Origin of the sequence: Bradyrhizobium tropiciagri, assembly GCF_018130505.1 — a bacterium.
Classification (GTDB): domain Bacteria; phylum Pseudomonadota; class Alphaproteobacteria; order Rhizobiales; family Xanthobacteraceae; genus Bradyrhizobium; species Bradyrhizobium tropiciagri_B.
In genome coordinates this window covers 57,420-421,160 of sequence record NZ_JAFCKH010000008.1, presented here as the reverse complement: position 1 = coordinate 421,160, position 363,741 = coordinate 57,420, and the positions used below count along the sequence as shown (strand labels likewise).

Sequence of the window (363,741 nt, the reverse complement as noted above, 5' to 3'; positions counted from 1 at the left end):
GCGCCGCCGATCTGGCCGTTATCCCAGACGGATACCTTGCCGTTGTCGTTGACCAGAAGCATGTCGCTCTTGTTGTTGCCGTCGAAATCGCCGGAGCCGACGACATGCCAGCCACCGGAGATGGTGCCGGCGGGGGCAATGACGTGCGCGCCGCCGATCTGGCCGTTATCCCAGATCGAAGCCTTGCCGTCGTCGTTGACCCAGTTGATGTCGTCGTGGAAATTGCCGTCGAAATCGCTGCGCGTCACCGGTGCGAAGGCAAAATCGTCGGCAACGAGATTGGCTTTGGTCACGTTCTGCAGCGTGAGCGTATCGCCGTTGCCGAAGTTGAAGACGGTGTCGGAGCCGACCTGGCTGGCGAACGCTAGCGCGTCGGTGACATTGTGAATGCCGCCAAATCCGACCAGGCTGATCCTGTCGCCAAGGCCGACTCCTCCCGCGAAGTCGGTGACGATATCGGCCCCGCTGCCGGGAGCGTAGACGAAGGTGTCGCGGCCGAGGCCGCCGGTCATCGTGTCGGCGCCAACCCCGCCGTCCAGCGTGTCGTTGCCGCTATCGAAGGCCGTCGAGGTGCCGAAAGCATTGGCGTAAAGGTCGACGCCGTCATCGCCAACGAGGAAGTCGTTGCCTGCGCCGCCGGCCAGATAGTCGTCGCCATTCTGGCCGACGAGCCGGTTGTCGTTGTTGTCACCGGTGATCCAGTCGTTGAATTCACTTCCGACCACGCCTTCGATGTTGGTGATGGTGTCGGTGGTCCCGAAACCGTCCAAAGCGGTGTGTGTCGCGAGATTGACCGTGACGCCCGACGGTGAGCCTCGATAGACCACCCGATCGAGCAGGCCGCCGCCGCCGTTGATGTTGTCCTTGCCGGCATCGCCGTAGAATTGCTCCGCCTGCGCGCCATCGCTGCCGATCAGGGTGTCATCGAAGCGCGAGCCGAGTACGCCGTTCACCCCGCTAAGGGTGTCGACGCCGACATTGGCCGCGTCGCCGGGCGCGGTCGACTGCCCGATGCCGGTCTGGAGATTGACCGTCACTTCAAAGAGCGCGTTGCTGTACTGGGCCCAGGTGTGGCCATTGCCCATAATGGTGTCATTACCACCTCCGCCTTCGAAGAAGTTGGAGTTGCCGTACGGCCCGTTGAATCCGGCATTTGCGGTGAAGCTGTCAGCGAGGTCGGTTCCTCTGACTCGTTCGATATTGATCAACGTGTCGGTACCGGCGGCTGTACCACCGGGCTGGTCGGTAACAGTTGAGATCGTGTCGAGTACGATCACCACACCGGTGTTCACTAGCCCCGGTGCATTGGGAGCATCGTAGCGGGCCAAATTGAAGTCAAAATTGTTGATCGCTTCTGTCGACCCTGTGAGGGTATCGTTGCCGCCCTGTCCGAAAAACTGAAAAAAGCCACGCGCGCCGGCGGCCGAAATCGTGTCGGCGAAATCCGAGCCGCGGACCGCATTGACAGCGTTGATATGATCTGGGCCGACCAATCCGGCAAAAGAGTCGACGCCGATCCCCGCTGCATCGCCCGCAGCGGTGGAATGCGCGTTACCCGTCAGAAGATCAACGGTCACTCCGCCGGTCGCTGCGCTATATGCAACCCGAGTAGAGCCGTTGCCGACTATGACATCATTGCCGCCCAGCCCTTCGAACTCCAAAAGGCCCTGGACCTTACTGGGATCGAAACTCGACGTGACAGTGTAGCTGTCGGCAAAAGCGCTGCCACGGATCATTTCGACATTAACGAGGACGTCGCTGCCAACGGAGGCATCACCAGTCACAGTCGCGGTCGCCGACATGATGGCTGTTATGCCGGCGGTTGCGGTGTGATAACTCGCAGTATCAAATCCACCGCCGCCGTCGATGACGTCGTTGCCGCCATTGCCGACGATGAAGTCGTTCCCCCCGTTGCCCGTCAACGCATTGACGGCACCATTCCCGACCAGGACATCGTTGAAGTCCGAACCGGTCAGATTCTGGATATTGTTGTAGGTGTCTCCTGCAGCCTCGCCCGTATTGCTCGCCGCGTTGACAAGATCCGCGCGCACGCCGGCCAGCGCGTTGTCGTAGGAGACCATGTTGGTCCCCCCGCCGCCGGCGAAGGCGTCACCTCCAGGGCCGCCGACGAAGAAATCATCGCCCGCGAAGCCGGTGAACGTATCGGCATTCTGGAAGATCACATGGAACGCGGACTTGGTGTTGGGCGAGGTGACCACGTCAACCAGTGAGGCACTGAGGCCCGTCACGGTCTCGTGGACGACTGTTTGGTCGAAGTTGATGCGATCGATTTCCGAGATCGTGCCGCCGGTCGGCGTGGTCCCATTATATGTAAAGCCCGTGCCGATGATCCGCGTCAGGGTTCCATCCGAATTGATGAGAACCATCGATGTGCTGGTCTGGGTGACCGGGACAACCGTATTGATGCTGACGTTGTACCAGGCGATTCCGGACGGAACGGCTGTTGCGGTATGCGTATAGGTAGCCATTGATGCTCTTCCAAAAATGAATAGTTCTTGCTGGCGATGAGTTGGCGGCGGAGATCACCGGCTATGGCGGCGCGCGCGGCCGGGTGGCCCGCTCAGCTGCAAGTGCCGTCGCGCGATGGTCGATCGATCTCGACGGTGTCATCCCCGGGCGGCCCCCTCGAACGGTCAGTACCAATCCCGCCATTTGGCGTGATCGAGCAGCCCCAACTGTTGAGGTGTCATTGCCAGCCGAGTGCCCAGCGAAAATCGGTGCTAGTGGTCCGTCGGCTCAGATGAAATGAGTGCACTCAAAAGTTGTGGCTTGGAAAACGTCTTCGTAGATGGTCTTTTTAAGTAGTGTGTCGATAGATTTCTCAATGTGTCGTTAGATTTCGCAATGATGCAAATTGTATCTGCCCTGTCAATCAGACCAATGGTTGTTCACAAGGCTCCCTTCTGTTGGAACCTGCCAACTTGTCTTTGCGATGTCATGTGGGGCTTGGCGTCGATGCCGTGACGTTCGAGGACGTCGACAGACACGCGAAGAATGAAAGAGGCCGCAGGCCGCAGCATGATGCTAAGCCGCGGCTTACGCGCGCGGAGCAGATCAGCGTGAGCGAGCGGTGGCTTGGACAAGCCACCGCTCGCCGGCGTCAGTGGATCACGGCCGGTCGAGACCGGACGACCGCCTCACACGATGTGCCAGTCATTGGGAACGACGCCGGCACTGGCAACGATGTGCGCGCCGCCGATCTGGCCGTCGTCCCAGATCGACATCGCCGAATTGTCGTTGCGCCAGACGATGTCGCTCTTTCCGTTGCCGTCATAGTCGCCGATGTCGGCAAAATGCCAGCCACCGGAAATCGTGCCGGCGGGCGCGATGAAGTGCGCGCCGCCGATCGCGCCGTTGTCCCAGATCGACGCCCTGCCGTTGTCGTTGACGAGCAGGATGTCGCTCTGGCCGTTGGCATCGAAGTCACCGGTACCGGCGAAATGCCAGCCGCCGGCGATGGTGCCGGCCGGGGCGATGATGTGCGCGCCGGCGACCTGGCCGTTGTCCCAGATCGACGCCTTGCCGTTGTCGTTGAACAGCAGGATGTCGCTCCGGCCGTTGCCGTCGAAATCACCGGTGCCGGTAATATGCCAGCCGCCGGCGATGGTCCCGGCGGGCGCGATGATGTGCGCGCCGCTGAGCGAGCCATTATCCCAGATCGACGCCTGGCCGTTGTCGTTAACCCACAGGATGTCGCTCTTGCCATTGCCGTCGAAGTCGCCGGTGGCCGCAAAATGCCAGCCACCGACGATGGTGCCGGCGGCAGCAATGATGTGCGCGCCGCCGATCTGGCCGTTATCCCAGACGGATACCTTGCCGTTGTCGTTGACCAGAAGCATGTCGCTCTTGTTGTTGCCGTCGAAATCGCCGGAGCCGACGACATGCCAGCCACCGGAGATGGTGCCGACAGGAGCGATGACGTGCGCGCCGCCGATCTGGCCGTTGTCCCAGATCGATGCCCGGCCGTCGTCATTGACCCAGTTGATGTCGTCACGGAAGTTGCCGTCGAAATCGCCGCGCGTCACCGGCGCGAGGCCAAAATCGTCCGCAACGAGATTGGCCTTGGTCACGTTTTGAAGAGTGAGCGTGTCGCCGTTGCCGAAGTTGAAGACGGTGTCGGAGCCGACCTGGGTCGCAAACGCAAGCGCGTCGGTGACATTGTGAATGGCACCGAATGCGACCAGGCTGACCCTGTCGCCAAGGCCGACGCCTCCCGCGAAGTCGGTGACAGTATCGGCCCCGTAACCCGGAGCGTAAACGAAGGTGTCGCGGCCTAGCCCGCCAGTCATCGTGTCGGCACCGGTGCCGCCGTCCAGCGTGTCATTGCCGTTGTCGAAGCTCGTTCCGCCGTTCCCGAAGGCGTTGGCGTAAAGATCCACGCCGTCATCGCCGACGAGGAAATCATTGCCGGCGCCACCGGTCAGATGGTCGTCGCCGTTCTGGCCGATCAGCCGGTTGTCACCACTGTCGCCGGTGATCCAGTCGTTGTATTCGGTGCCGACCACGCCTTCGATGTTGGTGATCGTGTCGGTCCCGCCGAAGCCATCGGATGCGGTGTGCGTCGCGAGATTGACGGTGGCACCCGCCGGCGAGCCCCGATAAACCACCCGATCGAGCAGGCCGCCGCCGCCATTAATATTATCGTTGCCGGCATCGCCGTAGAACTGCTCGGCCTGCGCGCCGTCGCTTCCGATCAGGGTGTCGTCGAAGCGCGAGCCGAGAATGCCATTCACGCCGCTGACGATGGTGTCCATGCCGACGCCTGCCGCATCGCCTCCGGCGGTCGACTGCCCGACGCCGGTCTGGAGATTGACCGTCACGGCAGCGAGCGCATTGCTGTACTGGGCCCAGGTGTGGCCATTGCCCGTGATGCTGTCGTTGCCGCCCATGCCTTCGAAGAAGTTCGAGTTACCGTATTGCCCGTTGAACCCGGCATTCGCGGTGAAGCTGTCGGCGAGGTCGGAGCCTCTGATACGTTCGATATTGATCAGCGTATCGTTACCGACGGCGGTGCCGCCGGGCTTGTCAGTCGCGGTTGAGACGGTGTCGAGCACGACAACGACGCCGGTGTTCACCAGGCTGGCCGCGGCAGGGTAATCGTAGCGAGCCACATTGTAGTCGAAGTTGTTGATCCCCTCCGTCGAGCCGATGATAGTATCGTCGCCGCCAAGCCCGAAGAGCTGGAAGAAGCCACGCGCGCCTGCGGCCGTGATGGTATCGTTGAAATTCGAGCCGCGCGCGCCATTCACCGCATTGATTTGATCCGGACCGATCAGCCCGGCGAACGAGTCGACGCCGATCCCCGCCGCATCGCCGGCGCCGATGGAATGCGCGTTGCCGGCCAGCAGATCGATACTCACGCCGCCCGTCGCAAGCCCGTAGGCGACCCGCGTAAAGCCGTTTCCGGTAATTGTGTCGTTGCCGCCCAGGCCTTCGAACTCGTTGTAGCCCCCGGATTCTCCGACAAAACTCGTGGTGGCGGTGAAGCTGTCGGCGAAGTTGCTGGCTCTGATTTGTTCGACGCTGATGAGCGTATCGGTGCCGACATTGCCGGTCACGGTCGACGAAGCCGACAGTACCGCCGTAATGCCGGCGGTTGCGGTCTGGTAACTCGAGGTGTCGAATCCGGCTCCGCCATCGAGGAGATCGCTGCCTGCGCCGCCGCCCAGGAAGTCGTTGCCCTTGCCGCCTCTCAGCACATTGTCGGCGCCATTCCCGAGCAGTGTATCGTTGAAGTCCGAACCGATCAGATTCTGGATACCGCTGTAGGTATCTCCCGCAGCCTCTCCGGTATTGGTCGCGGGGGTGGCGAGATCTGCGCGCACGCCTGCCAGCGCGTTGTCGTAGGATACCGTGTTGATCCCACCGCCGCCGGTGAAGGTATCGCCTCCGGGGCCGCCGACGAAGAAATCATCGCCCGCGAAACCGTTGAACGTGTCGGCATTCTGGAAGATCACGTGGAACGCGGACTTGGTGCTGGGCGCGGTGACGACGTCAACCAGCGAGGCGCTCAGCCCCGTCACCGTTTCATGGATGGTTGCGCCGTCGAAGCTGGTGCGGTCGATCTCCGAGATCGTGCCGGCGGTCGGCGTGTTCCCGATATAGGTGAAGCCCGTGCCGATGATCCGCGTCAGGGTCCCATCCGAGTTGATGAGAACCATCGTGGTGCTGGTCTGGGTGACAGGGACAGTCGTATTGATGCCGACATTGTACCAGGCGACCCCGGACGGAACGGCTGCTGCTGTGTGCGTATAAGTGGCCATTGTTGCGCTCCCAAAAAAATCGATGATCCAAATTTTTGCTGACGATGAATGAGCGGCTGAGATCGCCGGTTATGGCGGCGCGCGCGGTTGAGCGGCCCGCTCCGGTCCAGGCGCCGTCGCGCATTGCTTGATCGGTCTCGGTGCCATCCCCCGGCCGCCCCTCAAATGGTCGCGCCAATCCCGCCATTCAGCGAAGTCGAGCAGCCCCAACCATGAGGTGGCATTGCCAGCCGAGTGCCTCACGAAAATCCGTGTGCGAGGCCCATCGCCGGCCGAGATGAAATTGAATGCACCTAAAAGTTGAGGTGTAGAAACTCAAAAGTTGAGGTATAGAAAAAGGCTTCTTGAAAAACTTTTAGAAAATATGTCCGCAGATTTCTTAATGATGCAAATTGTAGCTATTATGTCAATCAGCTCGTGTTCGCCGATCGAGGTGATCGCATGACGCGAGCGCCGCCGATGTCGGTGCGCTCACTGTCTGCACGCAACGGTTGAGTTTTCATTCCTGAGGGCAGGGCGGACGGCGCGAGGCCGCCGGAATCAGGCCGGGACGCGGCCGCCGAAGAACGGCGTCAGCGCGGCGCTCAGCGTGTGCGGGCGCTTCGAGGTGAAGATCATCTCGGCGCCGGCGGTGTCGCTCTCGGTGCCGGGCGCGCCGAGCAGGTCGGAGACGCGACGGGCGATCGCGGGCGCCGGATCGATCCAGTCGACCGGCCAGGGTGCCAGCTTCGTCAAGCGATCCAGCAGCAGCGGATAGTGCGTGCAGGCGAGCACGACGGTGTCGGTGCGGCCGGGGTCGGCGGGGCCGTTGCCGACGAAGCAGGGGGCGAGCTCGGTGGCGATGTCCTCGTCCCGCACGGCCTGGCCGCTGAGCGCAGCCTCCGCCAGTGAGGCGAGCTCGCCGGAGCCGACCAGGGTGACCTCGCAGCCCTGCGCGAAGTCCGAGATCAGCTTGCGGGTGTATTCGCGCTTCACCGTGCCACGGGTGCCGAGCACCGACACGCGCCGGGTCTTCGACGAGGCGCAAGCCGGCTTGATCGCCGGCACGGTGCCGACGAAGGGCACGGAATAGGCGTCGCGCAGATCCGCCATCACGATCGTGGAGGCGGTGTTGCAGGCGATCACGACGAGGTCGGGCGCATGCGCCTCGATCAATTCGCCGATCAGCGGCACCACGCGGGCGACGATCTCGTCCTCGCCGTGGTGGCCATAGGGGAAGAACGCGTCGTCGGCGACATAGACGTAATGCGCGTCTGGCCGGGTGCGAACGATCTCGCGCAGCACGGTGAGGCCGCCGAGGCCGGAATCGAAGACAAGGATGGTGGGGGGAGTGGACACGCCGGGCAGATTATCCGATCCGGGGTTACGATTCAGTTGTTTTTGCCGGTCGGGCGCACAAGGCGGTGAAGGCAGGGAATTTCATATGGCCTTGGCCGATACCTGCCACTATCACGCCAAGGCATTGCCATGGCATGCAAAATCCGGACGACCGCAGGGGATGGATCAGACATGATGCGAAACAGTTCGACCGGCTGGGGCTGGCTCGCCCGCGCGTTCCACTGGGTGCTGGGCGCGGCCATTATCGGCATGCTGGCTTATGGCTGGTGGATGAACCACATGGCGGCGCGGCCGGACCGCTTGTTCTACCGCTCGATCCACGCCGATATCGGCTATCTGGTGCTGCTGCTCACCGTGCTCCGGCTGCTCTGGCGCGGCATCAATCCGACGCCGGCGCTGCCGGCGGAGACGCCCGCCTGGCAGCGGATCGCCGCCCGCGTCAGCCACGGGGCGCTCTATGCCGTCACCATCCTGGTCGCGGTGCTGGGCTGGGCGCATTCCGGCGCCCATACGCCGGACTATTCCAGCTTCTTCGGCCTGTTCCACGTTCCGCAGATCACTTCGCCGGACAAGGCCACGGCGCAGGCCTATGAGGACCGCCACATCCTGTTCGCCTATGTGCTGCTCGCGCTGGTTGCGTTGCATCTCGCGGCGGTCGCGTTCCATCATTTCATCAGGCGCGACCGCGTTGCAGCGCGGATGATCGGTGAGGAGCAGGCCGGGCGCGCCAGCTAGATCGGCAGGGTGAACCTGCGATCATTTTTCCGCGCTCTCCCTCTGATTGTATCTTGCGCAAGAAGCAATTTCAGGCAAGCATGCTGCTTTTGCAGATTTTTGTCGCGGACGCATCATGGCAAAAAACATTGTCCTTCTGTCCGACGGGACGGGAAACAGTTCAGCGAAAGTTCTGAAGACCAACGTCTGGCAGACGTTTCAGGTTCTGGACCTGCGCGACCCGACGAGGCAGATTGCATTTTACGACGACGGTGTCGGCACGTCCTCGTTCAAGCTGTTCGCGATCCTCGGCGGCGTCTTCGGCTTCGGCCTGAAGCGCAACGTGATCGCGATCTACAGCTTTTGCTGCCGCAACTATCAGGCGGGCGACCAGATCTACTGCTTCGGCTTCAGCCGCGGCGCCTTCACCATCCGGATCGTTGCGGGCCTGATCGCCGCCCAGGGGATCGTCGCCTACAACAACAACGAAGCCGATCTTGCGCGCTTCGCAGCCGATGCCTATCGCGCCTACCGGCGGCGTTACAGCGGAGGAATCGTCAAGGCGCTTGGCCGCGTGGGCATCGACCTGCGCGGCATCAGGGATTTCGGCATTCGCAGCTGGCGCCGGCTGTGGGGCCAGGCCGTCGAGGCGCCGCCGGCCAAGCCCGTTGATAGCATCCGCTTCGTCGGGATCTGGGATACGGTCGACGCCTATGGCGGGCCGATCCAGGAGATGACCCGCGCGATCGACTATTGGGTCTGGCCGCTGTCGATGCCGGACCATTTCATGAGCGCCAAGATTCATCGGGCTTGCCATGCGCTGGCGCTGGAGGACGAGCGCGATGCATTTCATCCGGTGATCTGGGACGAGCGTTATGTCCGCGCCAACGCGACCGTCGCGAACCGGACGAAAACCAGCTGGCTGTTCGACATCAACCACGACCCGCGGCCGCCGGCGATGCAGCTGGCCGACCCGCTGCCGCATCTGCGTACTGACCTGCCGCTCGCCGATCGCGAGCGCATCAGCCAGGTGTGGTTCACCGGGGTCCACTCCGATATCGGCGGCGGGTATCCGCAGAACGGCCTGTCCTACGTCACGCTTGACTGGATGCTGGACCGCGCCAAGCCCTATGGGCTGCGCTACCTCGACGAGCAGCGCGAGATCATGGTCAATCCGCTGATTGATCCGACCGACAAGCTCAACGATTCCCGCAAGGGGCTTGCAGGCTATTACCGCTACAAGCCGCGCAACGTGCTCGATATCTACCACGAGCCGTCCTACAAACTGTCGGTGCGCGCGGATATGCAGCGCATCTGGCGGCTGCTGCGCCACCAGGACGATCCGCAGACCGAGATCCTCAACGACCTGCATCCGTGCGTGCCGCGGCCGGTGCGGCCGGTGCCGACGCCGATCATCCATCATTCGGTGTTCGACCGCATCCGCGACGGCACCGACCGCTACGCGCCGGTGGTCATTCCGCGAACCTACAAGCTTGCCGACGTAACCGGGGCAGCGGTCGCGGGGCCGTGCGCGCCGCCCGACCTCGGCGAGCTACGGTCTCATGTGCAGGATGATGTCTGGAATTGGGTCTGGTTGCGGCGCGTGGTGTATTTCCTGACCGCGTTCGCCACCGCTTTCATCGCCTTCATCCCTTATTTCGTGATCTATGCACCGGGCTTCGGGCACGACACGGTCGGGCCTTCGATCAATCCGATCATCAACGCCGGCGCCTCGTTTCTGCCCGGGTTCCTCGATCCCTGGTTCGTCGCGTTCCGCAACGCGCCGGGCTTCGTCTTGATCGGGGTGATCGCTGTCGTCGCGTTGCTGTATTGGGGCGCCGTCTTGCAGCAGAAAGTCCGCGACGTCGCGCGGATCGCCTGGCATGCGCCGCAGGATTATCCCGAGCTCGCCGGTTGGCGCGCCTTCGTCTACTGGCTGCGCCGGTGCGGCTGGTACAGGGCGGCGTTCTATATCCTGACGCACTGGATTCTGCCGACGCTGATCATGTGGTGGCTGTTTTGGTGGCTCGCCTTCGGCGCCGCCAACACGCTCGGACTGGTCTGCAAGGGAACCGGCGGCGTGCTGGTCGAGGCAACGTCGACGGCGGTCACGCCGATGGACACCGCGAATGCCTGCAATGCCACGGGACTGCGCGTACTGCAGGACGAGGTCTATCAGGTTACGCTGACAATCGAACAGCCGTGGAAGGACTCCACGATCGAGACCGATCCCAACGGCTTCGGCAACGCTCGTGCTTCATTCGCGCAGATGCTGGGCTGGCCCTACAAGCGCCTGATCTGGTCGAACTGGTTCGCGACCATTCTCCGGGTCGGCGGTCCCGGCTTCGAGGAGCATCTGCTGCGGCTGGAGCAGAAGGATGGCGCGTGGACGACCACCTTCGTGCCGCGGGCGACCGGCGAGGTGTTTCTCTATGTCAATGACACCGTGCTCAGCCTGCCGTGGATCTATAATTATTTCTACCGCGCGAACAATTACGGCACGGCCAAGGTGACGATCGAAAAGCTTCCCAAGCCGGCCGCCACCTGATGGTGGCGGCGATGATACGGGCTGTGACGGGAGGCTAGCCCGCCGGCATCTGCTTCTCGACCAGGCGCGCCCAATAGGAGGCGCCGTGGCCGAGGATGTTGTCGTTGAACTTGTAGGCGGGGTGGTGGCACATCGGGCCTTCGCCCATGCCGAGGAACACGAAGGCGCCGGGGCGCGCTTCCAGCATGAAGGCGAAATCTTCGGCGCCCATCACCGGCACCAAATTCTCGTTGACGCGGTCGGCGCCGACCACGTCGCGGGCGACCTCGGCGGCGATGCCGGCCTCGCGCGCATGGTTCAGTGTCACCGGATACATGCGGCCGTAGTGCGTGTCGGCCGATCCGCCATAGGCGCGAGCGATGTTGGCCGCGACCTCGCCGATGCGGCGCTCGACCAGATCGCGCACATCGGGGTCGAGCGTGCGCACGGTTCCGCCCAGGGTCACCGTCTCCGGGATCACGTTGAACGCGTGACCTGCTTCGAACATCGTGATCGAGATGACGGCCGATTTGAGCGGATCGACATTGCGCGACACGATCGACTGCAGCGCATTGATGATCTGGGCGCCGATCAGGACGCTGTCGACCGCCTCATGTGGCGCGGCACCGGCGTGGCCACCCTTGCCGTGCACGACGATCCGCAGCGTGTCCGAGGAGGCGAGCATCGGACCCGGCGTTGTCGCGAAATGGCCTTCGGGCAGGCCCGGCATGTTGTGCAGACCGTAGACCTCCTGGATGCCCCAGCGGGTCATCAGCCCGTCGTCGACCATCGCCTTGCCGCCGGCGCCGCCTTCCTCGGCCGGCTGGAAGATCACGATCGCGGTGCCGTCGAAATTGCGGGTCTCGGTAAGGTATTTCGCGCCGCCCAGCAGCATCGCGGTGTGGCCGTCATGGCCGCAGGCATGCATTTTGCCGGGGACCTTCGAGGCGTAAGGCACGTCGGCGGCCTCTTCGATCGGCAGCGCGTCCATGTCGGCACGCAGGCCGATGACCCTGTTGGACGTGTTCTTGCGGCCGCGGATCACGCCGACCACGCCGGTGCGCCCGATCCCTGTCACCACCTCGTCGCAGCCGAACTCCCGCAAGCGATCGGCGACGATGCCGGCGGTGCGATGCACCTCGTAGAGCAGTTCGGGATTCTCGTGAAAGTCATGGCGCCAGGCGGCCATTTCATCCGAGAGGGCGGCAACGCGGTTGACGATCGGCATGGGTGGGGTCCGTTTCTTCTGGCGAGTTTGCGAGGTAGTCAGCGTAGCGCAACCGGCCGCGATGTCACGCGGGAAGCGGGCCGCGATTCTCGGGCCCGTAGCCCGGATGCAGCGCAGCGCAATCCGGGGCCGGTCGTGCAACGGGCGGGGCGGCCCCGGATTACGCTTCGCTTCATCCGGGCTACGAAGCGCCTACGCTTCCCCGAACACCCGCTCGAAGATCGTGTCGACGTGCTTGAGGTGATAGCCGAGGTCGAACTTCTCCTCGATCTCGGCGTCCGTCATGTACTTCTTCACGTCGGCGTCCTGCTTCAGCAGGGTCTGGAAATCGCCTTCGCCGCGCCAGACCGGCATCGCGTTGCGCTGCACGAACTTGTAGGCGTCCTCGCGGCTGGCGCCCTTCTGGGTCAGCGCGATCAGGACGCGCTGCGAATGCACGAGGCCGCCGAGCCGGTCGAGGTTCTTCTGCATGTTCTGCGGATAGACCAGGAGCTTCTCGATCAGGCCGGCGAGGCGGACCAGCGCGAAGTCGAGCGTCACGGTGGCGTCGGGGCCCATCATCCGCTCGGCCGAGGAATGCGAGATGTCGCGCTCGTGCCAGAGCGCGACGTTCTCCAGCGCCGGCGTCACATAGGCGCGCACCATGCGCGACAGGCCGGAGAGGTTTTCCGACAGCACAGGGTTGCGTTTGTGCGGCATCGCCGAGGAGCCCTTCTGGCCCTCGGAGAAGAACTCTTCGGCTTCCAGCACCTCGGTGCGCTGCATGTGGCGAACCTCGACGGCAAGGCGGTCGACCGAGGCGGCGATCACGCCGAGGGTGGCAAAATACATCGCGTGGCGGTCGCGCGGGATCACCTGGGTCGAGATCGGCTCCGGCCGCAGGCCCATCGCCTTGGCGACGTGGGCTTCGACCCGCGGATCGATCTGCGCGAAGGTGCCGACCGCACCCGAGATCGCGCAGGTCGAGATCTCCTCGCGCGCGGCGACCAGGCGGGCGCGGGCGCGGGCGAACTCGGCATGGGCGTAGGCGAGCTTGAGGCCGAAGGTGACAGGCTCGGCATGGATGCCGTGCGAGCGGCCGATGGTCGGCGTCATCTTGTGTTCGAAGGCGCGGGTCTTCAGTGCCGCCAGCACCCGGTCGAGGTCGGCGATCAGGAGGTCCGCGGCGCGCTTGAGCTGGACGTTGAGGCAGGTATCGAGCACGTCGGACGAGGTCATGCCCTGATGCACGAAGCGCGCCTCGGGGCCGACGATCTCGGCGAGGTGGGTCAGGAAGGCGATCACGTCGTGCTTGGTCTCGCGCTCGATCTCGTCGATCCGCGCGACGTCGAAGGTGGCGTCCTTGGCCTTGGCCCAGATCGTCTTGGCGGCTTCCTTGGGGATCACGCCGAGCTCGGCCAGCGCGTCGGCGGCATGCGCCTCGATCTCGAACCAGATCTTGAAACGCGTCTGCGGCTCCCAGATGGAGGCCATTTCCGGGCGGGTATAGCGGGGGATCATCGACAACTCCGAAGCGGGCAGGGAGGCGCAAAGGCCGCTCCCGGCCGATTTGTTTTTTACGCCGTGCTTTAGCAAATCGGGGTCGGCGAGGCCACCAAAACGGGGCTCCCGGAGGGGGAAAACCGGGTGTTTCGAGGGGAAAATCCGATCGGGCAGCGGGCTCCGGCTTCGCCTCGCCCCGCCTGCGGGGAGAGGCCGGAACGCATCGCCGGATGCGTTCCGGGTGAGGGGGACTCTCCGCGAGTCGGCTGGCACCGTCGATGCGGAAGCAGCCCCTCACCCCAACCCTCTCCCCGCAAGGGCGGGGCGAGGGAGCGGGTGGATCGTAGCCCGGATGAGCGAAGCGATATCCGCGGGTTTGCAACCAGGCCCCGGGTATCGCTTCGCTCACCCGGGCTACGGGCGGTGCTACAGATTAGCCAGCCCGCACTCCACGGCCAGCCGCACCAACTGGGCGTCGGTGCGCATGCCGGTCTTGGCCTTGATCAGATAGTGGTAGTTCTGCACGGTCTTGGTGCTGAGGTTGAGGTTGCTGGCGATCTGCTCCTTGGTGCTGCCGGCTGCGATCTGGCGCAGTATCTCGATCTCGCGCTCGCCGAGCTGGTCGAGCGCCGATTTGCTCGGGGTCAGGCTGTCCATCGCCAGCACCCGGGCGACGTCGTCGCTCATCGCGTGCTCGCCGCGCGCAACCGCGCGGATCGCGGCGATCAATTCGGCCGGCTCGCTGCCCTTGGTGACGAAACCGCTGGCACCGGCACCGAACGCCGCCTTCACTTGCGCCGCCTCGCTATGCATGCTGAAGACGAGGACGCGGGCGTCGGCATCGCGGGCGCGGATGTTTCTGATAGCCTCCAGCCCGCTCGCCCCCGGCATCGAGATGTCCATCACCACCACATCAGGCTGGTGCGACTTGAACGCGCGGTAGGCATTGGCGGCGTTGTCGGCCTCGGCGACGACGTGAAAATCGTCCTGATGCTCGAGCACGCGCCGGTAGCCCTGGCGGACCACCGGATGATCGTCGACCAGCAGAATCGCGATGCCGGCATTCTTCGCGCCAGTCTTGGCGGTGGTCATCTCAGGCGGCGAGCGGAATGGTCGCCGCGACCGACAGGCCGCGGCGGGCGCGCGCGATCGACAGCGAGCCGCCGAGCGCGGCGACGCGTTCGCTGACGCCGGTGAGACCAAAACCCGCCGACTGCGCCACCTGGACCGCATCGCCGCCGCCATCGTCCTCGACGCGGACCAGCAGCGCGTTCTCCGCACCAGTTCGCCGCTCGATCCGCAGCACGATCTCGCGCGCGGCACCGTGGCGCAGCGCATTGGTCAGGCATTCCTGCGCGACGCGGTAGGCGGTGGCCGCGACCGTGCCGCGGACGTCGGCCAGATCGCCCTGCAGATCGAGCTGGATCTGCGGCTGCGTCGCCGCGCGCGAGCGCCAACTGTCGACCAGATCGACCAGGCTGGCCTCCAGGCCCAGCTCTTCGGCCGGCGGATGGCGCAGCCGGTTCAGCGTGTCGCGGAGGCAGGCCATGATGCGGCGCGTCGCCTGCGAGATCATCCGCGCGTCCTGCGCGACCTCGCTCTTGCCGGCACCGTCCCTTGGCGCGCCGGCCTCGATCGTGTTGGCGAAGGCAAGGATCGCGGTGAGGTTCTGGCCGAACTCGTCATGCAGCTCGCGGGCGAGGGCGCGGCGTTCGTCGTCGCGGATCTCGAGCAGGCGTCGGGTCAGCACGGCGCGCTCCTCCTGGGCCTGCGCGAGGCGGTCGCCGAGATCGCCGACGGCCTGGCCGATCATGGCGAGATCCATCGAGCGGAAGCGCGGCAGCGGCGTGCGGTACTCGCCGTCGGCCATCCGCCGCAGCGCCGATACGATCGAGCGGGCCGGCGCCAGCGTATGCGCGATCGCGAGCGAGGCGAGCAGCGCGATGGCGAGCGCCATCAGCAATGCGACGTGGATGTTGTCGAGGATGTGCTGCGAGGCCAGCGCGATCGCGGCATCCGGATCCGGCGTGGCCCGAATGGTTCCCGCGGTGGCCGAGCGGGCGCTGATCGGCCGCTCGACGGTGGCGTGATGGCCGAGCAGCGTCTCGACGGTCGCGGCGAACCAGCGCGGCGGCGCCTTGCCGATCCCCTTGCTCTGGCCGCATAGCGGCTTCTCGAACGCGCCGGCCGGCTCGAACTGCACGCAGATGCCCGGCGCGATCAGCCCCATGGTCTCGATGGTGCGCCAGTCGGGCGCCGGCAGCAGATGTTCGCGCATGCGGTTGCTGCGCAGCAGCAATTCGCGCCAGTACAGCGCCTCGAGCGCCTGCGAGACGCGCTCGGCGGAAGCCTCCGTCGCGCGATCGACGCTGCGATAGGCGTCGACCGTGGCCCACACGGTGGCGGCGCCGAGGCACAGCGCGACGATGACGAGCAGGCGGGCGACCAGTTGAAGCACGAGGCGCATGCGATCCACTCCACGACGCGAGCATGACCCGGAAACGCGCGATGCGGTTTTCCGAAAGGATCGCGCTCCAATCGGCAAAGCGTAACAGCATCGCGGTTCCGGGCCAATTGCAAGCGCGTCACGCCATGCAGATCGGGAAATTTGCCCAACGGAATCTGGGCAGAAGTAATTGGACGGGGACAGGCGCCTCTGGTCTGATGATTGGCGGAACAGTCTGCACAGGGAGCAAACGCAACATGGATGCCAAGGTCGGCGCGGCGACCGCATCGGCGCCTACGGATGCGGGGGAACGCCGGGTCTTGCTGCTCTGGATGATCTTCACCGGGCTATCGATCTTCGCCGCGTTCCTGCTCTGGCGCTACGGGCTGATCCGCCTGATGGTAACGTCCGACCGCACCTACATCTCCAGCGTCATCGCCGCGCTCTACATCGTCACCTGCGTGCATTGCTTCTGGCGGACGCGGGCGATCGCGCGGGAAGGGGAGATCGCGCGCGGCTGCCGCGCAATCCTCGCTGCGCCCGATGGCGCCAGCGCGTTGGCCGCCGATGCGCGCGGGTTGCCGAGTGGGCTCGTCACCGATCACATCAAGAGCCTGGTACAGAAGGCGACCGCGCAGGCCAAGGGTCCGATCGACCAGACACTGCTGCTACGAACGCTGGCCGACCGGCTGCGCGGTTCCAACGGGTTCGGCGCATTCGTGTCCGACACGCTGATGAAGCTCGGCCTGCTCGGCACCATCATCGGCTTCATCATCATGCTGGCGCCGATCGCGACCCTCGATGCCGCCGACAAGGTCGCGATGAAATCGTCGATGGGGCTGATGAGCGACGGCATGGCGGTCGCGATGTACACGACGCTGGCCGGACTGATCGGATCGATCCTGGTCCGGATCCAGTATTACATGCTCGATTCCGCCACGCAGAAGGTGTTTTCCGATACTGTCGTGCTGACCGAGACGCATGTCACGCCGGCGCTGGAACGCGGGCTCGGAACTCGGTCATGATGGACGAGTTCGGCCTCTATCCGCGCGAGGAGCCGTTCGATCCCCTCGGCGTCATGCTGTTCAAGGCGCTGCAGGTTGTTGCCTTCCTGTTCTTCCTGGCGCTACTGGCGGTGTCGCCGGATTCCAAGGACGGCAAGATCGAATCCAAGGCGGAGTTCATCATCACGATGGACTGGCCGGACAACCACCCCGACGATCTCGACCTGTTCGTGCAGGACCCCGCCGGCAACATCGCCTGGTACCGGCATCGCGAGGCCGGCTTCCTGACGCTCGACCGCGACGACCGCGGCGGCGCCAACGACTTCATCGTGGTCAACGGCAAGAAGATCGCCTCGCCGATCCGCGAGGAGATCGTCACGGTGCGCGGCATCGTTCCCGGCGAATACACTGTCAACATCTCGCATTTCGCCGCGACCACCGGCCAGCCGGTCGAGGCCAGCATCAAGGTGCAGAAGCTCAATCCGGTGGCGCAGGTGATCTTCGACAACAAGCTCACCCTCGATCACACGGGCGACGAGAAGACCGCGGTGCGGTTTCGCCTCGACGCCGAGGGCAAGGTGATCAATGTCGACCAGCGGCCGAAATCACTGCTCGAGACGTTCCGCGGCGCCTGGCGCAACGGCGCCGATATCGATCCGAAGACCGGGGTGAGGGTGCTGCGCCGTGACTAGCTTTCAGTCGGTGATCTTCACGCTCGCGGTTGCCTATGCGGTGGTCGGCGCGCTGCTGCTGATTGTGCTGGTCTATGCGCGGCTGCACTGGTCGCTGAAGGCGCTGGCGATCGTCGTGACCAGCGCGTTCTATGTCGTCAGCTTCGGCGGCATGCGCGGGCTGCTCGGCTGGGCCACGACGGACCGGCTGCCGGCCAACTTCAAGCTGCTGCACACGCGGATCGTCGAGCCGCATTCGCTGGAGGGCGATCCCGGCGCGATCTACCTCTGGGTCGAGGAGCTTGACGAAGACAATCGGCCGAGCGCGGTCCCGCGCGCGTTCCGCATTCCCTATAGCGACGCCCTCGCCGAACAGGCCCACGCCGCGGACAACGAGATCAAGGCCGGTCACGCCCAGGGCGGGCGGGCCGCGGATTTCGGCGGCGGCGACGGCACCATCATGGACTTCGTCAGGGAGTACATCACGCCCAAGACGATCCTGGAGACATCAGGCGGGGATTCCTCGACCGGCGTGTTCGTGCCCCCGCCGGCGGGCGCGCAGACATCCGTCTTCACCCCGCTGCCGCCGCCCCGGATGCCGCCCAAGGACGCGCTGCAATGAGAATGATGCGCAGCAATGAAAATGGCAGAGAAATAGGGATCACCCATAATCAGTCAGCCGGGTGGACAGTAGTCATCCGGAATCCCATTGCGGCGCCAATTGGGTGTAATCTTGTCGATAACCGGGGCTAGATTTCATCCCCAAGGCATTTTCCCGGCAAAGGGGCCGCTGCGTGAGGCGGCCCCTTTCGATTCCTGGAACCCCCAATCAAAGACCGGCACTGCGGAACCCGAGCCATCCCGGGCGGTCAGTTCACAGAATATTGTCTGACAGATATTGAAATCTGTCAGCGCGATGGTGTATATACTCATCAGCCCTAAGGGAGGAGGGCGCCTAATCGGATGTTCCGGCGGTTCGGCCGGGATGTTCGGCCTGATTTGATTACCTCGAAGGACTACCTCCATGACGATAGAAATCTTCCAATTGACCGCCCAGATTCAACAGTGGCTCAATCTTCGCGTCGCCCGCCATTTGGCAGCTCAGGCCGCCAAATTCACCCGCGGGCAGGACAGCGAGAACCAGACGACGGTGAACGCATGAACGAGGCGGTAGTTTTGACCCCCGAGCGGATCCTCGAAGCAACCGAGGATGTTCTGCGGCGCTTCGGGCTCGCCAAGGCTACCGTCGTTGATGTCGCCCGTGCGCTGGATGTCAGCCACGGCAGCGTCTACCGCCACTTCCCCAGCAAGGCCTCGCTGCGTGACGCGGTTGCCAAGCGTTGGCTCGACCGGGCCAACGAGCCGCTGTGCAAGCTTGCGGCCTCCGATGGCCCGGCACCGGAGCGGCTGGAGAAATGGCTGCGCACGATGTTCGCCATCAAGCAAAAGAAGGTCTGCGACGATCCTGAGATGTTCGCGACCTATCTCGCGCTCGCCCAAGAGGCCCGCGAGGTGGTGGAAGCCTACAAGGACAAGCAGGTCGACCTGGTCGCGAAGATCCTGTCCGACGGTGTCGCGCAGGGCGTGTTCGAGATCGAAAATGTCAAGGCGACCGCGCGCGCCGTGTTCGACGCCACCGTCCGCTATCATCACCCGGCGCATGCCGAGGAATGGGCCAAGCCCGAGTGCCCGTCGCGCATCGATGCGCTGATCAGCCTGCTGCTGAAGGGTCTGCGGGCCTGCAAGCAGTAAGCACTGCCGGCGATCTGGTCGCCCGTGATTTTCCGTAGCCTGTTTGGGGCATGCGCCCCTATGCAGTTTGTGCCAAACTTAACCAATCAGGATTTTGCACTCCTTCCTGGGGCTAGGGCCAACGCCGTCCGCATGCATTCCGAGCGGGCGGCGTTGTGCTGTCTGGACCCCTGAACGAAAAGAACCCCGGAGCGGTGAAGCCCCGGGGTCAGTTGTCCTATGACCTAATAAAAATCGGGGCGTGAACCCGACGATTCCATCCTTAACAGGCTGGGTTCCACGTGGCATCAGCAATTGCCACTTTTTCCCGATTTTATTTTTTTCCACAGTCTGCGCCGCTTCGTGCCCTCACCGGGGCGGCACCCGCAGCGCACAACGCTCCATCCATTCGCGCCATGCCGCCATCGGCGCAATTGCGGGCAGGGGGCGGCGCATGCTTGATGCCGGTGGGGATCGATTTGTCCTCTTGCTCAACCACCGCCGGATGACGATGCGCCTCGCGCTCTTTGCGGACATTCACGCCAACCGGCAGGCCTTCGCCGCCTGCCTCGACGCCGCGCGTGCGCGTGGCGCCGAGCGGCTGGTCTGTCTCGGCGACATCGTCGGCTATGGCGCCGATCCGGAATGGGCGGTCGACACGGTGATGGACCTCGTTGCCGATGGCGCGCTCGCGGTGCGCGGCAACCATGACCATGCGATCGGCATGCCGAGCGACAGCATGAACGACGATGCGACGGCCGCGATCGACTGGACCCGCGGCCGGCTCAATGCAGAGCAGAAGTCGTTCCTCGCCGGCCTGCCGCTGCAACGGGACGACGACAATCGTCTCTATGTGCACTCCGAAGCGTCGGACCCGGCGCGATGGCGCTATGTCCGCGACACCGCCGACGCCGCGCGCAGCATGATGGCAACCGGGCTGCGGATCACGTTCTGCGGCCACATCCACCGGCCCGGCCTATATTCGATGTCCTCGGCGGCGAAGATGACAAGCTTCGTTCCGACCTCGGGCATCGCCGTGCAACTGCTGACGGGGCGACGCTGGCTCGCGGTGCTCGGCTCGGTCGGCCAGCCGCGCGACGGCGACCCGGCCGCGTCGTTCGCGATGTTCGACACCGACAGCCGCGAGATCACCTATCTGCGCGTGCCCTACGACATGGAGACCGCGGCGGCGCGGATCAGGGCGAACGGCCTGCCGCACTGGCTCGCCGATCGCCTGCTGATCGGCAGGTGACGCAAATGGCCGCGCTCAAGATGCAGCCGGGCGCGGAGATCGATGGCTTCACCGTCGGCGAACAGGTGCATCGCGGTGGCATGGCGACGCTGTGGACCGTCACGCATCCCGGCATCAATGTTCCGCTGCTGATGAAGGTGCCGCTGGTGTCCGAGGGCGAAGATCCGGCGGCGATCGTCAGCTTCGAGATGGAGCAGATGATCCTGCCGCGGCTGTCCGGGCCGCATGTTCCAGCGTGCTTCGGCACCGGCGACTTCGAGCGACAGGCCTATGTGGTGATGGAGCGCATCCCCGGCCAGACGCTCTACAAGCGGCTCGGCGAGCTGCCGCTGCCGTATGACGAGGCGAGGGCCATTGCCGGCAAGGTTGCCGCCGCGCTCGCAAGCCTGCACCGGCAGAATGTCATCCATCACGACATCAAGCCCAGCAGCGTCATGTTCCGCGGTCACGGCGAGGCGGTGCTGATCGACTTCGGCCTGTCGCATCACAAGCATCTGCCCGACCTGCTGCAGGAGGAGTTCCGCCTGCCGTTCGGCACTGCGCCCTACATGGCGCCGGAACGCCTTCTCGGGGTGCGCGACGATCCGCGCAGCGATCTGTTTTCGCTCGGCGTGCTGCTGTACTTCTTCACCACGGGCGAGCGGCCGTTCGGCGAGAGCGAGACCTTGCGCGGCATGCGCCGGCGGCTGTGGCGCGATCCGTATCCGCCGCGCTGCCTCAGGGAGGACTATCCGCTCTGGCTGCAGGAGATCGTGCTGCGTTGCCTGGAGATCGATCCCGCCGCGCGCTATCCGACCGCGGCACAACTCGCCTTCGATCTCGCGCATCCGGACCAGGTCAAGCTCACCGCGCGGTCGCGGCGACTCACGCGCGATTCGATCGCAACGGTCTGGCGCCGCCGCTTCAATCTCGGCGCGGTGCAGCCGCAGCCGAAATCCGATGTCGCGGCCCAGCTCGCCTCGAGCCCGATCGTCATGGTTGCGCTCGACATCGCCGAAGGTTCCGATGCGCTGGACGAGGCCATCCGCGTCACCGCCGAGCGCGTGATGTCGACCTCGCCGTCGGCGCGGCTCGCCTGCGTGAACGTGTTGAAGCTCAATCGCCTGGCGATCGACCGCACCCTCGACGAGCAGGGCCAGAACAAGCATGTCGACCGCCTGGTGGCGCTTCAGCACTGGGCGCGGCCGTTCCGCCTCGAAGACAACAGGCTGACCGTGCATGTGCTGGAGGCGATCGATCCCGCGGCCGCGCTGCTGGAATTCGCCGCGGTCAATCTGGTCGATCACATCATCATCGGTGCGCGGCAGAACTCGATGATGCGGGCGCTGCTCGGCAGCGTCTCCGCCAAGGTCGCGTCCGAAGCGCCGTGCACGGTCACCGTGGTGCGGCCGTCACGGCTGACGGTGCAGGACGAGAGTGAGGGAACTGCGGAACAAGACGATGCGTCAGCCGTCACGCCGCCGGGAATGTTCTGATGGTTCGGTTCCTCGCGGTCGGCCGTGATTATGCCCGGCGCGGAAGGATGTAGTTGACCCGCACGCGGACCGGCAGCCGCGTGACATAGCAGCGCCGTGCAACCACGGCGGCATTCAGCCCAAACCACAGAGCGACGACAGTGCAGACAGCGATCAGCGTCATGATGCGTGCCTCCCCGAAATTTATTTCTTAGGGAGATTTGTGCATCGGAATGGCCGAGTCTGTGAAGCCCCGATGACGCGGCGGCCCCGCAGAAATGTTGTGCATGTGGCAAAGCAGCAGCAGAGTGTGCGCCGCACTTGCAGGCACGGCGCGCACCTTTGTCATCGCATGACGATCAGATTGCCTCTCCGCGCGCCTGTGCCGCCGCATTGCGTATCGCGGAGATGTTGGTCTTGTAGGCGTCCAGCGTTCCGCCCTTGAATACCGCCGAGCCCGCCACGAAGGCGTTAGCGCCGGCAGCGGCGAGCTCGCCCGCGACGTCGGGCGCGACGCCGCCGTCGACCTCGATGTCGATCGGGCGGCCCGCGGTCATCGCCCTGATGTCACTGATCTTGCCGATCGCCGAGCGGATGAAGGCCTGGCCGCCGAAGCCGGGATTGACCGACATGACGAGCACGAGATCAATCAAATCGAGCACATATTCGATCGCGCTCGCCGGCGTTGCCGGATTGATCGAGACGCCGGCCTTCTTGCCGAGCGCGCGGATCGCCTGCAGCGAGCGGTGCAAATGCGGCCCGGCCTCGGCATGCACGGTGATGTGGTCGCAGCCGGCCTTGGCGAAGGCCTCCAGATAGGGGTCGCAGGGCGAGATCATCAGATGCGCGTCGAAGATCTTCCTGGTGTGCGGCCGCATCGCCTTGATGACGTCGGGGCCATACGAGATGTTGGGAACAAAATGTCCGTCCATCACGTCGAGGTGGATCCAGTCGGCGCCGGCCTGGTCGACGGCACGGACCTCCTCGCCGAGCTTGGAGAAATCCGACGCCAGGATCGACGGAGCGATGACGAGGGGACGCGGGGTGAATGACGCAGTCATAAGCGCTGTTCCGAAAGTCTTGCGGGAGCGACGGGTGGTTTCCGCCTAACATGCAGACGCGCGGCGGGCAATCCGGGCGCAGGCGCTGCTGGAAGCGGAAAAATCTGCCGCGGCGGCAGCTCTTGCCGGGTACGCGGAACCTGGATCGACGCCGGAAACCGCAATTTCATTGGGTTTTTCGCATGGCATGGCGCTTGCTGGAACGTCGGCAGCATTGAGCCGCCGTGCGCGGCGTTGTCTGGAGTATTGCCATGTTGTTTGCCCTCGGCGCCGCCTCGTCGGCGATTGACCTGCTGAGCTCGCTGATGTCGTCGAAGTCGTCTTCGGCGGCGAAGACGCAAACGACCGGCACGACCCAGGGGACCGGCCTGTTCGATCCCTCGGCGGCCACTTCGACCTCGGCCGGCACCAGCACCAGCGTCGGGTCGGGCAGCGGCTTCGCACAGATCTCGCCGGAGACGATGAGCGCGCTGCTGTCAGCGCAAAGCCAGTCGCAGGCGTCGGGTTCGGCCAGCACGACCCCGACCAGCCGCTCGGACGCGCTGAAGGACCTGTTCTCCCAGATCGACGCCGACGGCGACGGCAAGATCACCCAGTCCGAATTCGAGAGCGCACTCGGCGCCGGCGGCACCAATGTCGCGCAGGCCGACGATGTGTTCGGAAAGCTCGACGCCAATGGCGACGGCAGCGTTAGCCTCGACGAGATGTCGCAGGCGCTGCAGGGGCACAAGGGCGGCGGCCATCATCACCATCACATGGCGAGCGGATCGGCTGACGGCTCCGGCGGCAGTTCCGGCTCCGATCCGCTGATGCAGGCGCTCGACGGCGCGAACTCGACCTCGGTGACCAACAGCGACGGCTCGACCACGACCACGACGACCTATGCCGACGGCTCCAAGGTGTCGATGACGACGCCGGCGGCGGCCTCGGCCAGCAGCAACGCGACCTCGTCGTACAATTTCATCGAGCAGCTGATCCAGCGCCAGTCGCAGGCAATCTCCGCGCAGGCAAGCGCATCGGTGTCGGTCAGCGCGTAAAGTGCTGAGATGGTCTGACCGCGCGCGCTTCGCCTCGCCCCGCCTGCGGGGAGAGGCCGGAACGCATCGTCAGATGCGTTCCGGGTGAGGGACTCTTGAGTCACTGTTGATGCGGAGGCAGCCCCTCACCCCAACCCTCTAAGAGCGAGCTTCGCTCGTCTCGACCCCGTAAGAACGGGGCGAGGGAGCGCACTGCCGTCGCGGCTGCGATCGCAATCCGACCTCAAAATCAGTTACCCAAACCGCTCCTGCCAGCTCGGCAGCGCGCCGGGGAAGGGCAACGGCGTCGCCGCATACACCCCGCGCGCGATCGCGCGCGCCACCGTGTTCGCCGCAAGCCCGCCGAGCTTCGTCAATCCGAACAGCGGGTCGACCGGCTTGGCGCCGGTCGCGGCGGCGAACACCACGTCGCCGTCGAGCGGGGCGTGCACCGGGTAGATCGCGCGCGCCATGCCGGTCTGGGCGATCATCGCCAGACGCTTGGCCTGCGGTTTTGTCAGTTGGGCGTCGGTGACGACCACGACCAGCGTAGTGTTCTCCGCGGCGGTCGCCTCGGCGCCGCCCTTCAGCCGCATCGCCAGCATGTCCGGCGTGAACGACGGCGGCAGGCCGCGGCCGCCGAACTCGGCGTCGGCCTCGAACGGCGCGGCCCAGAACCATGGGCCGGTGCCGATGGTGACGGCGCCGACCGAGTTCACCACCGCGAGTGCGGCGACCGCAACGCCGTCGTCGGTCTTCGCCGATGCCGAGCCGAGGCCGCCCTTCAGATTAGCCGTGGTCGCGCCCATGCCGGCGCCGACGCTGCCGAGGCGGAAATCGCCTGAGGTCGCGTTCGCCGCCGCGTAGCCAAGGTCGCGATAGGGCGGGAAGCGGCCCCAGGCCTTGTTGCCGCCGTTGAGCAGATCGAAGCAGATCGCGCCGGGCACAATCGGCACCACCGCGTCGCGGATGCGGAAGCCGCGGCCGCGCTCGGCGAGCCAGGCCTGCACGCCGCCGGCGGCATCGAGCCCGAGCGCGGAGCCGCCGGACAGCGTGATGGCGTCGATCGCCTCGACCACATTGTGCGGCGTCAGCAGCGAGTCCTCGCGGATGCCTGGGCCGCCGCCGCGGACGTCGATCGAGGCCACCGCCGGCTTGTCGAACAGGATGGCGGTGACGCCAGAGGCGATCGCGGCGTCGTCGGCGTGGCCGACGCTGACGCCGGCAATGTCGGTGAGGAGGTTCTTCAAGATGCGCTCCGCGCGCTGTATCCGATCGCTCCGATATAGCAGCCGCGGCGGCAAAGAAAAACGCCCCGGCGGACCGGGGCGTTTGCGCGCGTTCTGATTCAGATCAGAGGCGAGAGGTCTCAAGAACCCTTCGGATTGATCTCGGTGTAATTGCCCTTGGCGTCCCACTTGTAGACGACGTAGTCGATCACCTTGATGTCGCCCTTGGCGTCGAAGGCGAGCTTGCCGAGCACGGTGTCCCACTCGCCGCCCTTGATGGTGGCCATCACCTTCTTGGCGTCGGTCGAGCCGGTCTTGGCGACGGCCTGGGTCCAGACCTGCATCGCGGCGTAGGTGTAGAGCGTGTAGCCTTCGGGGTCGATGTTCTTGGCCTTGAACTTCTCGACGATCGCCTTCGCGGTCGGCTTGTTGCGCGGGTCGGGGCCGAAGGTGAACAGCGTGCCTTCGGCGGCCGGGCCGGTGATCGAGGCGAACTCCTTGTCGTTCATGGCGTCGCCCGCCATCAGCACGGTCTGCAGGCCCTGGTCGCGCATCTGGCGCAGGATCAGGCCGGCTTCCTGATGGTAGCCGCCGACATAGACGAGATCGATGTTGTCGCGCTTCAGGCGCGAGACGATCGAATTGAAGTCCTTGTCGCCCTTGTTGTAGGACTCGAACATCTTCTCCTGGAAGCCGGCCTTGTTCAGCGCCTTCTTGGTCTCGTCGGCGAGGCCTTTTCCGTAGGTGGTCTTGTCGTTCAGGATCGCGACGTTCTTGCCCTTGTAGTTCTTCATGATGAACTCGGCGGCGACGATGCCCTGCTGGTCGTCGCGGCCGCAGACGCGCGCCACGTTCCAGAGCTTGCGCTCGGTGAACAGCGGGTTGGTCGAGGCCGGCGTGATCTGCAGGACGTTGGCGTCCGCATAGGCTTCAGAGGCGGGGATCGAGGACGACGAGCAGAAGTGGCCGGCCACGAACGGGATCTTCGAAGAACCGATCTTCTCGGCGATCGAGCGCGCCTGCTTCGGATCGCAGGCATCGTCGTCGGTCTCGAGCGCGAGCTTCTTGCCCAGCACGCCGCCGGCGGCGTTGATGTCGGCAACGGCCTGCTCGGCGCCGTTCTTCATCTGCCGGCCGAACGCGGATTCGGAGCCCGTCATCGGGCCTGCCACTGCGATGGTGATGTCTTGCGCGTATGCGCTCGCCGACAATGCGAACGTAGCGCCCAATGCCAGGCCGATGAGATTCAATGATTTCATGAGACGTCCCTCGTGGTCGTTGCCTCTTGCGGGAGGTCCGGGCGCACCGGACCCTCTAACCACGGGTATTGTCGGCTGATTTCCCGGCGAAGTCACCGGCAATTTTCAGGCAAAACCGCGCTGCGCCTGCAGCATCTTGCTGCAGGGCCGCCTGTGCGACGTGCCGCTAGCCGCGGCGGCCGCCTTCCAGATAGGCGGCGCGGATTTCAGGGCGCTGCAGCAATTCGGCGCCGGTTCCGGCCAGCGTGATCAGGCCGTTGACCATGACGTAGCCGCGATGGGCGAGCTTGAGCGCATGGTTGGCGTTCTGCTCCACGATCAGCACGGTGAGGCCGTCCTGCCGGTTCAGCGTGCGGATGGCGTCGAAGATCTGCCGCGCGATCAGCGGTGCCAGGCCGAGCGAAGGCTCGTCCAGCATCAACAGGCGCGGCCGGCTCATCAACGCGCGGCCGATCGCCAGCATCTGCTGCTCGCCGCCGGACAACGTGCCGCCGCGTTGCGCGATACGCTCCTTCAGCCGCGGGAACAGGGTGTAGACGCGTTCCAGCCCGGCGGCGCGCTCGGCCTCGCTGCAGTCGGTCGCATCGGCGCCCATCTGCAGGTTTTCCGCCACGCTCATGCGCGGGAAGATCCGCCGTCCCTCGGGCGATTGCGCGATGCGCAGCCGCGCGATCTCATGCGTCGGCACGCCGGTGATGTCGTGGCCGTCGAATTCGATTCTGCCGGCGCGGGCGCGCGGCTTGCCGAAGATCGTCATCATCAGCGTCGACTTGCCGGCGCCGTTGGCTCCGATCAGCGCGACGATCTCGCCGGCATTGATCTCGATATCGATGCCCTTCAGCGCCTCGATCTTGCCATAGGCCGCGCGCAGCCCGCGCACAGCGAGCAGGGGAGTTGCTGTCGCTGCCGCGCTCACGTGCCGCTCTCCATCACGGCGATCGCCTCTTCCTCGTCGGCGCCGAGATAGGCGGCGATCACCTTGGGGTCGTCGCGCACCGCCTGCGGCGAGCCTTCGGCGATCTTGACGCCGTAGTCCATGACCACGACGTGATCGGAGATCTCCATCACCACCGACATGTCGTGCTCGATCAAGAGGATCGAGGTGCCGAGGTCGCGGATCGACAGCAACAGCTCGTTGAGCCCGCCGCTCTCCCGCGCGTTCAGACCCGCGGCCGGCTCGTCGAGGCAGAGCAGCGCCGGCTCGGTGCACATCGCGCGCGCGATCTCGAGGCGGCGCTGGTCGCCATAGGGCAGATTGCCGGCGGCATCGTCGGCGCGCGGCAGAAGTCCGACGCGATCGAGCCAGGTCCGCGCCAGATCGATGGCGCGCTCTTCGGCCTGACGCCAGGACGGCGCCCCGATCAGGCCGAGGAAGGTCAGGCCCGAGGCGCGCATCAGCGCGTTGTGCTGGGCGACCATCAGGTTCTCCAGCGCCGTCATGCCGGGAAACAGGCGGATGTTCTGGAAGGTGCGCGCCACCTTGGCCAGTTTGGAGATCCGGAAATCGCCGAGCCGTTCGAGCTGGAAGCTGCGGCCGTCGTCATGGGTGAGGCGGAGCGCGCCGCCGCTCGGCCGGTAGAAGCCGGTGATGCAGTTGAAGACCGTGGTCTTGCCGGCGCCGTTCGGGCCGATCAGTGCCGTGATCTTGCGCCGCTCGGCGGTGAAGGAGAGGCTGTTGACCGCGACGATGCCGCCGAAGCGCATCATCAGGCTGTCGACGGACAGGATGTGGTCGTCGCTCATCCGTGGCCCTCCTTGACGAGGTCGGACGAGATCGCCTGGTTGCGCTCAAGAAACACGGTCGGCGCGCGATGGCCGATCAGTCCGCGCGGCCGCCAGATCATCAGCACCACCATGGCCATGCCAAAGAACAGCATGCGGTACTGGTCGAGGCCGCGGAACAGCTCGAAGCCGCCGATCATCGTGACCGCGGCCAGCGCGACGCCGAGCTGCGAGCCCATGCCGCCGAGCACGACGATCGCGAGCACCAGCGCCGATTCCTGGAAGGTGAAGGATTCCGGACTGATGAAGCCCTGCCGGGTCGCGAAGAACGCGCCGGCGAAGCCGCCGAACATCGCGCCGGTGGCGAATGCCGTCAGCTTGGTGGTGGTGACGTTGATGCCGAGCGCGCGGCAGGCGACTTCGTCCTCGCGCAGCGCCTCCCAGGCGCGGCCGATCGGCAGCCGCCGCAGCCGGATCGTCACCCAGTTGGTGACCAGCGCCAGCGCCAGGATCAGATAGAACAGGAAGATGATGCGGTGGGTCGGCGAGAAGTCGATGCCGAGTTTCGCTGCAAGCCCGTCATCGCTGTTGTCGAGGGGGATGCCGAATAGCGTCGGGCGCGGGATGCCGGAGACGCCGTTGGGGCCGCCGGTGAGGCTCTGCCAGTTGATGATGACGAGGCGGATGATCTCGCCGAAGGCGAGCGTCACGATCGCAAGGTAGTCGCCGCGCAGCCGCAGCACCGGGAAGCCGAGCAGCACGCCCCAGAACGCCGCGAGGATGCCGGCGAGCGGCAGGCAGACCCAGAACGACAGCCCGAAATTGGTGGCGAGCAGCGCGTAGGAATAGGCGCCGACCGCGTAGAACGCGACATAGCCGAGATCGAGCAGGCCGGCGAGGCCGACCACGACGTTCAGGCCCCAGCCCAGCATCACATAGGTCAGGACCAGGATCGAAAGGTCGAGAATGTAGCGCTGGTTGTAGAAGATCACCGGGATCAGGAACGCGAACACCAGCAGCGCCGGCGCCAGCCAGCGCCCGGCGAACGACATCGCGGCCTGCACCGGCTTCGGCACGATCCGCTCGCTGTCGACCGGTCCCCACCATTGCCGCAACAACTCGACGATGATGCTGCCGCCGAACACGGTGGCGACGAGGGCGGCGAGGTCGCCGAACCGCGTCCAGTAGATCAGGCCGCCCTGCGGGCCGGCCTCGGTGCGCACGCCGATCATCAGCGAGAACAGCACCAGCGCGACGCCGGCGCTGATCAGGGCTTTCTTGAAGATGAAGGCGGCGCCCGATGTCTGTGGAGCGGGCGAGGGGCGGACTGGGTTTGCGCTCACGAGGGCGTCCGTCAGACTTTTTCGACTTCGGGACGGCCGAGCAGGCCGGTCGGCATGAAGATCAGGACCACGATCAGGATCGAGAACGCGGCGACGTCCTTGTACTCCACCGAGAAATAGGCCGACCAGAACGTCTCGATCAGGCCGATCGCGAGCCCGCCGAGCATCGCGCCGGGCAGCGAGCCGATGCCGCCGAGCACGGCGGCGGTGAACGCCTTGATGCCGGCGACGAAGCCCATGAAGAAATCGACCAGGCCGTAATACAAGAGGTACATCATGCCAGCGACGGCGGCGAGCGCGGCGCCGATCACGAAGGTCATCGAGATGGTGCGGTCGACGTCGACGCCGAGCAGCGCGGCCATGGTCTGGTCCTGCTCGCAGGCGCGCATGTCGCGGCCGAGCCTGGTGCGCGAGACGATCCAGGTGAACAGCGCGAGCAGCACGATGGTGGCGAGCACCACCACGATCTGGATGTTGGAGAGCTGCACGGCGAATCCCGCCGGTCCCTCATGCAACGTGTAGCCGCCGGTGATGATCGGCGGCACCGGCTTCACCCGCGCGCCCTGCGACACCTGCGAGAAGTTCGTCAGCACGAACGACATGCCGATCGCCGAGAGCATCGGCGCCAGGCGGAACGAGTGCCGCAGCGGACGGTAGGCGATCCGTTCGATGGTCCAGCCATAGAGTGCGGTGATCGCCATCGAGACCAGCAGCACGATCAGGAGGATCACCGGAACCGCGGTGAGGCCGAACGACACCAGCACCAGGAACGAGATCAGCGCGATGAAGCCGCCGATCATGAAGATGTCGCCATGGGCGAAGTTGATCATGCCGACGATGCCGTAGACCATCGTGTAGCCGATCGCGATCAGGCCGTAGATCGAGCCGAGCACGAGGCCGTTGATCAGTTGCTGGGCGAAGTAATCCATGCGCTGCCGTTGTTCGAGGAGGACGCGGCGAGGGCCCCCGGCAGCCTTATTCTCCGCGTCGTGTCATTTTCTAACAGCGGAACCCCGGCGGCGGCAACAGCACGGGCTGCGACGGAAAGGGCTTGTACATAACTAGTTTGGCGGGTGCGGTTCCGATGTCACAGGGGTGACATCGCTTCGCCCCGCAATGATCACGCCGGAACCGGTGTTCCCCGGCAACTCCGGCGCTGTCGCGGACGTTGTCTCGGACTTCCACAAGCCAAGGGAGATTCCGAGTGAGCAGGCAAAATCAGACCCCGGGGCAGCAGGGCCAGAACCCGTCTCAGAAGCCAGGTCAGCAGCAACAGGGCGGCAGCCCGAAGCCGGGGCAGCAGCAAGGCGGCCAGAAGCCCGGCCAGCAGCAGATGGATCCGAGCCATCAGAACCAGAACCCGGACCTGGATCGCTAGCTCGAGGAGCGAGCACGAGAAGCAACGAAGGAAGGTCTCGCCGCAAGGCGGGGCCTTTCTTTTTGCCTCGTTTTGGCACGCCGCCCGGGCAATCCCCAGAAATCCCCGGCCCGATTAAGGTAAACAAAGGGTTTAAATTGCCGCCCGCAGTTGAACGGCGTTAGCTCGCCGCTCAACCGCTGCCCGCAGAACGGGCCGCGCAAGTACGGGAAGCGACAATGTCCAGCAACTGGCGGATCAGCTCATTGAACGGCGCGCTGCTCGCGGCCTATTTCATCCCGGTCTGGACCATCATCGCCTTGAGCATCATGGTATCGCCGATCCACGGGCTCTTTGAGCGGCCGAGCGTGTCGGTCGCGCTCTACGCCAGCGATCATCTGCAGCTTGCCAAGATGGCGACGGTGCGGCTCGCCTGGATGCTGGCGCTGGCGCGGATCACCGTGGTGGCGTTCTTCGCGGTCTTCCTCGCGCTGCTCGCGTTCCCGTCGATGCGCAAGAACGGCGGCAGCGACGAGGCGCTCGCGGTCGCGCTGTGCCTCGGCAGCGTGCTGAGCTTTGCCAGCATGCTGCTGGCCTCGAAGACCGGCGAGCTCGAAGCGCTGCGCATGCATGCCGCCGAGCTCTTGATGCTGCTCGGCACCGCGATCGTGATGCTGGTCGATACCGCGCCGAAGCGTGCGCCCGCCGCAGCCGAGGCCGTTGCGCCGCCGCTCGGCGAACTATCCCTGCAGCAGCCCTAGCTCGGCAATGATCGCGTTGGCTTCCTTGACGGCGTGGTTGGCCGCCGGCACGCCGCAATAGATTGCCTGCTGCAGCAGGATCTCCTTGATATCATCAGGCGTGAAGCCGCCTTCCGCGATCGCGGCCCGCACATGCAGGCGGAATTCGTCCCATTGGCCGAGCGCGACCATGGTTCCGATCACCAGCACGCGCCGGGTGCGGTGATCAAAATGCGGCCGGGTCCAGATATCGCCCCACGCATAGCGCGTGATCAGGTCCTGGAAATCGGTGTTGAACGCATTGCGGTTCTTGAGCGACTTGTCGACCCATTCATTGCCCAGCACCTTGCGGCGCTGCGTCATGCCGTCGTCACGGCGTTGATTGTCGTCCATGGATGTCTCCTCCCGTCATTGCGAGGCGCGAAGCGACGAAGCAATCCATCTCTCAGCAGGCGGTGAAATGGATTGCTTCGCTTCGCTCGCAATGACGCTCTTGGTTACGGTAATTAGCGTTGCGTCAGGAAGCCGACCACGGCTTCGGTGAAGGCGTGCGATTGCTCGACGTTGGAGATGTGCGCGGCGTCGAGCAGCGTCATGCTGGCGCCGGGAATGCCGCTACGGATCATCTCGCCCGCCGACACCGGGGTCGCCATGTCCTGCTTTCCTGCGATCACCAGCGTCGGGCTCTTGATCCTGGGTAGCAGCGCGCGCTGGTCGAGCGTCGACAGCGCTTCGCAGCAGGCGAGATAGCCCTCGACCGGCGAGGCCAGCAGCATCGCCTTCATGTTCGCCGTGGTCTGCGGCTCACGCTCGCGGAAATCGGCGGTCAGCCAGCCCGCGATCACGGTGTCGGCGACCGCGGCGATGCCGCCTTCCTTCACCGCCTTGATGCGGTTCAGCCAGTTGGTCGGATCGGGATAATAGCAGGCGGTGTTGGCGAGGATCAGCTTGCCGAATCGCTCCGGCGCGTTGGCGCCGAGCCATTGCCCGACCATGCCGCCCATCGACAGTCCGCACCAATGCACCTTCTCGATGTTGAGATCGTCGAGGATCGCCAGCACGTCGCGGCCGAACCGCTCCATGGAGTAGGGGGCGGGCGCGACGCCCGACTTGCCGTGACCGCGGCGGTCGTAGCGGATGACGCGGAAGACCTGCGTCAGCGCCCGCATCTGCGGCTCCCACATCTGCAAGGTGCAGCCGAGCGAGTTCGACAGCATCAAGGTCGGCCCGGCGTCGCGGCCGTCGACCTGGACGTTGAGCAGGCATCCGTCGGCGTCGATCATTGGCATTGGATAATACTCCGGTCGCTCACGTGTCGTTGAGGGAGGCGAGCAGGCGGTCGATCAGCGCCTGCGAGGCGCCCTGATAGGCCATCGGCTCGAACAGTTTTGCGAGTGCACTGGCATCGAGCTGCGCGGTGACGCTGGCGTCCGCGCTCAGCACGTCACGCAGATGCTTTTTCTCGGCGACCGCCTGCTTGCTGGCTGCCTCGATCAGGTGATGCGCGTCGCTCTTGCCGATCTTCTCGGCCAGCGCGAAGGCGACCGCTTCCGCCATGATCAGCCCGCCGGTGGCTTCCAGATTGACCCGCATGCGCACGGCATCGACCTCGAGCCCTTCGGCAAGATCGACGATGGCCGCGAGCGCGCCCGACGTCACGAGCATCAGGCTCGGCAAAGTCGGCCATTCCGCATGCCAGGGCCCGGCGCTGCGCTCATGGTCCTGCACCTGCGCGGCGAGGATCGTCGCGGCGAGGTTCGGCGCCATGGTCGCCGCTCCGAGCGCGCTGGCGGCGGCCACGGGATTGCGCTTGTGCGGCATGGTGGAGGAGCCGCCGCGGCCGGCGCCGGCGGGCTCGAAGGCTTCGCCGACGTCGGTCTGCATCATAAGTGAGATGTCGCGCGCGATCTTGCCGCAGCTGCCCGCCGTGATCGCGAACACCGACGCGGCCTCTGCGATCCGGTCGCGATGCGTATGCCAGGGCGCCTCCGGCAGCGGCAGCTCGAGCTGCTTCGCGAGTTGCTCTGCAACTGCAAGTCCCTTGTCGCCGAGCGCAGCCAGCGTGCCGGCGGCACCGCCGAATTGCAGGACCAGCGTCTCGCCGCGCAGCCGCCGCAGCCGCTTGCGCGAGCGGTGCAGGGCGGCGGCATATTCGGCGAGCTTGAGGCCGAACGGCATCGGCAGCGCGTGCTGCAACCAGGTGCGCGCCACCATGGCGGTGTCGCGATGGGCCCGCGCGAGATTGGCAAAGCCGGCGACGGCTCGGTCGAGATCGGCGAGCAATGCGTCGATGCCGGCGCGCAGCGTCAGCATGGTCGCGGTGTCGATCACGTCCTGGCTGGTCGCGCCCCAATGCACGTAGCGCGCGGCCTCGGCGTCGGCCTTCGCCACGTCGGCGGTCAGCGCCTTGACGAGGGGGATCGCCAGATTGCCCGAGCGCGTCGCGGCGTCCGCCAGCGCAGCCTGGTCGAATGATTCGGCCCGGCAGGCGGCGCCGATCGGCCCCGCGGCCGCGGTGGGAATCACGCCGCAGGCGGCCTCGGCGCGGGCCAATGCGGCTTCGAAATCCAGCATGGCCTGCAGATAGGCAAGATCGTCGCAGGCGCCGCGCATCGCGGCGCTCGACAGCATCGGGGCAAGCAGGGGGGAGAGGGCTGTGCTCATTGCGGCCGACCTAACCACTCCGGCACGCTTGTGCCAATGCCTGCCGGCGCCGCGCCGGCGTTTTCAACCGCAACAGGATTGCCGAATTTGTGAATGGCATGGAGGTCTTGCTGCAGTTGCGAATATGCATCGCTCATCCTCCCAAGGTGCCCTTTCCTTTAGGCGCCACCTGCTTTAGTTGGAAACAAAAGGTTCTCAGCGCTTTCAGGAGGTGTCCCATGGCCATGACGATGACCGGCGAAGTCCAGCTTGCGGCGCCGCGCCAGGCCGTGTGGGACAAGCTCAACGATCCCGAGGTGCTGAAGGCCTGCATCCCCGGCTGCGAGGAGCTGGAGAGGACCGACGATCAAGGCTTCCGTGCCACGGCGAAAATGAAGGTCGGCCCGGTCTCCGCCCGCTTCAAGGGCAAGGTCACCTTGAGCGATCTCGATCCTCCCAACGGCTACAGGATCTCCGGCGAAGGCGAGGGCGGGGTCGCCGGCTTCGCCAAGGGCGGCGCCACCGTCGCGCTGGCCGACAAGGATGGCGGCACGCTGCTCAGCTACAACGTCGAGGCGCAAATCGGCGGCAAGCTCGCCCAGCTCGGCCAGCGTCTGATCAACGGCGCTGCAAAAAAGCTGGCCGATGAATTCTTTGCAAATTTCGCCAAGGCGGTGCAGGGTTAGAGCGTTTTCGAGCGAACCGGACACCCGGTTCGCGTGAAGAAAACGCTTCAGAATAGAGGCTGGAGCCAAGGCTCCAGTTCTGCCCGAAGGCTGGAATATTCAGGTCCGGCCATGCCCTGGATGAGTGGCTCGAAAGGTTGCCCATCCGGGGGCCCGCCCATATTATGCCGTCTGGAATGATTTTAAACCGCCTGCTTCGCCGATATGCGGCGGCGCAGATAAGAGAGTGCTGATGGCCAAGATTTCTATGATCGTGAACGGCAACCCCGTGAACGCGAACGTCGACCCCCGAACCCTTCTGGTCCAGTTTCTGCGCGAAAACCTGCGCCTGACGGGTACGCATGTCGGCTGCGACACCTCGCAGTGCGGGGCCTGTGTCGTGCATCTCGACGGCAAGGCGGTGAAGTCCTGCACCACGCTCGCGGTGATGGCCGACGGTCATGAAGTGAAGACCATCGAGGGGCTGGCCGCCGACGGTGCGCCGCTGCATCCGATGCAGGAGGCCTTCCGCGAGCATCACGGCCTGCAGTGCGGCTTCTGCACGCCCGGCATGATCATGACCGCCGTCGATCTGGTGCATCGCAAGGGCCACGACCTCTCCGACGAGGTGATCCGCGAGGAGCTGGAAGGCAATCTCTGCCGCTGCACCGGCTATCAGAACATCGTCGCCTCGATCGCCGCCGGCGCCAAGGCGATGGCCAAATCAGATCTCGCTTAGAGCCCAATCAGCATTCATCGCGGCAAGCGATCAGGACATTCCAATGTACGAATTCAAGTATCACCGCCCCGGGACCGTGCGGCAGGCCGCCAACCTGCTGGTCAAGAACGAGGACGCCAAGTTGATTGCCGGCGGTCACACGCTGGTGCCGGTCATGAAGCAGCGGCTGGCCAGCCCGCCGCATCTGGTCGATCTCTCCCACATCGAAGGTCTCGACACGATCGAGATGAAGGGCCGCTCGCTGGTGATCGGCGCCACCGCCAAGCATGCCGAGGTCGCGAACTCCGCGATCGTCGGCGAGGCGATCCCGGCGCTCGCCGAGCTCGCCGGCCTGATCGGCGATCCCGCGGTGCGCCACCGCGGCACCATCGGTGGCTCGCTCGCCAACAACGATCCGACCGCCGACTATCCGGCCGCGGTGCTGGCGCTCGGCGCCACCATCGTCACCAACAAGCGCCGCCTGAAGGCAGAGGAGTATTTCCAGGGGCTGTTCTCGACCGCGCTGGAGGCTGACGAGATCATCACCAAGGTGATGTTCCCGCTGCCGAAGAAGGCGGCCTACGTGAAATTCCGCAACCAGGCCTCGCGCTACGCGCTGGTCGGCGTTTTCGTCGCCAAGCGTCCGTCTGACGTCCGCGTCGCTGTGACGGGGGCGGGCTCCGACGGCGTGTTCCGCGTCACTGCGTTCGAGGAGGCCCTGAAGAAGCGCTTCTCGCACAAGGTGCTCGACGGCATGACCGTGCCGGCCGACGGCCTCAACAGCGATTTGCATGGCAGTGCTGAGTACCGCGCGCACCTGATCGGCGTTTTGGCGCGCCGGGCGGTGGAAGCGGCGACCGCCAAGGACTAGATACCAAGGCGTGATGTTGCTTCCTCTTGCTCGAAGACTGGCGGTTCCATGAGTGCGTCGGCGCTACCCACTTCCGTCGATGCGCTCCTGGAGCTGTTGACCTCGCGCGGCTACCTCGCCGAGCGGTCGCTCGCCACCGTGACGTATCTGGCGCTGCGGATGGGCCGGCCGCTGTTTCTCGAAGGCGAGGCCGGCGTCGGCAAGACCGAGATCGCCAAGGTGTTGTCGGCGGCGCTCGGGCGCAAGCTGATCCGCCTGCAATGCTACGAGGGCCTCGACGTCGCCTCCGCCGTCTATGAGTGGAGCAGCGCGGCGCAGATGATCGCCATCCGCCTCGCGGAAGCCTCCGGCGACACCGACCGCGACCAGCTCGCCAGCGACATCTTCGCCGAGCGCTTCCTGATCAAGCGGCCGCTGCTGCAGGCGCTCGAGCCTGACGTCGCCGGCCCGCCGGTGCTCCTGATCGACGAGCTCGACCGCGCCGACGAGGCGTTCGAGGCGTATCTTTTGGAAATCCTCAGCGACTTCCAGGTCACCATCCCCGAGCTCGGCACCGTGAAGGCGCCGGCGCCGCCGATCGTGATCATCACCTCCAACCGCACCCGCGAGATCCACGACGCGCTGAAGCGGCGCTGCCTGTATCACTGGGTGGATTATCCCGCCGCCGAGCGCGAGCTCGCGATCGTCAAGTCGCGGGTGCCGAACATTTCCGCAAAGCTGTCGCAGCAGGTCGTCCGCTTCGTGCAGGCGCTGCGTAACCAGGACTTCTACAAGTCGCCGGGCGTCGCCGAGACCATCGACTGGGCGACCGCGCTGTCCGAGCTCGATGCCCGCTCGCTGACGCCGCAGGTGGTCGGCGACACGCTGGGCGCGCTGCTGAAGTACCAGGACGATATCGCGCGCATGCAGGGCGATGCGCTGGCGAAGACATTGAAGGAAGCGACGAGCGACGTTTAGCTCGCGCGTCATAGCAACGCCCGTCATTCCGGGGCGATGCGTCAGCATCGAACCCGGAATCTCGAGGTTCCGGGTTCACCCGCTTCGCGTGCGCCCCGGAACGACGGCAAGTGGGTGGCAGTTCATGGCGATCAATCACCTTGCGCCCCCGACGGGCCACATGGCCGACAACGTCATCGGCTTTGCCCGCGCGCTGCGCGCGGCCGGACTTCCGGTCGGGCCGGGCGCGGTGATCGATGCGCTGAATGCGCTGCAGCTGATCGAGGTCGGCGATCGCGGTGATTTCTACGCCACGCTGGAGGCGATCTTCGTCAAGCGCCACGAGCATGCGCTGATCTTCCGCCAGGCCTTCGACCTGTTCTTCCGCGCCGCCGAGGAGTGGAAGAGCATGCTGGATTCGGTGCCGCTGCCCGACCACGCCAGGAAGAAGCCGCCGCCGGCCTCGCGCCGCGTCCAGGAGGCGATGGCGCAGCCGGCCATGCGCGAGGAGCGGCCGCAGGCCCAGGAGCAGGAGCTTAAGCTCTCGGTCTCCGACAAGGAGGTGCTGCAGAAGAAGGACTTTGCGCAGATGACCGCGGCCGAGATTGCCGAGGTCGTCAGGGAGATCGCGAAGATGCGGCTGCCGCAGGCCGAGCTCGTGACCCGCCGCCACCAGCCCGATCCGCGCGGCTTGCGGCTCGACATGCGCCGCACCGTGCGCAACTCGCTGCGCACCGGCGGCGAGATCATCGACATCCGCAAGCTTGGCCGGATCGAGAAGCCGGCGCCGATCGTGGCGCTGCTCGATATCTCGGGCTCGATGAGCGAATACACCCGCCTGTTCCTGCATTTCCTGCATGCCATCACCGATTATCGCAAGCGGGTGTCGGTCTTCCTGTTCGGCACCCGCCTCACCAATGTGACGCGCGCGTTACGGCAGCGCGATCCCGACGAGGCGCTGGCGAGCTGCTCTTCCTCGGTCGAGGACTGGGCGGGAGGGACGCGGATCGCGACTTCCCTGCATACCTTCAACCAGCTCTGGGCGCGCCGCGTTCTGGGGCAGGGGGCGATCGTGCTCCTTATATCCGATGGACTAGAACGCGAGGCCGATGCAAAATTGGCCTTCGAGATGGACCGGCTGCACCGCTCGTGCCGCCGCCTGATCTGGCTCAACCCGCTGCTGCGCTATTCCGGCTTCGAAGCCAAGGCGCAGGGGATCAAAATGATGCTGCCCCACGTTGACGAATTTCGCCCGGTGCATAACTTGACGTCCATCAAGGGGCTGATCGAGGCGTTGTCATCGCCGCCGCCGGCGCATCATCGCAGCCTGATCCGGTCCGTCGCCTAAGAAAAACGTTACGCAGGAGGCCACCATGCTGAATCGCGACGAAGACATCCTGCAGGCCGCCGAGACTTGGCAGAAAGAGGGCCATGGCGTGGCGCTCGCCACCGTTGTCGAGACCTGGGGTTCGGCGCCGCGGCCGGCCGGCTCCAGCCTCGTCATCAATGACGACGGCACCTTCCTCGGCTCGGTCTCCGGCGGCTGCGTCGAGGGCGCCGTGGTCACCGAGGCGCTCGACGTGATCGCGAGCGGGCAGCCGAAGATGCTCGAATTCGGCGTCGCCGACGAGACCGCCTGGAATGTCGGCCTGTCCTGCGGCGGCACCATCCGCGTCTTCGTCGAGAAGGTCGGCTAGCCGTGAAGCTCGAGACCCTCAAGGAATTGAACGCCGAGCGCGCCGCGCGTCGTCCGGTCATCGTCGTCACCGACACGTCGAATGGCGAGCAGCGCCTGGTCAAGGCGAAGGACATCGCTGCTGATCCGCTGCGTGCCGAACTGTCAAAACAGTTGCGGATGGGCAAGAGCGGCAATGTCGAGGTCGGCGGCAAGAAGCTGTTCCTCAACGTCTACGCGCCGACCGCCAAGCTCGTCATCATCGGCGCGGTCCATATCAGCCAGGCGCTGGCGCCGCTGGCGCGCTCGCTCGACTATGACGTGACGGTGGTCGATCCGCGCACCGCGTTTGCCAGCCCCGAGCGCTTTCCGGATGTGCCGCTGGTCGCCGAATGGCCTGACGTCGCACTGCCGCCGCTCAACATCGATCATTATACGGCCTTCGTCGCGGTGACGCATGATCCCAAGATCGACGATCCCGCGCTGATGCACGCCTTCGATCGCGACTGCTTCTATATCGGCGCGCTCGGCTCGCGGAAGACGCATGCCAAGCGCGGCGAGCGGCTGCGCGCGCTCGGCGCCAAGGACAGCGACATCGCGCGCATCCATGCGCCGATCGGCCTCGACATCGGCGCGGTGTCGCCGTCGGAGATCGCGGTTGCGATCATGGCCGAGATCACCGCGCAATTGCGTTTGCCTCCCAAAGAAAATTCCAAGGAAAAAGAAGAAGCGGCATGAAGTTCGGTCCCGCCAGTCCGGCCGACGCGATTGGCGGCGTCACCGTGCATACGTTGCGCCAGGGCGCGCTGGTGCTCAAGAAGGGCACCACCATCGGCCCTGAAGAGGTCGAGGCGCTCACCAAGGCCGGCGTCAAGGACGTCGTCGTAGTGCGGCTGGAGGACGGCGACATCTCCGAGGATGCAGCGGCCGCGAGCATCGCGCAGGCGGTGGCGGGCGAGGGCGTCAATGTCGAGCGCGCCTTCACCGGCCGCTCCAATCTGTTTGCGGCGCGTCCCGGCGTGCTGGTGGTCGATCGCGCCGCGGTCGATCGCATCAACGGCGTCGACGAGGCCATCACCTTTGCGACGCTCGCGGCGTACAAGCCGGTGGTCGAAGGCGAGATGATCGCGACCGTCAAGCTGATCCCGTTCGGCGTCGAAGGACGGCTGCGCGATGCGGCCGTCGCGGTCGCCGGCAAGGACACGCTGCGGATCGCACCCTATGTGATCAGGAAGGTCGGCGTGGTCTCGACGCTGTTGCCGGGCCTCGCTCCGAAAGTGATCGACAAGACGTTGCGCGTCACCGCCGAGCGGCTCGCACCTGCCGGCGCCGAAATCATCGCCGAGCGCCGCGTGCCGCATGACGAGACGGTGCTCGCCGCTTCGATCAAGGAATTGCTCGGTCTTGGGGCCGAACTCGTCATCGTGTTCGGCGCATCCGCGATCGCCGACCGGCGCGATGTTATCCCGGCGGCGATCACCGAGATCGGCGGCGCGATCGAGCATTTCGGCATGCCGGTCGATCCCGGCAATCTGCTGTTGATCGGCAGCGCCGGCGGCGTGCCGGTGCTCGGCGCGCCGGGCTGCGCGCGCTCGCCGGTCGAGAACGGCTTTGACTGGGTGCTGATGCGGCTGCTCGCCGGCATCAAGGTGACGCGATCGGATCTCACCGGCATGGGCGTCGGCGGCCTGCTGATGGAGATCGTGACGCGGCCGCAGCCCCGAACCGTCCCGGACACCGAAGGCAACCGCAACGTCGCGGCGATCGTGCTCGCTGCGGGTCGGTCGACCCGGATGGGCGGCCCCAACAAGCTGCTGGCCGAGCTCGACGGCAAGAAGCTGGTGCGCATCGTCGCCGAGCAGGCGCTGGCCTCGAAGGCCGCCGAGGTGATCGTCGTCACCGGCCATCAGGCCGGCCTGGTCGAGCAGGCGCTCGAAGGCCTCAAGGTGAAATTCGTCCGCAATCCGGATTTCGCCGGCGGTCTGGCCAGCTCGGTGAAAGCGGGCATCTCGGCGGTGTCGGACAGTGCCGACGGCGCGGTGGTCTGCCTCGGCGACATGCCGCTGATATCGGCCCAGCTGATCGATCGCCTGATCGAGACCTTCGCGCCGGACCGCGGTCACTTGATCGCCGTCCCCGTCAGCGAGGGCCGCCGCGGCAATCCGGTGCTGTGGTCGCGCCGCTTCTTCAGGGAATTGATGACGCTCGACGGCGACATCGGCGCCCGCCATCTGATCGCCAAGCACGCCGAGGCCGTCGCCGAAGTCCCGGTCGAAGGCAACAGCGCCTTCCTCGACATCGACACGCCACAGGCCCTGGAAGCGGCAAGGCAGGGGTGATTCCGAATTCGCAGCTTCGTAGGGTGGGCAAAGGCGCGTAGCGCCGTGCCCACCATCACGAGCACGCCGCTGATGGTGGGCACGGCGCAAGCGCGCCTTTGTGCACCCTACGGATTGGGGCTGCAAGGCAGGGGCTGATTTCATCCGCCGTCGTCCCGGCGAAGGCCGGGACCCATAACCACAAATGCGGATTGGTTTGCGAAGCTGAGGCTGCTTTCCCGACGACAATTGCGTTCGGTGGTAATGGGTCCCGGCCTTCGCCGGGACGACGCGTGCATGCAGCTGCGCCATCAACCCGTCATTCACCATCTGGAAACGACCCCTTTGTAAAGTCCGCGCCGGGTTCTGGGGGATTCCATTTGATCATTTCGACCGCCGCCGCGCAGCGCCGCGCGCTGATGATTCTTGTCTTGACATTGCTGCTTGGTGCGACCCGTTTCGCCGCAGAAACCTTTGTGCCCAAGGCCCATGCGGCCGGCGCGTTCGCGGTCGGCAAGTGCGGCGCCTACGGCCAGGCCTATGACTACCCGGCGGAAGCTGCCGCGCGCGCCGCCGCGATGAAGCAGTGCAAGGGCGATTGCACCGCCGTCACCATGAAGCGCGCCTGCGCCGCGCTCTCGATCGACCTGAAGAATCCCTGCGGCGCCCACGGCTACGCGGTGGCGCCGAAGATATCGAACTCGCTCAATGCCGCGACGCGCAAATGCTACGAGTATGGCGGCAAGGAATGCGTGATCCGCGCTTGGGCCTGCGACGCCAAGGGCTAGCCGCGTTACTGGTCGATATTGGGATCGATCTTCTTTGCGGCGGCGATGTCCGCATCGCCGGCGGTCGCGTCGCCCTTCTGCCGCCTGGCGATGCCGCGCCAGTACAGCGCCGTGGCGGACGCCGGCTGCAGCCGGATCGCATGGTCGAACTCGGACCGCGCGCGATCGAACTCGCCCTTCGCGAGGAAGACAATTCCGCGCGCCGCCAGCGCCAGGTCGTTGTCCGGGGCGAGCGCGATCGCCTTGTCATAGTCCGCCAGCGCGCGGTCGTAGTCCTTCCTCACCAGGTGGATGTCGCCGCGCGCGCCGAACGCGAAGGCATCGTCGGGAGCGAGCCGGATCACCTGCTCGATATCGGCGAGGCTGTGGTCGAGGTCGCCGGTCTGCGCATAGGCCTGGGCGCGGTTGGTGAGGGCCTTTGCGAGGTCCTTGCCTGCGAACTTCCCCGACGCGATCACTGCGGTGCATCCCGTGACCTGCGCGTCCCACGCGACGTCGGACTTTCCGGTGCATTTGGCGTCGAGCAAGGTCTCGGCCTGCGCCGCGATCGCGGAGCAAACCAGAGTAGCGAATACGAGCAGCGAGCAGCGTCTCTTCATCGATGCAGATCCGAACCGGGCGGTACGCCCCCGAAGCTTTGTCGCGGGCGCCGGATGGCTGGTTCAGGGCGATCGCAGCCGTTGCGATCGCTCATCCCTCCGAGTGCAAGGCAGCGATGGTTTCCCGGACCAGCCGCTCGACCGCGACGCGGTCGTCATTCGCGGTGTAGGCCCAACCGATCTTGACGATCACGAGGTCCTGCGACGGCATCACGATCGCGTACTGGCCCTGGCTGCCGGCGGCCATGAAGCTGTCCGCCGGGAAACCGCCGGCGATACGGCTGCGCGCGGCGGCGGAGTTGCCGCGCTGGGTCCAGAAGCCCGCGCCATAGCCGTATTCGTCGGCGCTTGGCGGGGTGAGCTTTGCCGAATAGTCGACCCAGCCCTCGGGCAGGATACGCCGGCCGTTCTCGGTCACGCCGTCGCGCAGATAGAACAGGCCGAACCGCGCCCAGTCGCGGGCGCTGGCCCATAGATGGATGGTTCCGAGCGGAACGCCTGCGCTGTCATATTCGAGCGTGGCGTTCTGAAAGCCGACCGGCTCGAACAATTCGCGCGCGATGAATTTGCGTGCCGCGCCGGCGTCGCCGCCGGCGAGGTCGCGGATGATCCGCGACAGCAGCACGAAATTGCAGTTGGTGTAGCGCCATTCCTGTCCGGGCCTGGCGCGCTGGCCTATGCTGGCGGCAAAGGCCGACTGGTCGGCCATGTCGTATTCCATCTGGGTATCGGGGTCGAAGATGGTCGAAAATCCCGACGTATGCGCCGAATCGCCACCGCTGAGGCCGCTGGTCATACGCAGCAGCTGATCGGGTGTGATCGGCCGGCGCGGGTCTGCCGGCTTCGACCATTCGGCAATCGGCGCCGGCTCGTACATATCGAGCTTTCCGTCGCGCACGAGGATGCCGAGCAGCGCATTGGTCACCGACTTGGTCATCGACCAGCCGATCAGCGGCGTCGCCGGCGTCACGCCCGGCGCATAGCGTTCGCCGACGATGCGGCCCTTGTGCAGCACCACGACGGCCTTGGTGAAACGGCGCGGCCCGGTCTCGGATTCGGCGAAGGCATGCTCCAGTGCCTCGGCCAGCTTTGCGTTCACCGGCGCGACGACGTCGGGACCTGCGAGCGGCGGCACCGCGGCGGCTGCCGGCAGGTCGTCGTCTGCCTCGCCGCGGAAGAAGCGCGCCTCGCGCCCGGGATGCAGCACGCGGCACCCGAACGGCCCGTCATGCACGGCGCGGCTCTCGACGAGGCCCGCCAGACTGGTTCGCACTTCGCGCCGGCGCTGGTCGATCTCGTAGCGGATCAAGCCGCGGAGCGGGCCGAGCTTGGGCCGGATCGCCTCGTCGAAGAACTGCGTGGGATCGAGGCCCGCCACGAAGGTGGCCGAGCAAAGCTGGTGGCTGGCAAAATGCACGGGCACGCCGGCCGCGCGCGCCAGCGCGTCGCGCCCGATGAAGGCCGCGGCGGCGGATCCGAGGCAGGCCAGGGTCGAGGCGAGCTTCCAGTTGTATCGCAGCGAGATCATCCACTTCACCCACAGATGTTGCGTGGGCCGTGGCATAGCCGCATCATGCGCTCACCGTCTGTCGGCGGGCCGACACAGCGCACGAGGATGTGATGCAGGCGAGGGAGCGATGAACGGAGCCGGCCGATCGGTCGCGATCACCGCAGCGCAGCTCGAAGTTCTCAACGGCAGCGACTGGTTCGCCGCGCTCGACCCTGCCTTCCGTGAGGCCGTGCTGGCCTCATCGCGCATCGTGATGCTGCCGGCCGGCGGCGCCGTGTTCCACCGCGGCGACGCCAGTGACGGTCTCTATTGCGTGCTGTCGGGTGCGGTCTGCTTCAGCAGCAGTGCGCCGTCGGGCCGGGGTTCGATCGCCGCGATGGTCGAGGCGCCGCAATGGTTCGGCGAGATCGCGCTGTTCGACGGCGGGCCGCGCACCCACGACGCCGTCGCCGACATCGCCTCGACATTATTGCATCTGCCGCTGCGTCACCTGACCAGGATACTCGCCGATGATCCGGGTCGCTGGCAGCAGCTCGGGCAGTTGCTGGTCGGCAAGCTGCGGATCGCGCTCACGCTGCTGGAGGACATGGCGCTGGAGCCGCCGAAGGTGCGGCTGGCGCGTTGCCTGATCAATCTGCTGGAGGGCTACGGCCAGCGCAAGGTAGCGCCGTCATCGAGTGTGCGCGTCTCGCAGGAGCGGCTCGGCATGATGCTCTCGCTCAGCCGCCAGACCGTCAACGAGCTGCTGCGTCATCTCGAGCAGGACAAGATCATCGAATGCCGGCGCGGCGGCGTGCGGATCCTCGATCAGCGCCGGCTCGGCGAAGTAGCGCGCGGTGCTGCGTAGGATGGGTAGAGCGAAGCGAAACCCATCGCTTCGTGCCGCGCGGTGAGGTGATGGGTATCGCTTCGCTCCACCCATCCTACGGAGCTACTGATCGAACCAATAGGTGAGGGAGGTGTCGGCTGACCAGCCGGTCTTGGCCGATTTGTCGGGCATTGCGGCAAACGCCGCATAGCCGCGCAGTCCGGCGAGTTCGCCCGTTCCCGATCCTTCGAGGATCTCCCAGCGGCCATGCACGGCGTGATGCCGATCGGTGAAGCCGCTCGCCTGCAACAGGAAGGATCCGGTGCGCCCGTCGAGCGATCCGGTGATGCGCTCATAGCAGGTCAACATCCCGGTGCCGTCGTTGCGCTCGATACGCAGATGGGTCGCGATGCCCTTGGCGACGAGACCGCCCGAGAAATTTTCCTCGAGCCGCGTCTCCACCACGGTCATCGCGCTGTCGTCTGTGTGATCAAGCACCTCGCGGAGATATTTCGCGACCTCGACCTTCGACTGCGTGGTCGTATGTGAGACTGTCTTTTGTGCGGACATCGGCTGCTCCATCAATTGGCGCGGGCATTGGGCATCAGCGCATCGAGCGCGATCAGCGCCTGCCACGCTTTCGGGATCGAGAACTCCGCCAGCGCGCGCAGCGCCACGCAGCATTCGGCCCGCGTCAGCCCGGCCTGACGGCACAGTCCGACATGCGCCGCGAAGGGTGGGCCGAGCGTGCCGCCGATGACGTCGACGGCGAAGGTAGCGAGGCAGCGTTCCCTGCGGGAAAGGCCGGGCCGCGACCACAATTGGCGGCTGGTCTGATCGACCAGGCGTGCGAATTCCGGATCGATCCGTTCCAGCGCGGCGAGCGTCGCCTCGTCGTAGACAGGCCGGTCCGCCTCGATCCGAGACGCCGAACTGCCGGAATCCTTGTCAAGTTCTTCGGCAACCTGCAGCAACCGCTCGAATCCCATCGCGACGATGTTGAACCCGGCATCGGGCGCCACGTGCCGCAGCAACTCGCGCAAGTCCTCCACCGTCATCGCCGCCTGGCCGAGCGCCATGCCGACATGCAGCTCGAACGGCAGCCCGAGTTCGGGAACGCAGAGATCAGCCGCGATCATCACGACGGCCTTCTCGCGCATCGAAAGCGCGGGCGCGCTCCAGATTGCCTTGCCGGCCTCGATCCCCATCTGGCCGAACACGGGATCGAGGCTGGTGACGCGCTGTTCCGACATCAGTTGCATGCAAGGCTCCTGAGCAGTTCGAACCGTGGTCCAACAAGCAACATGTCGGTCTACAAATGAGTCCGCTCCGGATCGTTCCTCTCACGGTGACGATTTCTCAACCGCGCTTGTTGCGGCACTCGCCCAAGTTGCCACCTGCTGCCAATCATGAACCGGCCGGCAGGACTGGCCTTGCCGGCCGGCTTGCGGCTACACTTGCGTCATGCAATTCGATACCAAGATCGCGGTCGTGATCCGCACCGACCTGGAAGTCTGGCAGAAGCTCAACGTCGCGTCCTTTCTGTCAGGCGGCATCGCAGCCACCTTTCCCGAATGTATCGGCGAGAATTACGAGGATGGCTCGGGGACCAGATATCTGTCCCTGATCGGCCAGCCGATCCTGATCTACGGAGCCGATCGCGCGGCGCTGTCGCGGGCACTGGAGCGGGCGCTGGCGCGCAACGTGCAGCCGGCGCTCTACACCGAGGACATGTTCAAGACCACGCATGACGCCGCCAACCGCGAGGTGGTGAGGGCGGTGCCGCGCACCGACCTCAATCTCGTCGGCATTGCCGTGCGCGCCGAGCGCAAGGTGGTCGACAAGATTCTCGACGGGCTGAAATTCCACGGCTGAGGATTTGCGGCGCGCCTCAAGGCGTAGCGCTCGGGCGGAAATAGCCCGCGTCGATGGCATTGCATCGGGCATGACCGGCGGTGGCCTGTGCACGACAACCGCCCACAAACTGAAACCTTTCCGACCCGGCCGCGTTCTCCCTCTTGAACGTATTGACAATGACTGACTAGTCAGTCATTGTATGGTCATGGCAAAACACACCGACATATCGACCCGCACGCCGCCCGCAGGGCGCCGGACGACCACCCGGGCCGCCTCGGCCAAGGCGCCGAAGGTGGTCTCGGCCAAGCCGGCTACGGAGCGGCCCGCGGCGAACCGCGCCGAGAAGTCGGCGGAGCGGCGGGCGGCGATCGTCGCGGCCGCGATGGATGAATTCATCGCGCGCGGCTTTGCCGCGACGCGGCTCGACGACGTCGCCAAGCGGGCCGGGGTCGCCAAGGGCACGCTGTACCTGCACTTCAAGGACAAGGAGTCGATGTTCGAGGAGCTGATCCGCACCGCGGTCGTACCCTTGATCGATCGCATGGCGGCGCCGCCGCCGATGACGGGGCCGGTGCGCGACGCCGTCGAGCGGTTCGCCGAGACCTTCATTCGCGAGATCGCCGAGACCCGGCGCGGCGACATCATCCGCCTGATCGTCGCCGAAGGGCCGCGCTTTCCGGCGATCGCCGATTTCTACTTCCGCGAGGTGGTCTCTCGGGGGATGGGCGCGATGCGTGCGCTGATCCAACTCGCGATCACGCGTGGCGAGATCAGGCAGCGCGAGCTGGCGCAATTCCCGCAATTGATCGTCGCGCCGGCGATCGTCGCGGTGATCTGGCAGAGCCTGTTCGCCAGACACGCGCCGCTCGATGCGCTCGCGATGTTCAGGGTTCATCTCGATCTGATTTTCGGCGAACGGAGGACATCATGACCTCGTCGCGAACGACAAAGGCATTGATATTTGCCGCGCTGGCGGCGCTGCTCGCCGGCTGCCAGGAGAAGCGCGATCCCGGCTTCCAGGGCTGGGTCGAGGCCGACATGATCTTCGTCAGCCCCGACGAGTCCGGCCGCGTCACCAAGCTGAACGTGCGCGAGGGCGACGAGGTCAAGCCCGGCGATCTGCTCTACACCGTCGACGACGACCTGCAACGCGCCGATCTCAACCAGAACAATGCGTCGCTGGCCAATGCGCAGCAGACCTATGACCGCGCGGCCTCGCTGCGCGGCACCGGCTCCGGCACCCAGGCCAATCTGGATTCCGCGGTCTCGGCGCTGCGCATCGCCGAGGCACGCGTCAACACCTCGCAGACCCGGCTCGACCGCCGCAAGGGCTTTGCGCCGATCGCAGGCAGCATCCAGCAGATCTATTTCCGCGAGGGCGAGATGGTGCAGGCGCAGCGGCCGGTGCTCTCGATCATGCCGCCCGGCAACATGAAGCTGCGCTTCTTCGTGCCGGAGAAGGAATTGCCGAAGCTTGCGCTCGGCGACGAGGTGAAGGTGACCTGCGACAACTGCGCGGCCGATCTCACCGCTAAGATCTACTTCATCGCGACCACCGCGGAGTACACCCCGCCGGTGATCTATAGTCTCGATGAGCGCAACAAGCTGGTCTATCTGATCCAGGCGCGGCCGAGTCGGCCCGACGCTTTGCGCGTTGGCCAGCCGATCAGCATCTATCTCAATCCCAAGACGCCGGTGGCGGAACGCAGATGAACGGCGCCACGACCAGCGCGGCAGCAAGCGCATCCGGCCTCGCGATCGACGCCAGGGGCCTGAGCAAGTCGTTCAATGGGCGCGAGGTGGTCCATGACCTGTCGATGCAGGTCAAGCGCGGCTCGATCTACGGCTTCCTCGGCCCCAACGGCAGCGGCAAGACCACCACCATCCGCATCCTCTGCGGCCTGCTGACGCCGGACAGCGGTGAGGGCACCTGTCTCGGCTACGACATCCGGCGCGACGCCGACAAGATCAAGCGCAAGGTCGGCTACATGACGCAGCGCTTCAGCCTCTACCAGGATCTCTCGGTGCGCGAGAACCTCGAATTCGTCGCGCGGCTCTACGGCCTGCCGGATGCACGGCGCGCCGCGGGCGACATGATCGCGCGGATCGGGCTGAAGGGCCGCGAGGAGCAACTCGCCGGCGAACTGTCCGGCGGCTGGAAGCAGCGGCTCGCGCTCGGCGCCTGCACGCTGCCCAGTCCGCAACTGCTGCTGCTGGACGAGCCGACCGCCGGCGTCGATCCCAAGGCGCGGCGCGACTTCTGGAACGAGATCCATGCACTCGCGGCTGAGGGTCTCACCGTGCTGGTTTCGACCCACTACATGGACGAGGCCGAGCGCTGCCACGAGATCGCCTACATCGCCTACGGCCATCTGCTGGCGCACGGCACCGTCGACGAGGTGATCGCGGGCTCCAATCTGTCGACCTACACGGTGACCGGCGATGACTTCAACGGGCTGATGACTGAGCTGTCGGGGAAGCCCGGCGTCGACATGGTGGCGCCGTTTGGCACCAGCCTGCACGTCTCCGGCCGCGACAAGGCGGCGCTGGAGGCCGCCATCACGCCATACCGCAGCAACACGAAATGGCACTGGCAGCCGAGCGAGCCGTCGCTCGAAGACGTTTTCATCGACCTGATGGGGCGCTCCACGGATAATTTCCAGCGAGGATAATTCGCAATGAGCGCGAGCGACACGATCCCGACCCGCGAGACCAGGGAGCCGCATTTCGGCTTCTGGCGGCGCAGCTATGCGATGCTGGTCAAGGAGTTCATCCAGCTTCGCCGCGACCGCGTCTCCTTCGCCATGATTATTATGCTGCCGGTGATGCAGCTGACGCTGTTCGGCTACGCCATCAACACCACGCCGCGCAATCTGCCGACCGCCGTGCTGACCCAGGAGGACACCGATCTCGGCCGCTCGATCCTGAAGGCGATGCAGAACACCGCCTATTTCCGCTTCGTCCGCGAGGTCCACACCGTCGCCGAATTCGACGAGCTGCTGCAATCCGGCAAGGTGCTGTTCGGTGTCGAGATCCCGCGCGGCTTCGAGCGCGCGGTGCGGCGCGGCGACAAGCCGGCGCTGCTGGTCGCCGCCGATGCCACCGATCCGGTGGCGGCGGGCTCGGCGCTCGGCGCACTCGGGCCGCTGGTGCAGACCGCGCTGGCGCATGATCTCCACATCGGCGATCCGCCGGAGATGCCGTTCGAGATTCGCGCCCATGCCCGCTACAATCCGGCGGCGGAATCCCGGCTCAACATCGTGCCCGGCCTGGTCGGCACCATCCTCACGATGACCATGCTGATCTTCACCGCTCTGTCGGTGACGCGCGAGATCGAGCGCGGCACCATGGAGAGCCTGCTGTCGATGCCGATCAAGCCGGTCGAGGTGATGTTCGGCAAGATCATCCCCTATGTGATCGTCGGCTTCGTCCAGGCGACGCTGATCATCGGCATCGGAGTGTTCCTGTTTGGCGTGCCGATCATTGGCAGCCTCACGCTGCTGGCGCTGCTGACCACGCTGTTCATCACCACCAACCTGGCGATCGGCTACACATTCTCGACCATCGTGCAGAACCAGCTGCAGGCGATGCAGTTGTCGATGATGTTCTTCCTGCCCAGCATCCTGCTCTCCGGCTTCATGTTTCCGTTCGCCGGCATGCCGGTCTGGGCGCAATATCTCGGCGAGGGGCTGCCGCTGACCCACTTCGTCCGCATCGTCCGGGCCATCATGCTGAAGGGCGCGGCGATGGAGAACCTGCAATATGACACTTTGGCGCTGGCCGCCCTGATGCTGCTCGCCATGACCATCGCCGTCACGCGCTTCCGCCGCACGCTGGATTGAGGTTAAGATAGCGCCGTCAGCAATCGTCATTCCGGGCGGTGCGCAGCACCGAGCCCGGAATCTCGAGATTGACGGGGCAGGGGACATGGCAGGGTTCTTGAGCAAGAAAGACACGTCATCGCGCGATACGTCCGTATCGGCCGACTTCCACCACGCCCTGATGCGGGAGGTGATGACCACCGAGCTGCTCCGCATCAAGGTGCTGATCGGGATCGCGGCTTGTTTCGGGGCGACCACCTCGGTGATCTACTTCACCATGCCGGAGGTGCTGGTCCGGGTCTGGCATGGCAGTTTCAAGCCGTCCTACATCTATTCCGTCATCGTGCCGTTCATTCTCTTCGAATTGTGGGTGCATGGCGCGATCATGCGGCACATGAAGCAGAACCGCGACCTGCCGATCGTCAGGCGCTACGTCGGCGCGCTCATCGAGACCTCGATGCCGACCATTGCGCTCGCGCTGCATATCGACAGCATGGGCCCCGTGGCAGCGCTCGGCTGGGTCGCGCCGCTGGTCTATTTCATCTTCATCATCGCATCGACGCTGCGGCTGGATTTCTGGCTCTCGACCTTCACCGGCTTTGTCGCGGCGTCGCAGTTGTTCTGGATGGCGATGTATTATCGGCCCGACGGTACGACGGATCCTGCGCCCGATCTGTTCTACCACGCCGCGCGCAGCGTCGTGATCCTGGTCTCCGGCATCCTCGCGGGGACCGTCGGCATGCAGCTGAGGCGGCAGTTCGGCGCGAGCATCCTTGCCGCGACGGCGCGCGACCGCATCACCAACCTGTTCGGCCAGCACGTCTCGCCGCAGGTGGTCGAGCGGCTGATGGCGGAGGGGGCGAGCACGTCGAGCGACGTTCGCCGCGTCGCGGTGATGTTCGTCGACTTCCGCAGCTTCACGTCGGGCGCGCGCACGCGCTCGCCGCAGGAGGTGGTCGATAGGCTCGACGGCGCTTTCGCCATATTGGTCGACATCCTCGATCGCCACGGCGGCATCGTGAACAAGTTTCTCGGCGACGGATTCCTTGCGCTGTTCGGCGCGCCGCTGCCGAACGAGGATGCCCCCCACCAGGCGGTGGCGGCAGCGCGCGAGATGCTCGTCGCCAACGAGCGCCTCAACGCGACGTCGGGCTGGCCGCTGCGCATGGGCATCGCCGTCCATGTCGGCGAGGTCGTCGCAGGCAACATCGGCTCGCCGCGGCGCAAGGAATACACCGTGATCGGCGACACCGTGAATTTCGCCGCGCGGCTCGAGGCGCTCAACAAGGAGCTCGGCTCGCAATTCCTGATCTCGTCTGCGGTCCGCGAGGCGCTCGGTGACGACTGCAAGGACGCGGTGTCGCGCGGCGAGATACCGGTGCGAGGCTACGAGCACCCGGTGCCGGTCTGGCAATTGGGATAGCTTGCGCACGGGCGCGATTGCACCGAGTGCTCTGAAGGGCGTGATTCCACTCATGCTAGGATGCATGCGATCGGTCGCGCGTGGCGACCGGGAAAGAGGCATGAGGATCTGGAAGATGCAGCGGCGCTATATCACGGTCGACGTGTTCACCAATCGTGCTTTCGGCGGCAACCCGCTCGCCGTGGTGCTCGACGCCGGCGGATTGTCGACGGCGCAGATGCAGGCGATCGCGACCGAGTTCAATTATTCCGAGACGACTTTCGTGCTGCCGCCGCAGGACAAGGCCAACGACGCCCAGGTTCGCATCTTCACCATGCGCACGGAGATTCCGTTCGCCGGCCATCCCAATGTCGGCACTGCCTTCGTGCTGGCGACGCGCGCGGCAAATGCGCCGGAGCGGCTCAGGTTCGAGGAGAAGGCGGGCCTCGTGCCGGTCGAGATCCTGACCGAGGGCGGCAAGGTGATCGGCGCCGAGCTGACCGCGCCACAGCCGTTGCAGCGGTCGAACGAGGTCGGCGCGGCCGAGGTCGCTGCGTGCCTGTCGCTATCGGCCGACGACATCAGGACCGATCGGCACAAGCCGCAGGTCGCGTCCGTCGGCCTGCCGTTCCTGGTCGCCGAGATCGCCTCGCGGGAGGCGCTCAGGCGCGCCCGGCCGGATGCCGCCGCCTTCGCCAAGGTGCTGGCGCATATCGGGCGCGATGTCATCTATTTCTACACCCGCGATGTCCCGGCCAGCGAGCAGCCGCTCGATTTGCAGGCGCGCATGTTCCATCCGGGCGCGAGCGGCCTCTCCGAGGACCCCGCCACCGGCAGCGCGACCGGCGCGGCCGCCGCGCTGCTCGCCGATCTCGATCCGGCACGCGATGGCGAGTTGCGCTTGCGGATCGGGCAGGGCGTCGACATGGGCCGGCCGAGCCTCTTGCTCACGCGGGTGAAGAAGCAGGCCGGCGCCGTCACGTCGGTGCATGTCGGCGGCAGCTGCGTGAAGATGATGGAAGGGACGCTGAACGTGGCCGGCGAGGGCGGCTAGAGCGTCTTTAAGCGAAGTGGACGACGGGTTCGCGCGAAGAGCGGCGAGCCTGTCGTAGCGCGTCGCAATCCGGCGGCAGCGCTTGGTCCGCGCGATGTGCCCGAAAGCCGGCGCATCATGCTCACTTTTGAGTTTTGTCGAGTTTGCCCCAAAGCAGGCGTCCTCTTTCAATGGTCGCCAGCCCGATCTGCGTCTGTCGGCACCTCACGTTCCTGTGTGCAGAGAAGCCTTCATGCCTATTGAATTACGATCGTAATTTTATATTATGACCGTAATGGCATTGAGCTGAGCCGCCGGATGGTGGCGGCGGAATGCCGCAAACCGCTCGTTGCGAGGACTTCATGAACGACATCAACGCCCGTTCGCGCCACATGGCTCCTGAGGAACCCATCGACTGCTCCTCGTTGGGGCTCGCGGCCGCTGCAGCGGCTATACGCGGTGGCGAAATCACATCGGAGGCATTCACCGCGGCGCTTCTGCGGCGTGCGCGAACGTTTGCAGAGCTTAATGCCTTCATCACCATCAACGAGGCGGCCGTCCTGGAGGCCGCGAGGGACGCGGACAAAGCACGTGCCGCGGGGTCGGCGGCTACGCTACTGGGCGTGCCGCTCGGAGTGAAAGACAGTTATCTGACCAAAGGGCTGCCTACGAGCCTCGGTCTCGACAGCCTCGCTCACTTCGTGCCGCGCGAAGATGCGGACGCTGTCGCTGCCATAAAGCGTGCGGGCGCCCTGGTGTTCGGGAAAAACAACCTCGTCGAGATGTCCTACGGCTTGACCGGCCATAACGCACGTTACGGCCAGGTGAAGAATCCGCACGCACGAGACCGCGTGTCGGGCGGCTCCTCGAGCGGCTCGGCCGCAGCTGTCGCCGCCGGCCTCGTTCCAGCGTCGTTGGGCGGTGACACCGTTGGATCGATCCGGGTACCCGCATCGTTTTGTGGCGTCGTGGGATTCAAGCCGACCACCGGACGATGGCCGCGCCAGGGTGTTGCTCCGATCTCCCACACACTCGACACGACAGGTGCATTTGCCCGAAGCGTCGAGGATTGCGTGCTGCTGGATCAGGTCGTGACTGGCGAACAGGCAGCGGAATTCTCCGACCGCGACTATGATCTCAAGGGAGCTCGATTGGCCTTCGCGCCGCGACAGTTTCTGGATCTGGTGGACTCGGAAGTCGAGAGCCGCTTCCGTGAGGTGGTTCGGCGGCTGCAGTATGCCGGTGCGGAGATCGTTGAGGTGAACCTTGGCGATGATTTCAATGCCCTCGTCCAGACCGCGACATGGGGTATCTTCGCCCATGAGACGATGGGCGCAATATCGGAATTCCTTCGCCGGCACGACATACCGACAACGTTCGAGGCGATTTACGAGGGTCTCAAGCCTCAACTTCGGCAGGCGTGGGAACACATCGTGCTGCCGGGCGGTGCAGGCGCCATCTCGGCAGAAGCGCATCAGACGGCGCTCAACGTGACTCGGCCTGAAATCCAGCGCCGGCTCGACACGGCGTTCGTCGCTTGTGGGGCGCAGGTCATTCTGCAGCCGACCACACCGTGTACGGCGCCCTTGATTGACGAGCGGGCGACCGTCCATATCGCGGGGCAGGACGTCAGCTATCTCGCTTTGGCGAATCACACTGTCTCGGCCAGCAGCGTCGGATTGCCGGGTGTCAGTCTTCCCGTTGGCCGATCTCGTGCTGGACTGCCGATTGGCCTTGAACTTGATGCCCCCTTAGGGAGCGACCGCACGCTTTTAGTCTTTGCCCGCAAGATCGAAGGCGCCTTGGGTGCCGCGCCGACCGCGATCTGACGCGTGGCTCTAGTATCTGAGAGATATCAGTGGAGTTGAGATGAGATGCGCTTCGAGAAAGGTCATAAGTTGGCGACACGACGGCACATCGTCGATGTGGCATCGAAATGCATGCGCCGGGACGGCATCTCCGCTACCGGGATTGCCGGGATTATGGGCGAGGCCGGCCTGACCAAAGGGGCATTCTCTCCGCACTTCGAGTCCAAGGATGAGCTTGTACGCGAGGCGCTGGCGCGCGCGCTTGGTGACCAGCAGCGTTGCCTTGACGAAGATCAGCTCAAGGGCCTCGACTTTGAAGGCGCGATCCGGCGGTACCTGGACCGCGCGCACCTCGAAGCCCCCGCGCAGGGGTGCCCCTCCGCTGCGTTACTTCCGGAAATCGCGCGCCAGCCCCGGCACACCAGGCGAGACTACGAGAAGGCGCTGGGGAGCTACGTTGCGACTTTGGCGGCGCTGTTACCCGGCGCAGATTCTGCAGCGAACCACCGCCGGGCGAGGGCCATCTTCGGACTCATGGTGGGCACGCTGCAGTTCGCGCGGGCGGTACCCGACGCTGTCGAAGCGCAGCAAATTCTGGATGGCGGCATTGAAGCGGCGCTGCAGTTGGCGCGAGCTCCATCATCCTGAATCACGAAGGACGGAGCGGCTCGGATCGGACACGGCCTGGAATCTCGTTCCGATTCGATCAGAACGAGATTTCATACCTGCGGCGCCGCCAGGTTCTCGATCTTGACGCCTTCGCGGTCCTCGATGATCTCGGCGATCCAGCGGCGATGGCAGTGGCGATGATCGCGCTCGTAACAGAGGATGCAGACCGGGCCGGATTTCTTCACCAGCGCCGACAGTTCGTCCATCTCCTCCTTGGCCTGCGCGGTCTTCAGGTGCGCGGTGTAGATCTTCTCAAGCAGCTCGTAATTGCCGCTGCGCGAGGCCTCGCGGCCGGTCTTCGGGGTGCCGAGGCCGCGCAGATGGACATAGGAGATGCCGCGCTCGTCGAGGCCCGCGGCGAGCGCGCTCTTGGAAAATCCCGGCCGCCGCGATGAGGCGACCGCGCGGACGTCGACCAGCAGCTTGACGCCGGCCTGCTCGAGCTCGTCGAGCACCGCCTTAGACGGCGTCTGCTCGTAGCCGATGGTGAACAGCTTCTTCGCCCTCGCCATGGCAGTTCCCCTTGGCAGCGTCCTGCTACTTCACGCGCTCGATCAATTCCATCGCACCCGCCGGCGCGCGGATCTTGCCCTCATGGATCACGTAGGCGAACACGTCGCGAGGGGTCTTCTTCGGCGCGGTCTTGTCGACACGCGGCAAGTCGTCCGGCTCGCCGCCGGTCGCCCAGTCCTGGAAGCGCTTGGCCCAGGCGTCGAGCTGCTTCGGCGGATAGCAGGTCTTGAGCTCGTCATTGCCCTTCTGCAGCCGCGCATAGACGAAGTCGCTGGCGATGTCGGCGATCGCCGGATATTTGCCGTGCTCGGCGAACACCACGGGCACCTCGTGCTCACGCAGCAGCGTGATGAACTCGGGGACGCGAAAACTGTCGTGGCGGACCTCGACGACGTGGCGCAACGCGCGGCCCTCGAGCTTGCGCGGCAGCAGTTCGAGGAACTTGCCGAAATCCGCGCCGTCGAACTTCTTGGTCGGCGCGAACTGCCAGAGCACCGGCCCGAGCCGGTCCTTCAGTTCCAGTACGCCCGAATCGTAGAACCGCTTCACCGAATCGCCGGCCTCGGCCAGCACGCGGCGGTTGGTGGCGAAGCGCGGGCCCTTCAGCGAGAAGATGAAGCCGTCCGGCACCTCGCTCGCCCATTTGCGAAAGCTCTCCGGCTTCTGCGAGCCGTAGTAGGTGCCGTTGATCTCGATCGAGGTCAGCTTCGAGGCCGCGTAGGACAGCTCCTTCGATTGCGCGAGCTTGTCCGGGTAGAACACCCCGCGCCACGGCTCGAAGGTCCAGCCGCCTACGCCGATATAGATCTTGCCTGCGTCCGTCTTGGTTGCCTTGGTGGGAGCTTTGGCCACGATTGCACTCGTCGCGATGGGGGGAGGGGATCGACACTAGTCAAAATAATCGTGATTGGCCAGTTTGCCAGATTTCGCGAGCGGTGCTTATCGCGGTGGTGCGCGTTGGCTAGGATGCGGAAAACGGGAGAACAACCATGCGCATGCTGGTCACGGCCGTCCTCTTGCTCGTGTCATCTGCTGCCACATCTGCTGCTTTGGCCGACGAGGTCGATGATGCGCACAAGCTCGCGGTCACGGGCCGCGATGCCTACTGGAATTGTCTCGCCCGCGAATATCCGCGCGATAGCAACAAGGCGATGTCCGACCAGGAGTTCACCTCGCTGATCGCGACCGTCTGTCCGTCGGAGCGGCAGAATTTCCGGGTGTCGCTGATCGATTTCCTGTCGCAGCAGTTTCCGAAGCAGGATGCCGACGCCCGGCTTACGACCGCCAACCGCGCCATCGAGCTCGCGCAGAAGGACATCGTGACGGCCTTCGTGCGGCGCCGGGCGGCGGCCAAATAGCCCGTCCGGATCCTGTTGCAGCCAGCCGATTCTTGCTATCAATCCGCGCACAGGCGAGGGGGATGATCGGGCATGGATTCGCGGTCGGTGGCAGGTTTCCTGGGCACAGTTGTCGCGGCGATCGCGCTGGCGGCGGCATTCGTCTACGGGCCGTCGCCCACCCAGATTCGCAATCGGACCCAACCGGCCGCGGCGCAGCAACAGGCGGCTCCCGCGGCGGAGCCGGCGGCCCCGGCGCCGCGCGGTCCGGTGATCCGGGAAGTCCCGAACAACTGACGCCGTTCGGCCGGCCCTTGCGGACCGCCCGAGGCCTTCCTATTTAGATTGAGACGGCGACGTCGAGCTTTCCAGGGCTCCGGCGCCGGGACGACCACGACAATGGCTGCGCCGGATGTACGCGCGCCTCTTGTTCGTGGTCGTTGGCATTTTGAGGGGTATCCTGACCCCGTTTTCCACGTTTCGGAGAGTGAGTTTCGACTCACCCGCCTTGGCAGCGGCAGAGGCTGCGGCTATACGCTGGCGCTCATGAAAGACGCCATCAAGCCGGGCACCGAAACCCCGTCGCAGGCCGCTGGTTTGCCGCAGCTTTCGGTCGTCGTCCCGACCTTCAACGAACGCGACAACGTCACGGTGCTGTACCGGCGGCTCGACGCGACGCTGAAGGGCGTGTCCTGGGAAGTGATCTTCGTCGACGACAATTCGCCCGACGGAACCTGGGACGTGGTGCGAGGCCTGGCGCGGCAGGATTCCCGCGTGCGCTGCATCCGCCGGGTCGGCCGGCGCGGCCTGTCCGGGGCCTGCATCGAGGGCATCCTCGCCTCGAGCGCGCCGTTCGCGGCCGTGATCGACGCCGACCTGCAGCATGACGAGACCCAGCTGCCGAAGATGGTGGCGCTGCTCGCCAGTGGCGAGACCGATCTCGTGGTCGGCAGCCGCTACATCGAGGGCTACAAGGCCGAGGGCTTCAACAAGCAGCGCGCCGGCGCCAGCGCCTTCGCCACCGAGATCGCGCGCCGTGCGCTGAAGGTCGGGGTCGCCGATCCCATGAGCGGCTTCTTCATGGTCCGCCGCGACCGCTTCGAGGAGCTCGCGCCGCAGCTCTCGACCCAGGGCTTCAAGATCCTGCTCGACCTGATCGCGACCGGGCAGGGCAAGCTGCGCGCGGTCGAAATCCCCTACACGTTCGGCGCCCGCCAGCATGGCGAGAGCAAGCTCGATTCCATGGTCGCGCTCGACTTCTTCGGCCTCGTGCTGGCGAAGCTGACGAATGACGTGATCTCGCTGCGCTTCATCCTGTTCGGGATGGTCGGCGCGCTCGGCCTGCTGGTGCATCTCGCCGCGCTGTTCATCTCGCTGGAAGTGTTCAAGGTGCCGTTTCCGGAAGCGCAGGCCACCGGCGCGATCATCGCCATGACCAGCAACTTCATCCTCAACAACTTCCTGACCTACCGCGACCAGCGCCTGAAGGGCCTTGCGATCGTGCGCGGCCTGTTGCTGTTCTATCTCGTCTGCAGCGTCGGCCTGCTGGCCAATGTCGGCGTCGCCTTCTCGGTCTACGATCAGGAGCCGATCTGGTGGCTCGCGGGCGCGGCGGGCGCGCTGATGGGCGTGGTCTGGAACTACGCGATGTCCGGGCTGTTCGTCTGGCGCAAGCGATGACGCCGGCATGAAGGTCAACGAGGCGCGGCTCGCCCAGGACACCGCTCTGGCCGTATGCGCGCTGGTCGCGCTGCGGCTCGTGGCCGCCGCCTTCACGCCGCTGACCTTCGACGAAGCCTATTACTGGATGTGGTCGAAGTCGCTCGCCGGCGGCTATTACGACCATCCGCCGATGGTGGCGATCGTGATCCGGCTCGGCACCATGATCGCCGGCGACACGCCGCTCGGGGTGCGGCTGGTCTCGATCCTGCTCGCGCTGCCGATGAGCTGGGCGATCTACCGGGCCGCCGCGATCCTGTTCGGCGGCAGCCGGGTCGCGGCCTGCGCCACCATCCTGCTCAACGCCACGCTGATGGCCGCCGTCGGCACGCTGATCGTGACGCCGGATGCGCCGGTGCTGGTGGCGGCGAGTTTCCTGCTGTTCTCCCTCGCCAAGGTGCTGGAGAGCGGCCGTGGCGTCTGGTGGCTCGCGGTTGGCGCCAGCGCGGGCGCGGCGCTGCTGTCGAAATACAACGCGCTGTTCTTCGGCCCCGGCATCCTGATCTGGCTCGTGGTGGTGCCGAAGCTGCGGCGCTGGTTCCTGTCGCCCTGGCTCTATCTCGGCGGCCTAGTCGCGCTCGCAATGTTCGCGCCGGTGATTCTCTGGAACGCCGATCACCAATGGGTGTCGTTCATCAAGCAGATGGGGCGGGCCCGGATCGAGGATTTCCACCCGGGCTACATCGCGGAGCTAATTCCGACCCAGTTCGTGTTCGCGACACCGCTGGTCTTCATCCTCGGCGTGATGGGCCTCTACGCGCTCTATCAGCGCCGCGCTGGCGCGCTGCCGGCACGCGTGCTGGTCAACACCATGTTCTGGACCATCGTGGTCTATTTCGTCTGGCACTCGCTGCATGCGCGGGTCGAGGCCAACTGGTTCGCGCCGGTCTATCCGGCCTTTGCGGTCGCGGCCGCGGTCGCCGCGATTCAGGTGCAGTGGCCGGCGCGCGAGCAGCGCACCGTCGATTTCTGCCGCCGCTGGGCGGCGCCCGGCGGCGTCGTGCTGTTCGTGCTGTTGATCGTGCAGGCCAACACCGGACTGCTCTCGGGTTATCACCGCGACTCCACGGTGCGCAGTGTCGGCGTCGGCTGGCCGGAACTCGCAGCCGAGATCGAGGCGGTGCGTGCCCGCGTCGGCGCGAGCTGCGTGCTGGCGCCGGACTACGGCACCACCGGCTGGCTCGCGTTCTATCTGCCGAAGGGCACCTGCGTCGTGCAGCACGGCCAGCGCATCCGCTGGGTCAACATGCCCGAGCCGGATCCGGCGCAGCTGTCCGGCAAGCTGCTCTACGTGCACGACATCGAGCAAAGCCTGCCGAAGTCGATGCGCGAGACGTTCGCCCGTATCGAGACCGTCGGCGAGGCCAGCCGCATGCGCGGGCCGCTGACCGTCGAGACTTACGCGCTAGAGGCGCTGGAAGATCCGAAGGGCGAGGTGTTCGACCGTTCGCCGCCGCCGGAGCTGCAGGAAAATAACGGAAGTTGATGTCGGATCGTCCGGTTCCGGCACGTCTTCTAGACAGTCCGCCAACCGTACGAGGTTCCGACCATGACCAGTTCCGTACTCAAGCCGGCCGCCGAACTCGCCAGTACCAACACCAGGCGCATTCCCAACGAGAGCGCCGAATATCGGCGCGCCCGCCAAGCCTTGCTCGTCGAAGAGATCGAGCTGCGCCGCCAGATCGAGCGCGTCGCCGAACTGCGCCGCGCCTTGCCGCCGGGCGGCGAGGTGACCAGGACTTACGAGTTGGTCGGAGAAGCTGGCAAAGCCTCGCTGGCCGACCTGTTCGGCGACAAGCCGACGCTGGTCGTCTACAGCTACATGTTCGGCCCGCAGCGCGAGAAGGCGTGTCCGATGTGCACATCGTTCATGAGCACATGGGAAAGCAAGCTGCCCGATGTCGAGCAGCGCGTTTCGTTCGTGTTCGTGGCGCGCTCGCCGATCGCGCGGCTGGTCGAGGCGAAGCGGGCGCGCGGCTGGACCGGGCACCGGCTGTATTCCGACCCCTCGGGCGATTACACGCGCGATTACGTCAGCAAGGAAGACGCCGATCTGCCCGGCTACAACGTCTTCACCCGGCACGACGGCACGGTCCGCCACTTCTGGGCCGGCGAAATGGGCGCCGGGACCATGGATCCCGGCCAGGACCCGCGCGGTGCCCCTGACATGGACCCGCTCTGGACCGTGCTCGACACCACGCCCGAAGGGCGCGGCAAGGACTGGTATCCGAAGCTGAGCTATTGAGGGGACCGTTGTTGCCGAATCCCCGCGCCATTACGGGGTGATTTGCAATGAAATTCTCCGCCGCCTCACCGCCCGGCGAGCGCCTGCGGCGGTGAGGCGGCGTGTCCCATGATGGGACAGAAAATGGGCATTTCCCGGCCCAGGCCGATCTTAAAAAAGCCCTACGCCACAGGCACTTCCCGCGCTGCAGGGGATCGCATCCAGTTAAGTCGCATTTAACTAAAAGTCGCCTTAATGGCCGTCTGTGCCCCCTGCGCGACATCGAGCCGAACGGTCGTTCGGCGCAACGTCAAGCAAGGGACTTGGGTGGATCTGTTTTGAGCGCCGGGTGTATGAGTACGAGTGCGAGTGCGTATGTTCTTGGGGCCCCGAGCCGCAGGAAACCTTCTCGAAAAATTCTTCCTCAGCATTTCCTCGGCAGCGCCGCGGTGGCGGGACTGGTGCTTGGCTGCGCCTGGACCGTCTACGCCAACATCTTCGCCGCGAGCGTCTATCCGTCGGTGAGCAGCGCGGCGTTCGATGCGCCGGTGGCCAAGCGGCCGGTCGCCGTCGCCACGCGGCCGGCGCCCGCCTTCAACGAGATCTTCGCGTCGGTGACGCCGCCGGCCGCCACCTCGAAGACCGAGATCGCCAAATCCGAAGTTGCCAAGTCCGAAGTTGCTAAGTCGGAACCCCCGGCACCTGCGCTTATGTTTAACGATCGGTTTGCGGCGGCGTCGCCGGACGGCGTGGCGTCCAGCGTCGTGGCCGATGCCGCGCCGCAGATCGACCCGATCAAGCAGGCGGCCGCACCGAAACTCGCCGACGCGCCCAAGGTGGTCGCGACGACGAAGATCGCCGAAGCCTCCAAGCCGCTGCCGGCGCCGAAGTCGGTCGAGGCCGCGAAGAAGGAGGCCACCACCAACCTGCAGGTGGCGCTCAACGATCCGGCGGAAAAGGTCCAGCCCAAATCTGAGACGAAGGCCGCCGAGGCGAAGGCTGCCGCAAAGTCCAGCGGCGCCGTGCGCGACATGGCCGCGCGCGCCAAGGCCGCGGTGATGTCGATCGCCTCGAACGAGCGCCAGACCATGGTCGAGAAGCTGTGGGGCAAGCGCGAGTCGGGCGGTGGACTGCTGTCGTTCGCGTCGGCCGACGCCAACGTCACCGGCAGCATTCCCTCGACGCTGGACCAGAACCCGATGCTCGGCGGCTCGCCGCCCTATGACCGCCAGACCGCGGTCTACGACATCTCGGCCAGGACCGTGTATCTGCCCGACGGCACGCGGTTGGAGGCACATTCCGGCCTCGGCTCCAGGATCGACGATCCGCGGTCATCGCATCTGAAGATGGTCGGCGTGACGCCGCCGCACATCTATGAGCTGAAGCCGCGCGAAGCTTTGTTCCACGGCGTGCCCGCGCTGCGGCTGACGCCGATCGGCGGCGAGGGCAAGATCTTCAACCGCGTCGGCCTGCTCGCACACACCTACATGCTGGGGCCGAACGGCGACTCCAACGGCTGCGTCTCGTTCAAGGACTATTACGCGTTCCTCGATGCCTATCGTAACAAGGGCATCCGCCGCCTCGCGGTGCTGGCGCGGGTTCAGTAGGGCCGCATCGGTAGTGATATGTTGCGACGAAGTGCCTCGCACTCCGTCGCGCGATTCAAGGAAATCATGAAACCGTCATGAGGTGGGCGAGGGCGTGCAGCGCCGCGCCCGCCATTCACACCGTGCGTTCGAACCGTTTCGCAGACAGACGCCGGATATGGTAACGTTCCGACACGTCCAGCGAGTCTCGGATCGGCGACATGTGTCCAGCAGCTCTCCTCGAAACTCCGCCGCCGATCACGACTGAAACGTTTGTCGAGCCCGGCGCGGCGGTCAGCCGTCTCGAGGAAATCTACGAGCGCAACACCAGGTTCCTGCGCGACCGCTTCGAGGCCTATGTCAACGGCGCGGCGACCGCGATAAGGGTGCGCGCGCATTACCCGTTCGTCCGCATCACGACGTCGTCGCATGCGCGGCTCGACTCGCGCCTGTCCTATGGCTTCGTCGCCGGGCCGGGCGTCCATGAGACCAGCATCACGCGGCCGGACATTTTCCGCACCTATCTCACCGAGCAGATCGGGCTCTTGATCAAGAACCACGGCGTCGCGGTCGAGATCGGCGAGTCGCACGAGCCGATCCCGATCCATTTCGCCTATCGCCGCGACATCAACATCGAGGCAGCGCTGACCATCGCCGACAGCTCGGCGTTCACGCGATCGCTGCGCGACGTGTTCGATACGCCCGATCTTGCCGCCATGGATGATGCGATCGCCGACGGCACGTTCGAGCTGAAGCCGGGGGCTCCCGAGCCGCTGGCGCTGTTCCGCGCCGCACGCGTCGACTATTCGCTGCGCCGGCTCTATCACTACACCGGCACCGATCCGGAGCACTTCCAGAACTTCGTGATCTTCACCAACTACCAGTTCTATGTCGACGCCTTCGTGCAACTGAGCCAGCAGCGGCTCGCGTCGGGCGAGGAGGGCCTCGAAGCCTTCATCGCGCCTGGCAATGTGATCACGCGCAACGCGCGGCTCGGCGGCGGCACCAGCGGCACGTTCCCCGAACGCACGCCGCAGATGCCGGCGTTTCATCTCGTCGAACCCGGCTATCGCGGCATCACGCTAATCAACATCGGGATCGGCCCGTCGAACGCGCGTAACATCACCGACCACGTCGCGGTGCTGCGTCCGCATGCCTGGCTGATGATCGGCCATTGCGCGGGCCTGCGCAACACGCAGCGGCTCGGCGACTACGTGCTGGCCCACGGCTACGTCCGCGAGGACCATGTGCTCGATCACGAGCTGCCGCTCTGGGTGCCGATCCCTGCGCTGGCGGAGATGCAGGTCGCGCTCGAGGAGGCGGTCGGCGAGGTCACCGGCCTCAACGGCTTCGAGCTGAAGCGGCTGATGCGCACCGGCACCGTCGCCAGTGTCGACAACCGCAACTGGGAGATCAGCGGCCCGCAGGTGATCCGGCGGATGTCGCAATCGCGCGCCGTCGCGCTCGACATGGAGTCGGCAGCGATCGCCGCCAACGGCTATCGCTTCCGCGTACCCTACGGCACGCTGCTCTGCGTCTCCGACAAGCCGCTGCATGGCGAGATCAAGCTTGCGGGGATGGCGAGCAATTTCTATCGCCAGCGCGTCGGCCAGCACCTCGAGATCGGCCTCAAGGCGCTGGAGCGGCTCAAGCAGCAGGAATCCGAGCGCCTGCATTCGCGCAAGCTTCGCAGCTTTGCCGAGGTCGCGTTTCAGTAGCGCGCTTTTTCACCCCTCATTCCGGAGGCTGTCATCGGGCGCGCGTTTCGCGCGACTCTTGGCACGCTCCGGAATGACGAGGAAAGCGTGGCGCGCCGGCGACAGCGTGGCACCTGCGACGAAAAAGTCTGCGCATCCCCCTTGCAACCCGAGCGAGCTTCGTCTATTAGCGCGCTCCTTCGCTTCGGCCATGGGTTCGGGCTCGTTGAGATCCCGACTGGCGCGAGCCGCTCTGCGGTTTCGTGTTCCGCTGAAATGAAGATCACGGAGACGAAGCTCATGGCGAGCGTCGGGGGTGAGACCCCGAAGGCGTCGGTTCGATTCCGATCTCTCCACAAAGGATAGCTCAGTTAGGTAGAGCAGGTGACCCAGAATCATCTAGTCGCGGGTTCAAATCCCGCTCCAGCGCTCCGTTTCAGCCTGAAAAGCTGATACCTCTGACGAGGACCGGACGCGCGCTTCAGTCGCGGTCCGGCCGTCTTGCCGCAAGGCCTTTCGTCCGCCCATCGACACTGTGAGACCGGCTTCGCGCCGCGGTGGATACCGCTTGCGCTGATGCCGGGTGGCTCCGCACGGCCGCGCGACAACCGTCGCGCGATCGCGCGCGTGCGCCCGTCATCGCGCAAGCTTCAAGCCACGGCCCGCTTGGCCTGACAGGAAGCCGCGTTCGGTCCTCACGTCCTTTGCGAACTGTAAACCGCTCTCCGGCCCATGGGCAGGACGGCAAACAATGGAGGTGTGCCATGACACTAAACGAGACCTGGCATGTCCTGACGACTTCGGTGACTGTGAAGGACGGCGAGCGCGCGTTCCTGACGCGCAACGGCCGGCTCGAGCGCGTGCTCGCGCCCGGACGTTACAACCTGTTCGATCCCCTGCGTCAGCTCAAGGCCGAGCTGTTCGGCGTCGTGCGGGCCGAATTCCCCGCGGATCGCTTCGCGGTGATCAAGGCCGCGCGTCCCGATCTGGCGGCCGAGCTGTTCGAGGCGGTCGAGACGCGCGCGAACGAGATCGCGATCGTCAGCCTCGACGGCCGGCCCGTGCATCTGATGACGCCCTGGCAGACGCGTGTCTACTGGAAGGTCGCGACCGCCGTGGATGTCGAGCGCATCGACGTGGCAGAGGACCTGCGCGTCACCGCGCGGCATCTGGCGATGGTCCAGCCCAACCGGGCCGGTGTCATCACCGAGGCCGTGGTCGAGAACCACGAGGCCGGTCTGCTCACTGTCGAGGGCAGGCTGGTCGAGCGGCTCGCGCCCGGCCGGCACGCGTTCTGGATCGCAGGCCGCAAGATCGAGGTGAAGCGCCTCGACCTGCGTCCCCAGGCGGTCGAGATCACGGCGCAGGAGATGCTGACCAGGGATCGCATCGCGCTGCGCGTGACGCTGACCGCGTTCCGCCGGATCGTCGATCCCGAGCGGGTCGTGGCAAGCGTGCCCGACGTGGATGCGTGGCTGTACCGTCTGGTGCAGTTCGCGATCCGCGAGGCGGTGGCCAGCCGGACGCTGGACGAGGTGCTGTCTGCGAAGACAGCGCTCGATGCGGAGCTGCGCGACTACGTTCGCGAGCGTGTCGCGGAGAGCGGCGTCGAGGTCACCGAGCTCGGCGTCAAGGACGTGATCCTGCCCGGCGAGATCCGCGAGCTCGTCAACAAGGTGGTGGAGGCGGAGCGGCTGGCGAAGGCCAACCTGATCCGCCGCCAGGAGGAGACCGCGGCGACGCGTTCGCTCCTGAACACCGCCAAGCTGATGGAGGAGAACCCTCTGCTCCTGCGGCTCAAGGAGCTGGAGTCGCTCGAGCGCCTGGTCGAGAAGGTCGGCCGCATCGACCTGCATGCCGGCGACGGGCAGGGCCTCGATGCCCTGCTCACCAAGCTGGTGCGCCTGAAGGCGCCCGAGAGCGCGTGAGAGAAGAAGGGCCGCCCACGGGCGGCCCTTTGTTTCTGTCGGGACCGACGCCGGCATCCCTAGGGATGTTAACGTGCAGGTCCGCTGTAGCGTGGCACCGCCAAGGCGGAATTCGAACGCCTCCCCGGCCGGTCCCGCAAACAGCAGGTGCCACGCCGGATAGATTGCGGTAACGTCCGTTCGCCGTGGTCCGGAATTCGGCCAGCCGTCAACCGTCGGTGAGCCAATGCAGCAGATTGCGGAATGGCTCGAGAAGCTGGGGCTTGGTCAATACGCGCTGCGTTTTGCCGAGAACGGGATCGACGTTGGCGTTCTTCCCGAATTGACCGATGAAGACTTCGACAGGCTCGGGGTCCTGCTCGGCCATCGCCGCAAGATGCTGCGTGCGATCGCCGATTTCAATCAAGCCGAACTGATCGCCGCGACGGTCTCGCCGCACGATGCCGAGCGACGCCACCTCACCGTGATGTTCTGCGATCTGGTCGGCTCGACGGCCCTGTCGGCGCGCCTCGATCCCGAAGACATGTGGGAGGTGATCCGTGCCTATCGCGCGGCCTGTGCGCGGGTGATCGCGACATACGAGGGCGTCGTCGCCAGATTCGTCGGCGACGGGATCCTCGCCTATTTCGGCTATCCCCGTGCCCACGAGGATGACGCGGAGCGCGCCGTGCGCGCCGGCCTCGACGTCATCGCCGCAATCGGCAAGCTCGAGACCCGCGCGGACGAGGGAGTCGCGGTGCGGATCGCGATCGCGAGCGGGCTTGTGGTAGTCGGCGACCTCGTTTCCGGCAGCGCGTCGGAGGAGCAGGCGCTGGTCGGCGATGCGCCGAACGTCGCCGCGCGGCTGCAGAGCCTGGCGGAGCCGGGGGTGGTCGTCGTCGCCGCCTCGACGCGCCGGTTGCTCGGCAATCTGTTCACGCTTCGCAACCTCGGCCGCCGCGAGGTCAAGGGCATCGCCGAACCGATAGCGGTATGGGCTGTCGAAGGTGAGCCGGCATCGGAAAGCCGTTTCGAGGCGGTGCGCACCGCGCGCTCGATCGGCTTCGTCGGCCGCAAGGCGGAGATCGAGTTTGCGCTGTCGCGTCAGCAACTGGCGTGGCAGGGGCAGGGCCAGGCGGTGCTGATATCGGGCGAAGCGGGTATCGGCAAGTCGCGCATCGTGGCGATGCTCTCCGACAGCCTCGCGCCGGCGACGCATCGCCGCGTGCGATATCAATGCTCGCCCTATCACAGCAACAGCGCGCTGCACCCCTTCGTCGCTCAGCTGGAGCGGGCCGCCGGGATCAGGCCGGACGATGCGCCTGAGCAGAAGCTGGATAAGCTCGAAGTCATGCTGGCGCTCGGGACGCAGCAGGTGCCCACGGTGACACCGCTGATCGCGGCACTGCTGTCGATCCCGACCGGCGACCGCTATCCGCCGCTCGGCCTGAGCCCGGCGCAGCAGCGGCGGCAGACATTCGCTGCGCTGCTCGACCAGCTCGAGGGTCTCGCCCGGCAGCAGCCCGTGCTTGTGGTCTGCGAAGACATGCATTGGGCCGATGCCACGTCGCTTGAACTGTTCGACCTCGCGGTCGACCGGATCAGGGGATTGCCGATCCTCATGCTCATGACGTTCCGGCCCGATTTCGAGCCGCCGTGGGCAGGTCTTGCCAATGTAAGCTTGCTGGGGCTCGATCGGCTCGACCCGCAGGACACGCGCGCGCTGATCGAACAGGTAACCGGTGGTCGCCTGCTGCCCGGCGAAATGATGACGCAGATCATCGCGCGAACGGATGGCGTGCCGCTGTTCGTCGAGGAGCTGACCAAGATGGTCGTGGAGTCGGGGCTGCTGGTCGAGAATGCCGGGCGCTATCGCCTCGACAATCCGCTGCCGCCGCTTGCGATCCCGGCGACGCTGCAGGACTCCCTGATGGCCCGGCTCGACCGGCTGGCGCCGGTCAAGGAAGTGGCGCAGATCGGGGCGGCGATCGGCCGTGAGTTCTCATATGCGCTGTTGCGCAGCGTGGCCGGGCGCGATGATCTGACGCTTGCTGCGGCGCTTGCCCAGCTCGAAGAGGCCGAGCTGCTGATGCGTCGGGGCACGCCGCCGGATGCGAGCTACAGCTTCAAGCATGCGCTAGTCAAGGAAGCGGCTTACGAGAGCCTGCTCAAGAGCCGCCGGCAATTGCTCCACAGGCTCATCGGCGATGTGCTGCGCGACAAGTTTGCCGAGATCGCCGAGACCGAGCCGGAGGTCGTTGCCTTCCATTTCACCGAGGCGGGGCTCGGCGAGACCGCGCTGGCGTGGTGGCGCAAGGCGGGCCAGCAGGCGCTCGGGCGCTCGGCCTATCGCGAGGCGATCGCACATTTCGGCAGGGCGGTCGCCATCGCCGATGAGCTGCCCGTTGAGCCGGGTCGAATGATCGGCCGGCTCCATCTGCAGATCGCCTACGGCCGCGCGCTGCGGGGCAGTCTCGGCCATAGCGCGCCCGAGACGGTGGCTGCCTGGACGCGTGCCCGGCAATTCGCCTCCGACATCGATGATCCGATCGAACTGGCGCCGATCCAGTCGGGCCTGTTCAACGCCTGCCTGACGCACGGCGAGCTCGCGCCGATGCGGGAGTTGGCGGAGGCGATCATGGGCGCGGCGGAACGGCATCCGGAATCGCCGGTGGCGAGTATCGTCGCGCGCTGGACCAGCGGGGTCACCTGCTGGTTCGCGGGCGATTACCTGAACGCGGGCATCCATCTCGAGCAGGCGTTCGCGGCCTATACGGCCGAGTCGGATCCGGCAACCCTCAAGGCATCGACGCTCGACCTGCCGTTCGTCATCATGAGATTTCTCGCCCTGGTGCTTTGGCCGCGTGGCGAGATTGATCGAGCCCGGCAGCTCGCGGGCGCAGCGGTGAACATCGCCGGTGAACAGCGCGCCCTCGCGCGTGCCAATGCGCTGGTCCACAAGGCCGTCTTCGATGGGCTGTGCGGCAGCAGGTTGCGGCAGACCGAGACCATCCTCGCCCTGGGCCTGGCGCAGGATCACACGATGCCGCTGTATGTCGCTGCCGGCACCTACCTCAACGGTCTGGCGAAGTGGAGCGCCGGCAACCGGGCGACGGGTCTCACAGAGATGCAGCGTGGCTGGACATTGCTTCACGAGAACGACTGCTACCTCTGTGAGCCGTTCTGGGGACTGCAGATTGCGGTGGCGAACGCGGAGGCCGGACAAGTGGAGGCGGGGCTCGGCATCATCGGCGAACTGGTCGACGCGACGGAGCAGTCCGGGCAGCATTGGCTGGATGCCGAGCTATACCGCGTGCAGGGTGAGCTGCTGTCGCGTCGCGACGTCCCGGACATTTCCGGCGTCGAGCAAGCCTTCCACCACGCACTGGAGATCGCGCGAAGCCAGCAGACGAGGACGTTCGAACTGCGCAGCGCGCTGGCACTTGCTCGCCTCTACGCCGGCATCGGCCGAGTGGATGCGGCGCGAGAGGTGCTTGCGCCGGCTCGCGCCTGCTTCGCTGCGGAGCAGGATCTCGCCGAGATCAGGGATGCCGACGAACTGCTCGGCCGGATGGATCGGCCGGCCCGCCACTCGCGTGCATCCTGACGGACGCGGCTAGACAAACAAAAACCCCGGCATCGCTGCCGGGGTTTTGCATTCCGTATAATCGCCTGAGAGGCCGGACTTAGAAGTCCATGCCGCCCATGCCGCCGCCCGGAGGCATCGCGGGGCCGCCGGCGTTCTTCTTCGGCAGCTCGGCGACCATCGCTTCCGTGGTGATCAAGAGCGCGGCAACCGAGGCAGCGTTCTGGATCGCGGTGCGCACGACCTTGGTCGGGTCGATGATGCCCTTCTTGACGAGGTCGGCATAGTCGCCGGTCTGGGAGTCGAAGCCGTAGGTGTAGGCCTTGTTCTCCAGGATCTTGCCGACGATCACCGAGCCGTCTTCACCGGCGTTGATCGCGATCTGGCGAGCCGGAGCCGACAGCGCCTTGCGCACGATCTCGACGCCGGTCTTCTGGTCGTCGTTCTTGGTGCGCAGGCCCTTCAGAGCCTCGGAGGCACGGAGCAGGGCGACGCCGCCGCCCGGGACGATGCCTTCCTCGACAGCCGCGCGGGTCGCATGCATCGCGTCATCCACGCGATCCTTGCGCTCCTTCACCTCGACCTCGGTCGCGCCGCCGACGCGGATCACCGCGACGCCGCCTGCGAGCTTGGCGAGACGCTCCTGCAGCTTCTCACGGTCGTAGTCCGAGGTGGTCTCCTCGATCTGCGCCTTGATCTGGGCAACGCGGGCGTCGATGTCGGCCTTCTTGCCGGCGCCGTTGACGATCGTGGTGTTCTCCTTGTCGATCATCACCTTCTTGGCGCGGCCGAGCATCTGCAGCGTGACGTTCTCGAGCTTGATGCCGAGGTCTTCCGAGATGGCCTGGCCGCCGGTCAGGATCGCGATGTCCTGCAGCATGGCCTTGCGGCGATCGCCGAAGCCCGGAGCCTTGACGGCCGCGACCTTCAGGCCGCCACGCAGGCGGTTGACGACGAGGGTGGCGAGGGCTTCGCCTTCGACGTCCTCAGCGACGATCACCAGCGGCTTGCCGGTCTGCACCACGGCCTCGAGCAGCGGCAGCAGCTCGTTCAGCGAGGAGAGCTTCTTCTCGTTGATGAGGATGTAGGCGTCGTCCATCTCAACGCGCATCTTGTCGGCGTTGGTGACGAAGTAGGGCGAGATGTAGCCGCGGTCGAACTGCATGCCCTCGACGACGTCGAGTTCGGTCTCGAGCGACTTGGCTTCCTCGACCGTGATCACGCCCTCGTTGCCGACCTTCTTCATGGCGTCGGCGAGGAACTTGCCGATCTCGGAGTCGCCGTTGGCCGAAATGGTGCCGACCTGAGCGATCTCCTCGTTCGAGGTGACCTTCTTCGAGTTCTTCTGCAGGTCCGCAACCACGGCTTCGACCGCGAGGTCGATACCACGCTTGAGGTCCATCGGGTTCATGCCGGCGGCAACCGACTTGGCGCCTTCCTTCACGATCGCCTGGGCCAGCACGGTCGCGGTGGTGGTGCCGTCGCCGGCCGCGTCAGCGGACTTGGAGGCGACTTCGCGCACCATCTGCGCGCCCATGTTCTCGAACTTGTCCTCGAGCTCGATCTCCTTGGCGACGGTGACGCCGTCCTTGGTGATGCGGGGAGCGCCGAACGACTTCTCGAGCACCACGTTGCGGCCCTTCGGACCGAGAGTGACCTTCACCGCGTTGGCGAGGACGTCGACGCCGCGCAGCATCTTGTCGCGCGCCTCGACGGAGAATTTGACTTCTTTAGCTGCCATCTGAGTTTTTCCTTGAAAGAACTAAACTGGGAGGGAGAGGGCCTTAGGCCGCCTTCTTCTTGGAAGCGGGGACGTCGAGCACGCCCATGATGTCGCTTTCCTTCATGATCAGCAGGTCTTCGCCGTCGATCTTGACCTCGGTGCCGGACCACTTGCCGAACAGCACGCGGTCGCCGACCTTCACGTCGATGGGGATCAGCTTGCCAGCTTCATCGCGGCCGCCCGGGCCAACGGCGATGACTTCGCCCTGCGAGGGCTTTTCCTTGGCAGTGTCCGGAATGATGATGCCGCCAGCAGTCTTCTCTTCGGCGTCGATACGCTTGACCACGACGCGGTCGTGAAGCGGACGGAATTTCATGCAGTCCTCCTAAGCGATTGCATATATTGTTGAATTTCGGAGAGTTAGCAGTCTGGATAGGTGAGTGCCAGTCCAGCCGCACCGGAGATAGGCCAGTCGCGGCCTGCGGGCAAGGGCTTCTAGCAGAAAAATTGGCACTCGGCCTGGGCGGCTGCCAGCATCGGCGGTCATGCTTAATGGGCGCCGGGCGACCCGCGGATGGCTATTAGCAGATGCGGTAAGCTGCTGCCAACGCAAGAAATTTCAACAACCTATTAAACATTTAGGCTTGTGATGGGTTAGTCGCGTGCGTCACATTTCTCTCATGTGAGCGCATCCCATGCCGGTGGTCCGGCAGGCCGGCCACCACGTGAATGCGCTCCCTCACAGGAGGTTGGCATGGTCTCGCGGGTTGGTGGGGTTGTTTCCGACGACTTCCGGAAGCAGCTGTTGGGGTACGGGCTGACGACGGCGCAAATCCTCTATCGGATGCCGGATCATCCGTCATTGCTGCAGACCTATGTCTGGCAGAACTACGATCTGTTTCCGAAATTTCCGGCGCTGCAGGATTTCCTGGCGTTCTGGCAGGACAAGCTGGAAGGGCCGCTGTTCTCGGTGACGGTGGCGCATTCCAAGCTGATCAAGCCGGCCGAGCTGCGTGCCGTCGATGGCGTCTTCCGGCTGCATTGAGGCGCGAGGTCGCGTCGTTGCGTAGGGTGGGCAAAGCGAAGCGTGCCCACCATCGCGAGCACGGCATTTGAGGGTGGGCACGTCGCTGCGCTCCTTTGCCCACCCTACGCAGTGTGACTTGTGCTAGCCTTTCCCGGCTTAGGAAGACGGGAGGTAAACAATGGCCAAGCAAAAAGCGGCATCAAGACCCGCAGCCAAGACCGCGGTGCGGAAGAAATGGACCGGGCTGCGGACCGCAGCCAAATCGACCGCGCGCAAGACCATCAAATCGAAGGGCCGCGTCTCGACCGCCAAGAAGTCGGCGAAGGCCACCAGCAAGGCGCGGCCGAAGCAGCGCATCGCGATCAGCCACCACCGTGAGGAAGACTTCAAGGCCGACGGCCTGCGCGCCTACGCCAAGTACCGCGACCTCGGCATCGCCGCCGCCAGCCATGGCCTGGCACAGGCGCATGTCATCCGGCTGCAGGGACCGTGCAATCCGGAGGAAGTGTCGAAGCTGCACTTCCACGACGTCCAGTTCCAGATGGTCTACGTGCTCAAGGGCTGGGTGAAGACCTACATGGAAGGCGAGGGCGAAACGCTGATGCAGCAAGGCAGCGCCTGGACCCAGCCGCCGAAGATCAAACACATGATCCTGGATTACTCCGACGACGTCGAACTCCTGGAGGTGATCCTGCCGGCCGAGTTCAAGACGGTGGAGTTGAAGGCGTAGCGTACGCCGTCATGCCCGGCTCAAGCCCGGGCATGACGACACAGCGGAATTTCGTAGCCCGGATGGAGCGGAGCGCAATCCGGGACTCTCGCAACATCGCCGAGCGGCCCCGGATTGCGCCGCGCTCCATCCGGGCTACGGGGCTGTCAGCACCCCGACGATCGCGCCTATCAGACACGTCGTCAGCGTGCCTGAGACGATCGACTTCAGCCCGAGCGCGTTGATCTCGTCGCGCCGTTCGGGCGCCATGACGCCGAGGCCGCCGATCATGATGCCGAGGCTGGCGAAATTTGCAAAACCGCACATCGCGTAGAGCATGATCAGCCGCGAGCGCGGATCGAGCGCATCGCTGCCGAGCTTCGACAGCTCGACATAGGCGATCAACTCGTTGAGCACGGTCTTGGTGCCCATCAGGCTGCCCGCGGTGATCGCCTGCGGCCAGGGCAGGCCCATCAGCCAGCACACCGGCGCCATCACATAGCCGAGCAGCCGCTGCAGCGAGATCCTGGCGCCGCCGATCTCGGGCAAGAGGCCGATGATCGCGTTGACGAGATAGACCAGCGCCACCAGCACCAGCAGCAGCGCGACGATGTTGAACAGCAGTTCGAGCCCCGCCGTGGTACCCTTCACGATCGCATCCATGGTCGAGGACACAGCAACGTCGGGATCGCCCAGCATGCCGCCGGTGCGGCGGTCGGTGGTTTCCGGCAGCATGATCAGGCTGACCAGGATCGCGGCCGGCGCGCCCAGCACCGAGGCGATGACGAAATGTGCGGCGGCATCGGGAATGAGCGGCGCAAGCAGCGTGGCGTAGAGCACCAGCACGGTGCCGGCGATGCCGGCCATGCCGCCGGTCATCACCAGAAACAATTCGCTGCGGGTGAGCTGCGCAAGATAGGGGCGGATGAACAGCGGCGCTTCGACCATGCCGAGGAAGATGTTGGCCGCGGTCGACAGCCCGACCGCGCCGCCGACGCCGAGCGTGCGCTCGAGCAGCCAAGCCATGCCGCGCACCACCGGCGGCAACACCCGCCAATAGAACAGAAGCGTGGTCAGCACGCTCATCACCAGCACGATCGGCAGCGCCTGGAAGGCGAGGACGAAGTCGGAGCCCGGAATCTTCGGATCGAACGGCAGCGTGCCGCCGCCGACATAGCCGAACACGAAGGCCGTGCCGGCGCGTGTCGCCGCGCCGATGGTGCCGACTGCATCGTTGATGGCGCCGAAGGCCTGCGCGACCAGCGGCACCTTGATCAGGACCAGCGCGGTGACGAATGTGACGGCCAGCCCGATGGCGGCCTGCCGCAACGACACGGCGCGGCGGTCCTCGCTCAACATCCAGGCGATCGCCAATAGCGCCACTACGCCGAACGCCGATTGCAACTGCAGCATCACGCCCCCGAAAAACCTCGCGGGATTATGTCAAGGACCTCGCGCAGCGCAATGCTGTTTCGCGTTGCAACCGTAGCCATTGACAAGTTGCAGGCGGTCCGTCACGGCTCAATCATGTCCTCCACCACGCCTGCCCGCGCCCGCGATCTGCTCGGCCACAGGCCATTCCTGTTCTTCCTGTCGTCGCGCAGCCTGTCGCGCTTCTCGAGCCAGATCGGCGCGGTGGCGATCGGCTGGCAGGTCTATGAGCTGACCGGCAGCGCCTTCGACCTCGGCATGGTCGGGCTGATCCAGTTTCTGCCGACGGCGCTGTTGGTGTTCGTCGCCGGCCATGCCGCCGACCGCTTCGAGCGCAAGCGCGTGGTACAGGTCTGCCAGTTCGCGGAAGCGCTGACCGCGCTGTTGCTCGGCGTCAGCACCTTCGCCGGGACGATCTCCGAGGTGCAGATCTTCATTGCGAGCTTCGTGCTCGGAATTGCCGGGGCGTTCGAGAGCCCGGCGACCGCCGCGCTGCTGCCGCTGATCGCACCGCAGGGCTCGCTGCAGCGGGCGACCGCGATCTCGAGCGGTGCGGCGCAGATCGCGACCATCACCGGGCCGGCGCTCGGCGGCTTCGCCTATGCGCTGATGCCGAGCGCGCCCTATGGCGTGATGATGGTGTTCTGGCTGTTCGGCGCGCTCTTGACCAGCGGCATCGGGCGGCTGCAGCAGGCGCCGGTCAAGGACAGCCCGTCGTCGGACGATGTGTACGCCGGCGTCCGCTTCGTGCGCAGCAATCCGGCGATCCTCGGCACCATCTCGCTCGACCTGTTTGCGGTGCTGTTCGGCGGCGTCACCGCGCTGCTGCCGATCTATGCGCGCGATATCCTGCAGGCCGGACCGCTCGGCCTCGGCGTGCTGCGCGCGGCGCCCGCGGTCGGCGCGCTGCTGATGACGATGGTGCTGGCGCGGCACACCATCAACCGCCGCGTCGGGATGCGCATGTTCCAGGCGGTGATCGTGTTCGGCGTCGCGACGGTGGTGTTCGCGCTGTCGCAATGGATGTGGCTGTCGGCGCTGGCGCTCGCGGTGCTCGGCGCCGCCGACACGATCAGCGTCGTGATCCGCTTCTCGCTGGTGCAGCTGGCGACGCCGGACGAGATGCGCGGCCGCGTCGGCGCGGTGAACTTCCTGTTCATCAACGCCTCCAACCAGCTCGGCCAGTTCGAGAGCGGCGTCACCGCGGCATTGCTCGGCACGGTGCCATCAGCCGTGCTCGGCGGCGTCGCCACCGTCGCGATCGCGCTGCTCTGGATGAAGCTGTTCCCGACGCTGCGCGACGTCGAGAAGCTGGAGTAGGGCGGCCTCTTACCTCGCCCCGCTTGCGGGGAGAGGTCGGATCGCATCGTCAGATGCAATCCGGGTGAGGGGGACTCTCCGCGAGTCGTCTCTCACCGCACTCGTGGAGACTCCCCCTCATCCCGACCTTCTAAGAGCGAGCTTCGTTCGTCTCGACCCCGCAAGCGGGGAGAAGGGGAAGATCAGCCCCGGCCGACGAACGGCATCTTCGTCGCCATGACCGTCATGAACAGCACGTTGGCGTCGAGCGGCAGGCCGGCCATGTAGGCGACGGCGTCGCCGACCGCCTTCGCATCCATGCGCGGCTCGTGTTTGGTGGTGCCGTCGGGCTGCAGCACGCCGGGGCCGTTGACCATGCGGTCGGTCATCGGGGTTGCGGCGTTGCCGATGTCGACCTGGCCGACCGCGATGTCATACATGCGGCCGTCGAGGTTGGAGGCCTTGGTCAGGCCGGTGATGGCGTGCTTGGTGGAGGTGTAGGCAGACGAGAACGGCCGCGGCGCATGCGCCGAGATCGAGCCGTTGTTGATGATGCGGCCGCCGCGCGGGGTCTGGTCCTTCATGATGCGGAAGGCGTGCTGCGTGCACAGGAACGGCGCGGTGAGGTTGGTGTTGACCACCGCCTGCCACTGCTCCAGCGACAGGTCCTCGAAATTCACCGGCGGCGCGCCCATGCCGGCATTGTTGAAGAGCACGTCGAGCCGGCCGTAGGTCGCCTTCACCTTGTCGAACAGCGCGGCGATCGCGGCGGGGCTCGTCATGTCGGCGCTGACGCAGAGGCTCTTGCCGGCGGGGCCGAGCTTGGCGGTCTCCTCCAGCATCTCCAGGCGCCGCCCGGCGAGCACGACGGTGTAGCCTGCGTTCATCAGTGCGAGCGATGCCGCGCGTCCGACGCCGGTGCCGGCACCGGTGACGAGCGCGATCTTGTTGGTGGCCTCAGACATCTGGTTTCCTCTTACTTGGTTTTTGCTTCGGTTTCGTTCTTGTAGGGCGGCCGTGGGATGTTCTGGTGCGCCGCGCGCAGCGCCGCCGACCAGCGCGAGCGCAAATCGTGGAAATAGGGCTCGCCGGCCTCGATACGGTGGTTGAGGTCGGCCTCGCAGGCATCGGTGCGCACCACCAGCACGTCGATCGGCAGGCCGACGCCGAGGTTGGAGCGCATCGTCGAATCCATCGAGATCAGCCCCGTCTTGAGCGCCTCATACAATTCGACATCGTAATGCATGGCGCGGTCGAGCACCGGCTTGCCGTATTTGTGCTCGCCGATCTGCAAGTAGGGCGTGTCGGTGGTGCATTCGATAAAATTGCCGGCGGTGTAGACCATGAACAGGCGCATCCGCGAGCCCTTGATCTGGCCGCCGAACAGGAACGAGACGTCGAACGAGATATCCTCCGCGCGCAGCGCGTCGCCCTCGGTGGCGTGCACGGCGCGGATGGCGCGGCCGATCCGCTGCGCCGCCTGGAACATGGTCGGCGCGTTCATCAGCGTTTCGCGCTCGCCGGTCTCGGGGTTGTCCATCCCCTCGGTCAGGGTCGAGAGCACCGACTGGCTGATCGCGAGGTTGCCGGCGCTGGCGATCGCCATGATGCGCTCGCCGGGCTGTTCGAAGATGTGCAGCTTGCGGAAGGTCGAGACGTTGTCGAGGCCCGCATTGGTGCGGGTGTCCGCGATCATGACGAGGCCGTCACGCACCAGAATTCCGCAGCAATAGGTCATTTCCAGTCCCCGAACGGCCCGAGTTTCTCGGCGGGAAACTAGTAGCCAATTTCGCCGGGTCATCCAACCCCAATTCCCCGCTGCGGGACGGCCGGCAAACGGGGGAAACCGCCCCTGGGACGGGGGCTCGATCGCGCGTTTACAGGCGGGTCAGAACCAGCTCAGCATGTTCGACACGATGTAGAGGATCGCGAGAATGAACAGGATGCCGATCAGGAACATCGACACCTCGACGGCGATCGCGCACACGCCGAGGGTGGCGGACACACCGGCCAGCAGCTTCTCCTCGCGGAAGATCACCGAGAAAACGGCGAACGCAATCGCCAGCAGGCCGAGCGAGATCGCGGCCAGCGATAAGTTGCCGTGCAGGCGACTGCCGAGCGACGGCTCGCGGTGAGGCGCCTGGTACTCGACGCCCTTGAGACGCGCAACGAGGCGGTCCTTCACGCGCGATCCGGTGTCGACCACGACCTGATCGACCGGCGGCGGGGGCGCGACCATGGGGATCACCCACTGCGGCAAAACGGCCGCCATCAGGGCCAGCAGGCCGACGATGCTGCCGATGATTCCAAGCCGGCGGTTTTGTGCAACAGAGGCGGTCATCGAAATGGGCGTTCGTTAGGGCAACTGCTCCTTAGTTGCGGCGATTACCGGCGAGGTTCATCAGGCGATCCGGAACCTTGGGACAGCCTCGCGCCCTGGTCTCGCCTGGCGGTCTGCGCTGCGCGCATCCGGCAATGAGAGCAGGCTCCGGCGATTGCGACGGGCTTCGCTCTGTGCTCGACTTGCCCGCACGAGGTGACAAGAACAAGAAAGTCAGGGGAGGCGAGAATGGGGCTCAGACTGGCCGCGTGCGTCGCGGCATTGGGCATCGCAACAATGGCGGCGAGCCCGGCAGCGGCCCAGAAGAAGGGCGGCACCTTACGGCTCTATCACAATGACAATCCGCCCTCGACCTCGCTGCTGGAAGAATCCACCATCGCCTCGGTGATGCCGTTCGCGGCGGTGTTCAACAATCTCGTGATGTTCGATCCGGCCAAGGTGCATGAATCGATCGACACGGTAATTCCGGATCTCGCCGAAAGCTGGTCGTGGGATCCGACCAGCACCAAGCTCACCTTCAAGCTGCGCCACGGCGTGAAATGGCACGACGGCCAGCCCTTCACCGCGAAGGACGTGCAATGCACGTGGCGGATGCTGATCGGCAAGGCCGAGACCCAGGACTTCAAGCGCAATCCGCGCAAGGTCTGGTACACCAAGCTCAAGGACGTCAGTATCAATGGCGACGATGAGGCGACGTTCGAACTGACCGAGCCGCAGCCGGGCCTGCTGGCGCTGCTCGCCAGCGCCTTCTCGGTGGTCTATCCCTGCCACGTGCCGCAGCAGGTGATGCGCACCAAGCCGGTCGGCACCGGACCGTTCAAATTCGTCGAGTTCCGCCGTGGCGACCAGATCCGTCTGGTGCGCAACCCCGATTACTTCAAGAAGGACCGGCCGTATCTCGACGAGATCGCCGTGCGCACCATCGACAGCCGCGCCACCCGCATGCTGGCGTTCGCGACCGGCGACTTCGACATCACCTTTCCCTCCGACGTCAGCATTCCCCTGATGAAGGACGTCAAAGCGCGGGCGCCGAATGCGATCTGCGAGATGACGGCGACCAACACCCAGATCAACCTGATGGTCAACCGCGTCAATCCGCCGTTCGACAATGCCGATATTCGCCACGCGATGTCGCTGGCGCTGGACCGCAAGGCCTTCAACACCATCCTGTTCGAGGGCGGCGCGCGGCTCGGCGGCGCGATGCTGGCCAAGCCGGAAGGCGAGTGGGGCATGCCGGCCGAGCAGCTTTCGACGCTGACCGGCTATGGTCCCGATACTGCGAAGAACCTCGCCGAAGCGCAGGCCATCATGCAGAAGCTCGGCTACAGCGACGCCAAGCCGCTCTCGATCAAGATCCAGACCCGCAACCTGCCGACCTATCGCGATCCGGCGGTGATCCTCGCCGATCAGCTCAGGAAGATCTACATCCAGGCTGAGCTCGACATCCTGGATACGCCGCGCTGGTATTCACGGCTGCAGCGCAAGGATTACACGATCGGCCTCAACATCACCGGCGTCAGCGTCGACGATCCCGACGGCAATCTCGTCGAGAACTATTCCTGCAACTCCGAGCGCAATTACACGCAGTATTGCAATGCCGATGTCGACAAGCTGCTCGCTGCGCAGTCGCGCGAGCTCGACAAGGACAAGCGCCGCAAGATCGTGTTCGACATCGAGCGCCTGCTGGTCGAGGACGCGGCACGGCCGATCATCCTGCACTCATCGGCCGCAAATTGCTGGCAGCCCTATGTCAGGAATTTTCATCCGCACGACAACAGCCAGTACAACAACCTCCGCTTTGAGGACGTATGGCTGGATCAGTAAGCGATGTGTAGGATGGGTAGAGCGCAGCGAAACCCATCACTTCGACGTCACCCGCGTCATGATGGGTTTCGCTGCGCTCTACCCATCCTACGCATCCGTCTCGTCTCCTGAGCCCGCCCGGGCGTTGCATCGACCAGGAACGCCTCGTCCACGGGCACGCCGAGCGCGGTGACCAGCCGGTTGGTCTCCGCGGCCATGCCGACGATCGCCAGCATTTCCTGATACTCGGCGTCGGTCATGCCCTTGGCGCGGGCGCTCGCGGTGTGCGAATGGATGCAGTAGCTGCAGCCATGGGCCACCGAGACCGCGACATAGAGCATTTCCTTGACCTTGGGATCGAGCGTGCCCGGCGCCATCACTTCCTTGATGCTCTCCCAGGTCCGGCGCAGCGTCTTCGGATCATGCGCCAGCGCGCGCCAGAAATTGTTGACGAAGTCCGACTTGCGCGTGTTGCGGATGTCGTCGAAGACGGCGCGCGCGTCTGGCGAAAGTTCGTCGTCTGCGAGCAGTTTGACTGTTGCCATGGCTTCTCTCATTGCACCGGTTTGAATCAACAAAGTTCATAGCAGAATCTTGATGGCGCCATCGGCTCCGCTCAGGACTCCAGGAAATCCAGCAGCGCCGCATTGAACAGCGCAGGATCCTGCAGGAACGCGAAGTGGCTGGCGTTGGGCAGGATGAGCAGGCCGGCGCCCGGAATGGTCGCCGCCATGTATTCGGTATGCTCGCGCTTGATGCCCTCGTCATGCTGGCCGTCGGCGATCAGCACCGGGGCGCGGATCGCGCGCAGCTGCTCGTCGGTCCAGTTCGGCTGGGTCTCCCACATTTTCTCGATCTGCTGCAGGAACTGGTCATATTCGCCCGGCGTCGGCGAGAGCCGCTCATACTCGGTCCTTGCGCGCGCGATGAACTGCGCGAAGGTCGGGTTCTTGTCGATGTCGGGCTTCAGGCCCGACGTCTGGGTGTTGGCGCCGAACGCGAACACGCGGCTGACCCGATCGGGATGGCGCATCGCCATGTCGAGGCCGATGATGGCGCCGTCGCTCCAGCCGACGATCGCCGCACGCGGAATCTGCAGATGATCGAGCAGGGCCACGACATCGTCAGTCATCAGATCATAGCCGAACGGCTGGGTGTTGCGCGTGCTGCGGCCATGGCCACGGCTGTCGACGCAAATCACGCGATGCCGGCGCGCGACCTCCGGCACCTGCAGGCCGAAGTAATCGGAATTGGAAAGCCCGCCATGGAGAAACACAACCGGGCTGCCCTCACCGGTCTCGACATGGAACAGACTGATCCCGTCGACCTCGGCGCGCGCGCTGCGCCCCGCGATCGGCGCCGGTGTTGCTGGCAGCGTCTGCCAGCGCTCGGCTGCTGTGGCATGCGGGATGCGCGCCAGTGTGAACAGGGTGGTTGCAAGAAAAAGACGGCGGTCCATGGGTTACACTCTCTTCAATCGGGCGCAGTTGCGCAGCGTCCGCACCTTGGCCGCCGATTGTGGAGGGCTAAGGATTCCCGCGTGTGCCAAGAGGCCGCCTTGAACACGACAACGCGAGCGCGAGAGCAGCCTAGGACTGCGTCTGGCTCTGCCATTGCCCGGGGCGGCCGGCCTGATCGACTTTCACGGCGACGGTCAGCGTCTCGGTACCGCCGCCATAGCGGGTGCCGCGGACCGGAGCTGCGCCGAGATAGTCGAGGCCGATCGCGACGCGGGCGTGGGCATCGGTGGTGCAGATGCCGTTGGCGGCATCGAAGCCGATCCAGCCGAGATCGGCCACGAACGCCTCGGCCCAGGCATGACCGGCCTGCTGGTTGACCATCCCGTCGGAGCGCAGGAAATGGCCGGAGACGAACCGCGCCGGTACGCCGCCGGCGCGCGCGCAGGCGATGAAGATGTGCGCGTAGTCCTGGCAGACGCCGCGCTTCAGCGCGAACGCCTCGGAGGCCGAGGTCGTGCTGCTGGTCGGGTCCTCGTCGAAGGTCATGTGCTCGTAGATCCGCACCATCAGCGCGTGCAGGAAACCGAGCACGTCGCTGCCGGCCTCCGAGCGCAGCTCGCGCACCAACGTCGTCATCGCCGGGTTGAGGTCGGTCAGCGCTGTCGTGCGCAGGAATAGGCTCGGCGGAAAGCGCTCGTCGCTGCCGCGCAGCACGCCGCCGGTGTCCTGGGTCTCGACCAGGCCCTCGCAATGGATGGTGAGGTCGGCGATCGACCCATGCGTCAGCACGTGAGTGACGTTGCCGAACGCGTCCTCGTGCGTGTCCAGCTTGGAATCGGTCGAGACGTCGATCTGCCACTCGGCGACATACTGGCCGTCATGGCTGCCCGGCGTCATCCGCAGAATCTGGATCACGCCCGAGGCCGCCGGCTCGTAGCGATAGGTGGTGGTATGGGCAATCCGCAGGCGCATGGTCGATCAACCGCTTTTGGGATCGTCTTGCCCGGGCAAAAGCGCGAAGCGCGTCTTCGTGCCGGATGCCCCGGGCGTCCACGTCTTTCGTCCCAATCGCCGGCGAAAGCAAGACGTGGATGGATCAAATCAGGTACTGCTTGGTGATGATCTCGCCCAGCCGTGAGTTGTCCGTGATGAATTCCTGGATGAATTCATGCACCCCGCGCTGGAAGATGTCGTCCATATGGCTGTGCTCGAGCCGGTTCCTGATGCCGCGGGCGTGGCGCTGGGAGGCGCCCTGGCGGCCATAGGCGACGCCGATCTGGTCCAGATTGCGCACCAGATTGCTGTAGCAGCTCGCCAGCGACCGCGGCAGCGTGTCGTTGAGGATCAGGAGGTCGGCGATCAGCCAGGGTTTCAGGGTCTCGCGGTAAACCCAGTGATAGGCCGTGGTGGCCGACACCGAGCGCAGGATCGAGGTCCACTGGTAGTAATCCAGCGGGCCGCCGACATGCTCCTCCTCGGGCAACAGCACGTGATACTTCACGTCGAGAATCCGTGCGGTGTTGTCGGCGCGCTCGAGATGCACCCCGAGCCGCGAGAACCAGTAAGCGTCGTTGCGCAGCATGGTCCGGTAGGCCGAGCCGTCGAAGCGCAGCGAGGTCTCCTGCACGAAGCGCAGGAATTTTGCCAATTCCTCGCGGTTGCCGGTGCCCTTGCTCCACACCGCCTGCAACTCGATCCAGGCCGAGTTGATGGTGTCCCACATCTCCGAGGTCAGCGCTGTCCGCACCGAGCGGGAGTTGAGCCGCGCGGCCTCGATGCAGTTCCTGATCGAGGAGGGATTCTCGTCGGAGAACGACAGATATTCGATGACGTTGCGCTCGTTGGCTTCCTCGTAGTGGTCGTAGAAGCTGGCGCCGACGCCGGCGGTCAGCAGGGCGGAGTCCCATTCATTGGTCTTGCCGACATAGGCCGCCGGCAGCGCGGTGACGCGCAGCGTCGCGTCGATGGTGCGAGCCAGATATTCGGCGCGTTCGACATAGCGGGCCAGCCAGAACAGGTTTTCGGCGGTGCGCGACAGCATGCTCTCGATTACTCGCTCAGTATCCAGGTGTCCTTGGTGCCGCCGCCCTGGCTGGAATTGACCACGAGCGAACCTTCCTTCAGCGCCACGCGCGTGAGGCCGCCGGGCACGATCGTGGTGCGCTCGCTGCCGGTCAGCACGAACGGGCGGAGGTCGACATGGCGCGGCGCCAGCCCCTTGTCGGTGCAGGTCGGGCAGGTCGAGAGTGCCAGCGTCGGCTGCGCGATGAAGCCTTCCGGCTCGCGCTTCAGCTTGTCGCGGAACGCCTCGATGGTCGCCTTGGTGGCGGCCGGGCCGATCAGCATGCCGTAGCCGCCGGAGCCGTGGACCTCCTTGACGACGAGGTCGGCGAGGTTGTCGAGCACGTAGGAAAGGTCCTGTGGCTCGCGGCAGCGCCAGGTCTGCACGTTCTTCAGGATCGGCTCCTCGCTGAGGTAGAACTTCACGATGTCGGGCATGTAGGAGTAGATCGCCTTGTCATCGGCGATTCCGGTGCCGACCGCATTGGCGAGCGTGATGTTGCCGGCCGCATAGGCCGACATCAGCCCGGGCACGCCGAGTGCGGAATCCGGCCGGAAGGTGAGGGGATCGAGGAAGTCGTCGTCAACGCGGCGGTAGATCACGTCGACCCGCTTCAGCCCTTCGGTGGTGCGCATGAACACCTCGTCGTTCTTGACGACGAGGTCGCGCCCCTCGACGAGCTCGATGCCGAGCTTGTCGGCCAGGAACGAGTGCTCGTAATAGGCCGAGTTGTAGACGCCCGGCGTCATCAGCGCGACCGTTGGCTCGGCCGCGGCGCTGTGCGGCGCCACCGAGCGCAGCGCGGAGAGCAACTCGTCCGGATAGCGCTCCACCGGCGCGACGCGGTGGCGGGCGAACAGGTCCGGAAACAGCCGCATCATGATCTCGCGGTTTTCCAGCATGTAGGACACGCCGGATGGCGTCCGCGCATTGTCCTCCAGCACGATGAAATTGTCCGGATCGGTGCGGATGATGTCGATGCCGGCGATGTGGACGTAGATGTCGTGCGGCACGTCCTGGCCGTTCATCTCCGGGCGGAACACCGGGTTCTGGAAGATCAGGTCCTCCGGGATGATGTTGGCGCGCAGGATGTCGCGGCCGTGATAGATGTCCTTGAGGAACATGTTGAGCGCGAGCACGCGCTGCTTCAGGCCCTTCTCCAGTAGCGTCCATTCGTTGGCCGACATGATGCGCGGGATGACGTCGAAGGGGATCAGCCGTTCGGTGGCTTCGGCATCGCCATAGACCGCGAAGGTGATGCCGATCCGACGGAACAGCAGCTCCGCCTCCTGGCGGCGATATTCGAGGGCATCCGGCGGCGTCTCCTTGAGCCAGCGGGAGAGCTCCTGGTAGGCCGGACGGAGATCGCCCCCGAGGCCGTTCATCTCATCGAACGCTGCTGCCATAAAGCCCGACTGCCCTCCCAAGCCGCACCACACAGTGCATGACTTGATGGGATGGTAGCAAGGGCCGGGCCAGCGCGATATGCATTGGCTGTCGGCTTTTGCTAAGGGTGATCTGGCAGCTGCCCGAAAAACCGGCTGAGGTCTGCTTAATTCGACGGCAAAACCCCGTGACATCAAGGCATTGGACCGGCAATGTCAGGGGATCAAGTTAGGGAATGAGACCATGAGCGAGATCGTCACGGCTGGGCTTCTGGTGATCGGCGACGAGATCCTGTCCGGCCGGACCAAGGACAAGAATATCGGCTTCATCGCCGAATACCTGACCAATATCGGGATCGACCTGAAGGAAGTGCGTGTCGTCTCCGACGAGGAGGCCGACATCATCGCCGCCCTTGATGCGCTGCGGCATCGCTACACCTACGTGTTCACCACCGGCGGCATCGGGCCGACCCATGACGACATCACCGCCGACAGCGTCGCGAAGGCGTTCGGGGTCGAGATCCACCATCACCCCGACGTGGTGGCCCGGTTCAGGGAGCGCTGGAGCGAGCAGGATCTCAACGAGGCGCGGCTGCGGATGGCCCGCGTGCCCGACGGCGCCGAGCTGATCCAGAGCGCGACCATCCTGGCGCCCGGCTTCAAGCTCGGCAATGTCATCGTGATGGCCGGCATCCCCACCATCATGCAGGCCATGATGGACATCGTGGCGCCGACGCTGAAGTCCGGCGTGCGGATGCTGTCCGACTCGGTGCGCGCCGACGCGCGCGAGGGCGACATCGGCGGTCCGCTGCGGGCGATCGCCGAGGCGCATCCGGACACCATCATCGGCAGCTATCCGTTCCAGGACGAGAACCAGAAGCCGAACACCAACCTCGTGGTGCGCTCGCGCGATCCGGAGAAGCTCGCGGCCGCGATGGGCGCGGTGAAGGAGATGCTGAAGCAGGTGCAGGCTGCGCAGAAGAAGCCGGCGGTGGGTTGATATGGCTGACAAGCCCTCCGATCAGATTGCACAGGAGCGCGCCGGCCGGCCGTTCCCGGTCTCGTGGGATCAATTCCATCGCGATTGCCGGGCGCTGACCTGGCGGCTCAACGAGGTCGGGCCGTTTCATGCGGTCATCGCGATCACCCGCGGTGGGCTGGTGCCGGCGGCGATCGTGGCGCGTGAGCTTGGCTTGCGGGTCATCGATACCGTCTGCGTCGCCAGTTACGACCATGACAAGCAGGGCGATCTCAAAGTGCTCAAGGGCATTTCGGAGCAAACTGCAAAACTCGGCGGCGGCACAGGCAAGGGTCTTCTGATCGTCGACGACCTTGTCGACACCGGCAAGACCGGCAAGCTGGTGCGCGAGTTGCTGCCCGACGCACATTTCGCGACTGTCTATGCCAAGCCCAAGGGACGCCCGCTGGTCGACACCTACATCACCGAGGTGTCGCAGGACACCTGGATCTACTTCCCGTGGGACACCGCGCTGTCGTTCCAGCCGCCAATCCGCGACGGGGCGGCGTAGGAGTCACCTCGCCCCGCTTGCGGGGAGAGGTCGGATTGCATGCAGCGAAGCGGAATGCGATCCGGGTGAGGGGGACTCACCACGAGTCCAATTCCGACCGGCCTTGCGGAACGCCCCCCTCATCCCGACCTTCTCCCCGCAAGCGGGGAGAAGGAGAAGAAAAGATGCCCCTGCAGAACCGCGTCACCCCGACAGGCGACATCGTCGCCACCGACCATCGCGGCACCTTCACCGGCAATCGCGGCATCATCCATGATTCCGCGACGCGGACGCTGTTGAAGAAGCGTTGGTCGTCGCCGGCCTGGCTCACCTGCGTCTGCGAGTTCAGGGGACGACGGCGCATGGTGATGAGCCGGCAGAGCTGGACCGAGTTGTTCTTCCTCGACGAAGCCACTGCCTTCGCCGCCGGTCACCGGCCGTGCTTCTACTGCCGCCGCGAGGATGCAAAGCGTTTTCGCGCCGCTTGGGAGCAGGGCAACGGCGTGAGCGATGCGAAGGTCAAGGCAATGGATGCGGTGCTGCACGCGGAGCGGCTCGACCGTGGCAGCAAGCGGCTGCATCCGCTGCCGGTGCCGCTCGGTGAACTGCCTGACGGCACGATGGTGCAGGTCGACGGAGAGAGCTATCTCGTCACTGATGGCAAGACGCTGCGCTGGTCGTTCGGCGGTTACAGCCGGGCCGATGTGTCAAGCCAAGCCATGCTGTTGACACCGCCATCGACGGTACGCGCGTTCCGCGCCGGCTACCGGCCGGTGCTCCATCCAAGTGCCGCGCTGTAACCTTCTCCCTCTCCCCGTTCTTACGGGGAGAGGGCTGGGGTGAGGGGCTCTCTCCGCACACAAAGGGACAGTTGCGTTCGCGGAGGCTCCCCCTCACCCGAAATTCAAGCGTTGCTTGAATTTCGATCTCTCCCCGCAGGCGGGGCGAGGTGAAGCAGAGGCAGCGCGGCCTCTTACGCCAGCCGCTGCCGCGCCAGCTTCGCGCCCGCACCGAGCGCCAGCAGCTTGGCCTCGGCGATATCCCGCCGCATCGGCGCCATGCCGCAATTGGTGGTGGCGATGATGTTGCTCTTCGGCACGAATTTCGACACGGCCTCGATCACCTTGACGACATCCTCGGCGGTCTCGACCTCGTCGCTGGCGACGTCGATCACGCCGGCCTGCACGATCTTGCCGGGCAGCGCCGCTAGCAATTCCAGCGGCACCTTCGAGTTGCGGCATTCGATCGCGACCTGCTGGATCGCGCTCTTGTCGATCACCGGGAAGGTCTCCTCGTACTGCCGCCATTCGCCGCCGAGCGTTTGCTTCCAGTCGGTGTTGGCCTTGATGCCGTAGCCGTAGCAGATGTGCACGGCGGTGGCGCAGGTCAGGCCTTCGGCGGCGCGCTCCAGCGCCTTGATACCCCAGTCGCGGACCTCGTCCATGTAGACGTTGAAGGCCGGCTCGTCGAACTGGATCATATCGACGCCGTCGGCCTGCAGCGCCTTGGCCTCCTGGTTCAGCAACTCGGCGAAGGCGAATGCCATCTTGACCCGGTCGCCGTAATATTGGTCGGCGATGGTGTCGATGATCGTCATCGGGCCTGGCATCGTGAACTTGAGCCTGTTCGTGGTATGGGCGCGCGCAACGCGGGCCTCGCCCTCGTGGACGCGGCCCTTGAGTTGCAGCGGTGCGACCACCTGCGGCACCATCGCCTTATAGCGGTCCTTGCGGATGCCCATCTCGACCTTGTGGGCGAAATCGATGCCCTCGATCCGCTCCAGGAATCCGTGCACGAAATGCTGGCGCGCCTGCTCGCCCTCGGTGACGATGTCGACGCCGGCGTCCTCCTGCAGCTTGACCGCCAGCATCGTGGCGTCGCGCTTGGCGCGGACGAGCTCGGCACCCTCGGATTTCCAGGGCGCCCACAGCACGTTCGGTTCGGCCAGCCATTCCGGCTTGGGCAGGGAGCCTGCGATCGTGGTTGGAAACAGCATGGGAGCCTCCCGGTCGGTTCGGATTGAGCGCCTGTCTGCCATGTCCTATGCTCGCCGTACAGAACAACAAAAGTCTCTGGGAGCGGGAATAGGACGCCGATGATCGACCTGCACTATGCGCCGACGCCGAACGGCTGGAAAATCTCGATCATGCTGGAGGAACTGGGGCTGCCCTACACGGTGATCCCGGTGAACATCCGCGCCGGCGAGCAGTTCCGGCCCGAATTCCTGGCGATCAGCCCGAACAACCGGATCCCCGCGATCGTCGACCATGCGCCCGCCGACGGCGGCGGCCCGTTTTCGGTGTTCGAGACCGGCGCGATCCTGATCTATCTCGCCGACAAGGCCGGCCGTTTCCTGTCGCAGGAGTTGCGAGCGCGGTCGACCGTCATCCAATGGGTGATGTGGCAGATGGGCGGCCTCGGGCCGATGCTCGGCCAGCACGGCCATTTCGCACTCTATGCGGCCGAGAAGATTCCCTATGCGATCGAGCGCTACCGCGACGAGACGGCGCGGCTCTACGGCGTGCTCGACCGCCAGCTCGGCAACACTGGCGCCTATATCGCGGGCAAGGACTATTCGATCGCCGACATCGCCTGCTTCCCCTGGACCATGACGCACAAGGCGCAAGGCTTCACCCTCGACGACTACCCGCACATCAAGCGGTGGTACGCGACCGTGCGCGCCCGCCCGCAGGTGCAGGCGGGCCTTGCGATCGGCAAGTTCGTCAAGGAGCCGTTCAACGAGGAGACGCGCAGGATCATGTTCGGCGCGAGGGCGAAGGAGTTGAGTGGAAAGGCGTAGGTCCCGTCATCCTGAGGTGCGAGCCCTTTGCGAGCCTCGAAGGATGCACGGCCCCGCTGGTGGCCGTCGATCCTTCGAGACGCGCTTCGCGCTCCTCAGGATGACGGAGATGCAATACCGCAAACGATACAAAAGGAAACGCCATGATCGAATTCTTCTTCGACTGCTCCAGTCCCTGGACCTATCTCGCCTGGCACAACATCCAGCCGCTGGCGAAGGAGTTCGGCGCTCCGATCAGCTGGCGGCCGATCCTGGTCGGCGGCATCTTCAACACCGTCAATCCGTCGGTCTATGCCCAGCGCGAGACGCCGGTGCCGCTGAAGGCGCGCTACATGAAGAAGGATCTCGCCGACTGGGCCCGCTCGGCCGGGCTTGCGATCAAGATGCCGCCGACGGTGTTTCCGGTGAACAGCGTCAAGGCGATGCGCGGCTGCATCTGGCTCGGCAACGACAGGATGGTGCCATTCGCCCGCGCGGTGTTCGAAGCCTATTGGGGCGATGACAAGGACATCTCGCAGGATGCCGTGCTCGGCGAGATCTGCGCCAAGGTCGGGATCGATCCGGCAAAATTCTTCGCCGGCATCGGCGACCAGGCGATCAAGGACCAGCTCAAGGCGAACACCGACGAGGTGATGGCGCGCGGCGGCTTCGGCTCGCCGACCATCTTCGTCGGCAAGACCGACATGTATTTCGGCAATGACCGCCTGCCGCTGATCCGCGAGGCGCTGACGCGCAGCAAGGCGAGTGCCGCCTGATGCCGAAAGCCGTCGTTTGCCGTGAGCTCGGGCCGCCCGAGCGCCTGCAGTTGGAAAACTTCGCCTCGGCGCCCTTGAAGCCGGGCGAGGTGCGCGTCGCGATCCGCGCCGCCGGCATCAACTTTCCTGACATCCTGATGGCCGCGGGCGAGTACCAGCTCAAGCCGCCGCTGCCGTTCACGCCAGGCTCGGAGGCCGCTGGCGATGTTGTCGAGGTCAATCAGGCGACCGGCGTTGCCGTCGGCGACAAGGTGATCGTCAAGATGCGGTTCGGCGCCTATTGCGACGAGACGGTGGCGACGCCATCGCAGCTCGTGCCGGTGCCGTCGACCTTCGACTATGCGGAGGGCGCCACGTTCCTTGCCGCACACGGCACGGCGTATCACGCACTGATCGACCGCGGGCAGATCAAGCCCGGCGAGGTGCTGCTGGTGCATGGCGCCGGCGGCGGCGTCGGGCTCGCCGCGGTCGAGATCGGCAAGCTGCTCGGCGCCACCGTGATTGCGGCGGCCTCATCGGAGGAGAAGCTCACGATCGCGAAAGCGCGCGGCGCGGATCATCTCGTGCTCTATGAGCGCGAGCCGTTCCGCGATGCCGTCAAGCGCCTGACCGACGGCCGCGGCGCCGACGTCGTGTTCGATCCCGTCGGCGGCGAGGTGTTCGAGAGCTCGATGCGCTGCATCAACTGGGGCGCGCGCATCCTCGTCGTCGGCTTCACCGGCGGCATCGGCCTGGCGCGCACCAATCTTTTGATGATCAAGGGCGCCAGCGTGCTCGGCGTTCGCGCCGGCGAGGCGGTGCGCAAGGAGCCGGCGCTCGGCGAGGTCAGGTTCAAGGCGCTGAGCGAATGGGCCGAGGCGGGCAGGGTGCGACCGAACATCTCACACCGCCTGCCGCTGGAGGATTTCGCGAAAGCGATGCGGCTCCTGATCGACCGCAAGGCCATCGGCCGCGTGGCGCTGCTGACGCGATAGGACATCGCAGCATGTAGGGTGGGCAAAGGAGCGATAGCGACGTGCCCACCATCCCGAGCAGTGCAAGAGCGGTGGGCACGCGTCGCTTTGCCCACCCTACGAGGCTGCTACTTTGCATGGGGTTGTTTTCGACATTTTAGGGGGCGGGCCACGGCCTGCTAATGTCGAAACGTCCCTGCCTGCAAAAACATGATTGTCTGCACGATCGCCTCGCCGTTGCGCACCAGCCAGGGATGCGAGGCGGGGATCACGATGTGGTCGGCCATGCCGTCGAGCTTGGTGTTGGCCACCGACACCCGCCCGTCATGCGGCCGCGGCAGCGGTAGCGAGGTGATCGGATAGATCGAGCGGTTGCCGGCGATGATGCCGAGCGAATAATCGATTGCGGGCAGTAGCGCTGTGGTGGCGGGATCGCGCCGCGTGCCGAGTTGCTGTCCTGCCGGACCGAACAAGGCGCGATAGGCACGAAAATCCTTCAGGCGATCGGCGATCTCGCTGCCGCCGTTCGGCGTGCCCAGCATCACGACACGGCCGAGGCGTGGCGGACGATGCCTGGCGAGATAGGCTCGGGCGAGCAGGCCGCCCATCGAATGACAGACGAAATGGATGGAGCCGCCGAGCCCGTTCGCGAACGGGTCGATGGCCGGATGAATATCCTCGGCCAGCGCATCGAGCGGCTTGCGCCGGCTGTCGTAGTCGAGATTGAGGGTGGCAAAGCCGGCGTCTTGGAGCGCCAGCTCCATCCTGCGGAACGAGCGCGCCGTCCTGCTGATGCCGTGCAGCAGGACGACGCCGTCGGATGGTGACGCCGCTTGACGCCGTTCGTTCACTTATAGTCGCGCTCTTGCCACCACGGGAAATAGTCGGGCATGTCCGACGACACCTTGTTCTTGAACTCCGCCGGACGCTTTTCCAGGAACGAGACCACGCCTTCCTTGACGTCGTCGGAGCGGCCGCGGGCGTAGATGCCGCGGCTGTCGACCTTGTGCGCTTCCATCGGATCGTCGGCGCCCATCATGCGCCACATCATCTGGCGGATCAGCGCGACCGACACCGGCGCGGTCTTGGCCGCGAACTCCCTGGCGAGCGCGCGCGCGGTCGGCAGCAGATCGTCCGGCGGCACCACCTTGCTGACGAGCCGGCCGGCAAGCGCTTCCTGCGCCGGGAACACGCGGCCGGAATAGCACCATTCCAGCGCCTGCGAGATACCGACGATGCGCGGCAGGAACCAGCTCGAGGCGGCCTCGGGCACGATGCCGCGCTGGGAGAACACGAAGCCGAACCGCGCCGCCTCCGACGCGATGCGGATGTCCATCGCAAGCTGCATGGTGACGCCGATGCCGACCGCCGGGCCGTTCACCGCGGCAATCACGGGCTTCAGGCACTTGAAGATGCGCAGCGTCACCTGGCCGCCGCCGTCGCGCACCTGCGGATCGGAGTAGTCGACGCTGCCGTCGGCGTTGCGCTTGACCGGGCCACGCCGCGCGTCGCGGTCGAAGGTGTTGGCGCCGGAGGAGAGGTCGGCGCCGGCGCAGAAGCCGCGGCCCGCGCCCGTCACGATGATGGCCCTGACGCCGTCGTCCTTGTCGGCTTTGTCGAACGCGTCGATCAGCTCCTGCTGCATCGTGGCGTTGAAGGCGTTGAGCTTGTCGGGCCGGTTCAGCGTGATCGTGAGAATCTGCTCGTCGACCTCGTACTTGATCGTCTCATACGCCATGGGGATGATTTCCTCTCTCGGTTTTCTTGAATGAACGGCGCAGTGCGCGTCTCCATTCAGATAACCCGGCAATGCATCCCTTGGGAAGAAGTCGGATGCGCCGAGCGGTTCCGCGCAGCGCATCCGACTTGCGTTGAGGCGCTACTTCTTCGGCGGCGTCGGCCAGGGCTTCTGCGGGCCGCGCAGGGCCTCGAACGCCTTGCCCATGCCGAGCACGCCGATGTCGTCGAAGCGGCGGCCGATGATCTGGATGCCGATCGGAAAGCCCTTCTTGTCGTAGCCGCCGTTGATCGACAGCGCCGGGTTCTCCGACATATTCCACGGCACGGTAAAGCAGATGTGCTCGAACGGCTTGGCCGGGTCGTTAAGCGGCGCGGCGAATTCCGCTGGGAAATTCACCACCGGCGACACCGGCGAGATCACGTAGTCGACCTCGCAGAACAGCTTTGCCGCCGCGGCGCGGATCGCCATGGTCTGGTTGAAGCCGCGCACCACGTCGACGCCGGAGAGTTTTGCGCCGGCCTCGGCCCAGCTGAGGATGTAGGGCAGGGTCTTGCCGCGGTCGGCCGATGACAGTTTCGACAGTTCGTCCCAGGTTCGCGCGCGCCAGAAATGATCGAGGCCTGCGAGCATCTCGGGCGTCAGGATGCCGTCGATCTCGGTGACCACGGCACCGGCGGATTCGAACGCCTTCGTCGCCTTGATGACGACGTCGCGCACCTCCTTCTCCACCTTCTGGCCGGAGCCGGCGTCGAGCATCAGGCCGATGCGCAGCTTGCGCGGCGACTTCTCCAGCGCCTTCCAATTGACCTCGAGCGCGGGCAGGCTCATGCCGTCGCGGCGGTCGGGACGCGACAGCACGCTCATCATCAGCGCGGCGTCGTCGACGCTGCGGGTCATCGGGCCGGCGACGCGGCCGACGTAAGGCGGATCGATCGGAACGCGCCCGAGGCTCGGCTTCAGCGCGACGAGACCGTTCCAGCAGGCCGGCAATCGCACCGAGCCGCCGATATCGGTGCCGAGATGCAGCGGGCCGTAGCCGGCCGCACCGGCCGCGCCCGCGCCGGCACTCGATCCGCCGGGGTTCTTGCTGACATCCCAGGGATTGCGGGTGAGCGGATGGAACGAGGACAGCCCCGACGACAGCATGCCGTAATCCGGCATCGTGGTCTTGGAGAAGATCACGCAGCCGGCCTCGCGCAGCCGTGCAGCCGGCGGCGCATCCTTCTCCGCCGGCGTAAGCTTGACGCTCGCCGCACCCAGCGGCACCGGCTGCCCCTTGGTCGCGACATTGTCCTTGATGGTGGCGGGCACGCCGTCGAGCGTGCCGGTCGGTTCGCCCTGCTGCCAGCGCTCTGTCGAGGCCTTCGCGATCTTCCGCGCTCCGTCGGGATCGTAGAGATAGAGCGCCTTGATATGCGGCTCCCAGGCCGCGACCTGGGTGATGATTTCTTCCAACACCTCGGAAGGCGAGAACTGCTTGGCACGATAGCCGGCGAGCAGGTCGACGGCGGAGAGATCGTGCAGCGAGGTGATGTCGTCCTGTTTCGGCTTATGCATGGGCACCTGCCGGGAGGCGTTTCTCGATGATGCGGGCGAACATGCTGGCGCCGATCGGCAGGATCTTGTCGTCGAGAACGTAACCGGGATTGTGCACGGGCACGGAGCCGTCGTGACCGACCCAGAAATACGCGCCGGGCACGGCCTGCATCATGTCGGCGAAATCCTCGCTGCCCATCTTCGGCGTCGAGCGGGTGATCACCTTGGCCGGATCGACGACGGTGCGCGCGACTTCCTCGACGACGCGGGACTGTTCTTCCTGATTGACCAGCACGCTGAAGCCGTCACGGATCTCGACCGAGATTTCGGCGTCATACGCGGTGGCAAAGCCGGCGGCGATTTCGCGCATGCGCTTGCGGATCAGGGCGCGGACCTCATCGGAGAAGCAGCGCACGGTGCCGCACATCCAGGCTTCGCCGGGGATGACGTTGTAGGCCGAACCGGAATGGATCTGGGTGATCGACAGCACCGCCGCCTGCAGCGGATCGACGTTGCGGCTGACGATCGACTGCAGCGCCTGTCCGAGCGTCATTGCGATCAACACCGCGTCCTTGGAGCGTTCCGGCATCGCGCCATGGGCGCCGTAGCCCTGGATCCTGATGTCGAAGAAGTCGGCCGCGGCCATTGCCGGGCCGGGCAGGATGGCGATCTCGCCATGGTTGAGGTCGGGCGCGTTGTGCAGGCCGTAGACCTCGTCGCAGGGGAACTGCTTGAACAGGCCGTCCTTGATCATGGCACGGGCGCCGCCGAGGCCTTCCTCGGCCGGCTGGAAGATGAAGTGCACGGTGCCGTCGAAATTGCGGGTCTCGGCGAGGTAGCGCGCGGAGCCGAGCAGCATCGTGGTGTGGCCGTCATGGCCGCAGCCGTGGAAGCGGCCGGGAATCGTCGAACGCCACTTCAGATTGGTGTTCTCCTCCATCGGCAGCGCGTCCATGTCGGCGCGCAGGCCGATCTTCCTGGTGCTCTTTCCCTTGCCTTTGAGCACGCCGACCACGCCGGTGCCGCCGAGGCCGCGATGCACCTCGATGCCCCAGCTCGTCAGCTTCTCGGCGACGATGCCCGAGGTGCGCACCTCCTCGAACCCGATCTCGGGATGGGCATGCAAATCCCGCCTGATGGCGGTGAGTTCGTCGGCAAAACTGTCGATGCGCTCGATTGTCGGCATGGGTCCTATCCGTTTGTGCGTGATGGGGAGGTTGGTGTGAAGGCGGCGCCGTTCGGCTTGACGCGAATGCCCGGCCGCAGACGCTTCCAGGGCAGGGTGGCGGGATCCGCCGGCATCGCGCCGGGCGCGGCGCAGATCAAAAGCTTTTCGGCAATCGGTTCGAAATCGGCGCGGAAATGCACCGAGCTCTTGTTGACCAGGATCTTCTGCGCCGTCGGCTCGATGCCGACATAGCGGTACATCGCCTGGTCGGCGAGCTGGGCCTTGTAGGAGGCGACGACGACGCGGACGTCGCCGATGCGCAGGCACGCCGACAGGCCCATGTCCATGTCGCGGCCGCCGTAGAACGGACCCGGCGCAACGAACTTTCCGTCCGAGAGCTGTTCGACGAGGAAACTCTCGCGATAGGGCGCGTCGCCCGGAATGCCGGACTTGCCGCCGAGATCGAGCGTGACGGTCGCGCCCACGCCGGCCGCATGGGCGGCCTTGGCCGATTGCGGATCGCAGATCACGCCGGTGGCGCCGCTCGCTCCGTTGCGCACCAGCGCGCGCAGCATGCCCGTGGTGTCGGAGGTGCCGCCGGCGCCCGGATTGTCCTGGGTGTCGGCGATCACGACCGGTCTGGTCGCCGAACGCGCCAGCTCCATCGCGTACCTTATGCCGTCGTCCGGCGAATAGATGCCGCCGTCGAAGTCGTTTTCATGGCTCTCGACCAGCGCGAGCATGCCGTCGGCGGCTGCATCGGCATCGGCCTGGGTTCGGCCATAGGCGAACACGCTCGGGCCGCAATCCTTGAAATCGGCGGCCGGGAAGCCGAACGCGAAGGAAAGCGTCGGCACCGCCTCGCTCTGCAAGGCGGCGAGCTTCTGGTAGATGCCCTTGGCCGGCTGGTCGTTGGTGCATTGCCAGCTGATCGGGATCAGGAAGGGCACCTGGCGGAACGCCTTTGCGAGGCGCCGGCCGGACTTGAGCAGCAAGGCAAGGTGCCTCGCGCTGGCACGGCCGGTGTCGGCCATGTCGACATGCGGATAGGTGCGGTAGGCGATCAGCGCGTCGGCATGGGCGATCATCTCGGGCGAGACGTTGGCATGCAGGTCGAGGCTTGCGACCAGCGGCACGTCCTTGCCGATCGCCTTGCGGACGCGGGCGAGGATCTCGCCTTCGCCGTCGTCGAGGTGTTCGGTCACCATCGCGCCGTGCAGGTCGAGATAGACGCCGTCGATCGGGCCGGCCGCGGCGATGCCGTCGACCATTTCCGTCACGATGTGTTCGAAGGCGTCCTTCGTCACATGCGCCGAGGGCGTCGCGCCGCATGCGACCGTCGGGACCAGCTCCCAGCCATGGGCTTCCGCGGTCTCGACAAAGCCGGCGAGGCCGGCATTGATCCTGCGCATCACCTTGAGCACGCCGGCGCCATGCGTCATCGCCGGCCAGCCGCCGCCATGCACGAAGTCTTCGTAGGTAGCCTTCGCCGGCGCGAAGGTATTGGTCTCGTGCAGGAAGCCGCCGACGGCAATGCGGGTCATCAATTGATCTCGGTACATTCTTGACCGGCGACGTTAAGCGTGTCGTCGCGCCAAGCGCAAGGCGTGGAGCACTGCCGGATTTGCATGCCGCATGAGCGTGTCGAAAGGCCTAGGGCTAAAGGCCTACGCCCTTGCCACAAAGGTCTCAAAAGAATGGAAGGCTGCCGTTACTCCGCCGCTTCGGAAACCGGACGGAAATTGGCAAAATCCCAGCCGCGGCCGGGCGCCGCATCCAGCAGCGCGCGGGTGTAGGCCTGCTGCGGATTGGTCAGCACTTCCGCCGCCGGTCCCTGTTCCACGATGCGGCCATGCTGCATCACGGCGACGTCGTCGCAGATCTGCGCGGCGACGCGCAGATCATGCGTGATGAACAACAGCGCGATGCCGAGCCGCTTCTGGATTTCGTCGAGCAGATCAAGCACCTGCGCCTGCACCGAGACGTCGAGCGCAGACACGGCTTCGTCCGCCACCAGGACGTCGGGGTCGAGCGCCAGCGCGCGCGCGATCGCGATGCGCTGGCGCTGGCCGCCGGAGAATTGGTGCGGGTAGCGCGAGATGGCGTCGGGTGGCAGGTGGACGAGTTCGAGCAGTTCGCGCGCCCGCGCCAGCGCGTCCTTGCGCGGCATGCCGTAATTGATGGGCCCTTCCGCGATGCTCTCGCCCACGGTCACGCGCGGATTGAGCGAGCGGTAGGGGTCCTGGAAGATGATCTGGATCTTCTTGCGGTGCGGCTGCAGCAGCCGCCGCGACAAATCCGAGATTTCGCGGCCGGCGAGGCGCACGCCGCCCGAGGTTGGATCGATCAGGCGGACGATGCAGCGTGCCACCGTCGATTTGCCGGAGCCGCTTTCGCCGACGATGCCGAGCGTGCGGCCCTTGCGCAGGGTGATGGTGACGTCCCTCGCGGCGGCGACCTCGCGGGCTTTGCCGAACAGCGAACGCTCCCGGTAGACCTTGCCGAGCTCATTGGCCTCCAGCACCACCGGCTCGGTGGTCTCGGCGCGCGGCGCGCGCGGCACGAGGCTCGGCACCGAGGACAGCAGGTTACGGGTGTATTCCATCTTCGGATGGCGCAGCACGTCGTCGAGTGGGCCGCTCTCGACCAGCCGGCCGTGGCGCATCACCGCGACGCGATCGGCGATCTCGGCGACGACACCCATGTCGTGGGTGATGAACAGCACCGCGGTGCCGTGATCGCGCTGCAGGTCGCGGATCAGGGTAAGGATCTGTTTCTGGGTGGTGACGTCGAGCGCGGTGGTCGGCTCGTCCGCGATCAGCAGCTTCGGCTCCAGCACCAGTGCCATCGCGATCATGATGCGCTGGCGCTGACCGCCCGAGAGCCGGTGCGGGTAGGAGGCGAAGATGCGCTCGACGTCCGGCAGCCGGACATGCTCCATCATCGCCAGGATCTTGCGGCGGCGCGCGCGGGCGTCGAGGTCGGTATGGGCGCGCAGCACCTCGTCGATCTGGCGGCCGACATGCACCACCGGATTGAGCGCAGTCATTGGCTCCTGGAAGATCATCGCCATTCGCGTCGCGCGCAACTGGCGCAGCCGGCGGTCGCTCGCGGTGAGCAGTTCCTCGCCGACCAGTTTGACGCTGCCGCCCGACGGCACCAGCGTGCCCTTTTGCAGGAGGCCCATCACCGTCAGCGAGGTGACCGACTTGCCCGAGCCGCTCTCGCCGACGAGGCACAGCGTCTCGCCCTCGCGTACCTGCAGCGAGAGGTCGTCGATGATGCGGTGCGCGTCCGCTTTGCGGCCGAGGCCGACGACGAGGTTGTTGATGTCGAGGACGACGTTGGTCGAATTGGCTGCGGTCACTTGCCCTCACGCTGCTTCATGCGGGGATCGAGCGCGTCGCGCGCGGCGTCGCCGATCAGGTTGACGCTGAGGATGGCGATCGAGAGCAACAGTCCCGGCCAGAAGATCAGCGACGGCTTGACCTGGAAGTAGGCGCGGCCCTCGGCCATGATGTTGCCCCAGGTCGGGGTTTCCGGCGAGATGCCGGCGCCGAGGAACGACAGGATCGCCTCGGTGAGGATCGCGGAGGCGCAGACGTAGGTGCCTTGGACGATCAGCGGGGCGATCGTGTTCGGCATCAAATGCCGCCACATGATCTTGGGCAGGCTGGAGCCGACCGAGATCGCGGCCTCGACATAGGGTTCCTCGCGCGCGGTCAGCACCACCGAGCGCACCAGCCGCGCGACGCGCGGGATTTCCGGGATGGTGATCGCGATCATCACCGTCCAGATGCTGGCGCCCGACAGTGACACGACGGCGATCGCGAGTAGGATGGCGGGGATCGCCATCAGGCCGTCCATGATCCGCATCATCACGGCATCGACCCATCGGAAGAAGCCGGAGACGAGCCCGATGAAGAGCCCGATGACGATCGAGCAGACGGCGGCGCCGAGCCCGATCACCAGTGAGATCCGCGCGCCGTAGATGACGCGCGACAGCACATCGCGGCCGAAGGCGTCGGTGCCGAGCAGGAACTGCGCGCTCGCCGGCTTCAGCCGTTGCGCCGGCGCCAGCAGCAGCGGATCGTGCGGCGCCAGCAGCGGGGCGAAGATCGCCATCAGGATGACGAGGACGAGGCAAATCGTCGCAACCGCGATGATCGGCGTCGCCGTCAGGAAGCCGAGCCGCAGCCGGAACGGCCGGGTGACCGGGATTGAGGATTCGGGAAGGGTATCGATCGCCATCGCTCAGTACCGGATACGAGGATCGAGCAGGGTGTAGGCGAGGTCGATCAACAGATTGACCGCGACATAGATACCCGACGTCAGGAGGATCATCGCCTGGATCACCGGATAGTCGCGCGCCAGCACCGCATCGACGGTGAGGCGGCCGATGCCGGGCAGGTTGAACACGCTTTCGGTGACCACGACGCCGGAGATCAAAAGCGCAAAGCCGGAGCCGATCACGGTGATGACCGGCACCGCGGCGTTGCGCAGCGCGTGGCGCAGCAGCACGCCGGCCTCGCCGATGCCCTTGGCGCGCGCGGTGCGGACGTAATCCTCGCCGAGCACGTCGAGCATCGAGGCGCGCGTCATGCGCGCGATCAGCGCGACGTAGATGAAGGACAGCGTGCAGGTCGGCAGGATCAGGCGCTGGAAGAACGGACCGAAGCCGGCCGAGATGCTCTTGAAGCCCTGCACCGGCACCCAGCGCAGATCGATCGCGAAGACCTGGATCAGCACATAGCCGATCACGAACACCGGCACTGAGAAGCCGACCACAGAGAGGCCCATCACAAAGCGGTCGATCCAGGTGCCGTGCTTCCACGCCGCGATCACGCCGAGCGGCACCGCGACCACGATCGAAAGGATGATGGCGGCGAGCGCGACCGAGATCGAGGGCTCGAGGCGGGGTCCGATCATCTCGAGGATCGGCTTGTTGGAGATCAGCGAGACGCCGAGATCGCCGTGCAGCAGTTTGACGATCCAGGTGTAGAACTGGATGTAGATCGGCTCGTTGAGGCCGAGCGAAGCTCTGATGCGATCGAGCTGCTCCGGCGTCGCATTGTCGCCGGCAAGGATCGCGGCGGGATCGCCGGGCGTCAGCCGCAGCAGCAGGAACACGAACAGCGCGACCACTCCCATCACGGGGATGGCGGCGAGGATGCGGCGAAGCAGATAGCCGAGCATCGATGCTAGCTCCTGTCCGTCGGTGCGAAGCGAAGGCTGGGCATCATGCTGATCGTGTCCCCGTGATGTGTGTCATGCGCCTCTGCGTCGTTACTCTGAAAGCCGGTACGAAAGTGATGGATTTGCAGGCAAATACTGTGCCAATGGCGGCGTCAGATCAAGCTGCGGTTCAGGCCGGAAAGCACTGTGTGGCATTGGTATCCGCGACGTGTTGATCGGTCCTGATCGTCCCCTCCCTCTGATCCGAAACCGCAATTTCGAATTGCATATTCCGTCGTGAACCACCGCGCGAAGCGATGATCCAGTCATACGCGCATCACGCCGCACCAGTTGGCGACGAACAGTGCGATGCTCTGCGTGATCTTGCGAAGGCTGTCGAGCTCGATGCGTTCGTTGAAGGCATGTGGACCGATGCCGTAAGGACCATAGCAGAGTGCAGGGATGCCGTAGTCGACACAATAGTAGCGGGTGTCGTTGACGGCGGTGGACAGGCGCTCCTCCATCGGAGCCTGGAACACGGATTGATGGGCGGCGGAAAGCACGGCTTCGGCCTCGCTGCCGGGTTCGCACACCGCGGCGTCGGCCTGAAAGCCGCTCCACACCAGCTCGGCCGGATTGTCGGACAGGAAGTCATCGGCCTTGTGCGCGTCGGCGAGGCATTCCTCGATGCCGCGCATCGCCTCTTGCGGCGTCTCGCCCGGCAACAGGCCGAGCCGGCAGTCGAGCTCGCACCAGGCCGCAGTCGAGCTTGCCCAGTCACCGCCCTTGATGATGCCGACGTTGAACTTGATCGGATTCTTGACGCCGCGGAACCAGCTGTTGTCGAGCGCGCGGGCATTGAGCGTCCTGGTGTAATCCTGGAACGCGCGCACCAGGTGCATCGCCGACAGGATGGCGCTGGTGCCGGTCTCGGAATAGGCGACATGCACCGGCGTGCCGCGCACGCGCAGGCGAAACCAGACGGCGCCGACCTGGGCGCGGGTGAGCGTATGTCCGGTGGGTTCGGGAATGAGGCACGCATCGGCACGATAACCGCGCATCAGCGTCGACAGCGCGCCGTTGCCGGTGCTTTCCTCCTCGGTCACGGTCTGCAGATGGATGCGCCCGTTCGGCGCATATCCGGCGCTTCTGATGGCATCGAGTGCGAAGATCATCGCCGAGACGCCGGCCTTCATGTCCTGCGCGCCGCGTCCGAACATCCAGCCGTCGCGTACCGCGGCTGCGAACGGCGGGTGGTCCCAAAGGTCCGAGGGGCCCTCCGGCACAACGTCGATATGACCTTGCAGGATCAGGCTGCGTCCGCTGCCCTTGCTGTTGACGGTCGCAACGACCTGCTTCGATCCGGCGAGATCGATGCCGTCCATCGGTGCAGCCTTCGGATGGCTCATCAGGTTGACGTCCGCGAGGCTGAACGCATCGACGTCGTAGCCGCGTTTTGCGAACTGCTCGGCCAGCCAGACTTGTTGCGGCGCTTCCTGTCCGCGCAGGCTGCGGAACTGCACCATGCGCGACAGGAACGCGACCTGATCGTCGAAATTCCGCTCGACGGCGGCGCACAACTCTCGGGCAATCTGATCCGGCTTGGCCAACGTCTCAGTTGTCATGTCTCGCCCCTCCGGAAATGCTGTGCTGAAGCTTGATGCTGATTGCGCGCGCGACGCGACAATCGGCAAGCGCGTTGCCGATCATCGGTGCGGTTCTCCCCAGCCATCAGGTTAGTTGTTGTCATGCGGCGTTTCTCTGCGAATTGCGGCCCGGCCACAGGTAACGACGCTCATATTCTTCCCCTTCGGCCGGATAATTGGAGGAAAGCTGCATTGGCGGTCTCGCCTGAAGCTCGCTCCAATCGTCGTTGGCTTCCGCCACGCTCTAGTCCAGCGTCGCCAGCAGCGCCGCCATCAGGCGGCCGCGCTCGGCGAGGCTGTCGACTTCGATGTGCTCGTTGAGCGTGTGCGCATCGGCGCCGCGCACGCCGAGGCCGTCGAGGGTAGGGATGCCCATCGCGCCGGTGAAGTTGCCGTCGGAACCGCCGCCGGCGCTGCCATGCGGCAGATCGAGGCCCATCGCCGCAGCGAGGCCCTTTGCCTTTTCATAGAGCGCCATGGTGCCGGCGTCCGGCTCCCACACCGGGCGGGTGACGCCGCGCGTCACCTTGAACGTCACGTCGTTGGCGGTGCCGGACAGCGCCAGCATGCGCTCGACGCCGCGGTCGAGATCGGCCTGGCGCTTGGCCATGCTGAGCGCTTCGCCGGTGCAGGTGGTGGCAACGCAATTGACCCACTGGCCGCCATGCACGATGCCGACCGAGAAGGTGCAGTCCTCGGTGGTCATGCCGTCGATTGCGAGAATTTGCCGCGCCATCTCGCGGATCGCGGAGCGGCCGGAGGCGAGCGTCGCGCCGGCATGGCTCGGCTTGCCGGTGGCTTCGAGGTTGAAACGCGCGATCGCGTAGCGGCCGGTGACGACGCCGTTGTTGGGACGGCCGGGTTCCGGCACCAGCACGTATTTGTTGCGCGCGGCCTCCGCCTCGATGATGTCGCGCGTCGACGGCGTGCCGACCTCTTCATCCGGCGTGAACAGCACGGTGATCGGCAGCGGTGTCGTGAAAGAAGCGCGCGCCAACTGCCGGATCGCTTCCAGCGAGAGATAGTTGCCGCCCTTCATGTCGAAGATGCCGGGACCGAAGCACTTGTTGCCGTCGCGCCGCCATTGCAGCTTCTCGATGGTGCCGACCGGATGCACGGTGTCGAGATGGCCGGCGATCAGGATGCCGGGCTGGCCCTGCTTCGGATGCGGAAAGCGGGCGCGGACGCAGCCGGCAAAGCCCTGCCGCCCGGCGATGCGTTCGATCGTCGCACCCATGATCGCCATCTCGCGCGCGGCGAGGTCCAGCATGCGCTCGACCGCGGACGCGTCCCAGGTCGGGCTCTCGCATTCCACCCAGCTCCGCAGGCCCTGCAGCATCGCTTCGGAATCAAAGGGAAGATTGGCTGGGTTCATGACGTTTCTCTCGTTGTTGTTCTGACCGCGCCCGCGCGCACGCATACGAAAGTCGGAGGGCGCGAATTTGTAAAGACAAAATCCGGGCGCGCCGCACAATTCGTTTGTATACGTGCGATCTTCCCGAAACCGATTGACGCGCACAACGCTTGGTGCAAATCTCGATTTCGCAAGCCCAACAGCATGTTAGTCCGCCTAAATAACGGACCGCGTGCATAACGAATAAGCCGGCTTTGACCAATCATACGTCAGGAGAAAATGCATGTTGCCTATGTCGCGTTGGAAGCATCGCACGATAGCAGCCGCGCTGTCGGCGCTCGCGCTGTCGTTTGCATCGCCACAGGCGATGGCCGCGGACAAGACCATCACCGCGGTGATGCACTCGGATCTGCGTGTCATCGATCCGATCATGACCACGGCCTACATCACCCGCGACCACGGCTACATGATCTATGACACGCTGCTCGCGACCGATGCCAATTTCAAGATCCAGCCGCAGATGGCGGACTGGAAGATCTCCGACGACAAGCTCACCTACACCTTCACGCTGCGCGACGGACTGAAGTGGCATGACGGCACGCCGGTGACGGCGGAAGACTGCGTCGCCTCGCTCAAGCGCTGGGGCAAGGTCGACGGCATGGGCCAGAAGCTGATGGACTTCGTCGCGAGCCTCGAGGCCACCGACGCCAAGACCATCACGCTGAAGCTGAAGGAGCCCTACGGCCTGGTGCTGGAATCGATCGGCAAGCCGTCGTCGCGCGTGCCGTTCATGATGCCGAAGCGCCTCGCGGAGACGCCGCCGGACAAGCCGATTCCGGAGCAGATCGGCTCCGGCCCGTTCAAGTTCGTGCAGAGCGAATTCCAGCCGGGCGTGAAGGCGGTCTATGAGAAGAACAAGGACTATCTGCCGCGCAAGGAGCCGGCGAGCTGGACCGCGGGCGGCAAGGTCGTCAAGGTCGACCGCGTCGAGTGGATCACGATGGCCGACGCGCAGACCGCGGTGAACGCGCTGCAGTCCGGCGACATCGATTTCCTGGAGCAGCTGCCGTTCGACATGCTGCCGGTGCTGGAAGCGAACAAGGATCTCAAGATCGAGGTGCTGAACAAGTTCGGCTTCCAGACCCTCGGGCGCATGAACTTCCTCTACCCGCCGTTCGACAATCCGAAGGTGCGGCGCGCCGCGTTCCTGGCGATGAACCAGAAGGACGTGCTCGACGCGCTGGTCGGCAACGCCAAGTATCAGCAGATCTGCGGCGCCTTCTTCGTCTGCGGCACGCCGCTCGAGACCGACGTCGGTGCCGAGACGCTGGTGAAGGGCAACGGCCTCGCCGAGGCCAAGAAGGCACTGGCCGAGTCGGGTTATGACGGCACGCCCGTCGTGATCATGGCCCCGGGCGACGTCACCACGCTGAAGGCGCAGCCGATCGTCGCGGCGCAGCAGCTGCGCGATGCCGGCTTCAAGGTCGATCTGCAGGCGACCGATTGGCAGACCGTAGTCACCCGCCGCGCCAGCCAGAAGCCGCCGAAGGAAGGCGGCTGGAACATGTTCTTCACCAACTGGGTCGCGGCCGACGTGTCCGATCCGATCGTCAACGCATCGATCACCGGGCGCGGCAAGAACGGCGGCTGGTTCGGCTGGGCCGATGATCCGAAGATCGAGGAATTGCGCGACAAGTTCGCGCGCGCCGGCTCGGCCGAGGAGAAGAAGAAGATCGCTGCCGAGATCCAGACCGAGGCCTACGATCAGGTGATCTACATTCCGCTCGGCCAGTACACGGTCCCGAGCGCATGGCGGAAGTCGCTGACCGGCGTGCTCGACGGTCCGGCCACGCCGATCTTCTGGAACATCGACAAGTCGGAGTAGAGCGCCGCGAAGCGCCTTAGCCGACAAGCTTCACGCAACACAAATGGCCGGGCGTTGCCCCGGCCATTTTCCTTTGCGCGCTGTTCCGGTTCTCAGGTGTGGCTGTCGCGCAGCTGCTCAAGGCCATCCTGGAACGGTGGTCCGCCTTGCGGCCGGTCCGGTTTCACGCTGGGCTCAGCCTTGCGCGGATCGCGTTTGCTTGCTGCCTGCTCCTCGGAAGGATGCTCGTTCACCATCGTCATGCTCCAATTGCTGCATGACAACATTTTTGCGGTGAACTGGTTCCCGGCCGGCAGAGCTTGCGCGTCTCATGTCCGAAACAAGGCAATCGTGGCCGGCTTGCCTCAATCGGAGAGGCGGGCAATCGGCTTGCGCCAGAAGCCGACGAATTTCCATCGATTGAGAATGATGTTCTCCGCTGCGGTCACCGCTGCCTTCAGGCCAAGCGCGCGCTTTTCGACGAGATGCCAGGAGCAGATCGCGACGAGCAGCGACAACGGCACGCAGATCGCGATGTTGATCCACCAGTGCCAGAAGGCCGGCCCGAACGATGAGAGCGCCTGCTGAATCGGATAGCCATACAGGAACATGCCGTAGGAGTAGTCACCGCTGGACAACAGGCGCAGCCGCGGAGGATTGGCGAGGCCGAGGTAACAGGTGAGATACGTCACCGGTGCCGCAATCAGAAAATCCCCGCGCTTGACCAGCAGCAGGATCGCGCAAGCGATGAGGCAGGCTGCGGCCATCCCGTGATGGTAGGGGATGCGCTCACGCCACAGGTAGAATCCGACGCCGGACAGGAAGCAGCCGACCAGCACGGATCCATCCACCGTGGCGGTCAGCGCGTCGGTCATCAAGGACAGCAGGAAGAGCTGCACCAGGATGAGAAATCCGAGATAGGCGACGCGTAGGGACGTCAGCCCTGATGCGGCGAGCAAAGCCAGAGCGAGATAGCATTTGAGCTCATACGGAACCGTCCAAAGCTGACTGTTCACCGTCTCGGGCACCGGGTTGTCGAGAAACAGCCCCGGCAGCGTGTATTGAATGTCGCCGACGATGTTGAGGAAATAGGCGTAGAACGCCGGATCGGCAAAATAGTCGCGCCAATCGAAGCTCGTCAGCGCCGGTCCCAGCAACAGCGCCACGATGCAGGCTTCGACGCAGAGTGCAGGAGCGATCCGCAGGATTCGCAGGCCGACAAATCCGATCAGGCTCCTGGAGCGCAGCAGGCTGCCCGTGACGAGGAAGCCGCTGAGCGCGAAGAACATCGGCAGGATGATCGCGACCGGCGCGCGGAGCGGGCCGGAGAGCAGCTCGTAGGTCCTGCTCATCCCCATCGTGGTGTTCATGCTGTGCTGACACACCACCGCGACGGCGAGGAGAATCCTGAGATAGTCGAATCCGGAAGGTCGCCCGTTCGCCTCGGTTAGCTTTGTGCCAAGGTCAAGCATTTCAACGGGAATCGCAGTACCAGCCGAACTCTGCGCGACTTGCGTCTCGGGATCGTGCAACCAGTGTATGTTACGAGAATCTAACGCAACGTTAACGCGTGAAATGCACCGCGTTCTGGTGAGGTATCACCCGGTCTGACAGGGACGCGCGGCGGACCGAAGGTTCGGGAAACCGTTCATGCGGTCCAACGGACCTTGCTCTGAAGCCACGGAGTGCACCGTAGGTCGCAGCAATCGAGGTCCGTGAGATGTGGCTCTGAAACGAATTGGGCGTCAGGGCAATTCAATGATGCCAGCGAAGCGACTAGCCCCAAACATTCGCCGTCTCAGAATCGACGAGCGTATAGCCGATCTGAGAGCCATTCCGCTTCTGATGGCGCGAGAGTTCGCCATCGATTTCTTCGACGTTGGCCGTGGGTTTATGGACGCAGAAATAAAGGTGGCTGATGTCGGAACTGAACAGTGCATCGTAGATGTGTGCATCATTTGGGCTTGCGGAATGCCCGTAGACAAAGAAAGCGCTCTCGCTGCACTTAAGCATCTCGTAGCAATGCCTTAGATACGGCGTCGCATAAATCCGCGCGAGCTTCTGAGCCGAGGTGCCTTCGGCCACGTACAAAGGCAGACGCTTGGCCTGCGTGATCGTCGAGGCGATTGCATCGATCACGCCGCTCCCTTGGTCAATTCGCTTTTCGAGTTCGTCATCTTCGGTCTTGAATAGATGAAGGCCGCCGTGAAGATTGTAGATGTTGCAATGAGCATCGGTCTTGAACGGCCAGCGAAAGCCGTTCCGGTCCTCCGCGAGCCCAAATCCGTCTTTGAATTGTTTGGTGTTCTCCAATATCACCCAGTACAGCAGCAGGTCGTAGTTCAGAGTAAAAATTGTATCGTACTGTGAGAGAAACTTGACACAAGCCGGGATTTGATCGGCGATATCTTCGCGGTGCTTTGGATGGGTGACCCTTACCGCATGAACTAGCGCACCACGAAGCTTGTCAGCCTCTGACGCTAGAAGTTCCGCGCGCTTTTCTTTGCTATAGGCTCGCTCGACGAGCGCCGCATCTTCTAGCGCTCGAATGACAACCTCGAAATCGAACGTCGACAGTGCGCCAAAAAGAGCACGTAACGGACTTCCTTCGTCCAGCCCGGCTTTCTCAAGAAGATTGGCGTACCGGAAATACTTTATCGAGAATCCATTGGCGATCATTAGGGATGGGTTTTCGCCTGCCGCCTTCATCGCGTCGTCGAAACCAATAATGTCTACCATGGAGCCACCACCGTTAGCTGGCACGTTTTGTCGAAGTCAGTACGAGCCGAAGAAACGAAAACAGCCGATGGAAGAGATAGTCGACCTGGCTCGATGCTGTGAGCGGCTCCTGCGAAGTCTCGGAATGCCGAATGCGGAAGGAATTGCCGATCTCGGTCAATTCACGGGCCTCGTTCTCAAGTGCCTGGCGGAACTTGCCGCTTGCGACGCGATTGAGAAGCCGGGTTACCTGCTCACGCTTGTCCTTTCCGCTTTCGAGCGTCTTGATGCGCTCAAAAGCATCCCAAATTTTCTCAAGCGCTTCCCGGCGAACGTTTTCATGCGGCGACGTGAATTGCGCGCGTGCCTCTTCGAGCAGCCGATCCGTCTCGGCGTCGCCCGAATGAAACGACGTGGTTGCAAAGAGGTACTGCAGTTCAGTCGTCAGCACCCGCCTTGCTTGGCCCTCGGAGGTCAGTTCGAAGGCCACGCCATTGCGCGCGAAGATGCCGTTTATCGCGTCGACAAACTCCCGCAGCCCTTCCTCCCTGTCGAAACTCAGGTGGTGGTGGCGGAAGAAGGAATGAAAACTTCCCTCGATCGGCTTGGCAATTGAAGCGGCCACGAACTCGATGAAATCAAGGATGGCCAAGGTGTCTGGCGTATCGTCCAGGGGCAGTGGATACGGCATGTCCGGATGCTGAGCCTTGACCATAAGGTCGATGGCGCGGTTATCGTGCCCGATGACTCCGTATCCATCGGAACAAGTCTCCGGAAACGTATAGCCGAACGACCCGTCCGCAAGGCGGGCTGAAACGATCGCATAAATCCCGCCCCAGACAGCAGGTTCGATCGTTTCGTTTGTACGGGGACGCGGTGGCCGTTGCTGGTCGGAGAAATATGCAGGCATTACCATAACCGATTTCAACTAATGGTGCGGGCAGCCGGACTCGAACCGGCACAGCTCTTACGAGCCGAGGGATTTTCTTACCATCTACGGCTTTCGCCGCCTAAGCCGTCGCGCGTTCGCGCTCAGGCTAGTTTGTGGTCTGGACTATACCTTCATCATGGGCGCGTTCACGCCTTTAGATGCTGCCCGTCTAGTCTCTACACCTTCGCCCCAGCCGTTCGGCTGGGCGCTTGGCTCGGGATTGCCATGTGAAAGGTTTCCCCGAGTTTGAGCAGTTCTGCACCTCGGGTTTCCCCGGGGGCACTCAAAAGCTTAAGTCCCTTGCGTCTACCAATTCCGCCATGCCCGCATTGCCTGCAATCTACCTTCCACTACCTCCTTCCGCCAATACAAAACTCACGCGTATGAATTCGCCTGCCGGAGGTGGGTTGCGCCGGATGCGACTTGCGCCGATAACGGCGTGTGCCGCGATGCAGCCTCAATCCCGACATCTGTGGCTGCTTTAGGCAATCTCAACACTGTCCGAATAAGAAAGCCGCATGTCCGTTCGTTTTCCACGCCGCTGCAGCCTGTCGCGCGCGGCGGCCGTCGTCGCGCTGCTCGCCTCGGCCGCGGGCGTCGCCGGCTGTGCGCAGATCGGTGACAGCGTGTCGTCGGCCTTCGCCGATCCGGCCAAATACGATCTCTATGACTGCGGTCAGCTCGAGACCGAGCGCAAGGGTCTGGCGAGCCGCGCCGCCAGTCAGGAAGCGTTGATGGCCAAGGCCCAGACCGGCGTCGGCGGTGCCGTGGTGTCGGAATTGGCCTATCGGAACGAGCTGATCGCGATCCACGGTCAGCAGAAGTTCTTGGAGGAGGCCTGGCGCAAGAGCAGGTGCCACGAGACCCCGCCGCAAACCGCGGCAGCGACGCCGTCCCCCGCGCCCCCTCCGGCTCCCGCCGCGAAAGGCACGCGGCCGCAGCGGTAAGCGCTGCACCGGGGCTCACGGTCGAGACCGTAGCCTCACGCCCGCCAGTCGTAGATCCAGTCCTGCCGCGCCAGCATGCGCTGCGGCCCGATGGCGCGAATGAACAGGTCGCGCGCGATCGCGGCCGGTCCGCGCAGGTGATAGATGCGCCCCTGCTGTCGCGCGAGGCGCTGCACCTGCAGGACGCGCGGGCGCCGCATCTCGGCGTAGCGCTGTAGCGCGGACGCGATCCCCGAGCCGTCTTCGCCGCGGCTGTCGCGCAACGCCTTGGCAAGCACCGCCGCGTCCTCGATCGCCATGCCGGCGCCCTGTGCGGCGAACGGCAGCATCGCATGCGCGGCGTCGCCGAGCAGCGCCACCGCACCTTCATTCCAGCGGCCGAGATCGGGCAGGGTGAACAGCGCCCATTTGCGCCAGCCGTCGACCGCGCCGATCAGCGTCCGCGCGCTCGCGGGCCAGAGCGACCCGGCGAATGCGTCCTTGACCTCGCTGGCTTCACCGGGCGCGCTCCAGCCCGGCTGGTTCCAGGTGCCGGAAACGATCGCGACGACATTGATCTGGCGGCCGGCCGAGATCGGATAGGCGACGAGATGCGCATTCGGCCCCATCCAGAGCCGCACCCGCGGGGCGGCATCGTCGCGCGGCAGAGCGCTGGCCTCCAGCGTGCCGCGCCAGGCGATCAGGCCGGAGAACCTTGGCTGCACATCCGGAAACAGATGTCCGCGCACCGACGACCAGATGCCGTCAGCGCCGATCAGCGCCGTAGCCAGTTCCTGCTGTCGTGCATTGCCGCGGCGCTGGACCACGGTGAGCCCTTCGGCGTGTTTGGTGACGTCCTCGAACTGGCAGCCGAGGCGGAGGTCGATGGCGGAATGATCGTTCACCGCGTCCTGCAGCGCAGCCTGCAGGTCGGCACGGTGGATCACCCAATAGGGTGATCCGGCGCGGAGCGCTGCGGCCTCGCCGAGCGGCATCCGCGTGATCTCGCCGCCGGCGCGCGCGCTCATGACGGCGACCGCTTCCGGCGTTACCGCGCGCTGCGCAAGCCGTTCCTTCAGCCCGAGCTCGACCAGGATGCGGCTGGCATTGGGGGAGAGCTGGATGCCGGCGCCGGCCTCCTCGAGCCGCTCCGCCTTCTCCAGCACGATGACGTGAAAACCCTGCGCCGCCAGCGTCAGCGACGCCGTCAGTCCTCCGATCCCGGCGCCGGCTACGATGACGGTTCGCGTCAGCGCCACGGCGCGTCAGGTCAGGCGACCCGGTCTTTCAGCACGCATTCCGGCGGGCGGGCCTCGCCGGGCGCAAGGTCGGATGCGAAGCGGTACAGCGTCGAGCAGTACGGGCAGATGATCTCGTTGTCGTTGCCGAGGTCGAGGAACACGTGCGGATGGTCGAACGGCGGGTTGGCGCCCACGCACATGAACTCCTGCGAGCCGATCTCGATCACCGAGACTCCGGCGTCGTTATGGAAGTGCGGGACGACGTGGTCGGACATATTCTCACCTTGGTAGCAACAATGAGCAAACACAATCAGCAGCATGCGGCATCGTGAAATGCCGCGCACCATACTGGCGGGAACTGTTGATTCCTAGAGCCCCGACGGCCCATTTGCTCATGCAAATTCGACACAATCTTGTCGTCCCAGAGAAGCCCTCCTTTGGTCGGAGCCGTTGTGTCGCAAAAACGGCACACTGTTTCCAAGGCGAGTTAAACTAGAGGTTTTTTCGTGATGGACCGGGTGCGTGTCAGCCTCGCGGTAGCCGCCATCGCAGCAAGCGCTGCGCTGGGCGCGGCCGTCTGGCCGCATGCCCGCGACGCCGGCACCGTGCTGGCGGCGCAGGACGATCCGTCCGCGCTCGCCGATCTCAGGATCAATTCGGCCCTGCGCAACAACCCGAAGTTGATTTCCGACAATGTCGAGGCGGCGCTCGCCGCCAATGACGCCGATCTTGCCGCAAGCTTCGTCGAACTGGCGCGCGACAGGAATATCGCGCTCGGCGACGACCTTACCAAGCGCGTCAATGATGCGGTCGCCGAGCAGGGGTCGACCGTCCATTTCGCCAAGGGCTTCGCCACCGGTTTGGTGACTGGCAATGCCGATGACGTCGCCAGCCTGTCCGGCACGGTCGCCGGCGATCTGTTCGTGTTCGGCGACATCAGGGATGTCGTGCGCGAGGGCAAGCATCTGGCGATGGGCGAGGATACCGACCATCTGGTGCTGGGGCTGGCGACCGCCGGGCTCGCGGTGACGGCGGCGACCTATGTCTCGCTCGGTGGTGCCGGGCCGCTGCGCGCCGGGCTGACGCTGGTCAAGGACACCCGCAAGGCGGGACGGCTGAGCGAGGGGCTGATCGCATGGGCCGGACGCTCGACGCGCGACGTCGTCGACGGGCCGGCACTGAAAGAAGCCGTCGCATCCGGCTCGGTGCTGCGGCCGACGGAAACCGCGGGCGCGATCCGCGCCGCGTTCCGTGCCGAGAAGGCGGGCGCGCTGGTGCGCGTCGCCAAGGATGTGGGGCGCATCGGTGAGGCGGCCGGCATTCGCGCCGCGCGCGACACGCTGAAGGTCGCGGAGAACCCGAAGGAGCTCGCGCGTGCGGCCCGCATTGCCGAAGCGAAGGGCGGCCAGACCCGCGCCATCCTGAAGCTGCTTGGCCGCGGCGCGCTGCTGCTCGCCACTGGGGCGTTCAATCTGACGATGTGGCTGTTCGGCGCGCTGCTGACGCTGTTCGGATTCCTCTCCTCGATCAAGGCGACCACCGAGCGGGCCACCGCGTGGTGGCTCAGGCGCAGCAAGGCGCGCCGTCTCAGGCAGCAGGCGGCGGCCCAGGCCGCGCTGGCGGGCGCTGCCGTCCAGGGCTAAGCTTGCGGTCGGCCTTCGATCGCCAATTCCAAAATTCCCCAAGAAGAAACGGAATGCATGATGCCGAGTTTCCATCACGGCGATGTTGAGATTGCCTATATCGATGAAGGCGAGGGCGAGCCGATCGTGCTCGTGCACGGCTTTGCGTCGAGCAAGAACGTCAACTGGATCTATCCGACCTGGGTGTCGGACCTCGTCAAGGCCGGCCGGCGTGTCATCGCGCTCGACAATCGCGGCCACGGCGATTCCGCAAAACTCTACGATTCCGAGCAGTATGAGATCGCGATCATGGCGAGCGACGTGATCGCGCTGATGGATCATCTCAAAATCGCACGCGCCGACGTCATGGGTTATTCGCTGGGCTCGCGGATGACCGCAATCCTGGCGCTTGAGCAGCCTGATCGGCTGCGTTCCGCGATCCTCGGCGGCATCGGCATCGGGCTGATCGAGGGCGGCGGCCCCGGCGAGAACGTCGCTATCGCGCTGGAAGCGGCCTCGCTCGACGAGGTCACCGATCCGGTCGGCCGCACCTTCCGCGCCTTTGCCGACCAGACCCGTTCCGACCGCCGCGCGCTCGCCGCCTGCCTGCGCGGATCGCGCCGCCTGATGACGCGCGAGGAGGCAGGCGGCATCGGCGTGCCGGTTCTGATCGCGGTCGGCAGCAACGACGAGATCGCCGGCTCGGCCTTCGCGCTCGGCAAGATCATTCCGGGATCGGAGGTGCTCGATATCCCGAACCGGGATCACATGCGCGCGGTCGGCGACAAGGTCTACAAGACCGGCGTCATCGACTTCCTGTCACGGCGACCCTAGGTCCTCGGCGTCGTCATCCCTGGCAAAGGCGCGCGCGGCTGCGATCAGCATCACGAAGGTCGCGACCCAGACCATGCGCGCGCCGTAGCGGTCATGCGGGCCGGATATCACGCCGCAGACGAAGGCATTGCCGAGCAGCGCGAGGGTGACCGTGCCTGCAAGCAGCGTGAGGTCATCGCGCCGTCGCCGCCACAGGCCGTGGCCGAACAGCAGCGCGACCGCCAGCATCGAGGCCAGCGCGATCGGGACGTGGATGCGGTTGACCGTGGTGAAATCGAGCTGCCATTGCTGTTGCTTGGCCTTGCGCATCGGCGCGAGCTGCGCCGGGATATAGCGCTCGATGATGCCGTAGGTGTGCGGGATCCAGCCGCTGGCGCCTTCGCCGGTCGCGACATGTGCGAGCTGATCGGCCGTTGCGATCAGCGCGGCCTCGGCCTGCCATGCCGGGTATTCGGCGAGCGAGTGCAGCACGATGAAGCCCATCTCGTCGTTCAGCCCCTGGAAGCGGCCGAGCGTGTTGAACATGCTGTTGCCCCACAGGAAGTCGTCGGCGGTCGGCGGCAGCTTGTCGCGATAGGGACAGAGCTTCAGGTTCTGTTTGGCGCAGTGATCGCGCAGATATTGCGCGACGATGCCATCCTGCAGCATGCGGCCGAACGGGACGCCGTAGCCGCCGGGCGTCCAGGCGAACTGTCCCGACAGCGCGATATTCGCCGTCAGCAGCATCGCCGCACCGGCGACGATGGTGAGGCTGCCCTGCACGAGGCCGGCCAGCGGGAGCTGCCGGCGCAGCCACGGGCGGGCGATCCAGCCGACGCAGCACAGGCCGAGCAGCACCGCGAGCGTCGCGCTGTGCGAAGCGGCCGAGAACGCCGTGAAGGCGAACAGCGCGGCCTTCTCCAATGTCGAGATCTTCTCGCCGTGCAGCACGAGGACGAACAGCGCAAGCACCGACAGGCCGGCGAAGATGTCGGTCAGCAGCATGCTCGCGAGCCAGGGCAGCGCGGTGGTCAGGATCAGCGCCAGGCTGATCGCGACCAGCCTGATCGGCCGGGCGAGGTCGAGCACGCGCAGCACGAGCTGTAGGATCCACAACGTCGCCAGGGTCTGGATGCCGAGATTGAGCCAGAAGCCCGACCGCTCGCCGAGATGCAGGTAGATGCCGAACACCGTGGATCGGCTCGGCACCAGATATCCCTCATACCAGCGCGCCAGGTAGCCGCCGGTATCCCATTGGAGCAGCGGATAGCCGTTCCAGAAGGCGGGCGCGAGCAGCAGGAGCGGAATGGCAATGGTGGCGATCCAGACCGACCGTGTATCGGTCAGGCGCGCGCGTAAAATCTGCGTGTTGATGACGTTACCCCCCGGCATTGGGGCCGACCATGCCCAAAACTACGGCGGGGACGAAATCCGCCAATAGTTGCAAAAGGACGGCTTGATTTCGGCAAAATCCCGACCACTTGCCTTAGACGCCCGCCGGGGGGCGTTCGGCTGGGGTTTACTGTACCGAGCCGTCCGGCGACGCGCTCGATCCACCGTGCTATAACGCACAGCCGAACAATCGAATTGCGAGAGCAGCCATGGCAGTTCATCAGGTCAATCCGCAGGGGGGCAAGCTTGCGGCGCTCGATCCGATCTGGGATCGCATCCGCAGCGAGGCGGAAGACATTGTCCGGCGCGAGCCGGAACTGGCCTCCTTCATCTATGCCACCGTGCTGCATCACGAACGTCTCGAGGATTCGGTGGTGCATCGCATTGCCGAGCGGCTCGACCACTCCGCGCTGTCGGGCGATCTGATCCGCCAGACCTATGACGAGGCGCTGCGCGACACCCCCGATCTCGGCAACGCCTTCCGCGCCGACCTCGTCGCCGTCTACGACCGCGATCCCGCGACCGCGCGCTTCATCGATCCGCTGCTCTACTTCAAGGGTTTTCACGCGCTGCAGACCCATCGCCTGGCGCACTGGCTGCATCAGAAGGGCCGCAAGGATTTCGCCTTCTATTTGCAGAGCCGCTCGTCGGCGGTGTTCCAGACCGACATCAATCCGGCGGCGCGGATCGGCCGCGGCATCTTCCTCGATCATGCCACCGGTTTCGTCTGCGGCGAGACTGCCGTGATCGACGACGACGTCTCGATCCTGCATGGCGTGACCCTCGGCGGTACCGGCAAGGAGAACGAGGATCGTCATCCCAAGATCCGTCATGGCGTGCTGATCGGCGCGGGCGCGAAGATCCTCGGCAACATCGAGATCGGCCATTGCGCGCGCATCGCGGCCGGCTCGGTGGTGGTCAAGCCGGTGCCGCATAACGTCACCGTGGCCGGTGTTCCCGCCAAGATTGTCGGCGAGGCCGGCTGCGCCGAGCCGTCGCGCACCATGGACCAGATGCTCAACGCCATCGGACTTTGAATTCGTATCGTGCTTTGACGGCGCAAGGCGCGTAATTTCGCGTTGCCGGAGCCTGAAAAGGCTCTGGCGGTCTGTGCCGTCCCGTCCTAAAAACTCCCCGGAAAATCACCGACACGATTGGAGACTGCCGTGGACGTTCAGGAAGTCAGGAAGCTCGACGCGTATCTCAAACGCGTATTCGGCAATCCCAAGATTCGCGTGGTGCCGCGGCCGAAGAAGGACGACTCGGCCGAGGTCTATATCGGCGAGGAATTCATCGGCGTGCTGTTCGTCGATGACGAGGACGAGGATCGCTCGTTCCAGTTCCAGATGGCGATCCTGGAAGAAGACCTGGCCGAGTAAGCCATTTGCTCGGTCGTAGCGTGGGCAAAGGCGCGAAGCGCCGTGCCCACCATCACGAGCAGTGCGAGAATGGTGGGCACGCTTCGCTTTGCCCACCCTACGAACTCAACTCGGTATTGGTGCTAGCCCTTCGCGCTGTGCATCTGCGCGGCGAGGCGATCCATCGCGGTGGCGATGTCGCGCCATTGCGCAAGCCAGCCCCGCGGAAAACGGAAGGTCAGATCGGCGCCCTCGACGCGCCGTTCGCTCAGGCACATGCCGGGCGTTTCGGCATCGCGCGTGCAGCGCGCGGTCAGCGCCGGCTCGACGGCGGTGAACAGATCCTCGCCGGCATAGGGTGAGCCGTCGCGGAACGCGCGCTTCGTCAGCTCGTCATCGGTGCTCGCGGCGTCCTGCAAATAGCGCGGATAGATCGTGCGCAGCCGCGCCTCGGGTGCGAGTGAATCGTGATGCGCGGAGATCGACACGAAGATCCGGTCGATCGGCTGCACCTTGTCCTCGACCGTATCGGCGCTGTAGTGCTTCGGCGCGGTCGGGGCTCCCAGCGACGGATAGAGGAAGCTGAGATCGACGCGCTCCTGCGGGCCGGAGTGGCGCTGGATCTTCATGCGCACCGCCAGCGTCGGCACGTTGAACAGCGTGCCGCCGACGCTGACCGGCAGCCGAGACGGATCGCTCGCTGCGGCGGTCGTGTATGTCGGCCACAGCAGGTAGGCGACGACCGCAACCGCACCGGCCGCGATGACCGCCGACAGGATGATCGGAACGAGGTGCGCGCGTGGATTGCGGCGGGTGTCGCGGGCGAGATGCTGGGCCGTCGAAAGAAGCGTCATGAGCAGGGCAGGGACCGGGTCGGAGGTAGCCGAATCACTTGCCGACTATGCCACGGGGTAGCGGATTTCCGTATGATTCCAATGGAATCCGCAAACCGTCGGCCATGCGTCATCGCGCAGGCGACCGCGTGCCGTTAACCTTTCCTTAAGGATGGTGTGGCGGCGGGCCTGCAATTTTGCGAAGCAGGCGGCAGTGGCCTGTTGCGTAGCGGAAGTGCCGATGTCCCCCGACACAATGAATTCCATGTTCTCGCTGTTCATCGGTTTTGCGCTGGCCGGAGCCCTGGCGAGCGGCTACCAGGTCATGGCCGAGCGGCCGGCCGGGTTCGGCCTGCTGCAGCAGGGCGCGGCGCCGAGGACCTTCGCCGCAGTTCCATTCCTCGTGTTCGCTGCGCCCTTCATCATCATGCGCAATACGCTGCGCGGTGCGCGCATCGAGCGCCGCCGCTTCGAATTCGTGATGATGGCGACGATCATCTCCGGCTTCTGGAGCCTGATGTCCGGTACCTTCTTCCTGATGACGCTGCGCGCCGCCGGCGTGCTGACCTGATCCGCAAAGCGGAAGATCCGATCCTCGCTTGAAAGCCCATCGGCCGCCGTGCCAAGGTCGGCGCGGTTCAAGTTTTGACGCGTTTTCTTCACGCGAACCGGTATCCACTTCGCTCGAAAACGCTTCCAGGAGACATGCATGGCGATCTACGAGCTCGACGGGCAGGGGCCCGATCTTCCCGCTGACGGCAACTACTTCATCGCCGACACCGCCGTCGTGATCGGCAAGGTGCGGCTCAAGCCGCGCGCGAGCGTCTGGTTCGGTGCGGTGCTGCGCGGCGACAATGAGTGGATCGAGATCGGCGAGGGCTCCAACGTCCAGGACAATTCGACGCTGCATGTCGATCCCGGTTTTCCGCTCGTCATCGGCAACGACGTCACCATCGGCCACAACGCGATCGTGCACGGCTGCACGCTGGAAGACGGCGTGCTGATCGGGATGGGATCGATCGTGATGAACGGCGCGCGGATCCGGCGCGGCAGCGTCGTTGGCGCCGGCTCGGTCATCACCGAAGGCAAGGAATTTCCCGAGCATTCGCTGATCATCGGCGCCCCGGCCCGCGCGATCCGCACGCTCGAGGCCGCCCAGATCGAACAGATGACGCGGCCGGCCAAGTCCTACGCCATCAGGGGGCCGCAGTATAAAGCGGGTCTGAAGAAGATCGGCTGACGCAGATCGGTCGAGGCGGCTTTACGCCTTGCGGCCCTGCTTGCGTGCCCGCTTCGGCGGCGCGACGTCATGCTTCGCTGCGTCCTGAAGCTTCGCGCTCTTGCGCAGCGCGTCCTTCAGGTCGATCGGGATACCGTGCTTCTTGAAGAGATCGGCGAAGGCCTCGTCGGCGAGCTCCTGCAGCGTCGCCATGCGGTCGCGTCCAAGCTGCTTCAGCTTGTCGAACGTGTCGTCGTCGAATTCGATCAGCTTGCGCAAGGCGCATTGCTCCAATGCCTTCAGGACTCCCTCAGGAACTGCCGTCTTGCGGAATGGTTGAGCCCGCAAGGGAGAATTCCAATGCGCAAATTATCCGTCACCACCGCGCTCGCGACAATCGCGATTCTGCTGCCGCCCGCCGCCGGCTTCGCTCAAGGCACCGGCACCGGTGGAAGCCCCTCATCGTCAGCCACCTCCGGCACGGCCGCGCCGCAGCTCACGGCGCCCGGCACCAACAGCGCGGGCACCGCCCAGTCCTCGGGCCGGCCGAACAGCGGCGAGGGCGTCACCACCGGCTCAGCCTCGGGGCAGAGCATCGACAAGACCATCGAAGATGAGAACCGTTCGGTCGACCACCGGTTGAAGGGTATCTGTCGCGGTTGCTAGGATGATGATGCCGCCAACAGGTTAAACGCGGGTCGCGCAGATGTGAGCGCGACAAAGCGCGCAGGCGGGAAGTCGCGGTCCTACATTGGGTTAGCATGATCGGGCGCAGGGAGCGCCGGACGATTTCTTCTTCAGGAGGAGTAACGGGTGATGTTGCGTAAAACGATGATTGCCTTGATGGCGACGGCTACGGTCGGTCTGCTCACGGTCGACGCCGCGTCGGCGCGTGGCGGCTTTGGCGGCGGTGGCGGCGGCTTCCGCGGCGGCGGTGGCGGATTTCACGGCGGCGGCTTCGGTGGTGGCGGTTTCCGTGGCGGCGGTTTTGGCGGCGGCTTCCGTGCCGGTCCGGCCTTCCGCGGCGGCGGATATGGTGGCGGCTTCCGCGCGGCTGCGATCGGCGGCGGCGCCGGATGGGCCGGCCGCGGTTGGCACGGCGGTGGCTGGCGTGGCGGCTACTACCGTCGCGGCTGGGGCTATGGTTATCCGCTGGCGGCGACGGCCATCGGCCTCGGCCTTGCCTACGGCGCGTACGGTGCCTATGGCGGCTATTATGACGACTATTATGGCGGCTATCCGTACGACGCTGGCTACGGTTACGGCTATGGCGATTACGGCGGCTGCTACGTCGTTCGCCGCAGCGTCATGACGCCGTACGGATGGCGGGTCCGCCCCGTGCAGGTCTGCAACTGAGCCCATCCTTCAGCGCATGGCCGGTCCATCGGATCGCCATGCTGATGGTCTTGGAACGATTGCTGCGGCCCCGGTGTTCCGACGCCGGGGCCGCTGCGCAATGGTATGCGGCTTGCATCGTATTGCAGCATGTATTGCGGGGGATCTGTGTGAACGCGTCACGAAGTTAAACGGCCCGGCTGCGATTGGAGTCGGCCTCAAAGGATATGAGAGATGCTGACCATTCCTGATTTGACATTGCTGTTCATGGGCGTCGTGCTCAGCCTGGCGGTCGCGTTGATCTGGATGCTGCACGACCTCGAGCCGAAGCTCGCGCGATTGCGGTCGCGGAGCGATCGCGTCTCGCGCGATCGCGCCGAGTAGCCCGTCAGCGAAGACGCCTGCCGCGCCGTGAACGCTGGCGCGGTCAGCCGAGCACGCCGTATTTCTTCAGCCAGCCCTGCATCTGATTCCAGCCGTCCTCGGCCGCTTCCTTGCGGTAGCTGGCGCGATAGTCGGCGTGGAAGCCGTGCGGCGCGCCGGGATAAATCTTGAACTCGGCGGTCTTCTTGTTGGCGGCCAGCGCCGCCTTGAACGCCTCGACGCTCGCGACCGGAATGCCTGTGTCGGCCTCGCCATAGAGGCCGAGCACCGGCGCCTTCATCTCGGGCGCGAGCTGCATCGGGCTCTTCGGCCAGAGCGGGTTGGGCGGATCGACCGGCGGGCCGTAGAAGGCGACGCCGGCCTTCAGCGCGGTGGAGTGTGCCGCATATTCCCACACCGTGCGACCGCCGCGGCAGAAGCCGATGATGCCAAGGCGCGAGGTGTCGCCGCCCTCCGATTTCGCCCAGGCCACGGTGGCGTCGAGGTCGCCGAGGAGCTCCGCATCGGCCTTGCCGTTCACGATCGGCATCAGCTGCGGGATATCGGTGATCTTGGTGAGGTCGCCGCCCTTGAAATAGTAATCAGGCGCCACCGCGAGGGCGCCGAGCTTGGCGAGCCGGCGCGTCACGTCCTTGATGTATTCGTGCAGGCCGAAGATCTCCATCGCGACCAGCACCACGGGCGGATTGTTGACGCCGGTCGGCCGCGCGAAATAGCCCGGCATCTCGCCCTCGGCCACCTTGATCCTGGCCTCGCCGGCCGTGAGGCCGTTGGTGTCGGTCTTGATCACGTCAGCCCGCACCGGGCCCGCGGCCAGGGTGTAGCCTGCGGCGACGGCGGCTGACGCGGTCATGAAGCCGCGGCGCGAGACCGGCGCGGGCTTGGTCAGTCCGATGACATCCTGGGTAAGAACCGGGTCGGCACTCATCAACGTCCTCCTGCGGAATTTCAAGGAGGCGGCATTCAGCAAACAAAGCCGATGGCTGGCAAATCACCAGCCTGCGAGGAGGAGACCGAGCGGAAAAAAACAAGGCCGTCGACGTAGTATACCGTCAACGACCTTGCCAGCCCCGGACCTTGAAATCGGCTCACGCCATCCGGTGAGTTAAGGATGACTCGGATTCGAATGCCGATATGTGAACCAGTTCACAAAGTCCGCGATTAATTCCCCTTAGCGGGCGTTGACGAAAATGCGGGCCGCACCCGGGCGAGGGACAAGGCTTCAAATGCCCGTATTCTTGCGGGATTTCAGCCCTTGGTGTCGGCACTGCGAGGCGCGATCAGCCGCGCGAGCGGTGGCGTTTGCGGTAGGAGCTGCGCACCTTCGAACGCTTGCGCGGCGAGGGCTCGGCGGCCGGCTCATTGGCCTGCGCATTCGCTTGCGCCTGGCGCAGACCTTCGACCTGCTCGGTCAGCGTGGCGACCTGCTCGGACAGCTTCTTGTTGTCGGCCTGCTGGACGGCGAGCTGCCGGCGCATGGTTTGCAGCTGGTCCTGCACTTCCTGCAGCTGGTCGATCGATTCCTGCTGGGTCACCTCGAGCCCCTTGGTCTTCTCGACCAGGGCTTCGGAGACCTGTGCGGTCTTCGCCTGCAGCTGACGCGCGGCCACCGCGCGGTCGGTCTCGGGGGTGTTGCCGCTGAAGGCGCGGTACATCGCGATCGAGCCGATTCCGAACAGCACGAGCACCAGCGCGACGGCGCCGATCGCGATCGGCTGCACGCCGATGCGGCTGCTCAACTGCGTATTCCCGGAGGCAAGCTCGACCATGCGACGAGAAACCGGAGATCAATTGAATGGTTCCGATTACCACAACCAAGGCAGCGGCAAAACCGGGATTCGGGCAAAGCAGGCCTGCCGGCGGCGAAATCCGCCGCGAATTCAATGGGCTCCTGTTCCAAATTGGGACTTTTGGGGGGGAGGTGGGCTACCATTCCACCCCCGAAAGGCCTCATTCAGCCGGCGCGATCAGGCCGACTCGCATCTCCCGGGCCACGTAGACGCAGGCCTCGTCGGCCAGCACGCGGCCGTCGGCGATCCCCAGCACCAGTCTGCCACGCCGCACCTGGCGCATGTCGACCTCGTAGCGGACCCGCCTGACGTCCGGTGTGATATGCCCCCTGAACTTCACATCGCCGACCCCGATAGCGCGGCCCTTGCCCGGCGAGCCGGACCAGCCGAGCCAGAAGCCGATGATCTGCCACATCGCGTCGAGGCCAAGGCAGCCCGGCATCACCGGGTCGCCGGCAAAATGGCAGGCGAAGAACCAGAGACCGGGCGCGATGTCGAGCTCGGCGACGATATGGCCCTTGCCGAATGCGCCGCCGGCCAGGCTGATCTCGGTGATGCGATCCATCATCAGCATCGGCGGCGCCGGCAGCTGCGCATTGCCCGGGCCGAAATAGCCGCCCTGGCTCGATCGCAGCAGATCCTGCTTGGTGTAGGACGATTGCGGCGCGTGAAAATCGTGTGGATTGAACATGATGGCCTTCGCTCTTTGACTTCTTGCTGAACATCAGCCGCGGCGGCGCGGTCCGGCTTTGGTCTTCGCGGGCAGGCGCAGCGCGGCGGCCATGAAGGCCCAGATATCGTCGGTGAGCTTGGCCGGATCGGGTCGCCGCTCGACGGTCAGCGCGCCGATCAGCGCCTGGCGGATGCCGCCGATCATCAGCGCGATGGTGAGATGCGGGTCGATGTCATCGCGAACGATGCCGTCGCGCTGCGCCGCCTCAAGCATCCGCGCCCCGCCGGCGAGCTGCCGGCCGGTGAAGGCAATCTCGACGTCGAGCACCTCGGGCGCCCGGCTCAGTGGTCCGATCACGAGCGGCGCAAACGGGTGGTCGTAGTGAAACGCGACATAGGCGCCGATCCGGGCCTTCTCCCGGTCCGCCCAGCTCGCCGCGGGCAGTTTGGCGCCGCTGAAGGCGACCCCGTCGAGCTGGTCGTAGAACGCCTCGACGACGCCAGCGATCAGGCCCGCCTTCGATCCGAAGTGGTGATAGGCGAGCCCGACCGATGCACGCGCGCGTCTGGCGACAGCCTGCATTTCGAGATGACCGTGGCCTTGAATGAGCTCTTCCTGAGCCGCCGCGATCAGTTTGTCTCGTGTTCCAAGGCCGGCAGCGGCCATCACTCCCTCGCTAAATTGAATTCAATTCAATCTCGCGCCGACCGGATTGTCAAGTTTGCGCCAGGACTGCCGGATAAGGCGGTAAGGGAAACTATGACGTGGCGAGCAACCGAGATGCAGAGCGCTGTTTCGGCCGTCCGCTACGCTGCCTTTTTCAGCTTCAGTTCAAATCCCATGGCGCGAAGCGCGCCAAGAAAGGTGCTCAGCCGTGGGTCCCCATCCTTGCTGAGGGCCTTGTAGAGGCCGGCTTTTGTGATCCCTATATGCTTCGCGATTTGCGGCAGACCTTTTGCTCTCGCGACATTGCCGAGTGCGTGGGAAATAACCTTAGGGTCCCCGTCCTCAAAGGCCGCTTCCAGATAGGCGGCAATGGCTTTTGGAGTATTGAGATAGTCGGCACTATCCCACTTTGTGGTCTTGGTCATCGTGTCTCCTTGGCAAGTTCCTTGGCCTTCGAGATGTCACGCTTCTGGGACGACTTGTCGCCGCCACAGAGCAGGATGACGATGGTCTTGCCACGCTGAACGAAATAGACCCTGTATCCGGGGCCGTAGTCGATGCGCAATTCGCCGATGCCGTCGAAATACTTGACGTCCCCCATGAGGCCCAGTTCAACCCGGTCAATCCTGATCTGGATGCGGGCTCGAGCGCGCTCATCGCGGAGCTGGTTGAGCCAGCTCTCGAATACATCGGTTTTGCGAACGATCACGAGTAAACTATAGTATACCAGCGAGTCGCCGTCAACGGCGGTTTGCTGCGCGTGCGCCTTCCAATGTCTGGTCGAACGGAATTCCCGTCCCGTGCTTCAAGCGCTTTCAGTGCGTTGTCGCGGCGCCCCTCAAAAAAAGGTGCGGCCAGGCATTGGGGGATGCCTGGCCGCGCGCGAACCGGTCTGGGACGGGGAGGGGTGGGGATGTGACCGGGTCGCGTAACCTACAAATCCTTCTGCTCAGCGCGAGCTTGCCGTTGAAATTGCCGGGCGGCTGTCACCGAGCGAGACCCACACATTGGGATCGCTCTGCGATTGCCGCTTGACGAAGCGGTAGCCGGTGTCCGTCCAGGCGACGATGCTCTCGTTCTGATTGTCGAGAACGAACTCGCCCTTGTCGGTCTTCACCGTCAGCACCGCGTGGCCTTCGCCCTTCTTGTCGCGGACCACCGTGATCAACAGCGCCTCGCGCGGCCAGCCGGCATCCATCAGCATCTTGCGCTTCAGGAGCACGTAGTCCTCGCAGTCGCCGTAGCCGTCGGTCGGCAACGACCATTTCTCGATCACGCCCCAATGATCCATGTCGGTCATCGGCTTGACGGTCTCGTTGACCCACTTGTTGACCCGCACGAGGTCGCGCCAGGCGGTCTGCGACATCACGATGTCGCGGGGCTGTGTCGCACCGCCGCGGCAATCGCCGGGATTCTCGGTGCAGAATTCGACCCAGCCGATCGGCGAACGCGCAACGTCCCCCAGGCTGGCGTAGACCACGTCGCCGGCCTTGGCCGACACGCACGTCGCAAACAGGATGGCGGCAACCGCCAAACCTTTCCCCTGTCCCCTGAACCCAAACATCGTAGCCCCCGTTTTTCTTGTTGGGACCACGTTTCGCACAAAGAATTTGCGCCGCCGCTAAGTGTCAAAAGTAGATTTGACGCGAATACTGGTAAAAGCTGCGGCGAATTCGATCTGTACTTGAATCGAATTCGCGTAAAATTTGAAACATCTGCAATTGATTCAAATTTTATGCATTAACGCGGCAATCGCTGTTCCAGCGCGGTTTGCCGCCGTAAATGGTTCCGGTGTTAACCGCTGAATCGGCCGCCTAAATGCGTCGAAGGCGGCCACCGGAGCACCGGAGGCCGCCTTCGCGAGGCGAAAATCGAGGGTTTTGAGCGGGCTTCCGCTTTACCTCGCGGTAACGCTCTCTTCGAGGGTTTCCGCGGCCTGCTCGTGGACGAACTCGAGCGCAAAACCTTCCTCGAGGTTTCGCACCACGCGGGCCTGCACCTTGCCGAGCATCACCAGCGACTTCAGCGGCGGGCGGTTCTCGGCGGCGATCGCGGCGCCGGACAAAGAGAGGTCGATGATGCGGCAGGTCATCCGCGTGCCGTCTTCCTGGGTGAGCAGGGCGATCGGGTTGCGCGGCACGATACGGTCGTGGCGGCGATCCTCAGGCAGATTGAGGATATCGCGGTTGGCGAGCCAGGTAAGCTGGGCGGCGAGCTTGTCGCGCTTGCGCGCGGTGGCGCCGATCGTCATCGCAAAGCCGTTGTCGATGATCCGGGTGATGCGGCCCTCGACCCGCCCGATGTGATCGAGATAGGCGATCACGCGGTCGCCGACATTGCCGATGCCGGGCGCCAGCAGCGCCAGGCCGCCCGGGGACATATTGATGATCTGGCAGGGAAACTCGCGCCTGTCGGGCAGCATGTAGCGGCCGAGCAGGTGCACCTTGACGCGCTGGAAGCGCCGCCGCTCCTCCGCAACGGGGACGACGGAAGTTTTCTTCTGTGCAAACGACATCACCGCAACCCGACCACCGTCCATTCGGAGCCCCGACGACCCTAAGGCTGACAGGGTTAACGGGGCGTTACAGGGGCGTGCATCAAGTTAGAGCAGGGCCCTGCGGTTGAGCGACGCGGGCTGGGAACAAAGGCCGCCCGGGCTTCCAGCGTTCTGCCTCGACGAATAGGCATCACGGTCGAGTTCACCTAGACTCTGGGGTGGTGACGCACAATCAAGAATGAAAAGGGGAGGATGCTCATGAACCAGATCCGCGTCTGCACGCACGAGGGGCCGGGAGCCCAGCCCGTGATCCGCACCGTGCCGTGGCCGAAGGTCGGCAAGAAGGCGGCGCTGATCAAGGTCGGCGCCTGCGGCGTCTGCGGCACCGACCTGCACATCCTGAAGGGACATTGGCCGAAGCCGCTGCCGTGGCCGTTCACGCTCGGCCATGAGCTCGGCGGCGTGATCGTCGAATGCGGCCCCGAATTCACCGAGGACTTCATGAGCAAGCCGCTCAAGGTCGGCTCGAAGGTGATGATCCCGCCGCTGATGCCGTGCGGCAATTGCTACTACTGCATCCACTATCCCGCGAGTGCCAACAAGTGCCTGACGCCGGTCTACTACGGCCGCTATCTCGGCTTCGACAAGCCGCCGCATATGTGGGGCGGCTGGGCCGAATATGTCTATGTCGATCTCGACATGCTGCCGGGCACCAAGATCTACAAACTACCCGACGACATGTCGCTGCGGCTCGGCGCGCTCTCGGAGCCCTTGACCTCTTGCATCCGCGCCTTCAACCGCGCGACGCGGGCCGGCGGCTTTTCCTGGGGCGACACGGTGGTGATCCAGGGCTCGGGCCCGATCGGCATCCTCGCGGTCGCCGCGGCGCAGGAGATGGGGGCGGGGCGCGTGATCTGCGTCGGCGCGCCGGAGACGCCTCGGCTTGCGCTGGCGCGCAAGTTCGGCGCGGAGGCGACCGTCGACATCGAGCAGCTCAAAACTCCGGAGGAGCGCATCAAGGCGGTGCGCGACATCGTCGGCGGCTTCGGTGCGGATCTCGTGATGGATTGCTCGGGCCATCCGACCGCCGGACCCGAAGGCATCGAGATGCTGCGCGACGGCGGCACCTATGTCGAGATGGGCCAGTTCACCGATGCCGGCTCGATCAACACATCGTGGCATCGCATCTGCACCAAGGACCTCAACGTGCTCGGCTCCTGGGGCTTCACCGGCAACGACCTGCCGCTCGGCGTCGACATGCTCTACCGCACGCGCAACAAATATCCGTGGCTCGACATGCAGACGATCTACCCGTTCACCGAAGAGGGCGTCGGGCAGGCGGTGGCGGATGCGATGGCGATGAAGACGGTGAAGTCGACCATCGTGCCGTGGCCGGAGCTGGTCGGATGACGGCGGCGAACTGGCGCGCTGCCATCTGTTGCAGCGCTTCCAAGGCGTTGCCGCTGCGCTGCCGGCGGGCGCGGCCTCTGATGGGGCTCGCCGGGGCGGCGGCGCGGCGCTAACATCCGTTCATGCAATCGAACAGGGTGCCGCCCACGGAAGGGACGAGCGCGACATTTGCGTGGGGAAATGCCTCGGAGGATTTCGCGCTGTTCAGGACGCTCAGCGCGGAACAGCGGCTGATCGCCTTTGCAGCAATGACCCGGCGCGACCTCGTGCGCGGCCAGTTGCTGGTCGAGCAGGGCGGCGCCTCGGACGCGCTGTTTCTGGTGCTGCACGGCGCGCTGACGGTGTACCGGACCAATCACGCCGAGCCGATTGCAGAGTTGCGCGCCGGCGAACTGGTCGGCGAGATCGGCTTCTTCGCCAACATCCCGCGCACCGCCAATGTGATCGCGATCCGCGACAGCAGCGTGCTGGTGCTGACGCGGGCCGCCTATGCCAAGCTGGCGCAGGAAACGCCTGAGATCGTCGAGGCGCTGCTTGCCGCCCTGGCGCGGCGATTTGCCACCGAGACCGCGCGGCTGCTGCCGGTGCGGGCGTCGCCGCGGGCCCGGACCGTCGCGCTGATCTCGGGCGGACACGAGGCGGCGCCGCCCGCGTTCGAGCAGTGCCTGCGCCAGAGCCTTGCGGATGCCGGCGCCGAGATCGTCGATCTCGCGCGGCTTCAGGCGATGTTCCCCGGGCGCGCGCTCGACGCCTCCGAGGTCGCTGACTGGCTCAACAGGATCGAGTATGACGCGCCGCTGGTGGCCTATTTCGGCGGGCCGGACGCCTCCGACTGGGCGCGCAAGGCCATTCGCCAGGCCGACCTCGTGGTGTTGGTCTGCCGCGGCGCCGCGCCTCCGCCCGCGCTGACCGAGATCGAGAGCTTCGCCTGCACCGTGCACCCTGCATCGGCCCGACGTCTGGTCCGCGTCCACGATCACCGGCGGCACGAGGTCAGCGGCACCGCCGCCTGGCTTTCGCGGGTGCCGTGTCACATGCACCACCATGTCGCGCTCGAGGACATGATCGACGTCGACAGCCTGGTCCGCTTCCTGTGCGGGCGCGCCGTCGGATTCGTCGCCGGCGGCGGCGGCAGCCTCGGCACGGCGCATGTCGGAATCTACAAGGCGTTCCGCGAGCGCGGCGTGATGTTCGACATCTTCGTCGGCACCAGCGTCGGATCCGCGATGGCGGCGGGCTTCGCCAAGAACTACGACGCCGAGCATCTCGAGCGCGGCACGCACGAGATCTTCGTCTCCAGCCGCAGCTTCCGCCGCCCGACCTGGCCGCGCTATGCCCTGCTGGATCACAAGGCGTTCGATGCCGCGCTCGCCGATCAGTACGGCCACCATTGCCGGATCGAGGATTGCTGGCGGCCGTTCGCGGCGGTCGCGACCAACCTGTCGACGCACAGTCTGGAACTGATCAGGACCGGGCTGTTGTGGCAGGCGGTGCGCGCATCGAGCGCCATCCCCGGCCTGCTGCCGCCGTTCTATACGCGGGACGGCCTGATGCTGGTCGACGGATGCCTCGTCGACAACGTTCCGCTGGCGCAGATGCACCAGATGAAGAGCGGCCCGAATCTCGTGGTCCATTTCGGCGAGCCGGCGACCGAGATGTTCGATGTCGACTATGCGGCGCTGCCGGGGCGCTTCGAACTGCTCGCCTCGCTGCTGACGCCGTTCCGGCGGAAATCGCTGCCGGCCGCGCCGAGCGCCGTCAACGTGCTGTGGCGCAGCCTCGTCGCGCATCAGCGCTACGACACGCTGCCGACCACACCGCTCGACATGGTGATGCGCCCGCCGACGCCCGAGGGCATCGACGTGACCGATTTCGACCGCCATCAGGAAATCTTCGAATCGTCCTACCAGTGGGCGCACGAGACCATCGCCGCGCTGGAGGCGACGCAGCATCCGGCCATTGCGGCAATCCTCGCCTCGATCAGCGGCGCGGATCACGCGGCTACGATGGCCGCGTCTGCCTCCGATAAGGCTCGCGCCGTCTGAGCCGCTTGCACGCTCCGGACAACTCGATCATCGTGCCGGACTGGAGTCATTTCGAGGTGACTTACGTGATCTTCTGGCTAGCGAGCGTCGCCGGATTGGCGGTCGCCTATCTCTTCGGCTCGATCCCCACCGGCTATCTGGCGGGAAGGCTGCTTAGGGGCATCGATATCCGCGAGCATGGCTCCAGATCCACCGGGGCGACGAATGTGCTGCGGACCCTCGGCAAGTGGCCGGCGTTGGTCGTGCTTCTGGTCGATGTGCTCAAGGGCGCGGCGGCGATCGTGTTCGCCGGCTGGTTTTATCGCTGGCTGTACACATTGCCGTCCATCACGCCGCCGGCCGCCGTGGATTCGCAGACCTGCGCGGCCTGGGGCGTCGGCCTCGCCGGGCTTGCCGTGTTGCTCGGGCACGGCCGTTCGGTCTGGCTGAACTTCACCGGCGGCAAATCAGCCGCGACGGGCCTCGGCGTGTTGCTGGCGATGTCATGGCCGGTGGGCCTCGGTGCCGCGGCGGTCTTCGGCGCCGTGGTGGCCACGTTTCGGATCGTGTCGCTCGGGTCGATGCTGGCGTCGCTGACCGCGATCGCCCTCGTGTGCAGCCTCGAACAGCCATTGCCCTATCGCCTGCTGGTGATCGCCGGCGGCATCTACGTGATCGCGCGCCATCGTGCCAACATCGCGCGGCTGCTGGCCGGCACCGAGGCGCGCCTCGGACAACATAGCCGGTGAGGAAGACCGGTTGACGCGTTCGTGATGTCGGCCGCTGTGCTGCAACTCTCCCAAAGGTTCAACGGGCAATCGAAAAAAGATCGGCCTGCGCCGGGCGCTGCGCCACCTTGTGCCGGAATGGCCGCGCACCACATCTCCGCACCGCAATTCTTGGGTGCAGGTTTGGGCTCCCAAACCGCCCGGTTGCGAATTGTGGAGATGGACTATGGACTTCCTCGGTTTTCTTGATGGCTCTGGCGTCATCCAGCTGGCCATCTGGATCGCAGTACTGGTCGCGATCGCGGCCCTGCTGCGGGTATCGAACGTATTTCGCTACATTCCCAACAATCAGGTCGGCATCGTCGAGAAGCTGTGGTCGCTGAAGGGCTCGATCGACGACGGCTTCATCGCCCTGAACGGCGAAGCCGGCTACGAGCCGGAAGTGCTGCGCGGCGGCCTGCACATGCTGTTTCCCTTCATGTACCGCATCCACCGCTCGGACCTCGTCACCGTCGGCCAGGGCAAGATCGCCTATGTGTTCGCGCGCGACGGTGCGCCGCTCGAGCCTTCGCAGGTGCTCGGTGCCAACGACACCGAGGACAAGTCGGACTTCCAGGACGCGCGCCGCTTCCTGCTGGGCGGCGGCCAGAAGGGCCCGCAGCGCAAGGTGCTGCGCGAGGGTACCTATGCGATCAACACCACGCAGTTCGCGGTCATCACCGACGAACGCGTCTACGGCCATGCGCTGAGCGAGCGCGAGCGCGGCGTGCTCGAGGGCATGCAGCTGACGATCACCGAGCGCTGGGGCTTCGCGCCCGTGGTGCTGGCGGCCGATCACGACCTGGTCGGCATCGTCACCGTGCATGACGGCCCGTCGCTGCCTCCGGGCGAGATCATCGCCCCCGAGGTCGGCATCGACCTGCGCGAGGCGGCGACCTTTCACAACAACTTCCAGGAGCCCGAGAAATTCCTCGCGGGCGGCGGCTATCGCGGCCGCCAGCTGCAGGTGATCGTCGAGGGCACCTGGTACATCAACCGGCTGTTCGCGACCGTCGAGGCGGTGCCGAAAACCGTGATCCCGGTCGGCAATGTCGGCGTCGTCATCTTCTACACCGGCCCGCGCACCGACGACGTCTCGGGCGAGCAGTATCGCCACGGCGAACTCGTGCTCAACGGCAGCCGCGGCGTCTGGAAGGATCCGCTGCTGCCGGGCAAATACGCGTTCAACACCTATGCCGGCAAGATCGAGGTGATCCCGACCGTCAACTTCATCCTGAAATGGGTGCGGGGCGAGGTCGGCGCCATGAAGCTCGACGAGAACCTGTCGGAGATCTCGCTGATCACCAGGGACGCGTTCGAGCCGACGCTGCCGCTCTCGGTGGTGATGCATATCGACTACAAGAAGGCGCCGATGATCATCCAGCGCTTCGGCGACGTGAAGAAGCTGGTCGAGCAGACGCTCGACCCGATGGTCAGCGCGTTCTTCAAGAACATCGCGCAGAAGATGACGCTGATCGAGCTGCTGCAGAACCGCGCCGCGATCCAGGCGGAATCCGCGCGTGAGATGAAGGCGAAGTTCGAGAGCTATTCGCTCGACCTCCAGGAAGTGTTGATCGGCACGCCGCGGGCGGCGGCCAACGACCACACCATCGAGAACATCCTGATCCAGCTGCGCTCGCGCCAGATCGCGCGCGAGCAGATCGAGACCTATCAGGAGCAGGAGAAGGCGGCGGTGCAGGAGCGCGCGCTGAACGAGGCCAAGGCGACGGCGGCGGCGCAGACCGCGCTGACGCAGTCGCTGATCCAGGTCAAGGTCAACGAGAACGAGGGTGCCGCCGCGCTGGCGCGTGCGCAGAAGGACGCCGAGACCCGCAAGGTCACGGCCGCCGCGGTCGGCGAGCAGTCGCGGCTCGAAGGCCAGGGCGAGGCCGACCGGGTGCTTGCGGTCGGCGCCGCCAACGCGCAGGCGACCAAGCTTGCGGTCGACGCCTATGGCGGCCCCGAGTTCAGGCTCGCCGAGCAGAACTTCGCCAAGTTCGCCGACGCCCTGACGCGGATCAACCAGCCGCTGGTGCCGCAATTTCTGATGTCCGGCGGCCAGGCGGGTGAGGGCTCTGGCGCCGGCCTGATTCCGACCGCGATGCTGAGCTCGATGTTCGGCCGGATGATGCCGGACGCGCTGGAGAAGCTGAAGGACGAGGCGCCGAAAGCCGCGCGCCGGGCCAACGGCCAGTGACGCGCGAAGGCTGATGCACGAGGTGATCGGCGGCGCGGGCAATCGCGCCGCCGATGCTTTGGGCTAGTCCGCGACCATCGGCCCGAACGGCTCCCAGCGTTCGCCGGTAAAGCGCATCATCCGGAACTCCTTGACCACGCGATAGTCGGTGCGGCTGGTGTTGATGGAGAGGCCCGGCAGCAGCAGATCGAGCTTCACGTCCTTCAGGCTCGCGGCCTGGCGCATGACATTGTCGCGCGAGAGATCGTCGCCGCAGCGCTGCAGCACCTGCACCAGCAGCTCGGCTGCGCTGTAGCCGTAGGTCGTGAAGATGCTCTTTCTGTCGCCTTCCGGAAAATACGACGCCATGAAGGCGGTCCATTTCTTCATACCGGCATCGTCCGCCCAGGTCGGGTCGGCGGCCTCCTTGAAGGAACTTGCCGAGATCAGTCCCTTGGCATTCGCGAGTCCCGCGGGCGCCAGCACCGCGTCGATCGAGGACGAGGCGACGCCGAGGAGGTGAATCGGCTTCCAGCCGAGCTCGGCCGCCTTGCGGATCGCCTGTGCGGTGAACTTCGGGCCGGCCATGTCGATCAGCACGGTGACGCCCGCATCCTTGAGCCGAACCACCTGCGAGTCGATGGTCGGGTCCGTCACGTCATAGGGCGCTTCGGACGCGATCATCTGCGCAGCCTTGGCGCCGAGCGCATCCTTCAATCCGGCAACATAGTCCTTGCCGCTCTCGTCATTCTGGTAGAGCAGGCCGATCCTGGCGTCCGGGTAATTGTCGAGGATGAAGCGCACATAGACGCGGATTTCCGTCCGCAGGTTGGGCGCGAATCCCATCGTCCATGGAAAGCCGGCGGGATCCTCGAAACGCGTCGAGCGGCCGCCCGCGAACAGTTGCGGGACGTGGCGGTCGTTGAGATATTTCTGAACCGCGATGTTGGGAGCGTTGCCGGGAGTCTGGAACATGAACAGCACCTCGTCGCCCTCGACGAGCTTGCGGGTTTGCTCGACCGTCTTGGCCGGCGTCGCCGCATCGTCGTAGGAGATCAGATCGATCTTGCGTCCGTTGATGCCGCCGCGGTCGTTGATCATCCTGAAATAGGCGGCCTGGACCTTGCCGATGACCGAGATCGCCGATGCCGGCCCGCTATAGGGCATGGTCTGCCCGATCTTGATCTCGGTGTCGGTCGCGCCGGGATCGTACCTGCGGCCTTCAGTCTGCGCGTCGGCCGCACCCGACAGGCAGGCGCAGATCATTGCGGCAAGGGCCGCCGGTCCAAGCCAGTCTTTACGCATCGTCTCGCTCCGTTGTGTCCATTCCTGAAGCCATAGCGTCCCGCGCATCGGACAACGGCAGATGCGGCACGACTTCCGGCAGCCTTTTCCATTCCGGCGTCGGCGGCGTCTCGCCCGGCCGCGGCACATAGGCGGAGCGGGCGACCGTGACGAGATCGGGGACGTAGCGCGGACAGTTCGGATAGATGTCGCGGCATTCGACGCGGATCACCGCCCTGGCGCCGTGGTGCCGCGCCAGGCTCTCCGCGTCGCAATGGATACTGGCGTCTCCGTTGATGCGAATACGATAGGACCTGCCGTCGAAGCTCATGAACAACAGCCCGACCCTCGGATTCATGGTGATATTGCCGAGCGTCCGGTACATCAGGTTGCCGTCGTAGTCGGGAAACTCCAGCGTGCTCGGGCCGATGATCTTGACGAACCCGGGATCGCCTCCCTTGAAGCTGCAGTCCGGATGATCGCCGTGCGATGACGCGATGAAGAAGAAGCTTGCCGTCGTGATCTGCGCCATGTCGCGCTCGGAAAATTCACTGTGTCTCGCGCGGGTGGCGAGATATTCGGCGAGGCGCCGGCCATCGGCGTTCTCCTGCAGTGCAAGCATCCCCTCGTGGTAAAATCCGCGCGCTTCCATGATCGTTCTCGCGATTCAACGCAGGGCATCGGGCGAACGAAGCATAGCACCAGCGCGCCGCCGCGTTCTCCTGAACACGATGCGTCATGCGCCCGCCTGCAGTCGGGAGGATTGCCGGAGACGTCGGGAAGAATGCCCGGCCGCGCCGGCGAAACGCCTGCGCGAAACCGGCGCTGGTCCTATTCGGTCTTGTCGACGTTCCAGAACACCGGCGGCGCCGGGCCATCCAGCACGCCGGCCAGCGATTTGCGCCAGGCGCTCGGCAACCGGAACTGGCCGAGCGGCAGATAGATCACCTGCTCGTAGGCGCGCTTCTGGATCTCGAGCGCGAGCTTCTTCTGTTCGTCGGCGGACGTCGCGCGCGCAAAGGCGTCGCGCATCGCTTCGATCTGCGGATCATCGGGCCAGCCGAACCAGGCGCGCTTGCCGTTGGCTGCGATCTGGTTGTTGACGATCGGGTTCATCACCTCGGTGGCGCCGGTGAAGGTGAAGAACATGTTCCAGCCGCCTTCCTTCGGCGGCTTCTGGCTGGCGCGGCGGCTGACGATGGTCTGCCAGTCGGTCGCCTGCGCGTCGACATTGAAGCCGGCCTCGCGCAGCCGCTGCGCCACCACGATCGGTGCTCCCTTCAGCGTCTGGATGTCGCCGGGCACCATGATCACGACCGGCGTGCCGTCATAGCCCGACTCCGCCAGGGCCTTCTTGGCCGCGGCCATGCCGTTGCCCTTGATCAGCGTCTCGGCGCCGGCGTCGCTGGCGAGCGGCGTGTCGCAGGCGAAATACGCGCCGCAGATCTCGTAATATTTGGGGTTGCCGACGGTGGCGTCGAGCACGTCCTTCTGGCCGATCGCCAGCAGCGCGGCGCGGCGGATCTTCACGTTGTCGAACGGCGGGTGCAGGAAGTTCATCCGTCCGTCGATCTGGAAACCGAACTTGTTCAGCACGGCCACATTGAGCTCGGGATTGGCCTCCAGCACCGGCAACAGGTCGATTGACGGCTGCTCCAGGAAATCGATGTCGCCGGATTGCAGCGCGTTGATCGCGGTCTGCGCGTCGGGCATCGTGATCCACTCGACGCGATCGACCTTCGCCACCTTGCCGCCCGAGGTCCATTCCGGCTTCTCCTTGCGCGGCACGTAATCGGTATTGCGGACATAGACCGCCTTGACGCCGGGCTGGAATTCGCCGGCCACGAACTTGAACGGACCGGAGCCGACCTGCTCGGCGATCTGCTTGCCCGCCGGCGTCTCCGCGAGCCGCTTCGGCATCATGAACGCGACGTAGGAGGAGGGCTTTGCGATTGTCTCCAGCACCAGGCCGTACGGTTCCTTCAGCTTGAGCACGATGCTGTTCGATCCGCCGGCCTCCAGACTCGCGGTGAAATCCATCAGCTTCTGCGCCATGCCGTCGACGGTGGCCCAGCGCTTCAGCGAAGTGACGCAGTCCTCGGCGGTGACGGGCGCGCCGTCATGCCATTTCAGCCCGTCGCGCAGCGTGAAGGTGTAGGTGAGCTTGTCGTCGGAGACCGTCCAGTCCGCCATCTGCGGCCGGACCTTGAAGCTCGCGTCGACGCCGAGCAGCGTGTCGTAGACCATGTAACCGTGGTCGCGGGTGATGTAGGCGGTGGTGAAGCCGGGATCGATGATGCGCAGGTCCGAGTGCATCACCGCGGTGATGGTCTTGTCCTTGCCTGCCGCGAAGGCCTGCGGCGTCAGGAAGGCCGGCGCGGCGATCGCAGGCGGTGCGCCGGCGGCAAGCTTGAGGAGGGTCCGGCGCGAAAGTGGGGGCATTCGCTCTCTCCTGATACGCATTCGTCGGGCCAGCCGGCATCGATGCCGCAGCGGCATCGCATGCTTCACCAATCCACGGATCAACGCAAGCAAGGGCGGTGCCACGGATCATGATCGGCGTCGCCGTCGGCGGAACAAGGCGAGGTGCTCGCGCCTGCACAATCATGGCGGGTGTCGCGCCCGCCCGCATTTTCCAGCGATGTGAAGGATCGATGACTGCGCGGCGCAATGTCGCCGCCCGCACCGCACAAGCCCGCATCCTGCATAGGAGCCTGCGCTTTCCACCGCAGCTGACGGGTTGTTCGGACCGTGCCTCGGCGTGTAGGCTGCCGCTACTGCCGCCCAATCATAAGGCAAACCACCATAAGGGCTGCGCAGGCGAGGGAGAACCAAAGAACAACATGACCGATATCCGATACGTAGCACCGCGCTCGCTTGATGAAGCGATCAGCGCATTCGCTGCCGCCGGAAGTGCCGCCCGCATTATGGCAGGGGGCACTGACTTATTGGTGCAAATGCGATCCGGCCTGGTGCGGCCGGGACTGATCGTCGACATCAAGAAGATCGGCGAGATGACCGAGATCACCGAAACCGCCGATGGCGGTTTCCGCGTCGGTGCTGCCGTCTCCGGCATGGCGCTGTTGGAACATCACCGGTTCGGCAAGGTCTGGCCCGGGGTGCTCGAGGCCGTCAATTTGATCGGCTCCAAGCAGGTGCAGGGCCGGGCGTCCGCCGGCGGCAATCTGTGCAACGGCTCGCCGGCCGGCGACAGCGTTCCCGCGATGATCGCAGCCGGTGCCGTCGTCACGCTGCAAGGGCCGGGCGGCCGCCGCGAGCTCAAGGTCGAGGACGTGCCGGCCGGACCGGGCCGCACCAACCTCAAGCCGGGCGAGATCCTCGTCAGCATCGCGTTCCCGCCGCGTCCAGTCGGATCGGGTGATGCCTACTTGCGGATGATCCCGCGCACCGAGATGGACATCGCGGTGGTCGGCATCGGCGTCAGCCTGACGCTGAAGGACGGCGTCTGCACCGCGGCCCGCGTCGGCCTCGGCGCGGTGGCGCCGACCGCGCTGCTGGTCGAACCCGCCGCAAAGGCGCTGATCGGCTCGAAGCTCGACGATGCCGCGCTGGAAGCGGCCGCCGCGGCCTGCCGCTCCGCCTGCCGTCCGATCGACGACAAGCGCGGTACCATCGCCTACCGCATCAAGACCGCCGGTGTGCTGCTCAAGCGCACGGCCGCGATCGCCGCCAAGCGCGCCGGAGGGAATTAACACAATGGCGAAACTGCACGTCACTACCACTGTCAACGGCGAGCCGATGGAATTTCTGTGCGAGCCGTACGAGACCATGCTCGACGCGCTGCGCGGCCAGCTCGGCCTCACTGGCTCCAAGGAGGGCTGCTCGTCCGGCGATTGCGGCGCCTGCTCGATCACGCTCGACGATCGCCTGGTCTGTTCCTGCCTGATGCTCGCGGCCGAGGCCGAGGGGCATCAGATCGGGACCATCGAAGGCCTCGCGACCGGCGAGAAGCTGCATCCGCTACAGCAGAAATTCCTCGAGCACGCCGCGCTTCAATGCGGCATCTGCACCTCGGGCATGCTGGTCGCCTCCGACGCGTTGCTGAAGAAGAATCCGGACCCGACCGAAGAGGAAGTCCGCTTCTGGCTCGCCGGCAATCTGTGCCGGTGCACCGGCTACGACAAGATCGTCCGCGCGGTGATGGAGACCGCGGCTGAAATGCGCGAAGGAAGCCGGGAGACTGCACGATGAACGTCGTCAACAACAAGTGGATCGGCCAGCGCACCATCCGGCCCGATGGCGTCGACAAGGTGACGGGCCGCGCGGCGTTCGCCGCCGACACCAATATGCCCGGCATGATCTGGGGCAAGGTGCTGCGCAGCCCGCATCCGCATGCGCGGATCAAGTCGATCAACACCGCGAAGGCGGAGGCGCTGCCCGGCGTGAAGGCGGTCGTCACCTCGCGCGACGTCGTCGACTTCACGATCGAGAAGGGCGCCGTGATGCTCGGCATCCAGGACATGCGCTGGATGTGCCGCAACGTGATGGCGCGCGACAAGGCGCTGTTCCCCGGCCACCCCGTCGCCGCGGTGGCCGCCACCACGGAAGCGATCGCGGCCGAAGCCTGCAAGCTGATCGAGGTCGACTACGAGGTGCTGCCCTGGGCGATCGAGATCGACGACGCAATCAAGGACGGCGCGCCGATCCTGCATGAGTTCAACAAGTTCGAGGGTAAGCCGTCGAACATCATGGGCCGGCTGGAATCCAAGAAGGGCGACATCGCTGTTGGATTCAAGGATGCCGAAATCATCATCGAGCGTTCCTTCACGACGCGCCCGGTGCACCAGGGCTATATCGAGCCGCATGCCTGCCTGATCTCCGTGGCCGCCGACGGCAAGACCACGGTCTGGTCGTCGAGCCAGGGCCAGTTCATGGTGCGCGCGATGACGTCGATGCTGACGGGCATCCCGCAGAGCGACATCCGCGCCATTCCCGCCGAGATCGGCGGCGGCTTCGGCGGCAAGACCATCGTCTATCTCGAACCGTTGGCGACGCTGCTCGCGAAAAAGTCCGGCCGTCCGGTGAAGATGGTGATGACGCGCGAGGAGGTGATGCGCGCCACCGGTCCCACATCAGGCTCGAAGAGCACGGTGAAGATCGGAGCCAGGAAGGACGGCACCATCGTCGCCGCCTACGGCGCCTTCTACCTGCAGGCCGGCGCCTTCCCGGGCTCGCCGATCCGCGGCGCGGTCGGTTGCAGCTTTGCGCCCTACGACATCCCGCACATCCTGTCGGAAGGCTTTGACGTCTGCTCCAACCGCTCGAAGGTCGCGGCCTACCGCGCGCCCGGCGCGCCGATCGGGGCCTATGCGGTGGAGTGCGTGCTCGACGAGCTCGCCGATGCGCTGAAGATGGACCCGCTCGAGCTGCGGCTGAAGAACGCGGCCAAGGAGGGCACCAAGGCCGCGCATGGCCCGGTGTTCCCGCGCATCGGCTATATCGAGACGCTGGAAGCCGCAAAGAACCATCCGCATTATGCCGCGCCGCTCGGCAAGCTGCAGGGCAGGGGCGTCGCATCGGGCTTCTGGTTCAACGCCGGCGGCGAGTCCTCCGCGCAGGTCAACATCACCGAGGACGGCAACGTCGTCGTCACCACCGGTCACCCCGACATCGGCGGGTCGCGCGCCGGCATCGCCAACATCTGCGCCGAGCTGCTCGGCATCGACTACAAGCGCATCTCCGTCATCATCGGCGACACCCAGACGGTCGGCTTCTCCAACCTGACCGGCGGCAGCCGCGTGCTGTTCGCCTCCTCGATGGTGGTGACGCAGGCGACCGACAAGATCATCGCCACCCTGCGCGAGCGCGCGGCGAAGATCTGGGAGATCGATCCTGAAGCGGTGAAGTGGGAAGACGGCGCCGCGCATCCGGTGAGCCCGAATGCCGGCGAGTTCAAGCCGCTCACTCTCGTCGACCTCGCCGAGAAGGCGCCCGCGCAGGGCGGCCCGATCGGTGCCAGCGTGCAGCTCAACACGCAAGGAGCGGACGGCGGCTTCGGCACGCATATCTGCGACGTCGAGGTCGACGTCGATCTCGGCATCGTCCGCGTGATCCGCTACACCGCGGTGCAGGATGTCGGCCGCGCCATCCATCCGAGCTATGTCGAGGGCCAGCTGCAGGGCGGCGTCGCACAGGGCATCGGCTGGGCGCTGAACGAGGAGTACATCTACAACAAGGACGGCAAGGTCGATAATCCCGGCTTCCTCGACTATCGCATGCCGGTCTGTTCCGACCTGCCGATGCTGGACTGCGCCCTGGTCGAAGTGCCGAACCCGAAGCACCCGCAAGGCGTCAAGGGCGTCGGCGAAGTGCCGCTGGTGCCGGTGATGGCCGCAGTCGCGAACGCCGTCCACGACGCGCTCGGCAAGCGCTTCTACAGCCTGCCGATGTCGCCGCCGAAGGTGTCGGAGGCGCTGGACGCGCCGACGCAGCAGGCGGCGGAGTAGGGGCGTAGGCGGGTTAGACGAGCGCGTCCGCCGTAGCTCAGCAAGCGAAGGCGGAAGCCGTAACCCGCCATTGCCTCCTCGGCTGAGTGGCGGCATCGTACGCGTTCTTATCCAACCTACGCCCTCTAACGTAGGATTCCCGAACGATGTCTGCTGATCAGATAAAAGATGTGACGGATACCAGCCCGACACCTGCTAGGCCGGGCATTTTGGCTGGGAATGTGGGTAAGCCAATTATACTCCGGAGCATCAATATTGCCGGCGTATCGGCGGAAGCAGCACTACCCGGGACATCCGTTAAGGTGTGGACGCGCGCATCCATGACCTCGGACCAAGCAATATTTCATCGGGTTGCTCCGAACTTGTTATCAGTCATCGGTCATAGTGCCAGAGATGCCGGAGCGCATCCTGCACTGGATCGGGCTGGCACAATATGTGGTTTCCCTTAGTGAAAATCTCTCAGAGCGACAGGATAATTGTTCTCTTCCGCGAGGGCTTTCGATTTGGCCTTTTCTTCGATTTTGGTTCCGACGGTCATCTCGATATTGAGAGCGCTAAACGTGATCTTGGAACGCTCGCTCGAACGATGCAGTACGCCGACATCTATGCAGCCTTGGCTGATAAAGATGTCTTTAAGCGTGTTGTGGCTGCGGGATGGTTTCCCTTCATAGAGGTTATGGGGAAGGAATTTAAGGACCTGCACGACGCGTGCGCGGCAGGCTTTCCCTTGGACGAAGCCGAGGCAAATATTGCCGACAAGTTCACGAGCGAGCGTCTGGACCGAATGTTTGATCGTTGGATGTCCAAACCGCATATGAAGGAGAAAGAGATCATCCTTCGATCCGGATTGAATGCTTACAAGCATGGCGATTGGGTGGCGTGCCTGAAAGTGGTGCTCACAGAAATTGAGGGCATTATCGCTGATGCCTACCTCCGCGAGACGGGGCAGCGCACTCGCAAGATCGAAACCCTCCTAGACTTCACTGTAGATGTGGCGGCGAAGATGGCAGGTGGAAGGGATACGCTATTCTTCCCTGTCGAATTCGCAGACTACCTCAAAAACTACACGTATGCCGACTCGGAAAGACAAAATGTGGGTAGGAATGCGGTTGGCCATGGTCGAGCCAAGGCCGAGCACTATACGCAGACGCGCGCTCTTCAAGCTTTGCTTACCTTGGATCAATTTGCGTTTTATTCCTGAGATCGGTCTATGCCGGGCGCAGGAAGCGAAACTGCTATTGTGCCCTGCTATCAAGTCGTGACGAGCTACGCTGATTTTGGCCTGCTCCGATCGCTCTCGTGGAGTTGGCGATGCTGACGGGCAGGCTCACTACCTTAACTCCGTTCCCAACTGGCGAAACACTGTTTCGCACGTCATCAAATCGAGATGGCCGCCGCCGGCGTTCTTGAAGAAGGTGATGTCGCTATCCGACAGCCGCCCCGAGACCTTGCCGCCCGCAAGATCGTAGTGGTCGCCGAGCACGTCGTCCTTGCTGATCGCCCCGCTGGCAATCGGCGCCAGGATGTCGCCGACGCCGTCGAACGCGGATTCGCGGCGGTCGACGAAGATGCGGGAGCGGCGTGCCGCCTCGTCGTCGGACTCGCGGGTCTCCGGCGTGAAGCCGCCGACCAAATCGAGATGGGTGCCGGGCCGCAGGTTCGCCCCCTTGACCAGCGGTTCGCGGGAGCGGGTGCAGGTGGTGATGATGTCGGCCTCGCGGGTCGCGGCATCGAGGTCGCGGACGGCTTCGGCTTCAATGCCTTCGCGCTCCAGCAGCGTGGCGAGCTGCTGCGCGCGCTCCACCGTCCGGTTCCAGATCCGCACGCGCCGCAATGACGGGCGCACCGTGCGGTGGCCGCGCACCAGCCAGCGCGCCATCTCGCCGGCGCCGACCACCAGCAGCGTCTCGGCATCCTCGCGGGCGAGATGCTTGGCGCCGAGCGCGGAATCGGCGGCGGTCTTCCAGTGGGTGATCTCGGCGGCGTCCATCACTGCGAGCGGCTGTCCGTTGTTGCCGTCGAACAGCACGCAGACGGCCTGCACGGCCGGCAGCTTGCCGTGAGCGAGGTTGCCGGGAAAGCTGGTGTAGAGCTTGGTCATCATGAAACGGTCGGCATCGACCGCGCTGCGCGTCACAAGCTGCTGGCCCTTGTCGTCGCCGAGATAGCCGTCCCGCACCGCGATCTTCGGCCGGCGGTGCGCGGCCTCGATCGCCTCGATCAGGATCGGGAAGGTCAGGACGCGGTTGACCTCGCTGTCGTCGACAATATGCACGTCGTTATCCTCTGGGGCCCTTGATGGACACCGGCTCGGGTAGGGGCGCTTGCACGATTTCGGAATATTGGAAGAGTAACGCTGAGTTGCCCGACGTGTCAAGCCGCCTGGTCGAGCGTGCTTGCGGCTACCGGCTACTTTGCATGGGGTTGTTTTCGCCATTTTTGGCGGCGCGCTCCCCCGACGGGGTTGGGGAGGCATGCGCTGGCGCGCCGCGCTTGCTATCCTCGCCTAGTGATTCTGTCGCAGGTCCCCGTCAGCCGTGGTTGCATTCCTCGTCGCCTTCCTCACCTTCCTGCTGTTGACCGGCGCCGCGCTCGCGAGCATGGCGGTGTATGGCCGGCTCGGCGAGCATCATCGCTCCGATGAGACCAACAGCTCGGTGCGGCTGGTGGCGACCCTGTTCGTCACCATGCCCTCGCTGCTGCTCGGCCTGATGATGAACAATGCCGCCAACACCTATGTGGCGGTCGACCGTAACCTGCACGTCTTCGCCACCGACCTGATCCTGCTCGACCGCAGCATGCGGCCGCTCGGGCCCAGCGCCGACGAGCCGCGCAAGCGGCTGCTCGCCTATGTCGAGCAGGTGCTGAAGGACAATCCGATCTCGCGGGCGAGCGAGGTGTCGGAGCATCTGCTGGACGAGGTCGGCAACAGTCTTCGCGCGCTGCGGTTCGACGACGAGCAGAAGATCGCGTTGTGGAACGATGCCCGCTCGGTGTACCGACAGGCGGTGCAGCAGCGCTGGACCTTCGTCGAGCAGTCCGACGGCTCGTTCCCGTCGCCCCTGATCTGCATCCTGGTCGGCTGGCTGACGCTGATGTTCGCGACGCTCGGCTTTCGCGCGCCGCGCAATGTGGTCGTGATCTCGACCTATGTCGCCGCGGCGGCGCTGATCGCGGCCGCGATCTACCTGATCCTCGAGATGAGCACACCGTTCTCAGGCCCGATCCAGCTCTCCGAGCGCCCGCTGGTGCGCGCGGTCGAGGAGATCAGCCGCTAGCAACCGGTAGCGGCGCGCCGCTTCGGATTTATTCCCCTCGCATTGATTGCTGTTTGTAAAATTCTTTCCGCGGTCGCGACGGAATAGAGGGCGTCATCGTGCGTTTGATACATGCAAGCAATTTGCATTCAAACGGAGACCCCATGAAGACATCGATCTCGCTCGCGTTCGCCGCTGCCATGTCGTTCGCACTCACGTCGGCGGCACTCGCCGCGCCGCCGGCCAAGACCGGTTCGACCTCGAAGGGTTCGGTGCTGACCGACGCCAAGGGAATGACGCTCTACACCTTCGACAAGGACAGCGATGGCAAGTCGGCCTGCAATGGCCCGTGCGCGACCAACTGGCCGGTGCTGAAGGCGGAAGCCAGCGACAAGGCCGAGGCCGGCTACAGCATCATCTCGCGCGACGACGGTTCGAAGCAGTGGGCCTACAAGGGCAAGCCGCTTTACACCTTCGCCAAGGATCAGAAGCCCGGCGACATCACCGGTGACGGCTTTCTGAACGGCGCCTGGCACCTCGCGCAGCCCTAAAGGCTTCGTCGGGCGGGTACACACAGTCATGTAGCCCGGATGAGCGAATGCGACATCCGGGTTGCTCCCGCATATCGCTTCGCTCGTGCGGGCTACGCTGTCGCCGACGCGCGTTACGGCCTCATCATGCCCTGCGTTTCAGCGCCAGGCCCATCGTGATCCAGCTGACGCCGGCGCAGATCAGGTCGACGCTGAGGAAGATGCCGAGCACCCAGAGACTCGAGACCGGCCAGCGCGCCAGGATGATGACGCCGAGCGCGAGCGTGATCAGCCCGGACACCGCGACCAGTCCCCAGGGCGATGCGGCATTCATGCCGAAGGCGAGGAAGATGCGGACGATGCCGGAGACCACCAATGCAACGCCGAGGAACAGCGTCAGCGTGACCGCGGCGAGCAGCGGATTTTCGAAGGTGATGAAGCCGGCGATGACATAGAGCGCGCCGAGCAGCATCCAGAGCAGGAACTTGCCCCACGATTTGAACTGGAATGCATTCACGATCTCGGCGACGCCGGCGACGATCATCATCGCGCCGACGAACAGCACGCTGACGACGGTGGCAAAGAAGATGCTGCCGAAGGCGAGCGTGCCTGCGATCAGGTAGATCACGCCGAGGGCGACGATCCAGCCCCACTTCGCGCGAAGGTTGGCGAGGCCCGATCCGAGGCTGTGAGGAGGCGTGGCAGGCGAGCTGGACATGGTCGACATGATATCGCTCCCGTAAACTGCACCCGATCATGCTACCATAGGGGCCCGCGCCGACAAGGCGGGTGCGACAGTGGCACCAAAGCCGGTGCGGCACGTTGTTTCAATCCGCCCGGTCTGCTGCCGCGCAGCATTGCTCCGCCGCCCGGCAACATCCGGCCCACGTCAGAGGACAAATCGCGTCCGGATCGTCCATCCACCCCAAGGAGGTCGACATGCCCACCACGCACGACAAGGACCACGTCTACAAGATCCTCGAACTCGTCGGATCGTCGGAGAAGAGCATCGAGGCGGCGGTCGAGAACGCCGTCAGCCGGGCGTCGAAGACCATCCGGGAGATGAAATGGTTCGAAGTCGTGCAGACCAGGGGCCACATCGAAGACGGCAAGGTCCGCCACTACCAGGTGACGCTGCGGGTCGGCTTCACGCTGGAATAAGGCTTCGAGCGGCGTATTCAAATCCATCCCCGTCATGCTGAGGAGGCCGCGCAGCGGCCGTCTCGAAGCACGAACGGCCCAACTGTGGCCGTGCATGCTTCGCGACGCGCTGCGCGCTCCTCAGCATGACGGGGATAGAGATGGGCGCGCTGCTTCCGTTGCCGGCCGGTCACCGCCGCGACAGCGGCGCGGGCGGGGGTGGGGCGGTTGCGCCCGACGCCAGCGAGCGCTGCACCATCACGGTGTCGGACCAGCGGCCGTAGCGATAGGCGACCCCGGGCAAATGGCCGACGCGGGCGAAGCCGAAGCGGTCGTGCAGTTTCAGCGAGGCGGCATTGTCAGAGTCGATATAGCCGATCATCTGGCGGAAGCCGGCCGCGGCGCAGGTGTCGAGCAACTCCTGCAGCAGCCGGCCGCCGACGCCCTTGCCGGTGACGCGGTGATGCACGTAGATCGAATGCTTCACCGTGTAGCGATAGGCCGGACGCTTGCGGAACAGCACCACATAGGCGTAGCCGACCACTTCGCCGTCGCAGATCGCGACGAGATGCGGCAGGCGGGTGTTGCGCAGATTCTTGCGGCGGTCGCGCAGATCGTCGGGCTCCGGCGTTCCAGTGTCGTCGACGCTCTCGTCGACGCCGCGGCGGATGTGATGGCGGTAGATCGACAGCATCGCGTCGACGTCGCTGTCGCGTGAGGCACGGACGGTGATCTTGTGATCATTCTCCATTGTTGGCAGTCCGTTGGCTCATTCGGCGACGACGTAGGTGTAGAAGCGGACCCGGCCGGCCTCGTCGATCTCCTTGTAGATGCCCTGGACCTCGACCTCGAAGCCGGGGAAGGCGTTGAAGCTCGCCTCGAACATCTTGAGATAGTCGATCATCGGTTTGCTGCGCTCCGTCAGTCGCTCGCCGGGCACGATGGTGGCTATACCCGGAGGATAGACCACGAACGGCGTCGCGGCGACACGGCCGTAGATTTCACCGATCGGCAGATAGTCGACGTCGTTGCGGATCAGATATTGCGCAGCCTGGCGCGGCGACATCGCCATCTCGGGCAGATGTTCGGGCAGGAACTGCTTGGCCTGCAGCGTGCTGACGCCGCCGTCGCGGAAGAAGCGGTGCATGTCGCCGCAGAGGTCGCGCAGCCGCACCCCGGCATAGCGCTGGGGACGGCGGCGGAAGAATTCGGGGATGACGTCCTCGATCAGCGCGTTGTCATCGTGCAGCTTCTTGAAGGCGACGAGGCCCGACACCAGCGTGCCGGCCTTGCTGGCCTCGACGCCGGGCGTCAGCAGGAAGAGCAGGGAATTGAGGTCGTTCTTTTCGGCGACGATCTGGTTCTCGCGCAGATACTGCGCAACCACCGGCGCGGGGATGCCGTGATCGGCATAGGCGCCGGTGGCATGATCGAAGCCTGGAGTCAGCAAGGTGAGCTTGTTCGGGTCGGTCATGGCAAAACCGGCGGTCAGCTCCGGGAAGCCGTGCCAGGTCTCGCCCGGGCTGAGCTGCCAGTAGGACGGATCGGTCGCGAGCTGGTCGGTCGAGATCGTCTCCCAGGCGACGTTGTGCGTGCCGCCGTCGCGGGCGACGTCGGGAATCTTCACCCGATCCGGCACGAACGGCTCGAAGAACCAGCGCCGCTCCGGTCGCGTCTCCTTCTCCTCGAACTCGCGTTTGACGGCGCGGATCTTCTTGCGCAGCTCGATGCCGAGCCGGATCGTGTCGTCCCACAGCACTTCGCCGGAGCGGCCCTTCATCATCTGCGCGCCGACGTCGAGCGAGGCGAAGATCGGATAGAACGGCGAGGTCGAGGCGTGCTGCATGAAGCTTTCGTTGAAGCGGCGGTGCTCGACGCGGCGCTTCTGCCCCTTGATGTGGCGGTCGCGGATGTGGATCTGCGAGGCCTGCGAGAAGCTCGCGAGCTGCTTGTGGGTCGATTGCGTCGCGATGATGCCGGGCGCCTCCGCGCCGAGGTCGGACAGGCCCATGGCGAAGCGGCCGGCATAGATCGGATGGAATTTCATGAAGCCGGCCCAGGCCTCGTCGAACAGGATGTAGTCGCAGAGATGGCCGATCCGCTTGAGGATCATCTCGGCCGAATGGATGGTGCCGTCATAGGTGCACTGCTCGACCACGGCGACGCGGAACGGGCGCTCCTTCTTCCAGGCGTTCTCGTCCTTGACCAGCGGATGCTTGCGGATGGTGTCGCGCAGGGTGGCTTCGTCGAGCAGGTCCCAGCGCATCGGGCCGATCAGGCCCCAGGCGTTGCGCACGGTCGGCACATAGACGGGGATACCGCCGCCGATCAGAAGCGCGCCGTGATGGGCGGCCTTGTGGTTGTTGCGGTCGAACAGCACGAGGTCGCCGTCGGTGACCAGCGAGCCGAGCGCGACCTTGTTCGAGGTCGAGGTGCCGTTGAGCACGAAATAGGTCTTCTCGGCGCCGAAGATCCGCGCGGCCTCCTTCTGCGCCCGCAGCGCCGGCCCCTCATGGGTGAGGAGGTCGCCGAGGTCGAGCACGGAATTGTCGAGGTCGTCGCGGAACACGGCCTCGCCGAGATGCTCGACGAACACCCGGCCGATCGGGCTGCGGCTGTAGAACACGCCGCCATTGTGGCCAGGACAGGTCCAGAGCTGGTTGCCTTCCTCGGCATAGTCGACCAGCGCGCCGAAGAACGGCGTCTTCAGCGTTTCGGCATATTGCTTGAGCCGGCTGATCAGGTTCTTGGCGATGAAGGGCGGGGTCTCTTCGGACAGGAACACATAGCCGTCGATGAAATCCAGCACCTCGACCGGCAGATCCTCGAACCGCTTGCGGCGGATCAACAGGATGATCGGGAAGTCGAGGCCGCGCCGGCGCATCAGGTTGATCAGCGCTGCGGTCTTGCCTTCAAGCCCCTTCTTGCCCCAGTCGACCACCATGCAGCCGATCGCGGCATCGGTCTGCACCGCGATCTCGGCATCCTCCAGCTTGCGGGCACGCACCACCTCGAAGCCGGAACGCTCGATTTCGGTGATGATCTGGTTGAAGCGGATGCCCTCGAGGTCGTCGGCTTCGAAAACCGGGGCGGCGAACAGGAAGTTGAAGCGTTTGAAATAGTCCATGCGTGTCCCCGAACTGTGCTGGCGCTGACGTGTCGGCACAATTCATGACAAAGAGATGACAGCGAGGATCAGAATATCAAATGCGTTCTGGAGCCGACCCTAGGACGGGTTAGCGAAGCGCAATGCGCCGGTTCGCTCTACGGATTCCGATGTCGCGGATATTCGAGCTGCATGGCCACGAAGTCCGCTGTTTGTTCGCCATAGCGCATCTCAATTCCCGCCAGCGTCCGGTCCAGCGCCTGGGCCGGTGTCGTCGTGCCGACCGCGGGGAGCCGCCGCTCGGCGGGCCAATCGGAGGCAATCTTGCCCGGATGAATGCGCAGGCCGTTGCGGCTGGTCACCACAGCGTCGGTCGCGGCAAACGTCACGGCATGCGAGCGATAGGTCCGCGACCAGCCGTCGGCGACCAGCGCGAGCGAGACCTCGTCGACGCCTGGCGTGAGCATCAGGCCGAGCTGCTCCCGGTTCCAGATCGCCAGCGTGTTCGCGATCGCGGTCAGCGCGAACGGTCGGTTGAACTTGAAGGCGCTGCTGTCGTGGCGCTCGTCCCAGCCGGGCAGGCCGATCTCGCGCGCGACGGCCTCGGCCTTGCTGCGGCCGGCGATCGCCTCGATCAGCGTGAGCGACATCGGCATCGACGCCGAAATCCCCGTCGTGGTCGCGACGTCGCGATCGACCACGATGCGGCGGTCGGCGACGTATTGGATGGCCGGATGATTGTCGCGCCAGTCCTTCAGATAGAACCAGTGCGTGGTGGCGCGCCTGCCGTCGAGCAGGCCGGTCGACGCGACCACCTTGCCGCCGGCGCAGACGCCGACGATCACGGCGCCTTTCGCAGCCTGACGCTGGATCCACTGCACCACGGCCGGATCGTCGTCGCGGCTCATCGCCGGCACGATGACGTAGTCGGCGCCGTCGGGATGCGCGGCGTCGAATGCGGCGGTCGTCGCATCAGGCTCGACCTTCAGCACCGGGAACAAGGTGACCGGACCGGGCCTGGTCGCCAGCGTCATGACATCGGCGACGTCGGCGCGCTTGAGGATGCCGTAGGGCATCAGATAGTCGGTGGTCTCGGTCATGTCGTTGATGCCGACGATCGCGATCAGCGGCCGCTGCCGCCTCAGCGGCTTCAGCGCGGCTATCGTCGCGTCGTGCTCGCTTGCTGCGATCGGAGGCGGGACCTTGTAGGCCGACGCGGCGGGAAGGGTGAGCAGCCAGATGCCGCCAACGATGGGAACCAGCGCGGCAACGGCAAGGCCGCCCCACGCAACAAGCCGCCAGGTCATGATGAAGTGTCTCGACGTATCCTTCGCGTCGCCCGCAAGCTACGCGCGGGGAGCACTGACCGGAATGGCGAAATTCCCGCAAAAACGGACACGCGGCCATGGAGCACGTATCGTTCCGTGTCCATGAATTCCGCCGGAGAAAGTTCGTCGAGGCCTGGTCGGTGGTGGACCAGGCCGCGATCGAACGTGCTCAATAGACCAGCCCGGTGCCGGGCGGTTTCTCGAGTGCCGCCGCCAGCGAACGATACTCTTCGCAATCGGTGCCGCAGATCGCCGCAATCCGGGTCAGATGATATTGCGCCTGATCGCGGTTGCCCTGCTCGATCTGCCAGAGGCCGTAATAGTTCCACGTCAGCACATGGTTTGGATCCGCCTTCAGCGCGCGCTCGTACCAGAGTTGCGACTGCTTGTAGTCGCCGAGCTTGCGATAGGAGTAGCCGATCAGATTGGCGACGTTCGGATGCTCGTCATGGCCGAGCGCGTGCAACTGATCGATCGCCGCCCCATAGTCGTTGTGTTCGTAGATCGTTGCATAGGCCGTGCGGTAGGCCTCGCGAAACGCCGGATCGTCGAAGGCTGACTGCTTGGTTGGTTTCCTGGCCTTCTGCGTTTTCCGGTCCTTCTGTTGAGGGGACGACTGCGCCGGAGCGCTGTAGCTCGATCCGTAGGGATCGCCACCGCCGCCACCCCCACCGCCGCCTCCGGCCGCGATGGCGGACGGGGAGAACGGGACGAGCGGCACTGTCAGGAATGCCGCGAGCGCGGCGAGCTTCATCGATGACTTGATCATGGGGACCTCCCGCTTCGACCAGGCAATCGCCGGTTTGAAGCAATAACTCCCCGACGCGCCGGGCATTCCCATCGGTTAAAAAAAATTGTCTGCGGCCCCACGACGGCACGCCAAAACTAACATCGGTGTCAGAATTCGCTGTCGTGCGTCTGCGGGTTAAACGCAGCGAGCCAAGCGCTCTTCGCCACAATGCGGCTGCAACGGCTGCATCGACGCTACTTGTTCTCAAGGCGCCGCGCGCCGTCCCAATCAGTCGCCGGCGGATTTTCCCGGAAGCCTGCAACGCGCGTCTTCATGGCGATCGACGGGCCGTCGGCAGGCACGGCTTCGAGCGCCGCCGAGAATGCGCGCTCGGCATCGTCCCAGCGGCGTTCGCGATAGGCAGCGAGGCCTTCGGCGTAATGCTGCAGCAGCAACCCCTGCGCCGCGGTCAGTTCTTCCTTCTTGCCGATGATTTCGAACACGGTTTGCGGCTGGGTCTGGCCGACCACGACCAGGCGGTCGATCTCGCGCAGCGCGATTGTCTCGGCGCAGGCGGCAGCGGTGGTCTCGGAGATCAGGCAGCGGCTGCCGTAGAACTTGTTGGCGCCTTCCAGCCGCGAGGCGAGGTTCACGGTGTCGCCGAGCACGGTGTAGCTCATCATGAATTCGGAACCGATGCTGCCGACCAGCGCCTCGCCAGTCGCAATGCCGATGCGGACGTCGCAGTCGGTCGGGATCGTGCGCACGCCGAGCAGCTCCGGCAATTCCCGGCGCAGCTGCGCGACGCGCCCGATCATGTCGATCGCGGCAACGGCCGCGAGATGGGTTTGCTCGGTCTCCTCGACGAACGGCGCGCCCCAATAGGCCATGATGGCGTCGCCGATATATTTGTCGATGATGCCGCGATGGGCGTGGATCGGCTCGGACATCGTCGACAGATAGAGGTTCATGATCTTGACCAGGCCGCGCGGCGTCACACCCTCGCTCAGGCTGGTGAAGCCCTTCATGTCGCAGAACAGCACCGTCATGATGCGGCGCTGGCCTTCGGTCGCGGCGATCGCCGGCTGCTCGAGCAGGCCTTCGGCGATCCGCGGGTTGATGTAGCGGCCGAAGGTTTCGCGGATGCGCTGGTTGTTACGCAGCGTCTCGATCATGCGGTTGAAGGCGGCCGACAGCTGGCCGATCTCGTCCTGAGTCGTGATGGTGATGCTGCCGTCGAGCTTGCCGGCCTCGACCGCGCGGGTGCCTTCGAGCAGCCGCATCACCGGGCCGGTGATGCCGCTGCCGACCAGCATCGCGAACACGAAGCCGAGGATCGCGGCGATGCCGGTGACGACGGCCGAGACGATGATGGCGCGGTGCTGGGCGGCCTTCACGGTCGCTGCGGCGGAGGCGACCTGCTCCAGCATGTCGGTGCGGATGGCGTCGATCCTAGTGCTGAACTCGTTGCGCAGCGCGTCGGCGCGCAGCGTCGTCTGTCGCGCGGCCGCGATGTCCTTGGCCTCGATCTGCTCGAGCAGCGTCTTGTTCTCCGCGTTCAGGCGCACCAAGAGGTCGTTGACGGCGTTGTCGATGCGGTCATCGAGGCGCCCGAGAGCGGCGTTGTCCGATGGCGTGGAAGGATCGGCGATGATCGCGTCGATCAGTGCCCGGGCGGCATCGGCCTCGCGCTTGATCAGCGGCTCGATCTCGTCGAAGGACTTGCGCGCGCCGGCATAGACCGCGTCTTCCTCGCCCTGCATCTTCGCCATCATCATCCGCCGCATCGCGAGCGAGCGCTCCAGCGAGCGGATATTGACGCGGGCGAGATGGCCGTAGGCCGGAATGTAGCGGTTGGTGAGCTCTTCGAGCAGATGGCCGACCCGGCCGGCCATCACCATCGACAGCACCGATGTGATCACCGCGAGGATGATCAGCCCGGTCGCGATTCCAACGATCTTCTGCCTGATCGAATTCCGAAACATCCCAGCGCCGCCCCGGCCGCAGCTGCCAGAGGCGGGTTTGCCCGGCGATCACGGCGGATCAGCTAATAAAGTTCCACGGCACGCTTCGCAAGCGCGCCGCCGGATCGGGCGAGGGGAGAGGCCTAACCCTTTCGGGTATGGCCCCAGGCCTCATCCCAGTCCTGGCCGTTCGCATCGACCACGCGGCCATCGGCCTCGAAGAACTTGTTCGGCACCTGGAAGATCGCGAGCATCAAGCCGCCCTCCGGACACCAGGCGACATGGCGGCTGCCCGCCTCGCGCCAGATGAATTCGCCGGCGCCGCAGCGTATGCCGGCGGCGGGACCTTCCTTGTCGATGAGCGCGCCTTCGAGCACGAACGTCTGCTCGATATTGACATGCTCATGATCGGGCAGCACCGCGCCCGGCGCAAACCGCATCAGGGCGGTCATCAGTCCGGTCTTGCGATCGAACAGCAGCGTCTTGGCTTCGCAGCCCGGGAAGCGGGTCTGCTGCCAGTCCATGTTCTGGGGGCGAACGATGTGGGAGTGGGTGTCGGCACCCTGCGGCGTCACGGCGTCCATGCAGTCATGCTCCGATCTCGTGAACGGAGGCATCCTAGAGCATGATCCGGAAAAGTGTGAAACGGTTTTCCGAAAAGGTCATGCTCAAACAAAGAGCTAAAGCGCGATGACGATTCTACATCTCATTGCGCTTTGGCATGGCGAGGGAACGCTAGCGCAGGCCCTCATAAACGACGAAGCCGCGGGCGATCGCCAGCTTTCGCAGTGCACGCGGCAAAAGCCGCTCTTGGGGATGAAGATAGCGCCAGGAGGTCAGGACCAGGTCGCGGACCGTGATGACGTCGTCCTCGAACGGCACGAGCAGGCCGGTCATGCTCACCGGCTCATGGACGCGGGCGGTGAACGGCAGCAGCAGCAATTCGAGATGCGCCTTGGCGCCGGTCTCGGTGGTTGCCGTGACGCCCGCGATGGCCGGCAGCGTTTCCTCGGCGACGGAGGTGATGATGTCCTCGATCTCGCCGCGGCTTTCGCCGCTGAACAGGGTGGAGAAACTACGCTTCTTGAGGTCGCAGCCGAGCAGGGCGGAGATCCTTGTGCCGGCGACGCGGAAGGGATAGCCGGCCTCGCCGTCACAGGACAGCACGAAGGTGTCGGCCAGCAGCTCGCGCACCGCCGACGGTTCGAACTCGCTCCGCTCAGGTGCGCGCGCGCTGCCGCGTTTCGCATTCCAATAAGCGAAGAACTCGCGGCTGGACCCGTGTTTCATCTAGCAAACCTTGCCCGGTGCCTGTCTCGTCGGGACACATCTGTCCCGGTTTTGCTCAGGCACCTTCCCTTCTCTGTTGTGCAGGGAAGGCTGTGCAGCGTCCATGCCGCGGCCGCGCTTTCGGCGCGTTACCGACACCTTTGCGATATTAACGTAAATTTAACTATACGCTTGGCGGCCGAGCCGGCCCCGCGTAGGGTCCGGCCCGTTCCCGTTTGCGCCGGCTGCCCCAAGCGTCGGCGCTTTTACGTGTACAGGTGGCGTCAAATAGTTTGATCGTCGCGCGGGGAGGGGTGGGGATGTTCTCCCGGTCCTTCAGGGGCGCGATAAGATCAGCCGGATAAGGGAGGTGTTCTCAGCACCTCCCTTTTCTTTTGGCGGTTTTCCGCTACGCCCGATGCCGTGCCGCCGCGGCTGTCCGATTTCGGGATTGTGCACTTGCACAGGGCCGTCAAAGCCGCCTATCTGAGCTTCAGCACCGCATTCGAAGGCCGTCGATCCCTTGGACCCCCATCCCGAATCCCCGCTCGCGCCGCCGCCGGAGGCGCCGCGCGAGCCGATCCTGACGCTGCCACCGGCGCTCACCGCCTATATCCTGCTGCTCGCGGTGATCCATCTGCGGGTGCTGCTGCCGCCGGAAATGGAAAACTGGACGATCGACGTCTTCGGCTTCATCCCCAAGCGCTACGATTCGACACTGCTCGACATCACCTTCCCCGGCGGGGCCGGCGCCAAGGTCTGGACCTTCGTCACCTATTCGCTGCTGCACGCCAACCTCACCCATATCGGCTTCAACGTGCTGTGGCTGCTGCCGTTCGGCAGCGCGCTGGCGCGGCGGTTCGGTGCGGTGCGATTCTTCATTTTCATGGCGGTGACGGCGGCCGCCGGCGCGCTGGCGCATCTCGTCACCCATGAGCATGCGATCGCGCCGATGATCGGCGCCTCGGCATCAGTGTCGGGCACCATGGCGGCGGCAATCCGCTTTGCCTTCGTCCGCGGCAGCTTCCTGTCGTTCAACCGCGGCGATGCCGACGCCGCGGCCAAGGTGCCGGCGCTGTCGCTGTCGCGGTCGCTGCGCAACGGGCGCGTGCTCGCGTTCCTGGCGATCTGGTTCGGCGTCAACATCATATTCGGCGTCGGCTCGCTGGCGATCGGCGGCGACGATGTCAGCGTCGCCTGGCAGGCCCATATCGGCGGCTTCCTCGCCGGCCTCGTGCTGTTCTCGCTGTTCGACCCGGTGCCGCGCGCGCGGGATGATGCTGCAGATGCGTCATCGGTGGATCAGTCCGGACGCGTCTGATCGTCGCTTGCGGCTTTGGTCGAATTCATCCATCATCTTCGCGAAACAAGATGACGCGGCCTGACAAAGATGGCCGCGCAGCCACCGCGCCGCGGAACCGAATTCGGCGCGGAACTGTTGATTGAAGACTCTGGCGAACAGGTCGATCCCCCGTTCAAGGGGACGCGGACGGATTCAGGGAGGCTACAATGACGGTACGTTCCATTCTCGATGCCAAAGGCCACCAGGTCATGAGCGTCGCGCCCGGCGCGACGCTGTCGGCTGCGGTCAAGCTGCTCGGCGAGCGCAGGATCGGCGCGGTGCTGGTGATGGATCAGGGCCGGATGGAAGGCATTTTGTCGGAGCGCGACATCGTTCGCGTGCTCAGCGAGCGCGGTGCCGGCGCGCTGGACGAGCCGGTCAGCGCGGTCATGACCAGGAAGGTCGTGAGCTGCCGCGAGTCGGATACGGTCAGCGCGATCATGGAGATGATGACGATCGGCAAATTCCGCCATCTGCCCGTGGTCGAGGACGGCAAGGTGGTCGGCCTGATCTCGATCGGCGACATCGTCAAGAGCCGCGTGCAGGAGTACGAGCGCGAGCAGGAGGCGCTGCGCGACTACATCAAGACGGCCTGACGCGCTATTTGCCCGTGCTGCCGCCGGTCGACGGCGGCACCAGGATCTCGATCGCTTCCTCGATCGCGCCGATGGCCCGTTCGGCGGCGCGGATGCCGTGCGCGATCAGGTCCTCCGCGCGGTGGAAGTCGAACCAGCCGATCTGGCCGACCCGCGGCGAGATCAGCATGTCGGGCGGATCGCCGGCGAGGCGGGCGCGGGTGATGCGGTCCTGCATGATGTTGAAGGCGTCGACCATGACGCTGGAGATGCCCGGCCGGGTCGCGCTGCCGAAGAATTCACGCTTTACGGTGCGCTCGGCCGAGAAGAACCGGCCGAACCGACGCTTCGGCGGCTCGGGTTCGATCTCGGCCTCCGCGGTCACAGCCACCGTTACCTCGGGCGCCTGCGCTGACGCACCGTGATTGTAGATCGTCGTGGAGTGCGCGAACACGTCGCTGGAGAGGTTCGCCGCGATCACGATTTCCGCGCCAAGCGCCCGCGCCGCGGACACCGGCACGGGATTGACCAGCGCGCCGTCGACCAGCCAGCGGTCACCGATCAGCACCGGAGCGAAGATGCCGGGCAGGGCGTAGGAGGCGCGCATGGCATCCACCAGGGGGCCGTGGGTCAGCCAGATCTCGTGGCCGGTGCGCACCTCGGTCGCAACGCTCGCGAACTTGACCGGGAGGTCCTCGATCATGGACTTCCCAAGGGCTGCCTCGATCTCGGCGGCAAGCTTGGCGCCACCGATCAGGCCGGAGCCGTTGAGGCGGATGTCGAGGTAGCCGAGCACGCTGCGCGGCTGCAGCCCGCGCGCCCACTGCTCCAGGGTCTCGATATGTCCGGCCGCGTACGCGCCGCCGACGACCGAGCCGATCGAGGTGCCGACCACCACATTGGGGACGATGCCATGGGCGAGCAGGGTCTTGATGATCCCGATATGGGCAAAGCCGCGCGCGGCACCGCCGCCGAGCGCCAGCCCGATCACCGGGCGGCGGACCGGTCCCAGTCCGACCTTGTCGGGGCCGTCGGAGCTTTTTTGGCCTCGGCCCATCCAGCTATCCAACACGACATATCTCCTGCCGGAACGAGACTAGGCCCGGCCGCGCGCCTAGGCCAGAATCGTCCGCCTTCATGGTTTATTCCAAGCACGTCTTAGGGGCATGATTCATGCCGGCCTGACCGCGGTAGGGAGGGATTGTGACTGGACCGCGACGATAGGCTAACATCGCCTTGAACGGCCGGTTCCAACCTGGGGACCGGGACCTTCCGGTGCTGTGAAGGCTTGAATTTGCCGCGTTTTCGGTGAAAAGCATGGCCATGATCTCGAGGGGCAACGGCATCGCTGGATGCGGGCGGGGCATGCGGTGGCATCCGCTGTTCCTGCTTGCGGTCTTTGCCGTGATCCTGTGCCTGATCCCCGGCGCCGCATCAGCCCAATGGTTCAGCGACCGGCCGCCGCCGGTCCCGCCGGCCGCGGTCCCCGAGCCCCCGCCGGCGCTCAACCTCGCGCCGCCGTCCGGCGCCGGCTCCGGACCGACATTGCCGGGGCCGCTGACCCAGCCGACCATCGTGCAGCCCTCGATCGCGACCATGCCGCCGGCCACTCCGGCAGCACCGCCAAATCCGGCCGCGAGCCAGGCCGTGCTGTCGCTGACGGCGAAGTACGGCAAGGATCTGCCCCCCATCAACGGCGGGCTGGTGTGGCGGGTGTTCGCCGACAAGCCGGACGAGAACGGCACCTTCAAGCTGATCCGCGAGGACCGCGGCGCGACGCCCAACATCGTGCTGCCGCCCGGCAACTATGTTGTGCACGTGGCGCTCGGCCTCGTCAGCGCGGTGCGCGCGGTCAGCCTGAAATCGGAAACCGACCGCGAACAGTTCTTGTTGCCGGCCGGCGGCCTGCGCATCGAGGGCCGCGTCGGCGGCAGCAAGATCCCGGGCAACCAGATCTCCTTTGCGATCTACAAGGGCAGCCAGTTCGATGGCTCCGATCGCGGGGCGCTGGTGCCCAACGTCGCCGCCGGCGACGTCGCGCTGCTGCCTGAGGGCACCTACTACATCGTCTCCAACTATGGCGACGCCAACTCGGTGGTGCGCTCCGACATTCGCGTCTCCGCCGGCAAGCTGACCGACGTCACCGTCACCCATCGCGCGGCCGTCATCACCCTCAAGCTGGTCGGCGAGAAGGGTGGCGAGGCGCTCGCCAACACCGCCTGGTCGGTGATCACGCCGGGCGGCGACGTGATCAAGGAATCGATCGGCGCGTTCCCGCGCGTCGTGCTCTCCGAGGGCGAGTATCGCGCGATTGCCAAGAACGAGGGCAAGGTGTTCGAGCGTCCCTTCAACGTCGTCAACGGCGTCGACGGAGAGGTCGAGGTCATCGCGCGCTGATGCGTGGCCGCGCGCTGATGCGCATCGCCTTCATGCAGCTGTCATAGTCTCTAACGCGAACTAACCATCGTGCCATTTAGGACGCCGTAATCGTCCGGTCTGTGCGCGGCCCTGCGCATTTTTTACATGGCGTTAAGCTGCGGCTGACTTGGATGCCGCGGGGACTAAGCGTTTGCGTGAACGGGGCGTGCCATGGTCATGGCCAACAAGATATCAACAAAGGCGTCGGCCAAATTCAATTCCGAGATGTTCGCCGACGTCGCGGTGCTGCAGCGCAAGTGGCAGGCCGCGGTGCGTCCGGGCGAGAAGCTGCCGCACTATGAAGACGTGATGCTCGGCAGCCTCGGCCGGCTGGCGGACCACATCGTGCTGCTGCGCAGGGTCGACGGCACGCTGCGCGTTTCCCACACCGGGCGATATGTCCAGAGCTGGCTCAACGACGAGCGCTGGGACATTCCGCTGAGTGCGCTGCCGCCGGACTGTGCGACCGCACTGACCGAAGCCACCGCGAATGCGCACGAGAACTGCCGTCCCTATCTCGCCTCGGCGCATTGTGTGCGTGACGGCGTGGTGCGGACCTACGACGTGCTGGCGCTGCCGACGCGTTCGCGCTGGGGCGGCGGCACGCTGGTCGGTGTCTACGTCAATGAGCGCAACACGCAGTACAATCTGCTGGATACGATCTTCTCGGCCACCGACGAGGGTGTGCTGTCGCTGGCCGCGATCCGCGATGCGAGGGGTGAGCCGGCCGATTTCCAGATCGTGCATCTCAACCAGGGGGCCGCGCGGCTGCTGATGCAGCCCGCGACCGAATTGTTGTGGCGGCGGCTCGGCGCCGGCGGCAATCCGCTCGCTGCGCGGGACGTGATCGCAGGACTGCGCGGGTTCGTCGGCGGCAGGAGCGGCGGGCAACTCGAGATCGAGAGCGGCGACCGTTGTCTTCGGCTCGGCGTCACCGCGTTCGGCGACATGCTGTCGCTGACGGTCACCGACGTCACCGCGCTGAAGCGGCGCGAGGTGTCGTTCCGCCTCCTGTTCGAGAACAACCCGATGCCGATGTGGGTGTTCGACGCCGACACGATGGAATTCCTGAGCGTCAACGACGCCGCCGTCCAGCACTACGGCTATTCGCGCGAAAAATTCCTCGGCATGACGCTGCGCCAGATCTGGCCGGAAGACGAATGGGCGCTCCACAGCGCGGCGCTGCGCGATGTCGGCGAGGTCTATCAATCCAGCCGCGACTGGCGACATATCCGCGCCGACGGCAGCGAGATCCACGTGCTGACCTTCGGGCGCAAGGTGGCGTTCGAAGGCCGCGACGGCTATCTGGTCGCGGTGGTCGACATCACCGAGCGGCGCGCCGCCGAGGCGCGGATCGCCCACATGGCGCATCATGACGGCCTGACCAACCTGCCGAACCGCGACTTCTACCAGGAGCGCCTGCGCGAGGCGCTGGAGCGCGGCCGGTCCGGCAACAAGCGCGTCGCCGTCATGGGCATCGACCTCGACCTGTTCAAGAACGTCAACGACTCCTTCGGCCATCCGATGGGCGACCGGCTGCTCAAGCTGGTCGCCGAGCGGCTGCGCGCGGAAGTGCGCGGCGACAATGTCGCGGCGCGACTCGGCGGCGACGAATTCGCGATCGTGCTCGCGGCCGATGTGTCGCCGAACGAAGCCAGCGCCTTCGCCGAGCGGCTGATCGACGTGTTGAGTGCACCCTACGACATCGACGGCCTTGAGGTCGTAGTCGGCGCCAGCATCGGCATCGCGCTGTCGCCGGGCGACGGCACGACGTCGGAAGAACTGATGCGCAACGCTGACATGGCGCTGTACCGCGCCAAGTCCGAGGGCGGCGGCGTGCACCATTTCTTCGAACCCGAGATGGATCAGCAGGCGCAGAAACGCCGCGACATGGAGCGTGACCTGCGCGCCGCGTTCGCCAATGGCGAGTTCGAACTGCATTACCAGCCGCTGGTCGACATCGCGGCCGACCGCATCTCCGGATTCGAGTCGCTGCTGCGCTGGCGGCATCCGCACAAGGGCATGGTCTCGCCCGCCGAGTTCATTCCGGTCGCGGAAGATATCGGCTTGATCGTCGCGCTCGGCGAATGGGTGCTGCGCGAGGCCTGTTCCGAGGCGATGAAGTGGCCCGCCGACGTCAAGATCGCCGTCAATTTGTCGCCGGTCCAGTTCCGCAGCCGCAATCTTGTGCAGGCCGTGATCTCGGCACTGGCGCATTCCGGCCTGCCGGCGCGCCGGCTCGAACTGGAGATCACCGAGTCGGTGTTCCTGGCGGAGACCGAGGCCAACCTTGCGATCCTGCATCAATTGCGCGAGCTCGGCGTCAGCATCTCCATGGACGATTTCGGCACCGGCTATTCCAGCTTGAGCTATCTGCGCAGCTTCCCGTTCGACAAGATCAAGATCGACCGCTCCTTCGTGAAGGACCTCGCGCGCCGCTCCGATTGCCTCGCGATCGTGCGCGCGATCTCTGGCCTCGGCCGCAGCCTGAGGATCACCACGACCGCGGAGGGTGTCGAGACCGTCGACCAACTCGACTGGCTGCGCGCCGAGGGCTGCAACGAGGTGCAGGGCTTCCTGTTCAGCGCGGCGAGGCCGGGCAGCGAGATCGCCGCGCTACTGAGCGGCTTCGCCAACCGCGCGTCGAAGGCAGCCTAGCTTGGCGCGTCATGGCCGGGCTTGACCCGGCCCTCCTCTCAAGAGGCCTTCGCTTGATGGATTGCCGGTCAAGCCCGGCAATGACGAGAGCAGCGAATTATCGGCAGATATCGCTTCAACCCCCGGTTGCCCAATCCGGTGCGTATGATACCGTGCATTGATCCGGACGGCATTTCCGTTCCGGATTGGGGGGGCATCTCATGAGATTGTCTTCACGCATTGCTGCGCCCGTTGCCGTCGCCGTTCTGGCTTCCGCATGGCTGTGCAACCCGGCCGCGTCGCAGACCGCGACAGGCTCCGCAGCCCCGCTTCCCTCCATCACCGTCCAGGCGCCGAAGCCGGTGGCAAGGCCACACAGCCCCGAGCGGACGGCAAACACCGCGGCATCGCGCCGGACATCGTCAACTGCCCAAACGTCCTCGTCAGCGGCTCGCGCGACAACCGCGCGAACGCCGTCGCCTGCGCCGGATTCAGTTTTGGGCAGGATTGCCAAGCTGGAGAAGGTCGCCAGCAACTGCAACGGTGGCTGTGAAACAAGCCTCCGACACGGCAACCTCCCCTGGAACGGGTGTAGCGAGTCGGGCGGGGGGCTTGGCATCGGGCCTTACTCGGCAACGTGCAGAGATAACCTGACCTACAAATCCTACATAGATTGCATGGAGACCAAGGTGTTCCTGGGCGAGTACCGGAACAGAGCACACTGGTATTGCAGCAGCCTTCTCATCGCCGGCAAGTTTCAGGTCGCCGAACTGAAGCGATCAAGACATCGGCGCTAGGCCATACGTCCCGCGGGGTCGCCATTCCAATGCCCTCAGGTCCTGATGTCAGCGGCACGCCGATGCCAGCGCGCGCACTTCTCGAAGTCATGCGCGAGCGGATTGAGAGCGGCGGACTGCCTATGGGGTAAGCTTGAAGGCGGCAGACTTCGGCGCTGGGCGCAGCACTTCCTAATCGCACAAAAGTGCGGTCATATTCCGTCCAGGGACACTTGGCGTCCTGGACGAGGCTCTCGGCTTACACGGGGGAATGTACGTGAAGGAACTTGCTGGAAAGACCGCGTTCGTGACCGGTGCCGCGTCAGGCATCGGTTTGGGGATCGCAACCGCCTTGGCCCAGGCGGGGGTGAAGGTGATGCTTTGCGACATTGAAGAAGCGGCGCTGTCCGCAGCGATCGAGCAACTGCGGCGCACCAACGTCGACGTCGACAGCGTGAAAGCCGACGTCTCGCTCAAAGCCGAACTAGTCGCCGCCGCCGAAGCCACGACGGCCCGCTACGGCAAGGTGCATATCCTCGTCAACAACGCCGGCGTCGGCGGCGGCGGGCCCTACGGCACCTGGACCGAGGGGGCGTGGAACTGGACCCTGGGCGTCAACCTGATGGCGACCATCTGGGGGATCGAGATTTTCGGGCCGTTGATCGAGCAGCATGGCGAGGGTGGACAGATCGTCTCCACGGCCTCGATCGCCGGCCTTATCTCCGGGGGGAGCACTGCATACAACGTTTCAAAGTATGGTGTTGTCGCGCTGTCCGAGGGCCTGCGGCCGGAACTGGCGCCCCGCGGCATCGGCGTATCGGTGCTGTGTCCCGGGTTCATCCGCACGCAAATCGTGAACTCGGGGCGCAACCTCCCGAAACGCTTCGAGGGGGCGGTCCGAGCCCCGCCGACTTCGGGCCCGATTGCCGAGCGGATCAACCTGATCCGGGAACGCGTCTCCCAGGGCATCGATCCCCTCTATGTCGGCGAACTCGTCCGCGAAGGCATCGAAAACGACTGGCCGTATATCTTCACCGACCTCGAATTCGAGCCGATCGTCGAAGCGCGCTTCGCCGGAATCAAGCAGGGCTTTGACCATATCCGCGGGCGCAATCCGAAACGATGAGCGCGGAGCCTTCCACCGGGCTGACGGTGCTTGATGTGGCCACCATCCGAGGGCGGAATTCCGTTTCACCCTCGGAAGCCGAAGCTCGAGAGCGCGGTCGATCCTCCGGGTTTCTTAACCTCGTTCATACGGAGCGGAAATAGGCTCTGGCCATCGAGGCCTATGGATCGCAACATTACCGCTCGGGAACATGCGCGCGCACGCACTTCTCGAAGTCATGCGCGAGCTCTTGAGAGCAGTGGACGACCCATGGGTTGAGGTTGCATGATCGGGGACCGAGCGGAAAAGCGAACATGACAGGCAGCGGTACCGATCTTGACCTCCTCCTGGCCTTGAACTCGTTTCTTGGAAGCAACGATCTGCACAACAAGCGCCTGTGGGAGTTTCTCGGCAATAGTTCGCTGATCCGAGGTTTTCCGGTTTTCTTTTCCCTGCTTGCGCTGTGGTTTTCCAGCGATTGCATCGAGCGACGCAGCCGGATGTTGGCCGGGCTGGCTGCGACTTCTCTGGCTGTGGTCGTCTCTGTTTGGTTGCAGCATCACACGACCCCCCACATACGCCCGCTCATGGACCCCGCGCTTCATCTGAATATCGCCGATCCGCAATGGGCCTCAACCTTCGGCCGTCAGGGATCCTTTCCCAGCGACACGGCGACCCTGTTCTTTTCCCTGGCTGCTGTGATCCTGCTGGAAAATAGGCTGGTCGGATGCCTTTGCTTTGTCTGGGTATGGGTGGTCATCGGCGGCGTTCGCGTCGCTTTTGGATGGCACTATCCAAGCGACATCGCCGGTTCATTCATTCTGGGGCCGGCGGTCGTCTATTCGTTCATCAACGTTCCATACGTCGTGCTGCTCTTTGAGCGTGTGCTGAAGCTGTTTGAAAATCGTATGTATATCGTCCACACGCTCTTGTTCTTTTACCTGGCGGACGCGTTCAACCTGTACCAGGGAGCGCAGAAGATGGTTTTTTCGATCCTCAAGTGAGGCGGCTTGCGTGTCCGAGCTCGCTCAAGGACACCATCGTGCAGTATGTGCGGAAGCATGGATTGCTTCGCCGCGCCGCATGCGAAGCGGCTAGAATCGCGTGACGATATCCGACAGCGCCGGGCGCGGGCGGTCTTCGCTCGGCTTGGTCGGGGTACCGATGTGGATCATGGCGACGAGTTTCTCGTCCGGCTTGAGGCCGAGGCCTTCGAGCACGTCGCGGTCGAAGGCGAACCAGCCGGTCAGCCAGCAGGCGCCGTAGCCGAGCGCGGTCGCCGCGGTGACGATGTTCATCGCGCTCGCGCCCGCCGACAATTCCTGCTCCCACGGCGGCACCTTCGGGTGCGGTTTTGTGAACGAGACCACGCCGATCACCAGCGGCGCATCGGTCAGGCGCTTCTTCTCGACCTCGATGTCGGAGGCCGGGGCACCGGGGTTCTTCCGCGAAAACACCTTGGCGATGACATCGCCGGCGCGCGTGCGGGCGTCGCCCTCGAACACGATGAAGCGCCAGGGCGCGAGCTTGCCGTGGTCGGGCACCCGCGCGCCGATGGTCAGGATGGTCTCGAGCTCGGCCGCCGACGGGCCGGGGGAGGTCATCTCGCGTGGCTTCATCGAGCGGCGGGTCTTCAGGAGTTCAATGGCATCGGGCACGGAAAGGTCCTTCAAAGTAGGGTCGTGCCCCCAAGATGGGGGCACGAATTGTCGGACGAAAGCCTTTTTAGACCGATTATGAACCTCAGGCGGCCGAACGCGTCCGCTTGATGTCCGGCGCGGTCGCCTCGTCCACCAGCGCGGCGATTGCCTCGTCGGTCGGCATCACGGTCTGCCGCTCGCTGCCGAGGCGGCGGACCGAGACCGAATGCGTCTCGGCCTCCTTCTTGCCGACCACGAGCAGCGCCGGGATCTTGGCCAGCGAATGCTCGCGGACCTTGTAGTTGATCTTCTCGTTGCGCAGGTCGATCTCGACGCGCAGGCCGGCGCGGCGGGCCGCCGCCGCCACCACCTTGGCGTATTCGTCGCCCTCGGAGGTGATGGTGGTGACGACGACCTGGGTCGGCGCCAGCCAGAGCGGGAAGTTACCGGCATAGTGCTCGATCAGGATGCCGATGAAGCGTTCCATCGAGCCGCAGATCGCACGGTGCACCATGACCGGCGCCTTCTTCGATCCGTCGTGATCGATATAGAACGCGCCGAACCGCTCCGGCAGGTTGAAGTCGACCTGCGTGGTGCCGCACTGCCAGTCGCGGCCGATGGCGTCGCGCAGCACATATTCGAACTTCGGCCCGTAGAACGCGCCTTCGCCCGGGTTGATCTCGGTCTTGATGTTGTTGTTCTTGACTTGGATCTCGCGCAAGACGGTCGCCATCACGCGCTCGGCGTGATCCCACATCTCGTCGGTGCCGACCCGCTTCTCCGGCCGCGTCGACAGCTTGACGGTGAGCTCGCCCTCGAAGCCGAAATCGGCATAAGTCGACAGGATCAGGTCGTTGATCTTGAGGCACTCGTCGGCGAGCTGCTGCTCGGTGCAGAACACATGCGCATCGTCCTGGGTGAAGCCGCGCACCCGCATCAGGCCGTGCATCGCGCCCGACGCCTCGTAGCGGTGCACGACGCCGAACTCGGCGAGCCGCAGCGGCAGGTCGCGGTAGCTCTTCAAGCCGTGCTTGAAGATCTGCACGTGGCCTGGGCAGTTCATCGGTTTGAGCGCGAACCAGCGCTTGTCCTCGGCCTCGTCGCCGGCGGACTGCGCCGCGAACATGTTCTCGCGGTACCAGTCCCAGTGGCCCGATGTCTCCCACAGCACCTTGTCGAGGATCTGCGGCGCGTTGACCTCGTCATAGTCGCCGAGCAGCCGCCGCCGCATATAGGCGATCAGCTGCTGGAAGATGGTCCAGCCCTTGGGGTGCCAGAACACCACGCCCGGGCCTTCCTCCTGGAAGTGGAACAGGTCGAGCTCGCGACCGAGCTTGCGATGATCGCGCTTCTCGGCTTCCTCGATCTGCTTGAGGTAGGCGTCGAGCTCATCCTGCTTCGCGAACGCAGTGCCGTAGATGCGGGTCAGCATCGGATTGTTGGAATCGCCGCGCCAATAGGCGCCGGCCACCTTCATCAGCTTGAAGGCGTTGCCGACCTTGCCGGTCGAGGTCATGTGCGGGCCGCGGCACAGGTCGAACCAGTCGCCCTGGAAATAGATCTTGATCGGCTCGTTGCCGGGAATCGCGTCGACCAGCTCGACCTTGAAGGCTTCGCCCTTGTCGCGGAACACCTGCTTGGTCTTCTCGCGATCCCAAACTTCTTTCGTGAACGGCTTGTCACGCCCGATGATCTCGCGCATCCGCTTTTCGATCGCGGCAAAATCCTCCGGGGTAAACGGCTCGTTGCGGAAGAAGTCGTAATAGAAGCCGTTCTCGATCACGGGGCCGATCGTCACCTGCGTGCCGGGCCACAGCGACTGCACAGCTTCCGCCAGCACATGCGCGGCATCGTGCCGGATCAGCTCCAGCGCGCGCGGGTCCTCGCGGTTGATCAGCTCGATCTTCGCATCCTGCTCGATCGGATCGTTGAGGTCGGCGAGCGTGCCGTCGAGCGCCATCGCGACGGTGCGCTTGGCGAGCGAGGGCGAGATGCCCTGGGCGATTTCGAGACCGGTGGTGCCTCTGGGGAAGTCGCGCTTCGCCCCGTCTGGAAAGGTGAGGGCGATCTTGTGCACGGGTTCTGCTGGCTTGAGGTTGGACAGGCTGTATTGAAATCCGGACTCGGATTTGGGCGTATCGGTCATGATGACTCCTGTAGCTCACTCCTGCGAACGAGCGCAGGTAAGCGGAAAGCAGCGGTATAGCAGGGGATTCGACGCCTGCAATCCGGCAATATCAAGAATATCAGGCCTTGCGGCCGCAGCGGAGCACAGCTTCGGCGAGGGGTCTCGGGCGCGCCGGACGCCACCGAACGTTGCGGCGGCGCCGATCATCGTCTAACCTCAAAGGCGATTTTTCCGCCGCGTGCGATCCGCCAATTTCATGTTTGTCCGCCTCCTGTTCCTCGTCCTCTTGCTGTCAGCCCCTGGCGCATTGCGCGCCGAGGAAACGCCGGTCGAGAAGGCCGGGTTCGCGCCGCGGCTGACGATCTATCTCGCCAAGGGTCCGGCGAATGCTTGCGGCGCCGGCTGCGACCGCTGGATCGCCATCGAGGGCGAGATCGACCGGGACTCGGCGGGCCGGATCCGCCGCTTCCTCGCCGGCGTCAAGGACACGCAGCGTCCGATCTACCTGCATTCGCCCGGCGGTAATGTCGAACAGTCCTACGCGATCGCGCGGCTGCTGCGCGCCCGCAAGGCGATCGCCCGGATCGGCCGGACCATCGTGCCGGCCTGCAGCGCGGACAAGCAGGTCGACGCCGCGTGCCTGAAGATCAAGGATGCGGGCGGCGAGGTCGAGGCCGAACTCACCACCCGCCGCGCGATGTGCAATTCGGCCTGTGGCTATCTGTTCCTCGGCGCGACCAACCGCGAGGTGGCGCCCGATGCGGTGATGGCGGTGCATAATTCCCGCCTGACGCTCGTCATCCACGGCAATCCGCCGCCGCAGGTGGTGGCGGACTACAAGAAGCGCCAGCTGGCAAGCGCCGATCGGGATCGCGCCGCGTTCATCGCGACGATGGGGATCAAGCGCGAACTGGAAGATCTCATCAGGACGGTGAAGTTCGAGAACCAGCACGTGCTGACGCGCCCGGAGCTCTATCGTTTCGGCATCGACACCAGGCCGCTGCCGGAGACCGCGTGGACGCTGGAGAAGGACGCGCGGCCGTACATCCGCAAGATCGCGCTGGAGAAGCGCGGTGACGGCACGTCGTTCCGCACCATGGAGTGGCGGCTGTTCTGCGAGAACAAGGATCGCGCACGGCTGATGTTCGTGCGGGAGGTCGACGACGGCACCGCCGGCAAGAGCACGGTGGTGATGATGGCCGGCACCGACAACGCCGTGGCGATCGGCAGGGTCGCGGTCCGGATCGGCAAATACGAGGTCTGGAACGATGCGGTGAAGCCGGATGCCGTCAAGGCGATGCTGGCCGCGCCGCATCTGCTGGTCGGCGAGCATGCGTCCGCGCAAGGCGGCAACGCGGCCATCGCAACATTCGATATCGATACGGTTGGCCTGGAGCCTGCGTGGACGCAGCTGGTGGCGTCGTGCCCGGCGGCGACGGCCGGCCCGAAGCCGGTCGCGCCAGTACCGGCAGGTGCTTCGCCCAGCGTCAACGCGGCGCCGTCCGCAACGCCGTCGCCCTGAGCGCAAGGGGCGGCGACCGGGCGGCGGCCATGCATTTAGATGCAGTTGCATCGATCATGTCGCATCTGCTACCACGCGGGCCGTGAAACGCTTCGCGCCCACTGCATTGATGCTTGGCAACATCGTCACCGGCTGCTCGGTGATGGCGCCGGCCGGTATGCTCGCGGAATTGTCCGGCGGCCTCGGCGTCACCATCCATGCCGCGGGCCTCCTGATCACGTTCGGCGCGATCGTGCTGTGCGTCGGCTCGCCAGTGACGGCGTGGCTGACCAGCCGGGTCGAGCGCCGCGCGCTGCTCGCGGTCACGCTGCTGGTGCTGACGCTGACCAATGCGGCCTCCGCGTTCGCGCCCGACTACAACAGCCTGCTGATCATCCGCCTCGTGATGCTCGCGGTCGGCGTGCTCTACACGCCTCAGGCGGCGGGCACTGCGGCGCTGATCGTGCCGGAGGAGAAGCGCGGGAGCACCATCGCCTACATCTTCCTCGGCTGGTCGCTCGCCGCCGCGGTCGGGCTGCCGCTGATCACCTTCATCGCCAGCCGCTACGGTTTCCGCGCATCGTATGGCGCGATCGCGCTGACCGGCCTTTTGAGCGTCGTCATGTTGTGGTGGCGGTTGCCCGGCGGATTGCACGGCGCGCCGGTCGACCTCAGAACCTGGATCAATCTCGGCCGCAATCCGATGATCGTCCTGCTGCTCGCGGTCACGACGCTGCAGATGTCCGGCCAGTTCGTGGTGTTCACCTTCATGGGTCCGTTGCTGGCCAAGCTCACCGGCGCGAGCCCTGATGCGATCGGCATCGCGTTCGCGCTCTACGGCATCTGCGGCTTCATCGGCATCATGATCGCAACGCGCATCGTGGATAGCTGGGGCGCCTGGAAGACCTCGGTGCTGTTCACCGGATTGCTGCTGGCCGGCGTCGCCGGCTGGGCGCTGACCGCAGGAGCTTACGTCCTGATGGCCGCCTCCGTCGCGGTGTGGGGGCTCGGCTTTGCCTCGACCAATTCGATGCAGCAGGTGCGCCTCGTCGGCGCGGCGCCGCCGCTGGCGTCGGCGTCGGTCTCGCTCAACACCTCGGTGTTGTATGTCGGCCAGGCCATCGGCTCGGCGATCGGCGGAATGTTGTTCGCGCGCGAATGGCTCTACAGCGCGGGCTATGTCGCGGCGGCCTTCGTCGCCGCCGCGCTGGCGATCGTGATCGCGACGCGGCCGCGTTCGTCCGCGCATGCCGCCGCGGCCGAGTAGATTAGTCTGCGATCCGCGTCAGCACGGCCTTGAAGTTGACGCCCGGCAGCTGCAACGCTTCGCCCTCGAAGTCGACCATGTCGCCGTTCTCGGTGCCCTTCAGCATCAGCGTGATCATGTCGGTGCCGAACAGCGGCCGGAACGCCGGATCCGGATTGTGCCGCTGGGTCGAGACCTTGACGTGAATGCCGTCACTGCGGTCAGAGTAATGGCCGACGAACGCAAACGCCGAATTGCCGCCGCGCAGCTTGCCGTTGATGGCATAGAGGACACCGGTGCCGGTGCCGTGAACGGTGTGGTACTCGATCTTGTAAAGACCTTCCTGCAACAGCCCATCCCCGAAAAAGTATTTGTCCCTTAATATCAATGCACCCTAGGGTGCATATGCAGCGCGAACAATGCTGCGCGGCAAAAATCATTCAATCATCAACACGACATTTCTTGCGGAACCGGCGGCGCCGCGATGCAAGCCTGTCGTCAACGGTTCGCTGACACAGGAACGCTGGCATACCGCGTCAGCGCCGGCGTTGCCGCCATCTTGGTCAGCACATTCCTGATCGGAAACTCGGTCCAGGCCTGCGTCACGTAGCTGCGATGGGTGATGCCGTCGCGCGTCTGCACGAATACCACGCTACCGGGACGCAGCGGACCGTCCATGCTCTCGCTCACCGTGATGCCCTTGTCGCGCAGCATCGACATCAGCTCGCGATCGCGCTGCCTGGTGTAGCGGGTGTAGGACGAGATGAAGAAGCCGGTGCGGTTCTTCTCGATCCAGGAGGCGAATTTGTCGAGCTCGCCGTAAATTGCGTCGAGCAGCAGCACGCCACGGACGCGACCGGCGGCGCCGCCGACCTCCAGACTCCAGGCGGTCGGCAGGAAGCCGCCGCTGTAGCCGACGATCACGACCGGCATGTTGGCGAAAATCTGCGCCGATTTCGGATCGCCATAGAGGCGGGCGAGGTGGCTTGCGGACTCGTCGAGGAACCGCTTGAAGCCGCCCGGCTGCCAGAACTTGCCGGCGCTGGAGTCGGCGGCGTCGACCGCCATCTGCGGCGCGAGCAGCACCGCGTTGACGCCCGAGTCCGTGATCTGCTGTGGCACCAGCTGGCGGTCGCGCACGTCGCGCTCCAGCGTCGCGCCATTGCCGTGGAAGAACACCACGATCACGCCGGGCTTGCCGGCATCGAAGCTCTCGGGCACGTGCACCAGCACGCGGCTGTCGTTGTAGGTCTCGTTCTGCCAGTAGACCCGGCCGGAGAGGCTGCGGTGACCGCGCCGCTCGCCATTGCCGACATTGAGGAAGGGGGCGTCGTTGCGCGGGTTGTTGCCGAAATAAGGGAAGGCGGAGGATTTCATGCTGACCAGCGTGGTCAGCTCGTCGCGCTCGGACGGGCGCGGCAGCGTCAGGCTGGGCGAGATCGAGGCGACACGCACCGGCGAGGGCGCGGTCTTCGGCGGAGGCATCGGCGCCGGCTCTGCGGTGGCGGTCCGCTGCAACGGCGCGAAGCTTTCCTTCTCGGTCGGAAAGCGGTCGCGGAATTGCGGTGCAGGGAAGCGGTCTTCGAACGTGTCGCCGCCGGTAGCCTGCGTGTTGGCGGCCACCATCTCCGGGTTCGGCGCCTTGCCGCACTGAGCCAGCGGCAGTGCGAGTGGGACCAGCATGCAAGCAGCCGCGATCCGGCGACGGCCGAACAGCCTTGCAGGGCGCGTCGCGCCGGGTGCCATCACCCGGCGGACGCGATCACACCTGTCGACTATCGGCTGTGCCCCGACCATCCACCCCGCTGCCCCGACCCCACCGGCAAACAACGTATTTGAGCTCGTCGGTGTTTAGGTCACGTTAAGCTTCCGGAAGCGTTTCCCCACATCCGGAAGCCAATACCAGACCACCCAATCGTGTCTTGATTGTGGGAAGGCTCCCCCCGTGCCGGATTTGCAGGCGGTTCCATGCGGTTCGGTTAAAGGTATCATGAAACCTCTCACGGTTCCGATTTAAACCCTTGTTAACGCTTCTTGAATTGCCGCGCGCAAGTCTGCACGATGCGCGGGCTCAAGGCGGTCGGCGGCTTGAAGGGTACGGTCGAGATGGCGGCATCACCCATGGGAAGCGCAGCGCTGCGCGGCCCGCTTCCCGGCGCGGGCTCGACCGTTTCGGTTCTGACGGCGACTGCGATTGTCGTCGCCGACATGGTCGGCGTCGGCGTCTTCACCAGCCTCGGCTTCCAGGTCAAGGACATCCCGTCCGGCTTCTCGATCCTGCTGCTATGGACCGTCGGCGGCATCGTCGCGCTGTGCGGCGTGTTCTCCTATGGCGAGCTCGGCGCGATGTTTCCGCGCTCGAGCGGCGAATACAATTTCCTCGGCCGCGCCTATCACCCGGCGTTCGGCTTCGTCGCCGGCTGGGTGTCGGCGACCGTCGGCTTCGCCGCGCCGGTCGCGCTGGCGGCGATGGCGTTCGGCGAGTACGCCCGCGCCATCCTGCCCGACGCGCCGCCGCTCGCGCTCGCCCTCGGGGTGGTGTGGCTGGTGTCGATCGTGCAACTCACCGGCGTCAAGCACTCCGCGACCTTCCAGCTGGTCGCGACCATGCTGAAGGTGGTGCTGATCATAGCATTCCTGGTGGCGGGCTTCGTGATCGCAACCCCACAGCCGATCTCGTTCGCGCCGTCGTCGGCGGCGCTCTCGCAGGTGCTGAGCCCGCCGTTCGCGATCAGCCTGGTGTTCGTGATGTATTCGTTCTCGGGCTGGAATGCCGCGACCTACATCATCGGCGAGATGCGGACGCCGGAGCGCAATCTGCCGCGGGCGATGCTGTCGGGTACGTTGGTCGTGCTGGTGCTCTACGTCGCGCTCAACGCGGTGTTCCTGCACAGCGCGCCGGTCGACAAGCTCGCCGGCCAGCTCGACGTCGCCCGCATCTCCGGCACCTATATTTTCGGCGAGCTCGGCGGGCGCATCGTCGGCGCGATGATCTGCGTCGGGCTGATCTCATCGATCTCCGCGATGATGTGGATCGGGCCGCGCGTGATGATGACGATGGGCGAGGACATTCCGGCCTTGCAGCCGTTCGCGCGCCGCTCCGGCCGCGGTGCGCCGGTCTATGCGATCCTGTTCCAGCTGGCGGTGGCGAGCGTGATGCTGCTCACGCGCAGCTTCGAGGCGGTGCTCGACTTCATCCAGTTCGCGCTGCTGTTCTGCTCGTTCTTCGCGGTCGCCGGCGTGATCAAGCTGCGCATCACCCATCCCGAGCTGCCGCGTCCGTACCGGGCCTGGGGATACCCGGTGACGCCGCTGGTTTTCCTGCTCGTGACCGGCTTCATGATGTACTATCTGTTGACGCAGCGCCCGCTGCAGTCGGCGCTTGGATCCCTGATCATGGTTTCCGGCCTTTTGATCTACGCGATCTTCCGCAAGCGGCCCGATCACCCCTCGACCGTACGTTCAGGTAGCGAATGAGAATGTCATTGTCCGTCAGGCTGCTGACGTTCGCTGCGATTTTGCTGCTCGTTGCGCCGGCGGCGCGCGCGGCAGGGGTGACCGCCGATGACACGGCGCGCTTCCTCGCCGGCATGCCGCCCTCGGCCGAGTCACCGCTGACGCCGCTGACGCGGGACCCGGCCTGGCAGCGTCACGCGAAGTTCTTCGACTCGGCCTTCGCCCAGCTCGAGCAGCGACAGATCTCGCGGATCCGCGCCTGGTCCGACGCCAATCTCGCCGCGCCCAAGCCGACCATGTTCTACATGTTCTCGGGGCCGGACTTCCTCTACGCCAATGCCTTCTACCCGAAGGCGACGACCTATGTGCTGAGCGCGCTCGAGCCGCCCGGCGGCGTCGCCGATCTCGCCACGCTGCCGCGCGGCGGCGTCACCGCGGCGCTCCACAATGTCGAGCGCTCGCTGGCCTCGATCCTGAGCTTCTCCTTCTTCATCACCAAGCAGATGAAGACAGACCTGCACACCAGCCAGGTCAGCGGCAGCTTGCCGATCCTCTATGTGTTCCTGGCGCGCTCCGGCATGACCATCCGCGACGTCAAACCGGTCGCGCTCGACGACGGCGGGGCGCTGTCGGCGGGCGTCGATGCGCCGGCGCGCAGCAATGCGCGCGGCGTCCGGATCATGTTTGCCGGCGCCGACGGGGTGGAGAAGACGCTGTATTACTTCTCGACCGATCTCTCCAATTCGGGCGTCAAGGCGAGCGGCTTCTTGAAATTCTGCGCGACGCTGGCGCCCGGCAACAGCCTGATCAAGAGCGCATCCTATCTGATGCACGCCGGCAACTTCTCGACCGTGCGCAGCTTCATCCTGGCCAACAGCGCGACCATCATCCAGGACGATTCCGGAATCCCGCTGGCCTATTACGGCCCGAAGCGGTGGCGCTTCTTCCCGTTCGGCAGCTATCGCGGCCCGATCGACAAGTTCCCCGGCCGCTACCAGCATTCCTATGCCGAGCTGTTCCGCCGCGCGCAGCCGGTCGACTTCGGCATCGGCTATCGCTGGCGCACCTATGAGACCAACGTGCTGCTGTCCGTGAAGCTGCCCGACGACGGCACCGCGGCGGAGGCCGCCGCCGTCCCCGAGGAGCGTGCCGCGCCGCCGCCACGGCCAAAGCCGCACAGGCCTCGCCCGCTGCTGCCTCCACCGCCACCCGGGTATTACTGGTTCTGGCGCTAACGGGGCGCTCGCGTAGCCCGGATCAAGCGAAGCGAAATCCGGGGCCGCTCTACCCGCGGCACGTCCGGCCCCGGATTACGCTGCGCTTCATCCGGGCTACGCGCTTTCGCGCCTCACCACCTCACGCTCTGGCTCGGCACGATGAACGCCGTGGTGTTCGGCGTGTCGGGGCGGTGGACGAAGTAGGCGTAGGCGGCAACGATCAGGACGAGCAGAGCGAGCACGGCCAGCAGATCGATCTGCCGGGGATCGTGTCCGTTGTGGCTGATTTTCCAGCGCATTGTTGTGTCCTCGTAGGCAGAACAACAATGCGGCCAGCTTCGCCACAGTTCCCGCGCGTCTGCAATGCGCAGTTCGATTGAAAGCGCCGCAGCAATCCGTCAGGCGTCGTTGACGCCGCGCCAGCGGCCGTAGCGCCAGGGCAGGTACCAGCGCGCGCGCGCCGGCTTGAGCTGGGGCACGTTGTCGATGCCGGATGTCCCGAACGGATGACAGCGCAGCAGCCGCGCCAGCGTCATCCAGCCGCCGGCCCATAATCCGAAGCGTTCGATCGCCTCGTCGCCATAGACCGAGCAAGTCGGCAGATGCCGGCAATTGTAGCCGACCAGCGGCGACAGCGTGTGGCGATAGATCCAGATCAGGCCGCGGCCACCGTTGCGCGGCAGGCGGCGCAGCGTGCTGGCACAGCTCGTGCATCGAGCGGAATGCGATGGCGAATGATCGGTGGACGGCATGATGCACTATGTACGTAGTCTTGCGGGGGTTCCAAGCCAAGGAACTGAACTGTTGCAGATATTTACGCCACAGTTCGCATCTATTGCACCGCGCGAAGAGCGCCGCAGCAAAGGTCCTATGGACGGTATCGGCAAGCGAGTTTACCGTTCGCGTTGCGCTCCGATGACAGAATCATGGCGCGCTGACATGGGGCCGTCGCCGCTCGTACCAGTGGTTCGGGGGAAGGAACCGACTTGAAGCTTCTGAAGTCCCTTTCATCGCGGAGTTGGGCGCTGCTCGGCGCCGTTGCCCTTTGCATCGCAGGTTCCTCTTCGGTCACGACGCTGGGCACGTCGGCCCAGGCGGGCGGAAGCCTTGAGGAACGCAAGCTGCCGATGAAGTTCAGCTGGATCGCATGCCAGCCGAACTGCCGCGGCTGGGTATCGGCGGTCGGCATCATCACCTCAGACAGCCCGAAGGATTTCGACGAATTCGCCCGCGGCCGCCAGCTCGGCGGTGCCACCATCGTGCTCGACTCCTCGGGCGGCTCGGTCAACGACGCGATCGCGCTCGGCCGTCGCTTCCGCGGCCTCGGCCTGCTGACGACGGTCGGCACCAGCATCGTCAGCCAGACCGCGCAGGGCGAGCGCGCCAGCGTGGTGCCGGACGCCTATTGCGAATCGATGTGCGCGTTCCTGCTGCTGTCCGGCAAGACGCGCTATGTCCCGCCGGCCGCTCACGTCCGCGTTCATCAGATCTGGATGGGCGATCGCGCCGACGATGCGCGCGCCGCGAGCTACACCGCGCAGGACCTGATGATCGTCGAGCGCGACATCGGCCGTCTCGCCAAATACACCTTCGACATGGGCGGCGCCGGCGAGCTGCTGGCGCTGTCGCTCAGCGTGCCGCCGTGGGAAGACCTGCACGAATTGTCGGCCGACGAATTGCGGCTGACCAATCTCGTCACCACGAATTCGGTCGCCGACGTGCTGCCGCGTCAGGACGACTCCGTTCCCGTCGCCGCAGCAACGCCGAAGGATCGCGAGCGCTTCGTGAGCAGCGCGGCCGATAGCGACGCCCAGCCGCAGCCGGCGAGGGCGACCAAGACCGCCGAAGCCGTGGCGACCGGCGGCAAGGCTCCGCCGGCGGCAGCGCCGGTTCAGCCGGCGCAGTAGGAGCGGGCGGCACCTCAGACGATGTGCCAGCCGGCCGGAATGGCGCCGGCTGCGGCGAGGGTGTGGGCGCCGCTCAGTTGCCCGTCATCCCACATCGTCACCAGGCCACCGTCGTTGAGCCACAAGATATCGTCGCGTCCGTTGTTGTTGAAATCGCCGATGCCCGCGACGTGGAAGTCGTTTGACACGGTGCCGAGACTGGCGATCGTGTGAGCGTCGGCGATCTGGCCATTATCCCAGATCGTGACTGCACCATTGTCGTTCCGCCACAGGATGTCGTCATGGCCGTTGCCGTCGAAATCGCCGACCCCGGCGATGTGAAAGTCCGACGTGACGGCGCCGGCGGCAGCTAGCACGTGCGCACCGCCGAGCTGCCCGTTATCCCAGACCGTCACTGCGCCATTATCGTTGCGCCACAGGATATCATCCTTGCCGTTGCCGTCGAAGTCGCCGATCCCGGCGACGTGCAAGCTATCTGGCACGGTGCCGGTAGCGGCAATCACGTGACGGCCGCTGAACTGGCCATTGTCCAGATCGTGACTGCGCCGTCGTCGCTCGTCCAAAGCTTCAATAGCGTGTTCAGTGCGTTGACGATTACGTTGTGTTCGAAGCCCGGTGGAGTATCGACTGTGATCGCATTCACCACTTTGCCGTTTTGATCTTTGTACGTGAACCTTGGATCAAGAGTCGGAATCGTCGCCATCGTGGTATCGTCCTGTCTGATAACTCTAAAGCGTTTGCCTATCTATTGGACAATCATCGGCATCGATGGCTGCCAAGTCGTATCTGTCCCGATCATCAGATCAGTCGCGCAGTGGCTTGTATAAAAGACGAAGGTCAAGGGTTGCTCTGCCAGACCCGAAGGAGCGTAGGTCATGACCAAAGGTTGGTCAGGTCGGTGTTCGGATAAGATGCCAATGAGACGATCCATTGCGGCGTCAGACAGATCTGCGGGATAGCCTGGATGCGGCCGGGGGTCGTCAGGGCCCATAGCCGCCAAGATGTCGTTTCGTGACAGACAAAGCCGCGTTTCGGTGAGCACGAATTTGACGTAGGCGCGATATTCGTGGTCGTTCGGTGGATCGATTACATAGTCGGCGAAAAATGTTGAATCGGCGCCGAACAACGAGACCCTTCCGCGGACGTCTGGTCCGGCCGCCTCGGCTCTTTGTCTGCTCTCCATCTCGAACGGAAGCCACGATTTGACCTCCGCATCGTTGCGAAGATCGCGCACATGACGCAGACTCCGGACGGTATCGAAAAACCTATCTTTGCTGAAGCTGCTCTGGATGCCGTCCGTATCGGCCGATGCGCGGACTGTCACGAGAGGCAGTGAGATAAGTACGCCGATGATCTTAACGGTGAAGCGCGATTGTATCACGACCTCGCGTGCCCAACGATGGTAGCAATCGAACATATCTCGTGCCCCCAAGAGATCTCACTATCAGTAAGACGGTTGAGTGCAACGAAACACGCAGCCTTTGCGAGATTAGTTTTGATGACTAACAGAACGGCTTCCATTGAACGCACGCAGCTCGCATGGCGCTGAACATGGTGCGGCGAGTCCTTCACTGTGGCTCGCGCGGCTCCTCGAACGGCGCGAAGTACTTCGGAAACAGCAGATGAGGCGATCTATCGGTCCCGATGGTGACGTTGGCCAGGCAGTGCCCATCATCGAAGACAAACTCAACCGGTTGCGGTGGAGGTTTTAGTGATCCGTAGGTCATCACGTAGGGGCGTGCTGGGCGATCATGTCCGTGTGGGTCGAGCAATTGGTCTAGTCTCTGGTCCGATATGTCTGGTGGGTAGTCAGGATTAGGCTGCCGATCGCCCGGTCCGAACGCCGCGATGATAGTGTCCCGGTTTAGGCAGAGATTGCTTCGGTTTATCAGGAGTCTGACGAACCACTCGCCATCGCGAGCAAGCTTGTTTGGCTGCTCAACGATGTATCTGACGCCGTCCAGCCAATCCGTGGACTCATCTTCGACGAGCCACGCGTTCTGATCGAGCTTGGGATCCTTAAAGCGCTTCAGCCGACGTGGCCGCTCGTTAGGACAATGTCGCCAACCTGTGCTTGGTCGAGCGAGACCTGAGAGTAGTACTTCGACGCAGCTTGGCTCAGGCTTCCGTCGCTGGCCCGGAAACCCGACTGCGCAGTGAAGTATTTAACGTTGTATCCGGATGCTAATAGTGATTGCTGTAACAGACTTGAACAATCGATTGGGAGACCCTCGGCCTTGGACCCCGGAGGAGTATTCCCAAGAGCAAGTGAATCTCCTTTATTTGGTTTCTGGCTGTATACGAACGGGGTATTAACGCCGGTCGGAGTTTTTGCGTCTCCGAACAATTGTCGTGCAATGACTGGAATATTCTCGTTCGACATTATTTCCTCACTTGAGGATCGATATTGACGGGGCCGATGATTTTGTCGCGCGGAGGAAGAAAAACGCCCGGGCCGAAAGAGGGCGCGAGAAAGGTCGAGCCGAAATGATCAATCATCGAGACTGCGGAGTTTGAGGGGTATGCGAGGTGAAGGACCTTAATGTCCTTCACTTGAGGCGCTACCTCCCACCGCTCCGCGGCAACGACTTTGCCGCACGATTCGCAGTCGTATACGGGAGCCCCAGGGAAGATCATTTTGTAGACTGTTCCGTCCTCGCAAACAGCGGCGACCATGGAAGAGGCAGAACTGACGGACTTCACTTGACAGATGCCCTCGATCTTGTGCGGCTCGCGGGTGCTGGTCGGCGACGCGGAGGCAATGTTGCGAGTGCCCCACGACCACAGTTCGCCACCATCGGTCACGACAAAAGTGGGTCCTTCCGCTGTTGCCGAGAGCGCTGGTGGGATGCCGAGGACTTTTCTGGCGATGAACTTGTCGTCGACAACAAGATCGCTCCGCTCCGGCTGAAAGTCCGGCTTGTCGATGCCGCCCCAAAGCCAGACGTTGCCCGTACGATCAATTCCGATCGAATGCGGGAAACCCACCGTGATGGCCTTCAGTGGCGCGGGTACCGGAATCCGAACTGGAGATTTGATTAGCCGCCGGGTCAGTCGCCCCGATCGATCTCGTTCGACCTTCTGAGTAGTAATCAGACCTTGACTGTCTACTCCCCATCCCCAGGCTCGCCCGTCACTGTCGACCGCCAGATGAGTGCCGCGGGAGCTCGCTATGGTAACTACGTTCCGCAGTCCGGGAACGACGCTCGCTGGCGAGAACGAGCAGTTGTGTATGCCTTCCTTGGCACAATGCCCGTCCCATTGCAGGACTATCCCGTCTCGCCGAAGCGCGATCCAGTAAGCATTGCCGCGCGGCCAGCGTGGACCCAGCCCATCCTCGGGAGAGCCGGCCACGTCAACGATGTCATCAAGACCCGCTATGAAGACTGGCTCCTTTGCTTCTCCGGTCTGGTTTCTAAATCCAATGACCCGGCCGTCGTCGCGGAGCACGGCGTCACCTGCCTCGGTGATGGCCACAGCGCGATGGGGGGCCGAGATCAACGCTGGCGTCGGCGCAACCTCTGCCGCAGCGGGAGCCAACCGCAACACGATTGCGAGGGTTGTCGCCAACAGCCATCCTTGAACTTGTCTCATCCCTCGCGCCTCCCTTATTGCGCGCTGGCGCATAGAACGCAGGAATGGTGGTAGCGAGGCGCCGTCGGAGCGCTGCGTGTCGATAGCGGGACCCCCAGTCCTCGTAAGCGCGGTCGTTCGCAACTGATGAACTTTACTCTCGGGAAAAGTGCGCGCATGCCAGACGAACAAGAAATGTCTTTCAACACCTCTAGGTTGATGTTGCTAATCGCCTCCCGGATCAAGGAGATTATTTCTTGCGGGTTAGGGTATCTTAGATCGTCTAGCCTGGGGTGACTCCGATCTGACGCGTCACGGGACTTGATCGTTGCACGCGAATTAACGGCGCCACAGTGCCAGAGGTGCCCGCTCGAAATTCAATCACTGAGTTGCCCGACGGCGCAAGCCTTCGCAGCGAAGTATTTCGCTTTTTCGGAATGGCGGCTCAGTGCTATAGATAGCGCGTCTCACCCGATCGAGGGGCGCTGCGCATCGTCATTAGCGTCGCGGTGAGATGCGGTCGACGCCGCGCGTTGCGACTGACGAGAGCACGCGAGGCGGACGGTGAAGTCGTGCAGGCCTGACGCCCTAGAGGCAGGTGTCCTATCGCTCGATGCAATTTGCGTCTTGCGAAAGCGGTGACAAGAAAGCCAAGTCTCGCCGGGGAGAGCGCGTATAAGCCGTAACCCATCGCGCAGGGAAAGCCGGGTTGCTTCCGGTTACACCTGTGGTCCTACTCCCCGAGCTTTCTACCTATTGCTCGGGGCCCATGGGTGCGATCGGCACCCGGCTTTCCCTGCGCCCGCTGTTAAGCGAGAGGGTGGAACGAAGAGCAAAGGCTCGGACAAATCATGTCGCGAGAATGCGAAGCTGCATCCCCGTTCATCGCCGTCATCGCCCGGCTCGACCGGGCGATCCAGTACGCCGCGGCCCATCGGCTCAAGCACTGCTGCCTCTGGAATACTGGGTCACCCGGTCAAGCCGGGTGACGACACCGCGTTGTGTGGAAGGCGATGCCACAAACTCGCTGTCGTCCCGGCGAAGGCCGGGACACATTACCCCGACGGCGTGTCCGTTGCGCGATGCTGGGCGCGGCTCACGCCAACAGCACAACCCTGTGGTTATGGGTCCCGGCCTTCGCCGGGACGACGTGGGGAGAGATACGCGCGAAACGCAGCCCCGCTTACGCCGGCTGCTTCGCCTTCGCCTCGATCTGGCCGATCGCGTCGACCACGGCATCGAAGGTGAGCAGGGTCGAGGCATGGCGGGCCTTGTAGTCGCGCACGGGTTCGAGCAGGGCGATGTCGGCCCACTTGCCGCCCTGCGGCGGCTGGCCGTTTTCCTTCAGCATCTTGCGGACGGTCTCGCGCAGTGCGCGCAATTCGTCGGCGGTCGAGCCTACCACGTGGCTTGCCATGATCGAGGAGGAGGCCTGGCCGAGCGCGCAGGCCTTCACGTCATGGGCGAAGTCGGTCACCACGCCGCCGTCCATCTTGAGGTCGACCTTCACGGTCGAGCCGCACAGCTTGGAATGGGCGGTGGCGCTGGCGTCGGGATCCGGGAGCCGTCCGAGGCGCGGAATATTGCCGGCCAACTCGATGATCCGCTTGTTGTAAATGTCATTCAGCATGGGGGCAGATGCCTGGTTCCGGCGGGGCCGGGCGCTCTCAGGCGCTGTTGGGCGCACTTGGCGGCTGGGTTTCACCGTCCTATATATGAATGGCATTGGCGGAAATATAGCCCGGCCATGCAGCCGGTGCGGCCCACCTCCGCCGCAACGGTGCTAGTATTACGGACTCAGGCGCCCGGCGGGGACAATCCGCCCCGTCTGCCCGGTGACACATCCGGCCCCAAGGCAATAGCTGCCAGGCCGGTCGAACGGAGAAGACATGGACGCCTTGATCAAATCGATCCGCCCCAACAAGCCGACCGACAAGCCCGCCGAGCCCCGTCAGGGCGAGCTCGATCCTGCCGAATTCATGGCCGCCGCCGTCCGCGCCGACCAGCCGCGCCCGTCGCGCGCCGAGGCCGAGGCGGCGGTGAAGACGCTGCTCAGCTATATCGGCGAGAACACCCACCGCGAGGGCCTGCTCGACACGCCGCGCCGGGTCGTCGAGGCCTATGACGAGCTCTATCAGGGCTACCACCAGTGCCCGGCCGAGGTGCTGAACCGCACCTTTGGCGAGACCGCCGGCTACGACGATTTCGTCCTGATCCGCGACATCGAATTCACCTCGCAGTGCGAGCATCACATGATGCCGTTCTATGGCAAGGCGCACATCGCCTATACGCCGGTGGAGCGCGTGGTCGGCCTGTCCAAGCTGGCGCGGCTGACCGACATCTTCGCCCGCCGCCTGCAGACGCAGGAGCATCTCACCGCGCAGATCGCGGCGGCGATCGACGAGGTGCTGAAGCCGCGCGGCGTTGCGGTGCTGATCGAGGCGGAGCATACCTGCATGTCGGTGCGCGGCGTTGCCAAGCACGGCGCGTCGACCTTCACCAGCCGCTACACCGGCATGTTCCGCGACAATCCGGCGGAGCAGGCGCGCTTCCTGTCCATGGTGCGAGGACCGAACCGGTAACCTCGCGGTTTTCTTCAAGCGAGGTTTTCCGTGTCCGCATCGACCCACGATCACGACCGCGAGGAAGGGCTGGCGTTCCAGCCCAAATTCGACGCGGCCGGTCTCGTCACCTGCGTCGCGACCGATGCGGCGACCGGCGACGTGCTGATGGTCGCGCACATGAACGACGAGGCGCTGCGCAAGACGATCGCGACCGGCGAGGGCTGGTATTTCAGCCGCTCGCGCGGCGCGCTGTGGCGCAAGGGCGAGAGCTCGGGCCAGACCCAGCGCGTGCTCGAGATCCGGATGGACTGCGACCAGGACGCGGTGTGGCTCAAGGTCGAGCAGATCGGTGCCGCCTGCCATACCGGACGGCGATCCTGCTTCTACCGCGCGGTGACGGGCGAGGGCGGGGCCGTCAGCCTGTCCTTTGTCGACGCTGACCGGCTGTTCGATCCGGCCGAGGTCTACCGAAAATAGCTGATTAAGCCCCCATTAACCATAATTGCGGCAGTCTGACCCAATGTGGGTGCCGATTGCCGGCGCCCGAAAGCTACCGGACAAGGGCACCCGGCCAGATGGCGGTCGACACACTCAATGCCTCGGCTGCGGCAGGTGTCGATCCCTCGCGCCTGAAGGTCGCCAGCTCGATCAAGCAGGCGGCGTCCACGACCGGCACCAGCTTCGAATATCTGCTCACCACCGCGAAGATGGAATCCAATTTCAATCCGCGAGCAGGTGCCACGACCTCGTCGGCGCACGGGCTGTTCCAGTTCATCGACCAGACCTGGCTCGGCACCGTCAAGGAGGCCGGTAGCCAGCTCGGCTACGGCAAATATGCCGACGCCATCTCTAAAAATTCCGACGGCAGCTATTCGGTCAGCGACGCCTCCGCGCGCAACGCGATCATGAAGCTGCGCGACGATCCCGACGCGGCCTCCGCGATGGCGGGGGTGTTGACGCAATCCAACAGCTTCAAGCTCACCGGCAAGATCGGCCGCCGCCCGACCGATGCCGAGCTCTACATGGCGCACTTCATGGGCGTCGGCGGCGCCGGCAAGCTGATCTCGAGCGCCGAGGATTCGCCGAGCGCCAATGCGGCGGCGATGTTTCCGAAGGCGGCTGCCGCGAACCAGTCGATCTTCTACGACAAGTCCGGCAACGCGCGCAGCGTCTCGCAGGTCTATTCGGTGCTGACCACACGCTATGTCGCTGCGGCCAATTCGCAGGACACGCGCACCGCCTTCGCGGCGGCGGGCGGCGGCGAAACCATGAGCCCCTATGCGGTCGCCGGCGCGGTGCCGACGCAGGCGCTGACGATGGACACCGCGTCCTATCTCTCGACTTTCCCCGACGCCCGCACGGCAACGCCCGTCGCCGCGACCACCGCAACGGCCTCAGCGGCGCAGCAGGCACCGATGTTCCGCTCGCTGTACCAGGGCGGCGATCGCCCGCAGCCGATTTCTCCAGCGGTGCAGGAGCTGTGGGGCGGCTCGTCCTCGCTGACCGCGTCCGCAACGCCGAAGGTCCGCGCCCCCGGCCGGCTCGACCTGTTCAGCGATCCGAACGGCACCTATAGCGGCTAGCGCTTGGCCCGGCCTTGAGGCCTTAACGAAACGTCAATAATCCCAAACGTTTATGGTGAACCCTTTGTTAAGCGTCATGGTTTATTTTTCCTTGTAGTGGCGTCGCATACCGATGCCGTCTCGTTGCGTAAGCCGGCAGGACCATGATCGTTCGGCAGTTCATTAGTTGGATTAGGACCGCTCCCGCAGGCGAGCGGGCAGAGGCGACGCGAGCCCTGGCGCGAGCCTGGCTCATTTCAGACCTCAGCGAGGACGACCGTATCGCAGCCGAAGGCGCGCTGCTGATGCTGCTCGATGATCCGTCGCCGCTGGTACGGCAGGCGATGGCCGAGGTGTTCGCCCGCAGCGCCGATGCGCCGGCCGCCATCGTGCGGGCGCTATCGGCCGACCAGGTGGCGATCGCGCTGCCGGTGCTGGAACATTCCCCGCTCTTGCTCGATGCCGATCTCGTCGACATCGTCGCGACCGGCTCGGACGAGATGCAATGCGCGATCGCGCGCCGCATCGACCTGCCGCCATCCGTGTCTGCCGCAATTGCCGAGGTCGGCTCGGCGGCGGCGGCGCTGGAGCTGATCGAGAACCCGTATGCGGAGCTCGCGCCGTTCTCATGGGACCGCATCGTCGAGCGCCACGGCCATCTCGCCGCCATCAGAGAGTCGATGCTGGAGCTCGAGGACCTGCCGTCGGCGACGCGGATGGCGCTGGTCGCAAAACTATCCGACACGCTGGCGCAGTTCGTGGTGGCGCGGAACTGGCTCGGCGCCGACCGCGCCGAACGGATCGCCGGCGAGGCGCGGGAGCGCTCTACGGTGAACATCGCCGCGCGCGCCTTCGGCGACGACATGCAGAACCTGATCACCCATCTGCGCGCCACCGGCCAGCTCACCGCGGGCCTGATCCTGCGCGCGCTGCTGTCGGGCAATCTCGACCTGTTCGGCGCGGCGCTCGCCGAACTGTCCGGGCTGCCTTACGGGCGCGTCTCGGCGCTGCTCAACGATCGCGGCGGCAGCGGGCTGCAAGCGCTGCTGCGCAAGGCGGGCCTGCCGGAATCCACCTACGCCGCGTTCCGCGTCGCGCTCGAGGCCAGCCACGAGATTGGCTTCGTCGATACCGGCGACGGCGCGGCGCGGCTGCATCGGCGGATGGTCGAGCGGGTGCTGACCCATTGCGAAACCGACCATTCGGCCGCCGAGCCGCTGCTGATCCTGCTGCGGCGGTTCGCGACCGAGTCGGCGCGCGAAGACGCCCGCATGTTCTGCGACGAGATCGCGGCGGAAGATGCGATCGCGCCGCTGCCCTACGACGACCTGATCGCGGCCTAGGCCTGATAGATAAGGATCAAGCCGCCGCCGCAATCGCGGCGGCGCGACCGCGCGCGACTATTCGTTCGGCACGATGCTCGGCGCCAGGATCGCCTCGAGATGCTCGGGCCGGTCGCGGTTGGCGTGGGTCAGGAACTCGTCGGCGATGCCGCGCAACTGCTTGCTCAGCACCCCGGCGACGACGGTGGTGTCGAGCCGGGTGCGTTCGCGCACGATGGCCTGCACGGCGTTGATGTGGTGCGCGATCAGCTGCGGCGGTACCGCGTCGAGATCCGGCGCGTGCTCGATGATCCGGCACAGGCTCTCCGCCGCCGCGGCGGCCGAAGGATAGCCGAAGGTCGCGGCATCGCCCTTGATGTCGTGCGCGGCACGGAACAGTTCTTCGCGGGTCTGCTCGTTGAAGCCGTCGCGGAGCGCCGCGGCATGCGCCGCAGAGAGGCGGTCGGCCTCGATCGTCATCCATTCCTTGAACTCGCCCGACAGCCCGGCGAGCGCCTTTTCGGCGCGACCGACCGGATCGTCGAGATCGCTTTCCGGCACCCGCAGCAGCACCTTGCGCAGCGGGTTCGGCTGCGTGATCACGTGATGCGTGCCGAAGCTCTTGACCTCGATCGTCCCGGGCTTGTCCTTCGCCATGATCTTATCCTCCGGGGCCTAGCCGCGCCTTCTCGAGCAGCGACGGCTGCTGCATCACCTCGACCTCGCCGCTGCCGCGGCGCTCGGGGCCGATATAGGTGTTGGTGGTGTTGCGGCGGCGGTCGGGGCCGAAATAGGTCTTGGTCTTGATGAACGGTCGCGGATTGGCGACCACGTTGAGGATGCGCTGGTAGAGGCCCTTGGCCGAGATCGGCTTCGCCAGGAATTCGGTGACGCCGGCGTCGCGAGCGACCGTGACGCGGCGTTTCTCGGAGTGTCCGGTCAGCATTATGATCGGCGCGTAGGGATTGCCCTTGGATTCCGGCTGCCGGATCATCTGCGCCAGCTCGAGCCCGTCGAAGATCGGCATCGACCAGTCGGTGATGACGATGTCGGGCACGTAATGGGTGTACATCTCGAGCGCGGTGGCGCCGTCCTCGGCTTCATAGACCTCGCGCGCGCCGAATGAATGCAGCAGCGTCCGCAGGATGCGGCGCATATGCGGATTGTCGTCGCAAATCAGAAATCGCAGCTTGTTGAAATCAATGCGATACATGGTCCGGCCCTGATCGGGCATACCGGGCCAATGCGGTATTACCCGATATTAACCATATCCCGCCGGCGGTTAATGATTGGTTGCCGGGCAGGGCGCGCATCAGCGCCCCGGTTCATTGGACATGATCGTTTCGGAACACCGCTTCGAACTTTTTCCGGATCGTGCCTAGTGCCCGAACTGCTCGCGCAGGATGCGCTCCTCCAGCGAGTGGCCGGGATCGAACAGCATCCGCATCGCGATGGTCTTGTCGGAGAGCACCTCGACGCGGCGGACGTCGCGCACCTCGTCATGGTCGGCGACCGCGGCGACCGGGCGTTTCTCGCCCTCGATCACCTCGATCACCACGAAGGCGGAGTTCGGCAGCAGCGCGCCGCGCCAGCGCCGCGGCCGGAACGCGCTGATCGGGGTCAGCGCCAACAGCTGCGCGTTGATCGGCAGGATCGGGCCCTGGGCGGAGAGGTTGTAGGCGGTCGAACCGGCCGGCGTCGCCACCAGGATGCCGTCGGCCATCAGCTCGGCCATCCGCTCCTGCTCGTCGATCAGGATGCGCAGCTTCGCCACCTGATAGGTCTGGCGGAACAGCGCGACTTCATTGATGGCGTGGTGCAGGTGCACGGCGCCGTTGCTGTCGGTGGCGCGCATCAGCAGTGGATTGATCAGCGACTCCCGCGCGGCAGCGAGCCGCGTGCGCAGGTCGTGCGTCGAATATTCGTTCATCAGGAAGCCGACGGTGCCGCGATGCATGCCGTAGATCGGCTTGCCCGTCCGCATATGGGCGTGCAGCGTCTGTAGCATCAAGCCGTCGCCGCCGAGCGCGACCACGACATCGGCATCGTCGGATTGGTTGTTGCCATACATCGCTGTGAGCTGCTCGAGCGCGGACTGCGCTTCCGCACTCGGGCTGGCAACGAAGGCGATCTTGTCATACCGCTTGGAGCTGGCCATTGCTCACGAACTCGTTTGGCACGGAACACGCCGCGCTCGTCTATACATCCCCGGCGGCCTTGTCGAGATGGTCCCGGCTGCCGGGGCCAAGCTTCGTACAGGCCTCGTCTCAAGCCTCGCAGTCGCCGCCAGAATATCCCGCTTCGCCGCCAGAATGCGTAAACGCGGGCACAGGGAGTGAACGACATGGCTAACAGTTTTGCGACACGGCTCGCAGCGGCGTTGCTCGTGGCGTGTCTGGCAACCGCGGCGTGCGCCGACGACGAGGCCCCGCAGCCGCAACCCTCGCCGACCGCGCAGTCCCCGGCGGGGCAGAAGGGCCGGGCCGGGCGCGGCGAGGGCAGCCCCGCGGCCAGCGCCACCCCGGCGCCCGCCGCCGATCAGCACCGTTTGCCGCCGGACTCGACGACAAAGCAGTCAGTCGCGCTGCCGGGCCGCACGCTCGCCTTCACCGCGACCGCGGGCTCGATCCGCGTGTTCGACGACAAGGGCGAGCCGCTCGCCGATATCGCTACCACCGCCTATCAGCTCGACGGCGCGGAGAAGGCGAACCGGCCGGTGACCTTCCTGTTCAACGGCGGCCCGGGCTCGTCGTCGGCCTGGCTGCAATTCGGCAGTGTCGGGCCGTGGCGGCTGTCGTTCCAGGGCGACGGCGCGGTGTCGTCGGCGGCGCCTGACCTCTCGCCGAACGCCGACACCTGGCTCGACTTCACCGACCTCGTGTTCATCGATCCGGTCGGCACCGGCTACAGCCGCTTCGTCACCACGTCCGAGGATGCGCGCAAACGCTTCTTCACCGTCGACGGCGATGTCAATGCGGTCGCGCTGGTGATCCGCCGCTGGCTGGAGAAAAACGACCGGCTGACCTCGCCGAAATACGTCGCCGGCGAAAGCTATGGCGGCATTCGCGGGCCCAAGGTGGTGCGCAATCTGCAGATGCAGCAGGGCGTCGGCGTGCGCGGCCTGGTGCTGATCTCGCCAGTGCTCGACTTCCGCGACTATGCCGGCTCCAGCATCCTGCAATATGTCACGCGCCTTCCGACCATGACGGCGGTGGCGCGCCAGGCGAAGGGTCCGGTGACGCGCGAGGATCTCGCCGATGTCGAGCGCTACGCGCGCGGCGATTTCCTGCTCGACCTCGTCAAGGGGCTCGCCGACACCGAGGCCACTACACGCCTCGCCGACAAGGTCGCGAGTCTGACCGGCATCGAACCCGCGGTGAGCCGCCGGCTCGCCGGCCGGTTCGAGGTCGGCGAATTCCGCCGCGAGTTCGACCGCAAGAACGGCAAGGTGACGGGCCGCTACGACGCCTCCGTCGAAGGCTTCGATCCCTATCCGGATTCGAGCTACTTCCACTTCAACGATCCTTCCGGCGATCCCCTGATGGCGCCGCTGACCAGCGCCGCCGTCGACCTCACCACGCGCAAGCTGAACTGGCGGCCGGACGGCTCCTATCAGCTGCTCAGCGACAGCGTGAACCGGGGTTGGGATTTCGGCCACGGCGTCAATCCGGCAGAGTCGGTGACGCAGCTTCGCCAGATGCTGGCGCTCGATCCCAAACTGAAGCTCCTGATCGGCCACGGCCTGTTCGACCTCGCCACGCCCTATCTCGCCTCGCAGATCATCCTCGACCAGCTGCCGGCATTTGCGGGCAGGGACCGCAGCAAGCTCGTGGTCTATCCCGGCGGCCACATGTTCTACTCCCGCGACGGCTCGCGCGAAGCGTTCCGGAAAGAGGTCGAGGCCCTGATGGAGTGAAGGGGCGCCAAGCGGAATGGAGTGGAAGGAGCCGCACCCACCAATGTCGTCGTCCCTGCTTTCGCACCGACGACAGCGAATTCGTTGCGCGATCGCCAGCCAAACAACGCGGTGTCATCACCTGGCTTGACCGGGTGATCCAGTATTCCAGAGGCAGTCATTGTTGAGCCGAAAGGCCTCGGCGTACTGGATCGCCCGGTTGAACCGGGCGATGACAGTTGAGGTAGGGATGCAGCTTCGCTTGCTCGCATGCAGCGGCGGGGCAAAGGCGCCGTGCCGTCCGAGGCCGGCTGGCGTGATCGTGAAGCTGGGCGGATTTGCAGCGTGCGCCGATCCATGCGACAAACCACACATGCATGTGAGGCGGTTCGTCAATCTCTGGATATTGCTGCTCGTCGCGGCCGGGCTGTTGCTCGCGCCCGTGGCGCCGGCGTTTGCCAGGATGCTGCCGGATGCGTCGGCAGGTACGATGCCGGCGATGGCTGGCCATCAGGCGATGCCGGGCATGTCCGATCACGTCATGTCCGAGGACGTGACCATGCCGGACCAGGCGATGGCCGACATGCCGTGCTGTCCGGACACGACCAAGAGCAAGGGCTGCGACGACTGCCCGTTCCTTGCGCTGTGCATGCTCAGCGTTTCGCTGCCGGTGCCGGCCGGGGCTGCGTCGCTGATCGCGCGCGATCCCCTGCAAAACCGGTTCGCGGCGCATGACGATCGCCTGCTCGACGGGCTCGGCGCCAAACCGCCCGACCACCCACCTCGAAGCAACGTCTGACGGGCGCTTAGCGCCTGATTGCTGACGCGTGCGCCCGATGGCGCGCGTGTGGCCGCATGCCGCATACGCGGCGCATCAGACGTATCGAGGAAAAACAACCATGAAGACTCTTCACTTCGCGCGCGCCGCTGCCGCCGCGCTGATCGGCGCTGCCCTCGCGGGCGCACCCGCCCACGCCGAGATCAAGAACTATGAATTCCAGCTCGTGCAGCCGACCGTGAAGGCCGGGGCCGATCGCATCGTCACGGTGCGATTGGTCGACAAGACCACAGGCAAATCCGTGCCCGACGCGGTCGTCTTCGCGACGCGCCTCGACATGGCGCCCGACGGCATGCAGGAGATGGCCACCAAGGTGACGCCGATGCCGCCGACCGAGCCCGGCACCTACCGGTTCAAGGCGACCTTCGGCATGGAGGGACGCTGGCAGCTGTCGCTCAGCGCCAAGGTGCAGGGCGAGACCGGCTCGGTCGAGAACAAGCTCGTCGTCACGGCCGACAAATGAGCCGCCTTGCATGGGCCGGCGCTACCGCGGCGATTGCCGTCGCGGCCGGCGTTGCATGGACCGCGCGCGGCCTGCCGCCGCGGCCGATGACCGCTGCCATCGTCTCCGCCGCGCATGCCGCGGAGGGCGATGCGCCGATCTATTACCGCGATCCGGACGGCAAGCCGCTGTACTCGGCGACGCCGGCAAAGACGCCTGATGGCCGCGATTATCTGCCGGTGCGTGCGGACGACGATGCCGGCACCGGCGCGTCCGCGGGCGTGACCGCGTCCGCCGCGAAGGACGAGCGCAAGGTCAAATATTATCGCAACCCGATGGGGCTCGCCGACACCTCGCCGGTGCCGAAGAAGGACTCCATGGGGATGGACTACATCCCGGTCTATGACGGTGAGGACAGCGACGACGGCGCCGTCACGTTGTCGCCGGGCCGGATCCAGCGCACCGGCGTCACGTCGGAAGCCGCCGAGATGCGCCGGATCAAAACGCTGGTCCGCGCGCCCGGCACCATCCAGCTCGACGAGCGGCGCGTCTCGGTGATCGCGATGCGGGCCGAAAGTTACGTCCAGAAAGTCGCCGATGTCACCACCGGCAGCCGCGTTACGCGTGGCCAGCCGCTGATGGAGATCTACAGCCCGGCGGTGTCGTCGGCTGCTGCCGAATATGTTGCGACCATGACTTCGAAGGCAACGGCGGGGATCGAGCCCTACGGGCGCGGCTCGCGGCAGCGGCTGCTCAATCTCGACGTCCCGGCGGCCGTGATCGCTGAGATGGAGAAGAGCAAGACCGTTCCGATCACGATTCCCTGGTCGTCGCCGCGCGACGGCATCGTGCTGCAACGTGCCGCGATCGAGGGCATGCGTGCCCAGCCGGGCGATGTGCTGTTCCGCGTCGCCGACGTTTCGGTGGTGTGGGCGCTGGCCGATGTCGCCGAGCGCGATCTCGGCAGCATCGTCGTCGGGCAACAGGTCACGGTGCGCACGCGCAGCTATCCCGGCCGGCGGTTCGAGGGACGGATCAGCGTGATCTATCCGCAGGTCAACAAGGAGACGCGCACCGCGCGGGTGCGGATCGAGCTTTCGAATGCCGACCTCGCGCTGCTGCCGGACATGTACGTCGATGCCGAGATCGACACCGGCAGCGACGCCCCGGTACTGTCGGTGGCGGAGAACTCCGTGCTCGACACCGGCAGCCGCCAGACCGTGCTGCTCGACCGCGGCAAGGGACGGTTCGAGCCGCGCGAAGTGAAGCTCGGGCGGCGCGGCGGGGGGTATGTCGAGATCCGGGACGGCATTGCGCAAGGCGATCCGGTCGTCACCGCGGCGACCTTCCTGATCGATGCCGAGAGCAATCTGAAGGCAGCGATCAAGGGCTTTGCCGCGGGTGCGGCGCCGCCGCCGGACGCAGGCAACGGTGCGATGGCAGCGGGAGAACGGCAATGATCGCCCGTGTCATCGCCTGGTCGGCGCGCAACCTGTTGCTGGTGCTGTTCGGCACCGGCTTTGCCGCAGCCACCGGCCTCTACGCGCTCCTGCATCTGCCGCTCGATGCGATCCCGGATCTCTCCGACACCCAGGTGATCGTCTACACCGAATATCCCGGCCAGGCGCCGCAGGTGATCGAGGACCAGGTCACCTATCCCCTGGCGACCGCGATGCTGACGGTGCCGAAGTCCAAGGTGGTCCGCGGCTTCTCGTTCTTCGGCGTCTCCTTCGTCTACGTGATCTTCGAGGACGGCACCGACATCTACTGGGCGCGCTCGCGTGTGCTGGAATTCCTGAACGGGGCCGCGGCGCGGCTACCGGCCGGCGTGACGCCGACCATCGGTCCCGATGCGACCGGGGTGGGCTGGGTCTACCAGTATGCGGTGATGTCGAAGCAGCTGAACCTCGCCGACACGCGCTCGCTTCAGGACTGGAATCTGAAGTTCGCACTCGCCAGGGCCGAGGGCGTCGCCGAAGTCGCCAGCGTCGGCGGCTTCGTCAAGCAGTACAACGTCATCCTCGATCCGCAGCGGATGCGCGACCGCGGCATCACCATGCAGCGGATGCGCGAGGCGATCCGCGCCAGCAATGCAGACGTCGGTGGCCGCACCGTCGAGCTGTCCGAATTCGAATATGTGATCCGCGGCAAGGGCTACCTGAAGGACGTCAACGATCTCGGCAACATCGTGCTGAAGACCGATGGCGGCACACCGGTGCTGCTGCGCGACGTCGCCCGCGTCGAGCTCGGTCCCGACGAGCGGCGCGGCATCACCGAGCTGAACGGCGAGGGCGAGGTCGCCAGCGGCATCGTGCTGCAGCGCTTCGGCATGAACGCGCTCGACGTGATCGAGAACGTCAAGAAGCGGTTCAAGGAGATCGCGACCAGCCTGCCGGCATCGGTCGAGATCGTGCCGGTCTATGACCGCTCCAGTTTGATTTATGCGGCGATCGACACGCTCAAGCGCACGCTGGTCGAGGAGAGCATCGTGGTCGCGCTGGTCTGCATCGTGTTCCTGCTGCATGTCCGCAGCGCACTGGTCGCGATCCTGATGCTGCCGGTCGGCGTGCTGATGGCGTTCGGCGCCATGAAGTCCTTCGGGATCGGCTCCAACATCATGAGTCTGGGCGGCATCGCGATCGCGATCGGCGCCATGATCGACGCGGCGATCGTGATGATCGAGAACGCGCACAAGCATCTGGAGCGCGCCGAACCGGGCCGCTCGCGGGTCACGATCCTGATCGAGGCGGCCGCGGAGGTCGGCCCGGCGCTGTTCTTCAGCCTCCTGATCATCACCGTGTCGTTCATGCCGATCTTCACGCTGGAATCCCAGGAGGGGCGGCTGTTCTCGCCGCTCGCCTTCACCAAAACCTTTGCGATGGCGGCGGCGGCGCTGCTCTCGGTCACCCTGGTGCCGGCGCTGATGGTCATCTTCGTCCGCGGCAAGATCATTCCGGAGCACAGGAACCCGATCAATCGCTTCCTGATCTTTATCTACCGTCCGGTGATCAACGGCGTGCTGCGGGCCAAGACGCTGGTGATCCTGTTGGCGCTCGGCGCGCTCGCGGTTTCGGCCTGGCCGGCGCGGCAGCTCGGCACCGAGTTCATGCCCGACCTCGACGAGGGCACGTTGCTCTATATGCCGACCACGCTGCCGGGCATCTCGGTGACCAAGGCATCCGAACTGATGCAGATGCAGGACCGCATCATCAGGGGCTTTCCGGAGGTCGCCTCGGTCTACGGCAAGGCCGGCCGCGCCGCGACGGCGACCGATCCGGCGCCGCCGGAAATGTTCGAGACCATCGTCAACCTCAAGCCGAAGCAGGAATGGCGCAAGGGCGTCACCACCAGCAGCCTGATCGCCGAGATGGACAAGGCGCTGCAGTTTCCCGGCGTCTCCAACGCCTGGACCATGCCGATCAAGGCACGCATCGACATGCTGTCGACCGGCATCCGCACGCCGGTCGGCGTCAAGGTGATCGGCCCGGACCTTGCCGTGATCGACAGGCTGGCGCGCCAGGTCGAGCAGGTGCTGCGCACCGTGCCCGGCACCGCGTCGGCCTATGCCGAGCGCAGTCTCGGCGGCTACTATCTCGAGATCACGCCGAACCGCGAGGCGCTGGCGCGTTACGGCATCGCGGTGCAGGACGTGCAGGACACGATCGCGACGGCGCTCGGCGGCCAGAGCGTGACCACGACGGTGGAAGGCCGCCAGCGCTTCACCGTCAACATGCGCTATCCGCGCGACCTGCGCGACAATCCGCAGGCGATCGCCAGCGACATCCTGGTGCCGATGCCGGCGGGCGGCGCCGTTCCGCTCGGCGAGGTCGCCGACGTCAAGCCGGCGCGCGGCCCGAGCTCGATCCGCACCGAGAACGGTCAGCTCGCGACCTACATCTATGTCGACATCCGCGACCGCGATCTCGGCGGCTATGTCGCGGACGCGCAGCGCGCGGTGCAGACGGGCGTCCAGTTTCCGCAGGGCACCTATCTGGTCTGGAGCGGACAATACGAATATCTGGAACGCGCCGCGGCGCGGCTCAGGATCGTGGTGCCGGTAACGCTGACGATCATCTTCCTGCTGCTCTATCTCAACTTCCGCTCCGTCGCCGAGACAATGATCGTGATGCTGTCGCTGCCGTTCGCGCTGGTCGGCGGCCTCTGGCTGATGTGGTGGCTCGGCTTCAATCTGTCGGTTGCGGTCGTGGTCGGCTTCATCGCGCTCGCCGGCGTCGCCGCCGAAACCGGCGTGGTGATGCTGATCTACCTCAACCATGCGCTGGCGGCGGTGACGGCGCGCCGGGCCGCCGAGGGGCGCACGATCGATCGCCAGGACCTGCACCGCGCGATCATCGAGGGCGCGGTCGAGCGCGTCCGGCCGAAGATGATGACGGTGGTCGCGATCATGGCGGGGCTGCTGCCGATCATGTGGAGCAGCGGCACCGGCTCGGAGATCATGCAGCGCATCGCGGTGCCGATGATCGGCGGCATGATCTCGTCGACCTTGCTGACGCTGATCGTGATCCCGGCGATCTTCGCCATCGTGAAGGGATTTGGGCTCGGGGTGCCGACGCGAAGCCTTGTCAGGCTGCCTGACGATGCTAGTTTCGCCGCAGCACGCAGGGGAATACGCAATGACTGAGCAAGCTGCCTCGACGCCGGCAGGCGACGGTACCGGAGCGACGATCAAGGTGATCATTTCGGGCGGTTTCGCCGCGGTCTATCGCGACGTGCTTCCTGAATTCGAGCGCAGCACGGGCATCAAGGTGGAAACCGGATCCGGCGCGTCGGAGGGCACCGGTCCGAAAACGATCCGGCACCAGCTCGCCAACGGCGCCAGGGCGGACGTGGTCATCCTGTCGCGGGAAGGACTTCGAACGCTGCACGAAGACGGGCGGATTCGTGCGGGGTCCGAAGCGGGGCTGGCTACGGCTCCGTTGGGTGCGGCGGTTCGCTCGGGCTCTCCCAAGCCGGACATCGGCAATGAGGCCGCCTTCAGGCAGGCCCTGATCCACGCGGGCGACGTGGTGGCGCCCAGCAGCACGAGCGGTCAGTACGTTCGCGACAAGGTTTTCCCGAAGCTGAACTTGCCCGACACGGTCAGGCTCACCCTCGAGGCGCGTGGCACCGAGGCCGCCGAGGCGCTTCGCGCGGGCAAGGCGAATTTCTCGATCGGGCCGACCAGCGAACTGGTGCAGGAGAGCGGAATCGAAATGGTCGGCCTGCTGCCCGCAAACCTTCAACTCGTCCAAACCTTCACGGCCGCCATCGTCAACGGCGCCGAAACGCCTGACACGGCCAGGCGCCTGATCGATTTCCTTGCCTCGGACAGCGATATCCTGCTCTCGGCGATCAAGCGGGCGGGGATGGCGCGGCCTCGCGGATAGGCGGCCAAGGGCGCAGCGCGTCCTGCGAGGATGATCATCGTCTAGGGATGCAGAAGCGACAGCAGGCGCTGGCGGTCCTGTTCCTGATCGAGTTGATTTCGGCGCAGTACTTCAAGCTCGCCTTGGATCCTGGTGGTGTCTTCGTTCCGTCGCTTCATTTCAATCAGCAGCGCCTCACGTTCGGCGAGACGCCGTTCGCCCTCGACAACATCGCGCTCAATCCGCCTCAACTCGTCCATCAGCGCATCTCTGTGCATCGTGCTTCCACGTTGCTTGAACCCGTCAGTCGCGTGCCGCTCCGCGTCATCTGCGTACTGCAATGATCCGCAAACGCCGTCAGTTCCAAAGGCGCGATGCGACCTTCGGCTCGTGATCAGTAAAAACATCGGCTAAGGACAACCTGGACAAAGACGATCAGGGCGCGGGCTCGACCCGGCGCCATCGTCTGCAATCGGCTGGACGAGGTCGGCGCACGGGGCGATCACGCAAAAACGCCGGCTCACTGTGAGCCGGCGAATTCCGTCGCGGATGTTCGGGTCATCAGTGAAGATGGCCGATCAGATAGATTTTGCCGCCCGGTGTGCTAGTGCGACGAACAGACCTTGATGGTCTTCATGCCGGTCTCGGCTTCGGCGCGGGTCTTGTAGATGGTGCCCGAGGGACTGACCACCGTCGTGGTGGTTTCCACCGGCTTCTTGTCGACCACCGTGCAGGATTTCGTCTTGGCGTCCTGCACGACGTAGAATTCGTCGGCCGCGAATGCCGGCGCGACGAAGGCGACGGCGATCGACGCTGCGAGAATAGCTTTCATCTTCATTGTCATTCTCCTCCAAGGCCGTCATGGCGGCCGGAGATAAAACGGGAAAAATCGGCAAGAGGTTCCTATTCTCGCGTGCCGTCCATGCGGCGCATCAGGAGGCGCGCGGATGCAGCGTCAGGGCTTCACTCATTTCGCGCGCTTCGTCCATCTGACGGGCCCGTCTGATCAGGCTTTCGCGCGCCGACCCGTCCGGCGTCTGGCGCGCTTCACTGCGGAGGCGCTGCGCCTCTCGCGACAGACGTCCTTCGAGAGGCGTCGTTTGTTTGGCTCGATTGCGCCGCTTGGTTTCCATCGTCGTCCTCCGTTTGCATCGTGAGCACAGCAATGAAATCGCGGTCGCGCAGTAACATGGGATAGTTTCGGGAAAGCGATATTTTCGATCCGGCCGGGAACTAATGGCAAGCAGGATTCCGGTGGGCTCGCGTGTCTACGCGCTCAAGGCCGGACCGACATAGCGGCTCGTCGGGCGCAGCATGCGTCCGGTCGCCTTCTGCTCCATCGCATGCGCGAGCCAGCCGACGGCGCGACTGGTGGCGAAGGTCGGGGTGAAGGCGTCGCGCGGGATGCCGCAGGCTTCCAGCAGCAGCGCCGCATAGATCTCGAGGTTGGGCCGCAGCGGCTTGTCCGGACGGTGCCGCGCCAGCGCGGCGAGGGCGAGGCGCTCGAACTCGGCGGCGAATTGCAGCCGCGCGTTGTCGCCGCCGAGCTTGCGGACCGCGTCCGCCAGCAGCGCCGCGCGCGGATCGCCGTTCGGGAATGCGCGGTTGCCGAAGCCGACGAGGCGCGCGCCGGCGGCGAGCTTGCGGTCGAGCCACGCCGCGACATTGCCGCTCGCCCGCGCCTCGTCGAGCATCGTCAGCGCAGGGCCGGGCGCGCCGCCATGCAGCGGACCTTCGAAGGCGCAATAGGCCGCGAGCACCGCGGCGGGGTGGCTCGCGCCGGTCGAGGCGACGACCCGCGCGGCGAGCGTGGAGGGGCCGAGCCCGTTTTCCGCCGCCACGGCAAAATAGCTGTCGAGCGCATCGACCATGCCGGGCGCGGCCAACGTACCGGAAAGCATCTTCAGGAAATCCGCCGCGGTGGTCAGCGTCGGATCGGGCGCGACCGGAGCCAGACCGCGCTGTCGGCGCATGATCGCGGGCACGCCGACCGTGAGGGCGCCGACGATGTCGGCCGGCGTGCTCTCGCTCGTCAGCGCCGCGAGGCATTGGCGCGTCGCTTCGCCCGCCGTTCCCGCCACCTCCTGCAGCCACGAACCGAGACGATCGAAGGCCCGCTGCCGGCCGGCGCCGAACGCGGCGATGATCTGCTCGCGCGTCAGTGCGCCGGCAAAGCCGTCCCACAGCAGGCTGACCAGGCCCTCATAGCCGAGATCACGGGCGGCCTTATCGAGCGGCACGCCGCGGACCCAAAGCCGGGATGCCTGCGGGTCGGAATGGCTGAGCACGGTTTCAGCGGCGACAACGCCGTCGAGGCCTGTTTTCATGAACTGGATCTCGTGGAGCGGAAGTGGACGAACACGCTACCTCAATCTCCACGCGCCTGTCAGATCGTCGCAGCAAGATCTGCGAAGAGGAGAGGCCGGGCGCTGGCGGACCGGCCTTGCCGCCGGCGGTCCGCCGGTAAGGCATCATTAACTCTGCCCGGGCCGGAACGCGATCGGGGCTGGCGCGTTGCAATGCCATCTCGCGCGTAGAAGGGCGTCTCCATGAAACTCAACGCGGCAATGCTGATGACGGCACTGGTGCTTTCCGGAACCGTGCTGGCACAGAGCTCCGGCCCCTCGGCCGGCGGCGCCGCGGAGGCCGGGCAGGGGGCCAGCCAAGGGACTAGCCAAGGCGCCAATGTGACGACCACGGGCCAGGCCCAGAACAGCAACAAGAAGACCGGTAACAGCGGCCCCCCGATCGAGAAGGCGCAGCAAGCGGCCAAGCCGGATGCGGACAACACGGTCGGCGCGAGCCGCCCAAAGCCGGACCGGCGCAACGAGCATTATCCATAAGTCGCTGCGATGACCGCGAGTCCGTAGGATGGGCAGAGCGCAGCGAAACCCATCGGCGCCGCCCGCCGCGCGAATGAAGGGTATCGCTGCGCTCCACCCATCCTACCGCAGCAATGAAATGGCCGGCGCAGTGTGGCTACGCCGGCCTGATGCCTTGAAATGCGACGGTAACGGTCGTCAGTAGACCAGCCCGGTGCCCGGCGGCTTCTCCAGCGCGGCGGCGAGCGAGCGGTATTCGTCGCTGCTGGTGCCGGCGAGCTGGGCGATCTTGCTCAGGTGATACTGTGCCTGGTCACGGTTGCCCTGTTCGACCTGCCAGAGGCCGTAATACTGCCAGGTGCGCACATGGGCGGGATCGGCCTTCAGCGCGCGCTCGTACCAGATCTGCGAGACCTTGTAGTCGCCGAGCTTGCGATATGAATAGCCGATCAGGTTGGCGACGTCGGCGCGGTCGTCCTGGCCCAACGCCTTCAGCTGCGCGATCGCGCTGGTGTAGTCGTGGCGGTCATAGATCGTGGCATAGGCTGCGTGATAGCCCGACAGGAACTTCTGATCGTCGATCGCGGAGCTCTTGTCCTTCTTCGCCTTCTTGCCCTTGGTGCTGCTGCTGTCGGACGCCGGCGGTGACGGATTGTCGCCGCCCGCGGCGTAAGCCGAGATGACCGGGCCGCCCGCAAGGGCCGCCGAGAGCACTGCGAGGGTCAAAAACCGTGTCTTGCTCATTTCTCTGTCGCTCCTGATCGTTTCTGATCGTGCTCGGTAATCCTACACCGAAGCCCGCTGACTTGAACACCCATGGCGTCGGAACATTCCCGACATCCCGACGATTCCGCGTGATCCGCAAATCCTGTGCGATCCCGGTCGCATGCGCTCCCTGCTGCACGCGCGGAACATGACAAAGATGTCATGCAGATGAATGAAGCCCGTCCACGCGTTTCAGATCGGGTTCAGCGCGCAGCCCTTACGGTCATCCGCGTTGATCGGCGAGGCCGACCATCCGGCCGCCAACCTCGCGATCCCGTGGAAGAGGAGACTCTCATGCTGAAGACGATTTCTGCCGCGCTGCTCGCCATGTCCGTGATCGCAGCGCCCGCGCTTGCCGCCGAGACTGGCAAGACCGCAACGTCGGCGCCGGTGACGAAGACGGCGCCCGTGATCAAGAGCGAGCGGCTGCCGTCGAAGGTGCTGAACGCCAATGCCAAGATGGGCCGCGATCACCACAAGCATTATCGCCATCACCACCACAATCACATGGGCATGCTGAAGGTGAAGTCGCCGAAGCATGCGTCCAAGCACGTTCGCGGCCACGTCGCGATCAAGCACGTCGCGCCGGCCAAGCGCGGCTGAAACTGATCCGCGGGCGCGCTACGATCCACATTGCCCCACCGCGTCAGCGGATGTCAGACCCGGCCCGTTCGCCATTGCTTCCCCAATGGCGGCGGGCCGGAGTGCGTTTGCAGGCGATCGGCTATTGCCGCGAGGCGTCGCCGCGGAATGCACTGAAGGCGCGCCACATTTCGCCGGCGAAGATCTCCGGCTGCTCGAAGGCGGCAAAGTGTCCGCCGTGGTCGACCGTGTTCCAGTAGAACAGATTCGGCCACGCCGCTTCGGCCCAGGCGCGCGGCGGACGAAAGGTTTCGGCCGGGAAGATGGTCGCCGCCATCGGAAGATCGATCGGGTCGGACGAAGCCCGCGCACTCGAGAAGAAGCCGTTGTCGCGGATCGTGCTGCCGACACCTTCCCAGTACAGCCGCGCGCTCGAGGCTCCGGTGCCGGTGAACCAATAGAGCGAAATGTCGTCGAGCATTTGATCGCGGGTGAGGGCGTCCTCGGGACGGCCGCGATTGTCGGTCCACTCCCAGAACTTCTCATACATCCACATCGCCAGCGAAAGCGGCGAGTCGTTCAGCGCGTAGCCGATGGTTTGCGGCCGCGTATTCATCTGGTCGGCATAGCCGGCCATCTGGTCGAGGAAGTGCTCGATGTCGTCGAGCGCCTGCCGCTCTTCTTCGCTCGGGTTCGCGGGGCGTATCGCGGGCACCACGAGAGGCAGGTTGACGTGCGCGGCGAGCAGACCCGCCGGGCGCTGGCTCGCCATCGCATGCGTGATGGCCGAACCCCAGTCGCCGCCCTGCGCCACCCAGCGCGCGTAGCCGAGCCGTTCCTGTATCAGCGTCGCCCAGGCCCGCGCGATGCGCACCGGATTCCAGCCCGGCGCGGTCGGCCGGTCGGAGAAGCCGAAGCCCGGGATCGACGGCACGACCACATGGAATGCATCCTCGGCGCGTCCGCCGAACCTGGTCGGATCGGTCAACCGTTCGATGACGTCGAGAAATTCGAGCACGGAGCCGGGCCATCCGTGGGTGAGCAGGATCGGTAGTGCCTGCGGGTGAGGCGATCGCGCATGGATGAAATGAATGCCGATGCCGTCGATCGCGGTGCGGAAGTGTTGGAAGCGGTTGAGGCGGGCCTCGCATTTCCGCCAGTCGTAGCCGTGGATCCAGGTGTCGACCAGCGATTGCGCCGCTGCCAGCGGTACGCCCTGCGACCAGCCGTCCACGGTCTCGCGGTCGGGCCATCTGACGAGGCTCAGCCGCAGACGCAAATCGTCGATGGCGGCCTGCGGAACGTGGATCTCGAACGGCACAGGACGTTCGGTCGCAGGCGGCAGCAGCAGCGCGCCGGCCGGACCGGAAGAGGCAGACATGGTGAACTCCGTTGGATGCCTGCCGGGGTCAGCTCGAATACGCATATTTGTAGCAGGTGCTACAAACATAATCCGGGCCACTTGGGCCATCAAGTATTATTTTAACGGGTGCTACAAATACGCTAGGGTGGCGGGATGACGCGCAAGATTGCATTCGACTACGACCGGGCAGTCGACAAGGCCACCAGGCTGTTCTGGAAGAAGGGCTACACCGAAACTGGACTACGCGACCTGCTCAAGGTCATGCAGATCGGCGAGGGCTCCTTCTACAACACGCTCAAGAGCAAGAAGCAGCTCTATCTGGCGTGCCTGCAGCGCTACGAGGAAACCGTGGTCGAGACGCGGCTGCAGGCGCTCGCGGCGGCACCGACCGCGGCGGAGGGCATTCGCGCATTCTTCCGCGCCGTGCTCGATCGCCTCGATATCCCGAGTACGCCGTCGCGGCTTTGCATGCTGGCTGCCATGGCGAGCGAAGACGTGCTGGTGGAGGCCAGCCTGCGAACGCGCGCCAGAACCAGCCTGGAAGCCCTCGAGCAGCTGTTCGGCGAGCGCCTGAACCAGGATCGTGACAACGGGGCGTTGCCGCGGTCGCTGGATCCGTCGACCACCGCGCAGGTGATCGTCACCTATCTGCAGGGACTTTGGCGCCGGGCCGTGGTGGATTATGACCGGTCCCGCTTCGAACGGCAGATCGACGCCTTCCTGACTGCGCTCGGGCTTTAGCGGATAACCGAGATGCGAATTCCCTTTCGGCCACCGGCGGTCTAAGACACGCCGACCGGGGAACAGGAGCGGGCGACGTTTTGCGGATTTCAACGAAACTGGCGGCGATGCTGCTGCTTCCGCTTCCGCTCGCAGGCTGTCTGACCAACGACGAGGGCAGCGGGCCGGTCAGCTTCACCGCCGACCGCGGCGTGGACAACCAGCCGTTTCCGGCCACCTATCGCACCGAGGTCCTGGCATTCATGCGGACCTATCTGAACAATCCGGTCGGCGTGCGCGATGCCGCCGTCGCCGAGCCGGTGCAGCGCACGCTGGGCGGCCGGCTGCGCTACGTGGTGTGCCTGCGCTATAGCGCGAAGGACTCGGACGGCAGTTACCGTCCGGCCCGCGAGCGCGGTATCGTGTTCGTCGACGGCAGGCTCGACCGCATGATGGAGAATGCCGGCGAGCCCTGCGCCGGGGTGTCCTATGCTGCGTTTCCCGATCTCGAGAGGATGACGCGCTGAGCCGGCCGGCGCAGGCCGCGTGGAAATGTCGCGGCAAGATCGTGACCAGACCGTCGGCAGATCGCGATCACTTTTCGGCGAGGCTTGAACCTCATGTTAGCGATCTGCGACGTCTTAACAGCGGAACTGCGGCTGCTTAACAGCTGAAAAAACCTTCTGTGCCAAGGAACAAACGGGCCTTGTTGCGGCACCGTCACAGTTCGTGAACCATCACAGCTGCGGCATTGCCCCAAAGCAACCCAATTGAGGTCACGTTGTTTGTCTTGATAGCGCAACGAAAGTAACGGGGATCAAAGATGAAGAAGTTTTTGCTCGGCACAGTCGCGCTGGCCGCTTTTGCGGGCCCTGCGTTCGCGGCTGACATGCCGGCCCGCACCTATACCAAGGCACCGCCGGTGACCGCACCGGCACTCGTCTATAACTGGACCGGCTTCTATATCGGCGGCCATGTCGGCGGCGGCTTCACTGACGGCACCAACCTGATGGGCAGCGACGCACGCTTCCTCGGCGGCGTGCAGGGTGGCTTCGACTACCAGTTCGCCCCGAACTGGGTGGTGGGTGTCGAGGCGCAGTACTCCTGGCTGACCGGCGGCTCCAACAACGGCACGCTATTCCCGGGCGGTACCGTCGTGACCGGCAATACCGACCAGCTCGGCTCGGTCACCGGCCGGTTCGGCTACACTTGGGGTCCGGCGCTGCTTTACGCCAAGGGCGGTTACGCCTGGCGCGACAGCACCAACATCAACGCCTTGGTCGGCGGCGTGCCGACGGCCTTCACCACCGACGGCAACCACAAGGACGGCTACACGGTCGGCGCCGGTCTCGAATACATGTTCGCCCCGAACTGGTCGGCGAAGGCCGAGTACCAGTATTACAATTTCGGCAAGACGACCTTCAGCGCGGGGCCGCCCGACATCGTCGGCGCGAGCTTCCGGAACGACGAGCACACCGTCAAGCTGGGCGTGAACTACCGGTTCGGCTGGGGCGGCCCGTCGGGCTCGCGGTACTGACCGTCAGTTTGGTTTTGATCGATGCGAAAAGGCCGGCTTCCGCCGGCCTTTTTGTTTGCGCAGATGGTCCGCATTCAGCCGGCGTTCACGCCTGATCGTGCAATGCAGAAAAAGAATTCCTGCATTGCACGGAACTTTCATCGGGATGCGTTATTGTGGGAATGCCGGGGCTGGTGGACAAACAAACATGCGTAGCTTTGCGTTAGGGCTGATTTTATCCGCGGTCGCCGCGCCGTGTCTTGCCCAGACCGTCCTCAAATCCGAGCCGTTGGCCCTGTCGCCCTACGAGGTCGTCTTCGTACAGGATCCGTCCTGCCCGGCCGGCAAGGTGCTCAAGGTTACCGGCGCGATCCGGGGGCTGCACCGTCGGAAGGCCTGCGTGCCGCTCGCTTCCGCGCAGGCCTCGCTGGCGACGGCAATTCCGTAGCGCACAAATTGCAGGCGTCCCCGCGGGCGAGCTAATGCAGCCGCGGCTCCAGACGCTCTTCGCGATCGGCATCGGCCTTGTTCTTGTCCGGATCTTCGTTCGGCTCGAGCTGACACGGCCGGATCTCGTAGTCATTGTCCAGCACGGGGCGCGGCGACGGGCTCTCCTCCTCGGAGACGGCATCGACCACCAGCCCGGACTTCCTGGCCAGCGTCCAGACGTCGGCTTCGGTCGGGTAGGCCTTGCTCAGCTTGGCGTCCTGATAGAACAGTGCGTAGGGCATTCGATCCTCTCCCCCGAAAAACCGACAACGCCGAACCGCGGCGGTAGTTTCAGGTCGTCGCCACTTCGTTCCGTTCACGGAACCGTGAGCAAATACTTGAAATTGCGAGTCATTTCGGACCTTTCGCGGGCCGGCCTGAGTCTCTTAACGAGTGGTGAATCCGGCAAAAAAGAATCCCCGGGACTCTCCGGGTAGAATCGCCGGATGCTCCAGCCCATGAGAGCGATCCTGCAGACCCCCAATGAACGCGTGCAACTCGCGCTGGCGACCGTGCTGCTCGCGGCCTGCGCCGCGAACGTGGCGCTGGTCTGGGCCTGGCTCTGATTCCCCTCGGCGAAGACGTTTGGCTCCCTGCGAAAATGCCGTAGCCGCTCGCGGCCGCGGCCGATTGACGGCCCGCCCATTCCTTTCATCATGGCCCGCACAACAAGCGCCCGCGGTGCGAGCGAGCGGGGAGGATGCACATGATCGAAACGCTGAAGGAGCGGGTCAACGGCGATGCCGCGCTGGTACGGCGCGGCCGTTTCTTGACGACGACGTTCCTGTTCGAGATCGGCCGCACCGCCTGGCTGATCGCGGTGCATGAGGGCCGCATCGCGTCGGTGACGAAGGGGCCGTTCGTGATGCCGTCATCGTGCTTCGCGCTGCGCACCACGGAGGCGGAGTGGGACAGGTTCTGCGAGCGGCGACCGCCGCCGGGCTCCAACGACATCATGGCGCTGATCAAGCGCCGGGTGCTGAAGGCCGAAGGCGATCTGCAGGTCTTCATGGCCAATCTGCGCTACTTCAAGGAGGCGCTCGCCAAGCTGCGCCGTGACGGAGCCGCGGCATGAGTGCGACATTCGAGCCGATCATCGGCCGCTACATGCATCTCGATCTGTTCGGCCGGGCGCACCGCATCTATGTCGAGGAAGCGGGCGAGGGCACGCCGCTGCTCTGCCTGCACACCGCGGGCAGCGACGGGCGGCAATATCGCGGCCTGATGAACGATCCGCGCGTCACCCGCAATCATCGCGTCATCGCCTTCGACATGCCCTGGCACGGCAAGTCGTCGCCGCCTTCGGGCTGGCACGACGAGGAGTACCAGCTCACCTCGGCGGATTACACGACGATGATCCTCGGCGTGAGCGACGCGCTCACGCTCGACCGGCCGATCGTGATGGGCTGCTCGATCGGCGGCCGCATCGTTCTGCATCTCGCGCTCGAACATCCCGAACGCTTCCGCGCCATCATCGGCCTACAGGCCGGCGCGCATGTCGATCCGTATTACGATTTGAATTTCCTGCACCGGCCGGACGTGCATGGCGGCGAGGTCGCGGCCGCGATCGTTTCGGGCCTGGTCGGGCCCGACGCGCCGGAGCGGGAGAAGTGGGAAACGCTGTGGCACTACATGCAGAGCGGGCCCGGCGTGTTCAAGGGCGACCTCTATTTCTACAAGATCGACGGTGACATCCGCGCCCGCGTCGCCGAGATCGACACCAGGCGCTGTCCGCTGTTCCTGTTGTCCGGCGAGTACGATTATTCATGCACGCCGGAAGAGACGTTGGCGGTGGCGAGCAGCATCGCTGGCGCCGAGGCCACGATCATGAAAGGCGTCGGCCATTTCCCGATGAGCGAGAATCCCGGCGAGTTCGCAAAACACTTGCTGCCGGTGCTGGAGAAGATCAGGCGACTCTGAAGCCGAGGCGCCTACTTGCCGGAGCGCGGCAGCTCGCTGTTGTCGCGGATCGCGGCGCGCACCTTGTCCATCGTGGAGGAGCAGTACTCCTCGCGCTCCTTGAGGAAGCGCTGCTGATTCTCGCGGAAACTGGCAACGCGCGCCCGCACCTCGGACTGGAAGTCGCCGCGGATGTCGAGCTTGGCGAAGTGCGGCAGCTGATCGGGCTCGGCGACGTCGGCAGGAGCCGGCGGGACCTCGATCACGGTCGGCACCGGCATCGGCGATGGTGCGGCCACCGAGGGCTCAGGCGAGGCCTGCACTGTGACTTTCAGCGGCGCGACCTTCGACGGCGCAACTGCCGATGGAGGAGGGGCCAACGGAGTGGCGGCCGGAGGAGCGGCGACTACGGGCGAGGCTTTTGCCGGAATGGCGTTCGGCTTGGCAGCCGTCAGCAACTCGGGGTCGGGCCGCTTGCCCGTCACCGACTGCACGAAGGCCATCGTCTGTGCGATCAAAAGATCGCGTTCCTGCTTCCAATCCATGGCGCACCTTGAACGCGCGGATTCCAGCAAAGCAACTTCGCAGAATCAAGCGTTCACCATGATGATGGTTGACGAAGACGTTCGTTTTGACGCTACGGTGGCAAAATTGTGACATTAACACCGCCCGAAGGGGCTCAGCGCTCACGGGGATTGGTGTTTGGGATGAAGGGGGTACCGACGATCCGGACCGGGATTTGCGCCTGCTCGACCGCCGGACGAGGGCTGGCGCTGGCCGGGGCGGGGGTCGGATCCAGGATCGCCGCGAGGCCGGCGCCGGCGACGCTGAGCAGCATAAAGGCGGCCAGCAGCAGCATGTTACGATTGGCTTCGCCTGGTCTCATGCCGGAACAACGGCGTGGGGCGGGCGGGGGTTCCCCAAACAGGCGGCGAGAGGGCGATGACGATTGATTGCCCCGCTAGTGCGCGGCCGCCTCGGCAGCGCCTCGCTCTGCCGAGCGGGCCTCGATCAGGTCGGCGTAGCGGCCATATTCCTCGGCCATTTCCAGCAGCTTCTCGCGCACGGTGGCGTCGGTGACCTGGCGGGCGAGCCGTTTGGCCTGATCGGATTGGAAGCGGTAATGTGCGGTGTCGGACATGGGCGGCTCCTCACAGAGTAAGTAGGAGCCGGTCATCAAAGGTTCACGCGGCGACCGCTTGCTTTCGGAGGAGGGTGGTCAGCGGCGATGCTCACCGGCAGGACCGGACGCCTTCCATTCCGCGAGCGTCTTCTGCATGTCCAGCACGCGGTCATAGATTTCCTGGGTCCTCCGGTCCGCTTCCCCGGACGCGAGAGTCTGGATCTCGATCTTGTTGACCCGCGCGGTAAGCTCGTCGAGTTGTGCCGAAGTCCTGACCAGGACGTCGGCCTGCTGCTTGCTCCATTCGGCGGCCTGCCGGGCGAATTCGGTCTGCGACGACAGCGAGTTTTCGACCAGCGCGCGCCGCTGCACTTCCGACATGCCGATGGCAATCACGTTGAAGATGACCAGCGCGATCAGGATCGTTCGAGTGTCGAGCCGCATGCCGTTGTCCTCGCAATCTCAGCAATACGCCGGGGACGTGCTCCGGCGAAAATTCCTTTGACCATACAGTTGCTGGGATCGACAAGCCGTCCGGCGGGCCGGTCGCATGGTTGTCGCTGAAGGATGGGGCATCATCACGCGCCAGCCGCCCTCGCGCCTTGCAGAGGCCCCCGATCGGGCATCACCGCGCAGGCTTATTGAAGGCTCTGCATTCCACTCCCGGTCGCCGCTGGCATGGCACCAGGTGCCTGGTCCTCGCGGACCTCGACCTCGAACCAGCCCATTTCTTTCAGCTCACGCGCCTTCTTCTCGGCCGCGTCTTCGCTGTCGCGCTTCAGCACGATCCGGCTGGTGCCATCCCGGGCAAGGATCAAATAGGTCATCGTTTGAGTCCACCCCACGCCAGAATACACAGTTTTGGGGGTAATGACAGAAACAATCCGCAAAAGCTGGGGGCAGCCCAAAATTGCGAACACGGCACGGCGCAAAAACCATGGTGCCGGCTGAGGGGATTGAACCCCCGACCTTCAGTTTACAAAACTGCTGCTCTACCGCTGAGCTAAGCCGGCGACTGTATGGGATTGCGCGCTCGCATAGCAGACTTGGCGGGCGAGGGCCAGAACCAGAAGGGACGGGAATGCCCGTCACCTCTCGTGGGGCCGAGCCAAAGCAAACGGTGGCCGTGAGGCCGCCGTTTCTTTGGGCACGCGAGGCATGCCTTACTGGCAGGGATGCTGGAGGCCGTCGGAGCCGCGGAACCAGGTGCCGGGGGTGCAGACGAAGCCGTTCCGGCGGGCATACTCGGTGCCGCCGATCGGAGCTTCGGTGGCGGCGAGCGGGGCGGTGGCGATCGCCGCCGCCGTGCCGACTGCGCCGCCGACCACGCCGGCCGCGGCACCGACCGGGCCGTCATAGCGGTTGTAGCTGCCCTGCCAGTCGCGATCGCGTCGCGACGTGCGCTGCTCGACGGTGGTGCCGGCGGCCGCCGGGCGCATGGTCTGGCAGTTCCGGTCGGGATAGCTGTTCGAGCAGCGCGCCGGGGTGCCGATGCTCTGCTGCGCCATCACTGGGGTAACGAAGGCCGAGGCGACGAGCGCGGCGGCGGCGAACATCCTGAGTTGCGTCATGCGAGGTCTCCTCTTGTCGTGGTGCAGGGCTAATCGTGCCGTGCCGCACCCGTTCCTGCCGCCGCTTGCCGCGTGTTCAAACCGGTGTGATGTTCCGCTTCGTTCGAGCTTGACGCGATTTGGCATGATCGCTGACAAGACCGGCGATCTGGTGTCTGATCCGCTGTCACATGGGGCGCAGCGATTTGGGGTGCGCAGGGGATCAATGTTCGCAATCTTGAGTCTCGGTTTTCTGCTCGGCATGCAGCATGCGCTCGAGCCGGACCACATCGCCGCCGTCTCCAGCATCGCCGCGCGCCGCAGCAACGTCACCGACATCGTCAAGCACGGACTGACCTGGGGCCTCGGCCACACGCTGACACTGTTCGTGTTCGCCGGCGCCGCTATCCTGCTCGGACATGCGATCCCGGATACCGTGGCGCAGCCGATCGAGACCGCGGTCGGCATCATGCTGGTCGGGCTCGGTGCGCATGTGTGGTGGCGGCTGTGGCGCGACCGCGTGCACTTCCACGCCCATTCGCACGGCGACGGCGCATCGCACTTCCACGCCCACAGCCACGCCGGCGAAACCGTGCCGCACGCCCGTGCGCCGCATGCGCATGCGCACGGCTTCCGCTGGCGCACGCTGCTGGTCGGCCTGATGCACGGCATGGCGGGTTCGGCTGCGCTGCTGGTGCTGACGGTGTCGCAGGCGCCGAGCCCGGTGATCGGGCTCGGCTATGTCGCGCTGTTCGGCATCGGCTCGATGATCGGCATGGGCGCGCTGTCCAGCGTGATCGCGGTGCCGCTGGCGGCCTCGGCGCGCTGGCTGACCTGGGCCAATCGCGCGCTGCAGGTCGCGGTCGGCGCCGTCACCATCGCGATCGGCATCCATTCGATCATCGAGAACGCCTTCACCTGACGCGCAGCCGCGACCTCCCGGCGTTAACGATTCCTGATCCCGTTCCGGGCAATTGACCGGCCGCCGAGGCTTGCGCGTTAGGCTTACCGGCAGTTTGGCAGGCTTCCTTAACCCTTGCGCCACGGCGTTCCATTAAACTGCCGGCCGGAACAATCGGGACGATGGGTCAACATGCGCGCACGCCTTGCACTGGCGATACTGGCCGCGACGACGTCGCAGGCGCTGGCCGGCGGCGGCTTTGACATCGTCGTGCCCGTGCGCCCCGGCATGACGATCATCATCAACGGCGTCGACGCCACCTATGCGGTGGTCGAGAGCGCGATGGGCCTTGCCCGCAACGAGTCGATGGTGCCCACCATCTATGGCGGCCGCTATATCGATCCGGTGCCGAATGTCGGCCACTATTATCCGACCCTCGGCCGCAAGCCGGGCTACGGCCGGCTCGAGATCGAGCCGCCGGCCAACCGCCGCCTGCCGCAGCCGGCCGAGAGCTATCATGAATCGTGGTCGGCGCATTCGGCGCCGCTGCCGGCGCAGTCCAACGTCCCCGTCGATCCGCCGCCGGTGATCTACGCGCCGGAGTTCAACGGTCCGCGGCCGCCGCCGCGTCCCATTCCGCGGCCTCGCGGTCCCTAGCAGCCAACAACAAGAATACGCGACGACAAACACCGACAGGAGAGAGTAATGCGTCAATTGATTACCGGACTGATCGCGGCCGTGGCCGTGATGGCGAGCGCGCCCGCGATGGCGTGCGGCTTCGACCTCTGCGCGCCGCCGGTCTATTCCGCGCCGGCGTACGGCTATGGCGGCTGCGGCGGTTGTGGCGGCGGCTGGGGCTACGGTGGCGGCTATGCCGCGGTCGAGCGTCTGCCCGATCCGGACCGCTACTACGCCAGCCCGGCGCAGCAGTACTACTACGTCAACCAGGGCCCGACCTACACCGGTCCAGGCAACTGGGCGCCGCGTCCGTACTACCGCGAGGGCTATGCCCGCCCGTATTACGGCTACCGCAACTATGGCTATCGCCATTACGGCTACCGCGCCCACTATCGGCCCTACCGCCAGCACTACGGCTATCGCGCCTACGGCTATCGCGCCTACGGCTATCGCCACAGCTACGCGCCGCACCGCTACGGCCCCGTGCTGCGCCGCTACTATTGATCGCACGATCGCGAACAACCAGCGCCCGTTCGCAGCCTGCGAGCGGGCGTTTTGCTTTGCGCGATGAAGGCGATCCGCCGGGGTCGGGAGCTCTCGCGGAGGCGCGCCGCCAAAACCGCGAAAACAACCCCATGCAAAGTAGCCGATGGCGGTCGCCGATGTTCGAACGGCAAATGTTCGACACGGCCACTTGACACGTCGGGCAACTCAGCGGTACTCTTCCATTATTCCGAAATAGATTCAGATGCCTCTCGGTCGGTGCATTTTTTGAGAACCGACCGTGTTTCTACGGGTCATCGCGGCCATATTCATGGCAGACGAGTCGTTCTAACTCTCATCTGACAAGAAAGAGTCAGGTGAGGAATATGTCCTTTGATCCTATGGCCGCCGCCATTGATTGGCTCGACGCCTACCGAGCGGCCGACCTTGAAGCTATCGTGAGCATGCACGCCGATAGCGCTGTCGTTTATTGCAAGTGCTGCGTGAGCGAAACCATCGCGAGCAGGGCGCGGTTGCGGGCGTTCTGGCAGGAGCGTTTTTTGGACGACTGCGTTCCGTCCGAACTTCGCGATATCCAGCCGGCCTCGCACGGTACGTCGATATCGTTCGTGACGCCCCGTGGCTTGACGACCGCGGTGCTGCACTTTGATGCAGACGGCAAGATCGCCAACATGGAATGGGGGCCGCTGAGCGCGCCGTAATTCGGCTTGCGGCGTTCGCGCCAGAGACACCGGACTTCCGCACCCGACGTTTCCACGTGTCATGACGGAGCCGTGGCGGCGGTCGCCGGACCGAGCGCTATCCCATCAGCCCGAGCCGGCTGCTGCCGATATAGAGCGCGAGCACGGCAGCGTTGGAGACGTTGAGGCTCTTGATCTCGCCGGGCATGTCGAGCCGCGCCACGACGCGACAGGTCTCGCGGGTCAGCTGCCGCAGGCCCTTGCCTTCGGCGCCGAGCACCAGCGCCAGCGGCTGCTGCAAGGCGACCTTGCCGAGATCCTCGCTGCCTTCGCTGTCGAGCCCGACGGTCTGGAAGCCGCGGTCGTTGAGCTCGTTCAGCGCCCGCGCCAGGTTCTGCACGGTGACCATGGGCACCAACTCGAGCGCGCCGGAGGCGGATTTCGCCAGCACGCCGGTCGCCTCCGGGCTGTGGCGCGCGGTGGTGACGATCGCCTTCACCGCGAACGCCGCGGCCGAGCGCAGGATGGCGCCGACATTGTGCGGATCGGTGATCTGGTCGAGCACCAGCACGATGCCCTCCATCGCCAGCGTGTCGATATCGGGCGAGGGCAGGGGCTCGGCCTCCGCCAGCAGGCCCTGGTGCACGGCATCCGGGGTGAGCCGGCGATCGAGGTCGCCGGGGCGCACGATCTCCGGGCTGACGCGGGTTGCGATATTCTCGTCGGCGAGCCGCTTGGCGGCGTTCTCGGTGAGGTAAAGCTTGCGGATCTGGCGGTCCGGGTTGGCGAGCGCCGCCGACACCGTGTGCCAGCCATAAAGAATCACCGGCCCGTCGGAACCCGAATCGCGCTCCCGCCAGGCCGGCGGGCGGCCCGATTTCGGCCCTTTCTGGAAGGGTTTACCGCCCTTGCTTCGGAAATTGGGTTTGCGGTCGCGATCGCTCATGTGAGGCTTGTGTCACTGTTGTCACGGAATGGCAATTTAACCGGCAAATTGGGGGCGTGCTTGGTTGACTTTGACCGGTCGCTTCCCCCATAAACGCGCCCGACCGCGCACCCGAACCGGGCCTTCGCGGTTATCAGCGTCATTTCGATGACCCGGTCCGCCGCCACTCGCGCGGCCGGTCTGATGCTGTTGGACGGGGGAGTGTCCCGAGTGGCAAAGGGAGCTGACTGTAAATCAGCCGCCTCATGGCTTCGCAGGTTCGAGTCCTGCCTCCCCCACCAGCCTTCGCTCGCTTCGCGAGTTGCGGCTGGGCAAGCCGGCAAAATCCATCGTAGCGAAGTGAGCGAAGGCTGCCGCGCCGAAGCCCGAAGGGCGCAGGCGGGCTTTGTTTGCGAGTAGCGATTTGATACGGAGGATAGGCCGCTACCGCCGCCACGCCGGCATCAACCGCAACAAGGTTGCTTGGATGTCGGAGCGCAGCATGATTGCTGCTCTTGAAGCCATCGGTCGCGGGGCTTGCAACTCGACGGACGCGCCGACAGATAGACGCGGATCGCGGTATCGCCGACATCCATGTGCTCCGCGCGATAGATTTGCATCGGCCGTACGCCGTCGCTCACCTCAAAGGTTAGCTTCGCTTTTGGATCGAATCCGACGGCCTCGTCGACCTTGTGGATGATCGCAAGAAATTTCCCGGCCGGCATGTGACCACGGTTTTCTTCCTCGATGTCCCAGAGTTGGATGAAGGTCTCGCTCCAGCTTTCAGGGTTCGCGCCGCAATCGAGCGCCCTGAAGAAGCCGGTTTTGACCTCCGTGACGTGGTAGCTCGGGCGGATATCCCTGCCGTCGTAATTGAAGATCAGCGGTTTCTCCCGATGCGCCTCAACGCCGGAGAGGAGCGTCGCAGATGAAAGCTCTTCCACCTGAAGCAATGCGCCGACGATTGATCGGGTATTGGCAAGCGAGTTCATGGCTGCTATCCTCATTTCAATGATTGTTGAATTGTAGGATTATCGAAACATGGACGAGCGTCAAGCCCGAACCGCTTTCGCCGCGCTGTCGCAGGAAACGCGGCTGCGGATCGTGCGGTTGCTGGTCCAGGCAGGTCCCGATGGAATGGCGGCGGGGGCGATTGCCGAGGCGGTCGCAGTATCGCCGTCCAACGTCTCCTTCCACCTGAAGGACCTCGAGCATGCCGGCATGATCGTGCCGCGTCGCGAGGCGCGTTCGATCATCTACTCGGCGGACTTCACCGGCTTGAGCGATCTCATCGCCTTCCTGATGAAGGATTGCTGCGCGGGCCACCCGGAAATCTGCGCGCCGGCGCTCGCCGATGCCCAGTGCCGGCCCTCCACGGCCAAGAAGAAGGCGCGCGCCTGATGCGCGGCTTCGACCTGCCAAGGCGCCTTGTGGCCGAGGGCCTCGGTACGTTGTTGCTGGTCGCGACCGTCGTTGGCTCCGGCATCATGGCTGAGACCTTGACCAAGGACGTGGCTTTGGCGCTGCTCGGCAACACCCTTCCGACCGGCGCTATTCTGGTGGTGCTGATCACGGTGTTCGGACCGATATCCGGTGCGCATTTCAATCCGGCAGTCACTCTGGTGTTCACGCTGAAGGGCGACCTCCGTCCGCCGCACGCCGCGCAGTACATCGCGGCGCAGGTGCTCGGGGGAATTCTGGGTGCAATGGTCGCGCATGCCATGTTTGGCCTGCCGTTACTGGAGTTCTCTGCAAAGGCCAGGACAGGTTTTCCGCAGTGGTTTGCGGAATTCGTTGCCGCGTTCGGATTGGTCGCAACGATCATCGGTGGCCTCCGGTTTCGTGCGGCCGCAATTCCATGGCTGGTCGGGCTTTACATCACCGCCGCATACTGGTTCACCGCGTCCACTTCCTTCGCCAACCCGGCCGTCGCCATCGCGCGATCATTCACCAATACGTTTTCCGGCATCCGAGCGCAGGATTTGTCGGGATTCATCGCCGCCGAGGTTCTAGGAGCCATCGTCGCGCTGGCATTCATGACGTGGCTCCTGCGCGGCGCAGAAGCCACCAAGGAGGCTGTCCGATGACGGTAACGATCTATCATAATTCAGATTGCGGAACGTCGCGCAACACCCTGGCAATGATCCGCCAGAGCGGCGAGGAGCCCGAGGTCGTCGAATATCTCAAGAACCCTCCCTCGCGCGACACACTTGTCTCGCTCATCGCTGCCATGGGCATGACGCCGCGTGCGCTGCTCCGCGAGAAGGGCACACCTTATGCCGCGCTCGATCTTGCCAATCCGAAATGGAGCGACGACGAACTGATCGACTTCATGATGGCGCATCCGATTCTCATCAATCGGCCGATCGTGGTCTCGCCAAAAGGAGTGAAGTTGTGCCGGCCGTCGGAGGCTGTCCTTGATCTTCTCGCCAGCGACATCGGTCAATTCGTCAAGGAAGACGGCGAATTAGTTTCACCTAACACGCCGGGTGCGCGCGCCGGATGAGCCGCCGTGCCGATAACGTCCTGATTGTCGCGCTCGGTACCACCCAAACTCTTGCCTGGGCGTCGAGCTACTACTTGCCGGCCATTCTCGCCGACCCGATTGCGCGTGACCTCGGCATATCGACGAACTGGCTGTTCGCCGCGTTTTCGATGGCGCTGGTAATATCCGGACTGCTCGGTCCCCGCGTTGGGCGCCAGATCGACCGCATGGGTGGGCGTGAAGTGCTCTGCGCGTCCAATCTCATTCTGGCGTCCGGTCTGATCATGCTCGGGCTGTCGCAGGACGGCATCTTGATGGCCGTGAGCTGGCTACTGCTCGGCGTCGGCATGGGCCTCGGCCTCTATGATGCAGCCTTCGCGGCGCTCGGGCGCATTTACGGCGACGCCGCGCGCCGCTCGATCACCGGCATTACCTTGATCGCAGGATTTGCCAGCACGATCGGCTGGCCGCTCAGTGCGTGGGGGCTGTCAACCATCGGTTGGCGCTGGACCTGCTTCGGCTGGGCTGCCGCGCATATTCTGATCTGCTTGCCACTTAACGGACTTCTGATACCGAAGCTGAAGAGCGAACATCGGATCACAGCTGACGCGCCGAAGCCCCATATTCCAATAGACCGCGCAATGGTCTTGCTCGCCTTTGCCTTCGCAGCAGCCTGGAGCGTCACGTCGGCGATGGCGGTTCATCTGCCGCGAATCTTGGAGTCGCTCGGCGCGACCCAAGCGCAGGCCATTGCAGCGGGCGCGCTCATCGGCCCGGCGCAGGTGGCGGCGAGGATCGTCGAAGCGAGCCTGCTGAACCGCTTTCATCCACTATGGTCCGCGCGACTGGCCTGCGTCACGCACCCGCTGGGCGCCTGCGTCATCGGCTTGTTCGGCGGCGGCTTTGCCGGCATCTTCGCGCTGCTGCACGGCGCGGGAAACGGAATCCTGACAATTGCGCGCGGGACATTGCCGCTGGCGATATTCGGTCCAAAGGATTTCGGCTATCGCCTGGGACTGCTGGGCGCTCCGTCGCGACTGTCTCAGGCTATCGCGCCCCTGGTATTCGGGTTCCTGATTTCGCCGCTCGGCGGCTATACGCTTGCAGTTACGTCGGCACTCAGTTTGGCCGCGCTTCTGGCGCTGTTTGCGCTTGCGACGAAGAAGGAACATGCCACGTAGCAGATCGCCCAGAGGCTTTTTTTGTCGGCATCAGCGAAGTGAGCGATGGCGCCGCGCCGGAGACCGAAGGGCGCAGGCTGTATTGGCTGTGCTTCGCCTAGCGGCTTACCGCACCTCTCTGTAATGCCCGGTGCTGTCAACGATGACCGATCGCTCGGTGCCATCCTTGGTTGCCTTGAACGTCTTGATCTTTCCGGACGGAACCTCGCGGATCTGCGAGTAGCCGGCAGCCGTCAGCTTGGCCCTGATCTCGTCCAAGGTGAGAGCCTGGGCAGCGGGGAGAACGCCGGCAGAGAGGCAGAGAGCGAAACAAAGCCTTGCCGCTTTCATGTTGAAATTCTTCTCTTCATGCTCGCGTCGACTGACGTCGCCGGCGCTCACCAGTTTTCTCGCAGGCGAAAGAATACCCGCCGGCGCGGCGGCCCGCCATGCGTAGCTCGCTGCTGTCCAAGCCGCCGCCCTGCCGTTGATCTACGTCAAGCTTTTGCGTCGCAATCTCGGTAGCCTGCTACTCGCGCAATTGTTCGCCAGGGAGGATGCGCCATGCTTCGTTCGATCCTTGCCGCACTGGCAATACTGGTGCTGACCACGGTCTGCCTCGTTCCCGATGACGCCTATGCCCGCCGCGGAGGTGGCGGCGGCGGCTTCCGCGGCGGCGGCGGAGGCGGCTTTCATGGCGGAGGCATGCGCGGCGGCGGGATGCACGCCGGTGGCGCGCGGTATCGCGGCGGCGGCGGTTATCGGGTTGGCGGACCGCGGCCTTCGCACCCGATCGCCGGCCGTCCGGGATATCCGGGTCGCCCGATCGCCGGTCGTCCGGGATATCCGGGCCGACCGATCGCCGGGCGCCCCGGCTATGGCGGAGGATACTATCGGCCGGGTTGGGGCTACGGCGCCGCCGCGGTCGGCGCTGCCGCAGCCGCGGGCGCATACGGCGCGTACGGCGCATATGGTTATGGCGACTACGGGAACCAGGGCTGCTACTACGATCAGTACGGCCAGATGATCTGCCCGCAGTACCAGTATCAGTATTGATCCGACCGGGCAGTCCCGGCCGGCCGGTTCACGCGTCGCAAGGTCTCGCGAGCGGGAGCCGGTCCTCACTCAGCCGGCCGGATCGGCCGGCGCGCACGCAACGGGCCGCGGCGATCGCGACCGTGCGATCCCTTGCGTGCGTCGCCGAGGGAGACGCGCGATGGAATACGGCGCCTTCAGCGACGCGAGCCTGAAGATGATGTACGAGGCCGTTCGCGGTGCGCTCGAGGCCGACGATGAATTCCAGGCCAATGGCGAAGAGCCGCGCTTTCGCGTCCGGGCGACGGTGGAGTGGAAACGGCACGCCGACAACCTCGAGAGCGAGATGCTGAGGCGCGGCCTCGAGATTGTCGTCATCGACTGGACCAACGGGCGTGGCGAGTCTCCGCGGTGAGCTGCGGCAAACTGATGGGTGCGATGGCCGCGCGCCCTGAGCGGATCGAAGCGACTGCGGATGCCGCACGCCGATCGGCTATTTCGGCAGGCATTCCACATTGTAGGCGATGATGATCTGGGATTGGTCGGCCTTGCCGATGCTCTTCAGATCTTCGAGGCCGCTTCGCAGCCTGGTTCCTGCCTCTTTCAGGCTGCCTTCGAGCGCGGACTTGGCGGTCCTGCAGCGCTCTTCAGTCGTGAACTCCTGAAACACCACGTTCGGGAACAGCCGCCAATCCGACTTGTCGCTCGTCGCGGCCGGGTTGAGCGAGTAGGAGAACACGTACATCAGCACCCACATCACTGCGCTCCCGTCCATGGCGGCCAGCATTGCCCGGGTGATTTGGCGACACAGGTCGCGCCTCGGCCATGATCTGGATCAACGGGCGTGGCTGCCGCCCGGCTTCGATCGCATGTTGTCGATCGCGCCGGCCGATTGATCTATCTCAACACTACTTCCGAAAAGGGCGAGCCAGCTTGCCGTCGAAACGGAGCGAGATACGTCACGATCGGGAGGTGAGGCATGTACCGGCATATTCTGATTCCGACCGATGGGTCGGAGCTGGCGGAGCACGGGTTGAAGCAGGGGTTGGCGCTGGCGAAGACCCTCGGCGCCAGGGTTTCCGTGATCTTCGTCCTCGAACCGCTTTCCGAACTGACCGGGCGCCTGCTCGAAGCCGTCGCAACCTATGCGAAGCTCCGCAAGGAGCAGGCTACGGCGGCGCTGGATAGCGCGGCAAAAGCCGCCAAGGAGGCGGGAGTTGCCTGCGAGACGATCCAGGTCGAGAACGGGCAGCCCCATCAGGCCATCATCGCAGCCGCCAAGGACAAGGGCTGCGATCTGATCGCCATGTCGTCGCACGGACGCAGCGGGCTCTCGATGCTGCTGATCGGCAGCGTGACGAACAAGGTGCTGGCGGAAGCGAAGATCCCCGTGCTGGTTTGTCCGTGACGGGAGCGGGGCCGGCGACTCCGGCGGCGTCAGCCTTCGAAGCTGCCGATCAAGCCGTCGTCAGGGTGTCGTCGCCTTCGCCGCGATCGCCTTCAGTGCGCCCGACATCGCCTCGACGACTTGCTTGCCGGATTGCTCGATGCCATGCCGGCGGGCGAGGTAGGCCGAATCGTTGTACGACAGGAACGTCGTGCCGGCTTCGTCCTGCCAGACCAGCGCCTTCAGCGGCAGGTCGATGCCGATGGTCTGCGCCGCCTGCATCAGCGGCGTGCCGCCCTTGGCCGCGCCGAAGATCAACAGATCGGTCGGCCGCAGCGGCAGGCCGGCCGCGCTGGCGCCGGCGGCGTGATCGACGTGCGCGAACACCGTCATGCCCTTGGCCTTCACCTCGGCCTCGAGCCGCTCCATGGTCTGCTGCGGGCCGAAGGCGCTGCGCAGGGTGATCAATCCGTCTGCCGACATTGCATATTCTCCCATCGATATCGTTGCGATCAGTGCGAAGACGATCGTTCTGAACAATCGCATCGTCATTTCTTCTCGAACAGTTTTGCCGGATCGAAATGCGGATCGGGCACGAAGCCGTCGCGGTTCGGCATTTTGATCTTCGGCAGGCTGTCGCGGTCGAGCTTGCCGTCCGCCGGCAGGATGCCGTTCAGGCTGAGGATGTAGGCGGCGACCGCGTAGGTGTCGTCGTTGCTGAGCGAGCCGGGCGCCTGGTAGGGCATCGCGCGGTGGATGTAGTCGAACAGCGTGGTGGCGTAGGGCCAGTAGCTGCCGACCGTCTTCACCGGCGCGTTCGAGGCGAGCGTGCCCTGGCCGCCGGCAAGGCGGTCCTTGATGCCGCCGACGCCGTTGTCGCCGTGACACACCGCGCAATTGTCGGCGAAGATCTCCTTGCCGTGCGCGACCGTGCCGCTGCCCGCCGGCAATCCCTTGCCGTCAGGCCTGACGTCGATGTCCCACAGCGCGATCTCGTCCGGCGTCGCCGGGCGACCGAAATCGGTGGCCAGCACCGGTGAGGCGAGGGCGAGCGCGAAGGCGGCGGCGAAGAGTGTCTTGCTAGTCGAGGACATTGCGGACCCTCCCGGTCTCGTCGATGCTCCAGGTCTGCTGCGCGTTGTAGTGAAACAGCGCGTTGCTGCCGGTCACGGCGATGAAGGATTTGCGGTCGGGCTGCAAATTGCCCTTGTCGTCGGTCGAGCGGCTGACGATCTTGGTCGGCTTGCCGTCCCACACCCAATCCATCTGGAAGCGGCTCTGCGCCTTCGGCAGCGCCGGCGAATTGAGCTGCGCGTCCTGCCAGGTCTTCGCGCCGTCGGTCGAGATCTCGACCCGCGTGATCTTGCCGTGGCCGCTCCAGGCGAGACCGGTGATGCGCTGATAGCCCGGTTTGATGACCATCGTGCCGGAGGGCGAGGTGATCACCGAATTGGTGTCCATCCGCAGCTGAAATTGCTCGGCCTTGCCGTCGGCCTGCAGCTGGGTGTAGCGCGCGGTCTCCCAGCGCGTCATCCAGGGCCGGTCGCCGAACTTCAGGCGGCGCAGCCATTTGATGTTGAGGTTGCCCTCGAACCCCGGCATCACGAGCCGCATCGGAAAGCCGTGCGCCGGCCGCAGCGGCTCGCCGTTCTGGCCATACGCGATGAAGGCTTCGTTCAGGATCTCGTCGGTGAGCGGGATGCTGCGGGCGACGCCCGCGGCGTCGCCGCCTTCCGCCAGCATCCAGTTCGAATCGCGCTCCTTGCCGATCAGGTCGACGATGAATTTCAGCGGAACGCCGGTCCATTCATTGGTGCTGACCAGCCCGTGCGTGTTCTGCACGGTGAGATCGGGATCGGCCTTCTTCCAGTTCTCCCAGCCGTTGCCGGTGCATTCGATGAACACCGTGCGCGAGATCGAAGGCATCGCCTTGAGGTCTTCAACATTGAAGACGAGCGGCTTCTTCACCATGCCGTGCACCAGCAGGCGATGCTTGGCCGGATCGAGATCGGGCACGCCGGAATGGCTGCGCTCGTAATGCAGGTCCGACGGCGTGATGCTGCCGAACAGCTTGTCGAGCGGCGTCTTGGAATTGATCGCGTCGCTCGGATCGATGTTGCGCTTGCCCGGCGTCGCCTCGGGGATGCGCGAGATCTTCACATATTGCGATCGCTCGCTGCGGCCGCTGAGGTCGGCGCCGACCTCGCGCGGCGGCACGTCGGCGAGGGAGTCCGCCGCCGCCCGGCCGGCAACGAGGCTTCCCGCGAGCCCCGTGGAGGCCGCGATGAAATTTCGGCGTGACAGCCGGCGCTTGCCGGCGCCGTCACGGTCAACGACATCATCGTCCTGGGTGATCATCTGGTGTCCTCGGCTCTAGTCCTGCGACGGCTCACGCGCCTTGCGCGGCGCGGAAGGCATCGAAGGTGCGGGTGGAATAGACGATGGCGGCGCCGGCATTGACGGACACCGCGACGCCGAGCGCTTCGGCGAGCTCTTCCTCGGTCGCGCCAAGCTTCTTGGCGGCCGCGGCGTGGACGGTGATGCAGCCGTCGCAGCGCAGGCTGATCGCGACGGCAAGGGCGATCAGCTCGCGCGTCTTGGCGTCGAAATGGCTCGTCTTGGCGCCGGCGCCGCTCAGGGCCGCGTAGCCCTTCACCGTGTCGGGGCTCAGCTTGCCGAATTCGCTGACGCCAGCCACGATCTGCTTGCGATAATTGTCCCAATCGTGCATTGCCATTTTTGCCTCCGTCTCCGTCCTTGACGGAGCTATTTTTGGCCGTTCCGCGTGCCGCGCACGATGGCCGCACGGCGCAAATCGATGTCCGGGCGGATCAAGGAGGTGGCAAGGAGGTGGCAAGGGAGGTGGAATGTCCGAACAGGAGGCCGCGCAACTGCTCGAGGCGATGGTGCCGTTGCTCAGGATCCGGCCCGTGATCGAGGACTTCTGCAGGTTCGGCGGCAACTGGGAGTCGCGGCATGCGCCGAACGGCAGGGGATCGGCGCAATTCCACATCGTGACGCGCGGGTCCTGCGTGGTCGAGCGGCCAGGTCTCGGCGAACAGAAGCTGGACGCCGGTGATATCCTGCTGCTGCCGCACGGCGACAGCCACGTGGTGCGCGGCCGGGCAGCGGGCGCTCCGGGCAAGGTCTCGACCGAGCTACGAAACGGCATCCGTCAGCGTGCAACGCTGGACGTTCAGAGCGACACCGAACTGCTCTGCGGCCGGCTGGTGTTCGAAATGCCGGATGAGAATCCGCTGCTCGCAATGCTGCCCGACGAGATCGTCATTCGTACCGCCGACGAGCCGCTGCTGCAGCGGTTTCGTCATCTGCTCACCGAGATCCGTGACGAACTCGATAGCGGCAAGGCCGGCGCCGAAATCATCGCGGCCGATTTCGCCCGCGCGCTGTTCGTGATGATGCTGCGCGACCATCTCACCGACAATCCCGCCGCGGACGGCATGGTGTCGCTGCTGCGGGACCGCACGACATCCCGCGTCGTGCTCGCGATGCTGGGCGATCTCGCCCGCGACTGGACCCTCGACGACATGGCGCATGTGGCGATTTCCTCGCGTGCGACGCTGGTGCGTGCGTTTCGAAAACACGCCGGCACTGCGCCGATGACGTTCCTGTCCGATCTGCGGCTGGCGACCGCGCGCAAGCGGCTCGCCGGAACCGCTGATGCGATCGCGACCATCGCCGCCGAGGTCGGCTACGCGTCGGAGGGCGCGCTGAGCAAGGCGATCATGCGCAAATACGGCGTCCGCCCCGGCGCGTTGCGGCTCGCGGGGGCGGACGCAGGCAAGTCAGCGGAGCCCGCTACGTGACGCCTGACGCAGTCCGGCGCCCGCCAGCAACGTCTTGACGATCGAGAAGGCGACCAGCGCGGCCCACGCAACGCCGGCGACGACGTGGATCCACTCCGCGACGAAGCTCGGCGGCTGCCACGCCCGCTCGGCCACCCGCCAGACGGTCCCGAGACTGGTGAGCCCGAGCACGATGGCGAAATAGCTCGCGGGCATGTTCGCGACGATCCCGGACCACAGGCCCGGCGGTTGTCGCGCCGGGCGCTCCATAGATGATTTTGCCTTCATGACGTGTCCCCTTGTCACCACCCAAGCGCCCCGCGCGGCCTAGTTGCGCATCTGGCCGACCAGCGTCGCCCAGTCCATGTCGAGCGCGCCGTAGACCGCGCCGGCCTCGGCCCGGCCATTGTCCTTGAGGATCTCGACCATCAATGTCGCGTAGTCGGACAGCACGACGCCGGCCTGTTGCAGGCGCAGCAGCCCGACCTGCCGCTTGGTGTCGCTGAAGGTTCCGCAGGCGTCGACCGCGACATAGGCGTCGAGCCCGCGCGCCACTGCGGTCATCGCGGGGAAGCCGGCGCAGACTTCGAGGGAGATGCCGGCGAAGATCAGCTTCTTGCGGCCGGTGGCCTCGATGGCGCGCGCGACACGCGCATCGTCGAATGCATTCACCGACGAGCGGTCGATGATCTCGATGCCGTGCAGCGCCTCCTTGAGCTCGGGGAAGGTCGGTCCCCACATGCTGTCGCGCGCCGTCGTGGTCGCGACAACAGGCACGTTCAACGCCCGCGCGGCCCTGGTCAGCGCGACCACGTTGTGCTTCAGCTCGCCGAGCGGAATGTCGCGCACGCCGGTCATCAGGCCGATCTGATGGTCTGCAAGAACGACGGCCGCGTTGTCGGCGGTGAGGGGTTCGTAGCTGTGATGGGTCATGGCATCCTCCGGTTTCGATCCGACGTCGGAGCGGCCGGGCGGGATGCCCGGTCACGATCTCCGTCGCGACGAGGCAGACCTACCCACTGGACGATCGGCCGAGAAGTCGTCTAAATCCGGACCCAGCGTCCAATCGGTTGGACGGTGGGTGAGCCATGCTGGATCTCAATGATTTCTTCCTGTTCGTGCAGGTGGTCGACCGCGGCGGCTTCACGGCCGCGAGCCGCACCTTGCGCACGCCCAAATCGACGCTGAGCCATCGCGTGCAGCAGCTCGAGAGCAATCTCGGCGTCCGCCTGCTCAACCGCACCTCGCGAAAGTTCGGCATGACCGATGCGGGCGAGGAGTTTTACCGGCATGCGGTGGCGATGCTGCGCGAGGCGGAATTAGCCGAGACCGCGATCCGCCATCGCCTCGCCGAGCCGAGCGGCACCATCAGATGCACCGGCGGCGTCGCCACCATGCAGTTCGCGATGTCCGACATCATCGCCGATTTCCTGGTGCAGCATCCCAAGGTCAACGTCTTCGTGCACGCCGTCGATCGCACCGTCGACATCGTCGGCGAGAATTTCGACGTCGCGATCAGGGCGCATTCCGATCCGCTGCCGAATTCCAACCTGGTGCAGCGGACGCTGGCGCCGGCGCCGTGGTTCTTGTTCGCCGGCGCCGACTATCTCGATGCGAACGGCGAGCCGGAGAAGCCGCAGGACCTGCGCGATCATCCGTCGCTGTTCATGATGCGGACCGGCGTCGATCCGGTCTGGCGGCTGCGGCATGCGCGCCAGGCCAAGAGCGAGGTGGTGATGCCGCTGACGCCGCGGCTGCTCAGCGACGACATGGTCGGCCTGCAGCAGGCCGCGATAAGGGGCCTCGGCATCGTGGCGCTGCCCGGCTACATCTGCCGGGCCGCGGTAAAGGCGGGCGCGCTGCGGCGGGTGCTGCCGAACTGGATCGCCGGCGACTCCACGATCACTGCGCTGATTCCCTACCGGCAGGGCCTGCTGCCGTCGGTCCGCGTCTTCCTCGATCACCTTGCGGCCGAATTTCCGAAGGCGGTGCTGATGTAGATCGTCCAATCAGTTGGACGTTAGGTTCCAGATTTGCCGGCTTTTCGACCGGCGTGCTCGGCCTCTAGGTTGCCGCCGGAGACGCAGATCGTCTGGAGCATAGCAATGAAGACAGCCACCCTCGAGCACACCGATGACACCGACGCGCGGCTTGGCGACATCATCGCCGCGAGCCCGCACACGATCGGTGCAGGCTTCACCGCTCATCATTTCTCGGAGGAGGCGTTCGGCGGCCGGATGGATCCGCTGCTGATGGTCGACGACTTCGTGATGACGGCGCCGACCTTCGATCCGCATCTGCACGCCGGCATCTCGGCGGTGACCGCGATGTTCGAGGACTCCACCGGAAGCTTCCTGAACCGCGACACGCTCGGCCACAATGTCGCGCTGCGGCCCGGTGATCTGTACTGGCTGGCCGCCGCCAGCGGCGCCGCGCATGAGGAGCGGCCGGAGCAGGGGGCGCGCACCCATGCGCTGCAGATCTTCGTCAACCTGCCGTGCCGCCTCAAGAAGGAGCCGGCGCGCGCGCTGCACATCCGCGCCGAGGAGGTGCCTGTCATCGCCGGACAGGGACACCGCGTCCGCGTGCTGCTCGGCCGTAGCGGCACCGTGATCGGCGCCGAAGGCACGCCCGAGGAGATCACGATGCTCGACGGCTTCCTCGATGGCGGCCGCTTCTCGCATCTGTTGCCGGCCGGGCGGCAGGCCTGGATCTACGCGGTGTCGGGCCAGTTGCTGGTCCGCTGCGAGTCTGCGCAGCGCGCGCTCGATCCGGCGACCGCGACCACGGTCGAGGCCGGTCCGGAAACCGAGATCGTGCTGCATGCCGATGCGCCGTCCCACTTCGTGTTGCTTGCGGCGAAGCCGATCCGCGAGCCGTTCGTCAAGCACGGGCCGCTGGTGATGTCGACCGAAGCCGACGTGCGGCGGACGCTCGCCTACTACGCCGAAGGCAAGTTCGGCCGCATCCCGGCTTAGCGTCTCCTCCTCACCATTGAACTCTCATGCCACGCGCGAAATGTCTCGCGCGATCGGCGCAGCTATGCCCAGCAGCGGAAAATGATCATGTCGGATATCGAAACCAGGCCTGCAACGGACGAAACAATTTTCATCCCGATCTCGGCGGAGGAGCGCGAGCGCGAACGCGCGCTGCGCGAGCGGTTCGCCGGCTTCTGGAACAATGCGACCGGTGAGCTGCGCGCGACCTACGATTCTTTCATCTCCGCGAGCCCGCTCGTCGAAGGCGTCACGCTCGAAGCCGTCGACGCGAGCTGCGTGCGCGGCTGGTGGATTCGCCCCGAGCGGGCCCGGTCTCGGCGGGCCATTCTCTTCCTGCACGGCGGTGGCTATGGGCTCGGCTCGGCCAGCGCGTATCGCGGCTTCGTCAGCCAGATCGTCGCCCGCACCAATATTCCCGCGCTCGTCATCGACTATCCGCTGGCCCCCGAGGCGACGCTGCCGGCGGCGTCGAACGCGGCCCTCGATGCGTGGCGATGGCTGATTTCAAGCGGCTTCGAGCAAATCGCGATCGTCGGCGATTCCGCGGGCGGCGGTCTCACGCTGGTGACCCTGGCGCAGCTCGCCCGCAAACCGCACGGCGCTGCGCCGGTTGCGGGCGTGGTGTTCTCGCCGTGGACCGATCTGGCCTTCACCGGCGCGTCGATGACCGACCCGGCCGTGGTCGATCCCTTGATCGGCTACGACTATCTGCAGGACTGCGCCCGCAACTATCTCGGCGGCGCGGCCGCGTCCGATCCGCTGGCCTCGCCGCTCTATGGCGAGCTGGGCGGACTGCCGCCGCTGCTGATCCAGGTCGGCACCGACGAGCGGCTGCTCGACGATTCCAGGCAGTACGCCGCGCTGGCGCGGCAGGCCGGGGTCGCGGTGGCGCTCGAGATCTGGGACGGCATGCATCACGTCTTCCAGCTCGACGTCGCGTATCTCGCGAGCAGCCGCGCCGCACTCGACCGAGCCGCGGGTTTCCTGCGCGACGCCTTCGACCGGGCCTGAAGCGGTCGACACAGCAACCAAGGGAATATTTGTCATGGCAATCGACATTGCATCGGGCGCGTCGTTCGACGTCGTCATCGTCGGCGGCGGTTCGGCGGGCGCCGTGCTCGCCAATCGTCTGAGCGCGGATCCGGGGCGGCGCGTGCTTCTGCTGGAGGCGGGCAAGGCCTATGCGCCCGCGCAATATCCCGACGTGATCGCGAATGCCAACCGCGTCGGCGGCGATGCATCGCATGACTGGGGCTATCACACCCAGGACCATAGCGTCCTCGGCCATGACGTGACCGCGCTGCGCGGCAAGGTCTTGGGCGGCAGCTCCGGAATCAACGCCGCAGTCGCGATGCGCGCGCGGCCGTCGGACTTCGCGCGCTGGACCACGCACGGCCTCGACGGCTGGTCCTTCACCGACGTCCTCCCGATCTACAAGGCGATGGAGAACACGCCTGATGGTGACGATGCCTGGCACGGCCGCTCCGGCCCGTTCCCGATCCGGCAGCGCACGATGGAGGAGAACACGCCGTCGATGCGCGCCTTCGTGCACGCCGCGGAAGCGTGCGGCTTGCCGCGCGTCGCCGACTTCAACGGCGCGGACCAGCATGGCGTCTCGCCCTATACGCTCAACGTCGTCGACGGGCGGCGGATCAACACCGGCATGGCCTATCTCACCGACGAGGTGCGCCGCCGGCCGAACCTTGCGATCATGAGCGAGGCCGAGGTCGACCGCGTCATCTTCGACGGGCGCCGCGCGACCGGCGTTCGCCTGGTGAGCGGAGACACCATCGCGGCCGGACGGGTGATCCTCTCGGCCGGTGCCTATGGCAGCCCGGCGATCCTGATGCGTTCGGGCATCGGGCCCGCGTCGCATCTGGAAGAGCTCGGCATTCCCGTTGTCGTCGACGCGCCGGTCGGCGAACGGCTGAAGGAGCATCCGTTCTACTACAACGTCTACGCCCTCAAGCCGGAGGTGCGGTCGATGACGCCGGTGGCGGGCGCCATCATCTGGACCAGGTCGAGCGAAGCCGCCGCGGATGAGCTCGACCTGCACATCTCGGCGACCCACATCTTCGATCCCGCGCAGAGCCCGACCGGCGGCGCGATCGTGCTGGCCTGTTCGGTGACGTTGCCCAAATCGGCCGGATCGATCCGGCTCGCGAGCCGCGATCCGCGCGCGATGCCGCTGATCCGCTTCAATTTCTTCAAGGAGAAAAGCGACCTACGGCGGATGATGGAGGCCGTGAACCTGTCACGCCGGATCGGAACGTCGGCGCCGTTCAGCGACATGATCGCATCCGAGATAGCGCCGGGCAGGGGCATCGTAGACGATGCGGCGCTGGAGAAAGCGGTGATTGCCTCGGTCGACGGCTACTCTCATCCGACCTCCTCGGTGCCGATGGGCGGCCACGGCGATCCCGGCGCAGTGGTCGACGGCACCGGCGCGGTGCGCGGCGTCGATGGCCTCAACGTCGTCGATGCGTCGATCATGCCCGACATCATCTCGGCGCCGACCAACGTGACGACGATCATGATCGCGGAAGCCATCAGCCGGAAGCTGTGACGCAGCATCAGCCGCTGCAGGCGGGCTCCGCCGATAGATCGTCGGCATTCGGATCACTGGCCGCCGTGGCCCAGGCCAGTTCGACCAGCGTCACGGTGCGCTTGCCGGTGCCGTCGAGCTGGCAGACGATCAGGCCCTGGTCCTCGATATAGGTCAGGAGATGCCGCGCGCGGCGCAGCGAGTGCGTGCCGTAGGCGCGGGCGATCGCCGCATCGCCCGGGCAGGGCCAGCCTTCCTTGGCGGCTCGCGCGATCATCATGAAGACGCCCTGCATGTCGTCGGGCAGGATCGCGGCACGCAGCTGCACGTCCTGCCAGCCGTCGTCCTCTGCCATGTCGGCGCCGAGCCCGGCGCGGGCCCGCGTCAGCATGCGGCGGAAATCGGCGAGCTCCGGCACCACAGCGCCGAGGCCCTCGATCCGGCAGCGCACCACGAATTCCTGATAGAGCACCCCGATGGCGCGGAAGCCGGCATCGGGCTCGGCCAGGATGGCGCGCAGGATGCGATCGAGCCGCTCGCGCCGCTCCGCCAGTTGCTCGGCGCTGAGCGGCTGCTCGGCGGCTTCGTCCTGCACCTCGGGCGCGGGCTGCTTCGCCGCCGCCATCAGCTGGTTGAGCAGGTCCGGTGACGGCCGGCGCTGCGGCCTTGTCGTCGTCTCGGGCGGCGGCGCCGCCAGGATGATGGCGCGCGCGTCTTCCAGCGCCGCTTCCGGCAGCGGCATCAGCCGCGGTGCCGCGTTGCGCGGCTGCGTGTCGGTCGGACCGATGCGCAGGCCCAGCGGGCGGCGGGAGAGGGCCGGGCCCAATGCCATGAATTGCCCGCGTTCGAGGTCGCGGAACGCTTCCGCTTGCCGCCGCTCCATGCCGAGGAGGTCGGCGGCGCGCGCCATGTCGATGTCGAGGAAGGTCCGGCCCATCAGGAAATTGGACGCTTCGGCCGCGACATTCTTGGCGAGCTTCGCCAGCCGCTGCGTGGCGATGATGCCGGCCAGGCCGCGCTTGCGGCCGCGGCACATCAGATTCGTCATCGCGCCGAGCGAGAGCTTGCGCGCCTCGTCGGACACTTCGCCCGCGACCGCCGGCGCGAACAATTGCGCCTCGTCCACCACCACCAGCATCGGATACCAGTGGTCGCGGGCGACTTCGAACATTCCGCCGAGGTAAGCCGCGGCGCGGCGCATCTGGTTCTCGGCGTCGAGCCCTTCGAGATTGAGCACGGTGGACACGCGGTGGATGCGCACGCGTTCGCCCGCGGCCTGCAGGCTGCGCTCGGTGTGGTCCTCGGCATCGATGACGAGATGGCCGAAACGCTCGGCGAGCGTCACGAAGTCGCCTTCGGGGTCGATGATGGTCTGCTGCACCCAGCGGGCGCTCTGTTCCAGCAGCCGGCGCAGCAGATGAGATTTGCCGGAACCGGAATTGCCCTGCACCAGCAGGCGGGTGGCGAGCAGTTCCTCGAGGTCGATGGCCGCCGGGGCGCCGGCCGTCGTCATTCCCATCTCGATCGCGACCGTCATGTCCCCGACTCAAACTGTCCTTGCGGAGAGGCGGCTTAACAAGCCGGTGGCGCGCAGTCGAGCGAAGCGCGACGTCATCCCCAGGCACGTCCGCCTGTGGAGGGTCAGACGTCGCCGTCGTGACTCGGCCCATCGCCGCGGGTTTTCGGTCGGGGAATCGGGGGGATGCAGCTGCCGAAACGCGGATCGAGCGGATCAAAGCGCGATTTCGTTCTCGCGACGATGTACAGCGCCGCCAGCGCGAAGGAGCCGAGCAGCAGAAACACCCACGCAGGTGGCTGGATTGCGATCAACAGCGACAGTGCGCCAGCCAGCAACAGCAGCGCAATAATGCCCGAAGACAGTTTTGAAGCCATGACCGGCCCCGCGCGGTAGCTCGAGGACGGGAGATTAGCGCGGAAATCGATCCGTTCGGAGCGGCCGGCTGCGACACACAAGCGCAGATGTCGCGCGCGAGCCGCGGTCGCAGGTCTCCGCTGAGTAGCTATTGCTTCGACCGCTTGGTGTTTCGCGGCGCGGGAGCGGGCTGCGCTGGGGCAGGGCTTTCAGCGCGTGCCGATTCCAGTGAGTTGACCCGCGCACTGAGCGAGCCGAGCTGGTCGGAGAGCAACTTCTGATCGCCCTGTTGTCCCGCCAGCTTCTGTTGGATGTCGCTGACTTGGGTCGCCAGCTTCTGCTGGTCGGCCTGCATGCCTTGCACCGCCTGTTGCAGCGACGCCAGGCTTTGCTTGACCTGCTCGATCGCCGGATCCGGCGCAGGTGCGACGGCCGCCTGCTCCTGCGGAGCGGCCGGCTTGGTTCCATTGGCGTAGCTCATCCAGAGCGCGCCGCCGGCGACGATGAGGGCGAGAAGTGCGACGAGCAATGAAAGCGCCGATCGCGGCCGTGCGTCGGCGGGCATTGAAGGATCGGACATGAGAATTCCCCCTTGGCGGATGACGGGATCAACGATCAAGGCGCAGGCTGGTTCCGCATCCAACGCGACGCGGGCCGCGCGATAAGCCCACCCGCGCAATGCCGCGCTTGTGATCGTTGCAGCCGGGGCGTGTGGTTCAGCTCACAGGGCCGCCGTGCAGTCTCGCCTAGACTCGGCTCCCGTGTGGAGCCTCATCATGCGTAGCATCATTGTACTTGCATTTTTGTTCGTGGCCGTGGCTGCGATCCACAGCGGTTCTTTCAAACCACTTCCCACAGCACCGATGCCTCTGGTGAACGTGCCCTGATGTCTCTGCGCAGCTCTTGTCCTCATAGGGAGTAGCGCCATGAAGTTCGTGACCAGCTTTTCCGCCTCCGTCGCGTTCGTCGCCATGTTCGTCGGCTGTTCCTCGATGGCCGCATTGGCCGCCAAGGGGAAAGACTTTCCGGGCACCACATGCACCTGCCAGGGATGCGCGCCGGGAGGAGGGGACACCACCGGCGACTGCGCCAGCGTGTGCAAGGACAAGACGGTGTATTCGAAGGGCTCGGAACCCCACGACTACTGCAAGGCGAAGGAGCTGACGGTCAACGGCAACAATCTGCGCGCCGCGCTGGCGCTGATCCAGCTCCGCGCTGCTACGCTCGCCCGCTCGTCGAATGTCAGCCCGCGGGTCATCACCGCCTTGCAGGCCACCGGTCGCAAGGCCGTCCGCATCGACGATGCGACCGCCGAAAAAATCCTCAAAGGGCTGGAGGCGAACGGCGTGCGGATCACGGAGGACGGCGTCAGCCTGATCCAGAAGCCGCTGCCGTAAGGCGGCGCCGCCCTCACCACACCACGCGGAAGCCTGCGGTGCCCTTGTAGCTGTTGCTGTCGGCGGCATTCTGCAGGCTGGCGCGATAGGTCGCTTCGCCGAACACGGTGTAGCGGCCGTTGTGCCAGCTATAGCTGCCGCCGCCGCCGATGCTGCCCCACAGGCGGTCGTTGGCGCTGGCGAAGCCGGTGCCTGACACGTCGACCCTGCTGCCGTCGAGGAATTCGTAGTGCAGATTGCCGATCGCGTAGAGGTCGGAGCGGACGACGCCTGAGCCGTCGTTCCAGGTCTTCTGGTGGTTGAGCATCAGGCCGACGCGGCCGAGCAGGCTGTCGGCATTGTCGAGCGAGACCAGCGCGCCGAAGCGGTCGGTGAAATTCTCGAAGTCGACCTTGGAATAGGCAAGCTGCGCCTGCGGCGTCAGGAAGAAGCCGTTGCCGACGCCGAACCGCTTGCCGCCCTCGATGCTGAAGGCGTAGCCGAGGCCTTCATTGCCATGGGCGAGGCTGCCGACGCCGACGACGTCGGAGGAGAGATCGCCGCGGTAGAACATGGTCTGCGCCTGGCCGTCGAGATAGACGCCGTTGTCGCCGTACCAGGTCGCGGTGGCGCCGACGCCCGATCCCTGGACGCGGATCCGGCCGTTGCCGAAGAACGAATTCACATAGGCCGTCGTCAGCCCGTATTGCGCGGTGAGGCCGACGATCAGGCGGCCGTTCGCATTGTCGAGCGCAACGCCGTCGAGCCCGGCCTGCGCCTTGAAGTGATCGGCGTCGTAATTCGAGCCGGTGGTGTTCGACGGCCGCATGTTGCCCTGGCCGCCTTCGATGCGGCCCCAGAATGCCGACTGCGTCCATGAGAGATCGCTCTGCGCCTCCGATGCCGCCGGCACGCCGCCCATCCGCGCCATCGCCGCGTTGGGATCGCCGCCCCAATAGCGGTTGCCGACGCGCTCCTGCATCGACGGCAGCATGTTCATGCCGAGCAGCACCTGGGCGTAGTTCTCGTACAGCGGCACGCCGGGCTGGTAGAGCGGGCCCGGAGGCGCTGACGGAGGCGGGGTCGGCGTGCCGGGATCGCTCGGCGGATTGATCAGGCTGGAGCGCAGATACCAGTCGCCGTCATTCGGCGTCGAAGCGCCGCCCTTCTGCAGCGTGTAGGCATAGGCGCCGGCGACCACCGCCTGCTGTCCCTGCAGCACATAGTTGCCGAGCAGCGAGAACGTGCCGTTGGAGGCGCCGGCGACGTCGATCAGCTTGATGCCCTCGACGGTCTGCACGCCGCCGCCGCCGACATTGTTGACGCGCACGTTCGACGTGCCCGACGTGTTGCCCTGCACGACGAGGCGGTCCGTGGGCGACGTGTCGCCGCCGAGCACGGTGTTGAACAGCAGCGTGCCGCCATTGCCGGCGTAATTGCCGTTCACAGTCAGCGTGGTGCCGGGCGCGCTGCCGAACCGCAGCGTGCCGGCATTGTCGAGAGAGGCCATGGTCTGGTTGAAACCGTCGAGGTCCAACGTGCCGCCGCCGCTCGCGACATAGGCCGACGCCGCGCTGAACGCGCCGGCCGCGCCCGCGCGCAGCGTGCCGCCGGCGACCGTGGTGGTGCCGCTGTAGCTGTTCGCGCCGGTCAGCGTCTCGGTGCCGCCGGTGATCCGTAATCCGCCGGTGCCGCCGATGGTGCCGGCGAAGGTGTCGTTCGCCGCCGTGAGCCCCAGCGTGTTGGCGCCGAGATCGATCGCGCCGTTGCCGGACAGCGTGCGGATGCTGGTCCCCGTGATCCCGAGGCCCGCGATGCTGAAGGTGCCGTTGGCGATCACCCGGCTCGACAGCGCGAGCGTGCCGAGGCCCGTCAGCGCAAGCGTGGCGCCTGACGAGATCGTGGTTGCGCCGGTATAGCCCTGGCTGCCCGACAGCGACTGCACGCCGCCGGTCACCTGCAGCCCGCCGCTGCCGCCGATCGACCCGGCGAACGTGTCGTGCGCGTTGCTGATGACGAGGTCCTTGGTTCCCAGCGTGACGAGGTTGTTGCCGCCGAGGCTGCGGATGCTGGTGCTGGCTCCGGCGATCCCGGAGATGTCGAAGCCGCCGATCGCCACCACGCTGCTGGAATTGGCGATCGAGCCCGCGCCTGTCAGCGCCAGCGTGCCGCCGGAGATCAGTGTCCGGCCCGCATAGGTGTTGACCCCGGACAGCACCTGCGTGCCGCCGGCGAGGGCGAGCCCGCCGCTGCCGCTGATGACGCCGCCAAAGCTGTCGTTGGCGGACAGGATCGTGAGGTTCTTGCCGCCGAGATTGACCGCGCCGCTGCCTGACAGCCGCTGCACGCTGGTGACGCCGGCCGTGATGCCGGAAATGTCGAGCGTGCCGTCGACGATCGCCCGGCTCGAATTGAACAGCGAACCGGTGCCCATCAGCGCCAGCGTGCCGCCCGCGATCGTGGTCGCGCCGGTGTAGGTGGCGCGGAACAAGGTCTGCGTGCCGCCGGTCAGTGTCAGGCCGCCGCTGCCGCTGATGCCGCCGGAGAAAGTGTCGTGCGCGGCGGTGATGGTCAGCGTCTTGGCGCCGAGATTGACGTTGCCGGTGCCCGACAGGCTGCGAATGCTGCTGCTCGCGCCTGATACGGCCGAGATGTCGAAGGTGCCGTTGGCCACCACGCTGCTGGAATTGGCGATCGAGCCGGCGCCCGACAGCGCCAGCGTGCCGGCCTGCAGCAGCGTCTGGCCGGAATAGGTGTTGACGCCGGAGAGCGTCTGCGTGCCGTTGATCGTCAGTGCGCCGCTGCCGCCGATGACGCCGGAGAACGTGTCGCTGGCATTCAGGATCCGCAGCGTCTTGGTGCCGAGATCGACGGCGCCGCTGCCCGTCAGCCGCGTGATGTCGGTGCCCGTGCCCGAGAGGCCGGCAATGCTGAATGTGCCGTTCGCGATCACCCGACTGGAAGCGGCGATCGAGCCCGAACCGGTCAGCGCCAGCGCGCCGCTGGTGCCGATCGTGGTCGCGCCGGTATAGGCCTGGACGCCGGAGAACGCCTGCGTGCCGCCGGCGACCTGCAATCCGCCGCTGCCGCCGATCGCGCCGGCGAACGTGTCGTTCGCATTGCTGATGGTCAGGTTCTTGGCGCCGAGCACAACGGTGCCGGTGCCGGCGAGGCTCGCGACCTGCGAACTGCCAGCGTTGACGCCCGAGATGTCGAACGTGCCGTTGGTGACCACCCGGCTGGACGCGATCGAGCCGTTGCCGGTCAGCAGCAGCGTTCCGGTGTCGACGGTGGTCGTGCCGCTATAGGTGTTGACGCCCGTGAGCGTCTGCGTGCCGTTGATCGTCAGCCCGCCGCCGGCGCCGCCGATGACGCCGGCGAAGGTGTCGTTCGCGGCGGTGAGCGTCAGCGTCTTGGCACCGAGATCGACGGCGCCGCCGCCGGTCAGATGCTGGATGCTGGTGCCGGCACCTGTGAGGCCGGCGATGCTGAACGTGCCGTCCGCGATCACCTGGCTGGAGGCGGAGACGTCGCCGGCGCCGGTCAGCGCGAGCGTGCTGCCGCCGCCGATCGTGGTCGCGCCGGAATACGCCTGCACGCCGGAGAACGCCTGCGTGCCGCCGCTGACCTGCACCCCGCCGGTGCCGCTGATCGTTCCGGCGAAGGTGTCGTGCGCATTGGTGAGGATCAGGTCCTTGCTGCCCAGCGTGACGGTGCCGGCGCTGCTGCCGGCGAGACTCTGGATGTGGGCATTGGCATCAGGCTGGGAGGAAATATCGAACTCTGCGTTGGCGACCACCCGGCTCGAACTGGCGAGGGCGTTGCCGGAGCCGGCGCCGTTTAGTTGGAGCGTGCCCTGCTGGATCACCGTCTCGCCGGCATAAGTGCTGCTGCCACCGAAGAGGAGGGTACCGGCGCCGGTCTTGGTCAATCCGCCGACGCCGCTGAAGCCGACCGAGCTGAGAAGGGTGAACCCGTTGTTGTCGATGGTCAGTCCGCCCGCGGCGATGTTGTTCTGGGCTGCCGTTCCGGCGGAGCCATTCACGCTGTTGGTGTGAAGGCGGATCGTCGCATTGTCATAGTTGATCTGACCGCCCGCGTTGGCGATGGTAAAGCCGAAGCCACCCAACAGGATGGTGGCGTTGCTGACGTTGAGGGTGGCCGTGTTGCTGCCGGCCGGGGTGCCGACGGTGATCCTGCTTGTGGCGTTGACGGTCGCGCCATCCGTGACATTGAGTACGCTTGTGGCGTTGGCGAACAGGCTGATCTGGACGGCGTTCCATTGCGAGCCGGCCCCTGTCACCGTGACGGAGGCCGTGCCACCGGCGACATCGCCGACTGAAACCGTGCCCGTGCTTGTCAGCGTGCTGCCGTTCTGGATCGTGAGGCTGGTCGTCCCTCCGGCCACGTCGCGGACATTCAGATTGCCGGTCGCGCCGGTCGCTCCCGGCGTGACGCCGAGGACGACGTTCGAGCCCGCCACGATGTTGACTGCGCCGCCGGCGACCGGCGCGGCATTGCCGGACCAGTTCGTGCCGACCGTCCAGTCGTTATTGGTGGCGCCGGTCCAGGTCTGCGCGGAGGCAGGCCGCGGTGCCAGCGCCGCGAGCACGGCGACCGAGGCGCTCATCAGCAGCCGTCGGCGGAATTCGGTTCGCTTACGCGTGAAAGATGGGGATCGGGAGGGAACGAGGTGTTGATTGTCATCTGCGCGACGCAGTTGCGTCGCAGCCCCGATGCATTCGCGCATGGCGACTTATGCCCCTTGTTCTTGCCGTTGCACGACAGGTTGCATTCCGGCAAACCTTCGCCGGCAACGGTATCTGTGACGTTATGTGACTCACCGTGATCGGGCAAACGAACGTTGCTGTTCCCGCAGTGAAACAAGAGGCACTGTGATCGCGATGCAACGTGCGCGCGACGCAGTTAATCGATGGGTAACCAGTCGGATTCGGTGAGAGCACGGTACCGTGCTTTGGCGAGAGCCGTGGCTTCTTGGCGGATCAAACTGACTTGTTGACGGCTGCGATAATCAAGAGTGCGATGGCGATCACCCAGTAACACAACATGACGAGCTGCCAGGTGCGTCGCTGGTCGAGCAGGCCATGTGGGCTGAGGAAATCTCGCGGGCCGAAGACAGCCAGCAATATCCCCCGGCATGTCATCAGAACGCCGAGGGCGCCTGAGGTGAGCAGCAAGAGGTAGAGATCGAACTCGATGGTGAAGCCGATCGGGTCGCTTGCGTAGGTGGCGAAGCCGGGGCCGCCCAGCGGGGACGTCTTGTGGACTGCCAATCGACCGGTCTGGTACCAGTCGAGCAATCGGATGGTCGACACGTAGAGCAGTGCCCACGTGAAGCAGCCGAACAGGAGCAGGATTCCGAACTTCCGCATGTCGCCTCGTTCAATCCGAGTGCATCATGCGTCTTGCAAATCAATTGCGAGGTAACAAATAGCCTAGAAATTGAAAGAACCGGCCGACCTGACGCTGTCGAGAGGCACCACATGCCTTATATCGTCAGATGCAGCTCGCCGCCCTGGAGCAAGTCATGAACGCGCCGTCCGACACTGATTCCGCCAGCCCGCAGGCCGCCCGCGACGTCGTGCGCTGGCTGACCAACGAGACCCGCGACGAGCGCTTCATCGACAACATCTTTGCCGAGTTGTGCGTGCGGCTGCAGCAGGCCGGCATTCCGGTCAAGCGGGCGACGATGAATCTCCTGATCCATCATCCGCAATGGCTCGGCGCCCGGATCAACTGGTCCAACGGGATGCGCGAGGCGGCGATCACGCGGGTCGACTACGATGTGCAGGAGCGTTCGGAATATATCGGCAGCCCGGTCTACGAAGTCCATCAAGGGGCCGCCGAGGTGCGCGAGCGGCTCGATCAGGATCCGTCGCAGCGCCGCAAGCACGCGCTCTATGACGAGTTGCGCGCGCTGGGCATGACCGACTACGTGGCGTGGCCGCTGTATCACACGCTCGGCAAGCGGCATGCCGTGACCTTCGCCACCGACCGGGCGGGCGGTTTCGACGATGCGCATGTTGCCGCGTTGTCGAGCCTGCTGCCGGTGCTGGCGCTGGTCAGCGAAATCCGGATGAAGAACCGCCTGGCGCGGACGCTGCTGGAAACCTATGTCGGCACACACGCCGGCGAACTGATCCTGGCCGGCGCCACGCGGCGCGGCAGCGGCACGACGGTGCGCGCCGCGATCATGATCTGCGATCTGCGCGACTTCACCCGAATCTCCGACAACTGGCCGCGCGACGACGTCATCGATCTGCTCAACGATTATTTCGATGCGATGTCGGAGCCGATCGTCCGGCACGGCGGCGAGATCCTGAAGTTCATCGGCGACGGGCTGCTCGCGATCTTTCCGCTCAGCGATCCCAAGGCCTGTGCCAACCTGCTCAAGGCCGTGTCCGAAGCGCGCGAGGCGATGGCGGCGCTGAGCGAGAAGAACAGCATGATGGGACGCGCGCCGATGAATTACGGTATCGGCGTCCATGTCGGCGACGTCATGTACGGCAATATCGGCTCGCGCAGCCGGCTCGACTTCACCGTGATCGGTCCCGCGGTCAACATGGCCTCGCGGCTCGAGACGCTCACCAAGCAATTGAAGCGGACGGTGCTGCTGTCGCGCGCCTTCGCCGATTTCGTCGACGGCGAGTTCAAGCTCGAACATGTCGGCGAGCATCCGGTGCGCGGCTTCAGCGAGCCGATCGAGCTGTTCGCGTTCAACGGCTGAAGGGGGCCGGAGCCCGTAGCCCGGATGAGCCAACGGGTCGCGCGAACGCGCGCCCGATGACAGGCTCCACGATATCCGGGGCCGCTCTCTCGATACGGCGAGACCGGCCCCCGCATGTCGCTACGCTCATGCGGGCTACAAAGGCCGATAACGTGTGCTCGCCTCAAGCGGCCTGCAGTGGCCGCGTCATCTCTTCCAGCGTCGGCACCAGTGACGGCGCATCGTAATCCAGCTCGGCCAGCCTGCCGACCAGCTCGCGCAGTCTCGGCGGCAGATCGGCGTAATCGTCGCGCAGCGCGAAGCGCAGCCGCTCGCCGATCTCATCGCAGATCGCGCGCGCGTGTTCGGAGGCGATTGGATGGTGCTCAATCATCGGCGTGCACCGCAGATGAAGACGGCGCGCCGTCGAACTGCATTTCCGCAACCGCGGATCCGGCATACGCGCAGGCGATCAAGGCGAGGATCCGAACGATGTTGAACACAGGCCGCTCCCTTTTTTCTTTCCTCCTGAATAGCAGCAGGATGTTGCCGCGCGCTTAGGGAAACTGGTTCTCGCCGGCTTTAGAGGCGTGGTAAATGCGAGGTGCAGGGCCTATTTAGGAATCGGCAACGCTAATGATGGCGCCGCAGCCGCGCCGGCCATCAACAGGGAGAGCCGATTGACACGCTGGGACGATTGGCGCTGGGCTAGGGGCGATCACGCCAAGATCACGGCCGGCACCGTTGCCGCCATCGTCACGACCGGCATGCTCTTCGTGATCCTGTATGCGTTGATGATCGCAGTCTAGCTGCGCCGAGGCTAGCGCGGAAACAGGCGGTCGCGGATGTAGCGCGAGGTCGGCGTCAGGCGGATGCCGCGCGGCTTCTGCCAGGCGGCGCGGTCGATCTCCTTTTTGTCGCCGATCGCAAGCCGCCCCTTGGCCTGCTTGGCGATGAAGATCGCGTCGCTCATCCGGCGGCCGGACCGCTTGTTCTTCGCCGTGACTTCCTTCCAGAGGCTGAGCCTGCCGAGCTTGAGCTTCGGCAGCTCTTCCTTGATCTCGCGCCGCAGACAGTCCTTGCCGGATTCGCGCGCGCGCCGGCGGCCGCCCGGGAACATCCACAGGCCGTCAGACCGGCGCCGGACCAGAAGAACCTTGCCGCGCTTGGCGGCAACCAATTTCGAAGATCTTGTCATTGCTTGCAGTACATTCAAACAGAATCGGATGACAGTTTAACTTGTCTACTTGGCTAGACAAGTTCAATGCAACGTTGTCCCCGTTGTTCCCGCGTGATGGCTAACGTCGATCGTCGCTGCGGGGTTGCATGAGAGGAACCGTGCGCCGGATAAGAAGCGGCGCGGCGACACTTCGTAATCCCCGAATTGGTCCAGTTGGATTTTCGATAGGCTACGCGCTTCGTCCCGATTGACTTTTTGTTCCTGTTTTGTTCTATTGGACCTCCCATCAACAGGAGGACCGCCATGGACAACCGCATCAGCGAAATTCGCAGGCAGATCAGGGCACTGAGGGTCAGCATGCTGGAGGCGGAGCGCATCATGCGCGAGCAGGTCAACCGCAATGAGGACTGCGCCTTCGTCGCCGGCGACCTTCTGAAGATGCGCGCGGTGATGAGCCGACTCGTCGAGGAGCGGGCCTTGCTCGGCGATACCGCGCCGATCTTCACGGGCACGGCTGTCGCCCCGCGCCGCCGTGCGGCGTCGGTGTTCGTCCGTCCGACGCGGCGTCATCTGGTTGTCGCCGAACAGCTGGCGCGTTGATCCCTCACGCAGACCGCGTCCGGCAAAAAGCCTCGGCCGTCCCGGTCTGACCGGGATGGTCAATCCGGCCGCCGCGACATATCGTGACGCCGACCGTTCATCGCCCGGTCATCTGCTTGCGGCCATCGTCCATCCGCGCCGGACAGCAGCAGACAGCAATGCGCAGGAGGTTTCGGATGTTGAGGGGCAGGCAGCTTGTGACATCGGCGCTCGCCGCCATTGTAGTGGTGGCAGCGTTCGGGACGCAGGCGGATGCCGCGCAATGCGGCAACGGCCCGGGCGGCTTCGAGAACTGGAAGCGGGAGTTCTCCGCGGAGGCGCAGGGCAAGGGCATCAGCGCCACCGGGATCAATGCGCTGATGCAGACGAACTATGCCAGTGCGACGATCGCCGCCGACCGCGGCCAGCACAGCTTTCGCCTGTCGCTCGAGGCATTCATGGCCAAGCGCGGCGCGACCACCATCGTGTCGCGCGGCCGTTCGCTGAAGCAGTCGCAGGCCGCGCTGTTTTCCTCGATCCAGCAGCGCTACGGCGTGCCGCCGGGGCCGCTGATCGCGATCTGGGGCATGGAGACCGGCTTCGGCAGCCAGCGCGGCAACCAGAACATGCTGTCGTCGATCGCGACCCTGGCCTATGACTGCCGCCGTCCGGAGTTCTTCACCGACCAGCTCTACGCCGCGCTGAAGCTGATCGACCGCGGCTCGCTCTCGCCGGGCCAGCGCGGCTCGATGCATGGCGAGGTCGGCCAGACCCAGTTCATGCCGAAGAACATCCTCGCTTACGGAACCGGCAATCTCGATGTCGCCGCCAACGCGCTGAACTCGACGGCGGCGTTCCTGCGCGCCCATGGCTGGCGTGCCGGCGCCGGCTATCAGCCTGGGGAACCCAACTTCGCGGCGATCGAGGCATGGAACGCGGCGCAGGTTTATCAAAAGGCGATCGCCATCATGGGACGGCAGATCGACGGCCTGTGAGCGAGCGAAGCGGGTTCCTTCACCCGGTGTTAACGCGACGGTGCCCAGATCGATTGCTCGCGCAGCGAAGCGCGAGGAGATGGGCCCATGCTCAAGAACGGCACCTATGCGGCGTGGTTCAGGACGCCGCTCGCGAACGGCACCGGCATCGTGCATGTTGCCGACGGCAGGCTGTGGGGCAGCGATGCCATCATGAATTACGATGGCCGGGTCGAATACGACGGCGATCGCTTTTCCGCCGTCCTCACCACAAGGCGACACAGCGACAGCCACGGCACCGTGTTCGGCACCGATGATCTCGTGGTGCGGCTGTCGGGTGTCGCGAGCGGCGCGATCATCACTGCGACCGGCCGTGCCGATGCCGTGCCCGACCTCGCCTTCGAGGTGACGCTGATCCCGAGCCAGGAAGTGTCGGCCGAGCCCGAGCCGCAGGGGCCCGCGCCGAAATTCGACGCGAGCAAGCTGCCGAAGCTGCCGACACGTTCCAGCCGCTAGAGCGGCGATTGCAAGATGATCTATAAGTCGCTGGCGCCCGTCATCTCCTCGAACGGCTTGCCCGGAATGTAGCGCCTGATCGCGCGGATCTCGTACACCGCCGACGGATTGACGCTGCGCAGGTCGCGCGCCGCGGCGATCGCCGCGTCCTCGTCGGCGCAGTCGATCATGTAGAGTCCGAGCAACTGTTCCTTGGTCTCGGCGAACGGGCCGTCGAGCACGGTGCCGCGGCCGGGCCCGCGCAGCGTGCGCGCCTTCTTGGTGTCGCCGAGCCGTGCGGTCGGACCAAGCCGTCCCTTCAGCCGCTGATGGACCCCGAGCAGGCCGGTCATGACGGTGGCGTCCTCTTCCGCGCTCCAGGACTTGACCTCGTCTTCGACATGATAGGCCAGGATGGCATAAAGCATCGACTGCGCTCCTCGTTTTTGATGCGGTTGGCCCGAGGACGTTCCCGCAGTCCCCGAGCCGACATTTGATTCTTGCGGCGGCCGATCGGGCAGGGCGGCCATCGGTCGCAGGCTCCCGACAGCAAAAGACGCGGCGGGATTGCTCCCGCCGCGCCCCGGTTTTGTTGTCTCGCTGGTCCAGGGCTGAGAGCGCCCCGATGCCAGGCTCATAGGTTAAAGCCTAGCGGGCGATCCCAGCGAGGTGACAGCGCTTGAGACAAGACACTAGATCACCTCCTTTCTTTGTTGATGGGACTCATAACATAGGCGCCCGAGGCGCCGTTGTTAAGACCACCCGTCGCGGGCCGGCGAGGGCTTGGGCGAATCGCGTGAAAATCAAGGTGGTTGACAGGGAATGGAACGGGTCCCGGGACAGTTGAGGCGGCCGCCCGGCCGTGTTAGGGGAACGGACGACGCGGGTGTAGCTCAATGGTAGAGCAGCAGCCTTCCAAGCTGAATACGAGGGTTCGATTCCCTTCACCCGCTCCAATACCGACACCGTCAGAATCACCTGGGATTCGAGGTGTCGCCGACGCTCCCGACGGCAACAGATCGCGCTGACATGTCCGGCGAGTCTCGAAAGTCGAAGGCCACCCGCAGCATCGCATGACCCAGACTACCGCCGTTCCTTGGGTTGACGCTTCGCGGGTGATGGAGCGGCTGGCCGGCGCCTGGTCGTTCGACCGCATCATCGAAGGTCAGGCCACGATGCAGGGACGCGCGACCTTCTCGCCGCTGGACACCGAGAGCCTGGCCTATCGCGAGCAGGGTACGCTGCGGCTGCCGAACGGAACCGAACTCCAGGCGGAGCGTGAGTACATTTTCCGAAAGTGCGAGGGCGGATTCGACGTCTTCTTCAAGGAGGAGCCGCCGCGGCTGTTCCACCGGATCTCGCTGCATGGTGCGGCCGAGCTGACCGGAGACGCGAGCCATCTTTGCAATCTCGACACCTACCGTTCGAGCTACAGCTTCTGGCCGGACGGACAATTCACGATCCGCCACGTGGTGTCCGGTCCGCGCAAGGACTATACGATGACGACCGTCTACACACGCATTGAGCCGTAGCATGACGTCATCCCGGATCGAGCTCCGCCGTCTGATGCCCGCCGATGCCGCGCTCTATCGCGAGATCCGGCTCGAGGCGCTGCGCACGAGCCCCGAGGCATTCGCGAGCGCGTTCGAGACGGAGAGTGCCCGGCCGGTCGGTTGGTTCGCGGAGCGGCTGGAGAACGGTGCGGTCGTGCTCGGCGCCTTCGATGGCCGCGAGCTAGTCGGCATTCTCGGTTTCATCATCGGCGACGGGCCGAAGCGGCGTCACAAGGGTACGCTGGTCGGCATGTATGTGCGCGCATCGGGGCGGCGCACCGGTGTCGGCCGCCGGCTGGTTGAGGCCGCGCTCGATCTCGCGGCGCAGTCCGTCGAACTGGTTGATCTCGGCGTGACCGGGGGCAACGAGCCGGCCTATCGGCTGTACCGGAGCATGGGCTTCGTCGAATACGGGGTGGAGCGGCATGCGTTGAAGATCGACGGCCGCTATTACGATGAGATCCTGATGGTGAAGGATTTGCCATGCCCAAAATCGACCTGACAGGCGTGCCGGAGCGCAAGGGCACGGGCTATCCGGCCGAATTCGCCGCCGCATGCGCCGAGCGCGTGCGGCAGCGTCTCGGCGATGCCGGCGGGCTCGGCGACTTCGGCGTCAATCTGATGCGGCTGCCGCCGGGCAACTGGTCGAGCCAGCGCCACTGGCATTCGCACGAGGACGAGTTCGTCTATCTGCTCGCCGGCGAACTGGTGCTGGTCGAGGACGGCGGCGAGACCGTGCTGCGCGCCGGCGATTGCGCGGCGTTTGCTAAAAACTCCGGCAACGGGCATCACCTGATCAACCGGTCGCAGATGACCGCGATCTATCTCGAAGTCGGCTCGCGTTCGCGCGACGACGTCATCACCTGTTCTGATATCGACATGATGAGCCCGAGCTCCGACGGCCGCTTCCTGCACAAGGACGGCAGGCCGTACGAGTAGCGGGACGCAGCACGGACTCAAATCAGGCGTTGCGGAACTGGCGGCGAAGCACCAGATTTGGCCGATGTATTATCGCGGACGCGTCTGATGACCGAGTGGTATTTCGTTTGGATCGACGGCCCGCGCGGGCCTGAGCCGCAGAAATGGTCGGCGGACGGGGCGTGGGGACAGCTCGGCCGGCAGGACGTGATCGTCCGCTTTGCCCTGAACGATGTCGAAGCCGAGCTGCCGCTCGATCAACTCGCCCGGCTGCATCCGATCCCGCGCTGAGCATCACACCACGAGCCGTCCCTCGCGCTCGGCCACGCCGATCTGCGCTTCCGTCCCCGAATTGAACTCGAGCCGGTCGGCCTCGATGCCGTCGGAGAAGATGACGCCGTTCTCCGGCATCAGGGAACGCACGCTGAGCCGCTCGCTGCGGGCGAGGCTGCCGCAGACGAGGTTGACCTCCGAGGTGCGGCTCGGAAACGGCTCGCGCACCGCAAAGCGCAGCGCGTCGGTGTCCCAGGCGCCCGGCAGATAGGGCGGGGCGCCGTTGCCGCCGCCGAAAGCGCCGGCGATCGCCAGCGAGCCGGTGACGATGCTCTTGAACCAGGCGGTCGAGCCGAGCCCGGTCGCGACGATCAGGCCGCTGGAAGATTGCCGCTCCTTCTGTTCGGCGAGCGCGAGCTCATAGACTGCCGAGACGTGGGTGCGCGCGCCGATAAAGAGCTCGTTGACGGCGTAGAGCACCTGGCCGTTGGTGAGCTCGGCCTTCGCCATGGTCACCGCCTTGTGGTCGCGCTGATCGGCGGCGACGTCGCGCAAGAGGGCAGGGAGCTCGCTCGGCACGAAGGGCAGCAGGATGCCGTCATAGCGCATGGCGTCCGGGTTGAGCCCGATCAGCGGATGGCCATCGAGATATTTCATCGTGTTGGCGACCACGCCGTCCTGGCCGAGCGCCACCACGATGTCGGAGGGGCCGAAGATGAAGTTCGGCAGAAAACTCCGGTCGATGATCTGGTAGCGGCCCCATTGCTCCAGCGCCTGCACGGTGATTTGGCGCTGGGCCTGGTAGACGTCGTGCTCGCGCTGGTAGTCGGAGAAGTCGGCGCCGAGATGCTCGACATAGAAGCGCGCCTGCGCCGCCGTCAGATACTTCGCGATCAGCTCCTCGAGCCGCGTCTTGCGGGTGACGAGGATGATCTTGCGATCATTGTCGGCGGGCACGGTTGGCCTCCACGGCGGCGGGCTTGTCGAGCAGCGTGTTGAGCAGATCCGGCGAGACGTTGAGCTGGCCGATCTTCTCGGCCTTTTCTGCGATGCCGCTGAAGGCCTGCGCGATCAACTGGCCGGGCTGCATGCCGGCGGAGGCCAGCGCCTGGACCACGCGGGTATCGACGCCCTCGAAGATCTTCATCAGCGCGCCGACCCGATAGGCCTCGGCATCGGCCAGCGTGCGGGTGTTCTCGGCGTTGAGGCCGACGAAGTCCTTGCGCTTGCTCTCCAGCGTGATGTCGGAGACCATGCCGGCCTCGCGCAGCTCGGCCTGCTTGGCCGCAACGCTGGCCTCCGCATCCATCTGCGTCTCGCGGATCGAGCGCTTCTTCTGCTCGACCGCGATCTCGGTGTCGAGCTCGCTCTCGCGGATGGCGCGTTCCTGCTCCACCGCGAAGTTGCGGCGGGCGAAGATCGCTTCGTCCGCGCTCTTGAGGATCGCCTCGCGGGCTTCGGCTTCCAGCGCCTTGGCGGTATCGGGCGTCGGCTTCACCGCGCGGATCGAGACGCCGAGGATTTCGAGGCCGAGCGCTGCGATATCGGCGCGGCCGCGCAGGCCGCTCTCGATCAGCGCGGCGATGCGGTCGGAGGCCTGCAGCGCTTCCTTCAACGTCAGCTCCTTCACCGCCTGCTGCGCCAGCACCTCGACCGTGGCGAGGATCCGCTGCGGCAGCTTTTCGGGATCGTCGGATTCGTAGGTCTTGCCGTCGCGCTTCAGGGTGAAGTTCAGCATCGCGGCGGCCTTCTGCGGCTCGCCGATCCGGTAGGTGACCTGGCCCTGGATGGTCAGGGCCTGAAAGTCCCGCGCGATCTGCTGGAAGATGAAGGCGGCGTCGCGGCTGCCGATCGGCACCGCGACCAGCGAGGTGACCGGCGCGTAGTAGAAGCCGGACAGGCCGGCGCCCTGCCGGGTCACCGCGCCGCCGCGGAATTTCATCAGATAGGTGGTCGGCTGGGCCTTGATGAAGCGGAGACCGAACATGGCGTGTACTCCTACGTAAGTTGTTCTGAGCAACTAAGTTAGTTGGACTGTACAACTAAGCATGCTATTGTCAAGCCGAGCAGAGAAAAGGTTCACGCCGGGGAAGGGGAGCGGTAAATCATGTCCGACAGAGCGGGGCTCGACTTCCCGAGGCCGTTGACGACGGTCGACGTCGTCATCTTTGCCATCAAATCAGACGCGCTCCAGGTCTTGCTGGTGCAACGGCCGGATACGGAAAGCGAGCCGTTTCCAGGCGCTTGGGCCTTGCCCGGCGGCTTCGTCGACATCGCCGGCGATCGCGATCTCGAGGCCTGCGCGGTGCGCAAGCTGAAGGACAAGACCGGCGTGGTCAGCCCCTATCTCGAGCAGCTCGGCAGCTGGGGCAGCGCCGCGCGGGACCCGCGCGGCTGGTCTGCCACCCATGCCTATTTCGCGCTGCTTGGCGAACATGCTGCCGGCGGCGCGCTCGCCGCGGATGCGCAGTGGTTCACGATCGGCGGCGAGAAGGTGAAGCCGAAACTTGCCTTCGACCACGCCGAGATCCTGCAGGCGGCGATCCAGCGGCTGCGCGCCAAGGTCGAATACACTTCGCTGCCGGCCTATCTGATGCCGCCGGAATTCACGCTGCCGGAATTGCAGCGCAGCTTCGAGATCGTGCTGGGCCGCCCACTGGAAAAGAGCGCGTTCCGCACCCGCATGCTCACCGCCGACCTGATCGAGCCGATCGCAAAGATGCGCAAGGGACCGAACCGCCCGGCGCAGCTCTACCGGCTGAAGAAGGCAAAGGCCCCGGTGTTCTTCGCGCGCACGTTCAATCCGCCGGAGTGACTGAGGCGGCCGGCGTCGCGCAAAGCATTATTGCAGGGAACCAGGCCTTCATTGCGACGAGGTTTGCCGTGCCTGGCCGAGCGGAAGGAGTGCCAGAGGCGCCAGTGGTCCGACCAGCATGGCGATCCAGAACCAGGTCCGGGCTGATCTTCCGCGCGTGCGAGCCACTCCGTCGCAAGCGGGATCGAAGCGAGCGATACGATCACGATAATCCACGACATGCGACCAACTCCAGCTTCGCGACAAGAATAGCACGAAGCAGACGTCGATGCTCGATCTCGCCGAAATGTGAGGCTTGCCTCGGCACGTGGCCTCGTCACCCCGGGAGGTCGAGGCCGGGCGTTGCGGCATCGCTCTCGGGAAAACGAAAGAATTCAGCGCTCGATCCGTCGCTGGCGCCGCTGGCCTTCCTCTTCGCGATGGCGAAGCTGCAGGCGGTCCACGAACACCTCGGCGGCATTGCGGATGTGCTCGCGGCTTAAGCGTTCGGCGGCGTCGCCGTCGCCGGCGATGACGGCGTCGAGAATTCCGGCGTGCTCGTCCCAGATGTTGTCGGGCATCTTCAGATCGCCGCGCAGCACTTCGCCCATGATCCGCCGCAGATACGGCCAGTGCGGCTCCGTGGTCTCGCCGATCAGCGGGTTGCGGGACAGCTCGCACAGGAAGCCGTGAAACTTCATATCGGCTTCGATCTGGGCGTTCAGCACGCCGCTGGCGATGGCGGCGCGCCCTGCGGCGAGATAGGCCGGACCTTCCGCCGCTGCGCGCCTGGCGCCGTGGTCGGCCGCCATGCGGGCGGCGAGACCGTCGAGCATCGCCCTGATCTCGTAGAGGTTGCGTGCATACTCGACGTCGAGCGGCGGCACGACCAGACCGCGCCCCGGCGCCTCGCGTACCAGGCCGCGGGTTTTCAGCAGCAGCAGCGCCTGCTGCACCGGATGGCGCGACACGCCATAGGCCTGCGCGAGTTCATCCTGAATCAGCCGCGTGTTCGCCGGCAGGTGGCCGTCGACGATCTCGGAGATGACGGTCTCGACGACCCGGTCGACCAGGGTCGGCTGTGCAGGGATGGTGCGCATGCGCTCTCCAGAATCCGGGGTGAAACGTACCATTTCGGCCCTTAAAAGACGATTGCCCGGTGTTCGAATTCAGTATATGAATTCTGAATTCAAAAGCGAGGGTGCCCAAAGCAGCCCCGATCGGGAGGAACGTGCGGTGACGGGTGAACCCGTGGTGCGCAGCGTGGATCGGTGGTCGGGCTCCGGCGACTTGTGCGCCGGCTTGGCCTTGGCGCATTGGTCGGCAGGTGCCGTCGCTGCACTTGGCGGCACGCTGCGTTGGTCGATGTCAGCTCTGCGGAGGCCGGCATGAGCGCCGCACTGCGCAGTCCCGGGCAAATGCTGTCGGTCCACGCCAGGCTCCGACCCGATCAGGTCGGCATTCGCGATCTCGATCGCTCACTCACATTCAGGCAATGGAATGCGCGCGCCTGCCGGCTGGCGCATGCGCTGTGCGCGCTCGGGCTGCAGAAGGGCGATCGCGTCGCGGTGCTCGCCTACAATTGCATCGAGTGGGGCGAGATCTATGCGGCCACCGCCAAGGCCGGGCTGGTCGCGGTGCCGATCAACTTCCGCCTGGTCGGGCGCGAGATCCGCTTCATCGCCGAGGATGCCGGCATCGCCGCGCTGATCGTGCAGCACGATCTGGTCGGTGTGGTCGAGGAAATCCGCGACCAGCTTCCGCTGGTCCGCGATCGCTTCATCCTGTTCGGCACCGAGACGCCGCGCGCCGGATTTCGTCTCTATGAGACGTTGCTCGCGGACGCGAGCGACGTTGAGCCGGCCGAAACCGTTGCGCCCGGCGATCCCTGGACGCTGATGTACACCTCGGGCACCACGGGCAATCCCAAGGGCGTGGTGCGCAATCATCTCGGCGCCGCGCAACTGTCGCTGGTCACCAGCGTCGAGCTCGGCATCCGCGCCAACGACACCGCCTTGCTGGCGATGCCGATGTGCCACGCCAACTCGCTGTATTTCTTCGGGGCGTTCAGCTACTGCGGCGCGGCCTGCACGATCTATTCGCGCAAGGCGTTCGATCCGGAGAATTTCCTGCGCGTGCTCGCCGACGGCGGCGCGACGTTCACCTCGCTGGTGCCGACGCACTACATCATGATGCTCGGCCTCGGCGAGGCGGTTCGCGCGTCCTGCGATCTGACGCGCGTGACGCGGCTGATGATCTCCTCGGCGCCGGCGCGGCCCGACACCAAGCGCGCCGTGATGGAGATGTTCCCGAATTCCGGCCTGTTCGAGCTGTACGGCGCCACCGAAACCGGTTGGGTGACGATGCTGCATCCCGACGAGCAGTTCAGCCATCTCGGCTCGGTCGGCCGCGAATGCGTCGGCTCGGCGCCGATCCGCATTCTGGACGAGGCAGGACAAGAGGTGCCCGATGGCGAGGCGGGCGAGCTCTACTCCTGCACGCCCTATACGTTCGACGGTTACTGGCGCCTTCCCGACAAGACGCGCGCCGCGTTCCGCGGCGACTACTGCACCGTCGGCGACATGGCGCGCCGCGACGAGGAAGGCTTTATCCGTCTCGTCGACCGCAAGAGCAACATGATCATCTCGGGCGGCGAGAACATCTATCCGTCGGAGGTCGAGACGCTGGTCGGCTCGCATCCGATGGTGAAGGACGTCGCGGTGATCGGCCTGCCCGACGAGAAGTGGGGCGAACGCGTCCATGCCGTCGTCGTGCCGCATGACGGCGCGGCGCTCGACGAAGCGGCGCTGCAGGACTGGGTGCGCACGCGCATCGCCGGCTACAAATGCCCGAAATCCTACGCCTTCATCCTGGAAGCCGAGATGCCGCGTAACGCGACGGGCAAGGTGCTGCATCGCGAACTGCGCGTGCGGTTCGGCGGTGCCGCTGGAGCAAAGCCATGAAACTATCGCCTGACAGTGTCGCCTCCCTGATTGCCCAGGTGCTGAAACGGCGCGGCGTGCAGCGGGTCTATGCGCTGTGCGGCGGCCACATCATGCCGATCTGGATGCGGCTCGATGCCGAAGGCATCCGTATCATCGACGTCCGCGACGAGCGCGCCGCCGTGCACATGGCGCAGGCCGAGGCGGAGCTGACCGGCGGTCTCGGCGTCGCACTGGTGACCGCGGGGCCCGGGCTCACCAATGCCATCACCGGTATCGCCAACGCGCATGTCTCGCGCGCGCCGGTGCTGGTGATCTCAGGCACCAGCCCGCGGCCGCAGGAAAATCGCGGCGGCTTGCAGGATCTCGATCAGGCGAGCCTGGTGCGCGGCATCACGCGCTATGCGCGCACGGTGCGCGAGCCGGCGCTCGCGCTCGCCGAACTCGACGAGGCGATCTCGCGCGCGTTCGGCGAGGGCGGCGAGCCGGGACCGTGCTACATCGACTTCCCGACCGACACGCTGCGCGCGGAGGTGCCGAAAGCGTTGCAGCTCGACGAACATCTGCGCCCGAAGCTGCCGGCCGTGATGGCGCCGGCTGCCGAGCGGGTGGCGGCCGCTGTGGACCTGCTGTGGTCGGCGCGGCGCGTGCTGGTGATCTCCGGCCGCGGCGCGCGCAACGCCGGGCCCGAATTGACCGCGCTGCTCGATCGTCTCGGCGCGGTCTATCTCGACACCGGCGAGAGCCGCGGCGTGGTGGCCGACGACCATCCGTCGATCGTCGCCGCGATGCGCGGCGCGGTGATGGGCGATGCCGACGTCGTCGTGACGGTGGGCCGCCGGCTCGATTTCCAGCTCGCGTTCGGTTCGCCCGCGATCTTCCGTGACGCGCGCTTCGTGCGGATCGGCGATACGGCGGGCGAAGTCAGGGACAACCGGCGCGGCGAGGTCGAACTGTTCGGCTCGGTCGCGGAGTCGCTGCGCGCCATGCTGGCGTTGGCCGGCAACCGTCCCTCGCAGGTCGATGCCGCGTGGGTGGCGCGGCTACGCGGCGATCATCTCGCGCGCGCCGTCAAGCTGCGCCAGACGATGGAGACCGCGGCGCCGGGCTCCGACGGAAAGCTGCATCCGAACCGCGTGCTCGCCGCGCTGCAGGCGGCGGTCGGGCCCGATGCCGTCGTCATCACCGACGGTGGCGATTTTCTCAGCTTTGCGCGCGTTGCTCTCAATGCGCGCACGATGCTCGATCCGGGGCCGTTCGGCTGCATCGGCATCGGCGTGCCCTATGGCATCGCCGCAAGCCTCGTGCATCCGGACCGGCCGGTGCTGGTCGCGACGGGCGACGGCGCGTTCGGCTTCAACGCCATCGAGATTGATACCGCCGTGCGTCACAAGGCGCCGGTGCTGATCGTCGTCGCCAACAACGGCGCCTGGCAGATCGAGGTTCACGATCAGAAGGTGACGCATGGCAAGGTGGTGGGGACGCGTCTGCAGGACTGCGATCACGCTGCGATGGCGCGAAGCTTCGGCATGCATGCCGAGCGCGTCGAGACCGAAGAGCAGCTCGCCCCGGCGATCGCGCGGGCGCTCGCCAACCGTCCGGCGCTGCTCGACATGGTTGTGACACCTGAGGCTATATCCTCTGACGCGAAGAGCGGTTTGGCGTGGGTTCCAGACTTGCAGCCGCTCGAGGCGTGGGACAATGCTGAACGGTCATGGAGGGAGAAAGCCTGATGCCGTTCAGCGAAGTGATCGTCGAAGCGAAAATTCGCATCGCAACATGCGTGAGATGGATTGCGTTGCCATCGTTCTGCCTTGTCGGCGCGTTCGGAGTAATTGATCGTGCTGCGGCGACCGAGTCACTGCAGATCGTGAATGCGCACGTGACGGCGGTCGACAAAGAAGGTGGGGACCTTCCCTTGACGATGACGATCAAGAACGACGCTGACAGCGCGGATGCGCTGCTGCGCGTGCGCTGTCCGGTAGCAAATTTTTCTGAACGTCACATCGTTGACCGCGGTGAGGGCGCACCAGCCATGCGATCAATTCCGAACATTCCGATTCCAGCCAAGGGTACGCTGGAGCTGAAGCGTGACGGCTACCACGTGATGCTGCTGCAGATGCGCCAGGTGCTCGCAGCGGGCGACACGTTCAAATGCGCGATCGTCTTTCAGAAGGCAGGCACGATCGAGACGGAGGTGCAGGTCCAGAAGTGACCGGGAATGCGGCGGATCGCGATCCGCCGGGGATGCAAGGCTCTCAATCGAACGCCCGTATGTGACGGGTAATTCGGCTCAAAGAAGATGCTAGATCCGGAGGAAATAAAGAATGACAAGGTTGCATTGGTCAAAGACCCACATGCTGGCCGCGTTGGTAGCGGCGGCCGGCACCATCGGAGGCTCGTTCGCCTACGCCGAGGACATCAGCCCGGACCGTCTGCTCAATGCGGACAAGGAAGCAGGTAACTGGCTGCACCATCACAAGAACTATTCAGCGACGCGCTTCTCCAGCCTGAAGGACATCAACAAGGACACGGTGAAGAACCTCAAGGTCGCCTGGACCATGCATCTGGGCGGCGTCGAGGGTGGCGGAATCTGGTCGCATGGCGGCCTCGAAGGCACGCCGATCGTCGAGAACGGCTTCATGTACGTCACCGACGGCTGGGGCTCGGTCTACAAGATCGATGCGCATGGCGGCAAGGGCGTGCTGCTCTGGAAGATGGATCCGAAGACCGATCACGACTGGGCCGGCGCGGTCGCCTGCTGCGGCGTCGACAATCGCGGCGTTGCGCTGTGGGGCAACCTCGTCGTCTCGCACACGCTGGACGGCCGTCTGATCGCGACCAACAAGGAAACCGGGCAGGTCGCCTGGCAGCGCCAGGTCGCCGATCCCGATAAGGGCGAGGTGATCACCGGCGCGCCGCTGATCGTCAAGGACATGGCGATCACGGGTGTCGCCGGCGCCGAATACGGCATCCGCGGCTGGATCGCGGCGACCGATCTGAAGAGCCAGAAGGAAGTCTGGCGCACTCACACCATCCCGGCCAAGGACGAGCCGGGTCACGAGACCTGGAAGGACGACAAGAACGCCAAGGCCAGCGGCGGCGGCTCGACCTGGGTCACCGGCAGCTACGATCCCGCGACCAACACCATCGTCTGGGGCGTCGGCAATCCCGGTCCGGACTGGGATAACGAATATCGGCCCGGCGACAACCTCTACACCGACTCGTCGCTCGCGCTGGATGCCGACACCGGCAAGATCAAGTGGCACTACCAGCATACGCCGAACGATCCCTACGACTACGACAGCGTTGCGGAGAATGTGTTGGTCGACGTTCCCGGCCCGAACAACACGACGCTGAAGCTCGCGCTCGAAGCCGACCGCAACGGCTTTGCCTATGCGATCGATCGCACCAGCGGCAAGTTCATCTGGGGCCTGCCGTTCGTGAAGAAGGTGACCTGGACCAAGGGTCTCGACCCCGAGTCCGGCAAGCCGGTGGAATATGATCCGAAGCAGGGCGTGCAGAAGTACAACGCCTCGGTCACGCCGAGCCGTACCAACAAGGTGACGGACATCTGCCCGGGCAACATGGGCGGCAAGAACTGGCCGCCGACCGCGTACAATCCGGATCTGAAGCTCTGGTACATCCCCGTGATCGAGAGCTGCAACCGGATCACGCTCGAGGAATCGGACCCCGCCAAGCTCAAGCCGCGTGAGTTCTGGACCGGCGGCGGACCGAGCCAGCCGTTCAAGATCACCGGCAGCGTCACTGCGATCGACGTCACCACCGGCAAGGTGGCAGGCAAGGCCGAGACCGACTTCCCGAATCTCGGCGGCATCCTGGCGACGCCCGATCTGGTGTTCTCCGGACAGCCCTCCGGCGAGGTGATCGCCTATGACGCGAAGTCGCTGGCGAAGCTGTGGGAGTTCAACACCGGCGGCGGCGTCAACGCACCGCCGATGACGTTCTCGGTCGACGGCAAGCAGTATGTCGCGATCCTGGTCGGCCTCGGCGGCGCCTGGGACAAGTGGTTCATCGATGCCACCCCCGAGCTGAAGCGGATGCAGCCGGGCTCGATGCTCTACGTGTTCGCCCTTTGATGTCGCACGCGCGGGAGGCTGGCCCGTCCGGCCTCCCGCGTCGCTTTCGCTGAGAGACAATTAGAAATGAAACGAACGAGACTGAATGGCGCATGGCTTGGCCTTGCGCTGGCGATGGCGTGGAGCGGGGCTGGGCAGGCGCAGTCCGCGGCGGCGAGCGATCCGACCGACGCCGGCAAGGCGGTGTTCAAGCGCGGCAATTGCGTCGGCTGCCACAAATGGCACGGCAATGGTGGCGGCGGCTATGGCGGCGACGCGCTGTCGCTGCGCAAGACCGAGCTGTCGCGCGAGCAGATCATCGAGACCGTGACGTGCGGACGGCCGGGCACCGGCATGCCGTTCTTCGTCCGCGGCTCCTACGACACCACCAAATGCCACGGCATGAGCCGGCAGGACGCCGGCGACCAGATGCCACCCGAGGCCAACGTGTTCCTGCGGCCGAACGAGATCGAGGCGGTGGCGGATTACGTGCTGGCTCACATCAAGGGCAAGGGTGAGCCGAGCTACGCCGAGTGCACCGCCTTCTTCGGCGACGGCTCGCGGGTCTGCAACATCTACAAGGAGGCCGGCCACGCGGCCGCGCCATCAGACAACAACGACAAGGCAAAGCCATGAGCCAGCATCGATTCATCATCCGCGGCCTGGTGTTCGCCGCAACCGTCGCGGCCGCCGTGCCGGCGATGGCGACCGCGGGCGATCTGCGCGACATCAATGTCGGCATGACGATCACTGACGTTCCCGACGAGGGATACATCAATCTCACCTGCGTCGGAGACAAGACGCACCGATTGGCAGAGTGGAAACAGTGGCCGACCTGTCCGGCCGGCGCGGACAAGCTGACAGGTATTCGCTTTGACTACGATCACGCCACCGCGCGGGAAGGCACCATGGTGGCAGGCCATCCCGCGGTCCTGACCATCGAGGTCGACAAGGACGCCAAGATCGCGTCCCTGACGATCGAGACCGATCCGAAGGCGCGACTCTATTTGAAGAAGAAGGCCTTCCTGCTCGGCCTGCAGGCGAAGTCGCGCTACGGCGAGGACGGCTGGAGCTGCTCGCAGGCGAAGCCGGGTAGTGACCAGCAGGAGGTCGGGGGCGTCTTCGTCAACGAGCGCTGCACCAAGACCACCGACGGCCGCGCCATCGAAATCGAGCGCCGACTCTATCGCGAGCCGAACAAGGACATCAAGGAGTTCACCGACGAGACCCGGATCACCATCCGCCGCGTGGGGTCGTAGCTGCGAGTACGCTCAAGGTAGCCTCGAACTCCGCTTCACCTCGCCCCGCGCGCGGGGAGAGGTCGGAACGCATCGCTAGATGCGTTCCGGGTGAGGGGGACTCTCCGCAAACGCAGCTATCACCGAATACGCGGAAGCAGCCCCTCACCCCGACCCTCTCCCCGTAAGAACGGGGAGAGGGAGCATAGATCGCTATCCCGCTCTAGTGCCGCGCCAACAGCACCACGATGACCAGCGCGAGGATCGCGCACAGCACCTTCCAGAACGTGACGGGATCGCGGTCGTGCAGCGATTTGCGCACAGTGACGGCGGGACCGGCCCAGGTCGCGCCGTTTTCCAGCTCGTGCGCGAACTCGATCGCGTCGCCGAAGCGTTGCGCGGGCTCGATGCTGAGCGCCTTGCCGATCACGGCATCGAGCCAGGCCGGCAGGTCCGGCCGGTAGCGCGACAGCGGCACCGGCTTGCCGAAGCGCGGCCGTGAGAATGGTTCGATCTCGCCGAACGGGTAGTTCGCGGTGAACATGCGGTAGACGGTGACACCGAGTGCGAACAGGTCGGACGCCTCGTCGCCGGCCTTGCCGCCGAACAGTTCGGGGGCCATGTAGCTCGCAGTGCCCGGAATGTCCTCGGCCGGAAAATCCTCCAGCAGCGGCACCCGCGCGACGCCGAGATCGACGAGGCGCAGACCGCCATCCTTGAGCAGGATCACATTGTCGGGCTTGATGTCGCGATGGATGATGCCGGCGCGGTGCAACGCCGTCACCGCGCGCACCAGCTTGGTCGCGATCGCGATGCCCTCGGTCAGCGACAGCCGCGGCGCGCGGGTCAATCGCTGCTCCAGCGTCTCGCCCTCGTAGAGCGGCATCGCCGAATAGAGCCGGGTCTGCCGCTCCGCGGGCACCTCGATGATCTCGCCGATCCACAGGCTGCGCACCCGCGCGGCGACCCACGCCTCGCGGACGAAGGCGAGGCGGTAAGAGCCTTCGCTCGCGACCCGCGGATGCGGAAACTTCAGCACCACCTCGCGGCCGGCCCGCTTGTCGACCGCCTTGAACAGGCGGCTGTAGCGCCCGTCGGACAGCACGTCGCCGAGGCTGAAATCGTCGACCACCTCGCCGGTGTTGGGAAGATCGAGGATCGGCAGCGTCGCAATCGCATGTGTGAGTTCGTCGCGATCCGCCGGCGGCAGGTCGACGACGTCGAGCACCAGCGCGGTGCTGTTGTCGTGGCTGCCGGCCGCGAGCGCGGCGTCGACGATGCTGCGCGCCGCATCGTCAGGCGGTGTGCGCTCGTCGAGCAGTTGCTTGAGGCGGGAATCGCCGAGTGCGCCGTGAACGCCGTCGCTGCAGATCAGCAGGCGGTCGTGCTGCCGCAGCCCGACGCTGGCGTAGTCGAAGCGTGCGAACTCCTCGAAGCCGATGGCGCGATTGAGCAGATGGGCGAGGTCGCCGCGGCCGGCGATATGGTCCTGCGTCAGCCGCTCGAGCCGTCCGTCGCTCAAACGATAGGCGCGGGTGTCGCCGATATGGATCACATGGCACTGCCGCCGTGACAGGATGACGGAGGAGAAGGCGCAGGCCATGCCGCTGCGCGCAGCATCGACGCGGCCCTGGCTGTAGATCCAGCCGTTGACGGCTTCGAGCGCCCGCGCCGCGCGGCGGCGGACGCCGAGCGTCTCCGGCAGCGAGTAATAGGCGTCGATGAAGCTGCGGACGGTGACCTCCGCGGCCTCGCGTCCGCCCTTGTGGCCGCCGACGCCGTCGGCGATCGCGGCCACGACATCGCGGTGAACCAGGCCCGGCCGGCCGAGGCACGCGGCGACATAGTCCTCATTGGCGTCGCGCTTGCCGGTCTCGCTGGCAAAGCCGATGCGCACGCCGAGGTCGCGCTGCAAGTCGCGCTGCGTGCCGCCTTGCAAGTCGCGTTGCGCGCCGTTCGCCACGTCCGAGCCCCGTCATCTCCGGGAGCGGGCGGTCAGACGCGCGCTCCCGACACCGCGCCCCAGGTGGTGCGCCAGCGGACCTTGACCATGGCAAGTCCGATGAAGCCAAGCAACGCCAGCACGCCGAAGAACAGGAAGCCGGCGCCGAATCCGCCGGTCGTGCCTTTCGCAAAGCCCAGCGTCTGGGCGAGGAAGAATCCGCCGATGCCGCCGGCGCAGCCGACCAGCCCGGTCATCAGCCCGATCTCGTGGCGGAAGCGCAGCGGGATCAGTTGGAACACCGCGCCGTTGCCCATGCCGAGCGCCAGCACGCCGATCGAGAACAGCAGCACCGAGAACCAGGCGATGCGCGGCATCTCGGTCAGCGACCAGCCGCCCTGCGTCGGCGCCGTCGGGCCTTCCGGCATGAAGGCGATGATGAAGTAGGCGGCGACGACGATGCCGAACAGGATCGACAGCGAACGAATGCCGCCGATGCGGTCGGCGATCAGGCCACCGACCGGGCGGAAGCCTGAGCCGAACGCGACGATCAGCGCGACCAGAAGGCCCGCGGCGACGCCGGAGACCTGATACTGCACGGTGAAGTACAGCGGCAGCGCGTTGGCGAGGCCGACGAAGCCGCCGAAGGTGATGAAGTAGAAGAACATGAACCAGCGGCTGTCGGAATCCTTCAGCAGCGTGCCGTAGGCCTTCAGCGAGACCGGCTTGCGCTCGCCCGGCGCGTCCTTGGCCGCGACAATATAATAGGCCAGCACCATCAGCATCGGGATCAAGAGGCAGCCGAACACGGATTGCCAGCCCCAGTTCTCGGCGATCGAGGGCGCCAGCAACGTGTCGAGCACGACACCCATATTGCCGGCGCCGGCGATGCCCATCACCAGGCCCTGATATTGCGGCGGGTACCAGCGGCTCGCCTGGGGTAGGGCCACCGCGAAGGATGCGCCGCCGACGCCGAGCGCAAGCCCGAACAATTCGATCGCGAGCTTGCTGGTCAGTCCGAACTGCCAGACCGCGGCGGTTGCGGCGATCACGACCAGCTGGGCGATGATGCCGGTGCGCTTGGCGCCGATGATGTCGGCGAGCAGGCCCATCGGCACCCGCAGCAGCGCGCCGGCGAGCACAGGAATGGCGACGAGGGTGAACTTCTCGTTCACCGCAAGGTTCATGTCGTGCGCGATGTAGACGATCAAGGGTCCGAGCGCGACCCACGCCATGAAACTGATGTCGAAGTACAGAAACGCGGCAAGCAGTGTCGGCCAGTGACCTGCTTTCTTGAACTCGGCAAGCTTCATCGCAAGCATCTCGCGCTGATGCGGCGGAGGCAGCCGCATCAAGCGCGGCCATCTCAGGCGCAGATAACAATGTGGGTGAAGTTGAGCGCACTCGCCGTTGAGACGCGCTCGGTCAAGCAGGTACTTCAGCAATTACCGTGCCATCGAATCGATCGGGTCGCTTTGCCGTGCAGCCGCAAGATGTTGCCGCGACATGCTGAATGTCGTGCGAGGTGTGGGATTGCCGTGGCTTGCAGCACGCGCCGCCGCGCAAACGCGCATGCTGGTGCTTTTTTGTGCGGCGCATATTGCGCGCGCGACAGTGCGCCGATCCGGCATTCGCCATTGAAGTCGCTGCGGCCGATGCTGTGCTGCACAAGAGATCATCGGCGTGGCTAAAAAATCAGCCGGACATGCGCGCGCCTGGCCATCAGTCAGATTTCGCGGCGGCTGATAATGTACTGGTTTTTCTATTGAATTTCTTTTGCGCGAATTGGCACGCGTTTTGAATAACAGCTTGTAACGGAACATCGATCGTCATTGAGGACGGTCTGCGCCCGCGGCTGGGCTTCCTACAAATCCAACCTTTATCGGTGTCGATCAACGGCGCATGCGCGTCGCTGAGCAACGTCGTCGGAATTGAAAGGCAGACCATGCTCGACAAGGTGATCAAGCAGAAGCTCGTGGTGATCGGCAACGGAATGGCCGGCATCCGCACCGTGGAGGCGCTGCTCGAACGCGCGCCCGACCTCTACGACATCACGGTGTTCGGCTCCGAGCCTTACGGCAATTACAACCGCATCCTGCTGTCGCCGGTGCTCGCCGGAGAGAAGACCGTCGACGACATCATGCTCAACACCGTCGACTGGTACGAGGACAACAACATCACGCTGCGCAAGGGCGAGACGATCGCGATGATCGATCGCCGCACTTGCGAGGTCGTGACGGAAGCCGGCGATCGGATTCCTTATGACCGCCTGCTGATCGCGACCGGGTCTAATCCGATCATGCTGCCGCTGCCGGGCAAGGACCTGCCGGGCGTGATCGGCTTCCGCGACATCCATGACGTCGATCGCATGATCAAGGCCTCGACCGACTATCGCAACGCCGTCGTGATCGGCGGCGGTCTGCTCGGCCTCGAAGCCGCCAACGGCCTGATGAAGCGCGGCATGAACGTCACCGTCGTGCATCTGCTCGACACGCTGATGGAGCGTCAGCTCGATCCGGTGGCCGGCGGCCTCCTGCGCAAATCGCTGGAAGAGCGCGGCATGGTGTTCAAGATGCCGGCGCAGACCCAGGCGATCCTCGGCGAGGACCGCGTCACCGGCGTCCGCTTTGGTGATGGCACCGAACTCGCCGCCGATCTCGTGGTGATGGCGGTCGGCATCCGTCCGAATTTCGAGCTCGCCAGGAAGGCGGGGCTGCACTGCGAGCGCGGCATCGTCGTCTCCGACACCATGCAGACCTATGACGGCCGCATCTATGCCGTCGGCGAATGCGTGCAGCATCGCCGCCAGACCTATGGTCTGGTCGCGCCGCTGTTCGATCAGGCCAAGGTCTGCGCGAACCACCTCGCGATGAAGGGCTTTGCCACCTATGACGGCTCGGTCACCTCGACCAAACTTAAGGTGACCGGCATCGACCTGTTCTCGGCCGGCGACTTCGCGCCGGGGCCGGACAAGGAGGAGATCGTGCTGCAGGACGCCAATCGCGGCGTCTACAAGCGCATCATCCTGAAGGACAAGAAGATCGTCGGCGCCGTGCTCTATGGCGACACCATCGACGGTCCCTGGTACTTCCAGCATCTGCGCGACGGCACCGACGTCTCGCATATGCGCGAGCGGCTGGTGTTCGGCGCCGGCAATCTCGGCGACGGCGGCGTCAACGGCCAGAGCTCGGTCGCGGCGATGAGCGACGAGACCGAGATCTGCGGCTGCAACGGCGTCTGCAAGGGCGCGATCGTCAAGGCGATCTCCGACAAGAAGCTGTTCACGCTCGACGACGTCCGCGCCCATACCAAGGCGTCGTCCTCCTGCGGCTCCTGCACCGGCCTCGTCGAGCAGGTGCTGGCCTTCACGCTCGGCGGCGACTATTCGGCGGCGCCGAAGGTCAAGCCGCTGTGCAAGTGCACGGATCACAGCCACGACGATGTCCGCCGCGTCATCGTCGAGCAGCAGCTCAAGAGCATTCCGGCGGTGATGCGCTTCATGGAATGGAAGACGCTGAACGGCTGCCACTCCTGCCGTCCGGCGCTGAACTATTATCTGCTCGCGACCTGGCCGGGCGAATATCGCGACGACCAGCAGTCGCGCTTCATCAATGAGCGCGTCCACGCCAACATCCAGAAAGACGGCACCTATTCGGTGGTGCCGCGGATGTGGGGCGGCGTCACCACGCCGGGCGAGCTGCGCGCCATCGCCGACGTTGCCGAGAAGTTCAACATCCCGACCGTGAAGGTCACCGGCGGCCAGCGCATCGACCTGCTCGGCGTCAAGAAGGAGGACCTGCCGGCGGTGTGGGCCGACCTCAACGACGCCGGCATGGTGTCGGGTCACGCCTACGCCAAGGGGCTACGCACGGTGAAGACCTGCGTCGGCTCGGAATGGTGCCGCTTCGGCACCCAGGACTCCACCGGCCTCGGCATCAAGCTCGAGAAGTTCATGTGGGGCTCGTGGACGCCGGCCAAGGTCAAGCTCGCGGTCTCCGGCTGCCCGCGCAACTGCGCGGAGGCGACCTGCAAGGACGTCGGCGTGGTCTGCGTCGATTCCGGCTTCGAGATCCACTTCGCCGGCGCCGCCGGCCTGCACATCAAGGGCACCGAGTTCCTGACCAAGGTCGAGACCGAGGACGAGGCGCTCGAGGTGATCGTGGCGCTGACCCAGCTGTACCGCGAGGAGGGCTGGTATCTCGAGCGCATGTACAAATGGTGCGACCGCGTCAGCCTCGAGCAGATCAGGAAGCGCGTGGTCGATGACCTCAAGAACCGCAAAGCGCTGTTCGAGCGCTTCGCCTATTCGCAGCAGTTCTCGCAGAGCGATCCGTGGGCGGACCGCGCCAGCCGCGGCGTCGACCGCAACGAATTCGCCCCGCTCGCCGAATTGGAGCTCGCATGACCCAGTGGATCGAAATCGGCGCGCTGGACGAGATTCCGCGGCTCGGCTCGCGCGTGGTCCGCACCCCCGGCGGCAACATCGCGGTGTTCCGCACCGAGAGCGACGAGGTGTTCGCGCTCGACGACCGCTGCCCGCACAAGGGCGGGCCGCTGTCGCAGGGCATCGTGCACAACAAGCGCGTCACCTGTCCGCTGCACAATTTCGTCATCGAGCTGGCGAGCGGGCATGCGGTCGCACCCGACGAGGGCTGCACGCATACGTATCCGGCCAAGGTCGAGAACGGCACCGTGTGGCTGGCGCTACGGCAGGCTGCGGCAGTGAGCTGAGCAACGCGCAATGGCGGTCAAGACCACCTGTCCTTATTGCGGCGTCGGCTGTGGCGTCATCGCCAAAAAGGACGCGGCCGGCACCGTCAGCGTCGAGGGCGACCGGCAGCATCCGGCCAATTTCGGCCGGCTCTGCAGCAAGGGCTCGGCGCTGGCCGAGACCATCGATCTCGATGGGCGACTGCTCGAACCGCTGGTCGATGGCCGGCCGGCGAGGTGGGACGACGCGCTCGATCATGTCGCGAGCGGCTTTGCGCGTATCATCAAAGAGCACGGACCTGACGCGGTGGCGTTTTATGTCTCCGGTCAGCTGCTGACGGAGGACTATTACGTCATCAACAAGCTCGCCAAGGGCTTCGTCGGCACCGCCAATATCGACACCAATTCGCGGCTGTGCATGGCCTCCAGCGTCACCGGGCACAAGCGTGCGTTCGGCAGCGACACCGTGCCCGGCTGTTATGAGGATCTCGAGCAGGCGGACCTCCTGGTGCTGGTCGGCTCCAACGCCGCCTGGTGCCATCCGATCCTGCATCAGCGCATGCTGGCGGCAAAGGAGAAGAACCCGGCCTGCAAGATCGTGGTGATCGATCCGCGCCGCACCGCGACCTGCGAGGGCGCCGATCTGCATCTGCCGCTGCGCTCCGGCAGCGACTCCGTGCTGTTCAACGGGCTGTTCGCGTTTCTCGCCGGCAGCAATGCGGTCGACCGTGGCTTCGTCGGCAATTGCACGACCGGCGTTGTCGATGCGCTCAAGCAGGTAGCAGGACAGACCGTGGCGCAGACCGCCGCGACCTGCGGCCTCAGCGAAGGCGCCGTCGGCCTGTTCTTCGACTGGTTCGCGCGGACCGAGCGTGTTGTCACGCTGTATTCGCAGGGCATCAACCAGTCGAGCAGCGGCGTCGACAAGGTCAACGCCATCATCAATTGCCATTTGTTGACCGGGCGGATCGGGCGTCCCGGCATGGGACCGTTCTCGCTGACCGGCCAGCCCAATGCGATGGGCGGCCGCGAGGTCGGCGGGCTCGCCAACCAGCTTGCCGCGCATATGGAAATCGAGAACCCCGCGCATCGTGAGCTGGTGCAGCGGTTCTGGCGCGCGCCCGTCATCGCCGAGAAGAGCGGGCTGAAGGCGGTCGACATGTTCGACGCCATCGCCGACGGCCGCATCAAGGCGGTGTGGATCATGTCGACCAATCCGGTGGTCAGCATGCCGGATGCCGACCGTGCGCGTGCCGCACTGGAGCAGTGCGAGCTCGTCGTGGTGTCCGATTGCGTGCGCGACACCGACACCACTCGCCATGCCGACGTGCTGCTGCCGGCACTGGCGTGGGGCGAGAAGGACGGCACCGTCACCAATTCGGAGCGCCGGATCTCGCGGCAGCGGCCGTTCCTCGACGCACCCGGCGAAGCGCGCGCCGACTGGCGCATCATCTGCGACGTCGCCAGCCGCATGGGCTATGCCGGCTTCGGCTACGCGTCGGTCGCGGAGATCTTTCGCGAGCACGCCGAACTGTCGGGCTTCGAGAACAACGGCGCGCGCGATTTCGACATCTCGGCACTGTCGACGCTCGACGGGACTGCCTATGACGCGCTGGCGCCGGTGCAATGGCCGGTGACGTCAGACGAACCGGCCGGCACCGCGCGGATGTTCGGCACGCCAAAATTCTTCACGCCCGATCGCAAGGCGCGCTTCATTCCGATCGCGCCGCGCGCGCCGCGCAATGCCACCAGCCGCGAGCATCCGCTGGTGCTCAATACCGGACGGGTCAGGGATCAGTGGCACACCATGACGCGGACCGGGAAGACCGGCCGGCTGCTGTCGCATGTGTTCGAGCCCTACGCCGAATTCCATCCCGAGGATGCGCGGCTGGCCGGCCTCACGAACGACGGGCTGGCGCGGCTGACCAGCCCCTGGGGCGAGATGATCGCGCGCGTCGTGGTGTCGTCCGACCAGCGCCGCGGCTGCGTGTTCGTGCCGATGCACTGGAACGAGGAGTTCGCCGGCGAGGGACGGGTCAATGCGCTGGTCAATCCGGCCGTCGATCCGCTGTCGGGCCAGCCGGAATCCAAGCACACGCCGGTGAAGGCCGATCCCTATGCGCCGAAATGGCACGCCTTCATCCTGAGCCGCAATCCGATCCGGCGCCCCGAGGCCGGCTACTGGGTGCACGGCAAGGCCGGCGACTGCTGGCGGCTGGAGCTTGCGCTCGACGCACGCCCGGAGAGCTGGCGCGACTGGGCGCGGGCGCAGCTCGGGCTTGAAGGTGTCGAGATCGAATGGGTCGCCTATCGCGATCCCGGCGCGGGCCGCTTCCGCTACGCCGCGGTGCGCGACGGCCGGCTCGACGGCTGCGTGTTCATCGCGCCCGACCACACGCTGCCGTCGCGGGCGTGGCTGACCGGGCTGTTCGCGGAACAGCAATTGTCGGCCAATGCGCGGATGTCGCTGCTGGCGGGACGGCCGTTCGGGGCAGGCGAGGACGTCGGCCCGATCGTCTGCTCCTGCTTCAACGTCGGACGGCACCAGATCACCGCCGAGATCGCCAAGGGGGCCGACAGCGTCGAGGCGATCGGCCGCTGCCTGAAGGCCGGCACCAATTGCGGCGGCTGCAGGCCGGAGCTCAGCAAGCTGGTCGGCACCCGCGTCCCGATGCGCCAGGCGGTCGCCTCCTAGCAACCGCGGCAGATACTCTTCAGTTTGCTATTCAGCAGCCGGTCTTCCTTCTCGGAGGCGGCGTCGGTGTAGGGATTATCGGCCGAACGCCGGTCCATGGCAGATCTGCCGGTGCCGTCGGTATCGCTGCGGTGCTTGCCGTGCATGTGGTGACCGCCGCCATGCCCTGATCCGTGACCGCCGCGCCGTGCGCCGGCGGCCGGCATGGTGGCGGCCAGCACGGCCAGAACCAGTCCGATTGTCGTGATCGTCTGCATCTCGCGCCTCTCTGGTCCGGTACGCTGCCGCCAGGGCGGGGGCAGATCGATGTCGGCCGCATTCACAATTTCGCGCGGCGGCAATCGTTCCGCCGGCGCCGCCGGTTCCGGCCATCGCGCCGCACATAGGCCGCAGGCGGATGGTGTCATGCCGCCAATGCAGTGCTCGCGGCAGCAAAATGGTGTATCCGCAAGCCGAGCGGCGGGCGGACACGGTCCCGCGCCGGATAATCACCATATCGGAGGAAGCTTTCATGTCGGCTCTGCCACTCTCGGGCATCAAGATTCTCGACCTGACGCGGGTGCTCGCGGGCCCGCTGTCGGCCCAGATGCTGGGAGATCTCGGCGCCGAGGTGATCAAGATCGAGCGCCCCGGCGGCGGCGACGACGCCCGCGCCTTCGGCCCGCCCTATCTGAGCGACCCGGACGGCAAGGCGAACAACAACAATTCGTTCTACCTCTGCGCCAACCGCAACAAGAAGTCGGTCACCGTCAACATCGCCAAGCCGGAAGGGCAGGCGATCATCCGCGAGCTGGCCAAGACCGCCGACGTGATGATGGAGAACTACAAGGTCGGCGACCTCAAGCGCTACGGCCTCGACTACGAGACCATCAAGGCGATCAATCCCGGCATCATCTACTGCTCGGTCACCGGCTTCGGCCAGACCGGCCCCTATGCGCCGCGCGCCGGCTATGACGCGATCCTGCAGGCGATGGGCGGGTTGATGAGCGTCACCGGCCATATCGACGGCGAGCCGGGCGAGGGCCCGATGAAGGTCGGCCCCTCGATCGTCGACTACATGACCGGCATGAACACCTCGATCGGCATCCTCTCCGCGCTCTACCATCGCGACGCCAATAATGGGGAGGGGCAGCACATCGACGTCTGCCTGTTCGACACCGTGATCGCCTCGCTGTCGCACTGGCTGCAGATCTATCTCGTCAACGGCAAGATGCCGCCGCGCCGCGGCACCTGGGGCAATGGCGGCATGCCGGCCGGCGTGTTCCGCTGCACCGACGGTGAATTGATGCTGGTGGTCGGCAATGACGGCCAGTTCCAGCGCACCTGCGCCGTGCTCGGCGAGCCCGAGCTCGCCAACGACAAGCGCTTCATCAAGAACAACGACCGCGTCGTGCACGGCAAGGAGATCATGGCGATCTTCGCCGGCCTGTTCCTGAAGAAGCCGGTTGCCTACTGGCTGGACAAGCTCGAGGAGGCCGGCGTGCCGTCAGGCCCGATCAACAATTTCGAGCAGGTGTTCTCCGACCCGCACGTCCAGTCGCGCGGCATGCGCATCAAGGTCGACCATCCGTTCGAGCCCGATCTGTCGCTGATCCGCAACGCGCTGACCTTCTCCGGCACCCCGATCACGGAGTACCGCGCGCCGCCGCTGCTCGGCGAAAATACCAAGGATGTGCTGGCGACCATCGGCTATGACGACGCCAAGGTCGAGAAGCTGAAGGCCGAGGGGATCGTGTAGCGGCTCGACGTCGAGCCGCGCCGGACTCCGTTTCCCGTCATCCTGAGGTGCGAGCGGAGCGAGCCTCGAAGGATGAATCGGCCCGGCTGGTGGCCGTCAGACCCTTCGAGGCTCGCGAAGACGCTCGCACCTCAGGGTGACGGGTCGGAGAGCAGTGAGCGTCGCAACAACACTTCGACCGCCATCGAAACATGATTGACCCGATCGCGCTAGTCTGGCGCGATCGATCCTTATCCCGGGTGTCAATCATGAAACGAGAAGTCGTCCGCGTCGAACCGATCTCAACCTGGCTGGAGCGCTGGAAGGCGCCGGCGTCGGTCGTGACCTGCGCCGGCAACATGGTATTCGTCTCCGGCCTGCCGCCGTTCGATCCTTCGACCGGCGAGATCGCCGCGGGCGCCTCGATCGAGCGACAGAGCGAACTGGTGATGGAGCAGCTCAAGCTCTGCCTTGCGACCGCCGGCGCCTCGCTCGACAATGTGATGAAGTGCAACGTGTTCTGCACCTCGGCCAAGCATTTTGCGACTTTCAACGCGGTCTACGCCAGATACTTCCCGAACGACCCGCCGGCACGGATCTTCGTCTGCATCCCGGAATGGACCGGGCCGTTCGACGTCGAGATTGATTGCATCGCGATGGTGTGAGGGAGCTTCACAAATCCTGCCGCGTCAGCCGTCCGTGCATGACGGCTGGCCGCGCGGGCTTGCTGGCGGGGACTTCGCCCATGGTAAGCGCCATCACGGTGACGGTGACCACGCGGTCGATGATGGCGCGGACGTCGTCGAGGTCGCATTTGCCTTCCGACAGACGCAGGAGGCGCTCCTTCTCGCGGATGGTGTGGTGCGCCATCGCCAGCGCGAAGTGCAGGCCCCAATAGAGTTCGGTATCGTCGCGGCCGGGCATCGCGCGGCGCATCGCGGCGGCGAATTTGCGTAAGTGATCGACCTCGCGGTTCTTGATGCGGCGGATCGGCGGCACCGATTCGATCGAGGCGCGGATCATGAAGCGCGCCGCGGTGGAGCCTTCGCGATCAGGACCGAGGCAGCCGCGCAGCGTCGGGCCGACCAGCGCACGCATGATGTCCTCGATCGCGGCGCGGCCGCCGCCTTTCTCCTCCGCCGCCTTCAATTCGTTGAGGCGCTCGCGGTTGGTCTGGATGCTGCGGGTGACGAATAGCTCCGCGATCAGTTCGTCCTTGGAGCCGAAATGGTAGTTCACCGCCGCGAGATTGACGTTGGCCTCCGCGACGATGTCGCGCAGCGTGACGTCGCCGAAGCCGCGGTCGGCATAGAGCCGTTCGGCGGCGGCGAGGATGGCGGATCGGGTCTGATCGCTCGGCATGGCCAATAGTCTTTCCCGTCATTCCGGGGCGCGACACCGTCGCGAACCCGGAAATCCCGCACCGCATCTGCCGGATTCAGGGTTCAGCCCTGCGAGCTGCCCCGGAATGACGAAAGGCAGCCGGCAGTTGCTTTTCAAACATATGTATGAAACTATCGTTTGAAGAGGCCGGAATGTCAATCCGCATCAAGCGGGCGGCATTCTGGCACACCACCGCCGCCGCTCTTGCGAACGCCCTTGCAGGCCGCGGGCGCGGGGTGGAGAGTGCGGCCCAAAGTCTAGGAAAAAACGAGGAGCGTCCCATGGATTTCACGATGTCGCCGAAGCAGAAGGAATGGCTCGAGCGCGTCCAGGCGTTCATGACAACGCATGTTCGCCCGGCGGTGCCGATCTACGAGAAGCAGGATGCCGAGGGCCCGCGCTGGAAGGTGATCCCGATCCTCGAGGAGCTGAAGAAAAAGGCGAAGGCCGAGGGCCTCTGGAACATGTTCATGCCGCCGTCCTCGCATGAGGATGATGAATTCCACGGCGCGGGATTGAGCAATCTCGAATACGCGCTGCTGTCGGAAGAGATGGGTCACATCTCCTGGGCCTCCGAGGTGTTCAACTGCTCGGCGCCCGATACCGGCAACATGGAAGTGTTCATCCGCTACGGCACCAAGGAGCAGAAGCGCAAATGGCTGCGCCCGCTGATGGACGGCGAGATCCGCTCCGCCTTCCTGATGACCGAGCCGGCGGTCGCGTCTTCCGACGCCACCAACATCGAGACCCGGATCGAGAAGGACGGCGATCACTACGTGATCAACGGCCGCAAATGGTGGTCGTCCGGCGTCGGCGATCCGCGCTGCAAGATCGCGATCCTGATGGGCAAGACCGATTTCAACGCCGCCAAGCATCAGCAGCAGTCGCAGATCCTGGTGCCGCTCGACACGCCCGGCATCAAGGTCGAGAAGATGCTGCCGGTGTTCGGCTATGACGATGCGCCGCACGGCCACGCCCAGGTGCTGCTCGATAACGTGCGCGTGCCGAAGGAGAACATCCTGCTCGGCGAGGGCCGCGGCTTCGAAATCGCGCAGGGCCGGCTCGGCCCGGGCCGCATCCATCACTGCATGCGCACCATCGGTCAGGCCGAGGAGGCGCTGGAGAAGATGGTGAAGCGGCTCGCGTCGCGCACCGCGTTCGGCAAGAAGATCATCGAGCATTCAGTCTGGGAGCAGCGCATCGGCGAGGCCCGCACCGACATCGAGATGAACCGCCTGCTGTGCCTGAAGGCCGCCGACATGATGGACAAGGTCGGCAACAAGACCGCGCAGGCCGAGATCGCGATGATCAAGGTTGCCGCGCCCAACATGGCACTGAAGATCATCGACCAGGCGATCCAGGCGTTCGGCGGCGGCGGCGTCTCCGACGATGCCGGGCTGGCGCGCGCGTACGCTCACATCCGCACGCTCCGTCTCGCCGACGGTCCGGACGAGGTGCACAATCGCGCCATTGCCAGACTTGAACTTCGGAAGTATGCAAACACGTCGCACTGAGCATGATGCGGAACGCATGGCGTTCGATTTGGTATCGTGCTCAGAATGAAAAGACACATCAGGCCGGCAAACCGGCCTGACCTGCGGGAGCGCCTCCCAGGCGCTCCCCAAGACAAGCGTTGAGGGAGCGTCATCGTGGCGGACGGCGTCAGGAAAGACGAGGAATTTTCCGGCACAAGGGAAGTCGAGGAGCGCCATCGTATCAACGAGGCCAATCTCGACGCCTGGATGCGGGAACATGTCGAGGGCTATCAGGGTCCACTGAAAGTCCTGCAGTTCAAGGGCGGCCAGTCCAATCCGACCTACAAGATCGAAACGCCCGGCCGCAACTACGTGATGCGTCGCCGTCCGTTCGGTAAATTGTTGCCGTCGGCGCATGCGGTGGATCGCGAGTTCCGCGTCATCGCTGCGCTCGGCAAGCAGAACTTCCCAGTCGCCAAGGCGTATGCCTTGTGCACCGACGATGCCGTGCTCGGCTCCGCCTTCTACATCATGTCGATGGAGGAGGGGCGGGTGTTCTGGGATCCGACGCTGCCGAGCCAGGATGGCGATGCGCGGCACAAGATCTTCGCCAGCAAGATCGAGACGCTGGCGCAATTGCACATCCTCGATCCCGAGAAAATCGGCCTCGGCGATTTCGGCAAGCCCGGCAATTATTTTGCGCGTCAGGTCGACCGCTGGACCAAGCAGTACCGCGCCTCGGAGACCCAGCATATTCCGGAGTTCGAAAAGCTTGCGGAGTGGCTGCCGAAGACGGTGCCGGAGCAGAAGCGCGTCTCGGTCGTGCACGGCGACTACCGGCTCGACAACATGATCTTCCACGCCACCGAACCGCGGGTGCAGGCGGTGCTCGATTGGGAATTGTCGACGCTCGGCGATCCCATGGCCGACTTCACCTATCTGTTGATGCAGTGGACCATGCCGGGCCTCGCCGGCGCCGACCTCAAGGCGCTCAACATCCCGAGCCAGGACGAGGCCGCGCAGATCTATTGCAAGGTGACGGGCATCGAAGTGCCGGACCTGAACTGGTACTTCTCCTACAATCTGTTCCGCCTTGCGGGCATCACGCAGGGTATCGCGGGCCGGATCCGCGACGGCACCGCCGCCAACGCCAAGGCTATCGAGTCGGCCAAGCGCACCGTGCCGCTGTCGCAGGCGTCATGGGAATACGCGCAAAAGGCCGGCGCGGTTTGAGGGTTCAGCGGCGCGATCCATCCGGGTCGCGCCGCTTCTGCTTGGCTGCCACTGTATTCGGATTGTAGCCATCTGTGACTTGAGTTCGCGTCCCCGCTTTGGCAAAGCCAGTCCGGTCAACGCTCCCGCCAGGTCCTGATCGGACAATCATCTTGAACCTCTCGTCGAACCTTCTCGGCAGCCTGCTGATGGCCGCGGCCATGGCCAGCTTCACGGTGAACGACGCCATCACCAAGGCGGTGTCGTCGGAACTCAATATCGGCGAGATACTGATCGTGCGCGGCGGCTTTGCGATCGTGCTGGTCGCGGCGCTCGCCGCCTATCGCAACGCGCTGCGCAGCCTGCGTACGCTGCTGATCTGGCCGGTGGCCTTGCGCGTGATCGGCGAGATCGGCGGCACGCTGACTTATCTGTCCGCGATCGCGCAGATCCCGCTGGCCAATGCGTCGGCGATCTTCCAGGCGCTGCCGCTGGTGATCACGCTCGGCGCGGCGCTGGTGTTCGGCGAGCCAGTCGGCTGGCGGCGCTGGCTCGCGATCGCCGCCGGCTTCATCGGCGTGCTCATCATCGTCCGCCCCGGCGCGGAAGGCTTCAGCCAGGCCGCGCTGCTGGCGCTCGCATCGGTCGGCTTCTGCACGGTGCGCGATCTCGCTACCCGCCGTATCCCGAAGCAATTGCCGACCCTGTTCATCACGCTGCTGACCACGGTGACCGTCTCGACCGCGGGCGCCGCGGTGCTGGTGCCGCTCGGCGGCTGGAAGCCGCCGTCCGGCCACGCGCTCGGCCTGCTCGCGGTCGCCGCGATCCTGATCCTGATCGGCTATCAATGCATCATCGCCGCGCTGCGTACCGGCGACATCTCGGCGATCGCGCCGTTCCGCTATACCGCGTTGGTGTGGGCGATGCTTGCAGGCTACATCGCCTTTGGTCACAGGCCGGATGGTCCGATGCTGATCGGCGCCGCGATCATCGTCGCCTCCGGCCTCTACGCCTTCTACCGCGAGCGCCTCCGCGACAAGCTCCGCCCCGCCGCGAGCGGTCCGGGATTGCCGCCGGACGGGCTGTGAGTCCGTAGCCCGGGTGAGCGAAGCGATACCCGGGAACACTCCACCCGCATATCGCTTCGCTCATGCGGGCTACGAAGCCGCGCTAGCCCTTCGCGCAATGCGCGATCAGCCGCTCGACAAAGCCTGCACAGGCCATCAGCTGCGACATCTCGACGAACTCATCCGGCGTGTGCGCCTGCGCGATCGAGCCGGGGCCGATCACGACCGACGGCACGCCGGCCATGCTGTCGAACAGGCCGGCTTCGGTACCGAAGGCGACCTTGGCGTGGTCGTTGCGGCCGGCCAGTTGCTTGGCGAGCGTGACGACGGGATTGTCCGCCGCGGTGTCGAGCGCGGGGTAGTCGAGGATCTCCTCGAAATCGATGCCGCATTCCGAATGGCGCGCGCGCATCCTGGGCTCGATCTCGGCCTTGGCCCAGCCGATGATCGCATCCGTCACCTCGCGGGATTCGCTGATGTCGATGCCGCGGCATTCGAACTCCACCGCGCAGGTGTCGGGGACGATGTTCAGCGCCGCGCCGCCATGCACGATGCTGGTAAGCAGCGTGGAGTGGGGCACGTCGTAGAGACTGTCGCGTTCGCGTTTTGCGGCGAGCAACACGGCGCGCCGCCTGATCTCGACGATCAGCTCGGCGGCATATTCGATCGCGTTGACGCCGTCGGGCGCGATCGAGGAGTGGCGGGCGAGGCCGCGGAAGGTGGCGCGCACGCCGTGCTTGCCCTTGTGGCCGATGATCACCTGCATCTGCGTCGGCTCGCCGATGAAGGCGCCGAGCGGCTTGACCGGCTTGCGGCCGACCTCGCGGAGCATCGGCCGCACGCCGACGCAGCCGACCTCCTCGTCATAGGAGATCGCAAGGTTGATCGGCGTCGCCAGACTCGCATCGAGCATCTCCGGAACCATCGCGAGGCACACGGCGACGAATCCCTTCATGTCGGTCGTGCCGCGGCCGTAGAGCCGGCCGTCGCGCTCGACCAGCTCGAACGGATTGTGCGTCCAGTCCTGTCCGGCAACCGGAACCACGTCGGTGTGCCCCGACAGCACCAGGCCGGGCTTGTCCGCTGGGCCGACGGTGACCCAGAGCGAGGCCTTCTGCCCGGTGTCGTCAACGATGCGCTGCGCGCTGACGCCGAGCGAAGCGAGATATCTCTCGATATAATCGATCAGCGGCAGGTTGCTGCGGTCGCTGACGGTATCGAAGGCGACGAGGTCGGCGAGCAGCGTGCGGATGCGGTCGGGACGTTGGCTTGGCATGGTTCGGTTTGCTTGCGGTGCAGAGGACATTGCCTCCTGAAGGCGCCGATTTTTGGACGGGGTCAAGCCTTCGTGCAGGGCGCTCATTCGCCACTTGTCATCGCCCGGCTTGACCGGGCGATCCAGTACGCCGCGGCTTCTCGGCTCAAGCACTACTGCCTCTGGAATACTGGATCACCCGGTCAAGCCGGGCGATGACGCCGCGTTTTGTGGCGGGCGATGCGCCACACATTCACCGTCGTCCCTGCGAAAGCAGGAACCCATAACTACCAATGGTCATTGGGGCGCACCGCTGGCACGACGCGTCCCTCTCACAACGAACGCCGCGGCGTACTGGATCGCCCGGTCGAGCCGGGCGATGACAGTGGTGGATGGGGAGAGACCCATCACTGCAAATGCTGATGCTCGGACGAAAGCTGCTAGATCGGCTTGCCCGTATACGGCATCGACGCGGTCAGACCGCCGTCGACCGGGATCGCCTGGCCGTTGACGTAGGACGCTTCGTCGCTCGCGAGAAACAATCCCATCGCGGCGAGCTCGTGCGGCTGGCCGGCGCGCTTCAGCGGGTTGAGCTGGCCGATCTTGTCCTGGGTGCCGCGTTCCTTGGCGCGGTCGAACACCGGCTTCGTCATGCCGGTCTCGATCAGGCCGGGGCAGACCGCGTTGATGCGCACGCCGGTGCCGGACAGCGAGTAGGCGGTGGTCTGCACCAGGCTGATGACGCCGGCCTTGCTCGCGCCGTAGGGATGTCCGCTGGCGCCGGACTTCAGGCCGGCGACGGAGGCGGTGCAGACGATCGAGCCGAAGCCCTGCTTGGTCATGTGCGGGATCGAATGCTTGATGGCGAGGAACGGGCCGATCAGGTTGACGCGCAGCACCTCCTGCCAGTGCTCGACGGTCTGGTCGGCGAGCGGCACCAGTCCGCCGCTGACGCCGGCATTGGCCCAGATCGCGTCGAGCTTGCCGTATGTCGCAACCGCCTTGGCGATGAAGGCCTTCACGTCGCTCTCCGAGCCCGCATCCGCCGTCACCGCTTCCACCGTGCCGCCGGCATCGCGCACCAGCTTCGCGGTCTCGTTGACGCCGTCGCTGCGATCGACCGCGATCAGCTTGGCGCCTTCGCGCGTGAACAGCAGCGAGGCAGCGCGGCCGATGCCGCTGCCGGCGCCGGTGATGATGACGGATTTGCCTTCGAGGCGGCCCATGAGCTTCTCCCTGGTGACTATTCCGCCGCGCCTGCCGCGCGACGGAATTCAAACAGAATTTCAAACGTCCGAAGCACTTGAGACGACGTGCGGCGTGACGTACAGCGACGGGGGACAGTATTGAAGGGCTCATCCGATGTCCAATCCAGACACGCCAAAGGTTACGGTGACGCGGTGGTGGTGGGTTCGCCACGCGCCGGTGCGCAGCGACGGCGGCAACATCTACGGGCAGGCAGATATCGAATGCGACACCGGCGACACCGAGGTGTTCGAGGCGGTTGCAAAAATTCTGCCGCGCAAGGCGGTATGGTATTCGAGCAATCTCAAGCGCACGCATCAAACTGCGGCAGCGATCTGGGCCGCGGGATTCCCGAAGCCTGACGGCATGACGCAGGAGCGCGATTTTGCCGAGCAACACCTCGGGCAATGGCAGGGGATGAACCGCGCCACGTTTCTTGCCAACCGTCCGGTCGGCAGCACGTGGTTCGCCGACGTCAACGAGCCGGCACCCGGTGGCGAGAGTTACATGGATCTGTACACCCGCGTCTGCCGCACCATCGTGCGGATCAACGCCGTGGAGGCGGGGCGGGATATCGTCGCCGTCGGCCATGGTGGCGTGATCAAATGCGCGGTCGGGCTCGCGCTCGGCGGCCAGCCGGATCGCGGGCTTTCGTTCGACATCGACAACGTCTCGGTGACGCGGCTCGATCATGTCGCCGCGCCCGGCCTGTCGACCTGGCGCTTGCCGATGGTGAACCAGCAGCCCTGGATCGCCGATCCGCGTCACGCCGCGATGCATCAGCAGTCGGGGCCGGAGGCGAGGCCGGCGAGCAAGCTCGCGTGATTCTGTTGCCGCAAGGTTCCGACGCTGCTTAGCTCGACACAAAGTCAACACCTTGGAGATGGGAGAGAGACATGAGCTTGTTCGACATGAAGGGAAAGGTCGCCGTCATCACCGGCTCGACGCGCGGCATCGGGCTTGCGATCGCCGAGCGGATGGCCGAGCACGGCGCCAAGGTGGTGATCTCCTCGCGCAAGGCTGACGTCTGCGATCAGGTCGCGGCCGACATCAACGGCAAGTTCGGCAAGGGCACCGCGGTTGCGATCGCCGCCAACATCTCGTCGAAGGAAAATCTGCAGAACCTCGTCGACGAGAGCAACCGCGCGTTCGGCAAGATCGACGTGCTGGTCTGCAACGCGGCGTCCAATCCGTATTACGGCCCGCTCGCCGGCATCTCCGACGACCAGTTCCGCAAGATCCTCGACAACAACATCGTCGCCAACAACTGGCTGATCTCGATGGTGGTGCCGCAGATGATCGAGCGCAAGGACGGCTCCATCATCATCGTGTCCTCGATCGGCGGCCTGAAGGGCTCGACCGTGCTCGGCGCCTACGCGATCTCCAAAGCAGCCGACATGCAACTCGCGCGCAACCTCGCCTGCGAATACGGCAAGCACAATATCCGCGTGAACTGCATTGCGCCGGGCCTGATCAAGACCGATTTCGCCAAGGCGCTGTGGGACAATCCGGAGACGCTGAAGGCATCCACCGCGCGCTCGCCGCTGCTGCGCATCGGCGTGCCGGACGAGATCGCAGGCGCCGCAGTGCTGATGGGCTCACGCGCCGGCGACTTCCTGACCGGCCAGACCATCGTGATCGACGGCGGAGCGACGATCAGCTGACGCTGGCGTGGGTGCTCGAGCCGCGCCGCAAACTCAACTGTCATCACCCGGCTTGACCGGGTGATCCAGTATTCCAGAGGCAGTTGTGGTTGAGCGGATAGGCCGCGGCGTACTGGATCGCCCGGTCCATGTGCGCAATTGCGCACAGGCCGGGCGATGACAGCTTGGATGTGGGGTGAGGGAACCCCAATCACTCCACCGCCGCATACACGCCGTTGCGCACCAGCGAGCGGGTATATTCGCGCTGGCCGGGGCCCTGCATCATGAAGACCGCGATCAGGTCTTCGCTCGGGTCGATCCAGAAGAACGTGCCGGCCATGCCGCTCCAGAAGAACTGGCCGACTGAGCCGGTGAACGGCGCGATGCCTTGCTGAGTGCGCACGGCGAAGCCGAGGCCGAAACTATGGCCGGGCGAAACCAGCGTCCCCTGAATCCTGACGTCTGCGCCGAGATGGTCCGACGCCATGAACGCCAGCGTCTTGCGGCCGATGATCCTGGTGCCGTCGAGCGTGCCGCCGTTGAGCAGCATCTGGGCGAAACGCGCATAGTCCATGGTGGTCGAGACCAGGCCGCCGCCGCCGGATTCCATCGCCGGCCGTTCCAGCATGTTGAACAGCTGCACCTTTTCGCGGCTCCACGGATCGGTCGTGAACGCCTCGGCGAGGCGGCCGGCGTTCTCCTCGCCGGTGTGGAAGGCGGTCTCCGCCATGCCGAGCGGGGCAAGGATGCGCTCGTGCAGGAATCCGCCGAGCGTCTGGCCGCTGACGACCTCGATGATGCGGCCGAGGACGTCGGTGGAACGGCTGTAGTTCCACTCGGCGCCGGGCTGGCAGATCAGCGGCATGCTGGCGAGCATGGTGGCGTGCTCGGCATTGGTGATCTTGCGGCTGCGCAGCCGCGACTGCTGGTACAGCCGCTGCACCAGGCCGTTGCCGGTGTGGTCGTAGGTCAGGCCCGAGGTGTGGCGTAGCAGGTCCTGCACCGTCATCTGCCGCTTCGCCGGCACCAGCTCGAGCGTGCCGTTGCGCTCGACGCCGACCTTGGTCTCGGAAAATTCCGGGATGAACTTCGCGACTGGATCGTTGAGCAGGAAGTGGCCGTCCTCCAGCAGCATCATGATGCCGACCGAGACGATCGGCTTGGTCATCGAGAAGATGCGGAAGATCGAATCTTGCGCCATCGGCGCGCCGGCCAGCGGGCTTTGCCGGCCGATCGCATCGAACCAGCCGATCTGGCCGCGCCGCGCCACCAGCACCGTCGCGCCGGGCATGGTTCCCTTGTCGACCTCGCGCTTGAAGGTGTCGGACAGCGCCTGCAGCCGCGTGCGCGACAATCCGATCGCCTCCGGCTTGGCTTCCGGCAGGGATGGCGTTTTCGAGCCGGCAGCGGGCTTGGCGGCGGTGTGAACGTTCATGGTCTCTCCCTGGGCTCTTGTTGTTGGTCGCTGATCAGCAGTGTCGCGCACAAGCCGCGCCGTGAACAGGTGCCCCGGCGCATGCAGCACCCCGCGCATCGCAGGGGCCATCCGCGGGGTCCATCGCGCCGCGATACAATTAAAGGTAGACAGCAGCCGCGATGACCTCCTATTGCTGCAGGCGGGCTGATTCATCGGGGGCACGGGGGTTTCATTGGGGCTGTTGTCGGGGCTGGCGCGCGTTGTCGCGCTAGGCGCAATGCTCGTGCTTGCGGGCTGCGTGACTGTAGAAAATTCGCTGTCGCAAAATGATCTCGCCAATATGAAGCTGACGGCGGTCGCCGTCAGCTTCGCGCCGGACGCGCAAGTCGTGTGGGAAGAAGGAATCCGCGCCTACGCGAACGCGAAGACGATCAGCGACGATCAGATCACGGCGGCGGCCAATACGCCGGAGGCGAAGGCCTATGTGCAGAGCCTGTTGGCGCCGCGAATCAAGTCCGGCGTCGAGTTGGCGATGGCCGGCCAGCTCGCGGGCAACCGGCCGGTGCGGCTCGACATCGTGGTCAGGAGCTTCTCGCTGCCGTCGGCGGTGCAGCGCGTCGTGATCGGTGGCCACCGCGGCATGACCGCGGATGCGACCCTGGTCGATGCACGAACCGGCGCCGTCATCATCGCCTATCCGAACCTGACGGCATTTCTGTATACGGGCCAGGGTATCGCGGGCGCGATCGTGCAGGCGGCGATCGACGATTCCGACAAGCAGAGCCCGGCCGACAAGGTGGCCGTGCGTTACGGCGAAACCTACCGCCTCTGGCTGCTCAACAACAAAGTCTAGCGGAGGCCGCGCCGCATTCGCTTCGCCCTTGCATTCGGGGCATGGCTTATGCTTGAAACGGCGCGAACCGGCGGCGACGCGGGTTCCCTGCAGGAGTGTAGCTCAATTGGTAGAGCACCGGTCTCCAAAACCGGGGGTCGCAGGTTCGAGCCCTGCCACTCCTGCCAGCTAAATCAATTACTTAGCTGACAATTTTCCGAAACGAATTCCGAACGCAGACCCAACTTGGACCCGCGCGGCTCACGGCAGCAAAATCCGGCCAAGCGCCGCCGCGAGGGTTCGCGAACATACCGCCCGCCGGCTCATCCCGGCGGGCTCTTGCCTTCGCGTGAAATCACCAGCGGCGGTAACCACCACGGTGATAGCCGTAACCATAGCGACGGACACCGTAGCCGCCACGATAGGCGTAACCGCCACGATAGCCGTAACCGTATCGGTACCCGCGGTAGACGGGCGCAGTGCGGACACAGCCGTTCGGCCCGCATACGACGGCGGCGTTCTCGACGTTTGACGCGGGAGAGAGCGGGGCGATCGGCATCGCCGAAGCGCTTCCGGCGGCAGCGAGCGCGGCAAGTCCGATAAGTGCAAATCCAAGCTTCATGATTTCCTCCTGTGGCGTTCCGAAGCGTCGCACACAGTAGGAAGTTCAGTGTGAACGCAGGATGAGTGGCCAGCGGCGCTGAGTGGCTCGTTCGTGGCCTGAGGTCCCAAAAAATACGCCGCCGGTCTCACAAATACACGCCCGGCGGCGGTTTCTTCTGAACTGGGACACCTGAAATTCCCAGCCTTAACTAAATTGCACAGTCGATGCCACGAGCCCTCATCGTCAGGACATCGGGCGGCATGTCGTTACAAACGCCGATTTGCTGCACTGCCACTCGCTGCCGAGCGCAACACTGGAGACGGAGCGCGGCACAAGTGTCGCAACCATAACAGCGGCAACGAACAGCAAATTCGCGATCACCACCAGCCGTACTCTGCGATTCTGCAGTGAACTCGTCATGGCCTTTGCTTCTTCTGGACCAACGAAAGGCTAGGCTCAGTCTGTTTCGCGCTGGTTTCGAGGAACCGGGAATGATGTTTCGTTCACGGGGAGGTGAGACCAGAGAAGCTTAGGAACGGTCTCGCTTCGTCGGAGCTAGTCCATTGCTCCCGGCCACCCCTCAGCCCCACCGCCGGGAGCGTGGAATGGCGGCCTCGGCGGTGATGCGCCGGGGTCGTTCCGACTCGGGGTCAATTCACAGACAGCCCGGCTTTAGCCGCATCGACCGCAAGAGACTATCCAGCCCGTTTCCGTTGCAGTCGACGGTGCGGATCGGTTTTTCGTCGGGGACGGCTTGACGCTGTTGGCTGGCCTGGCGGGTTCGCTTTCTGAGATTGGGGTTGGTTGGCTCATGCCGGTGTCGAGCGATGATACGAGGCGCTGGGACCGCTTCCGCTTTCGGAGCCGGCGGCGCTACCACTGCGATCGGGGCCTGTGCTGCGGAGTTCGCCGCGTTGCCGACTGTATTGCTGCCGACTGTATTGGCGTGATCAGGAACGAGCGAAAGCCGGTCGCCCTTCATCGCGCGCTCCGCCACCGGATACTCGACGATCGGTGCCGGCGCCGGATCTCTTCCGAGCGCGGCGACTGCCCCCATCACCATCAGGCCAATTCCGACCGCCAAAACCCGGATCCACATGACTGATCCCTGACCAACGCAGCGAACCGAAGCTTCTGTCTAGTTTACGATAATTCTACCATATCTGCCAAGAGCTTAGCCGTGGATTGTTGGCAAAGGGCAATGCGGCTCGCCGAGTGGAAAGGTGCTGCCAGTTTGCCACCCAACCCGCGGAGCCGAGACCGGGGGCGCAGGTTCGAGCCCTGCCACGCCTGCCAGCTTTTATCCAATTATTTGAATATGTTGGCCGAGGCGCTCAGCCCCGGCCATGGATCATTTCCGGCTACTTGATCAGCGGGCAGCCGCCGTCCTTCAGCGGCCGGAAGGCCTGGTCGCCGGGCACTTCGGCGAGGACCTTGTAGTAATCCCACGGGGCCTTGGATTCCTCGGGCTTCTTGACCTCGAACAGGAACATCGAGTGCACCATGCGGCCGTCCTCGCGCACGACGCCGTTCTCGGTGAATGCGTCGCGGACCGGGGTCTCGCGCATCTTGGCCAGCACAGGCTTGGTGTCCTTGGTGCCGGCGGCCTTCACCGCGTTGAGATAGTGCAGCGTGGCGCTGTAGGTCGCGGCCTGGTTCATCGTCGGCATCCGCTTCATGCGGTCGAAGAACCGCTTGCCGAAGGCGCGGGTGCGGTCGTTGAGATCCCAGTAGTAGGCCTCGGTGATGATCAGGCCCTGGGCGAGCTTCAGCCCGAGGCTGTGGATGTCGGAAATGAACATCACGATGCCGGCGAGGTTCTGGCCGCCCGCGACGATGCCGAACTCGGCGGCTTGCTTGATGGTGTTGATGGTGTCGCCGCCGCCATTGGCCATGCCGATGATCTTGGCCTTCGAGGCCTGCGCCTGCAGCAGGAAGGACGAGAAATCCGGCGTGTTGAGCGGATGCCGCGCGCTGCCGATCACCTTGCCGCCGGCGGCACGGACCACGTCTCCGGTGTCGCGCTCGATCGAATGGCCGAACAAATAGTCGGCGGTGATGAAGAACCAGGTGTCGCCGCCGTTCTTGACGATCGCGCTGCCGACGGTGTGGGCGTTGGCATAGGTGTCGTAGGTCCAGTGCAGCGTGTAGGGCGAGCAGGATTTGCCGGTGATGTCGGAGCTCGCCGCATCCGTCACGATCATGATCTTCTCGAACTGCTTCGACATCTCCATGCCGGCGAGCGCGGTCGCCGAGGTCGGCATGTCGATGATCATGTCGACGCCTTCGGCCTCGTACCATTTGCGCGTGATGGTGGCGGCGACGTCGGCCTTGCTCATCGGATCGGCGGTGACGACCTCGATCGGCTTGCCGAACATGGTGCCGCCGAACTCCTCGATCGCCATCTTGGTGGCCTCGACATTCCCCTGGCCGCCGATGTCGGAATAGACCGACTGGAAATCGGTCAGCACGCCGATCTTGAGCGGCGTCTGCTGCGCGAAAGCGGGTCCCGCCAGCGCCGCGGCGATGAGCCCGGCGGCGGACAGACGGGTGACGGTGGATTTCATGATGTGCCTCCCCAGTTTGTTCTTATCGGTTTGTCCGACAAAGCTAGATTTGACCGGTAAGCGAGTCAATTTCGGCCTGCGAGGGCGCGACATTTGGCCCAACTTTGCTCCCTTTGACGCTTCCAGAGCCTTCGCCTATCGTTTGTCGGACAATCAACAATCGGGAGCCTTTGGTGGCCTCTACGCCGCTGTTCCGGCGCATCGATGTAGCGCCAGCCTATCAGAAGGTCGCGGACGCGATCGAACGCGAGATCATCAACGGCCGGATCAAGCCGGGCGAGCCGATCGGCACCGAGCAGCAACTGGTCGAGCAGTTCGGCGTCAACCGCTCGACGGTGCGCGAAGGCATTCGCGTGCTGGAAGAGGGCGGGCTGATCCGCCGCGACTCCAGTCGCCGGCTGCAGGCCTGCCTGCCGCGCTACAACAAGCTCGCCACCCGCCTGTCGCGCGCGCTGATCCTGCACGAGGTGACGTTCCGCGAATTGTTCGAGACGTCGATGACGCTGGAGGTGGCGAGCGTCGAGGGCGCGGTCGAGCGCGCGACCAACGAGAACATCAGCGAGCTCGCCGACAATCTCGCGCGCAGCGCCGAGGTGGTGGAGAAGCCGGCGGCGCTTGCCGAGCTCGATGCGGAATTCCATGTGCTGATGGCCAAGGCCTCGCAGAACCGCGTGCTGCAGCTCGCCCGCGAGCCGGCCGCGCAGCTGTTCTTTCCGACCACGGAGATGATCGTCGGCGGCGTGGCGGAGGGCGGCGCGCGCCTCGTCGAGGCGCATCGCCATCTGCTCGATGCGATCAGGCGGCGCGACAAGGCGGCCGGCGTGCTGTGGACGCGGCGGCATCTGCAGGACTGGCGGCGCGGCTTCGAGAAGATCGCCTCGCTCGATCGCTCGGTCGAGCACACCTACATGGAGCACGCCTACGCCGCCCGGCAGTAGGGCGGCTGACAGCTCCGATCAGAACAACGACAACAAGCACATTCGGGAGGGACATATGAGCGACGATATCGCAGCCACCATCCAGCGCGCCCGCGAGCACAGCATCGGCGATCTGTTGCGGCGGTCGGCGCGGCGTTATCCGGGCAAGACCGCGCTGATCTGCGGCGAGGTGAGCTGGACCTTTGCGGAGATGGACGCGATCTGCAACCGCCTCGCACGCGGCCTGCTCGAGCTGGGCGTTGCCAAGGGCGATCGCGTCGCGGTGCTGTCGCGCAACTCGCATGCCTTCGCGGCGCTGCGCTTCGCGGTGGCACGGATCGGCGCGATCCTGGTGCCGATCAACTTCATGCTGAACCCGGACGAGATCAACTTCATCCTCGCCAATTCGGGCGCGAAGCTGCTCGCGGCGGGGCCTGACTTTGTCGAGACGGCGCGGGCTGCGGCCGCCAAGGGATCCGCGGTCGAGGGGCTGGTCTGGCTACCGGGCGAGGATCCGGCCACGGCGCCCGACGGCATCAAGACCTTCGACGGCCTGCTGCACGCCGTCGCCTCGGCGCCCGATGCGTCGGTCGACAGCCGCGATCCCGCGCAGATCATCTACACCAGCGGCACCGAGTCGCTGCCGAAGGGCGCGATCCTGACCCATGAAGCCGTGATGTGGCAGTATGTCAGCTGCATCATCGACGGCGGCATGGCGACCGACGACAATGTGCTGCATGCGCTGCCGCTCTATCACTGCGCGCAGCTCGACGTCTTCCTGGGGCCTGCGATCTATCTCGGCGCCACCAGCCTGATCACCGGCAAGCCGGTCGCCGACAACATCATGGCGCTGATCGCGGCGCACAAGATCAATTCGTTCTTTGCACCGCCGACGATCTGGATCGCGATGCTGCGTTCGCCGGCGTTCGATCGCACCGACCTGTCGTCGCTGCGCAAGGGCTATTACGGCGCCTCGATCATGCCGGTCGAGGTGCTGCTCGAGCTGCAGCGCCGCCTGCCGGACGTGAAGTTCTGGAATTTCTACGGCCAGACCGAGATCGCGCCGCTCGCGACCGTGCTGAACCCTGGGGATCAACTGCCGAAGGCCGGCTCGGCCGGCAAGCCGGCGATCAATGTCGAGACGCGAGTGGTCAACCCGGACATGACGGATGTGAGGGTCGGTGAGGTCGGCGAGATCGTGCACCGTTCGCCGCATCTGTTGTCCGGCTACTACAACGATCCGGTGAAGACCGCGGCGGCGTTTTCCGGCGGCTGGTTTCATTCCGGCGATCTCGCGACCGTCGATGCCGAGGGCTACATCACGGTCGTCGACCGCGTGAAGGACATGATCAAGAGCGGCGGCGAGAATGTCGCGAGCCGCGAGGTCGAGGAGATGATCTACCGGCTGCCTGATGTCTCGGAGGTCGCGGTGGTCGGGCTGCCCGATCCGCGCTGGATCGAGGCGGTGACCGCAATCGTCGTGGTCAAGGCCGGCCAGAGCCTCGACGCCGATGCCGTGATCAAGCATTGCGCGGCGTCGATGGCGCATTTCAAGGTGCCGAAGCAGGTCATCTTCGTCGATGCCTTGCCGAAGAACCCGAGCGGCAAGCTGCTGAAGCGCGAGCTGCGCCAGCGCTATGTCGGCGGCGCGACGCTCGACCAGGCGGTGCAGAAGAGCTTTGCCGGCTGACCGGGCCGGCCGGTGCCGTGGAAGGACGCCGGCCTTCTAAGCCCTTGATTTGAGGGGCCCTGTTCCGATCCGCCCCCCGGCGGGGGTGACACGAGGCACGCCCTGCGGACCTTGACCTTTTGCCGGTCTCGCAGTAGATACGCGGCACTCGCTGCCGGCCCGCTTTGATCGCGGATATCCGGCGCGGCTTAAATCCCCCGAACAATCGAGCTCGTTATCGGCTCAACCTTCCAAACGAGGGCTGGGTCCGCGAGGGCGGCTGTTCGGATTCCTTGTAACGTTGCAAATAGTCCGGTGACGGACGCGGATCCAGCGATGGCTTTCAGCCCGTTTAAATTCCTGCAGGAAGTGCGCTCGGAGACCGCGAAGGTCACCTGGCCGACGCGCCGCGAAGTGATGATCACAACCATCATGGTGTTCGTGATGGTGGCGCTGGCCTCGATCTTCTTTTTCGCTGCGGATCAGGTCATCCGCTATCTGGTTACCCTGATTTTGGGCATCCACTGATGAACACCGGAACTCTAGTGATGGACAAGCGCTGGTACATCGTCCACGCCTATTCGAACTTCGAGAAAAAGGTTGCGGAATCGATCCGCGAGCAGGCCAAGCAGCGCGGGCTGGAAGAGCTGTTCGAGCAGGTCCTGGTCCCGACCGAAAAGGTCACCGAGGTCCGCCGCGGCCGCAAGATCGACGCCGAGCGCAAGTTCTTCCCGGGCTATGTGCTGGTGAAGATGAAGCTCACCGACGAAGCGTTCCATCTGATCAAGAACACCCCGAAGGTCACCGGCTTCCTCGGCGCGGAAAACAAGCCGATGCCGATCTCGGAGGCCGAGGCGATGCGCATCCTGCACCAGGTCCAGGAGGGCGTGGAGCGGCCGAAGGCGTCGGTGTCGTTCGAGATCGGCGAGAACGTGCGCGTGGCCGACGGCCCGTTCGCCTCGTTCTCCGGCGTGGTGGAAGAAATCGACGAGGCGCGCTCGCGCGTGAAGGTCGCGGTGTCGATCTTCGGCCGCGCCACCCCGGTCGAGCTGGAATTCGGTCAGGTCGAAAAGGTGGTCTGACCGGACGGCGTGAGGTATACCGCCTCGCGTTAGCAAAGGCCGTGGGAGGGAGGAGGCGGGTTGCCAGCCGCTTCGACCGGACCACGGAACCTGAAACCGCCGGCTCCGTCCGGCCTAACAGGAGTATGAAATGGCAAAGAAAGTGACCGGATACCTGAAGCTTCAGGTCCCGGCCGGTGCGGCGAATCCTTCGCCCCCGATCGGTCCCGCGCTTGGTCAGCGCGGCCTGAACATCATGGAGTTCTGCAAGGCGTTCAACGCCCAGACCCAGAAGGAAGAGAAGAACACCCCGATCCCGGTGATCATCACGATCTATGCGGACCGGTCCTTCACTTTCGAGATGAAGACCCCTCCGATGTCCTACTTCCTCAAGCAGGCTGCCAAGATCCAGTCCGGCTCGAAGGCGCCGGGCCGTGACAAGGCCGGCAAGGTGACCAAGGCGCAGGTGCGCGAGATCGCCGAGAAGAAGATGAAGGACCTGAATTGCGACACCATCGAGTCGGCCATGAAGATGGTCGAGGGCTCCGCCCGCTCGATGGGTCTGGAAGTTGCGGGGTAAGGCGCCATGTCGATCGGAAAGCGTTTGAAGAAAGCCCGCGAAGGCGTTGATCGCGAGAAGCTTTACCCGCTCACGGACGCCATCAAGATGGTCAAGGAGCGTGCCACCTCGAAGTTCGACGAGACGATTGAGATTGCGATCAATCTCGGCGTCGATCCGCGCCACGCTGACCAGATGGTCCGCGGCGTCGTCGTTCTGCCGAACGGAACCGGCCGCACGCTGCGCGTCGGCGTGTTCGCGCGCGGCGCCAAGGCCGAGGAAGCCAAGGCCGCCGGTGCCGACGTCGTCGGTGCCGAGGACCTGGTCGAGAAGGTGCAGGGCGGTGCGATCGATTTCGACCGCTGCATCGCCACCCCCGACATGATGCCGCTGGTCGGCCGTCTCGGTAAGGTGCTCGGTCCGCGCGGCATGATGCCGAACCCGAAGATCGGCACCGTGACCATGGACGTCACCTCCGCCGTGAAGGGCGCCAAGGGCGGCTCCGTCGAGTTCCGCGTCGAGAAGGCCGGCATCGTGCAGGCCGGCATCGGCAAGGCCTCGTTCACCGAGGAGAAGCTGGTCGAGAACGTCAAGGCGCTCGCGGATGCGGTCTCCAAGGCGAAGCCGGCGGGTTCCAAGGGTACCTACATCCAGCGCGTGGCGGTGTCCTCCACCATGGGCCCGGGCGTGAAGGTCGAGCCGGGCACGATCCTCGGCTGAGGCTCGTCGCAGTGATGAGATAAAGAGGGGCGGAATCGGGCAACCGGTTCCGCCCTTTGTTTTGGTGCATGAGGCGCCTCGCAGGAAACAAGAACAATGCCCGACAAGGTCCTGGTCTATTCGCGCTTTCCCAAGGCTCAGCTGACCCGCTTCGGCGAGCGCTACGAAATCCTCAACGCAGCCGGCCAGCGGCCGGACGAGGCGTTCGCGGCCGGTGATCTCGCCGATATCAGAGCCATGATCGCCGCCGGTGGCGCGCCGCTTGGCGGCGAGGTCATGGACACGCTGCCAAATCTTGGCGCCATCGTCTGCTACGGCACTGGTTATGATGGCATCGACCTCGCCGCAGCGGCCCAGCGCGGCATCGCGGTCGGCCACAGTCCGGGCGCCAATGCGGCCTCGGTCGCCGACATCGCGGTGACCTTGATGCTGGCGGCGGTGCGGCGCCTACCGGTGGCCGACAATTATGTCCGCAGCGGCGACTGGGCCGGCCGCAAGCCGTCGCCGATGATGCGGCCGCAGGCCGGCATGCGCGGCCGCAAGGTCGGCGTCTACGGCATGGGCGAGATCGGCCGCAAGATTGCTGCGCGCGTCGCCGCCTTCGAGACGGAAATCGGCTATTTCAGCCGCACCAGATACGACGACCTGCCGTATCACTATCTGCCGAGCCTTGCCGCGCTCGCCGACTGGTGCAGCGTGCTGATGATCGCGGTCCGCGCCGGCGCCGACAACGTCAATGCGGTCGACGCCGACATCCTGCGCCGGCTCGGCAGCGACGGCTTCGTGGTCAACATCGCGCGCGGCTCGGTCATCGACGAGCCGGCGCTGGTCGCAGCACTGACCGACGGAACTATCGCCGGCGCCGGGCTCGACGTGTTCACCAAGGAGCCGCACGCGCCGGATGCGCTGACTGCGCTGCCCAAAGTGGTGCTGGCGCCGCATCTCGGCGGCCACACGCTGGAATCGCACGTCGCGATGCAGGACTGCGTGCTCGCCAATCTCGAGGCGTTCTTCGCGGGAAGACCGCTCGCTTATCCGGTGGCCGCACGCTCCAACTGATCACCAATCAGTTTCGCCGCGGCGCATGGCGCAGCTTGTCGGGATTGCGGACCAAATAGATCGCCGCGATCCGGTTGGCCTCCGCGTCGATTGCGAGGCTGAGGGTGTGGTCGATCTCTCCGTCAAGATAGACCAGCGCGCCGACGCTCCCGTTGATCAACCTGGGCTCGATGCGGATATCGTTGCCGGAGTTCTTGGCGGCAATGCCGAGTATGAAGCGGATGATCCGCTCGGCCCCGGTGATCGGGTTGAGCGCCGCGAGCTTGCGGCCGCCGCCGTCGGTGATGGCGATGGCGTCCTCGCGCAGCAGGCCGGCCAGGGCGGAGACGTCGCCGCTGGCCGCGGCTTCACAGAATGCGGTCAGCAGCCTTGCATGGACCTCGGGCGGCTCGACCGGGACGGGGCGGCTGTCGCGGACGGTTCGGCGGGCCCGCGCCGCGAGTTGCCGGCAGGCAACCTCGCTGCGGTCGAGCGTGCGCGCCACTTCCGCGAACGGCCGGTCGAACACGTCATGAAGCAGGAACGCGGCGCGTTCGAGCGGGGTGAGGCAGTCGAGCGCCAGCATCAGCGCAAAGGAGAGATCGTCGGCGAGCTCGGTGGCGGCCTCGGCGGAAAGACTCTCGTCGAATACGGGCTCGGGCAGCCACGCGCCGACATAAACTTCGCGCTGGGCGTGGGCACTTTTCAGCCGGTCCAGGCAGAGCCGGGTCACCACCGTGACCAGGAAGGCTTCGTTGTTCCGCACGTCCTGAGCCGTGGCGAAGCGCAGATAGGCGTCCTGCACCACGTCCTCGGCATCGCCGCGGCTGCCGAGCATGCGATAGGCGAGCCCGATCAGCCGTGCGCGATACGGCCCCAACGGGTCGGCTTCAGGCGGCCTGCTTGATGACATCGATCTGATGGCCTGCCACGGTCAGGCGCCGGCATTCCTTGGCGTAGCCGAGCGCCAGCTTCATCATGGGGAATACACGGCTCATTTGCACCGCCATCGCGAGGTCGATGACGCTTTTCTCGCCCCAGCGGGCGCGGACCGCCTCGCGGCAGGCGTCATCGTCGATCGATCGCCGCACGATCGCATCGGCGAGGCGGAAGCCGAGCGCCGTGTCGGCCGTCATGGCAGCGACGTTGCGCCCGGCAACGGCGGCGACCTGCTCCTTGGCCATCCCGGCCTCGATTGCCATGTCGACGACCAGTTGGGCGCACGGGCCGCAGTCCTCGGCCATCGCGCCGGTGAGCTTGGCGGCAAAGTAGGCCTCGACGGGCACGACCTCGCGATGCGAGGCCGCCTTTGCCAGCGCGGCGAACTTGAAGAACGCGCTCGGCGATTGCTTCAGCATCATCTCGAGATAGCTCGTGTCGTAGCCGTAGCGCCTGGATGTGGCGCGCAGAATGCGGCGCGCGATGAAACTACGCATGTCGTTGTTCTCCTGGAGTTGGCAAGGCGGCGTAGAGGGCGAGGGCGGCAGGCAGGATGACCGCCATCAGGTCCGAGGCCGCGTGGCGGTGATGGCCCGCGACGATCATTGCGAGATGAAGCAGGCCGTGACCGGCCAGAAACGCGGCGCCGATGGCGGCTGCCGGCCAATACGCCGCCCGCCAGGCCCGTGCCGCCAACCCGAGCCCGGCCGCCATGAAGGCGATGCCGACGTCCTGCACAAAGTGCGGGTTAAACGGCCCCGTATCAGCTGCGCCGGGAACAAGCGTCCACCATCGGGGACCGGCCGTCAGCATGACGAGTCCGTTGGTGAAATTGAAGACGGCGAGAATTCCTGCGATCGTTCGTTTCATGTAGACCTCCAGCGCTCAGACGAGCGACACGGCAGGAGCGTGACGCCGACAGGGAGAAATTTTCGCCGGGCTTGTGGGTCGCGGAACTGGTCTGAATTTTGCTCTTGGCAAACCGGGCGAGACCGGCTACACAGCCCCTTCCGGGCGTGCTGGCACTTGCTGGCATGTCCGTGCTCGCATTCCGAAAACCTGAGACGATAGGAGATCATTCCTTTCCGCATGCCCGCAAGGATGCTCGAAAGGAAGGAAACCCGTCGCTCTCATGGAATGTGCGCAGGGGCCTTCAGCGTGCTGAAGTGCCTCGATCCTGTCCAAGACTGCAGGCGCCCGCGAGAACTTCGTGTTTTCAACGGCTTAATCGCATGGCCTGCATAGACGGGTGAAGACCGGATTTTTGCACTTCAAGTCGCCCTATGTTCGCGGCTGAAGGCTGATTTGGTTCGAACCTCGACAGCCCGGGGCCGCAAGGCTTTGGGAGGGCAGGCTTCTAGATGTCGTCTTGCCCGGCGTGTCCTGGGGGTCTCGGCCCCCAGGGATCAGGTTTTGGGCAGGACGATGGGTGCAACCCGGCGGTCCTGCCTCGCGGAAAGGCCGCCAACCGGAGAGAGCTTGCTGTGGAACGAGCGGCAAAAAAAGAGGCGGTCGAACAGCTCAACGAGGTCTTCAAGACCACGGGCGTCGCGATCGTTGCTCACTATTCCGGCCTCACCGTGGCCCAGATGCAGAAGCTGCGTTCGCAGATGAAGCAGGCGGGCGCGTCGGTGAAGGTCTCGAAGAACCGTCTCGCCAAAATTGCTCTTGAAGGCACTGACGTCGCTTCCATCGGTTCCCTGCTGAAGGGGCCGACCGTGATCGCTACTTCGAACGATCCGGTTGCGGCGCCAAAGGTTGCCATCGAATTCGCCAAGGCGAACGAGAAGTTCGTCATCCTCGGCGGCTCGATGGGTAAAACCGTCCTGAATGTCGACAGCGTGAAGGCGCTCGCCTCACTGCCGTCGCTCGACGAACTGCGCGGCAAGATCGTGGGCCTCATCGTGGCGCCGGCGACCAAGCTCGCTCAGCTGTCCAACGCGCCCGCGGCCAAGCTCGCACGCGTCATTCAGGCTCATGCCTCAAAGAGCGAAGCGGCCTGACCCCTTCGCTAATCTCAAACCTGGTTCGAACCAAACGTTTAAGGAAATAGATCAATGGCTGACTTGCAGAAAATCGTCGACGACCTCTCGAGCCTCACCGTGCTCGAAGCCGCCGAACTCGCCAAGCTCCTCGAAGAGAAGTGGGGCGTCTCCGCCGCTGCCGCCGTCGCGGTGGCCGGCCCGGCTGGTGGTGGTGGCGCTGCCGCTGCTCCGGCTGAAGAGAAGACCGAGTTCACCGTCGTGCTGGCTGCCGCCGGCGACAAGAAGATCGAGGTCATCAAGGAAGTCCGCGCCATCACCGGTCTCGGCCTGAAGGAAGCCAAGGACCTGGTCGAAGGCGCTCCGAAGCCGGTCAAGGAAGGCGTCAACAAGGAAGAAGCCGACAAGCTCAAGGCCCAGCTCGAGAAGGCTGGCGCGAAGGTCGAGCTCAAGTAATGCGCGATCCGGGAGCGCTTCGCGGCGCTCCCGGGCCATGCAAACGGTGTGCGACAGGACGTCGCGTCGCGCGCTGGACACAAGAAAGTGTGGGGATGCGTGGACTTAACCCTCGAATCTCCATTATTGCCTCCCCATATCGGGTCGGCAGCGGAAAAACACGGTCGGCGGCGGGAACGGCAGGGTTCTCGGCGTAAGCCGTTGGGAGACAGTCAGATTTCGGGCTTTTTCAGTCCGTGAAGCGGAACGTTCGGACGGGCGGGTGCAGTGATGCGCCCCGCGCGTCGTTTTGCGTTTTGGAGAATCGCAGGATCGGGTTGGGGAATTAATTCCTGAACTCTGGCTTCGTTCCTTCGAGACGATGCGAAATTCAACCCGGGGCCGATGGCAGTCGCGTCCCGGAAGGTTCGCCCCACAAAGGCGACGAAAATGAGAGGCCACGATGGCGCAGCAGACATTCACCGGTCGCAAACGCGTACGCAAGTTTTTCGGTCACATCAAGGAAGTCGCCGAGATGCCGAACCTCATCGAGGTTCAGAAGGCGTCCTACGACCAATTCCTGATGGTCGACGAGCCGGCCGGCGGTCGGCCGGACGAGGGCCTGCAGGCCGTGTTCCGTTCGGTGTTCCCGATCTCGGACTTCTCCGGCACCTCGATGCTGGAATTCGTCCGCTACGAATTCGAGCCGCCGAAATATGACGTCGACGAGTGCCGCCAGCGCGGCATGACCTTCGCTGCGCCGCTCAAGGTGACGCTGCGCCTCATCGTGTTCGATATCGACGAGGAAACCGGCGCCAAGTCGGTGAAGGACATCAAGGAGCAGGACGTCTACATGGGCGACATTCCGCTCATGACGATGAACGGCACCTTCGTCGTCAACGGCACCGAGCGCGTCATCGTCTCGCAGATGCACCGTTCGCCCGGCGTGTTCTTCGACCACGACAAGGGCAAGACCCATTCGTCCGGCAAGCTCTTGTTTGCCGCGCGCGTGATTCCGTATCGCGGTTCCTGGCTCGACATCGAGTTCGACGCCAAGGACATCGTGTTCGCGCGCATCGATCGCCGCCGCAAGATCCCCGTGACCTCGCTGATGTACGCGCTCGGTCTCGACGGCGAGCAGATCCTGTCGACGTTCTACAAGAAGATCACCTACAAGCGGACCAAGGAAGGCTGGCGCGTGCCGTTCGACGCCAACCGCTTCCGCGGTTATTCGACCATCAACGACCTGATCGACGCCGACACCGGCAAGGTGGTGCTCGAGGCCGGCAAGAAGCTGACCGTGCGCAGCGCGCGCCAGATGCAGGAGAAGGGCCTCAAGGCGCTGCGGATGTCCGACGAGGAGCTCGTCGGCAACTACCTCGCCGAGGACCTCGTCAACCCGAAGACCGGCGAGATCTACGCCGAGGCCGGCGAGGAGATCACCGAGAAGTCGCTCAAGGTGCTCAACGAGCAGGGCTACAAGGACCTGCCGCTGCTCGACATCGACCACGTCAATGTCGGCGCCTACATCCGCAACACGCTGCATGCCGACAAGAACATGACGCGTGAGGACGCGCTGTTCGACATCTACCGGGTGATGCGTCCGGGCGAGCCGCCGACGCTGGATTCGGCGCAGGCCATGTTCCAGTCGCTGTTCTTCGACTCAGAGCGCTACGACCTGTCCGCGGTCGGCCGCGTCAAGATGAACATGCGCCTCGAGCTCGATGCGCCCGACACCCACCGCACGCTGCGCAAGGAAGACATCCTGGCGGTCATCAAGACCCTGGTCGACCTGCGTGACGGCAAGGGCGAGATCGACGACATCGACCATCTCGGCAACCGCCGGGTGCGCTCGGTCGGCGAACTCATGGAGAACCAGTACCGCATCGGTCTGCTCCGCATGGAGCGCGCCATCAAGGAGCGCATGTCGAGCGTCGACATCGACACCGTGATGCCGCAGGACCTGATCAACGCCAAGCCGGCGGCCGCCGCCGTGCGTGAGTTCTTCGGCTCCTCGCAGCTGTCGCAGTTCATGGACCAGACCAACCCGCTGTCGGAGATCACCCACAAGCGGCGCCTGTCGGCGCTTGGCCCGGGCGGTCTGACCCGCGAGCGCGCCGGTTTCGAGGTGCGCGACGTGCATCCGACGCATTACGGCCGCATCTGCCCGATCGAGACGCCGGAAGGTCCGAACATCGGCCTGATCAACTCGCTGGCGACGTTCGCGCGCGTCAACAAGTACGGCTTCGTGGAAACTCCCTATCGCAAGATCAAGGACGGCCGCGTCACCGACGAGGTGGTCTATCTGTCGGCGATGGAGGAGGGCCGCTACCGCGTCGCGCAGGCCAACGTGCCGCTCGATGCCAAGGGCCGCTTCACCGAGGACCTGATCGTGTGCCGTCACGCCGGCGAAGTGCTGCCGATCACGCCGGACAAGGTCGACTACATGGACGTGTCGCCGAAGCAGCTGGTTTCGGTCGCCGCGGCGCTGATCCCGTTCCTCGAGAACGACGACGCCAACCGCGCGCTGATGGGCTCGAACATGCAGCGCCAGGCGGTGCCGCTGGTTCGCGCCGAGGCGCCGTTCGTCGGCACCGGCATGGAAGGCGTGGTCGCCCGTGACTCGGGCGCGGCGATCGCCGCGCGCCGCTCGGGCGTGATCGACCAGATCGACGCCACCCGCGTCGTGATCCGCGCCACCGAGGATCTCGATCCGACCAAGTCGGGCGTCGATATCTACCGGCTGATGAAGTACCAGCGCTCCAACCAGTCGACCTGCATCAACCAGCGTCCGCTGGTGAAGGTCGGTGACATCGTCAAGAAGGGCGACATCATCGCGGACGGTCCGTCGACCGATCTCGGCGAGCTCGCGCTCGGCCGCAACGTGCTGGTCGCGTTCATGCCGTGGAACGGCTACAACTTCGAAGACTCGATCCTGCTCTCCGAGCGGATCGTGAAGGACGACGTCTTCACCTCGATTCACATCGAGGAGTTCGAGGTGATGGCCCGCGACACCAAGCTCGGTCCTGAGGAAATCACCCGCGACATTCCGAACGTCTCGGAAGAAGCGCTGAAGAACCTCGACGAAGCCGGTATCGTCTACATCGGTGCGGAAGTCCGCGCCGGCGACATCCTGGTCGGCAAGATCACGCCGAAGGGCGAGAGCCCGATGACGCCGGAAGAGAAGCTGCTGCGCGCCATCTTCGGCGAGAAGGCCTCCGACGTCCGCGACACTTCGCTCCGCGTGCCCCCGGGCGTGCAGGGCACCATCGTGGAAGTCCGCGTGTTCAACCGCCACGGCGTCGACAAGGACGAGCGTGCGCTGGCGATCGAGCGCGAGGAGATCGAGCGTCTGGCCAAGGACCGCGACGACGAGCAGGCGATCCTGGACCGCAACGTCTACAACCGCCTCGCCGAGCTCCTGGAGAACCGCCAGGGCATCGCCGGCCCGAAGGGCTTCAAGAAGGACACCAAGATCACCCGCGCGGTGCTCGACGAGTATCCGAAGTCGCAGTGGTGGCTGTTCGCCTCGCCGAACGACAAGCTGATGGCCGAGATCGAGGCCATGCGGAAGCAGTACGACGAGTCGAAGAAGGGCCTCGAGCAGCGCTTCCTCGACAAGGTCGAGAAGCTGCAGCGCGGCGACGAGCTGCCGCCCGGCGTGATGAAGATGGTCAAGGTCTTCGTCGCGGTGAAGCGCAAGATCCAGCCCGGCGACAAGATGGCCGGCCGCCACGGCAACAAGGGCGTGGTGTCGAAGATCGTGCCGATCGAGGACATGCCGTTCCTCGAGGACGGCACGCATGCCGACATCGTGCTCAATCCGCTCGGCGTGCCCTCGCGCATGAACGTCGGCCAGATCCTGGAGACGCATCTCGGCTGGGCCTGCGCCGGCCTCGGCAAGCGCATCGGCCAGACCATCGACGCCTTCTATCAGAGGCAGGATCTCAAGCCGCTGCGCGAGACCCTGAAGAAGATCTACGGCGAGGATGAAACCATCAAGTCGCTGAACGACGACGAGCTGCTCGAGCTCGGCCGCAACCTCAGCCACGGCGTGCCGATCGCCACCCCGGTGTTCGACGGCGCCAAGGAGACGGACATCGAGGAGATGCTGAAGCTTGCCGGCTTCGACGCCTCCGGCCAGTCGACCGTCTATGACGGCCGTACCGGCGATCCGTTCGATCGCAAGGTGACGATGGGCTACATCTACATGCTCAAGCTGCACCATCTCGTGGACGACAAGATCCACGCGCGTTCGATCGGTCCGTACTCGCTCGTCACCCAGCAGCCGCTGGGCGGCAAGGCGCAGTTCGGCGGCCAGCGCTTCGGCGAAATGGAGGTCTGGGCGCTCGAAGCCTACGGCGCCGCCTACACGCTGCAGGAGATGCTGACGGTGAAGTCGGACGACGTCGCCGGCCGTACCAAGGTGTACGAGGCGATCGTGCGCGGCGACGACACCTTCGAGGCCGGTATTCCGGAATCGTTCAACGTGCTGGTCAAGGAAATGCGCTCGCTCGGCCTCAACGTCGACCTGCACAATTCCAAGGTGGGACCGGCGTCGACGTCCGAGGCGGCCGAGTAACGCCAGCGATTTACGCCCGGCGCGAAAGCGCCGGGTCTTCGCGCCCCGCTCGGACGTTGAGCAGGGCGCGGGCTAATGAAAGTTTCGAATTTGCTGCCGGTGACGATCGGCACGCGAGGAGAAGACCATGAACCAAGAGATTATGAATCTTTTCAATCCGACGACGCCGGCCCAGGTCTTCGACCAGATCCGGATCTCGATCGCGTCTCCGGAGAAGATTCTGTCGTGGTCCTACGGCGAGATCAAGAAGCCGGAGACCATCAACTACCGCACCTTCAAGCCGGAGCGCGACGGCCTGTTCTGCGCGCGCATTTTCGGGCCGATCAAGGACTACGAGTGCCTGTGCGGCAAGTACAAGCGGATGAAGTACAAGGGCATCATCTGCGAGAAGTGCTCGGTCGAGGTGACGCTGTCGCGCGTCCGCCGCGAGCGCATGGGCCACATCGAGCTGGCCGCGCCGGTCGCCCACATCTGGTTCCTGAAGTCGCTGCCGTCGCGCATCGGCCTCCTGCTCGACATGACGCTGAAGGATCTCGAGCGGATCCTCTATTTCGAATACTACGTCGTGCTTGAGCCCGGCCTGACCGCGCTGAAGGACCGTCAGCTGCTGTCGGAAGACGAGTATCTGAAGGCGCAGGACGAGTACGGCCAGGATTCCTTCACCGCCATGATCGGCGCCGAAGCGATCCGCGAGCTGCTCAAGGGTCTCGAGCTCGAGAAGCTCGAGGCGACGCTGCGTGCCGACATGGCGGAGACCGACTCCGACATCAAGCACAAGAAGCTCGCCAAGCGTCTGAAGATCGTCGAGGCGTTCCGCGTCTCCGGCAACAAGCCGGAGTGGATGATCATGACGGTCATCCCGGTGATTCCGCCGGACCTGCGTCCGCTGGTGCCGCTCGACGGCGGCCGCTTCGCGACCTCTGATCTCAACGACCTCTACCGCCGCGTCATCAACCGCAACAACCGCCTGAAGCGGCTGATGGAGCTGCGTGCGCCGGACATCATCATCCGCAACGAAAAGCGCATGCTGCAGGAGGCCGTCGACGCACTGTTCGACAACGGCCGCCGTGGCCGCGTCATCACCGGCGCCAACAAGCGTCCGCTGAAGTCGCTCGCCGACATGCTGAAGGGCAAGCAGGGCCGGTTCCGCCAGAACCTGCTCGGCAAGCGCGTCGACTATTCGGGCCGTTCGGTGATCGTGGTCGGTCCCGAGCTGCGCCTGCATCAGTGCGGCCTGCCGAAGAAGATGGCGCTCGAGCTGTTCAAGCCGTTCATCTATTCGCGGCTCGACGCCAAGGGCCTGTCCACCACGGTGAAGCAGGCCAAGAAGCTGGTCGAGAAGGAGCGTCCGGAGGTCTGGGATATCCTCGACGAGGTGATCCGCGAGCATCCGGTGCTGCTCAACCGCGCCCCGACGCTGCATCGCCTCGGCATCCAGGCGTTCGAGCCGGTGCTGATCGAGGGCAAGGCGATCCAGCTGCACCCGCTGGTCTGCGCCGCCTTCAACGCCGACTTCGACGGCGACCAGATGGCCGTGCACGTTCCGCTGTCGCTCGAAGCGCAGCTGGAAGCGCGCGTCCTGATGATGTCGACCAATAACATCCTGCATCCGGCGAACGGCCAGCCGATCATCGTGCCGTCGCAGGACATCGTGCTCGGCCTCTACTACGTCTCGATCATGCGCGAAGGCCTGCCCGGCGAGGGCAAGATCTTCGGCGACATGGCCGAGCTCGAGCACGCACTGCATTCGAAGGTCATCCACCTCCACACCAAGATCAAGTACCGGTGGGAAGGCCTCGATGAGGAAGGCAACAAGTCGAAGCGCTGGATCGAGACCACCGCGGGCCGCGTCATGCTCGGCAACCTGCTGCCGAAGAGCCAGCGGATCTCGTACGACATCATCAACAAGCTGATGACCAAGCGCGAGATCTCGGGCGTCATCGACCAGGTCTACCGTCACTGCGGCCAGAAGGAGACGGTGATCTTCTGCGACCGCATCATGGCGCTCGGCTTCTACAACGCGTTCAAGGCCGGCATCTCGTTCGGCAAGGACGACATGGTCGTGCCGCACGGCAAGTGGAAGATCGTCGACTCGACCCGTACGCTGGCGAAGGATTTCGAGCAGCAGTACAACGACGGCCTGATCACCCATGGCGAGAAGTACAACAAGGTCGTCGACGCCTGGTCGAAGGCGACCGAGGAAATCGCCAAGGCGATGATGAAGGAGATCTCCGCGACCAAGAAGACGGCCAGCGGAGCCGATGCCGACATCAACTCGATCTACATGATGGCGCACTCCGGTGCGCGTGGTTCGCCGGCGCAGATGCGCCAGCTCGCCGGCATGCGCGGCCTGATGGCCAAGCCGTCGGGCGAGATCATCGAGACGCCGATCATTTCCAACTTCAAGGAAGGTCTGTCGGTGCTCGAGTACTTCAACTCGACCCACGGCGCCCGCAAGGGCCTCGCGGACACCGCGTTGAAGACCGCGAACTCCGGCTATCTGACCCGCCGTCTGGTCGACGTGGCGCAGGACTGCATCATCACGCAGACCGACTGCGGCACCACGCTCGGCATCAAGATGCGCGCCATCGTCGATGCCGGCACGGTCGTCGCGTCGCTCGGCTCGCGCATCCTGGGCCGCGTGGCCTGCGATGACGTGCGCGATCCCGCCACCAACAGCGTGGTCATCAAGCGCGACACGCTGATGGAGGAGAGCCACGTCGACGCGATCCAGCAGGCCGGCATCCAGGAAGTGAAGATCCGCTCGGCGCTGACCTGCGAGCTGATCAACGGCATCTGCGCCAAGTGCTACGGCCGCGATCTGGCCCGCGGCACGCCGGTCAACCACGGCGAGGCGGTCGGCGTCATCGCGGCGCAGTCGATCGGCGAGCCCGGCACCCAGCTGACGATGCGCACGTTCCACATCGGTGGCGCGGCGCAGCTCAACGAGCAGTCGTTCGTCGAATCGAACTTCGACGGCAAGGTCGTGATCAAGAACAAGGCCATCGCCCGCAACAGCGAAGGCAATCTGGTCGCGATGGTGCGCAACATGGTCGTTGCGATCGTCGATGCCGATGGTGCCGAGCGTGCAACCCACCGTATCCAGTACGGTTCGAAGATGCACGTCGACGAGGGCGACATGGTCAAGCGCGGCCAGCGCATCGCCGAGTGGGATCCTTATACCCGCCCGGTGCTGAGCGAGGTCGAGGGCACGATCGGGTTCGAGGACCTGGTCGAGGGCCAGTCGATCTCGGAAACGCTCGACGAATCGACCGGTATCGCCAAGCGCGTGGTCATCGACTGGCGCTCGACCCGCGGCGGTGCGGACCTGCGTCCGGCCATCGTGGTCAAGGGCAAGGACGGCAAGGTGATGAAGCTCGCGCGTGGCGGCGATGCCCGCTACATGCTGTCGGTCGACGCCATTCTGTCGGTCGACATCAACGCGAAGGTGATGCCCGGCGACATCCTGGCGCGTATCTCGACCGAGAGCGCCAAGACGCGTGACATCACCGGCGGTCTGCCGCGGGTGGCCGAACTGTTCGAGGCTCGCAAGCCGAAGGACGCGGCGATCATCGCGGAAACCGCGGGCACCATCCGCTTCGGCCGCGACTACAAGAACAAGCGCCGCATCTCGATCGAGCCGATGGACAAGACCGAGGAGCCGCGCGAGTACCTGATCCCGAAGGGCAAGCACATCCATCTGCAGGACGGCGACATCGTCGAAAAGGGCGACTTCATCGTCGAAGGCAACCCGGCGCCGCACGACATCCTGGCGATCAAGGGCATCGAGGAACTCGCTGCCTATCTGGTCAACGAAATCCAGGAGGTCTACCGGTTGCAGGGCGTGCTCATCAACGACAAGCACATCGAGGTGATTGTTCGTCAGATGCTGCAGAAGGTGGAGGTCACCGATCAGGGCGACACCGACATGATCTCGGGCGAGCAGGTCGACAAGATCGAGTTCGACGCGATCAACACCAAGACCAAGGAGGAGGGCAAGAAGCCCGCCACGGGAACGCCGGTTCTGCTCGGCATCACCAAGGCGAGCCTGCAGACCCGTTCCTTCTTCTCGGCGGCGTCGTTCCAGGAGACCACGCGCGTGCTCACCGAAGCTGCCGTCAACGGCAAGGTGGATCCGCTCGAGGGCCTCAAGGAGAACGTCATTGTCGGCCGCCTGATTCCGGCCGGCACCGGCGCCTCGATGGCGCGGATCCGCGAAGTCGCGGTCAAGCGCGACAAGCTGATCCTCGACGAGCGCGAGAAGCAGCAGGCGGCGATCGTGCCGACGGCCCCGGAAGCGGAGCCGCTGGCGCTGCCGCCCGCGGAATAGGCACCCGCAAGACTACGGTACTGAGCGAGAAGGCCGGCGTTGTGCCGGCCTTTTTGCTGCTTTCTTTGCTTGCTGCGATGCAGGGACGCACTTTGTTCATCTTTCCTTCAGCCGCAAAAGCGCTTTTGCTAGGCTGACTTGTGCTAGCCCGACTTGGGCTGGACTGACCTGGACCGGCTGAAGACAGATCCGGAGACGACGGATTTCATATGCTTGACTTGGCTATCGTTGGCGGGGGCCCCGGGGGGCTGATGAGCGCCTGGTACTTGAAGCGTAAGCTCGGCGACCTCTGCCGGATTACGATCTTCGAGGCATCGGACCGGCTCGGCGGCAAGGTCCTCACGCGCAAATTCGAGACCGCGCCGGCGATGTACGAGGCCGGCGTCGCCGAGATCTACGATTACTCGATGACCGGCCCCGATCCGCTGCGCGAATTGATCCAGCATTTCGGCCTGCAGACGATTCCGATGGACGCCGAGCAGGTGCAGCTCGACGGCGAGCTGCTCGCCGACGTGCCCGGCATGCGCCGCAAATACGGCGCCAAGACCGCGGCCGCGATCGAGGCATTCCGCGAGCGCTGCGCCAGGCTGGTGTCGCCGAACGAATATTACGAAGGCATCGGCGCCCACGACAACGAACATCCCTGGGCCTACAAGACCGCCGAGCAGGTGCTCGACGAGGAGGTCAAGGACGACATCGCCAAGCGCTTCTTCAAGGTGATGGCGCGCTCCGACATCGCGACCGAGACCCACAACACCAACGGCCTCAACGCGCTGAAGAACTTCGTGATGGACGTCGACGGCTATATCGGCCTGTACTCGATCCAGAACGGCAACGAGCAACTGATCGAGTGCCTGCGCTCGGAGGTCAACGCCGACATCCAGCTCAACCATCGCGTGCTCAAGGTCGGCAAGACCGAGGCCGGCCGCTACCAGCTCAACATGATGAACGGCAAGGGGCCGGAGACGCGCGACTTTGACCTCGTGCTGGTCTGCCTGCCGCATTCCTGGCTCGCCACCATGCGCTGGGACGGCGAGCAGCTGCGCCAGTCGATGGTCAAGCACGTCGCCTATTTCGATCGTCCCGCGCATTATCTGCGCGTCTCGATCCTGTTCGACGAGCCGTTCTGGGGCGAGAAGATCCCCGGCGCCTGGTTCATGTCGGAAGCGTTCGGCGGCTGCTGCGTCTACAACGAGGGCGCGCGCCACGACGTCGGCAAGCACGGCGTGCTGAACTGGCTGATCGCCGGCTCCGACGCGCTGGCCTTCGCCAATCTCAGCGACCAGGAGCTGATCGACGCCGCGCTGAAGTCGCTGCCGGCCGCGCTCGGCGATGCGCGCGCGCATTTCCTCGAAGGCAAGACCCATCGCTGGCTGTCCTCGGTCAACGCGCTGCCGGGCGGCCTGCCGGTGCGCGACGTCATGACCAACCACCGCCCCGAGCCGAAGCAGCATCCGGGCATCGTGGTGGTCGGCGACTATCTGTTCGATTCGACGCTCAACGGGCTGCTCGACTCCTCCGACGCCGCGACCGACATCATCGTCACCGAGATGATGCGGCTGCGCCGCGCCCAGCGGGCGGAGACGACGGGCGTGTCCGACAAGATCGACCGCAGCTATTTCGAGAACTACCGCGGCGCCGGTCCCTACGGCGAGGTCTGGCGCAGCTTCACCGATCCCGCCTATCTGACCGACCTGATCAAGACGGTCTGGAGCAGGGCGAAGGGCTACAAGCTGTTGGTCGCCGGCTCCGCCTCTGGCGAACTCGTCGGCGCGCTGCGCGAGCGCGGCATCGATGCCTGGGGCATCGAGAACAACCGCTACATCCACGGCAAGACGCCGAAGGCGCTCCGCAAGTACAACAAGCTCGGCTCGATCGCCGACATGCCGTTCAAGGACGACGAGTTCGACTTCGTGTTCGAGACCTCGCTGTGCCATCTCGGCGAAAAGCAGGTGGTGCGCGCGGTGCGCGAGCTCAACCGCGTGGTCAAGACCGGCCTCGTGTTCGGCTCGGTGACCTCGGACATGGCGCCGGGCTTGATCGACCGCTACGACCTGTTGCGCGGGGTGAAGAAGCTCGGCACCTGGTGGGAGTGGTCGGAGCTGTTCTTCGGCAACGGCTTCGACCTGTCGATGCATCGCCGCGACACCACCGACGCGGTGTGGGCGCTGACCCTTGCCGCCAACAAGGGGCCGGGCCAGTGGTACGCCGACGCAGACAGCCTGCGTTATTCGTTCTTCGACAAGGTCGACGACGCCGACGACGATTAGCGGCCGCGCCGCGCGGCCTCGCGTCAACAAACTGTCAAGCCGCGAAGCGGCTGAGGATGCGTTGAGTGGCCTGCGCCGCGATCACCGGCCGCCGGTCCAAACGCTTTGCCTGACGCATCGTGATCGCATAGGATCGCCGCCGCGGCGTTCGGCCGTCTGCGATTTCGCGTAGCGGTCATGCCGGCCGTGGAGCATCGGTTGGTTTCATGGCGCCAAAGCCTCCTGCATCTGACGACCCGAAACCGGCTGCCGCCGACGATCCCGAGCTGAAGAGGAAGCTCGCGGCGGGCGACGCGCCCGCGGCGGCGGCCTCGGCCAAGCCTGCCGCGAGGCCGGCCGACGATGACGACGACGAGGATGAGGACGACGAGCTCGAGCTCGACGACGATGATGACGACGAGGATCTCGTCGTCTTCACCGCCCAGGAAGCCGCCGGTGCGCTCTCCACGCTGTTCAGCTTCGTCAGGCCGCTGCTGGCGAACTACCGGAAGCCGCTCGCCTTCGTCGCCTTCGGCGTGCTGGTCGAGACGTTGTTCAACGTCATCATGCCGCTCAGCCTCAAGTTCCTGATCGACGACGCGCTCGGCGAGGAAGACTTCCAGGCGCTCTACAAGATCCTCGGCGTGCTGGCGGTGGCCGGCATCGTCACCTCGATCATCGCGGTGTGGTACGAGCGCTGGGATGCGCGGCTCGCCGCCGGCATCATCGCCGACGTGCGGACACGGATTTTCGAGCACGTCCAGAACCTGCCGTCGGCGTATTTCGCCCGCACCAAGCGCGGCGAGATCCTGTCGCGCTTCTCGATCGACCTCTCGGCGTTCGAGGGCTCGGTCAAGACCTTCGCCAACAGCGCGGCGCTGCCGTTCCTGGAACTGATCGCCGGCATCATCCTGATGCTGTTTTTGAACTGGCAGCTCGCCGCGGTCGCACTGCTGATCTTCCCGATCACGCTGATCGGCCCGCGCATCCTCACTCCGAAGGCGGTGCAGGCCAATTACGAGCAGAAGCAGAACGAGGCGGCGCTGCTGGCGACGGTGCAGGAGAACGTCGCCGCGCAGGCGGTGGTCAAGGCGTTCAACCTGCAGCGCCGCGCGCTCGGCTGGTTCACCCTGCGCAACCGCGACGTCCGGAACAAGGCGGGCTCCGCCATGTTCCTGTCGACCATGGTGGAGCGCACCGTCACCATCTCGGTGCTGTTGCTGCATCTCGTGGTGCTGGCGATCGGCGCTTACCTCGCGACCAAGGGCCAGATCACGGTCGGCACCTTCGTGACGTTCGAGAGCGCGTTCTGGGAGGTGTCGTACAACATCGCCCATCTGATGCATTTCATTCCGGTGTCGATCCAGTCAGCGGCGGCGGTGCAGCACATTCAGGAACTGCTCGACGAGCCGACGCGCGGCGCCGACCGTCCCGGCGCGCCGGATCTGCCGCGCATCACCAACGACATCAGCTTCGACCGCGTCACCTTTCAGTATGAGGGGGCGCAGACGCCGGTGCTCGACAATCTCAGCCTCAAGCTCAACGCCGGCAGGAGCATCGCAATCGTCGGCCCGAGCGGCTCCGGCAAGAGTACGCTGATCAACCTGATCCTGCGGCTCTACGTGCCGGACGAGGGCCGCGTCGCCATCGACGGCGTCGACGTCCGCCGGGTGACGCGGGAATCGCTGCGGGCCAGCATGGCGGTGGTGTTCCAGGAGAACATGCTGTTCAACATGTCGATCCGCGAGAACATCCGGCTCGGCAAGGAGGGGGCTGACGACACCGAGGTCGAGGACGCGGCGAAGAAGGCCGAGATCCACGGCTACATCATGAGCCTGCCCGAGGGCTACGACACGCCGGTCGGCGAACGCGGCGACACGCTGTCGGGCGGCCAGCGCCAGCGCATCGCGATCGCCCGCGCCATCATCCGCAATCCGTCGGTGCTGTTGCTCGACGAGGCCACCTCGGCGCTCGACCAGACCACGGAAGCCGCGATCAACCGCACGCTGCTCAACGTTGCAAAGGGCCGCACCATGATCTGGTCGACGCACCGCCTGACCTCGGTGGTCGAGATGGACGAGATCATCGTGATCTCGGGCGGCCAGGCGATCGAGCGCGGCTCACACGCCGAGCTGCTCGCCATGAACGGGGTCTATCGCAAACTCTGGGACGACCAGGGCCACGTCTCTCACAATGCCGATGACGGCGCCGTGGACGATGACGATGATGAAGAGGATGACGAGGACGAGGACGAGGAGGAGGACGACAACGAGGAGGAGGGCGACGACGCCGCGTGACCGTTCCACGGCGGCGATGACCCCGACGTCCGGCTGCGCAGCCGCCGCAGCCAACCGCGGCCGAGATAGCCGAAGAAGCGCGCCCAGCGCTGCGCCTCCCAGTAGGGCCCGCGGTCGATCGAGACCGAGCGGAAGCTGAACGCCTTGCCGTTCGACCAGGCGTCGCAGGCGGTCTTGAGCGGGTCGTCGTAGTACGCGTCGATCTTCTCCACCCCCATGCCGTCGGTTGCCAGCCAGGCCGGGATGTGGACGTTGCAGAGCTGGGCCACGTCGGTGAACACCTTGTCGGTGCCGGTGCCGGTGACCGGGCAGGTGGTCGCGAAGGCATCGCCCACCAGCACGAGGCCCGCCTGCCGATAGCCGGTGCTGACATAGAGGTCGGCCGGCCTGACCTTGATGTCGCCGCTGACATCGAACGCGCCGGTGAGCCGGCGCAGCCGCGGCAGCGCCGCGTTCAACGTCTCGACCGGATTGCGCCGCATGGTGCGCAGCCAGGGATCGTCGGCCGGGCGGTAGGTGAACAGGTTGGCGCGCGTCCGCTGTCCGACCGGAAACAGGGTGATGTAGGGAATAAGGTCGCTCGGCCGCTCCGAGAAATAGGTCATCGCCGCGAACGGGAAGGCGGGGCGGCCGACCGGCACCAGATCGAAGCCGATCGAGATCGAGTGGCAGTGGCTGGTGATCTCGCGCTCGATGCCCAGCATCCGCCGCAGCCCGACATTCAGGCCGTTGGCGAGCACCACAAGGCGCGCCGAGATCGTCTCGCCACTCGCCAGCACCAGCTTCTGCCGCTCAGTGCTGGTCGTGACCTCGACCACCTTGTCGCAGATGAACTCCGCCGGCCCCGAGATTTCGGTCCTGATGGCGCCGATCAGCGCGTCATACATGATGCCGTATTGCCGGCTCGGCTGCCGGTCGAGCAGGCGGCCGAATCGCGCGATCCAGTTCTCGCCGTCGAGGGTGGCCGAGCGCAGCACGGATTCGGCGATTCCGGTGCTGGCGAATCGGCCGAGCTGGACGTCGCCGCCGATCTTTTCGACGCGAAAATCGAATGGATAGACCTGATGCGGGTCGATCAGGAGGGTCGGAATCCCGGCACGTCCGAGCATCGCGGCGGCTGTCGAGCCCGCGAGACCTCCACCAATAATCGCGATGTCGGTGTACCGCATGAGGGGTTCCGCGCCGTCCGACCCTCCTTTTGCCCCGCGAATGGCAAATAAAGGCTTAGTTTTACCGGCGGTCTTAACGACGAAGCTGCCGAGTATTGTTTCTATCGATATTATATCCGGGTATAATACCGCAAAGCGGGCACTTGAGACTGGTCAACGGATAGGGCCGGCTGTCATAAATCGGCGGTGTGCCGGGCGTCGGCGAAATGCGAAATCCGCAAGCGGCAGAGGCGTTTCTTTACTTGTCGTTTTGCTTGACTTCACTATCTCTCGATTATACAAGGCCCGCACTTATCGACAGGCGGTGAGCAACGCCAGCGTCGGAACGGAACACCCTGACGGCTCTTTGTGGCGGGACGGGCACCAACCTCGACGAATGCCGCTCAAACGCTGTCGAATATAGCTAGGCAATGCCAGGACGACTTTAGTTCTCTTGAGCGAGTGCTCCTGAGAGTGAATTCGGATGCATGACCTCGGTGGCGGACTGAACAGCGAACGCTGATCGGTTCGGAATCGCGGTCCTCTGTGGCGTCGAAGCGCTTTCCGCTCAGCGATGAGTGGTTGGCGCGATTTCGCTTTGCGCGGGTGTTTGATTCGCGCGGGCGGGCCGTACGGGACGGCTGTTCCCGAGAAGAATTGGCGGAGCCATTCAAGGCTTCGCGAACTGAAGGGTGAAGGCTGCATGCCGACGATCAACCAGCTGATCGCAAATCCACGTGAAGTGCAGAAGTCGCGCAAGAAGGTGCCGGCGCTGCAGCAGTCGCCGCAAAAGCGCGGCGTGTGCACGCGCGTCTATACCACGACCCCGAAGAAGCCGAATTCGGCGCTTCGTAAGGTCGCCAAGGTGCGCCTGACCAACGGCTTCGAGGTGATCGGCTACATCCCGGGTGAAGGCCATAACCTGCAGGAGCACTCGGTGGTGATGATCCGCGGCGGCCGCGTCAAGGACTTGCCCGGCGTGCGTTACCACATCCTCCGCGGCGTGCTGGATACCCAGGGCGTCAAGAACCGTAAGCAGCGCCGTTCGAAGTACGGCGCGAAGCGTCCGAAGTAAGCGGGAACGATCAGATGTCGCGTCGCCATTCTGCTGAGAAGCGTGAAGTGAACCCGGATCCGAAGTTCGGGAACATCATCATCACGAAGTTCATGAACTCGATCATGTACGACGGCAAGAAGTCCGCCGCCGAAAGCATCGTCTATGGTGCGCTCGGCATCATCGAGGCCAAGACCAAGCAGAACCCGCTCGGCGTGTTCGAGCAGGCGCTCGAGAACGTGATGCCGACCATCGAGGTTCGCTCCCGCCGCGTTGGCGGCGCGACGTACCAGGTTCCGGTCGAAGTTCGCTCGGTGCGCCGTCAGGCGCTGGGCCTGCGCTGGCTGATCTCGGCCGCGCGCGAGCGTAACGAGAAGACCATGACGGAGCGGCTCTCGGCGGAGCTGCTCGACGCGTCGAACAATCGCGGCAACGCCGTCAAGAAGCGTGAAGACGTGCACCGGATGGCGGAAGCCAACCGCGCCTTCTCGCACTATCGCTGGTAACGGCGAAACTCGGATTCTGAGGAACAGCAAATGCCCCGCGTTCATGCCATAGAGAACTACCGCAACTTCGGTATCATGGCGCATATCGATGCCGGCAAGACCACGACCACCGAGCGCATCCTCTATTACACCGGCAAGAGCCACAAGATCGGCGAAGTGCACGAAGGTGCCGCGACGATGGACTGGATGGAGCAGGAGCAGGAGCGTGGCATCACGATCACCTCGGCTGCGACCACCGCGTTCTGGAACGGCAAGCGTCTGAACATCATCGACACCCCCGGCCACGTCGACTTCACCATCGAAGTCGAGCGTTCGCTGCGCGTGCTCGACGGCGCCGTTTGCGTGCTCGACTCCAACCAGGGCGTCGAGCCGCAGACCGAGACCGTTTGGCGCCAGGGCGACAAGTACAAGGTGCCGCGCATCGTCTTCGCCAACAAGATGGACAAGACCGGCGCCGACTTCTTCAAGTGCCTGTCCGACATCGTCGACCGCCTCGGCGCCAAGCCGATCGCGATCCAGCTTCCGATCGGCGCCGAGAACAACTTCAAGGGTCTCGTCGACCTCGTTCTCATGAAGGGCATCATCTGGAACGATGAATCGCTCGGCGCGAAGTTCGACTACGTCGACATCCCGGAAGACATGGTCGAGCAGGCCAAGGAATATCGCGAGAAGATGGTGGAAGCTGCCGTCGAGCTCGACGACGATGCCATGGCCGCCTATCTCGACGGCAAGGAGCCGGATGAGGCGACGCTGAAGCGGCTGATCCGCAAGGCGGTGCTGACCGGCGCCTTCTATCCCGTGCTGTGCGGTTCCGCGTTCAAGAACAAGGGCGTGCAGCCGCTGCTCGACGCCGTCGTCGACTACCTGCCGTCGCCGATCGACGTGCCCGCGATCAAGGGCACCGATGATGACGGCAACGAAGTCGTGCGCAAGGCGGACGACAAGGAGCCGCTGGCGCTGCTCGCGTTCAAGATCATGGACGATCCGTTCGTCGGCACCATCACGTTCTGCCGCATCTATTCGGGCGTTCTCGTCTCGGGCACCGGCGTGGTGAACTCGACCCGCGAGAAGAAGGAGCGTATCGGCCGCATGCTGCTGATGCATGCGAACAACCGTGAGGACATCAAGGAAGCCTATGCCGGCGACATCGTCGCGCTGGCGGGCCTGAAGGAAGCGCGCACCGGTGACACGCTGTGCGATCCCGACAAGCCGGTCATTCTTGAAAAGATGGAATTCCCGGAGCCGGTGATCGAAATCGCGATCGAGCCGAAGTCGAAGGCCGACCAGGAAAAGCTCGGCGTCGCGCTGGCGAAGCTCGCCGCGGAGGATCCGTCGTTCCGCGTGTCGACCGACCAGGAGTCCGGCCAGACCATCCTCAAGGGCATGGGCGAACTCCATCTCGACATCAAGGTCGACATCCTCAAGCGCACCTACAAGGTCGACGCCAACATCGGCGCGCCGCAGGTGGCGTTCCGTGAGCGCGTCACCAAGAAGGCCGAGGTCAAGTACACGCACAAGAAGCAGACCGGTGGTACCGGTCAGTTCGCCGAAGTGTCGATCATCGTGGAGCCGAACGAGCCCGGCAAGGGCTACGAGTTCGAATCCAAGATCGTCGGCGGTGCGGTGCCGAAGGAATACATCCCCGGCGTTGAAAAGGGCCTCAACAGCGTCATGGGTTCCGGCGTCGTCGCCGGCTTCCCGGTGGTTGACGTCAAGGTGCAGCTGGTCGACGGCAAGTATCACGACGTCGACTCCTCGGCACTGGCGTTCGAAATCGCATCGCGGGCTGCGTTCCGCGAGGCGCTGACGAAGGGCAAGTCCGTTCTGCTCGAGCCGATCATGAAGGTCGAGGTGGTGACCCCGGAAGACTACACCGGCTCGGTCATTGGCGACCTGAACTCCCGGCGCGGCCAGATCCAGGGCCAAGACATGCGCGGCAACGCCAACGTCATCAACGCGATGGTGCCGCTCATGAACATGTTCGGTTACGTGAACAACCTGCGCTCGATGAGCCAGGGTCGCGCGACCTTCACCATGCAGTTCGATCACTACGCCGAAGCTCCGGCGAACGTGTCGGCTGAAGTCCAGAAGAAGTTTGCCTGATTGTCGTTGACGGCAGTCAACGATTGAACGGAGAGTCAAATGGCCAAAGCTAAATTCGAACGTAACAAGCCCCACTGCAACATCGGCACCATCGGTCACGTCGACCATGGCAAGACCTCGCTGACCGCAGCGATCACCAAGGTGCTCGCAGAAACCGGCGGCGCGACGTTCACTGCCTACGACCAGATCGACAAGGCGCCGGAAGAGAAGGCCCGCGGCATCACCATTTCGACCGCGCACGTCGAGTACGAGACGACCAACCGTCACTACGCTCACGTCGACTGCCCCGGCCACGCCGACTACGTGAAGAACATGATCACCGGCGCCGCCCAGATGGACGGTGCGATCCTGGTCGTGTCGGCCGCTGACGGCCCGATGCCGCAGACCCGCGAGCACATCCTGCTCGCCCGCCAGGTCGGCGTGCCCGCGCTCGTCGTGTTCCTCAACAAGTGCGACATGGTCGACGATCCGGAGCTGCTCGAGCTCGTCGAGCTCGAAGTCCGCGAGCTGCTCTCGCGCTACGAATTCCCGGGCGACACCATTCCGATCATCAAGGGCTCGGCGCTCGCCGCCCTCGAAGACAAGGACAAGAAGCTCGGCCACGACGCCATCCTCGAGCTGATGAAGAATGTCGACGAGTACATCCCGCAGCCGGAGCGTCCGATCGACCAGCCGTTCCTGATGCCGGTTGAAGACGTGTTCTCGATCTCGGGCCGCGGCACCGTCGTCACCGGCCGTGTCGAGCGCGGCGTGATCAAGGTCGGCGAGGAAATCGAGATCGTCGGTATCCGCGACACCCAGAAGACCATCGTCACCGGCGTCGAAATGTTCCGCAAGCTGCTCGATCAGGGCCAGGCCGGCGACAACATCGGTGCGCTGCTCCGCGGCACCAAGCGCGAGGAAGTCGAGCGCGGCCAGGTGCTCTGCAAGCCGGGTTCGGTCAAGCCGCACACCAAGTTCAAGGCTGAGGCCTACATCCTCACCAAGGAAGAGGGCGGCCGTCACACCCCGTTCTTCACCAACTACCGTCCGCAGTTCTACTTCCGCACCACCGACGTGACCGGTGTCGTGCATCTGCCGGAAGGCACCGAGATGGTGATGCCGGGCGACAACATCGCGATGGAAGTGCACCTGATCGTGCCGATCGCGATGGAAGAGAAGCTGCGCTTCGCGATCCGCGAAGGCGGCCGCACCGTCGGCGCCGGCGTCGTCGCCGCCATCATCGAGTAACGGTGGATCAATCGAGATTGCAGCGGGTGGGTTCGCCCACCCGCCGCTCACCACCCGCTATTCGCAGGTAAGCGACGAAGAAAGAGATACGGCAATGAACGGCCAAAACATTCGCATCCGGCTCAAGGCGTTCGACCATCGAATCCTCGATACGTCGACCCGTGAGATCGTGAACACGGCGAAGCGCACCGGTGCGCAGGTTCGCGGTCCCATTCCGCTGCCGACCCGCATCGAGAAGTTCACCGTCAACCGTTCGCCGCACGTTGACAAGAAGAGCCGCGAGCAATTCGAGATGCGCACCCACAAGCGCCTCCTCGACATTGTCGACCCGACCCCGCAGACCGTCGATGCGCTGATGAAGCTCGACCTGGCCGCCGGCGTCGACGTCGAGATCAAGCTCTAAGGTTTTGGATTTTTACGTCCGCCGCTTGCGGACAGAAAGACAGGAAGCACGCCGATGCGCTCCGGAGTGATCGCACAGAAGGTCGGGATGACGCGGGTCTTTACGGAGACCGGCGAGCATATCCCTGTGACCGTGCTGAAGCTGGGCAACTGCCAGGTGCTGGGCCACCGCACCACCGAGAAGAACGGCTATGTCGCCCTTCAGCTCGGCTCTGGCGCCCGCAAGACCGTTTACATGCCCAAGGCCGAACGCGGCCAGTTCGCGGTCGCCAAGGTCGAGCCCAAGCGCAAGGTCGCCGAGTTCCGCGTGTCCGAGGACGCGCTGATCCCGGTCGGCGCGGAGATCCAGGCGGACCATTTCGTGGTCGGCCAGTTCGTCGACGTCACCGGCACCTCGATCGGTAAGGGTTTCGCCGGCGGCATGAAGCGCTGGAATTTCGGCGGTCTGCGCGCCACCCACGGTGTGTCGATCTCGCACCGCTCGATCGGTTCGACCGGTGGCCGTCAGGACCCCGGCAAGACCTGGAAGAACAAGAAGATGCCCGGTCACATGGGCGTCGACCGCATTACCACGCTCAACCTGCGCGTGGTCTCGACCGACGTCGAGCGCGGCCTGATCCTCGTCGAAGGCGCCGTTCCCGGCTCCAAGGGCGGCTGGATCTCGGTGCGCGATGCGATCAAGAAGCCGCTGCCGAAGGAAGCCCCGAAGCCCGGCAAGTTCAAGGTTGCCGGCGGCGAGGGTGCCGAGGCTGCCGCCGAGACGGAGGGCGCGTGAGATGGAACTGAAAGTCACGACCCTTGAAGGCAAGGACGCTGGATCCGTCGAGCTCTCGGACGCGATCTTCGGGCTCGAGCCGCGCGCCGACATCATCCAGCGCTGCGTGCAGTGGCAGCTGAACAAGCGCCAGGCCGGCACCCACAAGGCCAAGGGCCGCGCCGAGATCTGGCGCACCGGCAAGAAGATGTACAAGCAGAAGGGCACCGGCGGCGCCCGTCACGGCTCGGCTCGCGTGCCGCAGTTCCGCGGCGGTGGCCGTGCGTTCGGTCCGGTGGTTCGCTCGCACGCGACCGACCTGCCGAAGAAGGTGCGCGCGCTCGCGCTGAAGCATGCGCTGTCGGCCAAGGCCAAGGACGGTGGGCTGATCGTGATCGCTGATGCGCAGCTGGAGGCCGCCAAGACCAAGGCTCTGCTCGGTCACTTCTCCGGCCTCGGCCTGACCAACGCGCTGATCATCGACGGCACCGAGGTGCACGCCGGTTTCGCGACCGCGGCCCGCAACATTCCGAACATCGACGTGCTGCCGATCCAGGGCATCAACGTCTATGACATTCTCCGCCGCCAGAAGCTGGTGCTGACCAAGGCTGCGGTTGATGCGCTGGAGGCGCGCTTCAAATGAAGAATATCGACCCGCGCCATTACGACGTGATCGTCGCCCCTGTCGTGACCGAAAAGGCGACACTCGCCTCCGAGCACAACAAGGTGATGTTCAAGGTCGCCGGCAAGGCGACCAAGCCGCAGATCAAGGAAGCGGTCGAGAAGCTGTTCGACGTCAAGGTGAAGAGCGTCAACACGCTCGTCCGCAAGGGCAAGACCAAGGTGTTCCGCGGTAATCTCGGCTCGCAGTCGGATACCAAGCGCGCGATCGTGACCCTGGAAGAGGGCCACCGCATCGACGTGACTACCGGACTATAAGGCGCAACGACGATGGCATTGAAAACCTACAATCCCACGACGCCGGGCCAGCGCCAGCTGGTGATGGTCGATCGTTCGGCGCTCTACAAGGGCAAACCGGTGAAGGCGCTGACCGAGGGCAAGCTCGGCAACGGCGGCCGCAACAACACCGGTCGCATCACCGTGCGCTTCCGCGGCGGCGGCCACAAGAAGGCCTACCGCACCGTCGACTTCCGCCGCGACAAGGTGGACATGCCGGCGATCGTGGAGCGGCTGGAGTATGATCCGAACCGCACCGCCTTCATCGCGCTGATCAAGTATCAGGACGGCGAACTGGCCTACATCCTGGCGCCGCAGCGCCTGGCCGCCGGCGACACCGTCGTCGCGGGCAACTATGTCGACGTGAAGCCGGGCAACGTCATGCCGCTCGGCAACATGCCGGTCGGCACGATCGTGCATAACATCGAGCTGAAGATCGGCAAGGGCGGCCAGCTGGCGCGCTCCGCCGGCACCTACGCCCAGATCGTCGGCCGCGACCAGGACTACGTGATCGTCCGCCTGAACTCGGGCGAGCAGCGCCTGGTGCACGGCCGTTGCCGCGGCACGATCGGCGCGGTCTCGAACCCGGATCACATGAACATCTCGATCGGCAAGGCCGGTCGTACCCGCTGGCTCGGCTGGCGTCCGCACAACCGCGGCGTCGTCATGAACCCGATCGATCACCCGCACGGCGGTGGTGAAGGTCGTACCTCGGGCGGTCGCCACCCGGTTACTCCGTGGGGCAAGCCGACCAAGGGCAAGAAGACCCGCACCAACAAGTCGACCAACAAATTCATTCTCCTCAGCCGCCACAAGCGGAAGAAGTAAGGAACGCCGGACATGGTTCGTTCAGTCTGGAAAGGCCCGTTCGTCGAGGGTTCTCTGCTCAAGAAGGCAGATGCCGCCCGCGCGTCCGGCCGTCACGACGTCATCAAGATCTGGAGCCGCCGCTCGACCATCCTGCCGCAGTTCGTCGGCCTGACGTTCGGCGTCTACAACGGCCACAAGCATGTGCCGGTGGCGATCAACGAGGAAATGGTGGGTCACAAGTTCGGCGAGTTCTCGCCGACCCGGACCTTCCACGGCCACTCGGGCGACAAGAAAGCCAAGAAGGCTTGAGGAATAGACGATGAGCAAACCAAAGCGCGAACGTAGCCTCGCGGACAATGAGGCCAAGGCCGTCGCCCGCATGCTGCGCGTCAGCCCGCAGAAGCTTAACCTGGTGGCGCAGCTGATCCGCGGCCGCAAGGCCTCGGCTGCGCTCGCTGACCTGCAGTTCTCGCGCAAGCGGATCGCGGTCGACGTCAAGAAGTGCCTGGAATCGGCGATCGCCAACGCCGAGAACAACCATGACCTCGAGGTCGACGATCTCGTCGTCGCCGAGGCGCATGTCGGCAATGGCATCGTGATGAAGCGTTTTGCTCCGCGCGGCCGTGGCCGTTCGGGCCGTGTGTACAAACCGTTCTCGCACCTGACCATCGTGGTTCGTCAGGTCGAGGCCGAGGCAAGCGCTTAAGAAGGGCGCAGGAGAAGACGATGGGTCAAAAGATCAATCCAATCGGGCTGCGTCTCGGCATCAACCGGACCTGGGACTCCCGTTGGTTCGCCGGCAAGCAGGAATACGGCAAGCTGCTGCATGAGGACGTCAAGATCCGCGAGATCCTGCACAAGGAGCTCAAGCAGGCTGCCGTCGCGCGCATCGTGATCGAGCGTCCGCACAAGAAGTGCCGCGTGACGATCCACTCCGCCCGTCCGGGCGTCGTGATCGGCAAGAAGGGCGCCGACATCGACAAGCTGCGCAAGAAGGTTGCCGACATCACCTCGTCGGACGTCGTGATCAACATCGTCGAAATCCGCAAGCCGGAGCTCGACGCGACCCTGGTCGCCGAATCGATCGCCCAGCAGCTGGAGCGCCGCGTTGCGTTCCGCCGCGCCATGAAGCGCGCCGTGCAGTCGGCGATGCGTCTCGGCGCCGAGGGCATCCGCATCAACTGCTCGGGCCGTCTCGGCGGCGCCGAAATCGCGCGCATGGAGTGGTACCGCGAAGGCCGCGTGCCGTTGCACACGCTGCGCGCCGACGTCGACTACGGCGTCGCCACCGCGTTCACGACCTTCGGCACCTGCGGCGTCAAGGTCTGGATCTTCAAGGGCGAGATCCTCGAGCACGATCCGATGGCCCAGGACAAGAAGATGGCCGAGGGCGACAACACGCCGCGTTCGCGCCGCGACGCCGCTTGAGGCAAAGCAGGAATTTGAGGGCTTAAAGCCATGATGCAACCTAAGAAAACGAAGTTCCGGAAGGCGCATAAGGGCCGTATCCACGGCGTTGCGACCTCTGGCGCGACGTTGGCGTTCGGCCAGTTCGGCCTGAAGGCGATGGAGCCTGAGCGCGTCACCGCCCGTCAGATCGAAGCCGCCCGCCGCGCGCTGACCCGTCACATGAAGCGCGCCGGCCGCGTCTGGATCCGCGTGTTCCCGGACGTGCCGGTGTCGAAGAAGCCGGCCGAAGTCCGCATGGGCTCCGGCAAGGGCGCGCCCGAATTGTGGGTGGTCCGGATCAAGCCGGGCCGCGTGATGTTCGAGATCGACGGCGTGCCGGTGCAGACCGCCAAGGAAGCGCTGTCGCTGGCCGCCGCCAAGCTGCCGATCAAGACGCGCTTCGTTGCGCGCATTGCGGAGTAATCGCCATGGCCGAGATGAAAGTTGAAGACATTAAAGCGATGAGCGACGACCAGCGTGAAGACGCGATCCTCAATCTGAAGAAGGAACGCTTCAACCTGCGCTTCCAGCGCGCCACCGGGCAGCTGGAGAACACCTCGCGGATGCGGGAAGCCCGCCGCGACATCGCTCGTATCAAGACCATCTCCGCGCAGCTGCGCGCGAAGAAGAAGTAAGGGGCCAGCTATGCCGAAACGTACTCTGCAGGGCGTGGTCGTCAGCGACAAGCAAGCCAAGACAATCGTGGTGCGCGTCGATCGCCGCTTCACCCACCCGATCTACAAGAAGACGATCCGCCGTTCCAAGAACTACCACGCGCACGACGAGAGCAACGAGTTCAAGCCGGGCGACATGGTGTGGATCGAGGAATCGAAGCCGATCTCGAAGCTGAAGCGCTGGACCGTGGTCCGGGGCGAACACAAGAAAACGGCCTGATTGCTTCGGCTTGACCGAAGGTTTTCAGGGAAATTTTGAGCGCGCTAAAGCGCAGAAAGAGGACGAGGTGCATCAATGATTCAGATGCAGACCAACCTCGACGTGGCCGATAATTCTGGCGCACGCCGTGTCATGTGCATCAAGGTTCTTGGAGGCTCCAAGCGCCGCTATGCCACCGTGGGCGACGTTATCGTTGTGTCGATCAAGGAAGCCATCCCGCGTGGCAAGGTAAAGAAGGGCGACGTCATGAAGGCCGTCGTGGTGCGGGTCCGCAAGGACATCCGCCGCGCCGACGGTTCGGTGATCCGCTTCGACCGCAACGCCGCCGTGCTGATCAACAATCAGTCGGAGCCGGTCGGCACCCGTATCTTCGGGCCGGTGCCGCGCGAGCTGCGTGCCAAGAACCACATGAAGATCATTTCGCTCGCGCCGGAGGTGCTGTGATGGCTGCCAAGATCCGCAAGGGCGACAAGGTGATCGTGCTGACCGGCCGCGACAAGGGCCGGACCGGCGAGGTGTTCGAGGTGCGTCCGGACGAGAACAAGGCCCTGGTGCGCGGCGTCAACATGGTGAAGCGTCACCAGAAGCAGAGCCAGACCCAGGAAGGCGGCATCATCTCCAAGGAAGCGCCGGTCCACCTGTCCAACATCGCGTATGTCGGCAAGGACGGCAAGCCGACCCGCATCGGGTTCAAGATTCAGGCCGATGGCAAGAAGGTCCGTGTTGCCAAGAGCACGGGAGCAGAGATCGATGGCTGATACAGCTTACACGCCGCGCCTGCGCGCGGAGTATGACAAGAAGATCCGCGGCATGATGACCGAGAAGTTCGGTTATGCCAACGTGATGCAGGTTCCGCGCCTGGACAAGGTCGTGCTCAACATGGGCGTCGGCGATTCCGTCAACGACCGCAAGAAGGCCGAGACCGCCGCTGCCGAACTGACCCAGATCGCCGGCCAGAAGGCCATCGTGACCTATTCGCGGATCGCGATCGCGACCTTCAAGCTGCGTGAGAACCAGCCGATCGGCTGCAAGGTCACGCTGCGCAAGGCCCATATGTACGAGTTCATCGACCGCCTGGTGAACGTGGCGCTGCCCCGCGTCCGCGACTTCCGCGGCCTGAACCCGAAGAGCTTCGACGGCCGTGGCAACTATTCGCTCGGCATCAAGGAGCACATCATTTTCCCCGAGATCGACTTCGACAAGGTCTCGGAAGCCCGCGGTATGGACATCACGGTGTGCACCACCGCCAAGACCGACGACGAGGCGCGTGCCTTGTTGACCGCTTTCAATTTCCCGTTCCGGCAGTGAGTAGCTGAGACAAAGCCACTCAAACGCGGATACCCAGGAGCCAAGCATGGCAAAGAAGAGTTCAGTCGAGAAGAACAACCGGCGCAAGCGGATGGCGAAGAACGCCGGCCCGCGTCGCGAGAAGCTGAAGGCGATCATCGCCGACAAGACCAAGCCGATGGAAGAGCGCTTCGCGGCGACGCTGAAGCTCGCCGAGATGCCGCGCAACTCGTCGCCGACGCGCATCCGCAACCGTTGCGAGCTGACCGGGCGCCCGCGCTCGAACTATCGCAAGAACAAGCTCTCGCGTATCGCGCTGCGTGAACTCGGCTCCAAGGGCCTGGTTCCCGGGCTCGTGAAGTCGAGCTGGTAAGGAGGGCGGAACATGTCTACGCACGATCCGATCTCCGATCTCATCACCCGCATCCGCAATGCGCAGATGCGCTCGAAGTCCAAGGTCTCGAGCCCGGGCTCGAAGATGCGCGCCAACGTGCTCGAAGTGCTGAAGTCCGAGGGCTACATCCGCGGCTACGCCAGCGTCGAGCATGCCTCGGGCCGCAGCGAGCTCGAGATCGAGCTGAAGTATTTCGACGGCGAGCCCGTCATCCGCGAGATCGAGCGGGTGTCGAAGCCCGGCCGCCGCGTTTACGCCTCGGTGAAGAACCTGCCGCGCGTGAACAACGGTCTCGGCATTTCGGTGTTGTCGACGCCGAAGGGAATCATGGCTGACCACGAGGCGCGCGACGCGAACGTGGGCGGCGAAGTTCTCTTCACGGTGTTCTGAGGAAGGAATTTACGATGTCACGTATCGGCAAAAGGCCGGTGGCGATCCCGTCGGGTGTGACGGCGACCGTGGAAGGCCAGACGGTGAAGATGAAGGGGCCGAAGGGCCAGCTTCAGTTCGTCGTGCATGACGACGTCGAGGTGAAGTTCGAGAACGGTCAGGTCAAGGTCGCTCCGCGCGTCAAGACCAACCGCGCGCAGGCGCTGTACGGCACCGCGCGCGCCCAGGTCGCCAACCTGGTCGAGGGCGTCACCAAGGGCTTCGAGAAGAAGCTCGAGATCACCGGCGTCGGCTACCGCGCCGCGATGCAGGGCAAGAACCTGCAGCTCGCGCTCGGCTACAGCCACGACGTGGTCTACGCGATCCCGGAAGGCATCACCATCGCGGTGCCGAAGCCGACCGAGATCACGATCACCGGCAACGATCCGCAGCGCGTCGGCCAGGTCGCGGCCGAGATCCGCGCCTACCGTCCGCCGGAGCCCTACAAGGGCAAGGGCGTGAAGTACGCCAACGAATTCATCTTCCGCAAGGAAGGCAAGAAGAAGTAACGGAGCCGGTCATGTCACTCAAGGTTACGAATGCCCGGCGCAAGCAGCGCGTGCGCCTTGCGCTTCGCCGCTCGGCAGGCGGCCGTCCGCGGCTGTCGGTGTTCCGCTCGTCCAAGCACATCTACGCCCAGGTCATCGACGACCAGAAGGGCGAGACGCTGGCCTCGGCCTCGTCGCTGGAGAAGTCGATGCGCGATGCCGGCAAGACCGGCGCCGACATCGATGCGGCCAAGGCGGTCGGCAAGCTGCTCGCCGAGCGTGCTGCGCAGAAGGGCGTCAAGGAAGTCGTGTTCGATCGCGGCGCGTACATCTATCACGGGCGCGTCAAGGCGCTCGCCGATGCGGCGCGCGAGGGCGGGCTCAGCTTCTAAACCGAATTGAACGATTACGAGGAAAGAGGCGCAAGCCTCCTAGAGATTGGAAAACACCATGGCAGGTGAACGCGAACGCGGCGGCCGCGAACGGAGCAGGGAGCGCGAGGAGCGCGACAGCGAGTTCGTCGACAAGCTCGTCCACATCAATCGCGTGGCGAAGGTCGTCAAGGGCGGCAAGCGCTTTGGTTTCGCGGCGCTGGTCGTGATTGGCGACCAGAAGGGCCGGGTCGGTTTCGGCCACGGCAAGGCGCGCGAAGTGCCCGAGGCGATCCGCAAGGCGACCGAATCGGCCAAGCGCAACCTGACGCGCGTCGCGCTTCGTGAAGGCCGCACGCTGCATCACGACGTCGCCGGCCGTCACGGCGCCGGCCGCGTCTACCTGCGTACGGCTCCGGCCGGTACCGGCATCATCGCCGGCGGCCCGATGCGCGCGGTGTTCGAGACGCTCGGCATCCAGGACGTGGTGGCGAAGTCGATCGGTTCGTCGAACCCCTACAACATGGTTCGCGCCACCTTCGACGCGCTGAAGCATCAGGATTCGCCGCGCTCGGTGGCGGCGCGCCGCAACATCAAGGTCTCCACCCTGCAGTCGCGCCGCGTCGGCGGCGACGCCGAAGTGGTGGCGGAATAACCCGCGCGATATCTGGAGTCATAAGTCATGGCCAAGGCCAGCAAGACGATCAAGGTCGAGCAGACCGGCAGCGCAATCCGCCGCCATCACTCGCAGCGTTCGACGCTGATCGGCCTCAAGCTCAACAAGATCGGCCGGGTTGCCGAGCTGCAGGACACTCCTGAAGTTCGCGGCATGATCAGCAAGGTTCAGCATCTCGTCCGCGTCGTCGGCGAGTAAGCAAGGTATAAGGAGAAGGGCGATGAAGCTCAGCGATATCGCCGACAACGCCGGCGCCCGCAAGAAGCGGATGCGCGTCGGCCGTGGCATCGGTTCCGGCAAGGGCAAGACCTCGGGCCGCGGCGGCAAGGGCCAGACCGCGCGTTCGGGCGTCCGCATCAAGGGTTTCGAAGGCGGCCAGATGCCGATGCATCGCCGTCTGCCCAAGCGCGGCTTCAACAACATCTTCCGGCTCGACTTCGCCGAGATCAATCTCGACCGTCTGCAGGACGCGATCGACAGCAAGCTGGTCGATCCGAGCGCGACCGTGAACGCGGAGTCGCTGGTCAAGGCCGGCGTGCTGCGCCGCGCCAAGGACGGCGTCCGGCTGCTCGGCCGCGGCGAGATCAAGACCAAGCTGACCATCGAGGTGTACGGTGCCTCCAAGTCGGCCATTGCCGCGGTCGAAAAGGCTGGCGGCTCGGTCAAGATCCTGGCCCCCGCCAAGGACGAAGGCGAGGCGGCGTAACATCTGCGTCATTGCCCGCGCACCGCGCGGGCATCCGCCGATCGAACGATGGACTTATCGGAGCCGAGCACCAGATAATGTCCGGTGTCGGCCGACGGCCCTGAGGGGACGTCGGCGAGGGGGCTCCGGGAGAAAGCCGAAACAATGGTCTCAGCAGCCGAACAACTTGCCGCCAACCTCAATTTCGGACAGCTGGCGAAAGCCGAGGAGCTGAAGAAGCGCATCTGGTTCACGCTGGGTGCGCTGCTTGTTTATCGGCTCGGGACCTACATCCCGCTGCCGGGCATCGATCCCAACATCTGGGAGCAGGTGTTCCGCAGCCAGTCCGGCGGCATCCTCGGCATGTTCAACATGTTCGCCGGCGGCGGCATCCACCGCATGGCGATCTTCGCGCTGAACATCATGCCGTACATCTCGGCGTCGATCATCGTTCAGCTGTTGACCACCGTGTCGCCGCAGCTCGAGGCGCTGAAGAAGGAAGGCGAGGCGGGCCGCAAGACGCTGAACCAGTACACGCGCTATTTGACCGTGATCCTGGCCGCGTTCCAGTCCTACGGCATCGCGATCGGCCTCGAGGGCGCCGGCAATGTCGTCAGCGACCCCGGCATGTTCTTCCGCCTCTCGACCACGATCACGCTGACCGGCGGCACCATGTTCCTGATGTGGCTCGGCGAGCAGATCACCTCGCGCGGCATCGGCAACGGCATCTCGCTGATCATCCTGTCCGGCATCGTCGCCGAGCTGCCCGCGGCGCTCGCCAACATGCTGGAGCTCGGCCGCCAGGGCGCGATGTCGACCGGCCTGATCCTGATCGTCATCATCATGGCGGTCGCCGTGATCGCCTTCATCGTGTTCATGGAGCGCGCCCAGCGCCGGCTGCTGATCCAGTATCCGAAGCGCCAGGTCGGCAACAAGATGTTCGAGGGCCAGTCCTCGCATCTGCCGCTCAAGCTGAACACCTCGGGCGTGATCCCGCCGATCTTCGCCTCGTCGCTGCTGCTGCTGCCGACCACGGTCGCGAACTTCAACGCCGGCAAGGGCCCGGAGTGGTTCCAGTGGATCACCACCCAGCTCAGCCACGGCCGGCCGCTGTTCCTGTTCATGTATCTCGCGCTGATCGTGTTCTTCGCGTTCTTCTACACCGCGATCGTGTTCAACCCGACCGAGACCGCGGACAATCTGAAGAAGCATGGCGGCTTCATTCCGGGCATCCGGCCCGGCGAGCGCACCGCCGAATACATCGACTACGTGCTGTCGCGCATCACGGTGCTCGGCGCTATCTATCTGGCGATCGTCTGTCTGATCCCGGAAATCCTGATCTCCTACGCTTCGGTGCCGTTCTACTTCGGCGGCACTTCGCTGCTGATCGTCGTCAGCGTGACGATGGATACGGTGGCGCAGGTGCAGGGCTATCTGCTGGCCCACCAGTATGAGGGCCTGATCCGCAAATCGAAGCTGCGCGGACGCCGTAGATGATGGGCACCTCCGACAAATGAGCGAATTGGCGCGCCGCATCGCAATCACGATCGGCGCGCTGCTTATTTTCAGGCTCGGCTTCTCCATCCCGGTCGCGGGCCTGTCGCCGCAATCAGCCGTGTTTCGGCCGGACGCGATCGCGCGGCTCTCGATCTTTTCGCTCTCCATCCTCCCTTATCTCAGCGCCGCGATCATCATCCAGCTCGTCTCGGTGGTGTGGGGCAGGCTGAGCGCACTCGAGCGATCCGGCGAGGCCGGCCGCCGCGCCATCGCGCGTTACACGTTGATCCTGACGCTGCTGCTGGCTGCGTTCCAGGCCTTCGGAATCGCGTCCGCCTTGCAGAACATTCGCGGCCTCGTCGTCGAGCCGGGCGACTGGTTCGTGCTCGCCACCATCGCAACGCTGGTCGGCGGCGTGTTCGTCCTGGTCTGGCTCAGCGAACTGATCACCCGGCACGGCGTCGGCAACGGCCTCGCGCTGATCATGAGTGTCGGCATCGTCACGGCGCTCCCGGCGGAGATCGCCGGGACCATCGAGCTGCTGCGACAGGGCGCCGTCACCGGCAACCTCGTGCTGTTCAACGTCGTGCTCTCGATTGCGCTGGTGGTGCTCGTCGTCCTCGTCGAATCCGCGCGGCGCAACGTGCCGGTGCAGTACGCCGCGCGCCAGGTCGGCAAGCGGGTGTTTGCCCCGCGCGCCGCGGTGCTGCCGATCAAGCTCAACAGCGCCGGCTTCCTGATCCCGGTCACCGTGGCGCCGTGGATCATCAATCTGCCGCTGGCGCTCGCGGCGGCCGTGTTCGGACAGACGCCGTGGCTGGCGGCGGCCTATGCGCAGCTGAGCTACGCAAAGCCGCTCTACATCGGCCTCGTCTCCATCGCGGTCTTCGTACTCGCCTTCATCTATACGGCCCGCGTGCTCGATCCCGAGCAAGCCGCCGCGACCCTGCAGGCCCATGGCGGCACCATCCCGGGTGTGGCGCCGGGGGACGCAACCGCCGACCATCTCGACCGCATCGCGTCGTTGACGACCGTCGTCGGAGCCGTCTACCTCGTGGCGGTATCGCTGATTCCGGCGGTCCAGTTGGCAAGCGGGACGGTGCTACCCTATAACTTTGGTGGTGGTTCGTTGCTGATTGTGGTTTGCACTATTCTTGATCTGAAAAAGCAGGTGCGCGATCTATCGCTCACCAATGGGGGCGAACGCATATGAGACTGATTCTTCTGGGGCCGCCGGGCTCGGGCAAGGGCACCCAGGCGCAGCGGCTGGTCCACAAGCACGGCATCGTCCAGCTCTCCACCGGCGAGATGCTGCGCGCCGCCGTCGCCGCGGGCACCCCGATCGGCCTGCAGGCCAAGGAGATCATGGCCAATGGCGGGCTGGTTCCCGACGAGGTTGTGGTCGGGATCATTGCTGACCGTATCGAGCTGCCCGACGCCAAGAAGGGGTTCATCCTCGACGGCTTCCCGCGCACCGTTCCGCAGGCCGAAGCCCTCGACGAGCTGCTCAGGAAGAAGCACCTCAAGCTCGATGCCGTGGTCGAACTGCGCGTCAACGAGAGCGCGCTGCTCGACCGGGTCGAGAAGCGCGCCGAGGAGACCCGCGCACGGGGCGAGGAGGTCCGCCTCGACGACACCCCCGAGGTGCTGACCAAGCGCCTCGCGCAGTACCGCTCGATGACCGAGCCGCTGATTCACTATTATTCCGAGCGGCGGAAGCTCCTGACCGTCGACGGCATGATGACCATCGAGCACGTCACCCGCGACATCAACCGAATCCTCGGCGCGATCGGCGCGCTGGAACCCAAGGCTGATGAGCCGGCAAAAGGGGCTGTGAGGGCAGCCAGGAAGAGCACCAAAAAGGCCAGGAAGACCGCCAAGCCGGCCAAAAAGACCGCCAAATCGGCTCCGAAGGCCGCCAGGAAGGCCTCCAAGGCCAAATCGGCGAAGAAATCGGTCAAAAAGTCAGCCAAAAAGGCTGCAAAAAAGGCCACGCGCGGCGCCAGTGCCCGGAAGGGGGCAAAGCCCGCCAAGGGCGCAAAAAAGGCCGCAAAAAAGCGCGCTAAGCGTTAGGAGCGGTTGACGAAACCGACATGAATCCTTTAATAAGCCCCGCATCCAAGTCGGATAGTTTTATGACGATGCCGGGCCCCGAAGGATATGAGGGGAGGGCGTCGTGTTCGCGTTTGTGGACACATGCCCGCAACAGCAAGAACTTGAGCAGCCCGTATCCGTAAGGGATCGGCGACAGGAGAGAAGTCCGTGGCCCGTATTGCCGGCGTCAACATTCCCACCAACAAGCGCGTGCTGATCGCGCTTCAGTACATCCATGGCATCGGCCAGAAGAACGCGGCCGACATCATCGAGAAGGTCAAGATCCCGCTGGATCGTCGCGTCAGCCAGTTGACCGACCAGGAAGTCCTGCAGATCCGCGAAGTGATCGACCGCGACTATCTGGTCGAGGGCGACCTCCGTCGCGAGGTCGGCATCAACATCAAGCGGCTGATGGACCTCGGCTGCTATCGCGGCCTGCGGCATCGCCGCGGTCTGCCGGTGCGCGGCCAGCGCACCCACACCAATGCGCGCACGCGCAAGGGGCCGGCCAAGGCGATCGCCGGCAAGAAGAAGTAAGTTTTGCGAATTGCAGGTGGGGGGTAGCGAAGGAACGTTCGCTACTCGCCATTTGCGTTTTGAGGTGTAGCCGCTGGCACTACGGCGGCGCTTGAGATCACAGGAAAGGTTTGAAATGGGCAAGGAAGCCACCCGCGTACGCCGCCGCGAACGCAAGAACATCGCCTCCGGCATCGCGCACGTGAATTCGTCGTTCAACAACACGACCATCACCATCACCGACGCGCAGGGCAACACCATCGCCTGGTCGTCGGCCGGCACGATGGGCTTCAAGGGCTCGCGCAAGTCGACCCCGTATGCCGCGCAGGTCGCGGCGGAAGACGTCTCCAAGAAGGCGCAGGAACACGGCATGCGCACGCTGGAGGTTGAAGTGGCCGGCCCGGGTTCGGGCCGTGAATCGGCGCTTCGCGCGCTGCAGGCTGCGGGCTTCACCGTCACCTCGATCCGTGACGTGACCACGATCCCGCACAACGGCTGCCGTCCGCGCAAGCGCCGGCGCGTCTGATCTTTGTCGCGGGCGGCCCTGTGCCGCCCTGCGATCGTTTGGAATTGACCGCGCGGACTGTTCCGCGATCTCCAACGCCAGCTTCGTTCACGCGCTGGCCCATGGGTGAAAACAGTGACGATCCAAAAGAATTGGCAAGAGCTCATTCGACCGAACAAGCTGCAGGTGACGCCCGGCTCGGACGCGACCCGCTTCGCCACCATCGTCGCCGAGCCGCTCGAGCGTGGCTTCGGCCAGACGCTCGGCAACGCGCTGCGCCGCATCCTGCTGTCCTCGCTGCAGGGCGCAGCGGTGCAGTCGGTGCACATCGACGGCGTGCTGCACGAGTTCTCCTCGATCGCCGGCGTCCGTGAGGACGTCACCGACATCGTGCTCAACATCAAGGACATCTCGATCAAGATGCAGGGCGAAGGCCCGAAGCGCATGGTCGTGAAGAAGCAGGGTCCCGGCGCGGTCACCGCCGGCGACATCCAGACCGTCGGCGACATCACGGTGCTCAATCCCGACCTGCAGCTCTGCACGCTGGACGACGGCGCCGAGATCCGCATGGAGTTCACGGTCACCACCGGCAAGGGCTATGTCGCCGCCGAGCGCAACCGTCCCGAGGACGCGCCGATCGGCCTGATCCCGGTCGACAGCCTGTTCTCGCCGGTCCGCAAGGTCTCCTACAAGGTCGAGAACACCCGCGAGGGCCAGATCCTCGACTACGACAAGCTGACCATGACGATCGAGACCAACGGCGCGATCACGCCCGATGACGCGGTGGCCTATGCCGCGCGCATCCTGCAGGATCAGCTCAACGTGTTCGTCAACTTCGAAGAGCCGCGCAAGGAAGTCACGCAGGAGATCATTCCGGATCTCGCCTTCAACCCGGCCTTCCTCAAGAAGGTCGACGAGCTCGAGCTCTCGGTGCGTTCGGCAAACTGCCTGAAGAACGACAACATCGTCTACATCGGCGACCTCGTGCAGAAGTCGGAAGCGGAAATGCTCCGCACCCCGAACTTCGGCCGCAAGTCGCTGAACGAGATCAAGGAAGTGCTGGCCCAGATGGGTCTGCACCTCGGCATGGAAGTGCCGGGCTGGCCGCCGGAGAACATCGACGAGCTGGCCAAGCGCTTCGAGGATCACTACTGAGCAATTGTCGTTCCGGGGCGATGCGCAGCATCGAACCCGGAACCTCGAGATTCCGGGTCTGGTGCTGACGCACCATCCCGGAATGACACCCGGGCGAACGCAGGCAGCCCACCTGAGCAACATGTCCGACGAACCGTCGCGGCAAGTACAACTTGAAGGAATAAGTCAATGCGTCACGGCAAGGTTCATCGGAAGCTCAACCGCACCGCCGAGCATCGCCGCGCGATGTTCGCCAACATGTGCGCTGCGCTGATCAAGCACGAGCAGATCGTCACCACGCTGCCGAAGGCCAAGGAGCTGCGGCCCATCGTCGAGAAGCTCGTTACCCTCGGCAAGAAGGGCGGCCTCGCTCTGCGCCGCCAGGCGATTTCCGAGATGCGCGACGTCGACCAGGTCAAGAAGCTGTTCGACGTGCTGGCGCCCCGCTACAAGGACCGCCAGGGCGGCTACACCCGCATCATCAAGGCCGGCTTCCGCTACGGCGACAACGCCGCGATGGCGGTGATCGAGTTCGTCGACCGCGACGTCGACGCCAAGGGCCAGGACTCCGGTCCGGTCCAGGAGACGGAATCCGAGGCGGCGTAAGCCGGTCTCGAGCCACAGTTTGGAAAACGGCGCCTTCGGGCGCCGTTTTTGTTTGTTCCGGCTTAGCCCGCGCGGATGGTGGCGATGAAGTTATCGAGCTCCTGCTTCAGGCGGCCGTTGCTGTCCGACAACAGCCTTGCCGAACTCAGCACCTGCGAGGAGGCATCGCCGGTCCGCGAGGCGCCGCTCGCGACCTGGCCGATGCTGACGGCCACCTGCGAGGTTCGCTCCGAGGCGATCTGAACGCTCTCGGCAATGCTCCGCGTCGCGCCGCCTTGCGCCTCGATGGCCTGTGCCACGTGCGAGGCGATCTCGGAGATCCGGCCGATGATGCCGGCGATGTCGCTGATCGCACCGGCGGACTCGCGCGTCGCGGCCTGGATGCCGGCGATCTGCGCGCGGATGTCCTCGGTGGCTTCCGCGGTCTGCCGCGCCAGCGTCTTGACCTCCTGCGCGACCACCGCGAATCCCGAGCCCGCGGCTCCGGCCCGCGCCGCCTCGATGGTCGCGTTCAGCGCCAGCAGGTTGGTCTGCCGCGCGATCGCGGCGATCAGCTGCACCACATCGCCGATGCGATCGGCGGCGGCCGCGAGCTGCGCCATCCGGTCGTCGGTCTGTCTGGCCTGCCGGACGGCTTCGCTGGCGATGCCGGCGGATTCGCCGACCTGGCGGCCGATCTCGGCAGCCGAGGCGATCATCTGTTCGGTGGCGGCCGCAACGCGAACGACGTTGTCGGAGGCTTCTTCCGAAGCGGCCGCGACGTTGGCCGAGAGGTCCTGGGTGTGATGGGCGGTGTCGCTCAGGTCGCGGGCGGACGAAGCCAGCTCCTCCGATGCCGCCGAAACCGTCGCGATGACGTTGCCGGCGCTGGCCTCGAAGGCCGAGGCCAGCCGCGCCAGTTCGGCCTTGTGCCGGCCGGCCGCGCGGCGGTCTTCCTCCAGCCGCGCATCGAGCTCGAGGCGCGCCTTCTCCTCCGCTTTGGTCTTCAGGCTCTCGACGGCCCGCGCCATGCCACCGATCTCGTCCGTGCGGTCGAGGCCGGGCAGGATGACGTCGAACTGTCCTTCCGCCAGCCGGTGCATCGCCGCGCTCATCCGGCTGATCAGGCCCGCCACGCGACGGCCGAACAGCACGGCAAGCAGGGTGAGGGCGAATGCGGTGAGGCCGATCGCCCAGACCAGCGTCAACCTGACGTCATCGGCCCGCCGCTGCGCGAACTCGGCGCGCGAATTGGCCGCATCGGCGACCTTGAGCAGCATCGGCCGGGTCCGATCGAAGATCTGGCCGAGATCGTCCATCTGGTCGTCCAGCGTCTGGCGCGAGACGAGGAAGCCGGCAAAAGCGAGCTTGTAGGCGCGGGCGAGGCCGAGGACCTCGGCCTTCACATCCGCCTTCAGCGTCGACGCCGCCAGCGCGGTCTCGAATTCGGACTCGCGATCGTTGAGCTGGTCGCCGAACCGCTCCTCACCGCTGAGGGCAAAATCCTTTTCGAGGCGACGCATCGTCAGCAGCAGAACCGTCAAATGCGGCTGATCGAGCTGTGCAACTCTCGCCTCGAACTGCTGGGCGGCGCTGCGCAGCTTGCCCTGCAAGCCATCGTTCGGGTTCAACCCCAGCACGCGCTGCGCGCCGACGATGTTCTGGAAGCGCGTCGCATAGAGATTGATGCCGCTGCGCAGGGATGCGACCTGGCGGATCGGATCGCCGTCCGGCGCCGTCGCCGCGAAAGCTTCGAGCTTGTCGAGCAGCAGCACCTCGTCCGCGACACGATCGCCGAGTTTTTTCGCCAATCCCTCGTCGCGCGACTTCAGGAAGCGTGCCGCGATCTGCTGCGTCTCCAGAAAGCCATCGGACAGTTCGGACAGTTGTGTCCTGAACCGCATGCTGCCGTCGGATTCATGCTGGACGCGCGTGACGTAATCGAGGCCGCCGAGGGAGGTGACGCTGACGATCGCCACCCCGCCGATTCCAAGCATTGCGATCTGGCTTTTGAGGCTGGGGCGAAGTCGTTTCAGGATGACGGCGGCAAGCCGTTTCGTCCTGGAGATAGCGCGCATGTGATGCATTCCTGTCAGTCGCAAAGCTCCGGACGTCGTTATCGCTGGAGGGGAGGCCCGCGTCCGGTTGCCGAACAATAGCTTGAGTTACTCAGGCTATTTGCGCCGACGACTTACAGTCGCGGCATTGACAATGTGTGAAGGCAATTCGCGCGCACGCGATGTTTCATATGAAGATTGGATGATGGTGCGCGAGACGATTCATTTACGAAAGATCGCTTGCGGCAAAATGGCCGACCACGATCATGCTTGCTGCCCATGATCTGTCGTCGGCACGCCGGCGGTGCTGAAATGCCGGTCGGCGCCTGCGGTGAATTTGCGCAGCTGCCGTGTGTCATGAACTGTTGCGCGACCGCGCGCGCATCCAAATATGGCTGGCAGTCAACAGGAGACCTCCCAAATGAAAATCGACCTTTCCGGAAAGACCGCGTTGGTGACCGGCTCGACCGCAGGCATCGGCAAAGCCATCGCAAGAGGCCTTGCCGCGACCGGGGCGGAGGTCGTCGTCAACGGGCGCGGCCAGGCCAAGGTCGACGCCACCGTCGCGGAAATCGGCAAGGAGCTGCCAGGTGCAAAGGTCCGCGGCATCGCCGCCGACGTCTCGACGTCGGAAGGCTGCAAGGCGCTGCTCACCGCGCTGCCGCAGGCCGATATCCTCGTCAACAATACCGGTATCTACGAGGCGAAACCGTTCTTCGATATCCCCGATGAGGACTGGAGCCGCTACTTCGACACCAACGTGATGTCGGGCGTGCGGCTGTCGCGCGGCTACATGCAGGGCATGCTGAAGCGCAACTGGGGCCGCATTGTCTTCATTTCATCGGAGTCCGGGCTCAACATTCCGACCGAGATGATCCAGTACGGCATGACCAAGACCGCGCAGCTCGCGATCTCGCGCGGGCTCGCGGAGCTGACCCGCGGCACCGCCGTTACCGTGAATTCGGTTCTGCCCGGGCCGACCATGTCGGAGGGCGTCGAGACCTTCGTCAAGGATCTGGCCCGGCAGAACGGCGAGTCGCTTGAGGAAGCGGCGACCAAGTTCGTCAAGCAGCACCGCCCGACCTCGATCCTGCAGCGCTTCGCCACCCCCGAGGAGATCGCCAACATGGTCGTCTATGTCTGCTCCCGGGAAGCAGCTGCGACCAACGGCGCCGCGCTGCGCGCCGAGGGCGGCATCGTCAACACGATCGCGTAAGCCGCGTGCCGGCCTATGTGATCTCTGAGGTCGAGACGCGGGACGCTGCCGCGTTCGAGGCCTATCGTACGCTGGCGGCGAAGACGATTGAACGCTACGGCGGCCGCTACATTGTGCGTGGCGGCGCCGCCGAGCTGGTGGAGGGCGGCCCGCCGCTCAAGACCATCGTCATCGTCGAATTCCCGACGATGGCGAGAGCGCGCGAATGGTAGGCTTCGGCCGAATATGCCTAGGCGCTCGAGCACCGGCGGTCCGCACTGGACCGTCGGTTGATGTTCGTCGATGGCGTGCCGCCGATCGAGGAGGCGCGTCCATGAGCGGATTTCCCTTGTTGCCGCGCTAGGCCTTGTCTCGTTAGCCCTTGGCGCCGTCGAGAAACTCGCTGAAGCCGGCCGGGCGGTAGGGGCCGAAGCACAGGTGTTCCAGCACGCCAACTCCCGTTTTTTCGCCCTGGCGAGCGCGCACGACTTGCTGCACGTGCACGTTCTCCCGGGCGAGCGGGTCGAGCGTCGAAGGATCGAACGACTCGCCGCCGATCTCCAGCTCTCCCTTCCACATGCCCTGGCCCCATTGCGGATGACCGTAGCCGAGGCCCTTCATCTGGAATTTGAGGATCGGGTCGAGCGCGATGGTGCTCGTCCGGCCGTCGATGTCGACAAGGTCGATTTCGGCGGATTGTGCGAGGCGGGTGTTCGGGACGTATGTCACGCGATGCCGCGCGGTTGCCATGCGGCGGTCGAGCCCGTCGACGACGCCGGGAACGTCACCCTCGCTTCCGTAGAGCGGCGCGGTGATGCCCTCGCGGACCAGCGCCTCGCCGCGCGTGCCGTCGAAGAAGATGGCATGCGAGATGTGGTCGTCCCAGAACAGCGGTGCCCACAGGAAGAACACGCTCGGCGGCGGCATCGGCGCGCCGCCGACGTCGCGTTCGCCGACATTGCGGACGCCCCAGGAGCGATCCTTGGTGCCGTAGCATGATTGATCGTCGACCTTGATCTCGCCATCGGGGTGGCTGATGACGCCGCGCCAGCGTCCGAATTGATCGAACCGGGTCGAGTCCATGGCGCGGCGGTCGCCCGACCAGAGCGTCTGGCGCGCCTCCTGGATTGCCGCCGTGCGTGCGGAGAAGGTCAGGTCGCAGGCGAGGCCGGTCGCGTTGTCTTCGAGCACGACGCGGGTCCGCAGCATCGGTTCGAGGACCTCCAGCCGAAACGGGCCGACCTGCATCTCGGTGCGTTCGATCGGCGCCCGTCGCGACCCGTAGAAGCAGTGTTGTCGTCCGCCACGCTCCACGACGCTGAAGGCGCAATCGAGGATCTTGCGGTGCGGGTAGATCGCGATGCCGATGCCGAAATAGTACGCGCCGTCGGCCGTGTAGCCGTTGAACCAGGTCCGGTCATAGACGTTGCGGTCGCTGGTGACGGGCACCGCGATCGGCTCCGGCGTCTGATGGATCGGGAAGTCGTCGAGTTTGTTGAGCACGCAAGGTCCCTTTCGATGTTCCCTGGAGCATGATCCGGAAAAGTGTGAAGGGGTTTCCCGGAAAGATCATGCTCAAACAAAGAGCCCAAGCGCGATGACGATCTCATCGCGCTTTAGTCCTGCCAGTATGCAAAACTGTCGTGATCCAGCGCTTGCGCGCAGGCGCCGCGAGTCATTTTCAGGAACAGGGCATCGCCGCGCTCGGAACGCTGCACGCTGAGCGCGGAGACGACGCCCATCATGATCCCATGCAGCGTGTAGCGCTGATAATCGTGCCAGCAATGCTCCCAGCCATAGTCCCGCACGCCGCGACGGAGCAGCTCCGAATGATAGAACCGCACCAGGTCGGCTTCATGAAGCCGCCGTTCCGACGGATCGATGCCGGCCGAGAGGAAGTAGGCGACGTCAACGATTCCCGCTCCAACCGTGAGCGTCTGCCAATCCAGCGTCGCCATCGGATGGCTATTGCCCCGCACCTCGAACAGCATGTTGTCCAGCCGGAAGTCCGCATGTTGCAAGGTTCGCGGCGTCGATTGATCCGACTGATAGCGCGGTATCGTATCGGCAAGCCTGTCGATCAGCGCCAGGAATTCCGGCTCGATCACGCCGCGATAGCGGTCCTTGTAGTGACCGATGATGGCGGGCAATTTCGCACGGATATCCGCGCGCCTGCTTGCTACTGTCGCAAAGCAATGCACCGAGTTGAGGGTCGGATCGTTCCATCGCGGGGCATGCAGGGCGGCGGCTTCGGCCATCGCCGTCCGGCAGTCGGCGATCGCGCAGCCGGCGAGTTGGTCACCATGGCGCGCGGGCGCCAGATCCTCCAGGATCAGCGTGAAGTCGTCGGTCTCGGGATCGATCTCGGCGAGGATCGGGCGGGGTGTGTGAATTGCAACGGTGGTCGCCAGCTCGCGATAGAACGCGACCTCGCGGACGTAGAGAACGTGCGCGGAGCCGGAGCGGCGGCTGTCCGGGTCCACGGCCGGGAATTTGCCGATGACGCTTGCCGGCGCTTTCGGCTCGACACCGTCATAGGTCAGGCGAAATCGATAACTGTCTCCGACAAGGCCGTTGCCGACCGGCGCGCAGGCGAGGTCGATGACCCTGACCTGGTCGATCGCACCGGCTTCACGCAGCGCCCGCGTCATCCACTGCGGATCGATCCGCGACGGATCGGCCGTGAGCAAACTCATCGGCATCCTCCCATCCCCATCGGGGTTCACCGCCGCTCCAGCCGCTTCTTGCGTCGGCCGGATTGAGGACGGGGTGATCGTTCCGCAAATCATACAGGCGAGGTCGTGGCTTTGGCAAAAGCCACGCGCCCGCCCGTGGGGATATCATGCCCGGGATGTCGCCTGGGCATGGCGAGGCCGTGGTTGCAGGCCTACCACCCCTCCAGCACGATCTTGCCGCGCGACTTGCCGCTTTCGAGCAGCGCGTGGGCACGCTTGAGGTTCGTGGCATTGATGGTGCCGAAGGTCTGGTCGAGCGTGGTGCGCAGCACGCCCTTGTCGATGAGGTCGGCGACGTCGTTGAGCAGATGATGCTGCGCGATCATGTCCGGGGTCTGGAATGACGAGCGCGTGAACATCGATTCCCAATGCACCGACACCGCCTTGCCCTTGAATGCGGCGATGTTGAACTCCGGCGGATCGTCGATCAGGCCGAACCTGCCCTGCGGGGCGATGAAGTCGGCGATGCCCTTGTAGTGCTGGTCGGTGTAGGTGAGGCTGGCGACGAGGCCGACCGGCGGCAGCTTCAGTCTTTCGATCTGTTCCTTCATCGGCTGCGAGTGATCGATCACGGCGTGCGCGCCGAGATCACGGCACCACTTCTGCGACTCCGGCCGCGTCGCGGTCGCGACCACCGTGAGCCCGGTGAGGCGGCGCGCGAGCTGGATCAGGATCGAGCCGACGCCACCGGCGCCGCCGGTGATCAGGAGCGTGCGGGCATCGAGGCTCTTGCCCGGCACGGCGCCGAGCCGGTCGAACAGCAATTCCCAGGCGGTGATCGAGGTCAGCGGCAGTGCCGCGGCCTGCGCGAACGACAGCGAGGAAGGCTTGTTGCCGACGATGCGCTCGTCGACCAAATGGAATTCCGAATTGGTGCCCTGGCGCAGGATCGAGCCGGCATAGAACACCTCGTCGCCGGGCTTGAACAGCGACACCTCCGGACCGACCGCATCGACCACGCCGGCCGCATCGAAGCCGAGGATCTTGTACTCGCCCGCCGGCGGCGCGGCGCGCTTGCGGACCTTGTAGTCGACCGGGTTGGCCGAGATCGCCTTCACCGCGACGCGGATGTCGCGGCCCTTCGGCTCCGGCTTGGCGGTCTCGAAATCGACCAGTGACTCGGCTGCCTCGATCGGCAGCGATGTCTGATATCCGACGGCTTTCATGCCTTGTCTCCGTGGTGGGCGATGGCCTGCGCCTTACCTGTCGCGCTGGCGTCCGTTTGGCAAGTACTGTAAATTCAGGGAACTAGTCCCCGTTTGTATACTATTGGGAAAAATCCCAGGAAGAATCGCATGAAACGGCAGAACTTCGAGCGGCGGCCGGGCTGCGCGGTCGAGGCGGCGCTCGACCTGATCGACGGCAAATGGAAAGGCGTGATCCTCTATCACCTGCAGGCCGGCACCCAGCGCTTCGGCGAATTGCGGCGGCGGATGCCCGGCATCACCCAGCGCATGCTGACCAAGCAGCTGCGCGCGCTGGAGGATGACGGCCTCGTGATCCGCAAGGTCTATGCCGAGGTGCCGCCGCGGGTCGAATACACGCTGTCCGAACTCGGCGAGAGCCTGCGCCCGGTGATCGATATATTGAAAGCCTGGGGCGAGGGCCATCAGGCACGGCAATCTTGCGCACCGGCGCCTGCCGCCGCAAAGAAGAAGCGCGCGGCCTGAAGCGCGACACAAGGCGATCGCGTGAGATTATCGCGTGTCGGCCGGGCGTCGCAGAACTTCGGAATAATAAAAATATACAACTGAGTTGCCCGACGTGTCAAGCCGGTTTTCGGGTGGCGGCGACCGCCAGTTACTTTGCATGGGGTTGTTCTTCGGTATTTTGGGACGCGTGCCGTTCGTTCGGCGCAGCAAGACTGATCCGTCGGCAAAAGAAAACGGCCGGAGCAAAGCTCCGGCCGTCTGTCGTTGACGAGTTTCCGATCGCGTCAGAACGCGACCTGGGTGCGCAGCGCCACCGCGTCGAACTTCGAGCCGACATCGGCGTTCGAGGTCGCCGAGGCCTGCTTGGCGATGTCGCCATGCAGATAGTTCAGCATGAAGCGGACGTTGTTGTTGACGTACCAGTTCAGCGCCGCGGTGTAGACGGTCTGCCGTCCGCCCGCGATGCCGGTCGCCTGCGCGATCTGGTCGTTCAGATCGATCGTGCTGACGCGGCCGGCGACTTCCCAGGCGCCCAAGCCGCCACCGGCTAGCGAGAACGGATCCTTCGGCTTGATTCCGGTGTAGGAGGCCGTCGCCGGGTTGTAGAGGTGCTGCTCGCCGGTCAGGACGTAGCCGACCTGCGCGTAGCCGCCATCGAACTTCAGGCTTGGCGCACCGAACGGCGGCAGGCCGGTATTCGCACTGCGGTCGATGTTGAACCAGTAGTACTCACCCTGCGCGATGAACGAGCCGTAGGTCGCGGCCGCCTCGACGCCGTAGACCTGTGCGCCGGAGACGTTGGCGATCGCGCCGGTCGAGATCAGCGTGGTCGGGTCGATGCGCAGCTCGGGCCGGTCGCTGAGCGTCAGCGTCTGCGCCTGCGTCAGCTGGTTGCGCGGCGGCTGGATCAGCCATTCCGCATCGGCGCCGATATGCACCGAGTAGTTCTTGCCGCTGATCGGATTGCCGGCGATGCGGACCACGCTGCCATACTGCTCCGACGTACCGGCCGGTGCCGCTGACGAAGCGGAATGGATCGCGCCCGAGGTCGGTCCGGTGACGTAAGCGCCGATCCAGAACTGGTCGTTCCACCAGCGGGCGCCGGCGGCCGAACGGAAGTCACCGGCAGCGATGTTCTGCGCGATGATGCCGACCGAGGCACGCTCCATGAACAGGATGTCGTTGGAGCTGGTCGATTCGTCCAGCGTCCACGGCAGGTCCATGATGCCGGCTTCGATCGCCATCCTGCCGCCGAACGGCTTGAAGCCGGTGTAGCTCAGGTAAGCATTCTCGATGCCCGAGGTGCCGCCGCCGGGAAGCGAGCCCGGTGCCGCACCGCCGAAGCCGTCGGAGGAGCCGCCGAAGTCGTAGATCAGCGCGTAGTTCCAGTCGCCGAAGAACTTGCCGACCACGCCGATGCGCGCGCGGCGTGTGTTCTCGCCGCTGTCGAGCTTCTGCGGCGAGGTGCCGGCGGTGTTAGGACGATAGTCGTAGCCGCCGACGTCCCAGTGCACGCGGCTCGTGATCGCGACGCAGTTCTGCTCGTCCGCGGTACAGATCGTCGGCCGGTTGTTCGGCATCGTCACCACGACGCCGGACGGCGCCACCGGGCCCTTGACCGGGATCGCGGCGTTGGCGGTCGCGACCCGCGCGGCCTTGGCGTCCGCCGCCTTGGCACTGGCGTTCGCGCTGGCCGCGGTCGCGGTGTTGACGTTGGTCTGCTTCTGCAGCTTGTCGAGCTTCTGCTCGAGCATCTTCAGCTGCTGCTTCAGCAGCGCGATCTCCGCGTCACTGCCGCCGCCGGCGGATTGCGCATGCGCCGGCACGGCGGCGAGAGCCCCCGCAATTCCTATGGCGATTGCACCTAGTCTTTTCGCACTCATGTGTGCACCCCTGTTGTGTTTGAAGTCCCCACTCACTGATCGCGTGCTTAGGAGTCTATCGTGACTGTCGCACGACAATGCCGCCCGGCATCGCAGTTCCGCTTGTTGTCCGCGGGCAACAAGCGGAGCGGCGCAGTGAGATGACATGCATCATAGAAGCTTGGCGGCGCGCTTCAACGCGCTTGCGGCCGGTTGTGCACCGCTCCGGTGGGGGCCAGTTATCCGGCCCGGCACCCTTCAATTGCCCGACGAACGCGCCTATATTCCGGCGTTTTCCGTAAGAGGTGAGAATGCTCCGATCCGTCCGCTTTGCTGCCATTTCCGTCCTGTCTGCGCTGGCCCTGATAGGAAATCTTTGCCAGGCCGAGGCCCAGGATCGCCGGGTGCCGTCCTCGCAGGCGGAGCTGCAGCTGTCCTATGCGCCGATCGTGCAGCGGGTGCAGCCCGCGGTGGTCAATGTCTACGCTGCCAAGATGGTCCAGAACCGCAATCCATTCCTGGACGACCCGATTTTTCGGCGCTTTTTCGGCGTGCCGGGGCAGCAGCCCGAGCAGATGCAGCGCTCGCTCGGCTCCGGCGTGATGGTCGATTCGACCGGTCTCGTGGTGACAAACAATCACGTGATCGAGGGCGCCGACCAGGTGAAGATCTCGCTCGCCGACAAGCGGGAGTTCGAGGCCGAGATCGTGCTCAAGGACAGCCGCACCGATCTGGCGATTCTCCGGCTGAAGAACACCAACAAGGAGAAGTTTGCGACGCTCGACTTCGCCAACTCCGACCAGTTGCAGGTCGGCGACGTCGTGCTCGCGATCGGTAACCCCTTCGGCGTCGGCCAGACCGTGACGCACGGCATCATCTCGGCGCTGGCGCGCACTCAAGTCGGGATCACGGATTATCAATTCTTCATTCAGACCGACGCCGCGATCAATCCGGGCAATTCGGGCGGCGCCCTGGTCGACATGACCGGGCGACTCGCCGGCATCAATACCGCGATCTTCTCGCGCTCCGGCGGCTCGCAGGGCATCGGCTTTGCGATTCCCGCCAACATGGTGCGCGTGGTGGTGTCCTCGGCCAAGAGCGGCGGCAAGGCGGTGAAGCGGCCGTGGCTCGGCGCGCGGCTGCAGGCGGTGACGCCGGAGATCGCCGAGACGCTGGGCCTCAAGCTGCCGTCAGGCGCGCTGGTCGCCAATGTCGCGCCGAACAGCCCGGCGGCCAAAGCGGGTCTGAAACTGTCGGACCTGATCGTCGCCATCGAAGGCCAGACCATCGACGATCCCAACGCGTTCGACTACCGCTTCGCGACCCGGCCGCTCGGCGGCACCGCGCAAATCGAGGTGCAGCGCGGCGGCAAGGCGTTGACGCTCAACGTGCCGCTGGAGACCGCGCCCGACACCGGCCGCGACGAAATCGTGCTGACCGCGCGCTCGCCGTTCCAGGGCGCCAAGGTCGCCAACATCTCGCCGGCGCTGGCCGACGAGCTACATCTGGATGCAGGCGCCGAGGGCGTCGTGGTGACCGAGCTCGCCGATGACGGCACTGCCGCCAATGTCGGCTTCCAGAAGGGCGACATCATCCTTGCCGTCAACAACCAGAAGATCGAGCGTACCAGCGATCTCGACAAGGCCTCGAAGGTGACGACGCGGGTCTGGCGGATCACGCTGGTGCGCGGCGGCCAGCAGATCAACGTGACGCTCGGCGGATGAGCTCCAAGCAACCACGCGAGGCGGCGAACCTGTTCGCGGCAGCGGGGATGGAGCAGGACGCGCCGCATCCGCTGCCGGATCGGCTGCGCCCGCGTTCGCTCTCCGACGTCGTCGGCCAGGATCACATCCTCGGCCCCGACGGCGCGTTGACGCGTATGCTGGAGACGCGCACGCTCGGCTCGCTGGTGTTCTGGGGGCCGCCCGGCACCGGCAAGACCACGGTGGCGCGGCTTCTGGCCGATGCCACCGAGCTGCATTTCGAGCAGATATCGGCCGTATTCTCCGGCGTCGCCGATCTGAAGAAGGCGTTCGATGGCGCGCGCGCCCGCCGCGAGATGGGCAAGGGCACGTTGCTGTTCGTCGACGAGGTGCATCGTTTCAACCGCGCGCAGCAGGATTCCTTCCTGCCGGTGATGGAGGACGGCACCGTGGTGCTGGTCGGCGCCACCACGGAGAATCCGTCTTTCGAGCTCAACGCCGCTCTCTTGTCGCGCGCCCGCGTGCTGGTGTTTCATTCGCTCGATGCCGCCGCGATCGAACGACTGTTCGCCAATGCCGAGAAGGTCGAGGGCAGGGAGCTGCCGCTCGACGCCGAGGCGCGCGCGGTGCTGGTGCGGATGGCCGATGGCGACGGCCGCGCCTCGCTGACGCTGGCCGAAGAGGTCTGGCGCGCGGCGCGCAAGGGCGAGGTGTTCAACGCCGAGCAGCTGCAGGACATCCTGCAGCGCCGCGCGCCGATCTACGACAAATCGGCCGACGGCCACTACAATCTGATCTCCGCGCTGCACAAGTCGGTGCGCGGCTCCGATCCGGATGCGGCGCTGTATTATCTGGCGCGGATGTTCGATGCCGGCGAGGACCCGCTGTTCCTGGCGCGGCGCGTGGTGCGGATGGCGGTGGAGGATATCGGCCTTGCCGATCCGCAGGCGCTGGCGGTGTGCAACGCCGCCAAGGATGCCTACGACTTCCTCGGTTCGCCCGAAGGCGAGCTCGCGATCGCCCAGGCCGTGGTCTATCTCGCCACCGCGCCGAAATCGAATGCGGTCTACACCGCGTTCGGCGCCGCGATGCAGACCGCGAAGCAGGGCGGCTCGCTGCTGCCGCCGAAGCACATCCTGAACTCGCCGACCAAATTGATGAAGTCGGAAGGCTACGGCTCCGGCTATCAGTATGATCACGACATGCCCGACGCGTTCTCGGGCCAGGACTACTTTCCGGAAGCGCTGGGGCGCCAGACCTTCTACGATCCGCCCGACCGCGGCTTCGAGCGCGAGATCCGCAAGCGGCTCGACTACTGGACGCGGCTCCGCAAGGAGCGGGGCGGCGGCTAGCGCCTCACTTGACGCTCTTCACGAACTCCAGGATCTGGTCGGTCAGCCGCGTATCCGCGGTGTTGATCGCGTAGACCTCCGACATGTGGCTGTGCTGCGGTAGCATGAAGCTGCGCGCGCAGCCGCTCGGCCGCTTGCAGGCGGCCTGCTTCAACAGCTCGAATTGCGCGACGAAGCGCGGCGGGTCGAGTTCGGCCGCGGTGACGAGCAGCGGGATCGGGCTGGCGAGGAGGCCCTGCAGCGAGGAGCGCTCGGCGTAGCGCGACAGGTCGGAGCCGTAATAGGCGAGCTCGGCATCGCCGGCCGGCGATGCGGTCAGATCGTAGATGCCCGACACCAGGATCGCGCCGGCCAATCCGCCGCCCTTCACCTTGTGGAATTCGCCATGCGAGACGTAGCTTGCGACATGGATGGCGCCGGCCGACTGGCCCATCAGGAAGATGCGCGCCGGATCGCCGCCGCGCGCGCCGATGTTGTCGGACACCCATTTGACGATCGCGCCCAAGTCCTCCGCGCCGGCCGGCCAGGGGAAGGCGGGCGCCAGCCGATAGGTGGCGTTGACGCCGACGAATCCGTTCTTCGCCGCCCACAGCATGATGTTGTCGTAGAACGGGCTGCCGGGCGCGCGCTTGTTGCCGGCGACAAAGCCGCCGCCATGGATATAGATCAGCACTGGCCGTGCCGGACCGGCAGCTTCCGGCGTGAAGACATCGAGCAGATGGCGGTCGGCCGGACCGTATTTGAGGTCGCGCTCGACCTTGACGCCTTGATAGGGCTCCTTCTGCTGCAGCGGCGCATAGAGCGCGGCGGTCTTGGGCGGGTCGATGACGCGGCCCAGCTCCAGCAGCTTCCAGGCGAGGTCCTCCGGCATCGGGCTGTCTTGCGCAAGCGCCGGCCCCACGATCATCACGACCGCCGCCAATGCCGTCATGGCCAGTCTCATTGAAGGCTCCTCGATTGCCGTGTTCGGCCGAACCTGACCGAAGTTGCGCGGGATTTACAGCGATTTCGCCGTGACGATTCGCGGCAATTGCGCTACCCACAATGCAGGTCTGGAGCCGAAATATCACCATGAGCCGCCGTATCAAGAGAACGACTTCGCCGGGCGATCGCGCCAAAGCGCGCGACAAGGCGCGGACCAAGGATCGTGCCAAGGGCGGTTCGGAGCATCGCAGCCGCAAGTCGGACGATCGCAAGGCTGGTGACCGCAAGGCTGGCGACCGTCCGTTCGCGCAGCGTGCGCCCGGCAATCCGAAGCGCTTTGCCGAGCCGCGTCGGGAGCGGCCGGAGCCTGTGGCGGCGCCGCCCGCGAAGGCGGCGAGCGAACTGCCGCTGCCAACCAAGGTGCAGACCGTCGTGGTGACCGCCGACGAGAACGGCATGCGCGTCGACCGCTTTCTGGAGGCGCGGTTTCCCGGCCTGTCGTTCTCCCACATCCAGCGTATCGTCCGGAAGGGCGAACTCCGCGTCAACGGCAAGCGCGCCGATTCCAAGGACCGGTTGGAGGAAGGGCAGAGCGTGCGCATCCCGCCGCTGCGGCTCGATGCGCCGAAGACGGTCGGCGTGCTCTCGGACGCGCAGACCAAGACTCTGCAGACGCTCAAGGAGATGACGCTGTTCGAGGACGACGACGTGCTGGTGCTGAACAAGCCCGCAGGTCTCGCTGTGCAGGGCGGCTCCGGCATGACGCGCCATGTCGACCAGATGCTGGAGGTGATGCGCGATGCCAAGGGGCAGAAGCCGCGCCTCGTGCATCGCATCGACCGGGAGACTTCGGGCTGTCTCCTGATCGCCAAGACGCGCTTTGCCGCATCGCATCTCACCGGCGCTTTCCGTTCACGCTCCGCGCGCAAGATCTACTGGGCGCTGGTCGCGGGCGTGCCGAAGCCGAAGCAGGGCCGCATCTCGACCTATCTCGCCAAGGAGGAGAGCGAGGAGGACACCATCATGCGGATCGCGGCCCATGGTGACGAGGGCGCCAGCCACGCGGTGACCTATTACGCCGTGGTCGAGACCTCGGCGACGAAACTGGCGTGGGTGTCGCTCAAGCCGGTGACAGGCCGCACCCACCAGCTGCGCGCCCATATGGCGCATATCGACCATGCGATCGTGGGCGATCCCAAATATTTCAACAAGGAGAATTGGGAGCTGCCCGGCGGCCTGCAGAACCGGCTGCATCTCTTGGCACGACGGATCGTGATCCCGCATCCGCGCGGCGGCTTCATCGATGCGACAGCGCCGCTGCCGCCGCACATGCAGCAATCCTGGAATCTGCTCGGGCTCGAGGCCGAGCGATTCGATCCGATCGAGAACGCGCCGGAGGAGTGAGCGGCAAGCGGCCGTGGCCGTTCACGCGATCCATCAGAAACCGTGAAGGTCCGGCAGGGAACCCGCCTCTCGCGCGCAGCGTTGACACGCACGGCAGTCACTTGAACCATTGCTGCTGCGTAACGAGATATACGCCATGAAGCTGTCCTCGATCGTTGTCGGTGGTTTGATCTGGACGATGGGAGCGGGCAGTGCGCTCGCGCAGTTCATTGCGCCGGGCAGCTCGATCAACAATCCGCCGATGCCCCAGCCGCCGCCACCGCCGCGGGTCTACGTGCCGGAGATTCCGAAGATGGGTGCATTGCCGAGCCGGCCGAGCGTTCGTTCAGCTCCCCGGACCTCGTTCGGCGATCGCGTGAGCCGCTGCCTCGACGAGGCCGCAGCCGCCGGGCTGAGCCAGGCCGACCGCGCCACCTATTCGCGGTCCTGCGCCAACACGCGGGAGTAGCGTTTCGAGTCTGTTGTGCGGCTGGCCGTGGGAGCGCTGGGTCAGAGGATCAGCTTGTAACCGACATGGCTGCCGACGAACCCCAGCCGTTCATAGAAGCGGTGCGCGTCGGGGCGGTCCTTGTCGGTCGTGAGCTGCACCAGATTGCAGCATCTGGCCCTGCATTGCGCGATCGCCCATTCGAACATCTGCCGTCCGGCGCCTGATCCTCGGTGCGCCTCCGCTATTCTAACCGCCTCGATCTGCCCGCGCCACGCGCCCAACCGCGCCAGCCCGGGGATGAAGGTGAGTTGAAGCGTGCCGATCACCTCGTCGTTCACGGTCGCCACGACCTGCAGCTGATTGGGATCGGCGAGGATCGCCTCGAATGCATCGACATAGCTCTGGTGCGGTGGAGAGCTCGCATCTTCCCGCTGTTGTCCCAGGATATCGTTGGCCAGCAGCGCGACGATGGCCGGAAGATCTGCCGGCTGGGCGTGACGGAAATTGAGTTGCGTCATCGAGGATAGCTCCATGGAGACGAGGTTGCGGTTGCTAACCGGCAATTCGGTTGAGTTGCGGGCAGCTGCGACAGGCGAATATCCCGCGGTCATTCGGCTTGTTCCATCAGCTTTATTTGCCGTCGTCCCTGACATATCTTGCAAGGAGATCCTTCCAGACGAAAGCCGCCGGAGCGATGCGCGAACTGTTCGACGACGTACCAGACCAATCCCCGCTCGATCCGCAGGAAGCGGTGCGACGCCACATCCGCACGCCCCAGCGCAAGCGGTTCTACACCAGTGCCGGAGTGGCCGAGGCTGACAGCGGATTTTCCATCACGCTCGACGGCAAGCCGATCCGCTCGCCATCGGGCAAACCGGTCGTCGTGCCGGCGCGCGCCATCGCCGAGGCGGCCGCGGCGGAATGGAATGCCCAGGGCGAAACCCTCGATCCCATGACCATGCCGCTGACGCGCCTTGCCAACAGCGTCGTCGAGGGCGTGATCGATCGCGTCGATGAGGTCGCCGAGGACGCCGCGAAGTTTCTCGGCAGCGACCTCTTGTTCTATCGCGCCGGTCATCCCGACACGCTGATCGCGCGCGAGGCGCAGCATTGGGATCCGATCGTGTTCTGGGCCGCGGATTCGCTCGGCGCCCACTTCGTGCTGGCCGAAGGCATCATGCATGTCGGCCAGCCCGAGGCCGCGATCAAGGCGGCGCGTGCCGCATTTCCGACCGATCCGTGGTCGGTTGCCGCATTCCATGTGGTGACGACGCTGACGGGGTCGGCGTTGCTCGCACTGGCGCTCGCACATGGTTTTCGGGACGAGGATCAGGTCTGGGCGGCCGCCCATGTCGACGAGGACTGGAATATCGAGCAATGGGGTGTCGACGAGGAGGTCGCCTCGCGCCGCGCCGCGCGGCTGGTCGATTTCAGGGCCGCAGCCAGCATGCTGAGGAACCGACACACCGGTATGTGAATAAGTGTTACCGGCTGCAACGATGATTGGGCGCGATCGCCTCATTGCCGCCCGGTTCGGGGCTAGCCTGAAACCCATTGCAACGTCCTGAATCGGTGGCCGCCTCGATCGCAGGCCGATCGGCGAACGCGACTCAAATTTTTTTCAAAAACCGTTTCACGTTAGCTCGTTTCAAATCGTCTTAAGAATGACGTTGGGATTGAGCGCGCTCGCTTGCAGGCGGGCGATGAACCATTGCGAGTGTGCGAGTTTTGATCTGTCGGTACGGCATCGGGCTGTGCCGGGCCGTGTAGCGTTGGTGAGTGCAGATGTCCCTGTGGATTGTGGAACCGGTACGGACCAGCCGAGCCTTTCCGTCGGTCGGGCGAGCCTTTCCGTTCGTCTGGAATGTGGGTCTCGTGCCGCTGTGCGTCGCGATCGGTATTGTAGTGTACTTCACTGCGGCGCTCTGGCTGCAGCGTTCGTGGCAGGATCCGCGCCCGAAAGGGCAGGTCGTCGTGCCGCTGCTCCGGCCGTTTGAGCCATTGAGTAAGGCCGCATTCCGCGCCACCTTGCCGCCCGAATACCGCCAACTGGCGAGCTTGGCGGATCGCCCCAATATCGAGCGCGACACGCGTTCGCCAATCGTTGTCTACGAAGGCACGAGGCCGCTTGGACCGTCGCATAGCTCCTTCACCGAGGTTAGTGCCGGTGGCGGCAGCTTCGCGCACTGGACCGATACCGGCCTCGTCTTCTCTGCAAGCGACAGCTCCGATCCGAACAGCAACGGCAGGCGCTATTGGGCGGTCATCGCCGGCCCGCACTGAGAACGGCTCCCGGGGCCTTATACGCCGGGGTTAACGCGAGGTTTACGACGCCGGGCTAGCTTCGAGCGCGGGATGCGGGAGGGTGCTCTTCCGCATCGATCATCGTTGATCCTGCCGCTTGGCCGAGACCTTCGCTATGGCAATCGCCATCAACCCTGTACTGCCGGTGCCGGCCTCCGAGGACGCGGGCGGGGGGGCGCCTGAGTTCACGCTGCAGCCGGGCACCGTCGTCAGTGCGCAGGTGCTCAAGGTGTTGTCCGCAGATCTGGTGCGGATCGCGATCGCGAGCCTGTCGATCGACGTCCAGACCGAAGTCCCGCTGCAGCCGGGGCAGAACCTGCAGCTTGCGGTCTCGCAGGACAGTGACGGGGTTCGCCTCCAAATGGTCGAGCCGGACTTGGTCGGACGGGAGCTGGTGGAACCGAACTCGGCCGCCCCGCGGGCCGACGGTGGCGGGGCCGCGAGGGTGTCGCCGGCCGTCGTGACCGATCCCGCTCTCGCCCCTCAGGCCGCGCCACGAGCCGTGCTGACGCCGCTCGAGCACGTCGCCGTCACCGCGGCTGCGCAGGGCGCGGCGGCCGCGCAGGGCAGCCAGGCCACGCTGTTTGCCAATCTGGCGGCGGTTACGTCCGCCAATCTGCCGCCGAAGCTGCAGGCCGCCATCGCGCAGGTACTGGCGCAGCAGACAAGTCTCGACGAGAACCTCAGTGGCGCCGACGTCAGGGCGGCGTTCCAGAAATCCGGCCTGTTGTTCGAGGCTTCGCTCGGCTCTGGCGCGGTGCCGTCAAGCGGCAGCGCCCCCGATCTCAAGGCCGCGCTGATCGTGCTGCGCCAGACGCTGTCGTCGCTGGGCGCGGCGGCCGATACGGCTAGGCCTGCCGCCGCTCCGAGCGTGCAGGTGCCGGCGAGCCCCGCCGCGGCGCCCAGCCTCGTGCCGCCGGGCGCGCGCGATTTCGACCTGCAGGAAATCCTGCTGCCGCAGGCGCGCGTGCCGGTAGCTGCCGCTGCCGACCTCACCCCGCGCGGCCCGGGCCTTGCCACTGCGCTGGCCGAAGCGCTGGACGCCGGGCCGTCCGCGGGCGGCGCGCTCAATCTGCTTCAGGAGGCGGTGCACGAGCTCGGCGGGCCGACCCGCCAGGGCGCCGGTGCACGGGAGCTGCCGGCCGGTGACACGCTCGCGCGCGCCGCGGCGCCGCCGCCATTTCGCGGCGCGCTGCCCGCCGCGCAACCGGTGGCGGAGCCGTCGATCGCCCCGGGCGCGCCGCTCGCCACCGTCACCCACCGCCTGCTTGATAACACCGACGCGGCGCTGGCACGGCAGACGCTGCTGCAGGTCGCCTCGCTGCCGGACCGCGCCGACCCGGCGCGGCCGCAGCTCGATGCGACCGTGCCGCGCTGGAATTTCGAGATCCCGTTCCTGAGCCAGCAGGGCACGGCGATGGCGCAGTTCGAGATTTCCCGCGATGGCGGCGGCATCGAAGTCGAGGCCGCCAAGCGGGTGTGGCGCGCGCGCTTCACGCTCGATGTCGAGCCGGCGGGCCCGGTGCATGCGCTGGTCGCGCTGAGCGGCGAGCGCACCTCGGTGCGGATGTGGGCCGAGCGTCCCTCGACCGCTGCGCAGCTGCGCGCCAGCGCCGCCGAGTTGAGCCAGGCACTGACGCGGGCCGAGCTCACGCCCGGTGAGATCGAAGTCCGCGACGGCACGCCGCCACAGCCCGCGCCGGCGCGCGCCGGCCATTTCCTGGACCGCGCCACATGAGCGACACGGCAAACCAGCTCGCGGTCGCCCTGCATTACGACCACGCCGGCGCGCCGCGCGTGGTGGCAAAAGGCAAGGGCGCGATCGGCGCCAAGATCATCGAGGTCGCCAAGGCGCACGACATCCCGATCGAGGAGAACGAGGTGCTGGCCGGCGCGCTCTCCAATGTCGAGCTCGGCGACGAGATCCCGGCCGAGCTCTACAAGGCCGTCGCCGAGGTGCTGGTGTTCGTGCTGCGGCTGTCGGGGAGGGCGCGCTGAGACTTGTTGCCAATCGTCCGTCACGATGGCATCACCAGCGTTGTCCATCTCGAGAACCGGTTCGAGTTCCACCGTGATCAATCGCCGCCATGCGCTCGGTCTGTTTGCCGCCGCGAGCATGCTGCCGTCGCGCAGCTTCGCCAACGTGTCGTACCAGCGCAGCGAGTTTCGCGACGACCTGCAAAAGCGGTTCTTCGATCTCGGCACCGAGGGCACTTTCGTCGGTTACAAGGTCGACGACTATCTGATCGTCGCCAGCGACAAGACCCGCTCGGGCGAGGGCAAATTGCCGGCCTCGACCTTCAAGATCCCGAACGCGCTGATCGCGCTCGAGACCGGCGTCGTGCAGGATCCCGACAAGGACGTCTTCAAGTGGGATGGCGTGACGCGCAGCATCGAGGCCTGGAACAAGGATCACACGCTGCGCTCGGCGATCGCGGTGTCGGCCTTTCCGGTGTTTCAGGAGATCGCCCGCCGGATCGGCGAGGAGCGGATGAAGAAATATGTCGACATCGTCGACTACGGCAACCGCGACATCGGTGGCGGCATCGACCGCTTCTGGGTGTCGGGCGATCTGCGGATCGATCCGGTGCAGCAGGTCGATTTCCTCGACCGGCTGCGCCGCGGCGTGCTGCCAGTCGGCAAGCGCAGCCAGGAGCTGGTCCGCGACATTCTTCCCGTCACGAAAGTCGGCGACGCCGTGATCCGCGCCAAGACCGGCCTGACCGACAAGGAGCATGGCTCGCTCGGCTGGCTGGTCGGCTGGGTCGAGAAGGGGTCTGATATCACCGTGTTCGCGATGAACATGGACTGCAAGACCCAGGCGCAGATCGACGCGCGGATGAGCGTGACGCAGCAATGCCTCACCGACATCGTCGCGTTGTGACGATCTGACCTGCGCGCGCCGCGGCTGGTCGGCGGCGCGCGGCCCGGCTAGATTCCTCCGACAAGAACACTGGAGGAAACCAATGCATTCAGCATCAGTCTGGTTGTCGTCGCTCACGCTTGCTGCCGCAACCGGCTGGGTCGCGGCCACGATGTTTTCAGCGCCCGCCACCAGCAAGGAGCCGCGCTTTCCGCAGCTCACCATGGACCAGCTCAACGAGCAGCAGAAGCCGCTCGGCGAAGCCATCATGAAGGTGTCGAGCGTCGGCATCGGCGGGCCCTACAACCCGATGATCCGCAGCCCCGTGCTCGGCCAGCGGCTGTACGATCTGTTCTATTATCTGCGCTGGCAGACCTCGGTGCCGACCAAACTCAACGAGTTCGCGATCCTGATCATCGGCCGGCAGTGGCGCTCGCAGGTCGAATGGTTCGCGCACGCGCCGCTCGCCGCCAAGGCCGGCTTGCCGGCCGATGTCATCGCCGAGCTGAAGGCAGGCAACCGCCCGTCGAAGATGGCCGAGGATGAGGCCGTGGTGTACGACTTCGTCACCGAGCTGACCACGACCAAGAAGGTCTCTGACGAGACCTACGCGCGGGCCAAGAAGGTGTTCAACGATCAGCAGATCGTCGACCTCACCGCGGTCGCCGGCAATTATGTGATGGTCGCGATGCTGCTGGCGATGTCCGAGGAGACCGTGCCGCCCGGCAAGGAGGAGCCGTTCAAGGTCGGCGAGAAATAGCCCAGCGGACTCCGCTTCACCTCGCCCCGCGTGCGGGGAGAGGTCGGAACGCATCGTGAGATGCGTTCCGGGTGAGGGGGAGCCTCCGCAAACTCAGCTATCACGGTATGTGCCAGAGAGCCCCTCACCCCAACCCTCTCCCCGTAAGAACGGGGAGAGGGAGCGCAGCGTCGTCATGATCTGAAATCACGTGACGGCCGGCAACCGGCCGATCGCGCGCTGCAGCGCCGGCATCAGCTTCGGGTCGCGGCACTGCGCGACGTTGAAGCGCATGTAGGCGGCCGCGGTCTGCGAGGCGCTGAAGACGTTGCCCGGCGCCAGCACGACGTTGTCCGCTAGCGCCGCGCGCGCCACATCGGCGGAGTCGCAAGCCTCGGGCAGGCGGCACCACAGATAGAAGCCGCCGCGCGGCATCAGCCACGGCTCGATGCCGACGCGCTGCAGCTTGTCGCCGATGTCGCGGCGGGCGCGCACCAGCCGCCGGCGCAGCTCCTCGACGTGCTTGCGATAGAAGCCGCTGACCAGCACGCTGGCAATGATCTCGGTGGCGACCGCGCTCGGGCCACCAAAACCGGTCGCGACCTGCAGGTCGACGAGATCGTCGATCCAGTCGGCGCGCGCGGCGATGAAGCCACAGCGCACCGAGGCTGACAGTGTCTTGGAGAAGCTTCCGATCCGGATCACGCGGTTGAGCCCGTCGAGCGCGGCGAGCCGTGCCGAGGGCTCGGGCTCGAAATCGGCGAAGATGTCGTCCTCGACGATCGTGAGGTCATGGGCCGCCGCCGCGTTCAGCACGCGGTGCGCGGTCTGCGGCGACAGCGTGGCGCCGGTCGGATTATGCAGCGCCGAGTTGGTGACGTAGAGCCGCGGCCGCTCGGCCGCGAGCACCGCCTCGAAGCGCGCGACATCCGGCCCCACGGCGGTGTAGGGCACGCTGACGATCTTCACCTGATGGGCGCGCAGCAGCGCACGGAAATTGAAGTAGCAGGGATCGTCGACCAGCACGGCGTCGCCGGGCCGCAGCAGGAAGCGGCAGATCAGGTCGATCGCCTGCGTGCCGGACGCGGTCAGCAGCAGCTGCTCGGGCGGCACCTCCAGTCCCTCATCGGCGAAGCGCGCCATCAGGATGCGGCGCAGCGCCAGCGAACCGCGCGTCGCGCCGTAATCCGCGAGCAGCGCATCCTCGGCGCGTGCCATGCCACGAAACGCCCGGCGCAGCGCCTCGGTCGGCATCCACTCGGCCGGCAGCCAGCCGCAGCCCGGCTTCAGCGCCGCATCGTCGGCGTCGAGCGATTGCCGCGACACCCAGAACGGATCGACCGCGCGGTCGCGCTGCGGCTGGTCCTTTGCCAGCGCCAGCGGCGGCAACGCGGTTGCGGAGACGTAGAAGCCGGAGCCGGGCCGCGCGCGGATCAGCCCCTCGGCCACCAGCCGGTCATAGGCCTCGACGACGGTGGAGGGCGATACGCTCATGGTGGCCGCAAAGCTGCGGATCGAGGGCAGGCGGTCGCCGGCCGCCAGCGTACGGCTCGCCACCCTGGCGCGGATCGCGCCCATCACCTCGGCGGTCCGCGTGGCCTTGCCGTCGTCGGATAGCTGCTGCTGCATGTGTATGCCTACCTTCACCCATACAGTTTTGCGATATTGTACTGATCTGTAGCTGCCTTGGCCAGCCCGCCCCGGCTATGCTTGCGTCTCGGAAGGTAAGGTCAAATGGACAAGGCTTCGATCGACGGCTGGGGCAGCGGGCTGCTCGGCGTCATCATTTTCTCCGGCTCGCTGCCGGCGACGCGGGTTGCGGTCGGCGGCTTCACGCCGCTGTTCCTGACCTCGGCGCGTGCGCTGATCGCGGCGCTGCTCGGCGCGGCGCTGCTCGGCGTATTGCGGCAGCCGTGGCCGAAGCGCGATGACCTGGTGTCGCTGACGATCACCGCGCTCGGCGTCGTGATCGGCTTTCCGCTGCTGACCGCGCTCGCGCTGCAACACATCAACTCGGCGCATTCGATCGTGTTCATCGGCCTCTTGCCGCTGGCGACCGCCGTGTTCGGCGTGCTGCGCGGCGGCGAGCGGCCGAAGCCGCTGTTCTGGCTGTTCTCCGGCGTCGGCAGCCTGACGGTCGGCGCCTTCGCGCTGTCGAATGACGGCTCGGCCTCGCTGACCGGTGATCTCCTGATGGTCGCCGCCATCATCGTCTGCGGTCTCGGCTATGCCGAGGGCGCGACCTTGTCGCGCCGGCTCGGCGGCTGGCAGGTGATCTCCTGGGCGCTGGTGCTGTCGCTGCCGGTGGTGCTGCTGATGACGATCCTGACGCTGCCGCCGGGCTTAAGCAGCGTCGGCGCGCCGGCCTGGCTCGGGCTCGCCTATGTCTCGGTGTTCAGCATGCTGGTCGGCTTCGTGTTCTGGTATCGCGGGCTGGCGATCGGCGGCATCGCCAGCGTCGGGCAGCTGCAGCTGCTGCAGCCGTTCTTCGGCCTCGCACTGGCCGGCCTGCTGCTGCACGAACAGGTGCCGTGGACGATGGTCGCGGCGACCTGCCTCGTCGTCGGCTGCGTCGTGTTCGCGCGCCGCTTCGCGTAAGTTGCTACCGTCGGTCGTTCGGATGATCTCGCTCGCGCCTTGCGGGAGCGGTGGAATCAGGCGACTATCTACCGCAACTTGATGGAGGAATGCGTGATCATGATGTCGAGGCGGGCAGGCGCTGTCTTGCTGCTGATCGGGCTCGCGGTCGGGCTGGCCTTGCCCTCGCGACACGCCCGCGCCGCCGATCCGACCTACGACGATTTCGTCGCGCAGCTGATGGCTGGGAAGGCCGATATCGACTACACGGCGTTTCGCATGTCCTACGCCGCCAGTGCCAAGTACGCGCCCTACAGTGCTGCACGGGAGCAGCTCGGCGAGATGAAGAAGGCCTACGCAGCCGGCGATTGCGCCACCGCGACGGCGCAGGCGAAGGAGGTGTTCGCGGCCAATTTCGTCCAAATGGACGCCCACTTGATCACCGCGCTGTGCGAAAAAAAGGCCGGCCATGACGCCGAGGCGCAGCGCGAGTTCGTGGTGTTTTGCAGGGCTGATGAAATCCGTACTCAAATCGGGCGACGGCAAGAGCCCGGAGACCGCCTTCGTGGTCATCAGCATCGACGAGGAATACAGCATCCTGCGTGCGCAGGCGCTGCTCCGGGTCAAGCAGGCGCTGGTCAACCACGGCGGATCAGCGTTCGACCGCATCGAAGCCAAAAAGCGCGACTCGGATCAACTGGTCACGCTCTATTTCAACGTCGACCGCCCGACGGCACAGCTGGAGCGCATGCTGCAGAACAAGCAGTAGCGCCGTCATGGCGGGGCTTGTCCCGGCCATCCCTTCCTGTCGAACCGGATCGTCCTTCATCCACCTATTCGTAAACAAGCGACTAACGCTGCCAAGCGGCTGTCTGATGCCTGCCGTGCGTTAGAGCGGGGATTGAGCCGGCATCCGCTCAGCGATCCTTAAGCAGTGGTTCTTTAAGGATGTGCGCCGACGCGCCCGACACGGAGAGGGGAGTGAGCTTCAGGTTCATCGCGCCCGACGTGGTCAGGTCGGCAAGCCAGCGCGCCCTGCTGGAGCATTGGGATCAGCTGGCGGCCGGCCGGCCGTTTCCGGCCTTCACCGAATTCAAGTCCGATCCTGCGATGCACGATCCGAGGCAACTCGTGGCCTGGGCCGTCGAGGGCGAGGGGCGGCTGCGCAAGTTCCGCGCCATGTATCAGGGCGAGAACGTCGTCGAGGCCTTCAATGCGAGCTGGGCCGGCAAGACCATGGAGCAGGTCGTGCCGATGTCGCTCCGCCGCATCACTTTGGAGCCGGCAAAGGCATGCGCCACCGGCGGCTGCGCGGTGTACATGGTGTTCTCGACCATCGACGCCAGCGACCGGCGCGTCGATTGCGAGCGCCTGCTGCTGCCGTTCGGCAGCCGCGGCAAGATCGAGCATATCCTCGCGTCGCTGCAATTGACCGTGGCAAAGACCCGGGCGCACATCGTCAAGCATTTCGACATGCAGGCCACCGTCGAGCTGCAGGGCTCGATCCGCCCCGGCTTCTCGGCGAAGTCAGGCTCGGCCGGCGGCGACAAGCGCAGGGCGGCGCGGCGCAACGTTGCGCGTGCCGCGCGGATCAGTTTTGCCCGGCGCAGCATGACCTGCATCGTGCGCAATCTCTCGGCGACCGGCGCCGCCGTCGAGGTGAGCGACCCTGCCGCGATCCCCGACAGCTTTCGCATGGTGCTGGAAATGGAATCCACCGAGCGGCAGTGCCGCGTGGTCTGGCGCCGCAGGGATCGGGTCGGCGTCCAGTTCAGCTGAGCTTCCCGATCCGGCCGAGATGGGTGTAGCCAAATCCCTTCTCGTATTTCAGCCCATAGCCGAGCGCGCGGTCGAGCCCGATATGGGCGAGCCAGATCATCGCGATCGACAGCACCAGCGGCTCGGCGCTGGCGAAGCCGATCGTCATCAATGCCATCGGCGCGAGGTAGGCGTGAGCGGCGTTGTAGACGATGGCGCCGAACCGCGGGCCGGCGAGATAGGCGGCGAAGCTCAGGTCGGGCGCCAGGAACAGCACGACGTAGACCAGCCAGGAGCCGTCCCAGATCCCGTAGAGCATGGTCATGCCGAGGAACAACGCCAGCCCCTCCAGCCGGAGCAGGCTGCGCACGCCCCCCGTCGGCGCGCCGGTCTCGGCCGCGGTCATCTCAGTCATCGCCCTATCCCCCAGAAAGTCCTACCGTTTTTGCGCCCCAGCCTGCGCACAGCACAGGTTTCCAGTTCGGAAAATGCCGTGCTAAGCGTTTTCGAGTGAAGTAAGACCGGTTCGCAGGTGCGAACTGTTAGCTAATGCGGGCGGAGACAAATGAAAGACATCCTCGACACCCTCGAAGAGCGGCGCGCCGGCGCCAAGCTGGGCGGCGGCGAAAAGCGCATCGAGGCGCAGCACGCCCGCGGCAAGCTGACCGCCCGCGAGCGGATCGAGCTCTTGCTCGACAAGGGCTCGTTCGAGGAGTTCGACATGTTCGTCGAGCACCGCTCGACCGAATTCGGCATGGAGAAGAGCAAGATCCCCGGCGACGGCGTCGTCACCGGCTGGGGCACCGTCAACGGCCGCAAGACTTTCGTCTTCGCCAAGGACTTTACCGTGTTCGGCGGCTCGCTGTCCGAGACCCACGCGCTGAAGATCACCAAGCTGCAGGACATGGCGATGAAGGCGAGGGCGCCGATCATCGGCCTCTATGACGCCGGCGGCGCGCGTATCCAGGAGGGCGTCGCGGCGCTCGCGGGCTATTCCTACGTGTTCCGCCGCAACGTCATCGCCTCGGGCGTGATCCCGCAGATCTCCGTCATCATGGGCCCCTGCGCCGGCGGCGACGTCTATTCGCCGGCGATGACCGACTTCATCTTCATGGTGAAGAACACCAGCTACATGTTCGTCACCGGCCCCGACGTGGTGAAGACCGTCACCAACGAGGTGGTGACCGCCGAAGAACTCGGCGGCGCCTCGGTGCACGCGACGCGTTCCTCGATCGCCGACGGCGCCTTCGAGAACGACGTCGATGCGCTGCTGCAGATGCGCCGGCTGATCGACTTCCTGCCGTCGAACAATTCCGACGGCGTGCCTGAGTGGCCGAGCTTCGACTCCATCGAGCGCGTCGACAATTCGCTCGACACCCTGATCCCCGACAATCCGAACAAGCCCTACGACATGAAGGAGCTGATCCTAAAGGTCGTCGACGAGGGCGACTTCTTCGAGATCTCGGAGACCTTCGCCAAGAACATCATCACCGGCTTCGGCCGCATCGCGGGCCGCACCGTCGGCTTCGTCGCCAACCAGCCGATGGTGCTGGCCGGCGTGCTCGACAGCGATGCCTCGCGCAAGGCGGCGCGGTTCGTGCGCTTCTGCGATGCCTTCAACATCCCGATCGTCACCTTCGTCGACGTGCCGGGCTTCCTGCCGGGCACCGCGCAGGAATATGGCGGCCTGATCAAGCACGGCGCCAAGCTCTTGTTCGCCTATTCGCAGTGCACGGTGCCGCTCGTCACCATCATCACCCGCAAGGCCTATGGCGGCGCCTTCGACGTCATGGCGTCGAAGGAAATCGGCGCCGACATGAACTACGCCTGGCCGACTGCCCAGATCGCCGTGATGGGCGCCAAGGGCGCGGTGGAGATCATCTTCCGCTCTGACATCGGCGACCCCGACAAGATAGCCGCGCGCACCAAGGAATACGAAGACCGCTTCCTGTCCCCCTTCATCGCCGCCGAGCGCGGCTACATCGACGACGTCATCATGCCGCATTCGACGCGGCGGCGGATCGCCCGGGCGCTGGCGATGCTGAAGGACAAGAAGGTCGAGATCCCGGCGAAGAAGCACGACAATTTGCCGTTATAGGAAGTGCCGTAGGGTGGGTCAGGCGAAGCCCTAACCCATCATCTTTCTGGCGGCGGGTTACGGCTTCGCCTGACCCGCCCCGCTGCCGTTGTAAGTGTGACGGCGCGATGAGGCCAAAAGGCAGCAGGCCGAAACGGCCGGCCTTTTGGCCAAAGTAACTTTCTCTCCACCGCAGAACGCTTCCCGCCTGCCAAACGCGTCCTTCAAGCCGTTGGACCAACTCGTTCGAGTGAAAAGCAATACTTAGGTATTGACCTAAGTATTATCCTGCAATAGGAACGGGCCACCAGCGGCGCGCTGGCGTGCGTCGATGGACAACACCATCCGGCGTTCGTTCCCCAAGACGGAGGGAGTTATTCATGACCCCCCAGGCAGGAGGTGCCGGGACGCACGGCCAAGCCTCGCTCGCGACCATCGATGGCGTGTTTCGGGCGCTTTCCGATCCCACGAGGCGCGACGTCGTGGGGCGGCTCAGCGCTCGCGCGGCCTCGGTCGGTGATCTCGCTGCGTCCTACGATATGGCGCTGCCGTCCTTCGTGGAGCACCTCAAGGTGCTGGAGCGCAGCGGGCTTGTTCGCTCCCACAAGACCGGACGCGTCAGAACCTACGAACTCGTCCCTGAGCAATTGAAGGTGGCGGAGAACTGGCTCGCGCGGCAGCGCAGCCTTTGGGAGCGCCGCCTCGATCAACTCGACAGCTATCTCATGAAGATGAAACAGGAGACCAAGAAGTGAGCTCATCCTTGATCAAAATCGATCCGAAACTCGACCTCGTGCTCGAACGGGAGATCGATGTCCCGGTCGAACTCGTCTGGAAAGCCTGGACCACGGCCGAGCACCTGCGCCACTGGTTTGCGCCGAGGCCCTGGTCCATCACGGCCTGCGACCTCGATCTTCGCCCCGGCGGCGCCATCAACTTCACCATGCGTTCACCGGAGGGGCATGAGTTTCCCAATACGCAATGTTACCTCGAAGTGTCCCCGTTCGAGCGGCTCATTATCACCGATACACTGCTCGGCGGCTACCGACCCTCGCCCAATCCCTTCTTTACGGCCGTTCTTGAACTCGCCAGGAACGGTACCGGCACGCGCTACAAGGCAATCGCCATTCACGGCAACGACGAAGCGCGCAAGCGGCACGAGGAAATGGGATTTCATGACGGCTGGGGCACGGTCGCGACGCAAATGGTTGAATATATCAAGTCGGGACGGATGCATTCCTGATCAGGCTGGGCGTGCCGCCTTTCATTGCGTAGGGTGGGTTGGCAACGCCTAACCCGCCCTACAGGTTCGAATGTGATGACCGAAGACGATCCGACCGACGACATCTCAGAGATCGAAGCGCGGATCGAGGAGCTTGCCGAGAGCGCCGAACGCAGCAGGCGGATCATTCTGGGGTCGAAGGTCGCGATCGCAACCGGCTTCGCGTTGCTGCTGATCACGGTGCTCGGCCTGTTCGGCGCCGGTCAGACGGCTGCGTTGGGATCGATCGCGCTGGTGCTCGGCGGCATCGTGTCGTTCGGATCAAATGTCAGCACGCTGCGGCAGACCGAGGCGGCCATCGGCGAGGCCGAGGCGCTGCGCGCGCGTCTGATCGGGAGCATCGAGCTTCGCGTGGTGCACGACGCGCCGCTGAAGCTGATGTGACGGGCGGCTTCGATCAAACTGACGTGACAAGGCCACGCATTGTAAACGTGCCGCTTCGTTCATCCATCACGCGCGTAGCGCAAATGGGCATCCTCGAAGCAACGCGACACCCGCCGTCGCGCGCGATCGCATGTTTCCCGGAAACAATTTGAAACCTCGGCCTCGCTTGCCGAGCCGGTTCACCGTGCCTAACTAGCTCCGCACCTCTCCTGAAATGCGGAATCACCGGAAATGAAAGCGAAGACGGTTGCCTTGCTGACGCTGCCGTCGCTCGCCCTCGGCGTCCTGATTCTGCTGTATGTCGGCAGGACCCACGCCAAACTGGATCATCATTTCCAGGCTTTCGCTGATCGCCTGCTGCAGCATTCGGCGCGGTTCGCGGCGATCGATCAGAAGCTCGATCGCCTGCTCGGGCAGTCGTCAATGGTCGCCGCGATGGATCAGCAGCTCGACCGGCTGGTTCAGCAATCGGCTTTGTTGTCGCCGGCCGACATGGGCAACAGCCGCGTCGACACCCGCATCTTCATGATCAACAGCCAGCTGCATCAGGCGAGCGCGCCGGTCGTGATCGTCGGCGACAGCATTACCGAGGCGGCGCTGCTGCCCTCGACCATTTGCGAGCAGGCCGTGGTCAATGCGGGGATCGGCGGAACGACGCCCGGTCTGTATGCAACGCTGGTCAGGACCAAGGGACTGCTCGCGGACATGAAGGCGAAGCGCCTCGTCGTCGCACTCGGCACCAACAATGCGCAGCGCTCGCTGTCGCTGTCGCAGTTCGAGGCCGACTATCGCGGACTGCTGGCGATCCTGGTGCCGCAGGCCGAGAAGGTGATCCTGGCCGGAATCCCGCCGATCGAGGACGGCGCCAACTCGCAATATTTCGACCGCTCGCGGGTCGGCGAGATCAACAGGATGATCGAGGACATCGCGATCCAGCAGGGGCTGCCGTTCGTCGCCTTCACCGGCGCCATGCCGACCGTGGACGGCGTGCACATGTCGCCGGACGGCTATCGGACGTGGCTGGGCTCGATCGCCGGTGCGGTCAACCGCAGCCTGGCATGCGGCTTGTCGGCGGTGCAGTAATCATGTCGCGAGAATGCAAAAGCCGCGTCCCCACCTACCGCCGTCATCGCCCGGTTTAGCCGGGCGATCCAGTACGCCGCGGCCTCTCGGTTCCAGCACTGCCGCCTCTGGAATACTGGATCACCCGGTCGAGCCGGGTGATGACACCGAGATCGCTGCTTGACTGGATTGACGGCGATGCCCGCCGCTAGTGCGACGCCAGCGGCACGAAGTCGTATTCGCCGACGCCTTGCAGGATCAAAAAGGTCAGCGACGTCGGGCCGGCGTTGGTGACGAGGTGCGGGCGGGTCGGCCGCACGACGTAGACCTCGCCGGGCTTCAAATTCACTTCCTCCTTCGGCTCCTGCAGGAACAGGCGCATCTGGCCTTCCAGCACGTAGAAGGTGTCGGAGATGTTGCTGTGGGTGTGCCACGGCACCTTCTGGGTCGGCGAGAGCTGCAGCTCCTGGATGCGGAAGCCGGGGCGGGCGGCGTGCTGGGCGCGGCGCTCGACTTCGTAGAGATGGCTGGCGTCCTTGATCGGTTGTCCCTGCTTCATGGCGGCCTCCCTGATGTCGTTGCTCCCGTGGGGCGGGAGAGGGCCATGCTAGCTCGGTTCGCCGGTATGCGAAACGCGTATCCGCATTGCGCTTTGCAACGTGAATCCGAACTCTATTCCCCGTCGTCCCGGCGAAGGCCGGGACCCATTACCCCGAATGGGAGTTTGTAGCGCGATGCTGGGGCCGCAGTTTGCTCTAACAACGCAACCCTGTGGTTATGGGTCCCGGCCTTCGCCGGGACGACGAGTTGAGAGAGCGCGGGACCTACTTCATCCCCATGCAGCTCGCGTAAAACGTCGTGGTCGCCGGCCAGTCGGAGAACATCGCGCGGACGCCGACTTGTTTTGCCAGTACGTCGAGCACGGTGAGCGTATCGCCATCGCGGTCGATCGCTGATTTCACCGACTGGTGGTAGAACGCGCCGCCTTTGTTGAGCGGACCGTCGCGCTCCAGCGACCAGCCGATCAGCTCGAGGCCGGCGGCCTTCGCGGCCTTGGCGTAGGCGGAGGGGACGATCTCGCCCTTGTCGTTCAGCGTCAGCATCGCGTAGATCGGCGGGCCGAGGATCGCGACGCCCGAGGCCTTCAACTCCGCCATCGAGGGCTTCCAGGTCTCCGGCTTGTTCGGGTCGAGGCCTTCCTTCTCATAGCGCTCCTCGAGATAGACCGCCTGCTTTGCAAAGTCCGGCTCGGTCTTCACCCAATACAGGATGTCCTTGAGGATAAAGCTTTGCGCGAACACGTCGCTGGCGGGGATGCCGGCCTTCTTGTAGGCGGCGAGCATCTGGCTCGCATAGGCCTCCTGGGTGTAGTCGCCGTCGAACGGCATCGGCACTTCCGGCGCCTTCAGCTCCGGCGTGAACTTGGCGCCGAGGCTCCTGATCAGCGCGATGCTCTCGTCATGGGTCATCAGCGTGCCCGATGTGGCGTAGAGGTCGGTGCGCCAGCGCGGCGTACCGTTCTGGAATTCTTCCGGCGTCTTCGCCGCCGCATTGAAGCCATCCATCTTCGCGGTCAGCCGCTTGAATTCGGCGAGCGTGATGTCGGACGTGCAGCACTTCGCCGAGGCCTTCTTGCCGGTGGCGGGATCGGCCGGGCTGAAGCCTTGCGTGCACTTTGCGGCAAGGTCGGGCACGGTCAGGATGTTGGTCGTGGTGTGCAGGTCGCATTGCGAATGACGGCACACCAGCTGGCGGTCTTTTGTAAATGTGACATCGCATTCGATCACGCCGGCGCCCATCCGCGCGGCGGCAAGATAGGATTCCCGGCTGTGCTCGGGGAATTGCAGCGCAGCGCCGCGATGGCCGATCGAGAAATTCGATTTGTGGAACGGGCCGGTGCACTGGCTGAGCTGCTGCTTCAGCGGCCCGTCCTTCATCTTGTCGACGAGATAGAACGGCCGCGGCCCGATTTGTGCCTCGCGCGGCAGCGCGATGTCCTCGGCCGCGGCGGGCAGGGAAGTCACCGTCGCGAGGATCGCGAGCAGGGCGGCGCGATGGCGGATAGGCATGGGTGAACCTCCGGATCGGTCGTTGTCTGCAGCCGGTATATCATGGAGCATGTGACGGTCGCGTGAGCCGCTCTGCGCGAATGACAAAACAGAACCCGGAGGACCCGATGCAAGCAGCCTATTTCGTCGTTCGCGCCACCGTCACCGACGCCGCCAAACGCCCGGCGTTCGATGCCTGGTACTCGCGCGAGCACCTGCCGGATGCGATGAAATCGTTCGGTGCGGATCGGGCGTGGCGTTGCTGGAGCCTCAGCGATCCATCGCTGCACCAGGCGACCTACCAATTCGCCGACAAGGCCGCGCTGGAGCGCGCGGTCAACGGCGATCACATCAAACGGCTGGTTGCCGACTTCAACCGGGACTGGCCGGAGGTGACGCGCACGCGCGACCTGTTGCTGCTGGCGGAGGAGGCGACGGCGTGATGTCCGTGTGACCCAGGGCCTCGCTGGAACCGTTGCGGTTCAGCCGGCGTTCAGGTCGCCGCGACGAGACTTGCCGCGCATCACGTGGAACGTCGAAGAGGAAACAAGAGGAAACATGATGGAGCGCCGGGATTTTCTGAAGATCGCATTCGGTGCCGCCGCGGGAGTCGCGGCCTTTACAGCAGCGGCCAAGGCCGCGCCGCTTGCGCCGCATCCCCTCAGACAAGACGGCAGGTCGCCGGCCGGCGCGGATGCGCATCAAGCGGTGACATCGGGCGAGGAGGCCGCGCGCCTCAAGCCGGAAGAAGTGCGCTGGCATCATCATCATCACGGCGGCTGGGGCCACCGGCACTGGCATCGCCGTCATTGGGGTTGGCGTCGCCGTCATTGGCGCCGGCACTGGCGTCGCCGCCACTGGTGGTGAGGCGCCTCTCGCATGCAGCGTTCGCCGCAAAGAAAAACCCCGCGCAAGGCGGGGTTTTGTTTGGCTCAAGCATGATCCGGAAAAGTGCGAAGCGGTTTTCCGAAAAGATCATGCTTACAGAGTTTGTCTGCGCGATCAGATCGGACGGCAGCGGCCATAGCGCCAGACGAAGCCATAGGGGCAGCCGCGACCGCGCGGCACCACCACGACCGGGGGCCGCACGACGACCGGCGGCCGGACGACGACGGGGCCGGGCGCGACGACAACGGCGCCACGGTTCCTGACGCAACCGCCATAGGGGCCGCGATGGAAGCCGGGGCCGCAGCCGCCCGCCGCTTCCGCTGCACTCATGCCGGCGAATGCGGTCGAGACCAAAACGGCCGCTGCAAAAAGATACTTCATGTCTTCTCCCTCGAATTTGGGCCGCGCTGCGGCACCGCAACAAACATTCACTTACCGATTCGCCCGGCGGGATCATTGCAGAAGCCGCGCCATCTGTCGCCGACCTTATCGCGCCGGGCTGAATGCGACATGAACATGGCGGGACGATATTGCGTCAGTGCGACGAGATAAGAGAGGTGCCATTCGTCACATTTCGTTCGTGCGTCAACTTGCCCGCTGTCCATTTCGCCGAAGGATCGGAAGACGCGGATGCCCGCTACAAGGCAGAGCATGATGCGTGACGCTATTCGTTCGCCCCGAACAGTGCGGCAAATCGCTTCTCGCCGTTGCGCGAGAAATTGACCACGCGGCTGCCGGGCGTCGTATCGCGCGCGGCCCATTTCAGTTCGGTGAAACGGCCCATCAGCGCAGCGCCGAGTGTACCGGCAAGATGGTGTCGCCGCTCGCTCCAGTCGAGGCAGGCCTTGCAGACGGGACGGCGCGGATGCGTCAGCGCATCGGCGTCGATCTGCAGCTCCTCGGCCATGAAGCGCTTGCCGTCGCCGGTCAGCTCGATCGTCTGCTTGGTCTGGCGGATCAGCCGCTGCCGCTTCATGCTGTCGAGCATCTGCACGCCGAGATCGCCGGCGAGATGGTCGTAGCAGATGCGGGCGCGGCGCAGCGCGGGATCCTTCGGGCCGGTGCGCACGCGCATATGGCCGGCGCGGGCGGCGATGCCCTGCAATCCTTCGAGCACGCCGGCGACGTCGGGATCGGTGAGGCGGTAGTAGCGGTGGCGGCCCTGCTTCTCCGGTTCGATCAGCCCGCCGGCCTCGAGCTTGGCGAGGTGCGAGCTTGCGGTCTGCGGCGTGATGCCGGCTTCCTGCGCCAGCTCGCTCGCGGTCAGCGCGCGGCCGGTCATCAGCGCGGTCAGCATGTTGCAGCGGGCGGGATCGCCGACCAGGGCGGCGACGCGGGAGATGTCGGGGCCTGCTTTCATTGTTCGACGATAGCCGAAGCATCGACGTCGGGCAAGCGGCTAGTGTGGTGCGGTGCCGTTACTGCGAGGAGCAGAGCATGACCATCACCGTCTTCATCCGCTACCAGCTCGATCCGTTCAAGCGCGCGATGTTCGAGCAGTACTCGAAGAACTGGCTCTCGATCATCCCGCGCTGCGGCGGCGATCTGCTCGGCTACTGGATGCCGCATGAGGGCACCAACAACATCGCCTTCGCGCTGATCTCGTTCGAGAACCTAGCCGCCTATGAGGCCTATCGGGCGCGGCTGCGCCAGGACAGCGAGAGCATGGCGAACTTCAGCTTCGCCGAAGAAAACCGTTTCATCCTGGCGGAGGAACGCACCTTTCTGCGCAAGGTCGAGCTATAGTCGCGCTACGACAACCCCTGCGGAGGAAGCAATGATCGCTGTGATCTTCGAAGTCTGGCCGAAGCCGGACGAACGGCAACACTATTTCGATCTCGCTGCGGAATTGAAGCCGGTGCTGCAGGAGATCGACGGCTTCATCTCGGTCGAGCGGTTCGAGAGCATCACGGAGAAGGGCAAGTTCGTGTCGCTGTCATTCTTCCGTGACGAGGCCGCGGTCGAGGCGTGGCGCAACACCATCGAGCACCGCCGTACACAGGCCAAGGGGCGCGCCAAGATCTTCGAGAACTACCGCCTGCGGGTTGCGACCGTGATGCGGGACTATGGCCTCAACGAACGCGCCGAGGCGCCGAAGGACAGCCGCGCGGTGCATGAGCAACACTAGCGCGCGACGGTCCGCGCGCCTATCTCTGCGCCGCCAACCAACTCCGGGAGAGAGCGATGCTGCCAACTGCTGACAAACGCGCCACCTTCAAGAAGCTGCACGAGAGCGGATGCTTCATCATCCCGAACCCGTTCGATGTCGGCAGCGCGCTCGCGCTGCAGCACCTCGGCTTCAAGGCGCTGGCCTCGACCAGCGCGGGTTTCGCATGGACCATCGGCAAGGCCGACAACCGCGTCACCGTCGACGATGTCTGCGACCATCTGACGGCGATGTGCGCGGCGGTCGATATTCCCGTCAATGCGGACTATGAGGGCGGCTTTGCCGTCGAGCCTGACAAGGTCGCGATCAATGTCGGACGCGGCGTGAAGACCGGCGTCGCCGGGCTCTCGATCGAGGACTCTACCGGCGATGCGGCCAATCCGCTGTTCGAGCACAAGCTCGCGGTGGAGCGCATCAAGGCGGCGCGCAAGGCCATCGACGCAGATAAGTCCGGCGTGCTGCTGACCGGCCGCTGCGAGGCGTATCTGTGGGGCAAGCAGGACATCAAGCTGGTGATCGAGCGGCTGCAGGCCTACTCCGACGCCGGCGCCGACGTGCTGTATTCGCCGGGTATCAAGACCAAGGAAGACATCGCCGCCGTCGTGAAGGCGGTGGTGCCCAAGCCGGTCAATCTCCTGATCGGCGGGCCCGGCCTGTCGCTGCAGGAGGTCGCCGATCTCGGCGTGCGGCGGATCAGTGTCGGCGGATCGCTGGCGCGGATGGCCTGGGTCGGCTTCATGAAGGCCGCGAAGGAAATGGCCGAGAAGGGCACCTTCGCCGAGTTTGCCAACGGCTATTCCGGTGGCGAGCTCAACAAGATGTTCAAGTAACCGGCACAAAAAAGCAGCGGGCCCGTTCAGGCCCGCTGCACCGTCATTGTCGTGTGAAGACTTGTTTGGTTCAGGCTACTTGGTCGGGTTACTTGGCCTTGTCGCCGGTCGAATCCGACGGCGCGGCCGGTTCCTTGGCGGCCGGCGGTGAAGCGGGCTGCGCCGGCGCGGCGCCAGTGGTCGTGCCCGGCCCGCTGTTGGGTTTCGGCGTCACGTCGCGCATGCCCGGAGGCGCCCCGGCGGGATTGGCCGGCTGCGTCTGCGCGGTCTGGCTCGACGGCGTCGTGCTCGCCTGGTTCACCGACGTGTTGTTCAGCCCATAGAACAGCGCGCCCAAGACCACCGCGATTGCAACTGCGAACATCGCGACCTTGGTTCCGCTGGCCGGACCCTCCTGGAGTTCCGGATCGGGCTGCAACTCATTGTCGAGACTGTTGAAGCGCGCCTGACGGCGGATCTCCTCATCGGTCAGGTTGGCGCGATACGGATCGTCAGGTTGGATAGCCATTTCAAAGTTCCTCCGTTAGCACCCCAAAGGCTAATCGCAGCAGGACAATGGCTGGCGCGCGAGGATGTTCCGCGCCAAGCTTGCAACCAGTTCATGATGGAACCGCGATTCGCCGGTTCCATGCCCGTTTCATGAGGCCGTTTTCAATGTGGACCCTGCCGCCCACCGATTCGGTGCTGCATGTGCTCTCGTTCATCGCGGTGGCGGCGCAGTCGATGACGGCGGCGCTGGCGGCCGGCAGGCGCAGCATGGATTGGGCCGGCGTCTGCATGCTCGGCGCCATCACCGCGCTCGGCGGCGGCACCATCCGCGACGTGCTGCTCGGGCATTATCCACTGCTCTGGGTCGCGCATCCGATCTATCTCGTCGTCGCAGGGGCGGCGGCCTTCGTCACCATCCTGCTGGCGCGGCTGGTGGTCCGGCTCAATCTCGCCTTTCTCGTGCTCGATGCGATCGGGCTCGTGGTGTTCACCATGGCCGGCTGCGACGTGGCCTGGCAGCTCGGCGTTCCCGTCGCGATCGTGATCGTCTCCGGCATGATCACCGGCTGCGCCGGCGGCGTGCTGCGCGACATCCTCTGCAACGACGTGCCGCTGCTGTTTCGCAGCGAACTGTACGCCAGCGTCTCCGTCGTCACCGGGCTGTTCTATGCGGCTGCCCTCAAGTTGCAACTGAACGATACGTTCTGGGCCGTGCTGCTGACCTTCGCGCTCGGCCTGACGTTCCGACTGCTCGCGATCCGCTACAAATGGGAGATGCCGAAATTCGTGTTCACCGGGGAGGAGCGGTGAGCGGCTATTTCATCTGGCGCGCCCTTGCGACTTCGTCGGCGGTCACCGCCGGCGCCGCATTGCCCCAGGAATTTCGGATATAGGTCGCGACATCGGCGATCTCCTGATCGCTCAGCTTCGGATAGGCCGGCATCGAGCCGGCGTTCGGCGCCCGCGGCGTGGTCACGGTCTGGGCGCCGTCGAGGATGATGCGCAGCGTGCTCGCCGGATTGGCCGATTGCAGGTTGGCGTTGCCCGGCAGCGGCGGATAGATCCGCGGCGCGCCGGAGCCGTCGAGTTCGTGGCAGGCGACGCAGGCGCCGCGATAGATCCGCTCGCCATCGCTCATCTGTGCAGCTGAGGGCGGGGTGACCACGGGCTCGGGCGCACCGGCCTGCAGGCTCTTCAGATAGACCGCGATGGCACGCACATCCGCATCGCTCATCTTCGACGTCGAATTCACCACCACCTCGGACATCAATGGACCGGCATGGCTGCGCCCGTTGCGACCGCTCTGCAGATACTCGACGATGTCGTCGACGCTCCACGACTTCAGCCCGCTGCGATCGGCATCATCGAGCCGCGGCGCGAACATGCCATCGACCATGCCGCCGCCGAACGCCTGGTCATGCCTGTCGGCGCCGAAGCCGTTCTTCGGCGTATGGCAGGCGCCGCAATGGGCGAGGCCCTCGACCAGATAGCGGCCGCGATTCCACTCCGGGCTCTTGCCCTGGTCCGGCTGGATGATGCCCGGGGTGAAGAACAGATAGTTCCATGCCCGCATCAGCACGCGATAATTCAGCGGCCAGCGCAGCTGCGGCGGCGGCGCCTTGTTGCCGACCGGTGCGAGCGTCGCGAGATAGGCGCGGATCGCCAGCATGTCGCCGCGGATCAGCTTGGTGAAATAGGGGTAGGGGAAGGCGGGATAGTAATGCGTTCCGTTCGGCGAGACGCCGGTGCGCAGCGCGCGGACGAAATCATCGTCGCTCCAGCCGCCGATACCGGTATCGCGGTCGGGCGTCAGGTTCGGCGAAAACACCGCGCCGAACGGCGTGTCGATCCGCTTGCCGCCGGCAA

Annotated in this window: 370 protein-coding genes, 6 tRNA genes and 1 pseudogene (1 of these 377 cut by a window edge); 224 read left to right on the top strand and 153 right to left on the bottom strand. The window is 65.2% G+C overall.

Annotation, left to right across the window (positions count from 1 at the left end):
• The 3 genes from JQ633_RS22495 to murI all read right to left on the bottom strand — a co-directional run.
• On the bottom strand, positions 1-2,489 hold a 2,489-nt coding region (locus JQ633_RS22495; protein ID WP_211987246.1), incomplete at its 3' end, for a beta strand repeat-containing protein.
• Between the two features lie 669 nt (positions 2,490-3,158).
• A complete protein-coding gene (locus JQ633_RS22490) occupies positions 3,159-6,284 on the bottom strand; it encodes an FG-GAP-like repeat-containing protein (RefSeq protein WP_211987245.1) in 3,126 nt (1,041 codons plus the stop codon).
• A 540-nt stretch (positions 6,285-6,824) separates the two neighbouring features.
• The gene (gene murI / locus JQ633_RS22485) at positions 6,825-7,622 is read right to left on the bottom strand and encodes a glutamate racemase (protein WP_211987244.1); all 798 of its coding nucleotides are present in this window, start codon (positions 7,620-7,622) and stop codon (positions 6,825-6,827) included.
• A gap of 171 nt (positions 7,623-7,793) precedes the next feature.
• Here murI and JQ633_RS22480 point away from each other — a divergent pair, with 171 nt between their 5' ends.
• On the top strand, positions 7,794-8,357 hold the full coding sequence (locus tag JQ633_RS22480) for a cytochrome b (protein WP_211987243.1): 564 nt from the start codon (positions 7,794-7,796) through the stop codon (positions 8,355-8,357).
• 115 nt (positions 8,358-8,472) lie between these two features.
• Entirely contained in the window at positions 8,473-10,884 is a 2,412-nt protein-coding gene (locus JQ633_RS22475; protein WP_211987242.1) for a DUF2235 domain-containing protein, read from the top strand.
• Between the two features lie 34 nt (positions 10,885-10,918).
• Here the strand turns inward: JQ633_RS22475 and JQ633_RS22470 are convergent, their stop codons facing one another.
• The 4 genes from JQ633_RS22470 to JQ633_RS22455 all read right to left on the bottom strand — a co-directional run bounded on the left by JQ633_RS22470 (position 10,919) and on the right by JQ633_RS22455 (position 16,040).
• Positions 10,919-12,091 (bottom strand): M20 aminoacylase family protein, encoded by a 1,173-nt coding sequence (locus JQ633_RS22470; RefSeq protein WP_211987241.1) that lies wholly within the window; start codon positions 12,089-12,091, stop codon positions 10,919-10,921.
• A gap of 192 nt (positions 12,092-12,283) precedes the next feature.
• The gene (gene purB, locus JQ633_RS22465) at positions 12,284-13,591 is read right to left on the bottom strand and encodes an adenylosuccinate lyase (RefSeq protein WP_211987240.1); all 1,308 of its coding nucleotides are present in this window, start codon (positions 13,589-13,591) and stop codon (positions 12,284-12,286) included.
• A gap of 408 nt (positions 13,592-13,999) precedes the next feature.
• Complete coding sequence (locus tag JQ633_RS22460) at positions 14,000-14,665, bottom strand: response regulator (protein WP_211987239.1); 666 nt, start codon at positions 14,663-14,665, stop codon at positions 14,000-14,002.
• A gap of 1 nt (position 14,666) precedes the next feature.
• On the bottom strand, positions 14,667-16,040 hold the full coding sequence (locus JQ633_RS22455) for a sensor histidine kinase (protein WP_211987238.1): 1,374 nt from the start codon (positions 16,038-16,040) through the stop codon (positions 14,667-14,669).
• Between the two features lie 236 nt (positions 16,041-16,276).
• Here JQ633_RS22455 and JQ633_RS22450 point away from each other — a divergent pair, with 236 nt between their 5' ends.
• The 7 genes from JQ633_RS22450 (at position 16,277) to JQ633_RS22420 (ending at position 22,152) form a co-directional block, all read left to right on the top strand.
• Complete coding sequence (locus JQ633_RS22450) at positions 16,277-17,044, top strand: MotA/TolQ/ExbB proton channel family protein (RefSeq protein ID WP_211987237.1); 768 nt, start codon at positions 16,277-16,279, stop codon at positions 17,042-17,044.
• The gene (locus tag JQ633_RS22445; RefSeq protein ID WP_211987236.1) at positions 17,041-17,715 is read left to right on the top strand and encodes a hypothetical protein; all 675 of its coding nucleotides are present in this window, start codon (positions 17,041-17,043) and stop codon (positions 17,713-17,715) included. Before JQ633_RS22450 ends, JQ633_RS22445 begins: the two co-directional genes overlap by 4 nt.
• Positions 17,708-18,316: a hypothetical protein gene (locus JQ633_RS22440; protein ID WP_211987235.1), complete on the top strand. Its 609-nt coding sequence runs from the start codon at positions 17,708-17,710 to the stop codon at positions 18,314-18,316. Before JQ633_RS22445 ends, JQ633_RS22440 begins: the two co-directional genes overlap by 8 nt.
• A gap of 402 nt (positions 18,317-18,718) precedes the next feature.
• On the top strand, positions 18,719-18,856 hold the full coding sequence (locus tag JQ633_RS22435) for a hypothetical protein (RefSeq protein WP_211987234.1): 138 nt from the start codon (positions 18,719-18,721) through the stop codon (positions 18,854-18,856).
• Entirely contained in the window at positions 18,853-19,446 is a 594-nt protein-coding gene (locus tag JQ633_RS22430) for a TetR family transcriptional regulator (RefSeq protein WP_211987233.1), read from the top strand. Before JQ633_RS22435 ends, JQ633_RS22430 begins: the two co-directional genes overlap by 4 nt.
• A 490-nt stretch (positions 19,447-19,936) precedes the next feature.
• Complete coding sequence (locus tag JQ633_RS22425; RefSeq protein WP_211987232.1) at positions 19,937-20,677, top strand: metallophosphoesterase family protein; 741 nt, start codon at positions 19,937-19,939, stop codon at positions 20,675-20,677.
• Positions 20,678-20,682: 5 nt separating this feature from the next.
• A complete protein-coding gene (locus JQ633_RS22420) occupies positions 20,683-22,152 on the top strand; it encodes a serine/threonine protein kinase (RefSeq protein ID WP_211987231.1) in 1,470 nt (489 codons plus the stop codon).
• Positions 22,153-22,180: 28 nt separating this feature from the next.
• On the opposite strand, the gene JQ633_RS35450 is transcribed toward JQ633_RS22420, so the two are convergent.
• Positions 22,181-22,315: a hypothetical protein gene (locus tag JQ633_RS35450; protein ID WP_283812801.1), complete on the bottom strand. Its 135-nt coding sequence runs from the start codon at positions 22,313-22,315 to the stop codon at positions 22,181-22,183.
• Between the two features lie 175 nt (positions 22,316-22,490).
• Entirely contained in the window at positions 22,491-23,192 is a 702-nt protein-coding gene (gene rpe, locus JQ633_RS22415; RefSeq protein WP_211987230.1) for a ribulose-phosphate 3-epimerase, read from the bottom strand.
• A 251-nt stretch (positions 23,193-23,443) separates the two neighbouring features.
• Between rpe and JQ633_RS22410 the strand changes: the two genes are divergently transcribed.
• On the top strand, positions 23,444-24,229 hold the full coding sequence (locus JQ633_RS22410; protein WP_211987229.1) for an EF-hand domain-containing protein: 786 nt from the start codon (positions 23,444-23,446) through the stop codon (positions 24,227-24,229).
• Between the two features lie 233 nt (positions 24,230-24,462).
• Here JQ633_RS22410 and JQ633_RS22405 read toward each other — a convergent pair whose 3' ends face one another.
• From JQ633_RS22405 to JQ633_RS22380, 6 genes are all read right to left on the bottom strand, one after another.
• Positions 24,463-25,458, bottom strand: a complete 996-nt coding sequence (locus JQ633_RS22405; RefSeq protein ID WP_211987228.1) for a P1 family peptidase — start codon at positions 25,456-25,458, stop codon at positions 24,463-24,465.
• A 119-nt stretch (positions 25,459-25,577) separates the two neighbouring features.
• Positions 25,578-26,696: a branched-chain amino acid ABC transporter substrate-binding protein gene (locus JQ633_RS22400; RefSeq protein WP_211987227.1), complete on the bottom strand. Its 1,119-nt coding sequence runs from the start codon at positions 26,694-26,696 to the stop codon at positions 25,578-25,580.
• A gap of 166 nt (positions 26,697-26,862) precedes the next feature.
• Complete coding sequence (locus JQ633_RS22395) at positions 26,863-27,612, bottom strand: ABC transporter ATP-binding protein (protein ID WP_211987226.1); 750 nt, start codon at positions 27,610-27,612, stop codon at positions 26,863-26,865.
• Positions 27,609-28,439, bottom strand: coding sequence for an ABC transporter ATP-binding protein (locus tag JQ633_RS22390; protein ID WP_211987225.1), 831 nt, complete (start codon positions 28,437-28,439; stop codon positions 27,609-27,611). The genes JQ633_RS22395 and JQ633_RS22390 overlap by 4 nt, the downstream gene beginning before the upstream one ends.
• Positions 28,436-29,761: a high-affinity branched-chain amino acid ABC transporter permease LivM gene (livM, locus tag JQ633_RS22385; protein ID WP_349631589.1), complete on the bottom strand. Its 1,326-nt coding sequence runs from the start codon at positions 29,759-29,761 to the stop codon at positions 28,436-28,438. Before livM ends, JQ633_RS22390 begins: the two co-directional genes overlap by 4 nt.
• 11 nt (positions 29,762-29,772) lie before the next feature.
• Positions 29,773-30,690 (bottom strand): ABC transporter permease subunit, encoded by a 918-nt coding sequence (locus JQ633_RS22380; RefSeq protein WP_211987224.1) that lies wholly within the window; start codon positions 30,688-30,690, stop codon positions 29,773-29,775.
• A gap of 275 nt (positions 30,691-30,965) precedes the next feature.
• Between JQ633_RS22380 and JQ633_RS22375 the strand changes: the two genes are divergently transcribed.
• Entirely contained in the window at positions 30,966-31,139 is a 174-nt protein-coding gene (locus JQ633_RS22375; protein WP_211987223.1) for a hypothetical protein, read from the top strand.
• Positions 31,140-31,357: 218 nt separating this feature from the next.
• Positions 31,358-31,879, top strand: a complete 522-nt coding sequence (locus JQ633_RS22370; RefSeq protein WP_211987222.1) for a hypothetical protein — start codon at positions 31,358-31,360, stop codon at positions 31,877-31,879.
• Here the strand turns inward: JQ633_RS22370 and JQ633_RS22365 are convergent.
• The 3 genes from JQ633_RS22365 to JQ633_RS22355 all read right to left on the bottom strand — a co-directional run bounded on the left by JQ633_RS22365 (position 31,859) and on the right by JQ633_RS22355 (position 34,522).
• Entirely contained in the window at positions 31,859-32,251 is a 393-nt protein-coding gene (locus tag JQ633_RS22365; protein WP_211987221.1) for a carboxymuconolactone decarboxylase family protein, read from the bottom strand. The genes JQ633_RS22370 and JQ633_RS22365 overlap by 21 nt on opposite strands.
• A 113-nt stretch (positions 32,252-32,364) precedes the next feature.
• The gene (gene pcaD / locus JQ633_RS22360; protein WP_211987220.1) at positions 32,365-33,147 is read right to left on the bottom strand and encodes a 3-oxoadipate enol-lactonase; all 783 of its coding nucleotides are present in this window, start codon (positions 33,145-33,147) and stop codon (positions 32,365-32,367) included.
• A 19-nt stretch (positions 33,148-33,166) separates the two neighbouring features.
• Positions 33,167-34,522, bottom strand: a complete 1,356-nt coding sequence (locus JQ633_RS22355) for a 3-carboxy-cis,cis-muconate cycloisomerase (protein WP_211987219.1) — start codon at positions 34,520-34,522, stop codon at positions 33,167-33,169.
• 218 nt (positions 34,523-34,740) lie between these two features.
• Between JQ633_RS22355 and JQ633_RS22350 the strand changes: the two genes are divergently transcribed.
• The 9 genes from JQ633_RS22350 to JQ633_RS22310 all read left to right on the top strand — a co-directional run bounded on the left by JQ633_RS22350 (position 34,741) and on the right by JQ633_RS22310 (position 42,472).
• Positions 34,741-35,187: an SRPBCC family protein gene (locus JQ633_RS22350; protein WP_211987218.1), complete on the top strand. Its 447-nt coding sequence runs from the start codon at positions 34,741-34,743 to the stop codon at positions 35,185-35,187.
• A gap of 232 nt (positions 35,188-35,419) precedes the next feature.
• Entirely contained in the window at positions 35,420-35,905 is a 486-nt protein-coding gene (locus JQ633_RS22345; protein ID WP_021077804.1) for a (2Fe-2S)-binding protein, read from the top strand.
• Positions 35,906-35,948: 43 nt separating this feature from the next.
• Positions 35,949-36,755, top strand: a complete 807-nt coding sequence (locus tag JQ633_RS22340) for an FAD binding domain-containing protein (protein WP_211987217.1) — start codon at positions 35,949-35,951, stop codon at positions 36,753-36,755.
• Between the two features lie 48 nt (positions 36,756-36,803).
• Positions 36,804-37,712: an AAA family ATPase gene (locus JQ633_RS22335; RefSeq protein WP_211987216.1), complete on the top strand. Its 909-nt coding sequence runs from the start codon at positions 36,804-36,806 to the stop codon at positions 37,710-37,712.
• 124 nt (positions 37,713-37,836) lie between these two features.
• The gene (locus tag JQ633_RS22330) at positions 37,837-39,039 is read left to right on the top strand and encodes a vWA domain-containing protein (protein ID WP_211987215.1); all 1,203 of its coding nucleotides are present in this window, start codon (positions 37,837-37,839) and stop codon (positions 39,037-39,039) included.
• A 25-nt stretch (positions 39,040-39,064) separates the two neighbouring features.
• Positions 39,065-39,388, top strand: a complete 324-nt coding sequence (locus tag JQ633_RS22325) for an XdhC family protein (protein WP_018272401.1) — start codon at positions 39,065-39,067, stop codon at positions 39,386-39,388.
• 2 nt (positions 39,389-39,390) lie between these two features.
• Positions 39,391-40,104 (top strand): XdhC family protein, encoded by a 714-nt coding sequence (locus tag JQ633_RS22320; protein WP_211987214.1) that lies wholly within the window; start codon positions 39,391-39,393, stop codon positions 40,102-40,104.
• Positions 40,101-41,705, top strand: coding sequence for an NTP transferase domain-containing protein (locus tag JQ633_RS22315; protein ID WP_211987213.1), 1,605 nt, complete (start codon positions 40,101-40,103; stop codon positions 41,703-41,705). The genes JQ633_RS22320 and JQ633_RS22315 overlap by 4 nt, the downstream gene beginning before the upstream one ends.
• 398 nt (positions 41,706-42,103) lie before the next feature.
• Positions 42,104-42,472, top strand: a complete 369-nt coding sequence (locus JQ633_RS22310; RefSeq protein WP_433995682.1) for a DUF4189 domain-containing protein — start codon at positions 42,104-42,106, stop codon at positions 42,470-42,472.
• A gap of 5 nt (positions 42,473-42,477) precedes the next feature.
• On the opposite strand, the gene JQ633_RS22305 is transcribed toward JQ633_RS22310, so the two are convergent.
• Positions 42,478-43,071: a tetratricopeptide repeat protein gene (locus tag JQ633_RS22305; RefSeq protein ID WP_211987211.1), complete on the bottom strand. Its 594-nt coding sequence runs from the start codon at positions 43,069-43,071 to the stop codon at positions 42,478-42,480.
• Positions 43,072-43,162: 91 nt separating this feature from the next.
• Positions 43,163-44,599, bottom strand: a complete 1,437-nt coding sequence (locus tag JQ633_RS22300; protein WP_211987210.1) for a serine hydrolase domain-containing protein — start codon at positions 44,597-44,599, stop codon at positions 43,163-43,165.
• Between the two features lie 109 nt (positions 44,600-44,708).
• Between JQ633_RS22300 and JQ633_RS22295 the strand changes: the two genes are divergently transcribed.
• Positions 44,709-45,428, top strand: a complete 720-nt coding sequence (locus JQ633_RS22295) for a Crp/Fnr family transcriptional regulator (RefSeq protein WP_211987209.1) — start codon at positions 44,709-44,711, stop codon at positions 45,426-45,428.
• 84 nt (positions 45,429-45,512) lie between these two features.
• Here JQ633_RS22295 and JQ633_RS22290 read toward each other — a convergent pair whose 3' ends face one another.
• Entirely contained in the window at positions 45,513-45,959 is a 447-nt protein-coding gene (locus JQ633_RS22290; protein WP_211987208.1) for a DUF3224 domain-containing protein, read from the bottom strand.
• 11 nt (positions 45,960-45,970) lie between these two features.
• Positions 45,971-46,651, bottom strand: a complete 681-nt coding sequence (locus tag JQ633_RS22285) for a carboxymuconolactone decarboxylase family protein (protein ID WP_211987207.1) — start codon at positions 46,649-46,651, stop codon at positions 45,971-45,973.
• A gap of 202 nt (positions 46,652-46,853) precedes the next feature.
• Between JQ633_RS22285 and JQ633_RS22280 the strand changes: the two genes are divergently transcribed.
• The 9 genes from JQ633_RS22280 to JQ633_RS22240 all read left to right on the top strand — a co-directional run bounded on the left by JQ633_RS22280 (position 46,854) and on the right by JQ633_RS22240 (position 55,958).
• Positions 46,854-47,264, top strand: a complete 411-nt coding sequence (locus JQ633_RS22280; protein WP_211987206.1) for a DUF2000 family protein — start codon at positions 46,854-46,856, stop codon at positions 47,262-47,264.
• A gap of 181 nt (positions 47,265-47,445) precedes the next feature.
• Positions 47,446-48,177 carry a TetR/AcrR family transcriptional regulator gene (locus JQ633_RS22275; RefSeq protein ID WP_211987205.1) on the top strand — a complete coding sequence of 244 codons (732 nt, stop codon included), beginning with the start codon at positions 47,446-47,448 and terminating at the stop codon, positions 48,175-48,177.
• Positions 48,174-48,959, top strand: coding sequence for an HlyD family secretion protein (locus tag JQ633_RS22270; RefSeq protein ID WP_211987204.1), 786 nt, complete (start codon positions 48,174-48,176; stop codon positions 48,957-48,959). Before JQ633_RS22275 ends, JQ633_RS22270 begins: the two co-directional genes overlap by 4 nt.
• On the top strand, positions 48,956-49,918 hold the full coding sequence (locus JQ633_RS22265; protein WP_211987203.1) for an ABC transporter ATP-binding protein: 963 nt from the start codon (positions 48,956-48,958) through the stop codon (positions 49,916-49,918). The genes JQ633_RS22270 and JQ633_RS22265 overlap by 4 nt, the downstream gene beginning before the upstream one ends.
• Before the next feature lie 6 nt (positions 49,919-49,924).
• Positions 49,925-51,088, top strand: a complete 1,164-nt coding sequence (locus tag JQ633_RS22260; RefSeq protein ID WP_211987202.1) for an ABC transporter permease — start codon at positions 49,925-49,927, stop codon at positions 51,086-51,088.
• 85 nt (positions 51,089-51,173) lie between these two features.
• The gene (locus tag JQ633_RS22255; protein WP_211987201.1) at positions 51,174-52,490 is read left to right on the top strand and encodes an adenylate/guanylate cyclase domain-containing protein; all 1,317 of its coding nucleotides are present in this window, start codon (positions 51,174-51,176) and stop codon (positions 52,488-52,490) included.
• A gap of 115 nt (positions 52,491-52,605) precedes the next feature.
• A complete protein-coding gene (locus tag JQ633_RS22250) occupies positions 52,606-53,523 on the top strand; it encodes a PhzF family phenazine biosynthesis protein (RefSeq protein WP_211987270.1) in 918 nt (305 codons plus the stop codon).
• 341 nt (positions 53,524-53,864) lie between these two features.
• Positions 53,865-55,331, top strand: coding sequence for an amidase family protein (locus JQ633_RS22245; RefSeq protein WP_211987200.1), 1,467 nt, complete (start codon positions 53,865-53,867; stop codon positions 55,329-55,331).
• A gap of 45 nt (positions 55,332-55,376) precedes the next feature.
• Positions 55,377-55,958 carry a TetR/AcrR family transcriptional regulator gene (locus JQ633_RS22240; protein WP_211987199.1) on the top strand — a complete coding sequence of 194 codons (582 nt, stop codon included), beginning with the start codon at positions 55,377-55,379 and terminating at the stop codon, positions 55,956-55,958.
• A gap of 71 nt (positions 55,959-56,029) precedes the next feature.
• On the opposite strand, the gene JQ633_RS22235 is transcribed toward JQ633_RS22240, so the two are convergent.
• Together JQ633_RS22235 and JQ633_RS22230 are read right to left on the bottom strand one after the other, a co-directional pair.
• Positions 56,030-56,491, bottom strand: a complete 462-nt coding sequence (locus tag JQ633_RS22235) for a DUF488 domain-containing protein (protein WP_211987198.1) — start codon at positions 56,489-56,491, stop codon at positions 56,030-56,032.
• 25 nt (positions 56,492-56,516) lie between these two features.
• Positions 56,517-57,344, bottom strand: coding sequence for a DUF72 domain-containing protein (locus JQ633_RS22230; protein WP_211987197.1), 828 nt, complete (start codon positions 57,342-57,344; stop codon positions 56,517-56,519).
• A 137-nt stretch (positions 57,345-57,481) separates the two neighbouring features.
• Between JQ633_RS22230 and JQ633_RS22225 the strand changes: the two genes are divergently transcribed.
• The 11 genes from JQ633_RS22225 (at position 57,482) to JQ633_RS22175 (ending at position 70,569) form a co-directional block, all read left to right on the top strand.
• Complete coding sequence (locus tag JQ633_RS22225) at positions 57,482-57,850, top strand: hypothetical protein (RefSeq protein WP_211987196.1); 369 nt, start codon at positions 57,482-57,484, stop codon at positions 57,848-57,850.
• A 72-nt stretch (positions 57,851-57,922) separates the two neighbouring features.
• The gene (locus JQ633_RS22220) at positions 57,923-58,126 is read left to right on the top strand and encodes a hypothetical protein (RefSeq protein WP_211987195.1); all 204 of its coding nucleotides are present in this window, start codon (positions 57,923-57,925) and stop codon (positions 58,124-58,126) included.
• Positions 58,127-58,375: 249 nt separating this feature from the next.
• Positions 58,376-59,509, top strand: a complete 1,134-nt coding sequence (locus JQ633_RS22215; protein ID WP_211987194.1) for a glycosyltransferase family 2 protein — start codon at positions 58,376-58,378, stop codon at positions 59,507-59,509.
• A 7-nt stretch (positions 59,510-59,516) separates the two neighbouring features.
• Positions 59,517-61,034: a glycosyltransferase family 39 protein gene (locus tag JQ633_RS22210; RefSeq protein WP_211987193.1), complete on the top strand. Its 1,518-nt coding sequence runs from the start codon at positions 59,517-59,519 to the stop codon at positions 61,032-61,034.
• Positions 61,035-61,097: 63 nt separating this feature from the next.
• A complete protein-coding gene (locus tag JQ633_RS22205; RefSeq protein ID WP_211987192.1) occupies positions 61,098-61,793 on the top strand; it encodes a DUF899 family protein in 696 nt (231 codons plus the stop codon).
• 428 nt (positions 61,794-62,221) lie between these two features.
• Positions 62,222-63,379 carry a tlde1 domain-containing protein gene (locus JQ633_RS22200; RefSeq protein WP_433995679.1) on the top strand — a complete coding sequence of 386 codons (1,158 nt, stop codon included), beginning with the start codon at positions 62,222-62,224 and terminating at the stop codon, positions 63,377-63,379.
• Positions 63,380-63,579: 200 nt separating this feature from the next.
• A complete protein-coding gene (locus JQ633_RS22195; RefSeq protein ID WP_211987191.1) occupies positions 63,580-65,076 on the top strand; it encodes an AMP nucleosidase in 1,497 nt (498 codons plus the stop codon).
• Between the two features lie 265 nt (positions 65,077-65,341).
• A tRNA-Leu gene (locus JQ633_RS22190) sits at positions 65,342-65,412 on the top strand.
• 3 nt (positions 65,413-65,415) lie between these two features.
• Positions 65,416-65,481, top strand: a tRNA-Leu gene (locus JQ633_RS22185).
• Positions 65,482-65,819: 338 nt separating this feature from the next.
• Positions 65,820-66,983 (top strand): slipin family protein, encoded by a 1,164-nt coding sequence (locus tag JQ633_RS22180; RefSeq protein WP_211987190.1) that lies wholly within the window; start codon positions 65,820-65,822, stop codon positions 66,981-66,983.
• A gap of 226 nt (positions 66,984-67,209) precedes the next feature.
• On the top strand, positions 67,210-70,569 hold the full coding sequence (locus JQ633_RS22175) for an adenylate/guanylate cyclase domain-containing protein (RefSeq protein WP_211987189.1): 3,360 nt from the start codon (positions 67,210-67,212) through the stop codon (positions 70,567-70,569).
• Between the two features lie 79 nt (positions 70,570-70,648).
• Here the strand turns inward: JQ633_RS22175 and groL are convergent, their stop codons facing one another.
• Together groL and groES are read right to left on the bottom strand one after the other, a co-directional pair.
• Entirely contained in the window at positions 70,649-72,289 is a 1,641-nt protein-coding gene (gene groL, locus JQ633_RS22170; protein ID WP_211987188.1) for a chaperonin GroEL, read from the bottom strand.
• A 43-nt stretch (positions 72,290-72,332) separates the two neighbouring features.
• Entirely contained in the window at positions 72,333-72,647 is a 315-nt protein-coding gene (gene groES / locus JQ633_RS22165) for a co-chaperone GroES (RefSeq protein ID WP_211987187.1), read from the bottom strand.
• A gap of 378 nt (positions 72,648-73,025) precedes the next feature.
• On the opposite strand from groES, the gene JQ633_RS22160 reads away from it, so the two are divergent.
• Together JQ633_RS22160 and JQ633_RS22155 are read left to right on the top strand one after the other, a co-directional pair.
• Positions 73,026-73,316 (top strand): usg protein, encoded by a 291-nt coding sequence (locus JQ633_RS22160; RefSeq protein WP_211987186.1) that lies wholly within the window; start codon positions 73,026-73,028, stop codon positions 73,314-73,316.
• A gap of 160 nt (positions 73,317-73,476) precedes the next feature.
• Positions 73,477-74,028: a cupin domain-containing protein gene (locus JQ633_RS22155; protein ID WP_211987185.1), complete on the top strand. Its 552-nt coding sequence runs from the start codon at positions 73,477-73,479 to the stop codon at positions 74,026-74,028.
• Positions 74,029-74,163: 135 nt separating this feature from the next.
• On the opposite strand, the gene JQ633_RS22150 is transcribed toward JQ633_RS22155, so the two are convergent.
• Complete coding sequence (locus tag JQ633_RS22150; protein WP_211987184.1) at positions 74,164-75,420, bottom strand: NupC/NupG family nucleoside CNT transporter; 1,257 nt, start codon at positions 75,418-75,420, stop codon at positions 74,164-74,166.
• A 114-nt stretch (positions 75,421-75,534) separates the two neighbouring features.
• Here JQ633_RS22150 and JQ633_RS22145 point away from each other — a divergent pair, with 114 nt between their 5' ends.
• Complete coding sequence (locus JQ633_RS22145; protein ID WP_211987183.1) at positions 75,535-76,758, top strand: MFS transporter; 1,224 nt, start codon at positions 75,535-75,537, stop codon at positions 76,756-76,758.
• Between the two features lie 182 nt (positions 76,759-76,940).
• Here the strand turns inward: JQ633_RS22145 and JQ633_RS22140 are convergent, their stop codons facing one another.
• The 3 genes from JQ633_RS22140 to JQ633_RS22130 form a co-directional block, all read right to left on the bottom strand.
• The gene (locus JQ633_RS22140; protein ID WP_211987182.1) at positions 76,941-77,702 is read right to left on the bottom strand and encodes an SDR family oxidoreductase; all 762 of its coding nucleotides are present in this window, start codon (positions 77,700-77,702) and stop codon (positions 76,941-76,943) included.
• 11 nt (positions 77,703-77,713) lie between these two features.
• The gene (locus tag JQ633_RS22135; RefSeq protein WP_211987181.1) at positions 77,714-78,475 is read right to left on the bottom strand and encodes a proteasome-type protease; all 762 of its coding nucleotides are present in this window, start codon (positions 78,473-78,475) and stop codon (positions 77,714-77,716) included.
• Positions 78,476-78,625: 150 nt separating this feature from the next.
• Complete coding sequence (locus tag JQ633_RS22130; protein WP_211987180.1) at positions 78,626-79,078, bottom strand: hypothetical protein; 453 nt, start codon at positions 79,076-79,078, stop codon at positions 78,626-78,628.
• Between the two features lie 228 nt (positions 79,079-79,306).
• On the opposite strand from JQ633_RS22130, the gene JQ633_RS22125 reads away from it, so the two are divergent.
• Complete coding sequence (locus JQ633_RS22125) at positions 79,307-80,902, top strand: ABC transporter substrate-binding protein (RefSeq protein ID WP_211987179.1); 1,596 nt, start codon at positions 79,307-79,309, stop codon at positions 80,900-80,902.
• Positions 80,903-80,958: 56 nt separating this feature from the next.
• Here the strand turns inward: JQ633_RS22125 and JQ633_RS22120 are convergent, their stop codons facing one another.
• From JQ633_RS22120 to JQ633_RS22100, 5 genes are all read right to left on the bottom strand, one after another.
• Positions 80,959-81,426, bottom strand: a complete 468-nt coding sequence (locus tag JQ633_RS22120; RefSeq protein WP_211987178.1) for a carboxymuconolactone decarboxylase family protein — start codon at positions 81,424-81,426, stop codon at positions 80,959-80,961.
• Between the two features lie 71 nt (positions 81,427-81,497).
• Positions 81,498-82,340 (bottom strand): alpha/beta fold hydrolase, encoded by an 843-nt coding sequence (locus JQ633_RS22115; RefSeq protein ID WP_211987177.1) that lies wholly within the window; start codon positions 82,338-82,340, stop codon positions 81,498-81,500.
• Positions 82,341-82,470: 130 nt separating this feature from the next.
• Complete coding sequence (locus JQ633_RS22110) at positions 82,471-83,313, bottom strand: transglutaminase family protein (RefSeq protein WP_211987176.1); 843 nt, start codon at positions 83,311-83,313, stop codon at positions 82,471-82,473.
• A 124-nt stretch (positions 83,314-83,437) separates the two neighbouring features.
• Positions 83,438-84,382 carry an alpha-E domain-containing protein gene (locus JQ633_RS22105; RefSeq protein WP_211987175.1) on the bottom strand — a complete coding sequence of 315 codons (945 nt, stop codon included), beginning with the start codon at positions 84,380-84,382 and terminating at the stop codon, positions 83,438-83,440.
• 8 nt (positions 84,383-84,390) lie between these two features.
• Positions 84,391-85,809 (bottom strand): circularly permuted type 2 ATP-grasp protein, encoded by a 1,419-nt coding sequence (locus tag JQ633_RS22100; protein WP_211987174.1) that lies wholly within the window; start codon positions 85,807-85,809, stop codon positions 84,391-84,393.
• A 223-nt stretch (positions 85,810-86,032) separates the two neighbouring features.
• On the opposite strand from JQ633_RS22100, the gene JQ633_RS22095 reads away from it, so the two are divergent.
• The 3 genes from JQ633_RS22095 to JQ633_RS22085 all read left to right on the top strand — a co-directional run bounded on the left by JQ633_RS22095 (position 86,033) and on the right by JQ633_RS22085 (position 88,096).
• Positions 86,033-86,788 carry a competence/damage-inducible protein A gene (locus JQ633_RS22095; protein WP_211987173.1) on the top strand — a complete coding sequence of 252 codons (756 nt, stop codon included), beginning with the start codon at positions 86,033-86,035 and terminating at the stop codon, positions 86,786-86,788.
• A gap of 1 nt (position 86,789) precedes the next feature.
• A complete protein-coding gene (gpt, locus tag JQ633_RS22090) occupies positions 86,790-87,317 on the top strand; it encodes a xanthine phosphoribosyltransferase (protein ID WP_211987172.1) in 528 nt (175 codons plus the stop codon).
• A 164-nt stretch (positions 87,318-87,481) separates the two neighbouring features.
• Positions 87,482-88,096, top strand: a complete 615-nt coding sequence (locus JQ633_RS22085; protein ID WP_211987171.1) for a hypothetical protein — start codon at positions 87,482-87,484, stop codon at positions 88,094-88,096.
• A gap of 173 nt (positions 88,097-88,269) precedes the next feature.
• On the opposite strand, the gene JQ633_RS22080 is transcribed toward JQ633_RS22085, so the two are convergent.
• A complete protein-coding gene (locus JQ633_RS22080; RefSeq protein WP_211987170.1) occupies positions 88,270-89,292 on the bottom strand; it encodes a methionine synthase in 1,023 nt (340 codons plus the stop codon).
• Positions 89,293-89,391: 99 nt separating this feature from the next.
• Here JQ633_RS22080 and JQ633_RS22075 point away from each other — a divergent pair, with 99 nt between their 5' ends.
• The 3 genes from JQ633_RS22075 (at position 89,392) to JQ633_RS22065 (ending at position 91,825) form a co-directional block, all read left to right on the top strand.
• On the top strand, positions 89,392-90,096 hold the full coding sequence (locus JQ633_RS22075; RefSeq protein WP_211987169.1) for a glutathione binding-like protein: 705 nt from the start codon (positions 89,392-89,394) through the stop codon (positions 90,094-90,096).
• Positions 90,097-90,239: 143 nt separating this feature from the next.
• On the top strand, positions 90,240-90,851 hold the full coding sequence (locus JQ633_RS22070) for a 2-hydroxychromene-2-carboxylate isomerase (RefSeq protein ID WP_211987168.1): 612 nt from the start codon (positions 90,240-90,242) through the stop codon (positions 90,849-90,851).
• Positions 90,851-91,825 (top strand): NADPH:quinone oxidoreductase family protein, encoded by a 975-nt coding sequence (locus JQ633_RS22065; RefSeq protein ID WP_211987167.1) that lies wholly within the window; start codon positions 90,851-90,853, stop codon positions 91,823-91,825. Before JQ633_RS22070 ends, JQ633_RS22065 begins: the two co-directional genes overlap by 1 nt.
• 158 nt (positions 91,826-91,983) lie before the next feature.
• On the opposite strand, the gene JQ633_RS22060 is transcribed toward JQ633_RS22065, so the two are convergent.
• The 10 genes from JQ633_RS22060 to JQ633_RS22015 all read right to left on the bottom strand — a co-directional run bounded on the left by JQ633_RS22060 (position 91,984) and on the right by JQ633_RS22015 (position 104,445).
• Positions 91,984-92,655, bottom strand: coding sequence for an alpha/beta fold hydrolase (locus JQ633_RS22060; RefSeq protein ID WP_211987166.1), 672 nt, complete (start codon positions 92,653-92,655; stop codon positions 91,984-91,986).
• A complete protein-coding gene (locus JQ633_RS22055; protein WP_211987165.1) occupies positions 92,652-93,542 on the bottom strand; it encodes a crotonase/enoyl-CoA hydratase family protein in 891 nt (296 codons plus the stop codon). The genes JQ633_RS22060 and JQ633_RS22055 overlap by 4 nt, the downstream gene beginning before the upstream one ends.
• A gap of 141 nt (positions 93,543-93,683) precedes the next feature.
• Positions 93,684-95,102, bottom strand: coding sequence for an amidase (locus tag JQ633_RS22050; protein WP_211987164.1), 1,419 nt, complete (start codon positions 95,100-95,102; stop codon positions 93,684-93,686).
• The gene (locus tag JQ633_RS22045) at positions 95,095-96,267 is read right to left on the bottom strand and encodes a M20 aminoacylase family protein (RefSeq protein WP_211987163.1); all 1,173 of its coding nucleotides are present in this window, start codon (positions 96,265-96,267) and stop codon (positions 95,095-95,097) included. Before JQ633_RS22045 ends, JQ633_RS22050 begins: the two co-directional genes overlap by 8 nt.
• 5 nt (positions 96,268-96,272) lie before the next feature.
• Positions 96,273-97,793, bottom strand: coding sequence for a M81 family metallopeptidase (locus tag JQ633_RS22040; RefSeq protein ID WP_211987162.1), 1,521 nt, complete (start codon positions 97,791-97,793; stop codon positions 96,273-96,275).
• 167 nt (positions 97,794-97,960) lie between these two features.
• Positions 97,961-99,616, bottom strand: a complete 1,656-nt coding sequence (locus JQ633_RS22035; RefSeq protein WP_211987161.1) for an ABC transporter ATP-binding protein — start codon at positions 99,614-99,616, stop codon at positions 97,961-97,963.
• Positions 99,613-100,500 carry an ABC transporter permease gene (locus JQ633_RS22030; RefSeq protein WP_211987160.1) on the bottom strand — a complete coding sequence of 296 codons (888 nt, stop codon included), beginning with the start codon at positions 100,498-100,500 and terminating at the stop codon, positions 99,613-99,615. Before JQ633_RS22030 ends, JQ633_RS22035 begins: the two co-directional genes overlap by 4 nt.
• 3 nt (positions 100,501-100,503) lie before the next feature.
• Positions 100,504-101,445, bottom strand: a complete 942-nt coding sequence (locus JQ633_RS22025; RefSeq protein WP_211987159.1) for an ABC transporter permease — start codon at positions 101,443-101,445, stop codon at positions 100,504-100,506.
• Positions 101,446-101,750: 305 nt separating this feature from the next.
• Positions 101,751-103,049 carry an ArgE/DapE family deacylase gene (locus JQ633_RS22020; RefSeq protein ID WP_211987158.1) on the bottom strand — a complete coding sequence of 433 codons (1,299 nt, stop codon included), beginning with the start codon at positions 103,047-103,049 and terminating at the stop codon, positions 101,751-101,753.
• Positions 103,050-103,314: 265 nt separating this feature from the next.
• On the bottom strand, positions 103,315-104,445 hold the full coding sequence (locus JQ633_RS22015) for a M20/M25/M40 family metallo-hydrolase (RefSeq protein ID WP_211987157.1): 1,131 nt from the start codon (positions 104,443-104,445) through the stop codon (positions 103,315-103,317).
• A 262-nt stretch (positions 104,446-104,707) separates the two neighbouring features.
• On the opposite strand from JQ633_RS22015, the gene JQ633_RS22010 reads away from it, so the two are divergent.
• Positions 104,708-106,309 carry an ABC transporter substrate-binding protein gene (locus JQ633_RS22010; RefSeq protein ID WP_211987156.1) on the top strand — a complete coding sequence of 534 codons (1,602 nt, stop codon included), beginning with the start codon at positions 104,708-104,710 and terminating at the stop codon, positions 106,307-106,309.
• A gap of 92 nt (positions 106,310-106,401) precedes the next feature.
• Here the strand turns inward: JQ633_RS22010 and JQ633_RS22005 are convergent, their stop codons facing one another.
• The 4 genes from JQ633_RS22005 to JQ633_RS21990 form a co-directional block, all read right to left on the bottom strand.
• Positions 106,402-106,551 carry a hypothetical protein gene (locus JQ633_RS22005; protein ID WP_211987155.1) on the bottom strand — a complete coding sequence of 50 codons (150 nt, stop codon included), beginning with the start codon at positions 106,549-106,551 and terminating at the stop codon, positions 106,402-106,404.
• A gap of 102 nt (positions 106,552-106,653) precedes the next feature.
• A complete protein-coding gene (locus tag JQ633_RS22000) occupies positions 106,654-107,760 on the bottom strand; it encodes an acyltransferase family protein (protein ID WP_211987154.1) in 1,107 nt (368 codons plus the stop codon).
• A 304-nt stretch (positions 107,761-108,064) separates the two neighbouring features.
• Complete coding sequence (locus JQ633_RS21995; RefSeq protein WP_211987153.1) at positions 108,065-109,027, bottom strand: DUF4917 family protein; 963 nt, start codon at positions 109,025-109,027, stop codon at positions 108,065-108,067.
• 13 nt (positions 109,028-109,040) lie between these two features.
• Positions 109,041-109,916 (bottom strand): AbiJ-NTD4 domain-containing protein, encoded by an 876-nt coding sequence (locus tag JQ633_RS21990; RefSeq protein WP_249159532.1) that lies wholly within the window; start codon positions 109,914-109,916, stop codon positions 109,041-109,043.
• Positions 109,917-110,455: 539 nt separating this feature from the next.
• On the opposite strand from JQ633_RS21990, the gene JQ633_RS21985 reads away from it, so the two are divergent.
• Complete coding sequence (locus JQ633_RS21985) at positions 110,456-110,884, top strand: twin-arginine translocation pathway signal (protein WP_211987152.1); 429 nt, start codon at positions 110,456-110,458, stop codon at positions 110,882-110,884.
• 35 nt (positions 110,885-110,919) lie between these two features.
• On the opposite strand, the gene JQ633_RS21980 is transcribed toward JQ633_RS21985, so the two are convergent.
• Together JQ633_RS21980 and JQ633_RS21975 are read right to left on the bottom strand one after the other, a co-directional pair.
• Positions 110,920-112,122, bottom strand: a complete 1,203-nt coding sequence (locus tag JQ633_RS21980) for an FAD-dependent monooxygenase (RefSeq protein WP_211987151.1) — start codon at positions 112,120-112,122, stop codon at positions 110,920-110,922.
• Between the two features lie 11 nt (positions 112,123-112,133).
• Positions 112,134-112,379 (bottom strand): zinc-finger domain-containing protein, encoded by a 246-nt coding sequence (locus tag JQ633_RS21975; protein ID WP_211987150.1) that lies wholly within the window; start codon positions 112,377-112,379, stop codon positions 112,134-112,136.
• A 234-nt stretch (positions 112,380-112,613) separates the two neighbouring features.
• Here JQ633_RS21975 and JQ633_RS21970 point away from each other — a divergent pair, with 234 nt between their 5' ends.
• Together JQ633_RS21970 and JQ633_RS21965 are read left to right on the top strand one after the other, a co-directional pair.
• Entirely contained in the window at positions 112,614-113,747 is a 1,134-nt protein-coding gene (locus tag JQ633_RS21970; protein ID WP_211987149.1) for a hypothetical protein, read from the top strand.
• A 60-nt stretch (positions 113,748-113,807) separates the two neighbouring features.
• Positions 113,808-114,560 (top strand): alpha/beta fold hydrolase, encoded by a 753-nt coding sequence (locus JQ633_RS21965; RefSeq protein ID WP_211987267.1) that lies wholly within the window; start codon positions 113,808-113,810, stop codon positions 114,558-114,560.
• Here JQ633_RS21965 and JQ633_RS21960 read toward each other — a convergent pair.
• Complete coding sequence (locus JQ633_RS21960) at positions 114,546-115,931, bottom strand: hypothetical protein (protein ID WP_211987148.1); 1,386 nt, start codon at positions 115,929-115,931, stop codon at positions 114,546-114,548. The genes JQ633_RS21965 and JQ633_RS21960 overlap by 15 nt on opposite strands.
• 209 nt (positions 115,932-116,140) lie before the next feature.
• On the opposite strand from JQ633_RS21960, the gene cysE reads away from it, so the two are divergent.
• The gene (gene cysE, locus JQ633_RS21955; RefSeq protein ID WP_211987147.1) at positions 116,141-116,968 is read left to right on the top strand and encodes a serine O-acetyltransferase; all 828 of its coding nucleotides are present in this window, start codon (positions 116,141-116,143) and stop codon (positions 116,966-116,968) included.
• Positions 116,969-117,097: 129 nt separating this feature from the next.
• On the top strand, positions 117,098-117,310 hold the full coding sequence (locus JQ633_RS21950; protein ID WP_211987146.1) for a DUF3126 family protein: 213 nt from the start codon (positions 117,098-117,100) through the stop codon (positions 117,308-117,310).
• Between the two features lie 122 nt (positions 117,311-117,432).
• On the opposite strand, the gene JQ633_RS21945 is transcribed toward JQ633_RS21950, so the two are convergent.
• Positions 117,433-118,143 (bottom strand): hypothetical protein, encoded by a 711-nt coding sequence (locus JQ633_RS21945; protein ID WP_211987145.1) that lies wholly within the window; start codon positions 118,141-118,143, stop codon positions 117,433-117,435.
• A 220-nt stretch (positions 118,144-118,363) separates the two neighbouring features.
• Between JQ633_RS21945 and JQ633_RS21940 the strand changes: the two genes are divergently transcribed.
• Together JQ633_RS21940 and JQ633_RS21935 are read left to right on the top strand one after the other, a co-directional pair.
• Positions 118,364-118,693 carry a DUF6949 family protein gene (locus JQ633_RS21940; RefSeq protein ID WP_211987144.1) on the top strand — a complete coding sequence of 110 codons (330 nt, stop codon included), beginning with the start codon at positions 118,364-118,366 and terminating at the stop codon, positions 118,691-118,693.
• A gap of 138 nt (positions 118,694-118,831) precedes the next feature.
• Positions 118,832-119,362 (top strand): gamma carbonic anhydrase family protein, encoded by a 531-nt coding sequence (locus JQ633_RS21935; protein WP_211987143.1) that lies wholly within the window; start codon positions 118,832-118,834, stop codon positions 119,360-119,362.
• A gap of 21 nt (positions 119,363-119,383) precedes the next feature.
• Here JQ633_RS21935 and JQ633_RS21930 read toward each other — a convergent pair whose 3' ends face one another.
• Positions 119,384-119,620 (bottom strand): hypothetical protein, encoded by a 237-nt coding sequence (locus JQ633_RS21930; protein WP_211987142.1) that lies wholly within the window; start codon positions 119,618-119,620, stop codon positions 119,384-119,386.
• 81 nt (positions 119,621-119,701) lie between these two features.
• Between JQ633_RS21930 and JQ633_RS21925 the strand changes: the two genes are divergently transcribed.
• From JQ633_RS21925 to JQ633_RS21915, 3 genes are all read left to right on the top strand, one after another.
• Positions 119,702-120,007, top strand: coding sequence for a hypothetical protein (locus tag JQ633_RS21925; protein ID WP_211987141.1), 306 nt, complete (start codon positions 119,702-119,704; stop codon positions 120,005-120,007).
• A 150-nt stretch (positions 120,008-120,157) separates the two neighbouring features.
• Entirely contained in the window at positions 120,158-120,697 is a 540-nt protein-coding gene (locus JQ633_RS35240; RefSeq protein ID WP_249159530.1) for a hypothetical protein, read from the top strand.
• 213 nt (positions 120,698-120,910) lie between these two features.
• Positions 120,911-121,060, top strand: a complete 150-nt coding sequence (locus JQ633_RS21915) for a hypothetical protein (RefSeq protein ID WP_211987140.1) — start codon at positions 120,911-120,913, stop codon at positions 121,058-121,060.
• A 43-nt stretch (positions 121,061-121,103) separates the two neighbouring features.
• Here the strand turns inward: JQ633_RS21915 and JQ633_RS21910 are convergent, their stop codons facing one another.
• The 8 genes from JQ633_RS21910 to JQ633_RS21875 all read right to left on the bottom strand — a co-directional run bounded on the left by JQ633_RS21910 (position 121,104) and on the right by JQ633_RS21875 (position 126,704).
• On the bottom strand, positions 121,104-121,913 hold the full coding sequence (locus JQ633_RS21910) for a dienelactone hydrolase family protein (protein ID WP_433995681.1): 810 nt from the start codon (positions 121,911-121,913) through the stop codon (positions 121,104-121,106).
• A 427-nt stretch (positions 121,914-122,340) separates the two neighbouring features.
• On the bottom strand, positions 122,341-122,829 hold the full coding sequence (locus tag JQ633_RS21905) for a hypothetical protein (RefSeq protein WP_211987138.1): 489 nt from the start codon (positions 122,827-122,829) through the stop codon (positions 122,341-122,343).
• A gap of 181 nt (positions 122,830-123,010) precedes the next feature.
• A complete protein-coding gene (gene fabA / locus JQ633_RS21900; protein ID WP_211987137.1) occupies positions 123,011-123,541 on the bottom strand; it encodes a bifunctional 3-hydroxydecanoyl-ACP dehydratase/trans-2-decenoyl-ACP isomerase in 531 nt (176 codons plus the stop codon).
• A 33-nt stretch (positions 123,542-123,574) separates the two neighbouring features.
• A complete protein-coding gene (locus JQ633_RS21895) occupies positions 123,575-124,189 on the bottom strand; it encodes a TetR/AcrR family transcriptional regulator (protein WP_211987136.1) in 615 nt (204 codons plus the stop codon).
• A 140-nt stretch (positions 124,190-124,329) separates the two neighbouring features.
• Entirely contained in the window at positions 124,330-124,614 is a 285-nt protein-coding gene (locus JQ633_RS21890) for an addiction module antidote protein (protein WP_211987135.1), read from the bottom strand.
• Complete coding sequence (locus tag JQ633_RS21885; RefSeq protein ID WP_349631586.1) at positions 124,611-124,898, bottom strand: type II toxin-antitoxin system RelE/ParE family toxin; 288 nt, start codon at positions 124,896-124,898, stop codon at positions 124,611-124,613. The genes JQ633_RS21890 and JQ633_RS21885 overlap by 4 nt, the downstream gene beginning before the upstream one ends.
• Positions 124,899-125,138: 240 nt before the next feature.
• The gene (locus tag JQ633_RS21880) at positions 125,139-125,753 is read right to left on the bottom strand and encodes a transglutaminase-like cysteine peptidase (protein ID WP_211987134.1); all 615 of its coding nucleotides are present in this window, start codon (positions 125,751-125,753) and stop codon (positions 125,139-125,141) included.
• Between the two features lie 333 nt (positions 125,754-126,086).
• Positions 126,087-126,704, bottom strand: a complete 618-nt coding sequence (locus JQ633_RS21875) for a PilZ domain-containing protein (RefSeq protein ID WP_211987133.1) — start codon at positions 126,702-126,704, stop codon at positions 126,087-126,089.
• Between the two features lie 240 nt (positions 126,705-126,944).
• Between JQ633_RS21875 and JQ633_RS21870 the strand changes: the two genes are divergently transcribed.
• The 4 genes from JQ633_RS21870 to JQ633_RS21855 all read left to right on the top strand — a co-directional run bounded on the left by JQ633_RS21870 (position 126,945) and on the right by JQ633_RS21855 (position 133,084).
• Positions 126,945-128,096, top strand: a complete 1,152-nt coding sequence (locus JQ633_RS21870; RefSeq protein ID WP_211987132.1) for a zinc-binding dehydrogenase — start codon at positions 126,945-126,947, stop codon at positions 128,094-128,096.
• A gap of 122 nt (positions 128,097-128,218) precedes the next feature.
• Positions 128,219-130,141 carry a patatin-like phospholipase family protein gene (locus tag JQ633_RS21865; protein WP_211987131.1) on the top strand — a complete coding sequence of 641 codons (1,923 nt, stop codon included), beginning with the start codon at positions 128,219-128,221 and terminating at the stop codon, positions 130,139-130,141.
• A gap of 65 nt (positions 130,142-130,206) precedes the next feature.
• Positions 130,207-130,869 carry a glycerol-3-phosphate 1-O-acyltransferase PlsY gene (gene plsY / locus JQ633_RS21860; protein ID WP_211987264.1) on the top strand — a complete coding sequence of 221 codons (663 nt, stop codon included), beginning with the start codon at positions 130,207-130,209 and terminating at the stop codon, positions 130,867-130,869.
• 205 nt (positions 130,870-131,074) lie between these two features.
• The gene (locus tag JQ633_RS21855; protein WP_211987130.1) at positions 131,075-133,084 is read left to right on the top strand and encodes an SPFH domain-containing protein; all 2,010 of its coding nucleotides are present in this window, start codon (positions 131,075-131,077) and stop codon (positions 133,082-133,084) included.
• A gap of 63 nt (positions 133,085-133,147) precedes the next feature.
• Here the strand turns inward: JQ633_RS21855 and JQ633_RS21850 are convergent, their stop codons facing one another.
• The 3 genes from JQ633_RS21850 to JQ633_RS21840 all read right to left on the bottom strand — a co-directional run bounded on the left by JQ633_RS21850 (position 133,148) and on the right by JQ633_RS21840 (position 136,663).
• Positions 133,148-134,368: an ABC transporter substrate-binding protein gene (locus tag JQ633_RS21850; RefSeq protein ID WP_433995678.1), complete on the bottom strand. Its 1,221-nt coding sequence runs from the start codon at positions 134,366-134,368 to the stop codon at positions 133,148-133,150.
• The gene (locus JQ633_RS21845; RefSeq protein WP_211987129.1) at positions 134,361-134,969 is read right to left on the bottom strand and encodes a pyridoxamine 5'-phosphate oxidase family protein; all 609 of its coding nucleotides are present in this window, start codon (positions 134,967-134,969) and stop codon (positions 134,361-134,363) included. The genes JQ633_RS21850 and JQ633_RS21845 overlap by 8 nt, the downstream gene beginning before the upstream one ends.
• Before the next feature lie 209 nt (positions 134,970-135,178).
• The gene (locus JQ633_RS21840) at positions 135,179-136,663 is read right to left on the bottom strand and encodes an ABC transporter substrate-binding protein (RefSeq protein WP_249159553.1); all 1,485 of its coding nucleotides are present in this window, start codon (positions 136,661-136,663) and stop codon (positions 135,179-135,181) included.
• A 536-nt stretch (positions 136,664-137,199) separates the two neighbouring features.
• On the opposite strand from JQ633_RS21840, the gene JQ633_RS21835 reads away from it, so the two are divergent.
• The 4 genes from JQ633_RS21835 (at position 137,200) to JQ633_RS21820 (ending at position 142,015) form a co-directional block, all read left to right on the top strand.
• Complete coding sequence (locus tag JQ633_RS21835) at positions 137,200-138,060, top strand: FAD binding domain-containing protein (protein WP_211987262.1); 861 nt, start codon at positions 137,200-137,202, stop codon at positions 138,058-138,060.
• Positions 138,061-138,064: 4 nt separating this feature from the next.
• Positions 138,065-138,559: a (2Fe-2S)-binding protein gene (locus JQ633_RS21830; protein ID WP_211987127.1), complete on the top strand. Its 495-nt coding sequence runs from the start codon at positions 138,065-138,067 to the stop codon at positions 138,557-138,559.
• A complete protein-coding gene (locus JQ633_RS21825; protein ID WP_211987126.1) occupies positions 138,556-140,814 on the top strand; it encodes a xanthine dehydrogenase family protein molybdopterin-binding subunit in 2,259 nt (752 codons plus the stop codon). Before JQ633_RS21830 ends, JQ633_RS21825 begins: the two co-directional genes overlap by 4 nt.
• Before the next feature lie 448 nt (positions 140,815-141,262).
• Positions 141,263-142,015 carry a hypothetical protein gene (locus tag JQ633_RS21820; RefSeq protein WP_211987125.1) on the top strand — a complete coding sequence of 251 codons (753 nt, stop codon included), beginning with the start codon at positions 141,263-141,265 and terminating at the stop codon, positions 142,013-142,015.
• Between the two features lie 129 nt (positions 142,016-142,144).
• Here the strand turns inward: JQ633_RS21820 and JQ633_RS21815 are convergent, their stop codons facing one another.
• The gene (locus JQ633_RS21815; protein WP_211987124.1) at positions 142,145-143,089 is read right to left on the bottom strand and encodes an ornithine cyclodeaminase family protein; all 945 of its coding nucleotides are present in this window, start codon (positions 143,087-143,089) and stop codon (positions 142,145-142,147) included.
• 262 nt (positions 143,090-143,351) lie between these two features.
• Here JQ633_RS21815 and JQ633_RS21810 point away from each other — a divergent pair, with 262 nt between their 5' ends.
• Entirely contained in the window at positions 143,352-144,092 is a 741-nt protein-coding gene (locus JQ633_RS21810; RefSeq protein WP_211987123.1) for a hypothetical protein, read from the top strand.
• A gap of 143 nt (positions 144,093-144,235) precedes the next feature.
• Positions 144,236-144,622: a COG4315 family predicted lipoprotein gene (locus JQ633_RS21805; RefSeq protein WP_211987122.1), complete on the top strand. Its 387-nt coding sequence runs from the start codon at positions 144,236-144,238 to the stop codon at positions 144,620-144,622.
• Between the two features lie 124 nt (positions 144,623-144,746).
• Here JQ633_RS21805 and JQ633_RS21800 read toward each other — a convergent pair whose 3' ends face one another.
• Complete coding sequence (locus JQ633_RS21800; RefSeq protein ID WP_211987261.1) at positions 144,747-145,319, bottom strand: HdeD family acid-resistance protein; 573 nt, start codon at positions 145,317-145,319, stop codon at positions 144,747-144,749.
• 221 nt (positions 145,320-145,540) lie between these two features.
• Here JQ633_RS21800 and JQ633_RS21795 point away from each other — a divergent pair, with 221 nt between their 5' ends.
• The gene (locus JQ633_RS21795) at positions 145,541-145,762 is read left to right on the top strand and encodes a dodecin (protein WP_211987121.1); all 222 of its coding nucleotides are present in this window, start codon (positions 145,541-145,543) and stop codon (positions 145,760-145,762) included.
• Between the two features lie 169 nt (positions 145,763-145,931).
• Here JQ633_RS21795 and JQ633_RS21790 read toward each other — a convergent pair whose 3' ends face one another.
• The 7 genes from JQ633_RS21790 to JQ633_RS21760 form a co-directional block, all read right to left on the bottom strand.
• A complete protein-coding gene (locus tag JQ633_RS21790; protein ID WP_211987120.1) occupies positions 145,932-146,492 on the bottom strand; it encodes a GNAT family N-acetyltransferase in 561 nt (186 codons plus the stop codon).
• Between the two features lie 18 nt (positions 146,493-146,510).
• Positions 146,511-148,868: an Orn/Lys/Arg decarboxylase N-terminal domain-containing protein gene (locus JQ633_RS21785; RefSeq protein ID WP_211987119.1), complete on the bottom strand. Its 2,358-nt coding sequence runs from the start codon at positions 148,866-148,868 to the stop codon at positions 146,511-146,513.
• A gap of 137 nt (positions 148,869-149,005) precedes the next feature.
• A complete protein-coding gene (locus JQ633_RS21780; protein ID WP_211987118.1) occupies positions 149,006-150,154 on the bottom strand; it encodes a DJ-1/PfpI family protein in 1,149 nt (382 codons plus the stop codon).
• A 190-nt stretch (positions 150,155-150,344) separates the two neighbouring features.
• Complete coding sequence (locus tag JQ633_RS21775; protein ID WP_211987117.1) at positions 150,345-150,944, bottom strand: tetratricopeptide repeat protein; 600 nt, start codon at positions 150,942-150,944, stop codon at positions 150,345-150,347.
• A gap of 215 nt (positions 150,945-151,159) precedes the next feature.
• Positions 151,160-152,890, bottom strand: a complete 1,731-nt coding sequence (locus JQ633_RS21770; protein WP_211987116.1) for an adenylate/guanylate cyclase domain-containing protein — start codon at positions 152,888-152,890, stop codon at positions 151,160-151,162.
• A gap of 122 nt (positions 152,891-153,012) precedes the next feature.
• Positions 153,013-153,453 (bottom strand): cupin domain-containing protein, encoded by a 441-nt coding sequence (locus JQ633_RS21765; protein ID WP_211987115.1) that lies wholly within the window; start codon positions 153,451-153,453, stop codon positions 153,013-153,015.
• 151 nt (positions 153,454-153,604) lie between these two features.
• Positions 153,605-154,159, bottom strand: a complete 555-nt coding sequence (locus JQ633_RS21760) for a PAS domain-containing protein (protein WP_211987114.1) — start codon at positions 154,157-154,159, stop codon at positions 153,605-153,607.
• Positions 154,160-154,661: 502 nt separating this feature from the next.
• On the opposite strand from JQ633_RS21760, the gene JQ633_RS21755 reads away from it, so the two are divergent.
• Together JQ633_RS21755 and JQ633_RS21750 are read left to right on the top strand one after the other, a co-directional pair.
• On the top strand, positions 154,662-155,459 hold the full coding sequence (locus JQ633_RS21755) for a rhomboid family intramembrane serine protease (RefSeq protein WP_211987113.1): 798 nt from the start codon (positions 154,662-154,664) through the stop codon (positions 155,457-155,459).
• Between the two features lie 188 nt (positions 155,460-155,647).
• Complete coding sequence (locus JQ633_RS21750) at positions 155,648-156,076, top strand: CBS domain-containing protein (RefSeq protein WP_211987112.1); 429 nt, start codon at positions 155,648-155,650, stop codon at positions 156,074-156,076.
• A gap of 4 nt (positions 156,077-156,080) precedes the next feature.
• On the opposite strand, the gene JQ633_RS21745 is transcribed toward JQ633_RS21750, so the two are convergent.
• On the bottom strand, positions 156,081-157,127 hold the full coding sequence (locus JQ633_RS21745) for a patatin-like phospholipase family protein (RefSeq protein ID WP_211987111.1): 1,047 nt from the start codon (positions 157,125-157,127) through the stop codon (positions 156,081-156,083).
• A gap of 251 nt (positions 157,128-157,378) precedes the next feature.
• Here JQ633_RS21745 and JQ633_RS21740 point away from each other — a divergent pair, with 251 nt between their 5' ends.
• The 4 genes from JQ633_RS21740 to JQ633_RS21725 all read left to right on the top strand — a co-directional run bounded on the left by JQ633_RS21740 (position 157,379) and on the right by JQ633_RS21725 (position 163,995).
• Positions 157,379-158,452, top strand: coding sequence for a hypothetical protein (locus tag JQ633_RS21740; RefSeq protein ID WP_433995680.1), 1,074 nt, complete (start codon positions 157,379-157,381; stop codon positions 158,450-158,452).
• A gap of 192 nt (positions 158,453-158,644) precedes the next feature.
• Positions 158,645-161,131, top strand: coding sequence for a putative bifunctional diguanylate cyclase/phosphodiesterase (locus tag JQ633_RS21735; RefSeq protein WP_211987109.1), 2,487 nt, complete (start codon positions 158,645-158,647; stop codon positions 161,129-161,131).
• A gap of 1,032 nt (positions 161,132-162,163) precedes the next feature.
• The gene (locus JQ633_RS21730; RefSeq protein WP_211987108.1) at positions 162,164-163,012 is read left to right on the top strand and encodes an SDR family NAD(P)-dependent oxidoreductase; all 849 of its coding nucleotides are present in this window, start codon (positions 162,164-162,166) and stop codon (positions 163,010-163,012) included.
• A gap of 293 nt (positions 163,013-163,305) precedes the next feature.
• Positions 163,306-163,995, top strand: coding sequence for a phosphatase PAP2 family protein (locus JQ633_RS21725; protein WP_211987107.1), 690 nt, complete (start codon positions 163,306-163,308; stop codon positions 163,993-163,995).
• A 90-nt stretch (positions 163,996-164,085) separates the two neighbouring features.
• On the opposite strand, the gene JQ633_RS21720 is transcribed toward JQ633_RS21725, so the two are convergent.
• Both JQ633_RS21720 and thrS read right to left on the bottom strand, forming a co-directional pair.
• On the bottom strand, positions 164,086-164,649 hold the full coding sequence (locus JQ633_RS21720) for a nitroreductase family protein (RefSeq protein ID WP_211987106.1): 564 nt from the start codon (positions 164,647-164,649) through the stop codon (positions 164,086-164,088).
• An 85-nt stretch (positions 164,650-164,734) separates the two neighbouring features.
• Positions 164,735-166,777: a threonine--tRNA ligase gene (gene thrS / locus JQ633_RS21715; RefSeq protein WP_211987105.1), complete on the bottom strand. Its 2,043-nt coding sequence runs from the start codon at positions 166,775-166,777 to the stop codon at positions 164,735-164,737.
• 238 nt (positions 166,778-167,015) lie between these two features.
• Between thrS and JQ633_RS21710 the strand changes: the two genes are divergently transcribed.
• The gene (locus JQ633_RS21710) at positions 167,016-168,281 is read left to right on the top strand and encodes a hypothetical protein (protein WP_211987104.1); all 1,266 of its coding nucleotides are present in this window, start codon (positions 167,016-167,018) and stop codon (positions 168,279-168,281) included.
• A 109-nt stretch (positions 168,282-168,390) separates the two neighbouring features.
• Positions 168,391-169,527 carry an MFS transporter gene (locus JQ633_RS21705; RefSeq protein ID WP_211987260.1) on the top strand — a complete coding sequence of 379 codons (1,137 nt, stop codon included), beginning with the start codon at positions 168,391-168,393 and terminating at the stop codon, positions 169,525-169,527.
• A gap of 1 nt (position 169,528) precedes the next feature.
• On the opposite strand, the gene JQ633_RS21700 is transcribed toward JQ633_RS21705, so the two are convergent.
• Together JQ633_RS21700 and JQ633_RS21695 are read right to left on the bottom strand one after the other, a co-directional pair.
• A complete protein-coding gene (locus JQ633_RS21700; protein ID WP_211987103.1) occupies positions 169,529-169,855 on the bottom strand; it encodes a GrlR family regulatory protein in 327 nt (108 codons plus the stop codon).
• 149 nt (positions 169,856-170,004) lie between these two features.
• Positions 170,005-171,303, bottom strand: coding sequence for an alpha/beta hydrolase (locus JQ633_RS21695; RefSeq protein WP_433995677.1), 1,299 nt, complete (start codon positions 171,301-171,303; stop codon positions 170,005-170,007).
• Positions 171,304-171,612: 309 nt separating this feature from the next.
• Here JQ633_RS21695 and JQ633_RS21690 point away from each other — a divergent pair, with 309 nt between their 5' ends.
• Both JQ633_RS21690 and JQ633_RS21685 read left to right on the top strand, forming a co-directional pair.
• Positions 171,613-172,983 carry an APC family permease gene (locus JQ633_RS21690; protein ID WP_211987258.1) on the top strand — a complete coding sequence of 457 codons (1,371 nt, stop codon included), beginning with the start codon at positions 171,613-171,615 and terminating at the stop codon, positions 172,981-172,983.
• A 2-nt stretch (positions 172,984-172,985) separates the two neighbouring features.
• A complete protein-coding gene (locus JQ633_RS21685; protein ID WP_211987102.1) occupies positions 172,986-174,197 on the top strand; it encodes a hypothetical protein in 1,212 nt (403 codons plus the stop codon).
• A 113-nt stretch (positions 174,198-174,310) separates the two neighbouring features.
• On the opposite strand, the gene JQ633_RS21680 is transcribed toward JQ633_RS21685, so the two are convergent.
• Positions 174,311-174,478: a hypothetical protein gene (locus JQ633_RS21680; protein WP_211987101.1), complete on the bottom strand. Its 168-nt coding sequence runs from the start codon at positions 174,476-174,478 to the stop codon at positions 174,311-174,313.
• 99 nt (positions 174,479-174,577) lie between these two features.
• The gene (yidD, locus tag JQ633_RS21675; RefSeq protein ID WP_211987100.1) at positions 174,578-174,931 is read right to left on the bottom strand and encodes a membrane protein insertion efficiency factor YidD; all 354 of its coding nucleotides are present in this window, start codon (positions 174,929-174,931) and stop codon (positions 174,578-174,580) included.
• Positions 174,932-175,165: 234 nt separating this feature from the next.
• Between yidD and JQ633_RS21670 the strand changes: the two genes are divergently transcribed.
• Positions 175,166-176,086 carry a hypothetical protein gene (locus JQ633_RS21670; protein WP_211987099.1) on the top strand — a complete coding sequence of 307 codons (921 nt, stop codon included), beginning with the start codon at positions 175,166-175,168 and terminating at the stop codon, positions 176,084-176,086.
• A gap of 14 nt (positions 176,087-176,100) precedes the next feature.
• On the opposite strand, the gene JQ633_RS21665 is transcribed toward JQ633_RS21670, so the two are convergent.
• The 5 genes from JQ633_RS21665 to JQ633_RS21645 all read right to left on the bottom strand — a co-directional run bounded on the left by JQ633_RS21665 (position 176,101) and on the right by JQ633_RS21645 (position 181,289).
• Complete coding sequence (locus tag JQ633_RS21665) at positions 176,101-176,568, bottom strand: FG-GAP repeat domain-containing protein (RefSeq protein ID WP_211987098.1); 468 nt, start codon at positions 176,566-176,568, stop codon at positions 176,101-176,103.
• A gap of 17 nt (positions 176,569-176,585) precedes the next feature.
• On the bottom strand, positions 176,586-176,789 hold the full coding sequence (locus JQ633_RS21660; RefSeq protein ID WP_211987097.1) for a hypothetical protein: 204 nt from the start codon (positions 176,787-176,789) through the stop codon (positions 176,586-176,588).
• A 42-nt stretch (positions 176,790-176,831) separates the two neighbouring features.
• The gene (locus JQ633_RS21655; protein ID WP_211987096.1) at positions 176,832-177,503 is read right to left on the bottom strand and encodes a hypothetical protein; all 672 of its coding nucleotides are present in this window, start codon (positions 177,501-177,503) and stop codon (positions 176,832-176,834) included.
• Between the two features lie 965 nt (positions 177,504-178,468).
• Positions 178,469-179,656 carry a hypothetical protein gene (locus tag JQ633_RS21650; RefSeq protein ID WP_211987095.1) on the bottom strand — a complete coding sequence of 396 codons (1,188 nt, stop codon included), beginning with the start codon at positions 179,654-179,656 and terminating at the stop codon, positions 178,469-178,471.
• Between the two features lie 1,186 nt (positions 179,657-180,842).
• Entirely contained in the window at positions 180,843-181,289 is a 447-nt protein-coding gene (locus JQ633_RS21645; RefSeq protein WP_211987094.1) for an iron-sulfur cluster assembly scaffold protein, read from the bottom strand.
• Between the two features lie 259 nt (positions 181,290-181,548).
• On the opposite strand from JQ633_RS21645, the gene folE reads away from it, so the two are divergent.
• The 4 genes from folE (at position 181,549) to JQ633_RS21625 (ending at position 185,128) form a co-directional block, all read left to right on the top strand.
• On the top strand, positions 181,549-182,241 hold the full coding sequence (folE, locus tag JQ633_RS21640; protein ID WP_211987093.1) for a GTP cyclohydrolase I FolE: 693 nt from the start codon (positions 181,549-181,551) through the stop codon (positions 182,239-182,241).
• A gap of 30 nt (positions 182,242-182,271) precedes the next feature.
• A complete protein-coding gene (gene hisI / locus JQ633_RS21635; protein WP_211987092.1) occupies positions 182,272-182,700 on the top strand; it encodes a phosphoribosyl-AMP cyclohydrolase in 429 nt (142 codons plus the stop codon).
• A 98-nt stretch (positions 182,701-182,798) separates the two neighbouring features.
• Positions 182,799-183,806, top strand: a complete 1,008-nt coding sequence (locus tag JQ633_RS21630) for a transglycosylase SLT domain-containing protein (RefSeq protein WP_211987091.1) — start codon at positions 182,799-182,801, stop codon at positions 183,804-183,806.
• Between the two features lie 143 nt (positions 183,807-183,949).
• Positions 183,950-185,128, top strand: coding sequence for a DUF2336 domain-containing protein (locus JQ633_RS21625; protein ID WP_211987090.1), 1,179 nt, complete (start codon positions 183,950-183,952; stop codon positions 185,126-185,128).
• Between the two features lie 57 nt (positions 185,129-185,185).
• Here the strand turns inward: JQ633_RS21625 and JQ633_RS21620 are convergent, their stop codons facing one another.
• The 3 genes from JQ633_RS21620 to JQ633_RS21610 form a co-directional block, all read right to left on the bottom strand.
• The gene (locus JQ633_RS21620) at positions 185,186-185,764 is read right to left on the bottom strand and encodes an Hpt domain-containing protein (protein ID WP_211987089.1); all 579 of its coding nucleotides are present in this window, start codon (positions 185,762-185,764) and stop codon (positions 185,186-185,188) included.
• A 4-nt stretch (positions 185,765-185,768) separates the two neighbouring features.
• Positions 185,769-186,320 carry a response regulator gene (locus tag JQ633_RS21615; protein WP_211987088.1) on the bottom strand — a complete coding sequence of 184 codons (552 nt, stop codon included), beginning with the start codon at positions 186,318-186,320 and terminating at the stop codon, positions 185,769-185,771.
• Positions 186,321-186,485: 165 nt separating this feature from the next.
• Positions 186,486-187,265, bottom strand: a complete 780-nt coding sequence (locus tag JQ633_RS21610) for an NAD kinase (RefSeq protein ID WP_211987087.1) — start codon at positions 187,263-187,265, stop codon at positions 186,486-186,488.
• Between the two features lie 186 nt (positions 187,266-187,451).
• Between JQ633_RS21610 and JQ633_RS21605 the strand changes: the two genes are divergently transcribed.
• The 7 genes from JQ633_RS21605 to JQ633_RS21575 all read left to right on the top strand — a co-directional run bounded on the left by JQ633_RS21605 (position 187,452) and on the right by JQ633_RS21575 (position 195,992).
• On the top strand, positions 187,452-189,023 hold the full coding sequence (locus JQ633_RS21605; RefSeq protein WP_211987086.1) for a S10 family peptidase: 1,572 nt from the start codon (positions 187,452-187,454) through the stop codon (positions 189,021-189,023).
• 160 nt (positions 189,024-189,183) lie between these two features.
• Positions 189,184-189,801, top strand: coding sequence for a hypothetical protein (locus tag JQ633_RS21600; protein WP_249159526.1), 618 nt, complete (start codon positions 189,184-189,186; stop codon positions 189,799-189,801).
• A gap of 100 nt (positions 189,802-189,901) precedes the next feature.
• Entirely contained in the window at positions 189,902-190,303 is a 402-nt protein-coding gene (locus JQ633_RS21595) for a FixH family protein (protein ID WP_211987085.1), read from the top strand.
• Positions 190,300-191,742 carry an efflux RND transporter periplasmic adaptor subunit gene (locus tag JQ633_RS21590; RefSeq protein WP_211987084.1) on the top strand — a complete coding sequence of 481 codons (1,443 nt, stop codon included), beginning with the start codon at positions 190,300-190,302 and terminating at the stop codon, positions 191,740-191,742. The genes JQ633_RS21595 and JQ633_RS21590 overlap by 4 nt, the downstream gene beginning before the upstream one ends.
• Positions 191,739-194,924 (top strand): efflux RND transporter permease subunit, encoded by a 3,186-nt coding sequence (locus JQ633_RS21585; protein WP_249159525.1) that lies wholly within the window; start codon positions 191,739-191,741, stop codon positions 194,922-194,924. Before JQ633_RS21590 ends, JQ633_RS21585 begins: the two co-directional genes overlap by 4 nt.
• Positions 194,917-195,669 (top strand): substrate-binding domain-containing protein, encoded by a 753-nt coding sequence (locus JQ633_RS21580; protein WP_211987083.1) that lies wholly within the window; start codon positions 194,917-194,919, stop codon positions 195,667-195,669. The genes JQ633_RS21585 and JQ633_RS21580 overlap by 8 nt, the downstream gene beginning before the upstream one ends.
• Before the next feature lie 47 nt (positions 195,670-195,716).
• Entirely contained in the window at positions 195,717-195,992 is a 276-nt protein-coding gene (locus tag JQ633_RS21575; RefSeq protein ID WP_211987082.1) for a hypothetical protein, read from the top strand.
• Between the two features lie 260 nt (positions 195,993-196,252).
• Here the strand turns inward: JQ633_RS21575 and JQ633_RS21570 are convergent, their stop codons facing one another.
• The 3 genes from JQ633_RS21570 to JQ633_RS21560 form a co-directional block, all read right to left on the bottom strand.
• The gene (locus JQ633_RS21570) at positions 196,253-196,486 is read right to left on the bottom strand and encodes a hypothetical protein (RefSeq protein WP_211987081.1); all 234 of its coding nucleotides are present in this window, start codon (positions 196,484-196,486) and stop codon (positions 196,253-196,255) included.
• Between the two features lie 94 nt (positions 196,487-196,580).
• Entirely contained in the window at positions 196,581-196,781 is a 201-nt protein-coding gene (locus JQ633_RS21565; protein ID WP_211987080.1) for a hypothetical protein, read from the bottom strand.
• A 135-nt stretch (positions 196,782-196,916) separates the two neighbouring features.
• Positions 196,917-197,975 (bottom strand): citrate/2-methylcitrate synthase, encoded by a 1,059-nt coding sequence (locus tag JQ633_RS21560; RefSeq protein ID WP_211987079.1) that lies wholly within the window; start codon positions 197,973-197,975, stop codon positions 196,917-196,919.
• A 222-nt stretch (positions 197,976-198,197) separates the two neighbouring features.
• On the opposite strand from JQ633_RS21560, the gene JQ633_RS21555 reads away from it, so the two are divergent.
• Entirely contained in the window at positions 198,198-198,491 is a 294-nt protein-coding gene (locus JQ633_RS21555; protein WP_211987078.1) for a hypothetical protein, read from the top strand.
• A 177-nt stretch (positions 198,492-198,668) separates the two neighbouring features.
• Here JQ633_RS21555 and JQ633_RS21550 read toward each other — a convergent pair whose 3' ends face one another.
• Complete coding sequence (locus JQ633_RS21550; protein WP_211987077.1) at positions 198,669-199,214, bottom strand: tetratricopeptide repeat protein; 546 nt, start codon at positions 199,212-199,214, stop codon at positions 198,669-198,671.
• A 315-nt stretch (positions 199,215-199,529) separates the two neighbouring features.
• Between JQ633_RS21550 and JQ633_RS21545 the strand changes: the two genes are divergently transcribed.
• Positions 199,530-199,838 (top strand): His-rich protein BRANT, encoded by a 309-nt coding sequence (locus JQ633_RS21545; RefSeq protein ID WP_249159524.1) that lies wholly within the window; start codon positions 199,530-199,532, stop codon positions 199,836-199,838.
• Between the two features lie 121 nt (positions 199,839-199,959).
• Here the strand turns inward: JQ633_RS21545 and JQ633_RS21540 are convergent, their stop codons facing one another.
• Positions 199,960-201,198 carry an epoxide hydrolase family protein gene (locus JQ633_RS21540; RefSeq protein ID WP_249159523.1) on the bottom strand — a complete coding sequence of 413 codons (1,239 nt, stop codon included), beginning with the start codon at positions 201,196-201,198 and terminating at the stop codon, positions 199,960-199,962.
• A gap of 135 nt (positions 201,199-201,333) precedes the next feature.
• Between JQ633_RS21540 and JQ633_RS21535 the strand changes: the two genes are divergently transcribed.
• The 4 genes from JQ633_RS21535 to JQ633_RS21520 all read left to right on the top strand — a co-directional run bounded on the left by JQ633_RS21535 (position 201,334) and on the right by JQ633_RS21520 (position 203,864).
• Positions 201,334-201,921 (top strand): TetR/AcrR family transcriptional regulator, encoded by a 588-nt coding sequence (locus JQ633_RS21535; protein ID WP_211987075.1) that lies wholly within the window; start codon positions 201,334-201,336, stop codon positions 201,919-201,921.
• Between the two features lie 107 nt (positions 201,922-202,028).
• On the top strand, positions 202,029-202,427 hold the full coding sequence (locus tag JQ633_RS21530) for a hypothetical protein (protein ID WP_249159522.1): 399 nt from the start codon (positions 202,029-202,031) through the stop codon (positions 202,425-202,427).
• Positions 202,428-202,723: 296 nt separating this feature from the next.
• On the top strand, positions 202,724-203,437 hold the full coding sequence (locus JQ633_RS21525; RefSeq protein WP_211987073.1) for an outer membrane protein: 714 nt from the start codon (positions 202,724-202,726) through the stop codon (positions 203,435-203,437).
• Between the two features lie 187 nt (positions 203,438-203,624).
• Positions 203,625-203,864 (top strand): DUF6719 family protein, encoded by a 240-nt coding sequence (locus JQ633_RS21520; RefSeq protein ID WP_211987072.1) that lies wholly within the window; start codon positions 203,625-203,627, stop codon positions 203,862-203,864.
• 31 nt (positions 203,865-203,895) lie between these two features.
• On the opposite strand, the gene JQ633_RS21515 is transcribed toward JQ633_RS21520, so the two are convergent.
• The gene (locus JQ633_RS21515; RefSeq protein WP_211987071.1) at positions 203,896-204,147 is read right to left on the bottom strand and encodes a hypothetical protein; all 252 of its coding nucleotides are present in this window, start codon (positions 204,145-204,147) and stop codon (positions 203,896-203,898) included.
• Positions 204,148-204,611: 464 nt separating this feature from the next.
• On the opposite strand from JQ633_RS21515, the gene JQ633_RS21510 reads away from it, so the two are divergent.
• Positions 204,612-204,980 (top strand): hypothetical protein, encoded by a 369-nt coding sequence (locus tag JQ633_RS21510; RefSeq protein ID WP_249159521.1) that lies wholly within the window; start codon positions 204,612-204,614, stop codon positions 204,978-204,980.
• The gene (locus JQ633_RS21505; RefSeq protein ID WP_211987070.1) at positions 204,977-205,825 is read left to right on the top strand and encodes an alpha/beta fold hydrolase; all 849 of its coding nucleotides are present in this window, start codon (positions 204,977-204,979) and stop codon (positions 205,823-205,825) included. Before JQ633_RS21510 ends, JQ633_RS21505 begins: the two co-directional genes overlap by 4 nt.
• A gap of 11 nt (positions 205,826-205,836) precedes the next feature.
• On the opposite strand, the gene JQ633_RS21500 is transcribed toward JQ633_RS21505, so the two are convergent.
• The 7 genes from JQ633_RS21500 to JQ633_RS21470 form a co-directional block, all read right to left on the bottom strand.
• Positions 205,837-206,349 carry a hypothetical protein gene (locus JQ633_RS21500; protein WP_211987069.1) on the bottom strand — a complete coding sequence of 171 codons (513 nt, stop codon included), beginning with the start codon at positions 206,347-206,349 and terminating at the stop codon, positions 205,837-205,839.
• 134 nt (positions 206,350-206,483) lie between these two features.
• Positions 206,484-206,663, bottom strand: coding sequence for a hypothetical protein (locus JQ633_RS21495; protein ID WP_249159520.1), 180 nt, complete (start codon positions 206,661-206,663; stop codon positions 206,484-206,486).
• A 102-nt stretch (positions 206,664-206,765) separates the two neighbouring features.
• Positions 206,766-206,945 carry a hypothetical protein gene (locus JQ633_RS21490; protein WP_211987067.1) on the bottom strand — a complete coding sequence of 60 codons (180 nt, stop codon included), beginning with the start codon at positions 206,943-206,945 and terminating at the stop codon, positions 206,766-206,768.
• A gap of 78 nt (positions 206,946-207,023) precedes the next feature.
• Positions 207,024-207,371 carry a hypothetical protein gene (locus JQ633_RS21485; protein WP_211987066.1) on the bottom strand — a complete coding sequence of 116 codons (348 nt, stop codon included), beginning with the start codon at positions 207,369-207,371 and terminating at the stop codon, positions 207,024-207,026.
• A 194-nt stretch (positions 207,372-207,565) separates the two neighbouring features.
• Entirely contained in the window at positions 207,566-207,754 is a 189-nt protein-coding gene (locus JQ633_RS21480) for a hypothetical protein (RefSeq protein WP_211987065.1), read from the bottom strand.
• A 111-nt stretch (positions 207,755-207,865) separates the two neighbouring features.
• Positions 207,866-207,940, bottom strand: a tRNA-Thr gene (locus JQ633_RS21475).
• A gap of 150 nt (positions 207,941-208,090) precedes the next feature.
• Positions 208,091-208,498: a hypothetical protein gene (locus JQ633_RS21470; protein ID WP_249159519.1), complete on the bottom strand. Its 408-nt coding sequence runs from the start codon at positions 208,496-208,498 to the stop codon at positions 208,091-208,093.
• Positions 208,499-208,703: 205 nt separating this feature from the next.
• Between JQ633_RS21470 and JQ633_RS21465 the strand changes: the two genes are divergently transcribed.
• The 4 genes from JQ633_RS21465 to JQ633_RS21450 all read left to right on the top strand — a co-directional run bounded on the left by JQ633_RS21465 (position 208,704) and on the right by JQ633_RS21450 (position 211,261).
• On the top strand, positions 208,704-209,399 hold the full coding sequence (locus JQ633_RS21465) for an urease accessory protein (protein WP_211987064.1): 696 nt from the start codon (positions 208,704-208,706) through the stop codon (positions 209,397-209,399).
• Positions 209,400-209,570: 171 nt separating this feature from the next.
• A complete protein-coding gene (locus JQ633_RS21460; protein WP_211987063.1) occupies positions 209,571-210,035 on the top strand; it encodes a hypothetical protein in 465 nt (154 codons plus the stop codon).
• A gap of 48 nt (positions 210,036-210,083) precedes the next feature.
• Positions 210,084-210,560, top strand: a complete 477-nt coding sequence (locus JQ633_RS21455) for a hypothetical protein (RefSeq protein WP_211987062.1) — start codon at positions 210,084-210,086, stop codon at positions 210,558-210,560.
• A 365-nt stretch (positions 210,561-210,925) separates the two neighbouring features.
• A complete protein-coding gene (locus JQ633_RS21450; RefSeq protein ID WP_211987061.1) occupies positions 210,926-211,261 on the top strand; it encodes a nuclear transport factor 2 family protein in 336 nt (111 codons plus the stop codon).
• A gap of 97 nt (positions 211,262-211,358) precedes the next feature.
• Here JQ633_RS21450 and rlmB read toward each other — a convergent pair whose 3' ends face one another.
• A complete protein-coding gene (rlmB, locus tag JQ633_RS21445) occupies positions 211,359-212,186 on the bottom strand; it encodes a 23S rRNA (guanosine(2251)-2'-O)-methyltransferase RlmB (RefSeq protein WP_211987060.1) in 828 nt (275 codons plus the stop codon).
• A 195-nt stretch (positions 212,187-212,381) separates the two neighbouring features.
• Between rlmB and JQ633_RS21440 the strand changes: the two genes are divergently transcribed.
• Positions 212,382-212,467: transfer RNA gene (locus JQ633_RS21440), tRNA-Tyr, on the top strand.
• A gap of 162 nt (positions 212,468-212,629) precedes the next feature.
• Here the strand turns inward: JQ633_RS21440 and JQ633_RS21435 are convergent.
• On the bottom strand, positions 212,630-213,157 hold the full coding sequence (locus JQ633_RS21435) for a DUF6428 family protein (RefSeq protein WP_211987059.1): 528 nt from the start codon (positions 213,155-213,157) through the stop codon (positions 212,630-212,632).
• Between the two features lie 49 nt (positions 213,158-213,206).
• Here JQ633_RS21435 and JQ633_RS21430 point away from each other — a divergent pair, with 49 nt between their 5' ends.
• The 4 genes from JQ633_RS21430 to JQ633_RS21415 are packed head-to-tail and all read left to right on the top strand — an operon-like array spanning position 213,207 to position 215,831.
• Positions 213,207-213,566 (top strand): ArsR/SmtB family transcription factor, encoded by a 360-nt coding sequence (locus JQ633_RS21430; RefSeq protein ID WP_211987058.1) that lies wholly within the window; start codon positions 213,207-213,209, stop codon positions 213,564-213,566.
• Entirely contained in the window at positions 213,566-214,252 is a 687-nt protein-coding gene (locus JQ633_RS21425) for an aquaporin (protein ID WP_211987057.1), read from the top strand. Before JQ633_RS21430 ends, JQ633_RS21425 begins: the two co-directional genes overlap by 1 nt.
• Entirely contained in the window at positions 214,249-214,671 is a 423-nt protein-coding gene (arsC, locus tag JQ633_RS21420) for an arsenate reductase (glutaredoxin) (RefSeq protein WP_211987056.1), read from the top strand. The genes JQ633_RS21425 and arsC overlap by 4 nt, the downstream gene beginning before the upstream one ends.
• Positions 214,668-215,831, top strand: coding sequence for an MFS transporter (locus tag JQ633_RS21415; protein WP_211987055.1), 1,164 nt, complete (start codon positions 214,668-214,670; stop codon positions 215,829-215,831). The genes arsC and JQ633_RS21415 overlap by 4 nt, the downstream gene beginning before the upstream one ends.
• A gap of 105 nt (positions 215,832-215,936) precedes the next feature.
• Here the strand turns inward: JQ633_RS21415 and JQ633_RS21410 are convergent, their stop codons facing one another.
• Positions 215,937-216,212, bottom strand: a complete 276-nt coding sequence (locus JQ633_RS21410) for a hypothetical protein (protein WP_211987054.1) — start codon at positions 216,210-216,212, stop codon at positions 215,937-215,939.
• A gap of 162 nt (positions 216,213-216,374) precedes the next feature.
• Between JQ633_RS21410 and JQ633_RS21405 the strand changes: the two genes are divergently transcribed.
• Positions 216,375-216,866: a hypothetical protein gene (locus JQ633_RS21405; RefSeq protein ID WP_211987053.1), complete on the top strand. Its 492-nt coding sequence runs from the start codon at positions 216,375-216,377 to the stop codon at positions 216,864-216,866.
• A 160-nt stretch (positions 216,867-217,026) separates the two neighbouring features.
• Positions 217,027-217,260 (top strand): hypothetical protein, encoded by a 234-nt coding sequence (locus JQ633_RS21400; protein ID WP_211987052.1) that lies wholly within the window; start codon positions 217,027-217,029, stop codon positions 217,258-217,260.
• A gap of 78 nt (positions 217,261-217,338) precedes the next feature.
• Here JQ633_RS21400 and JQ633_RS21395 read toward each other — a convergent pair whose 3' ends face one another.
• Positions 217,339-217,620 (bottom strand): hypothetical protein, encoded by a 282-nt coding sequence (locus JQ633_RS21395; RefSeq protein ID WP_249159518.1) that lies wholly within the window; start codon positions 217,618-217,620, stop codon positions 217,339-217,341.
• 204 nt (positions 217,621-217,824) lie between these two features.
• On the opposite strand from JQ633_RS21395, the gene JQ633_RS21390 reads away from it, so the two are divergent.
• The gene (locus JQ633_RS21390; RefSeq protein ID WP_211987051.1) at positions 217,825-218,253 is read left to right on the top strand and encodes a universal stress protein; all 429 of its coding nucleotides are present in this window, start codon (positions 217,825-217,827) and stop codon (positions 218,251-218,253) included.
• A gap of 60 nt (positions 218,254-218,313) precedes the next feature.
• Here the strand turns inward: JQ633_RS21390 and JQ633_RS21385 are convergent, their stop codons facing one another.
• The 4 genes from JQ633_RS21385 to JQ633_RS21370 form a co-directional block, all read right to left on the bottom strand.
• Entirely contained in the window at positions 218,314-218,715 is a 402-nt protein-coding gene (locus JQ633_RS21385) for a DUF302 domain-containing protein (RefSeq protein ID WP_211987050.1), read from the bottom strand.
• A gap of 65 nt (positions 218,716-218,780) precedes the next feature.
• Positions 218,781-219,326 carry a c-type cytochrome gene (locus tag JQ633_RS21380; protein ID WP_211987049.1) on the bottom strand — a complete coding sequence of 182 codons (546 nt, stop codon included), beginning with the start codon at positions 219,324-219,326 and terminating at the stop codon, positions 218,781-218,783.
• Positions 219,313-220,590 (bottom strand): sulfite dehydrogenase, encoded by a 1,278-nt coding sequence (gene soxC, locus JQ633_RS21375; protein ID WP_211987048.1) that lies wholly within the window; start codon positions 220,588-220,590, stop codon positions 219,313-219,315. The genes JQ633_RS21380 and soxC overlap by 14 nt, the downstream gene beginning before the upstream one ends.
• A 31-nt stretch (positions 220,591-220,621) precedes the next feature.
• Positions 220,622-220,969, bottom strand: a complete 348-nt coding sequence (locus JQ633_RS21370; protein ID WP_211987047.1) for a carboxymuconolactone decarboxylase family protein — start codon at positions 220,967-220,969, stop codon at positions 220,622-220,624.
• A 130-nt stretch (positions 220,970-221,099) separates the two neighbouring features.
• Between JQ633_RS21370 and JQ633_RS21365 the strand changes: the two genes are divergently transcribed.
• Entirely contained in the window at positions 221,100-222,059 is a 960-nt protein-coding gene (locus JQ633_RS21365) for an AraC family transcriptional regulator (protein ID WP_211987046.1), read from the top strand.
• Here JQ633_RS21365 and JQ633_RS21360 read toward each other — a convergent pair.
• Entirely contained in the window at positions 222,039-222,254 is a 216-nt protein-coding gene (locus tag JQ633_RS21360; protein WP_211987045.1) for a hypothetical protein, read from the bottom strand. The two genes, JQ633_RS21365 and JQ633_RS21360, sit on opposite strands and share 21 nt — an antisense overlap.
• A 111-nt stretch (positions 222,255-222,365) precedes the next feature.
• Complete coding sequence (locus JQ633_RS21355; protein WP_211987044.1) at positions 222,366-222,971, bottom strand: isochorismatase family protein; 606 nt, start codon at positions 222,969-222,971, stop codon at positions 222,366-222,368.
• 155 nt (positions 222,972-223,126) lie between these two features.
• On the opposite strand from JQ633_RS21355, the gene JQ633_RS21350 reads away from it, so the two are divergent.
• From JQ633_RS21350 to JQ633_RS21335, 4 genes are all read left to right on the top strand, one after another.
• Positions 223,127-224,038, top strand: a complete 912-nt coding sequence (locus tag JQ633_RS21350) for a LysR substrate-binding domain-containing protein (RefSeq protein WP_211987043.1) — start codon at positions 223,127-223,129, stop codon at positions 224,036-224,038.
• 105 nt (positions 224,039-224,143) lie between these two features.
• A complete protein-coding gene (locus JQ633_RS21345; RefSeq protein WP_211987042.1) occupies positions 224,144-225,016 on the top strand; it encodes a pirin family protein in 873 nt (290 codons plus the stop codon).
• Between the two features lie 87 nt (positions 225,017-225,103).
• Positions 225,104-226,048 (top strand): alpha/beta hydrolase, encoded by a 945-nt coding sequence (locus JQ633_RS21340; protein WP_211987041.1) that lies wholly within the window; start codon positions 225,104-225,106, stop codon positions 226,046-226,048.
• Positions 226,049-226,082: 34 nt separating this feature from the next.
• Positions 226,083-227,603, top strand: coding sequence for a GMC family oxidoreductase (locus tag JQ633_RS21335; RefSeq protein WP_211987040.1), 1,521 nt, complete (start codon positions 226,083-226,085; stop codon positions 227,601-227,603).
• 7 nt (positions 227,604-227,610) lie between these two features.
• Here the strand turns inward: JQ633_RS21335 and JQ633_RS21330 are convergent, their stop codons facing one another.
• From JQ633_RS21330 to JQ633_RS21320, 3 genes are all read right to left on the bottom strand, one after another.
• A complete protein-coding gene (locus JQ633_RS21330; protein WP_211987039.1) occupies positions 227,611-229,119 on the bottom strand; it encodes an ATP-binding protein in 1,509 nt (502 codons plus the stop codon).
• A gap of 104 nt (positions 229,120-229,223) precedes the next feature.
• Positions 229,224-229,475, bottom strand: coding sequence for a hypothetical protein (locus tag JQ633_RS21325; RefSeq protein WP_211987272.1), 252 nt, complete (start codon positions 229,473-229,475; stop codon positions 229,224-229,226).
• A gap of 128 nt (positions 229,476-229,603) precedes the next feature.
• The gene (locus tag JQ633_RS21320; RefSeq protein WP_211987038.1) at positions 229,604-230,074 is read right to left on the bottom strand and encodes a hypothetical protein; all 471 of its coding nucleotides are present in this window, start codon (positions 230,072-230,074) and stop codon (positions 229,604-229,606) included.
• Positions 230,075-230,381: 307 nt separating this feature from the next.
• Between JQ633_RS21320 and JQ633_RS21315 the strand changes: the two genes are divergently transcribed.
• Positions 230,382-230,852 carry a hypothetical protein gene (locus JQ633_RS21315; RefSeq protein WP_211987037.1) on the top strand — a complete coding sequence of 157 codons (471 nt, stop codon included), beginning with the start codon at positions 230,382-230,384 and terminating at the stop codon, positions 230,850-230,852.
• Between the two features lie 13 nt (positions 230,853-230,865).
• On the opposite strand, the gene JQ633_RS21310 is transcribed toward JQ633_RS21315, so the two are convergent.
• Both JQ633_RS21310 and JQ633_RS21305 read right to left on the bottom strand, forming a co-directional pair.
• Positions 230,866-235,461 carry an autotransporter outer membrane beta-barrel domain-containing protein gene (locus JQ633_RS21310; protein ID WP_211987036.1) on the bottom strand — a complete coding sequence of 1,532 codons (4,596 nt, stop codon included), beginning with the start codon at positions 235,459-235,461 and terminating at the stop codon, positions 230,866-230,868.
• Between the two features lie 373 nt (positions 235,462-235,834).
• Positions 235,835-236,224, bottom strand: coding sequence for a hypothetical protein (locus tag JQ633_RS21305; RefSeq protein WP_211987035.1), 390 nt, complete (start codon positions 236,222-236,224; stop codon positions 235,835-235,837).
• 155 nt (positions 236,225-236,379) lie between these two features.
• On the opposite strand from JQ633_RS21305, the gene JQ633_RS21300 reads away from it, so the two are divergent.
• A complete protein-coding gene (locus tag JQ633_RS21300; RefSeq protein ID WP_211987034.1) occupies positions 236,380-237,579 on the top strand; it encodes an adenylate/guanylate cyclase domain-containing protein in 1,200 nt (399 codons plus the stop codon).
• 163 nt (positions 237,580-237,742) lie between these two features.
• Here the strand turns inward: JQ633_RS21300 and JQ633_RS21295 are convergent, their stop codons facing one another.
• A complete protein-coding gene (locus JQ633_RS21295) occupies positions 237,743-237,952 on the bottom strand; it encodes a hypothetical protein (RefSeq protein ID WP_211987033.1) in 210 nt (69 codons plus the stop codon).
• Positions 237,953-238,238: 286 nt separating this feature from the next.
• Here JQ633_RS21295 and JQ633_RS35445 point away from each other — a divergent pair, with 286 nt between their 5' ends.
• On the top strand, positions 238,239-238,367 hold the full coding sequence (locus tag JQ633_RS35445) for a hypothetical protein (protein WP_283812798.1): 129 nt from the start codon (positions 238,239-238,241) through the stop codon (positions 238,365-238,367).
• A gap of 11 nt (positions 238,368-238,378) precedes the next feature.
• On the opposite strand, the gene JQ633_RS21290 is transcribed toward JQ633_RS35445, so the two are convergent.
• Positions 238,379-238,756 (bottom strand): NUDIX hydrolase, encoded by a 378-nt coding sequence (locus JQ633_RS21290; protein WP_211987032.1) that lies wholly within the window; start codon positions 238,754-238,756, stop codon positions 238,379-238,381.
• Between the two features lie 285 nt (positions 238,757-239,041).
• Here JQ633_RS21290 and JQ633_RS21285 point away from each other — a divergent pair, with 285 nt between their 5' ends.
• The 3 genes from JQ633_RS21285 (at position 239,042) to JQ633_RS21275 (ending at position 240,807) form a co-directional block, all read left to right on the top strand.
• A complete protein-coding gene (locus JQ633_RS21285; protein ID WP_211987031.1) occupies positions 239,042-239,338 on the top strand; it encodes a hypothetical protein in 297 nt (98 codons plus the stop codon).
• A 176-nt stretch (positions 239,339-239,514) separates the two neighbouring features.
• Positions 239,515-240,312, top strand: coding sequence for a lytic murein transglycosylase (locus JQ633_RS21280; protein WP_211987030.1), 798 nt, complete (start codon positions 239,515-239,517; stop codon positions 240,310-240,312).
• Between the two features lie 87 nt (positions 240,313-240,399).
• Positions 240,400-240,807, top strand: a complete 408-nt coding sequence (locus JQ633_RS21275; protein ID WP_211987029.1) for a hypothetical protein — start codon at positions 240,400-240,402, stop codon at positions 240,805-240,807.
• Between the two features lie 20 nt (positions 240,808-240,827).
• On the opposite strand, the gene JQ633_RS21270 is transcribed toward JQ633_RS21275, so the two are convergent.
• A complete protein-coding gene (locus JQ633_RS21270) occupies positions 240,828-241,214 on the bottom strand; it encodes a YciI family protein (RefSeq protein WP_211987028.1) in 387 nt (128 codons plus the stop codon).
• Positions 241,215-241,668: 454 nt separating this feature from the next.
• Here JQ633_RS21270 and JQ633_RS21265 point away from each other — a divergent pair.
• From JQ633_RS21265 to JQ633_RS21245, 5 genes are all read left to right on the top strand, one after another.
• Positions 241,669-241,742 (top strand) — tRNA-Gly (locus tag JQ633_RS21265).
• A gap of 117 nt (positions 241,743-241,859) precedes the next feature.
• Positions 241,860-242,318 carry a DUF6314 family protein gene (locus JQ633_RS21260; protein WP_211987027.1) on the top strand — a complete coding sequence of 153 codons (459 nt, stop codon included), beginning with the start codon at positions 241,860-241,862 and terminating at the stop codon, positions 242,316-242,318.
• Position 242,319: 1 nt separating this feature from the next.
• On the top strand, positions 242,320-242,841 hold the full coding sequence (locus JQ633_RS21255) for a GNAT family N-acetyltransferase (RefSeq protein WP_211987026.1): 522 nt from the start codon (positions 242,320-242,322) through the stop codon (positions 242,839-242,841).
• Complete coding sequence (locus tag JQ633_RS21250; protein WP_211987025.1) at positions 242,823-243,278, top strand: cupin domain-containing protein; 456 nt, start codon at positions 242,823-242,825, stop codon at positions 243,276-243,278. The genes JQ633_RS21255 and JQ633_RS21250 overlap by 19 nt, the downstream gene beginning before the upstream one ends.
• An 87-nt stretch (positions 243,279-243,365) precedes the next feature.
• Positions 243,366-243,548 carry a hypothetical protein gene (locus JQ633_RS21245; RefSeq protein ID WP_211987024.1) on the top strand — a complete coding sequence of 61 codons (183 nt, stop codon included), beginning with the start codon at positions 243,366-243,368 and terminating at the stop codon, positions 243,546-243,548.
• A gap of 3 nt (positions 243,549-243,551) precedes the next feature.
• Here JQ633_RS21245 and JQ633_RS21240 read toward each other — a convergent pair whose 3' ends face one another.
• Together JQ633_RS21240 and JQ633_RS21235 are read right to left on the bottom strand one after the other, a co-directional pair.
• A complete protein-coding gene (locus JQ633_RS21240) occupies positions 243,552-244,487 on the bottom strand; it encodes a sugar kinase (protein ID WP_211987023.1) in 936 nt (311 codons plus the stop codon).
• A complete protein-coding gene (locus tag JQ633_RS21235; protein WP_211987022.1) occupies positions 244,471-245,517 on the bottom strand; it encodes an SPFH domain-containing protein in 1,047 nt (348 codons plus the stop codon). Before JQ633_RS21235 ends, JQ633_RS21240 begins: the two co-directional genes overlap by 17 nt.
• A 120-nt stretch (positions 245,518-245,637) precedes the next feature.
• Here JQ633_RS21235 and JQ633_RS21230 point away from each other — a divergent pair, with 120 nt between their 5' ends.
• Positions 245,638-246,345, top strand: a complete 708-nt coding sequence (locus tag JQ633_RS21230; protein WP_211987021.1) for an NUDIX hydrolase — start codon at positions 245,638-245,640, stop codon at positions 246,343-246,345.
• Positions 246,346-246,719: 374 nt separating this feature from the next.
• On the opposite strand, the gene JQ633_RS21225 is transcribed toward JQ633_RS21230, so the two are convergent.
• Positions 246,720-247,424, bottom strand: coding sequence for a GntR family transcriptional regulator (locus JQ633_RS21225; RefSeq protein ID WP_211987020.1), 705 nt, complete (start codon positions 247,422-247,424; stop codon positions 246,720-246,722).
• Positions 247,425-247,712: 288 nt separating this feature from the next.
• On the opposite strand from JQ633_RS21225, the gene JQ633_RS21220 reads away from it, so the two are divergent.
• The 6 genes from JQ633_RS21220 (at position 247,713) to JQ633_RS21195 (ending at position 254,604) form a co-directional block, all read left to right on the top strand.
• A complete protein-coding gene (locus tag JQ633_RS21220; protein WP_211987019.1) occupies positions 247,713-249,287 on the top strand; it encodes a class I adenylate-forming enzyme family protein in 1,575 nt (524 codons plus the stop codon).
• A complete protein-coding gene (locus tag JQ633_RS21215; protein WP_211987018.1) occupies positions 249,284-250,999 on the top strand; it encodes a thiamine pyrophosphate-binding protein in 1,716 nt (571 codons plus the stop codon). The genes JQ633_RS21220 and JQ633_RS21215 overlap by 4 nt, the downstream gene beginning before the upstream one ends.
• A complete protein-coding gene (locus JQ633_RS21210) occupies positions 250,999-251,481 on the top strand; it encodes a copper chaperone PCu(A)C (protein ID WP_211987017.1) in 483 nt (160 codons plus the stop codon). Before JQ633_RS21215 ends, JQ633_RS21210 begins: the two co-directional genes overlap by 1 nt.
• Before the next feature lie 142 nt (positions 251,482-251,623).
• Positions 251,624-253,366, top strand: coding sequence for a PQQ-dependent dehydrogenase, methanol/ethanol family (locus JQ633_RS21205; RefSeq protein WP_211987254.1), 1,743 nt, complete (start codon positions 251,624-251,626; stop codon positions 253,364-253,366).
• Between the two features lie 114 nt (positions 253,367-253,480).
• Positions 253,481-253,981: a c-type cytochrome gene (locus tag JQ633_RS21200; RefSeq protein ID WP_249159542.1), complete on the top strand. Its 501-nt coding sequence runs from the start codon at positions 253,481-253,483 to the stop codon at positions 253,979-253,981.
• Complete coding sequence (locus JQ633_RS21195; protein ID WP_249159517.1) at positions 253,978-254,604, top strand: hypothetical protein; 627 nt, start codon at positions 253,978-253,980, stop codon at positions 254,602-254,604. Before JQ633_RS21200 ends, JQ633_RS21195 begins: the two co-directional genes overlap by 4 nt.
• Positions 254,605-254,806: 202 nt before the next feature.
• Here JQ633_RS21195 and JQ633_RS21190 read toward each other — a convergent pair whose 3' ends face one another.
• Both JQ633_RS21190 and JQ633_RS21185 read right to left on the bottom strand, forming a co-directional pair.
• On the bottom strand, positions 254,807-256,546 hold the full coding sequence (locus JQ633_RS21190) for a protein kinase domain-containing protein (protein ID WP_349631584.1): 1,740 nt from the start codon (positions 256,544-256,546) through the stop codon (positions 254,807-254,809).
• A 32-nt stretch (positions 256,547-256,578) separates the two neighbouring features.
• The gene (locus JQ633_RS21185) at positions 256,579-257,877 is read right to left on the bottom strand and encodes a nitrate/nitrite transporter (protein ID WP_249159516.1); all 1,299 of its coding nucleotides are present in this window, start codon (positions 257,875-257,877) and stop codon (positions 256,579-256,581) included.
• A gap of 191 nt (positions 257,878-258,068) precedes the next feature.
• Between JQ633_RS21185 and JQ633_RS21180 the strand changes: the two genes are divergently transcribed.
• The 4 genes from JQ633_RS21180 (at position 258,069) to JQ633_RS21165 (ending at position 263,930) form a co-directional block, all read left to right on the top strand.
• Positions 258,069-258,326, top strand: a complete 258-nt coding sequence (locus JQ633_RS21180) for a hypothetical protein (protein ID WP_211987015.1) — start codon at positions 258,069-258,071, stop codon at positions 258,324-258,326.
• Positions 258,327-258,470: 144 nt separating this feature from the next.
• A complete protein-coding gene (gene nirB, locus JQ633_RS21175) occupies positions 258,471-260,930 on the top strand; it encodes a nitrite reductase large subunit NirB (protein WP_249159515.1) in 2,460 nt (819 codons plus the stop codon).
• Positions 260,927-261,256, top strand: a complete 330-nt coding sequence (nirD, locus tag JQ633_RS21170) for a nitrite reductase small subunit NirD (RefSeq protein WP_211987014.1) — start codon at positions 260,927-260,929, stop codon at positions 261,254-261,256. Before nirB ends, nirD begins: the two co-directional genes overlap by 4 nt.
• Positions 261,257-261,266: 10 nt before the next feature.
• Positions 261,267-263,930 (top strand): nitrate reductase, encoded by a 2,664-nt coding sequence (locus JQ633_RS21165; protein ID WP_211987013.1) that lies wholly within the window; start codon positions 261,267-261,269, stop codon positions 263,928-263,930.
• Here JQ633_RS21165 and JQ633_RS21160 read toward each other — a convergent pair.
• Positions 263,927-264,187 (bottom strand): hypothetical protein, encoded by a 261-nt coding sequence (locus JQ633_RS21160; RefSeq protein WP_211987012.1) that lies wholly within the window; start codon positions 264,185-264,187, stop codon positions 263,927-263,929. The two genes, JQ633_RS21165 and JQ633_RS21160, sit on opposite strands and share 4 nt — an antisense overlap.
• Positions 264,188-264,441: 254 nt before the next feature.
• On the opposite strand from JQ633_RS21160, the gene JQ633_RS21155 reads away from it, so the two are divergent.
• Both JQ633_RS21155 and JQ633_RS21150 read left to right on the top strand, forming a co-directional pair.
• On the top strand, positions 264,442-265,668 hold the full coding sequence (locus tag JQ633_RS21155; RefSeq protein ID WP_211987011.1) for a CaiB/BaiF CoA transferase family protein: 1,227 nt from the start codon (positions 264,442-264,444) through the stop codon (positions 265,666-265,668).
• A 248-nt stretch (positions 265,669-265,916) separates the two neighbouring features.
• Complete coding sequence (locus JQ633_RS21150) at positions 265,917-266,312, top strand: Rid family hydrolase (RefSeq protein WP_211987010.1); 396 nt, start codon at positions 265,917-265,919, stop codon at positions 266,310-266,312.
• Between the two features lie 7 nt (positions 266,313-266,319).
• Here JQ633_RS21150 and JQ633_RS21145 read toward each other — a convergent pair whose 3' ends face one another.
• Positions 266,320-267,009, bottom strand: coding sequence for a TetR/AcrR family transcriptional regulator (locus JQ633_RS21145; protein WP_211987009.1), 690 nt, complete (start codon positions 267,007-267,009; stop codon positions 266,320-266,322).
• Positions 267,010-267,311: 302 nt separating this feature from the next.
• On the opposite strand from JQ633_RS21145, the gene JQ633_RS21140 reads away from it, so the two are divergent.
• The 3 genes from JQ633_RS21140 (at position 267,312) to JQ633_RS21130 (ending at position 270,805) form a co-directional block, all read left to right on the top strand.
• Complete coding sequence (locus JQ633_RS21140; RefSeq protein WP_211987008.1) at positions 267,312-268,544, top strand: acyl-CoA dehydrogenase family protein; 1,233 nt, start codon at positions 267,312-267,314, stop codon at positions 268,542-268,544.
• 135 nt (positions 268,545-268,679) lie between these two features.
• Positions 268,680-269,738: a phosphotransferase family protein gene (locus JQ633_RS21135; RefSeq protein ID WP_211987007.1), complete on the top strand. Its 1,059-nt coding sequence runs from the start codon at positions 268,680-268,682 to the stop codon at positions 269,736-269,738.
• A gap of 152 nt (positions 269,739-269,890) precedes the next feature.
• Positions 269,891-270,805 (top strand): DMT family transporter, encoded by a 915-nt coding sequence (locus JQ633_RS21130; protein WP_211987006.1) that lies wholly within the window; start codon positions 269,891-269,893, stop codon positions 270,803-270,805.
• An 82-nt stretch (positions 270,806-270,887) separates the two neighbouring features.
• Here the strand turns inward: JQ633_RS21130 and argE are convergent, their stop codons facing one another.
• Positions 270,888-272,060 carry an acetylornithine deacetylase gene (argE, locus tag JQ633_RS21125; protein WP_211987005.1) on the bottom strand — a complete coding sequence of 391 codons (1,173 nt, stop codon included), beginning with the start codon at positions 272,058-272,060 and terminating at the stop codon, positions 270,888-270,890.
• Positions 272,061-272,479: 419 nt separating this feature from the next.
• Positions 272,480-273,265, bottom strand: coding sequence for an SDR family NAD(P)-dependent oxidoreductase (locus JQ633_RS21120; protein WP_211987004.1), 786 nt, complete (start codon positions 273,263-273,265; stop codon positions 272,480-272,482).
• Between the two features lie 136 nt (positions 273,266-273,401).
• On the opposite strand from JQ633_RS21120, the gene JQ633_RS21115 reads away from it, so the two are divergent.
• Together JQ633_RS21115 and JQ633_RS21110 are read left to right on the top strand one after the other, a co-directional pair.
• Positions 273,402-274,109, top strand: coding sequence for a histidine phosphatase family protein (locus JQ633_RS21115; RefSeq protein WP_211987003.1), 708 nt, complete (start codon positions 273,402-273,404; stop codon positions 274,107-274,109).
• A gap of 71 nt (positions 274,110-274,180) precedes the next feature.
• Positions 274,181-274,948: an SDR family NAD(P)-dependent oxidoreductase gene (locus JQ633_RS21110; protein WP_211987002.1), complete on the top strand. Its 768-nt coding sequence runs from the start codon at positions 274,181-274,183 to the stop codon at positions 274,946-274,948.
• Positions 274,949-275,138: 190 nt separating this feature from the next.
• On the opposite strand, the gene JQ633_RS21105 is transcribed toward JQ633_RS21110, so the two are convergent.
• Positions 275,139-276,362, bottom strand: coding sequence for a serine hydrolase domain-containing protein (locus JQ633_RS21105; protein WP_211987001.1), 1,224 nt, complete (start codon positions 276,360-276,362; stop codon positions 275,139-275,141).
• Between the two features lie 280 nt (positions 276,363-276,642).
• Here JQ633_RS21105 and JQ633_RS21100 point away from each other — a divergent pair, with 280 nt between their 5' ends.
• Together JQ633_RS21100 and JQ633_RS21095 are read left to right on the top strand one after the other, a co-directional pair.
• Complete coding sequence (locus tag JQ633_RS21100; protein WP_349631583.1) at positions 276,643-277,197, top strand: hypothetical protein; 555 nt, start codon at positions 276,643-276,645, stop codon at positions 277,195-277,197.
• Positions 277,198-277,288: 91 nt separating this feature from the next.
• Positions 277,289-277,364: transfer RNA gene (locus JQ633_RS21095), tRNA-Trp, on the top strand.
• 167 nt (positions 277,365-277,531) lie between these two features.
• Here JQ633_RS21095 and JQ633_RS21090 read toward each other — a convergent pair.
• The 3 genes from JQ633_RS21090 to JQ633_RS21080 form a co-directional block, all read right to left on the bottom strand.
• Positions 277,532-277,798: a hypothetical protein gene (locus tag JQ633_RS21090; protein WP_211986999.1), complete on the bottom strand. Its 267-nt coding sequence runs from the start codon at positions 277,796-277,798 to the stop codon at positions 277,532-277,534.
• 637 nt (positions 277,799-278,435) lie between these two features.
• Positions 278,436-278,879: a hypothetical protein gene (locus JQ633_RS21085; protein WP_211986998.1), complete on the bottom strand. Its 444-nt coding sequence runs from the start codon at positions 278,877-278,879 to the stop codon at positions 278,436-278,438.
• Positions 278,880-279,141: 262 nt separating this feature from the next.
• Positions 279,142-280,347 carry an ABC transporter substrate-binding protein gene (locus tag JQ633_RS21080; protein WP_211986997.1) on the bottom strand — a complete coding sequence of 402 codons (1,206 nt, stop codon included), beginning with the start codon at positions 280,345-280,347 and terminating at the stop codon, positions 279,142-279,144.
• Positions 280,348-280,520: 173 nt separating this feature from the next.
• Between JQ633_RS21080 and JQ633_RS21075 the strand changes: the two genes are divergently transcribed.
• From JQ633_RS21075 to JQ633_RS21045, 7 genes are all read left to right on the top strand, one after another.
• Complete coding sequence (locus JQ633_RS21075) at positions 280,521-281,285, top strand: FadR/GntR family transcriptional regulator (protein ID WP_211986996.1); 765 nt, start codon at positions 280,521-280,523, stop codon at positions 281,283-281,285.
• Between the two features lie 55 nt (positions 281,286-281,340).
• Positions 281,341-282,954, top strand: a complete 1,614-nt coding sequence (locus JQ633_RS21070; protein WP_211986995.1) for an acyl-CoA synthetase — start codon at positions 281,341-281,343, stop codon at positions 282,952-282,954.
• 315 nt (positions 282,955-283,269) lie between these two features.
• The gene (gene secE, locus JQ633_RS21065; RefSeq protein ID WP_211986994.1) at positions 283,270-283,461 is read left to right on the top strand and encodes a preprotein translocase subunit SecE; all 192 of its coding nucleotides are present in this window, start codon (positions 283,270-283,272) and stop codon (positions 283,459-283,461) included.
• Between the two features lie 20 nt (positions 283,462-283,481).
• Entirely contained in the window at positions 283,482-284,015 is a 534-nt protein-coding gene (nusG, locus tag JQ633_RS21060; protein ID WP_016840553.1) for a transcription termination/antitermination protein NusG, read from the top strand.
• 130 nt (positions 284,016-284,145) lie between these two features.
• The gene (gene rplK / locus JQ633_RS21055; RefSeq protein ID WP_011088164.1) at positions 284,146-284,574 is read left to right on the top strand and encodes a 50S ribosomal protein L11; all 429 of its coding nucleotides are present in this window, start codon (positions 284,146-284,148) and stop codon (positions 284,572-284,574) included.
• A gap of 6 nt (positions 284,575-284,580) precedes the next feature.
• Complete coding sequence (gene rplA / locus JQ633_RS21050) at positions 284,581-285,273, top strand: 50S ribosomal protein L1 (protein WP_211986993.1); 693 nt, start codon at positions 284,581-284,583, stop codon at positions 285,271-285,273.
• Positions 285,274-285,369: 96 nt separating this feature from the next.
• Entirely contained in the window at positions 285,370-286,332 is a 963-nt protein-coding gene (locus tag JQ633_RS21045; protein ID WP_211986992.1) for a 2-hydroxyacid dehydrogenase, read from the top strand.
• 7 nt (positions 286,333-286,339) lie between these two features.
• Here JQ633_RS21045 and sigJ read toward each other — a convergent pair whose 3' ends face one another.
• From sigJ to JQ633_RS21030, 3 genes are read right to left on the bottom strand one after another with little or no spacing between them, the layout of a single operon-like run.
• Positions 286,340-287,224 (bottom strand): RNA polymerase sigma factor SigJ, encoded by an 885-nt coding sequence (gene sigJ / locus JQ633_RS21040; RefSeq protein WP_211986991.1) that lies wholly within the window; start codon positions 287,222-287,224, stop codon positions 286,340-286,342.
• A complete protein-coding gene (locus JQ633_RS21035) occupies positions 287,202-287,747 on the bottom strand; it encodes a hypothetical protein (RefSeq protein ID WP_211986990.1) in 546 nt (181 codons plus the stop codon). Before JQ633_RS21035 ends, sigJ begins: the two co-directional genes overlap by 23 nt.
• Positions 287,740-288,120, bottom strand: a complete 381-nt coding sequence (locus JQ633_RS21030) for a hypothetical protein (protein ID WP_211986989.1) — start codon at positions 288,118-288,120, stop codon at positions 287,740-287,742. Before JQ633_RS21030 ends, JQ633_RS21035 begins: the two co-directional genes overlap by 8 nt.
• 614 nt (positions 288,121-288,734) lie before the next feature.
• Here JQ633_RS21030 and rplJ point away from each other — a divergent pair.
• The 6 genes from rplJ to JQ633_RS21000 all read left to right on the top strand — a co-directional run bounded on the left by rplJ (position 288,735) and on the right by JQ633_RS21000 (position 303,125).
• Positions 288,735-289,253, top strand: a complete 519-nt coding sequence (gene rplJ / locus JQ633_RS21025; protein WP_211986988.1) for a 50S ribosomal protein L10 — start codon at positions 288,735-288,737, stop codon at positions 289,251-289,253.
• Between the two features lie 54 nt (positions 289,254-289,307).
• Complete coding sequence (gene rplL / locus JQ633_RS21020) at positions 289,308-289,688, top strand: 50S ribosomal protein L7/L12 (protein WP_211986987.1); 381 nt, start codon at positions 289,308-289,310, stop codon at positions 289,686-289,688.
• Between the two features lie 442 nt (positions 289,689-290,130).
• A complete protein-coding gene (gene rpoB, locus JQ633_RS21015) occupies positions 290,131-294,249 on the top strand; it encodes a DNA-directed RNA polymerase subunit beta (RefSeq protein WP_211986986.1) in 4,119 nt (1,372 codons plus the stop codon).
• A gap of 127 nt (positions 294,250-294,376) precedes the next feature.
• Positions 294,377-298,579, top strand: a complete 4,203-nt coding sequence (gene rpoC / locus JQ633_RS21010) for a DNA-directed RNA polymerase subunit beta' (RefSeq protein ID WP_211986985.1) — start codon at positions 294,377-294,379, stop codon at positions 298,577-298,579.
• Between the two features lie 209 nt (positions 298,580-298,788).
• Positions 298,789-300,849, top strand: coding sequence for an FAD-dependent oxidoreductase (locus JQ633_RS21005; RefSeq protein WP_211986984.1), 2,061 nt, complete (start codon positions 298,789-298,791; stop codon positions 300,847-300,849).
• 206 nt (positions 300,850-301,055) lie between these two features.
• The gene (locus JQ633_RS21000; protein WP_211986983.1) at positions 301,056-303,125 is read left to right on the top strand and encodes an ABC transporter ATP-binding protein; all 2,070 of its coding nucleotides are present in this window, start codon (positions 301,056-301,058) and stop codon (positions 303,123-303,125) included.
• Here JQ633_RS21000 and JQ633_RS20995 read toward each other — a convergent pair.
• The gene (locus JQ633_RS20995; protein WP_211986982.1) at positions 303,017-304,294 is read right to left on the bottom strand and encodes an FAD-dependent oxidoreductase; all 1,278 of its coding nucleotides are present in this window, start codon (positions 304,292-304,294) and stop codon (positions 303,017-303,019) included. The genes JQ633_RS21000 and JQ633_RS20995 overlap by 109 nt on opposite strands.
• 682 nt (positions 304,295-304,976) lie before the next feature.
• Here JQ633_RS20995 and rpsL point away from each other — a divergent pair.
• From rpsL to rplQ, 32 genes are all read left to right on the top strand, one after another.
• A complete protein-coding gene (rpsL, locus tag JQ633_RS20990) occupies positions 304,977-305,348 on the top strand; it encodes a 30S ribosomal protein S12 (RefSeq protein WP_006611834.1) in 372 nt (123 codons plus the stop codon).
• A 14-nt stretch (positions 305,349-305,362) separates the two neighbouring features.
• Positions 305,363-305,833, top strand: a complete 471-nt coding sequence (gene rpsG / locus JQ633_RS20985; protein ID WP_211986981.1) for a 30S ribosomal protein S7 — start codon at positions 305,363-305,365, stop codon at positions 305,831-305,833.
• A gap of 30 nt (positions 305,834-305,863) precedes the next feature.
• Positions 305,864-307,936: an elongation factor G gene (fusA, locus tag JQ633_RS20980; protein ID WP_211986980.1), complete on the top strand. Its 2,073-nt coding sequence runs from the start codon at positions 305,864-305,866 to the stop codon at positions 307,934-307,936.
• A 39-nt stretch (positions 307,937-307,975) separates the two neighbouring features.
• The gene (gene tuf / locus JQ633_RS20975) at positions 307,976-309,166 is read left to right on the top strand and encodes an elongation factor Tu (RefSeq protein ID WP_211986979.1); all 1,191 of its coding nucleotides are present in this window, start codon (positions 307,976-307,978) and stop codon (positions 309,164-309,166) included.
• A 94-nt stretch (positions 309,167-309,260) separates the two neighbouring features.
• Positions 309,261-309,569: a 30S ribosomal protein S10 gene (rpsJ, locus tag JQ633_RS20970; RefSeq protein WP_002712302.1), complete on the top strand. Its 309-nt coding sequence runs from the start codon at positions 309,261-309,263 to the stop codon at positions 309,567-309,569.
• Positions 309,570-309,623: 54 nt separating this feature from the next.
• Positions 309,624-310,343, top strand: a complete 720-nt coding sequence (gene rplC, locus JQ633_RS20965) for a 50S ribosomal protein L3 (RefSeq protein ID WP_211986978.1) — start codon at positions 309,624-309,626, stop codon at positions 310,341-310,343.
• A 1-nt stretch (position 310,344) separates the two neighbouring features.
• The gene (gene rplD, locus JQ633_RS20960; protein ID WP_211986977.1) at positions 310,345-310,965 is read left to right on the top strand and encodes a 50S ribosomal protein L4; all 621 of its coding nucleotides are present in this window, start codon (positions 310,345-310,347) and stop codon (positions 310,963-310,965) included.
• Positions 310,962-311,261 carry a 50S ribosomal protein L23 gene (locus JQ633_RS20955; protein WP_211986976.1) on the top strand — a complete coding sequence of 100 codons (300 nt, stop codon included), beginning with the start codon at positions 310,962-310,964 and terminating at the stop codon, positions 311,259-311,261. Before rplD ends, JQ633_RS20955 begins: the two co-directional genes overlap by 4 nt.
• A 12-nt stretch (positions 311,262-311,273) precedes the next feature.
• A complete protein-coding gene (gene rplB, locus JQ633_RS20950; protein ID WP_211986975.1) occupies positions 311,274-312,107 on the top strand; it encodes a 50S ribosomal protein L2 in 834 nt (277 codons plus the stop codon).
• Positions 312,108-312,119: 12 nt separating this feature from the next.
• Entirely contained in the window at positions 312,120-312,398 is a 279-nt protein-coding gene (rpsS, locus tag JQ633_RS20945) for a 30S ribosomal protein S19 (RefSeq protein WP_024578574.1), read from the top strand.
• A gap of 10 nt (positions 312,399-312,408) precedes the next feature.
• Complete coding sequence (gene rplV / locus JQ633_RS20940; RefSeq protein ID WP_066499414.1) at positions 312,409-312,795, top strand: 50S ribosomal protein L22; 387 nt, start codon at positions 312,409-312,411, stop codon at positions 312,793-312,795.
• 20 nt (positions 312,796-312,815) lie between these two features.
• On the top strand, positions 312,816-313,517 hold the full coding sequence (gene rpsC / locus JQ633_RS20935; protein WP_018272135.1) for a 30S ribosomal protein S3: 702 nt from the start codon (positions 312,816-312,818) through the stop codon (positions 313,515-313,517).
• 30 nt (positions 313,518-313,547) lie between these two features.
• On the top strand, positions 313,548-313,961 hold the full coding sequence (gene rplP / locus JQ633_RS20930) for a 50S ribosomal protein L16 (protein WP_016843752.1): 414 nt from the start codon (positions 313,548-313,550) through the stop codon (positions 313,959-313,961).
• A 5-nt stretch (positions 313,962-313,966) separates the two neighbouring features.
• Positions 313,967-314,173 carry a 50S ribosomal protein L29 gene (rpmC, locus tag JQ633_RS20925; protein WP_211986974.1) on the top strand — a complete coding sequence of 69 codons (207 nt, stop codon included), beginning with the start codon at positions 313,967-313,969 and terminating at the stop codon, positions 314,171-314,173.
• 10 nt (positions 314,174-314,183) lie between these two features.
• A complete protein-coding gene (gene rpsQ / locus JQ633_RS20920; protein ID WP_195784316.1) occupies positions 314,184-314,432 on the top strand; it encodes a 30S ribosomal protein S17 in 249 nt (82 codons plus the stop codon).
• A gap of 75 nt (positions 314,433-314,507) precedes the next feature.
• Positions 314,508-314,876: a 50S ribosomal protein L14 gene (gene rplN, locus JQ633_RS20915; protein ID WP_011473865.1), complete on the top strand. Its 369-nt coding sequence runs from the start codon at positions 314,508-314,510 to the stop codon at positions 314,874-314,876.
• A complete protein-coding gene (gene rplX / locus JQ633_RS20910; protein ID WP_211986973.1) occupies positions 314,876-315,190 on the top strand; it encodes a 50S ribosomal protein L24 in 315 nt (104 codons plus the stop codon). Before rplN ends, rplX begins: the two co-directional genes overlap by 1 nt.
• Positions 315,183-315,740, top strand: coding sequence for a 50S ribosomal protein L5 (gene rplE, locus JQ633_RS20905; RefSeq protein WP_050420398.1), 558 nt, complete (start codon positions 315,183-315,185; stop codon positions 315,738-315,740). The genes rplX and rplE overlap by 8 nt, the downstream gene beginning before the upstream one ends.
• Before the next feature lie 46 nt (positions 315,741-315,786).
• Entirely contained in the window at positions 315,787-316,092 is a 306-nt protein-coding gene (gene rpsN, locus JQ633_RS20900; RefSeq protein ID WP_016843757.1) for a 30S ribosomal protein S14, read from the top strand.
• Between the two features lie 12 nt (positions 316,093-316,104).
• Positions 316,105-316,503 (top strand): 30S ribosomal protein S8, encoded by a 399-nt coding sequence (rpsH, locus tag JQ633_RS20895; RefSeq protein WP_021081651.1) that lies wholly within the window; start codon positions 316,105-316,107, stop codon positions 316,501-316,503.
• A gap of 14 nt (positions 316,504-316,517) precedes the next feature.
• Complete coding sequence (gene rplF / locus JQ633_RS20890) at positions 316,518-317,051, top strand: 50S ribosomal protein L6 (RefSeq protein ID WP_211986972.1); 534 nt, start codon at positions 316,518-316,520, stop codon at positions 317,049-317,051.
• Between the two features lie 11 nt (positions 317,052-317,062).
• On the top strand, positions 317,063-317,422 hold the full coding sequence (gene rplR, locus JQ633_RS20885) for a 50S ribosomal protein L18 (RefSeq protein ID WP_194469562.1): 360 nt from the start codon (positions 317,063-317,065) through the stop codon (positions 317,420-317,422).
• 58 nt (positions 317,423-317,480) lie between these two features.
• Complete coding sequence (rpsE, locus tag JQ633_RS20880) at positions 317,481-318,056, top strand: 30S ribosomal protein S5 (RefSeq protein ID WP_021081649.1); 576 nt, start codon at positions 317,481-317,483, stop codon at positions 318,054-318,056.
• Positions 318,057-318,083: 27 nt separating this feature from the next.
• On the top strand, positions 318,084-318,275 hold the full coding sequence (gene rpmD, locus JQ633_RS20875) for a 50S ribosomal protein L30 (RefSeq protein ID WP_024578582.1): 192 nt from the start codon (positions 318,084-318,086) through the stop codon (positions 318,273-318,275).
• A gap of 22 nt (positions 318,276-318,297) precedes the next feature.
• Complete coding sequence (gene rplO / locus JQ633_RS20870; protein WP_211986971.1) at positions 318,298-318,783, top strand: 50S ribosomal protein L15; 486 nt, start codon at positions 318,298-318,300, stop codon at positions 318,781-318,783.
• A gap of 144 nt (positions 318,784-318,927) precedes the next feature.
• The gene (gene secY, locus JQ633_RS20865) at positions 318,928-320,259 is read left to right on the top strand and encodes a preprotein translocase subunit SecY (protein WP_211986970.1); all 1,332 of its coding nucleotides are present in this window, start codon (positions 318,928-318,930) and stop codon (positions 320,257-320,259) included.
• Between the two features lie 16 nt (positions 320,260-320,275).
• Positions 320,276-321,472, top strand: a complete 1,197-nt coding sequence (locus tag JQ633_RS20860; RefSeq protein WP_211986969.1) for a preprotein translocase subunit SecY — start codon at positions 320,276-320,278, stop codon at positions 321,470-321,472.
• The gene (locus JQ633_RS20855; protein WP_211986968.1) at positions 321,469-322,332 is read left to right on the top strand and encodes an adenylate kinase; all 864 of its coding nucleotides are present in this window, start codon (positions 321,469-321,471) and stop codon (positions 322,330-322,332) included. The genes JQ633_RS20860 and JQ633_RS20855 overlap by 4 nt, the downstream gene beginning before the upstream one ends.
• A 189-nt stretch (positions 322,333-322,521) precedes the next feature.
• Entirely contained in the window at positions 322,522-322,890 is a 369-nt protein-coding gene (gene rpsM / locus JQ633_RS20850) for a 30S ribosomal protein S13 (RefSeq protein WP_139484364.1), read from the top strand.
• A 115-nt stretch (positions 322,891-323,005) separates the two neighbouring features.
• Complete coding sequence (gene rpsK / locus JQ633_RS20845) at positions 323,006-323,395, top strand: 30S ribosomal protein S11 (protein WP_006021048.1); 390 nt, start codon at positions 323,006-323,008, stop codon at positions 323,393-323,395.
• A 105-nt stretch (positions 323,396-323,500) separates the two neighbouring features.
• Positions 323,501-324,529: a DNA-directed RNA polymerase subunit alpha gene (locus JQ633_RS20840; RefSeq protein ID WP_211986967.1), complete on the top strand. Its 1,029-nt coding sequence runs from the start codon at positions 323,501-323,503 to the stop codon at positions 324,527-324,529.
• Between the two features lie 168 nt (positions 324,530-324,697).
• The gene (rplQ, locus tag JQ633_RS20835; RefSeq protein ID WP_211986966.1) at positions 324,698-325,114 is read left to right on the top strand and encodes a 50S ribosomal protein L17; all 417 of its coding nucleotides are present in this window, start codon (positions 324,698-324,700) and stop codon (positions 325,112-325,114) included.
• 62 nt (positions 325,115-325,176) lie between these two features.
• Here the strand turns inward: rplQ and JQ633_RS35540 are convergent, their stop codons facing one another.
• Positions 325,177-327,072, bottom strand: a complete 1,896-nt coding sequence (locus JQ633_RS35540; protein WP_211986965.1) for a methyl-accepting chemotaxis protein — start codon at positions 327,070-327,072, stop codon at positions 325,177-325,179.
• A 499-nt stretch (positions 327,073-327,571) separates the two neighbouring features.
• Between JQ633_RS35540 and JQ633_RS20825 the strand changes: the two genes are divergently transcribed.
• Together JQ633_RS20825 and JQ633_RS20820 are read left to right on the top strand one after the other, a co-directional pair.
• Entirely contained in the window at positions 327,572-328,366 is a 795-nt protein-coding gene (locus tag JQ633_RS20825) for an SDR family NAD(P)-dependent oxidoreductase (protein WP_211986964.1), read from the top strand.
• A 5-nt stretch (positions 328,367-328,371) separates the two neighbouring features.
• A pseudogene (locus JQ633_RS20820) lies at positions 328,372-328,683 on the top strand (DUF1330 domain-containing protein).
• 37 nt (positions 328,684-328,720) lie between these two features.
• Here the strand turns inward: JQ633_RS20820 and JQ633_RS20815 are convergent.
• From JQ633_RS20815 to JQ633_RS20805, 3 genes are all read right to left on the bottom strand, one after another.
• Entirely contained in the window at positions 328,721-329,848 is a 1,128-nt protein-coding gene (locus JQ633_RS20815; protein ID WP_211986963.1) for a hypothetical protein, read from the bottom strand.
• A gap of 113 nt (positions 329,849-329,961) precedes the next feature.
• Entirely contained in the window at positions 329,962-331,041 is a 1,080-nt protein-coding gene (locus JQ633_RS20810) for a phosphotransferase family protein (protein ID WP_211986962.1), read from the bottom strand.
• A gap of 191 nt (positions 331,042-331,232) precedes the next feature.
• Positions 331,233-332,246 carry a zinc-binding alcohol dehydrogenase family protein gene (locus JQ633_RS20805; protein ID WP_211986961.1) on the bottom strand — a complete coding sequence of 338 codons (1,014 nt, stop codon included), beginning with the start codon at positions 332,244-332,246 and terminating at the stop codon, positions 331,233-331,235.
• Positions 332,247-332,375: 129 nt separating this feature from the next.
• On the opposite strand from JQ633_RS20805, the gene JQ633_RS20800 reads away from it, so the two are divergent.
• Entirely contained in the window at positions 332,376-332,750 is a 375-nt protein-coding gene (locus tag JQ633_RS20800; protein ID WP_211986960.1) for a winged helix-turn-helix transcriptional regulator, read from the top strand.
• Positions 332,751-333,016: 266 nt separating this feature from the next.
• On the opposite strand, the gene JQ633_RS20795 is transcribed toward JQ633_RS20800, so the two are convergent.
• Entirely contained in the window at positions 333,017-334,615 is a 1,599-nt protein-coding gene (locus JQ633_RS20795; protein WP_211986959.1) for an OprO/OprP family phosphate-selective porin, read from the bottom strand.
• Between the two features lie 290 nt (positions 334,616-334,905).
• Here JQ633_RS20795 and JQ633_RS20790 point away from each other — a divergent pair, with 290 nt between their 5' ends.
• Together JQ633_RS20790 and JQ633_RS20785 are read left to right on the top strand one after the other, a co-directional pair.
• On the top strand, positions 334,906-336,318 hold the full coding sequence (locus tag JQ633_RS20790) for a DegQ family serine endoprotease (protein WP_249159512.1): 1,413 nt from the start codon (positions 334,906-334,908) through the stop codon (positions 336,316-336,318).
• Complete coding sequence (locus JQ633_RS20785; RefSeq protein ID WP_211986958.1) at positions 336,315-337,649, top strand: replication-associated recombination protein A; 1,335 nt, start codon at positions 336,315-336,317, stop codon at positions 337,647-337,649. The genes JQ633_RS20790 and JQ633_RS20785 overlap by 4 nt, the downstream gene beginning before the upstream one ends.
• Positions 337,650-337,653: 4 nt before the next feature.
• On the opposite strand, the gene JQ633_RS20780 is transcribed toward JQ633_RS20785, so the two are convergent.
• Positions 337,654-338,592 (bottom strand): alpha/beta hydrolase, encoded by a 939-nt coding sequence (locus tag JQ633_RS20780; protein ID WP_211986957.1) that lies wholly within the window; start codon positions 338,590-338,592, stop codon positions 337,654-337,656.
• Positions 338,593-338,720: 128 nt separating this feature from the next.
• On the opposite strand from JQ633_RS20780, the gene JQ633_RS20775 reads away from it, so the two are divergent.
• Positions 338,721-339,977, top strand: a complete 1,257-nt coding sequence (locus tag JQ633_RS20775; protein ID WP_211986956.1) for an RluA family pseudouridine synthase — start codon at positions 338,721-338,723, stop codon at positions 339,975-339,977.
• A 136-nt stretch (positions 339,978-340,113) separates the two neighbouring features.
• The gene (locus tag JQ633_RS20770; protein ID WP_211986955.1) at positions 340,114-340,425 is read left to right on the top strand and encodes a hypothetical protein; all 312 of its coding nucleotides are present in this window, start codon (positions 340,114-340,116) and stop codon (positions 340,423-340,425) included.
• A gap of 41 nt (positions 340,426-340,466) precedes the next feature.
• On the opposite strand, the gene JQ633_RS20765 is transcribed toward JQ633_RS20770, so the two are convergent.
• Positions 340,467-340,925 (bottom strand): GNAT family N-acetyltransferase, encoded by a 459-nt coding sequence (locus JQ633_RS20765; RefSeq protein WP_211986954.1) that lies wholly within the window; start codon positions 340,923-340,925, stop codon positions 340,467-340,469.
• A gap of 176 nt (positions 340,926-341,101) precedes the next feature.
• On the opposite strand from JQ633_RS20765, the gene JQ633_RS20760 reads away from it, so the two are divergent.
• The 6 genes from JQ633_RS20760 to JQ633_RS20735 all read left to right on the top strand — a co-directional run bounded on the left by JQ633_RS20760 (position 341,102) and on the right by JQ633_RS20735 (position 346,334).
• The gene (locus JQ633_RS20760; RefSeq protein WP_211986953.1) at positions 341,102-341,884 is read left to right on the top strand and encodes an ATP12 family chaperone protein; all 783 of its coding nucleotides are present in this window, start codon (positions 341,102-341,104) and stop codon (positions 341,882-341,884) included.
• A gap of 308 nt (positions 341,885-342,192) precedes the next feature.
• Positions 342,193-342,690, top strand: a complete 498-nt coding sequence (locus JQ633_RS20755) for a hypothetical protein (protein ID WP_211986952.1) — start codon at positions 342,193-342,195, stop codon at positions 342,688-342,690.
• A gap of 136 nt (positions 342,691-342,826) precedes the next feature.
• The gene (locus JQ633_RS20750; RefSeq protein WP_211986951.1) at positions 342,827-344,449 is read left to right on the top strand and encodes a flagellar hook-length control protein FliK; all 1,623 of its coding nucleotides are present in this window, start codon (positions 342,827-342,829) and stop codon (positions 344,447-344,449) included.
• A complete protein-coding gene (locus JQ633_RS20745; RefSeq protein WP_211986950.1) occupies positions 344,446-344,709 on the top strand; it encodes an EscU/YscU/HrcU family type III secretion system export apparatus switch protein in 264 nt (87 codons plus the stop codon). Before JQ633_RS20750 ends, JQ633_RS20745 begins: the two co-directional genes overlap by 4 nt.
• Positions 344,710-344,782: 73 nt before the next feature.
• Positions 344,783-345,595 (top strand): class D beta-lactamase, encoded by an 813-nt coding sequence (gene blaOXA, locus JQ633_RS20740; protein WP_211986949.1) that lies wholly within the window; start codon positions 344,783-344,785, stop codon positions 345,593-345,595.
• 82 nt (positions 345,596-345,677) lie between these two features.
• Positions 345,678-346,334, top strand: coding sequence for a carboxymuconolactone decarboxylase family protein (locus tag JQ633_RS20735; protein WP_211986948.1), 657 nt, complete (start codon positions 345,678-345,680; stop codon positions 346,332-346,334).
• 186 nt (positions 346,335-346,520) lie between these two features.
• Here the strand turns inward: JQ633_RS20735 and JQ633_RS20730 are convergent, their stop codons facing one another.
• Complete coding sequence (locus JQ633_RS20730; protein ID WP_249159511.1) at positions 346,521-347,942, bottom strand: PLP-dependent aminotransferase family protein; 1,422 nt, start codon at positions 347,940-347,942, stop codon at positions 346,521-346,523.
• 105 nt (positions 347,943-348,047) lie between these two features.
• On the opposite strand from JQ633_RS20730, the gene JQ633_RS20725 reads away from it, so the two are divergent.
• The 3 genes from JQ633_RS20725 (at position 348,048) to JQ633_RS35535 (ending at position 350,669) form a co-directional block, all read left to right on the top strand.
• Positions 348,048-348,911, top strand: coding sequence for a DMT family transporter (locus JQ633_RS20725; protein ID WP_211986947.1), 864 nt, complete (start codon positions 348,048-348,050; stop codon positions 348,909-348,911).
• A gap of 493 nt (positions 348,912-349,404) precedes the next feature.
• Positions 349,405-349,659, top strand: coding sequence for a DUF4919 domain-containing protein (locus JQ633_RS20720; RefSeq protein ID WP_211986946.1), 255 nt, complete (start codon positions 349,405-349,407; stop codon positions 349,657-349,659).
• A gap of 212 nt (positions 349,660-349,871) precedes the next feature.
• Positions 349,872-350,669: a PilZ domain-containing protein gene (locus JQ633_RS35535; protein WP_211986945.1), complete on the top strand. Its 798-nt coding sequence runs from the start codon at positions 349,872-349,874 to the stop codon at positions 350,667-350,669.
• Here the strand turns inward: JQ633_RS35535 and JQ633_RS20710 are convergent.
• On the bottom strand, positions 350,662-351,063 hold the full coding sequence (locus JQ633_RS20710) for a DUF4260 domain-containing protein (protein ID WP_211986944.1): 402 nt from the start codon (positions 351,061-351,063) through the stop codon (positions 350,662-350,664). The two genes, JQ633_RS35535 and JQ633_RS20710, sit on opposite strands and share 8 nt — an antisense overlap.
• A gap of 150 nt (positions 351,064-351,213) precedes the next feature.
• Here JQ633_RS20710 and JQ633_RS20705 point away from each other — a divergent pair, with 150 nt between their 5' ends.
• From JQ633_RS20705 to JQ633_RS20685, 5 genes are all read left to right on the top strand, one after another.
• Positions 351,214-352,746, top strand: a complete 1,533-nt coding sequence (locus JQ633_RS20705; protein WP_211986943.1) for an acyl-CoA carboxylase subunit beta — start codon at positions 351,214-351,216, stop codon at positions 352,744-352,746.
• A 359-nt stretch (positions 352,747-353,105) separates the two neighbouring features.
• A complete protein-coding gene (locus tag JQ633_RS20700; protein ID WP_211986942.1) occupies positions 353,106-353,480 on the top strand; it encodes an ArsR/SmtB family transcription factor in 375 nt (124 codons plus the stop codon).
• A gap of 8 nt (positions 353,481-353,488) precedes the next feature.
• Positions 353,489-353,968 (top strand): SRPBCC family protein, encoded by a 480-nt coding sequence (locus JQ633_RS20695; RefSeq protein ID WP_249159510.1) that lies wholly within the window; start codon positions 353,489-353,491, stop codon positions 353,966-353,968.
• 75 nt (positions 353,969-354,043) lie between these two features.
• Entirely contained in the window at positions 354,044-354,391 is a 348-nt protein-coding gene (locus JQ633_RS20690) for a hypothetical protein (protein ID WP_211986940.1), read from the top strand.
• 231 nt (positions 354,392-354,622) lie between these two features.
• On the top strand, positions 354,623-355,474 hold the full coding sequence (locus JQ633_RS20685; protein ID WP_211986939.1) for an SGNH/GDSL hydrolase family protein: 852 nt from the start codon (positions 354,623-354,625) through the stop codon (positions 355,472-355,474).
• Between the two features lie 187 nt (positions 355,475-355,661).
• Here JQ633_RS20685 and JQ633_RS20680 read toward each other — a convergent pair whose 3' ends face one another.
• Both JQ633_RS20680 and JQ633_RS20675 read right to left on the bottom strand, forming a co-directional pair.
• A complete protein-coding gene (locus JQ633_RS20680; RefSeq protein WP_211986938.1) occupies positions 355,662-356,012 on the bottom strand; it encodes a cupin domain-containing protein in 351 nt (116 codons plus the stop codon).
• Between the two features lie 265 nt (positions 356,013-356,277).
• Complete coding sequence (locus JQ633_RS20675) at positions 356,278-357,522, bottom strand: glycerophosphodiester phosphodiesterase family protein (protein ID WP_211986937.1); 1,245 nt, start codon at positions 357,520-357,522, stop codon at positions 356,278-356,280.
• Between the two features lie 107 nt (positions 357,523-357,629).
• On the opposite strand from JQ633_RS20675, the gene JQ633_RS20670 reads away from it, so the two are divergent.
• The gene (locus JQ633_RS20670) at positions 357,630-357,944 is read left to right on the top strand and encodes a hypothetical protein (RefSeq protein ID WP_211986936.1); all 315 of its coding nucleotides are present in this window, start codon (positions 357,630-357,632) and stop codon (positions 357,942-357,944) included.
• A gap of 118 nt (positions 357,945-358,062) precedes the next feature.
• Positions 358,063-358,368: a twin-arginine translocation signal domain-containing protein gene (locus JQ633_RS20665; protein ID WP_211987247.1), complete on the top strand. Its 306-nt coding sequence runs from the start codon at positions 358,063-358,065 to the stop codon at positions 358,366-358,368.
• 135 nt (positions 358,369-358,503) lie between these two features.
• On the opposite strand, the gene JQ633_RS20660 is transcribed toward JQ633_RS20665, so the two are convergent.
• Both JQ633_RS20660 and JQ633_RS20655 read right to left on the bottom strand, forming a co-directional pair.
• Complete coding sequence (locus tag JQ633_RS20660; protein ID WP_211986935.1) at positions 358,504-358,770, bottom strand: GCG_CRPN prefix-to-repeats domain-containing protein; 267 nt, start codon at positions 358,768-358,770, stop codon at positions 358,504-358,506.
• Between the two features lie 283 nt (positions 358,771-359,053).
• Positions 359,054-359,749, bottom strand: a complete 696-nt coding sequence (locus JQ633_RS20655) for an ArsR/SmtB family transcription factor (protein WP_211986934.1) — start codon at positions 359,747-359,749, stop codon at positions 359,054-359,056.
• 77 nt (positions 359,750-359,826) lie between these two features.
• On the opposite strand from JQ633_RS20655, the gene JQ633_RS20650 reads away from it, so the two are divergent.
• The 3 genes from JQ633_RS20650 to JQ633_RS20640 are packed head-to-tail and all read left to right on the top strand — an operon-like array spanning position 359,827 to position 361,386.
• Positions 359,827-360,135, top strand: a complete 309-nt coding sequence (locus tag JQ633_RS20650) for an NIPSNAP family protein (RefSeq protein WP_211986933.1) — start codon at positions 359,827-359,829, stop codon at positions 360,133-360,135.
• A 31-nt stretch (positions 360,136-360,166) separates the two neighbouring features.
• Positions 360,167-360,517 carry an antibiotic biosynthesis monooxygenase family protein gene (locus tag JQ633_RS20645; protein ID WP_211986932.1) on the top strand — a complete coding sequence of 117 codons (351 nt, stop codon included), beginning with the start codon at positions 360,167-360,169 and terminating at the stop codon, positions 360,515-360,517.
• 56 nt (positions 360,518-360,573) lie between these two features.
• Positions 360,574-361,386, top strand: coding sequence for an isocitrate lyase/PEP mutase family protein (locus JQ633_RS20640; protein ID WP_211986931.1), 813 nt, complete (start codon positions 360,574-360,576; stop codon positions 361,384-361,386).
• An 88-nt stretch (positions 361,387-361,474) separates the two neighbouring features.
• Here the strand turns inward: JQ633_RS20640 and JQ633_RS20635 are convergent, their stop codons facing one another.
• On the bottom strand, positions 361,475-361,894 hold the full coding sequence (locus JQ633_RS20635; RefSeq protein WP_211986930.1) for a hypothetical protein: 420 nt from the start codon (positions 361,892-361,894) through the stop codon (positions 361,475-361,477).
• A gap of 146 nt (positions 361,895-362,040) precedes the next feature.
• Here JQ633_RS20635 and JQ633_RS20630 point away from each other — a divergent pair, with 146 nt between their 5' ends.
• Positions 362,041-362,685 (top strand): trimeric intracellular cation channel family protein, encoded by a 645-nt coding sequence (locus JQ633_RS20630; protein ID WP_211986929.1) that lies wholly within the window; start codon positions 362,041-362,043, stop codon positions 362,683-362,685.
• 4 nt (positions 362,686-362,689) lie between these two features.
• Here JQ633_RS20630 and JQ633_RS20625 read toward each other — a convergent pair whose 3' ends face one another.
• Positions 362,690-363,741 carry the 3' portion of a cytochrome c gene (locus JQ633_RS20625; RefSeq protein ID WP_211986928.1) on the bottom strand. The gene runs 169 nt beyond the window's last position, so only the last 1,052 of its 1,221 coding nucleotides appear in the window; the start codon falls outside the window, past its right edge; its stop codon occupies positions 362,690-362,692.

What these genes read in the sequence shown, in the direction of transcription:
- JQ633_RS21345 (WP_211987042.1), top strand. Translation starts at nt 224,144, where the DNA reads ATGAAGACAGCCACCCTCGAGCACACCGATGACACCGACGCGCGGCTT.
- JQ633_RS21645 (WP_211987094.1), bottom strand. Translation starts at nt 181,289, where the DNA reads ATGCTGAATGACATTTACAACAAGCGGATCATCGAGTTGGCCGGCAAT.
- rplA (WP_211986993.1), top strand. Translation starts at nt 284,581, where the DNA reads ATGTCGATCGGAAAGCGTTTGAAGAAAGCCCGCGAAGGCGTTGATCGC.
- JQ633_RS22380 (WP_211987224.1), bottom strand. Translation starts at nt 30,690, where the DNA reads ATGGATTACTTCGCCCAGCAACTGATCAACGGCCTCGTGCTCGGCTCG.
- JQ633_RS22390 (WP_211987225.1), bottom strand. Translation starts at nt 28,439, where the DNA reads ATGAGCGACGACCACATCCTGTCCGTCGACAGCCTGATGATGCGCTTC.
- JQ633_RS21235 (WP_211987022.1), bottom strand. Translation starts at nt 245,517, where the DNA reads ATGTTCGGTCTCCGCTTCATCAAGGCCCAGCCGACCACCTATCTGATG.
- JQ633_RS21725 (WP_211987107.1), top strand. Translation starts at nt 163,306, where the DNA reads ATGACAGGCAGCGGTACCGATCTTGACCTCCTCCTGGCCTTGAACTCG.
- JQ633_RS20735 (WP_211986948.1), top strand. Translation starts at nt 345,678, where the DNA reads ATGCATTCAGCATCAGTCTGGTTGTCGTCGCTCACGCTTGCTGCCGCA.
- JQ633_RS21110 (WP_211987002.1), top strand. Translation starts at nt 274,181, where the DNA reads ATGAGCTTGTTCGACATGAAGGGAAAGGTCGCCGTCATCACCGGCTCG.
- rplK (WP_011088164.1), top strand. Translation starts at nt 284,146, where the DNA reads ATGGCAAAGAAAGTGACCGGATACCTGAAGCTTCAGGTCCCGGCCGGT.
- JQ633_RS22265 (WP_211987203.1), top strand. Translation starts at nt 48,956, where the DNA reads ATGAACGGCGCCACGACCAGCGCGGCAGCAAGCGCATCCGGCCTCGCG.
- JQ633_RS21035 (WP_211986990.1), bottom strand. Translation starts at nt 287,747, where the DNA reads ATGCGTAGTTTCATCGCGCGCCGCATTCTGCGCGCCACATCCAGGCGC.
- JQ633_RS22305 (WP_211987211.1), bottom strand. Translation starts at nt 43,071, where the DNA reads ATGAAGAGACGCTGCTCGCTGCTCGTATTCGCTACTCTGGTTTGCTCC.
- JQ633_RS22235 (WP_211987198.1), bottom strand. Translation starts at nt 56,491, where the DNA reads ATGGCGAGGGCGAAGAAGCTGTTCACCATCGGCTACGAGCAGACGCCG.
- rplL (WP_211986987.1), top strand. Translation starts at nt 289,308, where the DNA reads ATGGCTGACTTGCAGAAAATCGTCGACGACCTCTCGAGCCTCACCGTG.
- cysE (WP_211987147.1), top strand. Translation starts at nt 116,141, where the DNA reads ATGGCAGTTCATCAGGTCAATCCGCAGGGGGGCAAGCTTGCGGCGCTC.
- JQ633_RS21470 (WP_249159519.1), bottom strand. Translation starts at nt 208,498, where the DNA reads ATGACGCAACTCAGGATGTTCGCCGCCGCCGCGCTCGTCGCCTCGGCC.
- groES (WP_211987187.1), bottom strand. Translation starts at nt 72,647, where the DNA reads ATGAAATTCCGTCCGCTTCACGACCGCGTCGTGGTCAAGCGTATCGAC.
- JQ633_RS22145 (WP_211987183.1), top strand. Translation starts at nt 75,535, where the DNA reads ATGTCCTCCACCACGCCTGCCCGCGCCCGCGATCTGCTCGGCCACAGG.
- rplN (WP_011473865.1), top strand. Translation starts at nt 314,508, where the DNA reads ATGATTCAGATGCAGACCAACCTCGACGTGGCCGATAATTCTGGCGCA.
- JQ633_RS22310 (WP_433995682.1), top strand. Translation starts at nt 42,104, where the DNA reads ATGATTCTTGTCTTGACATTGCTGCTTGGTGCGACCCGTTTCGCCGCA.
- JQ633_RS22180 (WP_211987190.1), top strand. Translation starts at nt 65,820, where the DNA reads ATGACACTAAACGAGACCTGGCATGTCCTGACGACTTCGGTGACTGTG.
- JQ633_RS22330 (WP_211987215.1), top strand. Translation starts at nt 37,837, where the DNA reads ATGGCGATCAATCACCTTGCGCCCCCGACGGGCCACATGGCCGACAAC.
- JQ633_RS22270 (WP_211987204.1), top strand. Translation starts at nt 48,174, where the DNA reads ATGACCTCGTCGCGAACGACAAAGGCATTGATATTTGCCGCGCTGGCG.
- JQ633_RS21335 (WP_211987040.1), top strand. Translation starts at nt 226,083, where the DNA reads ATGGCAATCGACATTGCATCGGGCGCGTCGTTCGACGTCGTCATCGTC.
- JQ633_RS22325 (WP_018272401.1), top strand. Translation starts at nt 39,065, where the DNA reads ATGCTGAATCGCGACGAAGACATCCTGCAGGCCGCCGAGACTTGGCAG.
- JQ633_RS22195 (WP_211987191.1), top strand. Translation starts at nt 63,580, where the DNA reads ATGTGTCCAGCAGCTCTCCTCGAAACTCCGCCGCCGATCACGACTGAA.
- JQ633_RS22020 (WP_211987158.1), bottom strand. Translation starts at nt 103,049, where the DNA reads ATGACAACTGAGACGTTGGCCAAGCCGGATCAGATTGCCCGAGAGTTG.
- JQ633_RS21000 (WP_211986983.1), top strand. Translation starts at nt 301,056, where the DNA reads ATGGCGCCAAAGCCTCCTGCATCTGACGACCCGAAACCGGCTGCCGCC.
- JQ633_RS21840 (WP_249159553.1), bottom strand. Translation starts at nt 136,663, where the DNA reads ATGCACTCGGACCTGCGCATCATCGATCCCGGCTTCACCACCGCCTAC.
- JQ633_RS20630 (WP_211986929.1), top strand. Translation starts at nt 362,041, where the DNA reads ATGTGGACCCTGCCGCCCACCGATTCGGTGCTGCATGTGCTCTCGTTC.
- JQ633_RS21315 (WP_211987037.1), top strand. Translation starts at nt 230,382, where the DNA reads ATGAAGTTCGTGACCAGCTTTTCCGCCTCCGTCGCGTTCGTCGCCATG.
- JQ633_RS21285 (WP_211987031.1), top strand. Translation starts at nt 239,042, where the DNA reads ATGGACAACCGCATCAGCGAAATTCGCAGGCAGATCAGGGCACTGAGG.
- rplD (WP_211986977.1), top strand. Translation starts at nt 310,345, where the DNA reads ATGGAACTGAAAGTCACGACCCTTGAAGGCAAGGACGCTGGATCCGTC.
- rlmB (WP_211987060.1), bottom strand. Translation starts at nt 212,186, where the DNA reads ATGAGCGATCGCGACCGCAAACCCAATTTCCGAAGCAAGGGCGGTAAA.
- JQ633_RS21355 (WP_211987044.1), bottom strand. Translation starts at nt 222,971, where the DNA reads ATGACCCATCACAGCTACGAACCCCTCACCGCCGACAACGCGGCCGTC.
- JQ633_RS21490 (WP_211987067.1), bottom strand. Translation starts at nt 206,945, where the DNA reads ATGTCCGACACCGCACATTACCGCTTCCAATCCGATCAGGCCAAACGG.
- rpsH (WP_021081651.1), top strand. Translation starts at nt 316,105, where the DNA reads ATGTCTACGCACGATCCGATCTCCGATCTCATCACCCGCATCCGCAAT.
- JQ633_RS20730 (WP_249159511.1), bottom strand. Translation starts at nt 347,942, where the DNA reads ATGCAGCAGCAGCTATCCGACGACGGCAAGGCCACGCGGACCGCCGAG.
- JQ633_RS21660 (WP_211987097.1), bottom strand. Translation starts at nt 176,789, where the DNA reads ATGGCGACGATTCCGACTCTTGATCCAAGGTTCACGTACAAAGATCAA.
- JQ633_RS20720 (WP_211986946.1), top strand. Translation starts at nt 349,405, where the DNA reads ATGAAATCCGTACTCAAATCGGGCGACGGCAAGAGCCCGGAGACCGCC.
- rpsK (WP_006021048.1), top strand. Translation starts at nt 323,006, where the DNA reads ATGGGCAAGGAAGCCACCCGCGTACGCCGCCGCGAACGCAAGAACATC.
- JQ633_RS21070 (WP_211986995.1), top strand. Translation starts at nt 281,341, where the DNA reads ATGAGCGACGATATCGCAGCCACCATCCAGCGCGCCCGCGAGCACAGC.
- JQ633_RS21575 (WP_211987082.1), top strand. Translation starts at nt 195,717, where the DNA reads ATGCAGAAGCGACAGCAGGCGCTGGCGGTCCTGTTCCTGATCGAGTTG.
- JQ633_RS21975 (WP_211987150.1), bottom strand. Translation starts at nt 112,379, where the DNA reads ATGTCCGACCACGTCGTCCCGCACTTCCATAACGACGCCGGAGTCTCG.
- JQ633_RS22135 (WP_211987181.1), bottom strand. Translation starts at nt 78,475, where the DNA reads ATGACCTATTGCTGCGGAATTCTGGTGCGTGACGGCCTCGTCATGATC.
- JQ633_RS22115 (WP_211987177.1), bottom strand. Translation starts at nt 82,340, where the DNA reads ATGGACCGCCGTCTTTTTCTTGCAACCACCCTGTTCACACTGGCGCGC.
- rpsJ (WP_002712302.1), top strand. Translation starts at nt 309,261, where the DNA reads ATGAACGGCCAAAACATTCGCATCCGGCTCAAGGCGTTCGACCATCGA.
- JQ633_RS21555 (WP_211987078.1), top strand. Translation starts at nt 198,198, where the DNA reads ATGAAACTCAACGCGGCAATGCTGATGACGGCACTGGTGCTTTCCGGA.
- JQ633_RS21520 (WP_211987072.1), top strand. Translation starts at nt 203,625, where the DNA reads ATGCGTAGCTTTGCGTTAGGGCTGATTTTATCCGCGGTCGCCGCGCCG.
- JQ633_RS21505 (WP_211987070.1), top strand. Translation starts at nt 204,977, where the DNA reads ATGAGTGCGACATTCGAGCCGATCATCGGCCGCTACATGCATCTCGAT.
- JQ633_RS22120 (WP_211987178.1), bottom strand. Translation starts at nt 81,426, where the DNA reads ATGGCAACAGTCAAACTGCTCGCAGACGACGAACTTTCGCCAGACGCG.
- secY (WP_211986970.1), top strand. Translation starts at nt 318,928, where the DNA reads ATGGTCTCAGCAGCCGAACAACTTGCCGCCAACCTCAATTTCGGACAG.
- JQ633_RS21630 (WP_211987091.1), top strand. Translation starts at nt 182,799, where the DNA reads ATGGCGGTCGACACACTCAATGCCTCGGCTGCGGCAGGTGTCGATCCC.
- JQ633_RS22365 (WP_211987221.1), bottom strand. Translation starts at nt 32,251, where the DNA reads ATGGACGACAATCAACGCCGTGACGACGGCATGACGCAGCGCCGCAAG.
- JQ633_RS22010 (WP_211987156.1), top strand. Translation starts at nt 104,708, where the DNA reads ATGTTGCCTATGTCGCGTTGGAAGCATCGCACGATAGCAGCCGCGCTG.
- JQ633_RS21795 (WP_211987121.1), top strand. Translation starts at nt 145,541, where the DNA reads ATGCCCACCACGCACGACAAGGACCACGTCTACAAGATCCTCGAACTC.
- JQ633_RS22470 (WP_211987241.1), bottom strand. Translation starts at nt 12,091, where the DNA reads ATGCCGATCGTCAACCGCGTTGCCGCCCTCTCGGATGAAATGGCCGCC.
- purB (WP_211987240.1), bottom strand. Translation starts at nt 13,591, where the DNA reads ATGATCCCCCGCTATACCCGCCCGGAAATGGCCTCCATCTGGGAGCCG.
- JQ633_RS21340 (WP_211987041.1), top strand. Translation starts at nt 225,104, where the DNA reads ATGTCGGATATCGAAACCAGGCCTGCAACGGACGAAACAATTTTCATC.
- JQ633_RS20795 (WP_211986959.1), bottom strand. Translation starts at nt 334,615, where the DNA reads ATGAGTGCGAAAAGACTAGGTGCAATCGCCATAGGAATTGCGGGGGCT.
- JQ633_RS21895 (WP_211987136.1), bottom strand. Translation starts at nt 124,189, where the DNA reads ATGGCCGCTGCCGGCCTTGGAACACGAGACAAACTGATCGCGGCGGCT.
- JQ633_RS21200 (WP_249159542.1), top strand. Translation starts at nt 253,481, where the DNA reads ATGGCGTGGAGCGGGGCTGGGCAGGCGCAGTCCGCGGCGGCGAGCGAT.
- JQ633_RS22085 (WP_211987171.1), top strand. Translation starts at nt 87,482, where the DNA reads ATGCCCCTGCAGAACCGCGTCACCCCGACAGGCGACATCGTCGCCACC.
- JQ633_RS21295 (WP_211987033.1), bottom strand. Translation starts at nt 237,952, where the DNA reads ATGATTGAGCACCATCCAATCGCCTCCGAACACGCGCGCGCGATCTGC.
- JQ633_RS21740 (WP_433995680.1), top strand. Translation starts at nt 157,379, where the DNA reads ATGATCTCGAGGGGCAACGGCATCGCTGGATGCGGGCGGGGCATGCGG.
- JQ633_RS22150 (WP_211987184.1), bottom strand. Translation starts at nt 75,420, where the DNA reads ATGCTGCAGTTGCAATCGGCGTTCGGCGTAGTGGCGCTATTGGCGATC.
- JQ633_RS21245 (WP_211987024.1), top strand. Translation starts at nt 243,366, where the DNA reads ATGACCGAGTGGTATTTCGTTTGGATCGACGGCCCGCGCGGGCCTGAG.
- JQ633_RS20955 (WP_211986976.1), top strand. Translation starts at nt 310,962, where the DNA reads ATGAAGAATATCGACCCGCGCCATTACGACGTGATCGTCGCCCCTGTC.
- JQ633_RS21460 (WP_211987063.1), top strand. Translation starts at nt 209,571, where the DNA reads ATGCGCGCACGCCTTGCACTGGCGATACTGGCCGCGACGACGTCGCAG.
- JQ633_RS21365 (WP_211987046.1), top strand. Translation starts at nt 221,100, where the DNA reads ATGTCCGAACAGGAGGCCGCGCAACTGCTCGAGGCGATGGTGCCGTTG.
- JQ633_RS22340 (WP_211987217.1), top strand. Translation starts at nt 35,949, where the DNA reads ATGTACGAATTCAAGTATCACCGCCCCGGGACCGTGCGGCAGGCCGCC.
- JQ633_RS21780 (WP_211987118.1), bottom strand. Translation starts at nt 150,154, where the DNA reads ATGACCTGGCGGCTTGTTGCGTGGGGCGGCCTTGCCGTTGCCGCGCTG.
- rplP (WP_016843752.1), top strand. Translation starts at nt 313,548, where the DNA reads ATGATGCAACCTAAGAAAACGAAGTTCCGGAAGGCGCATAAGGGCCGT.
- JQ633_RS20780 (WP_211986957.1), bottom strand. Translation starts at nt 338,592, where the DNA reads ATGAGACTGGCCATGACGGCATTGGCGGCGGTCGTGATGATCGTGGGG.
- JQ633_RS22095 (WP_211987173.1), top strand. Translation starts at nt 86,033, where the DNA reads ATGAGCGAGATCGTCACGGCTGGGCTTCTGGTGATCGGCGACGAGATC.
- rplO (WP_211986971.1), top strand. Translation starts at nt 318,298, where the DNA reads ATGAAGCTCAGCGATATCGCCGACAACGCCGGCGCCCGCAAGAAGCGG.
- JQ633_RS21925 (WP_211987141.1), top strand. Translation starts at nt 119,702, where the DNA reads ATGCGCAAATTATCCGTCACCACCGCGCTCGCGACAATCGCGATTCTG.
- JQ633_RS21030 (WP_211986989.1), bottom strand. Translation starts at nt 288,120, where the DNA reads ATGAAACGAACGATCGCAGGAATTCTCGCCGTCTTCAATTTCACCAAC.
- JQ633_RS20635 (WP_211986930.1), bottom strand. Translation starts at nt 361,894, where the DNA reads ATGGCTATCCAACCTGACGATCCGTATCGCGCCAACCTGACCGATGAG.
- rpsQ (WP_195784316.1), top strand. Translation starts at nt 314,184, where the DNA reads ATGCCGAAACGTACTCTGCAGGGCGTGGTCGTCAGCGACAAGCAAGCC.
- rplX (WP_211986973.1), top strand. Translation starts at nt 314,876, where the DNA reads ATGGCTGCCAAGATCCGCAAGGGCGACAAGGTGATCGTGCTGACCGGC.
- JQ633_RS21985 (WP_211987152.1), top strand. Translation starts at nt 110,456, where the DNA reads ATGTCCGTTCGTTTTCCACGCCGCTGCAGCCTGTCGCGCGCGGCGGCC.
- JQ633_RS21530 (WP_249159522.1), top strand. Translation starts at nt 202,029, where the DNA reads ATGCTGCTGCTTCCGCTTCCGCTCGCAGGCTGTCTGACCAACGACGAG.
- rpoB (WP_211986986.1), top strand. Translation starts at nt 290,131, where the DNA reads ATGGCGCAGCAGACATTCACCGGTCGCAAACGCGTACGCAAGTTTTTC.
- JQ633_RS22050 (WP_211987164.1), bottom strand. Translation starts at nt 95,102, where the DNA reads ATGCATAAGCCGAAACAGGACGACATCACCTCGCTGCACGATCTCTCC.
- JQ633_RS22025 (WP_211987159.1), bottom strand. Translation starts at nt 101,445, where the DNA reads ATGCTCGGCTATCTGCTTCGCCGCATCCTCGCCGCCATCCCCGTGATG.
- JQ633_RS21210 (WP_211987017.1), top strand. Translation starts at nt 250,999, where the DNA reads ATGCCGTTCAGCGAAGTGATCGTCGAAGCGAAAATTCGCATCGCAACA.
- JQ633_RS21270 (WP_211987028.1), bottom strand. Translation starts at nt 241,214, where the DNA reads ATGCTTTATGCCATCCTGGCCTATCATGTCGAAGACGAGGTCAAGTCC.
- JQ633_RS22480 (WP_211987243.1), top strand. Translation starts at nt 7,794, where the DNA reads ATGATGCGAAACAGTTCGACCGGCTGGGGCTGGCTCGCCCGCGCGTTC.
- JQ633_RS21710 (WP_211987104.1), top strand. Translation starts at nt 167,016, where the DNA reads ATGTTTGTCCGCCTCCTGTTCCTCGTCCTCTTGCTGTCAGCCCCTGGC.
- JQ633_RS21770 (WP_211987116.1), bottom strand. Translation starts at nt 152,890, where the DNA reads ATGTTTCGGAATTCGATCAGGCAGAAGATCGTTGGAATCGCGACCGGG.
- JQ633_RS35450 (WP_283812801.1), bottom strand. Translation starts at nt 22,315, where the DNA reads ATGACGCTGATCGCTGTCTGCACTGTCGTCGCTCTGTGGTTTGGGCTG.
- JQ633_RS21525 (WP_211987073.1), top strand. Translation starts at nt 202,724, where the DNA reads ATGAAGAAGTTTTTGCTCGGCACAGTCGCGCTGGCCGCTTTTGCGGGC.
- JQ633_RS20750 (WP_211986951.1), top strand. Translation starts at nt 342,827, where the DNA reads ATGGCAATCGCCATCAACCCTGTACTGCCGGTGCCGGCCTCCGAGGAC.
- rpsN (WP_016843757.1), top strand. Translation starts at nt 315,787, where the DNA reads ATGGCAAAGAAGAGTTCAGTCGAGAAGAACAACCGGCGCAAGCGGATG.
- JQ633_RS21605 (WP_211987086.1), top strand. Translation starts at nt 187,452, where the DNA reads ATGGCTAACAGTTTTGCGACACGGCTCGCAGCGGCGTTGCTCGTGGCG.
- JQ633_RS21800 (WP_211987261.1), bottom strand. Translation starts at nt 145,319, where the DNA reads ATGTCCAGCTCGCCTGCCACGCCTCCTCACAGCCTCGGATCGGGCCTC.
- JQ633_RS21390 (WP_211987051.1), top strand. Translation starts at nt 217,825, where the DNA reads ATGTACCGGCATATTCTGATTCCGACCGATGGGTCGGAGCTGGCGGAG.
- JQ633_RS21085 (WP_211986998.1), bottom strand. Translation starts at nt 278,879, where the DNA reads ATGTGGATCCGGGTTTTGGCGGTCGGAATTGGCCTGATGGTGATGGGG.
- JQ633_RS22435 (WP_211987234.1), top strand. Translation starts at nt 18,719, where the DNA reads ATGACGATAGAAATCTTCCAATTGACCGCCCAGATTCAACAGTGGCTC.
- JQ633_RS22245 (WP_211987200.1), top strand. Translation starts at nt 53,865, where the DNA reads ATGAACGACATCAACGCCCGTTCGCGCCACATGGCTCCTGAGGAACCC.
- JQ633_RS20855 (WP_211986968.1), top strand. Translation starts at nt 321,469, where the DNA reads ATGAGACTGATTCTTCTGGGGCCGCCGGGCTCGGGCAAGGGCACCCAG.
- JQ633_RS22105 (WP_211987175.1), bottom strand. Translation starts at nt 84,382, where the DNA reads ATGCTGTCGCGCACCGCCGAAAACCTGTTCTGGCTGGCCCGCTATGTC.
- fabA (WP_211987137.1), bottom strand. Translation starts at nt 123,541, where the DNA reads ATGTTCAATCCACACGATTTTCACGCGCCGCAATCGTCCTACACCAAG.
- JQ633_RS22285 (WP_211987207.1), bottom strand. Translation starts at nt 46,651, where the DNA reads ATGCAACTGATGTCGGAACAGCGCGTCACCAGCCTCGATCCCGTGTTC.
- JQ633_RS22160 (WP_211987186.1), top strand. Translation starts at nt 73,026, where the DNA reads ATGGTCTCGCGGGTTGGTGGGGTTGTTTCCGACGACTTCCGGAAGCAG.
- JQ633_RS21695 (WP_433995677.1), bottom strand. Translation starts at nt 171,303, where the DNA reads ATGGTCGGGGCACAGCCGATAGTCGACAGGTGTGATCGCGTCCGCCGG.
- JQ633_RS21970 (WP_211987149.1), top strand. Translation starts at nt 112,614, where the DNA reads ATGGACCGGGTGCGTGTCAGCCTCGCGGTAGCCGCCATCGCAGCAAGC.
- JQ633_RS22430 (WP_211987233.1), top strand. Translation starts at nt 18,853, where the DNA reads ATGAACGAGGCGGTAGTTTTGACCCCCGAGCGGATCCTCGAAGCAACC.
- JQ633_RS21535 (WP_211987075.1), top strand. Translation starts at nt 201,334, where the DNA reads ATGACGCGCAAGATTGCATTCGACTACGACCGGGCAGTCGACAAGGCC.
- JQ633_RS21550 (WP_211987077.1), bottom strand. Translation starts at nt 199,214, where the DNA reads ATGAGCAAGACACGGTTTTTGACCCTCGCAGTGCTCTCGGCGGCCCTT.
- rplV (WP_066499414.1), top strand. Translation starts at nt 312,409, where the DNA reads ATGAGCAAACCAAAGCGCGAACGTAGCCTCGCGGACAATGAGGCCAAG.
- JQ633_RS22055 (WP_211987165.1), bottom strand. Translation starts at nt 93,542, where the DNA reads ATGGCGTATGAGACGATCAAGTACGAGGTCGACGAGCAGATTCTCACG.
- JQ633_RS21195 (WP_249159517.1), top strand. Translation starts at nt 253,978, where the DNA reads ATGAGCCAGCATCGATTCATCATCCGCGGCCTGGTGTTCGCCGCAACC.
- JQ633_RS22420 (WP_211987231.1), top strand. Translation starts at nt 20,683, where the DNA reads ATGGCCGCGCTCAAGATGCAGCCGGGCGCGGAGATCGATGGCTTCACC.
- rpsL (WP_006611834.1), top strand. Translation starts at nt 304,977, where the DNA reads ATGCCGACGATCAACCAGCTGATCGCAAATCCACGTGAAGTGCAGAAG.
- JQ633_RS21045 (WP_211986992.1), top strand. Translation starts at nt 285,370, where the DNA reads ATGCCCGACAAGGTCCTGGTCTATTCGCGCTTTCCCAAGGCTCAGCTG.
- tuf (WP_211986979.1), top strand. Translation starts at nt 307,976, where the DNA reads ATGGCCAAAGCTAAATTCGAACGTAACAAGCCCCACTGCAACATCGGC.
- JQ633_RS21495 (WP_249159520.1), bottom strand. Translation starts at nt 206,663, where the DNA reads ATGCTGCTGCTGGCCGCCTTTATGCTGCTCAGCGTCGCCGGCGCCGGC.
- soxC (WP_211987048.1), bottom strand. Translation starts at nt 220,590, where the DNA reads ATGATCACCCAGGACGATGATGTCGTTGACCGTGACGGCGCCGGCAAG.
- JQ633_RS20685 (WP_211986939.1), top strand. Translation starts at nt 354,623, where the DNA reads ATGAAAGCGAAGACGGTTGCCTTGCTGACGCTGCCGTCGCTCGCCCTC.
- JQ633_RS21155 (WP_211987011.1), top strand. Translation starts at nt 264,442, where the DNA reads ATGTCGGCTCTGCCACTCTCGGGCATCAAGATTCTCGACCTGACGCGG.
- JQ633_RS21325 (WP_211987272.1), bottom strand. Translation starts at nt 229,475, where the DNA reads ATGGCTTCAAAACTGTCTTCGGGCATTATTGCGCTGCTGTTGCTGGCT.
- JQ633_RS22175 (WP_211987189.1), top strand. Translation starts at nt 67,210, where the DNA reads ATGCAGCAGATTGCGGAATGGCTCGAGAAGCTGGGGCTTGGTCAATAC.
- JQ633_RS21910 (WP_433995681.1), bottom strand. Translation starts at nt 121,913, where the DNA reads ATGACCGCGTCAGCCGCCGTCGCCGCAGGCTACACCCTGGCCGCGGGC.
- JQ633_RS22355 (WP_211987219.1), bottom strand. Translation starts at nt 34,522, where the DNA reads ATGAGCACAGCCCTCTCCCCCCTGCTTGCCCCGATGCTGTCGAGCGCC.
- JQ633_RS22335 (WP_211987216.1), top strand. Translation starts at nt 36,804, where the DNA reads ATGAGTGCGTCGGCGCTACCCACTTCCGTCGATGCGCTCCTGGAGCTG.
- JQ633_RS20995 (WP_211986982.1), bottom strand. Translation starts at nt 304,294, where the DNA reads ATGCGGTACACCGACATCGCGATTATTGGTGGAGGTCTCGCGGGCTCG.
- JQ633_RS21940 (WP_211987144.1), top strand. Translation starts at nt 118,364, where the DNA reads ATGTCCCCCGACACAATGAATTCCATGTTCTCGCTGTTCATCGGTTTT.
- JQ633_RS20790 (WP_249159512.1), top strand. Translation starts at nt 334,906, where the DNA reads ATGCTCCGATCCGTCCGCTTTGCTGCCATTTCCGTCCTGTCTGCGCTG.
- JQ633_RS22080 (WP_211987170.1), bottom strand. Translation starts at nt 89,292, where the DNA reads ATGCTGTTTCCAACCACGATCGCAGGCTCCCTGCCCAAGCCGGAATGG.
- JQ633_RS22015 (WP_211987157.1), bottom strand. Translation starts at nt 104,445, where the DNA reads ATGAACCCAGCCAATCTTCCCTTTGATTCCGAAGCGATGCTGCAGGGC.
- JQ633_RS21425 (WP_211987057.1), top strand. Translation starts at nt 213,566, where the DNA reads ATGCGCGGCTTCGACCTGCCAAGGCGCCTTGTGGCCGAGGGCCTCGGT.
- rpsC (WP_018272135.1), top strand. Translation starts at nt 312,816, where the DNA reads ATGGGTCAAAAGATCAATCCAATCGGGCTGCGTCTCGGCATCAACCGG.
- JQ633_RS22220 (WP_211987195.1), top strand. Translation starts at nt 57,923, where the DNA reads ATGGATTCGCGGTCGGTGGCAGGTTTCCTGGGCACAGTTGTCGCGGCG.
- JQ633_RS21590 (WP_211987084.1), top strand. Translation starts at nt 190,300, where the DNA reads ATGAGCCGCCTTGCATGGGCCGGCGCTACCGCGGCGATTGCCGTCGCG.
- JQ633_RS20670 (WP_211986936.1), top strand. Translation starts at nt 357,630, where the DNA reads ATGCAAGCAGCCTATTTCGTCGTTCGCGCCACCGTCACCGACGCCGCC.
- JQ633_RS22290 (WP_211987208.1), bottom strand. Translation starts at nt 45,959, where the DNA reads ATGTCCGCACAAAAGACAGTCTCACATACGACCACGCAGTCGAAGGTC.
- JQ633_RS21305 (WP_211987035.1), bottom strand. Translation starts at nt 236,224, where the DNA reads ATGCGGAAGTTCGGAATCCTGCTCCTGTTCGGCTGCTTCACGTGGGCA.
- JQ633_RS21890 (WP_211987135.1), bottom strand. Translation starts at nt 124,614, where the DNA reads ATGACCAAGACCACAAAGTGGGATAGTGCCGACTATCTCAATACTCCA.
- JQ633_RS21545 (WP_249159524.1), top strand. Translation starts at nt 199,530, where the DNA reads ATGCTGAAGACGATTTCTGCCGCGCTGCTCGCCATGTCCGTGATCGCA.
- JQ633_RS22400 (WP_211987227.1), bottom strand. Translation starts at nt 26,696, where the DNA reads ATGAAATCATTGAATCTCATCGGCCTGGCATTGGGCGCTACGTTCGCA.
- JQ633_RS21430 (WP_211987058.1), top strand. Translation starts at nt 213,207, where the DNA reads ATGGACGAGCGTCAAGCCCGAACCGCTTTCGCCGCGCTGTCGCAGGAA.
- JQ633_RS22110 (WP_211987176.1), bottom strand. Translation starts at nt 83,313, where the DNA reads ATGCGCCTGCGGATTGCCCATACCACCACCTATCGCTACGAGCCGGCG.
- JQ633_RS20725 (WP_211986947.1), top strand. Translation starts at nt 348,048, where the DNA reads ATGGACAAGGCTTCGATCGACGGCTGGGGCAGCGGGCTGCTCGGCGTC.
- JQ633_RS21735 (WP_211987109.1), top strand. Translation starts at nt 158,645, where the DNA reads ATGGTCATGGCCAACAAGATATCAACAAAGGCGTCGGCCAAATTCAAT.
- JQ633_RS21260 (WP_211987027.1), top strand. Translation starts at nt 241,860, where the DNA reads ATGACCCAGACTACCGCCGTTCCTTGGGTTGACGCTTCGCGGGTGATG.
- JQ633_RS21500 (WP_211987069.1), bottom strand. Translation starts at nt 206,349, where the DNA reads ATGGATTGGAAGCAGGAACGCGATCTTTTGATCGCACAGACGATGGCC.
- rplC (WP_211986978.1), top strand. Translation starts at nt 309,624, where the DNA reads ATGCGCTCCGGAGTGATCGCACAGAAGGTCGGGATGACGCGGGTCTTT.
- JQ633_RS20680 (WP_211986938.1), bottom strand. Translation starts at nt 356,012, where the DNA reads ATGAAGCAGGGACAACCGATCAAGGACGCCAGCCATCTCTACGAAGTC.
- JQ633_RS21185 (WP_249159516.1), bottom strand. Translation starts at nt 257,877, where the DNA reads ATGCGGCTGCCTCCGCCGCATCAGCGCGAGATGCTTGCGATGAAGCTT.
- groL (WP_211987188.1), bottom strand. Translation starts at nt 72,289, where the DNA reads ATGGCAGCTAAAGAAGTCAAATTCTCCGTCGAGGCGCGCGACAAGATG.
- JQ633_RS22275 (WP_211987205.1), top strand. Translation starts at nt 47,446, where the DNA reads ATGGTCATGGCAAAACACACCGACATATCGACCCGCACGCCGCCCGCA.
- JQ633_RS21610 (WP_211987087.1), bottom strand. Translation starts at nt 187,265, where the DNA reads ATGGCCAGCTCCAAGCGGTATGACAAGATCGCCTTCGTTGCCAGCCCG.
- JQ633_RS21850 (WP_433995678.1), bottom strand. Translation starts at nt 134,368, where the DNA reads ATGCGTAAAGACTGGCTTGGACCGGCGGCCCTTGCCGCAATGATCTGC.
- JQ633_RS22370 (WP_211987222.1), top strand. Translation starts at nt 31,358, where the DNA reads ATGTCCAGCAACTGGCGGATCAGCTCATTGAACGGCGCGCTGCTCGCG.
- JQ633_RS21165 (WP_211987013.1), top strand. Translation starts at nt 261,267, where the DNA reads ATGGCGGTCAAGACCACCTGTCCTTATTGCGGCGTCGGCTGTGGCGTC.
- JQ633_RS21415 (WP_211987055.1), top strand. Translation starts at nt 214,668, where the DNA reads ATGAGCCGCCGTGCCGATAACGTCCTGATTGTCGCGCTCGGTACCACC.
- folE (WP_211987093.1), top strand. Translation starts at nt 181,549, where the DNA reads ATGGACGCCTTGATCAAATCGATCCGCCCCAACAAGCCGACCGACAAG.
- JQ633_RS21865 (WP_211987131.1), top strand. Translation starts at nt 128,219, where the DNA reads ATGCAATCGAACAGGGTGCCGCCCACGGAAGGGACGAGCGCGACATTT.
- JQ633_RS21805 (WP_211987122.1), top strand. Translation starts at nt 144,236, where the DNA reads ATGAAGACATCGATCTCGCTCGCGTTCGCCGCTGCCATGTCGTTCGCA.
- JQ633_RS21225 (WP_211987020.1), bottom strand. Translation starts at nt 247,424, where the DNA reads ATGCGCACCATCCCTGCACAGCCGACCCTGGTCGACCGGGTCGTCGAG.
- JQ633_RS21515 (WP_211987071.1), bottom strand. Translation starts at nt 204,147, where the DNA reads ATGCCCTACGCACTGTTCTATCAGGACGCCAAGCTGAGCAAGGCCTAC.
- gpt (WP_211987172.1), top strand. Translation starts at nt 86,790, where the DNA reads ATGGCTGACAAGCCCTCCGATCAGATTGCACAGGAGCGCGCCGGCCGG.
- JQ633_RS21570 (WP_211987081.1), bottom strand. Translation starts at nt 196,486, where the DNA reads ATGAAGATGAAAGCTATTCTCGCAGCGTCGATCGCCGTCGCCTTCGTC.
- JQ633_RS22460 (WP_211987239.1), bottom strand. Translation starts at nt 14,665, where the DNA reads ATGACCACCGCCAAGACTGGCGCGAAGAATGCCGGCATCGCGATTCTG.
- rplE (WP_050420398.1), top strand. Translation starts at nt 315,183, where the DNA reads ATGGCTGATACAGCTTACACGCCGCGCCTGCGCGCGGAGTATGACAAG.
- argE (WP_211987005.1), bottom strand. Translation starts at nt 272,060, where the DNA reads ATGCCAAGCCAACGTCCCGACCGCATCCGCACGCTGCTCGCCGACCTC.
- JQ633_RS21350 (WP_211987043.1), top strand. Translation starts at nt 223,127, where the DNA reads ATGCTGGATCTCAATGATTTCTTCCTGTTCGTGCAGGTGGTCGACCGC.
- JQ633_RS22130 (WP_211987180.1), bottom strand. Translation starts at nt 79,078, where the DNA reads ATGACCGCCTCTGTTGCACAAAACCGCCGGCTTGGAATCATCGGCAGC.
- JQ633_RS22260 (WP_211987202.1), top strand. Translation starts at nt 49,925, where the DNA reads ATGAGCGCGAGCGACACGATCCCGACCCGCGAGACCAGGGAGCCGCAT.
- JQ633_RS21465 (WP_211987064.1), top strand. Translation starts at nt 208,704, where the DNA reads ATGTTCGCAATCTTGAGTCTCGGTTTTCTGCTCGGCATGCAGCATGCG.
- secE (WP_211986994.1), top strand. Translation starts at nt 283,270, where the DNA reads ATGGCTTTCAGCCCGTTTAAATTCCTGCAGGAAGTGCGCTCGGAGACC.
- JQ633_RS22255 (WP_211987201.1), top strand. Translation starts at nt 51,174, where the DNA reads ATGGCAGGGTTCTTGAGCAAGAAAGACACGTCATCGCGCGATACGTCC.
- JQ633_RS21845 (WP_211987129.1), bottom strand. Translation starts at nt 134,969, where the DNA reads ATGCTTGCACTGCAGGAGAACGCCGATGGCCGGCGCCTCGCCGAATAT.
- JQ633_RS21215 (WP_211987018.1), top strand. Translation starts at nt 249,284, where the DNA reads ATGAAACTATCGCCTGACAGTGTCGCCTCCCTGATTGCCCAGGTGCTG.
- JQ633_RS22075 (WP_211987169.1), top strand. Translation starts at nt 89,392, where the DNA reads ATGATCGACCTGCACTATGCGCCGACGCCGAACGGCTGGAAAATCTCG.
- JQ633_RS21690 (WP_211987258.1), top strand. Translation starts at nt 171,613, where the DNA reads ATGGCGGCATCACCCATGGGAAGCGCAGCGCTGCGCGGCCCGCTTCCC.
- JQ633_RS21160 (WP_211987012.1), bottom strand. Translation starts at nt 264,187, where the DNA reads ATGCAGACGATCACGACAATCGGACTGGTTCTGGCCGTGCTGGCCGCC.
- JQ633_RS21105 (WP_211987001.1), bottom strand. Translation starts at nt 276,362, where the DNA reads ATGAACGTTCACACCGCCGCCAAGCCCGCTGCCGGCTCGAAAACGCCA.
- JQ633_RS21385 (WP_211987050.1), bottom strand. Translation starts at nt 218,715, where the DNA reads ATGTCGGCAGACGGATTGATCACCCTGCGCAGCGCCTTCGGCCCGCAG.
- JQ633_RS21380 (WP_211987049.1), bottom strand. Translation starts at nt 219,326, where the DNA reads ATGTCCTCGACTAGCAAGACACTCTTCGCCGCCGCCTTCGCGCTCGCC.
- JQ633_RS21480 (WP_211987065.1), bottom strand. Translation starts at nt 207,754, where the DNA reads ATGACCTATTTGATCCTTGCCCGGGATGGCACCAGCCGGATCGTGCTG.
- JQ633_RS21875 (WP_211987133.1), bottom strand. Translation starts at nt 126,704, where the DNA reads ATGTCGTTTGCACAGAAGAAAACTTCCGTCGTCCCCGTTGCGGAGGAG.
- JQ633_RS21360 (WP_211987045.1), bottom strand. Translation starts at nt 222,254, where the DNA reads ATGCCCGCGAGCTATTTCGCCATCGTGCTCGGGCTCACCAGTCTCGGG.
- JQ633_RS22225 (WP_211987196.1), top strand. Translation starts at nt 57,482, where the DNA reads ATGCGCATGCTGGTCACGGCCGTCCTCTTGCTCGTGTCATCTGCTGCC.
- JQ633_RS21150 (WP_211987010.1), top strand. Translation starts at nt 265,917, where the DNA reads ATGAAACGAGAAGTCGTCCGCGTCGAACCGATCTCAACCTGGCTGGAG.
- JQ633_RS21330 (WP_211987039.1), bottom strand. Translation starts at nt 229,119, where the DNA reads ATGACGGTCGCGATCGAGATGGGAATGACGACGGCCGGCGCCCCGGCG.
- JQ633_RS21370 (WP_211987047.1), bottom strand. Translation starts at nt 220,969, where the DNA reads ATGGCAATGCACGATTGGGACAATTATCGCAAGCAGATCGTGGCTGGC.
- JQ633_RS22045 (WP_211987163.1), bottom strand. Translation starts at nt 96,267, where the DNA reads ATGCCGACAATCGAGCGCATCGACAGTTTTGCCGACGAACTCACCGCC.
- JQ633_RS21685 (WP_211987102.1), top strand. Translation starts at nt 172,986, where the DNA reads ATGTCATTGTCCGTCAGGCTGCTGACGTTCGCTGCGATTTTGCTGCTC.
- JQ633_RS20825 (WP_211986964.1), top strand. Translation starts at nt 327,572, where the DNA reads ATGAAAATCGACCTTTCCGGAAAGACCGCGTTGGTGACCGGCTCGACC.
- rpsS (WP_024578574.1), top strand. Translation starts at nt 312,120, where the DNA reads ATGGTTCGTTCAGTCTGGAAAGGCCCGTTCGTCGAGGGTTCTCTGCTC.
- JQ633_RS21990 (WP_249159532.1), bottom strand. Translation starts at nt 109,916, where the DNA reads ATGCCTGCATATTTCTCCGACCAGCAACGGCCACCGCGTCCCCGTACA.
- JQ633_RS21760 (WP_211987114.1), bottom strand. Translation starts at nt 154,159, where the DNA reads ATGAAACACGGGTCCAGCCGCGAGTTCTTCGCTTATTGGAATGCGAAA.
- JQ633_RS22280 (WP_211987206.1), top strand. Translation starts at nt 46,854, where the DNA reads ATGCAATTCGATACCAAGATCGCGGTCGTGATCCGCACCGACCTGGAA.
- JQ633_RS22250 (WP_211987270.1), top strand. Translation starts at nt 52,606, where the DNA reads ATGCAGCGGCGCTATATCACGGTCGACGTGTTCACCAATCGTGCTTTC.
- JQ633_RS22000 (WP_211987154.1), bottom strand. Translation starts at nt 107,760, where the DNA reads ATGCTTGACCTTGGCACAAAGCTAACCGAGGCGAACGGGCGACCTTCC.
- JQ633_RS22240 (WP_211987199.1), top strand. Translation starts at nt 55,377, where the DNA reads ATGCGCTTCGAGAAAGGTCATAAGTTGGCGACACGACGGCACATCGTC.
- JQ633_RS21220 (WP_211987019.1), top strand. Translation starts at nt 247,713, where the DNA reads ATGAGCGCCGCACTGCGCAGTCCCGGGCAAATGCTGTCGGTCCACGCC.
- rplQ (WP_211986966.1), top strand. Translation starts at nt 324,698, where the DNA reads ATGCGTCACGGCAAGGTTCATCGGAAGCTCAACCGCACCGCCGAGCAT.
- JQ633_RS20755 (WP_211986952.1), top strand. Translation starts at nt 342,193, where the DNA reads ATGTCCCTGTGGATTGTGGAACCGGTACGGACCAGCCGAGCCTTTCCG.
- JQ633_RS21005 (WP_211986984.1), top strand. Translation starts at nt 298,789, where the DNA reads ATGCTTGACTTGGCTATCGTTGGCGGGGGCCCCGGGGGGCTGATGAGC.
- pcaD (WP_211987220.1), bottom strand. Translation starts at nt 33,147, where the DNA reads ATGCCAATGATCGACGCCGACGGATGCCTGCTCAACGTCCAGGTCGAC.
- JQ633_RS22345 (WP_021077804.1), top strand. Translation starts at nt 35,420, where the DNA reads ATGGCCAAGATTTCTATGATCGTGAACGGCAACCCCGTGAACGCGAAC.
- JQ633_RS21205 (WP_211987254.1), top strand. Translation starts at nt 251,624, where the DNA reads ATGCTGGCCGCGTTGGTAGCGGCGGCCGGCACCATCGGAGGCTCGTTC.
- JQ633_RS21250 (WP_211987025.1), top strand. Translation starts at nt 242,823, where the DNA reads ATGCCCAAAATCGACCTGACAGGCGTGCCGGAGCGCAAGGGCACGGGC.
- JQ633_RS21625 (WP_211987090.1), top strand. Translation starts at nt 183,950, where the DNA reads ATGATCGTTCGGCAGTTCATTAGTTGGATTAGGACCGCTCCCGCAGGC.
- yidD (WP_211987100.1), bottom strand. Translation starts at nt 174,931, where the DNA reads ATGCCGTCCACCGATCATTCGCCATCGCATTCCGCTCGATGCACGAGC.
- JQ633_RS22005 (WP_211987155.1), bottom strand. Translation starts at nt 106,551, where the DNA reads ATGACGATGGTGAACGAGCATCCTTCCGAGGAGCAGGCAGCAAGCAAA.
- rplB (WP_211986975.1), top strand. Translation starts at nt 311,274, where the DNA reads ATGGCATTGAAAACCTACAATCCCACGACGCCGGGCCAGCGCCAGCTG.
- JQ633_RS21300 (WP_211987034.1), top strand. Translation starts at nt 236,380, where the DNA reads ATGAACGCGCCGTCCGACACTGATTCCGCCAGCCCGCAGGCCGCCCGC.
- thrS (WP_211987105.1), bottom strand. Translation starts at nt 166,777, where the DNA reads ATGACCGATACGCCCAAATCCGAGTCCGGATTTCAATACAGCCTGTCC.
- JQ633_RS21310 (WP_211987036.1), bottom strand. Translation starts at nt 235,461, where the DNA reads ATGAGCGCCTCGGTCGCCGTGCTCGCGGCGCTGGCACCGCGGCCTGCC.
- JQ633_RS20705 (WP_211986943.1), top strand. Translation starts at nt 351,214, where the DNA reads ATGAAAGACATCCTCGACACCCTCGAAGAGCGGCGCGCCGGCGCCAAG.
- JQ633_RS20765 (WP_211986954.1), bottom strand. Translation starts at nt 340,925, where the DNA reads ATGACGCAACTCAATTTCCGTCACGCCCAGCCGGCAGATCTTCCGGCC.
- JQ633_RS21120 (WP_211987004.1), bottom strand. Translation starts at nt 273,265, where the DNA reads ATGGGCCGCCTCGAAGGCAAATCCGTCATCATCACCGGCGCCGGCAGC.
- JQ633_RS21455 (WP_211987062.1), top strand. Translation starts at nt 210,084, where the DNA reads ATGCGTCAATTGATTACCGGACTGATCGCGGCCGTGGCCGTGATGGCG.
- JQ633_RS20775 (WP_211986956.1), top strand. Translation starts at nt 338,721, where the DNA reads ATGAGCCGCCGTATCAAGAGAACGACTTCGCCGGGCGATCGCGCCAAA.
- JQ633_RS22070 (WP_211987168.1), top strand. Translation starts at nt 90,240, where the DNA reads ATGATCGAATTCTTCTTCGACTGCTCCAGTCCCTGGACCTATCTCGCC.
- JQ633_RS22450 (WP_211987237.1), top strand. Translation starts at nt 16,277, where the DNA reads ATGGATGCCAAGGTCGGCGCGGCGACCGCATCGGCGCCTACGGATGCG.
- JQ633_RS21880 (WP_211987134.1), bottom strand. Translation starts at nt 125,753, where the DNA reads ATGTTTGGGTTCAGGGGACAGGGGAAAGGTTTGGCGGTTGCCGCCATC.
- JQ633_RS21775 (WP_211987117.1), bottom strand. Translation starts at nt 150,944, where the DNA reads ATGATCAAGTCATCGATGAAGCTCGCCGCGCTCGCGGCATTCCTGACA.
- JQ633_RS22445 (WP_211987236.1), top strand. Translation starts at nt 17,041, where the DNA reads ATGATGGACGAGTTCGGCCTCTATCCGCGCGAGGAGCCGTTCGATCCC.
- sigJ (WP_211986991.1), bottom strand. Translation starts at nt 287,224, where the DNA reads ATGTCATCAAGCAGGCCGCCTGAAGCCGACCCGTTGGGGCCGTATCGC.
- JQ633_RS21705 (WP_211987260.1), top strand. Translation starts at nt 168,391, where the DNA reads ATGCTTGGCAACATCGTCACCGGCTGCTCGGTGATGGCGCCGGCCGGT.
- JQ633_RS21965 (WP_211987267.1), top strand. Translation starts at nt 113,808, where the DNA reads ATGCCGAGTTTCCATCACGGCGATGTTGAGATTGCCTATATCGATGAA.
- JQ633_RS22140 (WP_211987182.1), bottom strand. Translation starts at nt 77,702, where the DNA reads ATGTCTGAGGCCACCAACAAGATCGCGCTCGTCACCGGTGCCGGCACC.
- JQ633_RS21255 (WP_211987026.1), top strand. Translation starts at nt 242,320, where the DNA reads ATGACGTCATCCCGGATCGAGCTCCGCCGTCTGATGCCCGCCGATGCC.
- JQ633_RS20710 (WP_211986944.1), bottom strand. Translation starts at nt 351,063, where the DNA reads ATGACTGAGATGACCGCGGCCGAGACCGGCGCGCCGACGGGGGGCGTG.
- rpe (WP_211987230.1), bottom strand. Translation starts at nt 23,192, where the DNA reads ATGACTGCGTCATTCACCCCGCGTCCCCTCGTCATCGCTCCGTCGATC.
- JQ633_RS22490 (WP_211987245.1), bottom strand. Translation starts at nt 6,284, where the DNA reads ATGGCCACTTATACGCACACAGCAGCAGCCGTTCCGTCCGGGGTCGCC.
- JQ633_RS20805 (WP_211986961.1), bottom strand. Translation starts at nt 332,246, where the DNA reads ATGAAAGCCGTCGGATATCAGACATCGCTGCCGATCGAGGCAGCCGAG.
- rpmD (WP_024578582.1), top strand. Translation starts at nt 318,084, where the DNA reads ATGGCCAAGGCCAGCAAGACGATCAAGGTCGAGCAGACCGGCAGCGCA.
- JQ633_RS21790 (WP_211987120.1), bottom strand. Translation starts at nt 146,492, where the DNA reads ATGGAGAATGATCACAAGATCACCGTCCGTGCCTCACGCGACAGCGAC.
- rpoC (WP_211986985.1), top strand. Translation starts at nt 294,377, where the DNA reads ATGAACCAAGAGATTATGAATCTTTTCAATCCGACGACGCCGGCCCAG.
- JQ633_RS20860 (WP_211986969.1), top strand. Translation starts at nt 320,276, where the DNA reads ATGAGCGAATTGGCGCGCCGCATCGCAATCACGATCGGCGCGCTGCTT.
- JQ633_RS21540 (WP_249159523.1), bottom strand. Translation starts at nt 201,198, where the DNA reads ATGTCTGCCTCTTCCGGTCCGGCCGGCGCGCTGCTGCTGCCGCCTGCG.
- JQ633_RS22030 (WP_211987160.1), bottom strand. Translation starts at nt 100,500, where the DNA reads ATGGCGATCGATACCCTTCCCGAATCCTCAATCCCGGTCACCCGGCCG.
- JQ633_RS21435 (WP_211987059.1), bottom strand. Translation starts at nt 213,157, where the DNA reads ATGAACTCGCTTGCCAATACCCGATCAATCGTCGGCGCATTGCTTCAG.
- JQ633_RS21935 (WP_211987143.1), top strand. Translation starts at nt 118,832, where the DNA reads ATGGCGATCTACGAGCTCGACGGGCAGGGGCCCGATCTTCCCGCTGAC.
- JQ633_RS22295 (WP_211987209.1), top strand. Translation starts at nt 44,709, where the DNA reads ATGAACGGAGCCGGCCGATCGGTCGCGATCACCGCAGCGCAGCTCGAA.
- JQ633_RS21620 (WP_211987089.1), bottom strand. Translation starts at nt 185,764, where the DNA reads ATGGCGAAGGACAAGCCCGGGACGATCGAGGTCAAGAGCTTCGGCACG.
- JQ633_RS20690 (WP_211986940.1), top strand. Translation starts at nt 354,044, where the DNA reads ATGACCGAAGACGATCCGACCGACGACATCTCAGAGATCGAAGCGCGG.
- JQ633_RS22475 (WP_211987242.1), top strand. Translation starts at nt 8,473, where the DNA reads ATGGCAAAAAACATTGTCCTTCTGTCCGACGGGACGGGAAACAGTTCA.
- rplR (WP_194469562.1), top strand. Translation starts at nt 317,063, where the DNA reads ATGTCACTCAAGGTTACGAATGCCCGGCGCAAGCAGCGCGTGCGCCTT.
- JQ633_RS20745 (WP_211986950.1), top strand. Translation starts at nt 344,446, where the DNA reads ATGAGCGACACGGCAAACCAGCTCGCGGTCGCCCTGCATTACGACCAC.
- JQ633_RS21585 (WP_249159525.1), top strand. Translation starts at nt 191,739, where the DNA reads ATGATCGCCCGTGTCATCGCCTGGTCGGCGCGCAACCTGTTGCTGGTG.
- JQ633_RS21855 (WP_211987130.1), top strand. Translation starts at nt 131,075, where the DNA reads ATGGACTTCCTCGGTTTTCTTGATGGCTCTGGCGTCATCCAGCTGGCC.
- JQ633_RS20665 (WP_211987247.1), top strand. Translation starts at nt 358,063, where the DNA reads ATGGAGCGCCGGGATTTTCTGAAGATCGCATTCGGTGCCGCCGCGGGA.
- JQ633_RS21510 (WP_249159521.1), top strand. Translation starts at nt 204,612, where the DNA reads ATGATCGAAACGCTGAAGGAGCGGGTCAACGGCGATGCCGCGCTGGTA.
- JQ633_RS21830 (WP_211987127.1), top strand. Translation starts at nt 138,065, where the DNA reads ATGGCGAAACTGCACGTCACTACCACTGTCAACGGCGAGCCGATGGAA.
- JQ633_RS21405 (WP_211987053.1), top strand. Translation starts at nt 216,375, where the DNA reads ATGCTTCGTTCGATCCTTGCCGCACTGGCAATACTGGTGCTGACCACG.
- JQ633_RS20785 (WP_211986958.1), top strand. Translation starts at nt 336,315, where the DNA reads ATGAGCTCCAAGCAACCACGCGAGGCGGCGAACCTGTTCGCGGCAGCG.
- JQ633_RS22100 (WP_211987174.1), bottom strand. Translation starts at nt 85,809, where the DNA reads ATGGCAGCAGCGTTCGATGAGATGAACGGCCTCGGGGGCGATCTCCGT.
- JQ633_RS20675 (WP_211986937.1), bottom strand. Translation starts at nt 357,522, where the DNA reads ATGCCTATCCGCCATCGCGCCGCCCTGCTCGCGATCCTCGCGACGGTG.
- JQ633_RS21275 (WP_211987029.1), top strand. Translation starts at nt 240,400, where the DNA reads ATGCTCAAGAACGGCACCTATGCGGCGTGGTTCAGGACGCCGCTCGCG.
- JQ633_RS21915 (WP_211987140.1), top strand. Translation starts at nt 120,911, where the DNA reads ATGCTGACCATTCCTGATTTGACATTGCTGTTCATGGGCGTCGTGCTC.
- JQ633_RS20645 (WP_211986932.1), top strand. Translation starts at nt 360,167, where the DNA reads ATGATCGCTGTGATCTTCGAAGTCTGGCCGAAGCCGGACGAACGGCAA.
- JQ633_RS21290 (WP_211987032.1), bottom strand. Translation starts at nt 238,756, where the DNA reads ATGACAAGATCTTCGAAATTGGTTGCCGCCAAGCGCGGCAAGGTTCTT.
- JQ633_RS21145 (WP_211987009.1), bottom strand. Translation starts at nt 267,009, where the DNA reads ATGCCGAGCGATCAGACCCGATCCGCCATCCTCGCCGCCGCCGAACGG.
- JQ633_RS21750 (WP_211987112.1), top strand. Translation starts at nt 155,648, where the DNA reads ATGACGGTACGTTCCATTCTCGATGCCAAAGGCCACCAGGTCATGAGC.
- JQ633_RS20770 (WP_211986955.1), top strand. Translation starts at nt 340,114, where the DNA reads ATGAAGCTGTCCTCGATCGTTGTCGGTGGTTTGATCTGGACGATGGGA.
- JQ633_RS22410 (WP_211987229.1), top strand. Translation starts at nt 23,444, where the DNA reads ATGTTGTTTGCCCTCGGCGCCGCCTCGTCGGCGATTGACCTGCTGAGC.
- JQ633_RS21680 (WP_211987101.1), bottom strand. Translation starts at nt 174,478, where the DNA reads ATGCGCTGGAAAATCAGCCACAACGGACACGATCCCCGGCAGATCGAT.
- JQ633_RS22065 (WP_211987167.1), top strand. Translation starts at nt 90,851, where the DNA reads ATGCCGAAAGCCGTCGTTTGCCGTGAGCTCGGGCCGCCCGAGCGCCTG.
- JQ633_RS21905 (WP_211987138.1), bottom strand. Translation starts at nt 122,829, where the DNA reads ATGGTCGAGCTTGCCTCCGGGAATACGCAGTTGAGCAGCCGCATCGGC.
- JQ633_RS21655 (WP_211987096.1), bottom strand. Translation starts at nt 177,503, where the DNA reads ATGTTCGATTGCTACCATCGTTGGGCACGCGAGGTCGTGATACAATCG.
- JQ633_RS21565 (WP_211987080.1), bottom strand. Translation starts at nt 196,781, where the DNA reads ATGGAAACCAAGCGGCGCAATCGAGCCAAACAAACGACGCCTCTCGAA.
- JQ633_RS21115 (WP_211987003.1), top strand. Translation starts at nt 273,402, where the DNA reads ATGTCCAATCCAGACACGCCAAAGGTTACGGTGACGCGGTGGTGGTGG.
- JQ633_RS35240 (WP_249159530.1), top strand. Translation starts at nt 120,158, where the DNA reads ATGTTGCGTAAAACGATGATTGCCTTGATGGCGACGGCTACGGTCGGT.
- nusG (WP_016840553.1), top strand. Translation starts at nt 283,482, where the DNA reads ATGGACAAGCGCTGGTACATCGTCCACGCCTATTCGAACTTCGAGAAA.
- JQ633_RS21580 (WP_211987083.1), top strand. Translation starts at nt 194,917, where the DNA reads ATGACTGAGCAAGCTGCCTCGACGCCGGCAGGCGACGGTACCGGAGCG.
- JQ633_RS21450 (WP_211987061.1), top strand. Translation starts at nt 210,926, where the DNA reads ATGTCCTTTGATCCTATGGCCGCCGCCATTGATTGGCTCGACGCCTAC.
- JQ633_RS21080 (WP_211986997.1), bottom strand. Translation starts at nt 280,347, where the DNA reads ATGAAATCCACCGTCACCCGTCTGTCCGCCGCCGGGCTCATCGCCGCG.
- JQ633_RS22205 (WP_211987192.1), top strand. Translation starts at nt 61,098, where the DNA reads ATGACCAGTTCCGTACTCAAGCCGGCCGCCGAACTCGCCAGTACCAAC.
- JQ633_RS21870 (WP_211987132.1), top strand. Translation starts at nt 126,945, where the DNA reads ATGAACCAGATCCGCGTCTGCACGCACGAGGGGCCGGGAGCCCAGCCC.
- JQ633_RS21995 (WP_211987153.1), bottom strand. Translation starts at nt 109,027, where the DNA reads ATGGTAGACATTATTGGTTTCGACGACGCGATGAAGGCGGCAGGCGAA.
- JQ633_RS22350 (WP_211987218.1), top strand. Translation starts at nt 34,741, where the DNA reads ATGGCCATGACGATGACCGGCGAAGTCCAGCTTGCGGCGCCGCGCCAG.
- JQ633_RS21825 (WP_211987126.1), top strand. Translation starts at nt 138,556, where the DNA reads ATGAACGTCGTCAACAACAAGTGGATCGGCCAGCGCACCATCCGGCCC.
- JQ633_RS20800 (WP_211986960.1), top strand. Translation starts at nt 332,376, where the DNA reads ATGAAACGGCAGAACTTCGAGCGGCGGCCGGGCTGCGCGGTCGAGGCG.
- JQ633_RS21945 (WP_211987145.1), bottom strand. Translation starts at nt 118,143, where the DNA reads ATGACGCTTCTTTCGACGGCCCAGCATCTCGCCCGCGACACCCGCCGC.
- rpsE (WP_021081649.1), top strand. Translation starts at nt 317,481, where the DNA reads ATGGCAGGTGAACGCGAACGCGGCGGCCGCGAACGGAGCAGGGAGCGC.
- JQ633_RS21615 (WP_211987088.1), bottom strand. Translation starts at nt 186,320, where the DNA reads ATGTATCGCATTGATTTCAACAAGCTGCGATTTCTGATTTGCGACGAC.
- JQ633_RS22315 (WP_211987213.1), top strand. Translation starts at nt 40,101, where the DNA reads ATGAAGTTCGGTCCCGCCAGTCCGGCCGACGCGATTGGCGGCGTCACC.
- nirB (WP_249159515.1), top strand. Translation starts at nt 258,471, where the DNA reads ATGCTCGACAAGGTGATCAAGCAGAAGCTCGTGGTGATCGGCAACGGA.
- JQ633_RS22425 (WP_211987232.1), top strand. Translation starts at nt 19,937, where the DNA reads ATGCGCCTCGCGCTCTTTGCGGACATTCACGCCAACCGGCAGGCCTTC.
- rpsG (WP_211986981.1), top strand. Translation starts at nt 305,363, where the DNA reads ATGTCGCGTCGCCATTCTGCTGAGAAGCGTGAAGTGAACCCGGATCCG.
- JQ633_RS22300 (WP_211987210.1), bottom strand. Translation starts at nt 44,599, where the DNA reads ATGATCTCGCTGCGATACAACTGGAAGCTCGCCTCGACCCTGGCCTGC.
- JQ633_RS22040 (WP_211987162.1), bottom strand. Translation starts at nt 97,793, where the DNA reads ATGACCCGCATTGCCGTCGGCGGCTTCCTGCACGAGACCAATACCTTC.
- JQ633_RS22455 (WP_211987238.1), bottom strand. Translation starts at nt 16,040, where the DNA reads ATGCGCCTCGTGCTTCAACTGGTCGCCCGCCTGCTCGTCATCGTCGCG.
- JQ633_RS21400 (WP_211987052.1), top strand. Translation starts at nt 217,027, where the DNA reads ATGGAATACGGCGCCTTCAGCGACGCGAGCCTGAAGATGATGTACGAG.
- JQ633_RS21960 (WP_211987148.1), bottom strand. Translation starts at nt 115,931, where the DNA reads ATGCCGGGGGGTAACGTCATCAACACGCAGATTTTACGCGCGCGCCTG.
- fusA (WP_211986980.1), top strand. Translation starts at nt 305,864, where the DNA reads ATGCCCCGCGTTCATGCCATAGAGAACTACCGCAACTTCGGTATCATG.
- rpmC (WP_211986974.1), top strand. Translation starts at nt 313,967, where the DNA reads ATGGCCGAGATGAAAGTTGAAGACATTAAAGCGATGAGCGACGACCAG.
- rplF (WP_211986972.1), top strand. Translation starts at nt 316,518, where the DNA reads ATGTCACGTATCGGCAAAAGGCCGGTGGCGATCCCGTCGGGTGTGACG.
- JQ633_RS20700 (WP_211986942.1), top strand. Translation starts at nt 353,106, where the DNA reads ATGACCCCCCAGGCAGGAGGTGCCGGGACGCACGGCCAAGCCTCGCTC.
- JQ633_RS21785 (WP_211987119.1), bottom strand. Translation starts at nt 148,868, where the DNA reads ATGGACTATTTCAAACGCTTCAACTTCCTGTTCGCCGCCCCGGTTTTC.
- JQ633_RS21090 (WP_211986999.1), bottom strand. Translation starts at nt 277,798, where the DNA reads ATGAAGCTTGGATTTGCACTTATCGGACTTGCCGCGCTCGCTGCCGCC.
- arsC (WP_211987056.1), top strand. Translation starts at nt 214,249, where the DNA reads ATGACGGTAACGATCTATCATAATTCAGATTGCGGAACGTCGCGCAAC.
- JQ633_RS21595 (WP_211987085.1), top strand. Translation starts at nt 189,902, where the DNA reads ATGAAGACTCTTCACTTCGCGCGCGCCGCTGCCGCCGCGCTGATCGGC.
- JQ633_RS21280 (WP_211987030.1), top strand. Translation starts at nt 239,515, where the DNA reads ATGTTGAGGGGCAGGCAGCTTGTGACATCGGCGCTCGCCGCCATTGTA.
- JQ633_RS20655 (WP_211986934.1), bottom strand. Translation starts at nt 359,749, where the DNA reads ATGAAAGCAGGCCCCGACATCTCCCGCGTCGCCGCCCTGGTCGGCGAT.
- JQ633_RS21485 (WP_211987066.1), bottom strand. Translation starts at nt 207,371, where the DNA reads ATGCGGCTCGACACTCGAACGATCCTGATCGCGCTGGTCATCTTCAAC.
- JQ633_RS21230 (WP_211987021.1), top strand. Translation starts at nt 245,638, where the DNA reads ATGTCCGACAGAGCGGGGCTCGACTTCCCGAGGCCGTTGACGACGGTC.
- JQ633_RS21395 (WP_249159518.1), bottom strand. Translation starts at nt 217,620, where the DNA reads ATGGACGGGAGCGCAGTGATGTGGGTGCTGATGTACGTGTTCTCCTAC.
- nirD (WP_211987014.1), top strand. Translation starts at nt 260,927, where the DNA reads ATGACCCAGTGGATCGAAATCGGCGCGCTGGACGAGATTCCGCGGCTC.
- JQ633_RS21765 (WP_211987115.1), bottom strand. Translation starts at nt 153,453, where the DNA reads ATGGACGCCGTGACGCCGCAGGGTGCCGACACCCACTCCCACATCGTT.
- JQ633_RS20650 (WP_211986933.1), top strand. Translation starts at nt 359,827, where the DNA reads ATGACCATCACCGTCTTCATCCGCTACCAGCTCGATCCGTTCAAGCGC.
- JQ633_RS22210 (WP_211987193.1), top strand. Translation starts at nt 59,517, where the DNA reads ATGAAGGTCAACGAGGCGCGGCTCGCCCAGGACACCGCTCTGGCCGTA.
- JQ633_RS22155 (WP_211987185.1), top strand. Translation starts at nt 73,477, where the DNA reads ATGGCCAAGCAAAAAGCGGCATCAAGACCCGCAGCCAAGACCGCGGTG.
- JQ633_RS20660 (WP_211986935.1), bottom strand. Translation starts at nt 358,770, where the DNA reads ATGAAGTATCTTTTTGCAGCGGCCGTTTTGGTCTCGACCGCATTCGCC.
- JQ633_RS21560 (WP_211987079.1), bottom strand. Translation starts at nt 197,975, where the DNA reads ATGAAAACAGGCCTCGACGGCGTTGTCGCCGCTGAAACCGTGCTCAGC.
- JQ633_RS20760 (WP_211986953.1), top strand. Translation starts at nt 341,102, where the DNA reads ATGCGCGAACTGTTCGACGACGTACCAGACCAATCCCCGCTCGATCCG.
- JQ633_RS22125 (WP_211987179.1), top strand. Translation starts at nt 79,307, where the DNA reads ATGGGGCTCAGACTGGCCGCGTGCGTCGCGGCATTGGGCATCGCAACA.
- JQ633_RS20640 (WP_211986931.1), top strand. Translation starts at nt 360,574, where the DNA reads ATGCTGCCAACTGCTGACAAACGCGCCACCTTCAAGAAGCTGCACGAG.
- JQ633_RS21140 (WP_211987008.1), top strand. Translation starts at nt 267,312, where the DNA reads ATGGATTTCACGATGTCGCCGAAGCAGAAGGAATGGCTCGAGCGCGTC.
- JQ633_RS20810 (WP_211986962.1), bottom strand. Translation starts at nt 331,041, where the DNA reads ATGAGTTTGCTCACGGCCGATCCGTCGCGGATCGATCCGCAGTGGATG.
- JQ633_RS22215 (WP_211987194.1), top strand. Translation starts at nt 58,376, where the DNA reads ATGAAAGACGCCATCAAGCCGGGCACCGAAACCCCGTCGCAGGCCGCT.